The 438,371-nt window shown below is 41.1% G+C and carries 392 protein-coding genes, 7 tRNA genes and 2 pseudogenes; 209 read left to right on the plus strand and 192 right to left on the minus strand.

Going from position 1 to position 438,371, the window contains the following annotated elements:
- Nucleotides 1-147: 147 nt before the first annotated feature.
- Nucleotides 148-342, minus strand: coding sequence for a hypothetical protein (locus ACC612_RS03090; protein WP_371853009.1), 195 nt, complete (start codon nucleotides 340-342; stop codon nucleotides 148-150).
- An 81-nt stretch (nucleotides 343-423) separates the two neighbouring features.
- Between ACC612_RS03090 and ACC612_RS03095 the strand changes: the two genes are divergently transcribed.
- On the plus strand, nucleotides 424-921 hold the full coding sequence (locus ACC612_RS03095) for a hypothetical protein (RefSeq protein ID WP_371853010.1): 498 nt from the start codon (nucleotides 424-426) through the stop codon (nucleotides 919-921).
- An 8-nt stretch (nucleotides 922-929) separates the two neighbouring features.
- Entirely contained in the window at nucleotides 930-2,330 is a 1,401-nt protein-coding gene (locus tag ACC612_RS03100) for a DHH family phosphoesterase (protein WP_371853011.1), read from the plus strand.
- 1 nt (nucleotide 2,331) lies between these two features.
- Here ACC612_RS03100 and ACC612_RS03105 read toward each other — a convergent pair whose 3' ends face one another.
- The 4 genes from ACC612_RS03105 to ACC612_RS03120 all read right to left on the minus strand — a co-directional run bounded on the left by ACC612_RS03105 (nucleotide 2,332) and on the right by ACC612_RS03120 (nucleotide 6,649).
- Complete coding sequence (locus ACC612_RS03105; protein ID WP_371853012.1) at nucleotides 2,332-3,090, minus strand: DUF128 domain-containing protein; 759 nt, start codon at nucleotides 3,088-3,090, stop codon at nucleotides 2,332-2,334.
- A 65-nt stretch (nucleotides 3,091-3,155) separates the two neighbouring features.
- Nucleotides 3,156-3,893 carry a glucose-6-phosphate isomerase family protein gene (locus ACC612_RS03110; RefSeq protein WP_371853013.1) on the minus strand — a complete coding sequence of 246 codons (738 nt, stop codon included), beginning with the start codon at nucleotides 3,891-3,893 and terminating at the stop codon, nucleotides 3,156-3,158.
- 105 nt (nucleotides 3,894-3,998) lie between these two features.
- A complete protein-coding gene (gene uvrC / locus ACC612_RS03115) occupies nucleotides 3,999-5,822 on the minus strand; it encodes an excinuclease ABC subunit UvrC (RefSeq protein WP_371853014.1) in 1,824 nt (607 codons plus the stop codon).
- A gap of 74 nt (nucleotides 5,823-5,896) precedes the next feature.
- A complete protein-coding gene (locus tag ACC612_RS03120; protein ID WP_371853015.1) occupies nucleotides 5,897-6,649 on the minus strand; it encodes a ribonuclease H-like domain-containing protein in 753 nt (250 codons plus the stop codon).
- Between the two features lie 178 nt (nucleotides 6,650-6,827).
- Here ACC612_RS03120 and mdh point away from each other — a divergent pair, with 178 nt between their 5' ends.
- The 8 genes from mdh (at nucleotide 6,828) to ACC612_RS03160 (ending at nucleotide 17,490) form a co-directional block, all read left to right on the plus strand.
- Nucleotides 6,828-7,760 carry a malate dehydrogenase gene (gene mdh, locus ACC612_RS03125; RefSeq protein WP_371853016.1) on the plus strand — a complete coding sequence of 311 codons (933 nt, stop codon included), beginning with the start codon at nucleotides 6,828-6,830 and terminating at the stop codon, nucleotides 7,758-7,760.
- Nucleotides 7,761-7,835: 75 nt separating this feature from the next.
- Nucleotides 7,836-8,102, plus strand: coding sequence for a PRC-barrel domain-containing protein (locus tag ACC612_RS03130; RefSeq protein ID WP_371853017.1), 267 nt, complete (start codon nucleotides 7,836-7,838; stop codon nucleotides 8,100-8,102).
- Nucleotides 8,103-8,108: 6 nt separating this feature from the next.
- Nucleotides 8,109-8,840, plus strand: coding sequence for a tRNA(His) guanylyltransferase Thg1 family protein (locus ACC612_RS03135; protein ID WP_371853018.1), 732 nt, complete (start codon nucleotides 8,109-8,111; stop codon nucleotides 8,838-8,840).
- A gap of 53 nt (nucleotides 8,841-8,893) precedes the next feature.
- Entirely contained in the window at nucleotides 8,894-9,853 is a 960-nt protein-coding gene (locus ACC612_RS03140) for a tyrosine--tRNA ligase (protein ID WP_371853388.1), read from the plus strand.
- Between the two features lie 75 nt (nucleotides 9,854-9,928).
- The gene (locus tag ACC612_RS03145) at nucleotides 9,929-11,062 is read left to right on the plus strand and encodes a hypothetical protein (RefSeq protein WP_371853019.1); all 1,134 of its coding nucleotides are present in this window, start codon (nucleotides 9,929-9,931) and stop codon (nucleotides 11,060-11,062) included.
- Nucleotides 11,063-11,140: 78 nt separating this feature from the next.
- The gene (locus ACC612_RS03150; protein ID WP_371853020.1) at nucleotides 11,141-13,150 is read left to right on the plus strand and encodes a cation:proton antiporter; all 2,010 of its coding nucleotides are present in this window, start codon (nucleotides 11,141-11,143) and stop codon (nucleotides 13,148-13,150) included.
- A gap of 12 nt (nucleotides 13,151-13,162) precedes the next feature.
- Nucleotides 13,163-14,455, plus strand: coding sequence for a methanogenesis marker 16 metalloprotein (locus ACC612_RS03155; RefSeq protein WP_371853021.1), 1,293 nt, complete (start codon nucleotides 13,163-13,165; stop codon nucleotides 14,453-14,455).
- A gap of 323 nt (nucleotides 14,456-14,778) precedes the next feature.
- A complete protein-coding gene (locus ACC612_RS03160; RefSeq protein WP_371853022.1) occupies nucleotides 14,779-17,490 on the plus strand; it encodes a putative Ig domain-containing protein in 2,712 nt (903 codons plus the stop codon).
- Between the two features lie 155 nt (nucleotides 17,491-17,645).
- Here the strand turns inward: ACC612_RS03160 and ACC612_RS03165 are convergent, their stop codons facing one another.
- From ACC612_RS03165 to ACC612_RS03185, 5 genes are all read right to left on the minus strand, one after another.
- Entirely contained in the window at nucleotides 17,646-19,070 is a 1,425-nt protein-coding gene (locus tag ACC612_RS03165; protein WP_371853023.1) for a 2-oxoacid:acceptor oxidoreductase family protein, read from the minus strand.
- Nucleotides 19,067-20,131: a 3-methyl-2-oxobutanoate dehydrogenase subunit VorB gene (locus ACC612_RS03170; RefSeq protein ID WP_371853024.1), complete on the minus strand. Its 1,065-nt coding sequence runs from the start codon at nucleotides 20,129-20,131 to the stop codon at nucleotides 19,067-19,069. Before ACC612_RS03170 ends, ACC612_RS03165 begins: the two co-directional genes overlap by 4 nt.
- An 18-nt stretch (nucleotides 20,132-20,149) precedes the next feature.
- Nucleotides 20,150-20,389 carry a ferredoxin family protein gene (locus tag ACC612_RS03175; protein ID WP_371853025.1) on the minus strand — a complete coding sequence of 80 codons (240 nt, stop codon included), beginning with the start codon at nucleotides 20,387-20,389 and terminating at the stop codon, nucleotides 20,150-20,152.
- Nucleotides 20,390-20,554: 165 nt separating this feature from the next.
- Nucleotides 20,555-22,225 (minus strand): AMP-binding protein, encoded by a 1,671-nt coding sequence (locus ACC612_RS03180; RefSeq protein ID WP_371853026.1) that lies wholly within the window; start codon nucleotides 22,223-22,225, stop codon nucleotides 20,555-20,557.
- Between the two features lie 15 nt (nucleotides 22,226-22,240).
- Nucleotides 22,241-22,795 (minus strand): helix-turn-helix domain-containing protein, encoded by a 555-nt coding sequence (locus ACC612_RS03185; protein WP_371853027.1) that lies wholly within the window; start codon nucleotides 22,793-22,795, stop codon nucleotides 22,241-22,243.
- Nucleotides 22,796-23,084: 289 nt separating this feature from the next.
- On the opposite strand from ACC612_RS03185, the gene ACC612_RS03190 reads away from it, so the two are divergent.
- From ACC612_RS03190 to ACC612_RS03220, 7 genes are all read left to right on the plus strand, one after another.
- The gene (locus ACC612_RS03190) at nucleotides 23,085-24,530 is read left to right on the plus strand and encodes a TIGR00297 family protein (protein ID WP_371853028.1); all 1,446 of its coding nucleotides are present in this window, start codon (nucleotides 23,085-23,087) and stop codon (nucleotides 24,528-24,530) included.
- Between the two features lie 103 nt (nucleotides 24,531-24,633).
- A complete protein-coding gene (gene argC, locus ACC612_RS03195) occupies nucleotides 24,634-25,647 on the plus strand; it encodes an N-acetyl-gamma-glutamyl-phosphate reductase (RefSeq protein WP_371853029.1) in 1,014 nt (337 codons plus the stop codon).
- 29 nt (nucleotides 25,648-25,676) lie between these two features.
- Nucleotides 25,677-26,147, plus strand: coding sequence for a CBS domain-containing protein (locus ACC612_RS03200; protein ID WP_371853030.1), 471 nt, complete (start codon nucleotides 25,677-25,679; stop codon nucleotides 26,145-26,147).
- Nucleotides 26,147-27,331 (plus strand): bifunctional ornithine acetyltransferase/N-acetylglutamate synthase, encoded by a 1,185-nt coding sequence (gene argJ, locus ACC612_RS03205; protein WP_371853031.1) that lies wholly within the window; start codon nucleotides 26,147-26,149, stop codon nucleotides 27,329-27,331. Before ACC612_RS03200 ends, argJ begins: the two co-directional genes overlap by 1 nt.
- 35 nt (nucleotides 27,332-27,366) lie before the next feature.
- Entirely contained in the window at nucleotides 27,367-28,845 is a 1,479-nt protein-coding gene (gene pfkC, locus ACC612_RS03210) for an ADP-specific phosphofructokinase (RefSeq protein ID WP_371853032.1), read from the plus strand.
- Nucleotides 28,846-28,857: 12 nt separating this feature from the next.
- Nucleotides 28,858-30,195: an ADP-dependent glucokinase/phosphofructokinase gene (locus ACC612_RS03215; RefSeq protein WP_371853033.1), complete on the plus strand. Its 1,338-nt coding sequence runs from the start codon at nucleotides 28,858-28,860 to the stop codon at nucleotides 30,193-30,195.
- Between the two features lie 9 nt (nucleotides 30,196-30,204).
- The gene (locus tag ACC612_RS03220) at nucleotides 30,205-31,044 is read left to right on the plus strand and encodes a DNA-3-methyladenine glycosylase (RefSeq protein ID WP_371853034.1); all 840 of its coding nucleotides are present in this window, start codon (nucleotides 30,205-30,207) and stop codon (nucleotides 31,042-31,044) included.
- A gap of 119 nt (nucleotides 31,045-31,163) precedes the next feature.
- Here ACC612_RS03220 and ACC612_RS03225 read toward each other — a convergent pair whose 3' ends face one another.
- The 7 genes from ACC612_RS03225 to ACC612_RS03255 form a co-directional block, all read right to left on the minus strand.
- Nucleotides 31,164-35,303 (minus strand): PGF-pre-PGF domain-containing protein, encoded by a 4,140-nt coding sequence (locus ACC612_RS03225; RefSeq protein ID WP_371853035.1) that lies wholly within the window; start codon nucleotides 35,301-35,303, stop codon nucleotides 31,164-31,166.
- A gap of 63 nt (nucleotides 35,304-35,366) precedes the next feature.
- Nucleotides 35,367-35,924 (minus strand): hypothetical protein, encoded by a 558-nt coding sequence (locus ACC612_RS03230; protein ID WP_371853036.1) that lies wholly within the window; start codon nucleotides 35,922-35,924, stop codon nucleotides 35,367-35,369.
- Nucleotides 35,925-36,222: 298 nt separating this feature from the next.
- Nucleotides 36,223-39,585 (minus strand): PGF-pre-PGF domain-containing protein, encoded by a 3,363-nt coding sequence (locus ACC612_RS03235; RefSeq protein WP_371853037.1) that lies wholly within the window; start codon nucleotides 39,583-39,585, stop codon nucleotides 36,223-36,225.
- Between the two features lie 598 nt (nucleotides 39,586-40,183).
- Nucleotides 40,184-40,381, minus strand: a complete 198-nt coding sequence (locus ACC612_RS03240) for a hypothetical protein (RefSeq protein ID WP_371853038.1) — start codon at nucleotides 40,379-40,381, stop codon at nucleotides 40,184-40,186.
- A gap of 105 nt (nucleotides 40,382-40,486) precedes the next feature.
- Entirely contained in the window at nucleotides 40,487-41,848 is a 1,362-nt protein-coding gene (gene cca / locus ACC612_RS03245) for a CCA tRNA nucleotidyltransferase (protein WP_371853039.1), read from the minus strand.
- A gap of 71 nt (nucleotides 41,849-41,919) precedes the next feature.
- On the minus strand, nucleotides 41,920-43,044 hold the full coding sequence (proB, locus tag ACC612_RS03250) for a glutamate 5-kinase (protein WP_371853040.1): 1,125 nt from the start codon (nucleotides 43,042-43,044) through the stop codon (nucleotides 41,920-41,922).
- Between the two features lie 21 nt (nucleotides 43,045-43,065).
- Nucleotides 43,066-44,421, minus strand: a complete 1,356-nt coding sequence (locus tag ACC612_RS03255) for a glutamate-5-semialdehyde dehydrogenase (protein ID WP_371853041.1) — start codon at nucleotides 44,419-44,421, stop codon at nucleotides 43,066-43,068.
- A gap of 233 nt (nucleotides 44,422-44,654) precedes the next feature.
- Here ACC612_RS03255 and iorA point away from each other — a divergent pair, with 233 nt between their 5' ends.
- The 36 genes from iorA to ACC612_RS03435 all read left to right on the plus strand — a co-directional run bounded on the left by iorA (nucleotide 44,655) and on the right by ACC612_RS03435 (nucleotide 70,714).
- Nucleotides 44,655-46,460 carry an indolepyruvate ferredoxin oxidoreductase subunit alpha gene (iorA, locus tag ACC612_RS03260; protein WP_371853042.1) on the plus strand — a complete coding sequence of 602 codons (1,806 nt, stop codon included), beginning with the start codon at nucleotides 44,655-44,657 and terminating at the stop codon, nucleotides 46,458-46,460.
- Nucleotides 46,457-47,047, plus strand: coding sequence for an indolepyruvate oxidoreductase subunit beta (locus ACC612_RS03265; RefSeq protein WP_371853043.1), 591 nt, complete (start codon nucleotides 46,457-46,459; stop codon nucleotides 47,045-47,047). The genes iorA and ACC612_RS03265 overlap by 4 nt, the downstream gene beginning before the upstream one ends.
- Nucleotides 47,048-47,462: 415 nt before the next feature.
- Nucleotides 47,463-47,597 (plus strand): hypothetical protein, encoded by a 135-nt coding sequence (locus ACC612_RS03270; RefSeq protein ID WP_371853044.1) that lies wholly within the window; start codon nucleotides 47,463-47,465, stop codon nucleotides 47,595-47,597.
- 63 nt (nucleotides 47,598-47,660) lie between these two features.
- Entirely contained in the window at nucleotides 47,661-48,674 is a 1,014-nt protein-coding gene (gene rpl3p, locus ACC612_RS03275) for a 50S ribosomal protein L3 (protein WP_371853045.1), read from the plus strand.
- A 5-nt stretch (nucleotides 48,675-48,679) separates the two neighbouring features.
- Complete coding sequence (gene rpl4p / locus ACC612_RS03280) at nucleotides 48,680-49,447, plus strand: 50S ribosomal protein L4 (protein WP_371853046.1); 768 nt, start codon at nucleotides 48,680-48,682, stop codon at nucleotides 49,445-49,447.
- Nucleotides 49,444-49,692 (plus strand): 50S ribosomal protein L23, encoded by a 249-nt coding sequence (locus ACC612_RS03285; protein ID WP_371853047.1) that lies wholly within the window; start codon nucleotides 49,444-49,446, stop codon nucleotides 49,690-49,692. Before rpl4p ends, ACC612_RS03285 begins: the two co-directional genes overlap by 4 nt.
- Before the next feature lie 11 nt (nucleotides 49,693-49,703).
- Complete coding sequence (locus tag ACC612_RS03290; protein WP_371853048.1) at nucleotides 49,704-50,417, plus strand: 50S ribosomal protein L2; 714 nt, start codon at nucleotides 49,704-49,706, stop codon at nucleotides 50,415-50,417.
- Between the two features lie 15 nt (nucleotides 50,418-50,432).
- A complete protein-coding gene (locus ACC612_RS03295) occupies nucleotides 50,433-50,846 on the plus strand; it encodes a 30S ribosomal protein S19 (protein WP_371853049.1) in 414 nt (137 codons plus the stop codon).
- Between the two features lie 11 nt (nucleotides 50,847-50,857).
- Entirely contained in the window at nucleotides 50,858-51,313 is a 456-nt protein-coding gene (locus tag ACC612_RS03300) for a 50S ribosomal protein L22 (RefSeq protein WP_371853050.1), read from the plus strand.
- On the plus strand, nucleotides 51,313-52,215 hold the full coding sequence (locus ACC612_RS03305; RefSeq protein ID WP_371853051.1) for a 30S ribosomal protein S3: 903 nt from the start codon (nucleotides 51,313-51,315) through the stop codon (nucleotides 52,213-52,215). The genes ACC612_RS03300 and ACC612_RS03305 overlap by 1 nt, the downstream gene beginning before the upstream one ends.
- Nucleotides 52,216-52,217: 2 nt before the next feature.
- Nucleotides 52,218-52,421, plus strand: coding sequence for a 50S ribosomal protein L29 (rpmC, locus tag ACC612_RS03310; RefSeq protein WP_371853052.1), 204 nt, complete (start codon nucleotides 52,218-52,220; stop codon nucleotides 52,419-52,421).
- A 1-nt stretch (nucleotide 52,422) separates the two neighbouring features.
- Entirely contained in the window at nucleotides 52,423-52,734 is a 312-nt protein-coding gene (gene rnp1 / locus ACC612_RS03315) for a ribonuclease P protein component 1 (RefSeq protein ID WP_371853053.1), read from the plus strand.
- A 5-nt stretch (nucleotides 52,735-52,739) separates the two neighbouring features.
- The gene (locus ACC612_RS03320; RefSeq protein ID WP_371853054.1) at nucleotides 52,740-53,069 is read left to right on the plus strand and encodes a 30S ribosomal protein S17; all 330 of its coding nucleotides are present in this window, start codon (nucleotides 52,740-52,742) and stop codon (nucleotides 53,067-53,069) included.
- Entirely contained in the window at nucleotides 53,066-53,464 is a 399-nt protein-coding gene (rpl14p, locus tag ACC612_RS03325) for a 50S ribosomal protein L14 (protein WP_371853055.1), read from the plus strand. The genes ACC612_RS03320 and rpl14p overlap by 4 nt, the downstream gene beginning before the upstream one ends.
- Nucleotides 53,465-53,474: 10 nt before the next feature.
- On the plus strand, nucleotides 53,475-53,828 hold the full coding sequence (gene rplX, locus ACC612_RS03330; RefSeq protein ID WP_371853056.1) for a 50S ribosomal protein L24: 354 nt from the start codon (nucleotides 53,475-53,477) through the stop codon (nucleotides 53,826-53,828).
- Nucleotides 53,829-53,836: 8 nt separating this feature from the next.
- The gene (locus tag ACC612_RS03335) at nucleotides 53,837-54,550 is read left to right on the plus strand and encodes a 30S ribosomal protein S4e (RefSeq protein WP_371853057.1); all 714 of its coding nucleotides are present in this window, start codon (nucleotides 53,837-53,839) and stop codon (nucleotides 54,548-54,550) included.
- A 4-nt stretch (nucleotides 54,551-54,554) separates the two neighbouring features.
- Nucleotides 54,555-55,052 (plus strand): 50S ribosomal protein L5, encoded by a 498-nt coding sequence (locus ACC612_RS03340; RefSeq protein ID WP_371853389.1) that lies wholly within the window; start codon nucleotides 54,555-54,557, stop codon nucleotides 55,050-55,052.
- A complete protein-coding gene (locus ACC612_RS03345) occupies nucleotides 55,053-55,205 on the plus strand; it encodes a 30S ribosomal protein S14 (protein WP_015325345.1) in 153 nt (50 codons plus the stop codon).
- 11 nt (nucleotides 55,206-55,216) lie between these two features.
- Nucleotides 55,217-55,609 (plus strand): 30S ribosomal protein S8, encoded by a 393-nt coding sequence (locus ACC612_RS03350; protein WP_371853058.1) that lies wholly within the window; start codon nucleotides 55,217-55,219, stop codon nucleotides 55,607-55,609.
- A gap of 14 nt (nucleotides 55,610-55,623) precedes the next feature.
- Nucleotides 55,624-56,157, plus strand: coding sequence for a 50S ribosomal protein L6 (gene rpl6p / locus ACC612_RS03355; RefSeq protein WP_371853059.1), 534 nt, complete (start codon nucleotides 55,624-55,626; stop codon nucleotides 56,155-56,157).
- A 9-nt stretch (nucleotides 56,158-56,166) separates the two neighbouring features.
- A complete protein-coding gene (locus tag ACC612_RS03360) occupies nucleotides 56,167-56,610 on the plus strand; it encodes a 50S ribosomal protein L32e (RefSeq protein WP_371853060.1) in 444 nt (147 codons plus the stop codon).
- Between the two features lies 1 nt (nucleotide 56,611).
- Nucleotides 56,612-57,070: a 50S ribosomal protein L19e gene (locus ACC612_RS03365; RefSeq protein WP_371853061.1), complete on the plus strand. Its 459-nt coding sequence runs from the start codon at nucleotides 56,612-56,614 to the stop codon at nucleotides 57,068-57,070.
- A 46-nt stretch (nucleotides 57,071-57,116) separates the two neighbouring features.
- On the plus strand, nucleotides 57,117-57,638 hold the full coding sequence (locus ACC612_RS03370; RefSeq protein ID WP_371853062.1) for a 50S ribosomal protein L18: 522 nt from the start codon (nucleotides 57,117-57,119) through the stop codon (nucleotides 57,636-57,638).
- Nucleotides 57,639-57,646: 8 nt separating this feature from the next.
- Nucleotides 57,647-58,285 (plus strand): 30S ribosomal protein S5, encoded by a 639-nt coding sequence (locus ACC612_RS03375; protein ID WP_371853063.1) that lies wholly within the window; start codon nucleotides 57,647-57,649, stop codon nucleotides 58,283-58,285.
- 1 nt (nucleotide 58,286) lies between these two features.
- Nucleotides 58,287-58,748, plus strand: coding sequence for a 50S ribosomal protein L30 (locus ACC612_RS03380; protein ID WP_371853064.1), 462 nt, complete (start codon nucleotides 58,287-58,289; stop codon nucleotides 58,746-58,748).
- Between the two features lie 5 nt (nucleotides 58,749-58,753).
- Nucleotides 58,754-59,182, plus strand: coding sequence for an uL15m family ribosomal protein (locus tag ACC612_RS03385; RefSeq protein ID WP_371853065.1), 429 nt, complete (start codon nucleotides 58,754-58,756; stop codon nucleotides 59,180-59,182).
- A 154-nt stretch (nucleotides 59,183-59,336) separates the two neighbouring features.
- Entirely contained in the window at nucleotides 59,337-60,818 is a 1,482-nt protein-coding gene (secY, locus tag ACC612_RS03390; RefSeq protein WP_371853066.1) for a preprotein translocase subunit SecY, read from the plus strand.
- A gap of 13 nt (nucleotides 60,819-60,831) precedes the next feature.
- The gene (locus ACC612_RS03395) at nucleotides 60,832-61,482 is read left to right on the plus strand and encodes an adenylate kinase (RefSeq protein WP_371853067.1); all 651 of its coding nucleotides are present in this window, start codon (nucleotides 60,832-60,834) and stop codon (nucleotides 61,480-61,482) included.
- 15 nt (nucleotides 61,483-61,497) lie between these two features.
- The gene (locus ACC612_RS03400; RefSeq protein WP_371853068.1) at nucleotides 61,498-62,118 is read left to right on the plus strand and encodes a DUF106 domain-containing protein; all 621 of its coding nucleotides are present in this window, start codon (nucleotides 61,498-61,500) and stop codon (nucleotides 62,116-62,118) included.
- On the plus strand, nucleotides 62,118-62,672 hold the full coding sequence (gene cmk / locus ACC612_RS03405; protein WP_371853069.1) for a (d)CMP kinase: 555 nt from the start codon (nucleotides 62,118-62,120) through the stop codon (nucleotides 62,670-62,672). Before ACC612_RS03400 ends, cmk begins: the two co-directional genes overlap by 1 nt.
- Complete coding sequence (locus ACC612_RS03410; RefSeq protein ID WP_371853070.1) at nucleotides 62,659-63,678, plus strand: RNA-guided pseudouridylation complex pseudouridine synthase subunit Cbf5; 1,020 nt, start codon at nucleotides 62,659-62,661, stop codon at nucleotides 63,676-63,678. The genes cmk and ACC612_RS03410 overlap by 14 nt, the downstream gene beginning before the upstream one ends.
- Nucleotides 63,664-63,747: transfer RNA gene (locus tag ACC612_RS03415), tRNA-Ser, on the plus strand. Before ACC612_RS03410 ends, ACC612_RS03415 begins: the two co-directional genes overlap by 15 nt.
- Before the next feature lie 81 nt (nucleotides 63,748-63,828).
- Nucleotides 63,829-64,980 carry a tyrosine-type recombinase/integrase gene (locus tag ACC612_RS03420; RefSeq protein WP_371853071.1) on the plus strand — a complete coding sequence of 384 codons (1,152 nt, stop codon included), beginning with the start codon at nucleotides 63,829-63,831 and terminating at the stop codon, nucleotides 64,978-64,980.
- Nucleotides 64,981-65,161: 181 nt separating this feature from the next.
- The gene (locus ACC612_RS03425; RefSeq protein WP_371853072.1) at nucleotides 65,162-67,840 is read left to right on the plus strand and encodes a type I restriction-modification enzyme R subunit C-terminal domain-containing protein; all 2,679 of its coding nucleotides are present in this window, start codon (nucleotides 65,162-65,164) and stop codon (nucleotides 67,838-67,840) included.
- On the plus strand, nucleotides 67,837-69,258 hold the full coding sequence (locus ACC612_RS03430) for an N-6 DNA methylase (RefSeq protein ID WP_371853073.1): 1,422 nt from the start codon (nucleotides 67,837-67,839) through the stop codon (nucleotides 69,256-69,258). Before ACC612_RS03425 ends, ACC612_RS03430 begins: the two co-directional genes overlap by 4 nt.
- The gene (locus ACC612_RS03435) at nucleotides 69,245-70,714 is read left to right on the plus strand and encodes a restriction endonuclease subunit S (RefSeq protein WP_371853074.1); all 1,470 of its coding nucleotides are present in this window, start codon (nucleotides 69,245-69,247) and stop codon (nucleotides 70,712-70,714) included. The genes ACC612_RS03430 and ACC612_RS03435 overlap by 14 nt, the downstream gene beginning before the upstream one ends.
- Nucleotides 70,715-70,810: 96 nt before the next feature.
- Here the strand turns inward: ACC612_RS03435 and ACC612_RS03440 are convergent, their stop codons facing one another.
- From ACC612_RS03440 to ACC612_RS03495, 12 genes are all read right to left on the minus strand, one after another.
- Nucleotides 70,811-71,158 (minus strand): HEPN domain-containing protein, encoded by a 348-nt coding sequence (locus ACC612_RS03440; protein ID WP_371853075.1) that lies wholly within the window; start codon nucleotides 71,156-71,158, stop codon nucleotides 70,811-70,813.
- Between the two features lie 11 nt (nucleotides 71,159-71,169).
- The gene (locus ACC612_RS03445) at nucleotides 71,170-71,718 is read right to left on the minus strand and encodes a hypothetical protein (RefSeq protein ID WP_371853076.1); all 549 of its coding nucleotides are present in this window, start codon (nucleotides 71,716-71,718) and stop codon (nucleotides 71,170-71,172) included.
- 15 nt (nucleotides 71,719-71,733) lie between these two features.
- Nucleotides 71,734-72,372 carry a hypothetical protein gene (locus tag ACC612_RS03450; protein ID WP_371853077.1) on the minus strand — a complete coding sequence of 213 codons (639 nt, stop codon included), beginning with the start codon at nucleotides 72,370-72,372 and terminating at the stop codon, nucleotides 71,734-71,736.
- Between the two features lie 351 nt (nucleotides 72,373-72,723).
- Entirely contained in the window at nucleotides 72,724-73,266 is a 543-nt protein-coding gene (locus tag ACC612_RS03455) for a hypothetical protein (protein ID WP_371853078.1), read from the minus strand.
- 4 nt (nucleotides 73,267-73,270) lie between these two features.
- A complete protein-coding gene (locus tag ACC612_RS03460) occupies nucleotides 73,271-73,654 on the minus strand; it encodes a hypothetical protein (RefSeq protein ID WP_371853079.1) in 384 nt (127 codons plus the stop codon).
- On the minus strand, nucleotides 73,651-74,100 hold the full coding sequence (locus ACC612_RS03465; protein WP_371853080.1) for a hypothetical protein: 450 nt from the start codon (nucleotides 74,098-74,100) through the stop codon (nucleotides 73,651-73,653). Before ACC612_RS03465 ends, ACC612_RS03460 begins: the two co-directional genes overlap by 4 nt.
- On the minus strand, nucleotides 74,097-74,222 hold the full coding sequence (locus tag ACC612_RS03470; RefSeq protein ID WP_371853081.1) for a hypothetical protein: 126 nt from the start codon (nucleotides 74,220-74,222) through the stop codon (nucleotides 74,097-74,099). Before ACC612_RS03470 ends, ACC612_RS03465 begins: the two co-directional genes overlap by 4 nt.
- Before the next feature lie 12 nt (nucleotides 74,223-74,234).
- Nucleotides 74,235-75,203 carry a hypothetical protein gene (locus tag ACC612_RS03475; RefSeq protein ID WP_371853082.1) on the minus strand — a complete coding sequence of 323 codons (969 nt, stop codon included), beginning with the start codon at nucleotides 75,201-75,203 and terminating at the stop codon, nucleotides 74,235-74,237.
- Nucleotides 75,200-76,273, minus strand: coding sequence for a hypothetical protein (locus ACC612_RS03480; protein ID WP_371853083.1), 1,074 nt, complete (start codon nucleotides 76,271-76,273; stop codon nucleotides 75,200-75,202). The genes ACC612_RS03475 and ACC612_RS03480 overlap by 4 nt, the downstream gene beginning before the upstream one ends.
- A 56-nt stretch (nucleotides 76,274-76,329) precedes the next feature.
- Nucleotides 76,330-76,671 carry a hypothetical protein gene (locus tag ACC612_RS03485; RefSeq protein WP_371853084.1) on the minus strand — a complete coding sequence of 114 codons (342 nt, stop codon included), beginning with the start codon at nucleotides 76,669-76,671 and terminating at the stop codon, nucleotides 76,330-76,332.
- Nucleotides 76,672-76,714: 43 nt separating this feature from the next.
- A complete protein-coding gene (locus ACC612_RS03490) occupies nucleotides 76,715-76,987 on the minus strand; it encodes a hypothetical protein (RefSeq protein WP_371853085.1) in 273 nt (90 codons plus the stop codon).
- Nucleotides 76,968-77,216: a hypothetical protein gene (locus ACC612_RS03495; protein ID WP_371853086.1), complete on the minus strand. Its 249-nt coding sequence runs from the start codon at nucleotides 77,214-77,216 to the stop codon at nucleotides 76,968-76,970. The genes ACC612_RS03490 and ACC612_RS03495 overlap by 20 nt, the downstream gene beginning before the upstream one ends.
- Before the next feature lie 185 nt (nucleotides 77,217-77,401).
- Here ACC612_RS03495 and ACC612_RS03500 point away from each other — a divergent pair, with 185 nt between their 5' ends.
- The gene (locus tag ACC612_RS03500; RefSeq protein WP_371853087.1) at nucleotides 77,402-78,982 is read left to right on the plus strand and encodes a pentapeptide repeat-containing protein; all 1,581 of its coding nucleotides are present in this window, start codon (nucleotides 77,402-77,404) and stop codon (nucleotides 78,980-78,982) included.
- A gap of 341 nt (nucleotides 78,983-79,323) precedes the next feature.
- Nucleotides 79,324-79,503 carry a hypothetical protein gene (locus tag ACC612_RS03505; RefSeq protein WP_371853088.1) on the plus strand — a complete coding sequence of 60 codons (180 nt, stop codon included), beginning with the start codon at nucleotides 79,324-79,326 and terminating at the stop codon, nucleotides 79,501-79,503.
- A 148-nt stretch (nucleotides 79,504-79,651) separates the two neighbouring features.
- Here the strand turns inward: ACC612_RS03505 and ACC612_RS03510 are convergent, their stop codons facing one another.
- From ACC612_RS03510 to ACC612_RS03545, 8 genes are all read right to left on the minus strand, one after another.
- Complete coding sequence (locus ACC612_RS03510) at nucleotides 79,652-80,875, minus strand: hypothetical protein (protein WP_371853089.1); 1,224 nt, start codon at nucleotides 80,873-80,875, stop codon at nucleotides 79,652-79,654.
- A gap of 905 nt (nucleotides 80,876-81,780) precedes the next feature.
- Nucleotides 81,781-83,898: an AAA family ATPase gene (locus ACC612_RS03515; protein ID WP_371853090.1), complete on the minus strand. Its 2,118-nt coding sequence runs from the start codon at nucleotides 83,896-83,898 to the stop codon at nucleotides 81,781-81,783.
- A gap of 179 nt (nucleotides 83,899-84,077) precedes the next feature.
- Nucleotides 84,078-85,526: a hypothetical protein gene (locus ACC612_RS03520; RefSeq protein WP_371853091.1), complete on the minus strand. Its 1,449-nt coding sequence runs from the start codon at nucleotides 85,524-85,526 to the stop codon at nucleotides 84,078-84,080.
- A 35-nt stretch (nucleotides 85,527-85,561) separates the two neighbouring features.
- Nucleotides 85,562-85,750 (minus strand): hypothetical protein, encoded by a 189-nt coding sequence (locus tag ACC612_RS03525; RefSeq protein WP_371853092.1) that lies wholly within the window; start codon nucleotides 85,748-85,750, stop codon nucleotides 85,562-85,564.
- On the minus strand, nucleotides 85,750-86,076 hold the full coding sequence (locus tag ACC612_RS03530) for a DUF5658 family protein (protein WP_371853093.1): 327 nt from the start codon (nucleotides 86,074-86,076) through the stop codon (nucleotides 85,750-85,752). Before ACC612_RS03530 ends, ACC612_RS03525 begins: the two co-directional genes overlap by 1 nt.
- Nucleotides 86,073-86,219, minus strand: coding sequence for a hypothetical protein (locus ACC612_RS03535; protein ID WP_371853094.1), 147 nt, complete (start codon nucleotides 86,217-86,219; stop codon nucleotides 86,073-86,075). Before ACC612_RS03535 ends, ACC612_RS03530 begins: the two co-directional genes overlap by 4 nt.
- Nucleotides 86,219-86,431, minus strand: a complete 213-nt coding sequence (locus ACC612_RS03540; RefSeq protein ID WP_371853095.1) for a hypothetical protein — start codon at nucleotides 86,429-86,431, stop codon at nucleotides 86,219-86,221. The genes ACC612_RS03535 and ACC612_RS03540 overlap by 1 nt, the downstream gene beginning before the upstream one ends.
- A 98-nt stretch (nucleotides 86,432-86,529) precedes the next feature.
- Nucleotides 86,530-89,151 carry a tetratricopeptide repeat protein gene (locus tag ACC612_RS03545; protein WP_371853096.1) on the minus strand — a complete coding sequence of 874 codons (2,622 nt, stop codon included), beginning with the start codon at nucleotides 89,149-89,151 and terminating at the stop codon, nucleotides 86,530-86,532.
- Between the two features lie 160 nt (nucleotides 89,152-89,311).
- On the opposite strand from ACC612_RS03545, the gene ACC612_RS03550 reads away from it, so the two are divergent.
- Both ACC612_RS03550 and ACC612_RS03555 read left to right on the plus strand, forming a co-directional pair.
- On the plus strand, nucleotides 89,312-89,815 hold the full coding sequence (locus ACC612_RS03550) for a hypothetical protein (protein WP_371853097.1): 504 nt from the start codon (nucleotides 89,312-89,314) through the stop codon (nucleotides 89,813-89,815).
- Nucleotides 89,816-90,071: 256 nt separating this feature from the next.
- Nucleotides 90,072-90,197 carry a hypothetical protein gene (locus ACC612_RS03555; protein WP_371853098.1) on the plus strand — a complete coding sequence of 42 codons (126 nt, stop codon included), beginning with the start codon at nucleotides 90,072-90,074 and terminating at the stop codon, nucleotides 90,195-90,197.
- A 413-nt stretch (nucleotides 90,198-90,610) separates the two neighbouring features.
- Here the strand turns inward: ACC612_RS03555 and nudC are convergent, their stop codons facing one another.
- Nucleotides 90,611-91,483: an NAD(+) diphosphatase gene (gene nudC, locus ACC612_RS03560; protein WP_371853099.1), complete on the minus strand. Its 873-nt coding sequence runs from the start codon at nucleotides 91,481-91,483 to the stop codon at nucleotides 90,611-90,613.
- A gap of 91 nt (nucleotides 91,484-91,574) precedes the next feature.
- Nucleotides 91,575-94,154, minus strand: coding sequence for an S-layer protein domain-containing protein (locus ACC612_RS03565; RefSeq protein WP_371853100.1), 2,580 nt, complete (start codon nucleotides 94,152-94,154; stop codon nucleotides 91,575-91,577).
- A 430-nt stretch (nucleotides 94,155-94,584) separates the two neighbouring features.
- Here ACC612_RS03565 and ACC612_RS03570 point away from each other — a divergent pair, with 430 nt between their 5' ends.
- The 5 genes from ACC612_RS03570 to ACC612_RS03590 all read left to right on the plus strand — a co-directional run bounded on the left by ACC612_RS03570 (nucleotide 94,585) and on the right by ACC612_RS03590 (nucleotide 96,959).
- Nucleotides 94,585-95,031, plus strand: coding sequence for a 30S ribosomal protein S13 (locus tag ACC612_RS03570; protein ID WP_371853101.1), 447 nt, complete (start codon nucleotides 94,585-94,587; stop codon nucleotides 95,029-95,031).
- A 12-nt stretch (nucleotides 95,032-95,043) separates the two neighbouring features.
- Nucleotides 95,044-95,604, plus strand: a complete 561-nt coding sequence (locus tag ACC612_RS03575; protein WP_371853102.1) for a 30S ribosomal protein S4 — start codon at nucleotides 95,044-95,046, stop codon at nucleotides 95,602-95,604.
- A 12-nt stretch (nucleotides 95,605-95,616) separates the two neighbouring features.
- Nucleotides 95,617-95,997, plus strand: coding sequence for a 30S ribosomal protein S11 (locus ACC612_RS03580; protein WP_371853103.1), 381 nt, complete (start codon nucleotides 95,617-95,619; stop codon nucleotides 95,995-95,997).
- A 28-nt stretch (nucleotides 95,998-96,025) separates the two neighbouring features.
- The gene (locus tag ACC612_RS03585) at nucleotides 96,026-96,820 is read left to right on the plus strand and encodes a DNA-directed RNA polymerase subunit D (RefSeq protein ID WP_371853104.1); all 795 of its coding nucleotides are present in this window, start codon (nucleotides 96,026-96,028) and stop codon (nucleotides 96,818-96,820) included.
- Between the two features lie 54 nt (nucleotides 96,821-96,874).
- A tRNA-Leu gene (locus ACC612_RS03590) sits at nucleotides 96,875-96,959 on the plus strand.
- Between the two features lie 291 nt (nucleotides 96,960-97,250).
- On the opposite strand, the gene uppS is transcribed toward ACC612_RS03590, so the two are convergent.
- The 3 genes from uppS to ACC612_RS03605 all read right to left on the minus strand — a co-directional run bounded on the left by uppS (nucleotide 97,251) and on the right by ACC612_RS03605 (nucleotide 99,787).
- On the minus strand, nucleotides 97,251-98,057 hold the full coding sequence (uppS, locus tag ACC612_RS03595; RefSeq protein WP_371853105.1) for a polyprenyl diphosphate synthase: 807 nt from the start codon (nucleotides 98,055-98,057) through the stop codon (nucleotides 97,251-97,253).
- Nucleotides 98,058-98,253: 196 nt separating this feature from the next.
- Complete coding sequence (locus ACC612_RS03600) at nucleotides 98,254-98,565, minus strand: DUF2551 domain-containing protein (protein WP_371853106.1); 312 nt, start codon at nucleotides 98,563-98,565, stop codon at nucleotides 98,254-98,256.
- A gap of 118 nt (nucleotides 98,566-98,683) precedes the next feature.
- Nucleotides 98,684-99,787, minus strand: a complete 1,104-nt coding sequence (locus tag ACC612_RS03605; protein WP_371853107.1) for a radical SAM protein — start codon at nucleotides 99,785-99,787, stop codon at nucleotides 98,684-98,686.
- 36 nt (nucleotides 99,788-99,823) lie between these two features.
- Between ACC612_RS03605 and ACC612_RS03610 the strand changes: the two genes are divergently transcribed.
- Nucleotides 99,824-100,009, plus strand: coding sequence for an ATP-binding protein (locus ACC612_RS03610; protein ID WP_371853108.1), 186 nt, complete (start codon nucleotides 99,824-99,826; stop codon nucleotides 100,007-100,009).
- 40 nt (nucleotides 100,010-100,049) lie between these two features.
- On the opposite strand, the gene ACC612_RS03615 is transcribed toward ACC612_RS03610, so the two are convergent.
- Nucleotides 100,050-101,987 (minus strand): hypothetical protein, encoded by a 1,938-nt coding sequence (locus tag ACC612_RS03615; protein WP_371853109.1) that lies wholly within the window; start codon nucleotides 101,985-101,987, stop codon nucleotides 100,050-100,052.
- Nucleotides 101,980-104,445 carry an ATPase, T2SS/T4P/T4SS family gene (locus tag ACC612_RS03620; protein WP_371853111.1) on the minus strand — a complete coding sequence of 822 codons (2,466 nt, stop codon included), beginning with the start codon at nucleotides 104,443-104,445 and terminating at the stop codon, nucleotides 101,980-101,982. Before ACC612_RS03620 ends, ACC612_RS03615 begins: the two co-directional genes overlap by 8 nt.
- A 173-nt stretch (nucleotides 104,446-104,618) precedes the next feature.
- Here ACC612_RS03620 and ACC612_RS03625 point away from each other — a divergent pair, with 173 nt between their 5' ends.
- From ACC612_RS03625 to ACC612_RS03640, 4 genes are read left to right on the plus strand one after another with little or no spacing between them, the layout of a single operon-like run.
- A complete protein-coding gene (locus ACC612_RS03625; protein WP_371853112.1) occupies nucleotides 104,619-105,560 on the plus strand; it encodes a glycosyltransferase family 2 protein in 942 nt (313 codons plus the stop codon).
- 38 nt (nucleotides 105,561-105,598) lie between these two features.
- Nucleotides 105,599-106,837 carry a glycosyltransferase gene (locus tag ACC612_RS03630; protein WP_371853113.1) on the plus strand — a complete coding sequence of 413 codons (1,239 nt, stop codon included), beginning with the start codon at nucleotides 105,599-105,601 and terminating at the stop codon, nucleotides 106,835-106,837.
- A complete protein-coding gene (locus ACC612_RS03635; RefSeq protein ID WP_371853114.1) occupies nucleotides 106,821-108,758 on the plus strand; it encodes a hypothetical protein in 1,938 nt (645 codons plus the stop codon). Before ACC612_RS03630 ends, ACC612_RS03635 begins: the two co-directional genes overlap by 17 nt.
- Before the next feature lie 19 nt (nucleotides 108,759-108,777).
- A complete protein-coding gene (locus ACC612_RS03640) occupies nucleotides 108,778-109,890 on the plus strand; it encodes a glycosyltransferase family 4 protein (protein ID WP_371853115.1) in 1,113 nt (370 codons plus the stop codon).
- Here ACC612_RS03640 and ACC612_RS03645 read toward each other — a convergent pair.
- The 6 genes from ACC612_RS03645 to ACC612_RS03670 form a co-directional block, all read right to left on the minus strand.
- On the minus strand, nucleotides 109,887-113,279 hold the full coding sequence (locus ACC612_RS03645; RefSeq protein ID WP_371853116.1) for an S-layer protein domain-containing protein: 3,393 nt from the start codon (nucleotides 113,277-113,279) through the stop codon (nucleotides 109,887-109,889). The two genes, ACC612_RS03640 and ACC612_RS03645, sit on opposite strands and share 4 nt — an antisense overlap.
- 4 nt (nucleotides 113,280-113,283) lie before the next feature.
- A complete protein-coding gene (locus ACC612_RS03650; protein WP_371853117.1) occupies nucleotides 113,284-114,750 on the minus strand; it encodes a hypothetical protein in 1,467 nt (488 codons plus the stop codon).
- 11 nt (nucleotides 114,751-114,761) lie between these two features.
- On the minus strand, nucleotides 114,762-115,166 hold the full coding sequence (locus ACC612_RS03655; protein WP_371853118.1) for a hypothetical protein: 405 nt from the start codon (nucleotides 115,164-115,166) through the stop codon (nucleotides 114,762-114,764).
- A gap of 232 nt (nucleotides 115,167-115,398) precedes the next feature.
- The gene (locus ACC612_RS03660) at nucleotides 115,399-115,671 is read right to left on the minus strand and encodes a DUF1616 domain-containing protein (RefSeq protein ID WP_371853119.1); all 273 of its coding nucleotides are present in this window, start codon (nucleotides 115,669-115,671) and stop codon (nucleotides 115,399-115,401) included.
- Complete coding sequence (locus ACC612_RS03665; protein ID WP_371853120.1) at nucleotides 115,668-116,156, minus strand: hypothetical protein; 489 nt, start codon at nucleotides 116,154-116,156, stop codon at nucleotides 115,668-115,670. The genes ACC612_RS03660 and ACC612_RS03665 overlap by 4 nt, the downstream gene beginning before the upstream one ends.
- Nucleotides 116,153-117,757 (minus strand): hypothetical protein, encoded by a 1,605-nt coding sequence (locus ACC612_RS03670; protein ID WP_371853121.1) that lies wholly within the window; start codon nucleotides 117,755-117,757, stop codon nucleotides 116,153-116,155. The genes ACC612_RS03665 and ACC612_RS03670 overlap by 4 nt, the downstream gene beginning before the upstream one ends.
- Before the next feature lie 144 nt (nucleotides 117,758-117,901).
- Between ACC612_RS03670 and ACC612_RS03675 the strand changes: the two genes are divergently transcribed.
- Nucleotides 117,902-119,149, plus strand: coding sequence for a flippase (locus ACC612_RS03675; protein WP_371853122.1), 1,248 nt, complete (start codon nucleotides 117,902-117,904; stop codon nucleotides 119,147-119,149).
- A 20-nt stretch (nucleotides 119,150-119,169) separates the two neighbouring features.
- Nucleotides 119,170-119,730 carry a DapH/DapD/GlmU-related protein gene (locus ACC612_RS03680; RefSeq protein ID WP_371853123.1) on the plus strand — a complete coding sequence of 187 codons (561 nt, stop codon included), beginning with the start codon at nucleotides 119,170-119,172 and terminating at the stop codon, nucleotides 119,728-119,730.
- 7 nt (nucleotides 119,731-119,737) lie between these two features.
- On the opposite strand, the gene ACC612_RS03685 is transcribed toward ACC612_RS03680, so the two are convergent.
- The 3 genes from ACC612_RS03685 to gmd form a co-directional block, all read right to left on the minus strand.
- Complete coding sequence (locus ACC612_RS03685; RefSeq protein WP_371853124.1) at nucleotides 119,738-121,297, minus strand: ArnT family glycosyltransferase; 1,560 nt, start codon at nucleotides 121,295-121,297, stop codon at nucleotides 119,738-119,740.
- Entirely contained in the window at nucleotides 121,294-122,373 is a 1,080-nt protein-coding gene (locus tag ACC612_RS03690; RefSeq protein ID WP_371853125.1) for a UDP-N-acetylglucosamine 2-epimerase, read from the minus strand. The genes ACC612_RS03685 and ACC612_RS03690 overlap by 4 nt, the downstream gene beginning before the upstream one ends.
- 130 nt (nucleotides 122,374-122,503) lie before the next feature.
- On the minus strand, nucleotides 122,504-123,481 hold the full coding sequence (gene gmd, locus ACC612_RS03695; protein WP_371853126.1) for a GDP-mannose 4,6-dehydratase: 978 nt from the start codon (nucleotides 123,479-123,481) through the stop codon (nucleotides 122,504-122,506).
- A gap of 175 nt (nucleotides 123,482-123,656) precedes the next feature.
- Between gmd and xseA the strand changes: the two genes are divergently transcribed.
- Nucleotides 123,657-124,892 carry an exodeoxyribonuclease VII large subunit gene (gene xseA / locus ACC612_RS03700; protein ID WP_371853127.1) on the plus strand — a complete coding sequence of 412 codons (1,236 nt, stop codon included), beginning with the start codon at nucleotides 123,657-123,659 and terminating at the stop codon, nucleotides 124,890-124,892.
- Nucleotides 124,864-125,139, plus strand: a complete 276-nt coding sequence (locus ACC612_RS03705; RefSeq protein WP_371853128.1) for an exodeoxyribonuclease VII small subunit — start codon at nucleotides 124,864-124,866, stop codon at nucleotides 125,137-125,139. Before xseA ends, ACC612_RS03705 begins: the two co-directional genes overlap by 29 nt.
- 33 nt (nucleotides 125,140-125,172) lie before the next feature.
- Here the strand turns inward: ACC612_RS03705 and ccsA are convergent, their stop codons facing one another.
- Together ccsA and ACC612_RS03715 are read right to left on the minus strand one after the other, a co-directional pair.
- Nucleotides 125,173-126,231, minus strand: a complete 1,059-nt coding sequence (gene ccsA, locus ACC612_RS03710; RefSeq protein WP_371853129.1) for a cytochrome c biogenesis protein CcsA — start codon at nucleotides 126,229-126,231, stop codon at nucleotides 125,173-125,175.
- Nucleotides 126,228-127,268 carry a cytochrome c-type biogenesis CcmF C-terminal domain-containing protein gene (locus ACC612_RS03715; RefSeq protein WP_371853130.1) on the minus strand — a complete coding sequence of 347 codons (1,041 nt, stop codon included), beginning with the start codon at nucleotides 127,266-127,268 and terminating at the stop codon, nucleotides 126,228-126,230. Before ACC612_RS03715 ends, ccsA begins: the two co-directional genes overlap by 4 nt.
- 253 nt (nucleotides 127,269-127,521) lie before the next feature.
- Here ACC612_RS03715 and ACC612_RS03720 point away from each other — a divergent pair, with 253 nt between their 5' ends.
- The 11 genes from ACC612_RS03720 to ACC612_RS03770 all read left to right on the plus strand — a co-directional run bounded on the left by ACC612_RS03720 (nucleotide 127,522) and on the right by ACC612_RS03770 (nucleotide 136,948).
- Complete coding sequence (locus ACC612_RS03720) at nucleotides 127,522-128,049, plus strand: CDP-2,3-bis-(O-geranylgeranyl)-sn-glycerol synthase (protein ID WP_371853131.1); 528 nt, start codon at nucleotides 127,522-127,524, stop codon at nucleotides 128,047-128,049.
- Nucleotides 128,050-128,083: 34 nt separating this feature from the next.
- Entirely contained in the window at nucleotides 128,084-128,623 is a 540-nt protein-coding gene (gene pyrE / locus ACC612_RS03725) for an orotate phosphoribosyltransferase (protein ID WP_371853132.1), read from the plus strand.
- Nucleotides 128,624-128,814: 191 nt separating this feature from the next.
- Entirely contained in the window at nucleotides 128,815-130,122 is a 1,308-nt protein-coding gene (purD, locus tag ACC612_RS03730) for a phosphoribosylamine--glycine ligase (protein ID WP_371853133.1), read from the plus strand.
- Nucleotides 130,123-130,153: 31 nt separating this feature from the next.
- Nucleotides 130,154-131,059, plus strand: a complete 906-nt coding sequence (gene argF, locus ACC612_RS03735) for an ornithine carbamoyltransferase (protein ID WP_371853134.1) — start codon at nucleotides 130,154-130,156, stop codon at nucleotides 131,057-131,059.
- 86 nt (nucleotides 131,060-131,145) lie between these two features.
- A tRNA-Leu gene (locus ACC612_RS03740) sits at nucleotides 131,146-131,230 on the plus strand.
- Nucleotides 131,231-131,371: 141 nt separating this feature from the next.
- Entirely contained in the window at nucleotides 131,372-131,986 is a 615-nt protein-coding gene (locus ACC612_RS03745) for a TetR/AcrR family transcriptional regulator (RefSeq protein WP_371853135.1), read from the plus strand.
- On the plus strand, nucleotides 131,987-132,736 hold the full coding sequence (locus ACC612_RS03750; protein WP_371853136.1) for an ABC transporter ATP-binding protein: 750 nt from the start codon (nucleotides 131,987-131,989) through the stop codon (nucleotides 132,734-132,736).
- Nucleotides 132,737-133,843, plus strand: coding sequence for an ABC transporter permease (locus ACC612_RS03755; RefSeq protein WP_371853137.1), 1,107 nt, complete (start codon nucleotides 132,737-132,739; stop codon nucleotides 133,841-133,843).
- Between the two features lies 1 nt (nucleotide 133,844).
- Nucleotides 133,845-134,831: a COG1361 S-layer family protein gene (locus tag ACC612_RS03760; protein WP_371853138.1), complete on the plus strand. Its 987-nt coding sequence runs from the start codon at nucleotides 133,845-133,847 to the stop codon at nucleotides 134,829-134,831.
- A gap of 112 nt (nucleotides 134,832-134,943) precedes the next feature.
- Nucleotides 134,944-136,431 (plus strand): MFS transporter, encoded by a 1,488-nt coding sequence (locus ACC612_RS03765; protein ID WP_371853139.1) that lies wholly within the window; start codon nucleotides 134,944-134,946, stop codon nucleotides 136,429-136,431.
- Nucleotides 136,432-136,543: 112 nt separating this feature from the next.
- On the plus strand, nucleotides 136,544-136,948 hold the full coding sequence (locus ACC612_RS03770) for a hypothetical protein (RefSeq protein WP_371853140.1): 405 nt from the start codon (nucleotides 136,544-136,546) through the stop codon (nucleotides 136,946-136,948).
- Between the two features lie 65 nt (nucleotides 136,949-137,013).
- Here the strand turns inward: ACC612_RS03770 and ACC612_RS03775 are convergent, their stop codons facing one another.
- Nucleotides 137,014-137,487, minus strand: coding sequence for a metal-binding protein (locus ACC612_RS03775; protein WP_371853141.1), 474 nt, complete (start codon nucleotides 137,485-137,487; stop codon nucleotides 137,014-137,016).
- A 194-nt stretch (nucleotides 137,488-137,681) separates the two neighbouring features.
- On the opposite strand from ACC612_RS03775, the gene ACC612_RS03780 reads away from it, so the two are divergent.
- The 5 genes from ACC612_RS03780 (at nucleotide 137,682) to purB (ending at nucleotide 145,595) form a co-directional block, all read left to right on the plus strand.
- Nucleotides 137,682-138,857 (plus strand): helix-turn-helix domain-containing protein, encoded by a 1,176-nt coding sequence (locus ACC612_RS03780; protein WP_371853142.1) that lies wholly within the window; start codon nucleotides 137,682-137,684, stop codon nucleotides 138,855-138,857.
- Nucleotides 138,850-139,080, plus strand: coding sequence for a hypothetical protein (locus ACC612_RS03785; protein WP_371853143.1), 231 nt, complete (start codon nucleotides 138,850-138,852; stop codon nucleotides 139,078-139,080). The genes ACC612_RS03780 and ACC612_RS03785 overlap by 8 nt, the downstream gene beginning before the upstream one ends.
- An 89-nt stretch (nucleotides 139,081-139,169) precedes the next feature.
- Nucleotides 139,170-140,609, plus strand: coding sequence for a ribulose-bisphosphate carboxylase (locus tag ACC612_RS03790; RefSeq protein WP_371853144.1), 1,440 nt, complete (start codon nucleotides 139,170-139,172; stop codon nucleotides 140,607-140,609).
- Between the two features lie 332 nt (nucleotides 140,610-140,941).
- Complete coding sequence (locus tag ACC612_RS03795; protein WP_371853145.1) at nucleotides 140,942-144,121, plus strand: tetratricopeptide repeat protein; 3,180 nt, start codon at nucleotides 140,942-140,944, stop codon at nucleotides 144,119-144,121.
- Nucleotides 144,122-144,257: 136 nt separating this feature from the next.
- A complete protein-coding gene (gene purB, locus ACC612_RS03800; RefSeq protein WP_371853146.1) occupies nucleotides 144,258-145,595 on the plus strand; it encodes an adenylosuccinate lyase in 1,338 nt (445 codons plus the stop codon).
- Between the two features lie 583 nt (nucleotides 145,596-146,178).
- Here purB and uvrA read toward each other — a convergent pair.
- From uvrA to ACC612_RS03815, 3 genes are all read right to left on the minus strand, one after another.
- A complete protein-coding gene (uvrA, locus tag ACC612_RS03805) occupies nucleotides 146,179-149,016 on the minus strand; it encodes an excinuclease ABC subunit UvrA (protein WP_371853147.1) in 2,838 nt (945 codons plus the stop codon).
- Between the two features lie 249 nt (nucleotides 149,017-149,265).
- Nucleotides 149,266-149,418, minus strand: coding sequence for a DUF1328 domain-containing protein (locus ACC612_RS03810; protein WP_371853148.1), 153 nt, complete (start codon nucleotides 149,416-149,418; stop codon nucleotides 149,266-149,268).
- A 283-nt stretch (nucleotides 149,419-149,701) separates the two neighbouring features.
- The gene (locus tag ACC612_RS03815) at nucleotides 149,702-152,749 is read right to left on the minus strand and encodes an FAD-binding and (Fe-S)-binding domain-containing protein (protein WP_371853149.1); all 3,048 of its coding nucleotides are present in this window, start codon (nucleotides 152,747-152,749) and stop codon (nucleotides 149,702-149,704) included.
- Between the two features lie 180 nt (nucleotides 152,750-152,929).
- Here ACC612_RS03815 and pyk point away from each other — a divergent pair, with 180 nt between their 5' ends.
- Nucleotides 152,930-154,369: a pyruvate kinase gene (gene pyk, locus ACC612_RS03820; RefSeq protein ID WP_371853150.1), complete on the plus strand. Its 1,440-nt coding sequence runs from the start codon at nucleotides 152,930-152,932 to the stop codon at nucleotides 154,367-154,369.
- Between the two features lie 2 nt (nucleotides 154,370-154,371).
- On the opposite strand, the gene msrA is transcribed toward pyk, so the two are convergent.
- On the minus strand, nucleotides 154,372-154,845 hold the full coding sequence (gene msrA / locus ACC612_RS03825) for a peptide-methionine (S)-S-oxide reductase MsrA (RefSeq protein WP_371853151.1): 474 nt from the start codon (nucleotides 154,843-154,845) through the stop codon (nucleotides 154,372-154,374).
- Between the two features lie 169 nt (nucleotides 154,846-155,014).
- Between msrA and ACC612_RS03830 the strand changes: the two genes are divergently transcribed.
- Nucleotides 155,015-156,019: a sensor histidine kinase gene (locus ACC612_RS03830; RefSeq protein WP_371853152.1), complete on the plus strand. Its 1,005-nt coding sequence runs from the start codon at nucleotides 155,015-155,017 to the stop codon at nucleotides 156,017-156,019.
- Between the two features lie 8 nt (nucleotides 156,020-156,027).
- Here ACC612_RS03830 and ACC612_RS03835 read toward each other — a convergent pair whose 3' ends face one another.
- From ACC612_RS03835 to ACC612_RS03855, 5 genes are read right to left on the minus strand one after another with little or no spacing between them, the layout of a single operon-like run.
- Nucleotides 156,028-156,993 (minus strand): formylmethanofuran dehydrogenase, encoded by a 966-nt coding sequence (locus tag ACC612_RS03835; protein WP_371853153.1) that lies wholly within the window; start codon nucleotides 156,991-156,993, stop codon nucleotides 156,028-156,030.
- Between the two features lie 7 nt (nucleotides 156,994-157,000).
- Nucleotides 157,001-157,369: an ATP-binding protein gene (locus ACC612_RS03840; protein ID WP_371853154.1), complete on the minus strand. Its 369-nt coding sequence runs from the start codon at nucleotides 157,367-157,369 to the stop codon at nucleotides 157,001-157,003.
- Nucleotides 157,370-157,385: 16 nt separating this feature from the next.
- Nucleotides 157,386-157,724, minus strand: coding sequence for a CGGC domain-containing protein (locus tag ACC612_RS03845; protein ID WP_371853155.1), 339 nt, complete (start codon nucleotides 157,722-157,724; stop codon nucleotides 157,386-157,388).
- A gap of 7 nt (nucleotides 157,725-157,731) precedes the next feature.
- Nucleotides 157,732-158,064 (minus strand): cupin domain-containing protein, encoded by a 333-nt coding sequence (locus ACC612_RS03850; protein WP_371853156.1) that lies wholly within the window; start codon nucleotides 158,062-158,064, stop codon nucleotides 157,732-157,734.
- 52 nt (nucleotides 158,065-158,116) lie between these two features.
- Nucleotides 158,117-158,776, minus strand: a complete 660-nt coding sequence (locus ACC612_RS03855) for an NAD(P)/FAD-dependent oxidoreductase (protein ID WP_371853157.1) — start codon at nucleotides 158,774-158,776, stop codon at nucleotides 158,117-158,119.
- A gap of 86 nt (nucleotides 158,777-158,862) precedes the next feature.
- Here ACC612_RS03855 and ACC612_RS03860 point away from each other — a divergent pair, with 86 nt between their 5' ends.
- Both ACC612_RS03860 and ACC612_RS03865 read left to right on the plus strand, forming a co-directional pair.
- On the plus strand, nucleotides 158,863-159,219 hold the full coding sequence (locus ACC612_RS03860) for a winged helix-turn-helix transcriptional regulator (RefSeq protein WP_371853390.1): 357 nt from the start codon (nucleotides 158,863-158,865) through the stop codon (nucleotides 159,217-159,219).
- A 311-nt stretch (nucleotides 159,220-159,530) separates the two neighbouring features.
- On the plus strand, nucleotides 159,531-160,850 hold the full coding sequence (locus ACC612_RS03865) for a glycerate kinase (RefSeq protein ID WP_371853158.1): 1,320 nt from the start codon (nucleotides 159,531-159,533) through the stop codon (nucleotides 160,848-160,850).
- Nucleotides 160,851-160,863: 13 nt separating this feature from the next.
- On the opposite strand, the gene ACC612_RS03870 is transcribed toward ACC612_RS03865, so the two are convergent.
- A complete protein-coding gene (locus ACC612_RS03870) occupies nucleotides 160,864-161,706 on the minus strand; it encodes a TatD family hydrolase (RefSeq protein ID WP_371853159.1) in 843 nt (280 codons plus the stop codon).
- Nucleotides 161,707-161,801: 95 nt separating this feature from the next.
- On the opposite strand from ACC612_RS03870, the gene ACC612_RS03875 reads away from it, so the two are divergent.
- Nucleotides 161,802-162,830: an isocitrate/isopropylmalate dehydrogenase family protein gene (locus ACC612_RS03875; RefSeq protein ID WP_371853160.1), complete on the plus strand. Its 1,029-nt coding sequence runs from the start codon at nucleotides 161,802-161,804 to the stop codon at nucleotides 162,828-162,830.
- A gap of 125 nt (nucleotides 162,831-162,955) precedes the next feature.
- Here ACC612_RS03875 and ACC612_RS03880 read toward each other — a convergent pair whose 3' ends face one another.
- Complete coding sequence (locus ACC612_RS03880) at nucleotides 162,956-164,305, minus strand: isopropylmalate synthase (RefSeq protein WP_371853161.1); 1,350 nt, start codon at nucleotides 164,303-164,305, stop codon at nucleotides 162,956-162,958.
- Between the two features lie 292 nt (nucleotides 164,306-164,597).
- Here ACC612_RS03880 and ACC612_RS03885 point away from each other — a divergent pair.
- Nucleotides 164,598-165,312, plus strand: a pseudogene (locus tag ACC612_RS03885) (transposase).
- Nucleotides 165,313-165,334: 22 nt separating this feature from the next.
- On the plus strand, nucleotides 165,335-165,838 hold the full coding sequence (locus ACC612_RS03890) for an amino acid-binding protein (RefSeq protein ID WP_371853162.1): 504 nt from the start codon (nucleotides 165,335-165,337) through the stop codon (nucleotides 165,836-165,838).
- 28 nt (nucleotides 165,839-165,866) lie between these two features.
- On the opposite strand, the gene ACC612_RS03895 is transcribed toward ACC612_RS03890, so the two are convergent.
- The 3 genes from ACC612_RS03895 to ACC612_RS03905 form a co-directional block, all read right to left on the minus strand.
- On the minus strand, nucleotides 165,867-167,060 hold the full coding sequence (locus ACC612_RS03895; protein WP_371853163.1) for an NAD(P)/FAD-dependent oxidoreductase: 1,194 nt from the start codon (nucleotides 167,058-167,060) through the stop codon (nucleotides 165,867-165,869).
- Nucleotides 167,061-167,062: 2 nt separating this feature from the next.
- Complete coding sequence (locus ACC612_RS03900; RefSeq protein WP_371853164.1) at nucleotides 167,063-167,776, minus strand: HAD family hydrolase; 714 nt, start codon at nucleotides 167,774-167,776, stop codon at nucleotides 167,063-167,065.
- A 315-nt stretch (nucleotides 167,777-168,091) separates the two neighbouring features.
- Nucleotides 168,092-169,036, minus strand: a complete 945-nt coding sequence (locus tag ACC612_RS03905) for an alpha/beta hydrolase (RefSeq protein ID WP_371853165.1) — start codon at nucleotides 169,034-169,036, stop codon at nucleotides 168,092-168,094.
- Between the two features lie 189 nt (nucleotides 169,037-169,225).
- Here ACC612_RS03905 and ACC612_RS03910 point away from each other — a divergent pair, with 189 nt between their 5' ends.
- Nucleotides 169,226-171,109, plus strand: coding sequence for a PAS domain-containing sensor histidine kinase (locus tag ACC612_RS03910; protein ID WP_371853166.1), 1,884 nt, complete (start codon nucleotides 169,226-169,228; stop codon nucleotides 171,107-171,109).
- Between the two features lie 628 nt (nucleotides 171,110-171,737).
- Here the strand turns inward: ACC612_RS03910 and ACC612_RS03915 are convergent.
- Nucleotides 171,738-171,809 (minus strand) — tRNA-Arg (locus ACC612_RS03915).
- Nucleotides 171,810-171,874: 65 nt separating this feature from the next.
- Complete coding sequence (locus tag ACC612_RS03920; protein WP_371853167.1) at nucleotides 171,875-173,137, minus strand: DEAD/DEAH box helicase; 1,263 nt, start codon at nucleotides 173,135-173,137, stop codon at nucleotides 171,875-171,877.
- Nucleotides 173,138-173,485: 348 nt separating this feature from the next.
- Between ACC612_RS03920 and ACC612_RS03925 the strand changes: the two genes are divergently transcribed.
- Nucleotides 173,486-173,707 (plus strand): CDGSH iron-sulfur domain-containing protein, encoded by a 222-nt coding sequence (locus tag ACC612_RS03925; protein WP_371853168.1) that lies wholly within the window; start codon nucleotides 173,486-173,488, stop codon nucleotides 173,705-173,707.
- Between the two features lie 84 nt (nucleotides 173,708-173,791).
- On the opposite strand, the gene ACC612_RS03930 is transcribed toward ACC612_RS03925, so the two are convergent.
- From ACC612_RS03930 to ACC612_RS04035, 22 genes are all read right to left on the minus strand, one after another.
- Complete coding sequence (locus ACC612_RS03930; RefSeq protein ID WP_371853169.1) at nucleotides 173,792-174,160, minus strand: DUF1641 domain-containing protein; 369 nt, start codon at nucleotides 174,158-174,160, stop codon at nucleotides 173,792-173,794.
- Nucleotides 174,161-174,169: 9 nt separating this feature from the next.
- Nucleotides 174,170-175,363 carry an NAD(P)/FAD-dependent oxidoreductase gene (locus ACC612_RS03935; RefSeq protein ID WP_371853170.1) on the minus strand — a complete coding sequence of 398 codons (1,194 nt, stop codon included), beginning with the start codon at nucleotides 175,361-175,363 and terminating at the stop codon, nucleotides 174,170-174,172.
- A 136-nt stretch (nucleotides 175,364-175,499) separates the two neighbouring features.
- Nucleotides 175,500-175,811, minus strand: coding sequence for a 30S ribosomal protein S10 (rpsJ, locus tag ACC612_RS03940; protein WP_371853171.1), 312 nt, complete (start codon nucleotides 175,809-175,811; stop codon nucleotides 175,500-175,502).
- 33 nt (nucleotides 175,812-175,844) lie between these two features.
- On the minus strand, nucleotides 175,845-177,113 hold the full coding sequence (gene tuf, locus ACC612_RS03945; RefSeq protein ID WP_371853172.1) for a translation elongation factor EF-1 subunit alpha: 1,269 nt from the start codon (nucleotides 177,111-177,113) through the stop codon (nucleotides 175,845-175,847).
- 116 nt (nucleotides 177,114-177,229) lie between these two features.
- Nucleotides 177,230-179,422, minus strand: a complete 2,193-nt coding sequence (locus ACC612_RS03950) for an elongation factor EF-2 (RefSeq protein WP_371853173.1) — start codon at nucleotides 179,420-179,422, stop codon at nucleotides 177,230-177,232.
- A gap of 43 nt (nucleotides 179,423-179,465) precedes the next feature.
- The gene (locus ACC612_RS03955) at nucleotides 179,466-180,026 is read right to left on the minus strand and encodes a 30S ribosomal protein S7 (protein WP_371853174.1); all 561 of its coding nucleotides are present in this window, start codon (nucleotides 180,024-180,026) and stop codon (nucleotides 179,466-179,468) included.
- Nucleotides 180,027-180,032: 6 nt separating this feature from the next.
- Nucleotides 180,033-180,461, minus strand: coding sequence for a 30S ribosomal protein S12 (locus ACC612_RS03960; protein WP_292352640.1), 429 nt, complete (start codon nucleotides 180,459-180,461; stop codon nucleotides 180,033-180,035).
- 60 nt (nucleotides 180,462-180,521) lie between these two features.
- Nucleotides 180,522-180,947 (minus strand): NusA-like transcription termination signal-binding factor, encoded by a 426-nt coding sequence (locus ACC612_RS03965; RefSeq protein ID WP_371853175.1) that lies wholly within the window; start codon nucleotides 180,945-180,947, stop codon nucleotides 180,522-180,524.
- Nucleotides 180,948-180,962: 15 nt separating this feature from the next.
- Nucleotides 180,963-181,250, minus strand: coding sequence for a 50S ribosomal protein L30e (locus ACC612_RS03970; protein WP_371853176.1), 288 nt, complete (start codon nucleotides 181,248-181,250; stop codon nucleotides 180,963-180,965).
- A gap of 109 nt (nucleotides 181,251-181,359) precedes the next feature.
- Nucleotides 181,360-182,502 carry a DNA-directed RNA polymerase subunit A'' gene (rpoA2, locus tag ACC612_RS03975; RefSeq protein ID WP_371853177.1) on the minus strand — a complete coding sequence of 381 codons (1,143 nt, stop codon included), beginning with the start codon at nucleotides 182,500-182,502 and terminating at the stop codon, nucleotides 181,360-181,362.
- Nucleotide 182,503: 1 nt separating this feature from the next.
- Nucleotides 182,504-185,146, minus strand: a complete 2,643-nt coding sequence (locus tag ACC612_RS03980) for a DNA-directed RNA polymerase subunit A' (protein WP_371853178.1) — start codon at nucleotides 185,144-185,146, stop codon at nucleotides 182,504-182,506.
- 12 nt (nucleotides 185,147-185,158) lie between these two features.
- The gene (gene rpoB / locus ACC612_RS03985) at nucleotides 185,159-186,973 is read right to left on the minus strand and encodes a DNA-directed RNA polymerase subunit B (protein WP_371853180.1); all 1,815 of its coding nucleotides are present in this window, start codon (nucleotides 186,971-186,973) and stop codon (nucleotides 185,159-185,161) included.
- Entirely contained in the window at nucleotides 186,966-188,582 is a 1,617-nt protein-coding gene (locus ACC612_RS03990; protein WP_371853181.1) for a DNA-directed RNA polymerase subunit B'', read from the minus strand. Before ACC612_RS03990 ends, rpoB begins: the two co-directional genes overlap by 8 nt.
- Before the next feature lie 123 nt (nucleotides 188,583-188,705).
- Complete coding sequence (locus ACC612_RS03995) at nucleotides 188,706-188,942, minus strand: DNA-directed RNA polymerase subunit H (protein ID WP_371853182.1); 237 nt, start codon at nucleotides 188,940-188,942, stop codon at nucleotides 188,706-188,708.
- 87 nt (nucleotides 188,943-189,029) lie between these two features.
- Nucleotides 189,030-189,106: transfer RNA gene (locus ACC612_RS04000), tRNA-Lys, on the minus strand.
- Nucleotides 189,107-189,374: 268 nt separating this feature from the next.
- Complete coding sequence (locus tag ACC612_RS04005; RefSeq protein WP_371853183.1) at nucleotides 189,375-190,610, minus strand: adenosylhomocysteinase; 1,236 nt, start codon at nucleotides 190,608-190,610, stop codon at nucleotides 189,375-189,377.
- A gap of 35 nt (nucleotides 190,611-190,645) precedes the next feature.
- Entirely contained in the window at nucleotides 190,646-191,947 is a 1,302-nt protein-coding gene (locus ACC612_RS04010; protein ID WP_371853184.1) for an amidohydrolase family protein, read from the minus strand.
- Between the two features lie 4 nt (nucleotides 191,948-191,951).
- The gene (locus ACC612_RS04015; protein WP_371853185.1) at nucleotides 191,952-192,593 is read right to left on the minus strand and encodes an HD domain-containing protein; all 642 of its coding nucleotides are present in this window, start codon (nucleotides 192,591-192,593) and stop codon (nucleotides 191,952-191,954) included.
- Entirely contained in the window at nucleotides 192,584-193,354 is a 771-nt protein-coding gene (locus ACC612_RS04020) for a 4-phosphopantoate--beta-alanine ligase (RefSeq protein ID WP_371853186.1), read from the minus strand. Before ACC612_RS04020 ends, ACC612_RS04015 begins: the two co-directional genes overlap by 10 nt.
- Before the next feature lie 101 nt (nucleotides 193,355-193,455).
- Nucleotides 193,456-194,337: a pantoate kinase gene (locus tag ACC612_RS04025; RefSeq protein WP_371853187.1), complete on the minus strand. Its 882-nt coding sequence runs from the start codon at nucleotides 194,335-194,337 to the stop codon at nucleotides 193,456-193,458.
- 4 nt (nucleotides 194,338-194,341) lie between these two features.
- Nucleotides 194,342-195,577 carry a bifunctional phosphopantothenoylcysteine decarboxylase/phosphopantothenate--cysteine ligase CoaBC gene (gene coaBC / locus ACC612_RS04030; RefSeq protein ID WP_371853188.1) on the minus strand — a complete coding sequence of 412 codons (1,236 nt, stop codon included), beginning with the start codon at nucleotides 195,575-195,577 and terminating at the stop codon, nucleotides 194,342-194,344.
- An 85-nt stretch (nucleotides 195,578-195,662) separates the two neighbouring features.
- On the minus strand, nucleotides 195,663-197,159 hold the full coding sequence (locus tag ACC612_RS04035) for a right-handed parallel beta-helix repeat-containing protein (RefSeq protein WP_371853189.1): 1,497 nt from the start codon (nucleotides 197,157-197,159) through the stop codon (nucleotides 195,663-195,665).
- Nucleotides 197,160-197,377: 218 nt separating this feature from the next.
- On the opposite strand from ACC612_RS04035, the gene ACC612_RS04040 reads away from it, so the two are divergent.
- Nucleotides 197,378-197,596 (plus strand): DUF5652 family protein, encoded by a 219-nt coding sequence (locus ACC612_RS04040; protein ID WP_371853190.1) that lies wholly within the window; start codon nucleotides 197,378-197,380, stop codon nucleotides 197,594-197,596.
- A gap of 10 nt (nucleotides 197,597-197,606) precedes the next feature.
- On the opposite strand, the pseudogene ACC612_RS04045 reads toward ACC612_RS04040, so the two are convergent.
- From ACC612_RS04045 to ACC612_RS04090, 10 genes and pseudogenes are all read right to left on the minus strand, one after another.
- A pseudogene (locus tag ACC612_RS04045) lies at nucleotides 197,607-198,101 on the minus strand (TspO/MBR family protein).
- 226 nt (nucleotides 198,102-198,327) lie between these two features.
- Nucleotides 198,328-199,023: a hypothetical protein gene (locus ACC612_RS04050; RefSeq protein WP_371853191.1), complete on the minus strand. Its 696-nt coding sequence runs from the start codon at nucleotides 199,021-199,023 to the stop codon at nucleotides 198,328-198,330.
- A gap of 149 nt (nucleotides 199,024-199,172) precedes the next feature.
- On the minus strand, nucleotides 199,173-199,682 hold the full coding sequence (locus ACC612_RS04055) for a hypothetical protein (RefSeq protein ID WP_371853192.1): 510 nt from the start codon (nucleotides 199,680-199,682) through the stop codon (nucleotides 199,173-199,175).
- Between the two features lie 84 nt (nucleotides 199,683-199,766).
- Complete coding sequence (gene cfbB, locus ACC612_RS04060; RefSeq protein WP_371853193.1) at nucleotides 199,767-201,248, minus strand: Ni-sirohydrochlorin a,c-diamide synthase; 1,482 nt, start codon at nucleotides 201,246-201,248, stop codon at nucleotides 199,767-199,769.
- A gap of 5 nt (nucleotides 201,249-201,253) precedes the next feature.
- Complete coding sequence (cfbC, locus tag ACC612_RS04065) at nucleotides 201,254-202,048, minus strand: Ni-sirohydrochlorin a,c-diamide reductive cyclase ATP-dependent reductase subunit (RefSeq protein ID WP_371853194.1); 795 nt, start codon at nucleotides 202,046-202,048, stop codon at nucleotides 201,254-201,256.
- Between the two features lie 10 nt (nucleotides 202,049-202,058).
- Nucleotides 202,059-203,186: a Ni-sirohydrochlorin a,c-diamide reductive cyclase catalytic subunit gene (cfbD, locus tag ACC612_RS04070; protein WP_371853195.1), complete on the minus strand. Its 1,128-nt coding sequence runs from the start codon at nucleotides 203,184-203,186 to the stop codon at nucleotides 202,059-202,061.
- Nucleotides 203,187-203,326: 140 nt separating this feature from the next.
- Nucleotides 203,327-204,733: a coenzyme F430 synthase gene (cfbE, locus tag ACC612_RS04075; RefSeq protein ID WP_371853196.1), complete on the minus strand. Its 1,407-nt coding sequence runs from the start codon at nucleotides 204,731-204,733 to the stop codon at nucleotides 203,327-203,329.
- 133 nt (nucleotides 204,734-204,866) lie between these two features.
- Nucleotides 204,867-205,490, minus strand: a complete 624-nt coding sequence (locus ACC612_RS04080; protein ID WP_371853197.1) for a DUF2150 family protein — start codon at nucleotides 205,488-205,490, stop codon at nucleotides 204,867-204,869.
- An 83-nt stretch (nucleotides 205,491-205,573) separates the two neighbouring features.
- Nucleotides 205,574-206,017, minus strand: a complete 444-nt coding sequence (locus ACC612_RS04085) for a UPF0179 family protein (RefSeq protein ID WP_371853198.1) — start codon at nucleotides 206,015-206,017, stop codon at nucleotides 205,574-205,576.
- A gap of 30 nt (nucleotides 206,018-206,047) precedes the next feature.
- On the minus strand, nucleotides 206,048-207,115 hold the full coding sequence (locus ACC612_RS04090) for an NAD(P)-dependent glycerol-1-phosphate dehydrogenase (protein WP_371853199.1): 1,068 nt from the start codon (nucleotides 207,113-207,115) through the stop codon (nucleotides 206,048-206,050).
- 129 nt (nucleotides 207,116-207,244) lie between these two features.
- Between ACC612_RS04090 and ACC612_RS04095 the strand changes: the two genes are divergently transcribed.
- The 27 genes from ACC612_RS04095 (at nucleotide 207,245) to ACC612_RS04225 (ending at nucleotide 255,581) form a co-directional block, all read left to right on the plus strand.
- Nucleotides 207,245-208,096, plus strand: a complete 852-nt coding sequence (locus tag ACC612_RS04095; RefSeq protein ID WP_371853200.1) for a DUF63 family protein — start codon at nucleotides 207,245-207,247, stop codon at nucleotides 208,094-208,096.
- Nucleotides 208,096-208,707 carry a stage II sporulation protein M gene (locus tag ACC612_RS04100; RefSeq protein WP_371853201.1) on the plus strand — a complete coding sequence of 204 codons (612 nt, stop codon included), beginning with the start codon at nucleotides 208,096-208,098 and terminating at the stop codon, nucleotides 208,705-208,707. The genes ACC612_RS04095 and ACC612_RS04100 overlap by 1 nt, the downstream gene beginning before the upstream one ends.
- A 73-nt stretch (nucleotides 208,708-208,780) precedes the next feature.
- Nucleotides 208,781-209,938: a formate--phosphoribosylaminoimidazolecarboxamide ligase family protein gene (locus ACC612_RS04105; protein ID WP_371853202.1), complete on the plus strand. Its 1,158-nt coding sequence runs from the start codon at nucleotides 208,781-208,783 to the stop codon at nucleotides 209,936-209,938.
- 266 nt (nucleotides 209,939-210,204) lie between these two features.
- Nucleotides 210,205-211,431: a translation initiation factor IF-2 subunit gamma gene (locus ACC612_RS04110; protein ID WP_371853391.1), complete on the plus strand. Its 1,227-nt coding sequence runs from the start codon at nucleotides 210,205-210,207 to the stop codon at nucleotides 211,429-211,431.
- Nucleotides 211,428-211,793, plus strand: a complete 366-nt coding sequence (locus ACC612_RS04115; protein WP_371853203.1) for a DNA-binding protein — start codon at nucleotides 211,428-211,430, stop codon at nucleotides 211,791-211,793. The genes ACC612_RS04110 and ACC612_RS04115 overlap by 4 nt, the downstream gene beginning before the upstream one ends.
- A 71-nt stretch (nucleotides 211,794-211,864) precedes the next feature.
- Nucleotides 211,865-212,434 (plus strand): DNA-directed RNA polymerase, encoded by a 570-nt coding sequence (locus ACC612_RS04120; RefSeq protein ID WP_371853204.1) that lies wholly within the window; start codon nucleotides 211,865-211,867, stop codon nucleotides 212,432-212,434.
- A 2-nt stretch (nucleotides 212,435-212,436) separates the two neighbouring features.
- The gene (gene spt4 / locus ACC612_RS04125) at nucleotides 212,437-212,622 is read left to right on the plus strand and encodes a transcription elongation factor subunit Spt4 (protein ID WP_321420599.1); all 186 of its coding nucleotides are present in this window, start codon (nucleotides 212,437-212,439) and stop codon (nucleotides 212,620-212,622) included.
- Nucleotides 212,623-213,204 carry a GTP-dependent dephospho-CoA kinase family protein gene (locus ACC612_RS04130; protein WP_371853205.1) on the plus strand — a complete coding sequence of 194 codons (582 nt, stop codon included), beginning with the start codon at nucleotides 212,623-212,625 and terminating at the stop codon, nucleotides 213,202-213,204.
- A complete protein-coding gene (locus tag ACC612_RS04135; RefSeq protein WP_371853206.1) occupies nucleotides 213,194-213,511 on the plus strand; it encodes a 30S ribosomal protein S24e in 318 nt (105 codons plus the stop codon). The genes ACC612_RS04130 and ACC612_RS04135 overlap by 11 nt, the downstream gene beginning before the upstream one ends.
- Before the next feature lie 12 nt (nucleotides 213,512-213,523).
- Nucleotides 213,524-213,673 carry a 30S ribosomal protein S27ae gene (locus ACC612_RS04140; RefSeq protein ID WP_371853207.1) on the plus strand — a complete coding sequence of 50 codons (150 nt, stop codon included), beginning with the start codon at nucleotides 213,524-213,526 and terminating at the stop codon, nucleotides 213,671-213,673.
- A gap of 428 nt (nucleotides 213,674-214,101) precedes the next feature.
- The gene (locus tag ACC612_RS04145) at nucleotides 214,102-218,352 is read left to right on the plus strand and encodes a cobaltochelatase subunit CobN (RefSeq protein ID WP_371853208.1); all 4,251 of its coding nucleotides are present in this window, start codon (nucleotides 214,102-214,104) and stop codon (nucleotides 218,350-218,352) included.
- 389 nt (nucleotides 218,353-218,741) lie between these two features.
- On the plus strand, nucleotides 218,742-219,428 hold the full coding sequence (locus ACC612_RS04150) for a DUF2162 domain-containing protein (RefSeq protein ID WP_371853209.1): 687 nt from the start codon (nucleotides 218,742-218,744) through the stop codon (nucleotides 219,426-219,428).
- Nucleotides 219,415-220,038: a MotA/TolQ/ExbB proton channel family protein gene (locus tag ACC612_RS04155; RefSeq protein ID WP_371853210.1), complete on the plus strand. Its 624-nt coding sequence runs from the start codon at nucleotides 219,415-219,417 to the stop codon at nucleotides 220,036-220,038. Before ACC612_RS04150 ends, ACC612_RS04155 begins: the two co-directional genes overlap by 14 nt.
- Nucleotides 220,035-220,409 (plus strand): DUF2149 domain-containing protein, encoded by a 375-nt coding sequence (locus ACC612_RS04160; protein ID WP_371853212.1) that lies wholly within the window; start codon nucleotides 220,035-220,037, stop codon nucleotides 220,407-220,409. Before ACC612_RS04155 ends, ACC612_RS04160 begins: the two co-directional genes overlap by 4 nt.
- A 125-nt stretch (nucleotides 220,410-220,534) precedes the next feature.
- The gene (locus tag ACC612_RS04165) at nucleotides 220,535-225,688 is read left to right on the plus strand and encodes a cobaltochelatase subunit CobN (protein WP_371853213.1); all 5,154 of its coding nucleotides are present in this window, start codon (nucleotides 220,535-220,537) and stop codon (nucleotides 225,686-225,688) included.
- A 266-nt stretch (nucleotides 225,689-225,954) separates the two neighbouring features.
- Nucleotides 225,955-231,243 carry a cobaltochelatase subunit CobN gene (locus ACC612_RS04170; protein WP_371853214.1) on the plus strand — a complete coding sequence of 1,763 codons (5,289 nt, stop codon included), beginning with the start codon at nucleotides 225,955-225,957 and terminating at the stop codon, nucleotides 231,241-231,243.
- 398 nt (nucleotides 231,244-231,641) lie between these two features.
- Entirely contained in the window at nucleotides 231,642-236,570 is a 4,929-nt protein-coding gene (cobN, locus tag ACC612_RS04175) for a cobaltochelatase subunit CobN (RefSeq protein ID WP_371853215.1), read from the plus strand.
- Nucleotides 236,571-236,868: 298 nt separating this feature from the next.
- Nucleotides 236,869-240,882, plus strand: a complete 4,014-nt coding sequence (locus ACC612_RS04180) for a putative Ig domain-containing protein (RefSeq protein WP_371853216.1) — start codon at nucleotides 236,869-236,871, stop codon at nucleotides 240,880-240,882.
- Between the two features lie 132 nt (nucleotides 240,883-241,014).
- Complete coding sequence (locus tag ACC612_RS04185) at nucleotides 241,015-243,372, plus strand: PGF-pre-PGF domain-containing protein (protein WP_371853217.1); 2,358 nt, start codon at nucleotides 241,015-241,017, stop codon at nucleotides 243,370-243,372.
- A 137-nt stretch (nucleotides 243,373-243,509) separates the two neighbouring features.
- On the plus strand, nucleotides 243,510-245,468 hold the full coding sequence (locus tag ACC612_RS04190) for a PGF-pre-PGF domain-containing protein (RefSeq protein WP_371853218.1): 1,959 nt from the start codon (nucleotides 243,510-243,512) through the stop codon (nucleotides 245,466-245,468).
- Between the two features lie 338 nt (nucleotides 245,469-245,806).
- Entirely contained in the window at nucleotides 245,807-247,582 is a 1,776-nt protein-coding gene (locus tag ACC612_RS04195; RefSeq protein ID WP_371853219.1) for a PGF-pre-PGF domain-containing protein, read from the plus strand.
- A 281-nt stretch (nucleotides 247,583-247,863) separates the two neighbouring features.
- Nucleotides 247,864-250,455 (plus strand): PGF-pre-PGF domain-containing protein, encoded by a 2,592-nt coding sequence (locus ACC612_RS04200; protein ID WP_371853221.1) that lies wholly within the window; start codon nucleotides 247,864-247,866, stop codon nucleotides 250,453-250,455.
- 210 nt (nucleotides 250,456-250,665) lie between these two features.
- A complete protein-coding gene (locus tag ACC612_RS04205) occupies nucleotides 250,666-252,810 on the plus strand; it encodes a PGF-pre-PGF domain-containing protein (RefSeq protein ID WP_371853222.1) in 2,145 nt (714 codons plus the stop codon).
- A 34-nt stretch (nucleotides 252,811-252,844) separates the two neighbouring features.
- A complete protein-coding gene (locus ACC612_RS04210; RefSeq protein WP_371853223.1) occupies nucleotides 252,845-253,861 on the plus strand; it encodes a bifunctional N(6)-L-threonylcarbamoyladenine synthase/serine/threonine protein kinase in 1,017 nt (338 codons plus the stop codon).
- Nucleotides 253,862-254,434 (plus strand): Kae1-associated kinase Bud32, encoded by a 573-nt coding sequence (locus ACC612_RS04215; RefSeq protein WP_371853224.1) that lies wholly within the window; start codon nucleotides 253,862-253,864, stop codon nucleotides 254,432-254,434.
- Complete coding sequence (locus ACC612_RS04220) at nucleotides 254,427-254,975, plus strand: XTP/dITP diphosphatase (RefSeq protein ID WP_371853225.1); 549 nt, start codon at nucleotides 254,427-254,429, stop codon at nucleotides 254,973-254,975. Before ACC612_RS04215 ends, ACC612_RS04220 begins: the two co-directional genes overlap by 8 nt.
- A gap of 15 nt (nucleotides 254,976-254,990) precedes the next feature.
- Nucleotides 254,991-255,581 carry a hypothetical protein gene (locus ACC612_RS04225; RefSeq protein ID WP_371853392.1) on the plus strand — a complete coding sequence of 197 codons (591 nt, stop codon included), beginning with the start codon at nucleotides 254,991-254,993 and terminating at the stop codon, nucleotides 255,579-255,581.
- 44 nt (nucleotides 255,582-255,625) lie between these two features.
- Here the strand turns inward: ACC612_RS04225 and ACC612_RS04230 are convergent, their stop codons facing one another.
- The 3 genes from ACC612_RS04230 to ACC612_RS04240 form a co-directional block, all read right to left on the minus strand.
- Nucleotides 255,626-256,504 carry an archaellin/type IV pilin N-terminal domain-containing protein gene (locus ACC612_RS04230; protein WP_371853226.1) on the minus strand — a complete coding sequence of 293 codons (879 nt, stop codon included), beginning with the start codon at nucleotides 256,502-256,504 and terminating at the stop codon, nucleotides 255,626-255,628.
- Nucleotides 256,505-256,716: 212 nt separating this feature from the next.
- Nucleotides 256,717-257,355, minus strand: a complete 639-nt coding sequence (locus ACC612_RS04235) for a cyclase family protein (protein ID WP_371853227.1) — start codon at nucleotides 257,353-257,355, stop codon at nucleotides 256,717-256,719.
- A complete protein-coding gene (locus tag ACC612_RS04240) occupies nucleotides 257,352-258,002 on the minus strand; it encodes a histidinol phosphate phosphatase domain-containing protein (RefSeq protein ID WP_371853228.1) in 651 nt (216 codons plus the stop codon). Before ACC612_RS04240 ends, ACC612_RS04235 begins: the two co-directional genes overlap by 4 nt.
- Nucleotides 258,003-258,164: 162 nt before the next feature.
- Here ACC612_RS04240 and ACC612_RS04245 point away from each other — a divergent pair, with 162 nt between their 5' ends.
- On the plus strand, nucleotides 258,165-258,437 hold the full coding sequence (locus ACC612_RS04245; RefSeq protein ID WP_371853393.1) for a DUF211 domain-containing protein: 273 nt from the start codon (nucleotides 258,165-258,167) through the stop codon (nucleotides 258,435-258,437).
- A 40-nt stretch (nucleotides 258,438-258,477) separates the two neighbouring features.
- Here ACC612_RS04245 and ACC612_RS04250 read toward each other — a convergent pair whose 3' ends face one another.
- The 4 genes from ACC612_RS04250 to ACC612_RS04265 form a co-directional block, all read right to left on the minus strand.
- Nucleotides 258,478-259,248, minus strand: coding sequence for a 23S rRNA (uridine(2552)-2'-O)-methyltransferase (locus ACC612_RS04250; protein ID WP_371853229.1), 771 nt, complete (start codon nucleotides 259,246-259,248; stop codon nucleotides 258,478-258,480).
- Nucleotides 259,249-259,261: 13 nt separating this feature from the next.
- Nucleotides 259,262-259,810 carry a hypothetical protein gene (locus tag ACC612_RS04255; protein ID WP_371853230.1) on the minus strand — a complete coding sequence of 183 codons (549 nt, stop codon included), beginning with the start codon at nucleotides 259,808-259,810 and terminating at the stop codon, nucleotides 259,262-259,264.
- Between the two features lie 173 nt (nucleotides 259,811-259,983).
- Nucleotides 259,984-262,872, minus strand: a complete 2,889-nt coding sequence (leuS, locus tag ACC612_RS04260; protein ID WP_371853231.1) for a leucine--tRNA ligase — start codon at nucleotides 262,870-262,872, stop codon at nucleotides 259,984-259,986.
- Between the two features lie 173 nt (nucleotides 262,873-263,045).
- Entirely contained in the window at nucleotides 263,046-263,192 is a 147-nt protein-coding gene (locus tag ACC612_RS04265; protein ID WP_371853232.1) for a hypothetical protein, read from the minus strand.
- Between the two features lie 101 nt (nucleotides 263,193-263,293).
- Here ACC612_RS04265 and cgi121 point away from each other — a divergent pair, with 101 nt between their 5' ends.
- The 3 genes from cgi121 (at nucleotide 263,294) to ACC612_RS04280 (ending at nucleotide 266,311) form a co-directional block, all read left to right on the plus strand.
- Nucleotides 263,294-263,803, plus strand: a complete 510-nt coding sequence (gene cgi121, locus ACC612_RS04270; RefSeq protein WP_371853233.1) for a KEOPS complex subunit Cgi121 — start codon at nucleotides 263,294-263,296, stop codon at nucleotides 263,801-263,803.
- 105 nt (nucleotides 263,804-263,908) lie between these two features.
- Entirely contained in the window at nucleotides 263,909-265,000 is a 1,092-nt protein-coding gene (gene glpX / locus ACC612_RS04275; protein ID WP_371853234.1) for a class II fructose-bisphosphatase, read from the plus strand.
- Nucleotides 265,001-265,003: 3 nt separating this feature from the next.
- Entirely contained in the window at nucleotides 265,004-266,311 is a 1,308-nt protein-coding gene (locus ACC612_RS04280; protein WP_371853235.1) for a tRNA (N(6)-L-threonylcarbamoyladenosine(37)-C(2))-methylthiotransferase, read from the plus strand.
- Between the two features lie 15 nt (nucleotides 266,312-266,326).
- Here ACC612_RS04280 and ACC612_RS04285 read toward each other — a convergent pair whose 3' ends face one another.
- A complete protein-coding gene (locus ACC612_RS04285; protein ID WP_371853236.1) occupies nucleotides 266,327-268,045 on the minus strand; it encodes a chloride channel protein in 1,719 nt (572 codons plus the stop codon).
- Between the two features lie 169 nt (nucleotides 268,046-268,214).
- On the opposite strand from ACC612_RS04285, the gene acs (ACC612_RS04290) reads away from it, so the two are divergent.
- Both acs (ACC612_RS04290) and ACC612_RS04295 read left to right on the plus strand, forming a co-directional pair.
- The gene (gene acs / locus ACC612_RS04290) at nucleotides 268,215-270,305 is read left to right on the plus strand and encodes an acetate--CoA ligase alpha subunit (protein ID WP_371853237.1); all 2,091 of its coding nucleotides are present in this window, start codon (nucleotides 268,215-268,217) and stop codon (nucleotides 270,303-270,305) included.
- Nucleotides 270,306-270,377: 72 nt separating this feature from the next.
- Nucleotides 270,378-271,451, plus strand: coding sequence for a phosphotransacetylase family protein (locus ACC612_RS04295; protein WP_371853238.1), 1,074 nt, complete (start codon nucleotides 270,378-270,380; stop codon nucleotides 271,449-271,451).
- Between the two features lie 23 nt (nucleotides 271,452-271,474).
- On the opposite strand, the gene acs (ACC612_RS04300) is transcribed toward ACC612_RS04295, so the two are convergent.
- On the minus strand, nucleotides 271,475-273,457 hold the full coding sequence (gene acs / locus ACC612_RS04300) for an acetate--CoA ligase (protein WP_371853239.1): 1,983 nt from the start codon (nucleotides 273,455-273,457) through the stop codon (nucleotides 271,475-271,477).
- 99 nt (nucleotides 273,458-273,556) lie between these two features.
- The gene (locus tag ACC612_RS04305; protein WP_371853240.1) at nucleotides 273,557-274,117 is read right to left on the minus strand and encodes a flavodoxin family protein; all 561 of its coding nucleotides are present in this window, start codon (nucleotides 274,115-274,117) and stop codon (nucleotides 273,557-273,559) included.
- Nucleotides 274,118-274,302: 185 nt separating this feature from the next.
- Here ACC612_RS04305 and pgk point away from each other — a divergent pair, with 185 nt between their 5' ends.
- From pgk to ACC612_RS04320, 3 genes are all read left to right on the plus strand, one after another.
- A complete protein-coding gene (pgk, locus tag ACC612_RS04310; protein ID WP_371853394.1) occupies nucleotides 274,303-275,538 on the plus strand; it encodes a phosphoglycerate kinase in 1,236 nt (411 codons plus the stop codon).
- 36 nt (nucleotides 275,539-275,574) lie between these two features.
- A complete protein-coding gene (locus ACC612_RS04315) occupies nucleotides 275,575-276,192 on the plus strand; it encodes a TIGR00296 family protein (RefSeq protein WP_371853395.1) in 618 nt (205 codons plus the stop codon).
- Between the two features lie 124 nt (nucleotides 276,193-276,316).
- Nucleotides 276,317-276,616, plus strand: coding sequence for a metal-sulfur cluster assembly factor (locus ACC612_RS04320; RefSeq protein ID WP_371853241.1), 300 nt, complete (start codon nucleotides 276,317-276,319; stop codon nucleotides 276,614-276,616).
- Between the two features lie 6 nt (nucleotides 276,617-276,622).
- Here the strand turns inward: ACC612_RS04320 and ACC612_RS04325 are convergent, their stop codons facing one another.
- Nucleotides 276,623-277,051, minus strand: a complete 429-nt coding sequence (locus ACC612_RS04325) for a nucleoside 2-deoxyribosyltransferase (protein ID WP_371853242.1) — start codon at nucleotides 277,049-277,051, stop codon at nucleotides 276,623-276,625.
- A 651-nt stretch (nucleotides 277,052-277,702) separates the two neighbouring features.
- On the opposite strand from ACC612_RS04325, the gene ACC612_RS04330 reads away from it, so the two are divergent.
- A complete protein-coding gene (locus ACC612_RS04330; protein WP_371853243.1) occupies nucleotides 277,703-280,165 on the plus strand; it encodes a disaggregatase related repeat-containing protein in 2,463 nt (820 codons plus the stop codon).
- Nucleotides 280,166-280,223: 58 nt separating this feature from the next.
- On the opposite strand, the gene ACC612_RS04335 is transcribed toward ACC612_RS04330, so the two are convergent.
- Nucleotides 280,224-281,855 (minus strand): ABC1 kinase family protein, encoded by a 1,632-nt coding sequence (locus ACC612_RS04335; protein WP_371853244.1) that lies wholly within the window; start codon nucleotides 281,853-281,855, stop codon nucleotides 280,224-280,226.
- A gap of 173 nt (nucleotides 281,856-282,028) precedes the next feature.
- Here ACC612_RS04335 and ACC612_RS04340 point away from each other — a divergent pair, with 173 nt between their 5' ends.
- The 7 genes from ACC612_RS04340 to ACC612_RS04370 all read left to right on the plus strand — a co-directional run bounded on the left by ACC612_RS04340 (nucleotide 282,029) and on the right by ACC612_RS04370 (nucleotide 293,851).
- Entirely contained in the window at nucleotides 282,029-284,653 is a 2,625-nt protein-coding gene (locus ACC612_RS04340) for an ATP-binding protein (RefSeq protein ID WP_371853245.1), read from the plus strand.
- Nucleotides 284,654-284,709: 56 nt separating this feature from the next.
- The gene (locus ACC612_RS04345; RefSeq protein ID WP_371853246.1) at nucleotides 284,710-285,759 is read left to right on the plus strand and encodes a GTP-binding protein; all 1,050 of its coding nucleotides are present in this window, start codon (nucleotides 284,710-284,712) and stop codon (nucleotides 285,757-285,759) included.
- A gap of 135 nt (nucleotides 285,760-285,894) precedes the next feature.
- Nucleotides 285,895-286,320, plus strand: a complete 426-nt coding sequence (locus ACC612_RS04350; RefSeq protein WP_371853247.1) for a peptidylprolyl isomerase — start codon at nucleotides 285,895-285,897, stop codon at nucleotides 286,318-286,320.
- 163 nt (nucleotides 286,321-286,483) lie between these two features.
- Complete coding sequence (locus tag ACC612_RS04355; RefSeq protein WP_371853248.1) at nucleotides 286,484-288,700, plus strand: glycosyltransferase family 39 protein; 2,217 nt, start codon at nucleotides 286,484-286,486, stop codon at nucleotides 288,698-288,700.
- A 213-nt stretch (nucleotides 288,701-288,913) separates the two neighbouring features.
- Nucleotides 288,914-291,487, plus strand: a complete 2,574-nt coding sequence (gene mprF / locus ACC612_RS04360) for a bifunctional lysylphosphatidylglycerol flippase/synthetase MprF (RefSeq protein WP_371853249.1) — start codon at nucleotides 288,914-288,916, stop codon at nucleotides 291,485-291,487.
- 17 nt (nucleotides 291,488-291,504) lie between these two features.
- Nucleotides 291,505-292,953: a cation:proton antiporter gene (locus ACC612_RS04365; RefSeq protein ID WP_371853250.1), complete on the plus strand. Its 1,449-nt coding sequence runs from the start codon at nucleotides 291,505-291,507 to the stop codon at nucleotides 292,951-292,953.
- Nucleotides 292,954-293,014: 61 nt separating this feature from the next.
- Nucleotides 293,015-293,851: an arginase family protein gene (locus ACC612_RS04370; RefSeq protein WP_371853252.1), complete on the plus strand. Its 837-nt coding sequence runs from the start codon at nucleotides 293,015-293,017 to the stop codon at nucleotides 293,849-293,851.
- A gap of 16 nt (nucleotides 293,852-293,867) precedes the next feature.
- Here ACC612_RS04370 and ACC612_RS04375 read toward each other — a convergent pair whose 3' ends face one another.
- On the minus strand, nucleotides 293,868-295,562 hold the full coding sequence (locus ACC612_RS04375) for a PAS domain S-box protein (protein ID WP_371853253.1): 1,695 nt from the start codon (nucleotides 295,560-295,562) through the stop codon (nucleotides 293,868-293,870).
- Between the two features lie 293 nt (nucleotides 295,563-295,855).
- On the opposite strand from ACC612_RS04375, the gene ACC612_RS04380 reads away from it, so the two are divergent.
- Entirely contained in the window at nucleotides 295,856-296,248 is a 393-nt protein-coding gene (locus ACC612_RS04380) for a thioredoxin family protein (protein WP_371853254.1), read from the plus strand.
- An 18-nt stretch (nucleotides 296,249-296,266) separates the two neighbouring features.
- Here the strand turns inward: ACC612_RS04380 and ACC612_RS04385 are convergent, their stop codons facing one another.
- Nucleotides 296,267-296,935 carry a histidine phosphatase family protein gene (locus ACC612_RS04385; RefSeq protein ID WP_371853255.1) on the minus strand — a complete coding sequence of 223 codons (669 nt, stop codon included), beginning with the start codon at nucleotides 296,933-296,935 and terminating at the stop codon, nucleotides 296,267-296,269.
- Between the two features lie 161 nt (nucleotides 296,936-297,096).
- Here ACC612_RS04385 and ACC612_RS04390 point away from each other — a divergent pair, with 161 nt between their 5' ends.
- Together ACC612_RS04390 and ACC612_RS04395 are read left to right on the plus strand one after the other, a co-directional pair.
- The gene (locus ACC612_RS04390; RefSeq protein ID WP_371853256.1) at nucleotides 297,097-297,864 is read left to right on the plus strand and encodes a protease inhibitor I42 family protein; all 768 of its coding nucleotides are present in this window, start codon (nucleotides 297,097-297,099) and stop codon (nucleotides 297,862-297,864) included.
- Between the two features lie 321 nt (nucleotides 297,865-298,185).
- Complete coding sequence (locus tag ACC612_RS04395; protein WP_371853257.1) at nucleotides 298,186-300,144, plus strand: DUF2341 domain-containing protein; 1,959 nt, start codon at nucleotides 298,186-298,188, stop codon at nucleotides 300,142-300,144.
- Nucleotides 300,145-300,169: 25 nt separating this feature from the next.
- Here the strand turns inward: ACC612_RS04395 and ACC612_RS04400 are convergent, their stop codons facing one another.
- Genes ACC612_RS04400 through ACC612_RS04410 form a run of 3 tightly spaced genes read right to left on the minus strand, consistent with a single transcriptional unit; the run spans nucleotide 300,170 to nucleotide 302,853 of the window.
- Complete coding sequence (locus ACC612_RS04400) at nucleotides 300,170-301,819, minus strand: AMP-binding protein (RefSeq protein ID WP_371853258.1); 1,650 nt, start codon at nucleotides 301,817-301,819, stop codon at nucleotides 300,170-300,172.
- A gap of 31 nt (nucleotides 301,820-301,850) precedes the next feature.
- A complete protein-coding gene (locus ACC612_RS04405) occupies nucleotides 301,851-302,261 on the minus strand; it encodes a thioesterase family protein (protein ID WP_321418823.1) in 411 nt (136 codons plus the stop codon).
- Nucleotides 302,262-302,274: 13 nt separating this feature from the next.
- Nucleotides 302,275-302,853, minus strand: coding sequence for a helix-turn-helix domain-containing protein (locus ACC612_RS04410; protein WP_371853259.1), 579 nt, complete (start codon nucleotides 302,851-302,853; stop codon nucleotides 302,275-302,277).
- A 369-nt stretch (nucleotides 302,854-303,222) separates the two neighbouring features.
- Here ACC612_RS04410 and ACC612_RS04415 point away from each other — a divergent pair, with 369 nt between their 5' ends.
- Nucleotides 303,223-305,883, plus strand: coding sequence for a hypothetical protein (locus tag ACC612_RS04415; RefSeq protein WP_371853260.1), 2,661 nt, complete (start codon nucleotides 303,223-303,225; stop codon nucleotides 305,881-305,883).
- A gap of 102 nt (nucleotides 305,884-305,985) precedes the next feature.
- On the opposite strand, the gene ACC612_RS04420 is transcribed toward ACC612_RS04415, so the two are convergent.
- The 30 genes from ACC612_RS04420 to ACC612_RS04565 form a co-directional block, all read right to left on the minus strand.
- Entirely contained in the window at nucleotides 305,986-307,167 is a 1,182-nt protein-coding gene (locus ACC612_RS04420; RefSeq protein WP_371853261.1) for a glycosyltransferase family 4 protein, read from the minus strand.
- Between the two features lie 2 nt (nucleotides 307,168-307,169).
- Entirely contained in the window at nucleotides 307,170-309,542 is a 2,373-nt protein-coding gene (locus ACC612_RS04425) for a glycosyltransferase family 4 protein (protein WP_371853262.1), read from the minus strand.
- 585 nt (nucleotides 309,543-310,127) lie between these two features.
- A complete protein-coding gene (locus ACC612_RS04430; protein ID WP_371853263.1) occupies nucleotides 310,128-311,120 on the minus strand; it encodes a methanogenesis marker 12 protein in 993 nt (330 codons plus the stop codon).
- 16 nt (nucleotides 311,121-311,136) lie between these two features.
- On the minus strand, nucleotides 311,137-311,493 hold the full coding sequence (locus tag ACC612_RS04435; protein ID WP_371853264.1) for a DUF2103 domain-containing protein: 357 nt from the start codon (nucleotides 311,491-311,493) through the stop codon (nucleotides 311,137-311,139).
- Nucleotides 311,494-311,581: 88 nt separating this feature from the next.
- A complete protein-coding gene (locus tag ACC612_RS04440; RefSeq protein WP_371853265.1) occupies nucleotides 311,582-312,019 on the minus strand; it encodes an ACT domain-containing protein in 438 nt (145 codons plus the stop codon).
- A gap of 43 nt (nucleotides 312,020-312,062) precedes the next feature.
- Nucleotides 312,063-313,367 carry a phenylacetate--CoA ligase family protein gene (locus ACC612_RS04445; RefSeq protein ID WP_371853266.1) on the minus strand — a complete coding sequence of 435 codons (1,305 nt, stop codon included), beginning with the start codon at nucleotides 313,365-313,367 and terminating at the stop codon, nucleotides 312,063-312,065.
- 30 nt (nucleotides 313,368-313,397) lie between these two features.
- Nucleotides 313,398-314,372, minus strand: a complete 975-nt coding sequence (locus ACC612_RS04450; RefSeq protein WP_371853267.1) for a bifunctional oligoribonuclease/PAP phosphatase NrnA — start codon at nucleotides 314,370-314,372, stop codon at nucleotides 313,398-313,400.
- Between the two features lie 57 nt (nucleotides 314,373-314,429).
- Entirely contained in the window at nucleotides 314,430-314,783 is a 354-nt protein-coding gene (locus tag ACC612_RS04455; protein ID WP_371853268.1) for a prefoldin subunit beta, read from the minus strand.
- A 62-nt stretch (nucleotides 314,784-314,845) separates the two neighbouring features.
- Nucleotides 314,846-315,085: a KEOPS complex subunit Pcc1 gene (locus tag ACC612_RS04460; protein WP_371853269.1), complete on the minus strand. Its 240-nt coding sequence runs from the start codon at nucleotides 315,083-315,085 to the stop codon at nucleotides 314,846-314,848.
- A gap of 15 nt (nucleotides 315,086-315,100) precedes the next feature.
- The gene (locus tag ACC612_RS04465; RefSeq protein ID WP_371853270.1) at nucleotides 315,101-315,457 is read right to left on the minus strand and encodes a hypothetical protein; all 357 of its coding nucleotides are present in this window, start codon (nucleotides 315,455-315,457) and stop codon (nucleotides 315,101-315,103) included.
- 104 nt (nucleotides 315,458-315,561) lie between these two features.
- The gene (locus ACC612_RS04470; protein WP_321418802.1) at nucleotides 315,562-315,699 is read right to left on the minus strand and encodes a DNA-directed RNA polymerase subunit P; all 138 of its coding nucleotides are present in this window, start codon (nucleotides 315,697-315,699) and stop codon (nucleotides 315,562-315,564) included.
- A 12-nt stretch (nucleotides 315,700-315,711) separates the two neighbouring features.
- Nucleotides 315,712-315,999 carry a 50S ribosomal protein L37ae gene (locus tag ACC612_RS04475; protein ID WP_371853271.1) on the minus strand — a complete coding sequence of 96 codons (288 nt, stop codon included), beginning with the start codon at nucleotides 315,997-315,999 and terminating at the stop codon, nucleotides 315,712-315,714.
- A 56-nt stretch (nucleotides 316,000-316,055) separates the two neighbouring features.
- A complete protein-coding gene (gene rrp42, locus ACC612_RS04480) occupies nucleotides 316,056-316,847 on the minus strand; it encodes an exosome complex protein Rrp42 (RefSeq protein ID WP_371853272.1) in 792 nt (263 codons plus the stop codon).
- Nucleotides 316,828-317,817, minus strand: coding sequence for an exosome complex exonuclease Rrp41 (rrp41, locus tag ACC612_RS04485; protein WP_371853273.1), 990 nt, complete (start codon nucleotides 317,815-317,817; stop codon nucleotides 316,828-316,830). The genes rrp42 and rrp41 overlap by 20 nt, the downstream gene beginning before the upstream one ends.
- Nucleotides 317,818-317,869: 52 nt before the next feature.
- On the minus strand, nucleotides 317,870-318,667 hold the full coding sequence (gene rrp4 / locus ACC612_RS04490; protein ID WP_371853274.1) for an exosome complex RNA-binding protein Rrp4: 798 nt from the start codon (nucleotides 318,665-318,667) through the stop codon (nucleotides 317,870-317,872).
- Nucleotides 318,668-318,678: 11 nt separating this feature from the next.
- Entirely contained in the window at nucleotides 318,679-319,371 is a 693-nt protein-coding gene (locus ACC612_RS04495; protein WP_371853275.1) for a ribosome assembly factor SBDS, read from the minus strand.
- A 50-nt stretch (nucleotides 319,372-319,421) separates the two neighbouring features.
- Nucleotides 319,422-320,207 (minus strand): archaeal proteasome endopeptidase complex subunit alpha, encoded by a 786-nt coding sequence (gene psmA / locus ACC612_RS04500; RefSeq protein ID WP_371853276.1) that lies wholly within the window; start codon nucleotides 320,205-320,207, stop codon nucleotides 319,422-319,424.
- 65 nt (nucleotides 320,208-320,272) lie between these two features.
- The gene (locus tag ACC612_RS04505; RefSeq protein ID WP_371853277.1) at nucleotides 320,273-320,638 is read right to left on the minus strand and encodes an Rpp14/Pop5 family protein; all 366 of its coding nucleotides are present in this window, start codon (nucleotides 320,636-320,638) and stop codon (nucleotides 320,273-320,275) included.
- Nucleotides 320,635-321,369: a ribonuclease P protein component 3 gene (gene rnp3, locus ACC612_RS04510; RefSeq protein ID WP_371853278.1), complete on the minus strand. Its 735-nt coding sequence runs from the start codon at nucleotides 321,367-321,369 to the stop codon at nucleotides 320,635-320,637. Before rnp3 ends, ACC612_RS04505 begins: the two co-directional genes overlap by 4 nt.
- Nucleotides 321,362-321,817: an RNA-binding protein gene (locus ACC612_RS04515; protein WP_371853279.1), complete on the minus strand. Its 456-nt coding sequence runs from the start codon at nucleotides 321,815-321,817 to the stop codon at nucleotides 321,362-321,364. Before ACC612_RS04515 ends, rnp3 begins: the two co-directional genes overlap by 8 nt.
- Nucleotides 321,814-322,404: a 50S ribosomal protein L15e gene (locus tag ACC612_RS04520; protein WP_371853280.1), complete on the minus strand. Its 591-nt coding sequence runs from the start codon at nucleotides 322,402-322,404 to the stop codon at nucleotides 321,814-321,816. Before ACC612_RS04520 ends, ACC612_RS04515 begins: the two co-directional genes overlap by 4 nt.
- Before the next feature lie 164 nt (nucleotides 322,405-322,568).
- Complete coding sequence (locus tag ACC612_RS04525; RefSeq protein ID WP_371853281.1) at nucleotides 322,569-323,570, minus strand: response regulator; 1,002 nt, start codon at nucleotides 323,568-323,570, stop codon at nucleotides 322,569-322,571.
- A 13-nt stretch (nucleotides 323,571-323,583) separates the two neighbouring features.
- Nucleotides 323,584-323,739, minus strand: coding sequence for a hypothetical protein (locus tag ACC612_RS04530; protein WP_371853282.1), 156 nt, complete (start codon nucleotides 323,737-323,739; stop codon nucleotides 323,584-323,586).
- Nucleotides 323,740-323,891: 152 nt separating this feature from the next.
- A tRNA-Trp gene (locus ACC612_RS04535) sits at nucleotides 323,892-324,080 on the minus strand.
- 526 nt (nucleotides 324,081-324,606) lie between these two features.
- The gene (gene cobT / locus ACC612_RS04540; RefSeq protein WP_371853283.1) at nucleotides 324,607-325,671 is read right to left on the minus strand and encodes a nicotinate mononucleotide-dependent phosphoribosyltransferase CobT; all 1,065 of its coding nucleotides are present in this window, start codon (nucleotides 325,669-325,671) and stop codon (nucleotides 324,607-324,609) included.
- A gap of 40 nt (nucleotides 325,672-325,711) precedes the next feature.
- Entirely contained in the window at nucleotides 325,712-327,148 is a 1,437-nt protein-coding gene (gene proS, locus ACC612_RS04545) for a proline--tRNA ligase (protein ID WP_371853284.1), read from the minus strand.
- Nucleotides 327,149-327,319: 171 nt separating this feature from the next.
- Nucleotides 327,320-327,790: a hydrogenase maturation protease gene (locus ACC612_RS04550; RefSeq protein ID WP_371853285.1), complete on the minus strand. Its 471-nt coding sequence runs from the start codon at nucleotides 327,788-327,790 to the stop codon at nucleotides 327,320-327,322.
- Nucleotides 327,791-328,570: a cytochrome B gene (locus ACC612_RS04555; RefSeq protein WP_371853286.1), complete on the minus strand. Its 780-nt coding sequence runs from the start codon at nucleotides 328,568-328,570 to the stop codon at nucleotides 327,791-327,793. It abuts the gene before it with no gap.
- Nucleotides 328,571-328,583: 13 nt separating this feature from the next.
- Nucleotides 328,584-330,371, minus strand: coding sequence for a nickel-dependent hydrogenase large subunit (locus ACC612_RS04560; protein ID WP_371853287.1), 1,788 nt, complete (start codon nucleotides 330,369-330,371; stop codon nucleotides 328,584-328,586).
- 5 nt (nucleotides 330,372-330,376) lie between these two features.
- A complete protein-coding gene (locus ACC612_RS04565; protein ID WP_371853288.1) occupies nucleotides 330,377-331,618 on the minus strand; it encodes a hydrogenase small subunit in 1,242 nt (413 codons plus the stop codon).
- An 86-nt stretch (nucleotides 331,619-331,704) separates the two neighbouring features.
- Here ACC612_RS04565 and ACC612_RS04570 point away from each other — a divergent pair, with 86 nt between their 5' ends.
- From ACC612_RS04570 to hypE, 5 genes are read left to right on the plus strand one after another with little or no spacing between them, the layout of a single operon-like run.
- Entirely contained in the window at nucleotides 331,705-331,944 is a 240-nt protein-coding gene (locus ACC612_RS04570) for a HypC/HybG/HupF family hydrogenase formation chaperone (RefSeq protein ID WP_371853289.1), read from the plus strand.
- Nucleotides 331,934-332,992 carry a hydrogenase formation protein HypD gene (gene hypD, locus ACC612_RS04575; RefSeq protein WP_371853290.1) on the plus strand — a complete coding sequence of 353 codons (1,059 nt, stop codon included), beginning with the start codon at nucleotides 331,934-331,936 and terminating at the stop codon, nucleotides 332,990-332,992. Before ACC612_RS04570 ends, hypD begins: the two co-directional genes overlap by 11 nt.
- A gap of 2 nt (nucleotides 332,993-332,994) precedes the next feature.
- Entirely contained in the window at nucleotides 332,995-333,375 is a 381-nt protein-coding gene (locus ACC612_RS04580; protein WP_371853291.1) for a hydrogenase/urease maturation nickel metallochaperone HypA, read from the plus strand.
- Nucleotides 333,376-333,413: 38 nt separating this feature from the next.
- Entirely contained in the window at nucleotides 333,414-334,076 is a 663-nt protein-coding gene (gene hypB / locus ACC612_RS04585) for a hydrogenase nickel incorporation protein HypB (RefSeq protein ID WP_371853396.1), read from the plus strand.
- A gap of 5 nt (nucleotides 334,077-334,081) precedes the next feature.
- Nucleotides 334,082-335,137 carry a hydrogenase expression/formation protein HypE gene (gene hypE / locus ACC612_RS04590; RefSeq protein ID WP_371853292.1) on the plus strand — a complete coding sequence of 352 codons (1,056 nt, stop codon included), beginning with the start codon at nucleotides 334,082-334,084 and terminating at the stop codon, nucleotides 335,135-335,137.
- A gap of 9 nt (nucleotides 335,138-335,146) precedes the next feature.
- Here the strand turns inward: hypE and ACC612_RS04595 are convergent, their stop codons facing one another.
- The 4 genes from ACC612_RS04595 to tatC form a co-directional block, all read right to left on the minus strand.
- Nucleotides 335,147-335,467 carry a twin-arginine translocase TatA/TatE family subunit gene (locus ACC612_RS04595; RefSeq protein WP_371853293.1) on the minus strand — a complete coding sequence of 107 codons (321 nt, stop codon included), beginning with the start codon at nucleotides 335,465-335,467 and terminating at the stop codon, nucleotides 335,147-335,149.
- Between the two features lie 179 nt (nucleotides 335,468-335,646).
- Nucleotides 335,647-335,967 carry a twin-arginine translocase TatA/TatE family subunit gene (locus tag ACC612_RS04600; protein ID WP_371853294.1) on the minus strand — a complete coding sequence of 107 codons (321 nt, stop codon included), beginning with the start codon at nucleotides 335,965-335,967 and terminating at the stop codon, nucleotides 335,647-335,649.
- A gap of 37 nt (nucleotides 335,968-336,004) precedes the next feature.
- Nucleotides 336,005-336,319, minus strand: a complete 315-nt coding sequence (locus ACC612_RS04605; protein ID WP_371853295.1) for a twin-arginine translocase TatA/TatE family subunit — start codon at nucleotides 336,317-336,319, stop codon at nucleotides 336,005-336,007.
- A gap of 181 nt (nucleotides 336,320-336,500) precedes the next feature.
- Entirely contained in the window at nucleotides 336,501-337,241 is a 741-nt protein-coding gene (tatC, locus tag ACC612_RS04610) for a twin-arginine translocase subunit TatC (protein WP_371853296.1), read from the minus strand.
- A gap of 348 nt (nucleotides 337,242-337,589) precedes the next feature.
- Between tatC and ACC612_RS04615 the strand changes: the two genes are divergently transcribed.
- Entirely contained in the window at nucleotides 337,590-338,291 is a 702-nt protein-coding gene (locus ACC612_RS04615) for a twin-arginine translocase subunit TatC (RefSeq protein ID WP_371853397.1), read from the plus strand.
- Between the two features lie 71 nt (nucleotides 338,292-338,362).
- Here ACC612_RS04615 and hypF read toward each other — a convergent pair whose 3' ends face one another.
- From hypF to ACC612_RS04640, 5 genes are all read right to left on the minus strand, one after another.
- Nucleotides 338,363-340,699: a carbamoyltransferase HypF gene (gene hypF / locus ACC612_RS04620; RefSeq protein WP_371853297.1), complete on the minus strand. Its 2,337-nt coding sequence runs from the start codon at nucleotides 340,697-340,699 to the stop codon at nucleotides 338,363-338,365.
- Between the two features lie 110 nt (nucleotides 340,700-340,809).
- Complete coding sequence (locus ACC612_RS04625; RefSeq protein WP_371853298.1) at nucleotides 340,810-341,445, minus strand: ZPR1 zinc finger domain-containing protein; 636 nt, start codon at nucleotides 341,443-341,445, stop codon at nucleotides 340,810-340,812.
- Nucleotides 341,442-341,822, minus strand: a complete 381-nt coding sequence (sepF, locus tag ACC612_RS04630) for a cell division protein SepF (protein WP_371853299.1) — start codon at nucleotides 341,820-341,822, stop codon at nucleotides 341,442-341,444. Before sepF ends, ACC612_RS04625 begins: the two co-directional genes overlap by 4 nt.
- Before the next feature lie 135 nt (nucleotides 341,823-341,957).
- A complete protein-coding gene (locus tag ACC612_RS04635; RefSeq protein WP_371853300.1) occupies nucleotides 341,958-342,443 on the minus strand; it encodes an RNA-binding protein in 486 nt (161 codons plus the stop codon).
- 89 nt (nucleotides 342,444-342,532) lie between these two features.
- On the minus strand, nucleotides 342,533-345,172 hold the full coding sequence (locus ACC612_RS04640; RefSeq protein ID WP_371853301.1) for a valine--tRNA ligase: 2,640 nt from the start codon (nucleotides 345,170-345,172) through the stop codon (nucleotides 342,533-342,535).
- A 246-nt stretch (nucleotides 345,173-345,418) separates the two neighbouring features.
- On the opposite strand from ACC612_RS04640, the gene ACC612_RS04645 reads away from it, so the two are divergent.
- The 3 genes from ACC612_RS04645 to ACC612_RS04655 are packed head-to-tail and all read left to right on the plus strand — an operon-like array spanning nucleotide 345,419 to nucleotide 346,665.
- Nucleotides 345,419-345,727, plus strand: coding sequence for a DsrE family protein (locus ACC612_RS04645; protein ID WP_371853302.1), 309 nt, complete (start codon nucleotides 345,419-345,421; stop codon nucleotides 345,725-345,727).
- Between the two features lie 40 nt (nucleotides 345,728-345,767).
- Complete coding sequence (locus ACC612_RS04650) at nucleotides 345,768-346,262, plus strand: ferritin (protein ID WP_371853303.1); 495 nt, start codon at nucleotides 345,768-345,770, stop codon at nucleotides 346,260-346,262.
- Nucleotides 346,263-346,314: 52 nt separating this feature from the next.
- On the plus strand, nucleotides 346,315-346,665 hold the full coding sequence (locus ACC612_RS04655; RefSeq protein WP_371853304.1) for a desulfoferrodoxin family protein: 351 nt from the start codon (nucleotides 346,315-346,317) through the stop codon (nucleotides 346,663-346,665).
- 206 nt (nucleotides 346,666-346,871) lie between these two features.
- Here the strand turns inward: ACC612_RS04655 and ahbC are convergent, their stop codons facing one another.
- The 7 genes from ahbC to ACC612_RS04690 all read right to left on the minus strand — a co-directional run bounded on the left by ahbC (nucleotide 346,872) and on the right by ACC612_RS04690 (nucleotide 354,192).
- Complete coding sequence (gene ahbC, locus ACC612_RS04660; RefSeq protein WP_371853305.1) at nucleotides 346,872-348,074, minus strand: 12,18-didecarboxysiroheme deacetylase; 1,203 nt, start codon at nucleotides 348,072-348,074, stop codon at nucleotides 346,872-346,874.
- A gap of 114 nt (nucleotides 348,075-348,188) precedes the next feature.
- A complete protein-coding gene (locus tag ACC612_RS04665) occupies nucleotides 348,189-348,992 on the minus strand; it encodes a uroporphyrinogen-III synthase (protein ID WP_371853306.1) in 804 nt (267 codons plus the stop codon).
- Between the two features lies 1 nt (nucleotide 348,993).
- Complete coding sequence (gene cobA / locus ACC612_RS04670) at nucleotides 348,994-349,755, minus strand: uroporphyrinogen-III C-methyltransferase (RefSeq protein ID WP_371853307.1); 762 nt, start codon at nucleotides 349,753-349,755, stop codon at nucleotides 348,994-348,996.
- Between the two features lie 147 nt (nucleotides 349,756-349,902).
- Nucleotides 349,903-350,304, minus strand: coding sequence for a DUF1699 family protein (locus tag ACC612_RS04675; RefSeq protein WP_371853308.1), 402 nt, complete (start codon nucleotides 350,302-350,304; stop codon nucleotides 349,903-349,905).
- 103 nt (nucleotides 350,305-350,407) lie between these two features.
- On the minus strand, nucleotides 350,408-351,691 hold the full coding sequence (gene hisD, locus ACC612_RS04680; RefSeq protein WP_371853309.1) for a histidinol dehydrogenase: 1,284 nt from the start codon (nucleotides 351,689-351,691) through the stop codon (nucleotides 350,408-350,410).
- A 25-nt stretch (nucleotides 351,692-351,716) separates the two neighbouring features.
- Nucleotides 351,717-353,921, minus strand: a complete 2,205-nt coding sequence (locus tag ACC612_RS04685) for an ATP-dependent DNA helicase (RefSeq protein WP_371853310.1) — start codon at nucleotides 353,919-353,921, stop codon at nucleotides 351,717-351,719.
- A gap of 97 nt (nucleotides 353,922-354,018) precedes the next feature.
- Nucleotides 354,019-354,192: a hypothetical protein gene (locus ACC612_RS04690; protein ID WP_371853311.1), complete on the minus strand. Its 174-nt coding sequence runs from the start codon at nucleotides 354,190-354,192 to the stop codon at nucleotides 354,019-354,021.
- Nucleotides 354,193-354,217: 25 nt separating this feature from the next.
- On the opposite strand from ACC612_RS04690, the gene ACC612_RS04695 reads away from it, so the two are divergent.
- A complete protein-coding gene (locus ACC612_RS04695; protein ID WP_371853312.1) occupies nucleotides 354,218-355,024 on the plus strand; it encodes a mechanosensitive ion channel family protein in 807 nt (268 codons plus the stop codon).
- A gap of 60 nt (nucleotides 355,025-355,084) precedes the next feature.
- Here ACC612_RS04695 and ACC612_RS04700 read toward each other — a convergent pair whose 3' ends face one another.
- A complete protein-coding gene (locus ACC612_RS04700; protein WP_371853313.1) occupies nucleotides 355,085-356,389 on the minus strand; it encodes a TrpB-like pyridoxal phosphate-dependent enzyme in 1,305 nt (434 codons plus the stop codon).
- A gap of 200 nt (nucleotides 356,390-356,589) precedes the next feature.
- Here ACC612_RS04700 and hisS point away from each other — a divergent pair, with 200 nt between their 5' ends.
- The 12 genes from hisS (at nucleotide 356,590) to ACC612_RS04760 (ending at nucleotide 368,600) form a co-directional block, all read left to right on the plus strand.
- On the plus strand, nucleotides 356,590-357,831 hold the full coding sequence (gene hisS, locus ACC612_RS04705) for a histidine--tRNA ligase (protein ID WP_371853314.1): 1,242 nt from the start codon (nucleotides 356,590-356,592) through the stop codon (nucleotides 357,829-357,831).
- A complete protein-coding gene (locus ACC612_RS04710) occupies nucleotides 357,828-358,322 on the plus strand; it encodes a hypothetical protein (protein ID WP_371853315.1) in 495 nt (164 codons plus the stop codon). Before hisS ends, ACC612_RS04710 begins: the two co-directional genes overlap by 4 nt.
- A gap of 21 nt (nucleotides 358,323-358,343) precedes the next feature.
- Nucleotides 358,344-358,940, plus strand: coding sequence for a hypothetical protein (locus ACC612_RS04715; RefSeq protein ID WP_371853316.1), 597 nt, complete (start codon nucleotides 358,344-358,346; stop codon nucleotides 358,938-358,940).
- A complete protein-coding gene (locus tag ACC612_RS04720; RefSeq protein ID WP_371853317.1) occupies nucleotides 358,921-359,421 on the plus strand; it encodes a hypothetical protein in 501 nt (166 codons plus the stop codon). Before ACC612_RS04715 ends, ACC612_RS04720 begins: the two co-directional genes overlap by 20 nt.
- 15 nt (nucleotides 359,422-359,436) lie before the next feature.
- Nucleotides 359,437-360,627 (plus strand): hypothetical protein, encoded by a 1,191-nt coding sequence (locus tag ACC612_RS04725; protein WP_371853318.1) that lies wholly within the window; start codon nucleotides 359,437-359,439, stop codon nucleotides 360,625-360,627.
- Nucleotides 360,628-360,791: 164 nt separating this feature from the next.
- Nucleotides 360,792-361,250: a 30S ribosomal protein S15 gene (locus tag ACC612_RS04730; RefSeq protein WP_371853319.1), complete on the plus strand. Its 459-nt coding sequence runs from the start codon at nucleotides 360,792-360,794 to the stop codon at nucleotides 361,248-361,250.
- Between the two features lie 198 nt (nucleotides 361,251-361,448).
- A complete protein-coding gene (gene glmU, locus ACC612_RS04735; protein ID WP_371853320.1) occupies nucleotides 361,449-362,663 on the plus strand; it encodes a bifunctional sugar-1-phosphate nucleotidylyltransferase/acetyltransferase in 1,215 nt (404 codons plus the stop codon).
- A gap of 10 nt (nucleotides 362,664-362,673) precedes the next feature.
- Nucleotides 362,674-364,503, plus strand: a complete 1,830-nt coding sequence (gene glmS / locus ACC612_RS04740) for a glutamine--fructose-6-phosphate transaminase (isomerizing) (RefSeq protein WP_371853321.1) — start codon at nucleotides 362,674-362,676, stop codon at nucleotides 364,501-364,503.
- 18 nt (nucleotides 364,504-364,521) lie between these two features.
- The gene (gene glmM / locus ACC612_RS04745) at nucleotides 364,522-365,820 is read left to right on the plus strand and encodes a phosphoglucosamine mutase (protein ID WP_371853322.1); all 1,299 of its coding nucleotides are present in this window, start codon (nucleotides 364,522-364,524) and stop codon (nucleotides 365,818-365,820) included.
- Nucleotides 365,820-367,013, plus strand: a complete 1,194-nt coding sequence (glmU, locus tag ACC612_RS04750) for a bifunctional sugar-1-phosphate nucleotidylyltransferase/acetyltransferase (RefSeq protein WP_371853323.1) — start codon at nucleotides 365,820-365,822, stop codon at nucleotides 367,011-367,013. The genes glmM and glmU (ACC612_RS04750) overlap by 1 nt, the downstream gene beginning before the upstream one ends.
- A gap of 31 nt (nucleotides 367,014-367,044) precedes the next feature.
- Complete coding sequence (locus tag ACC612_RS04755; protein WP_371853398.1) at nucleotides 367,045-368,370, plus strand: DHH family phosphoesterase; 1,326 nt, start codon at nucleotides 367,045-367,047, stop codon at nucleotides 368,368-368,370.
- Entirely contained in the window at nucleotides 368,367-368,600 is a 234-nt protein-coding gene (locus ACC612_RS04760) for a KEOPS complex subunit Pcc1 (protein ID WP_371853324.1), read from the plus strand. The genes ACC612_RS04755 and ACC612_RS04760 overlap by 4 nt, the downstream gene beginning before the upstream one ends.
- A 44-nt stretch (nucleotides 368,601-368,644) precedes the next feature.
- Here the strand turns inward: ACC612_RS04760 and ACC612_RS04765 are convergent, their stop codons facing one another.
- The 3 genes from ACC612_RS04765 to ACC612_RS04775 form a co-directional block, all read right to left on the minus strand.
- Nucleotides 368,645-368,833 (minus strand): YegP family protein, encoded by a 189-nt coding sequence (locus tag ACC612_RS04765; protein WP_371853399.1) that lies wholly within the window; start codon nucleotides 368,831-368,833, stop codon nucleotides 368,645-368,647.
- Between the two features lie 186 nt (nucleotides 368,834-369,019).
- Nucleotides 369,020-369,613, minus strand: coding sequence for a uracil-DNA glycosylase family protein (locus ACC612_RS04770; protein ID WP_371853325.1), 594 nt, complete (start codon nucleotides 369,611-369,613; stop codon nucleotides 369,020-369,022).
- Nucleotides 369,610-370,539, minus strand: a complete 930-nt coding sequence (locus ACC612_RS04775) for a ketopantoate reductase family protein (RefSeq protein WP_371853326.1) — start codon at nucleotides 370,537-370,539, stop codon at nucleotides 369,610-369,612. The genes ACC612_RS04770 and ACC612_RS04775 overlap by 4 nt, the downstream gene beginning before the upstream one ends.
- A 268-nt stretch (nucleotides 370,540-370,807) precedes the next feature.
- On the opposite strand from ACC612_RS04775, the gene ACC612_RS04780 reads away from it, so the two are divergent.
- Both ACC612_RS04780 and ACC612_RS04785 read left to right on the plus strand, forming a co-directional pair.
- Entirely contained in the window at nucleotides 370,808-372,316 is a 1,509-nt protein-coding gene (locus ACC612_RS04780; RefSeq protein WP_371853327.1) for a serine--tRNA ligase, read from the plus strand.
- A 176-nt stretch (nucleotides 372,317-372,492) separates the two neighbouring features.
- On the plus strand, nucleotides 372,493-373,080 hold the full coding sequence (locus ACC612_RS04785; RefSeq protein ID WP_371853328.1) for a 30S ribosomal protein S3ae: 588 nt from the start codon (nucleotides 372,493-372,495) through the stop codon (nucleotides 373,078-373,080).
- A 42-nt stretch (nucleotides 373,081-373,122) separates the two neighbouring features.
- Here ACC612_RS04785 and ACC612_RS04790 read toward each other — a convergent pair whose 3' ends face one another.
- The gene (locus ACC612_RS04790; RefSeq protein WP_371853329.1) at nucleotides 373,123-373,362 is read right to left on the minus strand and encodes a transposase; all 240 of its coding nucleotides are present in this window, start codon (nucleotides 373,360-373,362) and stop codon (nucleotides 373,123-373,125) included.
- A gap of 101 nt (nucleotides 373,363-373,463) precedes the next feature.
- A complete protein-coding gene (locus tag ACC612_RS04795) occupies nucleotides 373,464-374,447 on the minus strand; it encodes a YbgA family protein (protein WP_371853400.1) in 984 nt (327 codons plus the stop codon).
- Nucleotides 374,448-374,502: 55 nt separating this feature from the next.
- Here ACC612_RS04795 and ACC612_RS04800 point away from each other — a divergent pair, with 55 nt between their 5' ends.
- Nucleotides 374,503-375,744 (plus strand): PLP-dependent aminotransferase family protein, encoded by a 1,242-nt coding sequence (locus tag ACC612_RS04800; protein WP_371853330.1) that lies wholly within the window; start codon nucleotides 374,503-374,505, stop codon nucleotides 375,742-375,744.
- 28 nt (nucleotides 375,745-375,772) lie between these two features.
- Here the strand turns inward: ACC612_RS04800 and ACC612_RS04805 are convergent, their stop codons facing one another.
- Nucleotides 375,773-376,261, minus strand: coding sequence for a hypothetical protein (locus tag ACC612_RS04805; protein WP_371853331.1), 489 nt, complete (start codon nucleotides 376,259-376,261; stop codon nucleotides 375,773-375,775).
- 147 nt (nucleotides 376,262-376,408) lie between these two features.
- Between ACC612_RS04805 and queC the strand changes: the two genes are divergently transcribed.
- From queC to ACC612_RS04835, 6 genes are all read left to right on the plus strand, one after another.
- On the plus strand, nucleotides 376,409-377,110 hold the full coding sequence (gene queC, locus ACC612_RS04810) for a 7-cyano-7-deazaguanine synthase QueC (protein WP_371853401.1): 702 nt from the start codon (nucleotides 376,409-376,411) through the stop codon (nucleotides 377,108-377,110).
- A gap of 35 nt (nucleotides 377,111-377,145) precedes the next feature.
- Nucleotides 377,146-377,703, plus strand: a complete 558-nt coding sequence (locus ACC612_RS04815; protein WP_371853332.1) for a DUF366 family protein — start codon at nucleotides 377,146-377,148, stop codon at nucleotides 377,701-377,703.
- Nucleotides 377,703-378,419, plus strand: a complete 717-nt coding sequence (locus ACC612_RS04820; protein ID WP_371853333.1) for a 7-carboxy-7-deazaguanine synthase QueE — start codon at nucleotides 377,703-377,705, stop codon at nucleotides 378,417-378,419. Before ACC612_RS04815 ends, ACC612_RS04820 begins: the two co-directional genes overlap by 1 nt.
- Nucleotides 378,419-378,757, plus strand: a complete 339-nt coding sequence (gene queD / locus ACC612_RS04825; RefSeq protein ID WP_371853334.1) for a 6-carboxytetrahydropterin synthase QueD — start codon at nucleotides 378,419-378,421, stop codon at nucleotides 378,755-378,757. The genes ACC612_RS04820 and queD overlap by 1 nt, the downstream gene beginning before the upstream one ends.
- An 80-nt stretch (nucleotides 378,758-378,837) precedes the next feature.
- Nucleotides 378,838-379,770, plus strand: coding sequence for a nitrogenase cofactor biosynthesis protein NifB (nifB, locus tag ACC612_RS04830; RefSeq protein ID WP_371853402.1), 933 nt, complete (start codon nucleotides 378,838-378,840; stop codon nucleotides 379,768-379,770).
- 27 nt (nucleotides 379,771-379,797) lie between these two features.
- Nucleotides 379,798-380,775 carry a methanogenesis marker 2 protein gene (locus tag ACC612_RS04835; RefSeq protein WP_371853335.1) on the plus strand — a complete coding sequence of 326 codons (978 nt, stop codon included), beginning with the start codon at nucleotides 379,798-379,800 and terminating at the stop codon, nucleotides 380,773-380,775.
- A gap of 48 nt (nucleotides 380,776-380,823) precedes the next feature.
- On the opposite strand, the gene ACC612_RS04840 is transcribed toward ACC612_RS04835, so the two are convergent.
- Both ACC612_RS04840 and ACC612_RS04845 read right to left on the minus strand, forming a co-directional pair.
- Nucleotides 380,824-381,111: a hypothetical protein gene (locus ACC612_RS04840; protein ID WP_371853336.1), complete on the minus strand. Its 288-nt coding sequence runs from the start codon at nucleotides 381,109-381,111 to the stop codon at nucleotides 380,824-380,826.
- An 89-nt stretch (nucleotides 381,112-381,200) separates the two neighbouring features.
- Entirely contained in the window at nucleotides 381,201-381,605 is a 405-nt protein-coding gene (locus tag ACC612_RS04845; protein WP_371853337.1) for a pyridoxamine 5'-phosphate oxidase family protein, read from the minus strand.
- 187 nt (nucleotides 381,606-381,792) lie between these two features.
- Here ACC612_RS04845 and ACC612_RS04850 point away from each other — a divergent pair, with 187 nt between their 5' ends.
- The 3 genes from ACC612_RS04850 (at nucleotide 381,793) to ACC612_RS04860 (ending at nucleotide 382,831) form a co-directional block, all read left to right on the plus strand.
- A complete protein-coding gene (locus ACC612_RS04850) occupies nucleotides 381,793-382,113 on the plus strand; it encodes a DUF5611 family protein (RefSeq protein WP_371853338.1) in 321 nt (106 codons plus the stop codon).
- A 30-nt stretch (nucleotides 382,114-382,143) separates the two neighbouring features.
- Complete coding sequence (locus ACC612_RS04855; RefSeq protein WP_371853339.1) at nucleotides 382,144-382,656, plus strand: chorismate pyruvate-lyase family protein; 513 nt, start codon at nucleotides 382,144-382,146, stop codon at nucleotides 382,654-382,656.
- Between the two features lie 103 nt (nucleotides 382,657-382,759).
- A tRNA-Thr gene (locus ACC612_RS04860) sits at nucleotides 382,760-382,831 on the plus strand.
- 125 nt (nucleotides 382,832-382,956) lie between these two features.
- On the opposite strand, the gene ACC612_RS04865 is transcribed toward ACC612_RS04860, so the two are convergent.
- The 4 genes from ACC612_RS04865 to ACC612_RS04880 all read right to left on the minus strand — a co-directional run bounded on the left by ACC612_RS04865 (nucleotide 382,957) and on the right by ACC612_RS04880 (nucleotide 388,065).
- A complete protein-coding gene (locus ACC612_RS04865) occupies nucleotides 382,957-383,226 on the minus strand; it encodes a hypothetical protein (protein WP_371853340.1) in 270 nt (89 codons plus the stop codon).
- A gap of 253 nt (nucleotides 383,227-383,479) precedes the next feature.
- A complete protein-coding gene (locus tag ACC612_RS04870) occupies nucleotides 383,480-384,979 on the minus strand; it encodes a PAS domain-containing sensor histidine kinase (protein ID WP_371853341.1) in 1,500 nt (499 codons plus the stop codon).
- A gap of 222 nt (nucleotides 384,980-385,201) precedes the next feature.
- A complete protein-coding gene (locus ACC612_RS04875; protein ID WP_371853342.1) occupies nucleotides 385,202-387,355 on the minus strand; it encodes a heavy metal translocating P-type ATPase in 2,154 nt (717 codons plus the stop codon).
- Between the two features lie 89 nt (nucleotides 387,356-387,444).
- On the minus strand, nucleotides 387,445-388,065 hold the full coding sequence (locus ACC612_RS04880; RefSeq protein ID WP_371853343.1) for a cytochrome c: 621 nt from the start codon (nucleotides 388,063-388,065) through the stop codon (nucleotides 387,445-387,447).
- Nucleotides 388,066-388,363: 298 nt separating this feature from the next.
- On the opposite strand from ACC612_RS04880, the gene ACC612_RS04885 reads away from it, so the two are divergent.
- The 4 genes from ACC612_RS04885 (at nucleotide 388,364) to ACC612_RS04900 (ending at nucleotide 393,527) form a co-directional block, all read left to right on the plus strand.
- Nucleotides 388,364-389,968: a S8 family serine peptidase gene (locus ACC612_RS04885; RefSeq protein ID WP_371853344.1), complete on the plus strand. Its 1,605-nt coding sequence runs from the start codon at nucleotides 388,364-388,366 to the stop codon at nucleotides 389,966-389,968.
- Nucleotides 389,969-390,385: 417 nt separating this feature from the next.
- Entirely contained in the window at nucleotides 390,386-391,609 is a 1,224-nt protein-coding gene (locus ACC612_RS04890; protein WP_371853345.1) for a COG1361 S-layer family protein, read from the plus strand.
- Nucleotides 391,610-391,762: 153 nt separating this feature from the next.
- Entirely contained in the window at nucleotides 391,763-392,830 is a 1,068-nt protein-coding gene (locus ACC612_RS04895; protein ID WP_371853346.1) for an ABC transporter permease, read from the plus strand.
- 1 nt (nucleotide 392,831) lies between these two features.
- On the plus strand, nucleotides 392,832-393,527 hold the full coding sequence (locus ACC612_RS04900; RefSeq protein ID WP_371853403.1) for an ABC transporter ATP-binding protein: 696 nt from the start codon (nucleotides 392,832-392,834) through the stop codon (nucleotides 393,525-393,527).
- A 51-nt stretch (nucleotides 393,528-393,578) separates the two neighbouring features.
- Here the strand turns inward: ACC612_RS04900 and ACC612_RS04905 are convergent, their stop codons facing one another.
- The gene (locus ACC612_RS04905; RefSeq protein WP_371853347.1) at nucleotides 393,579-394,178 is read right to left on the minus strand and encodes an isoprenylcysteine carboxylmethyltransferase family protein; all 600 of its coding nucleotides are present in this window, start codon (nucleotides 394,176-394,178) and stop codon (nucleotides 393,579-393,581) included.
- Between the two features lie 171 nt (nucleotides 394,179-394,349).
- Between ACC612_RS04905 and ACC612_RS04910 the strand changes: the two genes are divergently transcribed.
- Together ACC612_RS04910 and ACC612_RS04915 are read left to right on the plus strand one after the other, a co-directional pair.
- The gene (locus ACC612_RS04910) at nucleotides 394,350-394,706 is read left to right on the plus strand and encodes a CidA/LrgA family protein (RefSeq protein ID WP_371853348.1); all 357 of its coding nucleotides are present in this window, start codon (nucleotides 394,350-394,352) and stop codon (nucleotides 394,704-394,706) included.
- Nucleotides 394,699-395,403, plus strand: coding sequence for an LrgB family protein (locus ACC612_RS04915; RefSeq protein ID WP_371853349.1), 705 nt, complete (start codon nucleotides 394,699-394,701; stop codon nucleotides 395,401-395,403). The genes ACC612_RS04910 and ACC612_RS04915 overlap by 8 nt, the downstream gene beginning before the upstream one ends.
- Before the next feature lie 56 nt (nucleotides 395,404-395,459).
- Here ACC612_RS04915 and ACC612_RS04920 read toward each other — a convergent pair whose 3' ends face one another.
- Nucleotides 395,460-396,170 (minus strand): DNA alkylation repair protein, encoded by a 711-nt coding sequence (locus ACC612_RS04920; protein ID WP_371853350.1) that lies wholly within the window; start codon nucleotides 396,168-396,170, stop codon nucleotides 395,460-395,462.
- 71 nt (nucleotides 396,171-396,241) lie between these two features.
- Nucleotides 396,242-398,473 (minus strand): CDC48 family AAA ATPase, encoded by a 2,232-nt coding sequence (locus ACC612_RS04925; protein ID WP_371853351.1) that lies wholly within the window; start codon nucleotides 398,471-398,473, stop codon nucleotides 396,242-396,244.
- A 304-nt stretch (nucleotides 398,474-398,777) separates the two neighbouring features.
- Between ACC612_RS04925 and ACC612_RS04930 the strand changes: the two genes are divergently transcribed.
- Both ACC612_RS04930 and ACC612_RS04935 read left to right on the plus strand, forming a co-directional pair.
- A complete protein-coding gene (locus ACC612_RS04930; RefSeq protein WP_371853404.1) occupies nucleotides 398,778-400,073 on the plus strand; it encodes a phenylacetate--CoA ligase family protein in 1,296 nt (431 codons plus the stop codon).
- Nucleotides 400,074-400,338: 265 nt separating this feature from the next.
- Entirely contained in the window at nucleotides 400,339-400,740 is a 402-nt protein-coding gene (locus ACC612_RS04935; RefSeq protein ID WP_371853352.1) for a hypothetical protein, read from the plus strand.
- 16 nt (nucleotides 400,741-400,756) lie between these two features.
- On the opposite strand, the gene ACC612_RS04940 is transcribed toward ACC612_RS04935, so the two are convergent.
- Nucleotides 400,757-401,929, minus strand: coding sequence for a hypothetical protein (locus ACC612_RS04940; protein ID WP_371853353.1), 1,173 nt, complete (start codon nucleotides 401,927-401,929; stop codon nucleotides 400,757-400,759).
- Nucleotides 401,930-402,134: 205 nt separating this feature from the next.
- On the opposite strand from ACC612_RS04940, the gene ACC612_RS04945 reads away from it, so the two are divergent.
- From ACC612_RS04945 to ACC612_RS04970, 6 genes are all read left to right on the plus strand, one after another.
- Nucleotides 402,135-403,277, plus strand: a complete 1,143-nt coding sequence (locus ACC612_RS04945; protein ID WP_371853354.1) for a hypothetical protein — start codon at nucleotides 402,135-402,137, stop codon at nucleotides 403,275-403,277.
- A gap of 123 nt (nucleotides 403,278-403,400) precedes the next feature.
- The gene (locus tag ACC612_RS04950; RefSeq protein ID WP_371853355.1) at nucleotides 403,401-403,952 is read left to right on the plus strand and encodes a metal-dependent hydrolase; all 552 of its coding nucleotides are present in this window, start codon (nucleotides 403,401-403,403) and stop codon (nucleotides 403,950-403,952) included.
- Between the two features lie 81 nt (nucleotides 403,953-404,033).
- Nucleotides 404,034-404,699 (plus strand): DapH/DapD/GlmU-related protein, encoded by a 666-nt coding sequence (locus ACC612_RS04955; protein WP_371853356.1) that lies wholly within the window; start codon nucleotides 404,034-404,036, stop codon nucleotides 404,697-404,699.
- 45 nt (nucleotides 404,700-404,744) lie between these two features.
- Nucleotides 404,745-405,824, plus strand: coding sequence for a DegT/DnrJ/EryC1/StrS family aminotransferase (locus ACC612_RS04960; protein ID WP_371853357.1), 1,080 nt, complete (start codon nucleotides 404,745-404,747; stop codon nucleotides 405,822-405,824).
- 3 nt (nucleotides 405,825-405,827) lie between these two features.
- The gene (locus tag ACC612_RS04965; RefSeq protein WP_371853358.1) at nucleotides 405,828-406,760 is read left to right on the plus strand and encodes a UDP-N-acetylglucosamine 3-dehydrogenase; all 933 of its coding nucleotides are present in this window, start codon (nucleotides 405,828-405,830) and stop codon (nucleotides 406,758-406,760) included.
- Nucleotides 406,761-406,783: 23 nt separating this feature from the next.
- Nucleotides 406,784-408,214 (plus strand): nucleotide sugar dehydrogenase, encoded by a 1,431-nt coding sequence (locus tag ACC612_RS04970; protein WP_371853359.1) that lies wholly within the window; start codon nucleotides 406,784-406,786, stop codon nucleotides 408,212-408,214.
- Between the two features lie 86 nt (nucleotides 408,215-408,300).
- Here the strand turns inward: ACC612_RS04970 and ACC612_RS04975 are convergent, their stop codons facing one another.
- Nucleotides 408,301-409,209, minus strand: coding sequence for a GDP-mannose 4,6-dehydratase (locus ACC612_RS04975; protein WP_371853360.1), 909 nt, complete (start codon nucleotides 409,207-409,209; stop codon nucleotides 408,301-408,303).
- Between the two features lie 688 nt (nucleotides 409,210-409,897).
- On the opposite strand from ACC612_RS04975, the gene ACC612_RS04980 reads away from it, so the two are divergent.
- The 6 genes from ACC612_RS04980 to ACC612_RS05005 all read left to right on the plus strand — a co-directional run bounded on the left by ACC612_RS04980 (nucleotide 409,898) and on the right by ACC612_RS05005 (nucleotide 416,818).
- Nucleotides 409,898-411,571 (plus strand): nucleotide sugar dehydrogenase, encoded by a 1,674-nt coding sequence (locus ACC612_RS04980; RefSeq protein ID WP_371853361.1) that lies wholly within the window; start codon nucleotides 409,898-409,900, stop codon nucleotides 411,569-411,571.
- Nucleotides 411,572-411,594: 23 nt separating this feature from the next.
- Nucleotides 411,595-412,533 carry an SDR family oxidoreductase gene (locus ACC612_RS04985; protein WP_371853362.1) on the plus strand — a complete coding sequence of 313 codons (939 nt, stop codon included), beginning with the start codon at nucleotides 411,595-411,597 and terminating at the stop codon, nucleotides 412,531-412,533.
- Nucleotides 412,534-412,680: 147 nt separating this feature from the next.
- Nucleotides 412,681-413,553 carry a hypothetical protein gene (locus ACC612_RS04990; protein WP_371853363.1) on the plus strand — a complete coding sequence of 291 codons (873 nt, stop codon included), beginning with the start codon at nucleotides 412,681-412,683 and terminating at the stop codon, nucleotides 413,551-413,553.
- The gene (locus tag ACC612_RS04995; protein WP_371853364.1) at nucleotides 413,550-414,872 is read left to right on the plus strand and encodes an oligosaccharide flippase family protein; all 1,323 of its coding nucleotides are present in this window, start codon (nucleotides 413,550-413,552) and stop codon (nucleotides 414,870-414,872) included. The genes ACC612_RS04990 and ACC612_RS04995 overlap by 4 nt, the downstream gene beginning before the upstream one ends.
- Nucleotides 414,859-415,623, plus strand: coding sequence for a hypothetical protein (locus ACC612_RS05000; protein ID WP_371853365.1), 765 nt, complete (start codon nucleotides 414,859-414,861; stop codon nucleotides 415,621-415,623). Before ACC612_RS04995 ends, ACC612_RS05000 begins: the two co-directional genes overlap by 14 nt.
- A 76-nt stretch (nucleotides 415,624-415,699) precedes the next feature.
- A complete protein-coding gene (locus tag ACC612_RS05005; RefSeq protein WP_371853366.1) occupies nucleotides 415,700-416,818 on the plus strand; it encodes a glycosyltransferase family 4 protein in 1,119 nt (372 codons plus the stop codon).
- Here ACC612_RS05005 and ACC612_RS05010 read toward each other — a convergent pair.
- The 4 genes from ACC612_RS05010 to ACC612_RS05025 are packed head-to-tail and all read right to left on the minus strand — an operon-like array spanning nucleotide 416,809 to nucleotide 422,150.
- Nucleotides 416,809-418,959: a DUF2206 domain-containing protein gene (locus ACC612_RS05010; protein WP_371853367.1), complete on the minus strand. Its 2,151-nt coding sequence runs from the start codon at nucleotides 418,957-418,959 to the stop codon at nucleotides 416,809-416,811. The genes ACC612_RS05005 and ACC612_RS05010 overlap by 10 nt on opposite strands.
- Nucleotides 418,960-418,971: 12 nt before the next feature.
- Nucleotides 418,972-420,102, minus strand: a complete 1,131-nt coding sequence (locus ACC612_RS05015) for a glycosyltransferase family 4 protein (protein ID WP_371853368.1) — start codon at nucleotides 420,100-420,102, stop codon at nucleotides 418,972-418,974.
- Nucleotides 420,103-420,104: 2 nt separating this feature from the next.
- Complete coding sequence (locus ACC612_RS05020) at nucleotides 420,105-421,082, minus strand: glycosyltransferase family 2 protein (RefSeq protein WP_371853369.1); 978 nt, start codon at nucleotides 421,080-421,082, stop codon at nucleotides 420,105-420,107.
- Between the two features lie 18 nt (nucleotides 421,083-421,100).
- The gene (locus ACC612_RS05025) at nucleotides 421,101-422,150 is read right to left on the minus strand and encodes a glycosyltransferase family 2 protein (protein WP_371853370.1); all 1,050 of its coding nucleotides are present in this window, start codon (nucleotides 422,148-422,150) and stop codon (nucleotides 421,101-421,103) included.
- Between the two features lie 497 nt (nucleotides 422,151-422,647).
- Here ACC612_RS05025 and ACC612_RS05030 point away from each other — a divergent pair, with 497 nt between their 5' ends.
- The 6 genes from ACC612_RS05030 (at nucleotide 422,648) to ACC612_RS05055 (ending at nucleotide 429,235) form a co-directional block, all read left to right on the plus strand.
- A complete protein-coding gene (locus ACC612_RS05030) occupies nucleotides 422,648-423,703 on the plus strand; it encodes a M42 family metallopeptidase (RefSeq protein ID WP_371853372.1) in 1,056 nt (351 codons plus the stop codon).
- 164 nt (nucleotides 423,704-423,867) lie between these two features.
- Nucleotides 423,868-425,370 (plus strand): (R)-citramalate synthase, encoded by a 1,503-nt coding sequence (locus ACC612_RS05035; RefSeq protein WP_371853373.1) that lies wholly within the window; start codon nucleotides 423,868-423,870, stop codon nucleotides 425,368-425,370.
- Nucleotides 425,371-425,422: 52 nt separating this feature from the next.
- Entirely contained in the window at nucleotides 425,423-427,114 is a 1,692-nt protein-coding gene (locus tag ACC612_RS05040; RefSeq protein ID WP_371853375.1) for an acetolactate synthase large subunit, read from the plus strand.
- A complete protein-coding gene (gene ilvN, locus ACC612_RS05045) occupies nucleotides 427,111-427,596 on the plus strand; it encodes an acetolactate synthase small subunit (RefSeq protein WP_371853376.1) in 486 nt (161 codons plus the stop codon). The genes ACC612_RS05040 and ilvN overlap by 4 nt, the downstream gene beginning before the upstream one ends.
- 24 nt (nucleotides 427,597-427,620) lie before the next feature.
- Entirely contained in the window at nucleotides 427,621-428,628 is a 1,008-nt protein-coding gene (gene ilvC / locus ACC612_RS05050; protein WP_371853377.1) for a ketol-acid reductoisomerase, read from the plus strand.
- 82 nt (nucleotides 428,629-428,710) lie between these two features.
- Nucleotides 428,711-429,235 (plus strand): nitroreductase family protein, encoded by a 525-nt coding sequence (locus tag ACC612_RS05055; RefSeq protein ID WP_371853378.1) that lies wholly within the window; start codon nucleotides 428,711-428,713, stop codon nucleotides 429,233-429,235.
- 185 nt (nucleotides 429,236-429,420) lie between these two features.
- Here the strand turns inward: ACC612_RS05055 and ACC612_RS05060 are convergent, their stop codons facing one another.
- A complete protein-coding gene (locus ACC612_RS05060; protein ID WP_371853379.1) occupies nucleotides 429,421-431,754 on the minus strand; it encodes a DNA topoisomerase in 2,334 nt (777 codons plus the stop codon).
- 446 nt (nucleotides 431,755-432,200) lie between these two features.
- On the opposite strand from ACC612_RS05060, the gene ACC612_RS05065 reads away from it, so the two are divergent.
- Together ACC612_RS05065 and ACC612_RS05070 are read left to right on the plus strand one after the other, a co-directional pair.
- On the plus strand, nucleotides 432,201-433,598 hold the full coding sequence (locus ACC612_RS05065; RefSeq protein ID WP_371853380.1) for a hypothetical protein: 1,398 nt from the start codon (nucleotides 432,201-432,203) through the stop codon (nucleotides 433,596-433,598).
- A 169-nt stretch (nucleotides 433,599-433,767) separates the two neighbouring features.
- On the plus strand, nucleotides 433,768-434,076 hold the full coding sequence (locus ACC612_RS05070; RefSeq protein ID WP_371853381.1) for a hypothetical protein: 309 nt from the start codon (nucleotides 433,768-433,770) through the stop codon (nucleotides 434,074-434,076).
- 51 nt (nucleotides 434,077-434,127) lie between these two features.
- On the opposite strand, the gene ACC612_RS05075 is transcribed toward ACC612_RS05070, so the two are convergent.
- A complete protein-coding gene (locus ACC612_RS05075; protein WP_371853382.1) occupies nucleotides 434,128-435,369 on the minus strand; it encodes a DUF2254 family protein in 1,242 nt (413 codons plus the stop codon).
- A gap of 248 nt (nucleotides 435,370-435,617) precedes the next feature.
- Nucleotides 435,618-436,040, minus strand: coding sequence for a DUF5658 family protein (locus ACC612_RS05080; RefSeq protein ID WP_371853383.1), 423 nt, complete (start codon nucleotides 436,038-436,040; stop codon nucleotides 435,618-435,620).
- Between the two features lie 175 nt (nucleotides 436,041-436,215).
- Between ACC612_RS05080 and thiC the strand changes: the two genes are divergently transcribed.
- Entirely contained in the window at nucleotides 436,216-437,493 is a 1,278-nt protein-coding gene (gene thiC, locus ACC612_RS05085; protein ID WP_371853384.1) for a phosphomethylpyrimidine synthase ThiC, read from the plus strand.
- Nucleotides 437,494-437,613: 120 nt separating this feature from the next.
- A complete protein-coding gene (locus ACC612_RS05090) occupies nucleotides 437,614-438,255 on the plus strand; it encodes a MarC family protein (RefSeq protein ID WP_371853385.1) in 642 nt (213 codons plus the stop codon).
- Nucleotides 438,256-438,371: the final 116 nt, after the last annotated feature.

Below are 438,371 nucleotides of genomic sequence, written 5' to 3' on the forward strand. Positions count from 1 at the left end.
CTATGCGGGTCTGTTTGACCCAGCATTTTCTACTTTTGTTAGTTTTATAAGTTCTTCAATTTTTTGAAAATGCTGTTATATGTAGTATTTTCAGTTTCTCTAAAGTACACCTCAAAAGTGAAAAGGCTCAAAAGGCCTAGAATACTTTCACTCTACATCCATCAATTTAATACCTATTCCGGAAATAAGAAGTATGAATATCACTAAAGAGGCTATGAATCCATAACTTTCCATTGATGGATCAGAGCCGGAAGAAAAGGCAGAATGGGAAATAATAATAAGAGCGATCAAGACCAGCACTGAGCCAGTGGAAGATATGATTTCAAGGGTCTTTTTATCCATGAGGTTCAATAAGAGGGTAATCTACATCAATTTAACGCACTGGGATCTTGTCAGCTTGGAAATATATCTGATGTGGAATTCATGACAGAATTTGAAAGAGTACTTGTACAATCATTCAATACTTTCTTCACTGAAAATGGGGTAAAAGGAATAGCTCACAGAGTAAAGCAGCATAGGTTTACTCCCCAGTTTCTTGATGTGCTGGTGGATTCTCTTGATCCGGATTATTATATGGGTATAGAATGTAAAAGTATTTCTGTGGATAAAGGAGCAAAAGCCCTCTATTTTTCTCAGCATTTCACTGTGGATAAAAAGGGCAGTCATCAGATAGAAAGAATTTCTGATTTTCTCAGACTTTCAGGACGTGCCGGTTTTCTGGCAGTGGAATTACGAATGGGAGTCGGTCATTCTCGTGAAGCATATATCGTACCCTGGACAGAACTGCATACTCTTTTCAATACTGAAGGCGAGAATAAGTTATCTATATCTGATCTGAAAGAATATGCTATGATTGAGAGAGAAGGTAACAGATATCGCATAGATCCAGCTAAATGGAAGGCTGGAAGGGTACTCGGATGAGGGTTGGAATGTCGGATTGTCTACATCAAATGAGGATACGTGCAAAGAAATGTGCAGATACGATTCAAAAGAAACATGAAGTAAAAGTCGTATCACATATAGATGCAGATGGGATCACATCGGCGGCAATTATCTGCAAGGCTCTTGACCGTGCAGGTATTGAAAATTCTATCAGTTTCGTAAAACAACTGGATGAAAATACGATATATGGGCTGGCGGATCAAAATCCGGAACTTGTCATATTCACTGATATGGGAAGTGGGATGCTTGAACATATCATTTCTTCTGGCTTGGAGGCAGTGATATCTGATCATCATCGTCCCCGAGGGGATTCAGAAAACCTGGTAAAGGATCATATTAATCCTCATCTTTTCGGAGCCAATGGCTCCACGGACATAAGCGGTTCAGGGACAACATACCTGTTGGCTAATGAACTAGGTGATAACCGTGACCTTGCAGGCCTTGCGATAGTAGGTGCCATAGGGGATATGCAGAACAGGCGCAATGGTCATCTTGTCAGCCTCAATCGGGAAATACTGGAAGAAGGCGTTTCTAACAGGGTGCTATCATTTGAAAAAGATATCATGCTCTTTGGGAAGCAAACAAGGCCTATTTTTAAACTGCTGCAATATGCATCAGATCCATATCTGCCGGGACTTACCGGAAATGAAGATGCTTGTATAGATTTTCTTCATCGTATCGGGCTTCGTTTTGGCGATGATGATCGTTGGAGAAGATGGATAGACTTGGAAATAGGGGAAAAACAAAAGATAGTTTCTGCCCTCATGCAACACGGTCTTTCTTCCGGGCAAGAGTCCTATAAACTTGAGAGGCTCATAGGAGAAGTATATCTATTGTTGAATGAGAGAGAGGGCACTGAAATGAGAGATGCCACCGAGTATTCAACATTGTTGAATGCAACTGGGAGGTATGATTTTGCTGAAGTGGGGATGACCGTATGCATGGGTGATAGGGAAGCTGCATACCATAAGGCAAGCAAATTGCTCACTGAGCATCGGTCTAACCTTGTTAATGGTCTTAGCTTTGTAAAAGAGAACGGCATCACCAAGCTTAATAATTTGCAATATTTCGATGCGGGTTCAAATATAAAGGAGACAATTATCGGGATTGTTGCTGGAATGAGCACTTCAGTTGCCGCGGACAGAAATTACCCCATTATAGCTTTTGCAAATGCTGAAAACGGGGTGAAAGTCTCTGCCAGGGGTACACAGGATCTGGTGAGAAAAGGCCTCAACCTTTCAGAAGCATTGGCTGTTGTGTCTGCAGAGGTTGGCGGCGCCGGAGGCGGGCATGATATTGCAGCCGGTGCAACTATTCCTGAAAACTCCAAGGATGAGTTTATCCGTAGACTTGATTCAATAATTGGCCTTCAGGTCTCAAAAAAATGAATTACCGTGCATACTCGTTGATGTGGCGCAACTCCTTGATATCAACAACTGTAGACATAGCATTTGTTTTTATGTCTATACCGTGTTCCTGAACAATGGCCATGGGATTGGTGCCACCTATCACAACTATTCCTAAGTGATCTCTTTCCACAGGCACATCGAGAATGCGCGTGTTCGGCTCTCCAACTTCTAAGATACCTGTAATACCTGCATCCATCATATCAGAGAGAATACGGTCGATATCGTCTCTTGCAGCCATGGGAGCTTCTCTAAGGTTAGCCAATATCTTTCCGGAGCCCGTTTTGAGCATTTCTGTAACTGATGTGATCTCCTGGGACATGAGCACTTCCAGAGGATCTATCGTAGTACTGTGATATGTAAGTACATTTGTGAACCTCAAAGGAGTTCCATTTTTAATCTCCACCAATCCGCCAAACCGTGGATTTACAAGTACGCCTTTCTTAAGCAAGATACCATCTATGGTGATGCTGCACATTGTGGCAAAACCAACTTTACCTGCTTCGATAGCCATTCCTCCAATGCTTTCTCCTTCATGGAGCACTCTCAGATATGGGCTTACGGACAGACCGCTATTGATAGCCATTTCAAATATGCCCATCACATCATCTAAATCTTCCTTGTCTATAATGGACAAATTAACAATTACCTTACCTTCCCGTGTAACCGGATCAAAAGTTGTTCTAAACATCAGATCTTCTATCTTTGCTGATGTAAACTGGATACAGTAGTCTTTCTGCACCTACAAACCTCGGAAATGTTATTTGACATTCTTCTATTATAGGCTATCGATGACGGCGTGAAGTTTTATATTTCTTTTGCAAGTACTTTTGAGAACTTCTCATCATACAATTGTGGATTTTTCAGGAAATCCAGTTTACTAAGATCATCAATTAGATTGTACATGTCCTCTCCTTTAACAAGCCCCAATATTGAAGCATCAGTAGGTTTGAGATAGCGGATTGGCGGTATCTTAGTATATTTGGGGTTTGGTACATATCCACTCGTGAGAAGATAATATGCAGCTCCTGCACGCTCCTTTATAGGGTGGTACATAGATGAAAAATCATCACATACCCAGTTTGCCATCTTGAGTGTCTTGTTTGAAGAATTGATGGTAATGTGTCCATATCCCGGGGGAACTACTACTATATCTCCAGCTTTTGCTTTAATGAGTACGACATCTTCTACAGTTTCTCCTGCCATTTTCTGGAAAAGGTACTCAGCTTCACCTTCCAGCACCTGATATATTTCTGAATAGGAAGTAGAAGCTCCTGGTACATTCGGATGATAATGACCGGCTGTCTTTACGTATTCCTTTCCAAGCATTTTTGGAGGAATGATCGTAATATCGTATCTGAGATGCTGAGACTTGATCTCTTCATGTTCTTTTTCATTCTCGTACATGTCCCTGTACATGTAATAGAGCTCTGTATTCTTTGCTGTCCGGAACCATTCCGTGTCGTACAGGACTCCCTCCATGTCATACAGCATCCTTATGTCAGGTGATACTACATGTCCAAAGAAATTCAGTTCTTTCCCCATTTTTATGTCCCTCAATGTCTCAATATCTTTCTCAGTGGTCGATGTTCAAGATTTTACTTTACTAACAACAATATTATCAGTATGTATATATATAATCTTGTAAACTCACATTTTGTCACCTTGATTCCAAGGGCCATGTTCCTGGAATTTTTCCAGTATTCGCAGAGCAAGTTTTTTATTAATTCCTTCTATTTGGGAGAGTTCTTCTACTGTAGCCTGTCCGATCTTTTCCACAGAACCAAAATAGTTTATTAATGCTTTTTTCTTCGCCTCTCCTATGCCGCTTACACTGTCAAGTATGGAATGTGTAAGCCTTGCTGATCTTCTGCGCCTGTGAGAGGACACTGCGAACCTGTGTGCTTCATCTCGCACATGCATGAGAAGTTTCAGTGCAGGAGAGCTGTGGGGGAGTACTATTACCTCACCGGCCCCTTTTTTTGTAGTGATTATGTGCTCGAACCTTTTGGCAAGACCAATCATGGGAACTTCCAGTCCTAGTTCGTCGAGAGAGGCCTTTGCTGAAGATAACTGGCCTGGTCCCCCATCTATAAGAATAAGGTCTGGGAATGGTATCTTTTCATCTCTGAGGCGGGAATAGCGGCGTTTGACTACTTCTCCCATCATTGCAAAATCATCAATTCCCTTCACTGTTTTTATGTTATGTTGCCTGTATTTACTATTAGAGGGCTTGCCATTCTCAAATACTACCATCGAACCGACAGCATCTGTTCCTGATATATTTGATATATCAAATCCTTCGATGTATAAAGGAACTGAAGGCAGTGAAAGTAATGATTGAAGTTCTTTAAGCGATTCCAGTGATTCGCTGGCCACAGCAGCTTTTAACTGGTTTGCCCGCATGGTCATTTCTGCATTTCTTAAAGCCATATCAAGCATCTTTTTCTTATCTCCTCTCTGTGGCACATTTATGTTAACTTCCCTTCCTGATCTCTGTTTCAGCCAAGAAGTGATCAGATCATGGTCCGGTATCTCGTATTGTATTAATATCTCCGGAGGAATGGGTGAATCGAGATAATATTGCTTTATGAATTGAGAGACTACATCTGCAAGTGCAGTACCTTCTGCAGAACTCATGGCAAGATCAGCCCTTCCTACCATGTTGCCATGCCTGACATAAAATATCTGGATGTAAACTGTGTCACCATCCTGAACAGCTGCTATTATATCTCTGTCGTCTGTTCCTGAGGTGGCTATCTGTTGTTGTGAGAGCACTTTGACAGCTTCAAGCTGGTCTCTGATTTCGGCAGCTGCTTCAAATTCCTGCCTTGATGCAAGATCATGCATTCTTTGTTCCAGTTGTTTTACCAATCCGGAAGTTTCCCCTTTGAGGAACTTAATAGCTTCCTGGACATTTTCCATATATTCCTTTTCGCTTATTTTCCCAACACAAGGCGCATAACATCTTTTTATGTGATAATCCAGACATGGTCGTGCCTTCTTTTCATTCAGAGGCTGTCTGCATCTGCGTATCTTAAATACCTGGGAAATGACATCCAGTGTTTTTCTGATAGCTCCCGCATTAGTGTATGGTCCGAAGTACAGAGCTCCATCCATGAGCCTTCTGCGGGTTAGGAATATCCTTGGATATTTTGAGTTTACTGTGACCTTTACATAGGGATATCTCTTATCATCCTTCAGCCGTACGTTATACCGTGGCCTATATTTCTTAATAAGATTAGCTTCAAGGACAAGAGCATCTACTTCAGTGTCTGTGATAATATATTCCAGGTTCTCTATATGTCTGACAAGCGTTTTTGTTTTAGGAGAAAGGTTCTTAGGTGACTGGAAGTATTGACGGACCCGTTTTCTGAGAGAAAGTGCCTTTCCCACATAGATTACTTCTTCCGAGCCATCCTTCATAAGGTACACACCCGGAAGATCTGGAAGCGAGGATAGGTCAACTGCCATGAAATAGTTCTCCAACCATCGTTATTTGCAATGGGGAACTATAAATGTGCTATCCTTGGATAAAAAGAATGTATCTAGCATTGTGAATATTTATTTTCCACTAGTTTGTCATAGACCATATCTATGATAGTTTTTAGGTTTACTATATCCTCACGATTGTATTCCAGCAAAATTTCAAGGGATCTCTGGTTGCCACGTTCGTACTCTCTCCAAAGGCGCACTGCATCAAAACCTGACAGGCCAGTCGTATCCTCGCTTCTGGAGATATCAAGCATTTGTTCCACTTTCTTCAATCCGCCAGAAAAACCAATTCGACGCAGAGGATACATCAGGTCGATGTGCAATTGATCAAATTCTATCTCCGGAAATTCTCTTTTTATAAAAGGCAGGTCAAAGCGGGCACCATTGAAAGTGATAAGAGTTTTGTATTTAGGCAACTCTTCTACTATTTCTTCAAGGTCTATTCCTTTAACATATGTACGTGCTTCCTTTCCATCATAAATACCTACTACTGTAATCCTGTCATGACCGGGAGCAAGGCCTGTTGTCTCAATATCTACACATGCTACTTTATCTGAAAAATGGCTATAAGCTCTCCAATGTTCTGAAGAAGGCAGAGAACGGGCAAAAAATGAGTGGTCTTTAGCTTCAAGTCTGTCGATGGAATCCACTATTCCTGCGCAGATGAGGCTTTTCTTTTTGTCAGGAATGCAGATATTATCTCTCTCGCTCAGGAACTCTTTCCAGGTTCTAACGCCACTTTTCCAAATTCTCTTCTCAATTGTGGCGCCTATCATAGGGATGTGGATGTAAGTGCTTTCTAGCATTCAACCGGCCTCTTTCCCATAGAGTATAGGTTATTAATTAATAATCATAACGTTGTGTGGATGCATCGAACTGGTTTAGAATATATATTCTCATGGATGAATCATAACTAATATAATATAGAAACAGCTTTTATATTACTGTCAATGTGTCGAAAAACGACTTAAGAGAGGAATAGACATGAAAAAAATTTCAGTGATAGGTGCAGGTAATGTGGGTGCATCCACTGTGCAGAGACTTGCAGAGAGAAAATTTGGCGACATAGTTATGCTGGATGTGGTGTCAGGGCTTCCTCAGGGAAAAGCATTGGATCTTATGCAGGCTGCACCTTTGATAGGTTATGATGTGAACATAAAGGGAACAAACGATTATAGCGATATAGAAGGTTCCGATATCGTCGTTATAACGGCAGGCATAGCACGTAAACCCGGTATGACAAGGGATGACCTTCTTACCATTAATGCAAAGATCACTAAAGAAGTGTGCAATAATATCAAGCAATATGCCCCAAAAAGTATAGTAATCACGGTGACCAATCCTCTGGACATCATCACTTATGCTGTGTATAAGTATACTGGATTTGGAAAACAGAGGGTGTTTGGTATGAGTGGTCTTCTGGACTCCTCCAGGTTCGCCTCATTTGTGGCTCAGGAGGTAGGTTGTTCTGTAAAGGATGTAGATGCTATGGTCCTTGGCGGACATGGTGACAGCATGGTTCCTTTACCGCAGTACACAACAGTATCCGGAGTTCCTATATCACAGTTCTTGCCACAGGAAACTATTGATAAACTTGTCACAAGGACTATTAATGCAGGTGCCGAGATAGTCAGCCTCCTTAAGGAAGGGAGTGCATTCTATGCTCCTTCAGCTTCAATTGCAGCGATGGTAGATGCAATTGTTAATGATTCCGGAAGAGTTCTTCCAGCTTCTGTTTATCTGGAGGGTGAATATGGTTTCAGCGACCTTTGCCTGGGGGTACCTGCAAGGCTTGGAAAGAAGGGTGTTGAGAAAGTAATTGAGATAAACCTTACACAAGAACAGATGACAGCACTTTCAAGCTCTGGACAGGCTGTGAGATCTGGTATTGAAAAGCTGAATATTGGAAATGCATGAAAAAGCATTTCTACATATAATGCTTTTACATACGAATATTCATATATAAGTAATATTAAATAAAGAAGGGATAGCATGCGTACGGATTTGACATCACTTTTCGGGCTTAATGTTTACACAGATGCGGGCACATACGTTGGAAAAGTGGCTGACCTTGTATTGAATGTAGAGGAAAGGAACGTTAAAGGTATAGCCATAACTGACATAAACAGAGATATATTCGATGTGCCAACAAGAGGTGCCATCATTCCTTATAGATGGGTAGTGACCACTGGCGACATTGTTATAATAAGGAGCATTGTTAGCAAGTTCAAGGCAAAGAAAGAAAAAGAAGAAGAGTAAAAGCACATGAAGAAGCGAGAGATCTACAGTGATCTGCGCTGTGCACCTCCTTTTATTATCCGTGTAGATGGCAGAACCTTCAGAAATTCACTGTCACGCATGGGTTTTGAGAAGCCATTTGATAGCAGGTTTGCAGCTTCTATGGGGAATGCTGTGGAAATGCTATTCAAAAAAAGTGGCTTATCACCTGTTTTTGGATATACTTTCTCAGATGAGATTAATCTATTGTTCAAAGACACGCCATTTGATGGAAGAGTAGAAAAACTAAACTCTATAGTACCCAGTTTTTTAAGCAGTTCTCTTTCTCTGAGCTTGAAGTCAGAGGAACCTCTTGCTTTTGACTCACGCATTGTTCCTGTTTGCAGAGAACATATAGCGGAATATTTTGACTGGAGACAGAAGGAAGCGTGGAGAAATTGTATCAATTCATATGCTTTCTACACTCTTGTATCACAAGGGTCAAGTGAGAACGAAGCCGCTGCTGCCCTAAAAAATGAACAGTCTTCTGACAGGCATGAACTGTTATTCAAATTTGGCATTAACATTTCCAAAGTACCGGCCTGGCAAAGGAAAGGAATACTTGTTCATAAAGAGAAATACTCTATTGAAGGGTACAATCCTCTTACTCATGAGAAGACAATCAGTAGCCGCTCCAAAATTGCTCAAAATTGGGATATACCTCTTTTTGCTTCTACTGAGGGGAAAGATCTCATTGATTCATTGATTGAGAACAGTTAACCATATAAATAGAAAGTGTTTCTATACCACTACTATTTATGAATGGTGAAGACATGGACAAACTGGAGCTTATAAAAAGAAACGTACAGGAAATTGTTACGGAAGAAGAGCTGGAAGAACTTCTAAAAACGAAGGATAACCCTGTTGCGTATGTGGGTTATGAGCCCAGTGGCAAGATTCATTTAGGCCATGTGCTTACGGTCAATAAACTTCTGGACCTGCAAAATACCGGTTTTCAGATTATAGTTCTCCTTGCAGATGTGCATGCATATCTTAATCAAAAGGGCACTCTGGAAGAAGTGCGTAAAACTGCTGATTATAATCGGGACTGTTTCATAGCTTTGGGGCTTGATCCCCACAAGACAAAATTTGTCTATGGTTCTGATTTCCAGCTGACTTCCGATTACATGCTCAACGTACTCAAACTGACCACCACCGCATCTCTTAATAGAGCAAGGAGGAGCATGGATGAGGTAGGCAGAAAGATGGATGATCCCAAGGTATCTCAAATGGTCTATCCAATGATGCAGGCAATTGATATTGCTCTTCTTGGGGTAGATGTAGCTGTAGGGGGCATTGACCAGCGCAAGATACACATGCTTGCCAGGGAAGGTCTGCCAGCTTTAGGTTTCAAGTCTCCTCTTTGCATACACACACCTATACTTCTCGGCCTGGATGGTAAAAAGATGTCTTCTTCAAGCGATAATTTCATCTCGGTGGATGATTCGGAGGAAGAAGTCAATCAAAAGATGAAAAAAGCTTTCTGTCCCGCAGGTGAGATAGCTGAGAATCCTATGTTAGAATTGTTCAGATACCACATTTGTCCCAGATATGAGGAAATTGTATTTGAAAGGCCGGAAAAATATGGTGGGAACCTTGTGTGTCGGGATTATGAAGAACTTACAACTGTCTTTTCCGAGGGGAAATTACATCCCATGGACCTGAAAAAAGGTGCTGCTAAGTATATGAACCTGATACTTGAGCCAGTCAGAAAAGTTCTGAGAAATGCTTAAAGATCGGACATAGTAACATATTTAACTGGTCACATACAACAAATAACCAAGATATTCATTAAGGCGGAGGATTCAATGAGGTACACATATCAGGATTCCACAGATCTACCCGTACAACGTGATTTTATTCAGGATATCACTGATCTCATTGAAATAGCAGGGAGAATCCTCCCCTTAGAAAATGATGCTATTGAGGCAAATGAGCTTGAAAAGAATGCTATCTCCTCTCTTGATAACAGGATAGCTGATCTTGAAAAATTTGCAATTGATGTAAAATCATATGTAAAATCCATTTCCCAGAATGCGGAAAATGTAGAGATCCTTGATTGCCATAATGCTATCGTAGATGCTTGTGATGAGAGTGTCAGTAATGGTCTTCGTAATCTCAAAAAGGAGCTTGAGCAAAAAAAGAAAGATTATGAGTCCCATATCCGTGACGTCGAACAAAAAATGTTTCCATTGCTTAACTCTCTTTTTGAGCATGGTATATATGGTGCTGTAAAAGCATACTCTGTTCGTCTTGATAATGGTGTCTTTAGAGGTATCCTCAAAGCCTCCATATCCGGAGTGGAATATGAAAGTGAGCTTCTATATCGGAGCGAGCCGCTGCTTATGCGCGAAGTCCATGGAAATATCCAGCTTCCGATCTGGGTAAAGACAGGACTGATACATAAAGAGAATAAAGTAAAATTAGTTGATGTAACTGAGTTCATAATAACTAACATCGATTATAATGGCATTTCCCATCTTGAAGTAGTTTTTGAGAACAAGAAGCAAGACCAGCAGTTCAAAATAATCTATGATTCTCAGGATATTCAAATCCTCCACGTGAATAGTGATATCACTGCAGATAAAACTTTGTCTCAGTCGATTGAGATGGACAGGATCGAACCCTTAAACCTTGAGCTTAAAAAATATCTCGAAATGTCCATCATGTCCCAGAAACTAAAGAAGATCATGCTCGATGGAAGAGATGCAATAGTCAACAATGAGGTTTTTGACTGCCTTAAGATCATTATGGAACAATATGGTGATATTGTCCGTGAGTGCCTCGACAGAGGATTTGTTAAGAACGAGATCACAATAAAGATAGAGCGTACTGATGGCACAAGAACAGAAAAGTACGTGACAAAAGAAGAACTCTTTAATAAGCTCTCAGAGCTTGGGACTGAAGGTCTTGAGCTTGCAAGTATATTGAATGTTGAATAATCCCAAATACCGCTCGTTCATATTATTTTTCAAACGAAAATATAATATAACTGTTAGTCTGATTCTACAGTGACATTTATGGAAGACTCACTGTTGACAGATATTAATATAATATTCGGGATGTCTATATTCATCCTGTTAATTTTTTACCGATTAGGTATACCTCTTGTAGTGGGTTTTCTGCTCACTGGTATAATCGTAGGCCCACATGGTTTAGGAGCAGTCACTTCTGTGGAACAGGTAGAAACTGTCTCTGATATTGGAGTAATTCTCCTGATGTTTACCATTGGTGCAGAACTCTCTATAAAAGATTTATGGGAAATGAGGCGTTCTGTATTGATAGGTGGCTCTCTGCAAGTGGTACTCACAATAGTAACAACATATTTTTTAGCTATGAAAGTGGGGATGAGTGCACCATCTGCATTGTTCGTTGGTTTTCTTATCTCTCTTAGTAGTACTGCTATCGTGCTCAAGCAGCTCCAGGAAAGATCTGAGATATATACCCCACAGGGAGGTATATCCCTTGCAATTCTCATCTTTCAGGACATAGTAACAGTACCTATGATCCTGGTAACACCTGTACTTGCAGGGGCGACTGATGGATTTGGCAGCTCATTACCAGTATTGCTATTAAAAGCTATAATAATAATAACCATTGTAGTGCTTAGTGCAAGAACACTTGTCCCAGCTCTTCTTTACCAAATAGCTAAGACGCGCAATCGTGAGTTATTTCTTTTAAGCATAGTGTTCATCGGATTAACAGTTGCCTGGATCACAGCATATATTGGGCTTTCCCTTGCCTTGGGCGCATTCCTTGCAGGTCTTATTATTTCTGAATCTGAGTACAGCCATCAGGCTCTGGGCAATCTGATGCCATTTAAGGACATGTTCATGAGTTTCTTCTTTGTTTCTATCGGTATGCTTCTGAACATCAACAATGTGTTCGAAAACTTTACTTGGTTGTTGTACATGGCATTGGTAGTATTGTTATTGAAAGCAACAGTATCCGGTGCAGTAACTTACCTACTTGGTTATCCTTTCAGAACAGCTATACTGGTGGGCCTTGCTCTTGGTCAGGTAGGAGAATTCTCTTTTGTGCTCTCAAAGGCTGGTCTTGATCTAGGTCTGCTTGACAGCACCACTTACCAGAGTTTTTTAGCGGTATCAATAATAACCATGGGTGCGACATCTATAGTTATCGATCTATCTCCCAGGGTAGCAGATGCAGCTTTAAAAGCGCCTCATATTCCTGAAAGAATGAAACAAGGACTGTATTCAGCTAACTTGGCACCCGGAAAGAAAGAAGAAGAACTAAAAGATCATGCCATAATAGTTGGTTTTGGTTTAAACGGAAAGACCATCTCTAGGGTTGCTCGTGAAACTGGTATCCCATATATAATCCTTGACATGAACCCTGAAACAGTCATGAAGGAAAGGCAATATGACGATAACATATGTTTTGGTGATGCAACTGATGTTTTAATATTGGAACACGTTTCTTTAGAGAAGGCAAGAGTTCTTGTCATTGGTATTTCGGATCCACTGGACACCCGCAAGATTGTAAGTCTCGCAAAGAAGATGAATCCTAATATATATATCATAACAAGGACACGTTTCCTGAAAGAGATGGCTCATCTGTATGAAATCGGAGCAGATGAGGTGGTACCCGAGGAATATGAGATTTCCATTGAGATATTTGCAAGGTTACTGGATAAATATATGGTACCCCGTGACCAGATAGATAAATTCATTGAAGAAGTACGTGCTGATGGTTATAAGATGCTGCGCAGCTATACCACTGAGGTGACAGATACAGAGAAAATATGCGCCAGCCTGCCTGGTGTACAGATGATAACATTAAATGTTGAAATTGATTCGTATATTGCTGGGAAGACCATTGCAGAGACAGGTCTTCGGAATAAATATGGAATAACCTTACTCGCCATACAGCGTAAAGAAAAAGTCATACCAAATCCAGATGCGAGTACGGTTCTTATGGTAAATGATCTGTGTATAGTGCTTGGATCGGCAGAAGATACGTCAAAGGTACGGCGTTTGTTCAAATCTAACTATATCTTGGAGCCCTAAGGGAGAATTTTCATGGAACGTACTGTGCAGGAGATCTGTGAAAAGGTAAATAGAGGAAAAGCAGTAGTGATGACAGCTCACGAGATATGTGGGCTTGTCAGGGAAGGAAAGGACATAAAACTGGAAGATGTGGATGTGGTAACCACAGCTACACGAGCCATCATGAGTGGTACATATGCTGTAATGTCTTTCCCTATTGAAGCTCCCAGGCAGTTCACACGCGCAAAAAAGATCTTTCTTAATGGTGTCCCCGCTTTTGTTGGTCCATGTCCCAACGAGAGGCTTGGGATACTTGACCTTATGGTTTTTGGAACTTCTCATTCTAACCTCCGGCCTGATTATGGGGCTGGACATCTTTTCAGAGAAATGGTGCAGGGAAAGGAGATCGAGGTTTCTGTGATCACAGATGAGAATGATACATTTACTTCAGGCATCACTCTGGATGAAATGCCCTTTGCCCGTTTGTTCGGGACTCGGCACTGTTTTAAAAACTATTCTGCATTCGTTAATTGTTCTTCGAAGGCTGTGAATACAATCTTTCATGCAACAGGTTTCAATCCGGATCTTTCAGGAGCTACTTTCTCAGGTTGTGGCGAGATCAACCCTGTTAAGAACGATCCTCTGCTTGAAACCATTGGTATTGGTACTCGCATCCTTATGAACGGCAGCGAGGGTTTTGTCATAGGAACCGGTACACGTAGCAGTGCAGCAAAGCCAAATCTGACGGGGTTTGCAGATATGCATGGCATGGATCCTCAGCTCATGGGGGGATTTACTACCAGTGCAGGTCCGGAATGTATCGTATCCTGGGCTATTCCCATCCCAGTGACAAGTCAGGCTGTACTTGATGCCATCAAAACAACAGATGCTGACATATCACTCCCTGTAATGGATGTTGATTGCAGAAAGCCCATAGGGCATGCCGATTACGGAAACGTCTGGCAGGATGTGGACCTGGCAGTAACGTTCAAGCCTTCTGCATGCAACCAATGTCCGACATGCGAAGCTGAAGAGAAATGCCCCATGAATGCCATATACTGGAATAACGGTAAACTTGTGCTGGACAGATTCCTTTGTTTTAACTGTGGTTTGTGTTCAACTCTATGTCCGGCAGGTGTATTCACTGCCAGGCTTGGAAGTATCAAGGCAAATTTGAAGTGTTGCGAGGCAGAAAGCTACAGGAAAGTACCTATTGTACTGCGCCAGTCAGACCGCAAGAGAGCCCTGAAGATGGCTGAAGATCTTAAGGAAAAGGTCAATGATGGTTCTTTCAGGATAGGACAGATGGTTGAGAGAATAGACTAACGACTTTTATTTACTGATTTTGTTGGGGTAACTTTGCTTATACGACATTATGTTCCTGTCATATTTGTTTTAAATGTTAGGGTATTTTCTTGATTTTATTTTTGAGTTACTTGTTTTTCTTGCTCTTTCTATCCCCTTTAAATACACTTGCAGTAAGACATTTTAATAAATATTCCCTTATAAATAATAGTGGAATATACTTATAAAATTTGGTACCGATATGCTTATATTTCTTTATACAAAATTTAATTCACAAAGTTTAGTCAGGTAGTTTTGAACTTTGACCGGAGATGTGTATGTGAGGTGGAAATGTGATAGATAACATGAAAAGATGGATTCTTGTCGTTTTAATCGCAGCTTGCTTAATCTTAGCGACTGCAGGGAATGGAGCTGCAGGTACAGAAAAATTAGATGTTCCTTTATATTTGCAAACTGATTCGAGATGGTCTAGCGATATAATGGGTCAACCCGGTAATTGTGGAAGTACATTAGGTGATGCAGGTTGTGCTGTCACATCAACTGCAATGGTTTTTAAGTATTATGGGGTCCAAACAGACCCCAAGGAGTTGAATAAATGGTTAAGAGGAAACAATGGTTACAGTGGCTGTTTAATAAAATGGATTACAGCTACTGGAATGACCAGTGGGAAAGTGAAATATAATACTGAAAAATACTCTCCCACAGAGGACTACATAAAATCGTATCTTTCTTCTGGAGTTCCTCTAATCGCTGATTTAAAGGGCCATTTCGAAGTAATTACTGGCTATGCAGGATCTAGTTACTATTATGTTAATGATCCCCTTGGCAAAGATACAAAAATTCCATTCAACAGGATAAAAAGAGTAATCATATATACAGGTACAATTGTTCCTGGCACTGCTCAAATAGTCACTCAATCGATTAGTCCTACAATCATCTCGCCTAATAGCAAGCTGACTTTTGTCTTTAGCATCAAAAATCCAAATAGCGATAGTATAAAAAATGTGAGGTTAGGTGCTCAGGTCAGGACACATAATCCTGTGGGTCCATGGATCGATAGTTCAGCTAATGATAAAATTGTTACACTTTCGCCAGGTACTAAAGATTATTCCAGAACGTTTACGTTTATAAATCCAGAATTGGTAAGTTCAGGATATTATGATGCAAGATGGGTTATCTTGGATAATAAAACCGGTACCTGGATTGATTCAGAGACTATGACAAGGATATTTGAAGTTAAAACGCAATCACAGCCACCTGCACTTACTCCTATAGGTGATAAATCAGTTTCAGAGAAGGAGAAACTTACGTTCAGAATCTCCGCAAAAGATCCTGATGGTGATAAAGTAACTTATTCTGCTGAAGGCCTTCCAAATGGAGCTAAGCTTACAAGCAGTGGACTTTTTACTTGGACGCCTGGCTCAGGTACTGCAGGTAAATACACTGTCAAATTCATTGCCACTGCAAATGGCCAGACCGATTCAAAAACTATAACAATCACAGTGAACAAGGTTGCGGATAATCCTCCTGTACTTGCTTCTATAGGTGATAAATCAGTTTCTGAACAGAATAAACTCAGTTTTACTCTCTCCGCAAAGGATCCTGACGGCGATAAAGTAACTTATTCTGCTGAAGGTCTACCAAGTGGAGCTAAACTTACAAGCAGTGGACTTTTTATTTGGACTCCTGGCTCAGGTACTGCAGGTAAATACACTGTCAAATTCATTGCTACTGCAAATGGCCAGATTGATTACGAAACCATAACGATCACAGTGAACAATCCATTGAGTGCTTTACCGGAAATCACCTCCATAACTCCGAGTAAAACAGAAGCAGGTACTTTTGATCTCACTATCAAAGGAAAGAACTTTAATTCCAAAACTGCCGTGGAAATGGTGTATTTCAATGGCAAATATGTGGGTCAGGGTACAATTAAAAGTCGATCAAGTACAAAGATTGTAGTTACAGAGAAAATGACAGGAACAACCCCAGGCGTTTATGTTGTTAAGGTCCGGAACAATCCCAGTGATTCCAACACAGAATCAAACGGTAAGGATATAACAATTACTGCGCCAGCAGTTCCAAAACCAGAGATCACCTCCATAACTCCTACTCAAACAGTAGCAGGTACTTTTGATCTCACGATCAATGGAAAAAACTTTGATTCTAAAACTGCAGTTGATCAGATCTATTTCAATGGTAAATATGTAGGTCAGGGTACAATCAAAAGCAGATCGAGCACAAGGATTGTAGTTACTGAGAAAATGACAGGAACAACCCCGGGTGTTTATGTTGTTAAGGTCCGGAACAATCCCAGTGATTCCAACACTGAGTCAAACGGTAAGGATTTGACAATTACTGCTCCGGCAGTTCCGGTCACATTGTCTATCTCTCCTACTTCAGGACAACAGGGAACAACATTCACATTCAGTGGAACTGGATATACTCCCAATGGGGCAATAGAATGGCATGTAAAAAGACCGGATAACAGTGAAATCACGCCTTCAACTTTTAAGGCTTTGAGTACAGGAACCCTGAGCAAATCGTATACAAGTTCTACTGCAGACATGGTTGGAACCTATACAATCTGGGCTATTGACAAAGCTACAGGCAGACAGAGTAAATCTGTTACAGAAACCATTACAGCAGCTCCTGTTTCAGTCAGCGTACAATATCAGGGTCAGTTTGCGTATACAGGATGGGGTAATTGGGCTCAGGACGGAAATACAGCAGGAACACCCAGCTCCAGCGCAAATCAAATGGAAGCAATAAAGATTAAAACGTCCAATTACGGTGTAATTTATCGTGCTCATGTAGCCGATATTGGTTGGCAAAGTTATGTTTCTAATGGGCAAATAGCTGGGACCGTCGGTCAAGGCAAGTCATTACAGGCCATTCAAATCCAACTTCAAAATGCTCCATCCAACATACATGTGAAATATCGTGTATATGTTGATGGGTCATGGCGGAGTTGGGTTTCTGATGGTGCTACTGCTGGAACCACTGGTTTAGGATTGCCGGTGAAGGCCATTCAAATCCAGATCTATACGACTTAATTTCTGTCCAGAAAAAACAATTTCAAAATCTAGTGCTGAAAACAAGTCTATCATCACTAGATTTTTAATTATTTTTATTGTAGCTTCTAGAACGCCATTCTTTCCACAAGCCAAAAATAAGCAAAAATAGAATAAATAAGGTGTGGGCTCGATGCTCACAGGTTATCTCTAAGCCACTGTGCTCCGGCTTCCAGTACCTTCTTGTTTATATCTATCAGTTTTTGTTTTCCTGCAAAATTATCTGCCAAAGCTTCTACAAACGCTTCAGCCGGAAGCTTTGTAACTCCCAATTCCTGCAATACGCCAAGCATAACTGTGTTAGCAGCTTTTTCAGCTCCTGCGTTACGTGCTATTTCCACGGCAGGTACTGCAATTCCTCGGATGTTGTCTGGAATTGTGCATTCTCCAATTGTGGAATCATAAAGTATGACTCCTCCGGGTTTTACGTCCATGGCAAATTTCTCAAGGGATGGACGGTTCATAGCTATGAGTATGTCGGATTCATAGACTACTGGTGAACCGACGGAAGAGCCTGAGATCACCACAGAACAGTTTGCTGTTCCTCCTCTCTGCTCCGGACCGTATGATGGGTACCAGGAAACATGCCGCTGAGATCTGCAGGCTGCTTTTGCAAGTATCAATCCAAGGCTCAGTACACCCTGTCCTCCGAAACCTGCGGCCTTCACGAGCACCTGGCCAAAACCCGGGTCCTCTATTGCATCGGGGGATGCTTCAGTCTCAAGGTTAAAAGCTTTGTCTATAGCTTCTTTTGTAAAATCGCTGGCATTGCGGCATAGCGGCTCGGCTTCTTCAGACCTGTCTCTGAAATTGCCAAGAGGGAATTCCTTTTCCATCTGCTCGTTAACGAACCTGGTACTGGATTCCGCATCCTGTTTCAGGTTTGTGGGACATGTGGAGAGTACTTCCACAAAAGCATAGCCTTTGCCATCGCGCTGTATTTCCAGAGCTTTCCTGACAGCTTTACGAGCCTTGCGGATATGAGTTATGTCCGATACAGATACTCTTTCTATGAACACGGGTGCCTGGAGGCTACTCAGCAGCTCGCACATGTGCAGAGGATATCCTGCATATCTGGGGTCGCGTCCCGTAGGACATGTAACCGTTTTCTCACCAATGAGGGTGGTTGGTGCCATCTGGCCCCCTGTCATACCGTAGACAGTATTGTTCACGAAGAAAACAGCTATCTTCTCTCCGCGGTTAGCAGCCTGGATAGTTTCATTAAGACCAATGGATGCAAGGTCACCATCTCCCTGATAGGAAATAACAACCGCATTGTCAAGGGCTCTGGATACGCCGGTACCTACTGCAGGAGCACGGCCATGTGCAACCTGTAAATTACCGCAATCAAAGTAATAATAAGCAAATACTGCACAACCTACGGGACTTATCATAACCGTACGGTCCTGGATACCCAGGTCACCCATGGCTTCACCTATGAGTTTGTGCAGAATACCATGGCCACATCCGGGGCAATAGTGAGTAGCAGTAGGAGCTGCTCCTCCTTTTCTTGGGAATTCGGCGTACAGGCCTGCTGGCCTGCCTATAACTTTCTCTTTCATATTGAGCCTCCTGTTGCAACCTCTTCTATCTTTTGCATCACCTGGTCGAAAGTTATCAGGTTCCCTCCAAGCCTGTTCACAAGCTCAACAGGCCGCATGCACTTTGTTGCGAGAAGCACATCTTCTTTCATCTGTCCATTGCTCATTTCCACGCAGATAAATGTGCAATCTCTTGTTTGTGCTATTGCAAGAAGTTCTTTTTTTGGGAAGGGGAAAAGAGTGATAGGCCTGAAAAGACCAACCTTTATGCCTTTCTTCCTTGCCTGTTCTACTGCAGACCGGCAAATACGGCTGCTGATTCCGTATGAAACAAGGATGATATCGGCATCTTCCATCATGTACTCTTCATAGTCCACTTCCTGTTCCTCTATGAGTTCATACTTCTTCTGCAGCTTGTTGTTGAATCCTTCAAGCTGCTCAAAGTCCAGGAAGATAGAAGTTACCAGGTTCTGTCTTGTCTCTGCGGTGGCATTCACAGCCCAGGAATCATCTATCTGTGGCTGCACTGCGGTTGTAGGGAATTTAAGAGGCTCTACCATCTGGCCCAGCACACCATCTGCCAGGACAACTGCAGGGTTACGGTATTTGAACGAAAGTTCGAATGCCTTGATCGTAAAATCGCACATCTCCTGCACGGAATTTGGGGCAAGGACTATGTTCTTATAGTTACCATGCCCTCCACCCTTGACGATCTGATTATAATCTGCCTGTTCAGGGCCAATGTTACCAAGACCGGGCCCTGCTCTCATAATATCTACTATTACACAGGGAAGTTCTGCACCAGCAAGGTATGAGATTCCCTCTTGCTTCAGACTGATTCCAGGCCCAGATGAAGCTGTCATTACTTTATGACCGGTAGCTGCTCCACCATATACCATATTTATGGCCGCTTCTTCTGATTCTGCCTGCACGAACTTCCTGCCCAGCATTGGGAAATAGGAAGATGCTTCATGTAAAATTTCGCTGGCAGGTGTAATAGGATAACCAAAGTAGCAGTCACAGCCTGCATACAATGCCCCGATAACAACTGCAGTGTTACCTTTTATTAATTGTGTTACCATGATGAACTCTCCTCTAAGTTATTCCTTGAGAGGAATATGTATCTCTATTGCCAGAGGCTCTGGACATGTGTAGTAGCAGTTAGCACATCCTATACATCCCGAACCCACATATTCCACGTAGTGGTATCCTCTTTCATTGAGACATTCGCTCATCAGAAGCACATCTTTTGGACAGGCCATTATGCAGCGTCCACATGCTTTGCACTCCAACACATTTATTACCGGGTAAGGGTCTTTTTTTTCCACTAAATCCGACATTATTTCAAGCCTCTAACACTCAGATGCATTGATCAACAAATACCAGAAACCAGCTCATCCAAAAAATAATGGCCGTAATGATGCGGCCATTTATGTTTGTCGCTTTCTACATTTTTGGCATTTGCTACTATACATATATTATAAATAGTTCACCACAGAAGGTGTTCATTCCTCTTTGTCCTTGTCACGTATCTCTACGCGCCTAATCTTGCCGCTAATGGTTTTCGGCAGTTCCGGTACGAACTCCACTATGCGTGGATACTTATATGGCGCAGTGACCCTCTTCACATGTTCCTGTATTTCCTTTTTCAGCTCTTCACTGGCCGTGTAGTTCTTTGTAAGCACTATAGTAGCCTTGATCACCTGGCCGCGTATGGGGTCAGGAACGCCGGTTATAGCACATTCAAGTACTGCGGGGTGTTCCATCAATGCACTTTCCACTTCGAAAGGACCAACCCTGTATCCGGATGTCTTGATTATATCATCTGCTCTACCCACGAACCAGAAGTAACCATCTTCATCCTTCCAGGCCATGTCTCCAGTATGGTAGTAACCATCGTGCCATACGTCTGCTGTTCTTTCAGGCTCTGAGCGGTAACCTGCAAAGATTCCCGGGGGGTTACTAAAACTTGTATCGATGCAGATCTCACCTTCTTCACCAGCTTCACAGGCATTGCCTTCAGCATTCAATAGCTCGATGTCGTACATAGGAGAAGGCTTACCCATAGAACCAGGTTTAGGTTCCATCCATGGATATGTAGCTACGCTCACCACAGTTTCAGTCTGGCCAAAGCCTTCCATGAGTTTCAAACCTGTAAGTTCAAGGAATTGCTGATAAACTTCAGGATTTAATGGTTCACCAGCCACTACACAGTATCTTAGCTTAGTGAAATCATATTTGCTCAAGTCTTCTCTGATAAGGAAACGATATATAGTAGGGGGGGCGCAGAAAGTTGTTACGTTGTATTTTGCGCTATTTTCAAGCATTTTGTCTGCAGAGAACCGCTCATAATCATATACAAAGACAGCACTGCCTGCTAGCCATTGTCCATATATCTTTCCCCATATGCATTTTGCCCAGCCGGAATCTGCAACAGTATAGTGCAGGCCTCCATCACTTACGTTCTGCCAGTATTTAGCAGTTATAATGTGTGCCAGAGGATATGCAAAATCATGTTGTACCATTTTTGGGAAGCCTGTAGTACCCGATGAGAAGTATATTATCGAGATATCGCTGTTGGAAGTTGCCTTCTCACCTGTAGGTCGCTCGAATTTATCTGAATTTATCTGAAGTTCAGCATCGAAGTTGATCCATCCTTCACGATCTGTGTCCAATACTATTCTGTGTTTAAGGATGGAGCTGCAATCTTTATACGCAGCATCAACCTCTCCAAGGACATATTCATCTAAAGCACAGACAACTGCTTTTATATCTGCACGCTCAACACGATATACAATATCCTTTTTAGTAAGCATGTGCGTGGCAGGCACGGCAACTGCACCTATTCTGTGCAGGGCCAGTAGGCAGAACCAGAACTCATACCTACTTTTAAGTATGAGCATGACGTTATCGCCTTTCTTTATGCCACACTTGGTGAACAGATTTGCTGTTTTGTTGCTGTAGTATTGCAAGTCCTTGAAATTGAAGACTGCTTCATTGTCATTGTCATCGCACCAGACAAGAGCTTGTTTTTCTGGCTGCTGTGCTGCATATACATCTACAACATCATAAGCGAAATTGAAATTATCAGGTATATTTATTGTAAAGTTTTCCTTGAAATCTTCATAGGATTTAAAGTCCACAATAGGAACGAAACGATCTAGCAAAGAAGTCATGTTTTTTCCTCTTACTTACATTATAATTGCAAGAAACTTTGCGCTCTTTCCACCAACCGCAGCCATACCATGCGGATAATTGGAATCGAAAAATATAGAATCGCCTTCTTCAAGTACTATCTCGTTGTTATGTATAACAACTTTCAATGTGCCTTCAAGTACAAAATCAAATTCCTGTCCCGGATGGGAATTCATTGATATTTTAGTCCCTTCAGGTTTTGGCTCTACTTTGACAACAAAAGGTTCAGCTTTCTTGTGCACGAAATTACTTGCAAGGCTTTGGTACTTGTATTCCTTTCTCCTTTCAACGCCTACTCCTTTATCCTTGCGGGTTACTGTAAAGACGTGCATCTTTGGATTTTCGCCTATCAGCAGCACAGACATGTCAACTTTAAGTTCGTTGGATATTCCATACAGGATACTCGCTGGAATATCTTTCTCGCCTGCTTCATAGCTCTCATAGGTCTCAGTATCTATGTTCAACAGGCGGGCCATTTCTTCTGCTGAGATATCGGAGATCTCACGCAGCTCTTTAATACGAATTGCGATTTCTTTTATCTTTTCCTGCATATTCAGCCTTCCTTTTCTGTTTCCCCTTAAAAACAGCAGTGATATCTCAAACCTGGCATATTCATTTGATCTTCATAGAGATAGACACTTCACTGCATAATCGGATGCAATTAATCATGTTAGTTCAATTCAGTTCACTTAAAATCTCCTATTATTTTAACATATTCATTCTATTCAGAATACCAGTGACAATGCATTCATTTAGTTTGAAAATCTATCTTTGGCTGTGATACATCACAAATATATATGTTCTTATACATAATGTGCAGCAGTTTCGGAAAGGGTGAACATGAATAAGATACAGAGCATCATCAAAGAAATGGATCCCATGTACCTCAGGTGCCTGCTTCATGCTTCACTTGGCCTTACTTGTCTTCTTTATCCTTTTCTTCCACTGGGAATATTGGTACTTATTATGTTCCTCATGCTTGTGGTTTTAAGGAAGTTGCCAAGAAGATCAAAGATATATCAAGCCCTTTCCAATAAAGACAATATCGATAATAAGCAGAGAAAACCAGTTGATAAGGGACTTAGAAGTGCTAACAACCTTGTCCTTTCTATCCTTTTGCTTTTAGTTTTCAACTATGGTTTCAAGCTAGAAGGCGTGATATTTCCAATTTATGTAATTGGAGGAGCTGTAGCCATAAGCACATTTGGCAACTCTTCGGCAAATGCATTTAAATATTGGAAAGAAACGCAATTAAAATGCCTGGCAAGATTGGATTATCCTGAAAGAAGGTATAAAGGGGAAGACAGCGATGTGTTCCATCTTCCTTCAAGTATTATCATGCTGCTCGTTGGTATCATTTCATCTTTTTTGATAGGAGCATGGATAATTCACTGGGCGGGGATCGATGTTTCCTATGATATGATTTTCTTCATCTCGGTTATTGGTTCAATAACAGGGTCTCTCTTTGAATCTATTCCATCCAGGGTGGATAACAACATTTCAATTCTCTTTGGATCCTGCATGGTCATGTGGCTTTTTGCCTCTTTCGGGTACACTGTCCCTCCCGCACACATGTTCTTTGCTCTTCTTTTTTCCCTGTTTTTGGGTTATCTTGCTTACAGAGCACGTATCGCAGACATATCTGCTCTCTTAGCTGCCAGTATTCTGGGAGTGTTGATCATAGTCTTTGCAGATATTTTCTGGTTCCTTCTGCTATTAACTTTCTTTATACTAGGTGGAGGCTTTACCAAATACAAGTATGCCTATAAGGCATCTATTGGAATTGCTGAGGCAAAAGGTGGTATAAGAAGCTATGAGAACGTTTTCAGCAACAGTATGGCAGCTCTTATACTTGCCGTTGCTCATGGTATCTATCCACAATATAGCGAACTTATCATGTATTCCTATTTAGGAACTGTTGCAACAGCTACAGGCGACACTCTTGCCAGTGAAATAGGAACCACTTCCAAGGAAAAGCCTAGGATGATCACCAATTTCAAGCCAGCCAAACCTGGCCGTGATGGTGCGGTAACAATACTTGGAGAACTTGCATGTCTATTTGGTTCCCTTGTCATAGCCATTTTGGCTATTCTGTTCGGAAGGGTAGAAAATATCTATCTTTGCCTTCTGATAACAACGCTCGGTGGATTTATTGGCACTAACATTGACAGCTTAATGGGCGCTACACTTCAGAACAGAGGATTATTATCAAACAGTGGTGTGAATTTCTATGCTACTTTTGCCGGAGCAATAGTTTCAGGTTTACTTTTCCTGTTATTATCCTGATTTTGTATACCTGTATCAACCATATCCCTGACAAACCCTTTTATTAGTTCAAGCATTAAATAATACTCAAGTTAATCTTTACATCTATACAAAAGTGAATATTATGCTTGATATAGGAATCATCGGTGCATCCGGTTACACAGGCGGCGAGCTTATGCGCTTGCTGCTGAACCATCCGCAGGCTAAGATCGAATTAGCTACGTCCCGCAAGCTGGCAGGTCAGAAAGTATCTGCAACCCACAGGCATCTTAAGGATATGGTGGATCTGCAGTTCGAGAATCCTGATCCACAGGAGATAAAGGATAGGTGCGATGTGGTCTTTGTGGCTGTACCCCACGGTACTGCCATGGGAATTGTACCACAGCTACTGGATGACAAAGTGAAAGTAATTGACCTGAGTGCTGATTACCGTCTCAAGACAGATGTCTTTGAGAAAGTATATGGTATCAAGCACTTGGATCCACGAAATGTAGTATATGGAATTCCGGAGCTTCATCCGGAAGTGAAACATCAGAAATTCATAGCCAATCCTGGGTGTTTCCCCACAGGAGCTAGTCTCGCAGCTGCTCCTCTTGCACAGGTCTCCATGATCGAAAGTGTTGTATTTGACTCAAAGACCGGTGTTTCAGGTGCTGGAATTGAGCCAAGTCTGGCTTCACACTATCCCAACATGGCAGAGAATGTGCAGCCTTACAAACTGACAACTCACAGGCATTTAGCCGAGTTCACTCAGGAACTGCAACGGCTGGATAGTTCTCTTACGAAGATAAGTTTCACTCCTCATATCATTCCTTCAGTTAGGGGTATACTTACCACAGCTCACATCTTTACTAAGGGCAATCTCACAAAATATGATGTCATGGACCTGTACGCAGAAATGTATCAAGACAAACCATTTGTCAGGGTAGTGGATGGGATCCCGTCTCTTAATGCAGTAAGGGGTTCCAATTTCTGTGATATAGGTTTTGAGGTGGATTCACGCAATAATCGCGTAGTTGTTATTTCTGCAATTGACAACCTGGTAAAAGGGGCATCAGGACAGGCTATACAGAATATGAATCTTATGTGTGGCCTGGGTGAGACCACCGGTTTATGGATGTCAGGTGTAGCTCCCTAAAATTTTACGTAATTCAGATGGTGTAATCCATGCAAGTTAAAGACATAATGAATATCGATGTGATCGTGTGCAGCCCTGATACTACCATAAGTGAGGCTTCACAGCTGCTTAAGAAGCATAATATCAGTGGTCTCCCTGTAGTGGAAGAAGGCAGGGTTGTAGGTATTGTCTCAGAAGGCGATCTGTTAAAGTTACTGGAAGTCCCAGAGCATAGTGGTTTATGGCTTCCCAGTCCCTTTGAGGTAATTGAAATCCCTATACGTGAACTTCTTAACTGGGAAGAGACAAAGCATATGCTGGATGATATTGGGTCAAAACCTGTTAGTGAGATAATGGAAAAGGATGTGCACGTAATATCTCCGGAAAAGAGCATTCAAGATGCTGTGAGGCTTATCACTAAGTACAAGGTTAATCGCCTTCCGGTTGTTGAAGATGATATTTTAGTAGGTATCATCACTCGTGGTGATATTATACATGGACTTGGAGGGAGCCCAGAATAATGAAAGCTATCGATGGTGGTATCTGTGCTGTAAAAGGTGTTAAAGCCTGGGGTATCAAACCTGGTAAGATGGGTCTTGGGGTAATAGTCGCAGAAGGTAATGCCGCAGGCATGTTTACCAGGAATAAGGTTATAGCGGCTCCTCTGATAGTTACAAGGGAACATCTTCAAAAACACGGCAAGCTCAGTGCTTTAATAGTCAATAGTGGCAATGCAAATGCTTTTACCGGTGAACAGGGTCTTGAAGATGCAAGGGAAATGGCACGCATGTTATCAAATGCATTGTCCATAGACCCTGAACATGTTGCAGTAGCCTCTACCGGTGTTATTGGCAGGAAGCTAGATACAAAATGGATATCCTCAAATCTTGAGGCTGTCATTACTTCGCTAAAAGCAGATCATGAAGGCAGCCGTGCAGCAGCAAAATCTATTATGACCACTGATACAACTATGAAAGAGATAGCCATTGAGCTTGACAGTGGTATTCGGATCGCAGCTATTGCCAAAGGTGCTGGTATGATAGAGCCAAATATGGGCACAATGCTTTGTTTTGCGTATACGGATGCACAAGTGCCTTCTGATCTATTGCATGAGTGTCTCACCAGGGCAGTGAACAAGAGCTTTAATATGGTAGTAGTAGATGGTGACACCAGCACCAATGACATGGTTATTTTAACAGCAACAGGTAAATCTGGTATTCAGCCTGTGATATCAGAGTTCCAGCAGGGGCTCGACCATGTGCTTATAGAACTTGGTAAAATGATAGCTGCTGATGGTGAGGGTGCTACAAGGCTCATAGAAGCAAAGGTAACCGGGGCTTTATCTGATGAGGATGCTCGCCTGGCCGCAAAAGCTATTGTACGCTCACCACTTGTGAAGTCTGCAGTCTTTGGTAAAGATCCTAATTGGGGACGTGTGACAGCAGCAGTTGGATATTCCGGTGCTGAAGTAGACCAGCATAAGTTATCGCTTGCTTTTTCAGATGGTAAGAATACGATACAGCTCGTCAGCAAAGGTAAGATCTTGGGCGCAAATGATGATGCTCTTTCATTGCTTGGGAAAATAATGGGAGAATCAAAAGTAGACATCATCGTTGATCTTGGATTGGGAAAAAATAGTGCCACAACCTGGGGTTGTGATCTTACTTATGACTATGTGCGCATAAATGCTGAGTATACAACCTAACTTCAGCATTCTTTTTTAAATAAGGGGGCTAAGGAATGGATATTGAAGAATGGGAGAAATGTTATTCTATGGCTTTTTCCAGTATCAGTGATATACTGGACAACATAAATGGTGTTTTCGTTGCATATAACAGCAATGTTGATGCTATCAAGCATGTAAGTGAAAAAGATATTCACAAGCTCATTTCCATAGTAGGGGCAAAAGCAGTTCAGCGGAGAGTTGCAGAATATCCGCGAGAGATACAGAACCCCGTGGATCTGGTGGCAAGACTTATGATTGCCATGAGGGATGGTAAAGCCGCCGAAGTGCCTACATATACCACTGATATTCACCAGTGGCTCATGGATAATTTGGTATTTGATAAAGCCCGCATGGGTGGCCAGGCTGGTATCATTTCTAATCTTTTAGCCAACATTGGGCTTAATAATGTCATAACATATGTCCCATGGTTATCCCGGGAACAAGCTGAATATTTTGTAGATGCTCCTAATCTCAAATATCCAGTTATAGAGGATGGAGTTCTCATGTTAAAGCACCCAACTGAGGCTTATGACATAAACCAGCGTCCCAAGGTAAATTGGATATTGGAATTCTCAAAAGGAATGAAGGTTGAATGTGCTGAAGAGAAGTTCGAAGTTCCCAGGGATAATCGGCTGATCATTTCTTCGAGACCTTCCTGGATTCGCATAGACATGAGCGAGCAGTTATATGACCAGATCCCACACATGAATGGAATAATTGATGGCGCTATCCTTGCTGGCTATCAAATGATCAAAGAGGAATATGAGGATGGTGCGACTTACCGTGATTATGTGGATAAGGCTGTGAAGGTTATCAAAAGGCTAAAAGAAGGTAATCCGGACATGCGTATACATGTGGAGTTCACTTCTATCCAGAACAAGGTCATTAGAAAAACGATCCTTAAGGATATTGTATACCAGCATGTTTCTTCTTTAGGATTGGATACTGTAGAGGTAGCTAATGCACTTAATGTGCTTGGTCATGAAGAGCTGGCATACGCTGTTATCAGTAAAGGTGAGAATAGCATCTCTGCATTATATGAGGGTGCTGTTAAGTTATTATGCGAACTTAAACTTGAAAGGGTCCATATACACTCGCTTGGATTCTACATATGTGTAGCTTCCAGGGATTTCCCTCTTACAGTGGAAGAACACAGGGATGCTTTGCTATTCTCGTCGACCCTTGCAGCAGCACAGGCGTTGCATGGCGGCATCGGCAGTCTCAAGGAAGCTGAATCCGGTCTTAGTGTTCCAATATATGAACAAGGTCATGATGATCTCGAGAAACTGGAAAAATATCTAGTAAGAAGGGATGTATGTACAGGAACAGAATTCGAGGATGGATGTATCTGCGCACTTAATCACGACCTTATTGTCATCCCGACAAAAGTGGTACCAGACCCGGTGGCTACAGTGGGAATAGGTGATACTATATCAGCAGGTGCTTTTGTGGCTATCCTTGCTATGCTCAGGAAAAAGCAGGAATCTAACTGACAGGAGTTCGGGATGAAGATACTCTGTGCATATAATGCCAACATTGATGCTTTGTATTCTATTACAGGGCCAGAAATAGCAGCTATGATCACTTGTGAGGATGCATCAGAGGTGATGGAAAAAATAAACACTTCTCCCGGTGTCATAAATTCTATGTCTGATTTCCTTGCAGGCCTTCTCCTTTGCATGAAAGAGGGCACAGGTGCAGAGTGGCTCATCCACGAACCTGAAGTATTCAAAAGCCTAAAAGATCAGTTTCTCTACAGGTCTAAACTGAGAATGGGGGGCAATATGGGGATAATGGCAAATGTGCTCTCTGAAATGGGTGCAGAGCTAGTAATCCCCAATGTTGTGAAACCTACAGAGAGACAGCTATCTTTTTTTTCCAAAAAGGCAATTCATATTCCTGGATCTGATTCTTGTTCTAAGGAAGCAAGTTGTGAATCTGACGAACCCATACATTTCGTGTTCGATTTTAAAAAAGGAGAGCATGTTGAATGCGGAGATATCGGTTTCACAGTTCCAAGGGAGAACCGCTTCATAGCTACCTATGATATTATGAACATCTCTCTTTTTGTTAATCCATCTTTTGAGGAATATGCCATCAGGCATGTAGCCGAGATGGATGGTTTGTTGCTCTCAGGCTTTCACATGATGATTGAGACTTATCCCGATGGTTCTACTTTCATGGACAAGCTTGACAAAGTTCTGGAACAACTGGAAAAGTGGTGCTCCATAAATAATGATCTGTCGATACACCTTGAATTTGGCCACTTTACTAATAAGAATATGGCTTTGCATGTGTTTTCCTCCCTATCTTCTATTGTAGGTTCTATAGGCATGAATGAAGATGAGCTTGCAATGTTAACTTCTATGCATGAAGTGAACGCAGCCAAAATATTGCAGATGGATGTTTTTTCCATAATAAAGGCTGCAAAGCGGAGTCTATTGTTCACTGATCTTCGGAAAATGATTGTTCACACACGAGAATATGTTTTAAGCATATCCCGGCAGGCAGAGCTTGATGTGGAATCACAGATTAAGGCTATGAATTTTGGTGTAACATGTGCTGGAATTTTTGCATCGACTGGCCAGCTTCATGATCGGAATAAATTAGATTTAATATCTTCAAATCTAAAAGAAAGCGAGTTTGGACGTGCTCAGACAGAGCGATTCATTGATGCAACATCAGCTGTCCGTTTTGGTCGTGGCGCTGCTGGCATATATGATGGTTATCAGGTATGTATCATGCCCACGCTGCTAAGTGATAATCCCATCTCCACAGTGGGTCTTGGAGATACTGTAACAGCTTCAATGTTCCTAAGGGAGCTGGAACTGCGGCAAAAGTGAGGTAAATATATGTACACTCTGTACTGTGACGATTTCAACCTGGACTATACGCTAGATTGCGGCCAGGTTTTCAGATGGGATAAGATTGGTGATGTATGGACCGGTGTTGTGCAGGGGGATGTGGTGCGTGCCTGGCAGGATTTACAAACAGGTGTCGTACAGATTGATTCCAAACTGCCGGAGGATTTTTTCCGTAATTATTTCCGGTTTGACGATGACCTTGGAAGTATACTGGAAGCTGTGAATAAGGATAAATATATGGATGAGGCAATTCGTGGTTACAGAGGGATGCGCCTTATCCGACAGGATCCATGGGAATGCTTAATATCATATATTCTTGCCACAGCCTGGAGCATTCCAAACATAAAGAATGGTATTTCCAAAATATCTCACATTTTTGGTGAGGAAATTGCTGAGGGTTATTACAGTTTTCCAAAACCCGGTGCTTTAGCAATAGCGTGTGATTCTGACCTGTGTGACTGCAGGCTGGGTTTCAGGACTAATCGTATACGTAAGGCAGCAGCACAGGTAGTTGACGGTGACATCAACCTTGATGAGATTTTTGAGCTTGATTATGAAGCCGCCAAAAAGAAGCTCATGGTACTGGATGGAATAGGTGAAAAAGTGGCAGATTGTATACTTCTCTTCGCCTTCGAGAAAATGGAAGCTTTTCCAGTGGATACACATGTCGAAAAAGTAATTAGGACCTATTACGGGAATCATGAGTTCTTCAACAATGGCATGACAAAAACTAAAATAGGAACGTGGGGACGGCTATATTTCGGAAAATACTGTGGCTATGCACAGCAGTATTTATTTTATCAGAAACGGCTTGAAGGTTTGAAGTGATCTAGGTGATAAAAAGAGCTGCTGTAGGGGAGAGCAGCAGGGATCAATTTCGAAGGTTCAAGTTATACAGCCTCAGATGTAAATCCCCTGTACAGCGTACAGGGGTTAATGGCTCTATCTTATCTTCTTCTCAGGTATCTATATCCGAATGCAGAAATTCCCATCACAAGAACAGCCAAGCCGAACCCAAATCCTGGGGTCTTTTCTGGCTGTGTTTTGTTCATGCTATCATTTTCTAAGGCGGAGGATGTTTTTCCCATCTCATTATTTGCAGAGGCAGCAAGTGCTTTTTCTGCAGTGATAGCAAAAGGTGAAAAGCCCGGTGTTGTGGCTTTGAATACTACAAAGTCTTCAGTTATATTTTCTGTAGTGATCGGCAATATCTCCCATGAAGCTCCATTGTATCTCTGGAGCTTTACATCTTCAGGGTCAATATCCATGCCTTCCATCCATGAGCTGTTGACCTTGAATTTTACACTTGCATCTTTTATGTTAGTTGGAGTGGCAAATCCAGCCTTGCCTACCCATATATTGACATATTTGTAGATCGCTCCTTCAGGTGTGCTGTTCACCAGTTTTGATCGGCTGTTCAACACTTCTATAGTCGATGTGATCTCTCCCGAATTCTTAAGGGAATAGAAGCTGATCGATTGTATGGGATTACCCCCCCTTGAGAACTCATAGGTGACATTAGTCTCTATTTTAAGATATTGTGTATCAACATCTTTCATTGCTACATTTGCAAAGTCTTCGGCACTTCCCGCACCGCCGCCTCCACCTCCTCCGCTGCTACTACTCTTTTTACTAGTGCTGCTTCCGCCACCGCCTCCGCCACCACTACTGGAAGACTTGGTTTTCAGGCTAACGTTGACCGCTTTCCCTTCCAAATCATCTATATTGTACGGGATAAGACTATAGTTATAAGTGGTATCACTGGCCAGATTACTGTCCAAATAAGAAGTTGATCCGGTCACGTTTCCAATGATAATGTTATTCCTGTAGATATCAACAACAGTTATATCGGGGGAGTTTATCCATGTTAGTGTTATGGAAATCGAAGTGATATCCTTTCCAGAGAGTTCGGAAATGGTCAGTGGTGCGGTTGTTGTTGCTGAATCATTCGTACATAATGGATTTATGTTCCCCGAAGTGTCTCCGATTTTGGTACTTATGGTATGTAATGTTCCTTCAGCCAACTCGGTTGCATTATAGAATTCTTCAGATGTATTTGCGACAAATACACCGTCAAAGTATACCATTACATGTTCAAAATCCATATCTATAGGTTTTGTCCATGTCCAGTTGATCCAGCTTGAACCGATTCCTGTTTCTTGCAGGTTTGTTACAGATAAAGGCGGGGTGATATCCGGTCCTGGTGTCACTTGAAGGATGCCAAGTCCATTAAAAGTGTCAGCAACATATGCATAACTGTCTACTACAGCAACATCAGTTACCCAATTCTCTGCAGTATTATAACTGCCAGCCAGTACCGGCAAGGAAGGATTAGTAATATCCAGTATCACAAGACCATTGTAACGGTCAGCTATGTATGCATAATTCTCGGATACGGCAGTAGAGTAAGCATAGCCAGAAGTGTTATAATTTCCAATAAGTTTTGGAGATACAGGATCACTGATATCCAGGATTATAAGTCCATCATCGCCATCAGCTACATAGGCATATCTATCAGAGACCGTAACATCCTCTGCCTTACCAACAGTGTCATAGCTTCCAACAAGTTTAGGTAATATTGGGTCAGTAATGTTCACTATTACGAGACCATTGACACTGTCGGCAACATATGCATAGTTGCCTTCTATGGTCAGTCCTTCAGCAAAGCCAGCGGTGTCATAAATGCCTGCAGGCATTGGTAATATTGGGTCCGTTATATTGAGTATTACAAGTCCATTATAATTGTCTGCAAGGCATACATAATTGTCTTTTACAGCAACATCAGATGTCAAAGCAGTTGCATTATAATTACTTATTAGCTTTGGAGATGTTGGGTCTGTGACATTCAATATAGTAAGACCATCTCTATAGTTAGCTACATAAGCGTAATTATCTGCCACCTCGATATCATATATTGGATCCTCTGTCTCATAACTGCCTATAAGGATCGGTGAAGCGAGGTCAGTAATGTCTACTATAATGAATGTTTCATTATCGGCAGCATAAACATAATCACCTGTTACAGCCACATTAAATATTTCTCCCTCTAAGCGGCTGGCAAGTTCCACAGTAGAGCCATTGGCTGGTGAAGTTATTGCCGAGTCATTGGTCCAGGTCTCATTAATATTTCCAGAAATGTCCACTGTTTTGGTACTTATGGTATGTTCCATTCCTATGGTCAACCCGGTTGAGTTGTAGAACTCTTCAGTTGTGTTTGTGACAAATAAACCATCAATATACACCATTACATGTTTGAAGTCTACATCCGTTGGATTCGTCCATGTCCATCTTATCCAGCTTGGGCTGATTCCAGTTTCTTGAAGATCTGTTACAGATGCAGGTGGCTTTATGTCACCAATTACATTTATGAAATATTTGGACGCATTGGCTATTCCATAACCAGAGATATAATCAAATCCAATGCCGTATGTGTCGATATCGTCAGTGGCATCAGAGAGCAATATGTTGCGTACTTCTACAGCTGTCATTGACGGATTGCTACTCCATATTTGTGCAGCCACTGCCGCTACATGTGGAGCTGCAGCGCTGGTTCCAGGGAAGTACCAGCTATTGTTATATAATTCACCAAATTCTCCAGCTCCGCTGATGTTAACTTCGTCCACTCCGCATATATCCGGTTTCTGTCTCTGGGATGCTACAGGATACGCAATTGTCACTGGTCCCTCTGAAGAGAAGTATTTAACATCATCATGATTCTCATCAAAGGAAGATATTGCAGCAACAGCAATAACAGGTGGAACGGCAGGATGTCCGAATATAGAATCCTCTGTCACAAGATTTGTCTTATCAAGTATAGCATCGGTTGAATTGAAAAAGAACAGCTCTAAAGTCCTTGTTGCTGCCAGGCCATCATAGTTCTCTATTAGGATGTAGTATTCTTGTTCCGGACCTGGGTTTGTGAATTTCATGTACTCAAAGGGATTATTATGACCAGAAGTACCATTCTGCGGGTCTGTTGAATCCATAACAACAATGTCATTTTCATCTGTCAGATAAAGGTCATAGTCGTTTGAAGAAGATGTAAATGGATCATCCCATTGAAGATAGACTTCAATTTCACTCCCGGGTTTCATTAGCAATGTGAAATACTTGTCATGCAAATTGTTTCCATTATTGACATATGTTCCCTGGTAATGTCTAGCCGCATGATTACCGGCTGAAGATACAAATAGTATATTAGTGCTGTTAACTAAATTTGCCATGTGGGCTGCTACATTTTCATTATCTCCATCTTCAAAATATGGTTCAGTAAACCATGAGATATCATCTACTATAATATTGCAGCCCGCTGCTGCCAGATTATCCATGGCTTTGTTGAATGCTATTGTGTTTGCGCCACAGTCATGGAAATAAAGCTTTGCACCGGGTACCATATCATTTATTATCTCCAGCATAGCAGTACCCTCATCACCTCCATAACTGTTACTTAGTACAGTAACATCAGCAGGCAGATCACTGGATGCCTGGGAATCAGCAAGATGATCTACACCATCTGAAATCACTCCTATCTTGATTCCAGTTCCATCTTGACCATAATCGGCTCTTACACTGGCAGTTCCATGGATGTCATCTCCCTGGGTGCTCACAGACCCAACATTTATAACAGGAGGTAGTGCAGTCCGAATCTTCCTTACTTCTTCTATGGATGCTAGTTCTTCGAGCCTGTTAACACTTATCCATACCACTGAGAGTGAATTTTCGCCATCATAGTCTATGATTTCATATACAAAAGGCTTAATTGCTTCAATACTGGTGCCCTTTTTTAGATATACGTATACATATACAAGGTCTTCACCCAACCCAGTTGCTGCATTTGCTGGAATAAAATATGGTGATTGAAGACTATCTGAATTGGTGACAGGAGATTCTGTTGTTTTAATAAGATTAAGTAGATCTGAACTTATTTTCAGCTGTGATTCTGTTATGTTGTACTTATCGGCCTGATCACCAAGCTGGAGAATAGGGTCATCAGAGGATGATCCTGGTGACCCTGAAGCCATAACAACAGTTACATAAAATATTGTTAATACAATACCAATTATCCTGATATCATTTATTCTTCCCAACACTACTCCCCCCATTTCAGCTTTATTTTAGCCAATCGAAAACTTATTTCTTTAATATCATTCTTATTTAGTTCTCCATTTAAATACTATTGTAGCAAAAAGGATTATTCCTATCAGTTTTATCCAGCTTCCATCTGCAAGATAATTACTTTTTTCAGCATCAGTAGTGTCACTTGTGTTTTCTTCAGTTGTGTTTGAACCGTTGTTCACAACAGGAGCCGTTACGGTTCTTATGTTCTTTACTTCTTTCAGAGAGGCAAGCTCTTCCAGCTTATTTACATTTACCCAGGCAACAGCTACTGAATTATCTTCGTCCCTATCGGTTATTTCTTTTACTATAGGTTCTATAACGTTAGTGCTATTGCCTTTGTAAAGATATACATATACATACACAAGGTCTTCACTATCAGAATTTGTAACAGCTTCAGTAGTTGAACCCGACTTTGTTTCTTTTACAAGGTCAAGCAGGTCTGTGCTTAACTTACTTTCAGTCTCTTTCATATTAGACTTGTTTACTTGATCCGTAATCTGGTAATTTGCTTCATTTTCAAGTGTCACATTTGTATCTTCTGCTGCAGCTGATGCAGCACAAAAAACAAAAGATGATATAACCAGAAGCATAAACACAATACATATCCTGTGGATCAGATTCTTTTTTCTTGCCGTAGTAATTCCTCCTTGTTCAAGGTATATTTTCCAATCTTTTTTCTTTCTAAGCTCTATTAACTACAAGTATGGTACTCGACTATATCTTTTTTGATAATACATCATTTGGTTGCAGTAACAGCCAAGCCTTCCGAATGAAATAACTAAAAATACATAAGAATGGTGAAAATAAAATTGATATTGAGAGATTGTAGTAACTTTATTTCTCTCAATATTCTAAACCCCTGTATATTCATTACAGGGCCAAAATAGATCAGTTTTGCTTCCTCTTCAGATAACCAAGAGCAACCACTCCTATGATAAGGATGGTCATGCTGAATCCAAATCCTGGTGTCTTTTCCGGTTGTGTTTCTGTAGCAACATCCGTCTGAGCAGGAGTTGTCTCTGTTTCATCAGTTACAGAAGGGGCAATCTCCCTTTCTGCAGTTATGGAGAACTGCGAAAATCCGGGGGTCTGAGCTTCGAATACTGTATAGCTTGTAGTATTGCTTTCCAAAGTAGTCGGCAATACCTGCCATTCTGTGCCATCATACCTCTGCAATTTCACATTTTCAGGGCTTATTCCCATTTCCTCGATCCAGGAGTTTTCAACTTTGAACTTTACCGTGGCATCTTTTATGTTATCTGCACTGGCAAAACCAGCCTTGCCAACCCAGATATTAACATACTTGTATAGTAGTCCTTCTGGTGTGGTATTTACACTCTTTGACCGGTTGTTCAATGTCTCGACAGTGGCTGTTATATCTCCTGAGTTCTTGAGAGAATAGAAGCTAACCGACTGTATGGGATTGCCTTCTTTTGAAAACTCATAGGTTACATTGGCATTTATGCTCAAGTATTCGCTATCTGCATCTTTTACTGCTATGTTTGAGAAGTCTTCTGTACTGGCAGCGCCACCACTTCCACCACCACTGCTACTACTCTTACTTGCAGAACTTCCTCCGCTGCTGCTACCGCCGCTACCACTATTACTGCTGCTTGATGATCCTGTATTCAGAACCACGCTCACTGCTTTTCCTGCTACTCCACCCTTGCTGTATGGAACCAGAGTATAATTGTAGGAGGTTGAGCTTGCCAGGTTAGCATCAGTATATGATGTGGATCCGCTGACGTTGCCAATATTGATGTTATTTCTGTATATTGTAACAGTTGACACATCAAGGGAATTTGTCCATGTCAATGTAATAGAGCTGGAACTAATGTTTTTGCCTACAAGTCCAGAGATCGCTGGCAGTGCTGTAGATGTCGTGCCTGTTGATGCGGTAGTTCTTGCTGAGTCGTTTACCCATTCAGAATTAATATTTCCGGACATATCCACAGTTTTTACACTTAAGGTATGTGTGGTTCCTTCAGCAAGCCCTGTTAAGTTATAGTTGCCATTACTTGAATTTCCAACAAATTGATTGTCAGCATAGACTATCACATGGCTGAAGTCTGCATCAGAGGGTTTTGTCCACGTCCAGTTTATCCAGCTTGAACCAACATTTTCTTCCTTCAGATCGGCAACATTTTCTGGTGCCGTTGTGTCTATCGGAAGTAAGGTCTGTGCTGAATCATTTACCCAGGTATTATTGATACCTTCTGAAGTAAACACGGTTTTAGTACTTATGGTATGTGTGGTTCCTTCAGACAGTCCTGTTAAGTTGTAATAATCCTCAGATGTATTCACAACAAAGTTCCCATCGATATACACAATTACGTGGCTGAAGTCCGTACTGGCTGGATTTGTCCATGTCCAGTTGATCCACTGTGTGCTAACTCCGGTTTCTTTGAGATTTGTTATCGATGTTGTTAGTGCTGTTTCATGTGATTCTTCGATATGAAGTATTGTAAGTCCCTTTTCGCCATCAGCCACATATATATAATCTCCTTTTACAGCAATAGAATTGGCAACAATGTTGTAGGTTCCTGCAAGTGAGGGAGCAGCGGGATTGGTTATGTTCAAAATTACCAGACCAGTATCACTGGTTACATAGGCGTAATCTCCAGAGATCACAACGTCAGAAGCACTGGATTCATCATAAGTGCCAGCTAACTCTGGAGATGATGGATCACTTACATCTAGAATAACAAGACCATTATCACCGTTAGCCACATAGGCATAATTGCCTGAGATGGCAATATTCCCATCAACATCATAACTACCTTCTATCTGGGGTGATGAGGGGTTCGTAGCATTTAGAATTACAAATCCATCTCCTTCAGCATTGATATAAGCATAATTTCCTTCTGCAGCAATGTCTAATGCCGGAATGGATATAGATCCTACAATGCTGGGTGCTGAAGGATTGCTCATATTCACATTCACTATCTCAAGAACATCATAGTTCGCTATGTAAGCATAATTGTCCGCAACAGCGGTACTAAAGCTTTCTGGATCAAAACTCCATAATCCAGTCATAGCAGGAGAAGATGGATTACTAATATCTACAATATGCAGAGCATTTATATTACAGAACCAATGAGTGCCAAGGTAGGCATAATTGCCTGCAACTTCTACCTTGTATGCATCATCTGAACTGTCGTAGCTTCCTGTAAAAATTGGTGAGCTCTGATCACTGATATCTGCAATTACAAGACCATTACCACTTTCAGCTAGATATGCATAGTTACCTGATACAGCAACATCCGATACACTACCGGCATTGTCATATTTATCTGCAAGTTCAGGATAACTCGGGTTACTTACATCAACTTTCATGAAGCCGCCGTAATCATCGGCTATGTAAGCATAATTGCCTGATACTGCAATGCTGTTCATTGACTCTTTATCATCACCGAAATAAATACTCTTGTAGACTGGTGCTGTGGCATTGCTTATATCTACGATCTCAAGCATATCGTGGTATTCATCTGCTAAATATACGGTAGTGAGCAGGTATGCATGTTCACCTGATATAGCAATTTCTTCTATTGTTCCAGAATCTGACATATATTGGCTTAGAAGAGTTGGTGAAGAGGGATCAGTTATATCCTCTATAGTGAAGTACCCATCATTTATCGTATACGCATAGTTTCCTGATGTAACAACATCAGAAGTACTTCCACTAATAGTGCTCTCTACTTTTGGGGCTGAGGGATCTGTGACATTTAGTACAATAAGACCCTCTGACGCATCGGCGATATATGCATAGTTGCCCTCTACATCAACAATACTCCTATAGCCATAGGTATCATAGCTACCTACAATGGTTGGAGATGCAGAATCAGTTACATCAATGATTTCCAGGGTGTTGTGGTAGTCGTCATCTAAATATATTCTGCTAACGACATAGGCGTAATTACCTGAAATTACTACTTCTTGTGCAGAGCCATCAGTGTCCAATGTGTTCTGGAGCTGTGGTGATGAGGGATTGCTGACGTCTATTATCACAAGACCATCATCATTTGCAACATATGCATAATTCCCTGCGACAGCAACACTTCTCACTACTGATGAAGTAATTATCCTTCCTTTTTCGGTTGATTCATCATCAGTGATATCCATTATTACAAGGTCCTGTCCCTGTCCGAGATATGCATAATTTCCGACTACTTCAATGTCGTATGCATTTCCTCCAAAGTGGCTAACATACTCTACATTCAAGGGATCGGCAGCCCCAATCCCTATTGTCATTATCGTAAACAATACGAGTCCAAAACAAAATAATTTGTTAGATTTAATTTGCATTTATATCACCCACTCTATATTTTAGAGCGGATTTTGAGATATTTTGTCAGTGAGTAATAGAATGGCCAACTATTTAAACTTAGTCAATAAATATAACCAAAAGCAATATAAATTTTTCAATATGCGTTTTTAATTCGAATTAAGTGTCGTATGACAGCATTTTATGATATTTATATAACTCTGGCACACTTATCTCCTTTCCATCATATGGGTCATGAATATACTTGTAGAGGGATTACCTCTTATATCTTGCCTCTAATACTCACATCTGTCCGCAACTATAGTGGCGATTGTTCCTTGTTAGTTGCGCATTTATTGTGGCTATCAAAACGGGGCAATAAGGTTAGGTAATATATAAACATGCGTAATAATATTTAGATCAATATATTATGCAAGTATGTGTGATCTCATTCAAAAAACACTATAAACTGGCAATTCAATCCTCAAAGGCAAAAATAATGTAATAACAATTTTTGGGATTAAAATAAGATTAAAAGAAGGTTAGTTACAAAATTCAAGTTTGTAACTGAAGCCTATCTCTTTTTCATTTCACATTAACTGCAACTAAAGATAATCCCATATCTTTTTCAGCCTGCAAAAGGACTTTCATTTCTTCTTCAGTGAGGTTTGCATATTCAACCTCTATATCCGAAAAAGCTAGAAGTGTCACACCCATTTTCTCTTCCAGTGCTTTTATTGCCTTCATTTGTTTATCCTTAAGTGAAGAAAATGCCCATAGCATAACTTTTACCTCCTATTATAAGGCATTCTGCTATTCAATATTAAAGTGATGGTAACGTGCAAGATTCTGAAATTTGGAATATAATCCTTTGCTAAGAAAAATCTTTCATCTCTTAGGCCAAATACTCAAAAACAATTTAAAACTTATATCTTCAATGCAAAGTATCTCATTACCTACAAGGATTTCAAATCCCTTCTTTACTGCAGAACTAACCTGTTTGCCCATGGAGCATGAAGTCAGTCTATCTTTCAAAATTGAACGAGCTTCAGGATATTTTCTGTATACTTCTGCCACATAGGTACCATTTTCAATATAGAACGTAAAAACATCTTCTGCATTCTCATATTTGTCTTTGAAGCTCTCAGCATGTTTATGGACCCATACGGGAGGCCCTCTATGCTTGCGCAAGGCCGGGAGTGTGGAAGCCATAAGCTCCAGTACTATTACTGTTTCTTGTCCTGACCATGATCCTTTATTAAGAACCTTAAATTCATGCTCTTCCAGTAATGCAGCAACTGCAAGCTCCATCTTATACAGTTGTGGATATAACACGTCCTCTACAACATCAGGTGTTTTGAACGAGATAGCAATGAAATCGGTTCCGCGTGCCTTAAATCTTTCCAGTAATTCTGTGTCAGTCAGTGGTACTTTGGGTTTAGAGAAAAAGAAATCCCCTGTAGGGGAATGTACAAATTTTCTGCACGAATCAATGAACATGCAGAACTTGTCTAGCGAAAGAGCAGCAGCAACATTGCGTTTAGGGTCAGTGGGGTCTACTACAACAAGTGGCTCAGCATGTTGTATATTCCCATGAGAGTTTAGGTCTATATATGTTCCAGGCTGCCATTCGCAAGCTGAAGTGATAGCATTATCAAAAGAACCATATTTAATCACAAGTAGTTCTGTAAGATATCCTGAAAAACCTTGAGTTCTCAGTTCAGAACCATACACGCCTATTCCTTTCATGAACTGTTTCAGCATCAATACTTCTGTCTCAAGTCCATGTATATTCTTTTTTACAAATTCATTATGGAAAGGTGTTCTATCAACTGCGGATCTGATACATGCGGCTGAGTCAACCCTGAAACAGGGGACGATATCCACATCGAATCCTCTGTATCTCATATTTACGTAAGGGTGCTCTGCATAGCGCTCTTCAAAACTCTCAGATTCTTCAGCTATCTTTCTAGCAATAGCCAGTCCTTTTTTTTCAAGTTCTTCACGGCTGGCATCTTCTGGAAACATAATAAAAATGTCCAGGTCATGTGTACCTGATATCCAGGTATTTCTGGCAGCTGAACCCACAAGGTTTGCGGATATATCTTTCAAATCCATTGAAAAGGCTATGAGCTCTACCTTTTTTACAAGCAGTTCTGCTATCTCTTTGAGGTAAGCTCTTTCTTCGGGTTTTGGGCTTATCCTTTCAAGAACGGCTTCTTTTAATTCTTTTAGCATATCGTTTTCCATAAAAGCCACTTTGTATCCTATGGAGCTGCCTATATTCTCTTTATGCAATCAAAATGGTTTAAAAACAGTGTTTAGACCAATCCTATATTCTCTTTTTTGATCACATGGTTGTAATTCTTATACCCAAGGATATCGGCTATCTGGTTAGTCTGCTGACCCTTGATCTTTGATAGCTCGCTTGATGAGTAATCGGTAATGCCTTTTGCAAAGACTTCTCCATTGGATTTTATTTCGATGATGTCCCCTCTTCTAAAATCGCCGTTGACATTGGTTATTCCGGAAGGCAAGAGACTCATGCTGTTTTTAATAGCTTCTTTTGCGCCTTCATCAACTTCCACAGAACCACAGGCTTTTGATAACAATATCCAGCGTATCCGGTTCTTTGGAAACTCTTTGTTCGCCAAAAACAGTGTGCCCAATTCTTCTCCATTCAACAATCTGAGAAGTACATCCTTTTCTTTGCTGCTGGCTATTATTGTATGACAACCAGCAAGACTGCATATCTTTGCAGCTGTTATTTTGGTTCTCATTCCACCCACACCTTTAAGGCTTGTAGGCTTTCCTCCATAGCTTTCTACCCGGGGTGTTATCTCTTCTATGAGATGAAGTAACTTGGCACCATGGTTAGTATGTGGGTTCTTATCATAGAGTCCATCAATATCGGAAAGTATTATTAACATGTCAGCTTCTGTCTTGCTGGCAACCATAGCAGAGAGCTTGTCGTTGTCGCCAAAAGTAGCTTCAATTTCATGCACGCATATGGGATCATTCTCATTGATTATAGGAATAACACCATAGCTAAGAAGCGTGTGCATGCTGTTCCTGAGGTTCAGGTATGTGAGACGGTTAGAAAAAGACTCATATGTGAGGAGCAGTTGGGCGACCTTAAGTCCATATTTATTGAACGCTTTACTCCATTCTTGCATGAGCACACTCTGGCCAACTGCAGCAGCAGCTTGTCTTACGGGAATTTCTCTTGGCCTTGAATCGAGATCCAGGACATCTACTCCCAGTCCAATAGAGCCTGAGCTTACAATTACTGCTTTCTTGCCAGTATTATGCAGTGTAGAAACCTGTGAAGCTATGGAGTCCAAAAAAGTAGGGCTGAGTTTACCTTCATCCTGATTTATGGATGTGGTACCTATTTTCACGACTATCTTGTTTATATCGCCTAAAAGCTCTTTTCTAGTGCTCAAGAACATTGCCTCTGCCTTATTTTACTTATCTTGTATCACATCTGAAAGCAGTTTGTCAAGCTTCTTGTGTGTGAAGTTCTTTGCTGATGGCCCTACATAATCTGCAACTTTGTCGCCTTTTCCTATGAGCACATATTTGTATATCATAAGCCCTTCCATGCCCACAGGTCCTCTGGCATGGATCTTGTTAGTGCTTATGCCCACTTCAGCTCCTTTTCCATATCTGAAACCATCTGCAAACCTTGTAGATGCGTTGATCATGACGCTTGATGAATCAACTAATTCTGCAAACTTTCTCCTCTTCTTTTGATTTTCAGTAACTATAGCGTCAGTGTGATGTGAACCGTATGTATTGATATGTTCAATGGCCTCGTCTATGGAATTCACAATTTTTATGGACAAAACTAAGTCATTGTATTCTGTAGTCCAATCTTCTTCCACAGCATGTACCAGCTTCTTAATGAAGTCTATGTGTTCCAATATGGCAAAGGATGCTTTATCGCAGCGTAGCTCGACGCTTGCACCATCAAGCATTTGAGCCATTTTTGGCAGGAATTTCTCTGCGATTTTTTCATGCACAAGTAATGTTTCCATTGCATTGCAGACTGCAGCGTATTGAACTTTTGAATCAAAACAGATCGTGTAGGCTTTTGCAAGATCTGCTTCATCATCGACGTACACATGACAAATGCCATCTGCATGACCTAATACTGATATCTTTGTATTATCCTGGATGAATTTCACAAAAGCATTGGATCCCCTTGGAATAAGCAGGTCAATATAGTCATCCATTGCAAGAATATCCATTACTTCTTCCCTTGTCTCCATGAGCTGGAATGCTCCCTTTGGCATCCCTTCAACATTCTCTATGGCTTCTACTAAAATGTTGAATATGGCTTTGTTTGAGTTAAGCGCCTCGCTTCCACCTTTGAATATAGTGGAATTACCGCTTTTTAGACTAAGTGCCATGATCTGGGGAACAACATCCGGTCTGGCTTCAAATATCACGCCTATCAATCCTATTGGGCAGCTTACTTGATATAACTCTAAACCATTATCCAGCTCCAGAGCGCTCATTGTTTTTCCAACGGGGTCTTCGAGCTTTATTACATCTCTGATGCCAGCTATCATTCCGTCTATCTTACTGTTGTTGACCTTAAGCCTGTCTACCATTGCCTGGGACAGTTCACCCTTTCTTTGGGCTTTCTCAGCAGCTTCCAGGTCCCTTTTATTAGCTGAAAGTACGATTTGCCTGTTTGCATCCAGTGCTTTTGCCATTTCTTCAAGTGCATGGTTCTTTAGATCAGTACCCACACTTGCAAGTGTAATCGACGCTTTTTTTGCTTTGCTTACCTTTGCTTCTATGTCTGTAACCATAACTCGAACCACCTAAGCTTATTTCCAAAGAGGGGGTGTATCATTATATTTAGACTATAAACTATGTGATATTGCAATTAGTTCTTAAGCCTTATACTTATCGATTATAGGTCTCCATGTAAAAATCTGTATCATATGAATGATCCAATCATTACTCTACTTTTATCCTCAATCTCCACACTTTTAGATATATTTATCAATAATTGTCCTGTTAGAGGTAGCAGGAGATTGACATGAGCACACGTGAATTCATGCTTGGTAATGTTGCAATAGCGCGCGGCATCATCGAAGGAGGTGGCCAGGTGATAGCTGGTTATCCGGGTACACCTTCTTCAGAGGTCATAGACACTCTGGCAGCAATGGAAAAAAGGGATTTCTATGTTGAATGGTCTGTGAACGAAAAGGTGGCTTTTGAAGTAGCTGCTGGAGCTGCTATTGCAGGTGCCAGATCTGTAGTCACCATGAAGCATGTGGGGCTTAATGTAGCTTCGGATCCACTCATGACTCTTTCTTATATGGGAGTCAAAGGTGCAATGATAATTATATCTGCAGATGATCCTTCATGCCATTCTTCGCAGAACGAGCAAGACACCCGGAAATATGCTCAGTTCGCACTGATGCCCTGTTTTGATCCTTCTACTCCTCAGGAAGCAAAGGATATGATTCCGGATGCTTTCAGGCTATCCAATAAATTCCAGGCAGCTGCTATTTTCAGGCCTACTACCCGCATTTCTCATGGGAAGTCCGATGTGGAATTAGGGGAGATAACCTCTGAAAAACCAACGGTAAAGTTCGAAAAGATGCCGGAAAGATGGATCATGATGCCAAAGAATGCAAGAGCAAGGCATCCGTATGTACTGCAGGTATATGAGGACATAAGAAAAGAACTTGATGATTCTCGATGGAATCAGCTTGAACTTAAGGCCGGGTCAAAGCTTGCTATAATTTCTTCAGGGGTAGCTTCGGTCTATGCCAGAGAGGCTATGAAAAGATGTGGACTTGATGCCTCTTTCCTGAAAATATGTGCATATCCTGTTCCTGAGAGTAAGGTTACCAGCATATTGGAACATGCAGACAAAGTGCTTGTAATAGAAGAACTTGAACCCGTTGTAGAGGATGAAGTACGCATTATGGCACAGAAGCATGGTATCAATGTGGAGATACTGGGGAAATCAGAGGGGCTTGTTCCCAGGCATGGAGAACTTAATGTTGATATCTGTATGGATGCTATCTCTAATGCGTTCGGACTTCCTGCTGTTTCGCAAGCAGCCACAAATCTGGATATGGAACTTCCTTTGCGTCCTCCGGTGTTGTGTCCGGGGTGCTCTCATAGAGCTGCTTTCTATGTTATGAAGAAGGTTTTTGGTAAGGATGGCATTTATCCCAGTGATATTGGTTGCTACACTCTGGGTGTGCAATCGGGTGCTGTAGATACCACTTTATGCATGGGTGCAAGCATAACTATGTCTTCAGGTATCTATCATGCGGGTGAGGATCATCCAGTATGCTGTTCTATTGGTGACTCCACCTTTTTCCATACAGGAATGAATGGACTGCTTAATGCAGTATATAATAAGGCGGATATCACAGTAACTATTATGGACAACCGGATCACTGCAATGACCGGCCATCAGCCGAATCCCGGAATGGGCAGGACAGCGGTTGGGGAGTCCACGGTAGCAGTGTCAATTTCAGAGATATGCCGTGCTCTTGGAGCAAAATTTGTGGAGGAGACTGATCCTTATGATCTGGCATCCACAGAAGATGTGTTCAAGCGTGCCAGGGATTTCAAGGGTACATCTGTTGTGATTACAAGGCAGCCATGCGTAATTGATTTGCGAAGGTCAGGAGTCAAAAAAGCGATGTTCTCTGTAGATACGGAGAAATGTACTGGATGCAAGGCATGTGTAAGGTTCGGATGTCCCGCAACCGAATTTGATACGGAGATTAAGCGTGCGAGGATCAATAATATGTGTACAGGATGTGGTGTATGTGCCCAGCTATGTAAGTTTGGAGCGATCACGGAGGTGAAGAAATGAGTTCTGCAGGAATTTCACTTTTTGATCTGGTAATAGCTGGTGTAGGTGGCCAAGGTACTATCCTTGCTTCAGATATAATTGGCAAAGCTGCTGTAAAGGAAGGGCTTCCGGTGATGGCGGCTGAGACTCATGGTATGGCGCAAAGGGGTGGTTCTGTTGTCAATCACTTAAGGATTGGCTGTGAATTTGGTTCCCTTATTTCTTTGAAAAGTGCCGATGCTTTGCTTGCCCTTGAGCCAAGTGAGGCATTAAGATATATTGAATATCTGTCGGATGATGGTATTGTCATTATTAATACTGAGCCTGTATTGCCTGTTACTGTAACTTCGGGTCTTTCGTCCTATCCTGATGTTGAGAATATTATTGACTATCTTGAACAGAGATTTACTGTAAAGGCTTTTAATGCAGTGGAACTTGCTAAACAGGCTGGCCATGTCCAATCCATGAATACTGTCATGATAGGAGCAATATCTAAATACTTGCCGTTGTCCAAAGATGTGCTGATAGAATGTGTAAGTCAATCGGTACCTAAGAAAACAGTGGATATTAACATTAAGGCTTTTGAACTAGGTCATCTTCAAGCATGACCTTTTTTTACATATTCATATTTTTAATTTAAATTACTATTTTTCCATTTCACTCTCCAATTAAGGTGTAAGGTGAACGATTATATATGTGAAGATACATTTGTTTCGTATACCTTCATTAGTCAGAAGTTCAATACTTCTCTGCGTGGAAGCTAAATTAAGGACTATTGTTCTAATTATCTTTCGCTATCTTTTCTCATGCAAAGGTTTTATATATGTATTTGTCTATCTAAGCGCAACGATAGAGATGGGTATGTAAGGTTTGCCTTGCATATCGCAATGAAATTAACTACGTGTGAAAAAGTCGGATTTAACATGTGATGTTCGGGGCCTCTTCAAGAATGCCCTCCTGCTTGCGGAAACGTCTGCAGGGACATAAGGTGTTTAAATCGTTCTGGAGATGACCACTGTAGGGATGTCTGCTATATTCTCACTTGTAGAGGGCAGTGTACTGCTACTTTGCGGTTGTACAGCAGCTGGCAGCACAATTGCCAATTACACAACTAGTGTGTGTATCCTGATCCCAGTGGCACTTGGACTTTTTGCATGACCCATGCTATCAGCAAGAAAGTTGAACGGCCAAATCTAACAAATATAGATCGGGAGAATAACAATGGCACATGGACACAGACCAAGGCGAGGATCACTCGCGTTCAGTCCTCGCATAAGAGCACAAAGCCCCATACCACGTTACAGGTCATGGCCGGTATCAGAAACTGGAATAAAACTCCAGGATTTCGCTGGTTACAAGGTCGGTATGACTCATGTGGTAATCATCGATGATACCAAGAACAGCCTTACAGAAGGTCTTGAGATTACAGTACCTGTTACAGTGATCGAAACACCAGCTATTAAGGTGGCTGCTATAAGGGCTTACACAAAAGATAACAACGCTGAGCGCGCAATTGCAGAAGCTTGGAGCTTAGAACTTGACGAGAGTCTTGCAAAGACTATAGCAGTTCCAGTAAAACATGATACTAATGCATCTTTAGGGAAGATCGAGCAACTTATGAACAATGGTACAGTTTCTGATATAAGGGTAGTAACTTATACTGTGCCAAAAAGCATTTCAGGTGTTCCTAAGAAGAATGCTGACATAATGGAAACTGGAATAAGCGGTGCAAATGTCAAGGATAAATTTGAGTACGCAAAGTCTATCCTCGGCAAAGAAGTCCGCGTAAGCGATGTTTTCAAAGGTGGCAGTTTAGTGGACGTAGCTGCTATCACAATAGGTAAGGGTACCCAGGGTCCGGTTAAAAGATGGGGTATCATGCTTCAGAAAGGTAAGCATTCCCGTCAGGGAAGCCTAAGGCAAATTGGTACACTTGGTCCTTTCAGGCCTGCACATGTGAGCTGGAGAGTTCCTCAGTTGGGTCAGACTGGTTACCACCAGAGGACTGAATGTAATAAGCGCATCTTCAAAATAGGTACAAATCCTGAGGAGATTAACCCCGTTGGAGGGTTCATAAACTTTGGTCTTGTGAGGAACGATTACGTGCTTATTAAGGGTAGTGTGCCAGGTCCTTCCAAGAGGCTCATCAGGCTACGTGAACCAACCAGAGCGAAAGTATCTGCTATGGGTGAACCCCAGATAGTTCACATAAGCACACAGAGCAAGCAGGGGTGAATTAAATGGCTAAAATCAATGTAATTGGGATTTCTGGTAATCCAAAAGGTGAGATCTCCCTGCCTGAGATTTTCAATGAGTCATACAGGCCGGATCTTATCAAGAGGGCAGTGCTTGCATCTCAAGCTAAGAGATATCAACCCTATGGTCCTCGCTTATATGCAGGTATGGAGACTTCAGCAGTATCCTGGGGTTCAGGACGCGGTGTAGCACAGATACCAAGGATTGTCACAGGTAGCCGTGCAGCCAGAGTTCCTCAGGCAGTTGGTGGAAGAGCAGCACATCCTCCAAAGCCAGAAGCCGACAGGACTGAAAAAGTAAACAAAAAGGAAAGAAGACTCGCTATCCGCTCAGCTGTTTCAGCTACGGGTAATGTGGAACTTGTAAGGGCACGTGGTCACAAGTTTGAGCAGAGCATCCAGCTACCTTTAGTAGCAGAAAATGCATTGCAGGATTTGACCAAGACCAAAGAAGTTGTGCAGTTCCTTAAAACGGCAGGTGTATTCGAGGATGTCCTTCGTGCAAAGGAAGGCAGGAACATCAGAGCCGGTAAGGGAAAGCTTAGAGGAAGAAGGTACAAGAACAGAAAGAGTCTGTTAATAGTAGCTGATGAAGGCAGCGCATTGTTTAATTCTGCAAGGAATCTTGCCGGTGTGGATGTCGTTTCAGTTGATTCTATAAGCACTGAACTGCTGGCTCCAGGTACTCATGCAGGCAGACTAACCATATGGACAGAATCTGCTATAGCAGCTTTGGAGGGTATGTTCGTATGACAACAATAAATTATCCGTTCATCACAGAAAAAGCCATGATGTTACTGGAAAACAATAAACTCCAGTTCATTGTCAACAGAAAGGCAACTAAGGGCCAGATCAAGTCCGAAGTCATGAAGATGTATGGCTTTAATGTTGTATCTGTTTGCACAATGAGTACTATGAATGGCCAGAAGAAAGCCATTGTGACCTTCAGTGAGACCGATGCTGCTCACGAGATCGCCACAAGGATTGGACTGATGTGAGGTGACTAACAATGGGTAAACGAATAATTTCACAGAACAGGGGTCGCGGTACACCTACCTATAGAGCTCCCTCGCATAGGTACAAGGCTTCTCTGAAGCATCCAAAAGTGGGTGAGAATGATACACTTATCGGTACTGTAGTAGGTATCGAGCATGATCCAGCCCGTTCTGCTCCCCTGGCAAAAGTGTCTTTTGCTAATGGTGAGGAAAGAATGGTAGTGGCTCCAGAGGGTATGGCCGTAGGTGCTACTATTTCATGTGGTGCAGAGGCTGAAGTAAGACCAGGTAATGTATTACCACTTAGGAAAATCCCAGAAGGAGTTCCCGTTTGTAATATCGAATCAAAGCCAAATGATGGTGGCCAATTTGCACGTTCATCTGGTGTTTATGCAACTGTTGTTTCCCATGATAAGGGGAAAACAGTCGTACAGATGCCCTCAGGCGAAATGAAGTGGCTTAACTCCAAATGTCGTGCCACCGTTGGTATTGTTGCAGGCGGTGGAAGGCTTGACAGACCCTTCCTCAAGGCAGGTAAGAAATATCATAAGATGAAAACAAGAGCTGCAAAGTATCCTCGTGTCAGGGGAGTTGCCATGAACGTAATTGACCACCCCTTCGGTGGAGGTAACAGGCAGCATCCGGGAAGACCAACCACAGTTGGTAGGAATGCCCCGCCCGGACGTAAGGTTGGACAGATAGCAGCACGTAGGACCGGAAGGCGTTGAACCGGAGGTAATCCCATGGCAAAAAAATTAGGATCTAAATTACCAAAACGAAAGGGTGAGTTCACATTCCGTGGCAAGACCCTCGAGCAGCTCCAAGCATTGAGCTTGGAGGAGTTCACAGAACTTCTTACAGCAAGGGAACGCCGCTCCATCAGGAGAGGCTTCAATGACCATCAAAAGGATGTAATGCAGCAGGTAAAGGATGGCGCAAGTAATGTGCGCACTCATTACAGGAATGTCATTATACTTCCGGACATGGTAGGCAAGACCGTTTCAGTATACAACGGCAAGAGTTTCCTCGACTTTGAGATACAGCCTGAGATGATTGGGCACAGGTTCGGCGAGTTTGCATTGAGCCGTTCAAAAGTGTCTCATGGAAGCGCTGGTGTAGGAGCTACCCGTTCAAGCAGGTTCGTACCGTTGAAGTAAGGTGATGATGTATGGCAAGGATTGATTATACTTTAGAAATGGACTCAAAGACCAGCTCTAAGGCAATGGGCTCCGAGCTTCATATCTCCCCTAAGAAATCACGGGAACTAGGAAGAGCTCTCAAAGGAATGCGGACCCAGAATGCTAAGAAGTATCTCGAAGCTGTTGTTGCCAAGAAACAGGCAGTACCTTTTAAGAGACACTGTGAAGGTGCAGGCCACAAAAAGGGACCAATGGCAGGCGGAAGATATCCAGTGGATGCTGCAAAGGCATTCCTCAAGCTTTTGGAGAACGCTGGCAGCAATGCCGAGTATAAGGGATTGGATCCCGAGCGCATGTACATTGCTCATGTAGCAACAAAGCGCGGCCGCGTGATCCCTGGCATGATTGCGAGGGCACGTGGGAGAGGCAGTCCGTATAATACGGATACTGTTAACATCGAGATCATATTGAACGAGGTGCGCTAATGGCAATAGAGAAGAAATTCGTGCGTGAGGGCTATGTCAAAGCATCACTGGACGAATACTTTGCTAAACAGCTTAACAGGGCTGGATACGGCGGAATGGAGATCAATAGGACTCCTATGGGAACCCAGATCACTGTTTATGCCGAGAAACCTGGAATGGTTATCGGTAAAGCAGGTAAGGTCATCCGCAAACTCACACGTGATATTGACAGAATGTATGATATGGACAATCCTCAGATCGATGCTCAAGAAGTAAGGAGGCCAGAGCTGAATGCTCAAATGATGGCAACACGTCTTGCATCATCTATTGAAAGAGGATGGTATTTCAGAAAAGCTGGTCATAATGCCATGAGGGCCATAATGAATGCTGGTGCTCTTGGCTGTGAAATTGTGATATCAGGTAAGCTCACAGGAGCAAGGTCAAGAACCGAGAAAATAGTAGAAGGCTACATAAAGCATGCAGGTAAACCTGTAGACGATATTGTCGATGAAGGTTTTGCTGTAGCTATCAAGAAACTTGGTACCCTTGGCTGCAAGGTAAGGATCATTCCTCCGGGTGCGGTTCTTCCCGACTCCTTTAAGTTAAAGGACATTGCTCCAGAGCCAGTCTCCGAAGTTGCCAAAGCCCAACCAAAAGCAGGCATTGAAAAGCTTGTTACTGAGGAGGCTTCAGGTGAAGTCGCTGAAGCTGAAGAAGCTTTAGAGGAGGAACCAGTAAAGAAGATTGAGGGTGCAGCACCTGAAAAGGAAGTATCTGAGACTGAATCTTCTTCAGCCGCCGCCCCAGAGTCTACCGAGGTTCTTGAGAACGAAGAACGCAGGGAGATCGATGGTGTCTGGCAGCACAAGCATGCAGGGCATGACTACTGGCATCCGATAGCCCGTATTCACAGGGAGGGTTAATAATGGCCATCCTGCGTATGAATGAAATAAGGGACATGAGCCCTAATGAAAGAATGGACGAGCTTGAAAAGTTAAAGGCTGAGCTTATACGTGAGCGTGCTCTAACTTCTGCTGGTGGTGCCCCTGATAATCCAGGACGAATTGGATTGCTCAGAAGGACCATTGCACGTGTCAAGACTGTCCAGAATGAGTTAAAGGAGATATGAAGTGGAAATATCCACTTACAACCTGATATTTCATGAACTAATCGGACTGTTCACAGAAGTGATTAAATCAACTAATCCCTCTATAGAGAACATTCGCGGCAAAGTGGTAGGTGAAACGAAGAACATGTTGATCGTGGAAACATATGACCAATGTGAAAAGATGGTTCAAAAAGCAGGATCTACTTTCTTGTTTCACATATCTACTCTTAGGGGAAATACACGTGTTACTGAGCAAGTGAAAGTGAACGGAAATTTATTGCTCTCACAACCCGAAAATAGGATTAAGAATATCAGGAAAATTCGCATGAGGTAATAATCATGACAAGAGATATTGGATTGGATGTCCCAGCTCCTAAAGAGGAGTGCAATGACGTCAATTGTCCATTTCACGGAACGCTGCCGGTCAGGGGACAGATACTGGTGGGCACCGTTGTCAGCAACAAAATGGACAGGACCGTGGTCATCCAAAGAAGACATGAAGTGCTTATAAGTAAGTATCAGAGGTATGAGAAAAGGCAATCTAAGATCCATGCTCACAATCCTCCATGTATTGATGCTCAAGTGGGAGACATTGTGACTGTTGCAGAATGTCGTCCTCTTAGTAAGACTAAGTCATATGTGGTCATTAAAACGGGGGTAGACGCATGAAAGGGATTCGTTCTACCATACCCCGTTCATTGGCCAGTGGTTCACGCATAGATTGCGTAGACAACACAGGTGCAAGAGTTGTGGAGATCATATCTGTAAAGCGTTACAGAGGTACCAAGAATAGGCAACCATGTGCAGGCATAGGTGACATGTGCGTGGTATCTGTCAAGAAAGGTACTCCTGAGATGCGTAAACAGATCATGTATGCTGTAATAGTTCGCCAGAAGAAGGAAATTCGCCGTCCTGATGGATTAAGAGTTTCCTTTGAGGACAACGCAGTTGTGATCGTTGATGAGGATGGTCTGCCCAAGGGAACTGATCTGAAAGGTCCAATCGCAAGAGAGGTTGCGGAAAGGTACCCAAAGATTGGTACTACGGCTTCAATTATAGTGTGAGGTGTATGCAATGGTTACTAATCAGCCAAGAAAACAGCGCAAAATGCGCTATACTGCACCACTACATTTGAGGCAGAAATATATGGGTGCTCCTCTTTCCAAAGAGCTTCGTGAAAAATATGGTCGCAGAACAGCAAGGGTCATCGTAGGCGACACTGTAAAAGTGATGCGTGGAGATCATGCAGGCACCACAGGTAAAGTAGAAGCGGTATCACTTAAACATGGAACTATAGTTGTAGAAGGAGTATCAGTGTCCAAGTCAGATGGCACTGAGGTACCAAGGCCAATTTATCCTTCAAATGTAACTATTACCTCCCTTGAAATGAAAGATGACCGCAGATCAAAAGTATTGAGTAAGCAGTAGGTGGTTTTGTGGGAAGACATCAAAAAAGGATCTCTGTACCAAAGAGCTGGCAGATTTCCAAGAAATCCAATAAATGGATAACATCAACTAGGCCAGGTCCTCACAATAAGCAACTGAGCATTCCTCTTGGAGTAGTTCTTAGGGATATGTTACATGTTGTGGACACAAGGGTAGAGGCAAAAAGAGTACTTTCTGAAGGTAGCATTCTTGTTGATGGCATTGTCAGAAAGGATCTGAGATTCCCTATAGGACTTTTGGACGTTGTTTCCATTCCTAAAATGGAACAATCTTACCGGGTTCTCCTTGATCGCAAGGGAAGATTGGAATTGCACAAACTTGCAGGCATTGAAACAAGCAAGTTATGTCGGGTCAGTGGAAAGACTGTTGTCAAAGGTGGCAAAGTTCAGCTTAACCTTAATGATGGTTCCAATCTGATAGGTTCAAACGACTTTAAGGCCAAAGATTCCATAATTCTTTCAGTACCCGATAAGAAAATACTCCAACATATAAAGTACGAAGTTGGCAACCTTGCGTTGATCATCGGTGGTAAGCACACTGGTAAAATTGGTTCCATTAAGGCAATCAACACAGTGCGTAGCTCCAATCCCAACACTGTGCAAATTACAGGGGAAGATGAGGAATTCACCACAGTCGAAGATTACGTTGTTGTGATAGGCACAACAAAGCCAGAAATCAAGTTGGGTGGTGAGGTTGTTGAGTAACCCAATGAGAGAACCTCAGATAGATAAGGTCATTGTTCACATGGGTGTCGGTGAAAGTGGTGAACACCTTGTGAATGCTGAAGGTATCTTAAGAGAAATTACCGGACAGACTGTGGTTCGTACATATGCAAAGAAGACCCTTCCTGCATTCAGTATTAAGAAAAGTGAACCAATAGGCTGTAAGGTTACTCTTCGTGGTGATAATGCAGAAAAATTCCTGACAACAGCTCTCTCAATAGTGGAGAAAAGGTTATCAGCTGCCCAGTTTGATAAAAATGGGAATGTTGCATTCGGAATTGAAGAACACACGGATTTTCCAGGAATGAGGTATGATCCTAATATCGGTATCTTTGGTATGGACATAAATGTGATAGTTAATCGTCCAGGGTACAGGATCAGCAAAAGAAGGATTTCCGAAAGAAAAGTTCCTTCAGCGCACAAGATCACAAAAGAAGATACAATTTCGTTCTTCAAGGGTAAGTACTTCGTGGAGGTTGTGTAAATGGTCCAGACTACTAAGCAATTTGGCCGGGGCGCACACGAATGCAAAAGATGCGGAAGAAAGCAAGGCCTTGTAAGGAAATATGATATTTACTTGTGCCGCCACTGTTTCCGTGAGATCGCCCATGACATGGGATTTGAGAAATATACTTGAGGTGAAAAATAATGGTGTTATTAGATCCTCTTGCCGATGCACTTTCCACTATAAAGAATGCAGAGGCAATCGGTAAACAATCATGCACGCTTAAACCGGCATCAAAGCTCATCGGTACGGTCCTTAAAGTGATGCAGGACAGTGGATACCTCGGTGAATTCGAATTCATCGAGGATGGTAAAGCAGGAATCTATGAGGTTAAGCTCATCGGTAAAATAAATAAATGCGGAGCAATAAAGCCACGTTATTCAGTAGGTTCAGTTGATTTCGAGAGATGGGAGAAGCAATTCTTACCAGCTAAGAACTTCGGAACACTTATTCTTACTACCTCTCATGGTGTCATGTCACAGTACGACGCACGTGAGAAGAATATCGGTGGACAGCTTCTGGCATATATATACTGATATGGAGTGGTTCAATGGCTAAAGAGATGAAGAACGTGATTAGCATTCCGGAAGGAGTTACAGTTACTTTCCAGAATGACATCCTTTCCGTATCAGGACCAAAAGGAAAGAACGAGAGATACCTCTGGTATCCTGGAATCGTAATTGAGATTGCAGGCTCTGAGATCATAGTGGATTCCACTTCAACAAAGAAGTCCCACAAGGCTATGATCGGTACATTCTCTTCACATATCAACAATATGATGAAAGGTGTGACCCAAGGGTTTGAATACCGTATGAAGGTTGTTTACTCCCACTTCCCTATGCAGCTGAAGGTCGAGGGTAAGAAAATGCTTATTGGTAACTTCTTGGGTGAGAAGAAAGCAAGATCTGCAAATATCCTCGGTGAAACCAAGGTAAAGGCAGGTGCCGACCAGGTTACCATTACTGGCATAAACAAAGAGGATGTTGGGCAGACAGCAGCCAACATAGAGCAAGCCACGAAGATCAAGAGATTCGATCCCCGCGTATTCCAGGATGGTATCTATATCGTAGAGAAGATATTGTAGGTGATTTGAATGGAAGATAATATCACTAAGTCCTCTTCTGGAACTATGAACTGCGGTGCATCAATGGATGCCGAAGGCAAACGCCTTTTCAATGTTCGGAAGGTCCAGAAGGCAAAGAAGCCCCAGTTCAAGAGGACTGATTGTCACAAGTATAAGAGGCTGGATTCCAACTGGAGAATACCAAGAGGCCAGCACAATAAAAAACGCACTGGATATGTTGCAAAGGGTGCTCACGCTCAGGTGGGCTATGGCAGTCCGGTTCTGGTAAAGGGTTTACACCCTTCCGGTTATTCCGAAGTCATCGTTTCAACAATGAATGATGTTTCATTCCTCGATGCTAATACGATGGCTATTAGGATTGCTGCAAAGGTCGGTGCAAGAAAGAAAGCCATGATACAGGAAAAAGCAGTGTCCATGGGAATAAAGATCCTCAATCCTTCAAGGAGTGAATGAAATGACCGATCTTTCTAACCAGAAGAGGATGGCTGCTGCCATCATGGGCTGTGGTGTACACAGAGTATGGTTGGATCCTGAGGCTGCTGATGATATTGCAGTTGCGATTACAAGAGCAGACCTTCGCGACCTTATCAAGAAAGGAAGCATTGCTGCCGCTAAACCAAAAGGAGTCAGCCGGGGCCGTGCAAGAGTAAGGGATTCCAAGCGCAAGTATGGACATCGCAAGGGACAGGGTTCAAGAAAAGGTACAAAGGGAGCAAGGAATCCACGAAAAGATCAGTGGATAAAAAGAATCCGTGCCATCAGGGCAAAGCTAAAGGAACATCGTGCAGATGGCTCTCTGGACAAATCCACATATTGTAAGATCTATCGTAAAGCAAAAGGTGGAGAATACCGTAGTGTTGCACATATGGAGTCACACCTTGAGTCACAAAAGCTCCTTAAACATGAGGGATGAAGATGATTAACAGAAGCTTTGATATTTTATCCAGGAGGATATGATCATGGCAACAGGGCCCAGATATAAAGTCGCTTTCAGGCGACGAAGGGAAGGACGCACTAATTATCATCAGCGTCTTAAGTTGCTCTTATCAAAAGAAGACCGTGTGGTGGTTCGTAAGAGTTCAAAACATATTCAGGTTCAGCTTATAGCTCCAAAGCCTGAAGGTGATGTTACTCTTTCATCAGCCATATCTACAGAACTCAAGGACTATGGATATGATGCCTCCACAGGTAACACGCCGGCAGCTTATCTTACCGGCCTCTTGTTTGGTTACAAAACTCTAAGCAAGGGATACGATTATGGAATACTTGATATCGGATTACAGGCATCATCACCTGGTTCCCGTGTCTATGCCACTTTAAAAGGCATAGTTGACTCAGGACTAGAGATTCCTCACGATCCATCTGTATTCCCCTCTGATGAAAGGATTAGAGGCGAACATATTGCAGAATATATGGAAGGATCAAATCTGCCGCAACTGTTCGATGCAGTCAAGGAAAAGATCTCTTCTGCTTTCAATTAGGTGATCATATGGCATATCAGTTCGAAGAAGAGGAATGGGTTCCACAAACAAGGCTTGGCAAACTTGTTCAGGAAGGGCAGATCACTTCCATGGACGAGGCAATCGATTCAGGATTGCCTCTTAGGGAATCCAAAATTGTGGATATATTACTCCCCAATCTTGAAGATGAGGTTTTGGACATTAACATGGTCCAGAGGATGACTGACTCCGGCCGTCGTGTTAAGTTTAGAGCTACTGTCATTGTAGGTAATGGCGATGGTTTCGTAGGTCTTGGACAGGCCAAGGACAATCAGGTAGGTCCCGCTATCAGAAAGGCTATTGAGAATGCTAAGATTAATCTGGTACGTGTAAAACGTGGTTGTGGCTCATGGGAATGTGCTTGTGGCCTCAATCATACAGTACCATCTGAAGTAAAGGGTAAAGCGGGAAGTGTCATTGTAGTACTCATCCCTGCACCCAGAGGTCTTGGACTCGCTGCCGGTGGAACTGCAAAGAAAGTGTTGGAGAAGGCAGGTATCAAGGACGTTTGGACACGTACTGAAGGTACCACCAGGACTACACTGAACTTTGCAAAGGCAACTTTCAATGCACTACAGGCTACAGGTACTGTAAGGAGCCCCATCCATATTCGCAGGGAGGAGGCTTGAAATGTACGTACTTGTAAGAATGCGTGGTAATGTAGATGTGAGGGGTACCATACAGGATACTCTTCATATGCTTCGTTTGAACAGGGTGAATCACTGTGTAGTGATCAATGATACTCCTCACAACAAGGGTATGATTCAGATGGTGAAGGACTATGTTGCCTACGGTACAATAGATGCAGCTACTCTTGCAGAGATGCTGAATAATCGTGGTAAGCTCGAAGGCGGAGACAGGCTCACAAATGAGTATCTTTCTCAAAACACCGATTATTCCACAATTGCTGAATTTGCTGAAGCTGTATGTGCAGGTAAAGCTTCACTCAAGGATGTACCTGGGTTGAAACCGGTCTTTAGACTCCATCCACCACGTAAAGGACATGCTGGGATCAAGAAACCAGTTGAGCTTGGAGGCGTACTGGGAAACCACGGAGATAATATCAAAGTCCTCCTGAACCAGATGAGGTAATAATTATGAGCAAGGGCAACACAAAGAAGTTCAGAGGTTCTCGTACTTGCGGTGGAGGCACTCATAAAAACAGACGAGGTGCGGGCAATCGTGGCGGAAGAGGAAGAGCAGGGGTTTGCAAACATCATGCTATCAAAGCTATTCTTCTGGGGTATGCTCAGGGGAAACATGGTTTCACCCGTCCGCCAAAGACTCTAAAACCTGTATCCGTCGTTAATGTAGGCGAACTAGATGAACTAGCAGATGAGTTAGTACTTGATGGTCTGGCCCAGCTGGAAGAAGGCCAATACCGTATTGATCTAACATGCCTTGACATTGACAAGGTGCTTGGTACCGGTAGGGTTACTAAGAAGCTTGCTGTTACAGCCTATGAATTCTCTGGCGTGGCCAGGGAAAAAATAGAAGCTGCAGGCGGCTCATGCTTGGAGCCTTAGAAGTAATGCCAGTTGGCATTACTTATTCCATTTTTGTAATATAACCGGTTATAGGGTGCATCTTTATTAATGTAGACGTATATTTAGGTTTATTAATTAATTATCTCTAAGCATATATTCTGTGTTTACATCTCCCAGCTTAAAGGGTGGAATGATGAGTTTCAAGGAGAGTTTAGACCCCATATTTAAAAAATTGCCTGCAGTTGCAAGTCCAGAAGGCCACGTACATTTCAAAACTAAGGTTATGTGGACGTTAGGCGTACTTGTGCTATACTTTGCACTTGCTAATGTGCCTTTATTTGGATTGTCTGCAGATTCGATAGACTTGTTCGAACAATACCGTGCCTTCTTTGCAGGGGCATCGAATTCACTGATTTTGCTTGGTATCGGTCCCATTGTCACAGCATCAATTGTGCTCCAGTTGCTTGTGGGTGCAGATGTTATTAAATTGGATTTGTCCGATTCTTCTGACCAGGCATTTTTCCAGGGTGCACAGAAATTCATGGTATTTGTGATGATTGTACTGGAAGCTTTGCCCCAGATTATGGGTGGTTATATTCAGCCAGATCTTGATCTTGCTTCTTCCCTTGGTATAAGTGGAAGTATAATTACTCTGATTATTTTCATTCAGATATGTATTGGCGGCGTACTGGTACTTTTCATGGATGAAGTAGTTTCTAAATGGGGTATTGGCTCAGGTGTCGGTCTTTTCATAGTTGCAGGAGTTTCCCAGCAGATAGTTACTGGTCTCTTTAACTGGCAAGCAGATTCTTCTGGTCTCCCCATTGGTTTCCTGCCTAAGTGGATCTATATTATTCAGAACGAGGATCTGGTCACTCTATTCACAACTGGTAATGGACTCCTGTATGTGCTTGTAAGCGGTGGTATTCTCGCCCTTGTAAGTACTGTTATTATATTCTTACTTGTCGTTTATGTTGAAAGTACACGTATTGAGATCCCGTTGGCTCATAGTGCTGTAAGAGGAGCCAGAGGTAAGTTTCCGGTGAAACTAATATACGCATCAGTTCTTCCTATGATCCTTGTGCGTGCACTTCAAGCCAACATTCAGCTAATAGGTCTCTTATTGAGTGGAAGGGGCATTACAATTCTTGGAGAATATGTAGGTTCACAACCTATAAACGGTATTATGTATTATTTTGCACCAATACACAGTCCATATGATTGGATCCCATCTCTTGTAAGGGATTCTTTTTCCAGCATGGGAGCTCCTGTGCCAGCTATCTGGCAAATAGGATTGCATGTCTTTATTGATGCTGTATTTCTTATAGTAGGTGGTGTTGTCTTTGCTCTGTTCTGGATTGAAACTACAGGCATGGGCGCAAAGCAGACAGCTCAGAAGGTTTTCAATTCCGGTATGCAGATTCCAGGTTTCAGAAGAAATGTAGGCAGTATTGAGAAAGTCATGGTCCGCTACATTCCAAAAGTAACTGTCATAGGTGGTGTGTTCATTGGTTTGCTTACACTTATCGCAAGTCTGTTGGGTACTCTTGGAAGCGCAGGTGGAACTGGTCTGCTGCTTACTGTAAGCATTGTATATCGCCTGTACGAGGATATAGCATCAGAACAGATGATGGAAATGCATCCGATGATCAGATCTTTCTTCGGACAGGAATAATGGGGAAATTTCAATGAATATAGTATTATTTGGTCCGCCTGGTGCCGGTAAAGGCACTCAGGCCAAAGAGCTGGCTAAGCATTACACTATACCACATATTTCTACAGGTGATATATTACGTGCTAATGTGAGAGATGGCACAACACTAGGAATAAAGGCCAAGGAATATATGGACAAGGGAGAGCTTGTACCCGATGAAGTATTGATCGGCATAATCAGAGATCGCCTCCAGCAGCCAGATTGTAAATCTGGATATATGTTGGATGGTTACCCACGTACAATTCCCCAGGCAGAAGCCTTAAAAGAAATTTTAGCAACAATTAGTAAACCCCTTGATGTGGTCCTGAATATCGAAGTTCCAGATAAAGAACTCATAGGTAGGTTGAGTGGGCGCAGAATGTGCTCATGTGGAGAAAGTTACCATATGATGTTCAATCCTCCTTTGAAGCAAGGTATATGTGACGCATGTGGTGGTAAACTATACCAGCGCGATGATGACAAGGAAGAGGTTGTTCGCCAAAGGCTTGAGGTATATACAGCCAAAACAAAACCTTTAATTGATTACTATTCCAATATGGGTATCCTTGTTAACATTGATGGAACTGGTTCAGTTGAAGATGTTTTCAGGCAGATATGTGATGTACTTGATTCACATAAGAAATAAAAAGCGAGGATTATTGTGGTAAGTGCTGAATTCAAAAAGAAAGCTGATCATATGCTTTTGGCCTTGGGTTTATCCCTAATGGTTGGAATAATGGTATTAGGTCAGGATTTCAGAGAAGCCCTTGGAGCGGCAGTGGGCATTCTGATGGATCCTCTCGTCAATCTGGTGGGAGAGTCAAACTTTCATCTGATCCTTTTCATAATGGCTGCTATAACAGCTCTTTATGCTTCTCTTATTCAGAAGTATACCATTGATTGGGACCTTATGCGTAATACTCAGGAATCAATGCGTGTGTTCCAGAAAGAGTACAGAGAAGCCCAGATCGCTAATAATACCGCTTTGATGAAAAAGCTCGAGGAACAGAGAACAAAGATGATGGCTGATCAGATGGAAATGTCCAAACAGCAATTCAAACCCATGGCATACATCAGTATCATTTCACTGCCTTTATTCATGTGGGCTTATCATTTTATCTCTGGCCATGCCGGTGCAGCTCTTAATTTTCCTTTCTGGGGACATCAGGTGCTTACAGACAAAGCATTTGGTCCAATCCAATACTGGATCTTCTGGTATTTCATAATCTCTCTTGCTGTCAGCCAGTTGATTAGAAAAGCTTTGGATGTTGGTGGAGTATAATGATCGTAACTGTTAGTGGGCTGCCGGGCAGCGGTACCACTACTGTTTCTACTTTACTTGCTAAACGCTATGCAATGGAAATGATTTCTGCAGGAGAAGTATTCCGCACTCTTGCAAAAGAGAGGGGTGTTTCTTTGGCTGAATTTGGCGAAATGGCAGAAAAGGACGATTCTATTGATATTCAGATCGACAAACGTCAGCAGGAAATAGCAGCTACTAGAGATAATATTATATTGGAAGGCAGACTTGCAGGCCATATGGCTCCTCTTGCGCTCAAGGTATGGCTGAAAGCACCTGTTGAAGTGCGTGTTCAAAGAATCGTTGGCCGTGAAAGCACTTCTTTTGGACAAGCTATGAAAGAAACTCTAGAACGAGAAGCTTCAGAGTCTTTAAGATATCGTGAGATTCACGGTATTGATATAGGTGATTTATCAATTTATGACCTTGTCATAGATTCAAACAGATGGAATCAGTTTCAGATTGTTCATGTTATATCTTCGGGTATAGATGCTTTTATGAATAAAGGGGGAGAGCGGACAGTTGAAAGCTCCTGATTCATCTTCTTTTTTGGAAAGTGATCACATTGAACTTCTCCATAAAACAAAAGCATTTACTGACCCTTCTTATGGATGTCCACCTAACATGCGCCCCATAGAACGGCATTTGCTTATGGGTGTGATCAATCTCAACAAACCAAGTGGCCCAACAAGCCATGAGGTCACTGCGTGGGTAAAATCTATTCTGGGTCTTCAGCGAGCAGGTCATTCTGGTTCTCTTGACCCGGGTGTGACTGGCTTGCTTCCAATAATGTTAGGGAAGGCCACAAAGACAGTATCCGCACTTCGCCTTTCCGGGAAAGAATACGTATGTCTCATGCGGTTGCATGATATTATCCCTGAACGAAATATCCGGAAAGTCTGCTCAGAATTTACAGGCCCTATCTATCAGATGCCTCCTGTGATCTCTGCGGTAAAACGTTCCATACGTGTAAGAAATATCTATTATCTCGATGTGCTGGAGATAGATGGTCCTCTGGTATTGATGAGAGTTGGTTGTGAAGCAGGCACATATATACGAAAGCTTTGCCACGATATAGGTCTTGCATTAGGCTGCGGGGCACACATGCAGCAACTCATCAGAACAAGGACAGGGCCATTCAACGAGGATACTGCCGTAACAATGCAGGAATTGAAAGATGCTTTTGTTTTCTGGAAGGAAGAAGGCCGTGAAGATGAATTACGAAGGGTAGTAAGGCCTATGGAAGAAGGTTTATCGCATCTTCCCAAAATTATAGTGAGGGACAGTGCTGTGGATGCGCTCTGCCATGGTGCTTCTCTTGCAGTGCCGGGAGTAGCAAGCCTTGATCCTGGAATAAAGCAGGGACAGCAGATATGTATCTTTTCACTAAAAGGTGAAGCGGTAGCAATAGCTACAGCAAAGATGGATTCTGCCAGCATTATGGATGCAACCAATGGGCTGGTAGCACGCACCGAAAGAGTAATAATGGATGTGGATGTTTACCCTAAATGCTGGCACAGGCGAAATGCCGAGGTAGTCTAGTGGTAGGGCGCAAGCCTGGAAAGCTTGTGGGGCTTCAGCCCCTCGGGAGTTCGAATCTCCCCCTCGGCGCTATATTCTAAGTTCGATGCTCAATTTACTTTCACTTCGCTTGGATAGAATATTTTAAAAGTATAAGCGAAGTGAAAGGGCATGACACTTTACAACATTGACAAGAAGCTTGCTTCTCAGGAAGACAGAATCCGTACTGCTAAGTATAGTGAATCGAACAAAGAGTTAATTTTCAAGTTCGGGAGATATCTTTTTCTTGAAGGTCTTACCAAGGTAAGGGTACTGAAGTATCTGAACCAGCTGAATCTTATTGCTGAGAATTTTGATTTTGAATTCAAGGAAGCCACCAGGGATGATATTGAATTTGTTGTTGAGATGATCATTAAGTCTAATCGTAGTGAAGCAACAAAGTATGATTATCATATCACTCTCAAGCGTTTCTTCAGGTGGATTAACAAGGGGAAAGATCCGGAATGTACGGAATGGCTAAAGTTCAAGCACAAGAATGATTTCAAGTTGCCTGAGGAGATGCTGACAGAAGCAGAGATCAAGCAGATGATTGAGACTGCCGTACATCCCAGAGACAAGGCACTCATAGCAACTTTTTGGGATGCTGGAGGACGTACCGGGGAGATCGGAGAGCTCAAGATAAAGCATCTGGTCTTTGATAAATATGGAGTGGTAATGGTAGTTGATGGTAAGACCGGTATGAGAAGAGTAAGGCTTATTTTCAGTGCTCCATACCTTGCATCATGGCTGGATATTCATCCTGAAAAGCATAATCCTGATGCTTATCTTTGGGTAGGGATAGGACAAAGAGGCAGGAGCAAACAGCTGAACTATTCGGCTATCAGGATGCTTATTAAGAGACTTGCGGAGAAGGCAGGTATCAAGAAGAGGGTTTATAATCATCTTTTCAGGCATTCCAGGAGCACAGACCTTGCACAATATCTTACTGAAGCTCAGATGAAGGAACATCTTGGATGGACGCAGAGTTCCAAGATGGCTGCAACTTATGTGCATCTCTCAGGTAAGCAGATAGACCAGGCCATTTTAAAGATGTACGGGATTGTCGATGAAAAAGAGCTTAAGCCCGAGCTTACGGCTATGGAATGCCCACGCTGTAAGCACATGAACGGTTCAACTTCGGGTTTCTGTTCCCGATGTGGTATGGCCCTTAGTATTGAAATTGCCGTTGACATCGAGAAAAAGCGGTCTGACATTGCCATGGCTTTGATGGAACTCGTGGAGAAAGAGCCAGAAATTGCGAAGATATTGAGGGAGAGTGTGTGAGGAATATCCCTCACTATTTATTTTGATTAGCATTTTTTTGGTTTTTATACTTTCAGGTTCTTATCCATTAGATGAGGTTAGTTCGGACTTCATAACCATTATTAGTCTTCCTTCTTAACTTATTTATACCAATAAATGATACATTCTAAAGTTCATCAATTCTTATTATTGAGGATTCCTCATGCCTGACCTCAGCGAATTCAAGACAAGGAAAAAATTTATTGATCCGTTGTTAGTTACCGCTGGTTGGGATATTGTACACTATTCTGATATCAAAGAGCTGAAGGATCACAACAAATTTGCAATCGAGGAATATCCTACTGACAATGGTCCTGTTGATTATGCTCTGTGTGTGGATGGGAAAATACTTGGAGTTGTGGAGGCAAAGAAGGTCACTCTGGGTCCGCAGAACGTGTTGACCCAGGCAGAGAGGTATGCACGCGGGCTTCCTGAAAATCCCTTTAATTATGATGGTTTCAGGGTTCCTTTTTTGTATTCGACAAATGGAAAAGAAATCTGGCATCATGATGTTCGCCATCCCCTTAACCGTTCAAGGAGGATATCGGGATTCCATACTCCTGAAGCTTTGCTGGAAAGGCTGAATTACGATTTTGAAAATATTAAGGATAGATTCTTTGAAGTGCCTGATAACGAAAGGATGAGACCGTATCAGGCAGATGCATGTGATGCCATAGGCAGGGCCATCGCTGACAGGAAACGAACAATGATGATCGCAATGGCCACAGGGACCGGGAAGACGTTCATGATCGTCAACCTCATCTACCGCCTGATGAAGGCGGGTGTGGCAAAGAGGGTTTTGTTCCTGGTTGACAGAAGGGCACTTGCAGCACAGGCTGTCCGGGCTTTTTCATCCTTTGAAACCGAGCAGGGCTTGAAATTCGATAAAACCTATGAGGTTTACAGTCAGCGGTTCCAGCGGGGAGATTTTGATGAGGGTGAATCGTTCGATGTAAGTGTGATGCCAGGATCTTACCTCGAAAATCCAAAACGTGAACATAGTTTCGTATATGTCTCTACTATCCAGAGGATGACCATCAACCTCTTCGGTAAAACTTCAGTGTTCTCAAGCTGTGATGAATCTGAAGAAGAGGATGCAATGCAACTCAATATTCCCATTCATGCCTTTGATCTTATAATCGCTGATGAATGCCATAGAGGTTATTCTGCACAGGAAATATCTACATGGAGGCAGACCCTCGATCACTTTGATGCCATCAAAGTTGGGCTTACAGCTACCCCAGCAGCTCATACCTCTGCATATTTTAGGGATATTGTGTTCAAGTACGGGTATGAACAGGCCGTAAGGGATGGATATCTGGTTGATTATGATATCGTGGCACTGGAATCCGGAGTGCGTATGAATGGGATATTCCTGCATGAGGGTGAGACCGTAGAGGTCATCGATCCTGAGACCGGCCAGCGGGAGATCGATATGCTTGAGGATGAACGTGAGTTCTCTGCTGAAAAGATAGAAAAAGAAATCACGTCCATTGATTCCAACAGGAAGATCCTGAAGGAGATCAAGCGGTATGCAGATGAGCACGAAGAAAGATACGGGCGTTTTCCCAAGACCCTTATCTTTGCTGTACAGGACCTAGCACATACATCCCATGCTGATCAGATCGTTGATCTTGCCAGGGATGTTTTCGGCAGGGGAGATGCCTTTGTCCAGAAGATCACAGGTAAGGTTGACCGGCCTTTACAGAGGATCAGGGAGTTCAGGAACAGGAAAGAGCCTGGCATTGCTGTGACCGTTGATCTGCTCTCCACAGGGGTCGATATACCTGATCTGGAGTATATCGTATTTTTGCGCTCAGTCAAATCCCGTATCCTCTTTGAGCAGATGATGGGCCGGGGTACCCGTAAAGGTGAGCACTACCCTGATAAATCGCATTTTGTGGTCTTTGATTGCTTTGCAGGTAGTCTTATTGAGTATTTCAGGTCGGTTACAGGTGTCACGGCTGAACCGCCTGCCAAGGAAGTAAAGCCCATTGCCAGGGTCATCGATGATATCTGGAATAACCGGGACCGTGCCTATAATGTCCGCATTCTTACAAAGCGGCTTAACAGGATCGATAAGGAGATGAGCGGAGAAGCCCGGGATATGTTCAGCGCATTTATAGAAAAAGGTGATCTGAAGCGGTTTGCTGTTTCGCTTGAAAGACGGCTTTCCGAGGATTTCACCGGTACAATGGCGATCCTGAGAGACAAGGATTTCCTAAACCTGCTTGAAAATTACCCTCGTCCTCCGCGAACTTTCATTGTGGACTATGAGACCGTGGATGAAGTATCATCCACCTTTATCATAAGGGATGCTTCAGGTAACGACTACAAGCCTGATGATTATCTGACCATGTTCTCGGAATTTGTGAAAGAGAATCCTGAAAAGATAGCTGCGATCAGTATCCTTCTGGACCGGCCTCAGGAATGGAGCACGGAAGCACTTGAAGAGCTGAAACATAAACTTACATCATCCCAGCAGCGTTTTACTATTGAGAATTTGCAAAGAGCTCATAAAGTGAAGTATAACAAGGCTCTCGTGGACATTATTTCTATGATCAAGCATGCTGCGCGGGAAGAAGAGTCATTGCTTACGGCTGAGGAGCGGGTCAGTAGTGCTTTTGACAAAGTGACCATGGGCAAAAGCTTTACTTCAGATCAGCAGCTATGGCTTGAGCGTATCAGATCACATCTGGTGGCTAACCTCTCCATTGATAAAGAGGACTTTGATTATATTCCGGTGTTTGCCGATTACGGCGGTTGGAACAAGGCCAACCGTGTTTTTGCAGGTACACTTCCGGACCTGATCTCAGAATTTAACAGCGCGGTTGCAGCATGAGCGATATAGTACAGAAATTATGGGGTTTTTGCCATACTTTACGGCATGAAGGTATTGATTACGGGGATTATATCGAGCAGATCACGTACCTGCTGTTCCTGAAGATGGCTGATGAGCGGGAAATCGAGCTTCCTGAAAAATGTGACTGGCAATCCCTGAAAGAGCATTCAGGGACCGAACTTATTGAGCATTATACTGATGCACTGCGTACTCTGGGTAAGCAGGACGGTTTGCTGGGAGATATCTTTGCGGGTGCTCTCTCACGGTTCCATAACCCTGTGAGCCTGAAGAAGATCATCTCGCTTATCGATGAAACCGAGTGGACGGGACTGGATATTGATGTTAAGGCCATGGCTTTTGAGGGGTTGCTGGAAAAAGCTGCAAGCGAGGGTAAGAAAGGTGCAGGACAGTATTTCACTCCGCGTATTGTTATCCAGATGATCGTCAGATGTATGCAACCAGATCCACGGAGTAAGAGAGATTTCTCTGTCATGGACCCGGCGTGCGGTACTGGTGGTTTTCTGGTGTGTGCTTATGAATGGCTCAAGGAGATGACCTCAGGCGGAGCTCTGGACCGTGATCTGGCGAAGCTTATCCGCCACAGTACGTATTTCGGGCAGGAGCTTGTGGAGCGACCACGCAGGCTGGCTTTAATGAACCTGTATTTACATGGCATTGAGCCTGAAATAAAGCTGGGGGATTCCATATATGAGATACCGGAATCCAAAAAGTTCGATGTGGTGCTTACCAATCCTCCCTTCGGGACGAAGGGTGCGAACCAGTCTCCGGGACGTGAGGATTTCGTGGTGGAGACTTCCAACAAGCAGCTCAATTTCATCCAGCATGTGATGACCATCCTTAAACCCGGTGGCAGGGCTGCTATTGTGGTGCCTGACAATGTGCTGTTTGCCGATCAGGCAGGTGAGGTGTTCAAGGTGCTGTGCGAGGACTGCGATCTGCACACTGTACTCCGGTTGCCTGATGGCACTTTTACCCCGTATTCTCCGGGTACTAAAACCAATGTGATCTTCTTTACCAAGGGCATTCCCACGGACCAGACGTGGGTGTATGACTGCCGGACCAATGTGCCCAAGATTACCAAGAAGGACCGTCCGCTTACGCGGGAGCATTTCTCACAGTTTGAGAAATGTTTTGGTAATGATCCTAATGGCAGAGCAAAGCGTGATGAAAAGGATTCACCTGAAGACCGCTGGCGTAAGTTCCATATCTCTGAGCTTAAAGGACGGGATTACAAGGTAGATTCTCTCAAGTGGTTGAGGGATGAATCCCTGAGTGATACCGATGATATGCCTGATCCGGTGGAACTTGCCTCCGAGGCTATCGATGAGCTTGAGGCTGCTGTGGGTGAGCTGAATGCTATTCTGGATCTGATGGGGAACGGGTATGCAGCAGAATGAACTGCCGGAGGGGTGGATTGTAACTGAAGTTTCCAACATTGGAGATATAATTACAGGGAAAACTCCACCTAAAGAAGACAAAACCCTTTTTGGTGGTGAAATCCCTTTTTTCAAACCTAGCGATTTGAATAAAGGGTACTTTGTGGAGAGTTCCCAAGATAGTCTTACAAAGAAGGGACTTGAATACGTAAGGATGCTTCCACCTTTAACAGTAATGGTAACATGTATTGGTGCAACTATTGGAAAAGCGGGTTTATCAAGAGTTGAAGGAACTACAAATCAACAGATAAATTCTATTGTCACAAGACAAGATAAAATCTCACCCAAATGGCTATATCACGTTTTTACAAGTGAATGGATGCAATCTGAGATACAACAAAGGTCCTCAGTAACCACCCTTCCTATAATAAACAAAAGCAGATTTAGTAAATTACCAATTCCTATTCCACCCCTCCCCGAACAGCACCGCATCGTTGCAGCCATCGAGGCACTTTTCGCGCGGCTGGATGCGACTAACGAGCGGCTTGACAGGGTGCCAGGGATCATGAAGACTTTCAGGCAGGCGGTGCTGGCTGCTGCGTGTGATGGGAGGCTGACAGAGGATTGGAGGAAAGAAAACCCCAGTGTTAAGAATTCTGATGACTACCTGAGGGAAGTTATTGATTTTAGAATTAAGTGCTCAAAGAAGGATGAACTGAAATTTGAAAATATATCTGAATTAGATTTATGTGATTTATCAGAACTACCAGACTCTTGGTTATGGGTTCCTTCAAATGTAATATTTTCTTATGTTACAAGCGGTTCCCGAGGCTGGGCTAAATATTATTCTGATGCCGGCTCAATATTTTTAAGAATCGGAAATTTGGATCGAAATTCAATATACTTGCAATTAAAAGATATTCAGCGGGTAACTCCCCCTGATAATGCAGAAGGTAAAAGGACACGCATTCAGAAGGATGATATTCTAGTTTCAATTACTGCTGACATTGGAAGTATTGGGTATATTTGTGAAGAACTTGGTGATGCGTATATCAATCAACATATTGCTTTAGCAAGACCAGTTCAAAACCTAAATCCTAAATACATTGCATATTTTTTGCATTCGCAAACAGGTGGCAAAAAGCAATTTGAAAAACTTCATCGTGGTGCCACAAAAATAGGACTTGGATTAGATGATATACGATCAATTGCAGTTCCACTCCCTCCTCTCCCCGAACAACAGGAGATAGTCCGGCGGGTCGATGCGCTCTTTGATTTTGCTGATTCCATTGAAGCGAAGGTGGCGGTGGCAAGGGAGAAGACGGAGAGATTGAGGCAGTCCATTCTTTCAAAGGCGTTCTCAGGGGAACTTGTGCCTACGGAGGCTGAGCTTGCCAGGCAGGAGGGCAGGGAGTATGAGAGTGCAGAGAAGTTGCTAGAGAGGATTAAAAGAGAAGGGAAAAGTAGCAAAAAATAAATGCTCGTGGGATGCTTGGATTTTAGTTAATCATTTGTGTTTTGTAACTTATGAATGCCAAATTGAATTTAATAAATGGTAATTACATACCAGTGATTATAATTTTTCAATAATTATTCTAGAACTTTTTAAACATGAAATAGCTATTCCCTTTTTTATTTCAATATCAAGTTCATAATCTGCGTTATTTCGTTCTTTTCTTAAATTGAAAAGCATATTCCCAGCCAGCCTATTTTTTTTCCTCAGTTTTTCGATTACTTCTTTGTGAACTGTTGTGGTTTTAGAAAAACTAACTCCAGTTGACTCTAAGTTGTCTCGCGCGGTTAAATAAGCAGCATAATAAGCTCGACTTATAGAAGTTCTATATTTTGACTCGTCATGATAATTTGTATCATTGCATAATTTATCAGCTAAGTCGAGTAGAAGCTGTGGATCAAAAGACATGATATCCTTATTTATTCAAAGTTATTTACTGTGATTACAAGATTTTCATACTTTTCCGTTATATTCTCATTACCCATTATATTTATTCTACTTTGAATGTTATCCTCTATTATTTCCCATATCTGAAAAGTTTTCTCTTCACTCACATTAAATAGCCGAATAGAAAGTACTGTTTCCTTCCATTCTGGAATTTCTTTATCTTCTTCGACATCAACAGTAATTTCATAACCCATATTTTCACAGTCTAACAAAAAACTGACTTCTTCAAACGCCGTCCTCAGTACAGTATTAAAATGTTGATCTTTAGCCATCTCACGTATTTTGTGACTTATTCTTTGTGCATTTGCACGTGGTTTTTCAGTTATGGAGAATTCGGGATTACAGTCAGTTTTTGAACAACTATTTCTCTGCGATCTTACCGTTTGAAGGTCCCAATCTACAAGCTCATTTGCTAATCCTGGTCTTAAAATACTGTTGAAACTATTAAAAGAAATATCTCCACTCCAATTAATGTTTGTTATATCGCTTTGTATTGTACCATTATCCATTGCTAAGGACATAATCAACCTCTATTATTATAGAGCCTTAAATATCTCTTTTATATTATCACTAAGTTTTTCATGGAATTTAATTATGTTTTCTTTTTCTGCACGGTAATGTACTCTTACAGTAGTTTTGAGATTTGGGTTTATTGGACTGGGTTCAACAGTTAAATTAATGAACGTTTTATCTGATGGTTTATTGCCTCCAATTCGAAGGCCTATGGTATTTACAATGGGTACGTTGTTATCAGCAAATAATTTAGGATTTAAACCAATTGAAGCGCCTATTTTTTCTACAGGTTTGTCTTGAGATTTTAATATAACAGATGCTATTACCTCAAAAAATATGACTAGACTATCAATCTCGTACTCCATTTTTTGTAATAAGGTTAATACTTCTTCAAATAATAATGTCACTTCGTATGGCTCTGTCCCCATTAAATTAAGTGCCTGTGCTGCGTAATTCAACTCTAACTTTACATTTTTTTTTATGGCAATAACTTCCGAAGGTACAGACCTCACGCTATTCATAGTTTCGTCTTTAGTAATTGTGAATCCAAGTGTTTCTAGATTTGCTCTCAATTCCTCTCTTAATTTCTCAAAATTGATTGCTGGATTCAATTTATTGCCAATATGATAAAGTTCATATGAATCTATTTCTACAGTTGCCATTTGAGAAACCTCAAAGTATCAGAATTATATAATTAAAAATGTACATATCCATTGAAACTTAAAAATAGTAAGCATTTATATCTACTTAAATCTTTATGAACACATTTTTAAGTTTAGTAAAAATCCGGTCACTACGAGTTTTAATGGTACTATTCAGTTAAAATTTTGACTTAGTAACAATAATTGTCAAGTACCCTATTTTATCATAATCTATTACAATTACAAAGCGAAACTACATCCCTTAATATTACCCTAATTTATTGTTTCAGTTCAATATACTTACCTGCCGCCGCCATCAGGCGGGCGGCCTGGGTCGCTTGCCATGATGAGCGAAGCGGGCGAAACGGTAAATCAGGTTAAAGGGTCGAGTTCTTCGGAGGTGTCATAGAGGTCCAGAACCTGCGAGACATCAAAGAAGTAGGATTTGGGCAGGAAATTATAGAAGCCCCATTTATCCTTGGTGATGGCCTGGACTTCGAGGATGAGGGGTTTGCCTGCTTGGTCTTGTTTGTGGACTTGGGGTATGAGGATAGCCTGCATCCTGTCCCTGAACCGGGAATCCAAAAGGTCCATGGACTGCATGTTAAGGTATGCGTTCATGTTGCGTTTTGCAAGTTTGGAGAGGATGTAGGAGCCGAGCATGTTTGTCTTGGAGGAGAAGGACCGGGAATCGAAGGTATACCAGGCCTCGTCCATGACAAAGGTTCCCTGCTGCATATCGTCCATGTCCTGCACTGAACAGATCCGGGTATGAGGAAATTCTAAATGATAGTTACTGTAGATGGGGATACCCTGCAGGTGGTCCCTATACGCGATAGCGGTCATAAGTGCCGTCTTGCCTGCAGAGTATTCACCGATGATGGCGAACCTCCCTGTTCTGCGTCTGCCTGGCATAGGTTCACCTGTTAAGGATGCCTTTGATACTCTCGGTAAAGGATCGCTGCTGACCTTGTGGAGTAAGGGTAAGAGATCCCTGGAAGATATCCCGGATATCATGGCGACCATGAGCGTTCTTGGAGACGTTGAGCTTGATGTAATCCCTTACGAAATCCAGGATGAACTCACATGTATCCGGCAGGAACATGTTCTTGATGAGCAGGATCTTGGCAAGCTCGTCTATCTGGGATGCATTGAGATTTGAGACCGCGAGCCATGCATCCGCATCGTCCGGGAATAACTTTTGTATGCTCTCCCGGATAAGCAGAGCATGGTCATCCACAGGCTTGTTTTTGTTTTGCATATCCTCAAGCAGGATATCCGAGAAAGGTACGTTCGCGTTCAAAACATCATCCCCAGTAAGAACAAGGTTGAGACTATGAAACCCGTAAAGGCAATACCCAACACAAATCCGATGACTGCTAAAGTCATGTTAGGTTTTACCACCCTGTCAAAGAGACCTGCTTTCAGGATGCCTTCCACCTGCTCCCCTGACAGGTAATCCTGATTCAGTTGGTCTGGTCGCAGAGCCGATGCATGTGCATAGGACGAGATGATGAGTTTTTGCTGAGTCTCAGGATCGAAGTATGTGCCTTTCCCATGCAGGGGAATGCACTTGGACAGAGCCGGTACTTCCACAGAGTCCAGGGAAGCCGAGAACTGGCCGAAGTATTTCTGCAGGGAACCCGAAACATCCAGATAATACACAGTGACCCTGTTCTCTAAATCCTGTTTTCGGGCACTCTTGAAGTCCCGGAAGAAGTGGGAAAGGTCTGAGAAACTGAAGTTCATTCTATCAGTCCTTTCCTTTTCATGGATGAATCCATCTTTTGTTTAGCCTGCTGTACGCTCCGGGCATGCACGGAGACAATTTTGCTGTAGTTTATAGTAAGTTCCATTTTTACGCGCTCCATGAATTCAACTCCTTAGATGGGTAGGATCACCGCAAGTAAAGACATGATAAGACCAATGAGGAATCTGAACATCGCAATTATTGGATACAGGCCCCAGTACATGCCTCTCATATAGCCTTCGAGCATTGCGAAATAACCATAATTGGAACGAAGCACCGCATAGAAGAGAGCGAATACATTGACCAGGGCAAAGTATGACCAGAAGGAATACACGAACAGTTCCAGAACAAAGGTCAGCACATTCCATACGATCTGGATGAAGTACATGACATTGTACAGCACCAGATCAGAGTCCATGAAATCGATCTTGGTATAGACCCAGTAGAGCCAGCCATCGAACTTCAGGGTTTTAGTTTCGTCATCTATGACCCGGACCATGCAATAAGCCGGGTCATAGGAAGTAGAAGGAATATCAGATACGTCCAGAGTGATGGCCTGCACCGGCAGGACTGAAATATTGATGGAATGCAGGAGAGCCTTATCAAAGAAGTCCGTGCCTGAATTGATATCTCCAAGGTAAAGAGATCCGTCCTCGATCAACAGCCTGAACTGGTTATTGAAGAGGTTGATATTGGAATCCTCATAGAATACATAACCTGAGTTATCCTTTAAAGTATACTGGAACTCATTAAGCTCCCATAACGGGAATGGTATCCACCTCGTATATTCAGCTTCAAGGACCAGGGTCATGGAAGTATTGTCAGGATACCAGAAGGTAACGGGAATACTGTAATTCCCGGTTGAAGCAAATATGAGGTCAAGCCGGTCAATGGAATCATCTTCAGCACATACGAAAGTATCGTATTGTGCTCCATCAACGTAAGTGATGGACCTCAATCCGGTCCATGTGAACATTGGGCGGTTTTCGATATCCTGGCAGATGACATAACTGTCCGAGCCTGCACTGTCGTTCAGGTCGAGAGTTTCTGCTGATACTACAGGAATTAAGAGTATCAGAAGCAGCAGATAGAAAAATCTCATCTTCTCCTGCCTCCTGCTGACATGGACATTGCCACCATCAGGAAGATCATGAACATGAAGATCCAGGTGGCAGGACCCAGAGTAACAGCCATGTCCTTTGCATCGTCCTGGGTGAACTCACCGTCACCATCCAGGTCGATGAGGGGATTGACTGAATTTGAACCTGAACCGCCAGATGAACCGAAGGCAGGAGCCAGCACGGACATTTCCATCATATTGATGGTGGTCCCGTCCTTGTAGAAGTAAATGGGCTGGCGGCTGCCTAAGAGGCCGATGGTACGGCCTACGGGAGTATAAGCCATGCCGGTAGTTACCATGTTGTTGCTGGTAGCCAGATCCTGCACAAGAGTGAATGCAGTACCCGTGTCGTTCATTTTCCTGAGAGTAAACTGCTTGAACCCCGGAATAGAGCCGGTACAGTATGCACCGCCCATGATGTAGATACAGCTATCGTTCACATACGAAATATCACCGTAGTAATATTGCTGGTCGGTACTTGTTCCCCAGGAGGGTCCTGGCTGGTATGAATATTGAAAATCGTTCTTTACAAGCACTAACCGGGTAGTTGTGGAGAAATAAGCTGTAAGAAAATAAGCATCCTGCTGGTCCACTACACAGAAATCTGAGACCCAGTAAGCTGAAGAGAACGTTTTGAAGTTGGATACCAAGTAAGTGGCTTTGGATATTCGCTTAATTGACTTGGCCGTTTTATCATAGTAGTAAATGTAATTTGCATCTTCGGACCATGCACTGACCGTTGTATCGGTTGCTATCAGTATGTATTCTGATGACTTGCCCAGGTCATCCGGGGTAGTGTCCCGGTCAAGTTTCCTGAAAACACCGTTAGCGGATGAGAAATACAGGTAGCCATCTGAAGCCACATGACAGGTAGTGGGATTGTTGAACGTATTGTTCCCGTAAGCAACGGTAACACCAGTACCCTGGGAATTGTAGAGTACGAGGTTGTTGGGAGATCCTGCAGAGATCACAACGAAGTAATCTAAAGAATTGTCTTCATTTGTAAGATACCCGTTCCCATTACCGATAAAGGCAATGTTTTCGTTTATCACAACAGCTGATGCTGAGTTAACAAGGTATAAAAGACAGAGCAGGAGCAGGATTTTTCTTATAATCTCACTCCCTTTCTGTATATCACGAATAGCCCCAGGACCATTACACCTACCAGCCCAAGGCTCAGAAATACCGGCACGTATGCCATGGTCCAGTCAGCGGCTTCCAGAGGATTAGCGGCTAAAGATACAGTATTTGGTTTTACGAAGATCTGGTAGTTCTGGGATGAGTCTAAAAGCAATGTTTCTGTGGTGTTGAAGTCTCCTATGTATACACCTGATGCATCATACACAGTATAGACATAGGAGTTTAGAGGGTCCGTAAAGGTCACGGACCCGGCAGAGGATACAGGAGAGAAACATACCAGGAACAGACTAAGGAGATAGAGAAACCTCATACGGACCACCTCTTGAAGGTAAAGGTAAGGGGAGGGGGTACCCTTACCTGAACCTCATGCCCTGCAGGATGCTGTCAAAGAGTCCTGTCACGAACCTGATCACTGCCATACCGATGATAACACCGGCTACAGAGATCACCAGGGCCAGGACATAGGGCATGATCCCGGCTGCATCGTTGATGATGGGACCTACAGCGGAAAGGTTTCCGCTCACTTCGGCTGCCGATGCGGGAGCAATGGCTGTTGTTGCTGTTGCTACTGCCGTGATGACCTTAGTTCTATGGGCTTTCAGCTTTTCAAGCATGGCCAACACCACCCTGAAGCAGGGTGAGCAGATCCGGGATCTTAAGGCCCAGCAGTTCCAGGTCGTCCTTGAAGATGGAGAAATTCTCGTACTTTTCCGTTTTTGGGTTGAACTTGGAAAGCTGGGCCCACCTGACTAGTGTGCCGTCCTCTTTCTTCTTTTCAGAGATCGATACGGATATTCCAGGTAGGCGGATACGCTCGCCCACCTGCCTTATATTGTATTCATTGAAGTTTGACATACAATGTTTAGTATGGGTGGGGGAGATAAATACATTTTAAATTATCTTAAAATTAGGGGGAAAATATGGTGTAATGTGTGGTAAGGTATAGTGTAGAAGAGTTCTCTATAACCTGGACTATTTTAGGAAGTGATAAATATTTGTGGCTCACTTGATTAACTGCTAATTTTATCTGGTGGAGTAAGATGGCTTCGTGCAAATTTGAGAGATATGGATGGAAATGTCCTTTAGAAGCTGAGGATAGAAGTAATTATTGTTATTGGCATCAGGAGATTGATAAAAAAAAGCCCACTTCAGAGCAATTGATTGAGTTAATATCTCAAGAAATAAACTTTGTTTATTTGAGAAAGGGGAATTTATATGAAGCTGACCTGCGAGGAGTAAGTTTAATTGAAGCTAATCTACAGGGGGCGAATTTACGTTTAGCTAGTCTCCAGAAGGCAAGTTTAATTTATGCTAACCTGCGGGGGGCAGATTTAAATGGAGCTAACCTGCAGGGAGCAGATTTACTTGAAGCTAATCTAAAGGGGGCGAATTTACGTTTTGCTAATCTTCAGAAGGTAAGTTTAATTAACGCTAATTTGCAGAGGACAGATTTATTTCAAGCTGATCTGCAGGAGGCAGATTTAATTGAAGCTAATCTACAGAAGGCAGATTTAATTTATGCTAAACTGCAGGGGGCAAATTTAACTGAAGCCAAAATGGAGGGGGCAGATTTGAAGCATACTGTTTTTGATTCGAATTCTCGCATTGAAGAGGCTAAACTTAAAAATGCAAATCTTCATCTCTCCTATATCGATTTTACAAAAAGTTTCAGAAATGCATGCTTCTTTGAACAAGAGGATCTGGATGAAAGGGAAATTAACGAAAGAATTGCTGATAGTATTGTTGACAATTCGTCACTTTACCAGTATAAATTTGACATACTATTTGACCTAAACAAAATAGAACAATTTGTGTATGATAATTGTAATGGTATTGGTAAATATTTATTTTATCAAGTGAAATCAGAAAACAAAATTAAACAAGTGATTCGTTCATCTTCAGATTCTAAATATATGCTTTATAGTGATATACTCAATTTTTTCGAAGACATTGGCAGCACCACAAAATCAAAAAAATTAAAAAGTAAAGTTAATAACCTGCTTTTTAGAGAAGAAATGGAACACAGTTTCTTCTACAATTCAATTTATAAAAAATACAGTAATTTTGTGAGAGTATCATCGAACAATCACTTCTTATGCAGTGATGTTAGCAAAGTAGAACTGTACGAAGCATCTAAAGAAGTGTATAGTAAATTGCATCACTTTTATTTAAATGAGGGAATGATTTTCAGAGAAAAGCATGCTCATTATCGCCGAGGTGAAGTAGATAGGAAGCTTTTGCTTGTAAGGCATAGGTGGGATTCTTCTCGAAAGGGTCTTCAAGACGGAATACGCTCCTGGCTTTTTGACTGGTTAGTTTTAAAGATGCTAACAGGCTACGGAGAGAGCATCTTGAGACCAGTTTTGATTTCTATATTCTGGATAATAACATTTGGTTTCATATACATGGCTTTAGAAGGCGTAAAGGTTGCGGATCGTGCTGCAAATTGGTTTGACTATTTTTACCTCAGTATGACAACATTTACTAGTTTAGGGTTTGCAGATGTCCAACCCAATGTCTCAGTGATAGGAATGCAACCACTTATTATGGCTGAATCTACCATGGGGGTTGCTATGGTGGCATTGATTATCTTCGTTATCACCTATCAGATTTCAAGATAAGGGTAATGGATTAATTGACGGGCTGCTCTTCTGCACTACGCTTAGAACAACAGCCCTTTATCAGGCGGTTAGAGCATCTGCGCGCCTGAAGTCGCACCCATGCTTGGTTAAAGTCTTGAACGCACAATTGTTGTTTTTGCCTGCTGGTTATTTATCGGGCTGTCCTTCTGCGCTTGCTCAGCTTTGCCTCGCAATGCTCAAACCTCAGCCCTCTATGTAGCTGGGGCACCGACACGCTCTCTCAAGCGCATCCGTGCCGGGATAGGGTAAGTGTTACTGATGAGACAATTTAACGTGGGGTCTTACGACCCCACGCATACCGGCCCTCGGGGAGCAAGATTTTGTCGGCTCCCCTCGGTCCGATATTGCTAGTCACCGGGACCTGTGGTGTGAGAAGAAGAATAATTTCCCTGCGGGAAATGACGTATTGCACAGCAATACGTCCCTTATATGTTAGGATTTCTCCAGATCAGTGTTTCCTTGAGCTTGCTTTGGAAAAACTGGGGATAAGCACCATATAAAGGGATCAGATGGACAGTTTCAGGATCTCTGGGGTCCTCTCCAAGACCCAGACAGATATAGACTTTTTTGCCGCTGGTTTTCTCTACTTCCCTGTATCTGTCCCTTGATTCAGAACACTTAACAAGAAAAGTTGAATGAAGGGTAATCTTACCCTTCAGAAATCTCTATAAGCTTAATGATGTTCTCTGCTTCTGTGATCAAGTATTCAGCCTGGTCCATAGTTAGTTTCTTACTCTTTTCCAATCCCTCAACAGTGCCGATAAAACCTTCAAGCTTATCAATGGCGCTTTCATCTTCTCCTTTATTGAGCAGAGTGATCACGCTATCAAGTTTTTTATTGAGGGTCTTTACAGTAGAAGTGGACAGATCCTCATCATTCACATAGTCTTGAAGCTCGTTTAGGTTTTCAACAGCATCAAGTGTCAGCATGTAGATATCTGCATTTCCGTTGCGATAATCCTGCCATACGATCCTGTCGCCGGAGATGGCAGGATTCCATTGGTTAGACTTATTGGTGATTATCGGCGTTTCTACCCCTGTGGAGATATCATACATATAGATATCGTCGTTTCCGTTACGCTTATCCTGCCATATGATCCTGTCACCAGAGATGTCAGGATATCCTTGAAAAGACCCATTGGTGGTTATCTGCGTCTCTACCTTTGTGGAAATATCATACATGTAGATATCTGCATTTCCGTTACGATAATCCAGCCATACGATTCTGTCTCCTGAGATAGCAGGTTGCCATTGATCTGCTTCGTTGGTGGTTATCTGCGTTTCTTCCTTTGTGGAGATGTCATACATATAGATATCATCGTTTTCGTAGTGAGAATCTTCCCATACGATTCTGTCACCATCAACAGCAGGAGGATACTTTTCATAAGACCCGTGGGTGGTTATCTGCGTCTCTTCCTTTGTGGAGATGTCATACATATAGATTTCCCAGTTTTCGTTGCGATTATCATGCCATATAATCCTGTCACCGGAGATGGCAGGTTGCCACTGATCTGCTTCGTTGGTGGTTATCCACATCTCCTCTTTGGAGAGGATGTTATGCATATAGATATCATCGTTTCCGTAGTGAGAATCTTCCCATACGATTCTGTCACCAGAGATGTCAGGATACCATTGATAAAATCCGCTGGTGATTATCGGCTTCTCTATACCTGTGGAGATATCATACATATAGATATCCCAGTTTCCGCTGCGATAATCCTGCCATACGATCCTGTCGCCGGAGATGGCAGGATTCCGTTGATCTGCTTCATTGGTGGTAATTTGCATACCCAGTTCTGCTGCAGCAGTTCCTGCAGTTGTTAATAGCAAAGTTATTAAGAAACTTATCAGTATACTTTGTTTAGTTTTCATTTTTTGCCCCACCTGATATTGAAATCTATTGAGTTATGTGCATCTATAGATTATAATCAATAAGGCAAGACATGCCAAGAAGCATAACATTCAAAAAAAAGGCAGTGATGCCTTGTCGCCATCCTACAGATCAATGTGAGCTCTAGTAATAACTCAGACTACTCAATATATAAACGTTATGAATTAATTTATTTATCAATTAGAATAAATGTAGGCTCTGTAGAAAAGCTACTTTTGCTTTTATTTTAACCTCCCTTCGTTGAAATCATTTTCGTAATCTCAATATAGTGTTTCTTAAGAACAGCGTATATATTTTGAGTAGCCATTTTCCAAAAATGCTATCATTTGACTTTATATAAAGTAACTAATATTATCAGGGATTTAGCGGCTCCCCCCGAGCCAATATTGCTAATCACCGGGATGAGGGTACGAGAAGAGGAATGATTTCCCTACGGGAAATGACGTATTGCACAGTAATACGTCCCTTTGGGTTCGGGGTGGGTCAGAAAAGGTAGATTTCCACTGGAGTTTTTGTACCTGGAAGATCTGGGTAAAATCGGGATGCATGCCAACTGTGGCACACACTCCTTAATCGTGTACCTAAGGGAACGGATGAAAAAAGCCACTGTCGCCGCGAAGCGGCGCAAATGCGGGGTAGGCACAAATTTAGAATCTAGGATCCTTTTCTAGAAACAATAGCAGATACTTATAATAGAAAAAACACGCAACTTTTACAGTCCCATAGATAAACTTGTTTCCACTCGAAATATACCCCTGTTCTTAGTTTATTGTTGGCTATTTGCTTTGAATTCACTGAAGAGTTCTATAAAAATTCTCTTACGAAATATGTAGTCAAAAAGAATAATAGAAGGAGTTTTGAAACAACTCCATTGAAATTAATATATTTAAGATTGAGTCTCCATGTACTCATCACATTTTTTCATAATAAAATCGGGTACAATATCAAATTCTCTAAAATCAAGGGCATAAAGAAAATCATTTTCGATATGATACGTTTCATCAATATACTTTAAAAGGACATCATCATTCAATCCTTTCCTCTTGCCGTATAATTCCAAGAATACTCTGAATAATTGGAGCTTTAGATAACTACAATTTTCATTATTATATGCATCTATCAACGATTTAGACTCCAATTCTAAATTTATTACATTCTCGTATGAGAAACTAGGAATACGATTTTTAATGTATGAAGTACCTAATTCAATTTCTGTAGGATCCATACGTAAAGCAGCATTGTCTATTTTTTCGTCTGGAATTTCCTTGCCATGAATTAGGCTCGATATAATACTATATGCAAATTCTTCTTCATCTGATTTCTGGGTGTGTTCAATCAATTTTCGTATAGCTATAAGACGATGAATAGTATAAATTTCATCATCATCTATGATTTCATTAAGTAATTTAATATGTGATAACACCGCCTCCTTATTTATTTCTGTTTCTGTAATAATACCATTTTTATTTGCCAGATAAGTTGCAGATACAATATTTTCTATAGGTTTGCCATTTACTATAAAATCGATGACGGGCTCAAAGTCATGTGTGAGTAATAGTACTGTTTTTCTATAAAATGTTCTATCGTTCCCATTGTTCTTGAATAGTCTATTTACTATTGCATATTTTTTATCACTATCAAATGAGGAAATGGGATCATCTAAAATGATAAGGTCTGCATTATTGCTAGTAGCATAATGCATGAATAGGACTAATGCAAAAGCGTTCTTCTCTCCCCAACTAAGGTGCCTTTTAATATCGTCAACTTCGTGTAAATTTTTGTTCACATCTTTGTATTTTAAAACTGTCTTTGACTTATTTTCCGATAGCACCTCAATTAAAATCTCGTAGTTTATTCCAGAGGACTCAAGGAAATTGTTTATGTCCTCTTTATGTCTTTTTGCGGTAGCCTCAATTAATCCTTTTAACGTTCCTACTTCTCTCTTTAGAGATGTAACTTCGACTAAAATTGAATCGATATTTTCTTTGATACGAGTGACTAGTTTTTTCATCTCAATACTGTCAAACACATCAAGTAACGAGTGATTTAGTTTTAAATCATTTAGTTTATCATCTAGAAGTGATATTTCTTCACTTCGTATTCTATATGAGTCAAAGTTGACTATTGCATTAATTTTCTTTTCGACATAATCAAGCTCATTTACAAATTGTTTCAATGTGCTGTATATTAAGTCTTCATCAGAACTATATTTTATGCAATTGATTAACAGCTCTAATTTCGTCTCAGCGATATATTTTTTAAGTGCCTCAAAAAAACTAAGCATTTCCTTCATATTTTGAGCATTACTTTTTGTATAACATGCCATAAATGTGCTCTTTTCTGTATCGTAATAATCTTTGAGTTCCTCTGTACAGAAAGGACATTTATCGATATCATCAAATGCGAACCCTTTATTTTTCCAATCAATCCAATCAACATTATAGTCGGATTCGATAAAAGGGCGAAATTTCTGCAAATTTGTAGGGATACTAAAAATATGATCTTTAGTAAGCAGACTTTTTATGAACGGAGTCTTTTTGATTTCACCATCATTATTTAATTTAATTTTTGAAATAACATTTCTGATGACTTCTCTCATCTCAGTGATTTCTTCATCTTGGCTTAGACCAATTCTCAAATCTTGCAACCTTTCATTTAGTGCCTCTAATTTTTCATCATAATTGTTTGACTTTATAAATACCTCGAAAGAGTTGTCGATAACTTCGTTTTTGAGGAAAACAATATTATTGACAAAATCTTCATTAAAAACAAACACGTTACCGATAGTTGGATTACTGCTTACATTCGGTTTTTCGTTTATACCATATGATTGCAAATCATCAAGAGTTTTTTCTTCTGAAGCCAATTGAATAGCTTTAGCAATAGTGGACTTTCCAGTTCCATTTGCAGCATATTTTACATTTAGAAAACCTGGTAATATTTTGATATTTGCTTTACAAATATTATTACAATTAGAAACTTCAAGTAAAAATGGCTCACTCATTATTTCCCTCTCTTTTCATCAATTTAGAGTTCAAATACAACACTCTATCACATAAAAAAATTAAGAATAATGGTATATGCCTTTTTCGAAATGTTTTGCGATATATTTAATTGTGTGGGTTGCTGACGTAAGTCTTAATTAATTATTCTCCATTATTTTATACCTCCGGCTATCCAAATTTAACTAAACACCCTGCTATACCTCATAGTATTGTGATTAGATCGAACTCCAATCATACGAGAAATGCCAAGATTTTTGAGTTCCTTTGATAATCTTTTTGCTTCTTGGTAAGTATCAACAATAATAGGTTCCATTTCAGAGACATTTTTAGTTTTAACTGGTTTTAGGTTCTTTTTACGTTCTCGGAAGGGGCGGATTATGCCGGAGTCCACGAAGTATTGGCCGAAGATCTTCTTGAAGCCGATCTTAAGGACGCTGCACAGGTCTGCGAGGGGTTTTTTGGCGGCTTCCCAGAGAGAGCGGGTCTTGAAAAAGACCTGGGTGCACTGGTGTCTTACGGTGTCCAGGATGCCTTCGGCTTTCCAGTGGTTGATGTACCGCCACAGGGACCGCTCCGGGATCTCGGTGCCTTCCTGGATGTCCCGGAAGTCTGCACAGCCTTCGGATTGCAGGGCTATGAATGCCAGGGCCTTGATGGCCTGCATGTTCTCCCCAAGGTCTATGTGCTGCACGCCGGATGTGGTGGTCTTGTAGTCCCACTGCGGAAGATCATAGCGGTATTCAAAGATCTTCTCGGCATCGAAATAAGAATCAGAGACGTATTCAATGGGACCTATGAAGTTGATGAGCTTGATAAGCAGGTTATCCAGATCCTTCTTGAGGTTCAGGTATTGGTTGATGGAAGGGTTCTGTTCTGAGTCCGACTTGAGGAATACCTCAAGTTTTGGGTGTCTTAAGGGATCTTCCGGTCTGCGGTCCAGGAAATTGGTGATCCTGTACGATTTGACAGAGTGATGATATTCTGTATTGATATTGCATACCGAGAAATTGGGATTATCGAGCTTGTACATATCGTACTTGCCGGAGCGCAGCGTTTTAACTAGCTTGGAATCTCCCAGCATGGACGACTCCTTTTCTATGGCCTGGAGCATGGTTACCATATCATGCTCGTGCTTTTCATGATACCGGATATGGCGGGCCATCTGGTAGATGGTGGACCTTGAACGGTCGATAGAGTGTTGAAACCTGTCTGCATCGATGTACCGCATGAACTCCCAGATAATATTGAAATGCTCATCCAGGTCGATGTAAGATGACTGGATGTGGATGTTCACACCCACAGAAGGTAGGTTAAGCAGTTTACCTGTCTTTGTTTTCGTACCTTTGCCAAACAAAGGCTTGATGGTATAAGTGCATTTACTGGCACCTTCCTTATCGGTCCATTGCAGCATATACTCAAAGGCCAGTTTCTTGGTTTTTGGATTGTACAGTCCGCCCTGCTTGCTCCAGAACTTGAAGACCCGGTCCCCTAATTTGATATGGTGGTTGTAGCGGTCTGTGACATTGTCAGAGTAGTAACTGACCACCGCATAATAAAAGTCCAGGTCTGTTACATGGAAGTAACAGCCGAACTCATGAGTGACCGGCAGGGCGAACTTGTGCAGCATACGCAGGTAAATTAAACTGGAGGGTCTGCTTGCGATCAGTCCGCTGCTGGCCTGATGATACCATACGGCCCTTTATCATCATGGCCAAGCTCGAACCTGACACACCTTACCTTAAGATTCCCTTCCAGATCCTTGATCCCCAGGGAACAGGCCAGCTCTGACGGCAGGGTTACATACATCCCGCTGCCGTTATTGTGCTTGATACGGTATTTTGCTCGTGCCATCACACCACCCCTGCAAGCTGGAATAGGGAAGATCCCCACAGGATCACAAGCATATTGCTGACCGTGGCGATCACTCCAATACCTGCTATGGAGTGCCTGCAGATATCCCAGGAAAGCTTTCTTTGTTGCAGGGATCTGTAGACAACAAACAGCAGGATTAGAAAGACCAGCTTCAGGATAACCGCTATTGTAAAGCTTATCAGGAAAGGATTTGCTTCATAAGCACCCAGTCTTAAGGCTGCCTGGGTACTGATCAGGTCCCCTATGATATAGAAGAAGATGATGTACCTAACCTCATGCAGAAAAGAGGATATGACAGGTATCATCTTGATACCTCTTTTTGTTCGGGGACAGGGATCAGCATCACTCTATGCTTCTGTGAAGTGTAGAACACTCCCTCGCTAAATCCCAGTATCTCCTCTGTGGATCCGGAATGTTCCTTGAAAGGCCGCAGGATAAGCCTTGACATCACGCCACCCCCGCGAGATGTTTAATTGTTCTTGCTACACGCTTGTTCCAGTCAGAACCAAACTCAGCATCATTGTCAATGAGGTCTCTGTTGTCATCGTAGATAAGACAGGCTATATCGCGGGATCTTTCAGAAATGTCTTTCAGAGAGGCTTCACAGCCTCTGACAGACATAGCTGAAGCTACGTCTAATGAGTTTTCAATATTCGACATAATAGTTTGCTCCTTAGTTTACGTCATGTTGGCGCATGACAATGTAAAAATTGGTGGAATAATATATAAGAGTTACTATTGAAATTGGAGAGAAGGGATTATTTACCTAGTTTAAGTAGAAGTGATGTTAAACTGTTTAGATTGTTTATATAATCTGGATGCCCAGAACCAAGTGTTTTTTCAAGGATTGTTAGAACGCGTTCGTATAGAGGTAATGCTTGCTCATACTTTCCCATTGATTTATAATGTTCAGCCAGATTGCTAAGGGTATTTGCAACATCTGGATGTTCAGTACCAAGCGTTTCCTCACGAATTACCAGAGCACGTTCGTACAGAGGTAATGCCTGATCATACTTTCCCATTGAATCATAGAGGCCAGCCAGATTATTGAGGATAGTTGCAACATTCGGATGCTCAGTACCAAACTTTTCCTCAAGAATTGTGAGAGCGCGTTGGCACAGAGGTAATGCTTTTTCAGACTTTTCCATTGAATAATAGAGTAAAGCTAGACTGTTAAGGCTGTTTGCAACATCTGGATGTTCAGAACCAAGTGTTTTCTCACGGATTGCCAGAGCGCGTTGGCACAGAGGTAATGCATCTTCACACCTTCCCATTGATCTATAAAGTTCAGCTAGATTGTTAAGGCTAATTGCAACATCAGGATGCTCAGAGCCAAGTGTTTTCTCACGGATTGCCAGAGCGCGTCCGTACAGAGGTAATGCTTGCTCATATCTTCCTTTGGAATAATGTATCCCAGCCAGATTATTGAGGCTGGCTGCAACATTCGGATGCTCAGTACCAAACTTTTCCTCAAGAATTGCAAGAGATCGCTGGTACAAAGGCAATGCTTCCTTATACCTTCCTATTGATTCATATAGTCCAGCCAGATTGTTGAGGCTGGTTGCTACATCTGGATGCTTATTCCCAAGCATTTTCTCACTTATTGCAAGAGATCGTTGGTACAGAGGCAATGCTTCTTCATACCTTCCCTTTAATTTATAGAGGCCAGCCAGATTATTGAGGCTGATTGCAACATCTGGATGCTCAGTACCAAGTGTTTTCTCACGTGTTGCTAGGGAGCGTTCGTACAGAGGTAATGCTTGCTCATACCTTCCTGCAGAATGATAGAGTAAAGCCAGATTGTTGAGGCTGGTTGCAACATCAGGGTGCTCAGAACCAAGTGTTGTCTCAAGGATGTTAAGAATGCCATCTGATAAAGGAATTAAGAAATGCCACAATCCAGCTTTATTGAATATTTCCCTTCTTTTAGAGAACCACGAGAACAAATATTCAATTTCTATGAATTGTTTTCCATGATAAAAAGCTTCATTAAAGGCAGTTTTGTGTATCTCTTGTATATTTTTAATATCAATAGCATCTAGCTGTTGATTATAGTAATTGAACAAAAAAGTGTGAACTTTTTCTTTCTGTTCTGGTTTTTGATTTTCTTGAAGGCTTTTCCTCATTAATGGATACATATTCCATTTCCCATCACTATTTTCTTTCATGAAAGAAAAGCGATGCAACTCATCGAATGCTCCTTCTGATTTAGGATAATTTGTTCCGAATTCGTCAATTAAGAGATTAAACAAATTATGATCCCATAAATTTGCATTAGATAATATTAGCAAAGTTGATCTTTCAGCCGCATCCAGATAATGGAAAAAACTATCGAATATTTCAGAACGGGTTTTTGGAAAATCTTCAGGTACTGGTTCTCTTTTGGCCTTAATATTCCAGTACGTGTCTACTGAAAGGGCAAGATAAAATGGATAACATTCACTTGCTTCAATAATTAGAGATTGAATCTCTTTTTCATCTACTCCACATAACTCTAAAAATTCAGTACAATACTCCTTAGGAAGAATTCCAATTTCATACTGAGCTAGGTTATTATCCCATTCGTTGCCTATTTCATTCCATCTGAGCTTATTTTGTCCGCAGATAATCCAGGAAATCTTTTCATAACATTCCATGTTTTTAGAACATTCTATAATACTTCTTATCCATTCATCCCTTGAATTGAAATTGCCTATATCTCTTGCTTCTTCCCAGAGTGCTTCATATGTATCAATGAAAATAACTGCTGTTTTTGATTTATTTTCAAAATGATCTTTTAAATCTTTGAAGAAAAATATCGACAATAGATGTTCAATTTGAACTGGAGTAGCTTCCTCCAATATATATTTAAATTTAAGACCTTCTTCTATCCACCATTTTTTGAGCATCGCAGGAGCATGAAGTAGATAGTTGTAAATATCTACAACCGATTTGAGGGGCGTATCTCCTTTAATGGTTCCTTGCATGAAGTCAATAGTACCATGATCTTCAATCGAACTATATTTTTCTTTTAAAATAGCCTTCTCGGGATTGTTTTTTCTCATATAGTATTTAAGTACAATATCGAAATAATCGAATTTGACCTTATAGTTCTTAACTAATTGATTGCGCAGAGAAAAAAGGAAAGTCCCTATTTCTCGTTGCGTTTTAGCGTTAAAATCAACATTTACCCAAATAACGTCCGGGTATTCGTCTGTTAATATACTTTGAAGTTCTTGCTGTAATTTGCTCTTTCCAATCCCTGAAATTCCCCAGTAATGGAGAACATTGTACTTCTTTTGTTCAGAATTCTCCAGAAAGTCTTGGAAGATCCGTTTGCATTCTTCTCTATCTACAAAAGGAAATTTTCTCAGAGAATAAGAGCTTGAAGCAATTACCACACTTTACACCTCTAGCAAGTAAGCAGTGGAACAATATAACCATTTTTATTTTTGCAAGCAGAGCATAAAAAGATCCTTGTATTATGGGCAATTATACGTTTCATTATAATCTATTAAAATATAGAAAATATTATAATACTGGGCGTATAGTATATTATTTATGAGCTTATCACGGAAAATAGGAAAAATAATTGATGTAATACTTGAAGATGGAAATGTCGAAAAAGGTGATGAGTTTGAGAAGTATGTTGTAGATCTTTTTGATGAGAATTACTTCTCGGTTGAACAATGGACAACAGATATCGCAAGAAAACATGACCGTTTTGTTGAATCAGATTGTAATCCAGATCTGGTGATGCGATATACTTATAAAGGCAGAGATGAACGTTTCTGTGTCGAGTGTAAATTCAGATCGGACTTATATCAGGACAAGCTTAACTGGACAAATCCTGAACAGTTAGAAAGATACAGGGAATATGAACGGGAAAGTGGTCTTCCATTCTTTGTTGTTATTGGCTTGGGAGGAGAGCCTGACTATCCGGAAAGAATGTTCTGTATTCCTCTTGAAGAAGCAAATTATCCTGCTCTTTATCCAAGTGTCTTTGAAAGGTTCGAAAGAGATCCGGAAAAACCCTTTTTCTGGAGTAATGGGTATTTGTCATGATCCTACTTGCTAGAGAGACACTCTATCCTTTCTTTTTTAACCTTCATTTTACTCCTTTCTCTAGGTTTACAAATGTCCTATAACAGGCAAATCTCATCATAATGAGAATAAGCATATCTAATAGTATAGAAATGATTATATACTTATTTTGAGAAGGTATGTATCAGATCAATAGCAAGGTGACGGAACCACAAAGAGATTCAAAAGGTCGAAAGTGGGTTCCTCGCCTGAAAAAAGAAAGAGGAGAAAAACAATCATGGAATTTATAACTGTAACCTGTCAGAACTGTGGTAGCAAGATGTATGTTCAGAGCAAATCAGCACGCAATGAAATGTACTGTACTATCCACTGCCTAGAGACAGGTACCTCATCAAAGATCTAAGTGTTCGATATGAACACCTACACCTCATCTTTTTTATGACTTCTTTTCACTCTAAAACTTGGTAATTAGCTCTTATAAAAAACTGACAATTGTCAGATAAGAGATTTAATTAATAACTGTTAAATAAGACCATAGCATTTTTGGAATAGGGCATGGTGCTATTTGTTGGCGCAAATAGCTTCATCATGATTACCTATTATCCAGGTCTCGACAACCTGGATAGTTTGCTCCAATCACGGACATGCCCCCCTTAATCTGTAAAACTCAAAGGTTTTATAGATTGTTGAAGCGAAGTGAAAGTAATAAAAAGCATAGCACTGTGCGTATGGCTTCCCCCCTCGGCGCTACTATTTTTATGCTCTGAACTTTAACTTATATCTTTTTTGTCCATCTCAAAAATCGAATGTTAACCATTATTTATCGTTAAATGTGAGAATATTAGTTAATTCTGCCATGTTTATGAACCAATCTATCAGATGTCCGGAAATGCTTGTTTTAGTCGGGAAAAGAGGCAATTTATCCCGCTTGAACCAGCCGGCATCTATTATTTCTTTGCCGTCGACACATATTTCTCCGTCTGCATAGTCCGCAATGAAACCAATCATGAGGGAGTTTGGAAATGGCCAGGGTTGGCTTGCGAAATATCTTATGTTTTTGATTTTCAACCCTACTTCTTCCATCACTTCTCTTTTTACGGCATGCTCAAGAGTTTCTCCGGGTTCTACAAAACCTGCAAGTATACTGTACATATCTGGTCTGAAGTGAGATGAACGGGCCAGAAGCACTTCATCCTCTTTCATCACCAACACTATAATGGCCGGAGATATGCGTGGATATACGAAAAAATCACATTTTGGACACTTTTTACCCCTATCCTCCAAGTTTTGCATGACGCTTCCACACCGCCCACAAAACTTGCTGGTGAGTTCAAAATCTACGAGTTGCACAGCTCTTCCGGCAAGGGCCAGCATCCTTTCATCAACTTGTCCTATAAGGTCTCTCAAGAGAACCAGTTGCAGGCCTTCAGGCAATTCTTCGTGAGACTCAAGTCCTACAGCATAACAAAGTTTTTCGTTAAGCTCTCCTACATATTGGATGATCTTTTTGTCTTTTCCATATTCAACATTCTTGTGAAGAATTGTTGGAGAATCAGATGGGTTTGCAGGATATGTTACTACTTTTCCATTATGGATGTATATGTAACAAGCAGGTCTCTCTTTTGAATTAGCGGGTAATGGATAAGTAAAATCAAGCTCATCATTGGAGAAAGGCATTCTTTGGCACATACGGTGATAATATCTATTTTGTCAATTTAATCTATTGGTCATATAAATAATAAAAAGGAAAAAAGGTAAAGGTCATGTGAATAAAAGGATTTTATAGTCCTTTCTTTTTGATCCTCTTATCTATTTTTTTGCTTTTTTTGATCATTGAATGTCCAATTCCAAATACTATCAAAGCGACGGCAAGTCCAATTCCTACATAGGGCAGCATACTTTTCTTTTTTACTTCAAATTCAAGCTCTTGAGTTCCAACATTTGCTTCATAATTACCTTCTTCTGGAGACATATAAGTAAAATTCAACAAAGCAGTTTCTCCAATTTCCAGGGCAACTGTCTGAGTATCAACCACCGATCCATTGATCTTTAGTTCTACTTTTTCTTCTCCTGCTGCAGTGCCTATGTTGGTTATCTCTGCTGAAAGGCTCATGTTTTCTTCTTCTGTAGGATCAATGGGCATGATTTGAATTCCGGAATATACGAATTTAGGCTCACGAACAATGACCTCTAGGTTGTATTCCGCAGGGAGGAACCCATCAGGAACCGTTTTTATCTTGTGAATTCCTGGATCTTTTACTTTATATTCCAGTTTTCCTTCATCAGAGGTGTTACCAATGATCTTTCCATCATATACTAATTGTACTCCAGGCACGGATTCTCCAGTTAAAGATTTTACAGTGGATAGTGTGACTTCGTCTCCTTCATACACTTTTTCAGCAGATATCTCTATTCTTATCTTTCGAGTTTCATCATCTCTTGCAATAACTTCTATTTCCTTTGATGCTGATACAAATCCATCCTTAGAGGCAATGATCTTAAACTTGCCACCTTTGGATGCAGCGTATTTAAGAACGCCTCCCTCTGAAGTTGTACCTAATTCTTCTTGGTTGACAGTAACAACAGCATTTCCTACAGCTCCTCCCCGTGAGGAAACTTCTATGCTGACAGCTTCTCCTTCTATGATCGTTTTAGGAATGTCAATGTCTAGTGATTCAAGAGGGGTTGTATTTTTCTCTATGAATGGGTAATACCTTAGGTCATTGGAATCTGCTACACGGAATTGCATGTTGCCCATGATATCTATTGATTTATCTCTTGAAAGAGAGATATCATCTGTGTTTTTCATGGTGATGCCATCAGCAGAAAAATCAGTCACTTCCATTATTCCATATTTTTCTTTGGTGTCTATAGCTATATATTCCTGGGAAATCTGGAATATTCCTTTAATAAAAACAGCATTAGTTTCAGTTCCTTTGAAAATGTCCTGTATGTGTACAATTATCAAGGGTACATCTTCGATACTACCTATATTTGCTCTATACACATAATCTTCGTTTGAAGCGACTGTGCCACTATCGAGAACGCTACCATTTTTGTAAAGAGAAACAAATACACTGCTCCCCTTAGTATCTACTTCGTTTACTTCTAATTCATAGCCTTCTTCCAATAGTAATGAAGATCCTGAATATACTCTTTTTTTCTCTTCGTTATCTATCAGGACTTTGGAAAGCTCGCCATTTGAAACAAGGCTGATCTCATCTGAAAACTCATTCTCAGGGTAGCCTGCAAAGTATTTATCTGCAAGGAACCCTATTACCTCGAATTCACCCCATTGCTCATGTTCGAACCTTACTTCTTCAGGTTTGCTTTTGTACTGAAGTTTATTTTTCTCTATGGTTCTGTCGTCGATCTCTTCAACGGTAAGTGATTCTGTGCCAATACCTTCATCAATGTTATAGTAGAATCCTTCAAAGTTCATGGGTGTCCATTCAAATTCCTCTTCTGCCACTGTGCCTCTGAGGACATAATTTCCGGGATCGGACATTTCTATAAACGGTGCAAATCTAAGTGTATTATTGTTAGCCACCATCAATTTGAGTTTTCCCATAACTTCAAAGGTATCTCCTTTTGTAAGGGTTATCTCTTCCTGGTTCTTCATAGTTATTTTTTCAGGGGATATGGAGGTGACTTCCATTTTTCCATAAGTATCGCTTGAATTGATACTTGAGAGTTCATCAGATATCTGGAATACACCATTTATGAATACTGCATTTGTCTCTGTTCCTTTGAAGATGTCATCTAGATGTACCGTAATGATAGCTACTTCCTCATTTAAGCCCAGGTCTTTCTTATAGGTATAGTCACCATTCGACCCCACAAAATCTGTTTCTATATGTTCTCCATTCTTGCTCAGGTCGATTAGCACTTTTTTCCCATCTTTATCTACTTCTCTTATTTCCAGTTCGTAGCCTTCTTCCAGCATAAGTGAGGAACCAGTGTAAAGCGATTTTCTTTCATTGTTGTCAATCAGTATTTTTGAAAGTTTTTCGTTGGACATAAGGCTAATATTATCGCTGAACTCAGTACCAGAATATCCCGCAAAATATCTTTCAGTCATAAAACCAATTGCTTGATACTCTCCCCAATCATCATATTTGAAATCAGCATTTGTAGGTTTTGTTTCGTAGATAACATTTCCAATACTGATTTTCCTTTCTTCAGTATTATTGAGGTTTACTGTAAGATTTTCGGTTCCTTCTCCTGTATTTACATTATAGCAAAATCCAGAGAAACTCTGGGGTGTCCATATATATTCAGGACTCAAATTTAGATTTTCATCCCATATTCTATTTCCTGTGGAATTTGAAGCAACAGCACCTGCTGTATTACATAACAATATTAGGCAGAATAAAGCTCCGCATACGATAAACTTTTGGAATTCACGCAACTATGACCATCTCCTAAAGAACCATTCAAAGTAAAGAGTTGATCATTGATTCTATCGGTTTTACTCCGAATGGGCATTCATCCTCGGTAGTATCATATAATTAATTATATATTAATATTTATTTATTGGTATGTATATATCTCGTACAATATTCCCGGCTTGCAACTTCACCTGCTTTTCCAAAAAATATTCTCTAGTTCCTTCCTTTTCTACAAATGCTATTTGGATTCAAGCAGCAATAGAGTTATATATCAATATGATATTATGAGCGGCATCAGTTTATATTCCGTTAGGATATGCAGTCCACCCCTTCAAGGGGAGTGTCGGCACGTATGCCGGGGCTACAGGATACAACGTATCCCTAAGGAGGACATATATTATGGCAGATGAAGAAATAAGACATCTAGTCCGTATCATGAATACTGACCTCAAAGGTGAAATGCCTGTTGAGTATGCATTAACTGGTATTCCTGGTATTGGAAGAAGAACCTCTAAGATTCTTGTAGAAAGTACTGGTATCGACCCATCAGCAGTAATCGGTTACCTTTCAGATGAGGATATCGCAAAGCTTGATAAGGCCATTAGTGGCTTTGAGCAATCTATGCCTACATGGATGCTAAACAGGCAGAACGATCTTGTGACCGGTGAGAATAAGCATCTTCTTGGACAGGACATCCTTCTCACATTGAGAGAAGATTTGAACACTCTTAAAAAGATCAGGTGCTATCGTGGTATAAGGCACGAGCGTGGTCTTAAGGTAAGAGGTCAGAGGACAAAGTCCACTGGTAGACGTGGCAGCACCATTGGTGTAAGCAAGAAGAAATGATAGGGTGATTTTATGGGATATCCAGGAAAGAAGAGAAAGAGTTATGATACACCAAAGCATCCTTGGCAGGCTGCCAGGATGGCTGAAGAAGTAGAGCTTATCAAGACCTATGGTCTGCGTAACAAAAGGGAGCTTTGGAAGGCACAGAGTGTCCTGAGGCGCTTTAGGGCAGATGCTCGCAGACTCTTGGCAGAGTCCGCAGAGACTGAACACATGACTGGTCACTTAAAACTTGAATCTGAACAGATCCTTGAAAGGCTTACCAGTTATTCTATATTGAAAGTTGATTCAAAGATTGATGACATTCTTGGACTGAAAGCAAGTGCCCTTCTTGAGCGCAGGTTGCAAACTCAGGTCCACAGGCTTGGACTTGCTCGTACTCCAAAGCAGGCAAGACAGTTCATCACTCATGGTCACATTGCAATCAATGGTCAGAAGGTTACCGTACCTGGAATGATGGTCACAAAGGAACAGGAAATGCACATTGATTATTATGGTACTTCTCCATTGCTTCAGGAGTCTCATCCTGAAAGGCCTGCTCAGGTAGCTAAATCCGTAGCAGGGCAGGAATAAGGAGGTATGAATATGGCAAATGGAATATGGGGTGTTGCTCACATTAAGAGCTCATTCAACAATACTATCATCACTATTACTGATATGACTGGTGCCGAAACAATTGCAAAATCTTCGGGTGGAATGGTTGTAAAGGCAGCACGCGATGAAAGTTCTCCTTACACTGCAATGCAAATGGCAAGCCAGTTGGCTGATACACTCAAAGATAAGAACATTGAGGGTGTACACATAAAAGTACGTGCTCCCGGAGGCAACAAGCAGAGGAGCCCAGGTCCCGGTGCTCAAGCTGCAATCAGAGCTTTTGCAAGAGCAGGTATTAAAATCGGAAGGATTGAGGATGTAACGCCTGTACCACATGATGGTACTCGTCCAAAAGGCGGAAGACGTGTATAATCTCTCCGTTCACGAAGGAAATAAGCATATGACGATGGAAGTAGACATACTGGAGCTCTCCGATAGGTCTGCAAAGTTTGTATTGTCGAACACAACTGCTGCATTTGCAAACGGTATTCGCAGGGCTGTCCTGGCGGACGTTCCTACGATTGCTATCACTGAGGTAAATATTTACAACAATACCTCAGTTTTGTACGATGAGCAGCTTGGCTTACGCCTGGCATTAATCCCTCTTACTTCTAATCTGGAGGATTTTGTTCCTAAGGATGAATGTAATTGTGGTGACTTCTGTCCGGCATGTCAGGTATCTCTCACACTCAGTGCAGAAGGTCCTAGAATAGTTTATTCCAGAGATCTTGTGTCTTCTGACGATAAGGTACAGGCAGCTGATCCAAATGTTCCCATTGCTGATCTGAGGGAAGGACAGAAAATTGTGCTTGAAGCCATAGCTCAAATGGGATATGGTAGCAAGCATTCCAGATGGCAGGCAGGAGTAGCATGTGGTTACAAGAACATGCCAAAGATTGAATTCAATGGCTGTGACCAGTGTGGCGCATGCATAAGCGAATGTCCCGTTGCTATCATTAAAATGGGTGCAAATGGCGCTGAGGTGTCTCAGGAAGATATGCTTAAATGTACTCTTTGCAGATTATGTGAAGGAATTTGTGATATTGATGCTATTGATATCAAAGTTGATGAGCATTCGTTCATCTTTACAATGGAATCAGATGGCTCTTATATCATGAAAGAATTAGTCTTAAACGCCGCTAATATCATAAAAGGTAAAGCCACAAATCTGGCTACGATCTTATCGGCATTGTAAACCAACAGATTTATATAGGAGGTTGCTCTCTCCTATATTGTTCTTTCCCCATGCGCGGGGGTTGCCCAGCCAGGTCAAAGGCGCTAGGTTGAGGGCCTAGTTTCGTAGGAATTCGTGGGTTCGAATCCCATCCCCCGCACTATTAACATAATCTCTTGAGGCTGTTTTACAACCTTTTTGTTCTTCTCTGTTCATCGTTTGCCTTTATTAGGCAACAATGCTTCTTTAGTGCTATAGTTTCATTTGACAGGGTTGTGGTTTACATGATGGCACTTATTCAGTTCAGGATCTATCTAAGGAGTACTGAATTGTTTGAAAATAACGATCTTGGTTTTACTCGCTAGGCTATGGTATATGCCTATAAAAAATAAGTTAGCGGTATGAATACCACTTATTCAGAATGATTCAAAACACTAGTCTGATATTCAAGTCAAATTCCGCGTACGCTGTTTACAGGACAATTATGGACCTTCTCCTTATTCCTGTTCTCTAAAACCTTTAGGAGAATTGCACTCCTCCTTTTCATTACACGCTTCTTTTCCTGGAGACGGTCCTGGTATATTCTTATAGAACGCAGAAAATCGATCTTTCTGAATTCTGGCCAAAATGGGGCACAAAAATACGTAGCACATTCATTGCCAGATGTCTGCCATGGGAGGAAATTAGATACTCTTTCATCTCCTCCTGTACGGATTATAAGGTCCACATTTGGTACAGCATTTCCCACAACTGGGTAGAGATGATTTGAAATGGTGCTCTCTGTGATATCTTCCGGATCAAGCTGCCCATTATCCACTTTTTCAGCGATTTTGCGCACTGCTTGGACTATATCCTGTCTGCCGCCATAAGCAATAGCTACATTAAGATAAAAACGATCGTAGTTTGCAGTACATCTCTCAGCTTCTTTTATAGACCTTTGCAGGCTGGCCGGAAGCATTTGCAAATCACCGATAGCTCTAATATGCATTTCTCTTTTATGGGTACGCTCATCCTGGCAGAGCTCATCAAATTTGAGTCCTATTAATTCAAAGAGCTTTTCTTTCTCGTCTGGAGACCTGTTAAAATTCTCGGTAGAAAATGCATACACAGTAAGTTGCTTAACACCTATTTCATGGGACCATTCCATCACTTTCTCAGTTATGCTGGCACCCTTTGCATGCCCATAATTCGTAAGTTTGCCTACTCTATTGGCATACCTGCGGTTTCCATCCATTATTATTGCAATATGTTCAGGCACATAGGAGTGTGTTACTTCTTTTGAGAGGAAGTGCTCATATGTGCGATATACAATCCCACTTATATAATTTAATATAAAAATCCCGACCTAAGGTTTTTCTCTACCTTTGTGGTATATACTAACATACCAAATTGGTAAATTACTGGTATCAATTCTATAAAAAGATTACTTTGAGGTGTGTCTAAATTAGTCTTTATTAATAATTCTCAAGTACTGAACGAACAACATCTCTGTAATCCTCCTTTAGAAGATATATATTATGGTCTCCTGTCACATCAATACTGAGGATTCCTAATCTTGTGTTCATTAAGCCGACCATGGCCGAAACTCCTCTGTAGCTCACATTAAAATCAGTTTTATTGAGGTACCCGTACACATCACCGGTTGTGAACTTGTTTCCTTCAAGAAAAAGCTGCAATACTACTTTGCGAATGCCGGTATCATCTCTGCTGAGATATTTTATGAGCCTCTCCCTCACGCGGTCCTCTATCGTTTCCAGTACAAACACCTCGTTTTTTTAATATGCTATTTTAGTTTATAAAGTTATTGTGATTTATATAAATTAAACTGCTATTGGTTGCCAAACTGGAAGTACGTATATCATTCTTGCATATATATTTTGGCTTTTAAAGCGGGATTTTTTCAACTATTATCCCTCCGGGAAATGGATATCTTTCAACAATGCACATTTCTTTTACATGCGCTGCGATCTCCATTATGATCTCTTCCAGTATCCAGGGGGCTATGTGTATCTCTTCTTTGTCTATCTGGAATAATTCCTCAGGTACACCTAATAGTGACAGCATATCAGTTACCCGCCCTATTGAATTTTCCTCAGCGTTACACGTTATTACACCATATACAAGGGTTCCATCTTCAGTTACTTCATCAAATTCCCTGGCTGCTCTCTCAGCTATGCGCAGCAGCCTTCTTCGAAGCTGTATAGCATCTTTATATCGGGATGTACATAAGTGTGCCTTTTCAGTGGTCTTTAAAATTTCCATACCAACGGCATATGATCCATCCACAGCATTTGAGATTTCATCCCGCAGCTTATAGCCTCTGAGTTTCATTGCCTCCGAATTTGTATCTGAGAACTCAAGTTCATTCAGATTAACGAAACAGCCCAATTCATTTGCCATTCTGGATACTTCTTGTGCGCCCTCTATCGCCGGGATTTCCAGGCCCGCTTCCATTCCAAGAACCATGGCTTTTTTTATGGAATTTGCATAATTTTCCATATTAATATTCCATATATCTACAGGAGGATGGAACCTTATCTCATCAAGTCCGGATAATGCAAGTTTTTCTAGTATGCTGTCATCTAAAGGTAAGGCAGTGTAGAGATGAATGTGATGCTCTTTTCCAAATTCTGATTTGAGCAGTTTTATATATGCTAGGACTTTCTCAGGTTTAAGCAATGGTTCACCACCGGTAATTCCTGTACCCAGTGCCCCCATCTGTCGTGCTTCCTCTATGATGTCATTATCTGAGTTGACAAGTCTTTCATTAGCAAAGGTAACATCTGCTTTTCTTTCATTAGAAAGTGGGCAATAAAAACAGTTTTTTCCGCAGATGCCAGTTATAAAAAGCACCATTTTAGCTCCTTCCTGGCATAATCTACAGCCTTTGGAAAGATATGAGTAACAAGAATCAGCTTCTCCCTGAGATATATTCAGCATGATGGCGCAACCATGGATCTTATCATATATATCTGTTATTTCGTCCATTCCCCTTAAATACATTTATCTCTTTGCTATTCTGTAGTGTCAAGCAAAGGGTACATAGTAGTTTCCGGCTGTAAAAAATGTGGTAGATGCAGGGCAATTTGTCCAGTTTTTGCTCTTACAAGAAATTCTGATGACAGGCCAAAGATAGACCATGACCTATGTAACCGATGCATGCTTTGTGTTAAATGCTGTCCCAACAAGGCCCTGATCTATATGGAATAACATGTCATAATGATTTGAGGATATCTACCACAGGATCTCCTCAGATAAATCCTCTGAATATTATCCTTGAGGCTATTGCAGAAGCAGAAAACACAATTACTGATATTGGCAATGCTCTGGAAAGCTCGTACATCATTTGGCTTTTATCTCCTCCATACTCGATAGCCGTTGAGAATCGGACAAGTATTGTTGTGATCAATATCAGGTATATGCCTATTGACAGCATGAACACATCCGGGCCAATGGAAAGCTCCAGGCTCTCAGGAGATATATCTGCAGGCCCAGGAATCACGTTTGGCGGCAACCTGGATATGCTGTGTGCCACGTTCTGCAGTATCTTTGCAATGACCTCTGAGAGTGCAATTGTCACTCCTGCGATAAGTGGAGCAAATATGCATGCAGTTGACTTCATTGTAGATGTCATCTCATAAAGTGATTCTTTTATATGCCTCTCAACTTCCTGCAAGTCAGTCATGTGATCCGCAAGTTTCACAATAGCGACACCTGCAGCTTCATGGCTTTTATGTACACTTTCCAGAAATAGTTTCATAGTAGTGTTTATTCTTTCCGAATAGACATTTTTGAATGCACCGTAATCCTCATCGAATATCGCACTATGCAGGTCACATCTCATACATGCAACGTTCATCGCTATTTTTTCAAAGGGTTCAGAGATAGATGCTCCTTTCATATTGGCCGCAGTATGCACAAAAGCCTCTTCTGCAGACCTGCCTTCCGATATTCTCCGGCCCAGGATAAACAACGCATCCACAAATTCATTTTCCATGGCAATTATCTGATCTCTTATTTTCTTGTATGGGGTATATGCGGCATTAAGGTACCACGAAGTGGTAATACTTATACCCACCAGTATCAGTAGTGCCGTAGGTACCAGCCCTTCAAGTACGGCAGTTGAAATCACTCCGTAAGGATTCCCGATATGCACCAATATATATCCCATACTGCAGACAGCAATACCAGTGATCACTGCAAAAAAGAGTTCTTTTTTTCTTTTAGATGGCAAACCTTCCAGTTCAGGATGAGTGTCTGATATTTTCTGGGGAACAAAAGATGCAGGCCTTTGCATAAGCACATATTCTGCGTACATAAAAGTGATCAAAGGCAATACTATGTCATACATCAACACAAGGTTCGTACTTGTAATGCGAATCCCTACAACAGCCATTGCAGGCAGCAACGCGACTAAAGCAAGGGGTATGAGGATGAATATTGAGTATAGTACATAAGTTGGAAGCTTTAGTTTTGCAGCGTACCCTTCCATGAGGTTCCTTGTCCCGTCCAGGATGATATCCAATGACCGGTTGAGGGTCAAAGTACGTTGAGCAGGGTCAGTTTCGCTCATAGAGCTTCTGATCAGATGCAATGACCTTTTGAAATGTTCACTGTTCTTACCCCACATCTCCGAAAACTGGACAACGGCATCGTCCATTCCGGCATATACTCTTAAATGGAGATTCCATAACATTTTCCTCAGATCCCTTGCCAGAGGCCTGTTAGAGTTCTCTGCAGCAAAATGCACAGCCTTTTCCATGTTAGGAACTATCTTCATTGACATTACAACATAGCTCATGACTTCAGGCATATCCCCAAGTGATGTTATTCTCATGTAGCGAGCACGTATCTTGACATATTCACTGAGATACGATAGTCCTACTATCGGTATAATGAAGCTCATCATTACGATTGCTGTGAGTATGCCCGATGAAAATGTTGTGAGCCTGAATAATAAGGCATCTGTAAACAGAACAATAAAAAATATTACTGCAGATCCTATATATGAAAAAAATGTTGTTTCATAAGGTTCCAGGTCAAAGCCCGTGTATACAAGGGAATTAATATACTCCTGGCTGACTGCTTTTTCACTCTTCTTTTTAAATTCCTCATGGTCTTTGATGAATCCAGAGAAATGTCTCCAGGTAAATTTGCATCCTCTATAGTACCAGTTATCATTATGCATCATGGCCACCCTGTACTGCCTCGGCCAATGATTTGGAGCATAATGTTTTGTCTATTGTTTCAATAGACTTTTCTTTACCTTTGGCCACCGCTATCTGTCCGAACCACATACACCATCTCTCATATACCCGCTGCATATCAGGCTTGCCTGCACTCTCTTTTTCCTGTTCCATAAGCATCCAGAACATGTTGTTTGCAGCAGATACCATTTCAGCCTCAAGGAATGCCGGATTCGTTTTACCGTATTCCGCCATCTTAAGTTTCATGCTTGCACGGATACGAATGTTCTTTGAGGCTTCATCCACGGATATACCCCATTTTCGTGCAATTTTCCGGATTAATCCGGACTGTCCTCTGTCAAGAAGGTCCGTTGGTACCAGTGAATTGACCGAGGCATCATAAGTAAGGATGTCAGAAAAGACACTGTATGTATTATCAGAATCCCATACTTCATTCACTTCAGCAACCTGTATTACTTTCCGTCTTGTTGCCATACTGCCTGCTATACGGGTATTGGAACATACTATTACGGCATCTGTAGCTTTGAATGATGCAGGAGGGACTCCAAGGGTATGCACTATTCTTTCGTAAACGGCATTTGTGGATGCACCATGAATGGTTCCTATCACAGAATTGCCTGCAGTGCCGACCTGCATGGCTTCATACAACATTGCGACTTCAGGTCCTCTAACTTCACCTATCACAAGAGAGGAACTGCCAAGCCTTAAGGATGCACGCAGGGCTGTGGCAGGTTCAATCTCAATACTTGACTTTACTATGGAAGATTGAGCATTCAGGCCCTGTGCTTTCCATCCAAGCTTTTGTAATTGTTCAAGCGGTATCTCAGGTGTATCTTCTATGGTCAGTATTCTGTATTTCTGGGGCATTTCCATAAGCATGGCACATAAAAGAGATGTTTTACCTGCCCCCACTCCTCCGGCTATGAGCACTGATGCATGCCCGTCCATCATAAAGCTGAGCAGACCTGCTGTAAGGGGAGTTATGGCCCCACTATTGATAAGTTTGGGCAGCGTCCAGGGAGTCTTTGCATGTTTTCTAAAAGCATAGGCCATTCCTTTTGCACTTAGCGGGTCTCCTATCACCGAGACACGCACTCCGTATTCTTTAAGTGCCATTTCCAGAACAGGCGTAGCTTCTCCAAAAGGTCTTCCGCTTATTGTCCTGAATCTTGAGACCATGGAGTCCATTTCTTCCTGAGACAGAAAAATGTTGGTAGTGCATTCTTCACCATTCATTACCACATTAACAGGATTCTTATCTGCAGGAGCATTGACATATATGTCCGTAACTCCTTCATCGGATAGCAGATCTTCCAGAATTCCAAGTCCTGTTGTGTACTTTGCCAGCAGGTCAGAATACATGTCCAGTTGAGAAGGTGCCAAAGCCAGTTTTTTGACCGTACATTCTTCATTTAGCAATCTTTTGCAAAGCCTGCGGAAATATTCTCTTGAAAGAGCAGGATCTGCAAAATTCATATCCTCTGGCCGATGCTTTATCATCCGGTTACGCACGCTTTCAATGAGTAGAAGTTCTTCAGGCTGCATATTATATTCTATGGGATTAACCACATACAATTTTTCAGGTTTATCTGTAAACTCATAGATAGATATGGGTAATTTTCTCCCATCATTTCTTTGTACATCATAGCATTCGATGAAAATAGTATTTAATGGCGGCTCAGTATAGATCCTGGAAGTTGAGAACAGAGGCCTTACGTATGGCTGGAAATTTTTCTCGTAATCAAAAGTCCCATCTGCCTCACATCGAAAATTATTCAGCAATGGCAGCATCCTTATTTTTATTTCATGTAATGTGTCCTGAAAAATTTCCTGGCATTTATTGCATTCCAGTTGATTTATTTTTTCGGATTGATGTTCAAATTGTGCTATCGCTATTTCGGTATCCTTATACGCTTTAATTGGTGACTCTTTTGCTGAATTGATTATTCTCTCTATTACTTCTTTCCTATTCTTCGTACAGGTATCTCTGGAATCATATACACAATTGTAAGATACATTGCTGATATTATCATACGGTCGCAAGTAATCTTCTAATCGGGCAAGAGAGTATATTTTTTGGAGAAGATCACCGTCATATTCCCTATCATACAGATTGGACAGTATAAGTCTTTCTGCTACTGTTTCCTTAAGTAGTATCTGGTATATGTTTGATCTGCATACAGGATTATTGAGCGTAGAATCTCTTTTGCATTCTCCACATTCTACAATAATTGTATTTGTATTCCTGTTTTTCTTAATTCTATATGAGCACTCTTTATTTTCTACTTCTTTTTGTTGTGTTATAGAAGCAATTAACTTTTTGAGAGTTAGCCGTGTGCGACCTTTATCAGGCTCATCATGTAATACTAAGCTTGTTTGTCCTTTATTAGCTGGTTTTATCCCAATCTTGGTGACTAAAAGATGTATTTTATTTCTCATATTTTCACATAATTATTATTTTTATATTTGCTCTTTATATGTTAATATATAAAATACCTTTCTATTTGTCAGAGATGAGTAGGGGGTTATCTAATATGTTTTCAGGCAAATTCATCATTGAATACCTGTATAAAAGCAAGAGTATTTATTCTATAAATATTATATAATTAAGTATGAAGCTCATTGTGATGATCCCAGCCTACAATGAAGAAAAAACCATTCAAAAAGTGATCAAAGAGATACCCCGGAAAATACAGGGAATAGATAAGGTAGAAGTTCTTGTCATCAACGACGGATCGACGGACTCTACTGTAAAAGTTGCTTTAGAAGCAGGCGCTGATCATGTTGTATCCCAAAAAGAGAACCGTGGTCTTGCATTAACTTTCCGTAAAGGGCTTGAAGAATGCCTGGAAAGAGGTGCAGATATAATTGTGAATACTGATGCTGATTTCCAATATAACCAAAATCAAATACCGGATCTGGTCGCCCCTATTCTTCAGGGAAAAGCTGACGTAGTATTAGGCTCCCGATTCAGTGGGCATATAGAATATATGCCACCTCAAAAAAAGATTGGCAATATCTTGGCTACTCGCGTGACACGTATGGCTTCCGGTTATCCTGTTACAGATGCACAAACAGGTTTTAGAGCTTTCACAAGGGATGCTGCACTAAGAATGAATATTCTGGCTGACTATACTTATGTCCAGGAAACAATTATGCAGGCTGTTAATCATAACTTGACATTGGTCGAGATTCCAATTGAATTCAGAAAAAGAGACGGTCATTCAAGGCTGATGTCAGGGGTTTTCCATTATGCTCAGCGTGCTACTGCTGTGATCTTGCGCACATACCGTGATTATGAACCAATGAAGGTCTTTGCTTCCATAGGTTTTGTGTTCCTGGTTATTGCAGCACTATCAGGAATAACGGTATTGGCTCAATACCTTACAACCGGTGTTGTAATCCCCAATATCTCTTATGCAATACTTACAACTATGCTATGTTTAACTGGTTTACAGGTCTTTGTTTTCGGTTTGATCGCTGATATGCTGAAATATCAGAGAATACGGGAAGAAGAAATATTGTACCGTTTAAAGAAAATTGAGATGGAATAATTGCTATTTGACCAGATTCAAGTTTTCAACGATCCAGTATGAATATCATTGTAACAACATCATCTTTTCCAAGAGATAAAGATGACTATAAGGCCCGCTGGATATTGGAATTAGGGCAAGAGTTTCTTAACGAAGGCCTGATTCCATCCATTTTATGTCCGCATGTGGCAGGTTCCAAGGCTTACGAAGTAATAGATGGCATAGAAGTCTATCGATTCAGGTATGCACCAGAAAGATATGAATCCCTTGGGTATGGAAATTTTTTGCCACATGAGAAATACAGTTCTCGTATTGGCGTTCTGATTCAGTATTGCTTCAATTCTATATTGATAGCCAGTATGTTATTTTTTATGTTCTTGAGCCTCCACAAACTCAGGAAGAAGAAGAACGCTGAACTTATTTTCTCCAATTGGGCTTTTCCTGCTGGTCTTGTCTCTGCAGTATATCGGCAGATATCAGGTGTACCTTCTGTTCTGAAAGTATATGGGACTGACCTGGTGTTTCTTAAAAGGTTCAAATTAGGATCTTTGGGCAAATACATCCTTAATAAACACGATTCAGTAATAGCTATCAGTGACTATACCAAAGATTATGCACTGAGTTTTGGCGCGGACTCCGACAAAATATCAGTATTCCCGGTTGGCAGCAATTATCCTATCATACATCCTCAAGTATCATTGGATTACTTTAAAGGAAAATGGGGCATATCTGGCAGACCTGTCATATTTACTGTGCACAGATTAATCCCGCTAAAAGGAACATCTTTTCTTATACGGGCAATGAGCAAAATAGTCGCTGTTCACCCGGATGCGTTGCTGGTCATAGGTGGTGAGGGTCCGGAGCGCAATATGCTGGAGTCTCTTACTATTAGCAATCATCTTGAACATAATGTGTTGTTTGCAGGTCTGGTCCCAAACGAAGAGCTTCCTCTCTTTTATGAAGCATGCGATGTATACGTAATTCCTTCTATTACCGATAAGTGGGGAAATGCCGAAGGTTTGGGTATGCCTGCCCTGGAAGCAATGAGCTATGGAAAACCGGTTGTGGGATTTGATTCAGGTGGTCCAAGTATGACCATAAACGATGGATCTAATGGGTTCAAAGTTCCGGAAAAGGACTGGGAAGCCATGGCAGATAAGATTATTCTTTTGCTCTCTGATCCGGTTTTAAGAAATAAGATTGGTGTTACTGGTAAGTCAATATTCAATAATGAGTATCGCTGGAACAAAGTTGGACAACGTTATGCAGAGGTGCTTAATAATGCAGTTAAAGGATAACATTGCTATTCCAAGATTTGAATATCAGTTCATTATCTTTTCACTATGGTTTGTATGCATTTCATGGGCTGCCAATTTAATGGCAATGTTCTCTCTTTTCTACGAACACATACTTCTTGCAGCTTTAATTTTGATCACAGCAGTTGCTGTACTTTTTTTTCATAATAAGCATTTTATACCAAGTGTTGCATCCAAACAAAACACTCTTGCATTAATATTTATCATAGCGTTTTCAATCTTTACTTCTTTGTATTTCCATGATACGCTGTACGGTGGCAGAGACCCGGGTATCTATTCAACAAATGCCATTTATCTCTCAGAGCATCACACAATGCTGCTCGAGTCTCCTATAAATGATCTTATACCAAGTTTTCTATCTCCGAACAATTACATTAAGACCAGTGATGGCAAACTCCTTTCTCAGTTTCATTTTGGGTACATTTCATGGGTGGCCATTTACTACAGTCTTTTTGGCCTGGCTGGTATACAGTTTAGTAATCTTCTTCCTTTGTTCGTTGGCCTGATCAGTATATATCTGATCGGAAAAGAACTGAGAAATTCGTATGTAGGCTTAGGTGCAGTTCTGACCTTTTCCGCTACATACCCTCTGATATGGTTCTCACGGCAGACTGTAACTGAAATATTCTTTATGGCCTTCTTCTGGTTTGGGGTGTTGTGTTGCCTGTATATTCAGCAAAGAAGGCATAATCTCTATTACATTTCATCGTTGCTCGCTTTTGGGATGCTACCATTTATACGTATAGAAGGTTTGATCCTTTTTGGATTCTATTTTTTATTTCTGCTATACGATTTTTCATCTAAGGGTATGTGGAGCTCGAATCAAAGGACAACGAGCAATAAAGGCCTCAATTATTATTCAGATTCCAAAAATCATGACAGGTTTCATTTCCTGAAAAATAAATTCCCTGTACTGCTATGGTTTGTATTCATACTGACTTCGGCATTAATGCTCTATTATTACTTTTTTATGCAAACAAGGTACTTAGGGGTCATTGATGCAGTATTTGCTCACTTTTCAGGTGGTATAACCTCATCTGCCACGGAAACAATTCCTTTGGATAAAACAGCTATCAGATATCATTTCCCTGAATTTGTATACATGGCATTGTCTGAGTATAATCTTCAGTTACCATTGATTTCCATTTTCCTGGTTTTCATTGCTTCTATACTTCGTATGGATGCTAATTCCAAAAAGCAGCTTCTTGTAATTTTCTTTATGCTGCCCGGTTTTCTGTACCTGCTCTCTCCTTTCATCACTTTGGACCAGCCATGGTTCTTAAGGAGATATATAGCCACGACTATACCTGGAGCATTTTTACTTCTGTCTCTTGTTATTCATGATCTCTCTAAGCAGAAAGTGCTGTATATCAGTCTTATTTCCCTTGTCATGATAATAAACATTTACACAGCTTATCCAATCCTGTTCTTTTCTGAGAACCAAGGAATGATAACAAATGTAGGTAAAATTTCTGATCAAGTTGATTCGAATGATCTGGTACTAGTAGATAGATATGCTTCAGGTTCATACAAACTGGCGGATCCGTTCTTTTTCGTGTACTCAAAGCCAGCCCTTTGGTGGGATGCTAATTCTCTTGGAAAACTCAAAAGTAATCTCAATGTTTCCCGTTTTGATACGGTCTACATTTTGACAAATGAAGCAACACCTCTTGAAAAATACTTCAATCCCGTAGAATTAGAACTTGTTTACAGCCAGCCTGTTACCATTGAACAGCTTGAGGTTACAGTGGATCTGAATCACTATCCTCACAGAGAAGCAGATGTCTATGATATGGATTATTCCATAGCTTGCGAGCTTATGAAAAGACCAACAAATATTGTAACAAGGAACTTCAAATTGCAATTGTATAAGGTTACAGACAGTTCGAATATGTTTATGTGATGTTTTAACGGTGATTTATATGACTATAGGTATGATTAATACTGCCCAACCTTATACAGGTATTGGAAATTATTCTTTTTCTCTGTTTGAATCTCTTAAAGGCTTAGTAGATATCGATCATGTCTTCTTTGACAGCAAGCAGTTTACTGTAAGTGAACTTACCACATCAAGTAAAATTGCAAGTACAAGAAGAATACCGCTTGTAGACAATAACCCTTTTTTTTACTACAGGATGCAAGGTCACATTCCAAAATATGATATGTATCTCCTCACCAACCAGAATATTTCTTTTTTCAAGGTAGCACCTAAAGTGATCACCTGTCATGACATCATACATGAAATGTATCCTGCAAGCAAAGTGCATCAGATGGCAGGTAAAATGATGTATAAGGGCCTGAAGGATGCAGAGCATATAATTACTGATTCTGATGCAACTGCAAGTGATCTGCAATGCAAATACGGGATATCCGAAGATAAAATGACCACGGTCTATCTTGGGATAGATCATGAAATGTTCAGACCTGTTGAAGATGTTTCTTCAATATGGTCAAAGTACAATCTTGAAAAAGATAAGGAATATATTCTGCACATTAGTTCCGAGCAGCCAAGGAAAAATGTTGAAGGTATCATTAAAGCATTCTACAGATTGAAAAAAGAATCCGGAAGAACGGATCTCGTTCTATTAAAGGCAGGAGAGGCCCAATACCCACAGGACAGGAAAAACATCATGTCATTGATAACCTCTCTTGGTCTTGAAAATGATGTTCGTTTTCTTGGAAGGGTTTCCAATGAAGATCTTGTCAGATTATATTGCATTGCAAAGATGTTCGTTTTCCCATCATTTTACGAGGGCTTCGGACTTCCGGTCATAGAGGCTATGGCATGTGGATGCCCGGTGATCACATCCAGTGCGTCATCATTGCCAGAAATCGCTGGTGATGCCTGCATTATTGTGGATCCAGAAGATTATCAGGGAATGAGTACCTCTATGCTTGAATTGCTCCAGGACGATGATCTGAGATCTTCCTTTATTAGAAAGGGAATTGATAGAGCGGCTCAATTCTCCTGGGGAAGATGCGCTAATGAAACTGCAAAAGTATGCACTCGTGTTCTTGAAGGGATTTTATCTTAAAGCCCTTCCTTCTTCCGGAATTTTCTTCCAAGTATATCGATCAACCCTGTAATTATCACACAGATCAGTATTACTGTAGTATCCACATGTGAGCTTACCAAACCATGTTGTATTTCTTCTGCTATCTGAAGGATCATAAAACTGGTAATTAATGTAAGACACAGACGACGGTTAAACTCCATTATTTTCAGATATTTTTCGTTCCTGCGCCGCTCTTCTATTTTATTTGCAGAAGAAGTATTTCTATTTGCATATGTCAGAAGGATTGCTATGCATAGAATGGACATAAACAGGCCAATATATACAGGTATACTACTACCTCTTGCTTTTGAAGAAAGAACTTCTATGCTTCCATTATCTTGCTTCGTGCTTCCCTCGGCAATATCATCAGCTATTGATCTTAGCATGTAGGATATGTCTTCAGGCTCTATGTTGTATTTTTCTGAGTTACTGGGAAGGGCCACAATACAAAATATGCCTGTATCTCTGAGGCTCACACTGAAATTGAATATTCCATTTTTGTCTCCGATATTGTTAGTGGATATGTAAGCCCATTCACCATTTTTGAACTGGGCCACATAAACATTTTCAGGTCCTAGTCCTTTGTAGTCGAGCCACTGTTTTTCCACAAAGAATTCTGTGTATATGGTCCCGGGATTAGTTGGATAGAGACTTAGGTCATATATACCGTAGATTTCTCCACTTATTCCTTTATCTCCGCCAGGCAACCTTTTCAGTTCCTTAAGTAAAAAGGAGAAGTCAGTTGTTTCCGCGTTATAATAAATATTAAAGCTGCTGAGGTTATTACTATCTATGGTAACCGGTATCTCTTTCACAGGCTCTTTAAATGAGAAGTCATTTCCATACTGTACTTTTATGTTCAAAATGCTCTCTTTAGTTGAGATATTTTTTTTGCTGACCAGGATCTTATTGTTCTCTGCAGGTTCCAGTGTGAGGTATCCTCTCAGGATAGCTACAGGTTTACCTTCTTCAAGTAGGATGTCACTGTTCTCTTCAAGTGTTACTTTTATATCCTGAAGCTTATCGCCATTGATATCAGCTATCTCTGTTGTAGAGCCATCTTTGAATGTGTCGTGATCCTTTAATACAACAGTATGTCCACTGATTTTATTTATCCTGAGCTGAACAAAGGGATTGCTATCATCTTTTATGATTTCTCCGCATTCGATGCTTAGCAACGGCATTTCATTATCGTTTATGACCTCTTTATAAGTAGTTGTATCATTTTCTTCGATCTCAAAATTTGAGAGCACATTTCCTTCTCTATATAGGGAGCAACTGATCTTATACATATCCATGTCTATTGTATGCATTTGCAAGTACATTCCATCTTCAAGTTCCACCTTGCTACTTGAATTTACTATTATGTCCATGTCAGCTATCGTTCTTTTAGAGAGGACAGCGGATGAGTTGTCGATGTTTAGTATACAATAGGGTTCGCCAAGATATGCGACCGTTCTGTTTAGAGGACCTTTAATTCTATTATCCTGATATTGCAGAGTTCCGTATACCATCTCATCTTTACTCAGTGTACTGTCATCTGCGGAAACAATATTCAGGAATTCCCAGTTTCCCTTTCCTGTATTGCCGGAGTAAAATAGACCAGGTGATGTCCATGTATTCAGTTCGTTATTATAGTTGGAAGGATCAAAATAAGTATAATCTGTAGTATTCCTATACGGATAAAATGCAATTTGTTCTTTTTGCTGGGGAACTATGATATAATCTACTTTTGCTTCTTGTTTTTTGCTAATGGTGTCATACAAGGAAACTACAGTGGCTTGATCTTTGCTGAAGAAAGCTTCTTCACTGAAAGCGAAATATGCATCCGATTCAATTTTGACATCCCCTTTAGGTATTTTTATGCGATATGGTGAAGCAGATGCCGGTAGTTTGATGTTTATCCATTTGTTCTTCGTATCCAGTTTTGTATGGTATGTATGATTGTTTCCTTCGATGGTGATACTCTGTAATCCTTCATCATGCAAGGTCATGAATTTTAATGAGAATCTTTTGTTAGAACCCACATAAAGGTCTCCGGGAGATAGGACGAATATCTTGCCATCAAAAACCATTTTATCCTGAGCACTGTGTAATTCATCTATTACAACATCATCATCATTTGATTTGAGATCTATATGGTATATGCCGTTTTGCAGTCCGGGCAGTTCTAAGGTTTCTGTCTGAATAATTCCAGTTTTTCTGGTTGCTGAAATTTGACCATCATCAGGTATGCTCATATATCCAACAATTTCCCCGGCAGATGAATAGATAGTAACATTTAGTTCATCTGTGCCTTCATACCAGTTCAAGTCGTGCTTTGAAATAGAAATGCTCAGTGTCTCATTGTTAACATAGGTGTATATTTCATGTTCTCCTCTCAGTTGCATGGAGATTTTTGTCTCGCTGGCAGGATCAGTAAAAATGGTTCCCATGCCATTGAACTTAATGTAAGGTGCTACGGAAAATACAGAATATGAGGATGGTTTTTCCATTTCTGCTTTAAGGTCTTTTATATCGCTATGCTTGTATGAATATATTTTATATTCTTCAGTCGAGGCCAGTGGAGTGGCCTCGTCGAACCTATCCAGCAAATGGTTATACACCATCCTGCTTTTAAGGCAGATGTAGCCATCAAGAAGTGAAGTATTTCCGGACGGTGTTATTGTAAATATGTTCCCAGGCTTGAGGCGTATTATTAAATCTTCATCTCCATCCCAATCGATATCCTCAAAGCTTATGGTATAATTCTCAAATACGTCCTGTCCGTCCTTTAAAACATCTACTTTTCTTACAGATATCTCTGCTAAAGAAGCCATATCTTTATCATGCAAGGAATTGCCTGAAGTAACTGAAAAAACTGCTACTTTTTTCCCTTCATATAGCTCGGAGTAATTGTATACTTCATTTTCCTTTAAACTAAAAGAATCAAGAGTTGTTTGGTTGCGTGTAAGTATAAATGTGGAATCGCCATTATCCAATGTTTCTGTACATTCCAGAGTATAGCCTTCTGGCATGTCTATCTTGCCACCTCGATATACATGCATATTCAGGCCTTCCCACAATTCTGTGGACAAAATCGCAGTATCATTAATTACATCTATTGTGTATGGCTTTCCCAGATAGTCTGTTTTGTTTTCCTCCTGAGTTGCCGCATAATAAAAATGATCGGAATCTATAATAGTACCATCTGACAGGTCTATTGACAGCATTTCTTTATCCAGCAATAAGGAAGGTGCATCTGCACCTGTTATTGTATAACTTTTCCCATCATATTTTACATAAGAAAGTGGTCCGGTGACTTCAGACGCTGCAACTGGAACGATCATTGCGATCAGTAAAATAAGGCACAAGAATTTTTTATACACACAATCACTCCTCTAACGTAACTTTTATCCAATCTACAGGAACACTGATCTTAGAGGAATCGTCAGATTGTTCAATATTTGTAGAGAAATCGAGCATATTGTTCTTTACATAAAGGTCAGTAATTTCCCATTCTGTTTCGGCTATTATCCATCCATTTTCTGATTTTATGGATTGGTTTTTCATCATTACATAATCAACATTGTTTTTCTCAAGCCAGTAAAAATCATTATTTACAGGTGCAACTCTACATTTCATTGGATTGAAATAGGATGTCTCAGTAAAAGAATAATACATGTTTGATTCTATCTGCAGATCCCCACAAGGAATGTTCATTTTCTGCATGCCTCCTGCAGATTTTATTTGTCCATTTTGTGTAACTGCGATTTTATCGATGGGTATGTTGTATGTTGAATTGCCACTGCTGACCTCTATTGTTTGAAGCCCATCATTGTGCAGTGTCATAAGGTCAACTGTTTGATCATTTTCAGTTGAAAAGAACAGCTTGGTAGGAGCATATGCGAATACATTATTCTCTACAACTAGTTTATCACTGGAAACTTGCAGTTTTTTGATCAATGTATCATCATTGGTATCTATTACTATCTTGTATGTTCCATCATTAAGTCCAGTGGCTTTGATATGGGATCTTTGTGTAGCTTTCAGACCTCGATGATCTGTTATATCGCCATCATCTGCAATTGTCGCAGATTTGACTGCTTCTCCTGTGGTGGATACTATTTTTATTACCATATCATCTGTTCCATTGTACCAGTTCAGGTCCAGTTTTTCAATATCTACTGAAAGTTCGGTCCCATGTACATATGTCAAAAAAGTATGTTTTCCTCTTAGTGTTGTATTCAATGTTGTATTTGTTGAATTATCATTCTCTGGAAGTTCTTCAGCTCCAGGGAAAGAACTAATAGATGGTTGAATAGCTATGGTATTTTCAGGTTGCAGCACCTCAAAGAAATCTTTAACATTTGAGAATTTGGGTGTATCTTCATTTAAAGAATAAATGGAAATATTGTTGTCAGAATAGATTTTATCATATTCTTCCTCTAATTGCCTTTGGAACGGATCATATAGCAGATTCCATTTGTAGTTCCATTGAGGAGCACTGTGTGCACCCAATTTGAATATAGATCCTTTTGGAAGATCATCTTTGAAACGAATCTGGACCTTAATTCGTGAAGCACTATCTATTTCAGTTTCTTTTAACTGAAAATATACAAAACGATCGGTAAAGTTCCTGAAGTTGATTTTCTCATTTCCATAGGTCTCTTTTAAAGGTTCGGATATTCTCTCTTCCGGCCCAGTGAGTTTAACATCTCTGATCATATCAGTTCTAGAGCCTAAGTCTATAACGTATGATCCATCGTTTTCTTCTATCTGTGTAGATTGGATATTCATCATTAACAAGTAAGAGAACAAAATCAGTGGAATCAACAGATGGATCTTGTTAATGTTCATGCGGGGCTCCATCAAGTTATTACTATGTTATTTGATATCGGATGGATCTCAGTTGTTCCTTTTTTTTGCATGCATAGCGTTACAGTATGATTGCCCTTATTCATCGTGGAAGAGTCAATGCTGATTTTCAGCTCAGATGTTCCTATGTCTCCGGACAAGTATTCACCCCCTGATCCGTAACCATATTTGTAAGGTGATACTCTCTCAATGGCTATGCCTGATTGTTCGCTGTATTTTTCATTCTCATCAAACAGAATTACGGCGTTTGTTGCTCCATCTATTTTCAATGATACATTCCAGTCTTCCAGCTCTTTCGAGGTTAGACCATTTTCAGCTACTAAAAAGAAAGTGATCATATCCCCTTTTTTGTAAGTATCAGAAAGCCCCTTGATTCTAAGTTCCTCTGCATCTGCCATGCTTACTAGTAGCACTATTAGAATAATTGCAGCTGTAAGGATTGAACTATAATATGCATTCCGTTTGGTATGTTTCCCATTCTGGATAATATTCCCCTCATTAAATAAACCAAATTTAATATATTATAATTAATCTAAATAATGTTATATATATTTAATGTTCAGATTAAACTAAAAACAAGAGGTATTGGCAATTAGTACGGTATGTGACTAACAATGCTCACTTGTTCTTTTATCTTACAATATTATATCGTCTAAAAAGAGCAACAAACAGTGCAGCGAACGTTAACAAAAGTATCATATATACAGAATTTTCAAAATTAATCCTCATTCCCAGAAGATTGAACAAAAAAAATAAACTAAGTGGTACCATAACAAGAGAAAGCCCTATAGAAAGTGCAATCCTTTCTATCAGATCTATCTCTTTGTCAAATAATGCGTAAGTCCATGCTAATCCTGGCACAAATAATGCCAGCAGTGAACCAGCAAGCATTTGGATGGTCATTTATTCTCCATTTTCTTCTTTTGTTGTTTACCATTTTTGTTATTTCCAATCAGGTCCTTGAGTTCAAAATCGCAGAAAATCAATGAAACAGTCAGTAGAAGCATGCCTGACAGGATAGCAACCTCATTAACGATGCTTGTAGCATAGGATAACTTATGCTCTACCGCAAATAATCCAATGATAGCTATCACAATAGCCAAAATAATATGTATAATGTTGGAAATCTGTTTGATTTGTTTCTGATCTTTAAATTCTTCTTTAAATACCAGAAGATCTGCCAGGCCGGAACTAATTGTGGGTATTGCTATGTATTTTATGTCAAAATATATGGATACACTATGTGGCCAGATATTTTCCATCAGGAACAACAGAAGCATTGTTATAAAAAGCGTTGAGAACAAGTTGTGGTTAAACACCACTAGTTTGTCCTGATTTGCAATACATTTTGAAGATCTGGGCATATCTTTTACCTTAATAAATTTCATTGAACGGGCCCGGCATATCTATATATTTTACTTTTGCCTTCTCTTATCAATTGGAATTCTTTGTTGGAATACTTGCTGAGTTCTATATTTTCTATATTCATTGAATGATATATATAAATATCTTCGCCATATTTTGACATAAATTCTACAGCTTGTTGTGAATCAGATGTTTTGAGAAAATCATTCCACTCTTCTTCTGTATATTTGTCCCACTGAAAAAGTCCCGGAGCTATCACAGGATGTTTTCCCCATCCGAGAACCCAAGGTGCGTCATATGCAGTTGTAAGGATATAACTTTCCGATTTGATATTGTCAGCCATCCATTGAATATCCATAAGATCATTATCAGAAACAAGCCTGCTATTATCTGCCATTTGGCTATGGAGGAGCAGGCTTCCGGTGAATAGTATTAACAAACATATCATTTTTCCATATACCAGTAGCTCTTTTTTTTGTTCAAAGAATATCCTTTGGATGCAACCTCCTGCTAGTACGATCAGGAGAATGTCAAGTGTTGCAAGGTACCTTCTGAAAAAAACAACTTTGAATATTATCAGTACGCTGGTAATAAGTGTGAAGTAAAATAAAGGATCTCTTTTTTTATTCAACAGCATATAAATAAATCCCAGGATGCCGAATATGATGTAAGGGAATGATAAATATCCATATTTTGAAAAGGACAAAAAAGTTCCTCCCTGGGTGTTTACATCGTTAGTGAGGTTGTTTAAAGCAACACTAAGCAACCCATTCAGCATGGAAACAAGAAGTTCCACTCTGGGTATCCAGAAAGGTATAGCCAGCACGGCAGCGATTATGCAGGTCAAATATATTTTGGGGTTTTTTGTTTCGAACAGCCAGCATAGCAACACTAAAGACAAAAGAAGAAAATGTGGCTGGTGGTATATACTCAAAGCAGCATAAATGATAGCTGTAGTTATGTATCTTTCTTTTTGTAGCAAAAGTATGGCTGTTAACATCAGGAAAAGCCCGATTATATTCCTCAGGTACGAATATTCAAAAAGCATATACTGCGTTGCAGATATCAGATAGAGGACCGTGGAAATAATTGCTCCCCTTTCGTTTGATATTCGTTTTGACACGGAGGACACCGGAAATACCATCAGTCCACATACAAGGGGCGTAAAAACAGTTATGAACTCAATGGACCCCCAATCTGCAACTACATACAGTATATCTCCAAGTAAAAACAATCCCGGAGGAAACATTTCTTTGAACCATTCGGGTAATACACTTTCAGGAACACCGGGGAGATTTGAGATGTATGTATCAAAGCCATACTTATACAGGCCAGGATCATATCCAGGCGGTACGTTTGTCCCAAAATATGGGTAATTACGAATGAAAACAGACAATATGAATACGGATGCAAGTACTATCCAGATGATCCTGTTATCAACAATTCCTTTATTCTTCTCCCTGTCCATATCTCTAATAATAGGTATTCCCAGTATGGGGAGGATAAATATCAATAGTTCTATCTTTACTTCATGAGAACTGATGAGTATACTGAATATTACTAATAGTAAAGATATTACTATAAGTTTCAGGAATATTTTTTTACATATCTCATCTATGTCCATCTGATCTCACTGTATCCTTGTGCACATGTATTTCTGCAGTGAAAGTAGGCAAGTTTATAAATTATTGCAACATTTAGATATATCTCATGGGATAAAAATCCCACTTCTCGGATATACAAAATACTGATATGTTACAAGGTAAAAATGAAGCAGAGTTTAAGGCACGGAACTATCTATCTAATAGCAGCTCAGATCTCTTTTGTCCTCTCTGGGTATGCGACACATATCGGATTAGGTAGATTTCTAGGCCCTGCGGATTATGGTATATACGCAGTTGTTATTTCTCTTATGACAATGGTGAATCTGATCCTTTCAACTGGTATCCCACAGGCTGTATCCAAATATGTGGCACATCAGGATGGGAATGAATTACAAGTTAAAAGAACTGCGCAAAATATGCAATTAGCATTTAGTTTAGTTCTATTCATCATTTACTATTTTTTTGCCGAGAATTTAGCTATCATGTTGAATGACCCGGGCCTAGCCCCATATCTTCGGCTTTCTTCTCTTATTGTTCCGGCATATGCACTACAGGCCTTATATATCGGGTATTTCAACGGATTAAAAGAGTATGGTAAACAATCCCTTATGGTTATTCTCTATTCCGTTTTTAAAGTAGTGTTAATACTTGGTTTTGCAGTAACCTCTTATGCACTTTATGGTGCAATAACTGGTTTTGTAATCTCATCAATAGCTGTTCTGGTTTTGGGATTTTTCTTTGTTCGCTCAACAGATCAAAAGTTCCAATCATCATCAAATAAAACCAGTCTTATTTCTGCAAGGACAATATTGGACTTTGCAACTCCAATTATATTCTATTCAGTAGCTACAAACTTGATTATGAGCTTTGATCTTTTCTTTGTAAAAGCTTATCTTACAGATATGGATGTAGGCATTTATTCAGCAGTATCTACAATCTCAAAAGTGCCATTTTACATCATTGCAGGTATCTATGGTGCTCTATTTCCTGCAATTTCAAGTATGTCAGTACATAATGATCGGTCACAGATGACCATGCATATTATTAGATCAGTAAAATATTCCATGCTTATACTTGTGCCTTCTACGCTATTCGTAGTGCTTTTTTCCAAACAGGTGTTAAGTATTCTCTTTTCTGAACAATATTCAGCAGGCTCCACATCATTGGGTGTCCTGACAATAGGTATGGGTTTCTTTGGTCTATTCTCTCTGTTCACTACTGTAATCAATGGGATCGGACAGCCTCGTGTCTCAATGTTTATGAGTTTGATTGTCTTACTAATTGATATTATTCTTAACCAATTGTTAATACCCCTTTACGGAGTGGTTGGTGCAGCTATGGCAACATGCGTATCCTGTTTGCTGGGGCTTGTTATATCGTTCTTATATGTGTACAGGAAATACAATTATTGAAATTATTAAAAGGAATAATGATGTCTGTACTTGATCTAATTAAGCTAGGGATGCGCAAAACTCTGGAAGAACTCTATATCTACACGTTCCTTTTTCTGGCGAATCTGCTTCCTGATATGAGTGTATGTTCTATTCTAAGGATTTTATTTCTCAAACCGATAGCAAGTGTTGGAAAGGGCACACGTATCCGAAAGAACATTTATGTAAATTCATTCAGGAAACTTTCCATTGGGAAAAACTGTTTTATAAACCGTGGTGTACAGTTCGATTGTTCTGGCAGTGTTTCAATAGGAAATAACTGTTCCATCGGTTTTAATGCATTAATTACTACAAGTACTCATCTGGAAAAGGATCGTGTAGGTGAAGATGGCTGTACTTTCATAGGCGAACCTGTAACTATTGGCAATGGTGTATGGGTCGGAGCTAATTCCACTATACTTCCAGGTACGGAAATAGGGGATAATTGCATCATAGCTGCAGGTGCTGTAGTTAAAGGCAAACTCGATCCTCATGGCGTGTATGCAGGTGTACCTGCAAAACGCATTCGAGATACGCAGGGTATTGCAGAAAAAAGGATTTGATGGTCGATCATTTTGCTTTTTCGACTTTCCAGACCATATTGTCCTTAGCTACAGATGTCAATTTATACTTTTTATTCTTTTTTAAATGTTGGAACAGTTCGGTAGCTTCTTTTGTAACATAAACAGGAACTCCATCGGATAGCATTTTATCTATAAGTGGCACGAGATCCCTCTCTATGTTTGCACCTGTATACCAATATGCCATGTCAGGTTGTGCTCTGAGTTCTGCTTCTGTTCTATACACAGCTACCTGACGTTCCGTCATGAAAACCTTATCTAAAGCTCTGGTGAAAATAACAGCATTTTCAGGTGTAGTAGTAACTATTTGTCTGTTCAGGTCCCCCCACATATTTAACCTGTCTTTAGTTTTTATTAGATTATTATCGCTTTCAAATATCGTAGTAGTTGAGGTAAGCAATATCAGCAGTAAAAGCAAAGCGACGATTCGAGAATTGTTTTCTCTTTTCAAAAAACCTGTCAAAAATACAGCGGCAAATATGCTCATTATTGCATAGTTTATCACAAAATAACGCGCCATGGAAGAATCAATCGAACCAGCCTCAAATCCCCAGGTCTCACCTCTAAAGCCATAAAGGCCAAAGAAAAGCAAGAATAGCCCAATAAAGAAAAGTGCAAAGAACCATTGCATTTTGTCCTTTGAAGAATATGCCGATATAACTCCAAAGCAGGCAAGAACAAACAGCAGAGGTGGATAATCCACTATATACTTCACAAAAGAGTCTGCATAAACTCCCAGGTTGTTTATGAGATATTCAAGTTGGTATCCTATTCCTCCCCCACCTGTATTGATATCTACAGTTTGTGCATTAAGGGAAGAATTAGATATTGACCACAGTATGCGCAGTATCAAGAAGATGCTCACGAATATGGTTATCTCTTTTAATTGTATCTTTCTGGTAAATCCCCATCTTGCTGCAATAAGTCCGATAAATATCGATCCAAATATTACTATCTCTGAGGTTCTGGTAAAAACAGCATACAGACAGAACAGACCAGCACATCCGATATAGACGTTCTTTCCGGTTTGAATGCCTTTGTGGAAACAATAAAGGGCAATGATCGAAAATGTCACTGCAGGAATATTGCTGTAATACATGTTGGAAAAGAATACATATGTAGGGTTAAGTCCCCAGATCAGTGCTGCAATGATTGCAGTTTTGTCATCAAATATGTTTCTGACAAGCAGGTATAGGAACAGTACACCTACACATCCTGCCAGAGGCACTATGTAATCTAAAAGGCCATATAGCCTCGCGGTGGCCAGCAACATCTGAAAGCCTATGTATGGCCCTATGTAGTTGTTTCCTCCAATGTCTATCGAGTTTCTTGGCCTGAAATAACTGACATTATATTTCTCATTCATTTCAGAATGCCATACCAAAGATGATTCTTCTACAATGGTCTTTGAAAAGATCAGAGGTAGATTCTCATCAGGGCTATCAGCTACCCTGTAGTTAACTTCATTGTTAACATATGTATAGTAGTTGAAGAGCAATGCCAAAAGCAGGATCACTGCAATTGCTGATAGATTGCCTTTAAGCTTCATGAGTTCTTCAGGTGAGTCATTTTTTCGATTAGTATATCGACGATTTCCTTGGAAGGACTCTTGAGAGCGTTGATATCTACGTCAAATATATAGTTGTTATAGTTCTGCAGGAAATCATCTATGATGCCGGTATCATATTTTGAAAGGCAGACATTAGGGTAGCCGTTCTGCTCCATGAATCCTCTCATCAAAAGGCAGGGTCTGCTAAGGAAGTAGGATTCCAATTGTGGTGCGCCGCCATCGTTTACTATATACTTGCTGTTCTTTATCAGATTGATATTAGTTACATAATCCTGGAGTGGTATCATCTGAAGGTTTTCATATCCCTTTAGTGTTTCAAGCATATTCGATTTCATAAGCTTGTTTTTTAAAGGCTCATGCATGATCATTAATACTCTTTCGTTTTTAGCGATCTTCTCCACTGTGGACATGATAATATCCAATCTTTCTTTTGAATAGAGGTTCTCTACCCTGTGTACATTGACAAGCACATATCCGGGGTCAGGTTTGAAAGTGACCTTGTGGGAATTTGCTGTAGCGAAGCGTATTGCATCGATGACCGTATTATATCCCAGATTGACTATCTCTCCTTTTACTCCCTGTTTAATGACATTGTTATATGATTCTTCGGAAGAAGTAAAAAGGTAGTCAGCCATCCAGTCTATCATTCTTCTGGAAAGCTCTTCGGGAAAAGGATTGAATATATTGTGGGTCCTTTCTCCGGATTCGATATGCGCAACCTTAGCCCGATGCAGTTTACTCAGAACTGCACCAAAAGAAGCAGGTATCGGGTCTCCGTGGATAAGGCAAATGTCATTCTTTTTCGGCAATCCATCCTGCGAAAAAGAGTTGAGTGTCACCTTTGATAGCCAGACAGCCATATCCAGTACATTAGCAACATCTTTGTTATTCTTGTTAAGCACAATATCAGGTTGTTTCAGGCCAAAAACACCTATAATATCATAAAGTATTTTTGTGTGTTGAGCCGCATTGATAAAATTATAGTTTATTCCTCTTCTATCCATTTCCAGCATAATGGGAGCCATTTTTATAAGCTGTCCCTTTGTGCCTACCATAACGTGAAATCTACTCTCGTCCATATTTTCACTTTTTCCTTTACAGGCACTTCCCTCAAAATGCCATGTAAATTTTAAGGATGGTGCACTTCCATCCTCTAAAACGGTATTATCTCAAAAGGAGAACTTGTTAGTGTTTCCTGTTCGCAGGTTCCAGTCTTTCCAGGTCAGCTTCCACCATCATTTTAATAAGTTCTTTAAAGTGTACTTTTGGTTCCCAGCCAAGTTCTCTCTTTGCCTTTGATGCATCTCCCAATAATAATTCTACTTCTGCTGGCCTTACAAACTTGGGGTCGATCACTACATATTTCTTCCAGTCCAAACCAGCTATGGAGAATGCTTCTTGTACAAATTCTTCGACTGAATGGGTTTCACCGGTAGCTATAACATAGTCTCCGGGTTTATCCTGCTGAAGCATGCGCCACATGGCATCTACATAATCTCCGGCATATCCCCAATCTCTTTTTGCATCAAGGTTTCCCAGACGCAGTTCTGATTCCAGGCCATGGTATATTCGTGCAACACCATCGGTTATTTTCCTTGTCACGAATTCAATACCTCTGCGTGGGGATTCATGATTGAACAATATTCCATTGCTGATATGCATGTCATAGCTTTCTCTATAGTTCACGCATGTCCAGTATGCATATACTTTAGCTACTCCGTATGGACTTCTTGGATAGAATTTTGTGTTCTCAGTCTGCGGAGTTTCCTGTACCTTTCCGAACATTTCGCTGGATGATGCCTGGTAAACTCTTGCATGCGGTACCATATTTCTTACAGCTTCCAGCACTCTGACCATTCCTAATCCCGTCACGTCTCCTGTATGTACTGGCTGGTTCCATGAAGTCCCCACAAAGGACTGAGCAGCGAGATTGTACACTTCGTCAGGCTGTGCTATACGCATTGCTTCGCTCAGGGAAGATTGGTCTGTAAGATCTCCCTGCAGTAATTCTACGTTATTTATTATGTGGTCTATCCGGGAGGTGTTAGGAGTACTGAGTCTTCTCACAAGTCCATATACATTGTATCCTTTATTGTACAGTAACTCTGCAAGATAAGATCCATCCTGTCCAGTAATTCCGGTTATTAGTGCATTCTTTGCCATGATCATAGCTCCATATCAGAAAAGATGTAAAATGTAAGAACTATCTCTTCATCCCTCAAATTCTACATTTCTAAATTAGAATAAACTTATTTAAAGCTTGGTATTATTATAAAAGACTATCACTTTCACTATCCTTGCATTAACATAAATAGTAGGGAATTCCTCCTCATCTATGATGTCTGAGAATCAAATGGGTATATATAGTGTTTCAGTACTCAATGAAACCATCAGATCTCTACTTGTTAATGATCCCAGGCTGCGGGAAGTATGGGTGCGTGGAGAGATCTCTAATCTTAAAAAACATAGCTCAGGCCATTATTATTTTACTTTGAAGGACCGTGGAAGCCAGATAAGCTGTGTTAGTTTCAGGCAGACAAACCGTGGCCTGAAGTTCGATCCAGAGGACTCAATGGCAGTTATTGTGTATGGTTCTGTGGATGTTTACACAGTCAGGGGTCAATATCAGCTTAAAGTAATGGATATGCGCCCGGATGGTATCGGTGAGATGTTCAAGGCATTTGAACGGCTTAAGAAAAAACTGGAAGCTGAAGGTCTCTTTGAACAAAGCCGCAAGAGGCCTATACATCGATTTCCTGCAAAGATAGGCATCTCCACATCTCCCACAGGTGCTGCAGTTCATGATATTATCAATGTACTAAGCCGAAGATATCCGGTAAATGTGCTCTTAGCTCCATGTTTAGTGCAGGGGGATGCAGCTGCACAAAGCATTGCAGATTCCATAGAGCTTCTCAACAGAACAGATGCAGATGTTATAATAGTTGGCAGGGGTGGCGGTTCACTGGAAGATCTGTGGCCTTTCAATGAAGAAGTTGTAGCAAGAGCCATTTTCAACTCCAGGATTCCAATAGTTTCTGCTGTAGGCCATGAAACGGATTATACGATCGCTGATTTTACAGCCGATCTTAGGGCACCTACCCCATCTGCTGCAGCAGAACTCGTGGTTCCTGACAGAATAGAATTAAAGCGTTTTATGGAATCAATGTTCCAGAGACTTGAATATGCAATGGATCATAAGATCATGGACCTTAATGTCAGGCTTGATCGTGCCTCTGAGTCCATGAGATCAGAAAAGCTTCAGGAAATGATCGACCAGCGCTATCAACGAATTGATGAGCTGGTTACAGCCATGGAAAAAGATGTTAAATATGACCTTGGATCCAAAGAAATGTTACTTAAAGCTCTGGCTGGCCGTATGAATGCTGTAAATCCTCTGAATACTCTTGCAAGAGGATACTGTATAGCGATGTCCGATAATTTTGTTGTAAAAAGTGTCAATGATGTAAAAGTAGGTTCCAGGCTTGACTTAAGGGTCACTGATGGCAATGTAATATGTGATGTTATGGAAATGGTCGGGATAGAAAATGGTAAGCAGGAAGAAGAAGGTCAGTGAAGTATCTAATGAAGAAGATGCAGTTGAAAATCTGAGTTTTGAAAATGCACTTGAAAAGCTGGAAGGGCTTGTAGGGAAGCTGGAAAAGGGGAATCTTACTCTTGATGAAAGTCTTGAGACCTTTGAGCAGGGAATGAAGTTTGCACGTGTCTGCAGCCAGAAATTATCCAAGGCAGAGAGCAGAATAGAACAATTGGTTCTGGAAAATGGAGAACTTAGGGCAAAGCCTTTCAGTGAAGGCCAGTAATTGCCCATTGGAATAACGAATAAAATCTGATTTTCATTCCTCTTCAAAGTATCTCCTTGCAAGCAAGATCGCACTTGATACTATTAGTATTACCAGGAATGCTGCAATTATGGCGCTCTCAGCTGTGAAATCCTGCCACGAGTGCACTGAGGCCCACATACCGCTTCTGGTAACAAAGGTGGCGAACACAACCGTTAGAAAAGATACTATTGCAAGCAAGGGTGCTATAAAACCATACTCTCCGTGTCTGTAACGTAATTGTGCATGCAGATATGCTGTTGCTGTAATCCAGGGTATAAGTGATGACGTTTCAACCGGATCCCAACTCCAGAACCAGGCTCCCCATCCTAGAACTTCATAGGCCCAGAAACCTCCAAGCCCTATGCCCAATGTGAGGAATAGCCAGGCAATTCTCATCCAGTTGGTAGAGATGGATTCCCATCTTTTGTCATGTGTAAGTAAGTTGCCCATTGCGGCTGCAAAAGGTATTGTGAAAGCAGCATATCCAAGGAACAGCATGGGTGGATGTATTGCCATCCAGGGATTACGCAAAAGTGGATTCATCCCTTGGCCATAAGGAACGTCATACATCTGCACAAAGGGGTTCCAGTTCGTAATATCAACAGTGCCTCCGGAAAGCACATGATATGCCGAGAATGGATTCTTTAACACCAGCAATCCCAGGAATACACACACTACAGACAGGGATATAAGGCGTGTCACTCGCATCAATGTGGTACCGGAAAGCCTTCCTTCATCTGTACGCTCTACTATTTTCAGCATTATCAGTATGGATATTGCCCATAATAGCAGTGATCCTTCCTGTCCTGCCCATAAAGCAGCTAGCCTGTAAAACCACTCAAGGTCAGTACTAGAGTGCTCATATACGTATGAATAAGAGGCATTGACAGTGTATAGGTGGTACATCAACAGCAGCATTGAAAGCCCTGTTAGCGCCAAACATGACATTTCAAGCTTAAGTGAGAGAGTTGTTACAGAGTTGCTTCTCTTTCGATATTCTGCATACTCGAAAAAAACAGCACCTATTCCGGTCACAAGGGAAAACCAGATCAGGATCATTCCAAGATTCATACTTTTCCTCCTCTGTTCTTCCCGGATCTCAGATTTCTGATCTCCTGCTCCAATAGCCTTTCGTATTTCTTTTCAAAGAGAACCAGGTCCTTCTCTCTACCCAAAGACTGCGTTTTTCCGTTCTTTTGAGAGGGATTGCGATGCTCTACTATAAGCAGCGCAATGATGCCCAGAGCCATCATATATATGCCTCCCCATAACATGTTTATGAAAGGAACAACTCGCACATACATGTCAACTTTTCCGTTTTGTTCATCAAGAGCTCTGGGTGCAACGAACAGTTCTTCTGTAAGTCCTCTGTGGATATATGTCGTAGTGTATGTCTGACCCCATTTGAAATCAGTGATATATTCCACACTACCGCTTCTGGCATATCTGTTTTGATCATATATGTCAAAATCTATACGAGTGATGTAGGAAGATGCCTGATGGTCCTGGTAAGGCTCTCCTTCATACCTTGACGCTATTGAAGTGATCTTCAGATCATAGTCCTGTAAACTGTCAGTTCCCATTTTACCTGTCTCATACACTGCCGAATCTTCTATTTTCATATTGGAACTCAGCACTATTCCAAACAGGATGAATAATATTCCAAGATGTATCAGATGAGCAGAAAGACCTCTGTATTTTCCATATCCTTTCTTATTACGGGCGGTGAGCCACATTTTATAGGCTGTGGCTATCAAAGCCGGTATTACAAGTGCCACAGTTACATCAACTGCTATATTTGAAAATGGAGATATGATAACAACTAATGCTATCAGTACTAAAAAAGAAGCAGTTGCTACCAGTGCCTTGCGGGGTGTAACTGAACTGACCAGTAAGCAGATTGTAAGTAATATTACCAGTAATATGGTAGGGAGGGCAGTTCTGGGGTTAAAGTAATCAGAGCCTAGGGCAAGCTCTGTGCCATTGAGGATCTTGGCAAGAAGAGGTGTTACCATGCCGGTCATAATTACCATTGCAAGCAGAATGAATGCTATTACAGCGGCAAATATAGTGTTTTTAGTCGTAAGAATACTCTCTTCTTTTGTCATCGCTGATCCTCGCTGTAAATCTGCATGTATCCTCACTTATATATAGTATATTGGCTACGTATAGGATGTTGCATCAAGCTGGCATTATGTCATGATTGCACTTTCCTATAGACGCATTGAATTATATACTTCCAATGCCACACTTCCGGTATCTTAAATACGGATAAATGCGGATGGCATACATCTCTGAGGAACTAAAAACTATAAATGAGTTGGTAGTACGATAGAAACACTGATCCTAGCTATCTGGCTTATGTTGCCTGCTTATATTCCCAATTCAATGGCTGCAGTTTTTGGCGGCGGTCGTCCCATTGATGGCGGCAGAGTCCTGAAAGACGGCAGAAGAATCTTAGGAGATGGCAAGACCTACAGAGGTCTGTTTGCCGGTATAGCATGCGGTGTGCTTTTGGGTTTACTACAGATGGCCTTGCTGGCTCCGATGTCGGAGGTTTTGCATATTTCCTTACCTTCCTTTTCAGATAGTGGTTCTCAAACTATGGTAGTTCTTTTGTCCCTTGCTTCTGGTTCTCTTTTTGGCGATATGTTCAAGAGTTTCTTTAAGCGTAGGCTTGGAATGAAAAGAGGTGCTTCATTACCACTTGTGGACCAGCTTGACTTTGTATTAGGTGCGTGGGTATTTACATATCTCTCCTCTCCAGGGTGGTTCACAATGCATTTTACCCGCAATGTTATGATAGCTGTGGTAATTGTCACTCCACTGCTCCATCTTACAACAAATATTATAGGTTATCTAATAGGGGTAAAAAAAGAACCTTGGTAAAATTCACATATATTATTGGTCTTGGTGATCTTTTATGACTATAGAAAATGATACAAAATCCCTCCTTATATCAGCTCTTAAGAAATGCGGAGCTGTGAAGTTTGGTGACTTTACTCTTGCTTCAGGAAAGAAGAGCAAATATTATGTCGATATAAAAAAGGCCAGTACAGATCCGGTGACCCTTACTGTAATAGCAGAACAGGCCGCTTCTTTAGTACTTAACGAAAAAGTGGATATTGTAGGCGGTGTAGCTTTAGGTGGTGTTCCCCTTGCTACGGCAGTTTCTCTTAAATCAGGTTTACCACTTTTGATTGTCCGTAAGGAAGAAAAAGGATACGGGACCGGAGGGCGTTTCATCGGCGACCTCAAAGCAGGCTCTCGTGTGGTATTAATAGAGGATGTAACTACAAGCGGCGGGTCAGTAAAGGATGCTATAGCTGCTATTCGTGGGGCCGGAGGCTTTGTGGATGCTGTCATTACTGTAGTGGACCGTGAAGAAGGTGCAAAGCAGAGTCTTTCAGCAATAGGAGTGAAGCTCATTCCTCTTGTGGGTGCCAGCGATCTTATTCAATGAAACGTAGAACAAATAAGTAAATTATTTATCTGAATATGAGAAACAATCCGTAGTATTTAGTGCCATCTATCTTAACTATGGTATAATCTAATGCTGAGTAGATATCATTTATGTTCAATGTGAAGATCAGGTAATAATTGGAGAATATCACTTCAATATCTAAAAGAATTTTTAATTGGTGAGGTTTGTAAATGAACGTTCTAGTTGTCGGTGGTGGAGGAAGGGAACATGCAATTGCGTCAGCTATTGCACAGAGCAGAAAAGATCCTGTTATTTTTGCTGTGATGGCAAAGAAGAACCCTGGTATTGCCAGTCTTTGTCAGGATTTCCTTCTGGAAAAGGAAACCGATGTGCTGAAGGTTGTTGCTTATGCAACTGCCAATAACATTGATGTAGCCTTTATAGGCCCCGAGGCTCCTCTTTCAGTTGGGCTTGCTGATGCATTGGAAGAAGTAGGTATTGGTGTTGTGGGCCCAAGAAAAGCAGTTGCTCAGATAGAGTTCGATAAAGCGTGGGCAAGGAATTTCATGAGAAAGCATGGAATTGCAGGTTGCCCTGTCTTTGAGGTATTTACTGAAAAAGATCCAATGTTCGATTTCATTGAAAAGCTTGGCAATGTAGCAATAAAGCCAGCAGGTCTTACTGGTGGCAAAGGTGTCAAAGTCATGGGTGATCAGCTTCCCACTGTAAAAGATGCCAAGGAATATGCTGCTCAGCTTCTTGATTCAGGAAGCGTGGTCGTAGAAGAGAACCTTGTAGGTGAAGAGTTCACATTACAGGCTTTTGTGGATGGAGAAAACCTGGCTTTTTCACCAACGGTGCAGGATCATAAGAGAGCCTTTGAGAATGATCTCGGACCAAATACAGGAGGTATGGGTGCTTACACCGATGCTGGTGAAGTTCTGCCTTTCTTGTGTGCAGAAGATGTGGAGCAGGCAAAACGTATTATGCAGCACACTGTAAAGGAGTTATACGCAGAAACTGGTGTGAAATACAAGGGTGTGCTGTATGGCCAGTTCATGATCACAAAGAATGGTCCGCGTGTAATTGAGTTCAATGGCAGGTTCGGAGACCCCGAGGCTATGAACGTGCTGCCTCTTCTTGAGACTGATATAGTGGATATTATGTGTGCTATCGTAAATGGGACTCTTGATAAACTGGATGTGAAGTTCAGTAAAAAGGCAACTGTTTGCAAGTATGCAGTTCCTGCGGGTTACCCTGACAACCCTTCCAAGGATAAAGAGGTATCTATCGGGGATATTGGTGACGCACTTCTATTCTATTCAAGTGTATATGAAGCAGACAATAAGATCTACACTACAGGCTCACGTGCAATAGCAGTTGTAGGCATTGCTGATTCCATAAGTAAAGCAGAGAATAAGGCTCAGGAAGCACTTGACAATATTTTCGGTGATCTGCATTCCAGAAGGGATATAGGTACTGCTTCACTTATTCAGAAACGTATTGATCATATGAATGAAATCAGGGGCAGGGTATAATGCCCAATAATAACGAAAATGGGTTGATTGTATGAAGCATCTTATTTCCTTTGCAGACCTCACCCGTGATGAGGTCTTTGAACTGCTAGATATGGCAGTGATATTGAAAGAAAAGCGTGTTCGTGGGAAGCTCACGGATCTGCTTAAGAACAGAAGTCTGGCTATGCTTTTTGAAAAGTCTTCCACTCGTACCAGGGTATCGTTTGAGGTTGCAATGGCTGACCTGGGTGGTCAGTCCATATTCCTTTCTTCGAAAGACCTGCAGATAGGACGAGGGGAGACTATTGCTGATACTGCGGTTGTTCTTTCCAGGTATGTGCACTGTATCACTGCAAGGGTGAACAAGCATAGTACTATCCTTGAGATCGCTGCTCATTCATCCGTACCTGTGATCAACGCTCTTTCAGATGTGGAACACCCATGCCAGATCCTTTCTGACCTGCTTACCATCAGGGAATATAAAAACCATCTCGAGGGATTGAAGTACGTCTGGGTAGGTGATGGCAACAATGTATGTAATTCAGCTATCCTCGGTTGTGCAATTGTAGGTATGCAGATGGTAGTAGCCTGTCCGCCGGGATATGAACCCGATGCGAAGATCGTTAAGATGGCAAAGGAGCTTGGTGGAGATATTACTATTATCAATGATCCGTTCGTGGCCGCAAAAGGTGCAGATATTCTCTATACGGATGTATGGGTTTCCATGGGCGATGAGGACGAGATCGAGAAGCGTCTGAACGATCTTAAGGATTACCAGATCAGTTCCGAGATGCTGGCTCTTGCCAAGACTGATGCCATAGTGATGCACTGTATGCCAGCCCACAGGGGGCAGGAAATAGCTGCTGAGGTTATGGACGGTCCGCATTCTGTAGTTTATGACCAGGCAGAGAACCGCTTGCATGCACAGAAAGCTTTGCTCATGAAACTGATCGGATGATGTGCATTGTGTTTGCAGCCCTTTTATTTGTGGGCTGCAACTGAAAAAGCATATATACCATTAATGCAACTATACGGTACCTCAATGCGGGGGTCGCCCAGCCAGGTCAAAGGCGCTAGATTCAGAGTCTAGTCTTGTAGGAGTTCGTGGGTTCGAATCCCATCCCCCGCATCGAATTATTTTTTGAAGTTTTATCATTTATGTTTCATATATTGCATGTCAGCCTCATTTGTGTTCTTTTTCTGTTTTCCTTTCTTCGAATGAAAGAACTCAAAATCTATAAATCTATGTAAGTAAGTAATTACTTACATAATGAGTGTAGAACAACGGATCTTGGATGCTGCTTTGAAGGTTTTTGCAAGCCAGGGATACACGGGTGCGACTACCCGCAGGATAGCAGAAGAGGCAAATGTTGCCGAAGTGACCTTATTCCGAAAATTTCAGTCAAAAGAGAATCTTTTGAGAGAGGTTCTGATTAAGAACAGGGTTGAGATCTCGGAACTGGATAACCTGTTCAGGATAGATAAAAACGCAGATATTCAGACGGACCTCATGATCCTGGGCAAGAATATTGCAAAGGATATGACAGATAAGAAAAAGGATAGTAAACACCGCATGCTCATGTTCATGCTGTTTGAGGAAGGGCGGAGAAGACCCGAAGTGGGCGAGATATTAACTTCTGTTTTCCAAATGTATATAACCCGTTTGAGCGAATACTTCGCGCTGCAAATAACATACGGAAAAATGCGCAACGTCAATCCCCGGTCCGCAGCATTGACTTTTATAAGTTACTTCGTCTACACATCCCTTTTACGGGGAGTGGTTGAAGACCGTTTTTTGGGCAACAGTAACGAAGAGATTGAAAGGTTTACGGATATTTTTACGAGGGGTATTTTAACACTTGAGGATATCAGGCAAGGTGAGTAAGTGGAAACAATTATCGAGGTAAGGAATCTTGCCAAGGTCTTTCATTCCAGGGGAAGGAAAATAACTGCGGTCAATGATGTGAGCTTTGATGTTTTTAAAGGTGAAATATTCGGCATGATCGGACCTAACGGGGCTGGTAAATCCACTACCTTTTCCATGCTCACAACTTTAATAAAGCCCACAAGCGGCAATATAAAGGTTGCCAGCTTTGATGCTAATAAAGAGGATGACAAAATAAGGCCAATAATAGGCATAGTTCCTCAGAAACTAAGCCTTTATCCAGACCTCACAGCCAGAGAAAATCTTGAACTTATGGGGAAACTATATGGCGTTCCAAAAAAGATCATGGAAGAGAGGATAGATTACTACTTGAAGCTCGTGGGTCTTGAGTCCCATGCAGATCGTTTTACTGGTGGTTTTTCAGGAGGTATGAAACAACGCCTTTCTGTAATTTGTGCGGTATTGCATGATCCTCAGATCATATTTTGGGATGAACCATCAACAGGTCTTGATCCACAGACCAGGCAGTCTATATGGAAACTTGCCAAAAGGTTCAACGAAGAAGGAAAAACGCTCGTTTTTACAACCCACTACATGGAAGAGGCTGACAATCTGTGTGACAGGGTTGCCGTAATGAACTTAGGTAAAATGGTAGCCTTGGATACACCAGCAAACTTAAAGGAAAAATCAGGAAGCACAAATCTTGAAGATGTTTTCATACACTTAACCGGTGAAGAGGTGCGTGATTAAATGGCAATAATGACTGATCTGAAGCACTCCTGGATAATAACAGTAAAGGAGTTTAAACAGCTTTCCCGAAAGAAGGCTCTCTTGGTTCCTTTGTTCTTATTCCCAATAATCATGATCATCTTCTTTGGTTATGGTATGGGTGGTACTGTAAAGAACGCTCCCATTCTCATCGTGAACGGTGACACAGGTACAGCTTCCAATTCACTAATACAGAAGATTGGTAGCTATACTGGCAAGTACAATGGAGAACCGATGTTCTCCATAACTTATACGAGGGACATGTCACAATCGAAAGCTGAGAGTCTGATCGATGCAGGATCTTATAAAGCTGTCTTGCTGGTTCCCCCGGATTATAGTGAAAGGCTGGAGAAAAATGAAAGTGTAACCCTTACTCTTCTTACCGATTCCTCGGATACTACTACAACTGGTATTATTGTGAACTACATGAAACAACTGTTTGCCGAAAAAGGTTCTGTTTCTCTGGATATTCCAAATATCTATGGTGATCTTGAGTATCTGGATTTTTTGATACCAGCTGTTATAGCCCTTACTATTTTTATGGGTTCTGTGGCGACCACAGGTTCTGCCATTGCAGGTGAAAAAGAAGATGGTACCATCGTCCGTATCCTTATGACACCCATCAGCAGGAGATCGGTGATCCTCGGAAAAACAATCTATCAGCTTATACTACAATTAGCCCGAGCTGTTGTCCTCATACTGGCAGCTTATTTCCTCGTGGGATTCCATATGAACGGTAGCTGGCTGCTTGTTGCTTTGGTGCTTGTTATATTCACTCTTGGTGGTGTGGGTATGGGCATAGTCATGTCTACTAGAGCTGATGACATGGAATCCTTCTTCCAGATTAATATGCTGGTCACTCTTCCATCAATGTTTGTTACGGGTGTCTTTTTCCCCTTAAGTTCAGTACCGGACTGGATGCGGTATATCGCCTACTTAATGCCTTTGACCTATGCAAACGATGCTATGCGTACTATCATGGTCAAAGGGCAGGGTTTGAGTGCTATATCTACGGATTTGATAATACTCTCTCTCTTTGCGCTCGTTACTTTTACAGCAGGTGTCCATCTTTTCAGGAGGGAAGCATAAAATGAAGAAAATGATTATAGTAACAACTTTATTGATTTTAATGATATCAGGCGTTGCAGGAGCTTATGATACCCTGAGTGCTTATAGTGTATCTCAGAGCTTCGATTTCGGAGAAAATTACTACAATGTAGATGGTAGTCCTTACATAAGTGCTACTATCATCGGCAGCAATCAATTTGACAGAGGTCAGGCAGTCACTTTGAACATTGATCTGATGAACAATGGCAAACTGTTAGGATTTGAGAATGATAGAACTCCCGATAATGCAGACGAGATATATGGCGCTCAGATCGAAATGAAACTTGAGAGTGCTGTGGTGGATGCTACAGGCATAGTTGCTTCTCTTTCAGCAGATCCGGGAAGCCCTATTGAGGTAAAATCAGTTAGTCAAAAGATAGGTTCCATAAAAAGTGGACAAAACTCTGTCTCACCAGCAAAATTCGATATAAAAATTAATAAGAACGCAAAGGCTGGAGAGTACAACCTTTATCTGAACCTTTCCTATGATTACCAGAAGAATGTGCAGGTTATGGACCCGGATGCTACTGCTCAGACCTACGATGTAAATCGCTGGTATGGAATGATGGTGCAGAACCAAACATTAAAAGTGATCATTAAAGACCAGGCTGATTTTGAAATAGTCAGCACTACAGGCAGTCTTTACCCAGGTGGAGAAGAAGTAATTAGTGTGGAAATTAAGAATAAAGGTGAAGAAGAAGCAAAGAATGTAAAGATTATAGCAAATCCATCTGATCCTTTAAGCACGACGGATAGTGTGGCATTTATACCCAGCATGGCTCCTGGCAGTACGGCTGTTGCAAAGCTTAAAATTAAGGCAGATAGTGAAGCAGTGGCTAAGGTATATGGTATTGACACTATTATAAGATATGAAACCATGGATGGAGACATCAAATATTCGGATACTTTACAGGCTCCTGTAGAGGTAAAAGAAGTTGGACTTTTCCAGCGATTATTCGGGTGGATCTAATTAGAGAGATATTAGAGGTAGTAATAAGGCTTTGAATCATGAATTAAACAGCAACTCCTTTCTCTCCTTTCATATTTTGAGTAGCTGCTAACATTGCTGATCAGTGATATACATGGTTAAAAAAGTAGGTAATATTGTTTCATCTTCTGATGTTTCGGATTCAAGTCCAAATCCGTCTACGTCTGCACAAAAAACTGAAAAACAAATTGTGCTTATGATAGCGATACTTGCTGGATTCATTACCCCCTTTGATGGTTCGGCGGTTAATATCGCACTGCCTACGCTGGGTGCGGAATTCCACATGGATGCAATCTCTTTGTCATGGATTGCAACTGCTTATCTTCTCTCTTCAGCAATATTCCTTGTCCCGTTTGGAAAGATTGCTGATATATATGGGCGAAAAAAGGTATTTTTGTACGGTATAACGATCTTCAGTCTTGCTTCCCTGGCTATGACCATGGTCCCTTCTACAGAGATGTTGATAACTATCAGGGTCGTTCAAGGATTAGGAAGCGCCATGATCTTTGGAACAGGAGTTGCCATAGTTACTTCAGTTTATCCGCCGGGAGAACGTGGAAAAGCTCTCGGTATCTATATCACTTCGGTTTACATAGGACTCTCAACTGGTCCTTTTCTTGGTGGTATAATGACCCAGCACTTTGGCTGGAGGAGTATTTTCTTTGTAAATGTTCCTATAGGTCTTCTAGCGATTGTTCTTATTCTTTGGAAGCTTAAAGGCGAATGGGCTGAGTGCAGAGGGGAAAAATTCGATCTCACAGGGTCTCTTATATACGGTTTGTCAGTAGTTGCAGTGATGTATGGTTTCTCTTTACTCCCGGATATAGAAGGTGCTTTTCTTCTAGCAGCAGGAATTATAGGGTCAATTTTCTTTATCCTGTACGAAAAACGCATATGTTCTCCTGTACTTGACATGAACTTGCTCACAAAGAACCGTGTTTTTGCTCTCTCGAACCTATCAGCACTTATCAACTACAGTGCAACTTATGCAGTTACTTTCCTTTTGAGCCTTGATCTGCAGTATACAAAGGGCTTCACAGCAGAACATGCAGGTTTTATTTTGATAGCCCAGCCGGTGTTTCAGGCTATGGTATCCCCTCTTGCCGGCAGACTGTCGGACCGCATCGAACCGCGTCTCATTGCATCCACAGGAATGGCACTTACTGCTATAGGTCTCTTTTTCCTGACATTCATCTCAGAGACGACTCCTATATGGTATATGATATGTATTCTCATAGTGCTAGGTATTGGTTTTGGGCTATTCTCATCCCCAAATACCAATGTTATCATGAGTTCGGTGGATAAGAGGTTTTATGGCGTAGCATCTGGGATGAACGGAACGATGAGACTCCTTGGGCAAATGCTTTCAATGGGTATTGCGATGATGATCTTTGCAGTTGTTACTGGTCCTGTGGAGATAACGCCTGAATATTTCCCCCAGTTCGTTGCAAGCCTGCATTATGCATTCATTCTGTTCACCATCTTCTGTATAGTGGGGATATTCATGTCTCTTGTACGAGGAAAAACACTCCCTCCAACTCATTTGGTGGAATCTGGAAGTTGTATAAATGCGGATAAATGATTTGATTTTGGAGTTACCACGAAGAATAAGGCATCATTGTAACTGATATTCATAAGATGACGATAGATTCATTTATCTCAAACTACAACTACCTACAGAGTAGGTGATAGCTTTGCAGAAAAATCTTAGTTTTTTATTGATTGGATTAATAGTCCTAGGTCTCATGGCCTTTTCCGGATGTACGGATAAAACAGTAGAGCAGACTGTGGGAGAGAAAGTAAACCAGACTGTAGGGCAGGCTGTAAATCAAACCAAAGATGCTGCAGGGGCCGCAGTAAACGAAACAGTGGGTATAGCTGTCAATAAGACCAAGGAAGCTGCGGGTGATGCTGTAAATAAAACAGTGGCTTATGCAGTCAACGAGACAAAAGAAGCAGTTGGAAGTGCCGTGAACGAGAGCATAAACCAGACTCACGAAGTTGTAGGAGAAACTCTTAACAAAACAGTAGGTCAGGTTTTGAACAATACTACGGAAACGGTTCTAACTGTTGTAAATATGACTCAGAATCAGACATAAGAGTTCCTATACAGGCGATAGTTTCTGCCTGTTACTCCTTTTTCTATTAGGATAATGGTTACTTTCTATTTGAACACGTGTTTAGTTTTTGAGATCAAGCTGTCAGATAATATATGAACATCTATTGACAAAACTATTCCTGCAATGACTGCGACAGCGAATTTTAAAGGAATGGTCTTCATTTCGATACCTGTAAGCAAAATTATTACAGTTGCTATCAATACGAGGTTCAATATTATGCTAAGGGGTCCGAGAACTATATTATGGGAGTAGCCTCTGTGTTTGAATATGATCCTGTAAGGCCACCAGAGTATTCTGAGCATCTTCCATCTTTTATAGGGTCTGCTTTTTGTATCAAGGTCAGGACTTAGGAAGAATGTTGCGAATAGGTATGAGACAGAAAAAGCCAGTACAGTGTATATGTCCAGATACTTTGTAACTATTGCACTTTTCTGCCAAGTTGAGAAATAATAAAGGCCTGCTAAAATAGCTAACAACACCGTAATGTTTATCATGTCATGTGTTTTTCCACTAGGCATAGTTCATATATCTCCTTGATATCGGTTTTTGTCATTAACGATTTACGTAGTATTATATTTTTTGTACACTCGGTCAATGCTACACGAAGCTGCAATCCTTTGATTAGATGAGTGATCATTCAAACCCATAAATTTATCAGGTTGGTGAATCACTCTTTATCTAACTTAATCATGGAATGCACTGATTCTATATGATGTTCGATAAACCGCTTTCAGATGTCACTTTTGATGATATCCAAGAATTATCCGATGAGCAAATAGAAGAATCAATGATCCTGGATTATAAACAGGAACTCAATGACTACAGTATAATAAAACAGGTCACAGCCTTTTCCAATACCAAAGGTGGCTATCTTGTTTACGGTATAGCGGAAACTGGAAAAGGGGGGCATCCTCAGTCTATAAATGGAATTGAAAGCGATTTCAACAAGGAAAGGCTGGAACAAATAATTCTTGGCAACATAATCCCCCGGGTAAGTGTCCAGATAAAAAAGATACCTATTCCAGATACAGACAGGGTCATACTATTAGTTCATATTCCGGAAGGGCAAAGCAAACCTTATTACAATAACCAGGACAAGCGCTACTACAAGAGATATAATTTCTCCGCTACTCCAATGGATGAAAATGAGGTCGAGTGGTTATATCAGTCACGCTTTTTCGGAATGAGCAAGCTTGAAAGATATATTGAGGACGCCATTTATTCCAGTCAGAACAAGCTCCCTCATGAATTGCAATTACATGGAATTGAAGGTCATGTGGTCGTAACTCCTTTAAAGATCGATGGGCAGATGTTCGAGCCATCCCCGGAATTCGGTCGTGAGCTTATGGATCTGCATTCCAGCAAGATAAAAGATTGTCACGGTTATCTTACCTATTCGATCAGACCTTCAAAGTTCGGTATAAAATGGGATGATGGAGATCATCTTCACAATGCCAGTAATAAAGTTGAGATACACAGGAATGGACTGGTCCATTCGATGAAAAGCTGTGGTAGTTTTTATAAAGAGAATTACATCAAAAGGTTCGATGACGAACTACTCGCCTGCAACTTGTTGCAAACTCTCAAGTTTACATCAACGTTTTATTCCAAGATCAATTACATTGGTAAAGTAAAGATTATGGTAAAGATCTTTAACTGCGCAAATTCCATCTTAACTAATGGGGACAGTGATAATAACGATGAAATGAAATGCGATTCTGAAGAGGTTCTCGTAGAAAGGCAGTGGGATTCATGGAAACTGGAGGAAGACTGTGTATTGATAGCGAAATACATTATGGATGAGGTCAGTAATTATTATGGACTATGGAATTCCCGATTATTCTACGAGGAAGCAGGAGTCATAAATTACAGAGGTAGTTATGAATAAGATCGGTTTGTTAAGAATGTTAACTCAGGAAAAGAAAATGAGGAATCTTGTTATTGGTTTCATAGTCCTCGCGCTGGCCAACTTAGGTACAGACCTGACAATTGCCCAGATCCCTGTCACCGGTGATCTTGCCAATACTGTTCTTGACTTTATATTTGAGATTATTCAACTAGGAATATTGGCTAAGCTAGCAAAGGATGGCTACTCGTATAAACCAAAATGAATTTTTTCTTCATGTTCAGTTAACAGATCTATTACTTCTATTTTCCAGATTCCAAAAACTCAAATACAATGTCAATTGTTGTTATTAATATGACTTCGATTGATGAAAATCTTATCACTTCACTTAATCCTAAACAACAGGCTTATGTGAATCTGCAGCTTCCGGACTCACGTAATGGGGAATATCTGCTTGGAGTTTTTCATTTAGTTCCGGAGGGCAAGTTTAACGTACTTCAGGCGGCTGCGGAAGTTGCCGCAGAATCCTCCACCGGGACTAATTTCAAAGTCAACACCGAAACATCATTTTCCAAAACCATGAATGCTCTTGTCTATCAGCTGGATCTGGAAAAAAATCTGGTATGGATAGCTTATCCCTGGAGGCTTTTTGACAGAGGGGGAAATGTCCAGAATATTTTGACATATATAGTAGGCAATATTCTGGGAATGAAGGAGATAAAGGCCTTAAAGTTACTGGATGTATGGTTCCCGTCTTCGATGCTTGAACAATATGATGGTCCGAGCTATACCCTCGATGAAATGCGAAAATATCTGGGTGTATATGGAAGGCCTATTCTTGGTACTATTGTAAAACCAAAGATGGGACTAACCTCTGCTGAGTATGCAGAGGTCTGCTATGATTTCTGGTCAGGAGGAGGAGACTTTGTCAAGAATGATGAACCCCAGGCAAACCAGGATTTCTGTCCTTATGACAAAATGGTAAAGCACGTAAAGGAAGCCATGGATAAGGCTGTCAGGGAAACGGGACAGAAAAAAGTTCACTCATTTAATGTTTCAGCTGCAGATTTCGACACAATGATCGAAAGATGTGAAATGATTGTCAATGCGGGGTTTGAACCGGGAAGCTATGCCTTCCTTATTGACGGAATAACTGCTGGGTGGATGGCTGTCCAGACCCTAAGAAGACGCTACCCAGGTGTATTCATTCATTTCCACAGGGCAGCCCATGGAGCTTTTACAAGACCCGAAAATCCAATTGGATTTTCTGTTCTGGTCCTGTCTAAGTTTGCACGTCTTGCAGGTGCTTCAGGTATACACACAGGCACAGCAGGTGTTGGAAAAATGAAAGGTACTCCTGAGGAGGATGTTGTTGCTGCTCATGGCATATTGTATCTGAAATCCCCTGGTCATTTCTTTGAGCAATCCTGGACAAAGATACCTGAAAACGATAAGGATGCCATTTATCTTGTATCTGAAGATTTAGCTCATCATGTCATTCTGGAAGATGATAGCTGGAGAGGCATGAAAAAATGCTGCCCCATTGTTTCTGGCGGACTTAATCCTGTCAAATTGAAGCCTTTTATCGATGTGATGGGTAACGTGGATTTTATCACAACTATGGGTTCAGGGGTGCATGCTCATCCGGGAGGAACTAAAGCTGGAGCACAAGCATTAGTTCAGGCATGTGATGCCTATCTTAAAAAGATGGATATTGCTTCATATGCCCAAGACCACAAAGAACTGGCGCAGGCTATTGAACATTTCACCAAGGCACAAAAAGATGCTATGTGATGTTGCCGGAGAATATACTCCAATTCTCCCTTTAGCAATACTATTTGTTGTTTTTCAGGCTCATCCCTAAGAGATGTAATTCAGGTACCTTCATTTCTCATTGCTTAGAGTCAGGCTTATTATTTTTATTCGATAATTTATTTATACAACTCATGTATTCTTCATACTAAATAATTGGTTAATTTGACTATGGAATAACGAGCAATTCGTTCGTTTAGATAAGAACAAAAATCTTATCTAATATTAGACTATAAGGTTATAATTACGAGAATTTCCTGACAGGTATTCAGATGGCATTTAAAAAGTTATTTCTCTCAGCTTGCGCATTATTTATGCTAGTTTTGCTTTCAGTTCCATGTGCATATGGTATGGGTTATGAGGCCAAGTTGTACAATGATCAGGGCCTTGAAATGGCTCGTAATGGCTCTTATACCGAAGCACTGCAGTTATTCGATCAAGCTCTGGAACTTGATCCTCACTCTATAGAGATCCTTGAGAATAAAGCTTCAGCTCAGTATTTAATGGGCGATGCCCAGTCTGCTCTTGAATCATATGAAGTCATTCTGGCCATTCAATCGAATTCTTCCGAATTCACTTATAAGAAAGCTATTATGCTGGAAACTGTAGGCAGATATCAGGAATCTCTTGATATTTACGACAATGCTCTTCAGAAATTCGATACACAATATTCTGTTCAGCCTTTAGATCCATCTGATACTTCTTCCAATGAATCATCTTTAAACGATTTAAATGCTACCACTTTTGATATTGAATATATTCAGCTGGTCTATCACAAAGGTAAGTCTCTTGATGGTTTAGGAAGGCATGATGAGGCAATGCTTTGTTATGACCATATACTGAACATTTTCTCAAGCTATGCAAGTTCGATGTACGATACAGGTTATTCCTATTTGCAGGTAGGAAGATACAATGATTCCATTTCATCTTTTGACGCCGCTTTGACAATGGTGCCAGATAATCCTGATATTTGGCTTTCAAGAGCAACAGCTTATGAAGCAGTTGATGAATACGAAAAAGCTATTCAAGACTATGACAATGTTCTGAAGCTCGACTCTTTTAATATGGAAGCTCTCTCCGGAAAAGCACGGCTAGCAACTATCCTTGGTGATCATGTTTCTTCGATTGAGGCTTATAATCTGATAATTTCTCAGGACCCATACAACATCAATGCCTGGTATATGCAGGCCCTGAGTTATGATAGCATGCAGCAATATAATGAAGCTATCAGTTGTTATGATCAGGTGCTTGCACTTGATCCTCAAAATGCTACTGCCTGGGATAATAAAGGCAGAGTTTTATCTTCTCTCGGCCGTTACTCAGAGGCAATAGAATGTTATGACCGTGCATTGCAGCTCAATCCTGACGGTCTAAGCGGTGTATACGTCGCAGACATGTCTTCTTATCTTTTCATAGATGAAGTAACTTCAATGGAATGTTATACAGAGACTCCTCAATTTAATACAGAGTCAGCAGATATCTGGTACAATAAGGCTACAGCTTTTTATAAACTTGGCAAGTATGAGGATGCGATATTATCCTATGATAAGGTAATAGAACTCGAACCAAATATTGCCGTAGTATGGTACAACCGTGCCATAGCTTTTGATATGCTTCAAAAGTATGAAGAAGCTGTCGATAGCTATAGCAAAGCTCTCAGTCAAGATTCATGTGCCCGAGTATGGTTTGAGAGAGGTATAGACCTTGATAAGCTTGGTCTTCCTTCAGAGGCAATAAAAAGTTATGACAAAGCTATAAAAGAGAACCTGAATTTTTCAGCTGCTCTATATGCAAAAGCTTCTAATCTGGAAAAAATGGAGAGGTACACTGAAGCTCTCGCCACTTATGATCAATTGCTTGAGTTACATCCGGAATCTGCAGATGTATGGTACCATAAAGGCACAGTGCTTGATAAACTTGGTAACTATGAAGAAGCCATTTTTGCATATGAACAGGCACTTTCGATAAATCCGGATTACCCTGAAGCCAATTTCCGCATTACTGTAGATAACAATCTAATTATAGCAGATAATGCAACCAGAAACATGGATCGTATGCAGACTGATCAGGCTACCATGATTCAGATCTTCAAGGGTGCAGTTCTTAGTCCTATTAGTAATACTAAAGTACCTGAATCTATAATCAAATCAAATAGGGATGATAGTGTTCTACAATCTGAAGCTTTCGATGTAGACTGCATTGATGTATGGGATGCCAAGGGCATTTCTTACCAGAGTATTGGTAAGTACGATGAGGCTATTGCTTGTTATGATAAGGCTCTTATGCTAGATCCTACTTCAGCTGTAGTCTTGTGCGATAAAGGCTCTGCACTGGCAGATTCAGGTATGGATTTATCAGCTATCGAATGCTATGAAAGTGCTGTATCATTTGATCCCGGTTACTCTCCGGCATGGTACGCTCTTGGGGTCATGTCTTTCACCACTGGTGATTCAGAAAGGGCTTTGATGTGCTTTGATAATGTGCTTTCTCTTGACCCGCAGGATATTCCTGCTATGATACAGAAAGGGAATGTGCTTTTTAGTAAGGGTTCATATACAGAAGCTCTTCAATATGCAAATATGGCATTATCCCTGGATCCAAATAACTCCCAAGCTCTATGCAACCTCGGTGATGCTTATTCTGCTCTTGAGAAATATCAGGATGCTGTATCCTCTTATAATAAGGCACTTGAGGCAGATCCTGGAAACGTTACTTTACTCTATAAGCAGAGTGTTGTATATGAAAAACTTGGGTATTTTGATGAGGCCATAGCTCGTTATGATCAGATTATCTCGGAGAAGCCTGAAAATACAGATATCATCTATCAAAAAGGATTGGCTCTTGACAGGATGGGCAGGTATGATGATGCGATCGCTTGCTACGATCAGTTGCTTCAGTCAAACCCATCGGATACTCTTCTGCTGGGAACTAAAGCCTTCTCCTTCTATCTTAAAGGTGATTATCAGCAGGCTCTGGCTGGATTTGATCAGCTGCTAGCAGTTGATCCCAACTCAGTATCTGCTATGTATCACAAGGCTACTATTTCGTATCTTGTAAGCAGTTACAAGGGTTCTGTTTACTACTATAATCAAACCCTCGAAATGGATCCCACGTGCATAACTGCCTGGTATAATAGAGGTTTCATATTCAACGTGATGGGTCAGGTGGAAACAGCTATATCATCTTATGATGGCGCTCTTGCTATTGATCCGACATCCTCTTCAACTCTTTACAATAAGCGTTTTGCTCTATACAGAATAGGCAAAGCAAATGAAGCGGAGGCTTGTAAGCAAACTTTGGAATCTGTTGATCCAGGCTTTGAAGCAGCATTACGTGACCGTGGAACAAAATTCTTCCTCCCCACAGTGTATAGTGAATCTCTGGACTATACACTTCCGACGAGGTGGTATGCAGAAAATGTGACCGTTTCGCAAAATACAAGTATCGCTGAGCCTCAGCCGGCTCAGACCCCATCTTTTAATCCGGGAACATAATTGTAGTGCTGTATCTTTTTGCTTTTCTCTTTTTATTTATGTTTGGTACATAATGTAGTCACTCAAAGCATATTTATTGATTCAGACTTACTATACCTCAGAGATACATTAAAAAACAACATCAGGAGGATTATATATGGCAATTCACCCCATTGAATACCGTTACGGTACAGAAGAGATGAAATTTGTCTGGAGCGAAGCTAACCGCCTTGATAAATTAATGATGGTAGAGGCTGCACTTGCTAAAGCTGAAGCAGATCTCGGTTTAATCCCTAAGGGAGCTGCAGATATCATTTCTGCAAGTACAAATCTTGTGGAACTGGATCGTGTGAAAGAGATAGAAGATGAAATTCATCACGACATGATGGCTGTAGTTCTTGGGATTTCTGAAAAGTGTCCCGAAGATGCTGGAAAATGGGTGCATTTCGGTGCCACTTCCAATGATATTCTGGATACTGCCACAGGTCTTCAGCTTAAGGAAGCTGTGCAGGTTCTGGAAGAGAAGATGAACAAGTTACTTGATGTATTGCTCGTACAGGCTGAAGCTCATAAGCATACAGTATGTGCAGCCAGAACTCATGGGCAGATAGGCGTGCCGACCACATATGGGCTAAGGTTTGCTATCTGGGCTTCTGAGGTAGCACGTCACATCGAGCGTCTGGAACAGCTAAAACCCCGCCTGCTTGTAGGGCAAATGACTGGTGCTGTAGGTACTCAGGCAGCTTTTGGTAAAGATGGTATAGAAATACAGAAACTTGTGATGCAATATCTTGAAATCGGTTCTGTAGATGTGTCCAATCAGATCATACAGCGTGACAGGCATGCTGAATTTGTCATGTGGATGGCTAACACTGTAACAACCCTTGATAAGATAGGTGTAGAGATACGTTCTCTCCAAAGAACGGAGATTGCTGAAGTTGAGGAGAGCTTCAAGAAAAAGCAGGTAGGCTCTTCTACAATGCCTCACAAGCGCAATCCCATCAAGTCCGAACAGATATGCGGCCTTGCAAGGATTGTGCGCGCTATGGTTGAACCTGAGCTTTTGAACAATACTCTATGGGATGAACGTGATCTTACCAATTCCTCATGTGAAAGGATAGTGTTCCCAGAAGCATGCGTGCTCACAGATCATATTATCAAATTAGGTATAGGTGTTATCGAGAACCTCAGGTTCTATCCTGAGAATATCCGTCGCAACCTCAACTTGCTAAGAGGCCTGAACATGGGAGAGGCCGTAATGATCGAACTTGCGAAGAGAGGCGTAGGCCGCCAGGAAGCTCATGAGATCGTGCGTTCCAGTGCAATGGAAGCCCATGAGACTGGGAAGCATTTCAAGGAAGTCTTGCTTTCAAAACCTGATGTAGCAAACTACCTTAGTGAAGAAGATATCAACAGTCTGGTAGATCCGGATAAATATATCGGAACTGCAGTTGAACAAGTTGAAGCTGTTGTACAAAAATTGAAGAGGACATAATTGTCCTCTTTTCCAGAAACTTCATTATAATAAGTAGGGCGACTCGCTAACTATATATCGATAATAAACCAGCTCAACTATTGAATTCTCCAAATTACCATAACAAGAGTTCATAATAGTAGTTTTTCAAAAAAGTAAAAACTCCTTCTGAAAGAAGTGAGGAGTTTTGCCGGAGGAGGCGGGATTAATTCCGGCTGCCACTTTCACTATATGATAGTGGCTTCAATTCTAACGGAGTTGGAGCCTTCAAATACTGGATTTTGTATTTTGTTCCAGCGCTCTAGAATATATTTCTAGATAGGCTTTTGTCCACACTTCTTTCAACTTTTGGAGTCTGTTCCAGAGGTTGGTGGCGTTGGTGTCTATTCCATTTGTGGTCTAGAGCAATTACAAATCCCTCCTTCGGTTTGTATCGCTCAATCAGTACATAGGAGCAAAGATATATGAAGTTTTCATATTGAATATATATGTGTGACAATAATCTATAGTTATTTTAGTTTATATTTATCGATCTGTGTAAACTATCCTCTACTTTTAAGATAAAAAAGTCTCAATGTAGGATCCAAAAAACTGGTTTGAAAAATCATTTCCTGGAAGCTTTCTCCAATACCCTTTGCAGAAACATTCCAGTATATGATATCTCATTTTTTACTATTTTCTCAGGTGTGCCCTGGGCTATGATTTCCCCACCCTTTTCTCCACCTTCTGGTCCAAGGTCGATTATCCAGTCAGCCGTCTTTATGACATCCAGATTATGCTCAATGACTATCACTGTGTTTCCGCTGTCTACGAGTTGTTGCAGCACTTCAAGTAGTTTCTTCACATCATGGAAATGCAGTCCTGTTGTAGGCTCATCCAGAATATACACTGTTTTACCTGTGGAGCGTCTGCTAAGTTCAGTGGCAAGTTTCACTCTTTGTGCCTCGCCGCCAGATAATGTTGTTGAGGACTGGCCCACTTTTATGTATCCCAATCCCACATCATATAAAGTCTGAAGTTTCCTCTGGATAGCAGGAACGTTCTCAAAGAACTCCAACGCTTCTTCCACTGTCATATCCAGAACATCTGCTATATTACGATCCTTATATGTGATCTCCAGGGTCTCCCGATTATAACGTTTTCCATGGCACACTTCACAGGGCACGTATACATCAGGGAGGAAATTCATCTCTATAGTGATGGTTCCATCTCCGGAGCATGCTTCACACCTGCCTCCACGTATGTTAAAGCTGAACCTGCCTGCCTGGTATCCTCTTGCTTTTGCAAGCTTTGTCTGTGCGAATAATTCTCTTATGGGCGTGAACAAATTAGTGTAGGTAGCAGGATTTGATCGCGGAGTTCTGCCAATAGGCGATTGATCTATAGTTATCACTTTGTCTACCAGTTCGAGTCCGCTAATAGATCTATATTTTCCAGGTCTTTCTCTGGCCCTGTTAAGCTCTTTTGCCAGCACCTTGTTGAGAGTTTCATTTATAAGTGTGCTTTTTCCGGAACCGGATACCCCCGTAATACACAACATGATACCAAGGGGAAATTCTACATCCAGATTTTTGAGATTGTTCTCATTGGCACCGTAGAGACTAAGCTTTCCTGTGGGTTCCCGTCGTTTTTTCGGAACTTCTATGCTAAGTTCTCCACTCATGTATTTCCCGGTAAGAGAGTTCTTGTTTTCCATAATCTGTTGAGGTGTGCCTTCTGCAACGATTTCCCCACCGTGAATACCAGCACCAGGTCCCATATCCACAACATGGTCGGCACTTTCTATTGTTTCATCATCATGCTCTACTACCAGTACAGTGTTCCCTATATCCCGAAGATGTTTTAATGTATTAATGAGCCTCAGGTTATCTCTCTGATGGAGTCCTATACTGGGTTCATCTAAGATATACAGCACTCCCATAAGGCTGGACCCTATTTGTGTGGCTAATCTGATACGCTGAGCCTCTCCTCCTGAAAGTGTAGCTGATGACCTGCTTAGTGTCAGGTAATCAAGACCAACATCCATTAGGAATCCCAATCTTGCTTTGATCTCTTTAAGAATCAGGCGGGAGATAGTGTATTCCCTTTCATTGAGCTTTGTTTCAACATTCTGGAAGAAGTACAGAGTTTCTTCCACTGACATGTCTGTGATATCGATTATGTTCTTTCCATCAATGGTAACTGCAAGACTTGAAGGCTTGAGTCTTTTTCCATTGCACACCAGACATGGTTTGGTACTGATGTACCGTGCCATTTTTTCTTTTGTGTTGTCAGATTCTGTATTTTCGTAGGTTTTGGATATATTAGCGATAACTCCCTTGAATCTGCCAGTGTGTTGCCACACGCCTCCGGTACGGCCGACATGGACATAGGGAATGTATTCATTCGTACCATACATTATCGCATGCTTTGCCTTTTCAGGCAGTTGCTCGTATGGTGTATCCATGGAGAATCCCATATGCTTTGCCAGGGATTCCAATGATTGCATGTAATAACCATCAGCAGTGCTCCAAGGCTCCACAGCACCTTCACGCAGGTTCAGGGATTTGTCCAGTACGATCAGATCAGGGTCAAACTCCATTGAAGTGCCAAGGCCATGACATTCCGGGCATGCTCCCTGAGGGCTATTGAATGAGAATGCAGAAGGTTCAAGGTCCTCAAACCCAGTTCCACATTCTGGACAGGCCATTTTTTCACTGAAGGTAAGCTCATCCCCTTCAAGTATCTGTACTGTTACAGTGCCCCCACTTTTTTCCAGTGATGTCTCCACGTCCTCAGCAAGCCTATCACGGATACCTTCCTTGATAACAAGCCTGTCAACAACAATATCGATATTGTGCTTGTAATATCTACCAAGCTCTACATCCTTTGCTTCTTCAAGAGAATATATCTCTCCGTCAATGCGTACTCTTGAAAAGCCGTCTGCCAGCAGGTCTGCGATCAGTTTCTTATATTCTCCTTTCCTTTCCCGGACAAGAGGAGAGAGTATGTGGATCTTTGAGCCTTCTTTGATCTTCATTATACTGTCTACTATCTGGTCTACGCTCTGAGGTTCTATTATTCTTCCACAGTCTGGGCAGTGGCGAATGCCTATGCGGGCGTACAAAAGTCTCAGGTAATCATATATTTCGGTAACAGTACCCACTGTGGACCTGGGATTCTTGCTTGTGGTCTTCTGCTCGATAGAAATGGCCGGTGATAAACCTTCTATGTATTCTACATCGGGTTTTTCCATGAGCCCTAGGAACTGGCGGGCGTAGGCTGATAATGATTCTACATATCTGCGCTGCCCTTCGGCATATATGGTGTCAAAAGCCAGAGATGATTTACCCGAACCACTAAGCCCTGTAATAACTATGAGTTTGTCCCTGGGTAGTGTCAGGTCGATGTTCTTAAGATTATGCTCTTTGGCACCTCGGATGATTAAATTATTCAAAGACATGGTCTGATAGATCTCTTTGCGATGTGTTCAACATAAAAAAGCCGTATGAGACAAAGATATTTTCCCCATATGTCCCACTTAACACCATATCATCACATTCGATTATATTTAAATAATTCGGAGATGCTATGGCAGCACAAACTATCTTTTAATATATGATCTAAAGAATATTTCTGGTATTTGTATCCACGGAACTGTTCTTGGCTTGGAAGAGGATATTTTCCTAAGGCATTTCTTCTACTTATCCTGTCACAGGATAAACGTTACTATTGCCAGTATTATAAAGATGATCACAAGCCACTTTGCGATCTCCATTGACATGCCGGCAACTCCGCGTGCTCCCAATACATAGGAAACAAAAGCTAGTATCAGAAACAGAACAGCTAATCCAATCAAACTCATATTTCACCACTCCTTCAAAATAATTTTCCATTCTCAACTATTTGAGCCAGAGTACTTATAAGTTGGCATCTAAAGAGCCTCAATAATGCATCTTATGACTATGCGGAGGCAGTAAGGGAAAATAAGTTCATATACACTGGTTTGAGGCATTTTACCAATGTATATGATCTTGGATTGGTCCTCAAAGAGGACTCTACCAGACATTATGTATTTTTAACTACGATCATGGTTATGCTATCCCTTTGATCCCTACTCCTATAGATAATTTACAACATTACATTTCTCAGTGAGTCTTGATGTACTCTATCATCTTTGGTGTCAGCAGCGGCGCGATCTGCGGAAGCATGTTTGGCATCAGGTTTGCCATTGCAGCAGGCATGAGATCAGGCATCTGCTCCAGCATGTAATCTGGCATTGGCACTCTCTTTTCCACTGCCTTGAGCATCTTTGGCATGACCTTTGGCATCAGTGATGGCATGAGCAAAGGCATCATCTTCGGCATCATAGGCTTCATAAGAGCATCCATGCCCGGTACATACTTTACCGTTTTCATCATTGCCTGCATGTATGAAGGCATAGCACCGATCATGTCAGGCAGCAGTTCCACCATCATTTCGGTCATGTTCTCCGGGACCATGAGGTCTATCATCTTGTCAAAGGTAGCCCATGCAACGAGAGCATCATTAGTTGTGTCCGGAATATCATATCCCAGGCTGCGGGCTGCCAGGGCACCAAGGTCCTGTATCTGCAGGTTCATATTGTTATCCCTTGCAGTGATCCTGAACTGCACCATGCAGCATGGGCAAAGGGCTGCCATTATATCTGCTTTTTGATCAAGTGCTTCCTGAAGGCGCACATTCCCTATCTTACCTGCTACCTTTGGTTCATCTATGAGCGTTACCACGGAACCACAGCATAGAGCCTCCTCTCTGTTATGTTCCATTTCCCTGAACTGCACGCCCGGTATTGCTTTGAGCAATTCACGAGGTGGCTCGTAGACACCTGCACCAGCCCTGCCGATATGGCATGAGTCGTGCCATGCGACAACCTTGTTCAGTGGCACCTTGAACTTTGGTTTCAGTACATCCAATTTATCTACCAGCACTTCAGAATAATGCTTGGCTTCGATGTTGAAATCCATTCCCAATTTCTTGGCCCACTGTGGATATAGAGTCCTCCACATCAAGAGACATGCTGGACATGAAGTGACAACTGTCTTAACTCCTTTTTTCTGCATGTTTGCAGTGTTCATCTTCATTATCTTCTCGAAGATATCCCACTTTCCTGCAACAAGCATCGGTATACCACAGCATGCTTCCTTGTCACCAAGGTATGTGAATTCGATTCCGGCTTCATCAAGCAGACGTACAGCACCAACAGCTACATCTTTCTCAACAAAAGATGCAGTACAGCCTGCAAAATAGGCCACTTCAGCTTTATCCTTTATCTTAGCACGGATATCGTTTGGCATCCATCCATCCCTGTCCTTTCTGTAGTTAGCCCAGATGTTTCTTTCCTTTTCAAGGCTCTGTGCCATTATCTCAAACGGTGGGATGGTCATCATTTTCTTCTTCTGAACAAAGTTCTCCCTGAGTGTCATCCAGGAACGTTCGATGGGAAGGTCAAGCTGACAGTAATGGTCACACATCTCACATGTGGTGCATGCCAAGAATGTGTCTACCTGTTCCTGATCAAGTTCAGCTCTGCCAGCAATGTACTCTTTCAGGAAGAACCACTTTCCACGGGGCGATTGTGATTCCCATCCCCGGCCATAATACTGGTCGCATTCGCGTACACAGTAACCACATTGCGCACAGGTGTAAGCGTGAGATAGGACTTCTCCAGGTATGCCTTTCTGGTCGGTGAACTCATGTGCACTGACCCCCGAACGATTGCCTACGAAACGGGCAAGTGGCTCAAAGCTCTTTGCCATGGTAAGTCCGGTCTTCATCAGGGATTTTCCTGTTAGAGTTTCAGGATTCATTATATCTTTTGGATCAACCTGCTTTTTAAGTTCCTGGATCTTAGCCAGTTTATCTCCGAATACCTTGTCAGCATTTTTCGCAAAGTACATTCCGGATGTGTATATCCGTCCTTCATTTTCTTCTGCGATCTTTACTATACTAATGGCAAGTGGAAAGGCCATATTATATTTGAAAGAGCGCTCAGAATGGGGCATAAAACACAGGAGGACAGCCTGATCACCTTTAGCAACCATGCCTTCCACGAGTACAGGAAGAGCTATTTTCTTATTGATTTCATCAAAAACCTTTCCAATGCTGGACACAGGTACAATTACTTCTGCCGGGATGAATGATGGTCCGAGCCTTTTGACCTTCATGGACCTGAACCATTCTTCAGTCTCATGCTTCGCGATCTCATCTGGCAATATCTCCCCGCCAGTTTCCTTAATGATGCCTTCAAGTGCACTTACATCCCTGGACTCTGGATACGCGAAATTACAAATGTATGCTTTGGGAAGTTCGGGCCTGTGGTCATCCACAGGTTCCCCGTAATGTGTCTTCGGAGGTGCCCTGTTTTTCATTTGTGCCCATTGAGGATTAATAAATGATACTGACCAGAGGGGCACCTTACGCTCTCCTACAAGAGCAATGGCTTTTTGCATGCTTGTGGCATCCGGGAATTTTGCAGATATAGCTGCGGTTTTCTCAAACTCTCTTACCTTCAGAGTAACCTGGGTTATGATACCAATGGTACCCATGGTACCTACGATCTTTTGTAGCTCGTCGCCAGTGAAGTCTTTTATTTCTCCATTGGGGAGCACAACCCTGGCACTATCCATTGTGTCCTGTGACCATCCATACTCATAACTACCATATCCCAAACCGTTCTGCGCAAGCCAACCGCCAACTGTGGCAGACATTGCACTTGAAGGTACCGCCTGTACTGCAAGCCCTTCTTTAATCAGTTTGGATTCCAGTTTTTCCCAGACAATACCTGCTCCTACAGTAACTCTCATGTTCTCTTTATCAATACTGATTATCTTGCGCATAGGAGTTACATCTGCAATGATACCGCCTTTTGTGGGTATGACACCGCCATACCCGGATGATGCACCTGCCCGGGGGACAACAGCTATCTCATATTTCCGGGCAAATTCCATGAGTTTTACAGCCTGTTCTTCATTCCTTACTTTTACTATAGCTGCAGGCTCTGTTTTTCCTAAGAATGTCTTTACAACAGGGGGAAGTGATCCCACGTCATGTGTATAAAAGTGTCTTTCCTTCTTTTTGAAATTGGCCCCTTCTCCAAAAATGGATGCAAGCTCTTTCTTTTGCTGTTCGTTCAATTCATAGACTGCTTTTACCATACTTCTTACCCCATGTGATTTGATGAATAACTACAGTACTGATGTTGTGTGGCAGTAGTATTTAAATAAATGCGAGTACTGTCAAAAATTTAGTCTCAATGGAAGTACTGATTCATAATTAATATACGGAAATGATAAAAAGTATCACAGACAATCTTTTACTTATAATCGGAGTGTAGCATGATACTTTCTGATCATAAGACCAAAATAGTATGTACTATCGGGCCATCCTCCTCATCTGAAGAAATGATCCGGGGTTTAATACTTCGGGGAATGAATGTAGCCCGCCTGAATTTCTCTCATGGAGAGCTGTCTGACCACAGGGAGATCATCTACAGAATACGGAAAATATCCCGCGAGATGGATAAGATCGTTCCTATACTTGTGGATCTGCCCGGTCCCAAGATAAGGATTGGTACTCTTTCCAAGGAGCCACTTCTTCTCCAACAAGGGGAAATCGTGATTCTCACTTCATCTGCAGAATTCATGGGTGACTCTTTTATACCAGTGGATTTTCCAAAACTTACAGAAAGTGTTTCTCCTGGCAGCCTGATCTACATAAATGATGGTTTTTTGCAATTGGAATGCCTTGAAGTTTCAGGGCAAAATGTGAAATGTAAAGTAATAGTGGGTGGTGAGCTTACATCTCACAAAGGCGTTAATCTGCCAGGTTCTGATGTGTTTCTTGAACCAGTTACTGAGAATGACTTAAAGGTAATTGATTTTTCATTGGAGGAAGGGCTTGACTGTTTCAGCATATCCTTCATTGAATCTGCAGATGATATAAAAAAGATAAGAGAATATGCTGAGTCCAAGGAAAAAAAAGTATTTCTTGTTGCAAAGATCGAAAGGGAAAAAGCTGTTAAGAATATTGACAGCATCCTGCTGGAAGCAGATGCCATAATGATCGCAAGAGGCGATCTTGGTGTGGAGATTCCCATAGAAGATGTACCTATAGTACAGAAGAAGATCATTCATAAGGCCAATCTTCTTAGTATCCCCGTGATCACCGCTACCCAGATGCTGGAGTCCATGACCTCTAACATACGCCCTACCCGTGCTGAGGCAACAGATGTGGCCAATGCCATTATAGATGGCACAGATGCCGTTATGCTATCCGCTGAAACCGCTGTAGGCAAATACCCTCTTGCTACCGTTGAAATGATGGCCAAAATTGCCACGAAAACTGAAAAATGGCGCGGTACTTCCAAGACTGGTATATCTCAGATGAAAAAAGCTATGGCAAAGATGCAATTGCAGATAGATGATATAATCTCCTTGCAAATAAATGAAGCTCTGCAGCAATTGCCTATTAAGTATGTGCTTGTTCCCACGGCATCCGGTGAAACCTGCAGGCGAGTTTCCCGTTTCAGACCAGATGTGTGGGTCATAGGGTTTAGCAGGTACCCACATACATGCAACATTATGGCTTTCCAGTATGGTGTGCATCCTATATTTGTAAAAGGGCAAGTCACTGATTGGGAACAAAAAGCCTTTGAAAAACTTCGGCAATATGCTCTTTATATTCCTGGGGAATTGGTTATTATTACCCAAGGGCAAACTGCCGGGCATGGAATAAAGGGAGGAACAAACCTGCTCAAGTTCATCCGGCTGGAATAATCTCAGTGGATCATACAGCCACCGATACCTCCTTTTTCAAAGTATTGCTGATGATATTCCTCTGCTCTGTAGAAAGTTGATGCAGGTACTATTTCAGTAACAATGGGCTTTTTGAACTTACCGGATATTTGAGCAGTTTCCTTAGAAGCAACTGCTTCAGATCTTTGTTGTTCACTATGGTAGAAGATAACTGATCTGTATTGAGTACCAATATCCGGTCCCTGGCGATTGAGTGTGGTCGGATCGTGAAGGTTCCAGAACACTTCAAGCAATTGGGTATAACTTACTATAGAAGGATCAAAAAGAAGGTCAACTGCTTCAGCGTGTCCTGTCCTTCCGGTACACACGTCTTTGTATGTCGGATCTTCAAAATGTCCGCCTGTATATCCCACAGCTGTTGCTATTACTCCTTTTACTCGTCTGAAATTAGCTTCTACTCCCCAGAAACATCCTGCTGCAAATGTAGCCTTTTCCATCAATTTTCACTCCCCAATTCTCATTAATTCGACAATTTATATTTGTTTCTTATCTCATTTGCTATATGATTTTTGTCATTTTTTATATGTAGGAACCAACTTTCCGCCAATGAGAAAGTATATATTTGGCTTGTATATATTATGCGCATATTCTTTCAAGAGGTGAATCTTGAAAAAAATCAGTGTGTGTAAACTGGCATTTATCTTTTTGATTGTATCTTTTTGTTTTCTGCATTTAGTTGCAGCCAACGAAACATGTGATACTATAGGACAGTATGGTCCAGCTTTAGCAACGTCTGTCATATCTACTGAAGGATACGGTCAATTGTCTCTTTTACAGACCATACATGTCTATTGGTTGTGGGTACTTCACCTTTGCATCGTAGTAATTCTTCTGGTCCTGTATATTCTATATATTCGCAGGTATAACAAAATGCTTAAGCAAGAAGTCGCAGAACGCAGGATCATGGAACAAAAGCTGGAGCAATATGCAGCTGAGCTTAAGCATTCCAACGAGATGAAAGATCTATTCACAGATATACTAAGGCACGATCTGCTGAACCCCGCGGGAGTAGTCAAAGGTTATGCAGACCTTTTGCTTGAAATGGAGACTGATATAAAGAAGCTCCAGTATCTCAAAAATGTATCCAGGTCCAATCAAAAGTTAATGGACCTTATAGAGGATGCGGCATCTTATACAAAGCTTGATACCATTGGCAACCTGCCTCTTGAAAAAATGGATCTTAAAGGCATCATCACCAATGTTATTGACTCTATGATTCTCCAGATATCAGAAAAGCATGCTAAGGTTTCCTTTTCTTCTTCAGGAACATATCCTGCAAAGGTAAACCCTTTGGTGGAGCAGGTTTTTGTGAATTTCCTGTCCAATTCACTTAAGTATGGACCTTATAGTGCAAATATAGACATTAATATAGTGGATGCGGGAGATTCATGGAAGGTATGCTTTGCTGACGAAGGCGAAGGTATACCTGAATACTCCAAACAAGCTATTTTTGAGCGTTTCACAAGGTTAAAAGCCGGTGCAATAAAAGGATCTGGGCTCGGTCTTGCAATAGCCCAAAGAATAGTGGAGCTTCATGGTGGTAAGCTGGGCGTAACTGACAATCCGAAAGGCACAGGAAGTGTTTTTTGGGCATCATTTTCTAAGGCATAATCCGATGGTCAGACTTTTCGCATAACTATAGAACCATCTCTCATATGCACTTCTTCAAACTTCTCTTTCTCTTTTTCGGGTTCATATTTGCTATAAAGCATGGATTCCACACGGCCACTTTGCATGGTTTTGCGTATAAAGTCAATATCTTCCTTTTCCAACCCCGTCTTAGCTGCCGGAGGACTGGTATTGGCTTTTTTCTTTGAATAGATAGCTCCTCCTTCCATGCCAGCACCTACATATCCTTTTGAGCTTATGAAGATCAATCTGCCGTTTTTCATATATGCACCTGAGAATTCTCCAACATTGCCGTGTACTACAATTGTTCCTCCATTAAGATGAGAACCGGTGTTCATACCCGCATTTCCATTGATAGTTATAGTTCCCTGTTGCATAAGCACTCCCGTACCGTTATATACATCCCCCTCTACAACAATAGCGCCTTGCCAGTTACATCTTGCTCCTATGGTTCCCCGCAGGATGCCATCATTCAATGTGAGAGTATTTTCAGCCAATGAATTGCCTTTCAGAACATCGTTGCCCAGTCCATTGCAAAGTATGTCGGTTATAGAACGGAATTTCCTGTAGCCATTGATATCAGAAGTTACCTCCAGGATATTGCCCAGGGGCTCTGCTATGTTACCTTTTATATAGAGGCTGCCGGCTGCCATTCCCATGCCGGCTTCAGATCCCACATCACCATCAACGAATATCTTGCCTGCTTGCTGCGTTTCACCTGTGCCGCCCAAGTGTTTCAGATCAGTTCCCATGCTATAAGCAAGCCTTTTGCCTACGTTTCCTTCTATGTATACATCCTCTCCTCTCTTGAGCTCAGTTACAAGGTCTGCATATGTGAAAGATGAACTTGCCTGTGAGGGTATCACATCTTCAGGCTTCAATTTACTATCGTTCCAGCAAAAATTGAATGTATAGTCGCAAATATTGTCTATTGGTTTGAGGATCCTTGTCTTCATCATATTCTTACCCGTGTATCAGGGATGGGAGGCAGCGTGTGCATACCCATATACTTTCCATTTTATAGCGCAGAGGCATGAGATATCTTTCATTCTCTCCTTTTCCGCATTTAAAGCATTTGATGGATATGTCCGTACTGCGAGGTTGTGACTCTGCTTTTTCCTTGTTGAATTCAACGGTCTGCCTTTGTTCAACTGAGATAGCTCCCTGTGGGCATACACCTATGCAAAAGCCCATGCCATCACAAAGTTCTTCTGATACAACTTTGGCTTTGCCGTTGACAAGCTGTATAGCTCCCTCTGCGCAAGGAGATATGCATTTTCCACAACCGTTGCATTTCTCTTCATCTATTTTCACTATGGTTCTTACTACCATGATGCTCATTTTCTCCTTAATGATGTGTGCCTTCCACAAGTTCCATGCCTGCATTTCTTACTGTCTGCTTAATCTCCTCTATATGTGGACACCTTGGGTAGTTTTCCATCTGCATGCATGAACTGAGATGTACTACCTCTACTTTGAATTTCTCAAGCGATTTTAGAAGGCGGTACACCCTGCGGCCTGAACATCCTCCGCATGTGAAGAAAGCTACCATTTCAGTGTTGCTTCCATATTCCTTGAAATATTCCCTTCTTTTGTTGAAAGCCATGAAGCAACCTATGCCCGGGCAAGCTTCTGAAACAATGTCACACCTTATTACTGCAATTTTTTTGGTTTGATCTTCTGCCATATTTGCCTCAGGAGCGTATCATCACTAACAACATCTTGAACTTCTTCAAAGAAACCAGGCTGTGGGGCTGATTTGCAGGCATTATAATCATTTCTCCTGCCTTCAAGAGATGTTCTTTTTCTTGTATGGTAACCTGTGCTTCTCCTTCAAGTATGAATGCCATTGCATCAAAAGGTGCAGTATGCTCGCTCAGTCCCTGACCTTCATCAAAGGCAAAAACAGTAATTGTACCATTCTTTGTTTGCGAAAGGGTACGGCTGACCACTGCTTCTTCCTGATAAGTTACAAGTTCAGAAGTTGTAAGTACTTTTCCAGAAGGGGTTTTGCTAAGGACCTGCATGATTTGTCACTCCAATAAATAGGCAGGTTTCCCTGCCAATTATATTTTCTACTTATAATCCCAGATCTTCTTTGAATTTGTCCAATCCAATCTCATCTATGAATCTGCCAAGCCTGTGTTTTGTTGCATGGCTCTTGTAATAAGTGATGATCCTATCAACCATTTCAAGAACTTCATCATCTGTAAGTTCATCGGCAATTACGTCTGCAAGCCTTGGTTTAAGGCCTGCACTACCTCCAACCATGAGGGTGTAGCCCTTGGGAGTGCCCAGGATGCCTATGTCCTTGATTGCAGGTTCTGAACAGGAGTTCATGCATCCGGCAACGGCCATCTTAAGCTTGGAAGGCAGTTCCATTCCATGATATTTCTCATCGAGTTTCAGGCCCAAGCCTACAGCGTCCTGCTGCCCACGTTTGCAAAAAGTTGTGCCAGGACATATTTTTATGCTCCTTACACATAATCCGACAGCTGCTGCTGGTTTCATATCCAGGTCTTTCCAGATATTATCAAGGTCCTTTTCCTTGATACCCACTATACATATTCTCTGCGCAGATGTCATTTTCATAGCAGCAGCGTTGTACTTCTCTGCCACATCCGCTATCTTGCGCAAGAGGTCCGGAGTAACTATGCCTCCAGGTATCTGTGGTGCAATTGCATAGGTTTCCTTGTCTCTCTGTAGGATTGCTCCTTTTTCTAATTTGTCTCCGACCATTTTTTATCACTCTGTTTGGTATCTTTGAGATATTTAGTATAATTAAGATATTGATTTATATAGTATGTAGTTTCTATATGGATACTATGAAGGATTGTACCGTCTATAAGACTGTAGATATAATAGGTAAAAAATGGTCTGTATATATCTTATTTGAACTTCATAAGGGCGAAAAGGGTGAAAAAGGTTTTAATGAGCTTAAGCGCAAGTTGAAAGACATCACTCCAAAGACTCTTTCTGCAAGGCTGAAGGAACTGGAGGAACAGGGTCTGATACAGAAGGTCATCGATGACTCTGTACTCCCGGTACGCTGTGAGTATTCTCTTACTGCCAGTGGAGAGGACTTCATATCAATAATAAGAGATATCAAGGCATGGGGTCTTAAGTGGAAATTTGGCAATAAGGCATGTGAAAATTCAGTATGTAGACTCTGTGAGCTATAAGAAGTTTCAGATATGTACTTCTGACTTTAATTTGTATTTAGAAACTTATATATCTGAATAATTTAAGAAGATTTAAGTAGGGGGAACAAGGTGTTTTCCGACAAATATCCCATAATAACTATCTTTGGAAATAGTGGACAAATGTCCTGAGAGGTAAGAAATCTCATTTTCTTGCTAATCACTGGCTTATGGTCTGTAGTTGTTTATTTGAAAGAATGTTATTCAATAAGTACCGGTTTACATTCTGGATAAAGTAGTATAAAAGTAAGATGGGCAATCAATTCTAATAGAATTTCCTGAGTGAATAGGTTATGCACAATGGTCTAAGAGAAGATGCAGCTGAGATTCTTAAAAGTGCCATAGAGGCTGTGGAGCCTTCTGTAGCTGTCAAAAGGGCATTGGCAAGAGAAAAGAACACATTACAGGTAGGAAACCGCTCATACGATCTGGGTAAGTACCAGCACATCTATGTCATAGCTTTTGGGAAAGCATCTGTGCCCATGGCAAAGGCTATTGAAGAAATTCTCTATGATCTGCCTTTCCAAGGAGTAGCGATCACTAAATACGGTTCCAAGACCCAGCTTGAACGTATAGAGGTCTATGAAGCAGCACATCCGGTTCCTGATGAGAATAGCCTTAAAGCTGGCCAGATGATAAAAGAAATTGTTTCTAAGGCAAATCAGGAAGATCTTGTCATTTTCCTGATATCCGGTGGCGGTTCCTCCTTGCTAGCTCTTCCGCGCAAGGACGTATCTTTTAAGGACTTTGTGAAGCTTCATGAAACTTTACTTCTCTCTGGGGCAACCATTAAAGAGATCAATACTGTAAGAAAGCACCTCTCTACGTTAAAGGGCGGAGGCCTCGCAAAAATGGCTTATCCTGCAGAATCTATTAGCCTTGTGCTTTCGGATGTGGTAGGTGATCCTCTTGATATAGTTGCATCTGGACCGACTGTACCTGACTCTTCTACATTCGAGGACTTTAATGATATTGTGGAAAGATATCATATTACTCTTCTTCCCTCCATAAGCCGCTTATTGGAGGATGGATTGAATGGATTAGTGGAAGAAACCCTTAAAGCCGGAGATCATATATTCGATCTTTGTTACAACAAGCTGATAGGTACTAATTGTATTGCTCTGGATGCTGCTGCAAAAAAAGCATCAGATATAGGCTATAATACACTGCTGTTAAGTTCTTATATTACAGGTGAATCCAAAGAGATAGCAAAAGTGTTTGCTGCCTTGGGAAGAAATGAACTTTTACATGGGAGGCCCATGTCAAGACCAGCCTGCATTCTGGCAGGTGGAGAAGCTACTGTCACCGTAAAGAATGGTGGTAAGGGCGGTAGATGCCAGGAAATGTCACTTTCCTTTGCAATAGAAACACAAGGTCTTGAAAACCTTTTATTCCTCGCAGCGGGTACGGATGGCATCGATGGTCCGACAGATGCAGCAGGAGCATTTGCTGACGGAAGCAGTGTGAAAAGGGCTTCTATGAGGGGTATGGATGCAAGAGAGATGTTGGATTCACATAATTCCTATGTTTTCTTTGACAGCATTGATGATCTTCATAAAATCGGGCAGACAGGCACAAATGTGATGGATATCTATGTTCTGCTTGTGGAGTAATTGTACAAGTTTTTCAAAGATCAATATCAACATCATATACTAACTCGGGGTTTTCCTTATGGATCTTCCAGAAGGGTTCTTCCCCATACTCTTCGGCAAGTTTTAATGTTCTTTTGGGTATGGTTTTTGGTCCAAGCACGGTTCCTGGCCTTTGTGGATCATCGATGTAATCTGTTTCCATCATGAACCTGGTGCCTTGTGTCAATGCTTCCTCTATAGCTCCCTTGCCTGCAAGCACTCCTGGGAATATGCCAAGTCTCTCACATACATTCACCAGCGGAGGTGCATAATGCTTTACTACTTTGTGAAGCTTGATGCCTGTTTTTTTTGCACGGGCGGTAATATCCTCAAGTTCAGTTTCTCCAACACTTTCGGTGTGTAATTGCACCGCACAGTTCAGATATTTTGCTAGTGTAAAAGCATACTCCATAATTTCATTGGAAGCTTCCCATATTTCTGGTGTGACTGGATAGTGTGGTCTTCCACTTTTTAACCCCACAGCTAGTCCCTTTTCCACGTATTCTGCAGCTATTTCCAGTCCACCTTTCATCGTCTTCATCGCAGTGGGAAGATCCATGTACTCAAGAAGATGTGTGATCTCTGCAGGATGCACTCCAAGCACTGGAAAAGATGTCACGCCAGTTTCGTTGATCTGCCTTGAGATCTCAACAGTTTCATCAAAAACAGCCTTTTGGTCTTCGGGCTTGGTGACCTTTATTCCAAGAGTCCAGGATGGCTTCATCACAAGGAATATATGCGTTCCCCCTGCCTGCTGGAATTCTTTTACAGCTACAAGCCCTTTGTTTCTGGGATCGATATGCATGTGTTCATCTGTTATGGGTAAATTGCCTCTCATAATGAATTATATATGCCATAGCAGGATTAAAGTTTCGCGTTTTATAGCGAAGGCTTAAAAATGACATATGCCTTTAGAATGGTCGGTGATTAACAGTGAGTAAGACTGCAGCAGTAATTAAAGGAGATGGAGTAGGTCCTGAATTAGTAGATGCGATGTTCAAGGTCATGGAAGCTGCCGGAACTAACGTAGAGTTCATAACCTGCGATGCAGGTGCTACATGGTGGGAGCAGCATGGTGGAAATTCCCTTATCCCTGATGAAACCTGGGAGATCCTTGATAATTCCGATGCTTGTTTCAAAGGTCCTACAACCACACCCACAAAAGTAGGTGCTCCAAGAAGTGTGGCCGTTTCTCTCAGACAGAAATATGACTTGTATGCCAACGTGCGCCCCATCAAGACCTTCCCTAACACTCCTAAACCCCTGGGTGATGTAGATTTCGTGTGTGTGCGTGAAGGCACTGAAGGATTATATATCGGTGAGGAAGTACGCCTTACAGACGATGTTTCTATAGCTATAAGGAAGATTACACGTACAGCAAGTGGAAAAGTTGCAAGGTACGCTTTTGAGGAAGCAAAAAGAAGGAACTATGATGCTGTAGTGCCAATACACAAAAGCAACATCCTCAGAAGAACATGTGGTCTATTCCTGGAAGAAGTAAACAAGGCAGCTCAGAATTATCCTGGTATCGAAGTATGGGAGTATCACATTGATAATATTGCACAGCAGCTTATCAAGAATCCTCAGATCTTCAACAAGAAGGTACTAGTCTCCACAAACCTCTTCATGGATGTGCTGAGCGAAGAGTGCGCAGCTCTTGTAGGAAGTATTGGGCTTATATATTCGGCCAATATAGGCGATAACTTCGCCATGTTCGAGCCAGCTCACGGTTCAGCCCCAAAATATGCTGGACAGGACAAGGTTAGTCCTGTAGCCACAGTGCTTGCAGGTGCATGGATGTTGGAATATCTTGGTGAATCAGAACAGTCAGCAGCAATTTTCAGGGCAACTGAGCGTGTCATATCCGAAGGTAAGTATGTTACCTATGACCTGGGAGGCAATGCAAAACTCAGTGAAATGACAAACGCAATCGCCAAATACACAACAGAGGAGCTTAAGTAATAGCTTCTCTTATTTTTAAATAGGTCTTAAAAAACTGTCTTTATTTTTGGCCTTCAAAAAAGAAGGGTTGTGGCAGACTAACACTTATCATTCTTTATGATTTGAACGCCTGCCCTTTTATTCATTTAGTCTACTTCATCATGCATATGTGCTTTAATATCGCGCTGTTTTTTTCCCGCAGCATTATCCTGGCTTTCATCGTCCTCTCTGCGATGTAGTTCCTGGTCCACTATAGGGTTGAACATGAAGTACTTCTTTACATATGCACGGATCTCTTCATCTGATATGCAGGAAACTCTTTTTTCATCGTTGAAGAGTCTTTGGATATCTGTCTGTATACTTCTGAGGCGTTTATCGTTCTTGTCCACCTCTATGTTTACATCCATCATTTCTTTAAGCGTTTCCTGTACCTTGAACTTCAATACTTCTATACCTGAAGAATCACCAATGAGGAAATTCCTCTGGCCTCCAACTATCTCGGGTGGATATGGCTCATATGTGAAGGGATTCTTGATAACACCTGCAGTATGGATGCCGGACTCATGGGCAAATACGTTTTGTCCTACCACGGATTTATTTCTGGGTATTCGTATGCCTATTTCTTTTTCCATGAATTTGGCAAATTCTACCAGGCAGCTCAGATCATATTTTTCGAATCCCTTGATGCGCCTTTTCAGGAAGACCAGCAGCTTTTCCATCTCTGCATTGCCTGCTCTCTCGCCAATACCCAGATAGGTTACATTGGACCAATTTGCACCATGCCAGTAGCCTGCCAGGGAATTTGCAACTGCAAGTCCGAAATCATCATGGCAATGTGTTTCGATGTTTTTTGTACCGAGTTCATTTTTTAGGTATTTGACAATGGTAGGGATCCCATAAGGTTCGTCCACGTTCATGAATGGAATTCCATATCCAATGGTATCACAGATACGGATAGTACAGTCCGGATCGATCTCAAGGATATTTTCTACCAAGGGGAACACGAAATCATAGTTATCTGCACGTGTCATATCTTCTATGTGAGCACGTGTTCTGAGTCCGTGATCAACTGCATATTGCAAAGCATTGAGATATTTCTCCTGAGCTGCTTCACGGGATGGAAGTTTCATTTTGTCATAGATATGCGGATCAGATACAGACATGAGGATTCCTGTTTCCTCTATACCATCAACTTTGAGAACCATGTCGATATCTGCAGGGTTTGCACGGGCCCATCCAGTAATTTCCGGGAATTCATATCCTCTGTCCTGCATGAGTTTGATAGCTTTTCTGTCCCTTTCGTTATAGACAAAAGTCTCCAGCTTTTCAATACCTATCTGATGCAGGTACTCATATATCTGTACCTTATGCTGGCTTTTCATCACAATGCCCGGCATCTGGGCACCATCCCTTATGGTACTGTCACTGATCGACACCTCCTGTCCATGGGGAAGCTCTATCTTGGGCAGATCATCATAGTCCCGGTATGTTTTCATATATTTCCTCCAAATGTGCCAAACTCACATCATCATGCACTAATATGTTTTTAATCTTGCCTTTAAGTGCAACAGCTCACCATTTTTATGGTAGTTGCTGGGCCATCTGGCAAATGTGCATGAAATGGTATTCTACATGTGTGTTCAGATTAAAAGGTTTTCTTCCTTAATTTGCCTTAAAGATTGGCTCTGTAGAAATGCTACTTTTGCTTTTATTTTGACCTATTAATTTAAAAAGGATAAATCCCATGAGTATTACTTTCCACTGAAACACAAAGGGTATGACTATGTTTTGTCTAATAAGTACTTAAAGTTTGTTGATACAGCTTTAGCTGTATCAGGAAAATCTCACCTTTCGATTTATAGTTGCAAATATTCTAAAAGGAAATATACACAACACCAGCTATTGACCTTGATTTTGCTAAAAGAATATCTTAATGTCGATTACAGAAGTATTGTTGAACTTGTAGAATTGATGGATAAATTAAAGTTGAGAATTGGACTAAAACAAGTTCCACATTTTACAACACTTCATAAGTTCATAACTAGACTTAAGTCAGTTATTTTTAGATCGCTATTACAACAAACACTGAAACTCTTTTACTCATATAGTGAGAAAATAGATATTAATGCTATTGATTCAAGCGGGTTTACAAGTGGTCATTGTAGTTACTATTATTCATTTAGAACAGGGAAGAAACGACGATCATTCCTAAAAGTAAGTATTTCTGTAGATACTGATAAATTCATTATCACTGGTTTTACAATATCAGGCAAACCTGTACATGATACAAGATTTTGACAGGGTATTGTATCATGTTAGGAACCTGGCAGAAACGATGTTCTCTGTCATTAAAAGAAAATACGGCGAAGAAATCAAGGCCAGAAAATACTGGAATCAATTAAAAGAGGTTAAAGCCAAGTTATTAATACATAACCTTGACAGATATGTCAAGGTCAGATATATTGTTCAAATGAGCATTTCTACAGAGCCTAAAGATTTATAATTTAAAAACTAATCTATAACCCATGTGGAGCACGATAATGCAAAAATTCGAAAAACACCCTGCTCAGCAGAAAGTTATCAGATTGCTTTTTGAGCGAGGTTTTCAGGTCAATGAAGAGGGAAAAGTTACATCCGGTAAGATCGAGATCCCTCATACCCAGCTTGCGCGGGAAGTGGGAGTTGATAGGCGTGTGGTTGACTCCACCACGGAAGCCATCCTTGAAGATCCTCTTCTTAAAAGCATATTCCAGAAAGTTCAGTCTATACCTTTTCTGAGAGATGTTGCTCCTTCCCTCGGTCTTGGAGTAATCATCATAATTCCCGATGATGCCGCTCATGCAGGGATAATCGCTGATGTTACAGGCGTGATTTCAAATCATGGTGTAAGCATCAGACAAGCGGTTTCAGATGACCCATATTTTACTAATGAGCCACGCCTTACAATTGTCACAGATAGTAAAGTTTCAGGTGAGGTTGTAGAAGAGCTGCTGAAATTAAAAAGCGTAAAAGGGGTAAGTGTTTCATGATCTTTATGTTTGATCATGGAAATTAAATTTAAAGGACAGCCTTTGCAAAGGCTGAAAATACCTTCAGCATATGCTTTGATTTCCTTGGGTCAAGCAGTTTCCTGATGAGTACTGAAGGATGATCCATATCTCCATATTCTGTTATCATGTCCAGGATGTGAGGCGTGTTCATCGCGCCTAACATCTCATCCAGTTCACTGTCACTGAGACCTTTTATGAAATCATGGATCCTCATACCTATGCTAAGTTCTTTCCCAATGGCAGCTTTCCATTGTTTCTCATATTGTTGTAAACTGGCCTCAGATGCATCATCATCTAGGGAAACTGCTATCTTTGCGGCAATTTTTGCACACACTGCACCCGTGTAAATGCCGCCTCCTGAGGTAGGTTTTGTCTGGCCGGCAGCATCGCCTACTATCATTATTCCATCTGCATAGGTCTTGCGCAGCGGTCCAATGGGTATGCCTCCAAAAGTCATATCCGCTTGTCCACCTGCGTACCTGGAGTTAATATGGGGGTGGTGTTGAAGTAACCATTGGAGACATTCATGGGGTTTAGGGCCATTGATATTATCTGTAGCAAGTCCTATCCTGGAAATATGTTCATTCACTGGTACTGTCCAGGCAAAGAATCCGGGTACTCTGGAACCAACGAATAGTTCGACAAAATCCGGGTCTTCACAGTGGTATGGGGCTTCTATCTGGATGCCCGGCAATATCCTCTTTACTCTGCCAAGACCTGCTATCTTTGCCATATTACTGCGCACTCCGTCTGCAGCTATGATCACTTTAGACTGGATATTCCTCAAGTTTCCGTTTTCAAGCACTGTAAGGGTTTGTAATTTATTACTGCGTTCGATTCCAATAGCACGTGTTCTGAGCATAACATCAACTCCTGTGTCCGTTGCCATGCTCAAAAGAGTCCTGTCGAACATCTTCCTTGAAACTACGTAGGCCTTAGTTTTGCCGCCATCTATGGGTAATGGTAGTTTAGAAGGCGAATGTACAAAAGCTCCTCTTACGGAGTTGAGGACAAAGTCTTCAGAAGGCTCAAGGTCACATTCTTTTACTGCACGTGTGCTAAGCAGGCCGGTGCATCCTACTGGTGAACCTATAAAAGCGTGTTCTTCAACAAGTAATACCTTTGCCCCTTCCTGAGCTGCATAGCGTGCTGCTGTGGAGCCAACAGGTCCTCCTCCTACCACGATAACATCGTACTGCATAGTCATTCTCTTTTCCCGGATTCTATAATGGCCAGTACTTCGCTTATGTCATTCAATATAAAATCAGGAGACACTGTTTCGTGTTGTTTGTGTGCATCGTTATTCCTGTCTCCATAAGCTGCATAGGCTGTGAGCATCCCCAATGTCTTTGAAGGTGCAATGTCCCTGCGTAGGCTATCACCAACGAAAAGAGTCTCGTATGGCTTCAGTCCAAGCGACTCAAGAGCAAAAAGGAATGTTTGGTGTGATGGTTTGCTTGAACCCGTAATGTCCGCAGAGAAAAGAGCATCCAGCCATTGGTTCAGGCCCGTCTTTTCAAGTCTCTTTTTTGCATTGGTACTGTGCGCATCAGTAAGTATTGCAATTTTCAGGCCCATTTCCCTTAGCTCCCTTATAGTAGAGATCGTATTTGGATACGGGTCTACTGCTTTTAATTTCTCGGTTTCATATATCAGACAGCACTCATCATATATGGGCTGTGAGAATACTCCAATGTCTAAAATATAATCCTGGATATTGCTCCAGTCCTCAAATCCACAGCCTGGTCTTCTGAAGTATTGGAACAGATCAAGAGCTTCTCCGCATCCGATATAGTTTACAATTTCCCGGCAAGCTCTTATCTTAGCTTCCACAAAATCAAAAAGTGTATTGTCCATATCAAACATGACACAGGTAAGGTCTTCAGTGTTGATTGCAGCCCGTGTTTCAAACTTCATGAATTTCCCCTTTACATTAGGCTATGTCTAATACTTAATCTCTATTATAAATATGTATAATAAGCAAGGAGCGAGTTTTATATAGTTCGAGTATATATTTAGTAGATCGTTATATATTCGATCGGTGATCCTTAAATGTCTTCCAAGACTATTGAACTTAATAGACTAAGTAACGCTGGAAAAATTAACGAGCTACAATTTTCTGACTCATGTGAAAGAAAAGATGGGTTTTATACCTCATGCGGGCAAGCTTTTATCCGTGTACCCATCAAGTAAATTTCATTATACTATAATTATGGGCTCTCATCTCGGTTATTATCTGAAGATGAGTGCCAGTTCTTTTTCTAATTCTTCTTTTGTAGATGAACTGTAGCCGTGGGTTGTTCCATTTACGGTGTACATTGCTTTTGGTTCACTGGCCAGCTCAAATGTTTCTTCGACCAGATCATAAGGAATTATACTGTCGTTAGTAGCATGGAACATGATCACTTTGCGGGGTGATATTGATGCTATATAAGTTTCCGGATCAATAGATCTGTAGAACCTGTATGCCTTTTCATCCACCATGTTCTTGTCAATAGAAGATGTCTGGTATCCTGATGTGCTTATGCCAATAACTCCTTTTATTTCAGGGTCAAGGGCTGCTGCAATTATGGCAAATCTGCCTCCGTTGCTAATCCCAAGCATGGCTATTCTTTCAGAGTCCACTTCTTTTTGATCTCTTAACACTTCAGCAGCCATAAGTGCATCATATACCATATTGTGTTCCACGGGTTCTTTTCCCTGTTCAAATAGTTCCAGGTCAGCCTCCGGGTTTATACCTCCAAGATTCCTCTGATCAACAGTAATAGTGGCATATCCCATATCTGCCAGATCGGCTGCAAGTCCTTGTTGGTCTTCTTTGGTGACTCCGGCGCCGGGAAGCACTACAATTCCTGGAACTTTTTCAGTGGATGAAGGAAGCCTTATGAGTCCTTGTATGGAAGTGTCTTTACTTTTGAACGTGATAGACCTGAGTGTATTGTTATTCTGTATGGTGTTTGTATTGGTTATGGAATAATCTGCCTTCTCTGGCAGCTCATAGGATAGTTTTCCTTCATTAGAAACAGACCAGTCTTCAGAGCTACGCATGTTATGTAATATTCCTATAATTCCTGTAATTATGAGAACAACGCCAATCCCAATTGCAATGCTGCGCAATTGTGTTTCTTTTTTAGCAGTTTGCACCGTACTGCCTTTCATTTTTTTGTTCTTTTTCATGTCATCCTCCAACCGGTTTTCATAGTCCACTATTCTAAATACTTATATTGTTTCCTGCTGAAGATGTAGGGAAATAATAAAATTAGAATCCAGGCATTTTTAATTTGTTATCTATTTACATGATTTGGTGTCAAATACAAAACTTTATACATTGAATATTATATATGTGGTTAGAGGCTATTTTGATACATGACAGTCGATCAAAAGCACAAAAATGAGTCTCTTCTGTCTGGAAGATACGTTTCAGATGTTTTGCCTGAAGGCATTTTCTTTTTTCTTACAAATGGTACTTTTCTTCCAATAGAGTCCCTGAATCTGGATCATTTTTGTGCATTGAATGAAAACTGTACCATAAGATCTGATGTATTGCCAGACTTAGTTAATGATATCACCTGGCCTTTTGATACAACGATACCTGTAGCAGTGAAATGTATAAAGAATGTAATGTCCGGGATTGAAGCTTATTCTGAATTAGAATACTCATCTGAGGGACAAGAAGGTGTTCGTTGGTTCTTTATGAAAGTTTTGCCGATATCTGATAACTGTCCACGCTCTGTATTTGTTTGCAATATAGATATCACAGAGCGTAAGTCTGCAGAAACGGAACTGAGCATACTCAAGAACATGGCTAAGCAATCTATGAACAGTATGATCTACCTCGACAGGGAATTTAAAGTACTCTATTTAAATAAAGCTGCAGAAGATCTTTTTGGTTGGAAGTTAGAGGAGTTGAAAGGAAAATCCCTTGATATTATAGAAGTAGATTGCCTTGGTGAAGAAGTAAAGTGTAAATTAACAGAAATCTTATTTGAAGCTGGAAGGCATTCCATCGAATCTTTGTCAAGAAAAAAAGACGGTACTACCTTTTTTTGTGAACTGGAATTTTCTCCTTTTTATGACGACAATGGAAATATATGCGGTTTTCTGACTTCGCAAAGAGATCTGACTCAAAGAAAACTTGTAGAGGTAACCTTAAGGGAAAGCGAAGAAAAGTTCCAGGCTCTATACGAGAACATTCCCAGCGGAACGCTGATCATTGGACAAGACTATGTTATTGAGGATGTAAATCACAAAACCTGCGAGATAACCGGCTATTCAAGAGAAGAACTTGTAGGGCAATTATGCGATATACTGTGTCCGAAAGGATCTATCTCAAAAAAGTGTCCAATATGGGTTGAGGGACTTAATGGTTTTCAGGGAATGGATACCACTATCAAATGCAAGGATGGCAGAAAGAATCCGATTCTCAAGAATACGAAAAGGATCAACATTCACGGTAAACAGTATATCCTTGAGAGCTTTCAGGATATCAATGAACGTAAACAGGCAGAAGAGGCAATGTTACGTGCAAAGCTGGTAGCTGAGGAGGCCAGCAGGACAAAGTCCGAGTTCCTGGCGAATATGAGCCATGAACTTAGAACCCCTCTTAATTCCATAATTGGTTTTTCACAGATGTTGCATGAAGGTACATTTGGTGATCTGAGTGAAAAACAAGAAAAATATGTTCTTAACGTTTTAAACAGTGGGAAACATCTGCTGCATCTGATTAATACAATTCTGGATCTTTCGAAGGTAGAAGCAGGAAAAATGGAAATGTACTGTGAACTTTTTTACATCCAAGAGGTATTGCAAGATTTAAGGATGGTCATACATCCTATGGCAATTAGAAAAAACATCCGATTTGAGATCAATGAACTTACTAATAATGCACAGATATGTCTGGATAAAACCAAGTTCAAACAGATAATGTACAACTTACTCGACAATGCAGTAAAATTCACTCCTTCCGGGGGATTAGTGACACTTACTGTGGAACTTGAGGATAATGAATTAAGAGCTTCTGTCTCAGATACGGGTATCGGGATTCCCCAGTATGCTATAGATACTATATTCAAACCTTTCAAGCAGGTTGATTCTTCAACATCAAGGCTTTACGGTGGTACAGGACTGGGACTCGCTCTTGTTAAGGAATTTGTTGGAATGCATAAAGGAAATGTGTGGGTGGAAAGCGAGGAAGGTAAAGGATCTACTTTCAGACTTATTCTTCCGCAGCAAGAACCAGACAAAAAATAGGCATAAAAATGTTAGCACTGTCAAAATGAATATAAAATATATTACTTTTTACATAATGCCTTGCTTGTAATGTTTTTGTGAATTCATGCTCGTAAAATAAATGATAATTATCAATAATTATAATTGGTTGAAAAGATTATTAATTAAAATTTTATTTATATATGATTACATTGTCTTCTTTTTATGCTTGAAAAATACTGGGCACTATTCCTTGTAGCAGCTATTGGATTGATAATTGTTGAATATTCTTATCTAGGAATTGGATTGTCCTTTGTGAGTTTCGCTTTAGCGAGACACAAAGAGGATTATGTGCATACGGACACATTCCCTCTAGATTTACAAAAACACTAGTCTGTAAAATCCATGCAAGTATCCAGTAAATAGCAGATATGATATCATGCAGTACCTGTGAGTTACTAATCCTTAGCAAGCCAAAAAAGTTACTGCATCTGGATAATCAGTCTGATTCTTCTTTTAAAAGGCAGTTGGTATCCAGACATGTTCCTGCTGGATTATCATATCGCCTAAAGGTGGAACTTTTTTATAAAGGGTTAGCAGGAGCATATTGTACGAATATGGAATAAATAAAACAAACAGCAACAACTTACAACTATTAACTGTTTTTCAGCGGACCTGCCGGGACTCGAACCCGGGTTCTAAGCTCCGGAGGCTTAAGTGATATCCGCTACACTACAGGTCCAGAGAGTGAATACCGACAAGGTATTCATTAATGATAAATGTGCTGTTGATATTGCTTTGAGGTGGTCAGCGTCCTTTTGAAGGACGTTGATTCCTTGGCGCAGATCTTTGTTTATTCTGTGGCCGAGGTTTGTTTCCAGATCCACGCTGTTTTCTTGGAGCGGGCTTTGCTGCATCTCCTGTAGCATTTTTAGCTTTCTCTGAGTGATAATGATGCTCTGCGGTCTCTATTTCTTGGCGTGTGAGCTTTTCGATGCTACGGAGGTAATCGCGTTCATCTGCAGCACAGAATGAGTATGCTATGCCATCTGATCCTGCTCTTGCAGTGCGTCCAATACGATGCACATAATTTTCAGGCTCATTCGGTAGATCGTAATTTATAACATGTGATATGTCTTCGATATCAATTCCACGTGCAGCAATATCTGTTGCTACTAGCACTCTTACATTTCCTGTCCTGAAATCATCCATTGCTTTAGTGCGCTGGTTTTGTGATTTATTTCCATGGATTGCATCTGCTTCTATCCTATTTTTGTTGAGCATCAAAGCTATCTTGTTCGCACGATGTTTTGTGCGGGTGAAAACTAAAACGGATTTCAAGTTCTTATGTTGCAGAAGTCCAAGCAGGAGATTATCCTTGTTTTCCTGGTCCACAAAGAAAACGAATTGATCAATTCGTTCTACAGTCGTTGCTTGCGGGGTTACTTCTACATGTACGGGACTGGTAAGAAGTTTCCGGGCAAGTTCTGCTATCTGTGGTGACATAGTAGCAGAGAAGAAAAGCGATTGTCTTTTTACAGGAAGTAAAGAGACTATTTTGTACACGTCTTTAATAAATCCCATATCCAGCATTCTATCGGCTTCATCAAGCACAAAGAACTCTACGCCATTTAGTTTTACATATCCTTGATCTATGAGGTCAAGAAGTCTTCCAGGCGTGGCTATGAGAACATCTACACCTTGGGAAAGAGCTTTCACCTGAGGTCCCTGCCCTACACCACCAAACACAACAGTGTGTCGGAACCTTATGAATTTACCGTAAGTGGAAAAACTGTCTCCTATTTGAGCTGCAAGTTCTCTGGTCGGTGCAAGTACAAGTACTCGTGGTAGTCCAGGTTTGGAAGGTTTATGAATGTCTGAGATCTTTTGGAGTATGGGTAATACGAATGCTGCAGTTTTGCCTGTACCCGTCTGAGCAATACCTATTAGGTCTCTGTTTTCCAATAAGTGTGGTATAGCTTGTTTCTGTATAGGCGTAGGAGTAGTATATCCTTCATTTTCAAGTGCTCTTTGAAGTGATTTTTTGATCTTTAGGTTTTCAAATGACATTTTACCTCTGATTTACACAGAAATGGTATTGTTTTAGATTCAAATTCAGGATAGATCAATTAAAGTGTATGATGTTACAAAAAGCTCAGTTAAGAGCTTCATTTTTATTCCACAAATCTGATGTATTTCCAGAACAAAAGAATCCAGTTTAGATAATTACTATCTGTTTTTATCTGTGTATTAATAAATTTGATTCTAATTCAATCTAATTCTATCAAACGGTTGGTTGAACGACTTTTTATTATTTTAATCTATTTACAATTCAGAGGTACAATTAACATACTCTCATATCCGCAATATCAAAAAGAATATTAACTTGACAATATTATTAGAAGTTGGAGGATTGTCATGACTCATGCAGAAAAGACTGTGTCTCATAGAAAAGCGTCCATAGAGGTAAGTAAAAATGGTCCTTATATAGTAAAGAACATGGAGAATTTCATCGATTCGCAAGGTCTTCCTTTGGCAACTCAGCCTGTAATGGCTTTGTGCAGATGCGGTGGATCGAATAACAAGCCCTTCTGTGATGGCACACATAGCTCTATTAATTTCGAAGATGATAAGAACTAGATAAACCTGTACTTCATTGTTTCTTGTTTAATGGGGCTACAGTTTGAATAAAGGAAAAATAGCTCTTTCTAGAGCTTCTTTTTCTTAAACGTCTTTTGAAGCTCTTCCCAAGGACTTGAGCAACTCTATCATTATACCCATTCCTCTTTGAAAATCTTCATTTCCTGTTTCTCTAAGTAGGCCTGTTAAACCGATCTTTGGCGGGTTCATCAATGCTTTGTCAAGTTGAGGGTCCTGCACAGTTCTTTCAAGGATATCTATCATGTCAGTGCTGATAAGTGCATTAAGCATCTTGAGAGATGCATTCATGATTTCCGAAACACCTTTTAATGTTTCATCATTCATATAATCCTGAACTATCCTTGCGGTGCCTAGAATATCCTTGATCATCATGATCTCTTCAGCATTCAGGCTAACTTGTGCATTGATATCTTGTATAGTTTCTCCGGTCATCCTATCCCCTCAGATAACTCCTTTGAGACTGGCGTCCCAGTGTATGTAATAATACATCCTGTATAGGTACCATCCCATTTTAGTGGGCTTGAATTCTTTAAGTGGTTTTTCATATCCCCATGAAGCAATGTATGCTTCTCCTTGTGTTGAAGGTGTAACCATCGTTGTGATAAGGGGGCAACCAGTTTCACCCAAGTATAAGGGAGATACTTCATGTCCATGTATAATGTTTATCAGGTTATGGCTCACAACCAATGACTGATAGTGAGCTCCGATACCTGTTTTGAGCATATCGGCTGGTCCGGTGTCTCCCAGCACGAAGACATCATCATGGTTCCCTGCTGGTCCACGGTATTGAAGTGTTGTTTTGTCAGAGGATATCCATCCAGTTTCATTGGTTATGGCTGAGTCAATGAGAGCTTTTGCGGGTTTATAGGGGGGTACCGTGATTAGAATATCATATTTCTCTCGAGCTCCGGCCTTTGATAAGACTTCCTTGTTTTTCCCATCAACTTCTGCAAGCATAAAATTTCTTATCACTTTGACACCGGCTTCCTCTAACTTCTCAGTGACAAGTTTATTGAAAGTAGGCGGACCTATGGGTTCCATAGGCCATAATAATGTTATATTTATCTGATCTCTAATCTTTCGAATATGCTTTAAGTAGCTATCAAGCATAAAAGTAAACTTTACTATTGCTCCTGGGCAGGGGATGGGCATCCTTGCAACAGAAATTGTAATATTGCCTTTATCTATCGAGCTTATTAACTTACCAATTTTATTGGCATCTTCAATAGATGTGTAGAAGGTATTAAGTTCATCTTTTAGTCCGGGAATGCTGTCTATGTCTGGGCTGCATCCGGTAGCTATGATTAGGTAATCATACTCGTATTCTCTACCTGAGCTAGCTGTTACTTTCCGGGCATTCAGGTCTAAATTAGACACATTTCCATCTTCACCAAATACAGTTTTTACTCGTGGGCTTAATAATTTCTTTCTGGGTCTGATGATGTCTTCAGGGTCATATAGGCCAAAAGGAATGAAAGTGAATCCACCCTGATTTATGCTTATTTCATTTTTGTCTAGGATTAATACTTCAATCTCTTCTTTTGCGATCTGCTTGCGGCATTCTCTTGCTACTTTATTAGCTACAACAGTTCCGGAATATCCGGCTCCCAATATTAGAATTCTTTTTGGTGTCACAGTCCTTTCCCCTCAGGATCACAATAATGCTACATGAAGGGTTTATGGAAGTCTGTGTATTTAAAGTAAATTCAGTTATGAGATAGGGGCAATAAAAATAAAAATAAGATTGTATAGTTGTTTAAAACAACCATACTTAATTCTGAAGTACAATCTCGATGTTGATATCTTTTGGTACCTGGATGCGCATGAGTTGCCTCAATGCTCTTTCATCGGCAGCGATATCTATCAATCTTTTATGTACTCTCATTTCCCAGTGGTCCCATGTTGCAGTTCCTTCACCACTGGGGCTCTTCCTCGTAGGGACTACCAGTTTCTTGGTAGGCAGAGGTACTGGACCTGCGATGCTTACTCCTGTCCTTTCAGCGATCGCTTTTACCTGATCGCAAACGCCATCCAGATGTACTGGACTAATCCCTGATAATCTAATTCTTGCCTTCTGTGCCATGTTATTCTCCTCTAAGATAAAAGGAGAGTGTCCTTATTTCTGTTTGACACTCATGCACATGCCGGCTGCAATGGTCATTCCCATATCGCGGATGGCGAACCTTCCAAGCTGTGGAATGGTTTTTACTGGTTCAATGCACATTGGCTTTGTAGGCCTGACGGTTACAATTGCCGCATCTCCAGCCTTTATGAAGGTTGGGTTCTCTTCCTTGACTTGTCCAGACTTGGGGTCAAGCTTCTTGTCGATTGACATCAGAGTACATGCGGTCTGTGTAGTGTGGCAGTGGAATACTGGTGTGTATCCAATAGTAATTGCAGATGGGTGCTGGAGTACTACAATCTGTGCAGTGAACTCTTCAGCAACGCTTGGTGGGTTGTCACTGTGTCCGCATACATCTCCTCTACGTACATCAGCCTTTCCTACACCTCTTACGTTCCAGCCGATGTTGTCGCCTGGTGCAGCCTGTGGAATTTCTTCATGGTGCATTTCGATGGATTTTACTTCTCCACCTGCGCCGGTTGGCATGAATACTACTTTGTCACCCTTCTTCATTATGCCGGTTTCTACTCTGCCTACTGGGACAGTTCCAATACCGGAAATGGTGTATGCGTCCTGCACTGGAATCCTAAGTGGGAGTTTGTCGGGTTTCTCTGGTGTCTTAAGAGCATTAAGAGCCTCAAGGATGGATGGTCCCTTGTACCATGGTGTGTTTGCGCTTGGGGATGTCTTTATGTTGTCACCCTCAAATGCAGAGGTTGGGATGAATGGAATCTCAGATGCCTTGAAACCAACCATACCGAGTAACTGTGATACCTGTTCCTTTACTTCTTTGTATCTTTCTTCACTGTACTTTGCAGCGTCCATCTTGTTGACGGCAATGATCAGCTGGTTGATACCAAGTGTTCTGGAAAGGAATATGTGTTCCCTTGTCTGTGCCATTACACCATCTGGTGCAGCTACTACAAGGATTGCTGCATCTGCCTGGGATGCACCTGTGATCATGTTCTTAACGAAGTCACGGTGTCCGGGGCAGTCCACGACTGTGAAATAGAATTTGTCGGTGTCGAACCTTCTGTGGGCGATATCAATGGTGATACCTCTTTCTCTCTCTTCTTTGAGGGAGTCCATAACCCATGCAAATGCGAAGGATTCTTTTCCTTTCTCTTTTGCTTCCTGCTTGTACTTCTCGATCATGTGTGCAGGTACTGCTCCAGTGTCAAACATCAATCTTCCGACAAGTGTAGATTTGCCGTGGTCAATATGACCGATGACTGCTAAGTTCATGTGTGGTTTGTCAGCCATTTTAATCGTCTCCTATTTGATATTGCTTAAGTATGATTTGTCCTAATGGTTTTTTCTACGTTTAAACCTTTCCAAAGCAAAGCTTAGAAGGTGGGGCATAAGCCCTATCTTCTACTTTACATAGAGAGGTAATCAGCTGCCTGTGGGATCTCCTTCTTCAGACCCTTCCTTTGCCTAATGGCGCCTACTACCTCACTCAATAGGTTTGTTGGTAGTGTTTCAAAGCCAGCGAACTCGGTACTCCACATGGCACGGCCTTCAGTTGCAGATCTGATGTCACCTGCAAAACCAAACAGTGCAGCTACAGGCGCCCTTGATTCTATTATTGTCGTGTCACCTTCAGTATGCATATCCATAATTATGCCGCGACGACCCTGTATCTCCTTTGTAGCCCCTCCCATCTGGTCTTGTGGTACCTGTATGAACACTTTCTGGTATGGTTCAAGGAGTGTATCGCCAGCCATAAGCATTGCTGCCTGTATGGACTGTCTTGATGCAGGAATTACCTGTGCAGGTCCTCTATGTACGGCATCTTCATGCAACTTAGCATCCACTAATTTTACCTTAATTCCCATACATGGTTCTCTTGACAAAGGTCCGGCCTTCATGACTTCCTCAAATCCTTCGAGAATAAGTTCCATTGTTTCGTTAAGGTACTGAATACCCTTTGTCATATCTATATAAACATTGGACTCAAATATCTCAACTATGCCTTTCGCCTCATCCTTGCTCATTCCGGCAGCCATGAGCTTCTCACGGCGTTCCAGCTCCTGCATGGTCATCGAAACTTCGCCATTACGGATAAGTTCCAGTACTTCCGGTTCAATAGATTCGATCTCCACATAGAATCTGTTGTGCCTGTTGGGTGATTTTCCTTCCACAGGGCCTGCCTTACCACGAATTGTCTCACGGTATACCACTATCGGGGGTGTGGTGGTGATCTCTACTCCCTTGTCACGCTGTATTCTGTGTGCAATGACTTCGAGGTGCAGCTCGCCCATTCCTGCCATCAGGTGTTCACCTGTTTCTTCATCAAGGGTTATCTTGAGTGTTGGGTCTTCTTTTGCCACCTGTCTCAGTACCTCAACGAGTTTTGGCAGGTCTTTCATGTGTTTTGCTTCTACTGCCACTGTTACTACAGGTTCACTTCCATGTTTTATGCTTTCAAATGGCGTCATGTTTTCCAGAGTAGTCACTGTAGAACCGACGATTGCATCCCTAAGGCCTGTAACGGCTGCAATGTTCCCTGCAGGTATCTTTTCTACTTCGAGCCTCTCAGGACCCATGAAAATACCCACTTGCTGTATCCTGTTCTTCTTTGCAGCGCCGGATACATAAACCTCCATACCTCGTGTCAGGCTTCCACTGAAAAGCCTTCCAGTGGCTACTTCTCCTGCATGTGGGTCCATTGATATGTCTGTGACCATGAATGTAAGATCCGCAGAAGCATCAGCGGTCATCATGGCTTTCCCAATTGGTGATTCTTTATCCCCATGCCAGATAGCTGCTACTCTTCCCTTCTGTGCCTGAAGGGGATTAGGCAGGAATCTTACCACCATGTCGTTTACTACTTCGTGCAAGGGACATTTCTCAGCAAGAGCCTTCATGTCTTCTTGTTTACAGTAGTCGTATACCTGATTGAAACTTATCCCTGTCTTCTTCATCATTGGTACACTGATTGCCCAGTTATAGAGCGCAGAACCGAAAGCTACAGTACCGGCAGCAGCATCAACTTTCCAGCCTGCCTTATATCTCTCTTCGTTCATGCCTTTGATGAGTTTGTTGACGTGGTCGATAAGTTTTCCCAATCTTACCTGCATTTCCTGGGAGTCAACCTGCAGCTCATTTATGAGACGGTCTACTTTATTAATGAAGAGTACGGGCTTGACATGCTCTCTTAGGGCCTGCCTTAACACAGTCTCTGTCTGTGGCATTGTGCCCTCTACTGCATCAATTACTACTACTGCACCATCTACTGCACGCATTGCACGGGTAACATCTCCTCCGAAGTCAACGTGGCCAGGTGTGTCGATGAGGTTAATGAGGTATTCCTGTCCTTCGTACTCGTGTACCATTGAAACGTTAGATGCATCAATCGTAATTCCTCTTGCCTGTTCTTCCTCATCAGAGTCCATGAAGAGTTGTCTACCTGCAAGTTCCTTGGATATCATCCCGGCGCCTGCCAGTAGGTTATCAGATAATGTAGTCTTACCGTGATCGATATGTGCAACTATACCAATGTTGCGTATTTTCTCTGGTGTGCCCATCAACGCAGTGACGCGCTCCACCATTTTCTTTCTTCTTCCCATAATACTACCTTGTAATCATTATTATTGATCAGCAATAAACAGCTTAACGTGCTGCTTTTGCAACTCTTTCCTTAGCGTCCTTCCTGTTAATGGAGAAACACTTTGCATCACGATTTGCTGCAGCTATCAGTTCGGCTGCAAGGCATTCAGCTAAAGACTTCTTTGATTTAAATGCCGCCTGGCTTGCTCCCATGGATATATATCTCAGAGCGCTGTCAACACGTCTTTGCGGGGCAGTGTCCACAGCTTTAGGAACAGATATGCCTCCATACTTAAGCCTGACAACTTCTTCTCTGGGACCAGCATTGGCAATAGCTTCAATCAGTACCTGTACAGGGTTCTTCTTGGTCTTCTTATTAATAATCTCAAGAGCCTCATCTACTGTGCGCATTGCAAGCTGCTTCTTACCAGTGTTCTTTTCATTCCTCATCATACTGTTAACAAGACGCTCAACGATCAACATATTTGACTTATTGAACTGTTGACGTGCGTGCCTGCCGCTTGAATGTGGCAATATGACTGGGTCAAGGTTTGCATACCTCTTTATTCCAAGGTCGCCTACCTCTACTTCTGCAAGATCCCATTTCCCGTATAATTTGTACATTGACGATTATCTCCTTGGTTTCTCTTTACGGCCAATGACCATCTGGTTCAGGGACACGTTGTTGACTGCGATGACTTTGAAACGTACTCCGGGAATATCTCCCATTGCACCACCCATGCGTCCTCCGATCCTCTCTACTGTCACTTCATCGTGTTCGTCAATGAAGTTGATAGCTCCATCCCCAGGACAGAATGCAGATACTTGACGACCATTCTTGATCAACTGTATCCTGACACATTTCCTAATTGCAGAGTTTGGCTGTTTTGCCTCTACTCCTATCTTTTCAAGCACTATTCCTCTTCCTTGTGGAGCTCCTCCAAGGGGATCGGCCTTTACATTCAAACCAAGCGTACGCCTGTTATACTGGGTGTCTTTCCACCTAGCATTTTGGCGAATGCTCTTTAAGGTATGAGCTGCATATTTTCCATTTGGCATAATATTTCCTCTAAAATTTTATCACAATAATATTTGCTCTTTGGCCTATATTTCTACAAGTCACTGAAGTATCACATCATTTACATTATGGTGTCTTTGAGCAACCATTTTTACTTTTTCGATGTTCTTTCCTTCACGCCCGATAGCCAGTCCTTTTTCTTTGTTAGAGACCTCAACATAAGCTATACGTTTATCGTTTCTTGTAGTAATGTTAACTGACTTTACAGTTACAGGACCAAAAGCATTCTTTATGAATATGACTGGATCATCTGAATATTCCACGAGTTCAACATGCTTATCAACAGTTTTCTTTATTCGGTTTATATGGTCACCATTTCTGCCAATGGCTGCTCCCATGTCACCTGCTTTCACCACATATATTATGCGATCATCTTCTACAATGCAATCTTTTACAGTTGCACCTGTCACACTTTCAAATAATGCGATGTATCTTATTCCTTCTGTTGAAAGCCTGATCTCGCTCAAGTCAAGCAACTCCTTTTAAGCTGCTGCAAGTATATCGGACTCGCCCGTTTCCAGGACCGCAAGTGCAGCGATCACAAAAGGCTTTCCGCAAACGGGACCCAGTTCCATGTTAGTACCAGAATAATTTAATACAGGTACATTTGTTGACTCGATCTGTGCTCTTATTTCTGTCGGGCAGTTGGAAGCAAGAACTACTATTTTAGCTTTTCCACTAACAGCAGCGTCGATGGTGCTCTTAGAGCCGATCACCACCTTTCCTGTCCTGATCGCCTTGATTAATGCTTTGTCGATATTAATATCCATATATTACCATCTCTTATGCAATTTGAACCTAAGGTCTGTATTCTAATAAGTGAATCCTTATATCTACTTTCTGGTTGTTCTTATGTAATCCGTATATCTTTTTGAGGTTTTACTTAGCGATAAGGTGCACGTCCCCTGTGCCGAGTTTAATAGGTTGTCCAACTATAATATTCTCAGTAACTCCATTAAGCTCGTCAATATCGCCACGCATCCCAGCATCAAGCAAGTGGTTTACAGTAACCTCAAAAGCAGCACGTGCAAATACACTGGCTTTTTCACCTGAAATCCCATGACGGCCGATTTGCTTGACTTCGCCATCACAGCACATGATATCGGAAACCAACATTATGTGTCTTATGTCTACTGTAAGACCCTGTTCTCCAAGGGTACTAGTAGCCTCTTTTATAATGGCATTCCTTGCAGCTTCTATCCCGAATACCTCATAGATTTCGCCAATATTGTTGGTATAAGTGCGACTGATGTCTACACCTTCTACTTCCAGCACTTTCTTTAACTGAGATCCTTCGGTATAGAGCATGTATTCGTTACTATCTTTGCGTATCACAACTCTTTTAATGCCTTCTATTCCCTTCAGGGTAATACTATTGATGTTCTTTGCCATCTGTAATAATTCCCTGTATGAAGGTTCCTTTGGTTTCACAATGAGTTGGTTCTCAATATTTTCTGACACTTTTACCTGTACGTCCAGCTCCTCACTTAACTTGTTGACCAAGTCATTTATAGTTATATTTCTGTACATCAGGGTCTTTTCATGCAGGTCAATTATTAGTTGCATGTTTAATAGGTCAGTAGTAACGTCTGCAAGCTGATCTATATGTGTAGATTCTATCTCCCATGCAAGTTTACGGGCTTTATCTCTGTCCTGAGCGTACTCTTCCTGAACAGCTATTGTCATTGTAGGAGTACTTGGTTCCTTCCTTGCATCAACAATTTCTATAAGACGAGGAAGACCCAATGTAACGTTGATTTCAGCCACTCCTGCGTAGTGGAATGTACGCATCGTCATCTGAGTTCCTGGTTCTCCTATGGATTGTGCAGATACCACACCCACAGCTTCACAGGGCTCCACCTTCGCATACTCGTAGCTTTCCTTTACTTTCTCAATGATCTCTTCAAGCTCTTTCTTGTTAACTCCTGCCTTTATAACATCTTCTTTAAGTGTCTGAAGGATGCTAAGGGGCAGGTCAAGGTTACTAATCATTGAGTCTATCGTAGATTCGATAAGGGCCATTTCAGTTCACCTTCCGTCCAGTCACAGCTTCTACGATCTTATGCACATTATCAGGCTTACTATAATCACTCTTTGTAGAGTCAATGCCGTCCTCTCCATATTTGAACTGCACTATAACTCCTCTTGTCTCCCTTACAGTGCCATCATATTGCACTTCAAGATCCTGGAGAGCGTTTACCAGCCTTCTTTGCAGGTATCCTGATTGGGATGTACGCACTGCAGTATCCACAAGACCTTCACGTCCTCCTATTGCGTGGAAGAAGTATTCTGTCGGGGACAATCCGCTCTTATAGCTGGCTTTTACGAATCCATGTGCATCGGCTCCAAGGTCACCTTTGTCAAAGTGAGGCAATGTTCTTCCTGCATATCCTCTTCTGATACGCTCACCACGAACTGCCTGTTGTCCAACACAGGCAGCCATCTGTGTAAGGTTGAGCATGGATCCTCTTGCTCCTGACTTGGCCATTATAACCGCTGAGTTTTCCAGACCAAGTTGGTTACCTGCAATGTTACCTGTCTGGTCCCTTGCCTTACCAAGTGTCTGCATGATCTTCATTTCAATAGTTTCATCGAGGGTCCTTCCTGGCAAAGGTTCCAGTTCCTTCGCCTCATAAGCTTTGATAAGGTCTTGAACTTCCTTCTCTGCTTTATTCAGAACTTCCTTTATATTCTTCTTGGCAGTCTCAGGAATATCTTCGTCGCTGATACCAAAGCTCAGGCCGGTCTTCATAACACCCCTTATGGCAAGCCTGGTAAAATCATCCACAAATTTCGCACCGGCTATAGTGCCATATTTCTTCACAATTTTATCAAGGATTATTCCCTTAAATGCCCCAATAGCTTTCTCGTCAATGGTTCCCTGGATCATTTCTCCATCTCTGATCACGACATAAGCATTATACTCGCAGGCTTCCTTTTTACAAGTTTCACATTTAAAGCACACTTCAGCAGGGAACTCTGCATTCAGGCCTTTTGGAAGTATCTGACTGAATATTTGCTTACCATTCCAATACGGATCTCCATTTTCTTTATATCCTGCTGGTTCTGGTAATTCCCTTATCTCCGCTTTTCTGAGAAGTTCTAAGGCTTCATTCTTAGTAATACGGTTCTCGTTTCTTGTAAGCAGGAACATGCCTGATATGTGATCGTGGATGCCTCCAATGATAGGTCCACCAAAACGTGGTGAAAGAATATTTTCTTGTACCTGCATGAGTATGCTTGCTTCAGCTCTTGATTCCTCTGTCTGCAACACATGCATGTTCATCTCGTCACCGTCAAAGTCAGCGTTATATGGTGGACACACTGCAGGATTAAGCCTGAATGTTTTGTTAGGAAGAACTTTGACTTGGTGGGCCATGATACTCATCTTGTGCAGAGATGGCTGCCTGTTGAACAACACCGTATCTCCGTCCATAAGCTGCCTCTCAACTACCCATCCCCTTTCTATCTTCTCGGCTAGCTCTTCCTTATTGTTTTCTGTGATCTTGATACGTCTTCCATCAGGGCGGATGACGTAATTAGCTCCCGGATGCACATCGCTTCCTCTAAGTAAATACATGCGCAGAAGTTCGGTATTTCTATCAATTACCCTCTCAGGGATGGTCATCTGGATAGCTATAGCTTCCGGTACGCCCACTTCATTGATACTAAGGTTTGGATCAGGGGAAACTACCGTACGCGCAGAGAAGTTAACACGCTTACCTGACAAACTTCCTCTAAAACGACCTTCTTTTCCTTTGAGACGCTGGGTAAGGGTCTTTAGCGGTCTTCCTGATCTGTGTCTTGCAGGTGGTACCCCTGATACTTCATTATCGAAGAAAGTGGTAACATGGTACTGTAACAATTCCCACAGGTCTTCTATGATCAACTGTGGAGCTCCAGCATCCCTGTTTTCCTGGAAGCGTTGGTTTATGCGTATGATATCCACAAGTTTATGGGTAAGGTCATCTTCGCTTCTCTGGCCGGATTCAAGTGTAATGGAAGGCCTAACTGTTACCGGTGGTACGGGTAATACAGTAAGTATCATCCACTCTGGCCTTGCACTTGATGGATCCATTCCAAGAACTTTCACATCATCGTCTGATATGTTCTCAAACCTATCCCTTATCTCTGTAGGTGTAAGTTTGTGCCCATCCTCTATGTATTCAGTTGGTTTTTCAAACTTAATCTCCAACTGTTCGGCTCCACAATATGGACAAACCTTTGTCTTTCTCGCTTCTTTGAACACCTCATTGATTGCAGGATCGGGAAGGTGTCCCATTTCATGAAGTTTATTGATCTGGGCAAGGAATTCCTTCTTTTGAGGAGGCTCCAACAACAGAGCACTACAGTTTCGGCATATTGAGCGCAAGGTCTTACGAATAGTCTTGTTGAAACCAACATGTACTACCGGTGCAACTAATTCAATATGTCCAAAGTGCCCAGGGCATTCTCCTGCTCTACTTCCACAAGTCTTACATTTAAGTCCAGGATCTATAACTCCAAGTCTAAGATCCATTAATCCCATGTCTATAGGGTAACCATCATCATCGTAGGTATCTGCAGTAATGATGTTGGTGACACTCATTTTTCTGACCTCTCTTGGAGAGATCAGGCCAAATTGTATTGCAGATATCCTTTTAGGTATGGAAGGTATTGTATCCATTTTCTATCACCTTCACACAGCATCGTCCAATTTTAGTCTCGGTGCTACTCCAAGCGACTTGATTTCATCAAGCAGCAGCTTGAAAGCATAGCTCATTTCCACCGGGTGAATATCGGTTTCAGCACCACAGCTTGCGCAGTATCTAATGTTCCTCTTACGGTCAAAGGTTGCTATCATACCGCAGTGTCCACAAACAAGCTCTACTACCTTGTCAGACTCATCAAGCAATCTTTCCTTCAGTGTCATGGCAGCTCCATGTCCAATAAGAACATCACGCTCCATTTCTCCGAACCTCAGACCTCCTTCTCTTGCCCTTCCTTCAGTGGGCTGGCGGGTAAGCACCTGTACAGGCCCGCGAGATCTAGCATGCATCTTTGAGGCGACCATGTGGTGTAGTTTCTGATAAAGAATCACGCCAACGAACACATCTGCAGGTATTCTCTTTCCAGTGACGCCATCGAAGAATACTTCTTTACCAGTGTGGGCAAATCCTTGTCTTTTAAGGCCAGCACGAAGGTCTTCTTCGTTTTCTCCAGCGAAAACAGTTGCATCGATGCGCCTTCCTTCCATACTGCCCACTTTACCTCCAATCATCTCAAGCACATGTCCTACAGTCATACGAGAAGGGATAGCATGTGGATTGATTACAAGGTCTGGAACAGTTCCATTCTCTGTGAAAGGCATATCTTGATACGGCACAATAAGGCCAATAACTCCTTTCTGTCCATGCCGGGATGCGAACTTGTCGCCGATCTCTGGTACTCTTTGATCTCTTATCTTCACTTTTGCAAGGCGGGTACCATTTATTGACTCTGTGAGAATGACCGTATCTACAATACCTTTCTCATTGGACCGCATTGTTATTGCACTTTCTCTGCGCTGTTCTACAGTGATACCAAAGTCAGACTGTTCTTCAAGGAAACGCGGCGGACTGGTTTTACCAATCAGTACGTCATTTGGACCAACAAGTGTTTCAGGGTTCACAAGCCCGTCCACATCAAGGTTTGAATATGCTTCAGGACTACGGGCTCCTCTGTATTCAGAGTCAGGTATTTCGAATTTGTCTTCTTGGCCACCTGGATACCTTCTCTCCTCACCTTCGAAGGTCCTTATGAAATGGCTTCTTCCAAGACCTCTTTCTATAGACCCTTTATTGAATACTAGCGCATCTTCAATGTTGTGACCTTCAAATGACATGACGGCTACTACAAAATTCTGTCCAGCTGGTCTATCATCAAAAGCAATGTTCTCGCATGTCATGGTCCTTACAAGTGCCTTTTGAGGATAATGGAGAACATGTGCACGAGTATCAGGTCTAAGTTTTGTGTTAGATGTAGATACGCCTATACACTGCTTTACCATTGCTGCTCCCATGGTATTACGGGGGGAAGCGTTATGTTCGGGATAAGGCACCATGCCTGTACAGATTCCCAGAATAAGGCTTGGATCTATCTCCATGTGTGTGTTCTTTGGGACAATCTCGGGCTCTGTAAGGGCAATAAAAGCATTTTCTTCTTCTTCGGCATCCAAGTATTCAACAATGCCTTCCTTCACTAGGTCGTCATATGTAATCTCTCCTTTCTTCAGAGACTCCATATATTCTTCGGTCAATAGCGATTTGCCATTTTCAACTACTATCAATGGTCTCCTCGCCCTTCCTATATCTGAATTAATGATTACCTCGTGAATATCATCATTTAGGGTAACATTCACCTGTCTGGATATTACGCCGCTTCTCCTCTGTTTGCGAATGTTCTCCACAAGTTCCTGTGGATTACTGTGGGTACCAATGAGCTCCCCATCCAAAAACACTTTTGCCTCAGTCATCTGCAAAGCCTCCCATACTATCATCCATGTCTGAATAGTCGCTATATCCTAGATCGGGCTTTTCTTCTTCATGTGGAACTGTATCAAATTCCTCAGTATACTCTTCAAGCTCTGCATCATATTCCACTACTTTCTCTGGACGGTAATGTGGAACTGTTGGTTTTACATCTAAGTCCATGATTATTTTCTTAAGAATACTCTTTTCATCTACTCCAGTGGATAGTTCTACCATTTGTGCAAAGTTCTTCACCAGTCCACAGTTTGGTCCTTCTGGAGTTTCGGATGGGCATAATCTTCCCCATTGCGTGGGGTGCAGATCACGAGCCTCAAAGTGTGGTTGTGCTCTTGATAGAGGGGAGATCACACGTCTTAGGTGCGAAAGAGTTGAAATGTAATCCGTTCTGTCCAAAAGCTGAGACACACCTGTCCTGCCTCCTACCCAGTTACCTGTAGCAAGAGGGTGTTGTAACCTGTCTGTGAGCACATCGGCTCTGACAAGGGTGACAACATTCAATTCACGGTTCCTCATGTTTGCTCTCTCTAGCTGGTACTTCACATCCCTGGCCAGACGGTTGAATGCCACTCTAAAGAGATCTTCCATCAAGTCACCCGTCAGTTTAAGTCTCTTGTTAGAATAGTGGTCTTTATCATCTTGGGAACGTTTCCCAAGAGCAAGCTCAAAACAGGATTCTGCCATCCTGCCCAGGAAATATGCCTTTGCGAACCTGTCCTTTGGTTCATTGCCAAGGTGGGGCAGCAAATATCTGTCCATTACATAGTTGGCACGTTTCATCTGGTAGTCACGTGCCTGTCCTGCTGCAACCCTGGTACCGATTTTTTCTATAGCTTCACGAGTAGTGGCTACCTCTGCTTCTTCAAGGTTTTCAAGCATGAATTTCATTATTTCTGGGTCGTTGGATACTGTCTTTACTAGATCCTCGTCAGTTTCCACGCCCAATGCTCTCATCAATGTTATGAAGTTTATACGGCCTGATATCGATGGGAAAGAAACTTCAAGCAACGATTTGCGTCCTCTTTCTACAACTACCAATGCTCTATATCCTCTTCTTTGTGAGAATACCTTGGCAACTTCTATCATATCGCCATATCTCTCCCCAAACTCAGTCAGTATTTTGTTAGGGGCAAGGTCCTCAAGGGTCATGACAACCCTTTCGGTTCCATTTACTATAAAATATCCTCCGGGATCTAGTGGATCCTCGCCATAGTCTATCATTTCTTTCTCATTGAGGTCCACAAGATTACATATTGAGGATTTAATCATTACAGGTAACTGTCCTATCTTTGCTTCCACAGGTTCAGACTCTTCTTCTCCCTGAACTACGTTCATTTGGAGATATATGGGAGCTGAATAGGAAAGATTACGCAATCTTGCCTCGTTCGGATATAGCTTCTCTATAGCTCCATCCGCCTCTTTTACTACAGGTTTCTCCACCCGGATGTTCCCTAATTTTATATATACGTCCTCTATATCGGTCTCAATGACTCCTTGTTCGTTAATTATATTCTGTAGGCCACTTTCAAGGAATTTGTTGTATGAGTCGATATGATGCTGGACGATTTTGTCCCTGGTAAAATATGCCGCTAACACTTTACTGCCCTCTGAAGTGATAATTACACCTAATTAGTTGATGGAAGGTATGAAGAACATTACCTTGCATGGCCACCGCAAAGGTGGCAATATAAAAAATAAAAGCTCTCATTTGATGCTATTTCACTCTATTACTAGCCTGTAATAAAGTGCCTGTCCAGCCGTCTGGCTTTTCCTGGTTATCTTAACAACATCTCCAACTGATGCGCCAATTTCTTTCACTACAGGATCATTGATCTTGATTTTCGGGAATTGCTCCTTCTCTATCTTGTAGCGTTTTAAAACAGATTTCAACTCGTCATCACCCAAAATCTCATGTTTCGGGATCAGTTCATTATCGAGCAGGTTGAATTTGTTCAAATTTTCTCCTCCCTCAAAAAGTGTGCACATGAATCATTAATTATAATCAGCAAAAAAACATATACAAATGTAACGCCACGATTTGCATGGCGGGCTCGTAGGGATTTGAACCCTAGGCCGTCTGGTTAAAAGCCAGACGCTCTGCCTGACTGAGCTACGAGCCCATTATGGTTGTATGATTCTTTGCTGTCTATTTCCACATCAGTTAGGTGTAGCCCTCCAAGAGGGGCTTATTCTATATATACATTTCGCAGACCATGTGCGAATTTATGGAGCCACAGAGTATACTTTTTTTAGATGTGTATTTCATTTTCAAAAAAGGTATCATAGGCTAGATGTCTTTACATCATCGCCTATTTATAGTAACTTCTCTCCTCTTTTAATAAGGTTCGTGGTTTTCGCTCAACCATACATACTTTCAGCAGATATATTTCAAGTTCCTGACTTCCATCCACACATATAGTCGCATTGTCCCTGACTCAGAGAATCAATGCTAACATCCATGGACTTTAGCTTAAGTTCAGCTACATGCATATCGATTTCATGGGGTACGGTATGTACTCCGTTTGAGAGCTTGTTCTGAGCTATATGTCTTACACATAATGCCTGATTTGCAAAGCTCATGTCCATAACTTCGGCAGGATGTCCGTCGCCTGCTGCAAGGTTAACCAGTCTTCCTTCGGCAAGAACGTACACTTTTCTATTTCCAATGTCGTACTCCTTAATGTTCTTGCGCACAGTACGCACTCCTTTGGACATGCTCTCCAAATCCTCCAGATTAATCTCTACATTAAAGTGACCTGAATTTGAAAGGATCGCTCCATCCTTAATAACTTCAAAGTGCTCTCTGGTAAGAATATCACAATTTCCTGTGGTAGTCACAAAGATGTCTCCGATCTTTGCTGCCTCTTTCATAGGCATGACCAGATTTCCGTCCATCTTTGCTTCAAGGGCGCGTATGGGGTCAATCTCTGTGACAATCACATTAGCGCCAAGTCCTCTTGCACGCATTGCAACTCCCTTGCCGCACCATCCATAGCCTCCTACTACCACGTTCTTACCTGCAACCAGCAGGTTTGTAGTGCGCATTATGCCGTCCCAGGATGACTGTCCGGTTCCATACCTATTATCGAACATGAACTTTGTCATGGCATCGTTGACAGCCATTACCGGCATTTTCAGTTCGCCGTCCTTCTCCATGGCCTTCAGCCTGTGTATGCCCGTAGTAGTCTCCTCGCATCCTCCAAGTATTGCAGGTAGCAGGTCCTGTCTTTCAGTATGCAGCTTGAATATAAGGTCTGCACCATCATCTATTGTGATATCCGGCTTTATGTCAAGCACTTTATCCATCGCAGCATAATACTCTTTATTGCTGCATTCATACTTTGCACATGAGTCTATATTATCCCGTGTGCCTAAAGCTGCAGACACATCATCCTGTGTGCTCAGGGGGTTGCATCCCGTTATTGCTACTTTTGCACCACCTGCAGCCAGTGTCTCCACAAGCACTGCAGTCTTTGCTTCTACATGCAAAGCCATTGCAATCCTATGTCCTTCCAGCGGCTTTTCTTTCTCAAAGTTCTTTCTGATTATATCCAGCACTGGCATGTGAGCGCGAGCCCACTCTATTTTCTGATTACCGGATTCTATTAGTCCTTCTTTGTCCATTCTGATATCTCCATTAAACTCGTTTTATAGGGTAATTATTCAACTACCCTTGCTATAAGATTCTCTGCAGCTATGCTTGCCTGTTCTATAACTTTCATTTCATCCATGCAGAGTACTTTATAATCTTGCATGAGTACCTTTCCATTGACAATGGTTGTCATCACATCTTTTCCATTAGCACTATATACTAAGTGTGAAGCAGCATCGTAAAATGGTCTCATATGAGCTTTATTTTTATCAACTATTATAACGTCTGCAAACGCTCCTTTACATATCATACCTGCATTTATGCCAAGTGCTTTGGCCCCATTCACTGTTGCCATCTTGAGCACTTCTTTAGCAGGAAGTGCCGTCGGGTCCATGGTGCTGACCTTCTGCAACAATGCTGCAAGTTTCATTTCCTCGAACATATCAAGGTTATTGTTGGATGCGCACCCATCAGTTCCCAGGCAAACGTTTGAGCCATATTTCAGAAGCTTGGTCACAGGGGCTATTCCAGATGCAAGTTTCATGTTACTTACAGGATTGTGTGATATATTCACTCCTTTTTCAGCCAATATTTTAATATCTCCGTCAGATAACCACACGCAATGAGCAGCAACGACATCACTATCAAAGAAGCCAATATTATTCAGCATGTGTATAGAGCACATACCATATTTTTCTTTCATCTCTTTCAGTTCAGCTTCCGTTTCCAGGACATGGATGTGTACTTTCACACCATCTTCTCTTGCTTTTTCCCTCACCCTCTCCAGAAATTCCCGGGAACAAGTGTTAGGTGCATGAGGCCCATACATTGCTGTTATCCTTCCATCTGCCTTACCATGCCATCTCTGCACGAACCGGCTGCCTTCCTTCAATTCAGCATCTGCTTTCTCTTTATTTCCAAGCTCTATCATTCCATATGATAAGGCAGCTCTTATTCCTGTTTCCTGTACTGCTTTTGCCGTTTCATCCATATGGAAGTACATGTCATTGAAACAAGTTGTACCGCTTTTGATCATCTCAAGGCAGGCCAGTAAAGTACCATTGTATACATCGCTATCAGTAAGCTTTGCTTCTGCAGGCCATATATGCTCCTGTAGCCACAGGGAAAGAGGCAGATCATCTGCGTATCCTCTGAAAAGTGTCATAGCTGCATGAGTGTGTGTGTTCACCAGGCCAGGCATGACAATGCCTCCATGCGCATCAATTATTGTTTCTGCAGTTTCATTGGTCTTTTCTCCAACTTCCGTGATGACCCCGTTTTCTATGACTACCACGCCGTTCTTGAACTCACGTTCCTTGCCGGGTTCCATTGTAAGGATGTGCCCGTTCTTTATAATTATGTCAGCCATGTTATCACTTGATGTAGCATGTCTCTTCCTGAAGTGCATTCAGGTACACATGCATCAATTTTAGTCGTTCTCTTGCTATCTCTCTGGCAGTACCAGTATTAAGTCGTTCTAATATTTTGAACGGTTTTTTTTCCATATAATCATAGAATCCCTCAAGTGGGTCATCCATATAAGCATTCGTGGATGTCTCTTTCACTGTTCCTATGCTGGATCTCAAGGCGCGTAAAGCACCCATAGAAACAAGGGATCTGAAAATACCCACAGCACCAAGAGCATCTATTCTGTCAGCATCCTGTAATATCTTTGCTTCCAGCGTTTGAGCCTCAAGCCCACGGCTGAATCTGTGGGATCGAATGCAAGCTGTGACATGATCTATCAGGCCCTTGTCAGCACCTGCCACCGTAAGGAACTCCTGTGCGATCTCAGCGCTGTATTGTGCATGATCTCCCCCTTGCTGATGCTCTTTCACAATGCCAACATCATGAAGCAGTGCCGCAAGGCGAAGCACTTGCTCGTCACCACCTTCTTTTTCCCGGATGCGCATACATAAGTCTTCTACTCTCTCTATGTGGAACATATCATGGGTACTAGGCTCATCGGCGAGCACTTCTGATACATATTGTCTTGTCTGCTCAATTATATCCATTCGATGCCCTCGCGTCCTGCCTGGTTCTTGAGATGTTCCTGGATGGCATACATAGCATCAGCAAGCACTTTCTTGTTGTCGTAGGAATCAATGATTGCATTAAGTTGTTTTTTACTATCCATTTTCATCTCTTTTGTGAACTGGATCATATTCTCCAGTGCCCTTGTCACGTTATCAACGATTGTCACAGTTGCAGAAAGGGATGTCCTTGAAAGAGGGTTAAGGTCCACAGCTATGACTATTTTTCCCATTTCTACAAGTTTTTGGCATCTATCTCCGTCTTCCAGGGGTACCAGCACCACATCTGCTGCGTATATACCTTCCTGGTCAACTATAGCCCTATCGTGGGAAAGGTCAAGTCGGGCATCACCTTTTGAACCAAGTACATTTCCTGCCCCATGTGCCTTTAGGTGCTCGATTATTCTGTGCACTCTGGCATCACTGCGGTGGAACAGATTTACTTCCAGTTGCGCTCCAGTTACATCTGCTAACGATACAAGAGCTCCAGGTACAAGAGCAGCAGTGTTTCCATTAATGGATATTACGGGTTTTTGTGCAGTGAGCAGATAAGCCACTGCCACACGCTCTGCAATTACTGCAGATTCAATCGTACGTTCGCCAATAAGATAATCAAAGGCTTCACCTCTGCCCTGGGCTACAAGTCCTTGCTGGCTGGTGATTCCTATCTGTACGCCTTCAGCTATCTTTTCTCTTGTTATCAGGGATGCATACCTTGGATGATCCTCAGGGATATGTGTCAAGATCTTCTATCTCCCATTGTTCTGTCTTCTTTCCCTTTTCTATAATTAAGGTTATATTTACTTGAGAGTTTAATGCAGCAACATACTAAATAGGTTTTTTGTCATAAAAGGCCAGCTCTGCAGTTGTTAAGATGATATGCCAATGGCTGACCAAACTCAGAGAGCTTCTCTATCACTGCATCTCTTCTTTCTGGTTCTGCTATTGCAAAAACCGATTCTCCTAACATAGCCTGAGATGCCATGCCACCAGCAGATTCCACAGCCTCGATAGCATCTATTATGGTATCTGAGGCAAGTCCTGTACCAAGGGCAAAATCTCTGGAGCACTGCATGAAAGTTTCAAAAGTAGGCGAAATCATAAGCCTTTTCATTGCGCCTTTTCCCATCGAAGTTATGCGCCAGGCAAAATCCGGATCCGAAATAACAGAGCCAGTATCAAGTTCGCCAAGTGTCAGGCAGAGGACTTCTTTACTTGCAACTGGTATCCAATCAACTTTGCCGTATTCAGGTGCTCCCGGTGCGGTACGAATAACAGCACCACCATACGATTGTGCTATTACATCTCCAAGTCCGCTCCGGTTTACAACATCTGCTATATGTGCTGTTTCAATTAACTTGGCTGAAGTAAGGTCAAGGGATAATGCATCGTTCAATGCATAAGCTGTACTGAGAGCTCCGGCAGCAGATGCTCCAAATCCGCATCCTATCGGAATGTTCGCCACGCTTTCCACAAGCAATGGTGAATTTGTAAGCATATTTACCACAGTTCTTGTAGTATGTCCTCCGACTTGCTCCCCATTAAGGATTATCTGTGTCTCTTCCAGTTCTTCTGCAGATGTCACAGTAGTGACAACTCCTCCATCAAGGACTATACCACAGCCAGTAGAACCCTTTTTGCGTGGATCTTCATGGTCGTGTATACAAAAAAAGCCGGTTATATGTGCAGGAGCAAAAGCACGGGCAGACCTTTTTCTTACTTGCATTTTTTCACTTCCTAGACATCAGCAGGTGGCTGATTTCGTCCAGTAATGCAGAAGCTATTACTCTTTTTGATCCTTTTATGTGTATATGGCCAGGGCTTTCTGTAGTAAGGATGTAGATCTCGTTGTCCTCTGTGCCTATTCCACTACTACTAACCTCATTAGCAACTATCAGATCAAGTTTTGAAGTTTCAAGGGTGTAAGTTGCTTTTTTAATAAGCTCATCCAGAGAAGTTCCTGTTTCAGCTTTGAAACCTGCAATGAGTAAGTTCGGATGTTCTTCCCTTGCTCTGCCTATTAGCTTGGCAGTAGGTCTAAGGTGCAGGTTAAGTTCCCCACCAGATTTTATCTTTGTATCAGCAGGGTCCAGCGTATAATCTGCTATTGCAGCTGCACTAATAAGTACATCATAGCCACAAGACAGTTCCCCGAGCACTGCTTCTGTCATCTGGGCAGCACTTTCTGCATAGATCTCTTTGATACCTGTAAATCCTACTTTGTTGCGATGCACTATGGTTACTTCTGCTGAGCGCCTATAAGCTTCCAGAGCAAGTTCCACGCCAGTCTTACCCGACGCTCTGTTAGTAAGTATTCTAATTGGGTCAATAGATTCTGCAGTAGACCCACTGGTTATGATTATTTTTCTGCCTTCAAGTTCTTTACTACCCAGTTGTCTTTCGACCTGAAGTACAATCTCTTCATTTGAAGCTATTTTTGCAATACCTTCTCTTATATCCGGTCCAATGAACTCGATTCCCCAGCATTTCATTTTTCCCATGTTTTCAGCCAGAGCAGGATGGTTGTACATAGCTTCGTGCATTGCTGGCACTACCATCACAGGTATTTTTGACCCGATTGCTGTGGTTGCAAATGTTGTCACAGGAGTATCATCGACTCCTGCTGCAATTTTTCCAATGGTATTGGCTGTTGCAGGGGCTATGAGCAAGAGATCTGCTTTTCCGCTCATTCCACAGAACTCTACGTGTTCCACTGCTCCGGTTATTTTGGTAATGACCTCATGACCGGTAGCGTAGTGCAGGGCCATGGGATTGAGTATCCATGAGGCTGCCTCGCTCATCACTGCATATACTTCAGCACCTCTGCGGATTAATTCTCTGGCAAGTTCCACTGTACGTACGGCTGCAATGCTGCCGGTGACTGCAAGTACTATGGTTTTGCCTGCTAACGAAGCTGAAGTACTGCCTTTTATCCAGAGGGTGGGATGGTCACGCATAATTTGCATGGGTTTAAAATAGTCGTTTTCGATATTAAATGTTGGTCCATGATCTCTTTCAGATCATGTTTCCAACTTTTCTGCTATACGGAAGTCATTCTGAAAGGCTCTTTGATGCCTCATCTGTGTTTCCATATCTTCCGATGTTGATTCTGTCTCCGTTAGGCTCAGGCTCATGGACAAAGATGGATTGGGGATATCCTGCATCTATCAGTGGGCTTGTCACGGAGTCTGTAACCCATGTTTTACCAGACCATCTGCCAGCAGAGCTCTTTAAGTGGTAATCGTGCTTTGCAGAATCTGTAAATAATGGGTCAACATAGATGTCATTTGCCACATTGATCCCATTTCCATTGTAGTTCTGATTGACATTGTAGATACAGTTGTTATTTGATATGAATGTGTGATTCAAACTATCGGTGTTCCATATTCCATAGGTATTACGCTTATTAGAGCCAATAATTATGTTGTTCCTCACAATGGTCGTAAAGTCTGCATCCATTGTAATTGACTTCGGATATCTGTAGTATTTAATTCCAGCTTCGCCGCTACCATCTATGACATTATTCTCGATTCTTGTATTATTGAACTGTCCGATCACAATTCCTGCATTGCTGTATCCGGTATTCTTATCGTATTGGCCAACGTCATAGATTATATTGTGGTGGATGTAGACATCTTTTCCACGTATTTTATTATCCGAATCTTCTCCGTCTATCCATATGGCTGCACCATTTAGAGTGCGGATTTTATTTTTATATATCTCAATATCTTCGGATTCGTACCCATCGCTCTTGTCGATCTCGATACCTGGACCTGTTGACCAGTCCTCTATTTCCGAATAAATTAGATTCTTATAGATCTTTGCATGGCCTGAACTTGACAATCTGAAAGCTGTATTTGTTCTTGTAAATACTTGATTGTTGGCTACTATGACACCATTAACTCCTAGTGTATACAGGGCTTCGTGTCCAAGTTTATATACTGAATTATTTTCAAAAACGATGTTTGAAGAAGGCTCGTAGAAATAATTCCTTACTATCAATCCATCACTGGTTCCCCATTCCATGCGCATATCTGATACTGTGATGTCGGTACACTTGTAGAAATATATCATGTCATAATATCCTGAACCACGGGGGACGGACTGATTTTCGCTATTTCCGTCGATCTCAAATCCTTTTATTGTAAAGTTCTCTTTTGCATCTTCCATATTCGTGATCAATGGTTCATAGTCGCCCCACCCGGCATCTGGCACCAGTTTGATACAGGCATCTTCATCACCAGTGAGTATGGTGTTATCTCCCATCTTCAAGGTGCCGTCTATCCAGTAAGTATTCGGCCCTCTTAGGTATACTGTACCTCCACCTATACTATTGACATATTCCAGTGCTTTGTTGATCTCTAAATGGTCATTTACTCCATCGCAATTATAATTTCCAGTTCCGTTAGTACCAACGTATGCAATTGATCCACTTGGTTCTTTTATTTCGGTGACAGTGTCAATAACGTGGTCAGTGGGTGAAACACACCCTGAAACTGAAAGACTTATAATAAAAAGTAAAAACTTTATCAATAGAGGAATCGGCATATAAACTCATAGTGGTCAATATTATATTAATATCTATCGCGATCTTGTAAAAAGGCCAGGATTAAATACCTGGGCTATATTTTGGATACTCTTTTAATATACATTGGCTTCTTTTCAATGCTCTTCAATATTGCATTTTCCAGATTCAAAGAACAACAACATTGCATACCAGAAATGTTATATTTTGAATAATCCTATCTTATATTGGGGAGTGAAACATGTTAGGAATATCTTACTTTGATTTGCAGGCGCCTGTATTTATGTCTCTTTTCCTCGTCATAATCCTCTGGGATCTTATGTGGAAAGGAATAGGACTGTGGAAAGCTGCAAGGAATGAAGATAAATACTGGTTCATTGCTATACTGATCATAAACAGTTTGGGGATAGTGCCTATCCTTTACATCTACGTATTCCAAAAAGGTAAGAAAGGAATTTGATATTTCTTTTTTACCCATTGAGCACCCATATCGAGTAGTTCAATAATGCTGCAAATGATATCCACAGAAAATACGGTACCAGCACCAATTCTACTTTTTTTGAGACTTTGTAGAACAGTCAGATGTTTACAAGTTTTACAAGTATTACTATCCATAAAACAACAATTTCCACAAGTCTATATAGGGGTGACCGCAGGCCAAAGAACAGCACAGACCACATGAAGTTCAGGAAAAGCTGTATTCCAAACATGCCCGTGGCTTTTCTTACTTCAGTTTTTTCTAATCCTTCCTCTCACACCAGATACAGGGCAATACCCATGAGCAGGTAGAGCAATGTCCAGACCACAGGAAAAGCCCAGCTAGGTGGCAGAAAGGACGGCTTCACCAATGTTGCATACCATGTTGGTATTGCAGGACTTGTAACTGCCGAACCACGTGCACCGATGATCTGACAGAGGAAGATCAATATAAGCAGGTGCTTCCAGTTGATTGTAGATGTAGTCATTTCTTTACGGTTCCCTTGTAGTATATTCCGTGGCAGATCAATTTGAAATCATTTCTCCATTGTTTAACTAAAAATGGCTCCGTAGAAATCCTCTCTTTTCAGGGGGAAATCAAATTTGACATTTTTAGAAAACATGTCTGCATATATCGGTCTAAAAACGACATTTCAGGCTATGATGCTGATTTTAATAGCTTTTCTACAGAGCCCTAAAAATGGAATCTCAATTCTAATCTATTAGTTGACTATCATTATTGATTTTTTGTCCTTGTGGGAGTCTATTGTCAATTTGCTCAATGTGTTTAGTAATTTGGAGCAAGTTGTCAAATATCTCTTTAAATTTTTCATCTTCATCGCGCAATTCATCCTTGTAAAATATTCTAATATCTTGATCAATAAACCTCAAAAATTTCTGAATATCTATTATGCTTACTGTAATTTCAGGATTAAAATATTCTTGGTACTTTCTTTGAAGGTCTGCAAAATACTCTGCACTAGTTTTAAATAGATCTCCGTAATCTCCATTAGAAAGTTGAGTTCTCTTTCCAGGAGCTATATCTTCCAGTGTTATTTTCTTGTATTCCTTAAAACTTATTTCTACTTGACTACTTTGAGGATCATATTTTCTCGTTATTCCAAGCGCAAGATCAATATTTGCCAATAACGTATTTAAGTTGACTTTCAATTCCTCATATGCCTTGTTTTTTAAAGGAATCCAAGTTTCTTGTTTTAGTTCGTCATGTAGGTCGCTATAAACAATTCCAACAATATTTGCAAAAAAAGCTATATTGAACAAATTTTCGATCAGTGTAATGTATTTATACGCTCCAACTGCATAATAATCCATATATGCCAATGAAAAAAAGGTTGTGCTACTAAAAAAGAAATAATCTTCTGTGGTAGGCTTTAAGTTAGTATTAGACAATATAACAGGACTCCCAAACATTTGAGAATAATACACAATGAAAAAAATAACCACGATAATGAACGCTAAACAAATTACATAAAGAATAGTTCCAGCAGCTCCATATCTAGCATAAATTCTTTTTTGAAATTTCAATAGGTCCAGAATGCTTACTTTTTTTTTGATAGTGAAGGCAGTAACAGTAAACCGAATGCTGCAATATAGTATACCCATATAAAATAACTAAGAAATACATTTTCCATGAAAATATTAGAAAATATTAGCACCGTTCCAAAAGTTAACAGATAAACAAATATCATTCTTACATCTTGTTTTTGTACAGTTGAGTATAAATCATCAAGATGCTTTATCAATGAATTGCCTTCAAGTAAACAGTATTTTCCATTATCTTTATGGAATAAAAACGTGTTCTTTGGGAACACTGTGAGTATTACTAATATAAAAGATAAGGCCAGAAAGATAAAAATAAATCCTACTTTATTTACTTCTTCTGTAAAGTGCCCGAGCTCGTACTCTTTATCAAACGAAATGACTGAGAGATAAAGTGTAGTTAATGCGAAAACATATTTTAACAAAGAGAAAGCCCGATCAACATTATTCTCGTATTTATCTATTATTTTTTCTTGAATGTATGATACGTCATCCTCACTATTGGGCATGACAATGACGTATACCTATATTCTATATATGTATTGCTAGATTTTTTTATACTTTAGATTATTCTTAAATATTTACTCGCCTAATTATTTAATTTTTCTCCCTTTCACAAAATCCACAAAGCTCTTCGCGAATTCCTCATAAGAGCTTGCTACAAGATGGGCATAGCAGCCCAGTGTGTTCTTTACGGTGAGTCCGTCCCAGCCGTCGATGATGCCGGTGCCACGGGAGAGTTTGATGGCGAATTTAGCGTCTGAGGGCAGTTCTGTGACCTCTGAATGGTGGAATTCATGGGCACGGAAGTTGTTTCCTGTTTTGCCGATGACCGTGTCCAGCGCAAGGGAACCGATGTTGTAGCTGACTACTCGTTTGTGTCCCATGAGTGTGTGTCCGGGGAGTGCGCTCACCATCTCATGAGTGGATTCGGGCATCTCGGCCATGTGATATGCACCTTTTCCCTTCACGCCTGTGGTAAGCTTCTCGGTAAGGTACATCAGGCCACCGCATTCTCCATAAATGGGCAATCCTGCTTCGGATGCGGCTTTTATATCCTCACGCATGGAGGTATTTGCTTCAAGCTCTGCAGCGAACAGTTCGGGATAACCACCGCCGATGTATATCCCATCCACTTCAGGCAGGTGTTTGTCATGCACCGGGCTGAAATACTTGAGTTCTGCTCCTGCAAGCTCCAGCAGCTCAAGGTTATCGTGATAATAGAAATTGAACGCTTCGTCCAGAGCAACGCCAATGATCGGCTTATGTGTTATTTCCCCGCGGATAAAGATTGTTTGGGATGGTCTTGGAAGCGGATTTGCCTGCCTGGCAATATCTAACACTTTCTCGATGTCCACGCCCTCAGAGATTACATCTCTAATTGTGTTTATCCTAGTATCGAAATCCGAAGATCTGCGACGCTCTTCGATGGCAGGCACAAGTCCCAGGTGACGCATGGAGATCATCATCTCGTTGTTGCGGTGGATAATGCCAATCACAGGTATGCCGGTGTAGTGCTCGATGGCTTCCTTTGTCTTCATTGCATGGCGCTTACCACCAATGTTATTCAATATGACTCCTGCGATGTTCACCTGCGGGTCAAAAGCCTTGAATCCGGATACTATGGCTGCAGCTGAACGGGTAATACTGCGTGCATTTAGTACAAGGATGACAGCACAGTTAAGGATCTTTGCTATCTGCGCAGTACTGCCAATATCACTTAAGCTCTCCAGGCCCTCGTACAGTCCCCGCACACCCTCGATAATGGCAATGTCAGCCTCTCCGTCCACTTCACATCCATGCAAGAATACATCGCGCACCCTCTCCTCATCCATCAGGTATCCATCAATGTTCCTTGCTCTGCGTTCGGTAATCTCAGTATAGTAACTTGGGTCAATATAATCCAGCCCCACTTTGAATGGCTGCACCTTGTATCCGGCCTTTGACAAGGCAGCCAGAAGGCCGATGGTAACAGTGGTCTTACCAGAAGAAGAACTTCCGGCAGAGATAAGTACTCTGGGAATCTGCTTCCCTTCGCCTGATACTGGAGGTCGCCTGCTGGTAGAAGTGGTCATGTGGATCAGCGTGTAAGTTCCCTTAACCTTTCATCGTCCAATGGCTTTGATAGCGCGGAATCCGAATTAGACATGATGGCCCTGGCAAGGTCACGGTACACCTGCGCTATGTCCGAATCAGGAGCTTTTTCAAGCACTGAGAACCCGTCTCTCTCGCAGTCCTGTACGATCTGCTCCTTAGGAATAAAAGCAACCAGTTTGCTGCCAATCTCCTCGGCGAATTTGCGCACAATCTCTTCTTCTCTTGTAACGCTGCGGGAATTGCAGATAACACCGCTAAGGCGGGTATCGATCTTGATAAGCCCCTTGCAGATATTGTTTGCAGCATACAGGGGCATGTATTCTCCAGATGTCAGTACATATGCATCGTTCACAAGCCCTTTCTTAATGGGAGCTACAAAGCCTCCACAGACGATGTCTCCGGGCACGTCATAGATGATAAGGTCCATCTCATCCATTTCCTTGCACATGTCCTTCAATGTCTTGATAGCTACGATGATGCCTCGGCCTGCACATCCAATTCCAGGTTCAGGACCGCCAACTTCCACACACCTTACATCTCTGTATCCGTGGAATACAATGTCCTCTTCCTTTACTTTCACACCCTGCCTGAGCAGGTCCAGGATGGTGGGTATTCTTCTGCCACCCAAAAGCGTGATGGATGAATCGCTCTTCGGGTCGCATCCGATGATCATTACTTTGTATCCTTCCTCAGCACATGCAGCAGCTATATTGGATGCAGTACTTGATTTGCCAATGCCTCCCTTTCCATAGATCGCTATGCGTTTCTGTTTTTCCATGTATGTCACCTCATACTGAACCATCAGCCATCTCTTTTGCCATTTCCCGAAGCGTGGCACCAAGTTCTGACTCTACTATGTGATTCACTCCTAGAGTTTTGGGATGCAGGTCTATTTCCACCACAACATGCTTGTGACCCATTTCCTTCAGCGGCAGCACCTGCCGGGGACCATTTGTAACCGAAATGATTTCCATGTTGCTGATATGGTCCATGGGTATGGCATGAGGAACGCCCGTGATCACAGCAAAATCATAATCTGCATATTTCTTGTTTATGAGTTCATTCACCACATTACCTGCAATGGGGTACTCATCAAGTCCTCCTGTGATCTCATGTACCTGCACGCCTTTTTCTTTAAGGTTATTCGTAATATTACGGGCATGGTCTCTTACTCGTGGAAGACCGAGTGATTCATCCAGGTTTGCCATGTTAACCACATTTCCAGATACTCCTAACTGCGATGCAACTTCATGCACAGCAACATTTATGTCAGCGAACATATAGCCTGTTTCCTTCTTTGCGTTCATTATTATAAGGCCTTTCTTTCCTTCCCGCAACAGCTCTATAATGCGCTGCGCCACCTTGTACTTCAGGTCTCCTCTTGATGGAGCTAGATATTCTTTGCTGGCTGCACCGTGACGTTTTTCCACTTCTGTTGCTTCTTCCAGGAGCACTTTCTGGCGGTCGAATTCTTCTTTGTCTATAACTCCTACGTCCAGCGCAGATTCCAGGGTGATCAGCACACCTTTTGTATTATTTGCATATCCTGCATGCACCTCAACCTCTATGACCGGCACATCAAGGTTGGCATCCATCACTGGTTCATGCAGTTCCTCACCAATGATCATGCTGGCGCATGTCCCAACAACGCCTATCAACTTCGGGTGAAACATCTCGTTGACCTTTTCAAGCACAGAAGATAACTCTCTGCGGCCTCCGAATACAAAACCGTTCTCGTCAAGGGCTGTTGTAACTACGTGTATCCCGTCTTCTTCCAGGAGCCTTGCATGTTTAAACGAACATCCTGGAGGACCATGCAATATAGCAACATCCACATTCAGGTCCCTAAGGGTATATAACGCAGCAACTATCGAACTCGGTCTGGGGTGTATTATAGATATGTCATTTGCAGCCATGCTATTCTCCATGGTGTCATATGATTGTTATGATATTTGTTTCAAGAAGTATGATTTTTTACACTTAGTCAAATACCAGTTTTGCATATACTACAGCTTTCTGGTATAAAAGGTCTGTTTTATGATGCGAACTCCTGGTCTCACCTGAAGCACTTAACACACAAAGCAATAATAACTTCAGTATTACCCTTTTTTCTGGAAAGTTCCACTGCACATGTCTTCCCTAGATCAAAGCTTTCTGCATAGTGAATATTTCCAGTTGCCATTGGTTTCATCCTCTCACCAACCAGTATCAATTCATCTATATCTTCAAGCCTGCTTCCAAGAAAATCGGAAACACTCTCTGGTGGAAGTCCTTCACATACTTGTGCAGCCTCTTCGCCAAGTACCATGATTACCTTTTGCTTTCTTTTTAGACAAAGATCAAGTACTTTTTCCACTGAAGCTATGTCCATGCCGGAGTTGGAATTATCCAGTATCTTTAAGCCCTCTTCTTCCCTCTCCTGCATCCTTCCCTGTAAACCTCTAAACTGCTGTATAGTTTCTTTCACATTTTCCGGTGGTATAGATATTTCAAAGGCTGCTGCAGAGCATGCAGCAAAAGCGGTCATGTATGACTTTGCATCATATCCTTCTGCAAGGTGGAATTCAATTTGTTCTTCCCCACATGTAATAGAGAAACTGTTTTTACTCATGTTCAGGCAATAGTCAGCATCTGAAGTTGCGCTTTCTCCATTTTCCAGTATATTGAATGTGCTGATATTTTCTGACGCAAGTGGTATGTTCAATTGCTTGAAGACTTTTCTGCAGTTTTCATTGAGCACAATGAGTGCATTTTCAGGGCAATTGAGCAAAGATTTGACCTTTGCTTCGCTCGCCATGGATGTTTTACCTGCAATCATGTAATCCATGTCAAGGGTTGTGATCACACCGACACTTCCACATCCTGTGACTCCAAGAGATATTTCGAATACGTATGCTTCTATCTTTTTGTCTAGTGAGCCTGCAATATCCATCACCTGCAGGATGCTCCCCGGTGCAATGCTCAGACCTTTATGGATCAGCTGGCACACACCGTCTTCCCATAATTCCAACCCCCTGGAAGTGTGTAACAAAACAGTAAGTTTTCTTGAGATCATATCTGCCAGCAAGGATGCAGTACTGGTCTTTGCCTTGGTGCCTGTAACTTCGATGATAAGGGGGCACTCACCAACATCTGTAAATGATAGGATTTCTCCTACAGCTCTGTGATGAGAAATTATGGGAACTTGCTTTTTCTTTGCTTGCTCGAGCATTACATGATCCGGGTATAAGTGCACGGGGCTTATTACGAGGTCCAAATTTTCAATAGTGCAGCTCTTGTTCACCACCGTGATAACATCTGCTTCCAGAGAGCGGCATTGTTCCATGGAAAGTGTTCCATAAACATCCACGCCTGTCACATTGAACTCCAGCTCTTTGAGTTTACGGGCGATGATAACACCGCCATGTGTCATATCAAGGACAGCTATGTTCCTTATTGCCGGATCAGTAAGATGACAGTACATACCCCGAAAAAGAACTTAACAATAGATAAGTTCTACGATGACTCAATACACTAAAATAAGCACCAAAATAAAAAGATTGGCCGGTCAAGACCGGTCTAAGTAAAATAAGTACAATAATGTAATTTATGAAAGATTAACTTTCATCATCTGCTTCATCATTCTTGTAGCTGTCACTTCCCATCATGGCAGCGGCAATGGAGTCAATACCGTCCATCCATTCAGCTACAAGCCCATATGGGATGTCTTCCATTACTTCATCCGGCAACTTGCGTCCGTTGATGATCAATGCACCTATCTCTGCTATCTTGTCCAGTGAGATCTCTATGCTATCTGCAGCCTCTGCTTCCAGTGCCTGCTTCAGCAGAGTGGGTATTCTTGCTTTCTTATTAAAATCCTGTCTAATATAGCATTCAAATGCAGCAAAAGTTCCTATTAATGATGTTTGCATTGAAGCTATCATCATGTCAATATCATCGGATATAGGTTCGATTTCTGCAAGTGCGATATCCTTTATCTGAGCGATCAAATGGAAAGCAGATTCTGCGGAGATGAGATTCTTCTCGAACTTTGCAACTACTTTCAGACATGCAAGTATGATGTCATCTTCCATGTTGATGAAAACTGCACTGTCCTTATCCTGTGGTTCTTCAGATTCCTTGAACTCAAAGCCGCTTTCTTTAACCTGGGTTATCCAGTTGTTCCATCTTTCCATGGTATAAAAATCATGGGAAAGAATCTCTGTTTCCATATCAGACATCAAACACCTCTTTTAGGTTACGCTATGTTCTTAGCATTCTGCTAGTAGTATAAAAGACATTCGCATTAATCTCTGTTATAATTTTACAACTGTAATTCTACCTTCTTCATTGGAGAAGAGCACATGCCTTCCTCTTCAATATTCTCAAAGATAGTAGTTATAGTACATTTATCTCCGGTACGCAGTCCCTGCGGGTAGAATAGATCATACAAGTCATCGGGAATTTCCTTGCATTTTGGTGGCTCGTAGCTGATTTTGGCACCTTTTATAGCTTTTCTGGAATCCAGGATAGCTATTACAGGAGATTTCACTACTTCCACTGCTATTACTCCTCCGTCATGAAGGAAACATTCATGCACTGAAGGGGTTTTTATTTTTACTACCTTGTATCTGCGCCCTTTTTCGAGGTTTAAACATGTGTTTTTGAGTTTACATTTGTTGCACTCATTAGATTCCCCTTCAAAGATGAAGTCCATGCCTTCTTTGGCAAGCCTGGCTCCAATAAGGGTTATTGTAGTTTCGACCATATCATCACGCACCTGAATATAAATAATGTATCACTCTATTACTTTAGTAATCTTTGCCACTCTCTCGGCTGCTTCGGGGGTAAGGCCTGAACCGAGTATGGTGTATCTTTCCGGACGAATTGTATGTGCTAGAAGCAGAGCCTCCAATATATATTTATCTTCAATGCCAAGCTCTGCAGCAGTGGTAGGAGCATGCAATTTTTTCAGTCCGTTTCTTATGCGCTCCCAATCTCCTCCATGCAGGTACATCATCATGATAGTACCTACTCCGCACTGTTCTCCATGCAGTGCCGGCTTCGGAGCTACCATATCAAGTGCATGGCTGAACATATGTTCGGATCCTGACGCAGGTCTTGATGAGCCTGCAATGCTCATGGCAACACCACTTGATACCAATGCTTTGACCACTATTCTGACTGAACTTTCAAGATCAGGTTTTATGGAATCCACAGAATCAAGCACTATCTTCGCGGTCATCCGAGAAAGTGCGGCTGCATACTCACTGAATGGTTCGTTCCTGAGTCTGTATGCCAGTTCCCAGTCGCTGACCGCAGTGTAATTTGATATAATGTCTGCACAACCGGCTGCAAGCAGCCTGTATGGAGCATTTGCGATAATTTCTGTATCTGCAATGACTGCCATGGGAGCATTGGCTTCTACAGAAGTCACTGTTTTACCATCACGTATAGAAGCTCTTGAAGATACTATACCATCATGAGAAGCTGCAGTGGGGACACTTATAAACGGTATCTTCAATTCAGTAGCTGAGAGCTTTGCTACGTCTATGGACTTCCCACTGCCCACTCCCAACAGGTAGCTGGCATCATTTTCCATAGCATATTCCTTTACGTGTCTGACTTCTTCTGTTGTAGCTGATTCCACGGTTATTACGTATGGGTTGACTCCGGCATCTGCAAGAATATCATATACTATTTTTCCAGCTATATCTCGGGTATGTTTCCCTGTCACTATCAGAGGGTTATTTCCAAACTTCAGGTCATCACAGACACTTTTTACTTCTCTGATGACTCCATGCCCTATTACAATATCTCTGGGTAATTGCATCCATTTTGTGTTCTCTTCTCTGGGTGGGATCACTTGAATACCTGCAATAATTTTGTGATTTAAATTTTATGAACGTACTTGGAATGTTCCTGATGACAGAAGTTATTAAACATTAATTCTATTAGGATATTCCTATAGCATCGCATAAACATTTGAGGTTCAATGACTTCGTATATAGATAAGATTTCAGGATTTATAAACACATATTATATAGACCCGATCCTGCATGATGAGGGTTACAATATAATTAACACCCTTACATGGGCTATCATACTCGGTCTATGCATATTTGCTGTTGTCAGATTACTTAAAAAACTGAATGTAGAGGCAAACAACAGGCTGATTGCGGCAATAGTACCCTTTGTGCTTGCCGGATCTTCCATGAGGGTTTATGAAGATGCAGGAATTATACAATATCCTTTTAATCTGCTCCTGATAACTCCTATCATCTATTTTGTTGTTTTCTTTATTACACTGGGGTGTCTCATTGCAGCTAAAGTGATCAGCAAAAAGTGGTCTGGAAAAAGCATGGAAACTATTTTCGGATCCATGGGAGCTCTCTGGTTTATTTTTAATCTATCGCTACTTCTTAGCGTACAGAAGATAGCTCTTCCTATGGTACTGCTATATATTCTTGGCCTGGGGACATTGGTAACCCTTTCTGTTTACGTTGTAGCTAAAAAAGTGGGCTTTGAAGTACTTACGGACAAGTTGAACTTATCCATACTTTATGCTCATATGTTGGATGCTTCTTCCACTTTCATAGGAGTGGATACGCTAGGATACTATGAAAAGCATGTATTGCCGTCTTATCTTATTGATCTGACAGGAACGGCATTTGTAATGTATCCCTTGAAGCTAGCCATATTTATCCCTGTGCTATACATAATAGATACTAATTTCAATGAAGACGCTGAGTCGCGCAACCTTCGGACATTTGTAAAGCTAGTGATCCTTGTGCTTGGTCTCTCTCCTGCATGCAGGAATACTATACGCATGGTTTTCGGAGTATGATGAAGATGTATGATGTAGGTAATAAGGAACAAGCGCTTCAATATCTAAAGGATCTACGTAAAGAGATTGGAATTGTATCCTTATTATTCTTATTATCGGCCGCCATAGGGTATGTGGTTGCTATTATGCACCCTGAGATGGCTATGCAATCCTTGGAAGAACTGGAAGGTCTTGTGGATTTATTAAAAAACCTTTCCCCCATAGAGATAATGTTCTTGATATTCCTAAATAATTCCATTAAGAGTTTGTTCATATTGGTACTTGGTGTCTTTTTTGGCGTAGTGCCACTACTTTTCATTGCATATAATGGATATTTCCTAGGAATTTTCAGTTATAAGATACTGATGGAACAAAGTCTTCTTTATTTAGCGGGCGGTCTTCTTCCACATGGTATTATTGAGATACCTATGGTAGTGATCTCGGCTGCTGTAGGCATAAGATTGGGACTTAAAGTAATTGCCGCATTTAAAGGAGAATCAGTATCCTTAAAGGAAGAAATGCTCACAGGTATCAAATTCTTCTTTTATTGGGTCATGCCACTGCTTTTCATAGCTGCTGTCGTTGAAACATTTATTACTTCAGCTATTATAGGTGTGTTGAGTCAACTGTAAGAAAATTATTGTGTAGAAATAAACAAAGCCTATATATTTCATTGATATGTGTGAAGACAAGAGAGGGTATAAGATGATAGACAGAAAAGAAATCGTAGATATCGTTCAAGATTATGATCCTGACAAGATAAAGATAGGAGCAATTGCTTCTCATTCTGCATTAGACGTATTTGATGGTGCAGTAGAAGAGGATTTCCGCACTTTCGCTATATGTCAGCAGGGAAGAGAGAAAACGTATTCCCACTATTTTAAAGCACAAAGGGATGCGTATGGAAAGGTAAAGCGTGGCATTGTCGATGAATCTGTGATACTTAAGAAGTTCAATGAGGTATTGCTTCCTAAAAATCAGCAGATGCTGCGTGATAACAACATTCTTTTTATTCCAAACAGGTCATTTACTTCATACTGCGGAATAGATGAGGTAGAGAACGACTTTGCTGTACCCATAGTAGGTAGCAGGAATATGCTCAGAAGTGAGGAAAGAGGTATTGACCGTGATTATTACTGGCTTCTTGAGAAAGCAGGTCTCCCCTTCCCTGAAAGGATCAATGACCCTCAGGATATAGAAGAGCTTTCAATAGTGAAACTCCCTCACGCTGTTAAGAAACTGGAAAGGGGATTTTTCACTGCTGCAACTTATGCAGAGTATCTGAAGAAATCTGAAGCCCTGCTTAAACAAGGTGTGATTACCAGAGAAGCTTTGGACAATGCGAGGATCGAAAGATACATTATCGGGCCGGTGTTCAACTTCGATATGTTCTACTCTCCTATAGAGGAGGAAATGAGCAAGCTAGAGATCCTTGGAATAGACTGGCGCTTTGAGACCAGCCTCGATGGTCATGTCCGTCTGCCCGCACCTCAGCAGATCACTCTTGCAGAACACCAGCTGACCCCTGAATACACTGTATGCGGGCACAACTCCTCCACATTGCGTGAATCCCTGCTAGAAGATGTGTTCATGCTGGCTGAGAAGTATATTGATGCAGCCAGTAAGCACTATGATCCAGGAGTTATAGGACCTTTCTGTCTGCAAACCTGTATCGATAAGGATCTCAACTTCTACATATATGATGTTGCACCCAGAGTTGGCGGTGGCACTAATGTGCACATGTCAGTGGGTCACCCATACGGGAACACTATATGGAGGACGAACATGAGTACTGGAAGGCGTATAGCTTTTGAGATCAGAAGAGCTATTGAAATGGGAGAGTTGGGTCGCATTGTGACCTAACTTCCTTCATTAGATCTTGAGAAATTGCTTCAATACTTTGCTATATATTTCCATAATTTATTATGCATTTATTGTGAGTTTAGTTTGTATTATATGTAGATGCGTAGATTTAATAAGTAGATATTACTAAAACGTTGAAATCATTTAAATACCAGAAACCAAATGATAACAACGGTCTGGAGCAAAATATCACCCGGTCATTTGACCGATTGCACGTATTGCTACGCACTTTTATTATTATTTGCCCATTGGAGGGAAATCAGGAATTGAGTCAACCTTGTGTTAATATCGGCATGGTAGGTCATGTCGACCATGGAAAAACCACTTTAGTAAGCGCACTATCAGGCGTGTGGACTGATACTCATAGTGAAGAGATGAAGCGCGGAATATCTATTAGATTAGGGTATGCAGATACCACTATCCGAAAATGCCCTAACTGCCCCGAGCCACAATGCTATACTGTACAAGATACTTGTCCGGGATGTGGCGAGCCTTCAGAAGAAGTGCGTACTATTTCTTTTGTTGATGCTCCGGGTCACGAGACATTGATGGCAACAATGCTTTCCGGAGCAGCTATTATGGATGGTGCCATACTTGTGATAGCTGCAAATGAAGAATGTCCACAGCCGCAGACAAAGGAACATTTGATGGCTTTGAACATCATCGGTATAAATAATCTTCTTATTGTCCAGAATAAGATCGATCTTGTATCTAAGGAAGAGGTAATAGATCATTACAAGCAGATAAAGAGGTTTGTGAAAGGTACTGTAGCTGAAAACGCTCCTATCATCCCGGTATCTGCCCAGCAGAATATCAACATAGATGCTCTTCTTCAGGCTATGGAGGAATACATACCAACTCCGGAGCATAAGATGGACAAGCCTGCACAAATGCTCATCGCACGTTCATTTGATATAAACAAGCCAGGAACCCCTATAGATAAAATAAAGGGTGGTGTGATTGGTGGAACCCTCACAGAAGGTGTTCTGTCAACTGGCGATGAACTTGAGATAAGGCCTGGATACAAGCTGGAAAGTGAAGGAACTACTAGATGGGTTCCAATCCTCACCAAGACCTCTATGGTCTTCGCAGGTAAAGACTCTGTGGATAAAGCAACTCCCGGAGGACTGCTTGCTGTAGGTACTACATTGGACCCTGCTATTACTAAGAGTGATTCTCTTGTAGGTCAGGTAGCCGGAAAGCCTGGGACATTGCCCCCTACACGTGATGTATTTACTCTTGAGCTTAATCTGCTTGAAAGGGTAGTAGGTGTGATTGATGAAGCAGAAATAGGTTCTATCAGGACAAGTGAACCTCTGATGCTTAATGTAGGTACTGCCACTACTGTAGGTGTGGTCACCAGCGCAAGAAAGGATGTTGCTGAAGTTAAGCTCAAAAGACCGGTATGTGCAAGTGCAGGGTCAATGGTGGCTATCAGCAGAAGGATTGGTTCAAGATGGCGCCTGATAGGTGCAGGAGTCATAAAGTCTTGAAGGTGATAATAGACACAAACGCTCTGATGGTACCTGTACAATTCAATGTAGATATATTCGGTGAACTGCATAGGTTAGGTTTTGACCATTTCATAGTTCCTCAGGCTGTGCTGATAGAGCTTGATAGGCTCATTGTGTTAGCTCGGGGCCAGGACCGGATAGCTGCAAAAGTAGGAAAGTCTCTGGCACAGAGGTGTGAACTTATCTCTCTGGAAGGGCATGCTGATGATATCATCGTGTCCCTTGCACAGGATACAGGGGCTGCTGTTTTGACAAATGACATTGGATTAAAGAAACGGCTGTTTGAATTGGGCATCAGGGTAATATCCCTCAGGCAAAAGACTCGTCTGGAAATACTGTGATGAATTATAGTAAAAATTATAACATATTAATAAGTTTATAGCACAATAACTGGGCTTTTGGAGATAATCGCATGTACAAGAAAATGAAACTTTCTGATACCATCCGGGTAGCTCCTGATCTTTTGGGCGGGGATGTTCAGGTCAATGTAAAAAATGCACTGAGGGAAAAGCTTGAAGGCAGGCTTGATAAACAGCTTGGTGCGATAGTTGCTGTCACTGGAATTGAATCAGTAGGCGAGGGCCACATTCTGGTGGGCGATGGTGCAGTTTACTATGATGTTGATTTTTATGCTATAGTATTCTCACCCATGATACAGGAAGTAGTTGAAGGAGAGGTTGTTGAAACTGTTGATTTCGGGGCTTTTGTGAGTATAGGTGCCATGGATGGTCTCTTACATGTCAGCCAGATCACAGATGATTTCATGTCATATGATGGGAAAAATGGCAGGCTCATGAGCAAAACCGGTCCACGTTCCCTTGGAGAAGGTGACAAGGTAAGGGCCAGGATAGTTGCGCTCAGTATTAATGAAAGAGAACCCAGAGAGAGTAAGATCGGTCTTACTATGAGGCAGAGTGCCTTGGGCAAACTGGAGTGGCTTGAAGAAGAGAGAATGAAATCCAACGTGCAGGAAGAGGGTTGAACATGGCAGATCAGGTTTGTAGGGAATGCCACAGGATAGTTACAGGTCAGACATGCCTAATATGCAGTTCCAGCAACCTTAGCAGCGATTGGAGCGGCATGGTCATTATTGTAGATCCTGAAAATTCCGAAATAGCCCAGAAAATGGAGATTAAAGTAGCCGATAGATATGCACTGAAGGTGCGTTAATTGGTAAAAACAATTCACCTCCCGGAAGAACTGCGTCCTTTGTTAAGGAAAACCTTTGGTGTTCTTTACACAGGTGTAGGGGATGACACCATTCAGAAGCTTTCCAAAGACTTGGGGAGCCCCACAAAACTTATATCGGTGGGTGATGTTACTACATTCCACTTGCTCAATTCAAATATTATTCCGGACATCCTTATCGTTGATGACCGGACAAAACGCGGGCCTGCGTCAGCCAGCGTAGTAGTAGGCACAAAACATACAGGGTTCTGTGAAATATTCGTGGATAATCCTCCCGGGGTCATAACCGAGGATTTGATCGATGTGGTCCATGACGCAATAAAATCAGAGGACCATGTGCGAATATTCGTGCGCGGCGAAGAGGACCTTGCGGCATTGCCTGCAATTCTACTGGCACCCGAAGGTTCGGTTGTACTATATGGGCAACCGGATGAAGGTGTTGTGTTTGTCAGTATCACAAAATCCAAAAAGGAAGAGATCCTTGACCTGCTTGATAAAATAATTAGCGGGCAGGAAGACAGGAGCAATTTAATAGATATTCGGAGGAAATTCAATGGATGTTAAGATCATTGAGGATAAGACTAATGCACTTCTTAAAAGGCGTGAGCTTAAGTTCGAGGTAACCTTTGAAGGGCCCACCCCCACAAGAATGGATGTAAAGAATAAGATGGCTGCATTGCTGAACGTACCACTGGAACTTGTGGTCGTCCAGAGAATGAAGAATGATTTCGGAAGACAGCTGGTCAATGGATACGCAAAGATCTATGAGGATGCTGCCCGCATGAAGCAGGTAGAAGAAGATCACATCCTCGAGAGGAACAAACTGCCAGAGGCACCAGCAGAAGAACAGGCAGAAGCAGCAGAAGAATAAGTAGGTGTAATAATGGCAGTAAAAGATTACTATAAAGTCAGCGGCGACAAACTCGAAAGGACACACCAGGCCTGCCCCAGATGCGGAGAAGGTGTATTCCTTGCTGAACACAAGGACAGGCGTACCTGCGGTAAATGCAGTTACACCGAGTTCAAGAAATAAATTTTAATTTTATTTCTTCTTTTTCTTTCTTTTTTTATTTTTGTTCTCTCTCATATGAGCTTCAGCTGTATCTATTTTTCACACAGAATAATTACGAAATGTTTATATTAGATTACTGTATCACTTTCAAATAGTAGGGATAATACTAACAATCAATAGTAGCAATTATATTTATATTCCTTATTTGCTAATATTATTGATTTAATTCCTATATGCTTTAAGGTGGTACAATGATAAATGCAAGCAAAAATGTGACAAAACCTCCAACCTATCCAAACTAACTACGTTTTTCTATTTGTCAGAATATGCTTAGCTTTTTCAAGTACCTCTTATTGCTAATCGAGAGATAAACGAAAAAAGATGTGTAGGCACTCCTGCCCGCCGCCAAGCAAGAACAGGAGTGCTTTGCATATTATCGGGGAGATAACATGCAACGAAAATATGTATTTACCTTTATATTAAGCGTTTTGTTGCTAGCATTGCTGACAACTGTTGTATCGGCAGATGAACAACAAATAAACACAACTACAATTACCAATGATAGTTCAAACTTTACAGTTACATCGGCTTTAGGTAATGAAAACTCATCTATCAATGCATCGCTCATTTCTGAGACCGGGAATACTATACCAAAAATAGCTTATGTGGTATCAAGGCCTTACGAAGTAACTTATCTGGAAAAAGTAGCATCTTATCCGGAAATAAGTTCACAGATGAATATTAGTGTATATCTTGGTGTCTCTTATTCAGATTTAAGTTTTGATCTTAGTGGCAATGACATGATTGTTATGTCAAATCTTGATTCCTATGTAGTCGATAAGATCACTTCAACAGTGAACGATGCCAAAACAGATGGTTCGTATATCATCTCAGTTGGAGATACCTTAAAAGGCTATGGTCTGCATAACGTAAATACGTCTGCTCCAGAGTATTCGGATATTGAGCTATACATTAAATATCCATCAGAAACAAATTTCTATAATTTAGATACTTTTCTTGGAGCAACATTCTTCGGTCTGAATTATTCAATAGAGGCTCCTCTGGAAAGACCAATCTATGGTATTTATCACCCTGCTGCACCTCAGATCTATGAAAATCTGACAGACTATCTTTCCTGGTATGATACAAATGGTGTTTACAATTCCGAAAATTCTACCCTCGCTATAATCTTTGATAGTTACAGCTATGTGGAAAGGGATATGCCACTGCTTGATTCACTTGTCGGGGAAATCGAAAGTAACGGGTGCAATGTGGTCGTAACAACATACTCTTACAAAGATAATAATTCAATGAGTTACCTGATGATGGACAACAAGTCCATAGCCGACGTAGCCATTGTAGTTTCCCGCGGATCACGTCTGCATTATGCTGAGAATGAGCAGGGGATTGCTGATCTTGAGACTTTGAACATCACTGTTATGAACGGTATCCGTTTGTTCTCCGGTGTCAGCGTGGAGGAATGGGAAAACAGCATTCACGGAGTACCTCCCGACCAGCAGTATCAGGTGGCATATGCAGAACTTGATGGACTAATCGAACCCATCGTCATTAGCGGCAAAGCTACTGATGAAGCAACTGGTATTGAATATAACCAACCAATAGATTATCAGGTTGACTGGCTGGTCAAAAGGGCAATATCCTGGGCGGAACTGCACGAAAAAGGTAATTCCCAGAAAAAAATAGTAATTCCTTACTATAATCCGGAAGGTGGTAAAGCCGATGTGGGAGCAGATATTGATTACTATCTCGATGCACAATCAAGCCTTGCCAACCTTCTGCAAGCCATGAAGGATAGAGGTTATAACACCGGCGAGGCACAACTACCCAATTCCACAGAACTTGCCACCATGATGGTCGAAAAAGGTCATAATGTAGGTAACTGGGCTCCCGGAGAACTTAAAAAATGTGTTGAGAATGGCAGTGCTATACTCATACCCGAATCTCAGTATATGGGCTGGTTCGAAGAACTTTCGCAAGAGAAACAGGATGAAATGGTTTCAATGTGGGGAAAGGCACCCGGAAACCTCATGGTCTATGAGAACTCTTCAGGCAAGTATCTGGTCATACCGGTACTTCAATTTGGTAATATACTTCTTGCCCCTGATCCGCAAAATGGCTGGTCTTCAAGTGAAGAAGCAATGTACAATGATGGCTCATACCCTCCAACTCACCAGTGTTTTGCCTTCTATCAGTACATGTCCAGGGAATACAAAGCAGATGCAATGTTTACAATATTCTCAAGTATTGAACTGATGCCTGGAAAAGAATGTGGACTGTCTGCCAAGGACTGGGGAGCACTTTTGATGGAAGATATGCCACAGGTACATGTTCTTCCAATGGATGCAGAAGGTGTATTTGATAAAAGAAGAGCCAATATGCTCATCGTTGACTTTATGACTCCAACATTGGTTCCTGCAGGTCTTTATGAAGAATTTGCGAACCTGCAACAGGATATCACTTTGTTCAACCAGGCCTCTGATACTGCAGTAAAAGAAACCTATAGGCAGAACATCCTTAACCAGACAGCAGAGCTGAACCTTGATAATGATCTGGGTGTTGATCTTGAAGAAATATCCGGCAATACAACTCTTACGGATTCATTCATAGTTGACCTTTCAGATTACTTGCAGGAGTTAAAAACAGCGTATATGCCATATGGCTCCCATGTGCTGGGGGAGGTTCCTGAAGGTGAAAGCCTTGTGATGCTCATAAACAGCATGTTAGGAGACGAGTTTATAGCACATGTGAACGCTTCCGGTGGAAGTGAAGATCTTGCGGTAGCACTTTTAAATGAAACTATATTGAATTCCACATCTCCTTACGATGCACAAATGATGGTGTTAGGTACAAATTCCTCCGATGTTGGGAATGACCTCAACTTGTCATTGGAGTATCTTGAAAGGATAAAAGACTGTGATTGTGAGATTACAAAGATACTTGATGCGCTTGATGGTACTTATATCACTCCGGGACCTTCGGGTGATCATATAAGGAATCCAGATGCGCTACCAACTGGAAGGGATCTGTATACTTTCGATGACAGGCTTATTCCAACAAGTGCAGCGTGGACAGTTGGTTCGCAGCTTGCAGAAGAACTGCTCGCAACCAAACTTGAGGAAGACGGAGAATATCCGGAGAAGATAGCCTTCCTTTTGTGGTCTGTGGAAACCACGCGTAATCAGGGCGTTATGGAATCAGAGATCTTCAAGCTTCTTGGAGTGGAACCCCAATATGACAGCAAGAACAGAGTATCAGGTCTTAGACTCATGAATTCCAGTGAACTTGGCAGGTCAAGGATAGATGTGATGGTAGTTACATCCGGCTTATATCGTGATGTCTATCCAAACCAGATACAGCTCCTCGATGAAGCAATAAGGCTGGCTGCATCTGCAGAGAATGATACCTATCCGAACTATGTAAGAGAACATTCTGCTGCAACCTATGAGAGCCTTATAGACGACGGATACAATGAAACACTGGCATACAATCTCTCAGTTTCAAGGGTTTTCAGTCCATCTTCCGGAGCATATACACCCGGCATACAGGAAGCAATAATGAGCGATACATGGGTTAATGCAGATGATATCGCTGATCTCTATATAGACAGAATGGGTTACGTCTATGGTCAGGATATATGGGGAGAACAATATTCTGATGTTTTCGAAATGAACCTTGCAGATGTGGAAACTGCTGTGTTCAGCCGCACATCGAATGTTTATGGTGTACTTGACCATACAATGGTAGCAGCCTATTTCGGCGGTTTGAGTCTGGCAGTTGAAGAAGCAGGTGGCATTGCACCGGATATGTATATCAATGATCTTAGCAGCTCTGCAGAGATAGAAACTTTGAGTGAGTTCTTAAGCAAGGATTTGCGTTCACGTTACCTGAATCCAAGCTGGATAGAGGGTATGATGGGCAATGGGTTTGATGGTACAAGATACATGGATTCTGTCTTTGAGGTCATGCGTGTATGGGATGTAGCAACTCCTGAACTGGTCACAGATGATATGTGGAATGAGCTATATGGTACATATTTCGAGGACCAGTATGAAACGGGAGTTACTGAGTATCTAAAATCCACAAATCCTTACGCATATGAATCAATGGCTGCAACTGCGTTGGAGTCTGCTAGAACAGGCTATTGGGATGCATCAGATGAGATAATTCAGGATCTTGTGAAAGAATATGTGGAGACAGTTGTTGAAAATGGAGTAACATGCTGTCATCATACCTGTGGTAACCCGTCATTGGATGAATTCGTGCAGGGTGTGATGTCAGTTCCAGGTGTTGTGGATGAGCAAACCGCTGCTGCCTACAAAAATATCATGGTGGAAACAACTGGCAGGGAATCTGTAGAAGGAAGCAGTTCCAGCCACAGTAGCAGCAGTAGTTCCAGTAGTCAGAAACTGCAAATTACCAGCCAGGCTAGAACTTCCGGATCTAACCAGACTACTGAATCAAAGGTAGGAGCAGGTACAGACCTTAGCCAGCCACAACCTGAAGCCCAAAAGTCAACTCCTGAGGACTATGTGGAAGGATATGAAATGACAACTGAATCACCTTCCCAGCCGGAAAGCAGTAGCAGCACATTCTCAAGTTCTGATCTAGTTGCTTTTGTATTAGTTGCAGGAGCAGCAGGAGCGGTATTCCTTGGATTCATGAGAAAGAAGAAAATGTAAGAAGACTACAGGCTTTCTTGGATGATCCGTGCTCCGTTCCAGGACATGGATTGTCCAACATGTTTTTTATTTACATTTTCTTCGTGGAATTTCTGAATCTTTTCTATCTTTTGTATGCAACTTTCCGATATTCGCCATCTTGTTACAAATATATTTATTCTATATCCCAGCATGCCGAAAAATATAAGAAGACTTAAGTAGTGCGACTTATTATCTAAACAGAAAACGTATGTTGCATAAAAATGTGCATATGAAATTTGATATCACACAAACATGTTTACTCATATTTCATATGTCTGGGTATTAAGCACTGTAAGTTGCTTTAATCTAAACATTGGTAATTAAAGCACACAAAGTATATTGCAAAAAAATAAAGGGATAGGAGAGAAATGAATTCAGTTTATGCGATAGTTGTTGGTATCCTGTTGGGGATAATGATATTTGCCCTGAAAACAGGTGTTGGATGTGGTTTTTCCAATATCCGCAGAAGAGATATCTTGATCATTGCTTCTAGTTACTTTGTCATTTCCATAATACTTGGCAGCCTGATAGGATTGGTAGACCAATCCAATCTAGATAAGATAACCAGTATGGGCATAACCTTGCATGTGATTGTGGCACTACTCCTTATAGGTGCAGGGATTTACACCCAGAAAAAATGGACATGTGGGCATGACGTGTCAAAGCACACTTTCCTTTTCATTTCAGTACCATGTCCTGTCTGCCTTACAGCTCTTTTTCTATCCTGCATGATACTTGCTTCCACGCTCGGCTGGAGTGGGTTCAGGATCGGAGCTTTGGTCGGATTTGTCTTTTTCATCACAGTTGTAACTTCAAGCTGGTTATTCAGGAAAATGCATCGCACACCCGAAGACCTTGGGTCTGTGATGATGTTCCTTGGCATATTCTACCTGCTTGGTTCCATGCTAGTGCCAGCTTACATAAAATCCAAGCAAGTGGCTGCATCTAACATAGGAGGAGAAATTGACATAATTCCTCTGTTATTGATGGGGATTGTTGTCGGCTGTGGATATGTGATTCATACTTTGAAGGTGAGAAAAAATGAGTTTCTTTGATGTAATAAATAATATAATGAATACAATTTCAAATTCATTATTATTTCCAGTAGTTTTCTTATTGGTCGCATTATCTTTTATAGCATTGATTCTAATAGGTGAGTTTCTTTCTGAATATGCAAAAAGAAACAGGAATGTTAAAAATCTTGAAAGTACATGTTCTGAAGTGCAGACCAATGTACAACAAGCCAATTATAAAGCAGCAGCAGATGCCCTTAGAAAGATTAAGCAAAACTTTATTGTAACAAACTTTGCGCATGCTGCGGCTGGACACATGGAAAAGAACAGAACCGCTGCCATAGAATGGCTTTCACAGGAATATGAGATCAAGATGGCAAAGAAACTTGAGTTCACTCGTATCATTTCCACCATTGGCCCAATGTTAGGACTGATGGGCACTCTTATTCCTATGGGACCTGCACTTGTAGCTCTTGCGGGAGGGGATCTCTTGACCTTAGCTCATAATCTGATGATAGCATTCGCTACAACAGTTGTCGGTATTTTTGTCAGTGGTATTGCTTATATCCTGACTCAGATCCGAAAAAGGTGGTATTGGCAGGATATGGCGGATATTGATTATATCCTTGATACCATTGAGGTAAAAGCATGAGGCAAAGGCGCTATAGAAGAACAGGTTTGTTGAGAGATGAAGAGGAACGCAACCCCTTGGAAGGGGTTGCAAACCTTTTTGATACTGCAATGGTGTTTGCAGTAGCCCTTATGCTAGCACTCTTGATGTCATACAATTTGACTGACTTACTTAATCCTACGGAAAGTACAACTATTGTTAAAAATCCCGGGCAGAAAGATATGCAGATCATCGTAAAAGAGGAAGGTCAGCCCATTGAAGTAATGAATCTTACTGACCAGATCGGAGGAGGATCCGGTGACGTTCTTGGAACTGCATACAAACTAGCTGATGGAAGAGTGGTGTATGTGCCGGAGGATGGGAATAAGACAACTACTACTGCTACTACTTAATTTGCTAATTATAATGTAATAAAATTCGTGAAGGAAAAAACAGGGACGTAAATTGCAGTGGGCACTTCGGTACCGCCGCCAAGCAATGTATCCGAAGTGCTCAGCACACGTTATCGGAGGATAACATGCAACGAAACTATGGATTTACATTAGTATTAAGTGTATTGTTGTTAGCATCGCTTACAACAGTGGTATCGGCAGCCGGAGATAAAGTAAATATCACTTATATCGGATACAACCCAAGTGATGCATTGCAATCTGCAAGCCAGACAAATGTGTATAGCCAATATATAGACTACACATATATTCCGGCATACAATGCTTCATATTATGCAAGCGATGAATTACTTTCTGCTGTAGCAAGCGGATTTTTGGAAAAACAGGATGTCATATTTTGCGATATGGTTGGTAGCAAGGTCTACGGTTCCAATAATGGGGCAGTAAATGCTAGTTTGCAGGCAGCACATGGCAGCGGAACCTCATTATTAAGCATACGTACAAGCAGTGCACCATCGTATTTTGATTATTCTTCAGATGGCAAGGGCAACGATACTATCTGCACTTACTACAACAGCATGGGAACCATCGGTGACGGACTCACAAATGCAGAGAACTTGCTAATATATCTCGCAACAGAATACGGCAGCCTTTCTGAGGTTATGGATTCCACAGGTAACTCCACGGACAGCGGTTCAGCAGATAATAGTACTACCGGAGGAAGTTCTACAGGTACAGGAGATCTGAAGTTCCTGTTCATCCTGGGCACGGATTTCAATACTGCTGCCCTTAACAGTGCAGCAGCTGTATCGGATATATCTTCTGAATTAAGCACAACAGTTATTTCTAAGAGTGAAACAGTACCAGCGGATTTTGACTTTTCAGAATACTCAATGATATTCATTGAATCACAGCCTGAATCCTCTTTTGGAAATTGGAATACCAGCATAAATGCTGCTAAAGCCAATGGTGCTATGGTCATAGGTTACAACCTTTCTGATAATATTACTTTGCCAAATGTAGACCTCTATTCTGTCAATAACACTGATATCGAAAGATATTGGGTACAGGGCGGAGAGGCAAACATGGTTAACATGCTCAGGTTTATGGGCCAGAAATTCTCAGGTGCCTTTGCAGGACAAACTATTGCCGAACCAGAGATCTTGCAAGAAAAATTGAATGTTACTTACATCATCAATTCAGATACTAGTGTATATTATATGGACCAGGTGCTTGCTGAAAGAGCAGTTATCACAGACAGGTTCAATGTCAATGTGATGACAGCCTCAGAAGCCATAAACAGTTCCAGAGATCTCACCAATGAAGATGTTATCATGTTATACATGGTAGGAGCTAATGAGCTCCCTCAGATAAAGGACAGGCTTCTTGCTGCAAAGAATAACGGTGCACAGATCGGAATGTTCGGTATGCTGTCAGACGTTTATGGCATAGCAACGCTTGATATGTCTGTTTTTCCATACGTTGAAATGACCGATTATCTATTCAATGACGGCTACGACAATATGGAGAACTGGATCCGTTGTGTCGGAGCTACTCTTGAGAACGTTTATATTGAATACTCTTCTGCAGCTGATCCAGCTATTCCCGAAGATGGTATCTATCATCCGGATGCATTCCCAAGAATCTTCGCAAACAGCACCGAATATCTGGAATGGTATGCAGACCACGGTTACAATGCATCAGCTCCTACAATTGGAGTAATCGGTAACAAACTTGGTACCGCATCTCTTGAATATACTACTCAGGATGCCATTATCAGGGAACTTGAGTCAAGAGGATGCAATGTAATCTACACTACTTACGCTGTATGTACAGATGATGTGGATTATTTCACTAAGGATGGTGAAGTGATTGTTGACTCCATTATTTCACTGAAAGGTTTCTATCTCAACTATGATGACCATGAAAAGGGAATAGAATATCTCCAAAAGTACAATGTGCCTGTGCTTAAAGGAATAGAGGATTATTACCAGACACCAGATGAATATAATGAAAGTGTATTGGGATTGAGCACTGCTTCTATTCCATATCAGGTTACACAGCCTGAAATAGATGGTCTTACCGATTATATTTGGTTGGCTGGAAGGGTACAGGATGAGGCAACAGAGCAGTATTATTATCAACCAATTGCATCCCAGGTTGAATGGATATGTAACAGGGCTATAGCCTGGGCAGAACTTAGCAAAGAGGAAAATGCTGATAAGAAAATCACTATCCTCTACTATAACCATGAGGGCGGCAAGAACAATATAGGTGCCAGTTACCTCGACATTGGTTCAAGTTTCACTTTGCTTTTGGAAGATATGCAGGCAGCAGGCTATAACATCGGCAATGGAAGTGTTCCAAATGGAAGCGAGTTTATTGACCTGTTCATTGAAAGCAGGAACGTTGGTACATGGGCACCCGGAGAACTTGAAAAAGTCGTGCAGTCAGGATATGTAACCCTTCTTCCAGCGGATGAATATCTTGAATGGTATAACACATTGCCAAAGAGCGTGCGTACTGAAGTAGAGAACACTTGGGGAAGAGCTCCCGGAGATGTCATGACTTATGAGAATTCAAGTGGAAAATACTTTGTAATACCGACCATCCAGCTTGGAAATGTCAATTTTGTGCCTCAACCAATGAGATCAATACTTTCTGATGAATCACTTATCTACCATAATTCCTCTATACCTCCCACACATCAGTACCTTGCGACATATTTCTGGATCAATAACGTTTATGATGCAGATGCAATGATCCACTTTGGTACACACGGTACACAGGAATGGCTCCCGGGCAACGAGGTTGGATTGTGGAGATACGACTATCCGTCTATCATGGTGGCCGAGACTCCTGTGATATACCCATATATTATGGATAACGTGGGTGAAGGCACACAGGCTAAGCGCCGTGGTGATGCAGTCATAATAGATCACCTTACACCACCTATAATCGAAGCAGGACTTTATGGTGATCTTGCTACGATGAGCGAGAAGATCCAGAATTATCAGGATTCAAAGGGTGATAATGAAACCTCAATGACGGCTCTCTATCGTAACAGCACGATACAACTTTATGGTAATCTCAGTCTATCGGAAGACCTGGGAATCTCAACTAGTGAATTATATAATATGACAGATGATGACTTTGAGAACTTCCTGGATAGCGTGTTAGAGGATTATCTTGAAGATATGAAGTCGGAACTCATACCTTATGGTCTTCACGTATTTGGTGTGGCACCGGAAGGAGAAAAGCTAGTCTGCATGGTAAAATCCATGTTAGGCGATGACTTCACAGATCACATCTACAATGTGCTGGATAAAGACAACGGAACTGAGAATGACTGGCAAGCAGAGGCAGATTCAAATGCTGTGTTGCTTCTGAATGCAACGATTTTAAATGAAACAAATATTTCAACAGCTCAGGTAGACATTCTTGGTCTTACGGATGCCAATGTTACATCTGATCTGGAACTTGCAGCAAAATATGCCTATAATCTGTCTTTGACAACACGTGAGATAGACCAGACACTCAGGGCACTTAATGCAGAGTATATAGAGCCAGGTACAGGAAATGATCCCGTACTCAATCCAGATGCATTGCCCACAGGCAAGAACTTCTACAGCTTTGACCAGAGGACTATTCCCGATGCAGAGACCGAAGCAATGGGATCTGCCATTATAGATGATTGGCTTGAAACTTATTATGCAGCTAATGGCACATATCCTAACAAGGTAGCTTTTGTGATGTGGTCTGTCGAGACAATGCGCCATGAAGGTCTAATGGAAGCAGAGATTTATGCTCTTCTGGGAGTTAAATTGGAAAGGACCAGTGGAAGAATTACTGGATTTACGGTAATTCCTCAGGAGGAGATGACACATCCGAGAATAGATGTGCTGATGACAACTTCGGGACTTTATCGTGACACATTCCCATACCAGATAGAACTGATGGATAAAGCAGTACGTATGGTTGCGCAGCTCAATGAAACAAATGAGACGAACTACGTAAGGTGGAATTCGCTGGCAATAAAAGATGCAATGCTGGCAAGTGGCTATAATGAAAGCGTTGCGCACAATATCTCTATGTCAAGAGTATTCAGTGAGGCCACTGGCACATACGGTACAGGTGTTACAGAAGCTGTAGAAGCCAGTGATACTTGGGAGAATTCATCCGAAGTTGCTGACCTGTACATATCCAGGATGTCAAATGTTTATGGAGAAGATGTATGGGGAGTTAATTATGAGGATGTATTCGAACTGAACCTTGGAAATGTGGATTCAGCCATACACAGTGATACTTCGAACCTTTATGGTCTCATAGACAATGACGACTATTACTCCTACTTCGGAGCACTAGGACTTGCTGTAAAATCGATTTCAGGTGAATCTCCTTCAATGTACATAGCGGATCTTACGAGTGTTGACAATCCGGAGATCATCACACTTGGTGAAGCTTTCAGTGCTGAGCTGACTGCAAGGTACCTTAATCCTAACTGGATAACCGGTATGATGGAGTATGATTATGCAGGTGCCAGGGAGATAATGAAGACCGTAGAATATATGTGGGGATGGGAAGCTACCACTCCTGATCTGGTAACTGATTCGGACTGGAATAAGATATATGAAACGTATGTGTTGGATTCACAAAACCTTGGACTTGATGAGTTCCTAAAAGAAAATGCATACCAGTATCAATCCATAACAGCAAGAATGCTTGAAACAATAAGGAAGGATTCATGGGATGCATCTGATGAGGTAGTCCAGAATCTGGTGAAAGAATATGTTGAGTCTGTGGTGGAAGATGGGGTTACCTGCTGCCATCATACCTGCGGCAATCCTTCACTTGATGAATACATACAGGGTGTCATGTCCGTTCCGGGTGTGGTGGACGAAGAAACTGCGGCAGAGTACAAGAAACTCATGGAGGAAGCAACTACCGCGACTGAGACTGAAAGCAGTTCAAGCCACAGTAGCAGCAGTAGTTCCAGCGATAAGAAATTGGAGGTTACCAACCAGGCTACAACTTCCGGATCAAACCAGACTACTAATACCCAGGTCGGTGCAGGTGCGGACCTTAGCAAGCAGGCGCCTGAAACTCCCAAGTCTACTCCGGATAATTATGTAGAAGGCTATGAAATGACAAAGGAAACTGTTTCTCAACCTGAGAATAGCAACACTCCTACATTCTCAGGTTCGGATCTGGTAGCCTTTGTATTGGTAGTAGTTGCAGCAGGTGCAGTGTTCCTTGGATTTATGAGGAAGAAGAAAATGTAAATTTTTATGGCACTTTTCTAAATGTGCCGATACCCCATTTAGGCCGATGGCCTGGTAATTGGTTTGGCTATTTCCCTGCCTTTATCCAAAAGGTAGGTATATCCATACCTATTTTTGTGGGGAATATTTTTGAAATTTTAAGATGCAGCTTTTTGTTTATTGGTGTTGCTTGTAATATTGGGTAATATATTTTCAAAAGTGGAGCTAATGGTTGGCGTTATAGGATAAATAGCGAAGCTGATTCCATTTTTGAAAGGGATGGTACTATGAAATGGAGAGAATTACTATTGATGATCTGTATACTGGCTATGCTGTTCAGTATACAGATAGCAGCGGCAGATGAAAACAAGGTAAATGTTATGTATATTTCCTGGACACCGAATGCTGCTCTTGAAGCAGCAAGCCAGTCCATGGCATATAGTTCGGATGTAGTGTTCACTTATGTTCCTTCATTCAACACAACCACATGGTCTGGTCCAAGTGATGAACTGCTTGCAGCAGCAAATTCAGGGCTATTGATAGAACAGGATGTTATTTTCACTGATATGTTATCAAGTGCAGTTTTTGACCCTATGAATTCATCCTTTAAGACTGCAAAGGACAACGGTACTTCTTTTGTGGATATAAGGTCTCTGGGAACACCTGGTTACTTTGATTATGTATCTGACGGATCTTCAACAGAGCCAATTGATACCTATTATGCTAACATGGGCACAGGAACTGAAACCGAGGTGCAGAATGCAGAAGATCTTTTGACGTATCTGTGCAAGAACTATGGTAATAAACCTCAGATCACTGATCCCTGGGGAAGCAAAATACGCATTGTGTATATTGGTTGGCAGCCAAGCGCTGCTTTGGCAACCGCTGCAAATACTACCAGTTTCAATGATAGTATAGAATTTACATACATTCCTTCCTTCAATACTACCACATGGGCAGGTCCAAGTGACGAATTATTGCAAGCAGCTTCAAGTGGTTTGCTGCTACAACAGGATGTAATATTCACTGATATGCTTTCATCTGCTGTATTTGAACCTCTCAGTGAAACATTCCAAGCTGCTGATGCTGCAAATATATCTCTTGTGGACATCAGGTCTATGGGTACCCCTGAATATTTTGACTACATCTCCGATGGATCTACAACTCAGCTCATAGATACGTATTATAACAATATGGGCACTGCCACTGAGGATGAACTGCTTAATGCAGAGAATCTTTTACGTTATCTTGCGAAGGAATATGGAAATCATCCAGAAATCACTAGCCAATGGGATAGCATAAAAATTATGTATCTTTCTTTTGCAGCAAGTCCGGCTTTGGAAAATGCCAGTATGACCAATCCTTACAGCCAGAACATCGAATTTACTTATGTTCCATCCTTTAATGTCACTACCTGGGATGGTCCCAGCGATGAGTTACTTCAGGCGGCTTCAAGCGGTTTACTTCAGGAGCAGGATGTGATATTCTGTGATATGCTTTCCAGCAGCATCTACACTCCTCTTAACCAGAGCTTCTGGCAGGCACATGAATCAGGCACTGTGTTTGTAGATGTGCATTCCATTGATACACCGGGGTACTTTGATCATGTGTACACCGGTGATGAGAATGTCACATTGCTTAACTATTACAATAACATGGGTACAGAGACCGATGCTCAGTTAACAAATGCTGAGAATTTCCTTGTATACCTTGCCAAGGAATATGGTGGTAATTCCGAGCTTACTGCGGCTTGGGAAATAGGTGGCTCTAATTCTTCTGCTGTTCCACAGGTGGGACTTTATCACAAAGATTATTCAGGAAAATACTTTGAGACCACCCAGGAATATCTGGAATGGTATTCCGTAAATGACGGTACACATCATGTGTACGATCCCACAAAACCCACAATAGGTATGTGGTTCCATCGCGATGATATAACCAATGGGCAATTAGGAGTTGTAAACGCACTAATCTCTGACCTTGAAGGCAAGGATTGTAATGTCATTGTAGGATTCGATACATTTGATGACATAGTGAAATACTATTGTGATGAGAACAACCAGTCGCTGGTTCAGTGTGTCATATCCTTGAAAAGTTTCAGACTAAACTACTACGACAATGAGAAAGGAGAACGTGAATTAAGACAACTCAATGTACCTGTTCTCAGGGGTATTGTTGTAGATGAACCTGAGACAGTCGATCCTGCAGATGCTAACAGGGGCATACCTAATTCACAGGTAGTGAGGATGACCCTAGGTCCTGATCTTGATGGTATCTTTGAGTATATTGTCATAGGTAAGAACGTCTATGATTCTACAAACGGTACAAGTGAAGCTATTCCTATAGGCAGTCAGGTGGACTGGATAGGTAACAGGTCCATAAATTGGGCAAACCTCAAATCCATGGATAATTCGCAGAAGAAGGTTGCAGTAATCTATTACAACTATCCTTCAGGCAAGGACAATATCGGAGCCAGTTATCTTGATACTATTTCCAGCATGAGGCTCATGCTTCAGGAAATGCAGGATGATGGGTTCGATGTTACTTCAGTACCAGCAAACAATACAGAGTTGCTTGATATGATCCAGGCCCAGGGCATAAATGCAGGTTGCTGGGCACCCGGTGTACTCAATGAAATGGTTGAGAACAAAACATCATGGGGATTGCAGCTAATACCCATGGAAACATATCGCGAATGGTTTGAATCAGAGATCCCGCAAGATCTACGGGACGAGGTCATCGAGGAATGGGGAGCACCCTGGCAGGAAGACCTACCAGAAGACAAGAACCTGATGATATGGGAGAACGAGTCCGGTAAATATCTGGTGATACCTACTGTTCAGTTCGGAAATGTATGGCTTATGCCTCAGCCTGCTCGTGGTTTCATGCAGAGTGATGATACTTTGTATCACAGTAATCTAGTTCCACCGCCACATCAGTACATAGCCTTCTATCTGTGGCTTAACAAGCAGTGGAATGCAGATGCTATCATTCATCTGGGAACACATGGTACACATGAATGGCTTCCAGGACAAGCTTATGGTATGAACAGAACAGCCGAATGGTCTCCATTACTATTGCAAGACCTGCCAAATATCTATCCGTACATTGTTGCCAATGTGGGAGAGGGCCTTACAGCCGAATACAGAGGTAACGCTCTTATTATTGATCACATGACACCAACTCTGGAACGTTCGGGCATGTATGGGGAACTATCCAATCTGTCACGTTATATTCAGCAATACTATGGACAGGAGATGTCTACCCAGACGAAGAAAGGGTACCAGATGATCATTGTCGATGAAATGGTAAAAGCAAATCTCACTGTAGACCTGGAGCTGAATGTTTCGGAACTCTATGGATATAATGAAACGCTTTTTGATGTTTTTGTAAAGAACGTGCTACATGAATATCTGGAAGATATCGCAAGTGAGAACATACCTTATGGTATGCATGTCCTTGGAGAAGTACCAGCTTCGAATTCTACATCTCCTGATGGGGATGAACTTTCATGTATGGTACGTTCCATGATGAAAAGCTATTTAGAGGACAATGTCACAGCTGCTTATTATCCGACAGGTGATTATCCACTGGGCATACCGTACAATGATACGAAAGTAGATTCACTAGTATGGGAAGTTGTGACCAATGGCACTTCCGTTTCTGATGCAGAGAATCTGGTTTATGGTTACACCAATGAATCCGTTGCCAAAGATCTGGAACTTGGATTAGAATACAAACAGCGTTTGATTAATTCTTCTGTTGAGATGGACAGAGTAATCGATGCTTTAAGTGCCGGTTTCATACCTGCGGGTCCAGGTACTGATCCAGTAATGAATCCGAATGCTGTGCCAACAGGCAGGAACTTCTACGGAGTAAACCCTGAACTTTATCCGTCGGAAGCTACATGGAAACTAGGAGTAATGCTTGCGCAGGAAATGCTGGTGGATTACTACGAGGAACATGGGGAATATCCTACAAAGGTATCTTTCTCCAGATTCGGTGTGGAGTTCATTCGCGACCATGGTACTCTGGAAGCTGAAGCCATGTATCTGCTGGGTGTGAAGCCTGTATGGGATAGAAATGGTTATGTGGTTGGCGTGGAGCTCATACCTGAAGAAGAACTGCTTCCGAACTACGATACTTCCTTACCTGGAAGACCCCGCATTGACATAGTTTATGCAACTGCAGGTATGCGGGATGCATTCCCAAGCAAGATCAAAATGCTTGATGATGCAGTGAAACTTGCAAACACAGCTCCCTCCGTGAATTATCTCAACTATGTTAATACCAGCACACAGGCCATATATCAGGATCTTTATGAAAGCCTTCGTGGATCTTTTGATACCGAGGAAGAAACAGCTGCTATGGCTGAAACCCTTTCTACCATGAGATGCTTTGCGGTACAGGATGGAACTTATGATATCCTGGTTGGCGATGCAATAGAAGCAAGCGGCACCTGGGATAACGAGGATGAGATCGCAAATCTGTATCTTGAGAAGATGGGCTATGCATACGGTACTGAGCTGTGGGGATATCAGTGTCAGGAACTGCTCACATCCAATCTGAAGGAGGTAGATGCATCAGTTCATTCAGATTCTTCTAATCTGTATGATACCCTGGATAACGATGATTTCTTCCAGTATTTCGGTGGACTGAACCTTGCAACGAGGTATGTAAGGGATGACCACCAGACGCCAGAGATGTATGTTTCAGATACCAGGAATCCTGGTAATGCCCAGATGACCGGAATGAAGGAATATCTGAGCAAGAACCTGCGTTCCAGATATTTCAATTCCAAGTGGATAGAAGGTATGCAGGGATCTGGATATGCTGGTGGCAGAATGATGGCGGAGTTTGTGGACAATCTATGGGGATGGGAAGTTACCGATCCGGAACTCGTGGATGATTCCGTATGGAATACTGTCTATGAAACCTATGTCAATGAAGAAATGAACGAATGGTTCGATACAGAGAACGCTGGAGCTTATCAGTCCATCACAGGAAGAATGCTGGAAGCAGTCCGTAAAGGATACTGGGAACCTTCTGATGAGGTTGTGCAAAGCCTGACCCAGGAATACATGGAGTCTGTGGCAGAGAATGGTGCCACCTGCTGTCATCACACTTGTGGTAACCCTCTTCTGGACGATTTTGTACAGGGTGTGGTTTCTGTTCCAGGTGTTGTCAGCGAGGATTTAGTTCAGAAGTACAATGAACAGCTGTATAAAGCTACACTCCGCGATGAAGATACAGATTCAGCTGATTCATCTACTGAATCCACAAAGAGTGGAAGTTCCACAGGTTCTGCACAGGTGAAATCCACAGGTTCCGGCAACCAGACAACTCAAACAAATGCAGGTGTTGGAACAGATCTGGACAAAGCACCTCAGGAATCCATGAAATCAACTCAGGATCCGAATTATGTAGAAGGTTATGAGATGACAAAGGAAACAGTTTCTAAACCTGAAACTAGCAGTACTCCTACGTTCTCTGGTTCAGACATAGTAGCTTTTGTTTTGGTCGTAGTAGCAGCAGGAGCAGTATTCCTTGGATTCATGAGGAAAAAGAAAATGTGAAAATATATAGCAGATAGCTATCTGGTAAAGAATTATTGGTTTACACAACCTTGCATCTATTGCAAGGTTGTCCATTTTTAGTTCGCTTGAACAAATTGATTAATTTTTTGTAAGTGGTTAATTGTTAAAGTCATTCGTTAATCATTTTATAATTCCACATAAGCTGCTTTTTTGTTAATTATAATATTGTTACATCTATTCTCATTTCATTTATTATCTAAAAAGCAAATAGATATCTATATATAATGGTCAGTTTTTGCTTATACTCATAATATCCGTTTAGAAATAAATCATACTTATCTCTAAATACAACTGATATGTTACTGTGATTTAGTAACTCTTCTTTACTCAATTTAGATTTAATTGATCGTAATAGCAAAACAAATACGGTGGTTAGCTTGAAAACAACAATAGGAACCGTTCATAAAGAAAGAATACTTGGAATTTTGATCGCAGTATTATGTACTGTGATCTTACTTTTGCCGTCATGTATGGCCGCACCTGATGACAACAATACGACAGACAGCTTAGAAACCAATCTGATTTTTGTCAGCAACATCACAAGCGATGCAGACGGTAATTTCGTATTTACAGATGTTCCAAATGGTAATTATGTAATCAAATCTGTGATTTACAGTACTGCAATGAGTGGCATGTGGCTCACGAACGTGACTGAAATTACCATAGAGGGTGGGCAATCAGTGGCTGATCTTAATCTTTCCATGAGGAAGAACGATGATATCGATCACGAAGATATATTATCTGCCCTTCAAACTGCAACGGTATCAGGAAAGACAGTTTCAAAAACAGGAGAGAACAGGACAGATGTTGATATTGTCCTTACCCTCGAAAATGGCAGTTTCTATGCCAATACAACCAGTGATCAGTATGGAAACTTTGTTTTCACCGGCATACCTGATGGAAATTACGTTCTGAAGTCGGTTATTTATAGCACTGCAATGAGTGGCATGTGGCTCACAAATGTTACCAGCATCACCATAGAGGATGGTCAATCTTTAGCAGACTTAAGCCTTTCTATGAGAAAGAACGATGATGTTGATCATGAAGCCATACTTACTCTGCTGGACAGCGCAAGTACGCTGAAAAAAGCAACTATATCCGGTAAGACTATATCCAAAACAGGCGAAGGCAGGGCTGATGTGAATGTGGTTCTTTTTAAGGAGATATACACTGCCTCAAATACTGACTTATCCAATGCACCACATTTGAACGTAGCTATAATAACGGGATATTCTAGCCACGATGCACAACTTGCTGACTTTGTCTCAAGGGTGAACAGTAACACCAACTTAAATATCACGGCCAGTTACTATCTTGCAGACAAAATCAGTGGTAATGAGGATATTAGCCAGATGGATATCATTTATGTCAACATGTTTACTCAGACAGCTTACAAACTTCAGGAGACAGTTAATGCTGCCATTGCAAATGGTTGTGTGGTGATTGGATATAATACATACCTTAATGAAAGTATACCCTTCATTCCATCCAGTTTCACTGATGAGGAATCTTTTAAGTCATACCTTCAGGATTATTGGCTAAACGGTGCTTCTAATGCTGAGAATTTTGATAATCTGATTTTCTATCTTGCTACTGAATACTACGGAAGGACAGATCTGGATGTCCAGGAACCTATTGGTCCTCCTGAAGGTGCCATATATCATCCTTCTTTGACAGGTACATCTATGAATTTATTCACTAACAGTAGCAGTGAATACTTCCAATGGTATGCCAATCGGACAGATGGGCACAGCTTCGATGCCGCTGCTCCTACTATAGGTATTGCATTCTACAAGTCTTACTATCCCCTTGATATGGAACCTGTGAACAAGCTTATCGAAGGATTTGAAGCAAGGGGTGCCAATGTAGTTGCATGTTATGGTTCTTCAACTGATCCCATGGACGATTTCCTTAATCACAGTGCTGACACTAAGGTAGATGTGGTCATATCGTTCCTTTACCGTGGCAATTATTTTGACATCAACAAGTTGAATGTGCCTGTTATTAATGGTGTCTTAAACGGTTACATGGATCTGGAAGAATGGAAGAATACTACTACTCCGATCCCGGTGCAATATATGCTCAGGCTTTATGGTCCCGAGACCATGGGGCTCATTGATCCGATTATGATAGCTGCCGAGGAAAATGATACCTTGTCAGGTACGGAAATTTATGCCTCTGAACCCTCGCAGGTGGAGTGGCTGACAAACCGCACTTTAGCCCAGGCTGAGCTTGGAGAAAAGGACGAAGCAGACAAGAAAGTAGCCATTATCTATTACAACCACGGAGGAGGGAAAGACAACATCGGTGCATCTTATCTTGAAGTTGTGCCTAGCATACGCAACCTGCTGGTGGCTATGGCAGATACCGGATATAATGTGGATACTAGCAAGATACCCAACGAAACTGTGTTAGTAGATTTGATTGTACATCAGGGTACTAATGTGGGTGGCTGGGCTCCGGGCGAACTTGAAAGACTTGTAGAGAACGGCAGTGTTGAGCTTATTCCTGAGGCCACCTATGAAGCCTGGTTCGATGACCTGCCTGAAGAAAGAAGAGAAGAGGTTACATCTGTCTGGGGCGAAGCACCTGGAGATGTCATGGTCTACACAGCTGGCAATGGCAAAAAGTACATTGTGATCCCGAAGATAGAGGTAAGCGATAATGTTATCCTTGCACCGCAGCCCACAAGGGGATGGCTGGAGAACAATGAGGTATTATATCATGATTCAGAGCTGCCTCCACATCACCAGTACATAGCTTTCTATCTGTGGCTGCAACATGAATATGGAGCAGATGTAATGGTTAATATAGGTCGTCATGGGACTGTTGAATGGCTGCCCGGAAAGGACTTCTGTCTCCTTAGTGAGGAATGGCCTGCAATCATGACAGGGGACATACCTGTGATATACCCTTATGTAATGGATGGTATGGGAGAAGGTATGCAGGCCAAGCGCAGAGGCAATGCAGTTATTATCGATCACTTGATACCACCTGTTATATCTGCTGGCCTATATGGTAATTACAGTGTACTTAGCAGTGAGATAACTACTTACCAGACATCTACTACGGAGTCCGAATCACTAAAACATTCTCATTTGCAGGGGATCATTGGTCTGGTGATTGACCTGGGAATTGATGAACAAGTAAATATGACGCTGGCGCAGGATAACGAGACTATTGATGATTTCCTGGATGAAGTTGATGATGTTCTGTCTGATCTCAAAGGTCAATCTATGCCTTATGGCCTACATATACTTGGGGAAGCTCCTCAAGGAGACGAGCTTGTAGGAATGGTCAACTCCATGTTAGGTGATGATTTTTCCACACTTGTTGCAGCATATAACAATTCGGAAAACGCATCAAGTGAACTTCTATCAAAAGTTATTCTTGAGAACATGAGTTCCAGTGATGCCCAAATGCAGGTGTTGGGTGCTACTTCCACAGATATAGACGGCCAACTTAATACTGCACTCAATTACACAGAGTTGCTCTCTGAGTCAGATAATGAGATACAACAGATACTCAGGGCTATGGATGGAGAATATATCGAAGCAAATATTGGAGGAGATCCGGTACTTCGTCCTGAAACACTTCCATCTGGCAGGAACTTCTATGCTTTCGATGAACAGCTCCTTCCAACAAAGCAGGCATGGGAGGAAGGCAAGGCTCTTGTTGACCAGTGGCTTGCGGAATACTATGCAGAGAATGGTAAATATCCGACTAAGGTAGGATATATTCTCTGGGCAGGAGAATCAACACGTCACGAAGGTGTAATGGAATCCCAGATATTATACCTCCTTGGTGTAGAACCTGTATGGGATGATGGTAATGAAGTTACGGGCATCCAGCTGATGAATTCATCAGAACTGGGAAGACCGCGTATAGATGTAATAGTGCAGATCTCTGGTCTCTACAGAGATACTTTCCCCATGAAGGTAGAACTCATTGACCAGGCTGTCAGGCTTGCCTACGAGCAGGAGGAACAGGATAACTATGTACGCATAAATACAGATGCTTTGCAGGCAGTACTTAATGAGACAATTCATGACGGAAACCTCTCTCTTGATATTGCACTGTTCAGGGTATTTGGTCCAGCTGACGGAGCCTATGGAACCGGCATGGCTAATGCAGCATCTGCAAGCGATACATGGAATAATAGCACAGAACTTGCAGAATTGTACATCAACAAGATGAGTTATGTTTACGGAGAAAATATCTGGGGGCAAACTATAGCTGATTACATTGAGCAGCAAACTGGCAAGTCAATAGACGTAGACAATTCTTTGATCTTTGAAAGCAACCTTAATGGAACACAAGCTATTTTCCACAGCAGGAGTTCGAGTACGTACGGTTCACTGGATACAGATGATTTCTATCAGTATATGGGTGGATTATACAATGCTGTCACGTATATATCTGGCACTGCTCCGGATACGTATGTAGTGAACCTGCAAGATCTTGACGACCTGGAAATAGAAACACTTCAAACCTACATTGCAAATGAACTCTATGCGAGATACTTTAATCCTACCTGGATAAGTGGAATGCAGGAACATGGTTTTGAAGGTGCTAAGGAGATGGAGAGCTTCCTGGAAAATCTCTGGGGATGGGAAGCTTTGGATTCCGAGCTTATAAGTGACGATGTATGGAATAGGGTCTATGAGACATATATGGATGATGCCGAAATGAGTGAATGGATAAAAGGCAATAATCCATATGCATATCAGGCTATGACTGCCAGGATGATTGAAACTGTCAGGAAAGGTAATTGGGAACCATCTGAAGAGGTGCTGAAGAGTCTTGTGCAGGATTACATTGAATCTGTTGTCGATAACGGAGTCACATGCTGTCATCATACCTGTGGCAACCTGCTGAATAATGAATTCGTGTCAGGTATTGCCTCCACTTTGGGTGTAGTAAGCGAGAGTCAGCTTGAGGAATTCCTCAGAATTGAAGAAGAAGCTACCAGCAGTGATAATGTACAGTTGGAATCCTCGGATGATAATACAAAATCCGGAGGGGGTAGTTCTACCGGAACAGCTAATGTAAAGGAATCTGGAAGTGGTAACCAGAGTGAACAGTCAGATGCAGGTGTTGGCACTCTGGCTGAGCAGGAGCCTGTAATGAAAACCACTGCAGAGGATAACTATGTTGAAGGATATGAGATGACCACGGAGAAGGTGGAAAATAAACCTGAATCTTCTTCAATAAGTTTCTCTGGTGCTGATATTGTAGGTGCTTTGTTAGTCCTGTTAGCTTCGTGTGCTGTGTTTGTAGGATTCATGAAACGGAAGAAAATCTGATAAAGGCTGTTTCTTTTTTAATGCCTTTACAACAAATAAGCATGAATTAAAAATACATCCAAGCGCAGAATACTCATTGAACAGATGATTTTCGTTAATGAGTGCTCTGCGCAAACCGATTACTTGTTCTAAGTAGTTTTCATATTTTTTCTTGTTATTAATTCAATAATATGAAATATAAAATATAATTTAAGATTACTTACTTAAACTCTTATGACATACCCCAGAAAGCATATTGATAATAAATTGATCTTTCTTTGGGAAGATTATTCACAATTATTTACGGTTAAGGGGTACAATGAACTGTAAAGGACAGATTCAGCAATTGATTAGTTTTGCAATAATTTTACTAATTTCAAGTATAGTCGTATTTGGTTCTTTGTCTGTAGCAATTGGAGAAGAGAACACAAATAATGCAAATCAGGCAGAGAGCGTGACTGTAATTGACAATTCAAATCTGACTGAAGAACAGCAAAAACTAAGTAGTGAACTTCTTGATGATGTTCTCGGTTATAATGACATTAATTCAGAAAACGTTTATACCAATTCTCTCGGGTATTCAACGGATGTAGTGGATCAATCCGCAGAGCAGCTTGTATTTGTATACATCAGCTTGCTTCAGGGTGAACAAACATCGGTAATAGATCCATATGTATGGAATGTTACCAGCAGAGATGAGGAACATTCACTTGTTGCTGCCTGGGTAGATGTAAGCAGGCTAGAAGAAATTGCTTCTCTTGAACAAGTCCGTAATGTAAGAACAGTTGTACAACCAGTGGTAAATGTTGGTTCTGCTACTACTGCAGGAGATGCCATTCATCGAACAGATGTAGTGCGTTCGAGCTATTCTCAAAATGGTAATGGCATAAAAATAGGGGTAATTTCTAATGGTGTAGATGCTATTTCTAAAGCTCAGGCTTCAGGGGATCTTCCTTCGGATGTTACAGTACTGAGTAATGGTGTTGGGGGTAATGAAGGCATTGCCATGATGGAGATCATCTATGACATGGCACCCGGCGCAAAATTATACTTCCATGATCACGGAAGTAGTGTATATGAATTCAATGATGCTATTGATGAATTAATAGCTGAAGGCTGTACCATTATAGTAGATGACATTACCTGGCCCGATGAACCGTTCTTTGAAGACGGTGTCGTGGCACAGCATGTTGCTGAAGTAATAGCAAATAACAACATTGTATACATATCTTCTGCAGGTAACTCAGGGGGGAGACATTACCAGGGCATATTTGGTGATGATGGTAGTGGTTATCATGACAAGATATTCACTCTTCCCGCAGGTTCTTCTTACCAGTTGTTCCTTCAGTGGGATGATCAGTTTGGCTCTTCTGCTAATGATTACGATCTTTATGTGATGGATAAGTCTGGAAAGACGATCGCTTATTCCACGAATATTCAGAACGGCAATAGCGATCCTTTAGAATGGACTGTTACTCCTTATCTTACAGAACCGGCTTATATAAAGATTAAAAATCGGGATGGTACTGCACAGCAGCGTACTCTTGAAATGTTCATATATCCCACTTCTGGTGTGAGCTTAGACAAAACCAATCTTACCTCCGCAGATTCTATATTTGGCCATCCGGCAGTGACAGATGCTATTGCTGTGGCAGCAATATCTGCCAATGATCAGGGTCATGATCAAGTAGAATCATATTCTTCAAGAGGCCCTGTAACTATTACATCTCCGACTTCCACTACACGGCAAAAACCAGACCTAGCTGGTGTTGATCGTGTAGCTGTCACCGGAGCAGGCAATTTTGGTACAATCTTCTCCGGAACCAGTGCATCAGCGCCCCACATAGCAGCAGTGGCTGCACAGATTTGGGGATATGATAAAGATATGTCAGCCGCTGAAGTGCGCAGCATATTATATGAAAGTGCTGAAGATGTAGAATCTTCCGGTTTTGATTACCTTTCAGGATATGGAAGAGTGGATGCACTTAACGTTTTCACAAGTTATGTTAATCGTGCTCCTGTACTTGCAGCTGTTGAAGACCAGGAGCTAAATGAAACCGAATCAATAGAAATTAACCTCATAGCTACTGACATGGATGGGGATGATCTGACATATTCCACAGACGCTTCATTTGGTACTCTCACAGGTAATATCTTTTCGTGGACTCCTACTTATGATGATGTAGGAACCTATACAGTTCAATTTTCAGTAACTGATGGAGAGCACACAACTTCTAAAGCAGCAATTATAAAGGTTAATAATGTCGACAGAGTACCGGAACTTGAAGCTATCGATAACAAAGCGATAGACGAGAATAGTCTTCTGGAATTTGCTGTTTCAGCTATTGATCCAGATGGCGATGTAATCGTATACTCTGTAGCAGGTTTGCCTTCAGGTGCTGTATTTGATGTTAATACAGGTGTGTTCAGTTGGACTCCATCCACTGAAGCTGCTGGAAATTATCAGGTAACATTCACTGCAGAGGCTAATGGTCTTAGTGACTCGGAATCAATTACAATTACAGTTGGTGACATTGGTAGTGCACCACAACTGGATCCAATTGGTAATAAAAATCTGAATGAAAACGAGCTGCTTGAATTTGTTATTTCAGCTACTGATCCAGAAGGCGATCCAATTACATATTCTGTTGCAGGTCTGCCTGGGGGAGCTACGTTTGATACCGGCACAAGAACATTTAGCTGGAGGCCAGATTACAACGATTCTGGTTCTTATTCCTTAGATTTCATTGCAGAAGCAGGTAATCTGACAGATTCTGAGACAGTTATTATCACTGTAAACAATGTTGACAGAGAACCGGAAATGAGTGCTATAGGCAACAAAGTGGTAAACGAGAATGAGACACTTAGTTTCCTGATTTCAGCTACAGATATCGACAACGATGTGATTTCATATTTGGCTGTCAACTTGCCCTCTGGAGCTAATCTTAACAATGTAACAGGTGAATTCAGCTGGGTTCCAACTTATAGTGATTCTGGTGAATATAATGTGGATTTCATAGCCACATCAAATGGTCTGATCAAATCTGAAAATGTAGTGATAACAGTTAATAATGTAGACAGGGCACCGGAATTTGCTGCCATAAGTGATAAAGAAGCAGATGAAAACCAGCTTTTGACTTTCAACATCTCAGCTACGGATGAGGATGGAGATATTGTTGTGTATTCTTCAGACTCGCTTCCAGAGGGTGCAGTGTTGGATACCGAAACCGGTGATTTCAGCTGGACACCGGGTGCTGACGGAAATTATGAAATTACTTTCATTGCAGAATCTAATGGGCTTACTGATTCACAGACTGTAACAATCAATGTGCTCGATTCAGCCCCGCTCATTTCCAATCTTGAAGAGAAAGACGTAAGTTCAAACTCTATAACTTTAGCATGGACAAGTTCTGAGGATGTGTCTTTAGTTGAAGTGTACAGAAATGCTACTATCATTGGAAATGTAACAGGATCAGTATCACAATACATAGATAATAACCTGAATAGCGATACCACTTATGAATATTTGCTAGTGCCTTATGATATCAGCGGAAATAAAGGCACTGCACTAGGCATTATTCTTCACACTTCCACTTCATCCTCCAGTAACAGCGGAGGCGGGGGAAGCAGTAGTAGTAGTACTAGTTCCAAGAAAAGCAGCAGTGGTGGTGGAGGCGGAAGCTCTGGTAGTATTGAGGACTATGAAAACATAGCCTTCAAAGATGTTGATACCGAATATGTGGGAATAGATGCTAATGTCACTTACGAGTTTAATGGAGAGGGTAACGATATCCTTGCAATCAGTTTCCATTCTCTTAAGAACTCAGGTGAAATCACTTCTTCTATTGAGGTACTTAGTAATAAATCTAAGTCAGTAAGCAGTGACTCAGAAGGTATTATATATAAGTATTTAAATATATGGGTGGGCAAATCTGGTTTTGCTACAGCCTCTAACATAGAGGATGCAAGGATCAAATTCAGAGTTTCTAACTCATGGATAGAAGAAATGGGTGTAAGCTCTGAAAATATAAGATTGCAGAGATACAATGGAGATGAATGGGAAGTGCTGCCCACAACTTTGGAAAGCAGTACCACTGACTATTCAATATTTGAATCAACTACACCTGGATTTTCTCCATTTGCAATTACAGCTGAAAAAGTTCTGGCTGCTCCTGTAAGTAGTGATACAGAGTCAGAGCCTACTCAGATTGAAAATACCGGTCCGATAGAAAGTCAACCTGAAAAGTCCAACATCTGGACAATTATAATATCCATGCTTGCAATCGCATTGCTTGTTGTCGGATATTCCTATCTGAAGAACCGAGATAATTAATTCGGTAACCCCCTGTACGCATGCACAGGGGGTCAAAAGTAAAATGATGATTGACAAAAATCAGAGTGTCGGAGAAGTATACAAATTCTTACAGTAATCAAAATCCTCTGTATTGAGGAGCTGGTGATAAAAGTGCAAATCAAAGTAAGTAGATCAGTCCATTTTGGGCTAATGTTGTTGATTTTGATGGCAGCAACTGGGATATGTTCTGCAGCTAACGTAAATGTGGATATAGTTAATCAGTTTGGTGAGGATATTTCAGATGTTGCTGTGGATGGAAGTTATGCATACATAGGTCAAGGCGAGAATTTTGTTATACTTGATATAACCGATATTACGAATATTTTTGAGATAGCTCGGATCACTGCTCCTTCAGGCATAGAAGGTATTGCGGTATCAGGTACTAATGCATACTTGGCTGATGGTGAAAGTGGCATTGTTATCCTTGATGTTAATAATCCTTCATCTCCTGTCATAGTGGACAGTTATGCTACAGAATACTCTATTCTTGATGTTGCTGTATCAGGCAATTATGTTTATGCAGCCGATAGTAACGATCTTATTATTGTAGATGTCACTACTCCTTCCTCTCCCACTCTTGTAGGAAGTTATGAAACCATTGGCTCTGCAAATGGTGTTGCAATTTCAGGTAATTATGCTTACATAGCCGATGATAGCAAAGCAATTTTTGACGGCAGCAATGGCCTTTCTATTGTAGACATTTCAAATCCAACTTCTCCTACTCTTGCAGGAACTTATGCTGATGTTTACGCATATGATGTAGCTGTATCGGGAAACTATGCTTACGTGGCAGATTCTAGTGGGCTTATTATTCTGGACGTAAGCAATCCATCATCACCGACTCTCGCTGGAAGATATTCAGGTAGTGGGGATTCAAACGCTGTGGCTATTTCGGGCAATTATGCATATTTAGTTGACTATGGAGGCCTTGTGATCCTGGACATTAGCAATCCCGCTTCTCTTCTTAATATGGGAAGTTACGGTGAAGAATATGCATCTGATGTTGATGTGTCGGATGGTTATGTTTTTGTTGCTGATTACAGTAATGGTCTTGTTGTTGTTAAGCTGGGCAATTCCTCAGGGACAACTGTCTCAGATGACAACTCTACTACAGATGATGATGGGACTGATGTAAGACCTTCAATTTCGGAAATAGGGGATAAATCAGTCAATGTGAATGAATTGCTGGAATTCACAGTTTCAGCGACATCTTCGGATGGTAGTGAGATTACATACTCTGCAAGGGGTCTGCCAGATGGTGCTACTCTTGATGAAACAACAGGTGATTTCAGCTGGGTTCCAACTTCTAGTGATGCAGGTGAACATTTTGTCACATTTGATGCACAATCTAACGGTCTTGCTGCTTCGGAAACTATAACAATCACTGTTTCTGGTTCAGCTGCTAGTTCTGAAGGATCGGATATTTCGGAGCTTTCAGGAAGTGGAATTAGTTCAAGCTCCATAACATTGACATGGTCTAATTCTGCAGACATAGCTACTGTGGATTTGTATCGTGATTCAGTTCTGATTGGAAATGTAACGCTCCCTACTTCAACGTATATAGATACTGGTTTGGCCAGTGATACCAGTTATTCTTATTCCTTGTTGCCACATTACAGTAATGGAACACAAGGAATTGTAGCAAGTATCACTTTAAGTACTTCTTCCTCATCATCTTCTTCTTCCGGCAGTGATAGCAGTAGTGGAGGAAGTAGCAGTAGCGGAGGAAGCAGTGGAAGTAGTAGTGCAAGCAGCAGTACTAAGAGTAGTAGCAGTGGTGGCGGAGGCGGGGGCTCAGGTAGTGCTGAGAACTTTGAGAATATAGTCCTTAAAGATGTCAGTAATGAATATCTGAAAATCGATTCCAATGTTACCTATGAATTCTCAAGGGAAGGTAATCCTATAGAGTCTATTAGCTTTTATTCTCTTAAGAACTCAGGTGAAATCACTACTTCTATAGAGGTTCTGAAGAACCAGTCACAGTTTGTAAATAGTAGTCCTGAAGGGCTAATCTATAAATACATCAACATCTGGGTCGGTAAATCTGGTTTTGCTACAGAATCTAATCTAAAAGATGCACAGGTGAAATTCAAGGTAAACAGTTCGTGGATCGAAGAGATGGGTCTAAGCCCTGAAAGTATAAGATTGCAAAGATATGACGGAACTTCATGGGAAGTGCTGCCTACAACTTTGCAGAATGAAACAGCGGGATATTTAGTATTTGAATCACAAACTCCGGGATTTTCTCCGTTTGCCATTATCGGCGATAAAAATACTGGAGCCTCATTGAATACAACGGATACAAATCTAAAGACTCTGGAGTCAGAAACTCCCTCTGGTGCTGTTCCAACAGAAAGTCAAAGCAGTGCTCAAACACAGCCAGAGAAATCCAATATGCTGGTCCCTGTTATGGCAATACTGGGAATTGGGTTGCTTGTGGTTGGATATCTCTACATGAGAAGAAGTTAAATCAATTTTTACCCCTGTACTAAGGTACAGGGCAATTTTCCATTTTATGGAATTTTCCATATATCAACAGATGATCAGTTTTACAATATGTCTATAAAAGATCAAAGTCCTCTATTGTTGAGGAGCTGGTGAGAATGATGCAAGTCAGATTAAATAGTTCTATTCGTTTTGTAATGATATTGCTCTTTTTGATGGTTACTGCAGGAGTTGTTTTGGCAGACAATACCAACGTAAGGCTTGTTAGCCAATTCAGTGGGGAAATAACAAACGTTGTTATAGTAGATGATTATGCATATGTAAGCCAGGGACAGGACTTTGTCGTACTCGACGTTAGTGATGTTGCTAATCCTTCCGAAGTGGGGAGGATAGTTTCTTTATCAGAAATTAACGATGTTGTGATCTCCGGTAATTATGCATACATAGCCAATGGTGACAGCGGTCTTGCTATCTTTGATATCAGCACGCCTTCTTCGCCTATCCTTGCAGGCAGCTATGATGCTGAAGGTTTTATTCGTGATATCGCTGTATTAGGTAATTCTGTTTATGCAGCTGACGGCAATGGCCTTGTTATTATCGATGTAAGTACTCCTTCTTCCCCGGAGCTTGTAGGTACATATGATACTATTGGTTTTGGAAATGGTGTTGCAGTATCAGGCAATTATGCCTACATAGCCGATGATAGTAAAGGTATTTTTGATGGGAGCAATGGTCTTGCGGTGATTGACGTAAGTACTCCTTCTTCACCAAGTCTTGTGGGAACTTATGATGCAGTTTATGCCTATGATATTGTTATATCCGGACACTATGCTTATGTGGCCGACTCTATTGGCCTTGTAATTTTAGACATCAGTACGCCCTCATCGCCGGTTCTGATGAATAGTTACTCTACTAATGGAGATGCAAATGATGTTGCTGTATCAGGTAATTATGCTTATGTAAGCGATTATGCAGGTCTTACAATTTTGGATATCAGTACACCTTCTTCTCCAGGTTTTATAGGTAATTATGGTACTGAGGGCAATGCTAATGGTGTTGCAGTGTCAGGAGAATATATCTATTTGGCCGATTCAAATAATGGTCTTTTTGTTCTTCAACAGGGATCGTCTGGAGCATCACTTGCCACAGACAAGAATACAACTTCTGATGGTTCAATGACAGGCAATGAAAGTGGAGCACTTCAACTGTCTCCTATAGGTGATCACTCTGTCCGCGAAAATGAAACCCTTACATTTACAATTTCAACTGTGAACGCTGATGCTGGTGTTATATACTCAGCTTCAGATATGCCCGCAGAAGCTACTCTTGATCCGAGTACAGGTGTTTTCAGTTGGGACACAAGCTCAGGGAGTGTTGGAACATACACAGTTACATTCACAGCAGAATTAGATGGACTCACAGATTCAGAGATTGCTACTATAAATGTAATATCTCCTTCTGATGCTCAGATATCACCGACATCTTACACTGAGGTAAGTAATTACAGTTCAGAGGATGTTACCAATTTATTCATGACAGATGTTGTAAGTGTCTCGATTGCAATGGATTCAACTGTGAGTTATGAATTTTCGGGAGAGGGCAATGATATTCTCTCAATTAGTTTCTATTCTCTTCAAGATTTGGGAGATGTAGCCTCCACAGTAGAAGTACTTAAGACCAGGTCAAGTAAGGTGAGTAGCGATCCTGCAGGAATCGTATACAAATATGTCAACATACAGGTGGGCGGTCCAGGTATCGTTGATGAATCTGCTATCAAAGATGCCCGGATTAAGTTCAGGGTGAATAATTCCTGGCTTAAGCAGGTGGGTTTAAATGCTGCAGATGTGACATTGCAAAGATATAATGGAGATGTTTGGGAAGTATTGCCAACTACTATGGACAGCAATACCGTGGATTATGCTGTATTTGAGTCTCAGACTCCGGCATTTTCTCCGTTTGCTATCACTGTAAGCAAAGAACTTGCTTCTTCTAAGGCAACTGATCTAGATGAGGGGGAGAAACAGGGGGAAAACTTGAATATATTGATTGTTGCGATGGTGTTCCTTCTGATCGGAGCATTTGTAGCTGGATATTTGTATCTTAAGAAAGGGCATAAGTGATTCAGGTGATTCCCTGTAGATACGGGGAATCCTTTACTCACTCGTTATATTATTTTATTATTTGTATGTCCTCTCTATTTAATGTGTGTTGTTTGGTACATCATCCATGTGAAATCAAAAAATTATCAATACGAAAAATATAATCATAATGAACATACTTTTTTAAAAATCTTTAAATATCTCCTCATTAAAATTTACTACTAATGACACAACAATAAGGAATATAAAAATCCTCTATGGTTGTGAAGTAGGTGGTACGTCTGCAAATCAAGTTCAATAGATTTACTTACTTTCTAGTAGGGTTGATTTACGTTGGAATTGTATTGTTTTTGGTATCAATGACTGTGGGTCTAGGCTTAGCTGATAATGCAACTATAGATTATAAAGCTGAATTAATATCCACTATTGTAACTGCCAATGACAAGTTAGAGAATGCAGTAGCTGGTACATCTTACGGTCAATATCCCCAGTCTGCAATTGATGCATTTGAAATGGTTATTGGTAATGCACAAGAAATTGTTGATGATCAAAACGTAAGTACAGAACAGGTGGACCAGGCTGTTGCAGATCTCAAAAAAGCTGAGACAATTTTCGATAATGCCAGAATAAAAACCGTTAATAAGGCTGCTTTGACTTCAGCTATTTCGACTGCATCTTCAAAAGCAAATAATGCAGTAGCTGGTACTGCTGTTGGTCAGTATCCCCAGTATGCAATCGATTCATTTAAATCAGCTATTAGTAAAGCACAGGCAGTTGCTTCTAATGCCGCTGCAACTCAGGCTGAAGTAAATAGGGCTGTAACAGAACTCAAATCTGCTGAAACAACATTTGATGCAGCTAAGATTACAACTGAACTGCCAACACCACCCGCATCTGTAACAAATCTGCAGGAAAGTGCTGTGGGATCTACCTGGATAAGATGGGCATGGACAAATCCTAACGATTCTGATTTCAGTCATGTCATGGTCTATATTGACAATTCTTTTGTAACGACCACTTCCACTAATTCTTATGAGTTGTCTGGATTGGTTGGGGGTACTACACATACCATCGGTCTCAAAACCGTTGATACTTCAGGTAACGTAAATTCTGAAATGATTGTTGATTCGGCAGCTACAGCAACTGCAACAACAATAGTTCCTGAGATCACTAGCATTGCCGGAAATGATATTACGACCACTTCGATTAAGATCGTATGGGAGTCTTCCAGCGACACTGCAAGTGTGAAAATAAGCAGGAATAACGTAGTCCTTGCTACTGTCAGTGGATCTACATTCTATGTGGACAGTGGTTTGGAAGTAGGTACTACTTATAGCTATAGTTTAACTCCATATTCCAACTCCGGGGTTGAAGGTAAAGCAGTAAATGCCAGCTTGAAAACCAAATCCTCCAGCAAGAGCGGAGGGGGAAGCAGTGGAGGGAGTAGTAAGAAGAGCAGTAGCAGTGGTGGAAGCAGCGGTGCAACAAGTGTTGAAGACTTCACAAACGTAGCAGTGAAGGATGTCGACACTGCATATCTAAAGATTGATTCCGATGTGGTCTATGAATTTTCAAGAGATGGCAATGATGTCCAGTCCATCAGCTTCTATTCCCTTAAGAATTCTGGGGAAATTGCATCTACTGTAGAGGTGCTAAACGACAGATCAAAACTGGCTAAAAGTAACCCCGATGGTCTGGTGTACAGGTATATCAACATCTGGGTAGGCAAGGCTGGATTTGCTACCTCAAATAATATCAGGGATGTTCATATTAAGTTCAAGGTAAATAATTCATGGATGGAGGAAACAGGTGTAAGTCCTGCAGAAATAAGGCTGCAAAGATATAATGGAACTACATGGGAAGTTCTTCCAACTACTTTGCAAAGCGGTAATGCAGACTATACGTTCTTTGAAGCACAAACCCCAGGTTTCTCTCCATTTGCAATAACTGCGGAAAAGGCATTTGCAGTTTCTGCCAATGGTAATGTTCAAATTGATGTAGCTCACGCAGAAGATATCGGGCTGGAAGGAACACAACCGGCAAAATCCAATGTGTGGACCTATATTATGGCTATTATCCTGGTAGGCATGCTTGCAGTTGGATATGAATACTTGAAAAAGGGAAAGCAAAATTAATCTCAAATCCCTGTATAATATACAGGGATTTTAAATAATTTCTACAGTCCACATACAAGTTTCTTATGTGGACAAAGAAAGGTGTTTAGTTTGCCATAATCTTTGCAGTTCTTTTTGGACAAATATAGATAATCATTATAAAGTTTAGAGGACATAATATATATTAGTAAAAGTTATATTTTTCTAAATATCTTTATATACTATCTATATGTAACTTACAAGCAATATCACAACGATAAGGTGGACAAAAATCTTCTGTAGTTGTGAATTAGGTGGTACATATGCAAATCAGGTTAAGTAAATTGATCTGTATAAACACGTCAGTACTATTTTTTTTACTGACAGCTGGAATTAGTTCAGCTGTCCCGGTATTTTCAACAATTGGCGACAAAGAAGTAACTGGTGAACCTCTTACTTTTACTGTTACTGAGAATGAGCAGTTGACTCTAAATGTTTATGCAACAGAGAACAATAGGTATGCTACAATAAAATATTCAGCTGTGGACTTACCCTCGGGGGCTACATTTGATCCGTATACCCATACTTTCAGCTGGACTCCGTCTGTTGGTAGTGCAGGTGATTATAATGTGGAATTTATTGTAGAATCATATAGCTACTATTCATACGCATCTGATTCTGAGATCGTTACTATTACTGTCATGGCAAATGTAGACAAAAGTGAATTAATGGCAACCATTGCTAATGCAAATGAAAAAGTAAATTCTGCAGTTTCTGGAACTGATGTGGGTCAATATCCTCAAACAGCAATAGATGAATTTGAAACAGCCATTGATACTGCACAGGAAGTTGTGGACGATGCAGATGCTACCCAAACAGAGGTAGATAACGCGCTGAGCAATTTAGAAGCAGCTGAAGATGAATTCGATGCTTCTGTAATTACAATAGATAAAAGTGAGTTAGCAGCAGCTATCGATTATGCAACTGAAAAAATAGATTCTGCAATTGCTGGGACTGATGTGGGTCAATATCCGCAGGCATCAATAGATGAATTTGAAGTAGCTATTGACACAGCACAAGAAGTTGCTGACGATATAGATGTAACACAAACAGAGGTAGATAATGCCCTGCACAGTTTGGAAGCTGCCGAAGATGAATTCGATGCTTCTAAAATAACATCCATTGATAAGAGTTCACTAATTACAGCTATTGCAGTTGCTAATAAAAAAATAGCTACTGCAGTTGCAGGTAGTGATATAGGTCAATATCCTCAAACAGCAATAGATGAATTTGAAACATCTATTGACAATGCACAGGAAGTTGTTGACGATGCGGGTGCAACTGAGACTGATGTTTCTGAAGCTCTTAGCGATTTAGAAGTAGCAGAAGATATTTTCGATGCATCTAAAATAACGTCTATAAATAAAAGTGCGTTAATAACAGCTGTTGCTGTTGCCAAAATAAAAACTGATACTGCAGTTGCAGGAACCGATATAGGTCAATATCCTCAAGCAGCAATAGATGAATTAAAGGCAGCAATTGATACGGCACAGGAAGTTGCTGATGACAATGGTGCAACTCAAGCTGAAGTGAATAAGGCTTTAACAGACCTTCAGTCAGCGGAAGCAACATTCGATTCATCTAAGATCATAAATGGTGGATCAAATGAATTTGCACCCGTAACAAACCTGCAGGATAGTGCTGTAGGGTCAACCTGGATAAGATGGACTTGGACAAACCCCACAGATTCAAGATTCAGTCATGTTATAGTATACATTGATGGTTCCTTTGCCACAATGACTTCCAACAACTACTACGAGCTAACTGGCCTGGTAGGGGGCACCACACATAGCATAGGTATTAAAACTGTTGATATTGAAGGAAATGTTGATTCTGAAATGGTTGCAGATTCGGCAACTACAGTGAATGCCAATCCGGAAATCATTACTCTTACGGGAGTAAACATTACAACTAACTCAATCACAGTGGTGTGGGAATCTTCCAATGACACTTCAAGCGTGATAATAAGCAGGAATAACAATATCCTTGGAACTGTGAATGGCTCAATGTCCTATACAGACAGCCGCCTTGAAGCTGGCACTACTTATAATTATACTTTAGTTCCGTATGCTAACTATGGGTTTGAAGGCAAAGCAGTAAGCATTAGCCTCACAACTAAATCCTCCAGCAAGAGTGGAGGTGGAGGAAGCAGTGGTAGTAGCAGTAGTAAAAAGAGTAGTAGCAGTAGTGGAGGTGGTGGTGCAGGTAGTGTAGAAGACTTTTCCAACTTAGCAATGAAAGACGTTGACACCCAATATCTAAAAATAAATGAAAATGTGAGATATGAGTTTTCAAAGGAAGGTAATCCCGTACAATCCATAAGGTTCTATTCCCTTAAGAACTCTGGAGAGAAGACTTCTACTATAGAAGTACTGAACAATAGATCTAAACTCGTAAATAGCAGCCCTGAAGGATTCGTATATAACTATGTCAATATTTGGGTTGGCAAGGCTGGATTTGCTACTTCAGCAAACATCAAGGATGCTAACATCCAGTTCAAAGTAAATAATTCATGGTTAGAAGACTTGGGTGTAAGTCCTGCAGAGATAAAATTACAAAGATATAATGGAACTGCATGGGAAGTGCTGCCTACAACACTGAATAGTAGCAATGTGAGTTATACAGTTTTCGAAGCAAAAACCCCAGGTTTCTCTCCATTTGCTATCACTGCCCAAAAGACATATTCATCCTCAATTAATGAGGATGGTCAAAGGGATATTGCTCAGGTCGCAGAGCAACCTGTGGGAGAAACAAAAGCAGAAACATCCACTGTATGGATCTACATTATGGTCAACGTAGTTGCCATTCTGTTTGCATTTGGATATAAGTACTTTAGAAAAGGGCATCTGAATTAATGTGCATCCCCGTACAAAAATACGGGGAATTTCCACAGAATGTTAAACCTATAGGTATAAATATCTGTTTGATTCAACTTAATATAAGGTACAGTTAAAAAGTAATTTCTCACACTTATTTGTGGTTTATATAATCAGCCATATAGATCAACAGGGGGTTGTAGGTTGATCTTAGGTAAAAGTCCTCTCTAACTTATGGAGTGGCGGGCAATGAGAACCAAGTTAAGTGGATTAATATATTCAGTACTGTGGTTAGTTTACTCTGGAATTATATTACTTTTAGTTGTGATGAACGCTGAGCCAGGATTAGCGGATAATGTGACTGTTGATAAAAGTGAATTGCTATCAGCTATCACTTCAGCATCTGCAAAATCACAAAGTGCAGTTGCAGGAACTGAGCCAGGTCAATATCCGCAATCAGCTATAGATGCTTTTGATGCGGCAATAGACACTGCACAGGTGTTTGCTGATGATGAAAATGTAACTCAGGACCAAGTCAACCAAGCGGTTAAAGACCTTAAAGCAGCTGAAACAATACTTGATGCAGCAAAAATTAAAGCTGTAGATCACACTCCTCCATCAACTGTCAAATACCTCAGGGAAAGCAGTTCAGGCACAAGCTGGATCAGATGGACTTGGACTAATCCAGATGATGCAGATTTCAGTCATGTTATGGTGTACATTGATGGTGTATTTATTAGAACCACATCTAATGCTTTTTATAACGCTACAGGACTTGCTCCTGGAACCTCCCATACTATCAGTATAGAAACAGTAGACACCACAGGGAACATTAATCCTTCACTGGTAAGTGATTCTGCAACAACTAAAATCCCAGTGGATACAATACCTCCATCACCTGTAACAGGTCTTAAAGAAAGCAGTGTAGGTTTGGATTGGATCAGGTGGACTTGGGTAAACCCAAAAGATGCTGATTTTGCACACGTTATGGTATACTTTGATGGTATATTTGTTACAACTACATCTGATGCATTTTATAATGCAGTTGGGCTGCTTGAAGGTACAACTCACACGATTACTGTCAAAACAGTAGATACTTCCGGGAACATTAATCCTGCAACTGTAAGTGATAAAGCAACAACTAAAGTCACAGACAGAACACCTCCCGGATATGTAACTAACCTTCATGAAACTAATGTTGGTGCAAGCTGGATATACTGGACCTGGACTAAACCCACAGATGCAGATTTCAGTAGTGTGAGAATCTATATTGATGGGACATTCGTTACAACTACTGCCAACAACTATTACAACGCAACAGGCCTCCGAAACGGAATAAAGTATACCATAAGTCTTGAAACGGTAGATACTTCGGGGAACATCAATACTACACAGGCAACAGATTCAGCTACAACATTGAAACTACCTGTAATTTCAAATGTAGTAGGAAAGAACATTAAGGCCAATTCGATAACACTTGAATGGGATGTTTCCGAAGATACTGCAACGGTACAAATAAGCCAGAATGGAATTTTCCTCGATAATGTAACGGAATCAACATACATACATCGCGATTTGAATAGCTCTACAACTTACAATTATACTTTGATCCCATACAATGAAAACGGATTGGAGGGGGAAGCGGTAAGCATCAGCCTCACAACATCCTCTTCAAGCAGCAGTGGAGGAAGTAGCGGAGGCAGCAGTAGCAGCAAGAAGAGTAGTAGCAGTGGTGGCGGAGGAGGTGGTGCTACAAGTGTAGAAGATTTTACAAATGTAGTAATGAAAGATGTGAATAGCAAATATCTCAGAATAAATTCCAATGTTAGCTATGAGTTCTCAAGGGAAGGTAATGATATCCTATCAGTTAGTTTCTATTCCCTGAAGAATTCAGGTGAGATCACCTCGACTATAGAAGTTTTAAACAACAGGTCAAAGCTTGTAAACACCACTCCTGAAGGGGTTGTATACAAATATGTGAATATATGGGTGGGCAAGGCTGGTTTTGCGACCTCAGATAATATCCAAGATCCCCGGATTAAGTTCCAGGTAAACAATTCATGGATAAAGGAGATGGAGGTAAGCCCCGCAGATGTAAAATTGCAGAGATATAATGGCACGGCATGGCAAGTGCTGCCTACTACCATAGATAGTAACACCACTGGCTATTCAGTATTCGAAGCAGATACTCCTGGATTCTCTCCATTTGCAATTACCGCTGAGCGTCCGCTTCCATCTATTCCAAATAATGATGTTGAAGTGCTGACTACAAGTGTAGCAGATGTCGGCCTGGAGAAAATACAGCCGAAAAAGTCAGGGATATGGACAATAATCATTGCTTTTATACTGGCAGGAGTCCTTGCAGTTGGATATGAGTACCTGAAGAAAGAGTAAGGTTAATCTGCATTCCATCCTTTACCAGATAACAATGAAAGGAACAGTTCTTGGAATAGAGGGCACTGCATGGAATCTCAGCGCAGCTCTAGTCAATGAGAAGGATGTTATTGCTGAGGTAACTCATACGTATGTGCCGCCAATCGGAGGTATCCACCCCAGGGAAGCTGCACAGCACCATGCTAAATTTGCTTCACATGTAATAGGGAAACTGCTTGAAGAAGGACAAAAGAAAGGCATATCCAGCTCTATGATCGATGGTATAGCCTTTTCACAGGGTCCGGGGCTTGGTGCCTGCCTGCGCACAGTAGCTACTGCTGCAAGAGCCCTTTCTCTGAGTCTGGATGTACCTCTTATGGGGGTCAACCATTGTCTTGCACACATAGAGATCGGTCGCTGGAAAACTCCTGCCAGGGATCCTGTGACTTTGTATGTCAGTGGTGCCAATTCACAGGTACTGGCGTATAAAATGGGAAAGTACCGTGTTTTTGGTGAGACACTGGATATTGGCTTGGGAAATGCATTAGATAAGTTTGCCAGAAGTGCAGGGCTTACTCATCCTGGCGGTCCGAAGATAGAAGAACTTGCCAGGAAAGCAAAGAATTACATTCCAATGCCATACGTAGTGAAGGGCATGGACCTTTCTTTTTCAGGACTTTCGACAGCTGCCACAGATGCTCTTTCCCGAGAAAGCCTTGAAGATGTATGTTATTCTTTCCAGGAAACAGCTTTTTCAATGGTAGTGGAAGTGACAGAAAGGGCGCTTGCCCATACTGGCAAGAAAGAGGTTCTGCTTGCAGGGGGCGTAGGAGCTAACATGCGCCTGAGGGAAATGCTTAAAATTATGTGTGAGGAACGGGGTGCTTCTTTCTACGTTCCGGAAAAACGTTTTATGGGTGACAATGGAGCCATGATCGCTTATCTTGGTTTGTTGATGCTTAATTCTGGTAGCATTATATCTGTTGAGAATTCTCATGTGAACCCAAATTTCAGACCAGACTCGGTAAATGTTACGTGGATCAATCCAAAGGACCTGGAAGGTGATGCATAAATGTACCTTGCCAGGGGAGCAGAAGCGGTGGTTATACTTGAAGAAAGTAGGGTGATAAAAGAACGCATTCCTAAAAATTACCGCTTACAGGACATTGATGAGCGTATACGCAAAGAGAGGACGCGTGCAGAGGCGAGGCTCATTTCCGAAGCCCGCAGAGGCGGAGTACCTACTCCTATAATATACGATATACAAGATTTCAGGATTGAGATGCAGTATATTGAAGGTTCGCCTCTGAAACATGTTATGGATGAAGAAATGAGTAAAAAAGTCGGCCATCTTGTGGGTCGCTTACATTCTATTGGTATCATACATGGTGACCTGACAACTTCCAACATGATATTCTCCAATGATATAATATACCTGATAGATTTTGGACTGGCTTACATGGATAGCAGTCTAGAAGCTCAGGGTGTGGATGTGCATGTACTTTTCCAGACATTTGAAAGCACTCACAGTGAGCATGAGAAATTGATAGCAAGCTTTTCTCTTGGATACAGGGAAAGTTTTGTATCTGCCGATGATGTGATTGAACGTGTGAAAGAGATCGAGAAGAGGGGTCGTTATGCGTAAGATAGTGTTTGTGACCGGCAACAAAGGAAAATTTAGTGAGGCAAAATCCATACTTGCAGCAAAACAGATCGAACTGCTTCAAAATACAGGAGGCTATCCGGAATTGCAGGAAGATGATCTGGAACCCATAGCTTCATTTGGGGCAAAGTGGGCTGCTGAGAAACTACAGATACCAGTTATGGTAGATGATTCTGGTCTTTTCATTAATGCTCTTAATGGTTTTCCAGGTCCTTACTCAGCCTTTGTTGAGAATAAAATGGGTAACAAGAAAGTGCTCAAGCTCATGGAAGATGAAGAAGACCGTACAGCTGTCTTTAAGTCAGTTATCGGGTACTGTGAGCCTGGAAAAGAAGCCATTGTATTCACAGGTACAGTTGAAGGCACTATCTCTTTTGAAGAAAGGGGTACTGGTGGATTCGGCTACGATCCCATATTTGAATATAATGGCAGGACTTTTGCAGAGATGGGTGATGAAGAAAAGAACAAGCTTTCTCACAGGCGTAGGGCACTGGATAAGTTCTTTGAGTGGCTGCCTAAGTGAAGGTGACATCTTTTGGTGCGAAGCTTCTTCACAGATACCGAAGGTATAGACACTATTCCTTTGAAAATGGTTGTGTATCTGGTCATCACAGGTTGTGTGCTTGCTTTGATAGCAATATCATGGAATGCCATACTTCCAGTAAAACATGGCTATGATGTTGAAAAACAATTGTCAGAGGCATCTCTTGAACTGCTCTCTCTTCAAAGAGGTAAAGCACGAGATCTTTCCATGCCTTTCAGCGGTGAGGGTAGTATATGTTCTATAGAACTTGATTTTCCGCGAGAGGTTACATATGTTGGATTCGGTGTGGATCCTGATCCGGATAATGATGGCAATATAACTAACTCTGCCTGGAACGTAGAGGACAATACAATTATTTACAGATATGAGAATGGTGTCAAGAAAAGATGGCTTATAGAAGGTGAAATGATCAATTTCTGCCAGGGAGTCCTATCTGATAGCGGTAATTGGTATCCGGATGACTCTTTTAATACATCCAATAATATGGATAAAGGTGCTGTCATTGAAAAGCCAGTATCAGGGACCTATATTTTTGAACTCGTAAGAAATAATGGCACTTATACTTTATCGCATTTTCCTTTATAGTCCCGGATGCCTTGCAGGGCAGGGACTTCAGATAAAGAAAAGATTTAGTAATACAACAGGATGTACCTGTTATCAAAGTATGCGCCAGGTGTGTTGAAATCAAATATTACAAGTGCACCAGCTTCGGGCCTTACTTGCATTGATAGTTCTGTTCTTGTAGGCAGACCATCATATGTTGTATCCTCTTCTGAAAATACTTTCCGGATATCTACTACTATCTCCATTATATCTCCGGTACGTAATACTGGCTGGTTTGCTTTGAATGTTGATTGGTCCCTTATTCTTATTGGGCTCACTGTAATATATTCTTCTGTGGGTAAGTGTATTTCTGATCCTGTATCCGCAGTGTCATATCTCAAATTTGCAACATGGGCACCATCTGACATGTATACAATCAGTTGTGAAAGATCTACATCCTCACTACCTGGACCCAAAGAAACAGAGATATGTAACTTGGTGATTTCTCCATAGTCAAGTTCATCATCTACTGTGATCGTTCCGGTGGTGGATCCAGCTGTAGTATTTGATACAGTGAATGTATAGGTTCCTGCTTCCAGGAATCTATGTTCATAATATGAACCATCTTCAACATCTACAGTAGTGTTTGCAACATTTACTGTGAATGATCCACTTGTTGAGATCCATTCCACCACTCCTCCTCTTGGAATATCAACACTGGTATTTGAAAGAGTACCATCATCAATATTGATGGTCCCATAGGTCGCACGTTCTCCTTCTACTCGGTCCACACGCAGATTAGATGCTACTTCCTTTGTAGTTTCTTGACCAGTCTGCGAAGCTTTCTGTTGCAACACGCCTGATGTCTTAATGAGAAGCGCAGAAGCTACTGCAGCTACAAGAACCATTGATATGAATATGATGAGTGTACCAATACCCATCTGTGCACTTTCATCTTTGTGCATTGAATGCTTCCTATTTGCTTTCGTGCGATTTCCCTCAATTAAGTTCTAAATTCTAAAAGTTGGTAAATAATTGACGTATCTTTTATTAGCACTTATAGTATATTAATCCTATTATAAATGCCTGTATTATCTGTTATTAGTGTATAATAGAACATGTATATATTTAAATCAATCGATTAATATAAATTAATCTAAAAATAATATGTACACTTTCATTCTTCAATAAGAATAGCACGCGCTGGTGCACCGTCACAACCTGTGATTTTCAGTGGAAGACAAATAAAAATGTAATATCCTTCTCTGACTTGTTCAAGATCAAGGCATTCAATAATGTTGACTCCTTGAGAAAGCAGTGATCTGTGCAGTGGTAGATCTTTCTTATTTTCTATAGAGAAAGCGTCCACTCCTAATACTTTAAGGCCTTTATCCTGCATCCAAAAGGCTATATCTTCTTCCAGACAAAAGTTTTCTGTTCCTTCAAGTGAATTGATAGCACCTGTTTTTAATAGCAATACTTCTGTTACTTGGCCGGATTTTTTTTTGTTCCATACCATTTCCAGGTGTTCAGCATGGAGGGGGCTGTTGATGCAACTTAAGTCTAGCAAAATTGCACGCCCAATAAAACTTTCAGGAAGCAGCATATCTACAGTGATACCATTTTCTAATACATGTGAAGGTGCATCCACATGTGTACCAGTATGGCTTCCCATACTTATTAATGAAAGACCGAAACCATCTTTTTCTATCGAACAGACTTTTCTCACTGAAGGTTGTGGGTCTCCCGGATATACTGGCATACCTTGCTTTATGGGTGAAGTTATGTCTATAACTCTTTTACCCTTGAGTATCATTGGTACTTCTCATCTACAATCTTCTGGGAATTGTTAAGAACTCTTTCTGCTTGTTCCAGAGTAAGCCCCGCACCCCTGGCAATTTTTAGAGCAGTTTCCCGTGTAATAAGATTTTCAGGACTATGTGTATCGGTATCCACCACACACTTTGCTCCAGCTTCAAAAGCTATTTTGGCTACATGACCATTGGTACGATTATGTCCATTTCTGGAGGTAATTTCAAGGTGAACATTGTTCGCTGCTGCTTTTTCTGCTTCTTCAATAGTTATAAAACCAGGATGTGCAAGAATATCAACATCAGCAAGTTCTACAGAAGCTTTGTTAGTCCCCGGAGCAACAGGTTCTACTATCGTTTCTCCATGTACTACTACTATTTCTGCACCCAGCTCTTTTGAAAGGCGTGCCATTTTTCCAATTTTGGCAGGAGGGACATGCGTGATCTCTACTCCTGCAAGCACTTTGATATCCATTACCTCTTCAAGATACTTCGCCTTTTTCAGGCACTTCAGTACGTGCTCTACGTTGGTAAAGTCTGCATGATCAGTTATCGCAATAGCTCTGTATCCATGAATTACGGCTCTTCTTACCAGTTCGCTTGGTATCAATTCACCGTCGCTAAATATGGAATGTGTATGCAAGTCTATCATTATGTCACCATTATCTTGTACATATATAGGATGGCATTTGAAATAAACATTTATATCATCAATGCTGATATGCAGATTGATAACTAACCTACAATGAACTACTAAATATTTAATTTCAAGGTCATTAAAGGAAGGATGAATTAATTGCCCGGTATTAGAAGAATGGTTTTGGATGTTTTAAAGCCACACCACCCCTCGATTGTTGAATTCTCTAAAAAATTAAGCGTTCTGTCAGGTGTTTCAGGTGTCAATCTCAGCTTGTATGAAGTTGATCAGCAGACAGAGACTATAAAAATTACCATTGAAGGGGATGACCTGGACTATGAGGAAATAAAACAGTCTATAGATAATCTGGGTGCTGTGATCCATAGTATCGATGAGATAGTAGCAGGACACAAGCTTGTAGAAGAAGTAGAGACGCTGCAGGAAAGATAAGCATCTTACTTCTCTTTTTTGTATACTTTTTTTATATTGTTCAGTATCTTGCAATAACATCAGCAAAAGCAAAATTAGGTTTTACATCCCTTATTTTCACTCTAACTTTGTCTCCTTCACTTGTTCCTTTTACAAACACTACAAAGTCCTGAACCCTGAATACTCCGTCACCTGTTGATCCTTTACTGGTAATTTCCACATCCAGTTCTTCTCCTTTCTTTACAGGCGCTTTAATGAATTTGCTGGCGATCACATATATCTCTGCACTCTGAGACCGGGATGCTACCGGGGAAAAAGACCTTGTGTGAGTAAAACTGGTCCTTGCTTCTTCAAGAAATGTCTTAAACATATCTCCCTGGAAGACCTTGACCACAAAATGGCCACCAGGCTTGAGAATTTTCATAGCGCATCCGAGTGCAGATTTCGCAAGGTCTATAGACCTTGCATGATCATAGCTCCAGTTGCCTGAAAGATTTGGAGCGGCATCACAAATGACAACGTCCACTCCACCTTCGCCCACCAGATCAAATATTTTCTTTATGGTGTTATCGGAGGTAATATCTCCTTTTATGGTTTCTACACCTTCTATCGGTGAGATTCGCTGCAGATCTACTCCTATTACCCTTCCGCCTGAGAGTTTTTTTGCGACTTCGGACCATCCGCCGGGTGCTGCTCCCAAGTCAACTACGGTGTCTCCCTCTTTAATTACATTGAACTTCTCATTTATCTGCAACAACTTGTACGCAGCCCTTGACCTGTAGCCTTCTTCTTTTGCGCGCCAGTAATAGGTATCTCTTCTATCCCTTGCCATTATCCTGCCTGTATTAATTTGATTGTTTTAGATGTTCTATCTTTTTACTTAGTTCCATCAGATGATCAGCTACTGCTGTAAATCTACCTGGTAACCATGAATCGTAGTCATAATAAAGATTAAGCAGATCGCTATAGTGTGATTCCAGTGTTTTTATTTCCTTGCTTTCATTTCGGGTTGAGCTTATCCCCATTTCAAGGTCATGCATTCTTTTATCGAAGTTTTGCAATAATTTCATTGCAATGATATCCATATCTACTATTCTCACAGATAGTTTCAGAATATCAATGACCTGACTAAGTTCAGCCGGAATCTGTGGGAATGCATTTGGTCCTGTTATGAAATATATGTTCTCATCGTCTTTTGTTCCTGATATTTCCTCTGCAGATACAGATTCGATCAGATGTTCTTTTGCAGCTTTCATGCAAAGCTCATACAGTGCATCGGCCTCGTGATTGGAATCTCTTAACTCCGATATCTCTTTGTCCACAGCACATATTTCCTCAAAAGTAATAGCACCCAGAACATAGGTTATACCTGTAAGCTCAGCAGCGGATATCATAAGACCATACCTTAAAGAAAGGATATACCATAAATAAGAAAGAGGGTAATAAAGTTACCTACAACTTGTACCTTCTGTATGTCTTTAAAAGATAACCTCTCTATGCATGACTATAATCTAGAAAAGAATGTGCAGGAAAATAAAAAGAGGACTGCACAAATGCAGTCTTAATTTTATTCAAGATATATAGCCGGCCTCATTGGGGCAGCAAATCTGGACTTCTTTTCTGGATCATAATCTGGTGAATCTGCACTATATACTTCTACTGCACAGTTAAATTCCTTCTCAAAGAACTGCTGGTTTTCTTTGAGTATTGCCAGCTCATCCAGCACATAGCCGTCGAACATCTCTAAACGCTCGTCTTTCATGCTGGTAATATCAGGCACGATCTTCTGTACGAACTTTGGTATTTCCTTTCCATATGCTCGGTTTGCAGGTTCTGCCATTAGGGTCTTGATAAGAACACCAGGGTTAAGCGTACCTTCGGCCTGCATCTTAAGAGCCATCTGGAAAGTTTTTGTCTTCCATGTTGCAGATGTGTACAACACCACTTTCTTTGGTGTCATTTTCGTGACCTTTAGTATTTCTTCTATGTCTTCCAGCGTGTTGTCTACAAGTTCCTCTGCAAGCTCTGCATTGCTATTAAGCAGTGAAGCGTCAAAAGTCGGATACGGAGCAAGGGAGACAAAATCATTTCCTTCATGTCCCAGTGCCTGCCATATCTCCTCACATACATGCGGCATGAAAGGTGCCATCAAGCGCACCCACGTATCCAGCATGTCATAGAGCAGGTTACTGCCGCCCCTTTTCTGATACCATTTTATGTCGTTGAGCAGCAGGAAGAATGCGTTCTGCAGAGCACTGCGTGTTCTAAGGGATAACATGTCATTGTTAGTTTCTCTGATGCGCTGCTGCAGACGGCTAAGCATCCATCTGTCTATAAGCTTAAGCTCTCCGCACAAGCCGCATACGACGCCGGACTCAATTATTTCCCGGGCAAAGGAGTAGAACCTTTCCACCTGTTTCCTTGCAGCTTCGACTCCACTGTTCCTCCAGTCAGCATCCTGTGTCTGTTCAGCACTTGAGAGAATGTACATTCGGGCTATATCTGCACCGTATTCATCAACTGCAGTCATCAGAGTCAGCAGCGGACCTTTGGATTTGCTCATTTTTTGTCCTTCCAGGGACACAAAACCATTAACTGCAAGTGCCCGAGGCCATCTATCTTCATCAAATATGGCTACGTGGTGGAAAAGGAAGAATAGTAAGTGATTGGGCACGAGGTCTTTACCTGAAGATCTAAGGTCCACTGGATACCAGTAGTCCATGTCCTTTTTCATCTGTGCTATGAGTTGCTCATCAAGGCCAGTATCAGCAGCTGTTTGCTGCACAGTACCCTTGCCAAGCAGTACATAATCGAAAAGTTGGGCAGTCAAGTGTTCTGGTCCAATGCCACGGGCAAAGAACTTGTTGGTGATATAGTATGTCATATAGATGGTAGAATCACCAAGCGACTCGATCAGCCATTGGTCATCAAAGGGCAAATGCGTACCAAGACCTTTTTTCCTTGCACAGGCTTTGTCCTTGAGCCAATCGACCTTGTTGTTGAACTCTACTCTATAGTCTTCAGGAATTATTTCCATCTTCTCAATGCATCTGTATACCTTATCCTTCCACTCAGGGTTAGAATAGTTCAGGAACCACTGCCCTTCCACCATGTTTACTACACAGGGAGTTCCGCAGCGGCATACGACCGGTTCGCTGAACTCATAGAATACTTCTCCTATACCCTGGCTTATAAGATCCCGGGTGAGTACATCCTTAATCTTGGAAACTGCTATTCCAGCATATTTTCCAGTATTCTCTTTGAGGACCCCACCATGGAATTCTCTTCTGTATACGATCTTGGTGGCTTCTTCAGCTTTTGGATCTTTCTGATCCATCACGCCAAGCTGTTGCACAGCTTCTACAGCAGGATATTCTCCGAATTCCTTGGCTGTTATCAGAGAAATTAATTTTATATTGCGCAGGTCTTCCTTGATTCCATATTCTGAAAGGTCTCTGTCATAGAGGTCCTTCAATGCAAGGTAATCATAAGGTGCATGTGCAGGCACACTCATTACAATTCCGCTACCATTCTCTCCCCTTACAAATGAGGCAGGCAATGTAATAACGTCATTGCCAGTAAGCGGATTTTTCACCTTGATACCTATTAGGGATGTAGATGGCACTTTCTCTACAAATTCCACTTTCCTGTCTGTGAAAGTGAGTTTTCTGTAAGCCTCCTTGCTTACTACCCAGAATTCTGTTTTCCCATCTTTTTCTACTTTGATCTTCACATGTTCTATGTTAGGATTGATCCAGAGGTTAGTAACACCGAAAATAGTCTCAGGGCGCAGGGTAGCGCAAGGTAATACCACACCATCATGCTGGAACTTGACAAGAGTATAATCTACAATTGTTGCTTCTTCTCCATGCAGGATATCGTGGTCCTCAACTGGATTATTGTCATTTGGGCACCATTTTACAGGATGTGATCCCCTGACAATGAGGCCTTTCTCGTACAACAAGTTGAATTGCCACTCTATAAACTTTTTGTAAGTGGGATCTGTAGTAGTGAACTTGCGTCTCCAGTCAATAGAGTAACCAATAGAACGCATAGCCTTTTCAGCTTCTATGCTGAAGTACTCTACTATTTTTTCAGGGATGACCAGTGTTTCCAGAATATCTATAGGTATACCATGCAGTTCTGTATATACTTTCATGGTCTGAGGGTCACGGTTAGCTATCAATTCGGCAAGACCTACAATAGGTGTTCCTGTGACATGGAAACCCATAGGAAAAAGCACGTTATATCCCTGCATTCTTTTATAACGTGCTATTACGTCTCCTATGGTGAATGTACGTGTGTGTCCGGCGTGTAAATTACCGTTGAGATAGGGGTAAGGTATTGTTATGAAATATTTTTCTCTCTCATCTGGCTCAGGCTGGAAGACCTTTGTATCATCCCATGTCTTCTGCCATTTTTTTTCTATCTCACGCGGTATGTAATCCTGTTCCATGGTTACGCCTTTTCGGTATTATTATGATGAATAACACCTAAATAACTTACATCCACATAAAGTCTACTCTTTTGGGTGACCCATACAGCAGAACGATTCTTGACATATTTAAAAAGGATCTACAGCCAAAGCTAAGTATAGGAAGTAGTTTCCTTTTTTGTTCATCAGTATCCTCAGCTTTGGAGTTGAAGATTTTCACCGCAGCATGGACAGCTGACATTCCCTTCTTCGCAATGATCACAGGGGGTCACAACTTCCAGTTCGAATCCACAACTCTCACAGAAATAATGTTCCCCTACTTGCATATCACATATCTTCATTTTCTCCCCAATGAAAAATTGCTTCAAACAGTACTTATAATTTATCCTGTTCTCTGCTAACATACCGTTATGCTTATTCTTAAAGAATTGAATTTAGCTCCATGCATGTTGAGTTTGTAAGTGGCCATATATGTATAGAAGACCTCAAGTCATTTCTCAGGAAAACTGCAGACATATCAAAGGCAAATAGTTGTATAATTCAGGCTATTAATGCGGATCAGATTGCAGGTGAAGAACACTTGCGTTTCGCTGTAGCAAAAGCGCTCAGGGCATTCGAGCAGGAAAGAAATGCTGCAAAGGATATGGGTATTGAGGTCATGCGTTATGCATCCGGGAAACGTCAGATAGAAGAGGCATTTTCCATGGGTGTGCATCAAGGCCAGAATAATGTTGTTTTTGTAGTACTAGGTGAGGAAGATTCTGTTACAACATGTGTATATATACTCAAAGAAATTCTCATTCCTGCTGATGTTATTGAATATAAGATCTCTAAAAGAGAAGAAATTATCATGCAGTTTGGCATTACTTCAGATGAGATCGCAGTCGTGGGTGAGCAGATGATTCCGGAACTTGTGATCGAAAGAGTGGCACTTGTGGATGTATTGAAGTAACATTACGAAATAGTAATATATGAATGAGCAGTAGACTTGCCATTATTAATAATTTAATTACATTACATACGATTAAAACCTTATTATACGGGAGGGTTCGAATTTATGCCACATAAGAAAACAGCAGAAGGGATGATCAAATGCGCAGGGCCTATAGAATGTGCTCTGCTGCCAAGGCTTCTTCAGGTTACAGAAGCAGCAGCCATAGCAGCATCTTATCAGATGGGCAGAGGAGACAAGCATTATGCTGATCAGGTATCAGTAGAAGCCATGCGCAGGACGCTGAATCACCTTGATATGAAAGGGATCATAAAGATCGGTGAAGGGGAAAGGGATGAGGCTCCGATGCTGTACATAGGCGAACAGGTAGGTACCTGGGAGGGAGATCTGGAAGTTGATATTGCTGTGGATCCTCTTGAAGGCACCAATCTGGCGGCCAACGGTACCCCCGGTGCAATTTCCGTAATGGCAATGGCTGAAAGAGGTGGTCTTTTCCATGGCCCTGACATCTATATGGATAAAATTGCAGTAGGCCCAGAAGTGGTGAAATATGAGAGGCTGCATCCAGAAGAGAGTATAAATCTGGATGCTCCTGTTATCGATAACCTGGAAATTGTAGCAAAGGCGCTCAATCGTAATATCGATGAACTGGTCGTTGTCATCCTTGACAGGCCAAGGCATGAGGCAAAGATAGAAGAGATCAGAAAGACAGGTGCAAGGGTCAATCTGATCAGTGATGGTGACCTTATGCCGGGAGTTGCCACAGCTATACGCGGTTCAGGTGTCCATGTGGTCATGGGAGCCGGTGGTTCAGGGGAGGCAGTGCTCACGGCTGCTGCTCTTAAGATCCTGGGTGGTAAGATACTTGCAAGGCTTGTATTACCTACAGTTGCCAATGGCAAGTCCGAAGAAGCTATAGCCAAGGAAAAAGCTGAAAAGATGCCAAGGCTTGAAAAGATGGGTATAACGGAAAAGAACATGAACGATATACTTGACATCGACAGGCTTGTCCCAGGAAATGATGTTATCTTCTCTGCAACAGGTGTGACTCCGGGTACTCTTCTAAAAGGTGTTCACCTCTTTGGAGAAGGTGATGCAAGGGTCCACAGTCTGACCATGGGCAGTTCAGGTGTGGTAAAATTTACAGATACCATCTACATACATGACAAAGAGGTCACTCCTCTTCGGTTCGTTTAAATAATGAAAGTACACGTATCGACATTTGGTTGTTCTGCCAACCAGGCTTCTGCAGAGGTCATGATGGCCACCATCAGAAGCCTGGGCCATGAACTGGTATCTGAGAAAAATGCTGACGTAGTTGTGCTTAACACATGTACTGTCAAGTATTCCACTGAACAGAAGATTCTGCATAAGATCCGGGAACTGGGGGAAAAAGGCAGAGAAGTAATAGTAGCTGGATGCATGCCTGAAGTGCAGCTTGAGGACATCATCCATAACAACCCTGATGCTCACATTTTGGGTGTCAATTCCATCTCAAGGATAGGTGATGTCTTAAATTCTATCGCCGAGCCGCAGCTGTCTTCACATCATATTTCTAGGCAGGCTTTGCATGTGTTTTCGTCTGAACCTCAAGGATTCATTAATGTACCAAGGTTCAGATTCAATTCCAACATTCACATCTGTCAGCTTTCCCAGGGATGTAACAATGCATGTTCTTATTGTATAGTCAGGTTCGTAAGAGGCCCCTTGAAGTCTTTTAATCCGGATTCCATCATAGAGGATATTAAACAGGGAGTTGCTGAAGGGTGTAGAGAAATATGGCTTACCTCACAGGATAATGCCCAGTATGGCACAGATATAGGATATCTGCTTCCTCAGCTTCTTAAGAGGATATGTGATATACCTGGCGATTTTAAAGTCCGTGTGGGCATGATGAATCCATTTTCTGTGCTTCCTATATTGGATGAATTATTGAATGCCTTTGATCATGACAAGATCTATAAACTAATTCATTTACCAATACAGTCGGCATCTAATGATGTCCTGAAAAGAATGAACAGGCTCCATTCCATAGAAGAGGCGAATCACATAATCAACTGTTTCAGAGATCGCTTTGATGATCTTACTCTATTCACTGATATCATCGTAGGTTTTCCCGGAGAGCAAGATGCTGATTTCATGAAAACAGTTGAATGGGTGAAGGAGTACAAGCCTGAAAAGGTGAACATTTCCAGGTATACTCCCCGTCCGCATACAAAGGCACTTGAATACCGAAACATTGATTCACGTATCGTTGCACAGCGTTCTAATGAACTACATGCTGTGTGCGAAGAAGTCAAAATAGCTGTCAGAAAGAGTATGATGGGATGGAAAGGCAGGGTCTTTATTTCTAAAGAGGCCAAAGTTAAAGGCCTCATGGCCAGGACAGCATCTTATAAGCCTGTGGTCATTCCTGAATCATCTGCCATTCCGGGAAGCTATTGCGAGGTTGAGATATTCGATGCTACCCCTGGATATTTTCTGGGGAGGACCAGGATCGATATCTAAATCGATCAGAGTGTTTCACTCTGATCTATACTTCATCCTTTCAACAACAGTTTTATCATATAGCTTTACAATGTCACTGCGTGTGATGATCCCTAATATTTGTCTATTGTCTTCCCGCGACACTACCGGAAGCCTGCCTATATCTTTTGTTGCAAGGCGCTGAAGTACAGTATTCAGGGATTCGTCCGGGTATGCAACAATTAAATTGGAATTGGCAATCTCGCCTACAGTCTTGTCAAGTTCTCCTTGTTTTACCTTATCCCGAATGTCTTTCAGAGTTACGATTCCCCACAATTTGCCTTCAGAATCCATCACTGGGAACCCTACATGGCGGCTGGATTGCATGAGGGCAATGAGCGCTTCTGCCTTTTTGTTCATAGAAATTGTCTGCACTTCTCTTTTCATGGCATCAGCAACTTTTAATGACTCCATTATGTCTACTTCTTTTCCTTTTCTTATGGTAAATCCGCGTCTGCGCAGTGATTCTGTAAAAATGGATTCCGGGTGAAGAGTACTTGAAACAAGATTGCTGAGCACGCATGCGAGCATAATTGGTAGTACAAGATTATAATCATGTGTGAGTTCAAAAAGAATTAATATAGCTGTGAGTGGTGCACGGGTAACACCAGTGAATACAGCTCCCATCCCAGCCAGTGCATATGCACCAGGTTCTGACGTGAAACCTGGAAAGATTTGATTCACAATGAATCCATAAGCTCCTCCAAGCATAGAGCCTATGAATAGTGCCGGAACGAATGATCCACCTGAGCCTCCAGAGCCTAGGGATAAAGAGAATGCAACTATTTTCAGTAATAGAAGTGCAACTATGACCTTAAAGACTAATTCGTTTGCCAAAACCTGGCTTATTACTTCATATCCAACGCCGAATATCTGAGGATAAAAAAAGCCAATTATTCCCACTCCAAGTCCCCCTATTGCCGGTTTTACAATCGGATGGACTTTAAGGGATTTGAAAAAATCTCTTACTCTATACAAAGAACGCATGAATATTACAGAAACTACGCCTGAAATTACTCCAAGAATAAGGTATAGTATAGATTCATGAAATGGATTGACAAGTTGATATTGTGATATCTGGATTGGTCTCACACCAAAAACTACGTTGGAGGTAAGGGTTGCAAAAACAGAGGATATGACTATAGGAATAAAGGTGCTGGATTCGAGTTCTCCCAAAATTACTTCTACAGAGAACACTACGCCTGCAAGAGGTGCATTGAATGCAGCTGCTATGCCTGAGGAGGCGCCACACCCCAACAATATCTTCAATTTATTTCCTCTCATTTTTATCGTTTGGGCTAATGTGGACCCAATACCTGCTCCTGCAAGCACTACGGGGGCCTCTTTACCTGCTGATGCTCCGGAACCTAATGATATTAGTGAGGATAATACTTCAAGAAATACAGTTTTGGGCTGCATTTTACCGCCATGAAGTGTAGTGGCCTCGATGACGTTCTCAATGCTGTATCTTTTCTTTTTCATCAGATAATGGGTTATCATTCCCACTAACAAACCGCCAATTACGGGTAGGAATATTACATAATAATTTGATTCCCCTGCCTTGTGTTGGAAGAATAAATGAGAACTAAGTGCAAGGGAGCGATCATATATGACTATAGTAAGACCAGTTAATATGCCTACTATAAGAGCCAGTGAATTTGAGACTACAGAATCTGTGTGCAACCATTGCACTAGATCCCGTTTTTTATTCTGCAATAGTTCACTTCGATTCAAAAATGTCATCTCATTATTATTTAATTGCGACTTGCAATTTATATATCGAATCGTATGTAATTATATATAATATATCTTTCTTTCGCCTTCACCTCCCTTAAACTTATCTATTATCACTTCATCTAAATAATATACAGAATAAGGGAAATATATGCTCGAAAAATTGTTCAATCCGGATATTATTGCGGTTATAGGGGCATCTCGTACAGAAGGCAAGGTAGGTCATGCTGTACTCAAGAATCTCCTGCAGGGAACGGGTCATAAAATCATTCCTATTAATCCCAATGTTGATAAGATTCTAGGGTTGAAATGTTATGCTGACATTCTTGATGTGCCAGAAAAGGTAGATCTTGCTGTAATAGTAGTTCCCGCAGCTGCAGTTCCTTCTGCAATGGAAAAATGTGGACAGGCAGGCATTAGTTATGTTGTTGTGATATCCGCAGGCTTCAAGGAGGCCAGCCTTGAAGGCGCAAGACTTGAACGGGAAATTGCAGCCATTGCTGCAAAATATGGTATAAGAATGGTTGGCCCTAACTGTCTGGGAATTATCGATACATCTTCTTCTCTCAATGCATCATTTGCTGCATCCATGGCTCTGCCGGGAAATATAGCTATGATGTCCCAGTCTGGAGCCATCTGTACAGTAACTCTGGACTGGGCAGACAGAGTTGGTGTAGGATTTTCTAAATTCATAAGCCTTGGGAATAAAGCTGATCTTGGAGAGAACGATTTCCTTGAACTTTTCAGGGAGGACAAGAACACTGCTGTAATTGCTGCATATCTGGAAGGCGTAAAGGATGGTCCACTTTTTATGGATGTGGCAAGGCAAGTGACCAAAGAAAAGCCTGTAATAGTTGTTAAATCAGGTCGCACAGCCGTAGGTTCCAGGGCCGTATCTTCACACACAGGTACACTTGCAGGTTCAGATGCTGCATACAATGCAGCTTTCAGGCAGAGTGGTGTCATAAGAGCTGATTCTCTGGAAGAGATGCTGGATTACAGCAGAGCTTTTTCTACATATCCATTGCCCAAGGGCAGGAAGGTTGCAATACTTACCAATGCAGGAGGACTTGGTATAATAACTGCCGATGCATGTCACAGCATTGGTCTTTCAATTACTTCCTTTGAAGAAGAGACTATCAAGAAGCTGAGAGAGCGCCTTCCAGAAGCAGCCGGTTTATATAATCCAGTGGATGTTCTGGGAGATGCCAGCTCCCAGTTATATGAATATGCTCTTGAAATGCTTTTAGATGACCCAAATGTAGATGGGATCATTGTACTTGTCTCTCCCCAGGCTATGACCGATGTGCCTGCTATAGCACAGGTCCTGATCAAAATGATCAAATCTTCTAACAAGCCAATTTTATGCAACTTTGCAGGCGGGACACGTATTGCTGCAGGAGAGGAACTACTGAATAAGCATGGTATTCCTAATTATTCTTCTTCCGAAAGGGCTGTTGCCAGCATGAAGGCGCTATGTGATTACAGCTCCGTTAAGCTAAAGGAGTACAGTGCTCCAGTTTTACTGGCAGCTGAAAAGGATGCTGCAAAGAAGATCATAGATGATGCTATTAGAAGTGGAAGGAGAACTCTTGGTCTGGAATCTTTGGATCTGCTTAAAGCTTATGGCATTCCGGTGGTGCAGTCAAAGATTGCTGGCAATCTTACAGAGGCTGTTGCAGCATGTGAGGAAATAGGTTATCCTGTTGTGATGAAGATAATTTCTCCTGATATATCGCATAAGACAGATGTAGGCGGTATAAAACTTAACTTGAAAAATGCCGAAGACGTGGAACGTGCATATCTGACTATGATGTCAGATGTCAACCATTACATGCCAAATGCCCGGATAAAAGGCGTTCAAGTGCAGCAGATGGTAACAGGAGGAAAAGAGGTCATTATAGGCATGGACCGTGACCCTCAGTTTGGTCCGCTTTTAATGTTCGGGCTGGGAGGTGTTTATGTGGAATTTCTCAAGGACGTATCTTTTGCTGTGGCTCCTATCAATGACAAGGAAGCCCAGCATATGATCTCAGCTATCAAAACATATCCACTTATAGCAGGTGTAAGGGGTGAAACGCCTTCAGACATCAAAGCAATTGCAGACACTTTGCTTAAAGTATCACAGTTTGTGATGGACTTCCCAAAACTTATGGAATTTGAAATAAATCCCCTTATGGTCATGCCTGAAGGTAAAGGCTGCCTTGCAATGGATATCAGGATGACATTAAGGCAGGAATGAGAAGTAGATTATAGATTATCTTTATTAGAAATAATCAATTAGTTACTATTAAGGCGCGTTAGGAGGGAGATTATGGCTTCAATATTGGTAAGCTCATCGGAACAGTACTCAGGAAAAAGCTCTCTATGTCTGGGTTTTGGTGTTATTCTTAAAGAGAGGGGTTACAAGATCGGATACATGAAGCCCATTGGAAATCTGCTTATAGATGTCAATGGATCACTTTCAGATGAGGATGCTGAGGGAATAAAGAAGTTACTGGGATTACAGGACGATCTAAGCTCCATTACTCCAATTTTGCTTACGGAGAACCTTACGGATGATGCTCTAATGGGTGTGGAGAAGGGCCTCGATTCAAGATTAAAGGAAGCTTATGAAAAAATATCGCAGGGAAAGGATGTGGTCCTGCTGGAAGGTGCAGGGGGTATCGGTGGCGGAGCAATGTACAATCTATCAGATCCGGAGGTAGCTACAAAGCTTGATACCAAGATGCTGCTTATTACAAGATATGATTCTGAAAGGGCTGTTGACCGTATCCTCTGCGATCTTCGTATAATCCAGAACACAGAGATCCTTGCAGGCATAATACTTAACGAGGTACCTCTTAGTAAACTCAAAACAGTTTCTCATTTGGTGGTGCCTTTCCTGGAGAATAAAGGCATAAAAGTGTTCGGCTCCATCCCCGAAGATGATATGCTGCGCTCTGTATCAGTATCAGAAATGGTAGAAGACCTTAATGGAGAAGTACTGGTGGGTGCAAGCCACCTGGAAGACCTGGTGGAGCATTACCTTGTAGGTGCTATGGAGGTAGGTTCTGCCATAAAGTATTTCAGGCGTATGCCTAACGCAGCTGTGATCACTGGTGGTGACCGCTCCGATATACAGATGGCTGCCATTGAGGCTAAAGTAAAATGCCTGGTGCTCACAGGCAACCTACGCCCCAGTGGTGCAGTGCTGGGAAGTGCAGAGGAAGCTAACATTCCCGTGATCCTTGTCAGGGGCGATACCATGAGCACCATTGAGAAAATGGAGCACCTTATTGGCCATGCACGTATAAAGCAGGAAGCTAAAATAAAAAGGATCGTGGAGCTCATCAAGAAATATGTAGATGTTGATGGGCTGATCGCGGAAATAGGACTTACTAAATAAGTCCAGTCCTTCTTCCGCTTTCCTCAATCATTTTCGATTTCTTTTGTCCTCTGCCTGAGTATTTCCACAATATCCGGGTTCTGTAGCGTTGTCACATCACCTTCATTCCTGTCATTGACAATGGCTTTGAGCACGCGGCGCATTATTTTCCCGCTTCTTGTTTTAGGCAGATCGTCTGTGAATATTACCTGCTTTGGTTTTGCAATAGGACCGATATTCAGAGCTACATGGTTTATCAGTTCTTTCCTTAGTTTTTCAGTAGCCATTACACCTGAGCGGAGAATTACATAACAATAAATAACTTCTCCTTTAAGCTCATCCAGCTTTCCCACTACCGCAGATTCTGCAACAGCAGGATGTGATACGAGAACGCTTTCCACTTCAGCAGTACCTATTAGGTGTGCAGCCACTTTGATACTATCATCTACGCGTCCTATTATCCAGAAATAACCATTCTCATCCTGCTTGGCACCATCCCCTGCAAAATATGTTTTTCCATCCCATTTGCTCCAATATGTTTCCTTGAAACGTTCAGCATCGTTGAAGATGGTGCGCACCATACTTGGCCAGGGTCTCTTGATAGCAAGCAGTCCATCCGTGCCCCGGGGGACTTCTTTGCCGGTTTCATCAAGCACAATAGCTTCTATTCCCGGGAAAGGTCTTGTGGCGCTACCGGGTTTGAGTGTAGTAATTCCAGGCAGGGGTGTGATGAGCACCATACCTGTTTCTGTCTGCCACCATGTATCGACTATGGGGCATTTCTTCTGCCCAATGTGTTCATAATACCAGAGCCAGGCTCCGGGATTGATTGCCTCTCCAACACTTCCCAGCAGGCGCAGAGTGGAAAGGTTATGCTTCTGTGGCCATTCATCACCCCATTTCATGAAAGTTCTGATGGCTGTAGGTGCCGTATAGAGTATGGTAACTTTGTGCCTTTCTATTAGGTCCCACCACCTGTCCTTATCCGGGAAATCAGGTGCCCCTTCATACATTAGTATTGTAGCACCATTTGATAGAGGTCCATAAACAAGATAGGAATGCCCTGTGATCCATCCACAGTCCGCAGTGCACCAGTAGATATCGTTCTCTTTCAGGTCGAATATCCACTTAGTAGTGACATGGGTACCTACCACATAGCCACCGGTGGTATGTACAATACCTTTTGGCTTACCGGTGGTGCCGCTGGTGTACATAAGAAAGAGCATATCTTCTGCATCCATTGGTTCGGCTTCACAAACAGGTTTTTCGTCTTTCATCAGGTCATGCCACCACACATCCCTTTGTGGGTGCATCTCAACTTCAATGTCCGCCTGCTTTACAACTATCACTTTTTCGACGCCCTGGTACATGTGTGAATCCATGTCTGTCTTCTTTTTCTGTTCCACCACAGTGCCTCTGCGGTAATATCCATCGCATGTGATGATGAACTTACTCTTGGCATCCCCTATTCTGGTAAACAGAGCTTCACCGGAGAAAGCTGCAAAAACTACATTGTGAGGTGAACCTATCCTTGCACATGCCAGCATCGATATCACTATCTCTGGTATCATGGGCAGGTAAATGGTTACGATATCTCCTTTTTTCACACCCAGTTTTTTCAGGGCATTGGCAAAGCGGGAGGTTTCTTCCAGAAGTTGCCGGTATGTATATGTCTTGACTTCTCCCATCTCTCCTTCCCAGATGATGGCTGTTTTGTCAGCCCTGTTTGCCATGTGTACGTCTAGGCAGTTGTAGGAGGCGTTAAGTTTCCCTCCTATGAACCATTGCGCATGCGGTGGCTGCCAGTCAAGTACTTTATCCCACTTTTTGAACCAGTGGATATCATTGGCAAGCTCTTCCCAGAATCCTTCCAGGTCCTGCGCAGCCTTCTGGTACACTTCAGGGTCATTGATATTTGCTTTTCTTGCAAAATCCAGTGAAGGTGTATACTCTCCACTCATGAGGTTTTCTTTGTTTGTGCTAACTCCCATTTTCCACACCACAAAGTTGTTGTTCCTATTTTTCATTGGATAGGATGGGTCAAATAGTTTCCCATACCAGTAAAACAAATATCGAATCACAAAAAGAGAAACAAAAAAGAAATAAAAAAGTAAAGAAGAAACATCTTATTTCATCATTTCAAGCATATCGCACATTTTATTGATGGTATCTACAGCAGTTTGCATACCCTCTTTATCTTCAAGAGCAGGCTTTTGCAGGATACCGCCAAAATGTCCTCCGTCACCGACAACTATCATCCCATGTATGTGCATCCAGTCATGGATAGTCTGGATGGTCTTTTCCTGTCCGCCATTGCGTGAACCTCCAACTGCTAACGCTGCACCTACTTTGTTCTTTAACTGGAATCCCTGTCTCCTGTGCAGTACGCTGCGGTCGAACAAGGCTTTGACCTGAGCGGTAACTGAGCCAAAATATACAGGTGATGACACAATAATGGCATCTGCTTCTTTCAGTTTTTGATACGCATGCTGCATGTCATCGTCGATAGGACACATTTCCTCATCCCTGCATATCCCACATGCAGTACATGGAGCTATCTTTGACGATGATATGAGGACACTATCAACTTCAAAGCCTCTGCTTTTTGCTATTCCGAGGACTTTTTCTATCAGCTTGTCGTTGTTGCCACCTTTAACGGGGCTTGCGGAGATGCCTAATATCTTCATGTAAATCATGAATGTGAAATACGACCGCATTTATTATCTTTTGCTTTTGGTACAATAGTGTTTTCAGTGTTCCTGAAGGAATACATAAATATAAGAATGAATTCAATTATAATTCTACTTCGATGTTTCAGACGGAGGCATCGAAATAGCTGTGATTTACATTAACTACTGATAGCGGTGATTTAATTTTGTCAGCTAAGGATATCCTCACTATAGACGATTTTGATGTGAAAGGTAAAACAGTGCTGGTGAGAGTGGACATTAACACTCCTATGGACCCAGAGGGAAACATCCTGGATGATATGCGCATCAAAAGCCATATACCCACGTTGATTGACCTGCATGAGGCTAAGGTTGTGTTACTGGCTCACCAGAGCAGACCTGGCAAAAAGGACTTCACCACTATGAAGGCGCATGCTGTTCGGATGTCTCAGTACCTGGGACGTGAAGTAAAATACGTGGATGATATTTTCGGCACATGTGCCAAGAACAGTATCACTGCGATGAAAAATGGCGATGTTATTCTACTTGAAAATGTCAGGTTCTATTCAGAAGAGTCTCTGGAAAGGACCGTAGCAGAACATGCAAAATCTCATCTGGTCAAGAAGCTTCTACCACATATCGATATTTTCCTCAATGACGCTTTTGCCGTATCTCACAGGGCTCACTTATCTATTTTAGGATTCACTGAAGCTCTTCCTACCGGAGCAGGAAGGGTTATGGAAAAAGAGGTTATTTCTCTGGACAGAGGTATAAAGGGTGGTGCTCGTCCCTGTATCTTTGTGCTGGGTGGTGCAAAGGTGGATGATTCTCTGAAGGTTGCAGAGAACGTTCTCATCAATGGCGGTGCTGACAGGGTTCTTGTTACCGGTGTGGTTGCAAATGTTATGCTTGCAGCTTCAGGCGTTGATATTGGTAAGGTTAATATGGATTTCATAGAATCTCAGGGGTACACTGACCAGATCGAAAAGGGAAGGAAAGTGCTTGAAGCATTCAATGGAAAGGTAGGTCTTCCCATAGATGTAGCTCTGAACGAGAATGGTAAACGTTTAGAGGTACAGGTAGAAGAACTTCCAAATGGCAATATGCCTATTTATGATATTGGTCTTGAAACTATAGTGGCTTTTTCTAATGAGCTTAAGAATGCAAGAACTGTAGTTCTTAATGGTCCGGCAGGACTTTCCGAAATGGCTGAATTTGCTCTTGGCACGCATGAGATAATAAGAGCTGCGTCTCATTCTGAATATTCTATAGCTGGAGGAGGTCACATTTCAGCGGAGATCCGTCATATCGGTTATGAGGACAAGTTCTCTCACCTGAGCACAGGCGGTGGTGCATGTATAGATTATCTTGCCGGAGAGAAATTGCCAGGTGTCGTAGCACTTAAAGAAGCTGCAGTTAAACGTAAACTTCAGAAGTAATTGCTTTAAGCGGATACTAAAAGGGGAGTGGGTATCATATTAACCAAAGTTGAGGGAAAACTGGCTGTAAAGCTTGCAAGAGATGCAATTGAAACACATCTCAAAAGCGGTAAAAATATCGATATCTCTGAGATCGAGCTTCCATCTGTGTTCAATGAGAAAAGAGGAGTTTTTGTCACTCTCACAAAGGATGAATTGCTACGTGGTTGTATTGGCCATCCCTATCCTGATTCTCCTCTTAAGTATGCTATCACTGATTCTGCAATATCGGCAGCTTTCCGTGACCCGCGCTTTCCTCCAGTCCGTGCTGATGAGATAAAGCGCATTGTTGTGGAAGTAACTATTCTTACTCCTCCAAAAAGGATCGATGCTTCTCCAAAGGAGCTTCCAGGTAAGATCGAGATAGGAAAGCATGGGCTTATTGTCAAAAAAGGATATTATCAAGGTCTTCTCCTGCCCCAGGTTGCTCCTGAGAACGACATGGATGAAATTGATTTTCTTAATCACACCTGCCTCAAAGCCGGCCTGGAGTATGATGCCTGGCTTACGGGGGCTGAAGTATACTCCTTTGAGGGGCAGATATTTGCTGAAAAAGAGCCCCTTGGTGAGGTTATAGAAAAGCATTTTGAAAAAGGATCATGTTCAAGCACGTGATCTGAAAAAATAGCTAAGAAATAATTTTATTTCTCTTTTTACGACTATTCTTAACCTATTTGTTCTATCATAAAGAAATATATTTAACACTTGACTACTAAGTTATATGTTGGGTGTGTTGGCAGTGACTACTAAGAAAGCTGTACTGGAAGTTCTCAAAACTGTTTTCGATCCGGAGATGCCTATCAGTATTCTGGATCTTGGACTTATTTATGACATTGATGTAAAAGGGGACCTTGTTCATATTAAAATGACTCTCACAACACCTCATTGTCCTATGAGTGCTGTTATTGTAAAGGATGTGAAGCAAAAGATAGAATCTATAGAAGGTGTCAATAAAGCTGATGTGGAACTTGTTTGGGATCCGATATGGAACCCTTACATGATCTCCAAAGAAGTTATGGGAAAGACAAATCATAAATGAATTATTTCAGGTACATCTCTCCAATGCATCCAGCAGCCCTTGCACATCTTTTTCCAGTGTGTCCAGTGATACTTCTATCATAAGGTTGACATTCCCTTCAGGACCGAATGTCCTGAAATCTGTGCGAAGACCCAGAAGTTTTTTACCTTTCGCATATGCATATCCTATTTCCCACGCTGTGCCAGAGTCTGCGTCACTGCCTCCATCCAGAACAGCTACAACGATATCACAGTTATCTATGGCTTTGACATCCATCTCAAAAATGTTTTTCTGCCTAACCTCAAGCCGTGTTTCCATGTCATCATTACCATCTTCCTGTGGCAGAAATACAGAGAAACCATTTTCCACAAGCTTGTCACGCAGATATACATTGAAATCTCTTTCAGCGTGTGAAAACAGAGGACCTGCAAGATAAATGTTCTTTTTATTGACCATAAGATCATCCTTAGTAAGAAGAATCCTTATCTTAGGTGGTCTTTATAGATAAACATAACCAGGCAGGTCAATGGATAATTTATATCGGTGTACATAATCAGTTTTAGTTATAATTTGTATTATTTTCGGCTCTGTAGAAATCATCTATTTTAGAGGAGCTAATCAAGTTGACATTTTTACGAAATGTGTCTGTATATATCGTTCCATAACAGACATTTCAGGCTAAAGATATTGATTTTAACAGGGTTTCTACAGAGCCTTATTTTCATTTGTACCTACTGCGTATGTTTATATAGTACCTCACTATATTGCTCTATTTTAATAGTTAGGACGATAGCGCAACTAAAAAGGCCCTGTAGCCTGTTTAGCTGTGACTTGGTGGTATGAGTGCAAACTAGATTTAGTGATTAGTTTGCGGTGTAGTTATATTTCTTGTTATAGGATGCATAGGGGATAATATTCTATTCTCAAAACATGTAGATTATTATTCTCCATTGCAACAGATATTTAATTTACAGTTAAATCCTTTAATGGTAAAATTTTTATTATTTTATTCCACATTTATTAACTAAGTTTATATAGTTGGATTGCCTATCACTATTTTGAGAATAGATCTCAGGATCCACTCTTATTACAGAGTGGGTGGTAGGAATGCAAATAAAATCAAACAAATTAATTTGTTTTGGACTTGTATTGTTTACGATCATGACCGTGGGAATCGGTTCTGCTGATTCCCTGGATGTAGAGCTTATTAATCAAATTGATGGAAATTTTAAAGATGTTGTAATCTCTGGAAATTATGCCTATGTCGGAGAAAACCAAGATCTTGTTATTTTTGATATTAGCAATGCAGCTAATCCTTTAGAAGTAGGAAGAATAGGAACTTCATGTGATGTGGATGAGGTAGCTGCATCAGGGAATCTTGTCTATGTAATTGCTAGGAATAAGCTTGTCATTGTGGATGTCACTTACCCTTCAGAACCGATTATTGAAGGAAACTATAATCCAATTGCTTTTCCTTATGTATGCGATATTGAAGTATCTGGAAACTATGCCTACGTAGTCTGTACTAGTGGTGACTTTTTCATAGAAGACATCAGTAACCCTTCTTCCCCAATATTGAAGGGAAGTATAGATGATCTTGGTCAGCTAAATAACGTTGTTATCTCAGGCAATTATGCCTATATTTCCACATACACAGGTGTTGATGTTGTGGATATAAGTGTTCCATCTTCTCCATCTGAAATCGGATATTATGGAGTCCCAGAATATACACAAGATGTTTACATATCAGAAAAATATATGTATGTAATATTTGATGCTGATTCTGCCTGGGACCTTGAAATCGTAGATGTTAGTAATCCTTTCTCACCAATCTTTAGAGGCTCTTATGGTTATAATGAGTCATCTGAACTTTATGCTGACAATGATATCGCTTTCTCTGGTAATTATGCTTATTTAGCTGTTTCCACGGGTCTTGAAATTGTGGATGTCACTAGCCATTCCTCTCCAAAACTCGCAGGAATATATAATGTTGTTGGCGGTAAAAAAGAAGTTGCTGTAGTGGGTAAGTATGTGTACTTGGCTACCGGCGATGGTCTTTCTATTCTTCGTGTGGATAACGCACCAGCAATTGACCAGAGCACTACTACCACCACTTCTTACCCTGCAACCTACGACAACAGATTGCGCGAGTCCTCTCCAAGTAGCGTTCTTTCTACTACTACCTATGTTGACCTCGGAAAGAGCACATCAATTAGCAGAGATGTAATGATGTTTGACCTCAGCGATTACGAGACAACAGATACGATAGATAAGGCAATACTGTCGCTTTACTGGTATTATCCAGCAGATAAGACACGTACTTCTGACACAGTAGTTGAAATATACAGACCTGTCGAGTGGGATCCCAAGTATGTGAGCTGGAAAAACGGTGTTTCCGGTAAAGCATGGACAAATGCAGGAGGAAGCTGGTATGATAAGAATGGTGTATCCCAGGGCAGTACACCTTATGCTTCAATAAACTTCCCGGCTGGCAAAGTTCCTGACAGTAAATACTATGAATTTGATGTCACGGACCTTGTAAAGGAATATGTAAGCAGGGAATATGATTACACTGGTTTCTTCCTCAAAGCAAAAGATGAGAGTGGCAATTACATTGCTTTCTACAGTTCGGACTGGTCAAATACTGAACAACGGCCGAAATTATCAATTACTTCCACTTCAGGTTCTGCTGAAGATACTTCTGCAGATGAGCCAGTGGATGAACCTGTAGATGAGTTACCTGTGGCACATGCAGGTGATGATATTGCTGCAACCACAGGTTCTGCTGTAAACTTCGATGCGGGTGCATCAACTGATGACAATGGCATAGAGTCCTATTCATGGGACTTTGATGTTTCAGATGGCATTACTTCTGAAGCTACGGGTGTTATGGCTGAGAATACCTACGCAAGTCCGGGTACTTACACTGTGACTCTAACAGTTACAGATACAGCAGGTCAGAAATCTACTGATACGTTAAAGGTAATCGTAAAGAGTAGTTCAGTTACCTACACACCTGTCTATGATAACAGATTGCGTGAATCAAGTCCAAGCACTGTGCTTTCCACTACAGGCTATATTGATGTGGGAAGGAGCACATCCATTAGCAGAGATGTAATGATGTTCGACCTCAGTGATTACCAGACAACAGATAAGATCTCAAAAGCAGCGCTCTCCCTGTACTGGTATTATCCGGCTGATAAGACCCGTACTTCTGAGACTGTTGTAGAAGTTTACAGGCCATTTGAGTGGGATCCGAAGTATGTAAGCTGGAAATCCAGTGCTTCCGGTAAATCCTGGACAAATGCGGGAGGGAGCTGGTATGATAAGAATGGTATCGCGCAGGGTAGTACGCCTTATGCTTCAGTAACCTTCTCAGCCAGCAAAGTGCCTGACAGCAAGTACTATGAGTTCGATGTCACGGACCTTGTACAGGAATACATAAGCGGTGAAAGTAAGAACACTGGTTTCCTGCTCAAAGCAAAGGCCGAGAATGGAAACTACATTGCATTCTACAGTTCCGATTGGACAAATGCAGAGCAGAGACCTAAGTTAACCATAACAAGTTAACTGAAGGATAAGCAAAATATTGCGAGCGAAATTCTTTTTCGCTCACTTCTTTTTTTGATCACTTCTGGAACATAAGCACGCTCAGGAACAAGGATGCTAAGAATCCAACTGTTCCCAGGATCATTGTATTGGTTTCGCCCAGGATTATAAGGTATGTTGATACCAGGGCTATTACTACCAGGAACAGGTTTTTGGTTAGCCTGTCCAGCAGTCTGTACCTTTTCACCTTGTATGTACTTTCCTGCAGTTTTTCAAATCTATATCCTCTAATGGTCTCAATGACATCATTGACACCAGCCGGGAAGTTCCTGAAGATTTCCAGGTACTTGTCGCCTTCAAGCTGAATGGCTTCAAAAGCCTTTTTAGGGGCATACCTTGCCCATATTGCCTTTGAGATTACAGGTTTTGCTCCGTCAAGCAGATTAAATTTCGGATCAAGGTCAAAACAGACAGACTCTATAAGCAGCAATGCTTTTTCCAGGGTGGAGAATTCACTTGGCAGAGACATGTTATATTTCAGTGCTATTATGGCGTAATTATCACTCTGCCTCTCTCCCATTGCATATTTCTGCTCAGTAATGAGTTCATCCATATCTCTTCTAAACTTGCCGATATTCACGTCCTCTTTGCGTAGTTTTCCTATCTTAAGGAAGGCATCAGTGGCAATTTCAACATTTTCTGCATACACTCCATAGAACAGATTGAGCATATCCCTTTTAAGCTCGTTGTCCAGTTTACCCACAGCACCAAAGTCGATAAATGCTATTTTTCCATCTTTTACGAGAATGTTGCCTCCATGGGGGTCTGCATGGTAGAAACCATCGATATAAACCTGCTTGAGGTAACTTGTAGCAATGAGTTTTGCATACTTTGTACGGGTGGTCTGATCCACATCTCTAAGATCCTTTACCTGCACGCCTTCAATGAAGTCCATGACAAGAATGCTCTCCCGGCTATACTCAGTATGTACCATTGGAATTATGACATTTTCATCATCCTTGAAATTGTCATAGAATCTCATCATATTCCTGGCTTCTATTCTGTAGTCCAGCTCGGCGGTAAGTACTTCTCTAAACTCTTTCAGGAAGGCATCCACATCAAAATTACTGCCGATGCCCACAATTTTCACAATAAGGGGTTTCATGTCCTCGATTATATCAAGGTCAAGATTTATGGTATCTATAAGACCAGGACGGGAAATTTTCACCGCTACTTTCTTACCGTCCAATACAGCTTTATATACCTGCCCTATAGATGCGCTAGCTATGGGCGTAGTGTCAAATTCATCAAAAATGTCTACTAAATCCTGTGTCCCATAGTTTACTCCTGTGTTTTCATTCTTATTACCAAGAGCATTGCATTCACATGCGGTTTCAAATGATGGTCTCATCTCATCAAAATCGAGAGGTTTCACTTTATCCTGCAGTTTTTCAAGTTCAATAACATAGGAACGAGGTACAACGTCCGGGCGTCTGCTCAGCATCTGCCCAAGTTTTATAAAACTAGGTCCCAGCTCCTCAAAAGCATCACGAAGTTTTGCAGCACCACCACGATTTTCCAAGTCCAGACTACAGGTGCATTTACTATCAGATATATAATTGCGTTTTATATCCTTGTAAAGCAAGAAAAATAGATTATATTTAATGAATACCCGAATAATTCTGATATATCTGCGCGTTTTTTTAAGCATCTAAGGATTATAATGTTTTTTAGTAAATATATGTTCTCCATCCATAGTTACTTCGTTCAAGCAAACTTCTTATCATTGTATAGAGTCCAATATCCTTTGGGGAAGTTTATTCTTTACTAAGTTAACCAAAAAGCAAGAGAATATATAATTAGATAAATCTGTAATGGTGGATAATGAGATCTCTGGAAATTTTAAGTAGCATCCTTCCTGGAAACAACATAGCTCTAATCTACAAGACTACTTTTGAGTTATTGGATGTAACCGCAAACTACCTTAAAGCTGGCATAGATCAGGGTGAATGTTGTATCTTATACATATCCAGGGACCTTGTTGAAGAATCCATAGATGCCCTCACCGAGGAAGGCATGGATGTTTCGGCTCTTATGTTGAGGTCTCAGCTGCAGATCATGCCATATGAGAGTTTGTTTTCAAATAAAGGTAAGAGCATCTCGGCAGGAATCGATGAAATTAAAAAATCTCATGATAAAGCTATAAGTTTTGGATATGCGCGTCTTAGGATAGCGTTCTGTGGAGCATCCATGAGAACGGACGGGTGGCCAGACTTTCTTTCCCATGAAAGAAATATCATCCACATGCTAGGAGATACAGATACTATCATAATGCATGCTTTTCCAGAGGGATCAATTTCAGGCTCCCAAATGCTGGATATCCTCTCGCTTTATGACAAAGTGACCATAAAAAGACAAGAAAAATTGTCCTATTTGCACATAGGTATGAAAGATGCTGCTTGCAATGAAGAACTTGCTCTATATAAAAGAATACTGAGTCGTATCTGGACAGGTGTGTGGGTAGTTGATAATGAAGACAGGGTGACATTTTTCAATCCGGGCATGGAAGCTATTTCAGGGCTTTTAGCAGAACAGGTACTTGGTAATGATCTGCTTGATTATGTACAGGAAATGGTTCCTGATACAGGAGAAGCATTTCTCACCATTTTCAATATAGTGAAAAGTACTACAAAGCCAGAACCATACGATTTCTTACCATTTTTCAACCCTGAAAAAGGACTTTTGTATCAAAGTGGTGTACTCTATCCACTCTTAGATAATGCCGGTAAATATGATGGTATGGTAGGGACCGTAGAAGACATAACAGAAAGAAAAAAGGCAGAAGCAGCGTTGCATGCAGCTGAAGAGAAATATCGTCTGATTTTTGAGAACTCTCCTCTTGGCATATTCCATTTCGATGAAAAGGGAACCATTACTCACTGCAATGATCGTTTTCTCAAGATCGTGGGTACTACCAGGGATAAGCTCATTGGTTTTAACATGGTTACATCTCTTCAGGATGAAAAGATGGCTGAAGCTGTCCGCCTCGTTCTTTCCCGAAAATTGGGGCACTATGAAGGGGAGTATGGGTCAGTAATAAGTGGAAAGGTAACTCCGATCAAGGCTGATTATAGCCCTAACATTTCTCATGATGGCGTCCTTCTTGGAGGCATAGGGATATTTGAGGACATCACTGAGAGGAAAAAGGCCGAAGATGCCTTAAAGCTTGATGAATCCAGGCTTCAGGCTCTGCTGGAACTGGATCAAATGTCTGAATCATCTCTTAAGGAAATAGCTGATTTCGCTCAGGAGGCAGCTGTGAAGCTCACGCAAAGCAAACTGGGTTATCTGGCATTCATTAATGAGGACCAGACAATTTTTTCCATGTATTCCTGGTCAAAAAGTTCCTGGTCAAAAAGTGCTATGGAAGAATGCAGGCTTGCAGATCTTAAGATTGAGTACCCTGTTACATCCATCGGTTTGTGGGGAGAAGCAATCAGGCAGCGCAAGCCCGTCATTACTAATGATTACGCTGCTCCCAATCCGTGGAAAAAAGGTTATCCCAAAGAACATGTGAAAATAACGCGACACTTGAATATTCCTGTTTTTGATGGAGATAAGATAGTAGCAGTGTCCGGGGTTGGCAATAAGGAAGAGAATTACGATGAATCTGATGTGAGACAGTTAACTTTACTTATGGAAGGCATGTGGAGGTTAGTCCAGCGGAAGAGAGCGGAGGATAGTCTCAAAAAGTATGCTGATGATTTGGCTCAGGCGAATGAGGAGCTTTCAAAAGCCAATGAAGAATTGAAATCGCTGGATCGTATGAAGGACGAATTCCTTTCTAACGTGAGTCATGAGTTCAAAACACCCCTTACTTCCATTAAGGGATATAGCCAGCTTGTCCTTGACGAAACCCTGGGAGATATTAACGATCAGCAGAAAAGGGCAATGGATACTGTTATTCGCAACTCAGACCGTTTAAGGCGTCTTGTGGACTCGTTGCTATATCTTAGCCGAACTCAGGTAGGCAGAATGAGCTACTATTTTGAAAAGGTGCAACTTGAAGAAGTTATCAATAACTGTATCCATGATCAGCTTCCTCAGGCAAAGAACAATGGTGTTATTCTTCGAACAGAGATTGAAGATATCTCACCTGTAAGAGCGGATAAAGACAAACTGACCGATGTGCTGACCAATCTTATTGATAATGCTCTGAAATTCACTCAAAAGGGTGGCCATATCATTGTTGCTGCAAGAAAAGTTCCATCGGGAGTTCATATTGAGGTAAAGGACACTGGTATAGGTATACCTGTTGATCAAATACCTCATTTGTTCCAGAGGTTTTATCAGGTTGATTCCTCTACCAGCAGAAGATATGGAGGCACTGGGCTTGGACTTCATATTTCAAAGACCATTGTAGAAGCCCATAAGGGAAAGATCTGGATAGAGAGTGAAGAAGGCAAAGGAACTACTGTTCATGTGGAATTACCTATATGGCAGGAGTGAATTGCCATATTAAGTCATAATCAACAAAAATCCTAACTGGTATAAAGGTGTTCTAAATGAAAGTAATAATAATTGGTGGATTTCTTGGAAGTGGAAAAACAACTACGCTGCTCAGCCTTGGCAGACATATGGTGGAAAAAGGCCACAGAATTGCTATAATAGTAAATGAGATCGGAGAAGTGGGAGTCGATGGAGAGACCTTGTCGGGTTCCGGTCTAATTGCAAAGGAACTGACAAGTGGATGTATCTGCTGTACACTGAGGATCAGTATGGAATACACATTGCAGACTCTTGAAGAGGAGTATGATCCTGACGTGCTTATCATCGAGCCTACAGGCATTGCTCTTCCTTTGCAGATCAAAGAGCATGTGGCTTTAATGGGATTGCCTGATCTTTCATTTGCACCTGTAGTTACAATTGTGGATGCTAGCAGGTTCAATATGGAACTTTCGCAGATACCGAAGTTTATCCTCACACAGATAGAGGAAGCTGAGATTCTATGTGTGAACAAGATCGATCTTGTGAACAAAAAAACACTAGCTGATATCACAGGTAGGCTGATGGATGCAAATCCGGATGCATTAATTGTGGAATTTTCTGCCAGGAGGGCTGATGCACAGTTTATGAGGTTCATAGACCTGCTGGCAGGTGAAGGTACTGCCCGCCAAAGCGGTGAAAACAGGAATTCCATTGAGCTTTCCCAGGTGTCCAGTTATTCTGGCAAATATTCCCTTGATACTCATGGGCTTGGTAGGGATGATATGGCTTCCATGGTCCTAAAAGTGCTTGAAGAAGTAAAGGGACAGATTGAATCGATCAATCCTGCATTTATAGGTCATGTAAAGATCTCTTTGAGTTTGGGGAAGGATCTTGTCAAGGGTAGTCTTACATCTTCCCAGGGGCAGCCGCTGGTAGAGATACTTGAAAGCTCAGGACAGGATCATGAGCAGCTAAAGTTCCTTTCAGCAGTAACACAGGTAAGTAAACCAGATTTAATGAACATAATTGATTCTGCCATCCGTAACAACCTGGAAAGAGCTCATGTGAGCTATGAATCTGTAAATCAGAGCAATAATCTTATTCGCATAACTGGCAATAAACCTTGAAAGTATTATCTACTATTCTCTTTTAATTTTTGTTACATTATCTTCTCTGGGAAACAAAATCGGAAAGCATTATAAGTCTATAGGTTATATTATATATTAGTAAAAGTTCAATTTTTGCTTAGAAGGGATGGTATCTTGGGCATAAAAATAGGTGACATAGTTGCAGTAGAATATGTTGGTACTCTCGATAACGGGGGAATTTTCGATAGCTCTGAAAAGGGCGGTCCTCTGGAATTTAAGGTTGGAGGCGGCCAGGTATTACAAGGTTTTGAAGATGCTGTCTTGGGTATGGAAATAGGGGAAAAGAAGAACATAAGGCTTGAACCATCTCAGGGTTATGGTGAATATAGCAAGAATTTAGTAGAAACTATTCCCAGATCTTCTATCCCCAATAATGAGAAGCTGACAGAGGATACAATGCTGCTGGTAAGCCTGCCTGACGGTTCTAAAATACCAGCCTCTATAACAGCTATTACTGAGGAAACAGTTACATTGGACATGAATCATCCTCTGGCGGGTGAAGTGCTCCATTTTGAAATAAAGGTTGTGGGGATTAACTAACCTTTTTTTTAATTTAGTTACACATTATCATATTTCTATTTTCCATTAGTGCGGCATATTTATCTGATATGAGGAATTATGGTTTGACCTGATCTGGTCTACATTCGTATTAACTATCTGAAACTAGTATCAGATGTTATTTTGTTATTGGCGGTATTTAAGAATGAAAACTATTGAAAAAGCTGAATCTAGAATTCTTGATAGGTATGAAATACCTATAATTTTTTCATTCTTTGTCCTTCTCGTTGTACTAAAAGCAATTTTAGTTGTTCCGTTTAAAACTCCATGGATACTCGCAGATGAAATTATATACTCTAAGCTTTCTCAAAGTATTTTGGATTTTATTTTTGTAATTGACCTTAAAGATGCTCAAATGTATCCACCTGGCTATTCAGTTTTCTTATCTGTTGCTAATCTTTTTTCTCCAGATAAACAAGCACTATATCATAATATGTTACTTGTGAATAGTTTCTTGTCTTCTTCAATTATTTTTCCTGCTTACTTCTTATTGAAAAAATATACTTCTAAGTTTCAGGCTCTATGTGGGTCTTTAGTAATATCTACAATTCCAAGTGTTGTGACATACACTTTCGTAGTGATGAGTGAGAACCTTTTTGTGCCGCTTGTATTATACTCTGTTTGGTTTGTCTATGAATCCTTTGAGAACAATAAAATACAATGGAATATTCTGGCAGGCTTCTCAATCTTCTACCTTTATTTTACAAGGGAAACAGGGATAGTTTTCATTATTTCCTTATTTATTTCGCTCATCTATTTTGTTTGGAACGCAGAGCGGGAAGATAGGTTTAATATTTTAAAAAATAAGGTAGCTCTTGTTTTTTCCTCTGTTTTGCCAACAATTGGCTGGTTATTATATAAAGCATCAGAACTTTCTAAAGGCTCACTATATGATACTACAGGTTATTCATCTGTCTTGATGGATAGTTTCTCTAAGACAGAAACACTTGAGTTATTTGTTCGTTTATTACTCAATGAGGTTGGATACATTGTCATCTCTGCATACATTATCTTTTTCATAATGTGTGTCTTATTCATTTCAGACTCCATCTTTAAGTTAAGGTTAGTGGGATTATCTGAATATCTTACAAAATTTGGTTCCAAAAATACAATTGCATTGAACTCAAGCATTGTATATTTTATTAGCTTTAGTGCAGGATTACTGCTAATTACAGTTGCACATATGAAAAGATATATTTGCAATCCTGATAATTTCATTCTCGGGCGCTATATAGACTCGATCATACCTGTTGTATTCTTATTTGGACTGATCGGAATAGCATTTTTGCAGATGAAATCTAGTGATGTTGGCACAAAGTGGAAATACAAAACACTGACTTTTTCCAGTATCCTGGTTCTTCCCTTCCTTTATTATTTGCCCCACACTAATTATGCTTTCCCAAGTATGTTTGGTATTTATTACGTTATTTATCTGCAACAATACATGAGTTACTTGTTGGTGCTGATTCTATTTGCATTCTTTTTCGTACTCGTACCTTTGTTTTTACTGAAGGGCATACCTAATGGTAAACCTCTTACTTTGTTTTTTATGTTTTTTGTTCTCCTATCGATTTCTCTTTCCATACCTACCTATGAAAAACAGCTTGAAAATATGGGAAATACATACAACGTGAATCAAATTGGCAGATACTTGGAACACAACAGTTCAGATACAACTCTGATTTTAATGGATCACGAGAACTTTGGTGAATATTGGGGCCCTCAGATGTGGTTCCTGACTCAATACTGGTCAAATGGTGAAATGGTTCAACGTTTTACAAATAAAGATAAATCTGGAGTTGCAACCCACGAAAATCTCACTGACATAAATTACATTATCTCTAAGAAGTTGTTACCTTATGATTGCGTAAAGACAGCAAATAATGGATACAAATTATATGATCTCAATGTATCCTCACAAATAGCCTCAAGTCTCACACTTCCATATATTATAGATATTGGAAAGAATGATTCAGATATAACTGAAGGTTTTTATGAATCAGAACTGGGAGAAAATAGATGGACAACCAATTTATCAAAAATAAAAATAGAATATGGTAGACATCAGGGTCAATTCCTCCTGGAAATAATGATGAATGCACCAAGGCCACAAACAGATGCGGCAAATGTTACATTTTACATAAATGGAAATTTAATCGGTTCTATAGAGGAAATAATCGGAACAACAAATTATTCTGTTGCGGTGTCTGAAAGTTATTTGGAAGAAAAGTATCAGATTCTGGAGATCCGAACTAACACCTGGAACCCAAGTGAAGACGGATATGTTGATGACCCCAGAGATCTTGGTATTCAGGTCGATTGGATAAAGATCGATTCTTTATCCAATGAAACGATGGACTGATAGCAGCTAGAGTCTCATGTTTAATAAGTAGCCCCTTCTGAATTGGTATTCAAATGGCGGGCCAGTAAAGCTAGTTTCCGTTATAAGTTGTTAATAAAGGTCCCTAATACACATGTATTTCTTTACTCTCAAAATCTTTTCTACACGCTCTTAAGTTGAGTAAATATCAAATACCAGAATTGCCATAGTGATATTTATATTCGGTGTATTATATTGGTCCATAAAAAAAATTACTTTGATCAGGAAGTCATAAAAAAGATAAGCTATTTGTTGCCAATTGCCATTTTTGCGGTTTCATTATGGCTCTTGAACAGGCAGCTTCATTCTCTTCAATTAGATGAGATTCTGAAGAGTTTTACAAGCATTGAGCCATCAAGCGTGCTACTGGCATCTATGTTTACATTTTTGAGTTATATTGCCCTTATAAGCTATGATTTTCTGGCCATGAGATATATAGGTCAATCTATTTCATATAAAGAAATACTTCATTCCTCTTTCACAAGTACTTCTATTAGTTATAGTATTGGTTTTAATCCTTTCACAGGCAGCTCATTACGCTATAGATTATATTCTGCTTATGGGCTCACATTGCTTCAAATAAGTAAGATCATTAATTTTTGTAGCACAACTTTCTGGCTTGGAGTATGTTTTGTAGGAGGTTTTCTGTTAACCTTCTATCCAATTGATCTACAGTCGTCCCTTTCTTTCTATGAGCTATTTCTAAAGACGCTGGGAGTTTGTTTACTACTTTTCCTTGCTATTTATCTGGCTTTTTGCCTGCAGCAAAAGAGTCTAAGGATAAAAGGGTATGAGATTCGATTCCCCAACATAAAAATTACATTTATACAAATTCTTCTGTCATCATTCGATACTATATTTGCAGGCAGTGCATTGTATTTTCTACTATCTGGTAACGAGGACATCTCGTTTCCATATGTTATAGCAATTTTCGTAGTAGCACAGACTATTGCATATATAAGTACAGTTCCAGGTGGGCTGGGAGTTTTCGAAGCTATCATGCTCTTTGCACTTGCTCCCCATATAGCCCTTGATGCTATTGTTTTTGCTCTTGTGATGTTCAGGATTGTGTATTATTTTACCCCCTTAATGGTAGGATTGATTATTCTCTCATATCGAGAATTCAATTCAAGAAGAGAGATACTAATAAATTTGCAGAAAACAACATATATTACGCTTTCTGCCTTTACACCACAAATATCTGCTGTGCTCATATTTTTTGCAGGAATGGTGCTTCTTTTCTCAGAAGCACTGCCTGCTCAGATGGAAGGCATGCGTGTAATAGCTAACATAATTCCTTTATCTTTGATCGAGTCTTCCAGCTTGCTTAGCAGTATGATAGGTGTCTTGCTCCTTATCCTGGCGAATGGACTATGGAAGAGGATCGATGGAGCATATCTTCTATCAGTAGTAATATTGTTCCTCGGAAGTATTTTCTCCATTCTTAAAGGTTTGAACTACATAGAATCAGGTATCCTATTTGCCATATTTTTACTTCTATTGCCTCAAAGGAAGCATTTTTACAGGAAATCTTCACTGCTGAATCAGTCATTTAGCAGAGACAATATTATTGCTATTGCTGTTGTTGTTCTGAGTTTCATATGGCTTGGTTTATTTACGAATGAACATGTAGAGTATTCAGAAGAACTATTGTGGCAGTTTGGAACCAATATGCATGTTTCCAGGTTCCTCAGGTCAGTTGTAGGAATATCTATTGTATTAACTATTTTTGGAGTAATGAGATTGCTTGGTGGTTCCAGCAAGGATCTCAAATTACCGGATAAAGAAGAAATGGCTGCTGTTAAGGAAATCATAAAGAAAAGTACCGACACTAATGGAAATCTTGCTTTTCTTGAAGATAAGTATGTATTGTTCAATGAGATGAAAAATACATTCATTATGTATGGGATATCTGGAAAAAGCTGGATATGCATGGGCGATCCAATAGGCAGTAGTAAAAATGTAAAAGAACTTATATGGGATTTCCATGAAATGTCGAATCTGCATCAAGGGTGGACAGTATTTTATGAAATAAGCGAGAAATATATTCCTTACTACCTGGATATCGGTCTGACGTTGATTAAGATCGGTGAAGAGGCAAGAGTCAAGCTTTCGGAGTTCAGTCTTGAGGGAAGTGCTGGAAAAGATTTCCGTTACTCTGTAAAACGTATGGAAAAAGACGGTTACCATTTTGAGATGATGCAGCCTGAAGATGTCCCTGCTCATCTTGAAGAGCTTAAAAGTATATCGGATGCCTGGTTGGAAATTAAGAACACTAAAGAAAAGAGTTTCTCTCTGGGCTCCTTTAACCCCGATTATCTGGTGAATTTCCCACTTGCAATAATCAAGAAAGGTGATCAAATAGCCGCTTTTGCAAATGTCTGGATGGTGGACAATAAAGAAGAAATGGCTATCGACCTTATGCGTTATGATCCAAATATCTCGAACACTACTATGGAATATCTCTTTACCAAGCTCATGCTCTGGGGAAAGGAAAATGGGTTCAACTATTTCTCATTAGGCATGTCCCCGCTCTCTGGACTTGAGAACAGGGCACTAGCGCCTTTGTGGAACAAGCTTGGCTCTACTATTTTCACACATGGTGAATATTTCTATAACTTCAAGGGACTCCGGGCATACAAAGAAAAATTTAATCCTATCTGGGAGCCCCGCTATATAGCTCTGCCAAAGGGAATAAAACAGATGTTTATCCTAAAAGATATTGCTCTGTTAATCTCAGGCGGAACGAAAGAGATATTTACGAAATGAGGATTATAAGACTCTTGATGAGAAATCATGTACACAGAAATATCCTTTTCTACTTGATAGTCAATAGTCTATTTATTTTAATGGTTTTCTTTGTCATCGTTCAAGGTCAGCATTTAGAGCCTCTTTCGACTGATTATCCGGATATTGCAACAAATGCCCAAAATCATCTTCTTGCATACGAAGATCTGGGGACGGTCATAACTAAAAATATAATCAATAACTTGGATCATCCCCTCAGCCTTATGTTTTTACAGATAGCTATCATAGTGTTGATGGCCCGATTATTTGGATTCTTTTTTTCTAAGATTGGTCAGCCATCTGTTATAGGTGAAATGACAGCAGGAATTATCCTAGGACCTTCGGTCTTGGGTATGTGCTGGCCACAGTTGAGCAGTTTTTTGTTCAGCCCTGCTTCATTAGGCTGGCTGGAAACACTTAGTAACCTGGGTCTGGTCTTGTTTGTGTTTATTATTGGCTTGGAGCTTGATTCTAATTTGCTGAAAAATAAAGCACAGACAGCTCTTGTAGTAAGTCACGCAAGCATTGTGGCCCCTTTCTTTTTAGGAGTCTGCCTGGCATACTTTTTGTATACTGGATTTGCGCCAAAAGGAGTCTCTTTCCTCTCTTTTAGTCTCTTCATGGGAATTGCTATGAGCTTAACAGCTTTTCCTGTACTGGCCAGAATAATTCAGGAACGCAGACTAACACAATCCTCTCTAGGCACGCTGGCACTGACCTGTGCTGCAGCTGATGATGTCACTGCATGGTGCTTGCTTGCGGCTGTTGTGAGTATAATCAGGGCCGAAACAATAATGACTTTCATTGCTACAGTTGTGCTTTCTGTATTGTACATTTTGTTTATGCTTTACTTTGTACGCCCGTTCCTGCAACGTTTAGGTGATATTTATGTTGGTAAAGCACACGTGAGTAAAGGGTTTATTACAGTGCTGTTTATCGTGTTATTCTTATCAGCTTTTGCCACTGAGACAATTGGCATCCACGCTCTTTTCGGAGCATTCTTAGCGGGAGTTATCATGCCAGCACAAAATGATTTCAGGCTGTCTTTTATTTCCCGCATAGAAGATGTGAGCCTGGTGATATTGTTACCTCTTTTCTTTGCGATCACTGGCCTTAAGACTCAATTGGGTCTGCTAAATGCAGTTCATCTGTGGTTTATCTGTGGTTTAATTATTCTGGTAGCAGTGATGGGGAAGTTTGGTGGCAGTGCAGTAGCAGCCCGTTTTACTGGACAGTCATGGGCTGACTCTTTGGCCTTGGGAGCGCTGATGAATACACGAGGATTAATCGAATTGGTTATTCTAACTATAGGATATGATCTAGGGATTTTGACTCCAATTGTCTTTACCATGATGGTCATTATGGCTCTGGTGACTACATTCATGACCCGTCCTATGCTGTGGGTCATAGGACACTTTTTTCCGAATGCAGATCTAAAGGGTAGCTAAAAATGAAGTGTGGGAATGGCAGTTCAATAATGAATAGTATAATTGAATAGTGGAGAGTCTGATGTCAGACAACCTTCTTAGAATGTTTATTCCTCAATGGCAGGGTTCCGGTAATACTAATGATATTTATTTCAGTGCAATGGAGATATATGATCTCTACCTAAAAGATAATGAGTTCATATCGATAGATGTCTCTCATGATGAAGGATCGGGAATAAATAAGGGCATTCTGGGATTAGATGCTATAGTTACTAACCTTGAAAGGATTAAAGATGTGCTAAACATTAAGAATCCCAAGAAGATATTTTCTATAGGTGGAGATTGTGGAATTGAATTAGGCCCGGTTTCTTATCTTAACAAAGTTTACAATCAAGATCTGGCAGTAATATGGTTTGACGCACACGGGGATCTGAATACATCTTTGAGCTCTCCAAGCGGCCACTTTCATGGGATGCCACTAAGGTGTTTGCTGGGAGAGGGAGAAGAACATATTCTCAGGCACTGTTTCTCTTATATCTGTCCAGATCAGGTTATCCTTGCAGGAGTTCGGGAATTAGATCCTGCTGAAGAAGAATATATCAATAATAACAATGTCAGCACTGTATCGACAGATCAGATAATAAATTCCAATGATATTATTGCTGATCTAATCCGGTCAAAAGGTTTCAGGAACGTATATGTGCACGTGGATCTGGATGTGCTTGATGCCAAGTGCTTTCCTTATTCAAAATGTCCTGTAGTTGGAGGCATAAGCAAGCAGCATTTACTGGAACAATTGCACATGATCAATGATGGTTTTAACATAGTTGGTTTTAGTATAGTTGAATATCTATCCATCGACAGCAACGGAAAATACGAAATTCAGAGTTTAGTTGATTTTGGGTTCAGGATAAAATAGTATTTTAGAGCATGTATTATATCATTTTGTTCTGAAGAGCAAAACCCAGATTATCGGCAATTTCAGTAAAAATATCTATTTCTTCCTTATCGTGAGCTAGATTCCGAGGGACTAAAGCCGCAATTACACCATAGATGTTTCCCTCATGTTGCAACTTGCTGATCATTGCATCCATATCTTCTGATAAACAAGAATAATTACATTCACCATTATCAGCATCCGGTTGCTTGAGAACTACCGTTCTCTCGTTTTTAAGAGCTAGTTTCACACACAAGGGGAGTTTTTTCTGATCCAATTTTTCGTGTATGACTTTACATAGGTTTTGAGTACCTGAAGCTGCAGTAAATCTAACAGAGTTATTTTCATCAATCAATGCTATCCATGCATTATGATATCCAAGTGTTTCTGTCAGAACATTGCATGCTTGCTGAATAAGGCAATATGGATCCTTTTCCTGCACGATCATTTGGTTAAGCTTCCGGATGCCTGAAAGTACCTGTTTAAGATGCTGTTCCCGTGCTTCAGTTTGTTTAAGTGTTGTTACATCTTTGAAAAAACAGAACAAACCTGATCCTGTTTTTTCGGAGTAAGTTGCACTTACTTCAAGATCTAATACTTTACCATCCTTTGTACGGTGCTTTGATGTGTAATGGTCCTTTCCTAATTCAATGAGCTTGCAGAGATGAGCAGCAACTTCCTCATAACTCTTATCGCATTTTATATCTGAAATATTCATGCTAAGCAGTTCTTCGCGCGTGTAGCCACTCATCGTGCAGTATGCTTCGTTTGTTTCCAGGATATTTCCATCTACACTCATGTACAGATAACCATCAAAAGATGTTTCAATAATGGATCTCTTAAATTCCCCATAATTTTGTAATGTTTTACCCGTTTTTTTGGTTGTTGAAATATCCATGCCAAAAACTGCAAGTCTCTCTACTTTCTCATCTTTGTTAAATATGGGATAGATGGAACATTGAACAACAAATCCTTCACGCTCATCTTCAAAATGTGTAGGTTTGCCTTCTGCTATTACCTTATCTGCCATTTTTTTACGATATTCTGCTACTTCATAAGGCAAAAAATCGTATGCATTTTTTCCTTTGAGTGTCTCTAAATTTGTTTTCAGGTGATAAGTTGCAACTTCATTTGCATCAAGGACAACACCTGAACTATCGATGATCATTAAAAACTCGGTGGAGAAGCTAAGTGTAGATTTCAGATCTTTGCCACTTTCTTCCAATAACCTAATATCCTCTTTGAGTTCGGTGATATCCTGAATGATCCCGATCAGCCCGGTTGTTTTCCCAGATGAATCAGTAAAAGTGGTTTTGTGAAAGATCACTTCTCTTTTTGTTCTATTGGCAAGCTGTATTTCCCACTCATATATTTGTTTTCCAGGCGCTTCAAAAAGTGCTCGGTCCATGCTTTCGTATTTTTCTGCAAATTCCTTAGACCAAGTGCCTGCTAAGGTCCTGCCAATGATTTCTTTTTTTGTCTTGCCAATAAAGTTTTCAAATGCCTTATTGCAACCAAGATAGTTTCCTGAAATGTCTTTATAAAACACCGGTAGGGGAATCGTATCTAGAAATACAGATAAAAACTCAGATTGAAAGCCCATTCCAGCGCCTGCATAGCTATTCATAACATTCCTACAGCTTTCAAGCAGGGAAGCTTCATATTGCAGCTGAGGCTTTCTTTTAGTTTTCATAAGATTCCTCAAATTTCAAAGTCTAACCTTGGCCAAAGAGGATAAGATATTTAAATCTTATTTCTGCTTTGAAGTAGTTTCCATCTTTTATCTACTGCATGTCCTATCATGTGGATTAATTATCAAGGACTTCGATCAACCTTTTGTTTCCAGCGATTGTTTATAAACAGTATATATGGTGATTTTCAAATGCCGGGTTTTTCGAAATCCCCTATCAAAAAAGTAATAGCCATGATAATTTTAGGATTAGTTATTAATATCTTAGATATAGAAAAGTATTTGGGAGTGATAGAATGACAAATGGCAATATAATCGAACTAAATGATTCTAATTGGGAAGAAATGCTATCAAACCAGGAAAAACCTATGGTGGTTATGTTCTATCTGCCAGCTTGCCCACACTGCAAACAGATAGAACCATATTTCAGGGAATATGCAGCCCAGTTCAAAGATTCCTGCACTTTTATCATGATGAATGGTCTGGATAGTTCCATAACAGCTATGAGGTATGGTGTCAGGTCAGCTCCTACATTCAAGTTCTTTTGTAGAGGCAAAGCTATCAAGGAAGCAGTAGGACTGGTATATCCATCGCTGCTCAAGGCAGCCATAAAAGAACTCATCGAACATGGGAATGAATGTGTATTGCACAGCACACCGATGCCTGATGAAATATCTCCTTATGAATAAGCTGGGAGGTATAAAGCCTCATTTTTTTATTTTGTTGAATTTACCCATTTTGTAGTCGTATATAACCGGATCTCCAGTACTTAATTCAAACTTAGGGATATCCTCGTCTGATATGCCTTCTATGTATTTTATCACTGAGCGCAAACTGTTCCCATGGGCTACAACGATCACATCTTTATCTTTTTCAAGGAAGGGTATTATGTTATTCTTGAAATATGGTATTGTCCTTTCATACGTATCTTTAAGACTTTCTCCATCTGGAGGTGCAACATCGAAGCTCCTTCTCCAGATAAAGACCTGCTCCTCTCCGTAAACTTCACGGGCCTGTTGTTTGTTCTGTCCCTGAAGTTTTCCATAATACCGTTCATTCAAAGCCTCGCTGGAATATATGGGCATTTCAGTATCATCAAAGCGCATGGGATGATGGGACCAATTGTCTCTTTTCAAGTCATCATGCAGAAATATGCCTGTCTTTTTCTGACACGATAATATCAGGAACAATGTAGTTTGTGCTCTTGTGAGCTTGGATGTAAAAGCCACATCAAATTCAAAAGATTCCAGATGTTTTGCACAGTCGATTGCTTCCCTTATGCCCTTTTCACTCAACGGAACATCGACCCAGCCTGCAAATCTGTTTTCCAGGTTCCAGCGTGATTCTCCATGTCTTACAAGCACAAGAATGCTCATTCCATTTCACCTTTTAATGATTGACATACTTTTGATTTAAATATATTCATGGCAAAGAAAACAAAGGTCTATAAAATCAATGGCATATGACTTCAAAATTATTCGTAGCTTAAACAAGTGATTTATAGGTATGAATCAATATTTATAACCAAAGTGGTATCATGACAGCAAATAATCGATCGCTAATAAATTGTATTCCGTTAATGTTGGCCATATTTTTCATTATGGCCTCATCAGGGTGCACGACCCCTCAGGCACAGGACGTGCTTAAAGGTAATATATCATTTGAAGAACAAAATGTTTCATTTTCAAATGCAACAGCTTATGTGACAATTGAAGATGTAAGCATTGCAGATTCTCCCTCTATAGTTGTGGAAGAGCAGATTATATCAGGTCTATCTGTTAACGGCACAAGCAATACATTCCAGTATGCACTTTCAACAAGTAAATTGGAAGAAGCAAAGACCTATTCAATGTCTGTGCATATAGATGTAGATGGTGATGGAAATGTTTCACAGGCTGATTACATTACAACTCAGAACTACCCATTGACTTTGGCCTCAAAAACTTTGGACGTAGTAGTGCAGAAAGTCTCAGAGGATGGTACAGTGGCTAAAGTATTCACCGAGGAGCAGAATGGAACTTCATCAGATTTGAAGATTGGAGAACTTGCTGCTATAAGATTGGAAGAGAACCCTACGACAGGGTATTCTTGGAACATGAGCTTTACAGATGGTCTGAAAGTGGTAAAGGATGAATATATTTCATCAGCACAGGCAGGAGTTGTAGGGGCTGGCGGTGTTCACGAATGGACCATCCAAGCCAGTAATGCAGGCCAGTATAATGTTTCAGGAATTTACAAAAGATCATGGGAAAACATCACCGGAGATGAGGATACTTTTAATTTGACATTAAATGTAAATCCTTGAAACCATTAATTATGGCATGAGAATATGATGCAATCTACGCTGCCTGAAGCATCTTCAGGCTTATTTTTTTTTATTTCTTGAGTTACCTTTTATATAGTTTTCCCAACAACATAGTCACTGCTCTTTTTTGTGAAAGATAAACATCTATTTTTTAAATGTTGTCTTTTACTAAGGCTAATATGATCAAGAAAATATGGTAATAAAAGTAATCTATTTAACAAGTAATGAACTTGTTAATAATTGGGAGCTGAAAAATCATCTTAGTTCCCTTCCTTTATCTTTTCAAGCTTAGAAATCAATGTTCAAAAAGGTGATTAAATGTTGACAAGATCACTTATTAAATTAATATGTATGTTTGTTGTGCTTCTGCTAATGACCGGATTTGCCAGTGCATTGACTGGAGCTGGCGGAGGAGAATGGAATTACAGTTCTACTTTGTATGTTCAGGAGAACTCAGGTAAAGATCTTTCCGGATATCAGGTAAACATCTTACTTGACAGCTCGAATTTCAACTTTTCAGAAGCTGGTCCTCAGGGAAAAGATATAAGATTTGAATCTGGTGGAAAACAGCTTAGTTACTGGATAGAAAGCTGGGAGCAGGCTGCTGGAACAGCATCGGTTTGGGTGAAAGTTCCATACGTTAAATCTAATGGGCAGTCCGAAATCAAGATGTATTACGGCAACACCCTTGCGGAAGATATGAGCAATGGTGCTTCTACTTTTGAACTTTTTGATGACTTTATCAATTCACGTCTTGAATACAGTACATGGGAGTCCAATACTAATGGAGGCGGACAAGTTGGATTCAGTTCAGGTGTATGTAACCTTATAGTACCTGTGAAGCATCCTAACGGTTTTTCTGTGCTCAAGTCAAAGGAAGATTTCCCTATAAATTCAAGTCTTGTTGTTAAAAGGAAAAAAGTGACCACTGGTGAAGATACCAGAGGACCTATCCTGCTGCAAGGTTTTGTGGATCCACAAAGTGAGACAAAGAATTGGATACTCATGGAAACAGAACAGAATAGCGAGATGTATACCTCATGGAGTATTAAAAATAACAAGGCTAATCTGAAATATGAGCCTTGGGACCTGTCAGATGTGAATGTTCAGGATAACGTATGGTACATCTCGGAAACTGCCTGGTACCAGGAAGGCGATGAAATTAACAAAGTGTCATGGTTCAAGAATGGTGTAAGAGACACTAAGATGGATGTAGTGTCCAGCGAAGAGACACCTTACGTTCCCGGGACCAATATGAAAATATTCCTCAAGTCCAATACTTATGTCGAGGGTTCACCCAACACAGGCTATATGGCTATTGATTATGTTTTTGTGCGTAAGTATACTTCACAGGAACCAACTGTAAGTTTCTCTAAAGCACAAACCGAAGAGCAGCCGGCAGAAGATGTTGAAGAAATCAAGATCCCAGAATTGGTTCTTCCTGAAGGAAAAGTATTGTCTGTAAGGTATTTTGATGTGGAGGATTACGATGATGCCATCCTCAGCCAGTTCAACAACAGTGGTGTAAACATGGTGTTCCTGAGAACAACCGAAGATACTATCTGGAAATGTGAACGGTTCATTAAGACTGCACATGCAAATAATATCAAAGTGTACGCTATGCTCTTTATTCCTGAAGGAACCAATGCAACATCTGGAAAAGATCAGCTGATGTCGACTGTGAGTGCAATTCTGGACTACAATGCAAAATCCCTTTCTGATTTTGATGGTATAGACATTACCCTCGATCCATGTACAGAGGATACTGAGCAGGCATGCCAGGATAATATGCTGCTTCTTGAAGAAGTAAGACAAAAAACAACGAATCAGATTCCTCTGGCAGTAGATGTACCTGCATCATATGACATGGCAGAGCTGGCTAATGTTTCAGATAGTGTAGACCTTTTTGTGCTTATGACCTACGATGCTGAGGATCAGCTTAGTGACATTGATACAATTGCCGATTCTCTTGCTCCGAAGATGGGAGAAATAAGGGTAGCAAATAGTAAAGCAATGATCGATGTGATGGTGCCTCATCTGCCTTCTGAGAATGCAACAACATCTGAACTTGTAGGTAGTGTATATGATTATTACACAAATGATCCTGCTTTTACAGGTGTTGTTATGACACTAGAAGAGGATTACTCGCAGATGATTCCGGCACCTGAAAACGCATCTACACAAGAAGAATCACAAACAAAACAAACTCCTGGGTTTGGAATTGTATCTGTGGTTCTGGGATTTGCTTTAGTGTACCAAATGAAGAAGGAAAAAAGATAAAAAATACAAACTGGAGAAAAGAGGCTTAAACCTCTTCCTTTTTATTCTCCAGCAATTTTACAGCAAGTTCCCTTAGCTTGAACTTCTGAATTTTACCGCTTGCAGTAAGCGGATATTCGTTCACAAAGAATATATGCTTTGGAACTTTGTACCTGGCGATCTTTGTGCGGGCGTAATCCTGAATATCTTCTTCTGTAAGTTGTACTCCATCATTCAGCATCACAAAAGCACCCACGATCTCTCCATATTTTTCATCAGGAATACCTACTACTTGTGCATCCTTCACACCATCAACGGTATACAGGAACTCTTCGATTTCTCTTGGATATACATTCTCTCCGCCACGGATGATCATGTCCTTGATACGACCAGTGATGCGGTAGTAGCCGTTATCATCGCAGGTACCCAGATCTCCGCTGTGCAGCCAGCCTTTTTCATCAATAGCCTTTTTTGTTTCCTCTGGCATTTTGTAGTAGCCTTTCATTACATTATAACCCCGACAGCAGATCTCACCTATGGTATTTGGTGGGAGTGGGTCATAGGTTTCAGGATCCAGTACAGCAGCTTCCACACCTGGGAAAGCTTTCCCTACAGTTTCCACACGTAGCTCTACAGCATCATCAGTAGTAGTCTGAGTGATTCCGGGAGAAGCTTCAGTAAGACCATAGACACTGGTTATTTCTGTGCAATGCATGTCTTTTATGACTCTTTTCATAGCATCGATCGGGCAGGTAGAACCTGCCATTATTCCAGTACGCAGGGAAGAAAGATCGAACATCTTGAACATTGGATGAGTATATTCGGCAATGAACATCGTGGGCACGCCGTACAAAGCTGTACACTTTTCTTTCTGGATAGCTGCCAACACCATTAGTGGATCATAGAGCTCAAGCATCACGAGAGTTGCTCCATGGGTGAGGATGGCCATTACTCCCAGCACGATTCCAAAGCAGTGGAATAACGGTACAGGAAGGCATAGACGGTCTTTAGAGGTAAACTTTTGTCTGTCTCCAATAGAAAGTCCGTTGTTTAAGATGTTGCTGTGTGTCAGCATAACGCCTTTAGGGAAACCGGTGGTACCTGATGTGTACTGCATATTCACTACTTCATTGCAGTTAAGTGACTCTTTGATCCTGTGGAGTTCCTCATCATTGCCATGTTTTCCAAGCAATAGAAGCTCAGCACTGTTGTACATACCCCGGTGTTTCTCCTGGCCGATGAATATAACACTTTTAAGGTATGGGAACCTCTCACTGCGCAACTTCCCGCGCTGTTGCGTTTTAAGTTCAGGCACAAGTTCGTACATTATACTGATATAATCAACATCTCGGAATCCATCAATGATCGCCAGAGCTTTCATATCAGACTGCTTGATCACATATTCTGCTTCATGGCTCTTGTAAGCAGTATTGACAGTTACAAGCACAGCTCCTATCTTAGCAGTGGCAAACATGAAGGTCAGCCAATCGGGAACGTTTTTAGCCCATATCCCTACATGGTCTCCTTTTCCAATTCCTATAGCCAGCAATCCTTTAGCAAGTGTATTGACTCGCTCGTCGAACTCCTTATATGTGAACCTAAGATCCCTGTCAGGGTATACCATGAATTCCCTGTCTGGATCATTTGCCACCACATTTTCCAAAACTGCGCCCAGAGTATCTTCAATAAAAGGCATTTCATATCCCCCTTTATTCTTGATTTTCAGCTCACTTTTTGTCTTCAGTTATCAGATGTTCCTGAAGTTTTTTCCTAATATCATCCGGTATAGGCATAGATTTCTTGTTCAGAAAATCGTAGTGAACTGTCACAGCCTGTCCTTTTGCTCTAAGGGAGCCGCGTTGCCAGGCTTCATGAGCTATGACAAAAGAGGTATTGCCTATCCTTGCAATGTAGGTGCGGATTTCCACATCATCTCCGTAGTACATTTCTCCCAGGTAATCGAACTCTGTCCTGGCAAGAATTAATTTCCATTTCTCATAGCTAAGATCAAGGTCAGGGGTGAAGAACCTGAACACCGGGTTTCTGGCTTCCTCGAACCATTCGGAGATAGCTATGTTGTTAATATGTCTCAGACCATCTGCATCTCCAAATCTGGGTGTGACTGTAGTAATTATCATGTATATCGCCTTTTTAAAGAGGAGTATATACTACTGCAAGTATCTGAGCATCACTGTCACCGGATGCATGTACGTGATGGGGGACAACAGAATCATAATATATGCTGTCACCTGCATTGAGCTTGTACTGCTCTTTTCCATACAGGATCTCTATCTGGCCTTTGAGCACATAGATGAACTCTTCTCCTTCATGTGCTGAAGGGTTTATATCTGCACATCCCAGCGGATGCACATCTATGAGGAAAGGTTCCATATGACGGTCTATTTTGTTGGATGCCAGGGCTGAGAACTCCAGTATGCTTCTCTGTGGGGTTGGGCAGTTACCAGAGAACCTTACTATCTGCTCAGATTTCCCGGATCTTACAACAACAGGTGAGTTTTGTGTGGCATCATCAAGGAAAGTACCCAGACGCACTCCAAGTGCACGGGCAATTTGTAAAAGGGGTGTCAATGAGGGTATAAAAGCACCATTTTCAAGCTGTTGTATAAGTTCTACACTGCTATGGCTTGCTTCTGCCAGCTCTTCAACTGACATTTCCCGTGCTTCACGCAACTGGCGTATCTTGTTACCGACTAGGTTCTTCTCTGACATGTTCCTACCTCTTTCTTTGTACTAGTCTGAACTCATATGCGATTGTGAGTTAAAAAATTATCCATTTAAATCGCGTTTACAAGAATGCGTAAGCTGAAAAGAGAACTATAAGGGTTTTGTTGGCAACATTTTGTATGATATTTAACATTTTGATATGTTTCAGGTTGAATAATGTTTACACTTCTTTACTACACAATGATAAACGAATTATCTATGTCTATGCATCGTGTAATGCGTCTATTGATTATCTTTTTTGAGATGTAATTGTTGACAGTCCATCAAAAGCTCTAAATATAAATATGTTAGTATATTAGGCGAAGTATATTTTTAAAAACAATTCTAAGTCCTCATAAGGACTGGTGATATAATATGCAAACCAAGTTAAATAGACAAATAAAATGTGGAATGATATTGCTATTTCTGGTAATGATCTCCGGGCTTGGCTCAGCTGCTGAGCTTAATGTGGATTTCGTCGGCCGCCTTGGCGGAGGTATTACCGATGTTGCAGCAGTATCTGGTGATTACGCATACGTCGGACAGGGACAGGACATAGTTGTGATAGACATAACTAATAGTTCTAATCCTACAGAAGTAGCAACCCTTACAACTGAGGGGCTTGTTGAAGATCTTGTAGTATCGGGCAACTATGCTTACATTGCAGATGGTACCAATGGTCTTGTAATAGTTGATGTTTCTACTCCTTCTTCTCCAACTCTCTTAGGTAGATATGATCCAGGCAATGTGCAAGGAGTTGCTGTTTCAGGTGACTTTGCTTACATAAGCTGTGCCTATGATGGTCTTTATATTGTGGATGTCAGCAATCCTTCCTCTCCAAGCATAGAAGGTGCTCGCTATAACACTCTTGGAGATGCGCAGGGTGTTGATGTATCAGGCGAGTATGCCTATATAGCAGATGGTTCAAACCTCACTGTTTTGGACATATCCACTCCATCATCTATTCAGTTTGTAGATAGTTATGGTACAACAGGTGCAATAGATGTTACTTTCTCAGGTAATTACTCTTATGTATCATGTGGTGAAGCCGGTGTAGTAATTGTAGATTGTACTAATCCAACTAACCTTGCCCTTGCAGATAATGTTGATACTGCAGGTTTTGCAGAAAATGTTGCAGTTTCAGGTGATTACGCTTACGTAGCTGATGCGACAAATGGTCTTGAAATACTCAACGTTGCAACTCCTTCAGGTGTATTCTTTGCATCCAACCAGACTATTTCTGGACACTCCTACTCTATAGCTATTGCAAACGATACAGCATATGTAGCATCTGGTTATAGCGGTCTTAATCTTATAGACATCAGTACTCCTACATCAACTGAACTTCTAGGCAGTTACTCAAGTGCTGGTTATGCACGTGATGTTGCTGTTTCAGGTAACAAGGTCTATGTAGCTCATGGTCATGGAGGTCTCTTGACAGTAGATGTAGAGCACCCCTTAACACCAACTCTTGTAAACACCTATCCAACAGCCAGTTTTTCATCCGGTGTAACAACATCAGGCAATTATGTCTATTTAGCTGCTGGTGAAGGTGGTCTTAAAGTAATAAGTGCTTCATCTCTTTCAACATCCGGATTTGATTTTACAAGCGGCTCTGGTAGTAGTTCTTTAGAAATAGGTGACTTTGCTTATGATGTTGCTGTATCAGATGGTTACGCCTATGTAGCAGGTAATGCAACAGGTCTTGTAATTATTGATGTTTCTAATCCTACTAGCATATCTATCAGCGGTACATGTGATACTGACGGACGTGCAGAAGATGTCGCTGTATCCGGTAATTATGCCTATGTAGCTGATGGTGACAATGGTCTTGTAGTTGTAAATGTCACTACCCCCGCCTCACCTAGCGTGGTAGGAGGTAATAACACTGCAGGACACGCATACGGTATAGCTATTTCAGGTAACTATGCCTATGTTGCAGATGGCAGTGATGGTCTTCTGGTATTTGACATAAGCACTCCAACTAATCCAATTCTTGTAGACAGCTATGATACTTCAGCAGCTGCTGCTGTTGCTGTCTCAGGTGACTATGCATATGTGGCTGATGACACATCCGGAGCTGTCATTTTGAATGTAGCAAATGCATCTTCCATAACTCATGTAACTACCTACAACACAATGGGTACTTCATACGGAATTGCAGTTTCAGGCAACGATCTTTATGTAGCAGACCACAACAATGGTCTTGTTGCGCTTAAATTGACTCCTGATGTTGTTAACGAAACTGTAGCTGTGTACAACAATGCAGGTACCTGGGCTCAGTGGAGTGAAACACTCCAGTATGCAGAAATAGTGGGATTCGGCTGGGCAGACACTGAACCTATAATCGGTGACTGGGATGGAGATGGAATTAAAGAAGTAGGTGTCTACAACACCGCTGGAAACAACTTCGTGATCCAGAACGAATCAGATGATGATGGATATGATGTCCTTGGTCTTGGCTGGTCTGGTGTAACACCTGTTGTAGGTGACTGGGATGGCGATGGTACTGAGGAAGTAGGTGTATACGACAACGCCGGTAACTGGGCTCTGTGGAACACAACCACCAATAGTGCCGATGATGCAGATATCATTGTGTTCGGCTGGGCAAACACTGAGCCAGTCGTAGGTGACTGGGATGGAGACGATGTTACTGAACTTGGTATATACAACACCGCTGGAAACAACTTCGTCATTCAGGGTGCATCTGGCAATGAAACAATCGGTCTTGGCTGGTCTGGTGTAACACCTGTTGCAGGTGACTGGAATGGCGATGGTACTGAAGAAGTAGGCGCATATGATGCCAGCACTGGTAACTGGGCTCTCTGGAACACAACTTCCAGTTCTGCAGAAGTTGTTGGATTCGGCTGGGAAAACACTGAACCTATTGTAGGCGATTGGGATGGAGACAACACTAGTGAACTTGGTGTGTACAACACTGCAGGAAACAATTTCGTGATCCAGACTGATTCCGGATATGAAATAATAGGTCTCGGCTGGTCTGGTGTAACTCCAGTTGCAGGTATCTGGACATAAACTCCTTGTTAAAAGGAGCTATTATAGCCAGAACAAATGTGGAAGTTTATGATCTAACATAAACTTCTACTTTCTTTTTTTAAAATATACTTTTAATAGGGATCAGCCATTTTTCTGCTTTTGGCCAGGATCAAAAATACTGAATAATTCCAGGTATTTCTTTTCTATTATATCCCATGAGTAATTTTTACTCACGTATTTTTTCCCATTTTCGCTCATTTTGTCTTTTATCTGATCGTTAGAACACAAGAACCTGAAACATTCTCTGAATTCCTCATAACTTTGGTACCACAGACCTGCATTACTTCTTAAGCAATGGCCTTTTAAAACATCACATTCTCCATTTACCAATACTGATGTTCCACAACCCATTGCTTCCAGAGTGACCAGAGAAAAGCTTTCGTAAGGTGAAGGCATTATCAAAAACTCTGCACCACTTAATAGAGAGTACTTTTCATCTTCTGAGATAAAACCCAGATATTTAATCTTCTCATTCTTTGGTATCTCAATTGCGTCCAAACCGGCAAGGAGCAATGCAGGAAGATCCGGAAATTCTTTTATCAATCTCAGGTAGTACTCGAATAACTGGTAACAGCCTTTAGAACCTTCTATTCTTCCAACATATAGTACATACTTCCGGCTCTCTTGTTCCCTTTGGTGAACTATATTTCCCGGGATTTCAATCCCGCATCCAATTATTTCTGATTTTTTTCCAGCTGTTGCATCCACTTTTCTTTCAATCAGCCTTTTTTCCTCGGGGGTACAATAAATGATTCCCTGAGAGGCTTCAAATATTTCTCTTGTTGTGGTAAGGTCAAGCGCAGGATCGTTCTCTGCAAAAGGGACTATCAATGACTTATGCTCAACTTCTTTTATTCCATAATAGGATGGATAGTACCTGAATGTGAAAAATACAAAGCAATCGTATTTATCCTTGTTATTTGAAATGTATTCAATGAGTTTTGGACAATTTGGCCCCTGCTCATTTATCCAGGATATCTCATCATTTACGCTGTGTGCCGAATAATAAACCAGATCTTGTATCTTATTATGCTTATTTGGATTCCTCTTTGCTGCATTCATGAATCTGTGTATTTTAATCCCATTTAGTACATCAAGACCCTCAGGATACTCATTCTTCCAGAAGTGATAGTCTGCTGCACAGGTGGTAAGGACTTCAATTTCATGGTACTGGCTCATTCTTTCAGCCACAAGCCGGGTAAAGTATTCAGCACCTCCTACTATATTTTCTCCATATCTCTGAACAACAAAAGCAATCTTCAAGTTTAAGCGATCTCCTTCAGTTTTGATATGATCGACGCAGCGATTCTATCCCATGAATATTTGGATTCTACAAGAACTCTGCCATTTATTCTCAATTTATTCCGCAACATTTCCGTATTTATAAGCTCAGCAATTTTTTCATGCATATGATCCTCGGAGCAGATCAAAGCGTGTTTCCCATTTTCAATATCCAATCCCCTTGCACCAACGGGAGTGCTAATAGTAGGAATGCCTGCGCTCATGTAATCTAACATTTTCAGGTTTGTTCCTGAGCCGCTGAACATGGGATTTATGGCAAGGTCTGCAAGCTTATAAATCTCATATTTTTCATCTTCATCTACGACTCCAAAAGCCAGAACATTTTTTGGGAAATCCTCGTATTCATGGATATAATAATGTTTTATGCTGCCGACGACTACAAAAATGCAATCTGGAAACTTATTAATGATGTTATCCAAAATGAATTTTAAAGCTTCTAAGTTTGGAGGGTGCCAACTGCCAATAAATAATATAGTATGATAATCAGAGAGACCTAATTCCTTTTTCAGGCACTCTTTTTCATCCAGGCTTATCAGGTCTATCTTTGATGCATCTACTCCATTAGGAGTAATAAGGATCTTATTCGGATTTACAGAATACAATTGTATCAGATGTTCTTTATCTTCATTAGAAGTGGTAAAAATAAGATCAGCTTTTTCAGAAGCTTCTTTCTCAACATCGAATACTTCCTGGGAGTAATATGGGCCAGCATAGTTCTTCTTTAGAAGATATTCCACATTATGTGATTCGTATACGATGATCTTTTCATCCAGACAGATCCAGTTTTTCAGAACAAAAAGGTATGGATGAGAAAATATGATTATATCAGCTTCATCAGCTAATTTTTGCACTCTTTCTATATAACTTCCAGACTTTCCTACATGGTCTATCATAAGAACATCATATAGATTTAGACCAGTCTTGCCTTCAATATCCCATTGGCATCTTGCATGTTCGATGCTTTGTGGAATGCATATTTGCCTGAGGCCATTCTTCAGGATAAGATTCTGGTATTCCTTATCACTTTCAAGTATAGAGCAAATGGTGACATCAAATTTTTTTGCAAGCCTGGAATATATGTTGTATACTCTTTGCTGACCCCCGCCTCTTGGCGGATAGCAGGAGTAAGTAGCTAATACAAGTATCTTCTTCTTTCGCTGAAATAGGACATCTCTTTCTCCTATCAGTTTAGCTACAAAGTTATTCCATGAGATATTTTTTACTTTTTCATGTGCAAGCAATCCCATTTTTTTTGCTTCTTCTATGTGTTCAACAAAATGATTCATCTTGCTGGCAATCTCTTTAGGATCAGTGTCAACTATGAATCCTGTTTTTGAATTCTCTACAAATTCCAGGGGACCACCGCTGTCAAAAGTAGTTATAAGCGGTTTGGCACTCATCATTCCTTCAATGGTAATGTACCCATAATCTTCATCAAAAGGAACAAATAAGACTGCAAGGGCATTTGCATATAGGTCGACCATCTCAGTTTCAGTAACAAACCCCAGGAACTCTATTCTTTTATCTTCGTCAGCCAGTTCAATAAGTTTGTCTTTTTCGGGTCCTTCGCCTGCAATCTTTAATTTGATGTCATGAGGGACAAACTTCATTGCCTCAATAAGCAGATGTATGCGTTTTGGGCTATCCAGCCTACTTGCGGTAAAGAGATACTCAAAGCTTCTGCACTCAAAATCTTCTATTTTAGAGGGAGGATACAGAACTTTTACTCTTGCAGAAGGAGGGAAATAATCTCTCCGTTTTTTCACATTTTCTGATATTGCATAATATTCTTTTGTATTCTCATAAGACAATGCCCAGCGATCCAAAAAATGGATAATTTTTCTTATAAAAGGACCAGGAAATGTGAATATTTCTTCTGGATACTGATCCTGTTCCAGTTGCAGCTGGAATAGTTTTTGAAATAACTCATCAATATCTTTCTGTTTTTTGATCCTGATCTCGGTTATATCAAGGATCTCTTTAACAAGGCCAGTTTTTAATTCTTCGGGAACATCTCTTTTATCAGTACATAAATGGTATGTGTCATATAATCCTCTTAAAGGATGGAGCATATAGACAATGTGATTGCGATGTTTTATCATCCAGGAAGGGTATTTAGTCGAAATTACCATGTCAAAATGGGATAGGTCCAGGTTGTAGAATTTATAATAAGATTCCACTAAGCTCCAGAAATTATCTTCTTTAGTTGTCAGTTTTATGAGTTCACACTGATGTGAAGTATAATTGTTAATGGCATCCTGCATACTACTGAATAAAAGTTCAGCTCCCCCTATCGTAAATGGTACAGGACTTGGAGCAACTATTGCAATTTTCATTTATACCACTTGCTTACCTCTTCCCATATTTGCAGAATTCTTTTTAAACAGAGTCTATTCAGTACGTCAAAGCCGATTCATGTAGAAATCTGTCAATAGGTAACACTTTCCTTATATATAGCTTTGGTGAATATTAGTTTCAGTATCTTGATATCTTTCTAATATCCATTTACATCAATAAAAAAATGAATAAAACCAATTGATCATTTATCAAAGAAACAATTGAATTTGTCATCTTTTATTATATATGTTTCTTTTTACAGGCTGAATTCAATTTCTTCCCAGTCTGTTCAAAACGGTCATTTCATGCCTGAAAGAATAAGGGGTCGGTTTCTTACCAATCTTGCAGCTCAATTACTTTAATGATTTTTAATATTCCGTAGATTGTGATAGCTAAAAAGGCAAGTACAGTGCTACCAACAATCATATCGGAAGTGAAAGAAATTTCAGTGATTAATGGATCTATGGAGTCTACCATTTTTGTAATCGCCTTTTTCTACTCTGTATTGGGACTAGTTCCTAGGTATTATGCTGTATATATGTTTTTCTTTTAGTACAGCATTGACTATGTATTTTGAACTTTATTTATGTGGTCTTTCTGAATTTCACTTCAAGGCCAAGTATTTCCTTTGCACCTTTAGCAATATCCCTTGCCATTTCCGCACAGCCAATGGCAGCACTCCACCTGTCAAGTACATGGCTTTTTACACCAAGATGATGTTCTATCTTTTCAACAACATAGGGTATTTCTGCTACTGAGCCTTCGATAAATACGTTCCCATGTACACCGTAATCCTTTAACAGGACTTGTATGCTGGCTATTTCCATAGCAGCAAACAGTGCCAGAGTGTCAAGTGCCAGTAAGGCATGTGGTTCTTTCCTTTCAGCAGCCTCAATTAATTCGTAGCGGTCAGCATATCCTGCTCTTTTGAGCACACCCGTATTTGTAAATGCATCATTGGCACTTCTCTTTCCCTGGTCTACATCTCGAATAGCCCTTACATCCAAAGGTCCATGACGCAGTCCGGGAGCAAATATGCAAGCATCTATAGCTCCGATTATACGTCCATGTGCCACTCCCAGGGTCACTGTATTTGAACTAATGTCGGAAAGCACGAAATCCTGAAATCCTTTACAAAAGGCATGATATGCAATACCTATCTTTTCAGGGCTGGTTGAATGAGAAAAAATATTCATCCGGGAGTCTGTAGCACTTTCATCATGAATGCCTGGTATCACTACTGCGGATATGCCAGAGTTTTGTATAGCATCAAAGACCTTTGATCCGCCTCCGGTCTTTTGGCCAGCACCCTCAATGCTTTGCACGCCTCTGTGCTTTACGGTTCGTATATCCTCAATGGCAGTGATCCCATCACCCATAGAGTATGTAACCGCAATGAGGCCAATATCCTTTCTGCTGACTCCTAATTCATTTTCAAGAGCAATTATGATCTGTTCGCCGGACATGGCAGCTGCATCAGTACGTAGTATTTCCAATTTTGCAGGTTCATTTGTTCCTTCGAATAATGCTGCAAATCGCATTGCAGTCGTGCCATGGTCCACTCCTACATAGATCATTTTTACCCGGACTCCGTTAATTAGTGTGCTCCGTTATAATCTGGTTCAACTCATTCATTATGCGCTCTCCGTTTTGCACATCTCCCACAGTCGTGACGATCCTCAATTCCTGGGAAGATGTACCATGGGATAACAGCAATCTTAGATTACCCCTATCATCCGGACGCAATACTTTGCCGATTATGAGGCCACCAGGGTTGCTTTTACCTCTTACAGTAATTACAGAAGGCACTATTTTTTTCACTTCTTTGTGCTGGCTTATAAGCTGCACAAGTTTTTTACCGTGCCTGCCGCCAATTATTGTTGTATGGGAGCCCCCAATCTTATTACGGGGCTGCGCAACCGTAGAACACTGTCTAATGTCCTCTTTCATCTCATGGAGATTCGAATAGGTCCTATAAAACCGTAGTGGTTTCAGTTAAAAAGGAAAAAAGCCACATTTAAAAAAGAGCAGGATATATTCAAATATCCTGTATGTCTTTCATATCTATCAGTGTGATGCCATTTTTTTCCAGAATAATAATAGCACCCTTTATATCGTTGACCCTCAGGATAAGAAGAGCTTTTTCCGTCTTTGTGACAAAAGCATAGGCATAATCAATATTGATATTTTCCTTTCCCAACAAGTCAGCTATCTTAGCCAGCCCTCCTGGCACATCTTCCATTTGTACGCCAAGGACATTTGTCTCTGAGGCTGTAAAACCCGTCTCATGTAATACTTCATGGGCCAGATCTGGCTTATCTACGACCATCCTTATAATTCCAAAGTCACCGGCTTCAGCTATGGTGAAAGCACGAATGTTCACTCCAGCATCCCTGAACTTATCAGCGATGTTTGCAAGCTTCCCTGGCTTGTTCTCTGAAAACAGTGAGATCTGTTTTATTATCTTATTTTCCATAGGACCACCGTCTGTTCTTAATTATGTTATGCAGTATCAGTTGTTATAATTTCCTGTTGTCTATAACCTTCTTGGATTTTCCCATGGACCTTGGAAGACTTCCATGTTCCACAAGCTCTACCTTAACGGCAAGGTTCAATACTTTATGCAAAGCTGAAGCCACTTTCTCTTCAAGCTTAATAATATCATTTACCTTGTCACTAAAGGCGGCATCTGTCATTTCGATCTGCACGGCCATAACATCAAGTTCATTGACTCTGTCCACTATGATCTGGAAGTGTTCTCCTACTTCAGGAATGTTCATTAGCACGGCTTCTATCTGACCTGGGAAAACGTTGATACCTCTTATGATCAACATGTCATCCACACGACCAAGTATGCGCATGATGCGTGGATGTGTTCTGCCACATTTGCAGGGCTCCCTGTTAATCACTGTGTTGTCACCCACACGATATCTTATAAGTGGTAATGCTTCTTTGGCAAGAGTTGTTATAACCAGTTCTCCTCTCTCTCCATCAGGTAAAGATTCCCCGGTATTCGGGTCAACTACCTCTATTAAAAACTGGTCTGCCCAGATATGGATACCATCTTGATATGTACATTCTGTGAAAAGAGGTCCACTTAGTTCTGAGGTCCCAAATACATCGTATGCTTTTATGCCTGTGATCTCTTCAATCCTTGCACGCATCTGTTGTGACCATGGTTCAGCTCCGAATATGCCTATTTTGAGTTTCGTATTATCTTTTATATTAATCCCCATGCTTCTTGCCACTTCTGTCATGAAAAGGAAATATGATGGTGTGCATGCTATTGTGGTGGTGCCCAGGTCTTGCATTAGATCTATCTGTTTTTCCGTGTTACCGGAACTTGTGGGCAGTACTGTACATCCCACTTCTTCAGCACCATAGTGCAGGCCGAGACCTCCGGTGAACAGGCCATATCCATAGCTTATCTGAATTATATCTCCCCGCCCGACTCCTATAGACGTCATGGCTCTCGCAAGTGATATTGCCCATTCATTAATGTCATTTTTTGTATAACCCACTACTGTAGGTTTTCCTGTTGTTCCTGAAGATACGTGGAAGCGTACAAGTTGCTCGTTAGGTACGCAGAACATCCCAGTTGGATACGTGTCACGAAGATCTTTTTTATATGTAAAGGGCATTTTTGTGACATCTGCAAGAGTTTTGATATCTTCAGGTCTTATTCCTGCTTCATCAAACCTCTTCCTGTAAAATTCAGAATGCTGATAGACATATCTGACTATATTTCTCAGTTTATCTTCCTGTAATTTGTTTAGTTCCTCAATGGGCATTCTTTCAATAAGAGGATTCCAGTATTCGATCATATCTTCGCCTCTGTTTATGAAACGTAAATCTCAGAAGGATTCGCAAATGGATGGATTGGGTTTATTTTCCAATATCATCCGGACGCGCTCCTTGCATTCGTTCAGGACTTCGTTCATGTCTGCCACTACATCTATGCCAGCAGCTCCTGCATGCCCTCCCCCTGTACCTTCATATCTGGAACTGATCTCTTCCATGATCTTTCCCAGATTTACGCCTGCATTGACGGCTTCCCTTTTGGCACGCCCGCTTACGCGGATGGTGTCGTCTCTTTCAGTGCCAATGAAAGCAACATCTGCACCAATATTAAGGAACATAGAGGATGCTGCACCACCAAAGGAATTAACATGAGAGCATACCACCAGCCAATCCTCTATTCTCTCAATAGTTGCTCTGGTTGCACATTTCAGCATTGCTATTCTCATGGATATATCTTGAGGGGTTGCAGCCATCATTTCCAGCACATCTGCGTATTCTACGCCGCTGATTGAAACTATTTCTGCAACATTGCGGAATGTCTCAGTTGTAGCATGTTTAAAATGACCGGTATCTGTTACTATTCCTGTAAGCAGTCCCAGCGCTGTACGCCTCATGATCGGAGCATCCATGCATTTAAGGATATCAAATACGATTTCAGCTGTAGATGTTGCATTGCGATGCAGATAGAATTCAGCATTCTCTGTTAAGGCAGTGGTAGAATGGTGATCTATCACACAGTACTTCCCAAGTTTAATATCATTAAGCTGGGAACTTGTGGATGTATCAACCACCAGAGTAATATCATATTCGGAAGGATCCGGCTTGTCTATTACATCTATCTGAAGTTTATCTATAAGTAAACTTGCCATTTTGTTACAGCCGTCTACAAGTCCGACTGTTCCACCAAGAGCCTCAGCAAGCGCAAAAGCACTGCTAACTGCATCAGGATCAGCGTTCCGATGACATAAATATAATATTTTATTGAAGTCCAGAAGGCGGTTATAGAATTCGACTTCATCAACCTGCATGAAGACCTCTACTCATCACTTAAAGTAGCATGAGCATTAAAGCAGAAAGGTGGGCACTTACTGTGCCTGCTGACCCATTGACTGCTGTAGTTGTTCCTGCAGTTGAGTAAAACGTTTTGAAATACGTTCTTCCTGTCTTGAGATTGACTGAAGCCTTAAAGATAAAGTTTCTATTTTCTCTTTAAGTTTGGAAACAGTCTCCTGTTTATCTGACTTTATCTGCAGATCGCCTACTGTTCTATATATAACTGCATCGTCCGAGAGTTTTTCCACTTCTTCAAGAGCAAGTTCAGACTCTTTCTGCAATGTTTCCATCTGTGACTTCTGTATAGCAAGTGATTGTGCTTGCTGTTGAACCTGTTGCAGTTGAGCAATCTGGTTCTGTACTTGAGGGGGTATTTGTGTACTCATGTGGTTTCACCTGAATCTGAATTAACCTTAAGTGATTTTAATGTTTCTCTGTTGGGGCGCAATTATGTGCTAGTTTGTTCCAGCACTTCGTAAGCCACTTGTATCAGGCGTAACCAGGTGTTCATTGTAGAACGCAAGGATACAAGATCTGCTGCAATCACTTTCAAAATAAGCCTGTCTTTAAATGCTTGTACGCGTATCTCTGATCTTTCAGTGACCGTAGTTTCAATCTCAGGTAGCAAGGCTCTGTATATGAGAGGCGCTTTATCCGTTTCAAAAACTGATTCTGCAGTTGCTTCCATTGGATCATCTACTGTCTACCGAATACTCTTAATATTCAATTTTAACAGACATTGTCCATTGTAAAAAAAGCTAAGGTCATCATTTGATATTCCTAGAACGAGAGGTGATGATGGCTTCTCTACAAGGTCTATTGATAGTATCTTTGTCAGTATCGGTGCAATCTCTCCATTGCCAGTTGCAACAGGAGTGTCAGAATAGGTCTTATTTTTTATGACCCTGTTTCCAAATGTTACGCTGATCCTTACTGATAGCAGCTCTCTTCCATCCGGTGCATAGAATAATAAAGCTCCAGGGTTCCCATGATATTCGTTTATGATCAATAATGGACCTGAACCCTCTTCTACCAGGGAAAGAGTTTCTTTCATCCCCATCTTGCCACGGTTTATAGACTCACAATGAAAAAAATAGGCAAGATCTTTGCAAAGAACCCTGGTATTTATTGAAGGTTTACGAGAAGAAGTAATAAGCATACTTCTTACTCAGCCTTTATTTTTTTGATAGAGGTGGGTCTCTCTTTGACAAGTATACGGTGACCACAATAGTCACAGCGTATACCCAATGCCCTATAATTTATCTCTACCACTTTTTTGCAACGCGTGCACTTGTATCCCATAGTTGTTATCACTCACTGTAAGACTTCTGTTGCCTTCTTTACGGAGCGTGCAACTGTAAGGCCCACAGGTGTCTGAGGCAAAAATGTTCCACCGGCAAAAGTATAGCCACACTTTTTACACTGCCAGATGCCTGTACCTATTCTTCTTACAGTAGGACGGGCACATTTCGTACATGTGTGGGGCATATGCATTTTTTCTTCTAGGTCAGCAACAAGTTTGCGATCTTTCCTACCATATCTCACACCAAATCTCCCTGCAGATCTGGTCACACGTCCTTTCCTTGAATATTTTTTTGCCATAAGCATTCTCCTTAATCTTCAGTATGCAATTATTTTTATGTAAGCAACTATTAGCATCAGGTATTCATCAAATATTTTTCTCTGATCTCTTCAGCTTTAGCACATGCCATATCGACTGCTTTCAATATTTGTTCGAATGTTAGCATGCCTTCTCCTGTTTTCTGCATTGCAGAGATCGAACCATCTTGGTTGGATGCTATAGTCAATTTTGAATCTGCTACGGTTTGCTCTGCGAGTCCCGGATCAAGCATCAATTCCCCGCCGATGTCCACCACTGTAATACCTACAGGCACATCCTTAATTGGCATCATAATATCTTCTCCCTTACCTTCTCTTTCGGCAGGGATCTTTGCAGTCATGAGAGCAGCGATCGCGCCAAGGGATGAGGCATCCTGAAGATTGCCATCGTCATTCAGTATATGGATATCTATGAATACGATCCAGACTTCTTCTCCTTCCGTAATACACAACTTATTTAAATCAATTGCGCCTGATTCTCGGATTCCTCTGTCTGTAACCCTTGCCATCTCAATTGCATCCTCTTTTGGAGGTCCGGCCTCAAAGTCGGGTGATGCAATTGGATTCATCTCCAGATTTGTGATTATTACTCCTTCGTCCGGTGAATCGGGGAATGGAGCTCCGGTTTGCAGTTTTACGCCTACAAGGACCTGTGTATCGCCAATGCATACCTTTGCGGAACCTTCTGCTTTGTCGATCACGTTTGTCTGTATAGTGATATTTCTATACTCATCAAATGAACGGCCATCTTCACGTTTGCCTTTGAGCATCAGGTTGTAGATGTAGTCCTTCTTCAGTGAGGCCATTACTTCACTGCTCATATTTTTCACCTACCTTTTCTTCTTCAGATTCTGAATCCTCTGTTTCTTCTATTTCGGAGTCTTCATTGTCGGTGAACTCTGTGAATTCATCTTCAGAGATCTCCTCAGTAGGTTCTGGTTCCTCTGTTTTGACTACTATTACTTCAATGCCGTCTTCATCTTCAAAGTCACATGCTTCTATATCTTCTTCAATGATTTCGATTTCGCCCTGTATTTCTTCTAGTTTTACATCCTCTACTTCTACAAGGCTTTCTACAACTTCTTCATGGGAGGCGAACTTCTTTTTTAAGGCTTCTTTCTGCATTTCAAGAATTTGTCTGCAGCCTTCTTTTGCCATTTCTAATGCCTTTTTGAATTCTTCCTTTGTGAGGTTTCCATCCATCTGAAGAAGAGAGACCTCTCCATCCTGGGTCATAGCAATTGGCAGGTCTGCATTTCCATAATTGTCTTCGTCCTTGTTAAGGTCCAGTACAAGCTGGCCATCAACTTTTCCTACAGCACATGCTGATATTAAGCCCTTCATTGGAATACCAGCGTCTGCAAGTGCAATAGATGCAGCATTGATTGCCGCTGTCCGTGTACCTGCATCGGCTTGAAGCACTTCTGCAAACACGTCTATAACTGCACTTGGGTAGTACTTTGTCATGATAATGGGAGCAAAAGCATCTCTACTGACCTTTGATATCTCAATACTCCTTCTGCTTGGGCCCGGTCTTGCTCTGTCCTCTACAGAAAAAGCAGCCATGTTATATCTGTATCTAACGATTGCCTCATCGGGTTTCTGCATTCTGCGGGGATGAAGTTCTCTTGGACCGTATACTGCTGCTAGTATCTTGTTCTTTCCCCATTCTAAATAACATGAACCGTCAGCCCTTGATAAGACTCCTATTTCGATGGTCATGGGCCTAATTTCATCAACTGCCCGTCCATCCAGGCGCAGGCCGTTCTCATCAATGAACTTCTCAGGTTTATTAGCCATAATAAATTCTCCAATATACACAAATCTTTACTTTTCCGATCTTATGCAGATTTCAGTTTTCCTCTGTGTCTAGTAACTGATCTACCTTTCTGCTGGTCTCATCTACATCTTCTGCATCTTCAGTATCTTCTGACTCTGCAGTTTCCAGATCGGTATCTTCTTCTTCTACTTTATCCTCTTCGATCTCCTTCTCAGTTCCTTTGTCTACTTCTAGGAACTGGCTGATCTTGTCTGTCAGACCAGATGTATGGGATTCACGAATGATTATGTCGATAGCTTCTGAAAGTTTATCCATATCCTCATCTTTGCCGTTTATCCATATTCTTCCATTCTGCCCGACAAATATCTCGCATGCTGTCTCTTTCTTCAACATTGAGACCATAGAGCCATTGTGTCCGATTACGCGAGGGACTTTTGAAGAAGGTACTTCTATCAGCCTTCCTCCTTTGATCTTCCTTAACCCCTTCTCTCTAAGGGTAAGTTCTATCTTCATGGAAGCATCAACATCTTTTATCCTAAGGATGGCGGAATCTCCTATTCTCAGTATTTCTTTCATCATGGAAGATTCTATACGTCTCGGATATTCTGACACATGCAACAAGCCATCATAAGGAGAGCCAATATCAAAAATCCAGTTGGAAGAGGTTATCTCAAAAACAGTGCCTATAACAAAATCCTTTCTGGAAGGAATGTATTTTCCTGAAAAAGGAATTACTGATATTCTGTTCTTTACATTAGTCACTCCATAAAGAAGAGAGTACACTTTTCCCTCCTTTACATAGGTTCCGGAGCCCGATTCATTCGTATTATCGGAAAGAAGTTGACCCGGAACTACAATTTCTCTATCCATTCTTTTGCCTCTTATAAAAGTTTAGTCTCAGCATCACCCTTGGTGAGATGGTTCACAAGACCATAAAAATCGTTCTGCATTCCTGCAGGCATTTTTATAACGCCTACCCAGGATCCATCGCGCTGCCATTCTTCCTTTACCAAAGTTCCAAACCTTGCTATCTCTCCGTATGACTTCGGTGCATATTCTCCTGGCACCTTTACTGCTATCTGAACTTCTTCAAAACGTATAGGTATGATCGGACGGATAGCCTTCATTACGATCATTACTTGTTCATCTACGGGTTTAAAGGGATCTATATGTACTTTTGCTTCTTCCATCGCCTTTTCTATTCTTGAAGGTGGGTGAGGAGTCCTGGTCTGTGGATTTATTGCATTCTGTGCTATCGTGCTGACTATACGTTTGGTTTTCTCATCAAGGATGCGTTTCCTTTGCTCTTTGGTTAACTGTAGCTCTCCGTGTAAGATTATCTCCTTTGCAACTATCAATGCGTCCAAAGTACCAAAAACATTAACTAGGTCCGTTTCAGCTGCATGTTCTCCCTGGCTGGCATCAGAAAAAATGGATTCGACTGCAATGATGTCTTCTATCTTCACATCATCTCCTTTTTTCAATGCCAGTGCTCCCTCTGGTTCTACAAAGACTTCATAGTGGTTCTTACCCTTCTTAAGCCTTGCAATGACTGATTCATCAAGAGATACCATCTTATACTCCCCTCTTTCAACACGGAGTTATGTAATGTTATGGAGTGTTCTCACTCACTGGAGGCCCCATTGTCCGAAACAGAGCCAGTATCCTCTTTTACTTCGCTCTTGTGCTCTTCAATGACTTTTGCTACATATTGCTGTACTTCTTCTTCTGCAAGCTTGCGGAATGAGCGGTCCTGCATTGTAACAACTCCAACTTCAAGTGTAGAAGCATCCAGCTTTCCTTCAGTGGATTTATATAAAGCGGTCATTCCAAGTGTTATAGCTTCATCTATGGTTAAATCTCCGCGATAGTCTGCTTCGAAGACTTCCATAAAAGTGTTCCTTCCGGCACCGATAGCTGTGGCTTTATATTCCAACAAAGCTCCACTTGGGTCGCTTTCAAACAGTCTTGGTCTGGTGTCGTCTACTCCTGCAATAAGAAGTGCGGTACCGTAAGGTCTGACTCCGCCATACTGCGTATAACTCTGCTTGTGGTCACAGATCTTCTTAGCAAGCACTTCAACACCTATATTCTCATCATAGGACACTTTGTTGATCTGTGCTTCAACTCTTGCTCTGTCAACGAGTGAACGTGCATCAGCCACTAATCCTGAAGTCGCGACGCCTATATGGCTGTCGATCTGGAATATCTTTTCTATGGATTCAGCTTCTATAAGCCTGCTGGTAATCCTTTTATCTACTAAAAGTACAACGCCATCCTTTGCTTTGATGCCTGCCGCAGTTGTTCCTCTTTTCACGGCTTCTCTTGCATATTCCACTTGAAAGAGCCTTCCATCTGGACTAAATACTGTGATGGCACGATCGTAACCCATCTGTGGTGTCATTTGCATATCTAATCATCTCCTATTATCAAATTGTCTTTTCATCGGCTCTGTTCTATGAACATTGTTATAACTTATATATTAATGTGCTCGGTTTCTGTTATGGCTGCACACTGTATATACTTTTGTGTCGCGCCCCTAACTGTTCCTGAAATACCTAGTACATGCACTATTGCTCTTTGTCCACCTATGCTGGTTATTGTGGCAAGGGCAGCACGGGATTTTTCAGACATCATGTGGGAGCAACGAAGTATACCTTTCTGTTTATCATAATCCAACAATCTTAATCCACACTCACTAGAACCTATATCTCCTAGAAGGGATCCAATGGCCGCAAAGATCTCACGTAATAGCTCTTCTCTTGACACATCATATTCTGCTATTATCTCTATTGCAAGATAACGCTTCCTCTCCCTCAAGCTTGGAGGAAGTGTTTTCAACAAAACTCCTCCTGGTTTTCTGGGCAGATTTGCTCTTCTATGAGTTCCACACCATCCATAATATAATTGTTTGATCTTCTTTTTCGTTTGAGTATGGTGGTAGGTGTAGCTGTCATGGATTTTATTGCTTCTTCTTTTGTCATCCCAAATAAGCTTGCCAATGCTGCAAGTTCTCTTGGTCCTCTCATATCGTAAATAGATCTTGCAGCGCTTGTGAGTACCATATTCACTTCAAATTTCCTTGCAAGCATGAGCCTCTGCTCAAGTTCTGATATTGCATGTACTCTTTTTCCACCTCTGTATCTTATCAGAGTCCCTACATCAAACTCTAAAGCTATCCCTCTGTCAGCAGCAGCTTTTGCTATCACATGATCGAAACCGCCTTCTTTTATGCCAAGAGGCAACGATAGTATATCTATCTCTGCGGTTTCAATTGCCGATCGGTTAAGCTTATCCGCTCCTCCTTGGGCAATTACTATGTTGGCCTTTCGAGAGTAGCGGCTGGCCAGTGAATGCAATTTGGAAGGATTGTCTTCACATATTTCGATCCCATGCACAAGATCAAAACCAGAACTGTTGAAGTATCTGCATGGTGTACTTCCTTTATTGGCCACTTCTGTTATGCCCGCACCAACAAATCCAAAATGTTTAGCTAAGGAGATAAACTTTTCAATTGAAGCCTCGTCATCTGGTATAAAACGGATGCAGAGGTCATAATAAGCTTCAACCAAACAACTCCTCCACTATCTTTCCAGCTGTTTCTCTGTCCTTTGGATAAGTCTCTATCTTTACTTTGGCAGTAATTGCATCTGAGGATGATACAAGCTTCACACGGCCCATATAAGCTTCTTGTTTATCAAATCGCAGATGAAACACCTGATCATCATCTAGTCTATCTGGCATTTCGTCTCTGAGTGTCTCAATGTCTTCTGGTGTCATGTTGCTGTGAACAAATTCAGCAAAGGACATAGTGTCACGTTTACGTGTAAGCTGTGCACTGAAGATGGTTATAGGATTCCCGTAATGTCCTTCAGCTTCTATAGTGCCTACTATATCTGCGAATGACCGGGACTCCTTTTCCCTATCAAAATTTCTTAAAAACAAACCCAGGGCATCCATTACCCTGGATTTTTCCTCTGTCGAGTGACATATCACTCGAAAACTGATATGATGGATCACTTGCCCCTGTTCATGTTGGACCTGATGCTGGGCCTGTTCTTCTCAGTACCAGTACCACGCTTACCCATGCCTCTTCCTTTCACACCGGCGCTGGTCTTTCCACGGAAGGCACGTCTCTTCTGACTGCTGTTGCAGATCCAGTTAAGGCTGCTATCGCTCTTGATCACTGGGTGGCTTGGGTCTATCAGGATTACTTCATACCACTTCGCTTTGCCATCTTCGCCTACCCAGTAGGAATTCAGAACTTCCATGTTGGGGTATTTTCTGGATGCACGCTCTTCAGCTATTCTCTGAATGCTCTTGCCTGCGGTGGTCTTGTTCTTACCCATGTTGTGGCTACGTCTTCCACGAACATATCTTTGGTTTCTGCGGCTACCTCGCCTTACTTTTGCACGGACTACGATTATTCCCTGCTTTGCCTTGTAGCCAAGAGATCTTGCACGGTCTATACGTGTAGGTCTTCTTATTTTCACGATGGAACCCTGTTCTCTCCATTCTTGAAGCCTCTCCCACCTGAGGTCCTTTACATATGTAGCATCAGGGTTCTTCCATGCATCTCTTATATATCCGTAAAATGATTTAGACAATTATGTTCACCTGTTTCATTTTAAGTTTCACGGTTCAGTCCTATCGGACTACATTCCTACGGGATTCCTCCCGAATGAAACGTGATTAGTACGCACATGATATGATTTAAATGTTTTCGCTAACTTTCAGCTTTTAAACTACCATTTCCAATGTTCTATTTCATTTATTCGCCAAGCTGACGTTCTAAATATGTAGATGCATTCTCCAGAGTTTCGATCATATTTGATATATTTTGAACTATTTTCTGGATGTATGCTTCATTTTGTGGCTTTGTTTCCAGTTCTAACAGCAATTTTGCGTACTCCTGGATATTAGAAGCCGAGCCAAGCAAATCCTGAAGCAGCATATCGGAGAACGTTTCTTTTATTTCTTTCAAACTTAGCAAAAGCTCATCTTTTATCCGCAGTTCAGTGATGTCTTTTCCTGAACATATCAATGCCTCAATATTCTCTTCACTATCGTACATTGGTGAAAAGCTCCAATTAACGATCATCTGGTCTCCGTTTTTCTTTATCATTTTTATTTCAACAGAAGATGAGTTTTCTTCACTCCCTGATATTATGTTGGTAAAGATCTCTTTTCCTTTCTCTTTGTCTTCGGGCGAGATCAAGACATCGAACATGTTCTGTCCAATAAGTTCAAATTCATCATAACCTAGGGATTCATTACCTGTAAGATTCACAAGATTAATCTTTTGTTCGCGATCCACTACTAACATTATAACTCCAGCTACGTCGATACATTGGTATGCATAATTACGCTCTGCAAGTATCCTGTCCTGGAGGTGTTTTATTCTTGTAAGGGATTTTACGCGTGTTACAAGTTCAAGCCTGTTAACTGGCTTGCTTAAGAATTCATCTGCTCCCGACTCAAGGCCTTTAATTTTCTCATCCTTGCCCGAAAGTGCCGTTACCATTATTATAGGAATGAATTGAGTTTCTACTGAGGTCTTCAATACTTTACAGACCTCGTATCCATTCATGTCAGGCATCATTACATCGAGGATTATCACTGAAGGTTTTTCAGACCTTGCCTTCTCCAGTGCCTCTTTGCCGTTATAGGCTCGGATTATTTCATAATCTAATTTGAGATAAAGCTCCATGAGATCCACGATAGCCGGCTCATCATCAACTACTAGTACCCTGTCAAGATCTGATCTTATCATGGTGTTACCTCTATTAAAATCCGTTATTCAGAGAAGAATATATCCTCTTTTTTAACTTGGGATTACTTCTTATAAAAATGCCATCGCACCATATATAATATTTGTGAGCCATATTTTCAAAGAACTTAATGCTCTCATTTGTATCTCTTGATACTATGTTTTCAAACATGGCATCTTCCACCTTTATGCATTCTCATTTCCTCATAAACCTGTATATATTTGAATAAGTATATAGATATCGTATCATGTAAAGGTGTAAAAATAGTAAATACTTTTTGTAAGAAGGTACATGTCGATTGCAATTAATTGAATTACCAAAAGTGGGGTTGGTGAGATTTGAACTCACGATCGACGGGTCTCTCCGAACAAATGCTTCTTCAGCATTCTGAGCACATATCAGTGCTCCAACGGTTCCTCACAGATAAGTCCCGTCGGACAAATCTCAGTAGACCCGTTGTTCATCATCTATCCGCTGGAGCCCGTCGCCATGCCGGGCTAGGCCACAACCCCAGATAGGTGTATCCCCTGAATGCATCTTATTACTGATATATCTATCGGTAATGAGTTATTGAATATATCTCTCATAATAGTTATTTCGAGGGCACTATTCGCATATATCAATTAATATATTTAAATAAATTGCATTCATATGCTTACAAATACTGTTAAATAATATTACGTCCTACTTTCTTGGAGTTAGGAATAGAGGAAGTAAAGATTGCATGATATGTTCTCAAAACAGGGGTATAACCCCTCTGTTTTTGAATTGTATGCCAAACAGCGCTTTCTAATTCAGATACCATAATTTATAGGGGGAATAATTTGTCGCTTGCCAGCAGTAAAAATGTATGTTCCATTAAGGAGCAACAATCTAAGGGCGAATCTCTGAAAAATAATGTTAGTGCACAACTCAAATTATGCAGTTTTTGCCAAACCCCTATGAAAAAACAACTGATTGGCTCAAATGTAGTTTACTACTGCAAGAATTGTGGATGCACTACTACATCCACATAAATATTTATTTTGATCCTATCCGTTATTTCACTCTTTCAATATCACCATATTTTGACAATTTCTCACAGAGCATTTCGATCTCTGATCTAAGTTTTTCTACAGGTATGCCAAACATCTGTGTGAGGTAAATTGCGCCGCCTGCTCCTACTCCTTCTTTTACAAATCCTGCCTCGTACTGTCTCAGTCCCTGCAGGCGTGATTGTCCGAATCCAGGGTCAGTAGCATAGGCTTTTGCATCAAGCTTTTCTGCAAGCTGCTCAAAGTGGGCGGAAGTATCATTCATAACATAGCAGGTTGTTACAATGGTAATGTTATCTGTCTTATAACCAAGATGTTTGATAACTCCAAATATTGTTGCCATCTGCGTGCCACCTGCAAGGATAACTGGTACATCTTCAAGCCCAGCGGCTATTCCCGCCACAGCTGCCATCATGGGGTCTCCTACGCATTTGATGGCTTCCATGGGTTTTTCACGAAGATCTCCTGGTTTAATACCTGAGGATTTCAGAGCATCACACACAACCTGTCTTTTAAGTTCAAGAGGGTTGGTGGAAGCACTGCTGCTAACATTTCCATTATATCCAAGGGCTGCCAGTACCGCATTGGCAGTAGTGGTACCCGCAGGTATACTTTCACCGATCATGACAAAGTCATATTTTTCCTTAAGCTCTCTGCCCAGCTTAAAGCCGCTTTCAAAGATGCTCTGTGCGTCGGGTACAGCTATTGGCTCACGAATGTCTTTTCCCGGGGAACCCCCAATGTCTACCAAGGGCACTGTTTTTGCAGGCAGAATCTTCAATCCGGCATTAACGAGCATATGTGGTACACCAGTTAGGTTAAGTGCCACCCGGGTTATTAGTGCAGGAGTTGGAGTGTCATAAGGTGGTGTCATGGGTAGAATTGGAATGTCCACGACCATGCCTGTTTCAAGTACCTCGGCATCCCCAGGTGGTGTGTAATCAGTTAGTTTTGCTGTTTTACCAGCAGCAGAAATACCTTCTATGTAAGCAGTTTCAGTATTTGCCAACACACACAGGAACAATGGTCTTTCAGGAGTCTTCATATTTTCCGGTGATAATCCTTCCATGATACACCCTCTTTTTGGTAAAAAGTAAGTTTCAAGGAAATCAATATTTCCTTGCTACATAAACTTTTACACTTGCATCTTTACCACACACGGGACATTGTCCTTTGCGGCCCTCTTCCTGTCCAGTGGGTATGCCTAGAATACCTGCACCAATTTCTTCTTCAATCTTCAAACCACATGATTTTTCGCCGCACCAGGGAAGGAGTGCAATCCCCTCTGACAATTTCTCTTTGACATCTTCAAGAGATGAGCAAGAAAATATGCGTCCCTGTACATCTGCTACTGCTGTCTCATAAAGACTGGATTGAATGGCTTTTAATGTATCTTCTACTTCCTGTCTTATGTTCTCCAAAGGTGCCTGCCTCTTTTCTCCCGTATCTCTGCGAACCAGCATGGCAACATTGTTTTTGAGATCACGAGGGCCAATCTCCAGTCTCAATGGAACGCCTTTCATTTCCCATCTGTAATACTTGGCTCCCGGTCTGTCGTCGCTGAGGTCTACTTTAACACTTATTCCTGCGGCTTGTAGGAGCTGCTGCACTTTTTTGCATGCCTGTATCACATCAGATGAGTCTTTGAATACAATAGGAATGATCACTACTTGAATAGGGGATACTTCCGGGGGTAGCACAAGGCCTTTGTCATCGCCATGTATGGATATAAGTGCGGCTATTGAACGTTCAGATACTCCATAGCATGTTTGATGAGCATATACCTGTTCTCCAGCTGGATTCTCGTATTTTATGTCAAAAGTCCTGGCAAAATTGTCACCCAGGTGATGGGCTGTACCAACCTGTAATGTCTTGCTGTCAGGCATCAATGCATCAACGGCTATAGTATAGTCCGCTCCGGGAAATTTATCCCAGTCGGGACGTTTTGAAGCGAGAACCGGAACTGCAAGCCTGCGATAAAATTCGGTATAGATTCTGATTGCTTCATCTACCTGCTCTGCAGCTTCTTCCCATGTGGCATGTACTGTATGTGCTTCTTTAAAAGAAGTAATTTCCCTCAATCTTATTAAGGGTCGTGTATGTTTTGTCTCATACCTGAACGTGTTAACTACCTGATACAATTTCAAAGGCAGGTCTGCGTGTGAGCGTACCCACAATTTATACATAGGGTAGATGGCTGTTTCACTTGTGGGTCTAAGGGCCAACTTAACATCAAGGGGGGAAGTGCCTCCGTGAGTGACCCAATATACTTCATCCTCAAAACCCTTTATGTGTTCTGCTTCTTTCATGAACTCGTTTTCAGGTATAAGAAGTGGGAACAATGTTTCCATATGGTCTTTGTCTAACAGTTCCCTGATAATAGTGTATACGTTTTTCCTTATCGTAAAACCGAATGGGTACCATACATACAGGCCTTTTACAGGATAACGCACATCCATTATTTCTGCTACCTGCAATAGCTCATTGTACCATTCGCTAAAATCCTTCTTCGCAGGAAGGGTTGCATCTTTCTCTTTTTCTGTCATTAAGTCACCTGCTATCTTGATCTGCACGTATAAACAGATGCATTGCTTATAGGCATTTCCTTTTTAAGACAAACGGTATGCTCTATCTGGATATAGGGCAGAATATGTACGTGATTTTAAAAATAGTGAAAGGTGAATGGCTATAAATCAAGCCATACATCCTTTTTTTACTTAAGATCCTTGCTTTTGTCTAACTTCATCAAGGATCATGTTTATAACTTCGTCAACAGAAGCCTGAACTTTCTCGGAAAGGCAAATAGATACTTCTTTCGCCTCTTCGATCTCTATGGCAAAGATCTTGACACTTTTAGGCATTTCCTGGACATGCTGTGCGATGCAGAGCACGTCTGCAATGCTTGTGTCATGTATCGATAGCGCATCACCGGATATGGCATCTTTTATATCTTCAATTTCGAAGCGATGTATGCTGCCAATGTCTCCTGCACCTTTAACTGCGTCTACGATTATGATCTGCTCAGCATTTTCCATAAAGTTAAGTAGTTCTAGACCGCCTACTCCGGCATCTATTACTTCTACATTGTCTGGCAGTTGCGAGTGTATTTCCATCAGTTTATTTGCAATGTGGACTCCAATTCCGTCATCGCCTACAAGAGGATTGCCACATCCCAGTATGCGTATCATTTATCTCTCCTTTTCTGCATTGACGAGTTTTACGTAGTTGCGGTCGTTAAGGTCTTCTTCACCTGTCAGGAATACAGCCTTGTGGTATTTCCACACTTTCGGATCAAACTCGATTATTCCTACATGTATTATTACTTCAATAATGAAGAAGTAAGCCATCAGGAGATGTATGGTCCTCATGAATGGTATTCCACCCATGTTAAAGATAGGTGCAACAATATCTGCTATGGCAAGCAGCCACTGGCTTATGGGCAGACCCAATATGCTCCAGTCTAGGTCGTATATGACAATACCGGTAACTACTATCAGAAATACTGCCAATCCTTCTATTGGTAACAGGAATTTAGTAGCAGGATGCAATTTGTCGATGTACCCTTCATTCTTAACATCATATACTGTGATAGGTGGATAGTCTGCTTTACCTACATAGTTGAGCAGTATCTGCCAACTCTTTTTTACATCTGCAGGGCCAAAGATATATCTATTGAATATGCCAGATACCCTGTGCTTGAGAGCACTGTGCTTTCCAGTTTTGCACATTTCACAATGTGGCAATTCAGTAGTTGCTATGTTGTAAGGAATCATTATCCAGTTAGCTACGATGAACATCACTGCAAATATTATGTGCAGGTAAAATGCATCATGGTATACCATGAATCCCCAGCCAAAATAGATCCTGAATCCGGTGATAAGTAAAACAAATAAAGAGATAAGGTGGGTTAAATGTGCCACCCTCTCCATAAAGGAATGCCTCTCTGCATGTCTTCCCTTATTCGTCATCTAGTCCACCCCTTTATACTATTGTATATGTCTGAGGCTTGTTCTTCTTTGTCAGGTCAATGGTGTGTATAGCACATGAAATGCATGGGTCGAATGATCTTCCGGTATGCAATATGCCTGTGGGGTTTGCATAATCGACTTTAAGCAAATTCTCAATAGCTGAGATCTTTGTTCCTACAAGGCACTGCTCCATTGGACCCGGGACTCCATTTGCATCTCTTGGGGATAAGTTCCATGTGGTTGGTATGACCATCTGGAAATTGGTTAGCATTGAATCTGAACCTGTTTTTGCCCAGTGACCAATTGCACCACGGGGAGCTTCCCAGAGGCCAACGCCCTCGCTATCCTTTGCCATGCTAAGATCTGTGTGGACACAGAACTTTCCGTTTGGATTAAGGTCTACTGTAACCCACTTTAGCAACTGCTCGGTAAGGATGAGAAGTTCCTGTGCTCTAGCCACCATTCTTGTGAAAACGTTGACGCCTGAATACCCATTGTCTGTGAATGCCTTTATCAGACCTGTTGTCAATGGCTCATCTATTGCCATCATACGGGAAATTGGTCCGGCTTCACATGGTATTCCATCGTAACGTGGAGCTTTGAACCATGTGTATCTGCTGGTACTGTCACCATTGTAGTCGATCTCAGCAGCGGTCTTTACTGGGTCTGTTACTCCTTCAAGTGGGTGGACGTTTGTATCTCCTTCATAGAAGGCATGGCTGGTTTCCTCTGTTATCTTTTTATGGTCGAATTTCTGCTTTTCGCCTGCATGGTTGATAAATGCAGATTTTATGAAGCTTTTCTCTCCAAAATTCACTGGGTCATAACCGTCGCCGTTCTCAACATCGTAGAATACACCAAAGCTAAGGAATCCTACATTAGAATCCTTGCTATATCCTCCTAGTTTATCAAGCTTATAGCTTACTGGCAAGCCTAGCAGTTTTTCACCGACGAGTTCTGAACCAAATGCAGCAATCATCTCAACGTCTCCCCAGCCTGCTGCGTGGGAGAAGTCGTTAGTTGTAAGGGATTTGTCCACAAGTCCCTGAAGGTGTTCTTGCAGGAATTTCACTGCATTCTGTGGGGAAGATGCCCTGAATGTGTTATCAAGCCAGGTGGTAGTGTCTACACCAAGGGTTGTGCCATTTACGAAGTCCATTACCTGGAGGTAATATGAGGACATTTTTCCAATGTCAGCAACAGTTGGTGGATAGGTTACTCCTCCTACTATACTTGACATCTGGTGTGGCATCTTTCCGCCTATAAGAGCTATAGCTTCTTCCAATCTTTTCTTTTCCTTGATAGCACCTATGTAAGATGTACCTGGTGTAACTGCTGTTCCATTAAGCTTATAGCTGATAGGTGCAAAGCGGCTGAGAAGTTCGCTCCATATTGCATTCCCAGTATCGCCTAGGGTAGCTAATGCATCTCTATATGCAGGATTGACAACATCAGGTCCCCATAACACGTATATGTGTGTTGCGTGGCTGGCTAATGTATTCAAACACTGGATGATGTTCCTTGTAACAAGTGCATCTTTCGGGATCTGGTCTGCTACTCCAAAGAGGTCGTCAAGAGCGTTAGCAGCTGCCATTGCATGACCTGTTGGACATACGCCACAAACTCTCTGGGTGTAACGTGCTGCATCTCTTGGGTCACGGCCTACAAGTATGCGTTCAAGCCCTCTGAATAGCATGCCTGAGCTCATTGCTTCAGTAATCACACCGTTTTCATCTACTTCTGTGGACACACGGAGATGTCCCTCAATACGTGTTAATGGATCAACTACAACACGAGTCATTATTATTACTCCTGCTTCTTTTCTTCATCTTTATTGAAAACTATCCTGCGAGCAGCATGGGCAGTTACTCCAAGGGCTGCTACTCCAGCTCCAACCTTTGCAATTGTTCCTGCGCTTGCACTTGCCATAAGTGGCTGTCCTTCAGGCATTTGGTAGAATGGAGATGCGCTGTCTGGGAAACCCGGTTCACAGCAGGATATACAGGGTGAACCCGCCTGTGTACACATGCTAACTCCGCCATTCCATTTACGAAGTCCGCAGTCAGAACGTGTGTAAGGTCCCTTGCATCCAACTTTCAGAAGGCATTGAGGACCTGCGAAATCGGTATCAAGTCTACCAGTGTCATAATATCCTCTGCGTGGGCAGTTATCGTGCATTGTGTTGCCAGCAGGGAAGAACACAAGGGGACGGTTGTACTCGTCAACTACTCCATCAAGGCTGTTGACATCTATTTTGCCAAGTATTGCGGCTGCAAGTGTGAGCATGACCCAATCGGGGTGAGCAGGACATCCTGCTATGTTTATAACTGGTTTGTCAATGTTAAGCTCTTTCAGCATACCCTTTGAAGGATCTTCTTTCTGGAATGCCACACCTCTGAAATCAGTGAGATCCACTATGTCACTGTCTCCACAAGTGATTCCCCCATATGCGGCACATGCTCCAACAGCCACTATAAAGGCAGCATTCTGAGCGGCTTTTCCAAAGATCTCTTTAAAGGTACGTTCGCCAATCATGAGGTACTTTCCGGAACCTTCAGGACCATTTGGAATGGAGCCTTCTACTACCAGTACATATCCTCCTTCCTCAATGGCTTCATCCAGCAGCATCTCTGAGTTAAGTTCGGATGTGTTTGCAGGGCTTCCATTAACAAAGATTCCTTGCTGTGCAAGCAAAGTCTCATGGTAAACGATCTCTACACTAAGCTTGTTTATTGCCTGGACAACGTCTGGGTTTGCAGCATCTATAAAAGATTCAGAACATCCAGTACACTCAGCTCCATGTAACCATATGATCTTAGTTTTGGAGAGCTCTAAGGCCTTAGTTATTTCTGTTTGGTGTAAACCGAGGAATGCAGATGCACCAATTGCACCTACAACCTTAAGGAATGTCCTTCTATCCATACTGAAAAAATCAGTTTTCACAGCCTTTTCCATGGGTTCATAGCTCCTACTATATTCATGATTGATTATGATAGTGGTAACGTCATGATTTTTTATGTAGATAAACCTTTCCGACTTGTTTTTCATCTTATAATATCAAATAATATATTTTCAAGAATTATTCTTTTGTTTGTTAAGTATGTTTAAATATCAATAGTAACTATTCGAAAGCCATGTGTATTGCAATCCCTGGCAAAGTTACCTCATTGCTGGATGAGTCAACGGCTGTTGTCGATTTTGGTGGAGTACAAAAAAACGTAAAGCTTGACCTTCTCGGTGATTATGATAGTTCTATTCTGGGGCAATATGTTCTGGTGCATGTAGGGTATGCTATCTCCTTAATATCTGAAGAAGAAGGAAAAGAAACTGCTGAACTTTTTGAACAGCTCCTGGGTGAAGAGGATGTCTGCTGAGTCTGAGATTCTTGCAAAGATACACGAAATCTCACGTCCTCTTCGCATAATGCATATATGCGGTACTCATGAAAGAACGATCTCCCGCTATGGATTGCGGGATGTATTGCCTCCAGAAATAGAGGTTCTTAGTGGGCCAGGTTGTCCAGTATGCGTTACTCCTGAAAAAGAAATAGACCGTGCGATTGCACTGGCAAAGGCAGGTATCATACTTACTACCTTTGGAGATATGATGCGTGTTCCTGGAAGCAGCGGAAGTCTCATGGATGCACGTTCTCAGGGCAGTGATGTAAGGATGGTTTATAGCATTGATGATGCTATCGCGCTTGCTCAAAAGACTCCTGACAAAAAAGTTGTTTTCTTTGGTATCGGTTTTGAAACAACAGCGCCTACAAATGCTGCTGCTGTTTTGCGCAAACCACCTAAAAATTTCAGTTTGATATTATCTCATAGGATAGTTCCGCCAGCACTTGTAGAGTTAGCACATGAGATCAATGTAGATGCTTTTATAGCTCCCGGTCATGTTTGTGCTATTACTGGCACTCAAATTTTCCAGCAATTTGCAGATATGGGTTTTCCAATTGTAGTAGCAGGATTTGAAGTAAAGGATGTTCTCCTTTCTATTCTTATGATATTGGAGCAGAAAGTAGCTGGTCATTCTATTGTCGAAAATGCATATACTAGAGCTGTGAGGAATGAAGGGAACCTTGTAGCACAGAAAATGATGCAAAAAGTCTTTGAAATCGTAGATTCAGAGTGGCGTGGACTTGGTGTAATAGAGAAATCTGCTCTTATTCTAAAACCAGAGTTTGCAGAATACGATGCTGGATTACTCTACAGTGATATCATCACGGAATATTTGAAAGATATGTCCTATAGCAATCCTGCTGCTTCTCTTTGTCAATGCGCCAATATACTAAAAGGCAGGGAAAAACCTGAAAATTGTCCGCTTTTCGGGAAAAAGTGCACTCCCACAACACCTGTTGGGTCCTGTATGGTAAGCCAGGAAGGTATGTGCTATAATTGGTATCGATATAGAGGTGTCTGAGGATGCATGAGTATTCTCTGGCGTGCAATATCATTGAACATGTTATTTCTATTGCAGAGCTAAACAATGCAAAGGCTGTAAATAATATCACTATTGGTATCGGAAAACTGGCTCATGTAAATCCTGATCAAATACTCTTTTGCTTGGAAACACTCGCATCTGATTCCATTGCTCAGGGCACTGAATTCACATTAGTGGACATTTTTCCAGATCTGGAGTGCGAATGTGGTTACTCCTGCAATAGTGAGCAATTAATAAAAGACAGTGACAGATATGATGATATCAGGTTTTTTCTTGAGATACCCTGTCCCACATGTGGAAAAATAATGCATGAACTGGGCGGTAGGGATCTTGTCATACAGAGCATTGATATTGAACAATAATCATTGAACAAAAATATAGGGAGAGTTCCATAATGTTGATGCATGTGATCAATATAGGACATGATGTCCTGAAGGCCAATGATAAACTTGCAGAGAAAAACAAAAAACTTCTGGAAAAGAACGGCGTATTTGCCATTAATATTATGGGTGCCATAGGTTCAGGAAAAACTACACTGATCGAAAGAGCAGTAACAAAACTTGGTGAAAAATTCCGTATTGCTGTAATTGCCGGAGATGTTGTTGCAGATATGGATGCAGGAAGGATTGCAAAGCTTGGCGTAACTACGATTCCAGTGAATACTGGCCGTGAGTGTCACTTGGATGCAAAGCTCGTGGAAAAAGCATTAAAATCCATAGATTTGACAAATGTTGATCTTCTTATTATGGAGAATGTAGGAAATCTAATATGTCCTGCTGACTATCGTCTTGGGGAACATATGCGTGTGGTAGTTGTCAGTGTGACTGAAGGTGATGATATAATTTTGAAACACCCTGTCATATTCAAAACAGCCGATCTTGCAGTTATCCATAAAAAGGATCTTGCAGAAGCAGTGTTTGCAAGTGCAGAAAAAATGGAACATGATGTAAGACAGCTCAATGCAACTGTTCCTATCCTGAAGACCTCAATACACGATCCTACAAGCATGGAGCAGTGGTTCTCTATGATATCTTCCTCTGTTGAAGCACTCAAAAAAGGATGATCAATATGGCACTTCAAGATAAGATCACCATGGAACATGGTGCTGGTGGTCAGTTCATGCAGGAACTGATCAGCAAAACTATTCTCGGTAACATCTCTAACCGCTCTGCAGGAAGTGTAGGTCTCGATGACCTGGATGATGGTGCAACCATCGATTTGCCTGAAAGTCTTAAAGATGGCTCTTCTGAACTTGTAATAACTACTGACAGTCATGTAGTAGACCCCCTCTTCTTTCCAGGCGGGGACATAGGAAGATTGTCTGTCTGTGGGACTGTGAATGATCTGACAGTCATGGGTGCTAAGCCACTTGCGTTGACATGTGCTATCATTCTAAGGGAAGGATTTGAATTATCCTTGCTTGAAAAAATAATCAAGTCTATGAACCTTGCTGCACAAGAAGCAAATGTTGCCATAGTTACTGGAGATACCAAAACCATACAGGGAAATAAACTGGATTCCATTATTATCAATACTACCGGTGTAGGTATAGCTTCACCAGTTATACGTGATAATGGTCTTTCTCCAGGGGATAATATCATTGTTACGGGTAATTTGGGAGATCATGGTGTTGCATTATTGTCTTACAGAGAAGGATTTGATTTTGAGACAAAGCTGGAATCTGATGTTTCTCCATTGAATGATCTTCTAAAAGGGCCTCTGCAATTAAGGACTCCTGAAGGAAAGAGCGTAATCTCAGCAATGAAAGATCCTACTCGCGGAGGTCTGGCTTCCTCTATCAATGAGATAGCTCAGAAAAGCAATGTTGGTATACTCCTTGAAGAAAAATCGATTCCTATTAGCAATGCGGTAAGAGCCGCATGTGAAATGCTGGGTTTGAACCCGCTGGAGATTGCAAATGAGGGAAAGGCTGTCATCGGGGTACGGTCAGAATATGCTCAGGCTGTTCTTGATCTGCTGCATTCTCATAAATATGGCAAAAATGCATGCATTGTAGGAAAAGCCATATCCGAACATAAAGGAAAGGTTTTGCTCAGGACACCTATAGGGAGCCTACGCCAGTTGGCTATGCCAGTAGGTGACCCGATACCAAGAGTATGTTAATTTAGCCTTTTACTCTTTTTTGAGAACTGCATTTATTTCGGCAAGAATCTCATCTTTGCTCTTGCCTTCAGTATTAATTCCAAGGTTTGCTGCAACCTGTTTTACATTTGACTCTTTGTCCTGATCTTGAGTATTATCCTCCGTTTTACTTTCTTTCAGGGATTTCTCATAGTTCTTCAGTGACTGTTCAGACTCTTTCTGTGCTTTCTTGAACTCTCCCATTGAAGTTCCCATGGAACGAGCAAGTTCTGGAAGCTTAGTTGCGCCAAAAAGTAACAATAGAGCTGCAAATATAAGCAGCATTTCAGTAGGTCCTATTCCGCCTATCATTATCTTCACATTCCGTTGTTATTTTAAGGATATTTATCCGTCTATATACGTTTTCCTATTCCACTGATGGTAAAAAGTAGTGAAAACAAGTGTACACACAGTACTATTACATCTTTATTTTTCACTGTGTGCTAGATTCATCACTTATTGCAAATAGAAACTTCAAATAATGAAAATAATTAATTTTTGAGCATCGAATTTATTTCGACAAGGAGTTCATCATTGCTCTTGCCTTCGGTGCTGATGCCAAGATTTGATGCTACTTGTTTTACATTTGAATCTTTTTCCTTGGCCTGTTCTGTACTCTTTGCCTGGGTTGCGTTTTTCATAGATCTTTCATAGTCTCTTAAAGACTGTTCTGATTCTTTTTGAGCCTTCTTAAACTCTCCCATGGAAGTCCCCATGGAACGCGCAAGTTCAGGTAGCTTATTTGCACCAAAAAGCAACAACAGAACTGCAAATATGAGCATCATTTCACTAGGTCCAATTCCTCCGATCATGATTTCCACCATCCGTTAGATCTTGCAGCGATATCAACTATACGCTTTTTGCCTCGTCAGATTTCATCTTTATAGACTCGGCCATCATGTTAAGCAGATCATCTGTACTCTTGCCTTCTACGTCTATTCCGGACGATCTTGCCATTTCTCTGATCTTACTTTCAATCTCTTCTTTTTCGTTTTTTTGAGGTTTCATATCAAGATCAGATAGTCCGAACTCTGCGGAAAGTTGTGCTTTTTTGAATTCCCCATATGCTTTTCCTGTAGCATGTGCTATTTCAGGTATCTTGTCCGGCCCATAGATAAACAATGCAGCAATCAATACTACAATTAACTCTACAGCACTGATCATGATATCGACAATCCTATTCTGTTTTGGGATATATCTTTTTCGTTCTGTTCTTTTTTACTTAGAAGGGCCATCAAATTATTTGATTATTATTTTTAGTTTTATATTTTACATGGTTTTCTATGTTAATTCTACCCGATGGATTTGAAGGATCTAACTATTCCTACCAGATCAACTCAAACACTCAATAAAATCTTGAAAATAGTAATCCGACTTCAAATAATATAACCAAAAGGCATGCACATACAAGTTGTGCTATGAATGTGGGATCTGGAGATAAGAACAGTACAAATGTCAAGAATGAAGTATATACCACGATACGCATTTTGCGCAGTGTTTCACGTTTAATAAGTTGCATCTTCACGGCAAAAAACATTATTACTGGTATCTGGAATACAAGTCCTGCACCAGCTATTAGTGTCACAGCTATAGAAATAGTCTGCTGCACCGAAATCTGGCTTTGTGCGACAGTATCAGATGATAGTATGATATATTTAAACATAAGAGGCATTATGAAATGAACTGCCACTATTGAGCCTGTTATGAAGAACAGAAATGATGTAGGTACAATATTTTTAATGAACTTTCTTTCATTTGGGTACAACCCACGTGCTGCAAATCTGAACATCTCATAGAAAAAGAATGGAAATGTAAAAGCAATAGCAAGAAGAAATGAAACTTCCAGTCTTGCATATATCCACTCAAGAGGTGAGTAAATTGCCATTTCAGTACTGCTTCCAAGGAACATATTCCAGACATATTTCATTAGGTATCCTGAAATTGGATAGGACACAAGCATGAAAACAAACATTGCAATAATAACAACCATTAGACGATTGCGTAATTCTGCTAAATGAGATATCGCTGGTTCGGTGTAATCCCCATGAACCCCTGTTTTGTTCACAGTGTCCTCTTCATTTTTCATGAGTTTTCTCCAATAAAATAGAGTTTCTTCACTATCTTATAGCCTGCTTTCCTACAAAATCATTGAATTTAATAGTTGCTATTGATTCTCCATAGCTCTTAAAAATGATTTCATTTGAATAAACTTATATAGAAATAGGAATTGACTCAACCAAAACGGTAATGATTCTATCATATAATTTAACAACATCACTGGACTATGAAGGATAGCAATACTCTTAATATGGATGTATCTGTAAAGCCTGCTGTAATATAAAAGGAGCCTCCTTTACCGGCAAAAATATGTAATTACGGAGAAGACGATATTTTGGATTCTTATTTTGGAGATCTCAGTGTAATTATAACTGCATTGCGTAAAAAAGTCATTATATTATTCTCTATCTTCTTCATTGCATTTTGCCTATTTTGGGGAGTAACTGGAACTGTAATTAACTCTATAAAAACTGATTTACTTCCAGAAGGTGCAAAACTTGTTTATGTCTCTCCTCTTGAGATAATGCTCCTTAAAATGAAAATTGCTCTTGTATTGAGTCTATTCACTGTAATTCCTGTTATGTTGTACATGGCTCTTAAGATCATATTACAGCGAAAAAAGATTCAGATAAACATAGATTCCAAGTTTTGGTTGCTGATTTCATTAATAATGCTTATTACATTTGTTGGGGGCGTTTGTTATGCATACTTCTTCATGTTGCCTCTTTTCATAGATTATTTATATGTTGATGCATCTGCATCGGGAGTTGTTGCTACTTATTCAATATTCAGTTTCATTTCCTTTGCAGTACAAACCTCAATAATATTCGGTTTTGTATTTCAGACTCCAATCATCCTTTTCTTGTTAAACAGATTTGGTTTGGTACAATATAGTACACTAGTAAGCTACCGTAAGCATATCTATATTATTTGTCTAGTTGTATCTGCTTTCATCACTCCATCTCCAGACATATTTAGTATGGTACTGGTTTCAATTCCGCTACTAATCCTCTTTGAGATAAGTCTTCTACTAGTCAGAATCTCAAATATCGGAAGAAAAAAGAGTAAAACAGCATAACACTTATTCCATTGAAACGAAAATCTGTTTTATATAATGTAGCGACACTCGGTGATATTTACTCCCCATTCTCATTTGAATTTGCTTTCTTCCTTTTTCAGACTGGCCACAAGTGCTTGTCCAAGGGATAGACCTGCATCTCCGCAAGGTACTCTGTTATGAGTAATAAATTCAAATCCCGCCTCTTTTATCTCGTCTTTTATCCTGCATGCAATATGCTCGTTGTATGCCACACCGCCAGTCAGCCCAATTATGTCAATTTTATTCTTCTTTGCAGTCCTTATGGCAAGCTGTGCTATCCCCTTTGCAAAAGCATCTTCATACGCATAGGCCAGATCTGCAACACTATGGTCGTTTTTAAGTTCATATAACTCATAAAGGAGTGAACTGGTATCGAAAATGTTATCACTGATAAGGGGATGTAGTTCGAATGAAGCCGCTTTCCCTGCTTTTGCAGTTGATTCGAGTTTCATGGAAGGTTCTCCCTGATAAGTCCGGTGTTTGCATATTCCCAAAAGTGCAGCTGCTGCATCCAGAATTCTTCCTGAGCTGCTGGACATAATTACGTTGATATTTTTATTTAGTTGCTCTAATACCATCTTCGCTTCTTTTGGGCCGTGTTTTAACTCAAAAGGAAAGCTCAGTAGTTCTTCACTTCCAATTATATCTTTGAGCATTCCCAGAATCATCCTCTCAGGATAATATGAGCACAGGTCTCCTCCAGCCATAGGCTGTGGTTTTAAGTGAGCGCACCTTTTATAATCAGTGTATCCGGATTCAAGTATCTCTCCTCCCCATACTGTGCCATCGGCACCATATCCCACTCCGTCAAGGGCTATACCTATGACCTTTGTATGTCTCTCAATATGTGCATCGGCCATAAGGGAAACAACATGTGCATGGTGATGTTGAACAGGTACGACCATTTCTCCACCATTTTCCGTTGCAAATTTTGTGGTATTGAACTGTGGATGAAGGTCACAACCCCAGTACTCAGGCCTGATCGAGGTTAGGTTTGAGAATTTCCAAAATACTTCTGAATGATACGTAGCTGTTTCAAAATGGTTAGTATTGCCTATATGGGGTGATATATATGCTTTGTCACCGGATGCAAACATCATTGTGTTGCTAAGCTCTGCCCCCACTCCTACGGAAGGTCTTACTTTGAAAGGCAATTCAATAGGGTGAGGTACATAACCACGTGAGCGGCGGATAAAAACAGGGTTCTTTGCAATGCACCTGATAACAGAATCATCTATGCGGTTCTCTATTTTCAGGTCATGTATCAGGTAATGGTCTGCAATTGCTGACAGCTCCTCTATTGCAGCGTTAGAATCTATCACCATTGGGAGGCCTGGAATATTGGCAGATGTCATCACATATGCTGAACTTGATGTATACTGAAAGAGAAGCTGCTGAATACCTGAATACGGCAGCATTACTCCTATGTTATGTAGTCCAGGTGCTATTTTCTCTAAGTGATGTAGATCTTCTTTTTTATCCAGGACAACTATGGGGCGTTTGCTGCTTTCAAGAAGTTTTTCTTCTTCTCTGTCCACATAAACGAACTCTTTTGCAGTTTCAATATCTTTTACCATAATAGCAAACGGCTGCTGGGATCTGCCAAGTCTTTTTCTCAACAGGCCAACTGCTTCATTTTGAAAGGCGTCACATGCCAAATGGAAGCCACCGTATCCTTTCACAGCTACTATTTTCGCTGCATCAATGGCTGTAGCACATTCCAATATGGCATCATTGCCATGTGAATATACTCTGCCGCTATTATCTGTAAAACTGACTTTGGGGCCGCACTCTTGGCAGCATACTGTCTGTGCGTGGAATCTTCTATCTGCAGGAGTTGTATACTCTTCATCACATGTAGTACATGGCTCAAAAAAATCCATAGATGTATTATATCGGTCGTAAGGTAAGGATTTTATAAGGGTATACCTGGGGCCGCATTCTGTACATGAGATAAAAGGATATCGATAACGTCTGTTGTGAGGATTTGAAAGCTCTTCGATACAGTTCTTGCAGATGCCGATATCAGGCACCAGGATAGAACTTGGAGTAGTATCAACGTTACTTCTTATGATCGAAAAATCACTATAATGAGAGATTTCTATATCTTCGGCTTCGAGTGTGTAGATCTCGCTATGTGGGGGTCTTTCAAATTTAAGATCATGAAGAAATCTGTCTATCTGCGATCTAGTTCCTTCCACAACAATTTCAACACGGCCACCTGTGTTCCGCACATATCCGCAAAGATCATATTTTTTTGCAATACGGTATACAAAGGGTCTAAAACCTACTCCCTGCACGATACCTTCGACTATTATTTTCTTGCAGACAAAAGTCATTGTTTTTTCAATCTCTGCAACATCTGTGATATCGAATTCTGAAGCCATATATGATCTGTTTTGATATCCATGCCTACAAAAGTGAATAGAAAAATATGGTACAACATAATTTAACTTTCCCTTGCAAAAAGAAAAAGTTAGAAAATTCAATTGATAGGTTAATTCCCTATCGTATGTTCATCACATGAATCCATTTCTATCTCAGAAGTCTCTGCATCAAAGACTATCATGCCTGTTTTAAGATTACGCGCTTCTTGTGGCGTAAGCTTGCAGCATATAGCCTTTTCAGATATAATTGCACTGTTTCCCATAGGATCTTCTACTATTATTGTGAGCTTCTGCTTACCATCAATAGCCTGCTGTATCATCTCTTGCAACTTCAGGCCATGTTCAAGTTTGTCTGGCTCTTCTGCAACCCATTTAGTTGCAGTGACCACCACTGCGAGTATTCGGTCAAGCAGACCTTCTATATTAGTGATATAAGATTCAGAGATGGACCCTGGCTCCACCATTATTCCAAGTTCAGGTACTTTTATAGTTCCTGAAGTGGAGCGCACGAATTTAGCATAAAGGTCTTCAGGCCCTTCAATGGTCAATTCATATCTCACTGGCTCTTTCTGAGACAGAATTATTGTGTCAGTGAAACGAAAACTGCAATCGCAGCATGCCGTAATAAACATGACATCCCCAAAATATGGGATGTCATCTCTTTCCCAGTTTATCAGAATCTCTTTGTGGCACAAAGGGCAGTGCGTACGAGTTACGAATGCAGCCTGTGGAGACTCAACTATCAATATCTTCCACCAACTATCTTTGAACGGTCGATCTTAATACCAGTGGGAGTTACAAGTACCTGGTCTTCTTTAAGTCCGGCTATGTCTCCATGTACATCTATGACAACGTCCTTCAGGTCCTTCAGAGCCCTGTCCAGCATGAGCTTATCGTTCTTGATAGTGGAGATATCTATCATCAGGATGTTACCCTCATAAACTTCCTTCTTGAGTAATGCAAGGTCATTGAGGTTGGTAAGCTCTGCCACTCTCACATATGTTTCTGCAGGCTCTTCTCCTGTTACTTCTTCATATTTGCTCAAGTCAAGCTCAGTGAATTCATCTTCGCCTGTAGACGATTTTTTAGTTGCGCCAAAAAACTTATCCATTATCTTTGCCATAACATGCACCCTTTATCAGATTAGTGTTTATTTTATTATTGGACTGATCTAGTTAAACATTATCTTCTGCTGCTTTAGCAACTTCATTATTTATAAGAACATCCATATATTTTAACGATTATGCTTTGCGACTCTTTACAATTCGATATTCCATATCTCATCCCCTACATGATGCAGGGATTTCACAGCTTTTCCTGAATCCGAAACCATTTCTTTTCCAGGGACAAGTGCCTTACCGATAGCAAGAGGCTTACCATATTTCTCTTCCTTTACGATCACAGGATCGCCTTTCAAAATACTCTCGTCAGCGCGGACTATGCCGGGACTCATCACATCTGCACCATTTACCACAAAGCGCACGGCACCTGAATCCACAACTACCACATTCTTCTCAAAGCCAAGTTCGATGACTCCTCTCACAGTCGGGAAATATATATTGTCAACAGCAAATAAGAGTACTTTCCCGTCTATGAGTATAACTGAAGTATCGCCTGCCTCAGCATGTTCAAATTTGTTCGATGCAAATTTCTCTACTATAGTGTCCCCATACATCGATTTGAGGTCATCGAGCAGTTTATTCTTGGCAGATTTCCTAAGTTGTATCCTTCCTCTGATCTTCAATAGACCACCTGGTTTCATTTTCCAGTGATTAATATCATAAGGTACTAGCACAATTAAAGATTACGAAAAGGGAGCAATAACCTCCCCTTTCATCTAATTATTACAACTGGAATGCCCCTTACATCCAGAACATCCACAGCTCTGCCAGCAGATATCACTTCTTTTTCTATCTCCACGCTTTCAGGACCAAGCTCTACAATACCACTACTAGTTTGTAGACTTATTTTGCCATGCTGCTCCATATCGCTTACTACCTTTTTCGGGTTAGCTTCGGTAAGAGCTTCAATTATAGCTTTCGCCTGGCCTTTAAACTTAGGACCAATGACTCCCATGTTCGGCTTAACATTCACAGGAACATGCTCGAAATCAGGACATCCGATTCTAACATCTAATGAACTGTTTGTTGCACCCATGATATCGGTCCTAGCTCCTATTATCATGCTTGATGCGCCACCAATATTGCTACCGGATATCATTGTATATATTTCAAGTCCTTTCAAAGGAGCATTCAGAGCTATACCATGTTCGGATTTGTATCTCCTTACACTGCTTACGATCTCTTTGATAAGTTCCCCTGCCTTGCCTGCTTCTTCATCCTTCCAGGAGTTATCAGCCTTTGGCCAGGATTGCATATGTACACTGCCGGTTCCCAGTCTCGAATACATTTCTTCTGCGAAGAAAGGTGCAAATGGAGCAAGCAATTTAGCCAATGCATCTATTGTCACGTAAAGCGTATACTGTGCTGCTTTTCTGTCTGCTTCATTGTTGCCATACAGGCGGGACTTGACAAGTTCGATGTAATTATCTGCCACTACGTCCCAGGCAAAACCCCGGATGGCTTTGAAAGCTTCATCGAACTGGTATGCATCCATGTTCTTGGTTGCTGTAGTTATTAGTTCGTATAGGTTATTGAAGAGCCATCTGTCAACAATGTGGAGGTCTTCTTTTGCTACTGCATCAGATTTATCCAGGTCCTCGAAGTGGGACATAGAGAACCTGTATATGCTCCACATCTTGGAAAAGAAGCGCGATGCAGCTACTACATCTTTCCAGCGGAACATCACATCTGAACCCGGTGCACCTCCTATGGCTGCCCATTGTCTGAATGAATCCGCGCTGTATTTTTCTATGACTTCTTCAGGGGCGATAATATTGCCCAGCGACTTGCTCATCTTGTGACCATCCTCACCAAGGACCATACCATTCACAAGTATGGAATCCCATGGGCGTTTGCCTGCAAGTGCCACAGAACGGAGGATCGTATAGAAAGCCCATGTCCTGATTATATCATGGCCCTGTGGCCTCAATTGTGCAGGGAGTCTACTTTTGTGGTCAGTGAGCCAGCCAGTTACATGCTGAACGGTTATGGATGAATCCATCCATGTATCAAGCACATCCTCTTCAGGTTCGAAATTAGTACTACCGCATTTGCTGCACGGTTCTCGGGGTGATTCCTGGGTAGGGTCAATGGGCATCCACTCTTCCTTTGCTACCATCACCTCTCCGCAGTCCTTACAGTACCATACAGGTATGGGAGTTGCAAATATGCGCTGTCTGGAAATACACCAGTCCCATTCCATGGTACCCAGCCAGTTCTCAAGCCTGACCTTCATGTGTTCAGGTGTCCAATTGATCTCATCAGCAGCTTTTCTGATGTCATTGGTATCTATCTTGACGAACCACTGCTTTTCAGAAAGGATCTCAATGGGAGTGTCACATCTCCAGCACATTCCCACGTTCTGCTCAAGTTCTTTCTGATCATATAGGTAGCCTTCTGCCTTGAGATCTGCAATGACTGCTTCCTTACATTCCGGAATTTTCATGCCTGCGTATTTGCCTGCGATCTTTGTCATAAGGCCATTCTTGTCAATTGCCTTACGCAAGGGTAGCTTATGCTCCACCCACCAGCGCACATCCTGCTTGTCACCAAAGGTACAGATCATCACAACGCCAGTACCAAAAGCAGGATCAACTACGCTATCGCCTATTACGGGAACTTCATGCCCGAACAGAGGTACTTTTACCTTGCTTCCAATATGCTCTTTGTAGCGTTCATCTTCAGGGTTAATGGCAACTGCCACACAAGCTGCCATTAGTTCAGGCCTGGTGGTGGCTATCTTTAGTTTGTCAAAATTAAGGAAATTCAGTTTCGTGGTCCTGCCTTCATATTCAACTTCTGCAAAAGCAATGGCAGTTTCACATCTTGGACACCAGTTCACGGGATGTTCGGACTGGTAGATCCTTCCCATGTCATACATTCTGCGGAAAGACCGCTGGGTCTTGGAGTAGTATGCAGGCTCCATGGTGATGAACTCATTACTCCAGTCAACAGAGAATCCCAGATTCATCATTGTATTGCGCATTTTACCAATGTTGCTGATCGTCAGTTCACGGCACATTCTCCTGAACTCTTCCCTCGGAACCTGGTTCTTTGTTATTTTATGGATGTCTTCCACCTTTACTTCTGTAGGAAGTCCGTGGCAGTCCCATCCCTGTGGGAACATCACATTGTAGCCGCACATACGCTTGTAACGTGCAACAAAATCAATGTAGCACCAGTTAAGAGAGTTCCCTATGTGAAAATTACCAGTAGGGTATGGTGGAGGCGTATCAATAATGAACTGCGGTCTTTTGTAGTCTTCCCAGTCAAAATGGTACATGGACATGTCCCATGCTTCCTTCCACTTTGGCTCGACCTCATGAGGGATATATTCCTTTGGAACTGTCATTACAACTCTCCGATAAATATGATCTAGTGATTGTATAGTACCCGTTACAGTGGTTTATCATTATTTAAATATATCTGGTTGGTACAGCATGGGAATACAATATCAAAGTTAATTCGGATTTAGATCTATAATAGCGAAAATCCTTTATATTAACCTGTTCAATTCCATTGTGGGTAGCCATTATGGTACACTGGAGGGGATCATATAGGAAAGAAAATAGCTGTTTTTGCTTTCAATGGTGAACCATTGTGCTTTGCTCATGCATTGATGAATGCCATTGATATGAAGGAGCGCGGACACGATGTAAAACTTATCATAGAGGGTTCGGCTACCAGGAACATATCTGACCTCATAGATCCGACAAAACCATTTTCTAGCCTTTATATGAAAGTGAAGAAGGCGGGACTCATAGATTGTGTTTGCAGGGCATGTGCCCAGAAAATGGATAGTATCGACAGTGCCAAGGAACAAGGTCTTCATTTATGTGATGAGATGTTTGGTCACCCCAGCGTGGCCAGATACATAGAAGAAGGCTATGAAGTTGTTGTATTTTAAATAAATTCTACAGGAGGATGTTGAAATTTTAAGCCAAAAGATGTTAAAAGCTCTTAATGAGCAGGTTAACAAGGAGATGTATTCAGCTTATCTTTACCTCTCCATGTCTGCTCACTGCACCAATGTTGGATTGAATGGTTTTGCCAACTGGTTTATGGTACAGTACCAGGAAGAAACTTTTCACGCAATGAAGATATACAACTACATAAATGAGCAGGGTGAAAAGGTAGTTCTCCAAGCTATAGAGAAGCCACCTTCGGATTTTGGCACTCCTCTGGAAATGTTCCAGGCCACATTGAAACATGAACAGTTTATAACCAAGTCTATCCACGATCTGGTTACGCTTGCCCTTGAAGAAAAGGACTATGCTACTCAGATATTTCTCCAGTGGTTCATTACAGAACAGATCGAAGAAGAAAGTAATGACAACGAGATAATATCCAAGCTAAAACTAATAGGAGATAATACCAGCAGTCTTTTTGTACTTGACAAGGAACTTTCTGTGCGTGTGTTCACACCACCTGCAGTCGAGTAATGGACAGATTAATTTAATATTATCTATACATAACATTAAGAAAGGTGAAATAATGCAATTTGGAGAAGTACTTAAAGGAAAAGAAGCAGAGGGCAAAGAGAAACATGTTCCGACTATCGAGGTCATAAGGGGTCATGGTTCAACAGGTGCAGATTTCGTGAGGGTTGTAGTGGGCAAGGAAGTACCTCATCCCAACACAGTGGAACATCACATAGAATGGGTGGAGCTTTACGGCATTACAAAAGATGGGAAGACCATTAACTTTGGAAGAATGAACTTCGAGCCAGTACACACACAACCTGTTGCCAGTTTCCACGTAAATAATATTGACAATTTCAAGGCTTTCTGCGCTCTGGAATACTGTAATATCCATGGTGTATGGCAGAACTGCATTGAAGTCTAATTTTATCTTCTATTTTTATGACCTCTTTTGAGGTCATGCCTTTTATATACCTGTCCATGCACAGTTTAAGCAAAAGATCAGCAGGCAGGTGATGCCTTTGTTTGCGACTTTCTTAAAAACAGTATTTGCGTTATTATTGGCTATTGTACTTTCATATCTGTTTGTAGAATATATCTTTGCATGCATGCAAAGTTGAAAGTGGAAGGTTATTCCTTCCCGTCATAATCAATTTCTTCCTTTGTAAGATAACAAGCAGGGTCATCCGCCCAGACATTGTCATAAACAGCTTCTGCCCTTACCCTGAAATTTGCATTACAGACTTCGAGCCATTTGCACTTTGCACACCTGTCAGCATGTTGTTTTATCAGAGGTTTGCGGTTCTTCAGGCCTGCCATCAGCTCATCACTGGTATCTCTCCAGATCTCACTGAACTTTCTTTCCCGGACATTTCCAAAAGTATAGTGTCTCCAAAATTGGTCAGGATGTACTGAGCCGTCCCACGATACACAGCCTATACCTATACCTGTAGAGTTCCCTTGGTTCATCTGCAGCAGTGAATACACTTCTGCAGCTCTTTCCGGGTCTTCTTTAAGAAGCTTAAGATAGATATACGGACCATCACAGTGATTGTCAACCGTAAGCACTTCCACAGGAAGTCCTTTTTCATGCAACTCTTTTGTCTTTTCCATTATCAGATCTACTGCCTCTCGACTTTCTTGAAGACTTAGGTCTTCTTCTACCATATCAGAGCCTCTGCCTGCATATACCAAGTGATAGAAGCATATACGTGGGATGTTCTCTTTTTCGATAAGGTCGAATATAGCCGGAATGTCATGTACATTGTGCTTATTAATAGTAAATCTGAGGCCTACCTTTATTCCCTCGCTTCTGCAGTTGCGAAGTCCTTCAAGAGCAGCATCGAATGCCCCAACACACCCTCTGAATTCGTCATTGGTTTCTCTCATGCCATCAAGTGAGATGCCCACATAAGACAGCCCGATCTCTTTCAGCTTTTTTGCCATTTCTTTATTAATGAGGGTACCATTTGTGGAAATCACTGCTCTTCTGCCTTTGGATCTGGCATACGCAGCTAGTTCCGGCAGATCTTTACGCATCAGGGGCTCCCCTCCTGAGAACAGAATAACAGGAGAGCCAAATTCTGCCAGATCATCGATAAGTGCTTTGCCTTCCTCTGTAGTAAGCTCATTCTTATACTCTATGTCTCTGGAATGGGCATAACAGTGAACGCATTTAAGGTTGCAGCGTCTGGTCACATTCCAGACCACAACAGGCTTTTTGTCGATTGAGAACTGCAGAAGATGGGAAGGAAGTTTTTTAGAATCCCTGCCGTATCTTAGAGCATCCGATGGTTCCACGGTTCCACAATATAGTTTTGAAATTCCGATCATGATAATCGTCCTGGTAGATAAGTAGAATTAGGCACAAATACAGTTTTTACAGCATTTTTTCTTTAGCTGTGAAATTTGCATGAGAAAATGAAAAAAATGGTATAAATAAGTTTTTCAGGAACATGCAGGTAGCATGTCCTTGATCTTCCTCAATATTTCTTCAAAGGTGTACTCATCCGGAATTATAGATACATTTACTTTGTATCCGCGTAATGTTTCAGCTGTCGGCAAGCCAATTGCTGCTACTATAGATTCATTAAGCACCTTTAGTATCTCATTTTCTGCTTCCATTTCTTTTGCCACTTCAAAGAAATTATGTATCATCATAGAACTGGTAAATGCAAAAGCTGTGATCTTGCCTTCCAGAGCAGATCTTATCAGATCCTTTTGCTCCTCACCATCCGGTTTGAATAAGCTGTATACCTTTGTTTCCAGCACATTTGCGCCACAACGGGCAAGTCCCTCTGTGAGCACAGTTGAACCAAAGACGCTACGAGCCAAGTCTACATTTTTACCTCTTACGTCCTTACAAAGATATTCTACAAGGCCCTTTGAACTGTACACTCCGGGCATGCCCATGACATTTATACCTTTTTCTTCGAGGGCTTTTTTAGTAGTAGGTCCGATAGCAATGACATTTATGCGGTTTAAAGCTTCTATGAACATATCGCGCATAGCGTAGGGTATCTTCCGTAATGTGAAGTCCAGTCCATTGGCACTTGTGAATATTACATAATCTGCTTCTTTTTTCACTATGTGTTGAAAAAAGGGCTTGAATGAAGAATCCTCCATTCCTGTAAGTTCTATCATAGGGACAGCCAAAGCCTCAAATCCCATAGACTCTGCAAGCTTCACAGATTCTTCTTTATATACAGATGGGCGCATGATGGCAATAACAGGCCTTTTTTGTTCAGTCATTTTAATCCCTTCCAAATATCTGTTCGCCAAGTTCATCATGCAATTTAACTACATCACCTATTATAGTAATAGCAGGAGCTTTGACCTTTCTTTCCTTCTTGAGGGATACAATGTTCTCAAGAGTACCCACAGTTACTTTCTGGTCAGGACGGGTTCCCCGTTCTATGAGTGCTATTGGTGTGGACGGATCTTTGCCGTATCTAATAAGTTCATTTACATTGCGTTCCAGCATCTTGACGCCCATCAGGATCACAATCGTACCAGAGAACTTTGCAAGTGTTTCCCAGTCCAGAGCGCTTTCTTCCTTGGTAGGGTCTTCATGACCAGTTATAAAAGTGACCATAGAGGCATGATCTCTGTGCGTTACAGGAATTCCTGCATAGGCAGGTGCGGAAATGGCAGATGTTATGCCAGGTACAACCTCAAAACTAACTCCAGCCTGAATTAATTCCTGAGCTTCCTCTCCTCCTCTTCCAAAGACGTAAGGATCTCCTCCTTTGAGACGTACCACCATTTTTCCTTCCTTTGCCTTCTTAACAATCAGTTCGTTAATCCTGTCCTGGGATAACGTATGATCTCCTGCATACTTTCCTGCATCTATTTTCTCAGTCTTTTCAGGAATTGAAGAAAGTATTGCTTCACCCGGAAGCTGGTCGTATATTACCACGTCTGCAGTGTCAATAAGCCTTCTTGCTTTCAAAGTAAGCAGCTCTGGGTCTCCGGGACCAGAACCAACAAGATATACTTTTCCGTTATCAGTCATTATCGCAAAACCCTTCGTGTTTTTAAAAGATGAAGTGATAAAGTTATTTATAGGCATCGTTGTGATGCCATTATAACTATTGTCCAAAGGACAAACTACTCTAAGCGTAGAACAGCAAAGAAGGTAATATTCTCTCTAGATGACAGTCTACTTTTGCTTTCCAAGTATGTAGAATATCATTTCCCTATTAAGTTTTCCTTCTCTCTCGATCTTATCAGCTATCTCGTTTTCAGATCTGCCTTCAGCTTTCATTTCCTTTATTTTGTCGATGATAGCAGGTGATATGCTGAAATATTCGTTTATATCCTTTCTGTGACCCCACACATCTCCTTCTACCAGCTTGATATTCTGCATTTCCAGAAACATCTCTATGGACTTGGAAACTGTTCTTCTGTATGAGCTTGGTATCTGGATTACCTCTACTTTTGTGCAGGTCTGTACAAGGCTAAAAATATCCTTGTTCGACGGACGGAAAGCGAGATGTATCACTTTCTCATTAGGACTCAGTTCATTAATCTCTTCTCTGGAACTTACAACTCTTATTTTCATAGGTGGCCCCCCCACCGGTTTGACTCAAAAAATAACTTATTAAACAAATTATGCATTTCACCTATTAAATAATTGTCGATTGAAAGAGATAAAATGTCAGACCTTATCTGGAAAAGCGTACACGGACAGCATCAGCGTGTGCCTGTAGCCCCTCTTTCTCAGCAAGTGAGATCACAGTATCTCCGATCGTGGCAAGTCCTTCCTTGCTAATACGCTGGATGCTGGAAACCTTCAGGAAATGCATTATATTGAGGCCAGAGTACATTCTCGCATATCCTGCAGTGGGTAATACATGATTTGTGCCCGACGCATAATCTCCTACAGGAACGGGAGCATAGTTACCTACGAAAATGGAACCTGCATGTTCTATGTTCTCAAGCGTTGCATTGTTGTTCTCAGTCATAATCTCCAGGTGTTCAGGGGCGAACCTGTTTGAGAGGTCTACACACTGCTCTATGGAATCAGCTATCAATATAGCTGCATTTTTAAGTGATGAACTTACTATCTCTTTTCTAAGAGTGCTCTGTGCTTGTTTCAGTACTTCTTCTTTAACCTTGTAAGCCAGCTTCTCCGAGGTGGTTACCAGTACCGATACAGCCTGAGGATCATGCTCTGCCTGTGCTATCATGTCTGATGCGATCATTTCAGGATATGCAGAGTCATCGGCAATGATAAGGACTTCACTTGGCCCCGCAGGGAAATCTATCTCTGCCATATCTCTTATCTGCATCTTGGCTGCTGTTACATACACATTTCCGGGACCTACGATCTTGTCTACTTTCATCACGCTTTCAGTACCATAAGCCATGGCAGCTATTGCCTGTACCCCGCCTACACGATATACATGGTCAGCCCCTGCAACTTTTGCTGCTGCCAGAGTAAGAGGGTTAACTCTCCCATCAGGGCCTGGAGGCGTGCACATTACCACTTTTCTGACTCCTGCAACCTTTGCAGGTATGATGGTCATAAGTGCGGTTGAAGGATATGAAGCCCTGCCACCTGGCACATAAGCACCCACACTTGCAAGTGCAGTGACTTTTTGTCCAAGTTCTATCCCCGGAGAAAGCTGCATGAACCATATTTTATCAGGCATTTGTGCCTCATGGAATTTGCGGATATTACTTGCAGCTATTTCCAGGTGCTTGATGAGATCCTCGTCTATACTTTTGTATGCTTTTTCGATCTCATCTTTGGACACTTCAATGGCATCAATATTAGCCCCATCAAAACGCTGTGTGTACTTTCGAAGAGCTGCATCCCCTTCACTGCGCACATCTGTGAGGATAGAAGAAACAGTGTCATTGACATTAGCAAGTTCTCCTCCACCTCTTTCTACGAGTGCCTGTATTTCCTTTTCAGGAATCTCTGATAATTTTCCGTAAAGCATAATGGATCACATCTATTAATTTGTTCTACTCATCAAAGTAGCTAAATGTCTTTTGTTGTCTTTCCATTGGCCTGTATACTGTTCCAGCAGAACCAGTTCCATTTTCATCATCTGCTGAGTGAAGGCCTCCAATATTTTTCATTATCTTTTCTGCAATCTTCGGACCTATTAACTTGGCTATTCTCTCAATACCGACCTGCTTTAGTGCTTCTACTGACGTAATTCCGGCATCATACAACTTGCGTGCACGTACCCGGCCAACATCACGGATACTCAACAGTTCAAGCAATTGTGAGTTTGCTCCGTATTGTATGCGTTTTTCCAATTCATAGGCTTTTTCCACTCCCGGAAGCTCCATAGTCTCTGCAAGCCTGGCCATAGCATGCATCAGCCATTGTGCCATATCAGCAAAAGCATGTATATCACCTTCCCCAACGTTGAACTGGGTAGTGATCTCATCCATGGGGACCTCATCTATCCATTTCATCATCAACAAGGCAGTTTTTACTTCTCCCAGGAACCATTCGTACTCTATTGCCTTGAAAGAACTGGGCATTCTGGCAAATTCTTCCTTATGGGCAGTTGCAAATTCATTTATCGAAGCATAATCCGAACTGCGCATGTAAAGCTGCTTCATATCAGGGGTGCTGCACACAAGATGCATTAAAGTAAGGTCAGTAAGGTTTTTAGCTTTCCCTAATCCCTCAAGTATGATCGCCGCCGAGAGCGGGTCCACATATAGCATGGAAACAACTTTTCCAAGCTTTGTAGCCCTGAGACGGTCTTCATTCTGCAACATACCATGTTCCAGCAGGAATGATATACTTTCTTCCACAAGTTCCTGAAGATTACGTGCTTCCTGTTGGTGTGCAAAAAAAGTTGCACTCATGAACTCCATTAGTCCTTCTTCACTTGAGGCAAATCCATTGACCACGGTCGAAAGGACATGGGTACGCAGTGCATTTTCTGTACCTAGCTTAGACCAGATGTCTTCGGCTTTAGCATTAATATAGTTCTCAAAAAGTGCTTCCATCTCGTCATAGGAACGGGCAATAAGAACTGATTCTCCATAGGGGTCGAGATGTGGTCTGCCTGCTCTGCCAGCCATTTGTTTATATTCCAGGACAGGTATTGGCTGCATTCCAAAGTTGGCATCATATCTCTTATAACTGCGGATAACTACTCTGCGTGCAGGCAAGTTAAGCCCGGCTGCTAAGGTAGGTGTGCTGCATATTACTTTGATTACATTTTCTCTGAAACCGTCTTCTACAAGTTTGCGGTGAGCTGAGTTAAGTCCAGCGTGATGGAAAGCAACTCCATTTCTCACACATTGTGCAAGCACTCTGGAAGCTTCCGTTTCAGATGCTTCTTCTATAGCATCTACTATTATGTCAAGGGAATTACGCTCCTGTTTGCTGAGCACCTTTTCTACATGTCTTCCGAGTTTTTTTGCAAAACCCACACAATTCTTACGGCTGCTTTCAAAAACAAGGCATTGTCCCCCCTCTTCCAGTGTGCCCATTACAATATTGACACCATCGTCAGATGATGTGATATCAACAGTTTTCTGGGAGCCTGTAAAATTTATTGTATCGGCATAATACACACCTTCGCGCAGGTCAGTAGGTCTCCATTCACTCAGAATAAGTCCGCTTTTAAGCCAATCAGCTATTTCCTGTGCATTACCTACTGTGGCAGACAATGCAATAATTTGAGCTCTTGGGTTCAGCTTTCTCAATTTGGCAATAGTGACCTCAAGGGTCGGTCCTCTGTTGGCAGAATCCAGTAAATGCACTTCATCCACGACTATAGTAGTTAGGTCCTGCATCCAGGCAGTCTCATTGCGCAGGAGAGAATCTGCTTTTTCTGATGTTGCAACTATTATATCATTAGAACCAAGCCATTCATCCCTGGCTTCAAAATCCCCGGTTGATATGCCTGTTTTGATGCCGATTTCTCTGAACTTCAGAAAACGGTCCATTTTTTCAGATGCCAGTGCTCTAAGGGGCACAATATAAAGTGCTTTTCCACCGTTTGATATGGAACTCAGCATTGCAAGCTCAGCTATGAGGGTCTTCCCAGATGCTGTAGGTATTGCAGCAACTATGTTCTTCCCTTCAAGAAGACCTTTTGTAATAGCTTCATCCTGAGGAGGGTACAATTCTTCTATACCCGATCCAAGATAAAAAGCGATCACTTTTTCCGACAGGCTAAGTTCTTTGATCTTCATGAGGATTCATCTGAAAGATGATCTGATGTCTAATAAAAGTTGCTTCCTTATTTTTATCAGTTTGTCAGAGATTACTTTACTATTTAGCGATCATTTCTTATATCAGGATGCACAGGGAAATGGAATATATGTCCATTTTAGGGAACACTTCTTCATTGTCAGCTAATTCATTGTCAGGTTTAGCTGACTCATTATCTGTGCATTTTTCTACATTTGCATTCATCGTTTTGATTGTTTTCTTAACCGTACTTACTGCAAGGATAGTGGACAAGATTTTGGTCACTCAAGTGCGCATGATGAATAAGAAAATGAACATTGACCAGACATCTTATAGTATTATAAGACATTCCAGTGTAGCTGTCGTCTATCTGTTTGGTCTGTTCGTTATAGTCTCAAACATCCCTTTCCTTGAAAAGATGTCAGTTGCTCTCTTAGCAGGTGCAGGTTTTGCTGGTATTGTAGTGGGTCTTGCTGCCCAGAGTACTCTTGGTAATATTATATCAGGTATATCACTTGCGGTCTTTCGGCCTTTCAGGGTTGGGGACAGAGTAAATGTGATGAATGAATATGGCAAGATCATTGATATTACTCTACGCCATACGGTTGTAAGGACATGGGACAATCGCAGGCTCATTATTCCAAATAGCATTATTGGGGATGAAGCCATTATCAACTGGTCTATTCAAGATCCCACAGTAAGGTGGCTTGTAGATGTCGGAATAAGTTATGATTCTGATATAGACCTGGCACGTAATATCATGCTTGAGGAAGCAAGGAAGCATGTCAACATCATGACATATGTAGAGCTTAGGAAATACGACCCTGCTATTCCTAAAGAAGAGGTTATTCAGGTTATGGTGACTGAGTTGGGAGATTATGCTGTAAATATGCGCATGTATTTCTGGTGTGCAGATCGTAAATTTTGTTTTTTGACAGCATGTGATCTTCGTGAATCTATAAAGAAAAGGTTCGATGCTGAAGGCGTGGAAATACCATTCCCATATCGTACTATAGTTTATAAGAATGAGATGGCTTCAAATGCAAGGATGAGTAATAATAATCAATGTAAAGATCCATCTTCTGTTATAATGCAGGAACATTAGTATAAACAAGTTAAAAAGTATGGCCTGCTGATCAGCAGGTCATTTTTATACTCTAAAAAATTATTCGTTGCTCAGTTTTCCACTGAAATACATGTCATAAGATGCCATGTCAAAGTGACCATGACCGCTGAGATTAAACAGAATAGTCTTCTCTTCGCCTGTCTGCTTGCACTTGAGCGCTTCATCTATAGCACATTTTATGGCATGAGCTGATTCCGGAGCAGGTGCTATTCCTTCGCTACGTGCAAAGGCTACTGCTGCATCGAATATCTCTACCTGGTGATAGGCTGTTGCCTCCATCATACCATCTGCAACCAACTTACTGACTATTGGTGATGCACCGTGGTATCTCAGGCCACCTGCATGAATGGCCGGTGGTATGAACTCAGATCCGAGGGTGTACATCTTTAGAAGTGGTGTCATCTGTGCCATATCACCAAAGTCATAATCATACTTACCGGATGTCAGGCTGGGACATGCAGAAGGTTCAACTGCGATGATCCTTGTATTTGTTTTACCTGCAATGTTATCTCTTATGTAGGGCAGGCTGACACCTGCAAGGTTACTTCCTCCGCCACAACATCCAATCACGATGTCAGGATAATCTTCGGTCTTTTCGAACTGTTTCTGTGTCTCAAGGCCTATCACTGTCTGGTGTAGGCATGTGTGGTTAAGGACACTGCCCAAAGCGTATTTGGTATTGTCATTAAGTGCTGCTTCTTCTATTGCCTCACTAATAGCTATTCCCAAACTTCCGCTGGTATCAGGGTATTTCTCAAGAATCATCCTTCCAAACTGTGTTTCAGTGCTTGGGGACGGAATTACAGTTGCACCCCAGAGGTTTATCAGGGATTTTCTGTATGGTTTCTGGTAGAAGCTTGAGCGTACCATGTAGACTTTACATTCGATATCGAAATAGTTGCATGAAAGTGATAGTGCACTACCCCACTGACCAGCACCGGTCTCAGTAGTTATTCTCTCTGTGCCTTCTTTCATATTGTAGTATGCCTGGGCAATGGCAGTATTTGGCTTGTGGCTGCCTGCAGGGCTTACGCTTTCATTCTTGTAATATATTTTTGCAGGTGTTCCAAGCGCTTTTTCAAGCCTGTGTGCTCTGTAGAGGGGAGATGGTCTCCAGAGTTTGTATATATCCAGGATTTCCTGTGGGATATCGATATATTTCTCAGAGCTCATCTCTTGCTTGATCAGCTCTTTTGCAAATATAGGCTCAAGTTCAGATGGTTTTATGGGTTCCCTGGTTGCAGGATTAAGTGGAGGTGCAAGGGGTTCCGGGAAATCTGCAAGTATATTGTACCAACGAGTAGGCATCTCGTTTTCGTCGAGTAATATCTTCGTATGCTCCATGATAATCCTCAATCAAATGTATTAAACTGTACAATAATGTGCATAACTCAATTATATATAGCACTTTTGGTTTCCATCTCAGTTTCTTGAAAGATGTTATTAATCGAAACAGTAAAATATACTGTATAAATACTAACGTGCAAACTAGATTAGTTTGATATCTAACATTAAATACTTATTTAATACATCAGGTTGATCCGATGACGATACAAAGACCAAGAGGAACAAGGGATTTCCTTCCGCAAGATATGGCCCGCAGAAGACATCTGGAAAACCGGCTAAGGCAGGTTGTTAACAGATGGGGTTATCATGAAGTAGTTACACCCACCTTTGAAAACCTCGAACTTTTCACAATGAAATCAGGTGAAGGGGTAGTAGGTGAGCTATACAACTTCACAGATAAAGGAGATAGGGAGATGACCCTGCGTCCAGAGCTCACAGCGCCTGTGATGCGGATGTTTGTAAATGAGATGCAGGCAATGCCCCATCCCTTGAAACTTTTCTATTTTGAAAACTGTTTCAGATATGAAAGGCCTCAGAAAGGCAGATTCAGAGAGTTCTGGCAGTTCGGTGTGGAACTGATCGGTTCCGAAGGGCCGGATGCAGATGCTGAGGTGATAGCCCTGGCAACTTCCATGCTTGGAGTTGCAGGTATTAAAGGCGACCTACACGTAGGTTACCTGGGTATCATCCGTCATGTACTCAGTCCCCTGGAAGTTGAACAACAAGGTAAGATCATGCGTCTTGTGGACAAGAAAGATTACAAGGGACTTGATGATTACCTTGAAGAGATCACTGCACCTGTAGATATGCGGATGCAACTTCTGGAGCTGATCTCTCTTACAGGCAATGAAGCAATTTCTAAGGCTCGAAACCTTCTAGGTGCGATTCCACAGCTCGACACGTTCCAGCAAATACTTACTCTTCTAGATGCCTACGGTATCGACTATACTATTGACTTCGGTATAGCTAGAGGTCTTGACTACTATACAGGCATGGTCTTTGAGGTATATGCTGAGGGTCTCGGTGCACAGAAACAGGTGTGTGGCGGTGGTTCATATAAACTGATCCAGCTTTTTGGCGGAGGAGATGTTCCATCTACTGGTTTTGGTCTGGGTTTTGACAGGATCATGGAAATATACAACATTGAGCCAGAACCTCAGAATACTGTGGTAATGATCACTACTGAAAGCACACGTATGAATGCTATTCCTGTAGCTTGCAAGCTAAGGGAATATGTTCCTGTTTACCTGGATATAATGAACAGGAATTTCAAATCCCAGTTATCATATGCTAATAATATAGGTGCTCGGTATGCACTGATATTAGGAGACAGGGAAGTAGCCCAAGGGCTTTTCACTTTCAAAGATATGGAAAGCGGCAGCCAAGAATCCCTGAATCTGGATGAAATCATTTTGAAACTTACCGGTGAAAGCCATTGAAGGAGTCAAATAGTTTTCATGTTCTGGTAGCCAACACAAATGCTGCGGTTTCTTTACCTATGCGTTTTGTGGTGGCTTCCATCCTGCTGATGGTGACTTTGGCCATGTTGGCCACAGCAACTTCAGGTTTTCTTGCTCACATTAAGATAAGTGAGCTTGAATCTGAGATGTCCAGAATGGATGCTACAGCTTCGCTATTATATTCAGGCGGTCCTGGTAGCAACCTTACAATGGAAATAGACATTCCAACAGGATGTTCTGTGGTCCTGGGGTCAATACCAGAATGTGAAGCTGCATGGCCTCGTGATGCAAGGAATTATTATCTGGAATGTGATGGGAAATATACAGTGAAAGAATCCAGGGCGGCATATACCAATGAATTGATGGATGGTGTAGCTGTTCTTGGTTCAGGCAAACACCGGATATTCATGGAAACAAGTATCGATAACTCAAGTGGGATGTTGTTCGTCAGAGTGTACGAACAGATCTAAGGTTCTATTCAATAGATTACGATGAAGACAATATCAAATTTTCTCCGCGATGAAAGGGCATGGGTGGATTTTGTTCTTTCAAAAACTGCACTTATACTTGCAAGTGTTGTGGTCATTGCTGCTGTATATCATTTTGCAGTAAGCATTCAGGAAGTAAACCGTCAGAAGGAACTGGATCTGTTATCTACGGAATTGGTATCTTACATAGATAGGGCTGGAAGTAGTCCTTATGAAGTGAACTCCACTTATAATTTCAACAAAGAGCAGTTATCCCACTTTCAAGGGCAACCACTGGAAGCTATGATCTCCGGAGAATATGTTGTCATTAGCACCAATGTTGATGGAAGGCCAATTATTTCGGCAAAGACCCCTGCTTTTAGGGTATATCCTTATTCACATACTACTCTGTACAATGATCTCAGATCGGAATATGATTCAAGCGGAACTATGAGCGAGCCTGTACGGGCTAATCATACGGATATAATAGAGTATTTGACTTCCAGGACGACAGATGTGAGCTTTAACGCCAGCAACCCAATCAATATCCATAAAACATTTATATATTTTGTAAGCAATACAAACGTGGAAAAGATAGGGTATGTATTGTTTTATCAATGACGACAGGGCTATACTTGAACCGCAAAACGACATCTTCGCTACGGCGTTATTGGTGTTGGGTTTTGTTATTTTTGCGTGTGTGGTCTCAAAGACCTACATTGCTCATCAGGATAGTTCTTTCGCATTGGAAAATTATGAACAGGCTTCTCTTATTGCACAGGGAATCGCCCATTCCCAGATGCTTCAGGGCAGCAGACAAGATCTTATATCTGCCGAAAAACTCGATGGGCTGAGCGGTCCGCAAGCTGATCCACAGATCTTGAGCTTATTCTTTGATAGTTTCTCTCCCAATGTAAATTTTCAAGTGGATATTTCAACGGAAAATGGTGAATATACGTGGCAGATCCGCAAGCCAGCTTCTTCATATTCTCATGTAGGGCAGATAGCTGCCTCTGTACCTGTTACACTAGAACTTAATCCGATGAAGCAAGTTCCTGGCACATTGACTGTAAAGCTGTTCAAAAGTAGTTGGGATTCTTGATGGAAGGTAAATAAGATGAAACTGAAAAACATATTCTCCATTCCTCTATTATCCGATAAAGGGGCGATTTCCTCAACCATTGATGTTATGTTCTTTCTGGTTATGGTTTCCCTCTCAACAGTTATTTTGATGCCTGTTATGCTTTCTTCCGGTCAGAATGTAGCAGTACAGGATATTGCAGCATACAGATTCGATGGGCAGTTGCTCCAGTCTCTTCTGGATAGCAGAGTGGAGAATTTTGAGTATATGGCAGTTCCATCTGAATTGTCCAGTGGTGTTGTTCCATCTGAAAATTCTACAAGTATCTGCCAAAGTAATGATGTATTTGCAAAGCAGCATGCTAGCAGAACCTTTGCTGATCTGATAGCTGAATGTATGATGTTTTCATTGCATATCGAAGATAATGGAACTTACTGTTACCTTCATCCTTTCAGCGAGGAATATTCCAAATCCACAGAAAGAGCACTTGAAGAACACCTCAATCGAAGAATGGGTGGCAGATATAATTACAGACTGGAAGCTAACTGGCAACCGGTTGCAGGATGCGGGCCTTCAAGTCAGCTTGCTGTAGGCATGGTGCCGCCTGCCAGGTCGTTCAGGCAGAGTGTACCAATATCTGTGCCATATAACAATGCTTTAAACTTGGCAGATATATCTTCTCCTGCGGATGATCTTCGTTTAGGTCTTGCATTGAACTCTTCCCAAAAGGAGCAGGAACTGCGCTCTATGTTCGAAGAGTGTATACTCTTGGCAGCTTCAAATTCAGCGGTATCCATTGTAGAGTTATATTATCCGGAAGAATCTCTCAAAGAGATAAGTATCGGACAGAAAGATCTTACATTAATGGGTGATTCGTTGTTAGGTTCACCTTCCAGTAAGGTGGATATTGAAAGGAGCATTGCTGTCGATATGTTTGATAATGCTGTAAATGTGACAGAAAATATGTGCTTAAACTCAACAGATAATTTCACAATGCTCACAGAAGATAATGTAGCATTGATCGGAGACCAGCTTAGAAAAGAGCATGCAAATGATATATATTCTCATCTATCAGTAGAGATGTCTGACGAGATTAACAATACTGTGCGGGCTATGATGCAAACCAATGGCAGCACAACTCTGCTTGAGCTTAGGGATAAGCAATTATGTTCTATTCTCACGCATGTGAGGTCTCCGGCAGCAGAGGTCACTCTTACGATATGGTGATTTCCTATCACAAATTTTATATGCTATGCTGGTCCATTTACCTCGCCTCGCCAAGGACAATTATAGGCTATATCTCCATAATGTTCAAATAGCCTTTATTGAAATCGATAAAATTTACATAATTTAGATTAACTACCTTATTTACAATTATTTGGAGGAATTTAATGGCAAAAATGCATACCCGGAGAAAAGGTCAATCCGGTTCTAAAAGGCCAATGCGCTCTGAAGCTCCTGCATGGTGTACCATGACTACTGATGAGATTACAAAAGTAGTCTTGGAAATGTGGAAGCAGGGAATGAGCACAAGCCTCATTGGTATGGTCCTCAGGGACAAATATGGAATGCCAGATGTGAAGCTAGCAACTGGAAAGAAGATCACAACCATACTCAAGGAAAATGATCAGAAGCCACCAGTTCCAGAAGACCTGTATAACCTTGTTGTAAAGGCAATAGGTCTGAGAAAGCACGTAGTTTCAAACCACTCTGACAATCACAACATCCGTTCTTTGCATAACATCGAATCCAAGATCAGAAGACTTGTGAAGTACTATCAGGCCAACAAGGTACTTCCAGCTGACTGGAAGTACAAGCCGGAAACGGCAGAGATGCTTATTACAAGATAAGTTGTTGTTTTTCCGATGGGTTTCATCCCGTCGGTCATCTCTTCTTTTTCTTTGCCCAAGGCAATTCTATTATTCTTTCTTGCATTTTATCAGGGTCTAAAGCCTACGCGCAAAATAAGTTTTGCATAATTAAAAAAATATAACTAATAATATAAAGACAAGGTAAAATATAAATTGTTATAGTGCCCACTATAAGGCATGAAAGCGGTCATTCTTGCAGCTGGAGAAGGTCTCAGATGCCGTCCCCTTACGCTTACCCGTTCAAAGGTAATGCTGCCTGTCGCTGACAGGCCTATTCTTGAACACGTTATCCGTTCCCTTGAACAAAATAATATCAAGGACATCCTATTGATAGTTGGTTATGAGAAAGAACGCATAATGAACTATTTCAAAGACGGTGTGGATTTCGGGGTAAACATAAAGTATGTTGAGCAAAAGACTCAACTTGGTACAGCACATGCTATAGAACAGGCGAGAACTGAACTCGCTGGCGAATATGAATTCCTTGCTCTAAACGGCGACAACTATATCGAACCGAAAGTTATCAGCGATCTTATCAAATCAAAACGCGGAGATGCAACCATACTCGCCGTTAAGACCGAGCATGTGAGTGGATATGGAGTTATCAAGGCTGAAGGCTCAAAAGTTCTAGAGATCATTGAAAATCCGGTTTCTGACATTAGCCATCTGGTTAATACTGGTATCTACTACTTCAGTTCCAGGATATTTGATTATATCGGGGACACTCCTCTTTCTCCAAAAGGTGAATATGCGATAACCGATACACTCCAGAAGATGATCGAGAATGGAATCGAAATATCAATGGCTACTACGAGATCATGGTGGCTGGATGCAGTATATGCATGGGATCTTCTGAAGCTAAATTCCGTTACTCTTGGAAAGATAGATCGGAAAGTCGAATCTATGGTAGTGGAAGACGGAGCGCATATTAAAGGAAATGTATCGATAGGTAAGAATACTATCATCAGATCAGGATGTTATATAGTAGGGCCTGTCATGATCGGAGACAATTGTGACATCGGTCCGAATGCAGTTATATTACCATCTACATCCATAGGCAATAATGTATATGTCGGATCTTTTACCAACATCCGCAACAGTATTATTATGAATGATGTACGCATTGGTTCTCATGGATATGTTTCTGATTCTATAATAGGGAGCAATTGTCATGTAGATCCATACTTCATTACAGAAACAGGAACTAATTTAAATATCATAATGAACGATGAATTGCACCAGGCAGAAAAACTTGGTACAGTCATTGGTGATGACACAGATGTTGGTCACAGAGTTCTTATCAAAGCGGGTATCATGGTATCCATCAATTGTCGGATCGGATCAGGTGCTATAGTGGATAAAGCATTGCATAGAGGCACTCTGGTACTTTGAGGTGATCCAAATGTGTGGCATAGTTGGATACGTAGGTACTGAGAACGCAGTTGAAGTTATCATAAGCTCCCTCAAAAAACTGGAATATAGGGGCTATGATTCTGCAGGCATTACTATTCTCAATCAAAATCTTGAAACCTACAAGACTGTAGGCAAGATTTCAGAACTCGAAAAAATAATTCCACCAGGTTTCACTGGGCATATTGGGATTGGCCATACTCGCTGGGCAACTCATGGAAAACCTGAAACCAGAAATGCTCATCCTCATCTTTCATCAAATATCGCAGTGGTGCATAATGGTATCATTGAGAACTATATGTGTCTTAAGGAAAAATTGATTAAGGAAGGTTATGAGTTCTCATCAGATACGGATACTGAGGTAATTGCCCATTTGCTGCATTCAATAATGAAATGTGGAAAATTTAGTACCTTATTGGACGCAGTGCGCCATATTATGACAATAATAGAGGGTTCATATGCTATTGCTGTATTGTCTATCAACGAGCCGGATCACATCGTACTTGCCCGTAAGGACAGTCCTCTAGTTATTGGTCTTGGCGATAAAGGTAATTATGCAGCATCGGATGTAACTGCATTTCTCCGGTACACCAGAAAGGCTGTATATGTCAATGATAAAGAGCTTGTGTTGATTAGTCCTAAGGGTGTGGAATTCTACAATAATGATGGACAAAGGATAGAAAAGCAAGTTGATACCATCGAGTGGAATGAAGAAGCTGCTGAGAAAGCTGGTTATGAACATTTCATGCTCAAGGAGATACATGAACAGCCGAAGTCGATCCAGGACACATATGCAGGCAAGATCTCCGAATTGGAAGGCAGGGTAATACTTGATGAACTGAAGATGGATGAAGACCAGCTAAGGAATCTGCAGAGAGTGACCATTATTGCATGTGGTACATCGTGGAATGCGGGTTGTGTGGGTAAATATCTATTCGAAAGCCTTGCAGGAATACACACGGATGTAGAAACAGCTTCAGAATTCAGGTATGGAGATCCTATACTTTGCGGCCAGGTATTCACTCTTGCCATAACTCAATCCGGCGAAACTGCTGATACTCTTGCAGCTATCCGAAGTTCCAGATCCTATGGATGTAAGGCGGCTGCTATAACAAATGTAGTGGGAAGTACTATTACAAGAGAGACGGATAGTGTGCTTTTCACACGTGCCGGTCCGGAGATCGGAGTTGCTGCAACGAAGACTTTTACAGCTCAGATTATAGTGCTTTATCTTCTCGCAATTCACCTTGGTATCGTCAGAGGTCGCTTAACTGCTGAGAAGGCCAGGGATATATTAGTTGGTATCAAACAACTGCCAGGCCAGGTACAAAAGATCCTCAACAATAAGGATGCAATTAAGGAATGTGCTGAGCACTATGCAAAGGTACAGGATTATTTCTTCATAGGCAGGCATCTGAACTACCCGGTTTCACTTGAAGGCGCCCTGAAACTTAAAGAGATCTCATATATCCACGCAGAAGGATATGCAGCAGGTGAACTTAAACACGGTCCATTGGCACTTATCAGTAATGAAACGCCTGTCGTGGCTATTGCTACACAAGGCCACACCTATGATAAAGTACTGAGCAATATCAAGGAAGTAAAAGCAAGGAGTGCTGAAGTAATAGCAGTGGCAAATCAGAGTGATACTGAGATCACTAAATATGTTGATATGGTGCTAAGGATTCCTGATTGCCATGAACTGTTATCTCCGGTACTATCATCTGTAGTATTACAGTTGCTTGCATATTACACAGCTCTTGCAAGGGATTGCTCCATAGATAAACCAAGGAACCTTGCGAAAAGCGTTACAGTAGAATGATCTTAAGAGGTTTGTATTATGAAATTATTCGGTTCTTCCGGTATTAGAGGACTTGCTAATAAAGAAATTACAGTAAATCTTGCGATGAAAGTGGGATTAGCACTTGGCAGATCTCATAAGTCTGCTGTTATTGGCAGGGATCCCAGAGTATCCAGTGAAATGATAGAATATGCATTAGTTTCGGGGCTTGTGTCAGCTGGGTGTGATGTTGTCAAGATAGGTGTTGTTACGACTCCCACACTTGCTTATGCTGCAAGAAAATATGATTGTGGTGTAATGATAACTGCTTCACACAATCCTGCTCCGTATGTGGGTATTAAGGTATGGAACCCTGATGGTATGGCATTTGATTCAGCACAGCAGGAAGAGATAGAACGCATCATAGAGCAGCAAGAATTCGTGGCTGCGCCATGGAATGAGATTGGTGACATCACCTCAGACAGTTCGGCCATAAAAGATCATGCTGAACTTATCCTGAGCAATGTAAAGCCAGTTAAAATGCGAGTTGTTGTTGATTGTGGCTGTGCTGCAGGTAGCACTATCACTCCTTTCCTGCTTCGGCAAATGGGGTGTGAGGTAATCACTTTAAATGCTCAGCTTGATGGACATTTCCCGGCACGTAATCCGGAACCAATTGAGGAAAATCTCTGGATGCTCAAAAAAGCTGTGAAGGAATTCGGTGCACGTGTTGGTATTGCTCATGACGGCGATGCGGACCGCATGATGGCAGTGGACGAGAACGGAGAGTTCGTTTCAGGAGATGAAATGCTTGCTATCTTTGCATTGCGTGAATGCAAAGATTCAGGAAAGCTTGTGGTGCCTGTCGATACTTCCATGATGGTAGCTGATTCCTTACCCCTTTCAGAAGTTGTTTATACACGTGTAGGTGATGTCTACGTGGCGGAGGAACTCAAGAAAGTAGGTGCAGAGTTTGGTGGAGAACCTTCGGGAAGCTGGATCTTCCCAAGAGTGTCATATTGCCCCGATGGTATCCTTGCAGCTGCGCTTCTTGTAGAAATGGTACAGGAAACCTCACTTGCAAAAATGCGTGCGGTACTTCCTAAATATCCAACTAAGAGGGGTACACTTCCATGTGACAACATGGAAAAGGAAAGGGTCATGAAGGTCATTGCTGCAAAAATGAAGCAAATGGGCAAGGTTACAGATATTGATGGCGTGCGTGTGGAAATGAAGGACGGATGGGTACTTATCAGGCCATCAGGTACAGAACCAAAGATAAGGATAACCGCTGAGTCTCGTGAAAATGTCGACAATCTCTATTCAATGGCCGAGAAGATAGTAAAGGAGAATCTTTGATGAAGGCAGTGATACTTGCAGCTGGTGAAGGCACAAGAATGCGTCCTCTTACCGTTGCACGGCCAAAGGTTATGCTGCCTTTGGCCAACAAGCCTATGCTCGAACATGTAGTACAGGCCTGTATACAGGCAGGTATTAAGGAGTTTGTGATGGTCACAGGTTACAAGGAAGAGACCATCAAGGCATATTTCGGAGATGGGAACAAGTGGGGTGTACACATTGATTATGTCACACAGGAAAAACAGCTTGGTACTGCTCACGCAATAGGTTGTGCCAGGCAGTATGTGGATGGGAGATTTGTTCAGCTTAACGGCGACATGCTTGTGGATCCATTACATCTTGAAAAGCTCATAAAGCACAATGAAGCTGCTGTTATAAGTGTAAAGGCAGTTGAGAATCCATCTGAATTCGGTGTCATCGTCACAGAAGGCGACAAGGTCGTTCGTATCATAGAAAAACCTCTTGATCCTCCGGCTAAGACCGTTAATGCAGGAATTTACCTGTTCGATACTACTATCTTTGATTATATTGACAAAACACAGCCATCACCACGTAATGAATATGAAATTACGGACTCTATGCAGATGATGGTGAACGACGGCATCCATGTGGGTTTTGAACCTCTTACTAATATCTGGCTGGATGTGGGCAGACCCTGGGATATGCTGGATGCCAACAAAGCTCTGCTTGAAAAGATAAAATCCAAGTGTGAAGGTACTGTAGAACCTATGGCTACTTTACATGGTGATGTGGTAATAGGCGAAGGGACTATCGTACGCAATGGTGCATATATCATCGGTCCGGTGGTCATAGGTAAGAATTGCGATATCGGTCCAAACTGTTTTATCAGGCCATCCACTTCCATAGGCAATAATGTGCATATAGGTAATGGCGTTGAGGTGAAGAATTGTGTCATAATGGATGGCACTAAGATAGGACACCTTACATACATTGGTGATAGTGTCGTTGGATACAGCTGTAATTTTGGTGCAGGCACAAAGGTTGCAAATCTTCGCCATGATGGTAAAAACATCAAGTCTGTTATCAAAGGTAAAAGGGTGGATACAGGTCGCAGAAAGCTTGGGGTCATCATGGGTGATGATGTCCATACCGGCATCAACACCAGCATTAATGTAGGTGTTGTTATTGAGAACGGTGGTGGCACCAAACCTGGTGAAGTCCTTATGCAATGATGGTGGTGCAGTGACCTCTGAAAGCGTAGCAATGAGCAGGCTGAAAGAGCTTGCAGCAAAAGCTGCTGATGTGATATCTGCACATAATTACGTGCGCCTCATATCTCACAATGATGCTGATGGCCTTACTTCAGCAGGTATTATGTGCAGGGCCCTTACGAGGAAAGGCATACGTTTCCAGACAACTATCGCAAGCAGACTAGCACAGGATACTATTGATACCGTCAAGAGCAGTGTTTCTGAAGGTGACCTTGTTGTGTTTTGTGATATGGGCAGTGGTCATGCAGAACTTCTCAAGCAGATCGAAAATGACGTGATCGTAATCGATCATCACATGCCAGTGGGTGATTCCCCTGTCAAGGTGGCTGTTAATCCTCATTATACCGGTATCGATGGAGCCATATATCTCTCAGCTTCAGGTACCACTTACCTGGTAGTAAAGGAAATGGATCCGGACAATGTTGATCTTGCCGGACTGGCAATAGCAGGTGCTGTTGGGGATAAACAGCTCTTTGAAAGCGCAAATCTGCATATTCTGGAGGAAGCCATACAGGCAGGTGTGGTTTCTGTCAAAAAGGGCCTCAAGGTAGGGGATGGTGATATAGCAGATGTGCTTGAATATACTCCAGAGCCTTATCTGGATATTACAGGTGACAGGAAGAAGATACATGATTTCCTTGAGATCCTTGGAGTAAAGGGAACATTAAGTGAGATGCCTCAGGGAGATCTCAAGAAACTGACATCATCTGTTGCGCTTAAGCTTGCAAAGCATGCAAGCCCTGAAGCTGTGGATGCAGCTATAGGAGATGTTTATTATCTTGAAAAAGAGCTTCTAAAGAACGTCTATGAGTTTGTTGCCATTCTCAATACCTGCGGGAAGCTTGAAAAAGCTGGTATTGCCTTATCGATGTGTATGCATGATGCATCTGTTCTAGAGGAAGCCCGTCAATTGATGATTGAATATCAGAGGTCCATAGTTGCTAATATAAAGCAGGCTGAAGGTATGCTTCAGCAAGGAAAGAATATCTGGTATCTGGTAGCAAAGGACATGGATAACACAGGAATGATAAGCAGTACTGTGGTAAGATATATGCATCCTGAGAAACCCTGTATTGCAACTAATGAAGTAGAAGGTATTGTCAAAGTCTCAGGCAGAGGTACGCGGGCTTTGATAGGTAAAGGTCTTGACCTTGCTTATGCAATGAGGGAAGGGGCTTTGGCTGTGGGTGGTCAGGGAGGAGGTCATAACATCGCATCAGGGGCTTCCATTCCGCCAGGCAGGATCCAGGAGTTCATTGATATCGTGGATAATATAGTAGGGCAGCAATTAGGTGAAAGAGCAGCTGATAAATCATGAGGATAAAAACTACTATCACAATGAAAAGTCCTAAGGCTTCACAGATAGCTGAAAAAGTGGCTTTTTCTCTTTCTCCTGACAATCTTTCCGGTATGCATACAGAAGTTTCTGAAGGCCTGGCAATGATCAGTTTTAGCACCCAAAAGATCACAACTCTCATTGCGACGGTCGATGATCTGCTTATGAATGCCAGAATAGCTGAAGAAGTGCTGGAAAAGGTAGACAAATGACTATCAAAGGCACTCGCCTTTGAACATCTAATTATGATCTAATTTCATTTCACCGGAGTTTCCATCTCAACTACTTTTGCCACAGGGGCATTCTTTTTCACGGATTCTATTCCTTTAAGACACCCCGTCTTACTGGCGTAGGTCTGGCCTGTGGCTATTATTTCTCCGTTTCTTGCCCTCAACCTGAAACTGTATTTTCCGGTGTTATCGGTAAATACTTCAAACTTTGATATGCCCTCACCTCCTCATTTTATTTTCAAATTCTCCAAAGCTAACGCTCAGATTTTACCCATTATAAGCTACAGCAGATGTAGCTAAGGTGCCCTCCTCCAAAAGCACTTCTTACCTTAAAAAAGGGTGATTCACATATTATAAAAAAGTTTCTTTTGAGGGAGTAAATACAGAAAAAAAAGAGAAATCTATCGTGTATTCTGCCACAGACCTTTATTCATATCGATCATTTCTCTCTGCTTTTCCATGAGTGAACGTCGGTAAAGCAAAGCAGCAGGATGGTATAGTTTTATAAGGTGTTTGCCCTCAGGTGTGGCTATCGCTTCACCCCAATCCAGCGCAGAAACACAAAATGCTTGTTCCGCTGTGTTACCCAGCAGTATGATAACCTGAGGACCAAGTAGTTCTATCTGAGCAAGCAGAAAAGGTCTGCATGTCTTAAGTTCTTTCTGTGTTGGTTTCCTGTTGTTCGGCGGTCTGCATTTGACTGTATTGATAATGGCATATTCATTTTCTTTAAGGTCCATGTATGCGATAAGTTCATCCAGGACCTTGCCTGCTCTCCCGCAGAAAGGAATGCCAGCTTCGTCTTCATTCTTGCCAGGTGCTTCACCAATAAAAAGCACTTTTGGTGTTTCAGCTCCTCGCATTATCACTTTATTGGTGGCATTCTCATGTAACTGGCATCTTTTACATTCCAGTATGGCTGCTGTTATTCCTTTAAGTCCCAGTTTGACCAGTTCATCTGGAGTGATAGCAGGGATATTGCAATTTGTACTCATTCTTTGTTACCGTTAGTTCTTAGATCTTCCATAAAGTGTATCTGTGCAGTGATGAACGTGTTGTACGGCACATCTATAGAATATGCTTTTGCACGCTGCACTACTGCACCATTCAAGAACTCTATTTCTGTTCTCTTGCGGGCTGCAAGGTCTTGCAGCATAGAAGAATGATGAGCTCTTGTATTTGGCAATTGGTATTCTTTAAGGTACTTCAGATATTCTGTGGCATTAACCCAGGGCAATTGAATCTTTTCAGCGGCAGTAATCATGAAAGCTTCGTGCATCAATCTTTCGATTATGCTCCATGCATGTGGATTCTCCAATTTGCCATAGGGAACACCCATTATAGCACCAAGAGGGTTCAACGCACAGTTGTAAAGGACCTTTGACCAGAGTGCACCTTTGATATTGTCTGTGGTGGACACAGGAACACCAGCTTGCTTTAGTGTGTCTGCAAGCTTCTGTATACTGTCATCCATACCCGAAGGAAATCTGCCAAGTTGCATAGGGCCACTTTCCACGGATACGTGAACACTGGCATCGCCAGTCCATTCAAAACCAGTGATGATAGTGCCGCCTATAACACGGTCTGTGTATTCTGCAATTATTTCTTCGTTTCCGATGCCATTTTGGAGGCTTATCACTTCTCTGTCCTTTATCAGATCAGCGAACTGTTCGCAAATATATCTGGTGGCAGTGGACTTGGAACTTATGAATATGTAATCAAATTTCCTGTCTTTTGGTATGTCTTCACCACAACTAAAAAAACTGGTTTCTTCTCCCCAGATGCCGGTCATTTTGAATCCCTTGGTCTTTATAATGTCAGCATGTTTTTGTCTGCATACAGCATGCACATCAACGACCTTGGAAAGACGGGCTGCAAGGGACAGGCCAACAGCACCTGCGCCTAATATTAATATGTCCATTTATATCATCACACTTTAAGGTATAATCCTGTTAGATGGAAATAATAAGGTATGCAGTAAGGATAAATATGAAATAAATTTTTTGCTCAATTGCTAACTGCTTTCTATTTTGAAAACTCAACATATTGGGTCTAAAAGCCAAAAGGGTTTGAAAAATCATATTCATTGTTTCCAGATGGAAAATTAATAAAGGATTAAACCTTTTTCCCTACTGAAAAGCTTACTTATTATGCCGGCTCTTCATTCACTATTACCGAGGAATAAATAAATGGAATTACATTTCACTTTGAAAGTTGCTCTCCGGACGAGTTCAGATGTCACGCCTGCTCGTGATATGATCGGGGAGTATATAGAAGAGGCAAATAAGACTGTACTTGTTAAAGGAGCTTCTGACGGTTATGGGGCACAGATCGTAGAATGGAGTACTAGTGATAACAAGATAGATTTGCTGATAGAATCCGGGAGATATGTACGTGCTCACGATGCTCTCCTGCGTATCCGCAAGCCTCTGGCAGCAAAATTAGGAAAGGGGTTCCGTATAGGTCTTAGGGGAATTGAGGTTGAGTCATTTATTATTACCCTGCCGTCGGAAAAACCCTTAAAGCAAATGAAGATTCCATACGTGAAGTCTATCGAGTATGAAAATGGCGCAATAACTTTGTCTTTGGATGTGGGCGAGTCAGAGATAGAGAACAAAGTACCAGACCGAATTCTTACCTTGATGGAAGATAAGATCCAGCAGCAATCCTATGGCGGTAAAGCTGAACACTGGCAATTGCTCTGGCAGAGTGAAAAGAAAGATCATAAGTTCTTTGATGATCCTACTCAGGCAATGTTAAAAGAGGGATGGCTCAAGAGAGGCGCAAGCCGTGGCCAGTGGATACATGGACCCCAGTCCACCCAGATGTTCAGGACCTTTGAGAAAATAGTGCTCGAGGAACTATTGGGTCCGTTGGGTTACAGGGAAATGATCTTCCCTAAGCTGGTGCCTTGGGAAGTCTGGCAGAAGTCAGGCCATGCGAAAGGTGTCTATCCTGAGATATACTATGTATGTCCACCAAAAACCAGGGATCCTGAGTACTGGGAAGAGGTCAGCGATTATTACAAGGTTACTCACGAGGTTCCTACTGCTCTTATTAAAGAGAAGATCGGTGAACCCATTGGTGGCATGTGCTATGCTCAATGTCCTCCATTCTGGATGTACTTGCAGGGCGAGACCATACCCACAGATGAGTTCCCTATCAAGGTCTTTGACAGATCAGGCACTTCTCACAGATATGAGAGTGGCGGTATTCACGGCATGGAGCGTGTGGATGAGTTCCACAGGATAGAGATCGTATGGCTTGGAACTAAGGAACAGGTCCTGGACTCTGCCAAGGAGCTGCATGAGAAATATATGCACATATTCAATGAGATCCTTGAACTGGAATGGAGAAAGGCTTGGGTTACTCCCTGGTTCATGGCACAGGAGGGTCTGACTGGTGTCGCTGCACAGACAGAGGCAGGTACTACTGACTATGAAGCTGTTCTACCATACAGGGGAGAGAACGGAGAATGGCTGGAATTCCAGAACGTAAGCGTTAATGGAACCAAGTATCCTTCTGGATTTAATGTCAAATCTCAGTCTGGTGAGGAACTTTGGTCAGGATGTTCAGGTGTAGGTCTGGAAAGATGGTCTTCCGCTTTCTTTGCTCAGAAAGGGCTTGATCCAGCTAACTGGCCTGAGGGATTCGCAAAGCGTGCCGGGAAAATCTCAAAGGGTATACGCTTCCTGTAAATCGAACTTGTCGGTCAATATACTGACCGATTTCTTTATATAGGGACATGTATAGTATAGAGAGCCACTAATTAGCCATCTATTCTATGTTACCGTTCTCAGGAACGAATGCACAGTGAACAGATACGTTATTCATATCATCTATCATAAGAATTTACATTGATCGGAGGAATTACTTGGCAAGAAAAGTACAGAAAAAATTAGACAAATGGAAGTCAAAATCCTGGTATAACATTGAAACACCTGAGTTCATAGGCAGGAACAACATCGGCACCACTCTGGCAGAAGAACCTGAACAGCTCATTGGCCGTATTGTGGAAGCTACTGTCGGTGACCTTACTAACGATTTCTCTAAGCACAACACTAAACTCAAGTTCAGGATCAACGATGTCAATGGGGACATTGCACAAACCCGTTTCATCGGACATGAGATAACTACTGATTATCTGCGTTCCATTGTCAAGAGGCAGACCTCCAGAATAGATACCAACCTTAAGGTTACTACCAAGGATGGTTACATTGTCAGAGTTAAGCCAATTTGCTTTACTGTAAAGAGAGCAAGAACCAGCCAGATCGAGGGTATCCGTCAGGTAATGGATAGTACTGTGAAGGACAGGGCAACTGAGCTTAACTTTGAGCAGTTCGTGGAAGAAGCCATCATGGGCAAGCTCTCTGCTACAATCTACAGGAATGCAAAGAACATTTATCCACTCAGAAGAGTAGAAATCAGGAAAACAGAGGTCGAAGGCATACCAGCCGCATGACCCTGTTCCAATACTTTTCTTTCACCTTTTTTTTAAAACATTTCATTCTGCTTCCGTAGCAGAAGCATTGTATTCTTTTTGGATGAGTTCCATCATCTCTTCGTTGGCATCAATGACAAAAGCACCTATGTAGCCACAGCGTTTACAATGGTACAAGCCTTCCACTCCTCCTGCCTCAAAATATAATTCAGGGCTGCCGCAGACAGGACATACTTCTATGAGCTTTTCGTCTGACTGCATGTCTTCTATGAACTCTTCAGTTTCTATTTCCTCATCGTTCATGTTATCGCATCCTTGTCATTTCCTCAACAACCATCATTCCCACATATTATAGAGGGTATATTTTCTATATTATATTTCCTCTATGTTAGGTCTTATTCATATCATATTAAATTCGGGTCATTGAGTTTTTCAGGGTAAGGATAGAATAATGTTTGATCAGCCAGGTAATCGACATTAAATTTAAAGATGCAGGAAATGAAGACTCTCCTTAATTCCTGCAAGGATAATCTACCTTTGCGATATTCTTCCATGCAGTTTAAAAGATACTGCTTCTTTTCAGATTCCAGGCAGTGGGAAAAATATCCAAAAGCATGCATGAATGCATTGATGATATTGCCTATTGAAGGTGCTATTGAGGTCATTTCATGTAGTGTTTTGGAGTAAGCTGTAAATATTTCAGGAAAATGTTGGCTTTTGTAGTTGGCCAGAATTCTTCCTAATATCTTTTGTTTTCTCTGTTTGTACGCCATGAGAAGCAGTTTATTGCGGGTTTGAAAATCTATCAGTTCCTGTATTGAACTAGTGTGTAGTCTCAGGTCGGCATGCATAAATATTCTTGTAAAAAAATGATCTCTTTTATAAGGGTCCATAAGGGATGTTTCATCAATATAGGGAATGTGTCCTAACCTGTCCAATATTCCTTTTGCGAAGAGTCCGGTACTATGTCTGTGCAAAGGTTCCTTTGCATCAGCAGATTCGAATACTTTTGTTGTTCCAAACCCACATGAAGGTGATTTCGATTTGAGAATAAATCCATCGACAGCCAGTAAGTTGTTAAGAAAACTGTTTACAAATACCTGCATCTTTTCAGTAATGTCCTCACCTGTTGCAGGCTGTACTAGCCTCAGTTTTTCTCCATTGATCAGTCGGATAGGGTCACGTGGAACTCCCAATCCAATATCGCATTCGGGACATACTGTTATAAACTCTATGAAAGGCTGCAGATCCTTTGCAATATCATAGGGGACCATCTGTCCATCATATCTGCAGTGTTCAATCCCCATACATTTGCTTATTACTAGTATAGGGCGGGGAAATGTATGGATAGCCTGACCTCCTTTATAAGGAATGAGTAGAAACGATATTTATATGTGGTGCAAAGCTGCATTGGATTTATACGTATAAATAGTAAGATTTAACTTGGATCAAAACCTGTATAGGAAGCTCATGGAGACTATATTTGCTGACAGGATGCAGGCAACGCGTAAGTCCTTCATCAGGGAGATTCTGAAAGTTACTCAGCAGCCGGAAATAATATCTTTCGCTGGCGGGCTTCCTAACCCAGGTCTTTTCCCGGTAGAAGAGATTTCTGCAGCTTCTTCAAAAGTTCTGTCAGAGGATGGTACAAATATTCTTCAGTATAGTACCACCGAAGGATATTTGCCTTTGAGGGAGTTTATCGCACAAAGGTATCTCAAAAAAAGCGGATTAAAGGTAGATCCTGCTGATATTCTGATTACTAACGGCTCACAGCAAAGCATTGACCTTATAGGTAAGGTTTTTTTGAATAAAGGTGACAGGGTCATTATCGAGAAACCAGGATACCTTGGGGCAATCCAGTCATTCTCCATCTTTGAAGCAGAGTTTGAGGCTGTTCCCCTCCTTGAAGATGGCATAGACACAGACTTGCTGGATGAAACATTGAGTAAGAAGAGTGCAAAGTTATTCTATACAGTTCCAACTTTCCAGAATCCCTCCGGGATAACTTACTCCGAACAAAAGAGAAAAGACGTTGCAAGGATCCTCAACAAACATAATGTAATTTGTGTTGAAGACAATGCATACGGAGAACTGAGATTTGCAGGGGAGGACCTGCCGACCATCAGGAACTTCTCTGATAATACGGTCTTAATGGGTTCTTTTTCAAAGATCATTGCTCCAGGGCTTAGAATGGGGTGGATATGTGCCAGAAAGGAAATTATGGAAAAGCTGCTCATTGCAAAACAGGCTGCTGATCTTCATTCCAATTATCTGTCACAAAAGATCATCCATCAGTATTTATTAGATAACGATATTGACAGCCATATTAGAAAAATAAAGGATGCTTACGGAAAGCGCAGGGATCTGATGGTTAACATGATGGCTGAATACTTCCCGGAAGGTGTCATGTATACAAAACCAGATGGTGGTATGTTTGTCTGGGTTACGCTTCCGGAGTCTGTTTCGTCACTTGATCTCTTTGATCTTGCAATAGAAGAGAACGTTGCATTTGTTCCCGGTAATCCATTCTATACTGATGATACCAGCGGCAATAGCACATTGAGGCTGAATTTTTCTAATTCAGATGATGAGCAGATCGAAGAAGGAATAAAAAGGATGGGAGTGTGCCTGGAAAAGTTGATGGGGGATACTGTCATGGCAGATTCTCAGAAAGGTTTCTGATAACCTTTTTTTCTTTAATCTTTTGTTTTCATCTAGTCTTGAGTATTTTTAAGCCACCAGACTGTTTTGCACATATTTTTCTGTGTTCTTCTTCGTCTTTTATCAAGCCCTTTATGTCCTGAATAAACTCTTTCCTGTTTATTTCCTCAGGGAACAGATCTTCAATTACTGCACTGTCTGCATTCAAGATGTCTACATAAGCATCACGTGCGAGTATCTCGTACTTCATTATTTCATGAAATATTCGCTGCGGAGGCATTCCAGTGAAATCAAATATCTTTGCCGGAAGTCCGGGCGGAGCAGTCGCAGGTATTGGAATATCTGCAGTCAATAACCATTTTTGCAATATGTTCCAATGCCTGTCAGAATCGTGTGAAAGTTTCTCTAGGGCTTCTATATTATCTCCCATAAGTTGAATACGTGCTTCCCATGTCCCTAACTGTTCCATCTCAGCCTCAATCCAGTACATGCGTTTGAGAAGAGATGTAAGTGCACTCCTGTCCTTAATCACTGCCATTGAATACCTCCATCATCTACAATGAATTATATTATCCATGTTATTTATATTAGTTATATCATTTACAGGTCGTTTTCCCAGCCCAGCAAGTATATATATTATCTGGGTATTACTGGGAGAGCATCCAAAGAATATGGGGGATCTATCATTAGTGCAATTGCTTTGCTAAGTAGTGGATTGGATTCTGTCACATCCCTTGCGATAGCACAGGAAGAGACAGACATAAGACTGGCTTTGATATTTGACTACGGGCAGAAAGCTGCTGCCCGAGAGATAGAGTATTCCCAAAAAGTTGCTGATAAATATGGGATCGAGCATAGGCTTATACCTCTTACGTGGCTCAAGGATATCACTACTACAAGTCTGGTGAGTAAGGAGATGGCTGTTCCTCACATCTCTATGCAGGACATTGCGGATGAGTCAGACCCAGCTATAACACAAGATTCAGCAAAAAAAGTGTGGGTGCCCAACCGTAATGGTGTAATGATCAATATTGCTGCAAGTTTTGCCGAAAGCCTCGGATGTAAATATGTTATTGTCGGTTTTAACAGTGAAGAAGCTGTGACCTTCCCTGATAATTCCACTGCATATCTTAATAGTCTTGACAAGTGCCTGGGATATTCTACTCTCAATGGCGTGAAGGTGATGGCTCCAGTAGCAGGTCTTGATAAGCAGGGAATCATCCGCAAGGCCCTGGAGACAAAGGCTCCTCTTGAGTGGAGCTGGAGCTGTTATCATGGCGGTGAAATCCCATGCGGTGTATGTGAAAGCTGCACTCGCAGAAAGCGTGCTTTCATGCAGGCCGGTATAAAGGACCCACTCTTGGAAAGACTTGGGATTGATCTGTGAAAGGTAGGAAGGAAAAAGGTAGGAGAAGCAAGAACATGAAGTGGATAGTGCTTAAAAAATCCCTTGATTACGATGGAAGTCAGATCTCCTCTCTATGGGGATATATGGAAGCTGACCTGCAGGAGGATTCCATTATTGCTTTCCGTGGCTCTTGTGATGTGCAGATACGTCATATGATAGATCTGGAAGACAGAAAGGAAGGGGATACTATTTATTCCACCGATATGCTTCATTTTATCATCGAGCACTTTGATTCCACAGACCTCAAACTCATCTATGCCAGACAACGTCTCTTTACCGCAATGGTGGCTGAAACCCTCTCGCAGAGAGGGATAAAGACCACACGGGTCGGAGACGATCTTTTTGTACAGGGCAAGAAGCTCAGCATTTCCATTGCCAGCACTTCTGCTGTATCCCAGAAAATACACTTCGGTATGAATGTGGAGCATGATGTTTATGGTTGTCTCAGTGACCAAGGAGTTCCTGAAAGTGATCTGTTCCCTCTGATGGAAGAAATAGCCAGCAGGTATGTGGAAGAGATTCATGACATAGAAAAGGATCTGCGTAAATCAAGACCATTAGGTGTGATGTAATGGAAGCACCGATCACTGAGATATTCTGCTCCGTGCAGGGTGAAGGACCATACGTAGGTAACAGGCAGGTATTCCTGAGATTTGCCGGCTGCAATCTAAATTGTTCTTACTGTGATACTGATGTAAGAATAGCTGAAGCCTGCAAGTATGAGGTGGACCCAGGTTCTGGTATATTCCAGTATGTTAAAAACCCTCTTAACTCTGATAAGATCGCAGAGATCGTGGCTCCGTTTATGAATGTCCATTCTCTTTCTCTCACAGGAGGAGAGCCGTTATTGTATGCGGACTTCATTACAGAGTTAGATGTAGGTTTCCCTTTATACCTGGAATCTAACATGACATTGCCGGATATGGCAAAAAAAGTAAAGGATTGCATCTCTTTTGTTTCAGGTGATGTGAAGCTTACGGACGAGTTCCAGGGTGAAGAGCTGGAGTCTCATATTGAGAGGACTATCAAAACCTTCAGGATACTCAGAAAGACTGAGAACAGGGACTGTTTCTGTAAGATCGTAATGACAAAGGATGTCCTTCCGACTGATGTTCTCGATGTGGCAGAGTCCATCAGCAACTACATATCCTGTCTTGTCCTGCAGCCGGTAACTCAAAACGATCTAAGGCCAGATGTAAGGACTTTGCTTGAATTACAAAATGAACTGCTTGGTGATATTGATACTTTGATAATCCCACAGACCCACAGGATGTGGGGGTGTTTATAATGAAGATGAAACTTGGAATAATAGATCATATAGACAGTGCTCATTACTTACCCCAGCATAAAACATGCGGAATCGTGCACGGCCATACGTACAAGGTCGAAATAGTCATAGAAGGAGAAAAAAGTGAGAATGGCATGGTGATGGACTTCTATGATATAAAAAGGATCGTTAAGGAAGTGCTCAAGGAATATGATCACAGGTTGCTTAACGATATACTTGAGTTCCCAAGTGTGGAGAACCTGTGTGAACATATGCACCGAAACCTTAGTTCCAAACTGAACTTCCCGCTATCCGTAAAGGTGTGGGAAGGAGAAGGCAAGTGGTGTGAAGTCTGCTGATAATGAAGAAATCCCAAAAGATAAATAACATAAGGATATAGTTGAGCCAATTTAAAGAACTAGCTGTGGATGTGACAGGTATGTCTACTGAAAACAACGCATGTGATATAACGGTCTCCAGTAAGGAGAAGGAAATGCAGAGGATCATTGCACAACATCCCTGTTACTCAAAAGAGGCACAGCATAAGTATGGCAGGATACATTTACCTGTTGCTCCTGCTTGTAATATCCAATGCAATTATTGTGACAGGAAGTTCGATTGTGTTAACGAGAGCCGCCCCGGTGTCACAAGTGAAGTCTTGACACCTATGGAGGCCCTGGAGAAGACCAAGCAAGTGCTCAAGGAGTTTCCATTCATCAAAGTAGTTGCAGTGGCAGGTCCTGGAGATCCTCTGGCCAATGACGCTACTTTTGAAACTTTCAGGCTTATCAAGACTGAGTTCCCGGAGGTCACTCTTTGTCTGAGTACCAATGGACTTGCACTTCCAGACAGGATGTCTGAGGTCATCGAGACAGGTGTGGACACTTTGACAGTGACCCTGAATGCCATAGATCCGGAAATAGAAGCACAGCTTATCAGCCATGCAGTTTACAAGGGTAAGGTTTACAAGGGTGTGGAAGCTGCTGAGATCCTTATCAAGAACCAGCTTGCAGGCATTAAGATGGCTGTAGATGCGGGTATCGTAGTTAAGATTAATACTGTGATGGTGCCAGGCATCAATGATAAGCATATCATCGAAGTGGCTAAGAAAGTCAACGAGCTGGGTGTTTATATAATGAACATCATGCCTCTTATCTGCCAGGCCAAGTTCGCAGATATGGAGCCGCCAACACCTGAAGAACGACAGGCTGTGCAGAAGGCATGTGAACCTTATGTGCAGCAGATGAGACACTGCCGGCAATGCAGGTCAGATGCGTTCGGTCTGATAGGAAAGGATCTTTCCCAGATGAGCGAAGAACGCCGCAATACCATAAAACTGGAAATGTCTGAAAAGGCTGAAAAGCATAAGTGAAGATGTTCTAATCCATTGGTGTTCTAGATGGACCTGGAGTTGCTTGCCCGTAATCTGCGTGAGTTCGAAGGTGTCTCACGCAAAAAACCCATTGCAGAGATTTTCAAGATATTTGACAGCGTGCGCCATGAATATGGCAATGTCATCGCAGACTTTGGTGATGATGCTGCTGTGATAGACATAGGCGGCGATGATGTTATTCTGTTCGCTGCTGATGGTATTTGGGGAAGGATAGTGGAAAAGAGCCCATGGTGGACTGGTTATACTTCTGTAGTTGTAAATGTCAATGACATCTCGGCCATGGGTGGTAAGCCCCTTGCGATGGTAAATGTTATGTCATCCGGTGATCCCGAGTCTATAAAAGGCATAATGGAGGGTATAAGGGATGGTATTAACAAATTTGGTGTGCCAATGGTCGGGGGTCACACTCATCCAGACACTCCATATAATTCTCTTGCAGTTGCCATCATAGGTATAGCTAAAAAAGACTGCGTTATCAGAAGCGATACTGCAAGTCCGGGGGATGTTGTTATCTTTGCATACGATATGGATGGCCGGGTAGGTAAAAATTCGCCATATAGCTGGGATACTACTTCCTTTAAAGATCCTCAATTTGTGAGGGATTGTTACCTGGTGATGGTGACAATGGCCGAAAGAAAGCTTGTGACAGCAGGTAAGGATATCAGCAATCCTGGTTCAATTGGAACTCTGGGCATGTTATGCGAAACCAGTAAGGTTGGAGCTTCTATAGACATTAAGAAGGTACCAACGCCTGAAAATATGGATTTTGAGCAATGGTTGAAGATATATCCTGCAACAGGTTATGTTGTAACCACAAAACCGGAGAATGTGCAGGCATGCATTGACGTATTTGGTCAGGTAGGTATCACTGCTGCTGCTGTGGGTGAGATTAATGACACCTATAAGATCGAAATTCACGATGAAAAAGAAAAAGCTACTGTTTTTGATTTCACTCAGGATATCATAACTGGCATTGATGAATAATTGAATTATCAATGCCTTGTGATGTATAGCAAAAAAGCATGAGGTATTTCAGTGTTCACTGTTAATCCATGCAACCAGTTCATCATGCAGGAACTGTTCTGCAGCCTGCACAACTTCAAGTTTGCCGCGCAGTACCAGCAGGTCTCTTTCGTCACATTCTATTATGTTTACTGATATTTTCCTCTCTACAGGCTCAAGGTCGAATTCTTCGACCATATCATATATGATGTAGGATGGGGTTCCAGGTGGTATGATCAGATCATAGAGTTCTTCAAGCTCCCCTTCTTCAGCATGTTTTTTTGCTTTCAGGTCTTCAAGTGTTAGTTTTTTTACCATGTGCCTCACCTATTGTAGAAGCTCATATTCAGCTTCAGCATAAAAAGTAAACGGATAAGAAGAGAAAAAATGGTACGTTGTGTACCACATCAGAGAATTTGTGCACCAGCATGAGGGCCGGGCAGGGAGTCGTAGACCTCTTCCACGTGCACAACAACGGCTGCTTTCTTTGGCATGTTCGGTTTAGCTGAGTCTACCCATTGCTTCATTTCGTCAAATATCTTACCATCTGTGATCATTTTCACACTGCCCTTTATCTGGAAGCACTTCCTTGTATAGCTGTCATATACCACAAAAGCTACTTTTGGGTTGTGTTTCAGATTATCTTCAGTTTTGAGGAAGAAATTATCCGAGATGAGGATTGTCTCAGCGTCCATTACTTTCAGGAAGCCTACAAGGGCAACGTTGGGAATGCCATTTGCACTTGATGTTGCTACTGGCACGGGGTTCTGCTTGGCGATAGTGTCCATTACTTCTTTTGTCATCTTTACCATTATTTACCACTCCTATGTGATTTTTAATGTCTCGTTTTTCTTTGAAAGCTAGTTATAGCTACTAAGATATCTTGATTGTGGTGACAGCTTTCAGAGATTATTCTTAGCACTATGTCTCAAAAGCAGAGGGTATGTAAATGTACATAAAAATACCGGAATGTTTATGCTTTTGAGCAGCATTTAATGCATGATAGCAATGCAGGAATACACTTTCAAACGTGGATATAAGCTTGATCTTGAAAGGATCCATGAATGCCTGTCGGAGAGCTTTCCCGCCGAGATTAAAAAGAACGGCGATAAGCTTGTGATGTCCTATGGCATCTTCAAGACGCTTACTGTCTGGATACAGAACAAAAAAATGGCAGTGGATACTGAATCTGATACTACCGTCACGGATGATGAAGCTATTCTGGACACAAACAAGAGATATAGGGATTTCCTGTACAAGGCTACTGGCTACACAGCCAAGGAGCGTCTTAAGAAGGCTAAAGAGGAAGTATCCAAGTAAATTTCTTGAACTATCAAAAACATCATTCATATGGATAGCGAATTCCTTGAAAAGCTGAAAAGTTTCCGCATTCCTACTTGTCTGCGGGTGTGCGCAGGTACTGATGGGTCTGTGACGTTTCTGCTGGAGATTATGACTGGCCATCCGACGGCAGTGATGACTGAATATCAGCATGTCATTTCTGCTGACAAGTGGATGGCTCAGATGTTCGGTGTGGAAGTGGGCGCGGATATCAATGACCGTGTGGTCACTCTCACGGCAGGTGAAACGCCTTACGTGTACGCACGTTCACTCTCGGCTATTGAGAAAATGCCTCCGGGCGTGAAGTGCGATATGATCAAGGCTGATATCCCTATTGGTAGAATACTGCGTGACCATAATATCGAAACGCGTCGAGATTTCGAGGACGTGGAGATCCACAGCCAGGAGTCTCTTTTCGAAGCCAGTTCTGTACTTTCCCGCTCCTACAAAATCGTGCACCACAGTGGTGTGCTCATGTGGATCAATGAGCGTTTTCCCATCGATGACCGCTGGCTCTTATAAACGCTCTTCAAAGATTCTATGAGCCAGTTGGACATACTCGAATCCAACCGAAACCTTATTAACAGATTCTGTATATTAGGGGGATGCCCTACTGATTCTGTGTGCCTCGGTGGCTTAGGGGTATAGCGCGTCCTTGGTAAGGACGAGGCCGCGGGTTCAAATCCCGTCCGAGGCTTTATCTTTTCAGTCCAATTCCCTGATTGTAAATTTTAATTTCTCGATGTTCATATGTAAGAGACATCATAGGACAAAATCTGCAATATGGACACGGTATAGCATGAAAAAAGTGTGTATATTAGACTATTTAAGTCCTGGAGATTTCAGGGAAATTCGAAATTCCCAATTTAATTTATTTTTATTTACAGGTACGAAATCACATCTGACCATAGCTTCTTTAAACTGCTTGTTTGTGATAAAGAAACCCTCAGGTGTTTGTTCAAATAGATTTTTGAGTGCATAGCTAGTGTAATTTTTATTTGGTAATTTTTGTGGGACAATATTTGACATTATCCAATTGTCCAGGGCTTTTATTTCAATGTCTGTTAATTCGTATTCACCCATTTTATTCATTCCTCTTTTTTTATAAATATGGTAATATTACGCTGCGCCTTGATCTGGCTGATGTAACTAGTATATGTAGCGTTTACTTATTACATATTCGATGCTACAAATAAAATACAGAACAAACCGCTAAAGCTCAAAAAACAGCATACTTTGAATGCAAACCAGAAAAATGTGTTTTATCGCCTATCTATTATTCATAGGGGATCCGTAGTGATTATTGGTTAAAATATCAAAAGCAGGGAAATATAAATCTGGGTATTTAATATCGGATCGTGAATGTAAATTTGCTACCCTTTCCAACTTCGCTTGTGACCCATATCTTGCCACCATGCATCTCAACGTACTTCTTAACAAGAGCAAGGCCAAGGCCAGTACCCCCGTACTGCCGTGTCATATATGGATTAATTTGTTTGAATGGCTGGAACAGTTTATTAAGATCATTCATTGCAATACCTATTCCTGTATCTTTCACACTGATCTCAATAATATTTCCAATGTGTTTTGCAGTTATTTCTATACGGCCATTATCGGGTGTAAACTTAATTGCGTTGCTTATAAGATTGTAAAGTATCTGACAGAATTTTGTCCTATCTGCCTTTATGCTATCAATCTCTGGGTCGATATCAACATCGATATCAATGTTCTTCTTTAATGCAAGAGGTTCTGTTATAGCCTTTACTTGTTTAATTACATCTGGTATAGAGAAATATTCTAAATCAAGTTCCATCTTACCGGCTTCAACCTTCGAAAGGTCAAGAATATCATTGATAAGTGCCAACAGATGTTGGCCGCTATTTGAAATGTTGTATAAGTACTTTGTCTGCTTTTCATTTAAATTTCCAGCAGTTCCAGTAAGCATCATGTCAGAAAAACCTATGATGGAATTTAATGGAGTTCTCAATTCATGGCTAATTGTGGCTAAGAACTCGCCTTTGCTCCGATTTGCACTCTCTGCGATCAGTTTAGCATGTAGTAATATTTCTTCAGCCTGCTTTCTATCCGTAATATCACGGCACACACAAAAACTAAACTTGTTTTCTTCAAAGATCACTGAACTTCCTTGAATTTCAACATTGATCAAACTGCCATCTTTTCGGCGATGGCAAGTTTCGGTAATGATCTTTTTATTACCAGTACGTTTGATCATGTCTAGCAAATGCTCGCGTGAAAAAAATGCATCCCAATCCCAAATGTGCAGCTCGTGAGTCTCTTCCAATGAGTAACCAAGCATTTCAGCAAATTTTTGGTTTGCCTTGAAAACCTTCCCATTCTGGTCAATAAGAACTAATCCATCCAACGATTGCTCAAAAAGCATACGCCACGTACTTATCTCATCTTCAATTTTCTTTTCTTTTTCCTTCTTTTGAGTGATATCCACATATCGTAATATCACACTTGTAGGACAGTTTTGAGAAAGTGGATGTATTTTCAAAATGCAGTGCTTTTCATCCGGATCATGAGACGAAAATTGAAATTTGAATTTTTTCATTTTTCCATTAATTACATCTCTTATCCCCTTCGCCAAAGCAGCAGCTTCTTCTGACTCTTTAACGCTAGCCTCGTCACAGATCTTCAGGTAATCGGTCCCTTCAGCATATCTCTTAGGATCGAGGTAATTATTTTCAATCAATTCTTGCCAATTTTCATGGGCATAAGTGATTATTCCTTCCGGAGATAGGACTACAATGCTATCTTCACAATATTCCCTTAAATTCTCCCCAGGTAAAGGGATTGAAAAGTTCTCGGTTTTAGAAGACATAATTCGGAGATAGTAAATTTAATATTCTAATTTGTATACTATATGTATATATAATTTGTCGCCACGTTTGTGATGATCTTTTTTATTATCCCTTCTCAGATTTCAAGATAAAATAGTAATGTTCTTGTTGGGATGTGTTCCTCCTCTCTCCTGTGAACAAATCAGTATTGTTAATGCAACTAAGAGCACGAATTTCAATCTTAATCAGAGATTTACTGTCTCTTAACTCTTGCTCTCTTCAGTATTAAGGGAACTTTTTTCGTCCATTGACAGAAATCTGGCATTGATAGCCACGATGATCGTGCTCAGTGACATAAGGACAGCTCCAACTGCAGGCGACAGCAATATTCCCTTACTGTACAGTACACCTGCAGCAAGTGGTATTGCCACTACGTTATACCCCATTGCCCAGAAAAGGTTCTGCACCATTTTTCTGTAAGTAGCCCTGGAAAGACCTACTATTGAAACAACATCTTTGGGATTGCTTTTGATCAGTATTATGTCTGCTGTTTCTACTGCAACATCGGTACCTGCTCCTATGGCAATTCCAATGTCTGCCTGGGCAAGAGCAGGTGCATCGTTCACTCCGTCTCCGGTCATTGCGACAACAATCCCTCTTGACTGTACTTCTTTCACCTTGGCAGCCTTTTCCTGTGGCAACACCTCCGCAAAATACTCATCCAGACCTATCTCTTCTGCAACCCATCTTGCAACTTGTTCATTATCACCGGTAAGCATCATGCATTTGATTCCCATTTTCCGTAGTGTGGAAATTGCCTGTTTTGATTCAGGCCTTATGATATCAGCCAGGGCAATGGCCCCTTTCACTTGCCCATCCATTACCACATAAACAACCGTTTTTCCTTGTGATGTGAGTTTTTTCACAACTTCATTTTCAATATTAACGCCCTGTTCTCTCAGATATCCAGGGCTAACTACCTTTACTTCTTTCCCTTCTACTATTCCTTGGGCTCCTTTTCCCGGAATGGACAGAAAGTTATCCACTTTATACACCTGTTTCACAGATGCAGCTATACCCCGAGCTATCGGATGCTCCGAATTAGCTTCCACCGAGGCTGCATACCTTACCAGTTCTTCTTCATTCATTGTACTATCAAAAATAACAGTTTCAGTTATCCCAAATCTTCCCTGTGTCAGCGTACCTGTCTTATCGAAGATAATGGCATTCAGGTTGCGAGCGTTCTCAAAGGCTACCCTGTTCCTGATGAGTAGACCATTGCGTGCTGCCAGTGCAGAAGATATGGCAACTACCAGAGGAATTGCAAGCCCCAGAGCATGAGGACAGGTTATGACCATTACTGTAACGGCTCTTTCGAGAGAGAACGCGAAATCTGCTTTGATTAGCTGGGTCCACACTAACAATGTGATCGTGCCTACACTGAGGGAAATGATTGTAAGCCACTTTGCAGCCCTGTCAGCCAGATCCTGGGTGTGGGATTTACTTTCCTGAGCTTCTTTTACAAGTTCCACTACCTGGGAAAGGAAAGATTCAGCTCCTGTTTTCTTTACTTTGATAGTTATAGCCCCTTCTCCATTGATGGAGCCCCCGATCACAGTATTATCTTTCTTTTTTGTAACGGGCTTCGACTCACCTGTGAGCATGGCTTCATTAACAGAGCTATTTCCTTCAACAACCACACCATCGGCGGGGATTTTCTCCCCGGGTCTTACAACCAGCAGGTCTCCGACAATAATATTTTTCAGCGGTATATCTTCAACATTCCCCTGCTCATTGATCCTGTGGGTATCAGGAGGCAATAGCCTGGCCAGTTGCTCCAGTGCCTTGGAAGCCCCCATTATAGAACGCATCTCCAACCAGTGTCCCAGCAGCATGATATCGATAAGTGTTGCCAGCTCCCAGTAAAATATCATTCCCATCAGGCCAAACACGACTAGACTGCTGTATATATATGCAACCGTGATAGCTATAGCTATCAGGGTCATCATGCCAGGGGTGTGTGAGGTTAGTTCATCCCTTATCCCCTTAAGGAAAGGCCACCCTCCATAAAAGAATATGATCGTGGACAGCAGGAACAGCACATAAACATCTCCCTTGAAACCCGGAACTATTATCCCAGAAACGGTGAACAAGAACTCGCGGATAATAGGAGACAGTAGAAGTATAGGGATAGTGATAATGACGGAGATAAAAAAACGTCTTTTAAAATCTTCCACCATCATTTCATGATGGTTAGTATGGTCTTTGTGCTTACCCTGTGCATCATGTTTACCATGCTGGATGTGTCCCCCATGTTCCATATGGTTATGTTCCTTGTGAGGTGGATGCTGTTCCATTGCCTGCTGTCCAGTATCATGATGCATGTGCTCATGCATTGCCATCTCATTATCTTCCATGTGTCCCACTCTCCTTATTCAATTATACTTTTGTATGTTCTGTCACTGGATCTACAGCTTCTCTGTTCCATGACTTACAGCTAGAGCATTTACTTTAGTGTCTTAATGTAGTCCAGTGTATCATTGAGGTCTTTATCAGACATTTGCCATCTCGGCATTGTTGGCGACAGAGATTCTCCGGAAGGTTCCAATCCATCCCTGATAGCTTTCTTGATATCCTCATCAGTGAATGGGTGTTCCTCTTCTGTGGTCAGTGAAGTATATGTGATATCAGCCGGTACTGTGTAGCCCATCATCACTGGTACTCCTCCTTTACCATCCACTCCGTGACAATTGACACAACCTCCTCCGTGCATGTATATCCATTGGGGGCCGTAGGATGTAGGGATTCTCTTGCCTGTTTCATTGAATCCGGTGTAATAGATTGTTTCACCGTTTGATTCGAACTTGGTCTTGATACCTTCGACATTGTAGGGATAAATATAACCAGTTCCCATCATTCCTCCCTGCTGGCCATAATCGGCTCCCATCATTCCATTTCCGTAACCCGAGCCCATCATACCTCCGTACCCAGGTCCCATCATGCTGTCATAGCCTGATCCAGTGTTGTATCCGGATGTCTGCAAGTTCATCATATAAACGATCATTATTAGGATTGCAAGTATAGCAATTCCAATAAGACCTAGAAAGTAATTTTCCATTTTAGCCATCATTAACCTCCCACTTTGCCATTTAAAAATATGCTTGATTCAAAATATAAGGTTATGTGGAAAAAGCATTTTTTTTGTAGATTTTTTTGACTCGAAAATCAAAATAGATAGATAGATAGATAGATAGATAGATAGATAGATAGATAGATCGATAGATACCCATGCCTGATTTTGCATCGCTAATTTTATTTATTATGTATCTCAATAATTTAATATCAACTATAGTAGTGGGCGTGTTTAGATGAAATTGAATGTAAAAAATCAGATACTTATATTGATAGTTATCTATTCAATATTAATGCTGATAGTACCGATATCGGCAACACCGCAAGAAGATGCAAACTCTGGTGATATACTAGAGAAAGATGCAGGTATTCAGAAAAGTGAAAAATACGTTCCAAACGAAATTCTTGTTAAGTTTAAGCCTGGACTTTCAGATAAAGAAGTAGACAATATAAACTCCAAAAATGAGGCTTATGTTTTGTATTCGAGCCAATATGCAGGCTTCAAGACTCTGAAAGTTCCAAAGAGCAAGACGGTCGAAGAGATGGTCGAGATCTATAGCAAGAATCCAAATGTTGAGTATGCTGTACCGAATTATGTCATGTATGCTACTATGTTGCCTAATGATCCACTTTATGTATATCAATGGAACTTCAAGCCTCCAAACGGTATAAACGTCACAGATGCGTGGGACATCTCCACTGGAACGGGTGTGATTGTTGCTGTAATTGATACAGGAGTTGCATCAAATGCCCCGGATCTTTCAGAGACTAATTTTGTTCAAGGATATGATTTCATAAATTATGATAATGACCCTGCTGATGACAATGGTCATGGGACCCATGTGGCTGGTACCATAGCTCAGAGTACAAACAATGGAATAGGGGTTGCAGGTGTAGCTTATGGTTGTACTATAATGCCTGTGAAGGTATTAGATGCAAGTGGCAGTGGGACCCTGAGTCAGCTTGTAGACGGTATATATTATGCCAGTGGTAAAAATAGCCAATATAAAGCAGATGTGATTAGCATGAGTTTGGGATTTCCTACTTCTGTAACTGCAAAGAAACTGCGTCCCCTTTTATCTGCACTTGATTATGCATACTCTCAAGGTATTGTCATAGTAGCAGCCGCAGGTAATGATGGTACTTCAACTGTATGTTATCCGGCTGCCTATGAGAAATGCATAGCTGTTGGTGCCACCAGATACGATGGAACCCGCCCTTATTACTCCAACTATGGAAGTGCCCTTGACATAATGGCACCAGGAGGAGACATGAGTGTGGACCAGAACAATGATTATAAACCGGATGGAATACTCCAGAATACATTAGCCTATAGCCCTGGAACTTTTGATTATTATTTATATCAGGGAACATCAATGGCAACGCCACATGTATCTGGTGTAGCAGCCTTGCTGATTGCAAATGGTGTAAAAGGGCCGGAAAATGTAAGACAAGCGATGCAGTCAACTGCAAAGGACATGGGAGCTACTGGCTGGGATTCTGGATATGGATGGGGTATAGTAGATGCGTATAAAGCTCTTAACTATTATACCACAGATTCACAGCCAAGTGGGGAAATGCACATCGAGAGTGTGAAAATGGATTCTATCACAAAGACAGCAGGAAAGAACACTCTGGTAACTGCAACAGTTACTGTAACCATATTTGATGCAAATAACAATCCGGTTGAGGGAGCAACAGTTTCAGGTCAATGGGACGGTGCTGCCACAGATTCAGGTGTTACGGGTAGCAATGGTGTGGTAACTCTCAAGTCAAATGAAGTAAAGGTGGTCAGTGGAAAATTTGTTACCTTTACTTTTACCGTAGATGGTGTTTCTCATAATACTATGTCATGGGATGGAGGTACAGCATCAGGTACAATCATTTATCCGCAATGAACAAAACGGATAGGACCATATTATGGTCCCATTTACTATTTTTTGGACGCAGGAAATATAGAAAGCTTCTATTTTTTATCAATCAACTTCTTTGCGATTGAGCTTGAAATGGACATTTATATCGAATCTTGCTAAGAACATCAATAAGCCATATTTTTGGGAGACATTCGTTTCAATATAATCTTGTCTGATTCTGGCATCTAAGATAAGAAGTTAAAAATACGATAAAACAAAAATACATAATATAATATTTCTGATTACTTGATACAAACGATATAGGGGACTCTGAAGAAAGAACCAAAAGCATCAAGGTGATTAGCAATAAGTGATATCGAAGATCAATAAATGAGCTAGAGGAGACTCAACATTTCGATATATTGAGTATGCAGCTATAATCCAATGTGGGGTGAATCAGGAATGAACAAGAATACAAAAATAACTTATCTTTTTGCATTAGTGATTGCGGTTATCTTGCTAGGGGTCCCTGCTTCGGAGGCAGATTCAGGTAATCAATGTTTAAAAGCAGTGGTAGACGACATTAGCCCCAGTTCTGTAGGTATTGATGAAGAATTCACTGTAGGAATAAGTATTGAAAGCTGTGGCAATACAGTTCCTGATAATATCACTTTTGAAATAGTAAGTTCCCCTCCGGATATTGTAATAACAGAAAATCTGGTCACTCATTTCCCAAAATTTGTTTATAGCAGCAGTGAAAGGCAGTTAGTATACCATATGAGAACAACTCCTGATGCTAAACCCGGTCCTCATATTATAAAAATGAAATTGACCTACGGAAATGATGCAAAATGGGTATCATATTACGATGTTGAGGTAAGAGTAATAGGTGAGCATGCAGAACCAAGGATCTCTTTTGTCAGAACAAATCCTGAATATATCTATGAGGGAGATTCAGTCGATTTAAGTTTGGGTATAGAGAACTTTGGTAAAGCAATAGCTAAATCCGTTGGGGTTAGCTTGAATCATGAGTTTAAAGGTATAAAAAATACTACAATTGGAACTCTTGGTCTAAATGGCAGTCAGACTGCATTGTTCAAATTCAAGGCAAACAGATCAGGAACATTTGAGATTCCTGTTATCATAAACTATGAAGATGATTATGGTATCCAGAGGGATAACTATAGCATTGCGATTAATGTTCTTGACAAAAAGGGAAGTTTAAATCTTGCATCTGTAAAGGTTAATCCTGTTCTTCCTCAAGTGGGCGAGACTGTAGAATTAACTATGAGAATTGAAAACTCAGGTGAAAGGACAATAAATTCAGTCAGAGTTTATGCTGATCATCCATTCAAAGGACTAAAAGAATCCTTTATTGGAACTCTTGATTCAAATGAAGATGGACCTGCTGTAATCACTTTCATAGCTAATCAGTCTGGAGAATATGATATTCCTGTAACCATAACATATAGCGATGATTTTGGGGAAGAACAAATTCAAACGAATATCAATATCATTGTCCTGAAAAGTGAAAGTGGAGCGGGAACTGCTGCAATTGTATTGCTGATCTTAGCGATTATTGGAGGATTAATCTATATTAATTATAGGACAAAAAAATCAAAAGACAAGATCATCAAACAGTTGATGGAAGGCAGAGGCAACTCTGATAAAAACGAAAAACAATGAGAGGTCTCTATTATGATTAATGATATTCGGGTGGGGGCTCTTATTGCATACTGTAGTGTAAGAAGAGGAAACAAGAAAACTCTAATATTCATAGTCTTTGTCCTGTCTCTCATTTTCTTGAATTTAGTATTCCTCCCCTCTATGCTAGGAGGAATGACTGTTCTATTTACTGGTATGATGCAAGATTATGCTTATGGGGACATTGTTATTGAACCAACGGGCCATAATACTTACATCAACAATGCTGATAGCGTATTGGCAAAAGTCAGAGCTGTAGAAGGTGTGAGAGCTGCAACAAAACGACTGGATGCTGGTGCATCTATTGAATATAAACAGAACGTTGTAGGAGTGAGTATAACAGGTTTGATTCCTACCGAAGAGTATGATATTTCAAAATATCCATATATTATTACTGAAGGTGATTTTCTGGGAGATCTATCCCGTGATGAGATCATAATTGGTGCTATGATTGCAGGTACGGGTTTTGGATCAGAGATATATGATAATCTGGGTGAAGTAAGACCTGGAGCACTTGTTGATGTTACCTATAGCAATGGTGTAAAGAGGACTTATAAAGTCAAGGGCATCATGGAAGGCACTTTTGAACTTGTTGATCTTAATGCTTTGATTAATTACAAGGAAATAGAAGACGTATACGGTTTAGATGATGGTAAAGCCACTAGTGTAGTTGTAAGGGTTGACAAGCAAGGGAGTGAAGAACAAATACAGGATAAAATCAGAGATGCTGGAGTGAATGAGGAAGTTTTCACATGGGCTGATAAATCGGAGGCTCTCATAAAACAAGCAATGCAAAGCATTGGTGCTATAAATATTATGTCAAAGTTTGTGAGTTTGATAGTGGGTGCAGCTTTGATACTTATTATTATCTATATCAATATACTCAATAGGAAAAAAGAGATCGGAATTCTAAAAGCAGTGGGCATTACTCCAAGGTCCATTGTGTTATCCTATGCATTCCTTAGCACTTTTTACGTTTCCCTTGGGATTTTCGCAGGATTGGTATTATACTTTACACTTATGCTCTACTTCCAGGCAAATCCGGTAACATTCTATGAAACCATGCACATAAGTCCTACAATTGATCCTATGCTGCTTATCCAAAGCGTAGTTACCATGCTTACACTATCAGTTATAGCCGGGATTCTGCCTGCCTGGAGTGTATCAAGAGAGAGTATACTCAAAGCCATATGGGGGCGATAAAATTATCCTGGTAAAAAATCTCAAAAGATACTATGGAACCGGAGAAACTGCTGTTAAGGCTCTCAATGGCGTTTCTTTTGAAATTTACAAAGGTGAGTTTGTAGCCATTATGGGTGCATCGGGTAGTGGAAAAACTACCCTGCTCAGGATACTTGCATTATTGGACGATGCAACAGATGGAGAATATACTATTCGTGGACTAGAGGTTTCAAGTCTCCCTGAGGCCGAAAGAAGTTATTACCGGCTAACTCAGGTCGGTTATGTCTTTCAGGACTATGCACTGATCAATGAGATGAGTGCTGCAGAGAATGTATATGTGCTTTCCATGATGGAAGGAAAATCAAAGAAGGAATCATATGCGATTGCTCTTGAAGCATTAGATAAGGTTGGCCTTCAAGGAAAATATGACCGAGTCCCTGGTGAGTTATCGGGTGGTGAAAAGCAAAGAGTTGCAATTGCAAGGGCCATAGCAAAAAAACCTGATATTATGTTTGCTGATGAGCCGTGTGCCAACCTGGACACCAATAATTCAAAACAAGTACTGGACGTGTTCAAAGAACTGAATGAAAAATACGGCCAGACGATTGTGATGGTAACGCATGAACCGTGGCATGTTGACTATGTTAGCAGAGTGATCACACTCGAAGATGGTATTATAATAAGTGATGAGAGAAAAAGCAAAATAGCAAATTCATAATGACTCATCAATTATCAAATTCAAGTAAAATTTGTTTCTATGCCTGTCTTTTTACTGATATCCTCTCAGCTTAGGAATTATCCGATGCACATGTTTCTGATACTCTCTATATTCGTCGCCGAATTGTGCCACTAGTCTTGTTTCCCAGTGCAGAGATCCCAGATATAGGTATACGACGGTCACAATGTATATGGCAAGCAGGTTTGTGGTCATAAAGGGAGTGAGCACCATTATTATCAGGGTGGAGAATGTGAACGGATCCCTTACCCATCGGTAAATGCCACGGATATTAAGAGAGCCTGCTTCAGGGGTATTTGGAGCAGAGAGCTGTGCACGCATTTTGAATCTTTGAGGTGCATCTGTAAAAGCCCTGAGGGTAATGATGCCGGCAATCAACTGTCCGACTACCATCACCCAACGCCAGGGAGAGGGCACTATGTAAATGATTTCTCCCGGATTTTTGTAAAAAAGGTAGGCCAGCGGTGATATCGTTAAGACTGCAACGAAGCTAAATATAGGCATATACAGCTTTTCTACTCTTTGTCCAAAGATCCGCATGGCTAAGCGCTTGAAGCGCAGACTTGCCATGAGGCTGTGGATAGCTGCAAACTCTGCCAGACAAAGCACAAGTATGATTACGGACAAAACCAATTTAAACTACTCCCATTTTTTATTTGGCTGGCTTCTATTTAGTATTTATGAAAAGATAGTGCTGCTGTCGAGGCAACAAATCATCTATCGATCCTTCTAACCGAAAGCCACTAATATAAATATCCTATTTCCTCTAACAAAAGACCCCTTACTCTCTTGAAAATGATTCCTATGAAGTATCTTGTTCAGTTCGCAGTTATTATTCTTGTCAGTTTTCTTGGAAATTTCCTTCACAAGGCACTGGATCTTCCAATGCCTGGAAACGTAATAGGTATGTTGCTCCTGTTTTTGTTCCTTCTGACGGGAATTCTAAAGCTGTCTATGGTAGAGGACGTAAGCAATTTCCTGCTAAAGCATCTCTCCTTTTTCTTTGTACCCGCAGGAGTAGGTTTGATCACTTGTTTTTCGATATTACATGGTAAATGGATCCCTCTCATTATAATATCCATTGTTTCTACTATTATCATTGCAGTGACTACGGGTATCACAGTCCAGATACTTATGAAAAGGAGGCGTTCTGGTGAATGAGATAATTACTTCCCTCGTAAGTTCGCCTCTATTTGGAATAATCATATCCTTACTGACATTCCAGATGGGCAGCATGCTTTACAAAAAGACTGGGCTGGTTTATCTCAATCCCCTGGTACTGAGCATGCTAATGATCATAGCTTTTCTTGTAAGTTTCCATATCAGTTTTGATGATTATAATAAAGGAGGACAGTTCATATCCTACTTCCTGGGCCCTGCCACCGTTATCCTCGCTGTGCCTTTGTATAAAAAAGTAAATCTGCTGAAGGAGAACATCCTGCCAATTCTAGGAGGCATTACAATAGGCTCTGCAACAGGCATCCTAAGCATAATTGGCATGTGCAGGCTATTCGGCCTTGATGAGCTGGTAAGTATCTCCATGATCCCTAAATCCATCACCACTCCTATCGGAATAGAACTTTCCAATCAGCTTGGCGGACTGCCAGCTATCACCGTAGCAGGGATTGTTTTTACAGGTATATCGGGTGTTCTGATAGGTCCGATGATATGTAAGTTATTCAAAATAGACAATAAGGTAGCTGTGGGAATTGCCATAGGCACTTCATCCCATGCCCTGGGTACTACCAAGGCAGTGGAATTGGGGGAAACCGAAGGAGCCATGAGTGGATTGGCTATCGGTATAGCAGGACTTATCACTGTATTACTCGCCCCTCTGCTTGCGAAGATATTTATGTGAGATTTTTGCCGTTGCAATATGGATTGTCATAGGTTTACATGCTACAACAATGAATATTACTTCTCCATTGCTTTTTTCTTCATGTCTTGCGGAAACTTTTCGATAGCATACCTTAAAGAAGTTCTAGGCATGACATTCTTTTTACTCATTACGTATTCGAATATCTCCTGCTGGTGCGCTTTGCCTGCTTCCTTGAGCATCCACCCATAGCCCTTACGCACAAGGTCATCTTCATCCATGAGCAAGCTGTCAGCAATTTCCAGAACATCTTCCAGGAATTTACCATTCCTTGCAGGCAATACAAGAGTCACAGCTGCAGCCCTTCTAAACCATCTGTTATCAGATTTGGTCCATTGTTTAAGCCGGGTTATGTACTGAGGATAAGACTCGATAAAGGCTGCAACTGAATGATTACATAGTGTATCGCATTTCGCCCAGTTATTAACATATTTCCCTATCCAGCTCTCAAAAACCTCAAAATCATCCGGCTCGTAAAATTCCCGCATACGGTAAATCCATTCAAAAGCAATTGATGATTCTTCAAACAGGTCTGATCTCAGAAGATCTTCAGACAATGAAAAGATAGTATCCTTCTTTTCGTTCTTTATCTGTTTGAAGTACTTGTCTGCTATCTTAAGTACGGCTGCTGCTTTTACCCCATAGCAGTTAATACCTTCTTTAAAAAACCTAGCAGCTGTCTCTTTTGTCTTTTCATCTGCGCTGTTGACCAGTTCCTCTCTCATTTCAGATATCAGATTCTCATGCATTTGCTATCCAACCCGGGATTGTGCTTTAGATGTATATAAATGGAACAAAGCTTATTAACGGTTTGTGGAAGTTACTGATACGCAGTGCCTCCTCCATTCCCATCTCTCTTTTCATCTGAGTTAGCTGCATACTGTGCAAAAGTCTCGGCTGCTTTTTCATAGAGGTTCATAGCACTTCTGGAAGTTGTGGGTTTTATTCTGGCAATAGCTTTTCTGAAATGGGCCATGGAGATCCTTATATCGCTTGCCAGTGCTTTCATTTCATCTCTTGTCATGCCAGGTTTTATAACTGTTCTTAGAGCCAGCATGGAAGCTTCCCTGCAAATAGCATCGATATCGGCACCCACATATCCTTCTGTCATGTCTGCAAGCAAATTCAGGTCCACATCATCGGCCAGGGGCTTTCCCAGAATATGTATCTCAAAGATCTTCCTGCGTCCTTCCTTGTCAGGTGGCTTCACGTAGATAAGTCTGTCAAACCTTCCCGGGCGCAGCAAGGCAGGGTCAATTATGTCAGGTCTGTTTGTAGCAGCTATTACCACAACATCCTTGAGTTCTTCCACGCCATCTATTTCAGTGAGTATCTGGCTTACCACTCGTTCTGTAACATTTACATCGATACTGGAGCCCCTTTCTGGTGCCATTGCATCTATCTCATCAAAGAATATCACAGTTGGAGCAGCTTGTTTTGCTTTTCTGAACGTATCACGCACCGCTTTTTCAGATTCTCCTACGTACTTGCTCAAAAGCTCCGGGCCTTTTATACTGATGAAATTTGCTTCACTTTCGCTTGCAACTGCCTTGGCAAGCATGGTTTTTCCAGTGCCCGGAGGACCAAAAAGCAATATTCCTTTGGGAGGTGTGGTATTGACAGCCTCAAACATCTCCGGATATTTCATAGGCCATTCCACAGCTTCAATTAGTTCCTGCTTTGCGGCCTCTAAGCCCCCTATGTCCTCCCAGCGCACATGCGCAACCTCTACGAACACCTCACGCATGGCTGAAGGTTCTATATTCTTGAAAGCTGCATCAAAATCAATTCTGGTAACTACAAGACTGTCCATGATCTCCTGAGGTATGTCATCTTCTATATGCATCTCAGGAAGCATTCTGCGCAAAGCGTGCATTGCAGCCTCCTTACACAGGGAAGAGAGATCCGCTCCTACATAACCATGAGTTACAGATGCTATTTGCTCAAGATCTATATCGTTTTCAATAGGCATGCCTCTTGTATGCACGTATAGGATCTGCAGTCTGCCGTTGCGGTCAGGGATGCCTACTTCTATTTCCCTGTCAAATCTTCCGCCTCTGCGCAGTGCAGGATCTATGGAATTAGGACGGTTGGTTGCAGCAATAACAATGACTCTGCCTCTGGATTTCAGCCCGTCCATTAGTGAAAGCAATTGGGCTACCACCCTGCGCTCGACTTCTCCCATCACTTCATCCCGTTTAGGGGCAATAGAATCAATCTCGTCTATAAATATAATGGAGGGTGCATCCTTTTCTGCATCCTCAAACATCTGGCGCAGCTTATGTTCACTCTCGCCGTAATACTTTGATACTATCTCAGGTCCGCTGATGGATATGAAATTCGCATCAGTTTCACTGGCTACTGCCCTGGCTATCATTGTCTTGCCTGTACCTGGCTGGCCATAAAGGAGCACACCCTTCGGGGGATCTATCCCAAGCTTCAGAAATATCTCAGGATGCCTGAGGGGTAGCTCTATCATTTCCCTTACCATGCCAAGCTCGCGCTTGAGACCGCCAATATCTTCGTAGGTGATGTGGTCTTTTGTTGTAGTTTCTTCCAGAGGCTTTTCCCGGAGAATTATCTGCGTGTTACGGGTAACTACCACAGGTCCGGAGGGTTTGGTTGCCAGTACTGCAAAAGTCAGGGGATTGTTTACCGTTTCAACTCTAACTCTTTCTCCTTTTGAAAGAGGTCTACCCTCTATGATTCTCAGGATAAAACGAGATCCGCCTACAAGCTGAACTGGTTGCATGGGAGCCAGGGTGACACTTTCTGCTTCATGAGCCAATATCTTCTTAATGGTTACCTGCTCGTCAAGACCAATTTTAGCATTGTAGCGCAGATTGCCGTCTATACGGATTATTCCTTTGCCGGTATCATCAGCATAGCCTGGCCAGACGATAGCATAGCATGTATCCTTTCCCTTGATCTCTATAATATCGCCGCTTGTAATTCCTAATTGTTGCATCAGGTTTTTTTCCAGGCGGGCTATACCTCTTCCAGCGTCTCTGGGGTACGCCTGTGCTACCTGTACGATGATCTCTTCGGACATTTGTGAACCGCCAGTTTAAGAAACACTTTCTCAATCATTGTTACAGAAGAAATTCAGTATTCAATCAATTTAATATTCCTATTTAGAATAATAGTTCCATATTTAAAACATTACATGATAGTTTATATGATACGCTTTTTGTTTCTTTTCTTTTGTAAGCCTTCCTGTACCTTACTTGTAGTTTTATTTGATATTCGGAGAATGTAAACAAAACTTTTATATGGGATTGCTTAGTACACAATCGTACATTATAGCTTATGAAAGGACATCAAACTTGATGGGTAGTATTAAGGCCGGGATCAAAATGTGTGCGAACTCAATGCAATGTGATGTGTGGAAAGAATATACAGCACCTTCTCAGGAGGAACAGTTTCAGAAATTCCTATCCCTGCTGGAATATGTTTCTGTCAATAGTCCTTTCTACAAGCAGAAGCTCTCAAAAGAGAATGTGGATATCGAAGCTATCAAAAGTCTTGAAGATATCAGTAGACTCCCTTTCACGTACAAGGAAGAACTAAGGGATGCTTATCCTCTTGGTCTGCAAGCATCACCGGAAGGAAAAGTAGTGCGTATTCACTCCTCATCCGGAACTACAGGTAAACCTGTTATCATTCCTTATACTCAGAACGATGTGGACACATGGGCCGATATGATGAAAAGGTGCTATGAGCTGGCAGGTCTAAATAACCATGACCGGATACAGATCACACCTGGGTACGGTTTATGGACTGCAGGCATAGGTTTTCAGCTTGGAGCTGAAAAGCTGGGTGCTATGGCAGTTCCCATGGGCCCGGGAAATACGGAAAAACAACTGCAGATGCTCATGGATCTGCGTTGCACTGCTCTTGCAAGCACTTCTTCTTATGCCTTGCTGCTTGCGGAAGAGATCAATAAGAGGGGCATAAAAGATAAAATTCACCTCAAGGCAGGTATCATCGGCTCAGAAAGATGGAGCCAAAAAATGCGTATGCGTATCGAGGACGAGTTAGGCCTGGAGAGCTTTGACATATATGGTCTCACTGAAATATATGGTCCCGGCATTGCACAGGACTGCCACCTGCATAATGGCTTGCATTACTGGTCAGACATTTTGTATTTTGAGATCATCGATCCGGTAACAGGTGAAATATTACCAGAAGGAGAGTTGGGTGAACTTGTTGTAACCACTCTCTCTAAAGAAGGTGCGCCTCTCATACGTTACAGGACAAGGGATCTCACACGCATTATTCCGGGACAGTGTACTTGTGGATGCCCGTTTCCCCGTATTGACAGGATCTTAGGCCGCACGGATGACCGGATCAAGATAAAAGGGGTCAATATATATCCGGGACAGATCGAAGATCTGACTCACAGATTAGAAGGCGTAAGCAGCGAATACCAGATCCTTCTATCCCGTGATGCCGGTAAGGAATCCATGCTTTTCCGTGTGGAAGTAAATAATGCACAGGGTGCTTCCTGCAAACAGTCAAAGGAAAAAGCCATCAGAAAAGCTTTCCATGATCTGATAGGTATCTCTGTGGATGTGGAATGCCTGAAAATTGGTGATCTGCCGCGCAGTGAAAAGAAAAGTAAAAGAGTGATAGATGCAAGGGATTCATAGGCAAAAATGCGTGGATAACAAATTACTCCACATCTTCTATTTATTCAATTTTCATTTCAGTTATATATCTATTAAAGTTTTATCCTTTGCTCTGTAGGAATATAGTACATAAATCCTTTGCTGGAATTAGTTAAAAACAACTTCATATCTGCAAATAAAAAAGTAAAGTGAATATTGTGCTTATTAATATTTAATCGATATCTATACTATGTCAAATTAAACCATAAAATTTTTATACTCTGTGGTATAGCAATTACTTACTAATATGTATCAATTATATGAGATACGTGACTGGATATACGAATGTGAGCGTTTCCTCTTTCTTGCAGAGGTGCACTTCATAGACGAAAAGGTATCTCCCTTATGTCATAATTTCTGCCATGTGCTAACTGGCAATAAGCTGAGAGAAATGCTTGATCTTTTAGCTGAGCAGCAGTGCTCTTGCCTAAATGTCCATTCATGTGTCACACCAAAGGAACTTGATCTCTTCAAATGTATAGTGGATAATGTGTCATCCGAAAGATGGCATGAGTTATGCACTGAAAAAATAATGGAAGCACAGAATATACTGCACAAGCTTGCCTGTGGACTTGAAAACGATATCATGCAGGTGTATAAAGAAAAAGGATATCCATTATTATGTCCTGAAGCAGAACTATATCTCTAGTAAAGTTTTCTGTTTTTCAAGAATGTTTATGCTGCTGTTCTATTCTTATTTGTGTGGAAGATATACCATCATCAATGTATTCATTTTCTGGAACAATAGTAATCATATCTCTGACTTCAGGTGAGATATCTATTTCAGCTCCTTTTCTGCTAAAGACAAGAAAATCAATTCTCTTTTCTTTGAAGTGCCTATAAAGAGATTGTGTAGTATCTTGAGGACGGTAATACTTTGCATTAAAAAGTCTTTCCATAGTATCGGCACCCAGGATAAAAGTGGATTCTGGGAAAATATTTGCTTTCTGTGCAAAAAGAGGCGTGTTTGTTACGAATACATCTCCCATAAATTCAGGATCATAACACTCCTGTATAGAAGATATTCTGTCCTCGAGTGAAATGTAGTCCATGGGTGGTTTGTCTACATTGGTAAGGGATATTTCAAAATGTACTGATACGCCATATTTCTGAGATGCTATCTTTGCCATCTCAATATGTTTTCTATGGCACGGGTCAAAAGAGCCAGAGAGAATGACCTTATGGGAATGAGATATGTCTTTATCTTTTTCTTTTAGCCTGAAATACTTTGGAATTAGATCAGGATCATTGCCTTTATCCAATAGCATGTTTGATATTGCTTCAGTAACTTGTGCACTTCTTATTTGTGGGCTTTCCTGAGATAATAATCCAGTGTTGTCGGTTATTTCGATATCCACTTTGCAGGCTATAGCTAACGCATTGATGATAAGTCTACATGCCAGACTTTCTTCGCTTTCCCTATCCCTTTCATCTAAAAAGTGAATGCTATAGGTTGTTGTGTTTTGGAGTGACTGGATCGCTATGTGTAGTTCATGCTGTCTTTCTTTTCGTTCATTGAATTTTGCAAGGGCACAAGTTGCGCCGATACCCAGCACTTTTCCAACCTCTTTTTGTTCTTGCTGCAAAATTCTTGCTTTTTGAAATGCAGCCATAGCCATCGCACGTGCGGTGCGCACTGAGTTGTATTTTTCAGGCTTCTTGCCGGTGAATGCATCGACTGCCTGCTGGCTGTACGGTACTATCGCTTCCAGTAAGGTGGCTGATCCACCTCCATGTCTTAAGAGCTCTCCGATGGCTTCTGCCCCACCGCCTGTGATAGCCAGCACGATCTTATAGCCCGATGAATTAATCAAATGTACCAGGTTTTTCGTATTCATGTTTTTGTGTTATATATTCGGAACCAATTTTAAAATTGCTCTTTATATCTTTTTCTTCAAGGCCACATTATTCAGAATATTATCTGTAGCTTACATATTTTGGTCATATTGCAGTCTTTTTAAAAAACTCGAAGAGCATGGAAGTATGTAACGCACAAATTCTTTATACTTCCTCAAATAATTCCTTTTACAAGGGGGTTTTGTATTGGAAGAAATCGTAAGATGTTCTCGATGTATCCTGCCTGCCAGTTTACCAAGTGTAAAGCTCGATGAGAATGGGGTATGTAACTATTGTAACAGTTTTGACCGATCATTTGGTGATTGGGATAAAGTAAAAGAACTGAAGAAAAAGCAGTTTGAAGAAATTATTGAAAAAGTAAAAAAGCAAAATTCTGAATATGATTGCTTGGTTCCTCTTAGTGGGGGAAAGGACAGTACATATGCACTTTATGTTTGTGACAAGATCTACAACCTTAAATGTTTGTGCATAACTTTTGATAATGGGTTTTTATCTGATTATGCGAGAAAGAACATAAAGAATGCAATAAATGCTACAAAAGCAGATCATATCTATTATGCTGTTAATCCCAAAACAATGCTTGAACTCTACAAGCATTTTATAATACAGTGCGGTCATGTATGCGTTCCATGTATGAGAGGTATTGGATTAGTGAGTTACTTCCCCCTTGAGGCTTTTAATATACCGATTGTGGTATCTGGCAATGGTCGAAGGATCGCTTATTTGAGTGGCTTTCCCGAACTTTTTCAAAGTGGCGATCTAACTGTCTTTCAGAACGTCTGTAAAGGGATTGATGTAAAGAACGGCTGTGCTTCTTTACTGGAGCATGAGCCAAAGGTAACTTACAAGTCGTATCTAGGCGCTGCACTTAATCTTATGGGAATCAAGGATAAATTTGTTCCTAAATACATCACTCCAGACTACGTGGGGATATATGATTATTTAGATTCAAATTACACCGAAATCCTTGAGACAATAACTCGTGAAATGGGATGGGAAAAAGCGGGGGATACATTTGAACACACAGATTGTTTCCTGCATGAAATTCCTTTTTACATACACACTGTTAAATTCCCGGAAGTCACAGGGTCTACATTTTATTACAGCAATCGAATAAGATTGGGACAAATGACTAGGGATGAAGCTCTAAGGTTAGAATTAGAGGAGTTAGAAAACCCTGGGGTAGTACAAGGTCTCGATGACTTTTTAATGCAAATTGGCATGTCCAAAGAAGAATTTATCGAGCAGGTGTCTGATTGGACAAAGATAAAGAAATACAGAAAAGAAGAACCATTCTATACGAAGTTTTATATGAAGTTCAGGAAATAATTTCATTGAATCTTCATTTATTATATAGATCTTCTCTTCGCATCCTTTTTTTAACTGAATAGGAATATATTAAAAGCTCGATAAACCATAAACGTATTTATATCAGAATATTATATTAATGCGATGTTTGTATTCGGACATTTAGGGATAACTTTAGGCCTTTTCACGCTTCTGGAGCAGAAATTGCCCGCTTTAAAAGGTCGTATTGATTATGCGGCTATTCTCATTGGCTCCTTACTTCCTGATTTAATTGATAAACCAATAGGAAGAGTGATTTTTTCAGGAACTATTGATAATGGCCGTATATTTGCGCATACTTTATTATTTTTCTTTCTTCTTTGTGGTGCTGCTTTCTATCTATGGAAAAGCAAAAAGGATGCAAGGTTACTTTCCCTTTCAGCTGCCAGTTTTTGTCACCTTGTAGAAGATAAGATGTGGGAGTCACCTGCAACATTGTTCTGGCCTTTATTAGGCTGGAAGTTTCCAAGTAGTCCGGGCTTATATGATGGCATTCTTGGGTATTTCAGAAGCGTTTTTATGTATGCATATACTCCGGCTATGGATTACGCGTTCATCTCTGAAATTATAGGTATATTGATCCTTGTTTTCTTAGGTATCAGATATTTGCGCCAGAATGATTTATTCTATTTGTTATCTGAGGGCCTTAAACCTTAAGGTGGACTGAAATCTTATATATACTAATAATGGTATAATAATAGAAATATACAATTTATAAAAAGTTTAAAGAGGATAACAATGGGAGAAAAAATTAGGATACACAGTAGTTCCAAACTCTATGGAAAAACGACTGTAGGTGCAGGAACTGTTGTTATGGAAAATGTCACATTAGGCTATCCTGAACATCGCATATTAATGGAGATCATAAATAAGGGAATTGAGATCGAAGATCACGATTTCCCAGGTACCATTATCGGAAAAGATTCATTTATTCGGGCTGGTACAACGATTTTCAGCAATGTGAAAACAGGAGACAATTTTAAGACCGGTCATCATGCTATGATCCGGGAAAATACAACTATTGGTAACAGCGTACTTGTGGGTACGAATGTGATAATTGATGGTAATGTGAGGATTGGCAACAATGTCAGCATCCAGGGAAATGTTTACATTCCGACTCATGTCACTATAGAGGACAATGTATTCATTGGTCCATGTGCAGTACTTGCAAACGATAAATATCCAATAAGGGGCGAGTATGTTGCCCTTGGACCGATACTGCGCAAAGGTGCATCAATTGGTGCTAATGCCACTCTTGTCCCGGGAGTGGAGATTGGAGAAGGATCTATGGTGGCTGCAGGGGCTTTGGTCACAAAGGATGTACCGCCCTGGAAGCTTGCTATAGGATGTCCTGCAAAAATCACTGAACTGCCGGAGAAGCTTAAGCAATTGAATAAAATATAAATATCGGTCTATTGTTTCAGTCATAGTTTTAAATGAGGTATAATGATGATAAGCATCGCAAAACCATACCTTGACGACGCGGAGATCGAGGCCGTCACCGCAGTATTACGTTCAGGGGTAATAGCTGAAGGGCCAAGAGTGGCCCAGTTTGAGCAGGCCTTTGCAGAATATACAGGAGTCGGTCATGCGGTGGCCGTGAACTCCGGGACAGCCGCATTGCATGTGGCATTGATGGCTCATGGTATAGGTAAAGGTGATGAGGTGATAACTTCACCTTTCAGTTTCGTAGCCACTGCTAATTCTATTGTGTATACAGGTGCAAAACCCGTTTTTGCAGATATTGAACCTGATACTTATAATATCTCGCCGGACCAGGTCCAGCAGATGATTACCAGTCGCACAAAAGCCATCATGCCTGTGCATCTGTATGGTCACGCTGCTGACATGGGTGCGATCATGGAAATTGCAGAGGACCATAATCTTCTCGTAATAGAAGATGCCTGCCAGGCTCATGGAGCAACCTACAAGGGTAAGAAGGTAGGATCTTTCGGAACTGGTGCGTTCAGTTTCTATCCTACCAAGAACATGACCACCAGTGAAGGTGGTATTATTACCACTGATGATCCGGATATTGCAGCCCGTTCACGTATGCTCAGGGCACATGGTTCAAAACAGCGTTATCTGCATGAGATGATTGGTTACAATTTCCGTATGACCGATATTTCTGCGGCTATAGGTATCGTACAACTGGGAAGGCTGGCAGAGTTTACTGAAAAGAGAAGGCAGAATGCCAAAAAGCTTTCAAATGGTCTGAAGGATACCAAGAACATTATATTACCGGTAGAGAAAGAGCACTGCTCTCATGTATATCACCAATATACAATCCGTACTCCTCGCCGTGACTCATTGCGCGATACACTTCAAGCAAAGGATATAGGTACAGGTACATATTATCCTCTTTGTATTCATCAACAGCCTTTATACAAAGAGATGGGATTTGCAGGTAGTTTCCCTAACAGTGAAAAGGCATCCCGTGAAGTATTGTCTATACCAGTACATCCCGGATTATCGGATGCTGACATAAACACTGTCATTACAGCTATAAAGGAATGGGACCTGAGGTAAAACATGATTAGAGTAGGAGTCATTGGTGTAGGTTCCATGGGTAAGAACCATGTGAGGATCTACAGTGAGATGGAAGGTGTCGAACTTGTCGGTATTTCCGATGTAAATCAGCAAGTTGTAGAAGAGCTTGCAAGCACTTTCAAAACTACACCTTATACAGATTATAAGAAGCTGCTTGCTCAGGGTCTGGATGCGGTAAGCATTGTAGTACCCACCAAAATGCATGCAGATGTCACATTGGATGCTCTTGATGCCGGTGCCAATGTTCTTGTTGAAAAACCTATTGCAGATTCTGTTGAAAATGCAGATCGGATGATCAATGCTGCTAAGGAAAGGGGATTAATGCTCATGGTAGGACATATTGAGAGATTCAATCCTGCTGTGATAAGGCTTAAGAAGATAATAGATTCCGGATTGTTAGGTAAGATCGTATCTATTTCCACCAGAAGGGTAGGTGCTTATAATCCCAGAATAAGGGATGTAGGTGTTATTCTGGACATTGGTGTCCACGACGTTGATATTATATCTTATCTATACGGTAAGAAGATCGATCAGGTTTACACAATTGCAGGAGCTAACATTCATTCTTCTGAAGACCATGCGTCTATTCACCTACGTTTTGATCATGATTACTCAGGCCTTGTGGACGTTAACTGGCTCACACCACACAAAGTGCGTACCCTTACTGCTGTAGGTGTTGCGGGTGTGGCATATCTTGATTACATAAAACAATCTGTTGTGCTCCATGACAAGGAATGGGTCCGTGAGGCAAAGGTAGAATCAAAAGAGCCACTGCTTAATGAGCTTGAATACTTTGTACGCTGTGTTGCAAATAAAGAACAGCCACATCCAAATGGTGAGGATGGAAAACATGCCCTTCAGGCATGTATGGCTGCTATAACATCATATCACGAAGAAAAAGTTATAGATATCTAAAACGAAAAAGGAAAGTGATTCTAATGAGTGAAAAGTTACAAAAGATCCTTAAAGAGAAAGGACCGATAAAGAAAATAGGTGTTATCGGTATGGGATATGTAGGTATCCCCGCAGCTGCATTGTTTGCAGATGCTCCATGTTTTGATCATGTATTTGGTTTCCAGAGAGCTTCATCTTCATCAGGCTACAAGATCGATATGCTTAACAAAGGTGAGAGTCCTCTCAAAGGTGAGGAGCCCGGACTTGAAGATCTGTTGAAAAAGGTCACAAAGGCAGGGAAATTCACCTGTACATCTGATTTCTCAAAGATAAGCGAGCTTGATGCTGTTACGTTGGCTATCCAGACACCCTTTGAAGACCCAAAAAGCCTGTCACCGGATTTCAGTGCACTTATAGAGGGCATCACAAATGTCGGTAAGAATCTAAGGAAAGGCATGCTTGTAGTGCTTGAGTCAACAATTACTCCAGGCACTACCGTTGGTATGGCAAGAGAGATCCTTGAAAAAGAATCTGGTCTTGTTGCAGGCGAGGACTTTGCGCTTGCCCATGCTCCTGAGAGGGTAATGGTTGGAAGGCTGTTGCAGAACATAAGAGAGCATGACAGAATAGTTGGTGGTATTGACGATGTGTGTACCAAGCGTGCAGTTGAGTTATACACCCCAGTGCTTACTAAGGGTAAAGTCATACCCATGACAGCTACTGCTGCCGAGGTCACTAAGACCGCTGAGAACACTTTCAGAGACTTGCAGATAGCAGCAGTTAACCAGCTTGCTCTGTACTGTGAAGCTATGGGCATTAATGTATACGATGTCCGTGCAGGTGTTGCAAGCCTTAAAGGCGAAGGCATCACTAGAGCCATTCTCTATCCCGGTGCAGGAGTCGGTGGACACTGTTTGACAAAGGATACTTATCACCTGGAGCGTGGTGTCACCCTTGGTACAGAACCACTGGATTATCCGGAAGATGCTGAATCAATCTATGTACTTGCCAGAAGGGTTAATGATTTCATGCCTAAGCATATGTTCAATCTTACCGTTAAGGCTCTGGAGAGAGTTGGCAAAAAGCCAAAAGGTATCAAGATCGCAATGCTTGGATGGGCTTTCCTTAATGACTCTGACGATGCCCGTAATCCACCATCAGAACTATACAGGGACCTTGCTCTGGCAGCTGGCTGTGAGATAAAGGTACACGATCCTCATGTACTTCACTATCCCGGTTTAGAGATACATGCTAATATTGATGAAGTATTGACTGGAGCTGATGTAGTTGTTGTTTTCACAGGTCACAAGCAATATTTCGGCCTGACACCTGCTGAAATTAAGCAGAAGATGGGCACGAAGCAGCCTCTGGTCATTGATGGCCGTAATGTGGTAGATCCTGACAAGTTCATCAACGCAGGTTTTGTTTACAAGGGAATAGGAAGAGGAGACAAGAACAGTCACCCCTTAAAGTGACCTTTCTCCTTTTTACTTTTTTATAAACTTATTTTTATAAACTTTTTTTTTACTTCAGTAATGCGGGCTTATTATAAATTTAATGTTCATTTGCATTTAGCAAATTCCATTAGCCCCTCTTCAAGTGAAACTTTTGGTTCAAAACCTAGTATTCTCCTTGCACTTGAAATATCAGAACAACTATGTTTAATGTCTCCTGGTCTTTCAGGCATATATTGTATTGGTACATCCACATCAAATGTCTTAAGGATCATGCGTGCAAGCTCGGTTACTGTTGTGCTTTTTCCTGTTCCTGCATTGAACACGTGGCCATTAGCATCCTCATTTTCAATTAAGAGGAGAATCATATCGACTATATCATGAACTGATATAAAATCCCGGGTCTGGGTACCATCACCGAAGATCACAGGACTTTCTTTTGCTTTGGCTTTATCTATGAAACGGGATATTACGCCGGAATATGGATTGCGTGGATCTTGTCTGGGGCTGTAGATGTTGAACGGACGAATACAGCAGGAAGGTAGCCCAAAAGCTCTGTTATACATCATACAATATTTTTCTCCGCACAGCTTGCTGGCACCATAAGGAGAAAGAGGATCCTGTGGATGTGACTCTGTAACTGGAGTGTACAAAGTATTTCCATAAACAGCTGCAGAGCTTATGTATATGAACTTGGATATCGCAGAATTGCGGGCAGCTTCCAGCAGGTTTAGAGTACCAAATACATTATTTTGTGCATCGAATAGGGGATTTTCCATGGAGGCAGTTACACTGATCTGAGCTGCAGTATGGATTACAACATCACTTTGTTTTACAAGGTCTGCAGCAATTTCATCTTTAATGTCCCCTTTTACAACATGGACACCATGAGGCACAGCCTCTCTTGTAGTAGATGAGTAATTATCCAGCACTGTAATCTTCGCTTTTTCATGCAGCGTGTCTACAAGATAGCTGCCAACTTGGCCTAAACCGCCGGTGATAAGTATTCGTTGCATGTTGTTTTAAATGGACATTTATAAGATATATAACATTCGATATATCTCTAAGATCTTGATTTTTAGAGAAAGCCTATACTAATATGTGATTTCAGGTATTTCCTGAAATTCTTGATAATCGCGTATTAAAAAAAGACAAAAACTTGAATCAATGATCAGGCGATTTGCTCTTTTTTAGAGGTAATAGCCGCATTAAGGCAATGTAAAGTACAATACATATTTTCTTTGATGTACCCTTCATATACGTGGATAGGGGCTCCACAAACAACACACTTGACTTCAATAAGTTCCATTTGAATCGCTCCGTTTTATTTTGTACCTATTCCAATCATACACAAACTCATTCTTTTTAGGAATTTGTTCCGAATATGAGGATGTATTTGCATATATATAAAATCATCTATACCAAAGTGTATGATTATCATCATCATTATGAGAGACATCTCTCTATAGCTGGGTGCGTGTGAAAAAGTCCCGTTCAATATTTATACAACTAATACTATACTTTATTTGAAATTATTATATTCAGATTATATGCCACAGTTTAGAGGTCAGATATATGCTTCGCTAAATGCTTTTTCCTCGCATCACAATGAAAACAATTTGTGCTTGACTTGACAGGATCAAGGAAGGAAAAAGCATAGGGTAATCTATGCATCTTCAATTTTATTTATTTAAGAGGGTTAAAATGTCAGTAAAAAACGAAAAATATCAATCCATCAGTCCTGATGGAGAAGAATTTACGCTTCCTACAACTGAAATGTACTTTGAGGAATATAAAAGAGTAGAAACTTTAGCCAATAAGGCCCGGGAAGAAGGAAAAGAAATTGTTGTGGTAATGGGAGTTGGATTTGTAGGATCCGTGATGGCTGCTATTATTGCAGATACCAAAGATGAAAATGGGAATTATACTAAATTTGTGATCGGTTGTCAAAGACCAAGCACCCGCAGTTACTGGAAAATTCCAATCTTAAACAGGGGTTTATCTCCTGTTAAATCGGAAGACAAAGAAGTCGATGAAATAATCAAACGCACGGTTCTTGAAACAAAGACTCTTACTGCAACGTATAATAACGATTGTCTGAAACTGGCCGATATCGTTGTAGTGGATATTCAGTGTGACTATGTGAAATGCAGCCTTGGTAATGTCAGAACTGGTGAAGCTGACATGGCTGCACTGGAAGCTTCCATGAGAACAGTCGGAGAGAATATCCGTCCTGAGTGTCTTGTGCTTATCGAAACAACAGTTGCACCCGGAACAACTGAATTCGTTGCTCTTCCACTTCTTAAGAAGGCTTTCTATAAGCGCGGAATTGGATCCACACCGCTACTTGCTCATAGTTTCGAACGTGTCATGCCAGGTAAGGAATATGTGGCAAGTGTACGTGATTTCTGGAGAGTTTGTGCAGGATGCACTCCTGAAGCAACTAAAAAGGTTGAAAAGTTCCTGCGAGAAATAATAAACACTAAAGACTATCCTCTTACTGTAATGGATAGGCCGATAGAGTCTGAAACAGCGAAGATCGTTGAGAACTCGTACCGTGCAACTATTCTGGCTTTTCTCAATGAATGGAGTCTTTTTTCCGAAAGGAATGGAGTGGACCTGGTGAAAGTAATAGATGCCATTAAAATGCGTCCTACTCACAGTAATATCATTTTCCCGGGACCTGGGATTGGAGGATATTGCCTTCCTAAGGACGGAGGTCTTGGATATTGGTCATATAAGCATATCTTAGGGTTTGAAGATGGAGATGAGGTCTTTAAGATTACTCCCACAGCCATTGACGTAAATGATACCAGGGCACTTCATGTAGCTGAGATCACAAGAGATGCTCTTCGAAATATGGACAGATACATAGCAGGAGCAGATGTGCTGATATGCGGAGCCAGCTACAGGCAGGACGTAGGTGACACCAGGTACAGTGGCAGCGAAATTGTGGTCAGGAAACTCACAGAAATGGGAGCCGAAATGCGCGTGCATGATCCTTATGTAGACCACTGGTACGAACTGGAAAGCCAGGATACATATCCAGTTTCTGGTCAATCATGGAAGCGCTTCTTCAGAAATCAGGATGAGTTAGTTGACTTAGAAATTCAAACTGACTTCTCTGAAGCTATCAAAGGTATTGAAGCATTGATCCTAGCTGTTCCACACAACGATTACCTTAACCTTGATCCTGATTCCATTGTTAAAATGGCAGGCGGGCCGATTGCTGTCGTAGACTGTTTCGGAATATTATCGGACGATAAAATAAAACGATATTTTGAGCTTGGATGTGAAGTCAAAGCTCTTGGTAGAGGCCATGTACAAAAAATTAAAACAGAAGTAAAGAGAGAGAAGCTTGGAAAGATCTCTTACTAATGGCTATAATGGAGGCGTACAATATGGAAAACAAAAAAGTCATAGTAACCGGTGGAATGGGTTTTATTGGCTCTCATCTTACTGAAAAGTTACTTGATGAAAACGAAGTAACGGTTATTGATAATGAATCTACCGGCAGAATAGGGAACATAAAACACCTGCTTGATCACAAAAACCTTACTGTGGTCAAGGGAAGCATTGTGGATTTGGATCTGGTCAAAATATTTAAAGGCAAAGACTACGTTTTCCACCTTGCTGCTATTCCAAGTGTTCCTCGAAGTGTTAAAGATCCTTTCTCTTCAAATGAAGCAAATGTGACCGGAACTTTAAAAGTCCTCATCGCAGCGAAGGATTCAGGTATCAAGAAGGTCATCTTTTCGTCCTCTTCTTCAGTTTACGGAGATACTCCAATACTTCCCAAAAAAGAAGATATGCCTGTAAATCCCCAGTCTCCTTACGCCATTACAAAAGCTACAGGAGAAATGTACTGCAGAGTATTCCAGGAGCTATACGGCCTTCCTACCGTTTGCCTGAGATACTTCAATGTATTCGGGCCAAGGCAGGATCCAACTTCCCAATATGCAGCTGTGATTCCTAAATTCATTACATCAATCCTGAATGATGAAAGTCCTGTTATATTTGGTGATGGTGGGCAGAGCAGAGATTTCAATTTTATCAAACATGTGGTAAATGCTAACATCCTGTCCTGTGAATCTGATAAAACAGGTGTGTATAATATAGCATGTGGAAGACGAATCACTATCAATGAACTGGTCGGTCATATCAATAATATACTTGGAAAAGATGTGAAACCAACTTATATAGATGCTAGACCCGGGGACATAAAACACTCTTTGGCAGATATCAATAAAGCCAAGGGTTTTGGTTACAACCCTGTAGGCAATTTCAAAGATGAACTTGCTGAAGTTGTCAGATGGTTTGAATCCCAAGGCTCAAAATAAGGCCTTTTCTTTTTTAAGTCTCAAAGATACGAATAATTTGTCCACAGAAATCAGAGCATCAATATGGATATACTAATTACGACACATACAGAATTTGGCTTTGTGAATGACAAGCACATAATTCCGGATAAAAGTGCTACTGACGGAGTGTACAAAGGAGTTCCAAATCTTATTAAAATTGCAGATAAATACGGTGCAAAAATAACTTTTGCAGTTATGCCGGAAGTAACTGCATATTTCCCAAAGGACATTGACCATGAATTAGGATTGCATATTCATTCAGGCTGGGAAGAATTTCACCGTGGAGACTTCAGTTTTTATGTAGGTGATTCTTTTTTAAGAGAGAATACTAACCAATCCAGTACTTCTACCGTATTACGAGACTATTCTTATGAAGAACAACTGGATATGATCAAAATTGGTAAAGGCCATATTTACGAAACATTTGGGATCGAGCCAACCAGTTTTGTTGCTGGGAGATGGTCTATAAACAATGACACAGTGAAAGCGTTAATAAAGACAGGCTTTAAATGCGACTGTTCTGCCCCTGCACATTCTAAACCATGTCATCACGATTGGTCAAAGCTTCCAAGAATATGTATGCCCTATCATCCAAGTGCAGATGATTATCAAAGAAGAGGGGACCTGCATCTTTTAGAAATTCCGGTATCCCAGATGTTCCCATCAGGAAATGTAAATCCTGAAAGTGTGCCTGTTTATGGTTTATCGTGGTTTAAAGCCTGTTTCTTGGAGTATTATAATCAAAATGCACCCTTATTCCATATTTGTTTACATTCTCCCTGTATGGTTGACCCATACTTTACATCAGCTATGGATGATTTTCTGAAGTTTATTTCAAAACATGATAATATTAACTTTAGATTTGCTTCCGAGATAGCCGAGTACAACGATTTTGTTGCCAAAACAAACATACTTCCATATTTACCCAGGATAAATCGGAGTATTTTGAGAATTGGATTGAAAACTGTCAGATCAAAGGCTTTTGGTGGCAGAAAATGAAGCAGATTTTAAGTTCTACCTTTTGGCATAGTTTTTCAATTGTTTATGAACGAGTCCTTCATGAAAAACTTAGTTCAGATGCCAAAGGCTTCTTAAATAATATTTTTTATGTAGGAGGAGGGGTAGCAGTCTCAACTGTCTTTTCCTTCCTCTTCAATATTTTATCAGGAAGGTGGCTTGGTCCATCTCTTTATGGAGAATATGCTCTTGTTGAGACCGTTTCCATGTTTCTGTATATCCCCATGTTAATGGGATTCCACGCTTCTCTGGTAAAATATAATGCTGAAAAGAAGAACCATGAGAGACAGCAAAGCATAATTTCAACAACTTATTTATTAGTTTCTGCATTCACGGTTATTTCTGTATTGATTTATCTCCTATTTTCATCGCAGATCAGTAAAACATTATCAATATCAGAGGGTTTATACTATTATTCAATTCTCTATGCTGTATTATATGTAGTCTATACAATTACCACAGAAACATTAAAAAGCCTGCATGATTTGAAAAAATATTCTCTCATTAAGCCAGTATTTTCTATCTTACTGCTAATATCATTTTTGTATTTCATGTCTATTGATTTCGTTTCTTCCAAATCAATGATCTTTGCAATGTATATTGCTTATGGTGTCACAGGTCTGATCTTACTATATTCGCTAAGAAAATATTTCATTTTTAAGTTGGAGAAAAAATGGATAAGTCAACTGACAAAGTATAGTTTTTATGCAGTAATGGGCGGATTATCTTTTGTACTCTACACAAATATTGATAAAATATTGATCAATAAATACATGGATATAGCCGATGTAGGAATTTACAGAGCTTATAACTATGCATTCATTTCAATTATTCAAGTCTTAATCATCACTTTTGGTACTGTTTTTTTCCCGTATGCTTCGATGTCCAATAACAAAAAAATGCTATTTTCAAAGATAAATAAAGTAATTCCTTACTTTATATTATTGGGATTACCTCTTGCTATGATAAGTGGTTTTATTGTTCTGTTACTCTATGGGAATGAGTACGAATTTAATATGAAACTGGCTCTCTTGTTTGGGATTGCAGGATTGTGTATTGCAATTGATAATTTGTATGGCCAGCTTATGAGTTCCATTGGAATAAAGGGAATCAAAATTGTTTCTTTTGCGGCAGTGGTCATGGCTTTAACTAACACTTTCCTAAATATGTTTTTAATTCCATTGATGGGGATTGAAGGTGCTGTTGTAGCAACTACTGTTTCTTTCCTGGTCTCGATTTCAATCATGTTGTCAAAAAGAAGTTATATCTATGATTCAGAGGGATATGATGTTGGAAACTGAAAGGAAGGCGTATTTTTTCAAAATAAAAGAAATTTGGTTCAGTGATTATCCATTTGATGTAAAAGGCTATGATGGAGTAATCTTCCGGGAATGCAAAAATAATGTAGATGTACCTGGTTTTCGGAAAGAAGAATTTACAACTTTAGTGATCGACCTTACACAGGAACTTGACCAGATATTCATGGATATGACTGCTTCTTATAGAAAGGCTATAAGAAGAGCCGAGAAAAATGGAATTGTTGTTAAAAAGAGCACTAATTATGATGTTTTTTATGAGATAAACCAACGTTTTAGAAAACAAAAGAAGTTATCTTCTTATGAAGGTGGTGTCGACGTTGACTATATGGAGAAATATGGCACACTATTTACTTCAGAGATAGACGGAGAAACAGTTTCAGGATCTTTGAACTTAGAAGATGAAAAAAATATAAGGGGGCTACTTGGTGCATCATTAAGATTTGAGGCTGACAAAGACAAAATGAGATCAATTGCAGATTCAAATAAGTTGATGACATGGGAAGAGATAAAGTACGCTAAAGAGAAAGGAATTACTGAATATGACATGGGTGGTTATTATACAGGTACTGAAAAAGATGAAGAAAAGGAAAAAATAAATTATTTTAAACAAGGGTTTGGAGGTAAAGTGGTAACGCATTACATTTATCAAAAAGACTATTCAGTTGCTTACAAAATGGCAAAAAGTACACATAAGATCATACAAAAAATGAAGTATGGTAAACAGCATGCCTAGATGCCAGCAAAGAATAGCCAAGAGCCTTTCGTGGTTTTAAAAAGGCACCATTGCCTCTTTCTCCAGAATTGATAACATGAAAATAGCAATTGTTGTCTTGAAATTCCCGCCTAAATGGCTTGCTGGAACAGAAATCGCAACTTATAACATTGCAAAGAAGTTAGCCAAAAAAGGTCATGAAGTTCATGTAATTACAATGTTGGATGAAGGATTGCCTGAATATACAATGGAAGAAGGCTTCTTTGTTCATCGGGTTTCTTGTGCAAAGTCCTTTTTGAGGACTTTTTCGATGTGGTTTAGATTCTTTTTGAAAATTAGGTCGATCAATCCTGATATAATTCATGTGCAAAGCATACCGCTTAGTGTTCCTGCGTTCTTTATGCGCATAATCTCAAATAAAAATTATATTGTATGGGTTCAGGGATCTGATATCTATACTCCCACTGTTTTTCTAAAACTATTTTCTGCAGCTCTTCTCAAAAAAGCTTCCACAATTATTGCTTTAACCGAGGGTATGAAAGCAGAGATTGACAAAAAATACAAAATGAATAGTGTTGTAATCCCCAATGGAATTGAATTATATAAATTTAAAACCGAACTAACTGGTCTATCAAAGCTGCAAACTGGTTCTTATTCATCTGATACTGATCAGAACATCATTTTTGTAGGGACTTTAAGGCAAATTAAAGGTGTCAGATATCTTATTGAGGCCATGTCCATAATGAGACTAAATAATCCTCATGTTGAATTGATGATCGTAGGGGATGGTGAAGAGAAAGAATATTTGCAAAAATTGACATATGATTTGAATTTGAATAATTGTGTATCTTTTGTCGGTAAAGTTCCCAATGATGATATTCCTAAATATATGAAGGAAGCAGATCTCTTTGTTTTGCCAAGTTTATCAGAAAGCTTTGGAATTGTAAACATTGAGGCTATGGCTTCCGGTCTTCCTATTGTTTCAACTAATGTAGGTGGACTACCTGATCTGATAAAAGATGGAATCAATGGTTTTTTGGTAAACCCCGGAGATCCGGCTGCAATTGCAGAAAAGTCATTATTTATTTTGAATGATAAGAATTTGAAAAAGAGAATATCTCTAAATAACCTCTCTGAAGCTAAAAAATACTCATGGGATTATGTTATTGAAAGATTAGTAGATGAATATAATAAAGTATATTCTCATCATGAGTAAAACTCTGCGGCATCATTCGTATATATCTTGTTCTTCATTCCAATAGAATCATAGACAGTTGACATATCAAGATATAAAGTGCTATGAGCTTGCACTGGGTCTTCAGCCAGAAATACATTTCCTTTTACATTCTGTAGTCCAAAATAAATATACTCTTCATTTGGAGGTTCATTTATGTTAAGAATGCGGACATTACCTGGAGCAATAACTCCGTACCCTGAAATCTCAGATTGCCTGGAAGTATCGGTATATACATCCTTTTGTCGAATACCATTTTGAGATATCCATTCACAAGCGACTACATTTTGTTCATATATGGGTGATACTACAAAACGGGTCCAATTTGAATAGCGTGCTGGATCGATTTCATTTTTTGAGAAAATGTTAACATGTATATTTGTCGGATTGTCCGTTATTTCATAAATAAAGCCGCTGTTGAATAATAAATACGGTATCAATATCAATAAAGTACAAAAATATTTAGTATTCTCTGACTTTAGTAACGGATTATTGTATAAATATGATGTCATGAGAAGAATCGTTTCTATCCCTTGTAAAAACATAGGTGCAAGCCAGATCAAAATAATTGGATATATTCTATTCATGTTAAGGCTGCTGGCAAAATGAGGAACCACCATGCATGCAATTAATAGAACCATGCTTACGATAGAATATAAAAAGAACTCTTTATTGTATTTCATTTCTTTGTACTTTATCAATGTGTACAAAAAACCAATAACAATAACTGCCTGGCAACCGCTGATCCACAAGTTCCCCAATGTATGCCAGATAGGCAAATCCATAATTCCAACCCCTACTCCTCTGGATATGTCCGCATCAATTGAATTAGCGGACACCAGGTCATTAAAAATAGTATCAGTCATTTTTGTAAATATTTCTACTGCAGAGTAGAAGATACTCGCACTAGCTATACAGATGAACCAGGAAAATGCCATAAGATAACTAATTATTACTATACTCAATTTGATTGTTGCATTTTTTAATCTGAATATAAGTATTCCAATCCATACAAGAGTCAAATATAATATATATATATATGCTGTTCCATAATGTGAAACGATTAGGGACCAGGAAAATATTATCAGTAATGTTAATTGTTGGAATTCAGACAGTTTTTTATTTAATAGTACTATCATCAATAAGATAAGATATAATTCTGCAATCTCCTGTCTTGGAAGCCAGAGCATTACTGTAAAGAATGAAAAAAAAGAAACAAAAAAGATGCATGAGTAAAATGATTTTTTAGGTCCTATCTGCAGATTATACACATAGTATAAGCCAACAGGCACAAGTGCGTAAAGGAATGAAAAAAATATTTTGTACATCCAAATGAAGTCAATATCAACTATGTTTGAAAATGCAATTGGCAGTATGTTTACACTAAGCATTGAATTCAAATTTCCAACATTAAAAAGATTCCAGTATGAATTACTTTGCACATGCTGAGCAAAGTAATATTCATATTGTATGTCCGAACCAAAAAGATATGGGGACACAAGTGCTCTGCCTAAAAGCAAAGAGAGGGCAATAATAAATATAGAACCCGCATAGAATTTTTCCGGGATAATATTATCATAATCAACCAATATTATAAAAATAGTTATTAACGTGATACAAGTCAACGACAATATTGTGTTCTTATAGAAACGAGTGATCAAAGCTCCGAGTATGCTCATAGTTAAAATTAGTAACAAAAAAAGACCAGTTTTGATCGATCTCTTATCTGGATGAAAGTTACTAATATTGAAATTGTACCTAAAATTTCCAAATCTGTACGATATAAGGGAAAGATCAATAATAATAACATTTACATTTAATAATAAAATAGATGTTAATAAAGGAGTAGGGATTCCCATGAATAGGTATAACAAATTCGTTATAAATCCAATACCCATCAACACTGCAATACTAAGACCCACAATAAGAACAAGTTTTTCAAAAAAACTCATTGGAGGCAGGTTCAGCAATTTGTATAATAGGGCTCCTGGAATAATTGTAATGAGTAATATTCCAAATATTTGCCTAAATAGTGGAATATCCAATATAATTGATACATCTGCTACGAAAAGAATTGAAATTATGCCTAAAAGTGAGTTTTTTCCGTTTATATTAAAAGGCATTCATACCTTCCGTTAGATATTCTTTATTATATACTCGTATCTCTCGACAGCTTTTTCAAAAGTGAAGTTCTGCTCTATTAATACTCTTGCTCTCTCACTAACCTTTTCTAAATCTGGTTTTTCAAGTGCACTAGTTATGTTTTTAGCAATGCAATCGGGAGAATTGTTCTCCATTATAAATCCAGTTTCTGCATTTTTTATAAAATCAGGTATGGATCCCACAGATGTAGCAACTACAGGAGTTCCGCAAGCCATAGCTTCAAGCATGAGGTTTGGCAGTCCTTCTGTGTATGAAGGTATGACAACTAACTTTAGTGAATTTAAATAAAATGGCAACTCATTATGTTGCACCCATTTTTTTATTTCTACCTTCTCAGACAAATTGTTCTTCTGGACATATTGTTCAATTTCATTTTTTAATATGCCATCGCCAATCAGAAGAAAATGAACATCTGGCTTTCTTTTTAATATCTCAGGAATAGATTCAACAAAATTAATTATGCCCTTTTCATTGCTAAATCGTCCAACATATCCTACCAAATTATCTCGTTGAGACAAGTTTTTAGTGAATTTAAATGTGTTAAAATCTAAAAAATGCTTTGGGGCAATTGATATTTTACTGCTATATGAATTTAAATCCCATTGCTTAATCAAAATGGGTGAGTAAAGCACTATGCGGTCAGATAATGAGCAATTTATTCTGGAGATAGGCCTAATAATATCGTAAAGCTTACTCTTTTCAGATTTCAGAGATTCTGTGATGGAACCTGCAAAGACTAATATCACTTTTTTTTGTAAAAGCTTAGCAGTTAACATTGGAAGCAGTAAATAGTCGCCTCCGATAAAGAAGATCCATAGATCTGTTTTTTGTGACAGCCGAGCTATTCTATAAGACATTTTTAATTGAGTATTTATGTATTTAAATATCCATTTCAATACGTTTTGTGCATTTTTCCTATGCATGCAATTGATTTCATATGCATTGAGCCGTGAATCATTTTTGAAAAAACTGTACCCGTCATTTCCGGTTATAAGGTGTGTAGTTTTTGAAATGCTGCAGACTATGTCTACAAGATTTGATAACGGTATGTTCCCTGAATTACTGGTGGGAAAGGTTAGTATCCCAATATTTCTTTTTGTCATTTTTACCGCTGAATCAATTGTGAAATTACTCCTAATCCATACATCACATGCTGCAAAGGCAATATGAATAGGGCTTTAAGTCCATAGATCGATCTCATTTTTATGCTTACTTTCAAGGCAGTGTATGAGACCAGGATAATATACAGAAGAGTCAAAAATCCTAATAACTTCAATATGATACTATACTTTAAAGAAATCGCAATCCCAATTATTGTGATCAGTATAGCGAAAGCTGGTATAAATGCATACCATCGGACAACACCTTTGTGTTTCTTAAAAAGCTTTACCATCCATGAACCATATCTGAACATTTGAGTTGAGAAAGATTTGGTATTACCTCTGCGATGATGGTACACTTTTGCTTCAGGAATATACAGGAATCTGTATCCTTTCTTTCCAATTCTGAAGTTAAGGTCACAATCCTGTCCAACTACAAAAGTCTCATCGAAATACCCGATGTCTTCAATTATTTGCTTTTTGTAGAATGCATTACAATTCGGTATGGATTGCACATATTTCCTTTCAGAGGAATTACTTGACTGTGCAGAGCCTCCTGATCCTAAAAAAGTCTCCTGGGTATAACCCACTACACGGGCAAACAATGAGTCCGTATTGAATATTAGGTTTGGACCACCAACACATGCAACATTTTCAGGAGCATTTAACATTTCATTGACTAACGTGCTCAGCCATGATTTATCTGCCCGGCAGTCTCCATCAGTAAATGCGATATATTCTCCTTTTGCTTCTTTAACACCAAGATTCCTTGCAGCAGCCACATTCTTTTTTTCGTTCAGGAGAAGCTTTACAGGGTATTGCCTGACAAGGTTTTGAGTATTGTCCGTAGACATACCGTCAACCATAATTATTTCATAAAATTCCTTTGGATAATCCTGATCGAGGAGAGACTCTATACATTCAACAATATACCTTTCTTCATTTCGGATTCCAACCACTATTGAAACAAAAGGATAACTCAAACGTTTTTCACCAACCCTTTATTGTATTGATTTCATTTTCTTCAATAACTGAGTAGTAGCATGCAAATTCAGGGCACTGAAAATTGCCAGCGAGCCCACCATAAAAAGTAATACCATTAGAATTGCTGGTCCAAATGGCACATAACCTCTGGTATTGTATGAGTTAATCACAACTCCTCCAATGACCAGTCCTGCACAGAATAAAATCACTCCCGGCAACCCAATATAGAAAAGAGGGTGTTTGTACTCAATTTCAGTGACAATACTCGCCAGTACCTTCATCCCATGTACTACTGGATTGTGTGTGGAAGTGTCTTCAATATCGTACCTGCAGGTAATAGGTACTTCTTTTACTTTCAAGCCTTGATCTTTTATCTGCAACAGGATTTCTGAACCAGCCGCCATCCCTGTGTTCCCAATTCTTATTTTGTTTATAGCATTGGCAGAATACGCACGGAAGCCACTCTGGGTGTCTGTGATTTTTGTATCTCCGCCCCGATTTGTAGCAAAATCCAGTACCTTCATGCCTATTTTTCGATACAGAGGAATCTTGACAGTGTGGTTTTTGAGAAATCTTGAACCAATGCAGACATCTGCTTCATTATTTAGAACTGGTTGTAAGACCTGCTGGATATCTAAAGGATCATGCTGTCCATCAGCATCCAGTATTACCATTGCTGCAACCTGCATTTTCTTTGCAGTTTCAAAGCAAGTGCGTATAGATGCACCATATCCCATATTCTGTTCATGGTAAACGACGGTGGCACCACAGGCAGTTGCGATCATGGCAGTGGCATCAGTACTTCCATCATTGACGACTATGACCTCATCTACGTAAGGTTTACATCCGACAACGGTTTTTCCAATGAATTTCTCTTCATTGTAAGCAGGCATTGCAGCTATTGTTTTTCCATGAGTGCTGAATTCCTGAGATTCATTTAAAATAGTGGAATCTATAATTGCATTGCATTCTTTCTTTTTCAAAAAATTAATAGTATTTGCAGTAATAGTACTGCAATTGGTATCAGCATCTTCCAGAGGTACTGGTTCTACTATCTCAGAAGCCATATGTAGTTCCTCCTGAAATAGTAACTCTGACACATCGAGTATTTATTTTGCCAGAGTTAGTTGTATATGTTTTTACAGTCATGCCTAGCCTCTCAACGAATGAGCTAATAAATCCTTAACAAGTCTTTATTTGAGCAGTTCTTTTCCTACAATATATAATACTATTAATATAATTAAAGTTTATATACTTTCGGATTGTTAACTTCTTTACACTTCCTTCACTTGACTTTGACCTGTTTAGAAATATCAGAGTCTTCTTTTTGATATTAAGTTTTTACAAAAAGTTGAATTGATAAAAAGATCTAAAAATAGTATTGATAGCAAAAGCAAACAGTATTTATTTGATATTAGTCTTACACTTTCTCAGGGTGCAGTTAGAGTAAGCTTCAGCATACAGCAAAGGATTCTTTTTTTTCTATTTTTGTTTATATTTTACATCTATATCTTTATACAAGCAGTTCCTATTATCCTGCAATAATTCAAAAAAGAGGATTTACATGGAACAACTGATCGATTCTTTGAAAAAGCTATCCAATGCACATGGCATTTCCGGCCATGAGGATAGCATTCGTGCCATAATGGAGGCAGGACTTAAGCCCTATGTGGATGAGGTGACCACTGACAAGCTGGGCAATCTCATAGCTACTAAAAGAGGAGAAGGACCATCAATTATGATCGCTACTCATATGGATGAGATCGGTCTGATGGTGCAGTATATTGACGACAAAGGTTTCCTGAAGTTCGTAAAGATAGGTGGCTGGTTCGATCCTACATTGCATAGCCAGAGGGTTGTAGTACACACAAAGAATGGTCCAATACCCGGAGTTATTGGCTGCAAGCCTCCTCATGTGATGAAAGAGGAGGAAAGGAAGAGACCTGTGAGATCCGAAGACATGTTTATCGACGTAGGTGCCAAGAATCGTGAAGATGCTGAAAACATGGGCATCAGTGTAGGAACAGCGGTTTCCATGGACAGGGAAGTAGTTGCTCTTGCAAACGGCAAGATCACAGGCAAGGCTTTTGATAACCGTGCCGGTTGTGCTATTCTGCTGGAAGTAATGAGGCAACTTGCAGACAAAAAGATCAATGCAACTGTGTATGCAGTTGGAACCGTGCAGGAAGAGGTTGGCCTCAAAGGTGCTCGTACAGCAGCCTTCGGTCTGGACCCGGATATAGCCCTTGCAGTTGATACGACCATATCAGGCGATCACCCAGGCATCGATAAAAAGGATGCTGCAGTAGAACAGGGTAAAGGTGGCGTAATCACCGTTGCAGATGCCTCTGGTCGTGGTCTTATTGCTTCGCCTCAGGTTGTAAAATGGCTCAGGGAAACTGCTGATTCAAAGTCTATTCCGTACCAGCTTGAGGTAGGGGATGGCGGTACCACAGATGCTACTGCTATACACCTGACAAGAGACGGTATTCCTTCCAGCGTCATAAGCGTGGTTACCCGTTACATCCACTCTCCTGTGGAAGTATTGGACACAGCTGATATGAAAGCATGCGTGGATCTGCTGGTAAGCTCAATAGAAACTATTGACAAATATTTCTGATGCCTGCATTTCAGGTACAATTTTTCTATTTTTAAAAATTACGTTTCTCACTGTTGATCGTGAAGAATCGTGATAAATCTATCGATATGCATATATAGTATAGAGATATCGATGTAGTGTTGTTGGCTTTGCCAGCAGACAAATACCTGTGAGGGATTGTATTATTGGAAAACATCCGCTTTTTGGACACGACTCTTAGAGACGGTGAACAGACGCCCGGCGTGGCACTTACTAAAGAGGACAAACTGGCCATTGCCCGCAAACTCGATGAGCTGGGAGTGCACATAATTGAAGCCGGTTCAGCCATTACTTCCGAAGGGGAAAGGGAATCCATCCGCGCTATTACAGCTGAAGGTTTAAACGCTGACATCTGCAGCTACTGCAGGATCATGCAGCAAGATATAGACTATGCGCTTGAATGTGACGTGGATTCCATTCATCTTGTAGCTCCTGTATCCGATCTGCACATCAGTGTTAAACTCAAAAAGGATAGGGAAGCAGTAAAACAAATGGCTATTGAGACTACAGAATACGCCAGAGAACATGGGCTTATAGTAGAGCTTAGCGGAGAAGACGCTTCCAGGGCGGATATAGATTTCCTGAAGTCCATATATCATGCAGGTATTGAAGCAGGTGCAGAGAGGCTTTGCTTCTGTGACACAGTAGGCATGCTGGTACCTGAAAAAACAGAGGCCATATTCAGGGATCTTACAGCATCAGTAAAGGCACCTGTGAGCATACACTGTCATGATGATTTTGGTCTTGGAACATCAAATACTGTAGCTGCACTTAGAGCAGGTGCTAAGGAAGCACATGTGACCATCAACGGCATCGGAGAAAGGGCAGGTAATACATCCCTTGAAGAAGTCGTAATGATACTTGAATGGCTGTACAAATACGATACAGGCATTAAAACAACTGAACTTTTCAAGACTTCAAGGCTTGTAAGCCGTCTTACGGGCATACCTGTAGCTCCGAATAAATCTCTTGTCGGAGGTAACGCCTTTTCACATGAGGCAGGTATCCATGTGCATGGTCTCCTGGCAGATACATCCACCTATGAGCCAATAAGCCCGGAAATACTCGGACGTAAGCGTAAGATAGTAATGGGCAAACATGCAGGCAGAAGTTCTGTGTCCCTGGCCATAAAAGAAATGGGATATGATGTTCAGGATGCACATCTTAACGAGATCCTCAAGAGGGTAAAAGAACTGGGTGACTTTGGTAAACATGTTACAGATGCAGATCTCCAGTCTATTGCAGAAACCGTATTGAACATCCAGTGTAATTCCAGGGTTAAGCTCGAGGACTTCACTGTAGTATCAGGTAACAGAGTAACGCCTACGGCTTCTGTCAAGCTCAAGGTCGATGGCGAGGAAGTGGTCCAGGCAGGTATCGGTGATGGACCTGTGGATGCTACTATCCAGTGTATAAAGAAAGCAGTTGCTGGCGTTGGCGATATCCAGCTTGAGGAATACCATGTAGATGCTATTACAGGAGGTACTGACGCTCTTGTGGAAGTACTTGTTAAACTTTCAAAGGATGGAAGGATGATAACCTCCAGAGGAGCACGTACTGACATCATCATGGCTTCCGTAGAAGCAATGCTTAATGGTATCAACCGCTTGATACAGACGGAATCACAAAGTAAAATGCAGGATATGTGACAAACATAAATATACCTCTAAAACATTAATTCATGACCAGCAGAGTGATTGAATGACAGGACAAACAGAAAAGATGACAGGTGCAAGAGCCATCATCGAGTGTCTGTACAGGGAAGGCGTAGATACGATATTCGGATATCCCGGAGGTCAGGTGCTTCCAATTTATGATGCACTTTATGACTCAAAGATACGCCATGTACTCGTACGCCATGAACAATCGGCTGCCCATGCAGCAGATGGATATGCCAGAGCAACGGGTAAAGTAGGAGTATGCTTAGCAACATCCGGTCCGGGAGCAACTAACCTGGTTACAGGTATAGCCACAGCTTACATGGATTCGATACCAATGGTAGCTTTGACCGGACAGGTACCGCTGCCCATGATAGGGAACGATGCATTCCAGGAAGCTAATATCACGGGCATAACACTGCCCATAACAAAACACAATTATCTTCTGCAGGATGCAAATGATATTCCAAGGATCATGAAAGAAGCGTTTCACATCGCTTCTACCGGCAGGCCAGGTCCAGTGCTCATTGATATTCCTAAAGACCTTACTACTGAGCTGATAGAATTCTACTATCCTGAAAAAGTAAAGCTTCGCAGTTACAATCCGACTTATGAAGGTAATCTGCAGCAGATAAAGAAGGCTGCTGAAGAGATATCCAAATCATACAAACCTGTTATATATGCAGGTGGCGGAGTAATCAGTTCAAATGCCAGTGAGTATCTTCGTGCACTCGCAGAAAAAGTGCAGGCTCCTGTAACTACCACACTTACTGCAATGGGTGCTTTCCCTGTGGATCATCCATTGTTTATCGGTATGCTAGGTATGCATGGTACTAAATATGCCAATTATGCGATACAGGAGTCAGATCTGGTTATCGCTGTCGGTGCAAGGTTCGATGACAGGGTTACAGGCAAGATCAAGTCTTTTGCAGCTAATGCTAAGATCATTCACATAGACGTAGATCCGGCAGAGATATCCAAGAATGTGCGTGTGGATATCCCAATAGTAGGTAATGCAAACAAAGTGCTTGAAGACCTGCTTAAATATGTTGAAAAGGCTCCGACCGAGGAGTGGCTGAAAAGGATAGCACACTGGAAGAAGTCTTATCCCCTTCATTATATTGATGGCAGTGGTAGTATCAAACCCCAATATATCATTGAACAGATACATGATGCCTGCAAGGATGCAATCATTGTTACGGAGGTCGGCCAGCACCAGATGTGGGCAGCACAATATTTCAAGTTCAGCGAACCTCGTACTTTCATATCCTCCGGAGGACTGGGTACCATGGGTTTTGGATTCCCGGCATCCCTGGGTGTAAAAATGGGTAAGCCTGACCGAGTGGTCTTTGATATATCGGGTGATGGTTCGTTCCAGATGAATTCCCAGGAATTGGCTACTGCTGTACAGGAGAATATTCCTGTGATAATCGCTATATTCAATAACGGTTATCTGGGAATGGTCAGGCAGTGGCAGGAACTCTTCTTTGATAAGAGGTATTCTTACACCTGTATAAGAGACAGTGTTGATTTCGTTAAGCTTGCAGAGGCCTATGGGGCACTTGGGTTGCGTGTTAAACAGCCCTCTGAGGTAAGGCCTGCAATTGAACAGGCAATAGCATCCGGAAGACCCACTCTCATCGATTTCTGGATTGAGTGTGAAGAGAACGTATCGCCTATGGTACCTGCAGGAGCGGCTATAAACGAAATTTTGGATCTGGAGAGGAAAAAATGAAGCATACACTTGCAGTCCTGGTAGAGAACAGATATGGTGTACTCTCGCGGGTTGCCGGTTTGTTTGCCCGCAGAGGATATAACATTGACAGTCTGGCTGTGGGAGTAACCGAGGATCCTACAATATCCCGTATGACAATTGTCGTACGTGGTGATGACCTTGTATTGGAGCAGGTCACAAAACAGCTAAATAAATTAATTGATGTCATCAGAGTAACAGACCTTGGGTCCGAGGACACTGTGGAAAGGGAGCTTGCTCTCATTAAGGTCAATGCAGACGTAAACAATCGTTCTGAGATCATGCAGATAGCAGATATCTTCAGGGCAAAGATCATCGATGTTGCGAGCAAGTCCATGGTGATAGAGGTAACGGGTGACGAGAATAAGATCAAGGCGATAGAACAGTTGCTTAAGCCCTTCGGAATAAAAGAAATGGTGCGTACAGGTAAAATTGCCCTACGCAGAGGTCCGAAGGGTGTATAATATTAAACCTGAGAGGTAATTCAAATGGCAGATATGTACTATGATAAAGATGCAGACCTTGGAGTTATGAAAGGTAAGAAGATAGCAGTTATGGGATATGGCAGTCAGGGGCATGCTCAGGCCCAGAATCTGCATGATTCCGGACTTGATGTTATTGTAGGTCTGCGCAAAGGCAGCAAACGCTGGCAACAGGCAGAAGAGGATGGCCTTAAGGTCATGACTGTAAAAGACGCAGCTAAAGCAGCTGATATTATCCAGATCCTTTTGCCTGATGAAACTCAGTCTCAGGTCTTCTACGAGGAGATCGAGCCCGGACTTGAGCCAGGAAATGCTCTTGTTTTCTCCCACGGTTTTAATATCCACTATAATCAGATCGTGCCTAAGAAAGACATTGATGTATACATGGTCGCACCAAAAAGCCCGGGACATCTTGTACGCAGGACCTATAAAGAAGGCCATGGAGTTCCAGGTCTTATTGCCGTTTATCAGGATGCCACCGGAATGGCAAAACAGTTAGCTCTGGCGCATGCAAAAGGTGTAGGCTGTACTCGTGCAGGAGTATTTGAAACTACTTTCCGCGAGGAAACAGAGACTGATCTCTTCGGTGAGCAGGTAGACCTGTGCGGTGGAGTAGCTTCTCTAATCAAAACAGCTTTTGAGGTTCTTGTTGAAGCCGGTTACCAGCCAGAAATGGCCTATTTTGAGACAACACATGAACTGAAGCTCATTGTAGATCTCATTCACGAGGGTGGCCTTGAGAAGATGTGGTATTCAGTATCCAATACGGCTGAATATGGTGGTATGACAGTTGGACCAAAGGTAATTAATGAACTTTCCAGAGAAGCTATGTATGAAGCTCTCGAACGCATCCAGAACGGACAGTTTGCAAGAGAGTTCGTACTCGAGGGTAAGGCTAACAGGCCAGTGCTCACAGCTATGGAGCGCCAGGACCGTGAACACCCTGTTGAAGAGGTAGGCCGCAAGTTGCGCGCAATGATGCCATGGCTTAACAGCGGGCTCAATGAAAAGTAATTTTTCTTAAATCTTACTTTTTTACTTTACTAAAAGGCGTGTTTTATATACAAAAACACGTCACCTTTTTTGAAGTGATATCATGCAGGGAACTATAGAGACCATTCTGTCAAGAAGAAGTATCCGCAGTTATACTTCTGAACCAGTGGAAAGAACAAAGATCACACAGATCCTGGAAGCTGCCCGGTGGGCACCATCTGGTCTTAACAACCAGCCATGGAAGTTCATAGTAGTTCAGAACAGAAACAGCATCGATGAATTAGCCGCTTGCACACGCTATTCTTCTATTGTAAAGGGTGCTAGTCTCATTATTGTTGTTTTTCTGGATACTTCTGAGATGTACAATCATACAAAAGACGCTCAAGCTATAGGTGCTGCCATACAGAATATGCTGCTTGCCTGTTGCGAACTTGGACTTGGGGCAGTCTGGCTTGGAGAGATACTGAACAATAAAGAACAAGTGAATTTGATTTTGAAAGCTCCAGAATCTCTTGAACTCATGGCTGCACTTGCCATAGGGTATCCTCGTGGGCCCACAACTACGTCTTCTCGAAAAGAACTTACAGAAATAGCCTTTGAAGAGCTCTATGGCAATCAATGGAGGTAAAGACAAAGGTACCATCCGGAATTAAGGAGGTTAAAGGATATATTTTGGATTTAGACACCAGTTTGGTAGTAGAATGCTTTCCAGATATGACCTTTGTCTCTAAGCTGTACTATGCAGTTATTATATTTAAAGTATTTGTTCGCAACTCGACTAATCAAGGATAATTGATTTAAGATTAACTCAACTCAATTTGAGGCCTTTTTTCTTTTAAGTACTCCACAGCTACGATTTACGCAGGTTTCAACGGCATCCTTCTCTTTTTCTTTTGTACGGATCAGTTTCCAGCCACAGACTTCACACCTGCGCTCAAGTATCGTGAGCCTGCCTTCCTGGGGCAAAGATTGGGTGCGCCCACATCTTTTACTACAACCCAGAAAACGCGCATCTTTTGTGGTAATAAGGCACATCTCTCCATCGCAGATGGGGCATGGGCCTACTACTTCAGGAGGGAAGCATTCTTTTACCTTCTCGCATGCAAAACAAGGTCCTATGCCCACTGACCAGCAATACTTGTTTCCCACTTTTATTACGGCAGCTCCACCTTTAGGACACTCTTTCGAGCGAAGTACGGAAAGAGCACCTTCTTTAGGTAGAGGGTAAGTTTTTCTGCATTGTGGGTACCCTGTACACCCTACAAAACGTCCTTTGTCAGTACTTATAATGCGTAGCACATGTCCGCATTCCGGACATTTGCCAATGTAATTCTTCTTGTCCTCTGTTGCAGTTTCATCATTTATGGATCCTGCAAGCCGGGATACAATGGAGTTTCGGCTTTCTGTAAGCTGTGCATACATCATTTTGATAAGCTCTGTTCCCTCTGCAACTGCAACATCGAAATTCTTTGTGCCATCTTCTACTTCCTGCACAAGGGACTCTATTCTTGCCCTTATTTCCGGCTTAACTACAATAGGTACTGATGTACTGAGAGCATCCATTAAACTAAATCCAGTTTCCTGGATTATAATCGTCTTACCTTTTGTCTCAAAATATCCGCGTTTTTTGTTTGTTTCTATATGTGATGGAGCTGTTGCTTTTGTACCAATGCCGTGTTTATCCATCAGGGTTAGCAGTTCAGCTTCAGTAAGATGTTTTGGAGGAGTTGTCTTAGAAGCAATATTCTCCAGTTTTTTGACCTTGACTTCTTCTTTCTCCTGGATATCAGGCAGAAACTTGTCATTCTTTGTTTCGAAAGGATAGACTGACATCCAGCCCTCGCTTTTCATTACTGAACCGGAAGCATCGAATAATTCTTTCTCGACACTAATCTCAAGGTGTGTCTTTTCAAATTGAGCTGCAGGCATGAGATTTGCAAGAAAATGCCTGGATATCAGGTCATATATCTTGCCTGCTCCTTCGATCTTAACAGCTTTTTCCACTTCCTTTAAAGCAACAGCTTTTATTGGATGAATGGGTGGATGATCATGTCCATCCTTTGTTCCGTTACGGGCAGTGATATCTCCCGCTGAAAGTATAGCAAGTGCATGTTCCTTATATTCTGTGGCTGTAAATGCTATTACCTTTGACTTGAAATCAAAATCATCGGCATATTTGTTTGTTTCAGTTCTTGGATAGCTTGTAAAACCGTTCAAGTACAGCTGTTCAGCTATTTCCAGGGCAGATTCCGGGCTAATGTTCAGGAACTTGGATGCACGTTTGAGAAATTCGGTGGTGTTTAAAGGATATGGAGCATTTGTCTTTATTTCGGAAACACTCTTTTTTGTAACTATTCCGATCTTACATGCCTTAATTCGGTTGAATATTTCAACTGCCTTTGCTTTGTCCTTTATGTTGCCTGCCCGGTGACTTCCTTTAAAATCCATTTCCTTTGCGTGGAAAAGTGCTTCTATCTTCCAGAAATCCTCAGGATTGAATTCTTTTATGGACTTTTCTCTTTCATATACGAAGCCACATGTAGGTGTCTGGCATGGTCCGATGGAAAGGATATCTTTGGTGCGTGCTCTTTCTCTTACAGCCAGGGTAAGATAGCGGGTAAAAGCAGCACCCATTTTAAGATCAAGTATCTGACGGGCATCTGCAGACATTGCCATGGCTGTATCAGGTTCTAAAGGATTATCAAAAGCCTTATTGATCTCAGAAGCTGATAATGAAGAGAATCTTGCCCTTTTTACAGGAGCTTTTGAAACTCTGGATGCAAGTTCCTTTGCTTCAAAGCCAATGTTTTCTCCTTCGCGGTCAAAATCGCAGGCAAGAATTATCCCGTCGGCTCCCTTGGACAGAGAAATAATAGCATCTGCAAATGATTTTTTTGTCACTGTTTTAACAGGTGCAGTATCGATCAATTTTCTCGGGTCCACAGATTTCCAGTCATTTAGTTCAGGTGGGAAATCATAACCCATAATATGACCGGAAAGGCCCATTACCTGCCATTCTTTGCCATCCTTGCGAAATACGTAGACAGGGACACCTTCCACAAGCTTTCTATCGGGCTTCCCTCCGCTGAGAATATTCGCTATCTGTGAGGCAGCTTTGTTCTTTTCGGTAAATACAACAACAGTCATGATATATATTGCACCTTGTCAGAATAGTGCGCGATACATTAGAACTTCTAACTGGCACCGGTATGGGAAATTACTAATGTAATGCGCACTTTTCCTTATTATGATAAGAGATGGTATCCTCCAAGACATTACCGTACGGGAATGGAAATGATATATTTCACCGTCCCCCCGGACCCGGAAAGACACACGTATTCACTGACATATTATTGTCAGCATATAAATAAAATTCCCATGCAACTGATCAAAGAAAATGAAGCCGAACAGATTACACAGACAAGTTTCGAGAAGTATCGTGCACAGGTCATGTACTACGGAGGAAGCCTCTAATCAAATCCATGATTCATGAATCACTTGCACCGGAAACTAAAAATGATAAGCCTGTGAGAATATAGCATGTGATTGAGTGACGTTCGACTTTCTTCCATCTTAATATATGATGTGAATCTATGACAAAAAAAGTTCTATCTCTTAATTATGAATTCCCTGGCAACGAAGTAGATACATTGTCACTCCGCTCTTCTCAGTCGCTCTTAGATGCTGATATAATCATCATTGAGCCTAAAATCGTGGGCTACAATCGTTTTATTGATCACTCAATCAAACAGCTAATTGACAAATCCGATTCCACGATTCTTATTAAAGATATAGCAAGAAGGAAAACAGAACTTAGTGCATGCTTAGAGAGTGGGAAAACAATCATTGTATACTTCGGAGAAATTAAAGAAGTGCATGTTTATACTGGCGAGACTAAAACATCTGGACCTGGGAAAAATGCAAAAATAACTGATTTTGTCACTCCACTGAATCCTTTAGAGGTACTCCCTTTTAATATTGGAAATGTTGTATCTTCGCATGGTACTGAAATTATAATTGTAAAGGAACTGGGCTTTTTATCAACTTATTGGAAACTTTTTGCCAAATATTCTAATTATCAATCTTATATTGAAAACGATAGATTGAAACCTCTTCTTAAAACAAAAAACGGAAACAAAATAGTGGGAACAGTTATTAAAGTATCAAAGGGAACAGTAATTATCCTTCCAAAATTGGTGTATCCAGATAGTTGCACTGATATAGATGACGATGATGTAGAAGTATGGACTGATGAAGGAATAGAGTTTGGGAAAAAGTTGCTTCATTCAATCATTGAGATTGATAAGGCGATACATCAAGAAAATAATATAACTCCAAAACCAGATTGGGTAAAAAATTCTACATATCAAAGTAATACAGAGAAGGAAATAATATATAAAATTGAAAAAGCAGAAGATGAAATTCGTAAGCTTGAAAATGAGATAAGCGACTTGGAGTCAGAACTGGCAGAAGAAGAAGCAATTAAAAATTTACTTTTTGAAGCGGGGAAGCCATTAGAAGATGCCATAATTTTAGCTCTTAAGATTTTAGGTTTTTCTGTTGAACGGTACATAGAGGGCGACTCTGAATTTGATTCTGTTTTTGTTTCAGAAGAAGGACGTTTTCTTGGAGAAGCTGAAGGTAAAGATACAAAAGCTATTGCTGTCGATAAGTTTAGCCAATTAATGCGTAATCTTGCGGAAGATTTAAAGAGGGAAGAAGTCGATGAACCAGCTAACGGAGTTCTATTTGGTAATGCATATCGACTAAGCAAACCCGAAGATCGCGAGGAATTTTTTACACAGAAATGCATAATAAGCGCTAAGAGCCATGGAATTGCTTTAGTTAGAACTCCTGATCTTTTTTGGGTTGTAAACTATTTAAAAGAAAATAACGATTCAGGGTATGCAAAAAGGTGTCGGAACCAACTGCTTGCATCAAAAGGAGAAATAGTTAAGTTCCCAGAAATTCCAAATAATGAAAAGATATAAATTAACTTTACCAAAAAAAAGCTTGATCAGTTCCCAGTTTTTCAACATCAGAACTAGTTCACTTGTACTAATTGCATAGATTGTAGGTGTGGGAAAGATACACTATATTTTAAGTTGCAAAAATATTGACATAAATGTTATATATAATCTTTTAAATATAATCTTTGAGATGACAGATGAAGAACTTGGTAGTTTTATAACAAGATGGAATGAATTCATTAATGAAATTAAAAATGGTAATCAAATAAGTGAAAAATATAGATATAATATACAGCAACTATTTGAAGAAGAATTTATGTGTCTTAACAATAATAGAATAAGGTATGAATTGTTATCACGTGACAAAAACCCTATTCTGGATTGTGAATCAAGGCTTAACCAGGCGTTAATTTTAAAAGGAAATGATGAAAATTTTAGTAGCAAGTTGTTTAGTAAAATTACTGTCAACATAAACTCCTTAATTTCATTCTTAAAATAGGGAGCGATGAACATCCTCTCAAGATATAAATTCATCTTAGAAACATCTTTTTTAACTGGTTTTATTACGTTTCTCTTTGTGGTATCTAGTAATTTCTTCCAAGGAAAAATCAATACATTTTGATAACGTTTCTATTTTTAGTTTATCAGTTTCATTTTTAAAATTTTCGGTAGCGGAAAAAGCTGAAATTCTAGCAATATCAATTTCTTTGCTTATGGCATTAATTGCAACCGCTCGCAAATTAAAAATAATTTGAACCATCGTGTCTACATCTCTACTTTTTAGAATAAAGTAACCTATCTCAGTATATATTTCTATCAAGTGTTTTAGTAATACTTCGCAGTAGACTCTATCCATAGATTCATGAGTAAAAATGTAATTTGTCTTTTCAGCTATTAATTTTAGACCATACTTCGCTGTTTTAAAATCATGTATTCTAAGTGATCCTCTCACAATATCAACTATTGGTTGAATTGGATCTTTTTCATAAATAATGACTTTATCGCTAGTTTCATAGAAGTTGTATTCTTCTCTAATTTCCATCATGATACTATAATCTATATCTTCTGAATACTTTGACTGCGTTATTTTTTTCTCGTAAATTGAAGAAAGGAGAGTTTTTTTTGTAATATTTTCGCTTAGCAGTTTCATTATAGTTGTAGGATTTAGTAAATCAAGTGTATTCCACATATAAGGGATTAAACAAACAAAAGAAAACACTCCTAAAATAAGAACTGCAATAGAATGGTTCATATAATCAAAATCATCCACCCCTATTTGTTTGAGAACAAGAAGGGTGTAAGTCATCGTTCCTAGGTAAACAACCAAAATGATCCATAAATCCGGATTTTTTCTCTTAAAGATATCAACTATCCTCGTAGAATAGGATGAAGAAGTTTGTTGAACCCCTACTAAAGTCAAAGATATAACTATCGCTAAAATCGCGGCTTCGCTTTGTACTAAAGTGCTAAACATGTACCTTGCACTATCAGGGTTTGTGTCTAAATAATCATAACCTACTAAGACGAAACCTAGCCCAAAAGTTGTTAACAAAAATAGAAATGAATAAAAAGCACTTCTATTAGCCCAAACTCTTGATATTTCACGAGGCATATTGACTACATATGCATAAAATATGGCTATAGCTATTGAAGAGATTATAGATTCAACATAGGTTTTTTCAGCCATTACTCCAAAATAATTCGTAAACCAAAGGCTGGAAAATAGTACAACAAAAAATGTTGCTATAGCTCTTAACCATCTATTTTTAAGTAAACCTTTTAAAGAAATCATTTAGTGAAAAATCTAATTTTTACAATATAAGTCTATTGTAAAGTTTTTATGTTTTGCATCATTCCTACTATTCCAATCTTTCCTCACATGTTCATTGCATCAGTTCTTGTCCGCGAATCCATCAGCTCGCCTGGACTTGCAGAACCGAGCCACAAGGGCCGAATAACAGATACGCCAGATGTTATATTAAGAAAATTATCAAACTGACTGACATTATATAATTGATACTAAAAAATCCCCTCCCGGCCTTAAACCAAAAGGCCGGAGGCGTAGCTTAATATCAAATAGACAGGACTTGTATATCCTTCCATCACAAGCACGTTGTTAAGTATTATCAATACTCCCATTATTGCAATGGTGTGTCTGAGCGCATCCCATGCAAAAGTTTGATTATGTTTTTTTCCTGCAGAGAAACGTATAATATAAGTATAGCTTCCCAGCAGTGCCAGCATAAAGAACACCTTAAACAATACTATGCTATAGAGTCCGTGAATGGAAGCGAATGTGGATACAATCGGGTTGCCTTCATACGCAAGACCAGTTTCTATTGCATATATAGTGGTCAGAAGATCACCTATTACATAGAATAACAGGACGAATTTAATGTCCTTCAGGAATCTGTAAAGATCCACACCGTAAACTAATGAACTGTTTTTTATACTCAGGGCCATCGTACCACCGTGACCTTGCCGCGTTTTTACTACGTAGCAATGAGTAAGTCTATATACCTGAATATAAAGATGTCTACACTGGAGTATATGATACTACTCATAATGATGATACACTTTACTAAATAACTTAATGGCAGCAAAAGGCTTTTATCTTGATGTTCATACGGGGATATCAATGACACTGATGGAAGATGCAAAAAAGGGGATCATAACTCCCCAGATACAGGAAGTAGCCAAAGCAGAAGGTATTGATCCGGACCTTGTACGTTCCTGTGTGGCAAAAGGCATCATTGCTATACCTGATAACCCTGCAAGGAAATCAAGGTCTGTTGGGATCGGCAGGTACATGAGCACTAAGATCAATGCGAATATCGGTACCTCCAGAGATTATATCAATGTAGAGGAAGAGATTGAAAAAGCGAAGACTGCAGAAAAGTTCGGTGCTGACGCTCTCATGGACCTTTCTACAGGTGGGGATCTGGATAGCATACGTTCCATGATAATGAAAGCAGTCAATATTCCTATCGGTTCTGTGCCTATCTATCAGGCGGCTTCATCTCAAAAAGCAGTTGTGGATATGACATCCGATGACATGTTCAATGCCGTCAGGAAACATGCAAAAGACGGAGTGGATTTTGTCACAGTACACGCAGGTGTCAACCTCAACTCCATGGAAAGGATAAAGAAAGGTGAGAGGATCACTGAAGTTGTGAGCCGTGGAGGAGCATTCACCCTTGCATGGATGTTGCATAACCAGGCAGATAATCCATTTTATACGGAGTATGATTACCTCCTGGAAATAGCTTATGAGCACGATATGGCTGTAAGCCTTGGGGACGGAATGAGGCCGGGATGTATCCATGATGCATCAGATGGGGCCATGTTCACTGAAATAGTCACCTTGGGTGAACTTGTGAAAAGAGCACGTGCTGCAAATGTGCAATCCTTTGTTGAAGGTCCAGGGCATGTTCCGGTAAATGAGATCGAAACATGCGTAAAGACCATGAAGAGCCTTTGCCTTAATGCTCCTGTTTATCTTTTGGGTCCCTTAGTAACCGATATAGCTCCCGGATATGATCATATTACGGGTGCTATTGGTGGTACTCTTGCAGGTATGTATGGTGCGGATTTCCTGTGCATGACAACTCCCTCTGAGCATCTCGCACTTCCAAGTGTGAACGATATACGGGAAGGAACCATTGTTACAAAAATAGCGGCACATGCAGCGGATATTGCAAAAGAAGGTCAAAGGGAAAGGGCACGTGCAATAGATGACAAAATGTCACATGCACGTCATAACCTTGATTGGGAAGAACAGTATCGTTTGGCAATCGATGGAGAAAAAGCTCGCAGCATCAGGGAAAGCCGGGTAACCGGAAGCGATGCCTGTTCGATGTGCGGTGATCTCTGTGCCATGAAAATAGTGAAAAAGGCTCTCTCAAAAGAGGAATAATTATATTCTGCATCTAATATCTCGTTGTGAGAATAAGGCTTTTATTCATTCCATGTTAATATATAATAACTATTCGTACAGAAGATTTCAGTTAAAATAACAACTCCTCAAAGATCAAAAATGGATGACCTGGCCTTTCTCACATATGCTTTTATTTCTATCTTCGTGATAGTGAATCCAATTAGTGGAGTTGTCACTTTCATATCTCTTACCAGCCGCATGACATTTGAGGAGAAAAACGCTCTTGCAAAAAAAGCTGTGTTCCTTGCCTGTATTATAGCTCTTTTCTTTGCTATTACGGGTAATTTGATGCTGGACCTTTTTGGTATCAATGTAGATTCGTTACGTATTGCCGGTGGCATACTGCTTTTTCACGTAGCATTAGATATGATGTTCGCAAAGGTATCGCGGGAAAGTATCACTGAGCACGAGATAAGTGAATCACAGGAACGGTCTGATATCTGGATTTTCCCTATTGCTCTGCCGCTTTTGACAGGTCCGGGAACTATCACCACGGTCATTGTCTTTATGGGAAGTACGGTTTCCTATGGTCAAAAATTCCTAATAGTACTCAGTATATTGCTCACATTCCTTGTGTGCATGGTAATATTCCTCTCCTCCAGGCGTATCTATAATCATATAGGATATACTGGTATGCTGGTGTTTACAAGAATAATGGGATTATTCCTTGCAGCGTTAGCTGCGGATTTCGTTACAACAGGAATCTGGAATGTATATACTGCTCTTTCTTCGGCTTTGTAGAAATCCTCATTTGAGCAATACATATAACTTTGACATGCCTGTCAAGGTTATGTATCAATAACTTGATTTTAACCTCTTTTACTTGATTCCAGTAGTTTTTTGCCTTAATTTCTTCA

The sequence above is a fragment of the Methanomethylovorans sp. genome (genome assembly GCF_041447285.1).
Classification (GTDB): Archaea; Halobacteriota; Methanosarcinia; order Methanosarcinales; family Methanosarcinaceae; genus Methanomethylovorans.

Bases quoted from the DNA above. Each gene is read 5' to 3' on its own strand.
- ACC612_RS03090 (WP_371853009.1), bottom strand. From the start codon at position 342: ATGGATAAAAAGACCCTTGAAATCATATCTTCCACTGGCTCAGTGCTG.
- ACC612_RS03095 (WP_371853010.1), top strand. From the start codon at position 424: ATGACAGAATTTGAAAGAGTACTTGTACAATCATTCAATACTTTCTTC.
- ACC612_RS03100 (WP_371853011.1), top strand. From the start codon at position 930: ATGTCGGATTGTCTACATCAAATGAGGATACGTGCAAAGAAATGTGCA.
- ACC612_RS03110 (WP_371853013.1), bottom strand. From the start codon at position 3,893: ATGGGGAAAGAACTGAATTTCTTTGGACATGTAGTATCACCTGACATA.
- uvrC (WP_371853014.1), bottom strand. From the start codon at position 5,822: ATGGCAGTTGACCTATCCTCGCTTCCAGATCTTCCGGGTGTGTACCTT.
- ACC612_RS03120 (WP_371853015.1), bottom strand. From the start codon at position 6,649: ATGCTAGAAAGCACTTACATCCACATCCCTATGATAGGCGCCACAATT.
- mdh (WP_371853016.1), top strand. From the start codon at position 6,828: ATGAAAAAAATTTCAGTGATAGGTGCAGGTAATGTGGGTGCATCCACT.
- ACC612_RS03130 (WP_371853017.1), top strand. From the start codon at position 7,836: ATGCGTACGGATTTGACATCACTTTTCGGGCTTAATGTTTACACAGAT.
- ACC612_RS03135 (WP_371853018.1), top strand. From the start codon at position 8,109: ATGAAGAAGCGAGAGATCTACAGTGATCTGCGCTGTGCACCTCCTTTT.
- ACC612_RS03140 (WP_371853388.1), top strand. From the start codon at position 8,894: ATGGACAAACTGGAGCTTATAAAAAGAAACGTACAGGAAATTGTTACG.
- ACC612_RS03145 (WP_371853019.1), top strand. From the start codon at position 9,929: ATGAGGTACACATATCAGGATTCCACAGATCTACCCGTACAACGTGAT.
- ACC612_RS03150 (WP_371853020.1), top strand. From the start codon at position 11,141: ATGGAAGACTCACTGTTGACAGATATTAATATAATATTCGGGATGTCT.
- ACC612_RS03155 (WP_371853021.1), top strand. From the start codon at position 13,163: ATGGAACGTACTGTGCAGGAGATCTGTGAAAAGGTAAATAGAGGAAAA.
- ACC612_RS03160 (WP_371853022.1), top strand. From the start codon at position 14,779: ATGAAAAGATGGATTCTTGTCGTTTTAATCGCAGCTTGCTTAATCTTA.
- ACC612_RS03165 (WP_371853023.1), bottom strand. From the start codon at position 19,070: ATGAAAGAGAAAGTTATAGGCAGGCCAGCAGGCCTGTACGCCGAATTC.
- ACC612_RS03170 (WP_371853024.1), bottom strand. From the start codon at position 20,131: ATGGTAACACAATTAATAAAAGGTAACACTGCAGTTGTTATCGGGGCA.
- ACC612_RS03175 (WP_371853025.1), bottom strand. From the start codon at position 20,389: ATGTCGGATTTAGTGGAAAAAAAAGACCCTTACCCGGTAATAAATGTG.
- ACC612_RS03180 (WP_371853026.1), bottom strand. From the start codon at position 22,225: ATGACTTCTTTGCTAGATCGTTTCGTTCCTATTGTGGACTTTAAATCC.
- ACC612_RS03185 (WP_371853027.1), bottom strand. From the start codon at position 22,795: ATGCAGGAAAAGATAAAAGAAATCGCAATTCGTATTAAAGAGCTGCGT.
- ACC612_RS03190 (WP_371853028.1), top strand. From the start codon at position 23,085: ATGAATAAGATACAGAGCATCATCAAAGAAATGGATCCCATGTACCTC.
- argC (WP_371853029.1), top strand. From the start codon at position 24,634: ATGCTTGATATAGGAATCATCGGTGCATCCGGTTACACAGGCGGCGAG.
- ACC612_RS03200 (WP_371853030.1), top strand. From the start codon at position 25,677: ATGCAAGTTAAAGACATAATGAATATCGATGTGATCGTGTGCAGCCCT.
- argJ (WP_371853031.1), top strand. From the start codon at position 26,147: ATGAAAGCTATCGATGGTGGTATCTGTGCTGTAAAAGGTGTTAAAGCC.
- pfkC (WP_371853032.1), top strand. From the start codon at position 27,367: ATGGATATTGAAGAATGGGAGAAATGTTATTCTATGGCTTTTTCCAGT.
- ACC612_RS03215 (WP_371853033.1), top strand. From the start codon at position 28,858: ATGAAGATACTCTGTGCATATAATGCCAACATTGATGCTTTGTATTCT.
- ACC612_RS03220 (WP_371853034.1), top strand. From the start codon at position 30,205: ATGTACACTCTGTACTGTGACGATTTCAACCTGGACTATACGCTAGAT.
- ACC612_RS03230 (WP_371853036.1), bottom strand. From the start codon at position 35,924: ATGCTTCTGGTTATATCATCTTTTGTTTTTTGTGCTGCATCAGCTGCA.
- ACC612_RS03235 (WP_371853037.1), bottom strand. From the start codon at position 39,585: ATGACAATAGGGATTGGGGCTGCCGATCCCTTGAATGTAGAGTATGTT.
- ACC612_RS03240 (WP_371853038.1), bottom strand. From the start codon at position 40,381: ATGCTATGGGCATTTTCTTCACTTAAGGATAAACAAATGAAGGCAATA.
- cca (WP_371853039.1), bottom strand. From the start codon at position 41,848: ATGGAAAACGATATGCTAAAAGAATTAAAAGAAGCCGTTCTTGAAAGG.
- ACC612_RS03255 (WP_371853041.1), bottom strand. From the start codon at position 44,421: ATGGTTACAGACATAGAAGCAAAGGTAAGCAAAGCAAAAAAAGCGTCG.
- iorA (WP_371853042.1), top strand. From the start codon at position 44,655: ATGAGCACACGTGAATTCATGCTTGGTAATGTTGCAATAGCGCGCGGC.
- ACC612_RS03265 (WP_371853043.1), top strand. From the start codon at position 46,457: ATGAGTTCTGCAGGAATTTCACTTTTTGATCTGGTAATAGCTGGTGTA.
- ACC612_RS03270 (WP_371853044.1), top strand. From the start codon at position 47,463: ATGTCTGCTATATTCTCACTTGTAGAGGGCAGTGTACTGCTACTTTGC.
- rpl3p (WP_371853045.1), top strand. From the start codon at position 47,661: ATGGCACATGGACACAGACCAAGGCGAGGATCACTCGCGTTCAGTCCT.
- rpl4p (WP_371853046.1), top strand. From the start codon at position 48,680: ATGGCTAAAATCAATGTAATTGGGATTTCTGGTAATCCAAAAGGTGAG.
- ACC612_RS03285 (WP_371853047.1), top strand. From the start codon at position 49,444: ATGACAACAATAAATTATCCGTTCATCACAGAAAAAGCCATGATGTTA.
- ACC612_RS03290 (WP_371853048.1), top strand. From the start codon at position 49,704: ATGGGTAAACGAATAATTTCACAGAACAGGGGTCGCGGTACACCTACC.
- ACC612_RS03295 (WP_371853049.1), top strand. From the start codon at position 50,433: ATGGCAAAAAAATTAGGATCTAAATTACCAAAACGAAAGGGTGAGTTC.
- ACC612_RS03300 (WP_371853050.1), top strand. From the start codon at position 50,858: ATGGCAAGGATTGATTATACTTTAGAAATGGACTCAAAGACCAGCTCT.
- ACC612_RS03305 (WP_371853051.1), top strand. From the start codon at position 51,313: ATGGCAATAGAGAAGAAATTCGTGCGTGAGGGCTATGTCAAAGCATCA.
- rpmC (WP_371853052.1), top strand. From the start codon at position 52,218: ATGGCCATCCTGCGTATGAATGAAATAAGGGACATGAGCCCTAATGAA.
- ACC612_RS03320 (WP_371853054.1), top strand. From the start codon at position 52,740: ATGACAAGAGATATTGGATTGGATGTCCCAGCTCCTAAAGAGGAGTGC.
- rpl14p (WP_371853055.1), top strand. From the start codon at position 53,066: ATGAAAGGGATTCGTTCTACCATACCCCGTTCATTGGCCAGTGGTTCA.
- rplX (WP_371853056.1), top strand. From the start codon at position 53,475: ATGGTTACTAATCAGCCAAGAAAACAGCGCAAAATGCGCTATACTGCA.
- ACC612_RS03340 (WP_371853389.1), top strand. From the start codon at position 54,555: ATGAGAGAACCTCAGATAGATAAGGTCATTGTTCACATGGGTGTCGGT.
- ACC612_RS03345 (WP_015325345.1), top strand. From the start codon at position 55,053: ATGGTCCAGACTACTAAGCAATTTGGCCGGGGCGCACACGAATGCAAA.
- ACC612_RS03350 (WP_371853058.1), top strand. From the start codon at position 55,217: ATGGTGTTATTAGATCCTCTTGCCGATGCACTTTCCACTATAAAGAAT.
- rpl6p (WP_371853059.1), top strand. From the start codon at position 55,624: ATGGCTAAAGAGATGAAGAACGTGATTAGCATTCCGGAAGGAGTTACA.
- ACC612_RS03360 (WP_371853060.1), top strand. From the start codon at position 56,167: ATGGAAGATAATATCACTAAGTCCTCTTCTGGAACTATGAACTGCGGT.
- ACC612_RS03365 (WP_371853061.1), top strand. From the start codon at position 56,612: ATGACCGATCTTTCTAACCAGAAGAGGATGGCTGCTGCCATCATGGGC.
- ACC612_RS03370 (WP_371853062.1), top strand. From the start codon at position 57,117: ATGGCAACAGGGCCCAGATATAAAGTCGCTTTCAGGCGACGAAGGGAA.
- ACC612_RS03375 (WP_371853063.1), top strand. From the start codon at position 57,647: ATGGCATATCAGTTCGAAGAAGAGGAATGGGTTCCACAAACAAGGCTT.
- ACC612_RS03380 (WP_371853064.1), top strand. From the start codon at position 58,287: ATGTACGTACTTGTAAGAATGCGTGGTAATGTAGATGTGAGGGGTACC.
- ACC612_RS03385 (WP_371853065.1), top strand. From the start codon at position 58,754: ATGAGCAAGGGCAACACAAAGAAGTTCAGAGGTTCTCGTACTTGCGGT.
- secY (WP_371853066.1), top strand. From the start codon at position 59,337: ATGAGTTTCAAGGAGAGTTTAGACCCCATATTTAAAAAATTGCCTGCA.
- ACC612_RS03395 (WP_371853067.1), top strand. From the start codon at position 60,832: ATGAATATAGTATTATTTGGTCCGCCTGGTGCCGGTAAAGGCACTCAG.
- cmk (WP_371853069.1), top strand. From the start codon at position 62,118: ATGATCGTAACTGTTAGTGGGCTGCCGGGCAGCGGTACCACTACTGTT.
- ACC612_RS03420 (WP_371853071.1), top strand. From the start codon at position 63,829: ATGACACTTTACAACATTGACAAGAAGCTTGCTTCTCAGGAAGACAGA.
- ACC612_RS03425 (WP_371853072.1), top strand. From the start codon at position 65,162: ATGCCTGACCTCAGCGAATTCAAGACAAGGAAAAAATTTATTGATCCG.
- ACC612_RS03430 (WP_371853073.1), top strand. From the start codon at position 67,837: ATGAGCGATATAGTACAGAAATTATGGGGTTTTTGCCATACTTTACGG.
- ACC612_RS03435 (WP_371853074.1), top strand. From the start codon at position 69,245: ATGCAGCAGAATGAACTGCCGGAGGGGTGGATTGTAACTGAAGTTTCC.
- ACC612_RS03440 (WP_371853075.1), bottom strand. From the start codon at position 71,158: ATGTCTTTTGATCCACAGCTTCTACTCGACTTAGCTGATAAATTATGC.
- ACC612_RS03445 (WP_371853076.1), bottom strand. From the start codon at position 71,718: ATGTCCTTAGCAATGGATAATGGTACAATACAAAGCGATATAACAAAC.
- ACC612_RS03450 (WP_371853077.1), bottom strand. From the start codon at position 72,372: ATGGCAACTGTAGAAATAGATTCATATGAACTTTATCATATTGGCAAT.
- ACC612_RS03455 (WP_371853078.1), bottom strand. From the start codon at position 73,266: ATGCCAGGCAGACGCAGAACAGGGAGGTTCGCCATCATCGGTGAATAC.
- ACC612_RS03465 (WP_371853080.1), bottom strand. From the start codon at position 74,100: ATGAACTTCAGTTTCTCAGACCTTTCCCACTTCTTCCGGGACTTCAAG.
- ACC612_RS03470 (WP_371853081.1), bottom strand. From the start codon at position 74,222: ATGGAGCGCGTAAAAATGGAACTTACTATAAACTACAGCAAAATTGTC.
- ACC612_RS03475 (WP_371853082.1), bottom strand. From the start codon at position 75,203: ATGAGATTTTTCTATCTGCTGCTTCTGATACTCTTAATTCCTGTAGTA.
- ACC612_RS03485 (WP_371853084.1), bottom strand. From the start codon at position 76,671: ATGAGGTTTCTCTATCTCCTTAGTCTGTTCCTGGTATGTTTCTCTCCT.
- ACC612_RS03495 (WP_371853086.1), bottom strand. From the start codon at position 77,216: ATGTCAAACTTCAATGAATACAATATAAGGCAGGTGGGCGAGCGTATC.
- ACC612_RS03500 (WP_371853087.1), top strand. From the start codon at position 77,402: ATGGCTTCGTGCAAATTTGAGAGATATGGATGGAAATGTCCTTTAGAA.
- ACC612_RS03510 (WP_371853089.1), bottom strand. From the start codon at position 80,875: ATGAAAACTAAACAAAGTATACTGATAAGTTTCTTAATAACTTTGCTA.
- ACC612_RS03515 (WP_371853090.1), bottom strand. From the start codon at position 83,898: ATGAGTGAGCCATTTTTACTTGAAGTTTCTAATTGTAATAATATTTGT.
- ACC612_RS03520 (WP_371853091.1), bottom strand. From the start codon at position 85,526: ATGCTGCACAAGTTCGCCCTGCCGGTCACTCATGAGTTCGGCTGTTAC.
- ACC612_RS03525 (WP_371853092.1), bottom strand. From the start codon at position 85,750: ATGGCACGAGCAAAATACCGTATCAAGCACAATAACGGCAGCGGGATG.
- ACC612_RS03530 (WP_371853093.1), bottom strand. From the start codon at position 86,076: ATGATACCTGTCATATCCTCTTTTCTGCATGAGGTTAGGTACATCATC.
- ACC612_RS03535 (WP_371853094.1), bottom strand. From the start codon at position 86,219: ATGTCAAGGCTTATCCTGCGGCCTTTCAAGGAACATTCCGGATCCACA.
- ACC612_RS03540 (WP_371853095.1), bottom strand. From the start codon at position 86,431: ATGTCGAATATTGAAAACTCATTAGACGTAGCTTCAGCTATGTCTGTC.
- ACC612_RS03550 (WP_371853097.1), top strand. From the start codon at position 89,312: ATGAGCTTATCACGGAAAATAGGAAAAATAATTGATGTAATACTTGAA.
- ACC612_RS03555 (WP_371853098.1), top strand. From the start codon at position 90,072: ATGGAATTTATAACTGTAACCTGTCAGAACTGTGGTAGCAAGATGTAT.
- nudC (WP_371853099.1), bottom strand. From the start codon at position 91,483: ATGTGCCAAAGAATGCCTTTCTCCAATGATGAGCTTGATTTTACTTAT.
- ACC612_RS03570 (WP_371853101.1), top strand. From the start codon at position 94,585: ATGGCAGATGAAGAAATAAGACATCTAGTCCGTATCATGAATACTGAC.
- ACC612_RS03575 (WP_371853102.1), top strand. From the start codon at position 95,044: ATGGGATATCCAGGAAAGAAGAGAAAGAGTTATGATACACCAAAGCAT.
- ACC612_RS03580 (WP_371853103.1), top strand. From the start codon at position 95,617: ATGGCAAATGGAATATGGGGTGTTGCTCACATTAAGAGCTCATTCAAC.
- ACC612_RS03585 (WP_371853104.1), top strand. From the start codon at position 96,026: ATGACGATGGAAGTAGACATACTGGAGCTCTCCGATAGGTCTGCAAAG.
- ACC612_RS03605 (WP_371853107.1), bottom strand. From the start codon at position 99,787: ATGGACGAAATAACAGATATATATGATAAGATCCATGGTTGCGCCATC.
- ACC612_RS03615 (WP_371853109.1), bottom strand. From the start codon at position 101,987: ATGCATAATGATAACTGGTACTATAGAGGATGCAAATTTACCTGGAGA.
- ACC612_RS03620 (WP_371853111.1), bottom strand. From the start codon at position 104,445: ATGAGAAATAAAATACATCTTTTAGTCACCAAGATTGGGATAAAACCA.
- ACC612_RS03625 (WP_371853112.1), top strand. From the start codon at position 104,619: ATGAAGCTCATTGTGATGATCCCAGCCTACAATGAAGAAAAAACCATT.
- ACC612_RS03630 (WP_371853113.1), top strand. From the start codon at position 105,599: ATGAATATCATTGTAACAACATCATCTTTTCCAAGAGATAAAGATGAC.
- ACC612_RS03635 (WP_371853114.1), top strand. From the start codon at position 106,821: ATGCAGTTAAAGGATAACATTGCTATTCCAAGATTTGAATATCAGTTC.
- ACC612_RS03640 (WP_371853115.1), top strand. From the start codon at position 108,778: ATGACTATAGGTATGATTAATACTGCCCAACCTTATACAGGTATTGGA.
- ACC612_RS03650 (WP_371853117.1), bottom strand. From the start codon at position 114,750: ATGAACATTAACAAGATCCATCTGTTGATTCCACTGATTTTGTTCTCT.
- ACC612_RS03655 (WP_371853118.1), bottom strand. From the start codon at position 115,166: ATGGCAGATGCAGAGGAACTTAGAATCAAGGGGCTTTCTGATACTTAC.
- ACC612_RS03660 (WP_371853119.1), bottom strand. From the start codon at position 115,671: ATGACCATCCAAATGCTTGCTGGTTCACTGCTGGCATTATTTGTGCCA.
- ACC612_RS03665 (WP_371853120.1), bottom strand. From the start codon at position 116,156: ATGAAATTTATTAAGGTAAAAGATATGCCCAGATCTTCAAAATGTATT.
- ACC612_RS03670 (WP_371853121.1), bottom strand. From the start codon at position 117,757: ATGGACATAGATGAGATATGTAAAAAAATATTCCTGAAACTTATAGTA.
- ACC612_RS03675 (WP_371853122.1), top strand. From the start codon at position 117,902: ATGAAGCAGAGTTTAAGGCACGGAACTATCTATCTAATAGCAGCTCAG.
- ACC612_RS03680 (WP_371853123.1), top strand. From the start codon at position 119,170: ATGTCTGTACTTGATCTAATTAAGCTAGGGATGCGCAAAACTCTGGAA.
- ACC612_RS03685 (WP_371853124.1), bottom strand. From the start codon at position 121,297: ATGAAGCTTAAAGGCAATCTATCAGCAATTGCAGTGATCCTGCTTTTG.
- ACC612_RS03690 (WP_371853125.1), bottom strand. From the start codon at position 122,373: ATGGTAGGCACAAAGGGACAGCTTATAAAAATGGCTCCCATTATGCTG.
- gmd (WP_371853126.1), bottom strand. From the start codon at position 123,481: ATGGCAAAGAATGCACTAATAACCGGAATTACTGGACAGGATGGATCT.
- xseA (WP_371853127.1), top strand. From the start codon at position 123,657: ATGTCTGAGAATCAAATGGGTATATATAGTGTTTCAGTACTCAATGAA.
- ACC612_RS03705 (WP_371853128.1), top strand. From the start codon at position 124,864: ATGGTAAGCAGGAAGAAGAAGGTCAGTGAAGTATCTAATGAAGAAGAT.
- ccsA (WP_371853129.1), bottom strand. From the start codon at position 126,231: ATGAATCTTGGAATGATCCTGATCTGGTTTTCCCTTGTGACCGGAATA.
- ACC612_RS03715 (WP_371853130.1), bottom strand. From the start codon at position 127,268: ATGACAAAAGAAGAGAGTATTCTTACGACTAAAAACACTATATTTGCC.
- ACC612_RS03720 (WP_371853131.1), top strand. From the start codon at position 127,522: ATGTTGCCTGCTTATATTCCCAATTCAATGGCTGCAGTTTTTGGCGGC.
- pyrE (WP_371853132.1), top strand. From the start codon at position 128,084: ATGACTATAGAAAATGATACAAAATCCCTCCTTATATCAGCTCTTAAG.
- purD (WP_371853133.1), top strand. From the start codon at position 128,815: ATGAACGTTCTAGTTGTCGGTGGTGGAGGAAGGGAACATGCAATTGCG.
- argF (WP_371853134.1), top strand. From the start codon at position 130,154: ATGAAGCATCTTATTTCCTTTGCAGACCTCACCCGTGATGAGGTCTTT.
- ACC612_RS03745 (WP_371853135.1), top strand. From the start codon at position 131,372: ATGAGTGTAGAACAACGGATCTTGGATGCTGCTTTGAAGGTTTTTGCA.
- ACC612_RS03755 (WP_371853137.1), top strand. From the start codon at position 132,737: ATGGCAATAATGACTGATCTGAAGCACTCCTGGATAATAACAGTAAAG.
- ACC612_RS03760 (WP_371853138.1), top strand. From the start codon at position 133,845: ATGAAGAAAATGATTATAGTAACAACTTTATTGATTTTAATGATATCA.
- ACC612_RS03765 (WP_371853139.1), top strand. From the start codon at position 134,944: ATGGTTAAAAAAGTAGGTAATATTGTTTCATCTTCTGATGTTTCGGAT.
- ACC612_RS03775 (WP_371853141.1), bottom strand. From the start codon at position 137,487: ATGCCTAGTGGAAAAACACATGACATGATAAACATTACGGTGTTGTTA.
- ACC612_RS03780 (WP_371853142.1), top strand. From the start codon at position 137,682: ATGTTCGATAAACCGCTTTCAGATGTCACTTTTGATGATATCCAAGAA.
- ACC612_RS03785 (WP_371853143.1), top strand. From the start codon at position 138,850: ATGAATAAGATCGGTTTGTTAAGAATGTTAACTCAGGAAAAGAAAATG.
- ACC612_RS03790 (WP_371853144.1), top strand. From the start codon at position 139,170: ATGACTTCGATTGATGAAAATCTTATCACTTCACTTAATCCTAAACAA.
- ACC612_RS03795 (WP_371853145.1), top strand. From the start codon at position 140,942: ATGCTAGTTTTGCTTTCAGTTCCATGTGCATATGGTATGGGTTATGAG.
- purB (WP_371853146.1), top strand. From the start codon at position 144,258: ATGGCAATTCACCCCATTGAATACCGTTACGGTACAGAAGAGATGAAA.
- uvrA (WP_371853147.1), bottom strand. From the start codon at position 149,016: ATGTCTTTGAATAATTTAATCATCCGAGGTGCCAAAGAGCATAATCTT.
- ACC612_RS03810 (WP_371853148.1), bottom strand. From the start codon at position 149,418: ATGAGTTTGATTGGATTAGCTGTTCTGTTTCTGATACTAGCTTTTGTT.
- ACC612_RS03815 (WP_371853149.1), bottom strand. From the start codon at position 152,749: ATGGTAAAAGCAGTCTATGAATTGAACGAACAGCAAAAGAAAGAGCTT.
- pyk (WP_371853150.1), top strand. From the start codon at position 152,930: ATGATACTTTCTGATCATAAGACCAAAATAGTATGTACTATCGGGCCA.
- msrA (WP_371853151.1), bottom strand. From the start codon at position 154,845: ATGGAAAAGGCTACATTTGCAGCAGGATGTTTCTGGGGAGTAGAAGCT.
- ACC612_RS03835 (WP_371853153.1), bottom strand. From the start codon at position 156,993: ATGAAGACAAGGATCCTCAAACCAATAGACAATATTTGCGACTATACA.
- ACC612_RS03840 (WP_371853154.1), bottom strand. From the start codon at position 157,369: ATGGTAGTAAGAACCATAGTGAAAATAGATGAAGAGAAATGCAACGGT.
- ACC612_RS03845 (WP_371853155.1), bottom strand. From the start codon at position 157,724: ATGGCAGAAGATCAAACCAAAAAAATTGCAGTAATAAGGTGTGACATT.
- ACC612_RS03850 (WP_371853156.1), bottom strand. From the start codon at position 158,064: ATGCAGGTCCTTAGCAAAACCCCTTCTGGAAAAGTACTTACAACTTCT.
- ACC612_RS03855 (WP_371853157.1), bottom strand. From the start codon at position 158,776: ATGGTCGGAGACAAATTAGAAAAAGGAGCAATCCTACAGAGAGACAAG.
- ACC612_RS03860 (WP_371853390.1), top strand. From the start codon at position 158,863: ATGAAGGATTGTACCGTCTATAAGACTGTAGATATAATAGGTAAAAAA.
- ACC612_RS03865 (WP_371853158.1), top strand. From the start codon at position 159,531: ATGCACAATGGTCTAAGAGAAGATGCAGCTGAGATTCTTAAAAGTGCC.
- ACC612_RS03870 (WP_371853159.1), bottom strand. From the start codon at position 161,706: ATGAGAGGCAATTTACCCATAACAGATGAACACATGCATATCGATCCC.
- ACC612_RS03880 (WP_371853161.1), bottom strand. From the start codon at position 164,305: ATGAAAACATACCGGGACTATGATGATCTGCCCAAGATAGAGCTTCCC.
- ACC612_RS03890 (WP_371853162.1), top strand. From the start codon at position 165,335: ATGTGGAGCACGATAATGCAAAAATTCGAAAAACACCCTGCTCAGCAG.
- ACC612_RS03895 (WP_371853163.1), bottom strand. From the start codon at position 167,060: ATGCAGTACGATGTTATCGTGGTAGGAGGAGGACCTGTTGGCTCCACA.
- ACC612_RS03900 (WP_371853164.1), bottom strand. From the start codon at position 167,776: ATGAAGTTTGAAACACGGGCTGCAATCAACACTGAAGACCTTACCTGT.
- ACC612_RS03905 (WP_371853165.1), bottom strand. From the start codon at position 169,036: ATGAAAAAGAACAAAAAAATGAAAGGCAGTACGGTGCAAACTGCTAAA.
- ACC612_RS03910 (WP_371853166.1), top strand. From the start codon at position 169,226: ATGACAGTCGATCAAAAGCACAAAAATGAGTCTCTTCTGTCTGGAAGA.
- ACC612_RS03920 (WP_371853167.1), bottom strand. From the start codon at position 173,137: ATGTCATTTGAAAACCTAAAGATCAAAAAATCACTTCAAAGAGCACTT.
- ACC612_RS03925 (WP_371853168.1), top strand. From the start codon at position 173,486: ATGACTCATGCAGAAAAGACTGTGTCTCATAGAAAAGCGTCCATAGAG.
- ACC612_RS03930 (WP_371853169.1), bottom strand. From the start codon at position 174,160: ATGACCGGAGAAACTATACAAGATATCAATGCACAAGTTAGCCTGAAT.
- rpsJ (WP_371853171.1), bottom strand. From the start codon at position 175,811: ATGGCACAGAAGGCAAGAATTAGATTATCAGGGATTAGTCCAGTACAT.
- tuf (WP_371853172.1), bottom strand. From the start codon at position 177,113: ATGGCTGACAAACCACACATGAACTTAGCAGTCATCGGTCATATTGAC.
- ACC612_RS03950 (WP_371853173.1), bottom strand. From the start codon at position 179,422: ATGGGAAGAAGAAAGAAAATGGTGGAGCGCGTCACTGCGTTGATGGGC.
- ACC612_RS03955 (WP_371853174.1), bottom strand. From the start codon at position 180,026: ATGTACAAATTATACGGGAAATGGGATCTTGCAGAAGTAGAGGTAGGC.
- ACC612_RS03960 (WP_292352640.1), bottom strand. From the start codon at position 180,461: ATGCCAAATGGAAAATATGCAGCTCATACCTTAAAGAGCATTCGCCAA.
- ACC612_RS03970 (WP_371853176.1), bottom strand. From the start codon at position 181,250: ATGGATATTAATATCGACAAAGCATTAATCAAGGCGATCAGGACAGGA.
- rpoA2 (WP_371853177.1), bottom strand. From the start codon at position 182,502: ATGGCCCTTATCGAATCTACGATAGACTCAATGATTAGTAACCTTGAC.
- ACC612_RS03980 (WP_371853178.1), bottom strand. From the start codon at position 185,146: ATGGATACAATACCTTCCATACCTAAAAGGATATCTGCAATACAATTT.
- rpoB (WP_371853180.1), bottom strand. From the start codon at position 186,973: ATGACTGAGGCAAAAGTGTTTTTGGATGGGGAGCTCATTGGTACCCAC.
- ACC612_RS04005 (WP_371853183.1), bottom strand. From the start codon at position 190,610: ATGGACAAAGAAGGACTAATAGAATCCGGTAATCAGAAAATAGAGTGG.
- ACC612_RS04010 (WP_371853184.1), bottom strand. From the start codon at position 191,947: ATGGCTGACATAATTATAAAGAACGGGCACATCCTTACAATGGAACCC.
- ACC612_RS04015 (WP_371853185.1), bottom strand. From the start codon at position 192,593: ATGGATATAATTGAGCAGACAAGACAATATGTATCAGAAGTGCTCGCC.
- ACC612_RS04025 (WP_371853187.1), bottom strand. From the start codon at position 194,337: ATGCAAGTAAGAAAAAGGTCTGCCCGTGCTTTTGCTCCTGCACATATA.
- coaBC (WP_371853188.1), bottom strand. From the start codon at position 195,577: ATGCAAATTATGCGTGACCATCCCACCCTCTGGATAAAAGGCAGTACT.
- ACC612_RS04035 (WP_371853189.1), bottom strand. From the start codon at position 197,159: ATGCCGATTCCTCTATTGATAAAGTTTTTACTTTTTATTATAAGTCTT.
- ACC612_RS04040 (WP_371853190.1), top strand. From the start codon at position 197,378: ATGTTAGGAATATCTTACTTTGATTTGCAGGCGCCTGTATTTATGTCT.
- ACC612_RS04055 (WP_371853192.1), bottom strand. From the start codon at position 199,682: ATGCCCAATAGTGAGGATGACGTATCATACATTCAAGAAAAAATAATA.
- cfbB (WP_371853193.1), bottom strand. From the start codon at position 201,248: ATGACCACTTCTACCAGCAGGCGACCTCCAGTATCAGGCGAAGGGAAG.
- cfbC (WP_371853194.1), bottom strand. From the start codon at position 202,048: ATGGAAAAACAGAAACGCATAGCGATCTATGGAAAGGGAGGCATTGGC.
- cfbD (WP_371853195.1), bottom strand. From the start codon at position 203,186: ATGGCTGCAAATGACATATCTATAATACACCCCAGACCGAGTTCGATA.
- cfbE (WP_371853196.1), bottom strand. From the start codon at position 204,733: ATGTACTGTCATCTTACTGATCCGGCAATAAGGAACATAGCTGTCCTT.
- ACC612_RS04080 (WP_371853197.1), bottom strand. From the start codon at position 205,490: ATGTCTGATATGGAAACAGAGATTCTTTCCCATGATTTTTATACCATG.
- ACC612_RS04085 (WP_371853198.1), bottom strand. From the start codon at position 206,017: ATGGTCGAAACTACAATAACCCTTATTGGAGCCAGGCTTGCCAAAGAA.
- ACC612_RS04095 (WP_371853200.1), top strand. From the start codon at position 207,245: ATGACTTCGTATATAGATAAGATTTCAGGATTTATAAACACATATTAT.
- ACC612_RS04100 (WP_371853201.1), top strand. From the start codon at position 208,096: ATGAAGATGTATGATGTAGGTAATAAGGAACAAGCGCTTCAATATCTA.
- ACC612_RS04105 (WP_371853202.1), top strand. From the start codon at position 208,781: ATGATAGACAGAAAAGAAATCGTAGATATCGTTCAAGATTATGATCCT.
- ACC612_RS04120 (WP_371853204.1), top strand. From the start codon at position 211,865: ATGTACAAGAAAATGAAACTTTCTGATACCATCCGGGTAGCTCCTGAT.
- spt4 (WP_321420599.1), top strand. From the start codon at position 212,437: ATGGCAGATCAGGTTTGTAGGGAATGCCACAGGATAGTTACAGGTCAG.
- ACC612_RS04135 (WP_371853206.1), top strand. From the start codon at position 213,194: ATGGATGTTAAGATCATTGAGGATAAGACTAATGCACTTCTTAAAAGG.
- ACC612_RS04140 (WP_371853207.1), top strand. From the start codon at position 213,524: ATGGCAGTAAAAGATTACTATAAAGTCAGCGGCGACAAACTCGAAAGG.
- ACC612_RS04145 (WP_371853208.1), top strand. From the start codon at position 214,102: ATGCAACGAAAATATGTATTTACCTTTATATTAAGCGTTTTGTTGCTA.
- ACC612_RS04150 (WP_371853209.1), top strand. From the start codon at position 218,742: ATGAATTCAGTTTATGCGATAGTTGTTGGTATCCTGTTGGGGATAATG.
- ACC612_RS04155 (WP_371853210.1), top strand. From the start codon at position 219,415: ATGAGTTTCTTTGATGTAATAAATAATATAATGAATACAATTTCAAAT.
- ACC612_RS04160 (WP_371853212.1), top strand. From the start codon at position 220,035: ATGAGGCAAAGGCGCTATAGAAGAACAGGTTTGTTGAGAGATGAAGAG.
- ACC612_RS04165 (WP_371853213.1), top strand. From the start codon at position 220,535: ATGCAACGAAACTATGGATTTACATTAGTATTAAGTGTATTGTTGTTA.
- ACC612_RS04170 (WP_371853214.1), top strand. From the start codon at position 225,955: ATGAAATGGAGAGAATTACTATTGATGATCTGTATACTGGCTATGCTG.
- ACC612_RS04180 (WP_371853216.1), top strand. From the start codon at position 236,869: ATGAACTGTAAAGGACAGATTCAGCAATTGATTAGTTTTGCAATAATT.
- ACC612_RS04190 (WP_371853218.1), top strand. From the start codon at position 243,510: ATGCAAGTCAGATTAAATAGTTCTATTCGTTTTGTAATGATATTGCTC.
- ACC612_RS04195 (WP_371853219.1), top strand. From the start codon at position 245,807: ATGACTGTGGGTCTAGGCTTAGCTGATAATGCAACTATAGATTATAAA.
- ACC612_RS04200 (WP_371853221.1), top strand. From the start codon at position 247,864: ATGCAAATCAGGTTAAGTAAATTGATCTGTATAAACACGTCAGTACTA.
- ACC612_RS04205 (WP_371853222.1), top strand. From the start codon at position 250,666: ATGAGAACCAAGTTAAGTGGATTAATATATTCAGTACTGTGGTTAGTT.
- ACC612_RS04210 (WP_371853223.1), top strand. From the start codon at position 252,845: ATGAAAGGAACAGTTCTTGGAATAGAGGGCACTGCATGGAATCTCAGC.
- ACC612_RS04215 (WP_371853224.1), top strand. From the start codon at position 253,862: ATGTACCTTGCCAGGGGAGCAGAAGCGGTGGTTATACTTGAAGAAAGT.
- ACC612_RS04220 (WP_371853225.1), top strand. From the start codon at position 254,427: ATGCGTAAGATAGTGTTTGTGACCGGCAACAAAGGAAAATTTAGTGAG.
- ACC612_RS04230 (WP_371853226.1), bottom strand. From the start codon at position 256,504: ATGCACAAAGATGAAAGTGCACAGATGGGTATTGGTACACTCATCATA.
- ACC612_RS04235 (WP_371853227.1), bottom strand. From the start codon at position 257,355: ATGATACTCAAGGGTAAAAGAGTTATAGACATAACTTCACCCATAAAG.
- ACC612_RS04240 (WP_371853228.1), bottom strand. From the start codon at position 258,002: ATGATAGACTTGCATACACATTCCATATTTAGCGACGGTGAATTGATA.
- ACC612_RS04245 (WP_371853393.1), top strand. From the start codon at position 258,165: ATGGTTTTGGATGTTTTAAAGCCACACCACCCCTCGATTGTTGAATTC.
- ACC612_RS04250 (WP_371853229.1), bottom strand. From the start codon at position 259,248: ATGGCAAGGGATAGAAGAGATACCTATTACTGGCGCGCAAAAGAAGAA.
- ACC612_RS04255 (WP_371853230.1), bottom strand. From the start codon at position 259,810: ATGATATCCGCTGCTGAGCTTACAGGTATAACCTATGTTCTGGGTGCT.
- leuS (WP_371853231.1), bottom strand. From the start codon at position 262,872: ATGGAACAGGATTACATACCGCGTGAGATAGAAAAAAAATGGCAGAAG.
- ACC612_RS04265 (WP_371853232.1), bottom strand. From the start codon at position 263,192: ATGAAGATATGTGATATGCAAGTAGGGGAACATTATTTCTGTGAGAGT.
- cgi121 (WP_371853233.1), top strand. From the start codon at position 263,294: ATGCATGTTGAGTTTGTAAGTGGCCATATATGTATAGAAGACCTCAAG.
- glpX (WP_371853234.1), top strand. From the start codon at position 263,909: ATGCCACATAAGAAAACAGCAGAAGGGATGATCAAATGCGCAGGGCCT.
- ACC612_RS04280 (WP_371853235.1), top strand. From the start codon at position 265,004: ATGAAAGTACACGTATCGACATTTGGTTGTTCTGCCAACCAGGCTTCT.
- acs (WP_371853237.1), top strand. From the start codon at position 268,215: ATGCTCGAAAAATTGTTCAATCCGGATATTATTGCGGTTATAGGGGCA.
- ACC612_RS04295 (WP_371853238.1), top strand. From the start codon at position 270,378: ATGGCTTCAATATTGGTAAGCTCATCGGAACAGTACTCAGGAAAAAGC.
- acs (WP_371853239.1), bottom strand. From the start codon at position 273,457: ATGAAAAATAGGAACAACAACTTTGTGGTGTGGAAAATGGGAGTTAGC.
- ACC612_RS04305 (WP_371853240.1), bottom strand. From the start codon at position 274,117: ATGAAGATATTAGGCATCTCCGCAAGCCCCGTTAAAGGTGGCAACAAC.
- ACC612_RS04325 (WP_371853242.1), bottom strand. From the start codon at position 277,051: ATGGTCAATAAAAAGAACATTTATCTTGCAGGTCCTCTGTTTTCACAC.
- ACC612_RS04330 (WP_371853243.1), top strand. From the start codon at position 277,703: ATGCAAATAAAATCAAACAAATTAATTTGTTTTGGACTTGTATTGTTT.
- ACC612_RS04335 (WP_371853244.1), bottom strand. From the start codon at position 281,855: ATGCTTAAAAAAACGCGCAGATATATCAGAATTATTCGGGTATTCATT.
- ACC612_RS04340 (WP_371853245.1), top strand. From the start codon at position 282,029: ATGAGATCTCTGGAAATTTTAAGTAGCATCCTTCCTGGAAACAACATA.
- ACC612_RS04345 (WP_371853246.1), top strand. From the start codon at position 284,710: ATGAAAGTAATAATAATTGGTGGATTTCTTGGAAGTGGAAAAACAACT.
- ACC612_RS04355 (WP_371853248.1), top strand. From the start codon at position 286,484: ATGAAAACTATTGAAAAAGCTGAATCTAGAATTCTTGATAGGTATGAA.
- ACC612_RS04365 (WP_371853250.1), top strand. From the start codon at position 291,505: ATGAGAAATCATGTACACAGAAATATCCTTTTCTACTTGATAGTCAAT.
- ACC612_RS04370 (WP_371853252.1), top strand. From the start codon at position 293,015: ATGTCAGACAACCTTCTTAGAATGTTTATTCCTCAATGGCAGGGTTCC.
- ACC612_RS04375 (WP_371853253.1), bottom strand. From the start codon at position 295,562: ATGAAAACTAAAAGAAAGCCTCAGCTGCAATATGAAGCTTCCCTGCTT.
- ACC612_RS04380 (WP_371853254.1), top strand. From the start codon at position 295,856: ATGACAAATGGCAATATAATCGAACTAAATGATTCTAATTGGGAAGAA.
- ACC612_RS04385 (WP_371853255.1), bottom strand. From the start codon at position 296,935: ATGAGCATTCTTGTGCTTGTAAGACATGGAGAATCACGCTGGAACCTG.
- ACC612_RS04390 (WP_371853256.1), top strand. From the start codon at position 297,097: ATGACAGCAAATAATCGATCGCTAATAAATTGTATTCCGTTAATGTTG.
- ACC612_RS04400 (WP_371853258.1), bottom strand. From the start codon at position 301,819: ATGCCTTTTATTGAAGATACTCTGGGCGCAGTTTTGGAAAATGTGGTG.
- ACC612_RS04405 (WP_321418823.1), bottom strand. From the start codon at position 302,261: ATGATAATTACTACAGTCACACCCAGATTTGGAGATGCAGATGGTCTG.
- ACC612_RS04410 (WP_371853259.1), bottom strand. From the start codon at position 302,853: ATGTCAGAGAAGAACCTAGTCGGTAACAAGATACGCCAGTTGCGTGAA.
- ACC612_RS04415 (WP_371853260.1), top strand. From the start codon at position 303,223: ATGCAAACCAAGTTAAATAGACAAATAAAATGTGGAATGATATTGCTA.
- ACC612_RS04425 (WP_371853262.1), bottom strand. From the start codon at position 309,542: ATGAAAATTGCAATAGTTGCTCCAAGTCCTGTACCATTTACGATAGGG.
- ACC612_RS04430 (WP_371853263.1), bottom strand. From the start codon at position 311,120: ATGATCTATGTAGGAGTGGACCATGGCACGACTGCAATGCGATTTGCA.
- ACC612_RS04435 (WP_371853264.1), bottom strand. From the start codon at position 311,493: ATGAAAGAGGACATTAGACAGTGTTCTACGGTTGCGCAGCCCCGTAAT.
- ACC612_RS04440 (WP_371853265.1), bottom strand. From the start codon at position 312,019: ATGGAAAATAAGATAATAAAACAGATCTCACTGTTTTCAGAGAACAAG.
- ACC612_RS04445 (WP_371853266.1), bottom strand. From the start codon at position 313,367: ATGATCGAATACTGGAATCCTCTTATTGAAAGAATGCCCATTGAGGAA.
- ACC612_RS04450 (WP_371853267.1), bottom strand. From the start codon at position 314,372: ATGCAGGTTGATGAAGTCGAATTCTATAACCGCCTTCTGGACTTCAAT.
- ACC612_RS04455 (WP_371853268.1), bottom strand. From the start codon at position 314,783: ATGAGTACACAAATACCCCCTCAAGTACAGAACCAGATTGCTCAACTG.
- ACC612_RS04460 (WP_371853269.1), bottom strand. From the start codon at position 315,085: ATGGAAGCAACTGCAGAATCAGTTTTTGAAACGGATAAAGCGCCTCTC.
- ACC612_RS04465 (WP_371853270.1), bottom strand. From the start codon at position 315,457: ATGGGGATGAAAGAAACTCTTTCCCTGGTAGAAGAGGGTTCAGGTCCA.
- ACC612_RS04470 (WP_321418802.1), bottom strand. From the start codon at position 315,699: ATGGGATACAAGTGCACGCGTTGCAAAAAAGTGGTAGAGATAAATTAT.
- ACC612_RS04475 (WP_371853271.1), bottom strand. From the start codon at position 315,999: ATGGCAAAAAAATATTCAAGGAAAGGACGTGTGACCAGATCTGCAGGG.
- rrp41 (WP_371853273.1), bottom strand. From the start codon at position 317,817: ATGGCTAATAAACCTGAGAAGTTCATTGATGAGAACGGCCTGCGCCTG.
- rrp4 (WP_371853274.1), bottom strand. From the start codon at position 318,667: ATGGATAGAGAAATTGTAGTTCCGGGTCAACTTCTTTCCGATAATACG.
- ACC612_RS04495 (WP_371853275.1), bottom strand. From the start codon at position 319,371: ATGGTATCTCTTGATGAATCAGTCATTGCAAGGCTTAAGAAGGGTAAG.
- psmA (WP_371853276.1), bottom strand. From the start codon at position 320,207: ATGCAAATGACACCACAGATGGGTTACGATCGTGCCATCACAGTATTT.
- ACC612_RS04525 (WP_371853281.1), bottom strand. From the start codon at position 323,570: ATGATAAGATCAGATCTTGACAGGGTACTAGTAGTTGATGATGAGCCG.
- ACC612_RS04530 (WP_371853282.1), bottom strand. From the start codon at position 323,739: ATGTTTGAAAACATAGTATCAAGAGATACAAATGAGAGCATTAAGTTC.
- cobT (WP_371853283.1), bottom strand. From the start codon at position 325,671: ATGGAAGGATTATCACCGGAAAATATGAAGACTCCTGAAAGACCATTG.
- proS (WP_371853284.1), bottom strand. From the start codon at position 327,148: ATGACAGAAAAAGAGAAAGATGCAACCCTTCCTGCGAAGAAGGATTTT.
- ACC612_RS04550 (WP_371853285.1), bottom strand. From the start codon at position 327,790: ATGATACGCATACTGGGATGTGGCAATCCTCTTGTAGGCGATGACGGA.
- ACC612_RS04555 (WP_371853286.1), bottom strand. From the start codon at position 328,570: ATGACGAATAAGGGAAGACATGCAGAGAGGCATTCCTTTATGGAGAGG.
- ACC612_RS04560 (WP_371853287.1), bottom strand. From the start codon at position 330,371: ATGACTCGTGTTGTAGTTGATCCATTAACACGTATTGAGGGACATCTC.
- ACC612_RS04565 (WP_371853288.1), bottom strand. From the start codon at position 331,618: ATGAAAAACAAGTCGGAAAGGTTTATCTACATAAAAAATCATGACGTT.
- ACC612_RS04570 (WP_371853289.1), top strand. From the start codon at position 331,705: ATGTGTATTGCAATCCCTGGCAAAGTTACCTCATTGCTGGATGAGTCA.
- hypD (WP_371853290.1), top strand. From the start codon at position 331,934: ATGTCTGCTGAGTCTGAGATTCTTGCAAAGATACACGAAATCTCACGT.
- ACC612_RS04580 (WP_371853291.1), top strand. From the start codon at position 332,995: ATGCATGAGTATTCTCTGGCGTGCAATATCATTGAACATGTTATTTCT.
- hypB (WP_371853396.1), top strand. From the start codon at position 333,414: ATGCATGTGATCAATATAGGACATGATGTCCTGAAGGCCAATGATAAA.
- hypE (WP_371853292.1), top strand. From the start codon at position 334,082: ATGGCACTTCAAGATAAGATCACCATGGAACATGGTGCTGGTGGTCAG.
- ACC612_RS04595 (WP_371853293.1), bottom strand. From the start codon at position 335,467: ATGATAGGCGGAATAGGACCTACTGAAATGCTGCTTATATTTGCAGCT.
- ACC612_RS04600 (WP_371853294.1), bottom strand. From the start codon at position 335,967: ATGATCGGAGGAATTGGACCTAGTGAAATGATGCTCATATTTGCAGTT.
- ACC612_RS04605 (WP_371853295.1), bottom strand. From the start codon at position 336,319: ATGATCAGTGCTGTAGAGTTAATTGTAGTATTGATTGCTGCATTGTTT.
- tatC (WP_371853296.1), bottom strand. From the start codon at position 337,241: ATGAAAAATGAAGAGGACACTGTGAACAAAACAGGGGTTCATGGGGAT.
- hypF (WP_371853297.1), bottom strand. From the start codon at position 340,699: ATGGCTTCAGAATTCGATATCACAGATGTTGCAGAGATTGAAAAAACA.
- sepF (WP_371853299.1), bottom strand. From the start codon at position 341,822: ATGGCAAAGATAATGGATAAGTTTTTTGGCGCAACTAAAAAATCGTCT.
- ACC612_RS04640 (WP_371853301.1), bottom strand. From the start codon at position 345,172: ATGACAGTTCCAAAGGAATATATCCCTCATGAGGTCGAGCCAAAGTGG.
- ACC612_RS04650 (WP_371853303.1), top strand. From the start codon at position 345,768: ATGTTAAAAGCTCTTAATGAGCAGGTTAACAAGGAGATGTATTCAGCT.
- ACC612_RS04655 (WP_371853304.1), top strand. From the start codon at position 346,315: ATGCAATTTGGAGAAGTACTTAAAGGAAAAGAAGCAGAGGGCAAAGAG.
- ahbC (WP_371853305.1), bottom strand. From the start codon at position 348,074: ATGATCGGAATTTCAAAACTATATTGTGGAACCGTGGAACCATCGGAT.
- ACC612_RS04665 (WP_371853306.1), bottom strand. From the start codon at position 348,992: ATGACTGAACAAAAAAGGCCTGTTATTGCCATCATGCGCCCATCTGTA.
- cobA (WP_371853307.1), bottom strand. From the start codon at position 349,755: ATGACTGATAACGGAAAAGTATATCTTGTTGGTTCTGGTCCCGGAGAC.
- ACC612_RS04675 (WP_371853308.1), bottom strand. From the start codon at position 350,304: ATGAAAATAAGAGTTGTAAGTTCCAGAGAAGAGATTAATGAACTGAGT.
- hisD (WP_371853309.1), bottom strand. From the start codon at position 351,691: ATGCTTTACGGAAAATTATCAGAGATTCCTGAAAAGGAAATACAGGCA.
- ACC612_RS04685 (WP_371853310.1), bottom strand. From the start codon at position 353,921: ATGAAGATCAAAGAACTTAGCCTGTCGGAAAAAGTGATCGCTTTTTAT.
- ACC612_RS04695 (WP_371853312.1), top strand. From the start codon at position 354,218: ATGAATAAGAAAATGAACATTGACCAGACATCTTATAGTATTATAAGA.
- ACC612_RS04700 (WP_371853313.1), bottom strand. From the start codon at position 356,389: ATGGAGCATACGAAGATATTACTCGACGAAAACGAGATGCCTACTCGT.
- hisS (WP_371853314.1), top strand. From the start codon at position 356,590: ATGACGATACAAAGACCAAGAGGAACAAGGGATTTCCTTCCGCAAGAT.
- ACC612_RS04715 (WP_371853316.1), top strand. From the start codon at position 358,344: ATGAAGACAATATCAAATTTTCTCCGCGATGAAAGGGCATGGGTGGAT.
- ACC612_RS04720 (WP_371853317.1), top strand. From the start codon at position 358,921: ATGTATTGTTTTATCAATGACGACAGGGCTATACTTGAACCGCAAAAC.
- ACC612_RS04725 (WP_371853318.1), top strand. From the start codon at position 359,437: ATGAAACTGAAAAACATATTCTCCATTCCTCTATTATCCGATAAAGGG.
- ACC612_RS04730 (WP_371853319.1), top strand. From the start codon at position 360,792: ATGGCAAAAATGCATACCCGGAGAAAAGGTCAATCCGGTTCTAAAAGG.
- glmU (WP_371853320.1), top strand. From the start codon at position 361,449: ATGAAAGCGGTCATTCTTGCAGCTGGAGAAGGTCTCAGATGCCGTCCC.
- glmS (WP_371853321.1), top strand. From the start codon at position 362,674: ATGTGTGGCATAGTTGGATACGTAGGTACTGAGAACGCAGTTGAAGTT.
- glmM (WP_371853322.1), top strand. From the start codon at position 364,522: ATGAAATTATTCGGTTCTTCCGGTATTAGAGGACTTGCTAATAAAGAA.
- glmU (WP_371853323.1), top strand. From the start codon at position 365,820: ATGAAGGCAGTGATACTTGCAGCTGGTGAAGGCACAAGAATGCGTCCT.
- ACC612_RS04755 (WP_371853398.1), top strand. From the start codon at position 367,045: ATGAGCAGGCTGAAAGAGCTTGCAGCAAAAGCTGCTGATGTGATATCT.
- ACC612_RS04760 (WP_371853324.1), top strand. From the start codon at position 368,367: ATGAGGATAAAAACTACTATCACAATGAAAAGTCCTAAGGCTTCACAG.
- ACC612_RS04770 (WP_371853325.1), bottom strand. From the start codon at position 369,613: ATGAGTACAAATTGCAATATCCCTGCTATCACTCCAGATGAACTGGTC.
- ACC612_RS04775 (WP_371853326.1), bottom strand. From the start codon at position 370,539: ATGGACATATTAATATTAGGCGCAGGTGCTGTTGGCCTGTCCCTTGCA.
- ACC612_RS04780 (WP_371853327.1), top strand. From the start codon at position 370,808: ATGGAATTACATTTCACTTTGAAAGTTGCTCTCCGGACGAGTTCAGAT.
- ACC612_RS04790 (WP_371853329.1), bottom strand. From the start codon at position 373,362: ATGAACGATGAGGAAATAGAAACTGAAGAGTTCATAGAAGACATGCAG.
- ACC612_RS04805 (WP_371853331.1), bottom strand. From the start codon at position 376,261: ATGGCAGTGATTAAGGACAGGAGTGCACTTACATCTCTTCTCAAACGC.
- ACC612_RS04815 (WP_371853332.1), top strand. From the start codon at position 377,146: ATGAAGTGGATAGTGCTTAAAAAATCCCTTGATTACGATGGAAGTCAG.
- ACC612_RS04820 (WP_371853333.1), top strand. From the start codon at position 377,703: ATGGAAGCACCGATCACTGAGATATTCTGCTCCGTGCAGGGTGAAGGA.
- queD (WP_371853334.1), top strand. From the start codon at position 378,419: ATGAAGATGAAACTTGGAATAATAGATCATATAGACAGTGCTCATTAC.
- nifB (WP_371853402.1), top strand. From the start codon at position 378,838: ATGTCTACTGAAAACAACGCATGTGATATAACGGTCTCCAGTAAGGAG.
- ACC612_RS04835 (WP_371853335.1), top strand. From the start codon at position 379,798: ATGGACCTGGAGTTGCTTGCCCGTAATCTGCGTGAGTTCGAAGGTGTC.
- ACC612_RS04840 (WP_371853336.1), bottom strand. From the start codon at position 381,111: ATGGTAAAAAAACTAACACTTGAAGACCTGAAAGCAAAAAAACATGCT.
- ACC612_RS04845 (WP_371853337.1), bottom strand. From the start codon at position 381,605: ATGGTAAAGATGACAAAAGAAGTAATGGACACTATCGCCAAGCAGAAC.
- ACC612_RS04850 (WP_371853338.1), top strand. From the start codon at position 381,793: ATGATAGCAATGCAGGAATACACTTTCAAACGTGGATATAAGCTTGAT.
- ACC612_RS04855 (WP_371853339.1), top strand. From the start codon at position 382,144: ATGGATAGCGAATTCCTTGAAAAGCTGAAAAGTTTCCGCATTCCTACT.
- ACC612_RS04865 (WP_371853340.1), bottom strand. From the start codon at position 383,226: ATGAATAAAATGGGTGAATACGAATTAACAGACATTGAAATAAAAGCC.
- ACC612_RS04870 (WP_371853341.1), bottom strand. From the start codon at position 384,979: ATGTCTTCTAAAACCGAGAACTTTTCAATCCCTTTACCTGGGGAGAAT.
- ACC612_RS04875 (WP_371853342.1), bottom strand. From the start codon at position 387,355: ATGGAAGATAATGAGATGGCAATGCATGAGCACATGCATCATGATACT.
- ACC612_RS04880 (WP_371853343.1), bottom strand. From the start codon at position 388,065: ATGGCTAAAATGGAAAATTACTTTCTAGGTCTTATTGGAATTGCTATA.
- ACC612_RS04885 (WP_371853344.1), top strand. From the start codon at position 388,364: ATGCTGATAGTACCGATATCGGCAACACCGCAAGAAGATGCAAACTCT.
- ACC612_RS04890 (WP_371853345.1), top strand. From the start codon at position 390,386: ATGAACAAGAATACAAAAATAACTTATCTTTTTGCATTAGTGATTGCG.
- ACC612_RS04895 (WP_371853346.1), top strand. From the start codon at position 391,763: ATGACTGTTCTATTTACTGGTATGATGCAAGATTATGCTTATGGGGAC.
- ACC612_RS04910 (WP_371853348.1), top strand. From the start codon at position 394,350: ATGAAGTATCTTGTTCAGTTCGCAGTTATTATTCTTGTCAGTTTTCTT.
- ACC612_RS04920 (WP_371853350.1), bottom strand. From the start codon at position 396,170: ATGCATGAGAATCTGATATCTGAAATGAGAGAGGAACTGGTCAACAGC.
- ACC612_RS04925 (WP_371853351.1), bottom strand. From the start codon at position 398,473: ATGTCCGAAGAGATCATCGTACAGGTAGCACAGGCGTACCCCAGAGAC.
- ACC612_RS04930 (WP_371853404.1), top strand. From the start codon at position 398,778: ATGTGTGCGAACTCAATGCAATGTGATGTGTGGAAAGAATATACAGCA.
- ACC612_RS04935 (WP_371853352.1), top strand. From the start codon at position 400,339: ATGTATCAATTATATGAGATACGTGACTGGATATACGAATGTGAGCGT.
- ACC612_RS04940 (WP_371853353.1), bottom strand. From the start codon at position 401,929: ATGAATACGAAAAACCTGGTACATTTGATTAATTCATCGGGCTATAAG.
- ACC612_RS04950 (WP_371853355.1), top strand. From the start codon at position 403,401: ATGTTTGTATTCGGACATTTAGGGATAACTTTAGGCCTTTTCACGCTT.
- ACC612_RS04955 (WP_371853356.1), top strand. From the start codon at position 404,034: ATGGGAGAAAAAATTAGGATACACAGTAGTTCCAAACTCTATGGAAAA.
- ACC612_RS04960 (WP_371853357.1), top strand. From the start codon at position 404,745: ATGATAAGCATCGCAAAACCATACCTTGACGACGCGGAGATCGAGGCC.
- ACC612_RS04965 (WP_371853358.1), top strand. From the start codon at position 405,828: ATGATTAGAGTAGGAGTCATTGGTGTAGGTTCCATGGGTAAGAACCAT.
- ACC612_RS04970 (WP_371853359.1), top strand. From the start codon at position 406,784: ATGAGTGAAAAGTTACAAAAGATCCTTAAAGAGAAAGGACCGATAAAG.
- ACC612_RS04975 (WP_371853360.1), bottom strand. From the start codon at position 409,209: ATGCAACGAATACTTATCACCGGCGGTTTAGGCCAAGTTGGCAGCTAT.
- ACC612_RS04980 (WP_371853361.1), top strand. From the start codon at position 409,898: ATGTCAGTAAAAAACGAAAAATATCAATCCATCAGTCCTGATGGAGAA.
- ACC612_RS04985 (WP_371853362.1), top strand. From the start codon at position 411,595: ATGGAAAACAAAAAAGTCATAGTAACCGGTGGAATGGGTTTTATTGGC.
- ACC612_RS04995 (WP_371853364.1), top strand. From the start codon at position 413,550: ATGAAGCAGATTTTAAGTTCTACCTTTTGGCATAGTTTTTCAATTGTT.
- ACC612_RS05000 (WP_371853365.1), top strand. From the start codon at position 414,859: ATGTTGGAAACTGAAAGGAAGGCGTATTTTTTCAAAATAAAAGAAATT.
- ACC612_RS05005 (WP_371853366.1), top strand. From the start codon at position 415,700: ATGAAAATAGCAATTGTTGTCTTGAAATTCCCGCCTAAATGGCTTGCT.
- ACC612_RS05010 (WP_371853367.1), bottom strand. From the start codon at position 418,959: ATGCCTTTTAATATAAACGGAAAAAACTCACTTTTAGGCATAATTTCA.
- ACC612_RS05015 (WP_371853368.1), bottom strand. From the start codon at position 420,102: ATGACAAAAAGAAATATTGGGATACTAACCTTTCCCACCAGTAATTCA.
- ACC612_RS05025 (WP_371853370.1), bottom strand. From the start codon at position 422,150: ATGGCTTCTGAGATAGTAGAACCAGTACCTCTGGAAGATGCTGATACC.
- ACC612_RS05030 (WP_371853372.1), top strand. From the start codon at position 422,648: ATGGAACAACTGATCGATTCTTTGAAAAAGCTATCCAATGCACATGGC.
- ACC612_RS05040 (WP_371853375.1), top strand. From the start codon at position 425,423: ATGACAGGACAAACAGAAAAGATGACAGGTGCAAGAGCCATCATCGAG.
- ilvN (WP_371853376.1), top strand. From the start codon at position 427,111: ATGAAGCATACACTTGCAGTCCTGGTAGAGAACAGATATGGTGTACTC.
- ilvC (WP_371853377.1), top strand. From the start codon at position 427,621: ATGGCAGATATGTACTATGATAAAGATGCAGACCTTGGAGTTATGAAA.
- ACC612_RS05055 (WP_371853378.1), top strand. From the start codon at position 428,711: ATGCAGGGAACTATAGAGACCATTCTGTCAAGAAGAAGTATCCGCAGT.
- ACC612_RS05060 (WP_371853379.1), bottom strand. From the start codon at position 431,754: ATGACTGTTGTTGTATTTACCGAAAAGAACAAAGCTGCCTCACAGATA.
- ACC612_RS05065 (WP_371853380.1), top strand. From the start codon at position 432,201: ATGACAAAAAAAGTTCTATCTCTTAATTATGAATTCCCTGGCAACGAA.
- ACC612_RS05070 (WP_371853381.1), top strand. From the start codon at position 433,768: ATGACAGATGAAGAACTTGGTAGTTTTATAACAAGATGGAATGAATTC.
- ACC612_RS05075 (WP_371853382.1), bottom strand. From the start codon at position 435,369: ATGATTTCTTTAAAAGGTTTACTTAAAAATAGATGGTTAAGAGCTATA.
- ACC612_RS05080 (WP_371853383.1), bottom strand. From the start codon at position 436,040: ATGGCCCTGAGTATAAAAAACAGTTCATTAGTTTACGGTGTGGATCTT.
- thiC (WP_371853384.1), top strand. From the start codon at position 436,216: ATGACACTGATGGAAGATGCAAAAAAGGGGATCATAACTCCCCAGATA.
- ACC612_RS05090 (WP_371853385.1), top strand. From the start codon at position 437,614: ATGGATGACCTGGCCTTTCTCACATATGCTTTTATTTCTATCTTCGTG.